Origin of the sequence: Saccharothrix xinjiangensis (genome assembly GCF_039527585.1) — a bacterium.
Lineage (GTDB): Bacteria > Actinomycetota > Actinomycetes > Mycobacteriales > Pseudonocardiaceae > Actinosynnema > Actinosynnema xinjiangensis.
Genome location: NZ_BAAAKE010000005.1, coordinates 1 through 447,984 on the forward strand (window position 1 = coordinate 1; position 447,984 = coordinate 447,984).

General features: G+C 73.0%; 465 protein-coding genes, 8 tRNA genes, 5 pseudogenes and 1 riboswitch (1 of these 479 only partly in view). Of the genes and pseudogenes, 229 read left to right on the top strand and 249 right to left on the bottom strand.

The genetic code is table 11. The features are described from left to right. The 3 genes from ABD223_RS13105 to ABD223_RS13115 form a co-directional block, all read right to left on the bottom strand. A partial coding sequence (locus ABD223_RS13105; protein ID WP_344036408.1) for an IS701 family transposase occupies nt 1-902 on the bottom strand: 902 nt, incomplete at its 3' end. A 57-nt stretch (nt 903-959) separates the two neighbouring features. Beyond that, nucleotides 960-1,637, bottom strand: a complete 678-nt coding sequence (locus ABD223_RS13110; RefSeq protein ID WP_344036410.1) for a hypothetical protein — start codon at nt 1,635-1,637, stop codon at nt 960-962. A gap of 231 nt (nt 1,638-1,868) precedes the next feature. After that, nucleotides 1,869-2,243, bottom strand: a complete 375-nt coding sequence (locus ABD223_RS13115; protein WP_344036411.1) for a helix-turn-helix domain-containing protein — start codon at nt 2,241-2,243, stop codon at nt 1,869-1,871. Nucleotides 2,244-2,430: 187 nt separating this feature from the next. Between ABD223_RS13115 and ABD223_RS13120 the strand changes: the two genes are divergently transcribed. The 5 genes from ABD223_RS13120 (at nt 2,431) to ABD223_RS13140 (ending at nt 6,248) form a co-directional block, all read left to right on the top strand. Further along, on the top strand, nt 2,431-2,679 hold the full coding sequence (locus ABD223_RS13120) for a helix-turn-helix domain-containing protein (protein WP_344036412.1): 249 nt from the start codon (nt 2,431-2,433) through the stop codon (nt 2,677-2,679). A 119-nt stretch (nt 2,680-2,798) separates the two neighbouring features. Then, nucleotides 2,799-3,032 (top strand): WhiB family transcriptional regulator, encoded by a 234-nt coding sequence (locus tag ABD223_RS13125; protein ID WP_344036909.1) that lies wholly within the window; start codon nt 2,799-2,801, stop codon nt 3,030-3,032. Continuing rightward, complete coding sequence (locus tag ABD223_RS13130; protein ID WP_344036413.1) at nt 3,029-3,358, top strand: hypothetical protein; 330 nt, start codon at nt 3,029-3,031, stop codon at nt 3,356-3,358. The genes ABD223_RS13125 and ABD223_RS13130 overlap by 4 nt, the downstream gene beginning before the upstream one ends. A gap of 23 nt (nt 3,359-3,381) precedes the next feature. Next, entirely contained in the window at nt 3,382-4,143 is a 762-nt protein-coding gene (locus ABD223_RS13135; RefSeq protein WP_344036414.1) for a hypothetical protein, read from the top strand. Continuing rightward, a complete protein-coding gene (locus ABD223_RS13140; RefSeq protein WP_344036415.1) occupies nt 4,140-6,248 on the top strand; it encodes a cell division protein FtsK in 2,109 nt (702 codons plus the stop codon). Before ABD223_RS13135 ends, ABD223_RS13140 begins: the two co-directional genes overlap by 4 nt. 241 nt (nt 6,249-6,489) lie before the next feature. Here ABD223_RS13140 and ABD223_RS13145 read toward each other — a convergent pair whose 3' ends face one another. The 3 genes from ABD223_RS13145 to ABD223_RS13155 all read right to left on the bottom strand — a co-directional run bounded on the left by ABD223_RS13145 (nt 6,490) and on the right by ABD223_RS13155 (nt 7,571). Further along, the gene (locus ABD223_RS13145) at nt 6,490-6,843 is read right to left on the bottom strand and encodes a hypothetical protein (RefSeq protein WP_344036416.1); all 354 of its coding nucleotides are present in this window, start codon (nt 6,841-6,843) and stop codon (nt 6,490-6,492) included. A gap of 190 nt (nt 6,844-7,033) precedes the next feature. After that, nucleotides 7,034-7,372: a hypothetical protein gene (locus tag ABD223_RS13150; RefSeq protein WP_344036417.1), complete on the bottom strand. Its 339-nt coding sequence runs from the start codon at nt 7,370-7,372 to the stop codon at nt 7,034-7,036. Further along, nucleotides 7,350-7,571 (bottom strand): hypothetical protein, encoded by a 222-nt coding sequence (locus ABD223_RS13155; protein ID WP_344036418.1) that lies wholly within the window; start codon nt 7,569-7,571, stop codon nt 7,350-7,352. The genes ABD223_RS13150 and ABD223_RS13155 overlap by 23 nt, the downstream gene beginning before the upstream one ends. Nucleotides 7,572-7,729: 158 nt before the next feature. Here ABD223_RS13155 and ABD223_RS13160 point away from each other — a divergent pair, with 158 nt between their 5' ends. Further along, nucleotides 7,730-8,854, top strand: coding sequence for an NsdA family TPR-like regulatory protein (locus tag ABD223_RS13160; protein WP_344036420.1), 1,125 nt, complete (start codon nt 7,730-7,732; stop codon nt 8,852-8,854). 1 nt (nt 8,855) lies between these two features. On the opposite strand, the gene ABD223_RS13165 is transcribed toward ABD223_RS13160, so the two are convergent. From ABD223_RS13165 to ABD223_RS13175, 3 genes are all read right to left on the bottom strand, one after another. Beyond that, complete coding sequence (locus ABD223_RS13165; RefSeq protein ID WP_344036422.1) at nt 8,856-10,127, bottom strand: tyrosine-type recombinase/integrase; 1,272 nt, start codon at nt 10,125-10,127, stop codon at nt 8,856-8,858. A 90-nt stretch (nt 10,128-10,217) separates the two neighbouring features. Next, nucleotides 10,218-10,292 (bottom strand) — tRNA-Ile (locus tag ABD223_RS13170). Nucleotides 10,293-10,377: 85 nt separating this feature from the next. Further along, on the bottom strand, nt 10,378-11,262 hold the full coding sequence (locus tag ABD223_RS13175) for an oxygenase MpaB family protein (protein ID WP_344036424.1): 885 nt from the start codon (nt 11,260-11,262) through the stop codon (nt 10,378-10,380). Between the two features lie 507 nt (nt 11,263-11,769). On the opposite strand from ABD223_RS13175, the gene ABD223_RS13180 reads away from it, so the two are divergent. After that, entirely contained in the window at nt 11,770-11,982 is a 213-nt protein-coding gene (locus tag ABD223_RS13180; protein ID WP_344036425.1) for a hypothetical protein, read from the top strand. 76 nt (nt 11,983-12,058) lie between these two features. Here the strand turns inward: ABD223_RS13180 and ABD223_RS13185 are convergent, their stop codons facing one another. Continuing rightward, nucleotides 12,059-12,250, bottom strand: a complete 192-nt coding sequence (locus ABD223_RS13185; protein WP_344036426.1) for a DUF397 domain-containing protein — start codon at nt 12,248-12,250, stop codon at nt 12,059-12,061. A gap of 21 nt (nt 12,251-12,271) precedes the next feature. Further along, nucleotides 12,272-13,138, bottom strand: coding sequence for a helix-turn-helix domain-containing protein (locus ABD223_RS13190; protein WP_344036427.1), 867 nt, complete (start codon nt 13,136-13,138; stop codon nt 12,272-12,274). Nucleotides 13,139-13,395: 257 nt separating this feature from the next. Between ABD223_RS13190 and ABD223_RS13195 the strand changes: the two genes are divergently transcribed. The 6 genes from ABD223_RS13195 to ABD223_RS13220 all read left to right on the top strand — a co-directional run bounded on the left by ABD223_RS13195 (nt 13,396) and on the right by ABD223_RS13220 (nt 15,856). Then, on the top strand, nt 13,396-13,638 hold the full coding sequence (locus ABD223_RS13195; protein ID WP_344036428.1) for a hypothetical protein: 243 nt from the start codon (nt 13,396-13,398) through the stop codon (nt 13,636-13,638). After that, a complete protein-coding gene (locus ABD223_RS13200) occupies nt 13,638-13,931 on the top strand; it encodes a hypothetical protein (protein ID WP_344036429.1) in 294 nt (97 codons plus the stop codon). The genes ABD223_RS13195 and ABD223_RS13200 overlap by 1 nt, the downstream gene beginning before the upstream one ends. After that, the gene (locus ABD223_RS13205; protein ID WP_344036430.1) at nt 13,928-14,386 is read left to right on the top strand and encodes a hypothetical protein; all 459 of its coding nucleotides are present in this window, start codon (nt 13,928-13,930) and stop codon (nt 14,384-14,386) included. Before ABD223_RS13200 ends, ABD223_RS13205 begins: the two co-directional genes overlap by 4 nt. Before the next feature lie 237 nt (nt 14,387-14,623). After that, nucleotides 14,624-15,310: a helix-turn-helix domain-containing protein gene (locus ABD223_RS13210; RefSeq protein ID WP_344036431.1), complete on the top strand. Its 687-nt coding sequence runs from the start codon at nt 14,624-14,626 to the stop codon at nt 15,308-15,310. A 57-nt stretch (nt 15,311-15,367) separates the two neighbouring features. Beyond that, nucleotides 15,368-15,613 (top strand): hypothetical protein, encoded by a 246-nt coding sequence (locus ABD223_RS13215; protein ID WP_344036432.1) that lies wholly within the window; start codon nt 15,368-15,370, stop codon nt 15,611-15,613. Nucleotides 15,614-15,616: 3 nt separating this feature from the next. Continuing rightward, on the top strand, nt 15,617-15,856 hold the full coding sequence (locus tag ABD223_RS13220) for a hypothetical protein (RefSeq protein ID WP_344036433.1): 240 nt from the start codon (nt 15,617-15,619) through the stop codon (nt 15,854-15,856). A gap of 51 nt (nt 15,857-15,907) precedes the next feature. Here ABD223_RS13220 and ABD223_RS13225 read toward each other — a convergent pair whose 3' ends face one another. From ABD223_RS13225 to ABD223_RS13235, 3 genes are all read right to left on the bottom strand, one after another. Further along, nucleotides 15,908-16,819: a hypothetical protein gene (locus ABD223_RS13225; protein ID WP_344036434.1), complete on the bottom strand. Its 912-nt coding sequence runs from the start codon at nt 16,817-16,819 to the stop codon at nt 15,908-15,910. A 144-nt stretch (nt 16,820-16,963) separates the two neighbouring features. After that, entirely contained in the window at nt 16,964-17,512 is a 549-nt protein-coding gene (locus ABD223_RS13230; protein WP_344036435.1) for a hypothetical protein, read from the bottom strand. Between the two features lie 14 nt (nt 17,513-17,526). Beyond that, nucleotides 17,527-17,904 (bottom strand): DUF6011 domain-containing protein, encoded by a 378-nt coding sequence (locus tag ABD223_RS13235; RefSeq protein ID WP_344036436.1) that lies wholly within the window; start codon nt 17,902-17,904, stop codon nt 17,527-17,529. Nucleotides 17,905-18,000: 96 nt separating this feature from the next. Between ABD223_RS13235 and ABD223_RS13240 the strand changes: the two genes are divergently transcribed. From ABD223_RS13240 to ABD223_RS13275, 8 genes are all read left to right on the top strand, one after another. After that, nucleotides 18,001-18,207, top strand: coding sequence for a hypothetical protein (locus ABD223_RS13240; RefSeq protein ID WP_344036437.1), 207 nt, complete (start codon nt 18,001-18,003; stop codon nt 18,205-18,207). A 90-nt stretch (nt 18,208-18,297) separates the two neighbouring features. Next, nucleotides 18,298-18,663 carry a hypothetical protein gene (locus ABD223_RS13245; RefSeq protein WP_344036438.1) on the top strand — a complete coding sequence of 122 codons (366 nt, stop codon included), beginning with the start codon at nt 18,298-18,300 and terminating at the stop codon, nt 18,661-18,663. Between the two features lie 59 nt (nt 18,664-18,722). Further along, the gene (locus ABD223_RS13250) at nt 18,723-18,983 is read left to right on the top strand and encodes a hypothetical protein (protein ID WP_344036439.1); all 261 of its coding nucleotides are present in this window, start codon (nt 18,723-18,725) and stop codon (nt 18,981-18,983) included. 95 nt (nt 18,984-19,078) lie between these two features. Continuing rightward, nucleotides 19,079-19,615, top strand: coding sequence for a hypothetical protein (locus tag ABD223_RS13255; RefSeq protein ID WP_344036440.1), 537 nt, complete (start codon nt 19,079-19,081; stop codon nt 19,613-19,615). Next, entirely contained in the window at nt 19,612-19,830 is a 219-nt protein-coding gene (locus ABD223_RS13260) for a hypothetical protein (protein WP_344036441.1), read from the top strand. The genes ABD223_RS13255 and ABD223_RS13260 overlap by 4 nt, the downstream gene beginning before the upstream one ends. Continuing rightward, the gene (locus ABD223_RS13265) at nt 19,827-20,117 is read left to right on the top strand and encodes a hypothetical protein (RefSeq protein WP_344036442.1); all 291 of its coding nucleotides are present in this window, start codon (nt 19,827-19,829) and stop codon (nt 20,115-20,117) included. The genes ABD223_RS13260 and ABD223_RS13265 overlap by 4 nt, the downstream gene beginning before the upstream one ends. Further along, nucleotides 20,114-20,554, top strand: a complete 441-nt coding sequence (locus ABD223_RS13270) for a hypothetical protein (RefSeq protein WP_344036443.1) — start codon at nt 20,114-20,116, stop codon at nt 20,552-20,554. The genes ABD223_RS13265 and ABD223_RS13270 overlap by 4 nt, the downstream gene beginning before the upstream one ends. Then, nucleotides 20,551-20,910: a hypothetical protein gene (locus tag ABD223_RS13275; RefSeq protein ID WP_344036444.1), complete on the top strand. Its 360-nt coding sequence runs from the start codon at nt 20,551-20,553 to the stop codon at nt 20,908-20,910. Before ABD223_RS13270 ends, ABD223_RS13275 begins: the two co-directional genes overlap by 4 nt. A gap of 60 nt (nt 20,911-20,970) precedes the next feature. On the opposite strand, the gene ABD223_RS13280 is transcribed toward ABD223_RS13275, so the two are convergent. The 6 genes from ABD223_RS13280 to ABD223_RS13305 all read right to left on the bottom strand — a co-directional run bounded on the left by ABD223_RS13280 (nt 20,971) and on the right by ABD223_RS13305 (nt 25,014). Beyond that, nucleotides 20,971-21,651, bottom strand: a complete 681-nt coding sequence (locus ABD223_RS13280; protein ID WP_344036445.1) for a glycosyltransferase family 2 protein — start codon at nt 21,649-21,651, stop codon at nt 20,971-20,973. An 8-nt stretch (nt 21,652-21,659) separates the two neighbouring features. Beyond that, nucleotides 21,660-22,163 (bottom strand): class I SAM-dependent methyltransferase, encoded by a 504-nt coding sequence (locus ABD223_RS13285; protein WP_344036446.1) that lies wholly within the window; start codon nt 22,161-22,163, stop codon nt 21,660-21,662. Next, nucleotides 22,163-22,825, bottom strand: a complete 663-nt coding sequence (locus ABD223_RS13290; protein ID WP_344036447.1) for a 2OG-Fe(II) oxygenase — start codon at nt 22,823-22,825, stop codon at nt 22,163-22,165. The genes ABD223_RS13285 and ABD223_RS13290 overlap by 1 nt, the downstream gene beginning before the upstream one ends. A gap of 62 nt (nt 22,826-22,887) precedes the next feature. Then, nucleotides 22,888-23,103, bottom strand: a complete 216-nt coding sequence (locus ABD223_RS13295) for a hypothetical protein (protein WP_344036448.1) — start codon at nt 23,101-23,103, stop codon at nt 22,888-22,890. Then, nucleotides 23,096-24,517 (bottom strand): glycosyltransferase family 4 protein, encoded by a 1,422-nt coding sequence (locus ABD223_RS13300; RefSeq protein ID WP_344036449.1) that lies wholly within the window; start codon nt 24,515-24,517, stop codon nt 23,096-23,098. Before ABD223_RS13300 ends, ABD223_RS13295 begins: the two co-directional genes overlap by 8 nt. After that, nucleotides 24,502-25,014: a hypothetical protein gene (locus ABD223_RS13305; protein WP_344036450.1), complete on the bottom strand. Its 513-nt coding sequence runs from the start codon at nt 25,012-25,014 to the stop codon at nt 24,502-24,504. Before ABD223_RS13305 ends, ABD223_RS13300 begins: the two co-directional genes overlap by 16 nt. A gap of 137 nt (nt 25,015-25,151) precedes the next feature. Between ABD223_RS13305 and ABD223_RS13310 the strand changes: the two genes are divergently transcribed. Beyond that, nucleotides 25,152-27,386: a DUF4082 domain-containing protein gene (locus ABD223_RS13310; protein ID WP_344036451.1), complete on the top strand. Its 2,235-nt coding sequence runs from the start codon at nt 25,152-25,154 to the stop codon at nt 27,384-27,386. Here the strand turns inward: ABD223_RS13310 and ABD223_RS13315 are convergent. Beyond that, complete coding sequence (locus ABD223_RS13315; RefSeq protein WP_344036453.1) at nt 27,383-28,084, bottom strand: hypothetical protein; 702 nt, start codon at nt 28,082-28,084, stop codon at nt 27,383-27,385. The genes ABD223_RS13310 and ABD223_RS13315 overlap by 4 nt on opposite strands. A 79-nt stretch (nt 28,085-28,163) precedes the next feature. Here ABD223_RS13315 and ABD223_RS13320 point away from each other — a divergent pair, with 79 nt between their 5' ends. From ABD223_RS13320 to ABD223_RS13510, 39 genes are all read left to right on the top strand, one after another. After that, nucleotides 28,164-29,483: a DNA modification methylase gene (locus tag ABD223_RS13320; RefSeq protein ID WP_344036455.1), complete on the top strand. Its 1,320-nt coding sequence runs from the start codon at nt 28,164-28,166 to the stop codon at nt 29,481-29,483. A 12-nt stretch (nt 29,484-29,495) separates the two neighbouring features. Beyond that, nucleotides 29,496-29,975: a hypothetical protein gene (locus ABD223_RS13325; RefSeq protein ID WP_344036456.1), complete on the top strand. Its 480-nt coding sequence runs from the start codon at nt 29,496-29,498 to the stop codon at nt 29,973-29,975. A gap of 63 nt (nt 29,976-30,038) precedes the next feature. Beyond that, nucleotides 30,039-30,578 carry a sigma factor-like helix-turn-helix DNA-binding protein gene (locus tag ABD223_RS13330; protein ID WP_344036457.1) on the top strand — a complete coding sequence of 180 codons (540 nt, stop codon included), beginning with the start codon at nt 30,039-30,041 and terminating at the stop codon, nt 30,576-30,578. Between the two features lie 178 nt (nt 30,579-30,756). Then, entirely contained in the window at nt 30,757-31,023 is a 267-nt protein-coding gene (locus tag ABD223_RS13335) for a hypothetical protein (RefSeq protein WP_344036458.1), read from the top strand. Continuing rightward, the gene (locus ABD223_RS13340) at nt 31,020-31,274 is read left to right on the top strand and encodes a hypothetical protein (RefSeq protein ID WP_344036459.1); all 255 of its coding nucleotides are present in this window, start codon (nt 31,020-31,022) and stop codon (nt 31,272-31,274) included. Before ABD223_RS13335 ends, ABD223_RS13340 begins: the two co-directional genes overlap by 4 nt. Nucleotides 31,275-31,341: 67 nt before the next feature. Further along, on the top strand, nt 31,342-31,932 hold the full coding sequence (locus ABD223_RS13345; protein WP_344036460.1) for a hypothetical protein: 591 nt from the start codon (nt 31,342-31,344) through the stop codon (nt 31,930-31,932). 16 nt (nt 31,933-31,948) lie between these two features. Further along, nucleotides 31,949-33,556, top strand: a complete 1,608-nt coding sequence (locus tag ABD223_RS13350) for a hypothetical protein (RefSeq protein WP_344036461.1) — start codon at nt 31,949-31,951, stop codon at nt 33,554-33,556. A gap of 87 nt (nt 33,557-33,643) precedes the next feature. Next, a complete protein-coding gene (locus ABD223_RS13355) occupies nt 33,644-35,317 on the top strand; it encodes a hypothetical protein (RefSeq protein WP_344036462.1) in 1,674 nt (557 codons plus the stop codon). Next, complete coding sequence (locus tag ABD223_RS13360) at nt 35,314-36,462, top strand: hypothetical protein (protein ID WP_344036464.1); 1,149 nt, start codon at nt 35,314-35,316, stop codon at nt 36,460-36,462. The genes ABD223_RS13355 and ABD223_RS13360 overlap by 4 nt, the downstream gene beginning before the upstream one ends. Before the next feature lie 8 nt (nt 36,463-36,470). After that, nucleotides 36,471-37,283, top strand: coding sequence for a phage scaffolding protein (locus ABD223_RS13365; RefSeq protein ID WP_344036465.1), 813 nt, complete (start codon nt 36,471-36,473; stop codon nt 37,281-37,283). 8 nt (nt 37,284-37,291) lie between these two features. Then, nucleotides 37,292-37,570: a hypothetical protein gene (locus tag ABD223_RS13370; RefSeq protein ID WP_344036466.1), complete on the top strand. Its 279-nt coding sequence runs from the start codon at nt 37,292-37,294 to the stop codon at nt 37,568-37,570. Nucleotides 37,571-37,581: 11 nt separating this feature from the next. After that, nucleotides 37,582-37,791 (top strand): hypothetical protein, encoded by a 210-nt coding sequence (locus ABD223_RS13375; protein ID WP_344036467.1) that lies wholly within the window; start codon nt 37,582-37,584, stop codon nt 37,789-37,791. After that, complete coding sequence (locus tag ABD223_RS13380; RefSeq protein WP_344036468.1) at nt 37,788-38,471, top strand: hypothetical protein; 684 nt, start codon at nt 37,788-37,790, stop codon at nt 38,469-38,471. The genes ABD223_RS13375 and ABD223_RS13380 overlap by 4 nt, the downstream gene beginning before the upstream one ends. Beyond that, the gene (locus tag ABD223_RS13385; RefSeq protein ID WP_344036469.1) at nt 38,468-39,565 is read left to right on the top strand and encodes a hypothetical protein; all 1,098 of its coding nucleotides are present in this window, start codon (nt 38,468-38,470) and stop codon (nt 39,563-39,565) included. The genes ABD223_RS13380 and ABD223_RS13385 overlap by 4 nt, the downstream gene beginning before the upstream one ends. After that, a complete protein-coding gene (locus ABD223_RS13390) occupies nt 39,562-39,783 on the top strand; it encodes a hypothetical protein (RefSeq protein WP_344036470.1) in 222 nt (73 codons plus the stop codon). Before ABD223_RS13385 ends, ABD223_RS13390 begins: the two co-directional genes overlap by 4 nt. After that, nucleotides 39,780-39,986, top strand: coding sequence for a hypothetical protein (locus tag ABD223_RS13395; protein ID WP_344036471.1), 207 nt, complete (start codon nt 39,780-39,782; stop codon nt 39,984-39,986). Before ABD223_RS13390 ends, ABD223_RS13395 begins: the two co-directional genes overlap by 4 nt. Continuing rightward, nucleotides 39,979-40,215 (top strand): hypothetical protein, encoded by a 237-nt coding sequence (locus tag ABD223_RS13400; RefSeq protein ID WP_344036472.1) that lies wholly within the window; start codon nt 39,979-39,981, stop codon nt 40,213-40,215. The genes ABD223_RS13395 and ABD223_RS13400 overlap by 8 nt, the downstream gene beginning before the upstream one ends. Then, the gene (locus ABD223_RS13405; RefSeq protein ID WP_344036474.1) at nt 40,212-40,682 is read left to right on the top strand and encodes a hypothetical protein; all 471 of its coding nucleotides are present in this window, start codon (nt 40,212-40,214) and stop codon (nt 40,680-40,682) included. Before ABD223_RS13400 ends, ABD223_RS13405 begins: the two co-directional genes overlap by 4 nt. Beyond that, complete coding sequence (locus ABD223_RS13410) at nt 40,679-41,017, top strand: hypothetical protein (protein WP_344036475.1); 339 nt, start codon at nt 40,679-40,681, stop codon at nt 41,015-41,017. The genes ABD223_RS13405 and ABD223_RS13410 overlap by 4 nt, the downstream gene beginning before the upstream one ends. Beyond that, entirely contained in the window at nt 41,014-41,307 is a 294-nt protein-coding gene (locus tag ABD223_RS13415; protein WP_344036476.1) for a DUF6221 family protein, read from the top strand. The genes ABD223_RS13410 and ABD223_RS13415 overlap by 4 nt, the downstream gene beginning before the upstream one ends. Further along, the gene (locus ABD223_RS13420; protein ID WP_344036477.1) at nt 41,304-41,885 is read left to right on the top strand and encodes a hypothetical protein; all 582 of its coding nucleotides are present in this window, start codon (nt 41,304-41,306) and stop codon (nt 41,883-41,885) included. The genes ABD223_RS13415 and ABD223_RS13420 overlap by 4 nt, the downstream gene beginning before the upstream one ends. A gap of 19 nt (nt 41,886-41,904) precedes the next feature. Then, the gene (locus ABD223_RS13425; protein WP_344036478.1) at nt 41,905-42,255 is read left to right on the top strand and encodes a hypothetical protein; all 351 of its coding nucleotides are present in this window, start codon (nt 41,905-41,907) and stop codon (nt 42,253-42,255) included. Nucleotides 42,256-42,258: 3 nt separating this feature from the next. After that, nucleotides 42,259-42,486 (top strand): hypothetical protein, encoded by a 228-nt coding sequence (locus ABD223_RS13430; protein ID WP_344036479.1) that lies wholly within the window; start codon nt 42,259-42,261, stop codon nt 42,484-42,486. Continuing rightward, nucleotides 42,486-42,941 carry a hypothetical protein gene (locus tag ABD223_RS13435; protein ID WP_344036480.1) on the top strand — a complete coding sequence of 152 codons (456 nt, stop codon included), beginning with the start codon at nt 42,486-42,488 and terminating at the stop codon, nt 42,939-42,941. Before ABD223_RS13430 ends, ABD223_RS13435 begins: the two co-directional genes overlap by 1 nt. Beyond that, nucleotides 42,935-43,351, top strand: coding sequence for a M67 family metallopeptidase (locus tag ABD223_RS13440; RefSeq protein WP_344036481.1), 417 nt, complete (start codon nt 42,935-42,937; stop codon nt 43,349-43,351). Before ABD223_RS13435 ends, ABD223_RS13440 begins: the two co-directional genes overlap by 7 nt. Nucleotides 43,352-43,438: 87 nt before the next feature. Further along, the gene (locus tag ABD223_RS13445; protein WP_344036482.1) at nt 43,439-43,771 is read left to right on the top strand and encodes a hypothetical protein; all 333 of its coding nucleotides are present in this window, start codon (nt 43,439-43,441) and stop codon (nt 43,769-43,771) included. Nucleotides 43,772-43,785: 14 nt separating this feature from the next. Beyond that, complete coding sequence (locus ABD223_RS13450; protein WP_344036483.1) at nt 43,786-44,061, top strand: DUF397 domain-containing protein; 276 nt, start codon at nt 43,786-43,788, stop codon at nt 44,059-44,061. 670 nt (nt 44,062-44,731) lie between these two features. Continuing rightward, on the top strand, nt 44,732-45,790 hold the full coding sequence (locus ABD223_RS13455) for a phage major capsid protein (protein WP_344036485.1): 1,059 nt from the start codon (nt 44,732-44,734) through the stop codon (nt 45,788-45,790). An 84-nt stretch (nt 45,791-45,874) separates the two neighbouring features. Next, a complete protein-coding gene (locus ABD223_RS13460) occupies nt 45,875-46,519 on the top strand; it encodes a hypothetical protein (RefSeq protein WP_344036487.1) in 645 nt (214 codons plus the stop codon). 6 nt (nt 46,520-46,525) lie between these two features. Continuing rightward, a complete protein-coding gene (locus tag ABD223_RS13465) occupies nt 46,526-46,981 on the top strand; it encodes a hypothetical protein (protein ID WP_344036488.1) in 456 nt (151 codons plus the stop codon). A gap of 1 nt (nt 46,982) precedes the next feature. Beyond that, nucleotides 46,983-47,333: a hypothetical protein gene (locus tag ABD223_RS13470; protein WP_344036489.1), complete on the top strand. Its 351-nt coding sequence runs from the start codon at nt 46,983-46,985 to the stop codon at nt 47,331-47,333. A 55-nt stretch (nt 47,334-47,388) separates the two neighbouring features. Further along, nucleotides 47,389-47,721: a hypothetical protein gene (locus ABD223_RS13475; protein ID WP_344036490.1), complete on the top strand. Its 333-nt coding sequence runs from the start codon at nt 47,389-47,391 to the stop codon at nt 47,719-47,721. Next, nucleotides 47,718-48,188 carry a hypothetical protein gene (locus ABD223_RS13480; protein WP_344036491.1) on the top strand — a complete coding sequence of 157 codons (471 nt, stop codon included), beginning with the start codon at nt 47,718-47,720 and terminating at the stop codon, nt 48,186-48,188. The genes ABD223_RS13475 and ABD223_RS13480 overlap by 4 nt, the downstream gene beginning before the upstream one ends. Continuing rightward, nucleotides 48,185-48,439 (top strand): hypothetical protein, encoded by a 255-nt coding sequence (locus ABD223_RS13485; protein WP_344036492.1) that lies wholly within the window; start codon nt 48,185-48,187, stop codon nt 48,437-48,439. Before ABD223_RS13480 ends, ABD223_RS13485 begins: the two co-directional genes overlap by 4 nt. Next, a complete protein-coding gene (locus ABD223_RS13490) occupies nt 48,423-48,722 on the top strand; it encodes a hypothetical protein (RefSeq protein WP_344036493.1) in 300 nt (99 codons plus the stop codon). Before ABD223_RS13485 ends, ABD223_RS13490 begins: the two co-directional genes overlap by 17 nt. Before the next feature lie 3 nt (nt 48,723-48,725). Further along, entirely contained in the window at nt 48,726-49,286 is a 561-nt protein-coding gene (locus ABD223_RS13495; protein ID WP_344036494.1) for a hypothetical protein, read from the top strand. Between the two features lie 89 nt (nt 49,287-49,375). Further along, complete coding sequence (locus ABD223_RS13500; protein WP_344036495.1) at nt 49,376-49,813, top strand: hypothetical protein; 438 nt, start codon at nt 49,376-49,378, stop codon at nt 49,811-49,813. After that, nucleotides 49,810-50,181, top strand: a complete 372-nt coding sequence (locus ABD223_RS13505) for a hypothetical protein (protein WP_344036496.1) — start codon at nt 49,810-49,812, stop codon at nt 50,179-50,181. Before ABD223_RS13500 ends, ABD223_RS13505 begins: the two co-directional genes overlap by 4 nt. A 15-nt stretch (nt 50,182-50,196) precedes the next feature. Further along, the gene (locus ABD223_RS13510; protein WP_344036497.1) at nt 50,197-54,084 is read left to right on the top strand and encodes a hypothetical protein; all 3,888 of its coding nucleotides are present in this window, start codon (nt 50,197-50,199) and stop codon (nt 54,082-54,084) included. Nucleotides 54,085-54,086: 2 nt separating this feature from the next. On the opposite strand, the gene ABD223_RS13515 is transcribed toward ABD223_RS13510, so the two are convergent. Further along, the gene (locus ABD223_RS13515; RefSeq protein ID WP_344036498.1) at nt 54,087-54,392 is read right to left on the bottom strand and encodes a hypothetical protein; all 306 of its coding nucleotides are present in this window, start codon (nt 54,390-54,392) and stop codon (nt 54,087-54,089) included. Between the two features lie 89 nt (nt 54,393-54,481). Between ABD223_RS13515 and ABD223_RS13520 the strand changes: the two genes are divergently transcribed. From ABD223_RS13520 to ABD223_RS13565, 10 genes are all read left to right on the top strand, one after another. Further along, a complete protein-coding gene (locus tag ABD223_RS13520; protein ID WP_344036500.1) occupies nt 54,482-55,687 on the top strand; it encodes a hypothetical protein in 1,206 nt (401 codons plus the stop codon). Nucleotides 55,688-55,860: 173 nt separating this feature from the next. Continuing rightward, nucleotides 55,861-58,419, top strand: a complete 2,559-nt coding sequence (locus ABD223_RS13525) for a phage tail protein (protein WP_344036501.1) — start codon at nt 55,861-55,863, stop codon at nt 58,417-58,419. A gap of 8 nt (nt 58,420-58,427) precedes the next feature. Further along, nucleotides 58,428-59,039, top strand: a complete 612-nt coding sequence (locus tag ABD223_RS13530) for a hypothetical protein (protein ID WP_344036502.1) — start codon at nt 58,428-58,430, stop codon at nt 59,037-59,039. A 29-nt stretch (nt 59,040-59,068) separates the two neighbouring features. Beyond that, a complete protein-coding gene (locus ABD223_RS13535; protein WP_344036503.1) occupies nt 59,069-59,923 on the top strand; it encodes a hypothetical protein in 855 nt (284 codons plus the stop codon). Between the two features lie 24 nt (nt 59,924-59,947). Beyond that, nucleotides 59,948-60,331 (top strand): hypothetical protein, encoded by a 384-nt coding sequence (locus tag ABD223_RS13540; RefSeq protein WP_344036504.1) that lies wholly within the window; start codon nt 59,948-59,950, stop codon nt 60,329-60,331. Beyond that, a complete protein-coding gene (locus ABD223_RS13545; RefSeq protein ID WP_344036505.1) occupies nt 60,328-60,741 on the top strand; it encodes a hypothetical protein in 414 nt (137 codons plus the stop codon). Before ABD223_RS13540 ends, ABD223_RS13545 begins: the two co-directional genes overlap by 4 nt. Continuing rightward, entirely contained in the window at nt 60,738-61,589 is an 852-nt protein-coding gene (locus ABD223_RS13550; protein WP_344036506.1) for a hypothetical protein, read from the top strand. The genes ABD223_RS13545 and ABD223_RS13550 overlap by 4 nt, the downstream gene beginning before the upstream one ends. A 2-nt stretch (nt 61,590-61,591) precedes the next feature. Continuing rightward, nucleotides 61,592-62,602, top strand: coding sequence for a glycoside hydrolase domain-containing protein (locus ABD223_RS13555; protein ID WP_344036507.1), 1,011 nt, complete (start codon nt 61,592-61,594; stop codon nt 62,600-62,602). Further along, on the top strand, nt 62,599-62,937 hold the full coding sequence (locus tag ABD223_RS13560) for a hypothetical protein (protein ID WP_344036508.1): 339 nt from the start codon (nt 62,599-62,601) through the stop codon (nt 62,935-62,937). Before ABD223_RS13555 ends, ABD223_RS13560 begins: the two co-directional genes overlap by 4 nt. A gap of 108 nt (nt 62,938-63,045) precedes the next feature. Continuing rightward, the gene (locus ABD223_RS13565; protein ID WP_344036509.1) at nt 63,046-63,651 is read left to right on the top strand and encodes a glycosyltransferase family 2 protein; all 606 of its coding nucleotides are present in this window, start codon (nt 63,046-63,048) and stop codon (nt 63,649-63,651) included. Here the strand turns inward: ABD223_RS13565 and ABD223_RS13570 are convergent. Together ABD223_RS13570 and ABD223_RS13575 are read right to left on the bottom strand one after the other, a co-directional pair. Next, nucleotides 63,630-64,370, bottom strand: a complete 741-nt coding sequence (locus ABD223_RS13570) for a hypothetical protein (protein ID WP_344036510.1) — start codon at nt 64,368-64,370, stop codon at nt 63,630-63,632. The two genes, ABD223_RS13565 and ABD223_RS13570, sit on opposite strands and share 22 nt — an antisense overlap. Further along, nucleotides 64,367-64,630: a hypothetical protein gene (locus ABD223_RS13575; protein ID WP_344036511.1), complete on the bottom strand. Its 264-nt coding sequence runs from the start codon at nt 64,628-64,630 to the stop codon at nt 64,367-64,369. Before ABD223_RS13575 ends, ABD223_RS13570 begins: the two co-directional genes overlap by 4 nt. 276 nt (nt 64,631-64,906) lie before the next feature. On the opposite strand from ABD223_RS13575, the gene ABD223_RS13580 reads away from it, so the two are divergent. From ABD223_RS13580 to ABD223_RS13590, 3 genes are all read left to right on the top strand, one after another. Next, nucleotides 64,907-65,497 (top strand): hypothetical protein, encoded by a 591-nt coding sequence (locus ABD223_RS13580; protein WP_344036512.1) that lies wholly within the window; start codon nt 64,907-64,909, stop codon nt 65,495-65,497. A gap of 24 nt (nt 65,498-65,521) precedes the next feature. Next, complete coding sequence (locus ABD223_RS13585) at nt 65,522-66,145, top strand: hypothetical protein (RefSeq protein WP_344036513.1); 624 nt, start codon at nt 65,522-65,524, stop codon at nt 66,143-66,145. Nucleotides 66,146-66,286: 141 nt separating this feature from the next. Beyond that, nucleotides 66,287-67,231, top strand: a complete 945-nt coding sequence (locus tag ABD223_RS13590; protein ID WP_344036514.1) for a hypothetical protein — start codon at nt 66,287-66,289, stop codon at nt 67,229-67,231. Nucleotides 67,232-67,661: 430 nt separating this feature from the next. Here ABD223_RS13590 and ABD223_RS13595 read toward each other — a convergent pair whose 3' ends face one another. The 5 genes from ABD223_RS13595 to ABD223_RS13615 all read right to left on the bottom strand — a co-directional run bounded on the left by ABD223_RS13595 (nt 67,662) and on the right by ABD223_RS13615 (nt 70,515). Then, the gene (locus ABD223_RS13595; protein WP_344036516.1) at nt 67,662-68,222 is read right to left on the bottom strand and encodes a hypothetical protein; all 561 of its coding nucleotides are present in this window, start codon (nt 68,220-68,222) and stop codon (nt 67,662-67,664) included. Beyond that, nucleotides 68,222-68,572 carry a hypothetical protein gene (locus ABD223_RS13600; RefSeq protein ID WP_344036518.1) on the bottom strand — a complete coding sequence of 117 codons (351 nt, stop codon included), beginning with the start codon at nt 68,570-68,572 and terminating at the stop codon, nt 68,222-68,224. The genes ABD223_RS13595 and ABD223_RS13600 overlap by 1 nt, the downstream gene beginning before the upstream one ends. Nucleotides 68,573-68,668: 96 nt before the next feature. Further along, the gene (locus ABD223_RS13605; RefSeq protein WP_344036519.1) at nt 68,669-69,520 is read right to left on the bottom strand and encodes a hypothetical protein; all 852 of its coding nucleotides are present in this window, start codon (nt 69,518-69,520) and stop codon (nt 68,669-68,671) included. 6 nt (nt 69,521-69,526) lie between these two features. Then, complete coding sequence (locus ABD223_RS13610; protein ID WP_344036520.1) at nt 69,527-69,967, bottom strand: hypothetical protein; 441 nt, start codon at nt 69,965-69,967, stop codon at nt 69,527-69,529. After that, the gene (locus ABD223_RS13615; RefSeq protein ID WP_344036521.1) at nt 69,964-70,515 is read right to left on the bottom strand and encodes a hypothetical protein; all 552 of its coding nucleotides are present in this window, start codon (nt 70,513-70,515) and stop codon (nt 69,964-69,966) included. The genes ABD223_RS13610 and ABD223_RS13615 overlap by 4 nt, the downstream gene beginning before the upstream one ends. Before the next feature lie 99 nt (nt 70,516-70,614). Here ABD223_RS13615 and ABD223_RS13620 point away from each other — a divergent pair, with 99 nt between their 5' ends. Then, entirely contained in the window at nt 70,615-70,959 is a 345-nt protein-coding gene (locus ABD223_RS13620) for a hypothetical protein (protein WP_344036522.1), read from the top strand. 85 nt (nt 70,960-71,044) lie between these two features. Then, a complete protein-coding gene (locus tag ABD223_RS13625) occupies nt 71,045-71,476 on the top strand; it encodes a hypothetical protein (RefSeq protein ID WP_344036523.1) in 432 nt (143 codons plus the stop codon). Between the two features lie 121 nt (nt 71,477-71,597). On the opposite strand, the gene ABD223_RS13630 is transcribed toward ABD223_RS13625, so the two are convergent. The 20 genes and pseudogenes from ABD223_RS13630 to ABD223_RS13725 all read right to left on the bottom strand — a co-directional run bounded on the left by ABD223_RS13630 (nt 71,598) and on the right by ABD223_RS13725 (nt 87,748). Beyond that, nucleotides 71,598-74,540, bottom strand: coding sequence for a M3 family metallopeptidase (locus ABD223_RS13630; protein WP_344036524.1), 2,943 nt, complete (start codon nt 74,538-74,540; stop codon nt 71,598-71,600). Between the two features lie 48 nt (nt 74,541-74,588). After that, nucleotides 74,589-76,727, bottom strand: a complete 2,139-nt coding sequence (locus ABD223_RS13635; protein WP_344036525.1) for a hypothetical protein — start codon at nt 76,725-76,727, stop codon at nt 74,589-74,591. A 50-nt stretch (nt 76,728-76,777) separates the two neighbouring features. Further along, a complete protein-coding gene (locus tag ABD223_RS13640; RefSeq protein WP_344036526.1) occupies nt 76,778-78,493 on the bottom strand; it encodes a hypothetical protein in 1,716 nt (571 codons plus the stop codon). Further along, complete coding sequence (locus ABD223_RS13645) at nt 78,490-79,923, bottom strand: DUF2637 domain-containing protein (protein WP_344036527.1); 1,434 nt, start codon at nt 79,921-79,923, stop codon at nt 78,490-78,492. The genes ABD223_RS13640 and ABD223_RS13645 overlap by 4 nt, the downstream gene beginning before the upstream one ends. 154 nt (nt 79,924-80,077) lie before the next feature. Then, nucleotides 80,078-80,332, bottom strand: coding sequence for a WhiB family transcriptional regulator (locus tag ABD223_RS13650; protein ID WP_344036528.1), 255 nt, complete (start codon nt 80,330-80,332; stop codon nt 80,078-80,080). A 13-nt stretch (nt 80,333-80,345) separates the two neighbouring features. Then, on the bottom strand, nt 80,346-80,876 hold the full coding sequence (locus ABD223_RS13655) for a hypothetical protein (protein ID WP_344036529.1): 531 nt from the start codon (nt 80,874-80,876) through the stop codon (nt 80,346-80,348). 86 nt (nt 80,877-80,962) lie between these two features. Beyond that, nucleotides 80,963-81,202: a hypothetical protein gene (locus tag ABD223_RS13660; protein WP_344036531.1), complete on the bottom strand. Its 240-nt coding sequence runs from the start codon at nt 81,200-81,202 to the stop codon at nt 80,963-80,965. 13 nt (nt 81,203-81,215) lie between these two features. Continuing rightward, nucleotides 81,216-81,635 carry an ASCH domain-containing protein gene (locus ABD223_RS13665; RefSeq protein WP_344036532.1) on the bottom strand — a complete coding sequence of 140 codons (420 nt, stop codon included), beginning with the start codon at nt 81,633-81,635 and terminating at the stop codon, nt 81,216-81,218. Continuing rightward, on the bottom strand, nt 81,632-81,913 hold the full coding sequence (locus ABD223_RS13670) for a hypothetical protein (protein ID WP_344036533.1): 282 nt from the start codon (nt 81,911-81,913) through the stop codon (nt 81,632-81,634). Before ABD223_RS13670 ends, ABD223_RS13665 begins: the two co-directional genes overlap by 4 nt. Beyond that, the gene (locus ABD223_RS13675; RefSeq protein WP_344036534.1) at nt 81,906-82,268 is read right to left on the bottom strand and encodes a hypothetical protein; all 363 of its coding nucleotides are present in this window, start codon (nt 82,266-82,268) and stop codon (nt 81,906-81,908) included. Before ABD223_RS13675 ends, ABD223_RS13670 begins: the two co-directional genes overlap by 8 nt. Continuing rightward, complete coding sequence (locus tag ABD223_RS13680) at nt 82,265-83,713, bottom strand: RNA polymerase sigma factor (RefSeq protein WP_344036535.1); 1,449 nt, start codon at nt 83,711-83,713, stop codon at nt 82,265-82,267. Before ABD223_RS13680 ends, ABD223_RS13675 begins: the two co-directional genes overlap by 4 nt. Nucleotides 83,714-83,799: 86 nt before the next feature. Beyond that, on the bottom strand, nt 83,800-84,282 hold the full coding sequence (locus ABD223_RS13685; protein WP_344036536.1) for a hypothetical protein: 483 nt from the start codon (nt 84,280-84,282) through the stop codon (nt 83,800-83,802). Continuing rightward, nucleotides 84,282-84,707, bottom strand: a complete 426-nt coding sequence (locus tag ABD223_RS13690) for a helix-turn-helix transcriptional regulator (protein ID WP_344036537.1) — start codon at nt 84,705-84,707, stop codon at nt 84,282-84,284. Before ABD223_RS13690 ends, ABD223_RS13685 begins: the two co-directional genes overlap by 1 nt. After that, the gene (locus ABD223_RS13695; protein WP_344036538.1) at nt 84,704-85,306 is read right to left on the bottom strand and encodes a hypothetical protein; all 603 of its coding nucleotides are present in this window, start codon (nt 85,304-85,306) and stop codon (nt 84,704-84,706) included. Before ABD223_RS13695 ends, ABD223_RS13690 begins: the two co-directional genes overlap by 4 nt. Then, entirely contained in the window at nt 85,303-85,947 is a 645-nt protein-coding gene (locus tag ABD223_RS13700; RefSeq protein ID WP_344036539.1) for a 3'-5' exonuclease family protein, read from the bottom strand. The genes ABD223_RS13695 and ABD223_RS13700 overlap by 4 nt, the downstream gene beginning before the upstream one ends. Then, nucleotides 85,944-86,426 (bottom strand): hypothetical protein, encoded by a 483-nt coding sequence (locus ABD223_RS13705; protein ID WP_344036540.1) that lies wholly within the window; start codon nt 86,424-86,426, stop codon nt 85,944-85,946. The genes ABD223_RS13700 and ABD223_RS13705 overlap by 4 nt, the downstream gene beginning before the upstream one ends. Continuing rightward, the gene (locus tag ABD223_RS13710) at nt 86,423-86,674 is read right to left on the bottom strand and encodes a hypothetical protein (RefSeq protein ID WP_344036541.1); all 252 of its coding nucleotides are present in this window, start codon (nt 86,672-86,674) and stop codon (nt 86,423-86,425) included. Before ABD223_RS13710 ends, ABD223_RS13705 begins: the two co-directional genes overlap by 4 nt. 176 nt (nt 86,675-86,850) lie before the next feature. Continuing rightward, nucleotides 86,851-87,033 (bottom strand): annotated as a pseudogene (locus ABD223_RS13715) (anti-sigma-D factor RsdA); the annotation flags it as partial. Between the two features lie 35 nt (nt 87,034-87,068). Further along, on the bottom strand, nt 87,069-87,371 hold the full coding sequence (locus ABD223_RS13720; RefSeq protein WP_344036542.1) for a hypothetical protein: 303 nt from the start codon (nt 87,369-87,371) through the stop codon (nt 87,069-87,071). Next, a complete protein-coding gene (locus tag ABD223_RS13725) occupies nt 87,371-87,748 on the bottom strand; it encodes a hypothetical protein (protein WP_344036543.1) in 378 nt (125 codons plus the stop codon). The genes ABD223_RS13720 and ABD223_RS13725 overlap by 1 nt, the downstream gene beginning before the upstream one ends. A 215-nt stretch (nt 87,749-87,963) precedes the next feature. On the opposite strand from ABD223_RS13725, the gene ABD223_RS13730 reads away from it, so the two are divergent. After that, a complete protein-coding gene (locus tag ABD223_RS13730; RefSeq protein WP_344036544.1) occupies nt 87,964-88,164 on the top strand; it encodes a hypothetical protein in 201 nt (66 codons plus the stop codon). A 4-nt stretch (nt 88,165-88,168) separates the two neighbouring features. Here the strand turns inward: ABD223_RS13730 and ABD223_RS13735 are convergent, their stop codons facing one another. The 14 genes from ABD223_RS13735 to ABD223_RS13800 form a co-directional block, all read right to left on the bottom strand. Beyond that, nucleotides 88,169-88,447: a hypothetical protein gene (locus ABD223_RS13735; protein ID WP_344036545.1), complete on the bottom strand. Its 279-nt coding sequence runs from the start codon at nt 88,445-88,447 to the stop codon at nt 88,169-88,171. Nucleotides 88,448-88,449: 2 nt separating this feature from the next. Beyond that, a complete protein-coding gene (locus ABD223_RS13740; RefSeq protein ID WP_344036546.1) occupies nt 88,450-89,469 on the bottom strand; it encodes a DUF5131 family protein in 1,020 nt (339 codons plus the stop codon). Nucleotides 89,470-89,476: 7 nt separating this feature from the next. Further along, nucleotides 89,477-89,923 carry an AAA family ATPase gene (locus tag ABD223_RS13745; RefSeq protein WP_344036910.1) on the bottom strand — a complete coding sequence of 149 codons (447 nt, stop codon included), beginning with the start codon at nt 89,921-89,923 and terminating at the stop codon, nt 89,477-89,479. Nucleotides 89,924-90,009: 86 nt separating this feature from the next. After that, nucleotides 90,010-90,300, bottom strand: a complete 291-nt coding sequence (locus ABD223_RS13750; protein WP_344036547.1) for a hypothetical protein — start codon at nt 90,298-90,300, stop codon at nt 90,010-90,012. Beyond that, nucleotides 90,300-91,130, bottom strand: a complete 831-nt coding sequence (locus tag ABD223_RS13755) for a tyrosine-type recombinase/integrase (RefSeq protein WP_344036548.1) — start codon at nt 91,128-91,130, stop codon at nt 90,300-90,302. Before ABD223_RS13755 ends, ABD223_RS13750 begins: the two co-directional genes overlap by 1 nt. A gap of 14 nt (nt 91,131-91,144) precedes the next feature. Beyond that, complete coding sequence (locus tag ABD223_RS13760) at nt 91,145-91,723, bottom strand: hypothetical protein (protein WP_344036549.1); 579 nt, start codon at nt 91,721-91,723, stop codon at nt 91,145-91,147. Nucleotides 91,724-91,749: 26 nt separating this feature from the next. Further along, nucleotides 91,750-92,610, bottom strand: coding sequence for a hypothetical protein (locus ABD223_RS13765; RefSeq protein ID WP_344036550.1), 861 nt, complete (start codon nt 92,608-92,610; stop codon nt 91,750-91,752). 33 nt (nt 92,611-92,643) lie between these two features. Next, nucleotides 92,644-93,096 (bottom strand): hypothetical protein, encoded by a 453-nt coding sequence (locus tag ABD223_RS13770; RefSeq protein ID WP_344036551.1) that lies wholly within the window; start codon nt 93,094-93,096, stop codon nt 92,644-92,646. After that, nucleotides 93,093-93,479 carry a hypothetical protein gene (locus ABD223_RS13775; RefSeq protein WP_344036552.1) on the bottom strand — a complete coding sequence of 129 codons (387 nt, stop codon included), beginning with the start codon at nt 93,477-93,479 and terminating at the stop codon, nt 93,093-93,095. Before ABD223_RS13775 ends, ABD223_RS13770 begins: the two co-directional genes overlap by 4 nt. Further along, nucleotides 93,476-93,880 carry a hypothetical protein gene (locus tag ABD223_RS13780; protein ID WP_344036553.1) on the bottom strand — a complete coding sequence of 135 codons (405 nt, stop codon included), beginning with the start codon at nt 93,878-93,880 and terminating at the stop codon, nt 93,476-93,478. Before ABD223_RS13780 ends, ABD223_RS13775 begins: the two co-directional genes overlap by 4 nt. Next, nucleotides 93,877-94,968, bottom strand: coding sequence for a recombinase RecT (locus ABD223_RS13785; protein WP_344036554.1), 1,092 nt, complete (start codon nt 94,966-94,968; stop codon nt 93,877-93,879). The genes ABD223_RS13780 and ABD223_RS13785 overlap by 4 nt, the downstream gene beginning before the upstream one ends. A 9-nt stretch (nt 94,969-94,977) precedes the next feature. Then, a complete protein-coding gene (locus ABD223_RS13790) occupies nt 94,978-96,045 on the bottom strand; it encodes a YqaJ viral recombinase family nuclease (protein ID WP_344036555.1) in 1,068 nt (355 codons plus the stop codon). Between the two features lie 193 nt (nt 96,046-96,238). Then, a complete protein-coding gene (locus ABD223_RS13795; RefSeq protein WP_344036556.1) occupies nt 96,239-96,457 on the bottom strand; it encodes a hypothetical protein in 219 nt (72 codons plus the stop codon). Between the two features lie 207 nt (nt 96,458-96,664). After that, nucleotides 96,665-97,267, bottom strand: a complete 603-nt coding sequence (locus tag ABD223_RS13800) for a helix-turn-helix domain-containing protein (protein ID WP_344036557.1) — start codon at nt 97,265-97,267, stop codon at nt 96,665-96,667. Nucleotides 97,268-97,462: 195 nt separating this feature from the next. Between ABD223_RS13800 and ABD223_RS13805 the strand changes: the two genes are divergently transcribed. The 4 genes from ABD223_RS13805 to ABD223_RS13820 all read left to right on the top strand — a co-directional run bounded on the left by ABD223_RS13805 (nt 97,463) and on the right by ABD223_RS13820 (nt 100,206). Then, nucleotides 97,463-97,945: a hypothetical protein gene (locus ABD223_RS13805; protein WP_344036558.1), complete on the top strand. Its 483-nt coding sequence runs from the start codon at nt 97,463-97,465 to the stop codon at nt 97,943-97,945. 44 nt (nt 97,946-97,989) lie between these two features. Beyond that, nucleotides 97,990-98,403 (top strand): hypothetical protein, encoded by a 414-nt coding sequence (locus ABD223_RS13810; RefSeq protein ID WP_344036559.1) that lies wholly within the window; start codon nt 97,990-97,992, stop codon nt 98,401-98,403. Nucleotides 98,404-98,573: 170 nt separating this feature from the next. After that, nucleotides 98,574-99,014: an ImmA/IrrE family metallo-endopeptidase gene (locus ABD223_RS13815; protein ID WP_344036560.1), complete on the top strand. Its 441-nt coding sequence runs from the start codon at nt 98,574-98,576 to the stop codon at nt 99,012-99,014. Between the two features lie 40 nt (nt 99,015-99,054). After that, nucleotides 99,055-100,206: a hypothetical protein gene (locus ABD223_RS13820; protein WP_344036561.1), complete on the top strand. Its 1,152-nt coding sequence runs from the start codon at nt 99,055-99,057 to the stop codon at nt 100,204-100,206. Nucleotides 100,207-100,312: 106 nt separating this feature from the next. On the opposite strand, the gene ABD223_RS13825 is transcribed toward ABD223_RS13820, so the two are convergent. Next, nucleotides 100,313-100,387: transfer RNA gene (locus ABD223_RS13825), tRNA-Asn, on the bottom strand. A 133-nt stretch (nt 100,388-100,520) separates the two neighbouring features. Here ABD223_RS13825 and ABD223_RS13830 point away from each other — a divergent pair. Further along, nucleotides 100,521-100,784 carry a hypothetical protein gene (locus ABD223_RS13830; protein ID WP_344036562.1) on the top strand — a complete coding sequence of 88 codons (264 nt, stop codon included), beginning with the start codon at nt 100,521-100,523 and terminating at the stop codon, nt 100,782-100,784. A 143-nt stretch (nt 100,785-100,927) separates the two neighbouring features. On the opposite strand, the gene ABD223_RS13835 is transcribed toward ABD223_RS13830, so the two are convergent. The 3 genes from ABD223_RS13835 to dnaG are packed head-to-tail and all read right to left on the bottom strand — an operon-like array spanning nt 100,928 to nt 104,130. Beyond that, nucleotides 100,928-101,674, bottom strand: a complete 747-nt coding sequence (locus ABD223_RS13835) for a trans-aconitate 2-methyltransferase (protein ID WP_344036911.1) — start codon at nt 101,672-101,674, stop codon at nt 100,928-100,930. 42 nt (nt 101,675-101,716) lie between these two features. Beyond that, entirely contained in the window at nt 101,717-102,241 is a 525-nt protein-coding gene (locus ABD223_RS13840; protein ID WP_344036563.1) for a hypothetical protein, read from the bottom strand. Next, nucleotides 102,238-104,130 (bottom strand): DNA primase, encoded by a 1,893-nt coding sequence (gene dnaG, locus ABD223_RS13845; protein ID WP_344036564.1) that lies wholly within the window; start codon nt 104,128-104,130, stop codon nt 102,238-102,240. The genes ABD223_RS13840 and dnaG overlap by 4 nt, the downstream gene beginning before the upstream one ends. Nucleotides 104,131-104,164: 34 nt before the next feature. Here dnaG and ABD223_RS13850 point away from each other — a divergent pair, with 34 nt between their 5' ends. After that, nucleotides 104,165-105,067: a sigma-70 family RNA polymerase sigma factor gene (locus ABD223_RS13850; protein ID WP_344036565.1), complete on the top strand. Its 903-nt coding sequence runs from the start codon at nt 104,165-104,167 to the stop codon at nt 105,065-105,067. Nucleotides 105,068-105,265: 198 nt separating this feature from the next. On the opposite strand, the gene ABD223_RS13855 is transcribed toward ABD223_RS13850, so the two are convergent. From ABD223_RS13855 to ABD223_RS13875, 5 genes are all read right to left on the bottom strand, one after another. Next, nucleotides 105,266-105,832, bottom strand: coding sequence for a carboxymuconolactone decarboxylase family protein (locus ABD223_RS13855; protein ID WP_344036566.1), 567 nt, complete (start codon nt 105,830-105,832; stop codon nt 105,266-105,268). 65 nt (nt 105,833-105,897) lie between these two features. After that, nucleotides 105,898-106,944 (bottom strand): serpin family protein, encoded by a 1,047-nt coding sequence (locus ABD223_RS13860; protein WP_344036567.1) that lies wholly within the window; start codon nt 106,942-106,944, stop codon nt 105,898-105,900. Beyond that, nucleotides 106,923-107,129 carry a hypothetical protein gene (locus ABD223_RS13865; RefSeq protein WP_344036569.1) on the bottom strand — a complete coding sequence of 69 codons (207 nt, stop codon included), beginning with the start codon at nt 107,127-107,129 and terminating at the stop codon, nt 106,923-106,925. The genes ABD223_RS13860 and ABD223_RS13865 overlap by 22 nt, the downstream gene beginning before the upstream one ends. Before the next feature lie 16 nt (nt 107,130-107,145). Further along, a complete protein-coding gene (locus ABD223_RS13870) occupies nt 107,146-108,408 on the bottom strand; it encodes a deoxyguanosinetriphosphate triphosphohydrolase (RefSeq protein ID WP_344036570.1) in 1,263 nt (420 codons plus the stop codon). Between the two features lie 81 nt (nt 108,409-108,489). Continuing rightward, on the bottom strand, nt 108,490-109,125 hold the full coding sequence (locus tag ABD223_RS13875) for a YdcF family protein (protein ID WP_344036912.1): 636 nt from the start codon (nt 109,123-109,125) through the stop codon (nt 108,490-108,492). Nucleotides 109,126-109,181: 56 nt separating this feature from the next. On the opposite strand from ABD223_RS13875, the gene ABD223_RS13880 reads away from it, so the two are divergent. Continuing rightward, nucleotides 109,182-109,913, top strand: coding sequence for a Type 1 glutamine amidotransferase-like domain-containing protein (locus ABD223_RS13880; RefSeq protein ID WP_344036571.1), 732 nt, complete (start codon nt 109,182-109,184; stop codon nt 109,911-109,913). Nucleotides 109,914-109,991: 78 nt separating this feature from the next. On the opposite strand, the gene ABD223_RS13885 is transcribed toward ABD223_RS13880, so the two are convergent. From ABD223_RS13885 to ABD223_RS13895, 3 genes are all read right to left on the bottom strand, one after another. Beyond that, complete coding sequence (locus tag ABD223_RS13885) at nt 109,992-111,464, bottom strand: SulP family inorganic anion transporter (RefSeq protein WP_344036572.1); 1,473 nt, start codon at nt 111,462-111,464, stop codon at nt 109,992-109,994. A gap of 28 nt (nt 111,465-111,492) precedes the next feature. After that, nucleotides 111,493-112,080, bottom strand: coding sequence for a carbonic anhydrase (locus ABD223_RS13890; RefSeq protein WP_380645952.1), 588 nt, complete (start codon nt 112,078-112,080; stop codon nt 111,493-111,495). A 549-nt stretch (nt 112,081-112,629) separates the two neighbouring features. After that, nucleotides 112,630-113,052: an anthrone oxygenase family protein gene (locus tag ABD223_RS13895; protein WP_344036574.1), complete on the bottom strand. Its 423-nt coding sequence runs from the start codon at nt 113,050-113,052 to the stop codon at nt 112,630-112,632. A gap of 291 nt (nt 113,053-113,343) precedes the next feature. Here ABD223_RS13895 and ABD223_RS13900 point away from each other — a divergent pair, with 291 nt between their 5' ends. Next, nucleotides 113,344-114,249: an AraC family transcriptional regulator gene (locus ABD223_RS13900; protein WP_344036575.1), complete on the top strand. Its 906-nt coding sequence runs from the start codon at nt 113,344-113,346 to the stop codon at nt 114,247-114,249. Here ABD223_RS13900 and ABD223_RS13905 read toward each other — a convergent pair. Both ABD223_RS13905 and ABD223_RS13910 read right to left on the bottom strand, forming a co-directional pair. Further along, nucleotides 114,236-115,621, bottom strand: coding sequence for a glycine--tRNA ligase (locus tag ABD223_RS13905; protein ID WP_344036576.1), 1,386 nt, complete (start codon nt 115,619-115,621; stop codon nt 114,236-114,238). The genes ABD223_RS13900 and ABD223_RS13905 overlap by 14 nt on opposite strands. Before the next feature lie 146 nt (nt 115,622-115,767). Next, nucleotides 115,768-116,148 carry an antibiotic biosynthesis monooxygenase family protein gene (locus tag ABD223_RS13910; protein ID WP_344036577.1) on the bottom strand — a complete coding sequence of 127 codons (381 nt, stop codon included), beginning with the start codon at nt 116,146-116,148 and terminating at the stop codon, nt 115,768-115,770. A gap of 17 nt (nt 116,149-116,165) precedes the next feature. Here ABD223_RS13910 and ABD223_RS13915 point away from each other — a divergent pair, with 17 nt between their 5' ends. Genes ABD223_RS13915 through ABD223_RS13925 form a run of 3 tightly spaced genes read left to right on the top strand, consistent with a single transcriptional unit; the run spans nt 116,166 to nt 117,307 of the window. Then, on the top strand, nt 116,166-116,432 hold the full coding sequence (locus ABD223_RS13915) for a hypothetical protein (protein WP_344036578.1): 267 nt from the start codon (nt 116,166-116,168) through the stop codon (nt 116,430-116,432). 45 nt (nt 116,433-116,477) lie between these two features. Next, complete coding sequence (locus ABD223_RS13920) at nt 116,478-116,879, top strand: ArsR/SmtB family transcription factor (RefSeq protein WP_380645956.1); 402 nt, start codon at nt 116,478-116,480, stop codon at nt 116,877-116,879. Then, a complete protein-coding gene (locus ABD223_RS13925) occupies nt 116,876-117,307 on the top strand; it encodes a Fur family transcriptional regulator (RefSeq protein WP_344036579.1) in 432 nt (143 codons plus the stop codon). Before ABD223_RS13920 ends, ABD223_RS13925 begins: the two co-directional genes overlap by 4 nt. Here ABD223_RS13925 and ABD223_RS13930 read toward each other — a convergent pair. The 3 genes from ABD223_RS13930 to ABD223_RS13940 are packed head-to-tail and all read right to left on the bottom strand — an operon-like array spanning nt 117,295 to nt 119,498. After that, on the bottom strand, nt 117,295-118,026 hold the full coding sequence (locus ABD223_RS13930; protein WP_344036580.1) for a TIGR03943 family putative permease subunit: 732 nt from the start codon (nt 118,024-118,026) through the stop codon (nt 117,295-117,297). The genes ABD223_RS13925 and ABD223_RS13930 overlap by 13 nt on opposite strands. Continuing rightward, on the bottom strand, nt 118,023-119,033 hold the full coding sequence (locus ABD223_RS13935) for a permease (RefSeq protein WP_344036581.1): 1,011 nt from the start codon (nt 119,031-119,033) through the stop codon (nt 118,023-118,025). The genes ABD223_RS13930 and ABD223_RS13935 overlap by 4 nt, the downstream gene beginning before the upstream one ends. A 39-nt stretch (nt 119,034-119,072) precedes the next feature. Further along, entirely contained in the window at nt 119,073-119,498 is a 426-nt protein-coding gene (locus ABD223_RS13940; protein ID WP_344036582.1) for a hypothetical protein, read from the bottom strand. 167 nt (nt 119,499-119,665) lie between these two features. Here ABD223_RS13940 and ABD223_RS13945 point away from each other — a divergent pair, with 167 nt between their 5' ends. Beyond that, nucleotides 119,666-121,177: an SEFIR domain-containing protein gene (locus ABD223_RS13945; RefSeq protein WP_344036583.1), complete on the top strand. Its 1,512-nt coding sequence runs from the start codon at nt 119,666-119,668 to the stop codon at nt 121,175-121,177. A 35-nt stretch (nt 121,178-121,212) separates the two neighbouring features. Here the strand turns inward: ABD223_RS13945 and ABD223_RS13950 are convergent, their stop codons facing one another. The 6 genes from ABD223_RS13950 to era form a co-directional block, all read right to left on the bottom strand. Continuing rightward, nucleotides 121,213-121,485: a hypothetical protein gene (locus tag ABD223_RS13950; protein ID WP_344036584.1), complete on the bottom strand. Its 273-nt coding sequence runs from the start codon at nt 121,483-121,485 to the stop codon at nt 121,213-121,215. Nucleotides 121,486-121,560: 75 nt separating this feature from the next. Further along, the gene (locus tag ABD223_RS13955; protein ID WP_344036585.1) at nt 121,561-121,821 is read right to left on the bottom strand and encodes a hypothetical protein; all 261 of its coding nucleotides are present in this window, start codon (nt 121,819-121,821) and stop codon (nt 121,561-121,563) included. Then, a complete protein-coding gene (locus ABD223_RS13960; protein WP_380646080.1) occupies nt 121,821-122,219 on the bottom strand; it encodes a hypothetical protein in 399 nt (132 codons plus the stop codon). The genes ABD223_RS13955 and ABD223_RS13960 overlap by 1 nt, the downstream gene beginning before the upstream one ends. A 23-nt stretch (nt 122,220-122,242) precedes the next feature. Beyond that, on the bottom strand, nt 122,243-123,064 hold the full coding sequence (locus tag ABD223_RS13965) for an isoprenyl transferase (RefSeq protein WP_344036588.1): 822 nt from the start codon (nt 123,062-123,064) through the stop codon (nt 122,243-122,245). Nucleotides 123,065-123,103: 39 nt separating this feature from the next. After that, nucleotides 123,104-123,856 (bottom strand): DNA repair protein RecO, encoded by a 753-nt coding sequence (gene recO / locus ABD223_RS13970; RefSeq protein ID WP_344036589.1) that lies wholly within the window; start codon nt 123,854-123,856, stop codon nt 123,104-123,106. After that, a complete protein-coding gene (gene era / locus ABD223_RS13975) occupies nt 123,857-124,753 on the bottom strand; it encodes a GTPase Era (protein WP_344036590.1) in 897 nt (298 codons plus the stop codon). Between the two features lie 156 nt (nt 124,754-124,909). Between era and ABD223_RS13980 the strand changes: the two genes are divergently transcribed. Continuing rightward, nucleotides 124,910-125,764, top strand: a complete 855-nt coding sequence (locus ABD223_RS13980; protein WP_344036591.1) for a C39 family peptidase — start codon at nt 124,910-124,912, stop codon at nt 125,762-125,764. On the opposite strand, the gene ABD223_RS13985 is transcribed toward ABD223_RS13980, so the two are convergent. The 10 genes and pseudogenes from ABD223_RS13985 to hrcA all read right to left on the bottom strand — a co-directional run bounded on the left by ABD223_RS13985 (nt 125,761) and on the right by hrcA (nt 134,435). Continuing rightward, nucleotides 125,761-126,093: a cytidine deaminase gene (locus tag ABD223_RS13985; protein ID WP_344036592.1), complete on the bottom strand. Its 333-nt coding sequence runs from the start codon at nt 126,091-126,093 to the stop codon at nt 125,761-125,763. The genes ABD223_RS13980 and ABD223_RS13985 overlap by 4 nt on opposite strands. Next, nucleotides 126,086-127,384, bottom strand: a complete 1,299-nt coding sequence (locus ABD223_RS13990; RefSeq protein ID WP_344036915.1) for a hemolysin family protein — start codon at nt 127,382-127,384, stop codon at nt 126,086-126,088. The genes ABD223_RS13985 and ABD223_RS13990 overlap by 8 nt, the downstream gene beginning before the upstream one ends. A gap of 16 nt (nt 127,385-127,400) precedes the next feature. Beyond that, nucleotides 127,401-127,973: an rRNA maturation RNase YbeY gene (gene ybeY, locus ABD223_RS13995; RefSeq protein WP_344036593.1), complete on the bottom strand. Its 573-nt coding sequence runs from the start codon at nt 127,971-127,973 to the stop codon at nt 127,401-127,403. Between the two features lie 5 nt (nt 127,974-127,978). Beyond that, nucleotides 127,979-128,332 (bottom strand): annotated as a pseudogene (locus tag ABD223_RS43845) (PhoH family protein); the annotation flags it as partial. 930 nt (nt 128,333-129,262) lie between these two features. Continuing rightward, nucleotides 129,263-130,003, bottom strand: a pseudogene (locus ABD223_RS14005) (PhoH family protein); the annotation flags it as partial. A 208-nt stretch (nt 130,004-130,211) separates the two neighbouring features. Then, nucleotides 130,212-130,553, bottom strand: a complete 342-nt coding sequence (locus ABD223_RS14010; RefSeq protein WP_344036594.1) for an HIT domain-containing protein — start codon at nt 130,551-130,553, stop codon at nt 130,212-130,214. 10 nt (nt 130,554-130,563) lie between these two features. Further along, nucleotides 130,564-131,253 carry an alpha/beta hydrolase family protein gene (locus ABD223_RS14015; RefSeq protein WP_344036595.1) on the bottom strand — a complete coding sequence of 230 codons (690 nt, stop codon included), beginning with the start codon at nt 131,251-131,253 and terminating at the stop codon, nt 130,564-130,566. 194 nt (nt 131,254-131,447) lie between these two features. Continuing rightward, nucleotides 131,448-132,182, bottom strand: coding sequence for a 16S rRNA (uracil(1498)-N(3))-methyltransferase (locus ABD223_RS14020; RefSeq protein ID WP_344036596.1), 735 nt, complete (start codon nt 132,180-132,182; stop codon nt 131,448-131,450). Beyond that, nucleotides 132,179-133,327 (bottom strand): molecular chaperone DnaJ, encoded by a 1,149-nt coding sequence (gene dnaJ, locus ABD223_RS14025; RefSeq protein WP_344036597.1) that lies wholly within the window; start codon nt 133,325-133,327, stop codon nt 132,179-132,181. The genes ABD223_RS14020 and dnaJ overlap by 4 nt, the downstream gene beginning before the upstream one ends. Before the next feature lie 82 nt (nt 133,328-133,409). Beyond that, nucleotides 133,410-134,435, bottom strand: coding sequence for a heat-inducible transcriptional repressor HrcA (hrcA, locus tag ABD223_RS14030; RefSeq protein ID WP_344036598.1), 1,026 nt, complete (start codon nt 134,433-134,435; stop codon nt 133,410-133,412). Between the two features lie 109 nt (nt 134,436-134,544). Between hrcA and ABD223_RS14035 the strand changes: the two genes are divergently transcribed. Continuing rightward, on the top strand, nt 134,545-135,282 hold the full coding sequence (locus tag ABD223_RS14035; RefSeq protein WP_344036599.1) for a GNAT family N-acetyltransferase: 738 nt from the start codon (nt 134,545-134,547) through the stop codon (nt 135,280-135,282). Nucleotides 135,283-135,339: 57 nt separating this feature from the next. Here ABD223_RS14035 and hemW read toward each other — a convergent pair whose 3' ends face one another. After that, nucleotides 135,340-136,554, bottom strand: coding sequence for a radical SAM family heme chaperone HemW (hemW, locus tag ABD223_RS14040; RefSeq protein WP_344036600.1), 1,215 nt, complete (start codon nt 136,552-136,554; stop codon nt 135,340-135,342). A 313-nt stretch (nt 136,555-136,867) separates the two neighbouring features. Here hemW and ABD223_RS14045 point away from each other — a divergent pair, with 313 nt between their 5' ends. From ABD223_RS14045 to ABD223_RS14090, 10 genes are all read left to right on the top strand, one after another. After that, nucleotides 136,868-138,559 (top strand): nitrite/sulfite reductase, encoded by a 1,692-nt coding sequence (locus ABD223_RS14045; protein WP_344036601.1) that lies wholly within the window; start codon nt 136,868-136,870, stop codon nt 138,557-138,559. 52 nt (nt 138,560-138,611) lie between these two features. Continuing rightward, nucleotides 138,612-138,773, top strand: coding sequence for an Insertion element protein (locus ABD223_RS14050; protein ID WP_344036602.1), 162 nt, complete (start codon nt 138,612-138,614; stop codon nt 138,771-138,773). Continuing rightward, nucleotides 138,770-139,471: a phosphoadenylyl-sulfate reductase gene (locus ABD223_RS14055; protein ID WP_344036604.1), complete on the top strand. Its 702-nt coding sequence runs from the start codon at nt 138,770-138,772 to the stop codon at nt 139,469-139,471. Before ABD223_RS14050 ends, ABD223_RS14055 begins: the two co-directional genes overlap by 4 nt. Next, the gene (gene cysD / locus ABD223_RS14060; RefSeq protein ID WP_344036605.1) at nt 139,468-140,403 is read left to right on the top strand and encodes a sulfate adenylyltransferase subunit CysD; all 936 of its coding nucleotides are present in this window, start codon (nt 139,468-139,470) and stop codon (nt 140,401-140,403) included. The genes ABD223_RS14055 and cysD overlap by 4 nt, the downstream gene beginning before the upstream one ends. Then, nucleotides 140,404-141,723, top strand: a complete 1,320-nt coding sequence (locus ABD223_RS14065; protein WP_344036606.1) for a sulfate adenylyltransferase subunit 1 — start codon at nt 140,404-140,406, stop codon at nt 141,721-141,723. Between the two features lie 13 nt (nt 141,724-141,736). Beyond that, the gene (locus ABD223_RS14070; RefSeq protein WP_344036607.1) at nt 141,737-142,813 is read left to right on the top strand and encodes an ABC transporter substrate-binding protein; all 1,077 of its coding nucleotides are present in this window, start codon (nt 141,737-141,739) and stop codon (nt 142,811-142,813) included. A 22-nt stretch (nt 142,814-142,835) separates the two neighbouring features. Then, nucleotides 142,836-143,624, top strand: coding sequence for an ABC transporter ATP-binding protein (locus ABD223_RS14075; RefSeq protein ID WP_344036608.1), 789 nt, complete (start codon nt 142,836-142,838; stop codon nt 143,622-143,624). Continuing rightward, nucleotides 143,611-144,483, top strand: a complete 873-nt coding sequence (locus ABD223_RS14080; protein ID WP_344036609.1) for an ABC transporter permease — start codon at nt 143,611-143,613, stop codon at nt 144,481-144,483. Before ABD223_RS14075 ends, ABD223_RS14080 begins: the two co-directional genes overlap by 14 nt. Next, nucleotides 144,480-145,208 carry a sirohydrochlorin chelatase gene (locus ABD223_RS14085; RefSeq protein WP_344036610.1) on the top strand — a complete coding sequence of 243 codons (729 nt, stop codon included), beginning with the start codon at nt 144,480-144,482 and terminating at the stop codon, nt 145,206-145,208. The genes ABD223_RS14080 and ABD223_RS14085 overlap by 4 nt, the downstream gene beginning before the upstream one ends. A gap of 303 nt (nt 145,209-145,511) precedes the next feature. Then, on the top strand, nt 145,512-146,372 hold the full coding sequence (locus tag ABD223_RS14090) for a hypothetical protein (RefSeq protein ID WP_344036612.1): 861 nt from the start codon (nt 145,512-145,514) through the stop codon (nt 146,370-146,372). Between the two features lie 10 nt (nt 146,373-146,382). On the opposite strand, the gene ABD223_RS14095 is transcribed toward ABD223_RS14090, so the two are convergent. Together ABD223_RS14095 and ABD223_RS14100 are read right to left on the bottom strand one after the other, a co-directional pair. Beyond that, complete coding sequence (locus ABD223_RS14095) at nt 146,383-146,862, bottom strand: MarR family winged helix-turn-helix transcriptional regulator (RefSeq protein ID WP_344036613.1); 480 nt, start codon at nt 146,860-146,862, stop codon at nt 146,383-146,385. After that, nucleotides 146,859-147,461 (bottom strand): DJ-1/PfpI family protein, encoded by a 603-nt coding sequence (locus ABD223_RS14100; protein ID WP_344036614.1) that lies wholly within the window; start codon nt 147,459-147,461, stop codon nt 146,859-146,861. Before ABD223_RS14100 ends, ABD223_RS14095 begins: the two co-directional genes overlap by 4 nt. A gap of 62 nt (nt 147,462-147,523) precedes the next feature. Between ABD223_RS14100 and ABD223_RS14105 the strand changes: the two genes are divergently transcribed. Further along, entirely contained in the window at nt 147,524-148,294 is a 771-nt protein-coding gene (locus ABD223_RS14105) for an enoyl-CoA hydratase-related protein (protein ID WP_344036615.1), read from the top strand. Nucleotides 148,295-148,301: 7 nt separating this feature from the next. Here the strand turns inward: ABD223_RS14105 and ABD223_RS14110 are convergent, their stop codons facing one another. From ABD223_RS14110 to ABD223_RS14120, 3 genes are read right to left on the bottom strand one after another with little or no spacing between them, the layout of a single operon-like run. Continuing rightward, complete coding sequence (locus tag ABD223_RS14110; protein ID WP_344036616.1) at nt 148,302-148,574, bottom strand: barstar family protein; 273 nt, start codon at nt 148,572-148,574, stop codon at nt 148,302-148,304. After that, on the bottom strand, nt 148,571-148,990 hold the full coding sequence (locus tag ABD223_RS14115; protein ID WP_344036618.1) for a guanyl-specific ribonuclease: 420 nt from the start codon (nt 148,988-148,990) through the stop codon (nt 148,571-148,573). The genes ABD223_RS14110 and ABD223_RS14115 overlap by 4 nt, the downstream gene beginning before the upstream one ends. A gap of 10 nt (nt 148,991-149,000) precedes the next feature. Continuing rightward, nucleotides 149,001-149,222, bottom strand: coding sequence for a hypothetical protein (locus ABD223_RS14120; RefSeq protein WP_380646084.1), 222 nt, complete (start codon nt 149,220-149,222; stop codon nt 149,001-149,003). Between the two features lie 71 nt (nt 149,223-149,293). Between ABD223_RS14120 and ABD223_RS14125 the strand changes: the two genes are divergently transcribed. Then, nucleotides 149,294-150,259, top strand: coding sequence for a quinone oxidoreductase family protein (locus tag ABD223_RS14125; protein ID WP_344036620.1), 966 nt, complete (start codon nt 149,294-149,296; stop codon nt 150,257-150,259). Here ABD223_RS14125 and ABD223_RS14130 read toward each other — a convergent pair. Continuing rightward, entirely contained in the window at nt 150,249-150,860 is a 612-nt protein-coding gene (locus tag ABD223_RS14130; RefSeq protein ID WP_344036622.1) for a DsbA family oxidoreductase, read from the bottom strand. The two genes, ABD223_RS14125 and ABD223_RS14130, sit on opposite strands and share 11 nt — an antisense overlap. 151 nt (nt 150,861-151,011) lie before the next feature. Here ABD223_RS14130 and ABD223_RS14135 point away from each other — a divergent pair, with 151 nt between their 5' ends. Next, nucleotides 151,012-152,451 (top strand): amino acid permease, encoded by a 1,440-nt coding sequence (locus ABD223_RS14135; protein WP_344036623.1) that lies wholly within the window; start codon nt 151,012-151,014, stop codon nt 152,449-152,451. On the opposite strand, the gene ABD223_RS14140 is transcribed toward ABD223_RS14135, so the two are convergent. From ABD223_RS14140 to ABD223_RS14150, 3 genes are all read right to left on the bottom strand, one after another. After that, on the bottom strand, nt 152,428-154,065 hold the full coding sequence (locus ABD223_RS14140; protein WP_344036624.1) for a DUF885 domain-containing protein: 1,638 nt from the start codon (nt 154,063-154,065) through the stop codon (nt 152,428-152,430). The two genes, ABD223_RS14135 and ABD223_RS14140, sit on opposite strands and share 24 nt — an antisense overlap. A 17-nt stretch (nt 154,066-154,082) precedes the next feature. Continuing rightward, a complete protein-coding gene (locus ABD223_RS14145; RefSeq protein ID WP_344036625.1) occupies nt 154,083-155,120 on the bottom strand; it encodes an NAD(P)H-dependent flavin oxidoreductase in 1,038 nt (345 codons plus the stop codon). A 209-nt stretch (nt 155,121-155,329) separates the two neighbouring features. Next, nucleotides 155,330-156,820 carry a chitinase gene (locus ABD223_RS14150; protein ID WP_344036626.1) on the bottom strand — a complete coding sequence of 497 codons (1,491 nt, stop codon included), beginning with the start codon at nt 156,818-156,820 and terminating at the stop codon, nt 155,330-155,332. A gap of 106 nt (nt 156,821-156,926) precedes the next feature. Here ABD223_RS14150 and ABD223_RS14155 point away from each other — a divergent pair, with 106 nt between their 5' ends. Next, a complete protein-coding gene (locus ABD223_RS14155; protein WP_344036627.1) occupies nt 156,927-157,358 on the top strand; it encodes an HD domain-containing protein in 432 nt (143 codons plus the stop codon). Between the two features lie 152 nt (nt 157,359-157,510). Further along, complete coding sequence (locus tag ABD223_RS14160; protein WP_344036628.1) at nt 157,511-157,732, top strand: hypothetical protein; 222 nt, start codon at nt 157,511-157,513, stop codon at nt 157,730-157,732. A 226-nt stretch (nt 157,733-157,958) separates the two neighbouring features. Here the strand turns inward: ABD223_RS14160 and lepA are convergent, their stop codons facing one another. Further along, nucleotides 157,959-159,806 (bottom strand): translation elongation factor 4, encoded by a 1,848-nt coding sequence (gene lepA, locus ABD223_RS14165; protein WP_344036629.1) that lies wholly within the window; start codon nt 159,804-159,806, stop codon nt 157,959-157,961. Nucleotides 159,807-159,925: 119 nt separating this feature from the next. On the opposite strand from lepA, the gene ABD223_RS14170 reads away from it, so the two are divergent. Continuing rightward, a complete protein-coding gene (locus tag ABD223_RS14170; RefSeq protein WP_344036630.1) occupies nt 159,926-160,354 on the top strand; it encodes a type II toxin-antitoxin system PemK/MazF family toxin in 429 nt (142 codons plus the stop codon). 116 nt (nt 160,355-160,470) lie between these two features. Further along, nucleotides 160,471-161,067 (top strand): class I SAM-dependent methyltransferase, encoded by a 597-nt coding sequence (locus tag ABD223_RS14175; protein ID WP_344036631.1) that lies wholly within the window; start codon nt 160,471-160,473, stop codon nt 161,065-161,067. Here the strand turns inward: ABD223_RS14175 and ABD223_RS14180 are convergent. Genes ABD223_RS14180 through ABD223_RS14190 form a run of 3 tightly spaced genes read right to left on the bottom strand, consistent with a single transcriptional unit; the run spans nt 161,044 to nt 163,028 of the window. After that, nucleotides 161,044-161,412, bottom strand: a complete 369-nt coding sequence (locus ABD223_RS14180; protein WP_344036632.1) for a VOC family protein — start codon at nt 161,410-161,412, stop codon at nt 161,044-161,046. The two genes, ABD223_RS14175 and ABD223_RS14180, sit on opposite strands and share 24 nt — an antisense overlap. Before the next feature lie 13 nt (nt 161,413-161,425). Beyond that, complete coding sequence (locus tag ABD223_RS14185) at nt 161,426-161,914, bottom strand: GNAT family N-acetyltransferase (RefSeq protein WP_344036633.1); 489 nt, start codon at nt 161,912-161,914, stop codon at nt 161,426-161,428. Nucleotides 161,915-161,918: 4 nt separating this feature from the next. Beyond that, the gene (locus ABD223_RS14190; RefSeq protein ID WP_344036634.1) at nt 161,919-163,028 is read right to left on the bottom strand and encodes a winged helix DNA-binding domain-containing protein; all 1,110 of its coding nucleotides are present in this window, start codon (nt 163,026-163,028) and stop codon (nt 161,919-161,921) included. Between the two features lie 106 nt (nt 163,029-163,134). On the opposite strand from ABD223_RS14190, the gene ABD223_RS14195 reads away from it, so the two are divergent. From ABD223_RS14195 to ABD223_RS14205, 3 genes are read left to right on the top strand one after another with little or no spacing between them, the layout of a single operon-like run. After that, nucleotides 163,135-164,058: an SPFH domain-containing protein gene (locus ABD223_RS14195; RefSeq protein ID WP_344036635.1), complete on the top strand. Its 924-nt coding sequence runs from the start codon at nt 163,135-163,137 to the stop codon at nt 164,056-164,058. 1 nt (nt 164,059) lies between these two features. Continuing rightward, nucleotides 164,060-164,269 carry a type II toxin-antitoxin system antitoxin gene (locus tag ABD223_RS14200; RefSeq protein WP_344036636.1) on the top strand — a complete coding sequence of 70 codons (210 nt, stop codon included), beginning with the start codon at nt 164,060-164,062 and terminating at the stop codon, nt 164,267-164,269. After that, the gene (locus ABD223_RS14205) at nt 164,262-165,137 is read left to right on the top strand and encodes a VOC family protein (protein ID WP_344036637.1); all 876 of its coding nucleotides are present in this window, start codon (nt 164,262-164,264) and stop codon (nt 165,135-165,137) included. Before ABD223_RS14200 ends, ABD223_RS14205 begins: the two co-directional genes overlap by 8 nt. Here ABD223_RS14205 and ABD223_RS14210 read toward each other — a convergent pair. Continuing rightward, on the bottom strand, nt 165,106-165,909 hold the full coding sequence (locus ABD223_RS14210; RefSeq protein WP_344036638.1) for a sulfite exporter TauE/SafE family protein: 804 nt from the start codon (nt 165,907-165,909) through the stop codon (nt 165,106-165,108). The two genes, ABD223_RS14205 and ABD223_RS14210, sit on opposite strands and share 32 nt — an antisense overlap. Nucleotides 165,910-166,048: 139 nt before the next feature. Here ABD223_RS14210 and ABD223_RS14215 point away from each other — a divergent pair, with 139 nt between their 5' ends. Together ABD223_RS14215 and rpsT are read left to right on the top strand one after the other, a co-directional pair. Then, nucleotides 166,049-168,325, top strand: a complete 2,277-nt coding sequence (locus ABD223_RS14215) for a glycoside hydrolase family 3 N-terminal domain-containing protein (protein WP_344036639.1) — start codon at nt 166,049-166,051, stop codon at nt 168,323-168,325. A 130-nt stretch (nt 168,326-168,455) separates the two neighbouring features. Then, on the top strand, nt 168,456-168,716 hold the full coding sequence (gene rpsT, locus ABD223_RS14220; protein WP_344036640.1) for a 30S ribosomal protein S20: 261 nt from the start codon (nt 168,456-168,458) through the stop codon (nt 168,714-168,716). 88 nt (nt 168,717-168,804) lie between these two features. On the opposite strand, the gene holA is transcribed toward rpsT, so the two are convergent. Then, entirely contained in the window at nt 168,805-169,788 is a 984-nt protein-coding gene (gene holA / locus ABD223_RS14225; RefSeq protein WP_344036641.1) for a DNA polymerase III subunit delta, read from the bottom strand. A 98-nt stretch (nt 169,789-169,886) separates the two neighbouring features. Continuing rightward, nucleotides 169,887-170,001, top strand: a riboswitch (SAM riboswitch). Nucleotides 170,002-170,012: 11 nt separating this feature from the next. Here holA and thrC point away from each other — a divergent pair. Next, a complete protein-coding gene (gene thrC / locus ABD223_RS14230) occupies nt 170,013-171,278 on the top strand; it encodes a threonine synthase (protein WP_344036642.1) in 1,266 nt (421 codons plus the stop codon). A gap of 342 nt (nt 171,279-171,620) precedes the next feature. Here thrC and ABD223_RS14235 read toward each other — a convergent pair whose 3' ends face one another. Together ABD223_RS14235 and ABD223_RS14240 are read right to left on the bottom strand one after the other, a co-directional pair. Beyond that, a complete protein-coding gene (locus tag ABD223_RS14235) occupies nt 171,621-172,082 on the bottom strand; it encodes a hypothetical protein (protein ID WP_344036643.1) in 462 nt (153 codons plus the stop codon). Further along, complete coding sequence (locus ABD223_RS14240; protein WP_344036644.1) at nt 172,079-174,385, bottom strand: DNA internalization-related competence protein ComEC/Rec2; 2,307 nt, start codon at nt 174,383-174,385, stop codon at nt 172,079-172,081. Before ABD223_RS14240 ends, ABD223_RS14235 begins: the two co-directional genes overlap by 4 nt. Nucleotides 174,386-174,453: 68 nt before the next feature. On the opposite strand from ABD223_RS14240, the gene ABD223_RS14245 reads away from it, so the two are divergent. Then, a complete protein-coding gene (locus tag ABD223_RS14245; protein ID WP_344036646.1) occupies nt 174,454-174,888 on the top strand; it encodes a hypothetical protein in 435 nt (144 codons plus the stop codon). A 281-nt stretch (nt 174,889-175,169) separates the two neighbouring features. Here ABD223_RS14245 and ABD223_RS14250 read toward each other — a convergent pair whose 3' ends face one another. The 9 genes from ABD223_RS14250 to ABD223_RS14290 all read right to left on the bottom strand — a co-directional run bounded on the left by ABD223_RS14250 (nt 175,170) and on the right by ABD223_RS14290 (nt 182,282). Then, on the bottom strand, nt 175,170-175,901 hold the full coding sequence (locus tag ABD223_RS14250) for a ComEA family DNA-binding protein (protein WP_344036648.1): 732 nt from the start codon (nt 175,899-175,901) through the stop codon (nt 175,170-175,172). 97 nt (nt 175,902-175,998) lie between these two features. Continuing rightward, the gene (locus ABD223_RS14255) at nt 175,999-176,841 is read right to left on the bottom strand and encodes a DegV family protein (protein WP_344036650.1); all 843 of its coding nucleotides are present in this window, start codon (nt 176,839-176,841) and stop codon (nt 175,999-176,001) included. Nucleotides 176,842-176,852: 11 nt separating this feature from the next. After that, nucleotides 176,853-177,584, bottom strand: coding sequence for a diglucosylglycerate octanoyltransferase (octT, locus tag ABD223_RS14260; protein WP_344036652.1), 732 nt, complete (start codon nt 177,582-177,584; stop codon nt 176,853-176,855). Then, nucleotides 177,581-178,195 carry a histidine phosphatase family protein gene (locus tag ABD223_RS14265; RefSeq protein WP_344036654.1) on the bottom strand — a complete coding sequence of 205 codons (615 nt, stop codon included), beginning with the start codon at nt 178,193-178,195 and terminating at the stop codon, nt 177,581-177,583. Before ABD223_RS14265 ends, octT begins: the two co-directional genes overlap by 4 nt. Further along, nucleotides 178,192-178,578, bottom strand: coding sequence for a ribosome silencing factor (rsfS, locus tag ABD223_RS14270; protein WP_344036655.1), 387 nt, complete (start codon nt 178,576-178,578; stop codon nt 178,192-178,194). The genes ABD223_RS14265 and rsfS overlap by 4 nt, the downstream gene beginning before the upstream one ends. A 69-nt stretch (nt 178,579-178,647) precedes the next feature. Next, entirely contained in the window at nt 178,648-179,241 is a 594-nt protein-coding gene (nadD, locus tag ABD223_RS14275) for a nicotinate-nucleotide adenylyltransferase (RefSeq protein ID WP_344036656.1), read from the bottom strand. Nucleotides 179,242-179,460: 219 nt separating this feature from the next. After that, nucleotides 179,461-179,682, bottom strand: coding sequence for a ferredoxin (locus ABD223_RS14280; RefSeq protein WP_344036657.1), 222 nt, complete (start codon nt 179,680-179,682; stop codon nt 179,461-179,463). Between the two features lie 4 nt (nt 179,683-179,686). Further along, complete coding sequence (locus tag ABD223_RS14285; RefSeq protein ID WP_344036659.1) at nt 179,687-180,871, bottom strand: cytochrome P450; 1,185 nt, start codon at nt 180,869-180,871, stop codon at nt 179,687-179,689. Between the two features lie 145 nt (nt 180,872-181,016). Then, nucleotides 181,017-182,282: a glutamate-5-semialdehyde dehydrogenase gene (locus ABD223_RS14290; RefSeq protein ID WP_344036660.1), complete on the bottom strand. Its 1,266-nt coding sequence runs from the start codon at nt 182,280-182,282 to the stop codon at nt 181,017-181,019. An 88-nt stretch (nt 182,283-182,370) separates the two neighbouring features. On the opposite strand from ABD223_RS14290, the gene ABD223_RS14295 reads away from it, so the two are divergent. The 3 genes from ABD223_RS14295 (at nt 182,371) to ABD223_RS14305 (ending at nt 186,589) form a co-directional block, all read left to right on the top strand. Continuing rightward, nucleotides 182,371-184,449, top strand: a complete 2,079-nt coding sequence (locus tag ABD223_RS14295; RefSeq protein ID WP_344036662.1) for a RecQ family ATP-dependent DNA helicase — start codon at nt 182,371-182,373, stop codon at nt 184,447-184,449. Nucleotides 184,450-184,716: 267 nt separating this feature from the next. Further along, the gene (locus tag ABD223_RS14300; protein ID WP_344036665.1) at nt 184,717-185,244 is read left to right on the top strand and encodes a GNAT family N-acetyltransferase; all 528 of its coding nucleotides are present in this window, start codon (nt 184,717-184,719) and stop codon (nt 185,242-185,244) included. A gap of 82 nt (nt 185,245-185,326) precedes the next feature. Next, nucleotides 185,327-186,589: an MFS transporter gene (locus ABD223_RS14305; protein WP_344036667.1), complete on the top strand. Its 1,263-nt coding sequence runs from the start codon at nt 185,327-185,329 to the stop codon at nt 186,587-186,589. Between the two features lie 126 nt (nt 186,590-186,715). Here the strand turns inward: ABD223_RS14305 and proB are convergent, their stop codons facing one another. The 6 genes from proB to ABD223_RS14335 form a co-directional block, all read right to left on the bottom strand. Next, nucleotides 186,716-187,828 (bottom strand): glutamate 5-kinase, encoded by a 1,113-nt coding sequence (gene proB / locus ABD223_RS14310; RefSeq protein WP_344036917.1) that lies wholly within the window; start codon nt 187,826-187,828, stop codon nt 186,716-186,718. A 14-nt stretch (nt 187,829-187,842) separates the two neighbouring features. Further along, on the bottom strand, nt 187,843-189,315 hold the full coding sequence (gene obgE, locus ABD223_RS14315; protein ID WP_344036669.1) for a GTPase ObgE: 1,473 nt from the start codon (nt 189,313-189,315) through the stop codon (nt 187,843-187,845). 93 nt (nt 189,316-189,408) lie between these two features. Further along, complete coding sequence (rpmA, locus tag ABD223_RS14320) at nt 189,409-189,669, bottom strand: 50S ribosomal protein L27 (protein WP_344036670.1); 261 nt, start codon at nt 189,667-189,669, stop codon at nt 189,409-189,411. A gap of 14 nt (nt 189,670-189,683) precedes the next feature. Beyond that, nucleotides 189,684-189,998, bottom strand: coding sequence for a 50S ribosomal protein L21 (gene rplU, locus ABD223_RS14325; protein ID WP_344036671.1), 315 nt, complete (start codon nt 189,996-189,998; stop codon nt 189,684-189,686). A 347-nt stretch (nt 189,999-190,345) separates the two neighbouring features. After that, nucleotides 190,346-193,363 (bottom strand): translation initiation factor IF-2 N-terminal domain-containing protein, encoded by a 3,018-nt coding sequence (locus ABD223_RS14330; protein WP_344036672.1) that lies wholly within the window; start codon nt 193,361-193,363, stop codon nt 190,346-190,348. A gap of 189 nt (nt 193,364-193,552) precedes the next feature. Further along, a complete protein-coding gene (locus ABD223_RS14335) occupies nt 193,553-194,284 on the bottom strand; it encodes a TIGR03936 family radical SAM-associated protein (RefSeq protein WP_344036673.1) in 732 nt (243 codons plus the stop codon). A 242-nt stretch (nt 194,285-194,526) separates the two neighbouring features. Here ABD223_RS14335 and ABD223_RS14340 point away from each other — a divergent pair, with 242 nt between their 5' ends. Continuing rightward, nucleotides 194,527-196,005: a S8 family peptidase gene (locus tag ABD223_RS14340; RefSeq protein ID WP_344036674.1), complete on the top strand. Its 1,479-nt coding sequence runs from the start codon at nt 194,527-194,529 to the stop codon at nt 196,003-196,005. A 41-nt stretch (nt 196,006-196,046) separates the two neighbouring features. On the opposite strand, the gene ABD223_RS14345 is transcribed toward ABD223_RS14340, so the two are convergent. The 5 genes from ABD223_RS14345 to ndk all read right to left on the bottom strand — a co-directional run bounded on the left by ABD223_RS14345 (nt 196,047) and on the right by ndk (nt 201,141). After that, nucleotides 196,047-198,011 (bottom strand): TIGR03960 family B12-binding radical SAM protein, encoded by a 1,965-nt coding sequence (locus tag ABD223_RS14345; RefSeq protein WP_344036675.1) that lies wholly within the window; start codon nt 198,009-198,011, stop codon nt 196,047-196,049. 46 nt (nt 198,012-198,057) lie between these two features. Continuing rightward, nucleotides 198,058-198,894 (bottom strand): ABC transporter permease, encoded by an 837-nt coding sequence (locus ABD223_RS14350; protein ID WP_344036676.1) that lies wholly within the window; start codon nt 198,892-198,894, stop codon nt 198,058-198,060. Further along, nucleotides 198,891-199,679 carry an ABC transporter permease gene (locus ABD223_RS14355; protein ID WP_344036677.1) on the bottom strand — a complete coding sequence of 263 codons (789 nt, stop codon included), beginning with the start codon at nt 199,677-199,679 and terminating at the stop codon, nt 198,891-198,893. Before ABD223_RS14355 ends, ABD223_RS14350 begins: the two co-directional genes overlap by 4 nt. Nucleotides 199,680-199,682: 3 nt before the next feature. Beyond that, on the bottom strand, nt 199,683-200,603 hold the full coding sequence (locus tag ABD223_RS14360) for an ABC transporter ATP-binding protein (protein ID WP_344036678.1): 921 nt from the start codon (nt 200,601-200,603) through the stop codon (nt 199,683-199,685). 127 nt (nt 200,604-200,730) lie between these two features. Next, nucleotides 200,731-201,141 carry a nucleoside-diphosphate kinase gene (ndk, locus tag ABD223_RS14365; RefSeq protein ID WP_344036679.1) on the bottom strand — a complete coding sequence of 137 codons (411 nt, stop codon included), beginning with the start codon at nt 201,139-201,141 and terminating at the stop codon, nt 200,731-200,733. Between the two features lie 73 nt (nt 201,142-201,214). Between ndk and ABD223_RS14370 the strand changes: the two genes are divergently transcribed. Further along, complete coding sequence (locus ABD223_RS14370; protein WP_344036680.1) at nt 201,215-201,835, top strand: hypothetical protein; 621 nt, start codon at nt 201,215-201,217, stop codon at nt 201,833-201,835. Between the two features lie 7 nt (nt 201,836-201,842). On the opposite strand, the gene pulA is transcribed toward ABD223_RS14370, so the two are convergent. Further along, entirely contained in the window at nt 201,843-207,368 is a 5,526-nt protein-coding gene (gene pulA / locus ABD223_RS14375; RefSeq protein ID WP_344036681.1) for a pullulanase-type alpha-1,6-glucosidase, read from the bottom strand. A gap of 254 nt (nt 207,369-207,622) precedes the next feature. Here pulA and ABD223_RS14380 point away from each other — a divergent pair, with 254 nt between their 5' ends. Together ABD223_RS14380 and ABD223_RS14385 are read left to right on the top strand one after the other, a co-directional pair. Then, nucleotides 207,623-208,081, top strand: coding sequence for a hypothetical protein (locus ABD223_RS14380; RefSeq protein ID WP_344036682.1), 459 nt, complete (start codon nt 207,623-207,625; stop codon nt 208,079-208,081). Next, the gene (locus ABD223_RS14385; RefSeq protein ID WP_344036683.1) at nt 208,078-208,422 is read left to right on the top strand and encodes a winged helix-turn-helix domain-containing protein; all 345 of its coding nucleotides are present in this window, start codon (nt 208,078-208,080) and stop codon (nt 208,420-208,422) included. The genes ABD223_RS14380 and ABD223_RS14385 overlap by 4 nt, the downstream gene beginning before the upstream one ends. A gap of 54 nt (nt 208,423-208,476) precedes the next feature. Here the strand turns inward: ABD223_RS14385 and ABD223_RS14390 are convergent, their stop codons facing one another. Genes ABD223_RS14390 through folC form a run of 3 tightly spaced genes read right to left on the bottom strand, consistent with a single transcriptional unit; the run spans nt 208,477 to nt 211,805 of the window. Beyond that, entirely contained in the window at nt 208,477-210,003 is a 1,527-nt protein-coding gene (locus ABD223_RS14390; RefSeq protein ID WP_344036684.1) for an alkaline phosphatase D family protein, read from the bottom strand. Nucleotides 210,004-210,063: 60 nt separating this feature from the next. Next, nucleotides 210,064-210,444: a DUF4233 domain-containing protein gene (locus ABD223_RS14395; RefSeq protein ID WP_344036685.1), complete on the bottom strand. Its 381-nt coding sequence runs from the start codon at nt 210,442-210,444 to the stop codon at nt 210,064-210,066. Continuing rightward, nucleotides 210,441-211,805, bottom strand: a complete 1,365-nt coding sequence (gene folC / locus ABD223_RS14400) for a bifunctional tetrahydrofolate synthase/dihydrofolate synthase (RefSeq protein ID WP_344036686.1) — start codon at nt 211,803-211,805, stop codon at nt 210,441-210,443. The genes ABD223_RS14395 and folC overlap by 4 nt, the downstream gene beginning before the upstream one ends. 186 nt (nt 211,806-211,991) lie before the next feature. Here folC and ABD223_RS14405 point away from each other — a divergent pair, with 186 nt between their 5' ends. The 3 genes from ABD223_RS14405 (at nt 211,992) to ABD223_RS14415 (ending at nt 216,111) form a co-directional block, all read left to right on the top strand. After that, the gene (locus tag ABD223_RS14405) at nt 211,992-212,906 is read left to right on the top strand and encodes a hypothetical protein (RefSeq protein WP_344036687.1); all 915 of its coding nucleotides are present in this window, start codon (nt 211,992-211,994) and stop codon (nt 212,904-212,906) included. A 255-nt stretch (nt 212,907-213,161) separates the two neighbouring features. Beyond that, complete coding sequence (locus ABD223_RS14410; RefSeq protein ID WP_344036688.1) at nt 213,162-215,453, top strand: FdhF/YdeP family oxidoreductase; 2,292 nt, start codon at nt 213,162-213,164, stop codon at nt 215,451-215,453. A gap of 169 nt (nt 215,454-215,622) precedes the next feature. Next, nucleotides 215,623-216,111, top strand: a complete 489-nt coding sequence (locus ABD223_RS14415) for a hypothetical protein (protein ID WP_344036689.1) — start codon at nt 215,623-215,625, stop codon at nt 216,109-216,111. Here the strand turns inward: ABD223_RS14415 and ABD223_RS14420 are convergent. Genes ABD223_RS14420 through ABD223_RS14425 form a run of 3 tightly spaced genes read right to left on the bottom strand, consistent with a single transcriptional unit; the run spans nt 216,108 to nt 219,047 of the window. Next, nucleotides 216,108-217,625, bottom strand: coding sequence for a phytoene desaturase family protein (locus tag ABD223_RS14420; protein ID WP_344036690.1), 1,518 nt, complete (start codon nt 217,623-217,625; stop codon nt 216,108-216,110). The two genes, ABD223_RS14415 and ABD223_RS14420, sit on opposite strands and share 4 nt — an antisense overlap. Nucleotides 217,626-217,635: 10 nt before the next feature. Beyond that, complete coding sequence (locus ABD223_RS43520) at nt 217,636-217,743, bottom strand: MFS transporter small subunit (RefSeq protein ID WP_415362880.1); 108 nt, start codon at nt 217,741-217,743, stop codon at nt 217,636-217,638. Then, on the bottom strand, nt 217,740-219,047 hold the full coding sequence (locus ABD223_RS14425) for an OFA family MFS transporter (protein ID WP_344036691.1): 1,308 nt from the start codon (nt 219,045-219,047) through the stop codon (nt 217,740-217,742). The genes ABD223_RS43520 and ABD223_RS14425 overlap by 4 nt, the downstream gene beginning before the upstream one ends. Before the next feature lie 68 nt (nt 219,048-219,115). On the opposite strand from ABD223_RS14425, the gene fdhD reads away from it, so the two are divergent. From fdhD to ABD223_RS14445, 4 genes are all read left to right on the top strand, one after another. Beyond that, on the top strand, nt 219,116-219,940 hold the full coding sequence (gene fdhD / locus ABD223_RS14430; RefSeq protein ID WP_344036692.1) for a formate dehydrogenase accessory sulfurtransferase FdhD: 825 nt from the start codon (nt 219,116-219,118) through the stop codon (nt 219,938-219,940). Nucleotides 219,941-219,996: 56 nt separating this feature from the next. After that, nucleotides 219,997-221,163, top strand: a complete 1,167-nt coding sequence (locus tag ABD223_RS14435; RefSeq protein WP_344036693.1) for a CaiB/BaiF CoA transferase family protein — start codon at nt 219,997-219,999, stop codon at nt 221,161-221,163. Nucleotides 221,164-221,217: 54 nt separating this feature from the next. Further along, nucleotides 221,218-222,084, top strand: coding sequence for an alpha/beta hydrolase (locus ABD223_RS14440; RefSeq protein ID WP_344036694.1), 867 nt, complete (start codon nt 221,218-221,220; stop codon nt 222,082-222,084). Nucleotides 222,085-222,148: 64 nt separating this feature from the next. Next, entirely contained in the window at nt 222,149-222,889 is a 741-nt protein-coding gene (locus tag ABD223_RS14445; RefSeq protein ID WP_344036695.1) for a methyltransferase domain-containing protein, read from the top strand. On the opposite strand, the gene ABD223_RS14450 is transcribed toward ABD223_RS14445, so the two are convergent. From ABD223_RS14450 to tig, 5 genes are all read right to left on the bottom strand, one after another. After that, the gene (locus ABD223_RS14450; protein ID WP_344036696.1) at nt 222,876-223,469 is read right to left on the bottom strand and encodes an RBBP9/YdeN family alpha/beta hydrolase; all 594 of its coding nucleotides are present in this window, start codon (nt 223,467-223,469) and stop codon (nt 222,876-222,878) included. The genes ABD223_RS14445 and ABD223_RS14450 overlap by 14 nt on opposite strands. Before the next feature lies 1 nt (nt 223,470). After that, nucleotides 223,471-224,751 carry an ATP-dependent Clp protease ATP-binding subunit ClpX gene (clpX, locus tag ABD223_RS14455; RefSeq protein WP_344036697.1) on the bottom strand — a complete coding sequence of 427 codons (1,281 nt, stop codon included), beginning with the start codon at nt 224,749-224,751 and terminating at the stop codon, nt 223,471-223,473. Nucleotides 224,752-224,954: 203 nt separating this feature from the next. Then, the gene (locus ABD223_RS14460; protein WP_344036698.1) at nt 224,955-225,584 is read right to left on the bottom strand and encodes an ATP-dependent Clp protease proteolytic subunit; all 630 of its coding nucleotides are present in this window, start codon (nt 225,582-225,584) and stop codon (nt 224,955-224,957) included. A 24-nt stretch (nt 225,585-225,608) separates the two neighbouring features. Next, entirely contained in the window at nt 225,609-226,217 is a 609-nt protein-coding gene (locus ABD223_RS14465; RefSeq protein WP_344036699.1) for an ATP-dependent Clp protease proteolytic subunit, read from the bottom strand. Between the two features lie 113 nt (nt 226,218-226,330). Then, on the bottom strand, nt 226,331-227,707 hold the full coding sequence (tig, locus tag ABD223_RS14470) for a trigger factor (RefSeq protein WP_344036700.1): 1,377 nt from the start codon (nt 227,705-227,707) through the stop codon (nt 226,331-226,333). Nucleotides 227,708-228,846: 1,139 nt separating this feature from the next. Between tig and ABD223_RS14475 the strand changes: the two are divergent. The 3 genes and pseudogenes from ABD223_RS14475 to ABD223_RS14485 form a co-directional block, all read left to right on the top strand. After that, a pseudogene (locus tag ABD223_RS14475) lies at nt 228,847-229,017 on the top strand (LysR family transcriptional regulator); the annotation flags it as partial. A 78-nt stretch (nt 229,018-229,095) separates the two neighbouring features. Beyond that, complete coding sequence (locus ABD223_RS14480) at nt 229,096-229,752, top strand: substrate-binding domain-containing protein (RefSeq protein ID WP_344036918.1); 657 nt, start codon at nt 229,096-229,098, stop codon at nt 229,750-229,752. A gap of 99 nt (nt 229,753-229,851) precedes the next feature. After that, a complete protein-coding gene (locus ABD223_RS14485) occupies nt 229,852-230,103 on the top strand; it encodes a hypothetical protein (protein WP_344036701.1) in 252 nt (83 codons plus the stop codon). On the opposite strand, the gene ABD223_RS14490 is transcribed toward ABD223_RS14485, so the two are convergent. Together ABD223_RS14490 and ABD223_RS14495 are read right to left on the bottom strand one after the other, a co-directional pair. After that, complete coding sequence (locus ABD223_RS14490) at nt 230,100-230,270, bottom strand: hypothetical protein (RefSeq protein ID WP_344036702.1); 171 nt, start codon at nt 230,268-230,270, stop codon at nt 230,100-230,102. The genes ABD223_RS14485 and ABD223_RS14490 overlap by 4 nt on opposite strands. A 58-nt stretch (nt 230,271-230,328) precedes the next feature. Continuing rightward, nucleotides 230,329-230,402: transfer RNA gene (locus tag ABD223_RS14495), tRNA-Pro, on the bottom strand. A gap of 60 nt (nt 230,403-230,462) precedes the next feature. Here ABD223_RS14495 and ABD223_RS14500 point away from each other — a divergent pair. Continuing rightward, a tRNA-Gly gene (locus ABD223_RS14500) sits at nt 230,463-230,533 on the top strand. Between the two features lie 217 nt (nt 230,534-230,750). Here the strand turns inward: ABD223_RS14500 and ABD223_RS14505 are convergent. Beyond that, nucleotides 230,751-230,873 carry a hypothetical protein gene (locus ABD223_RS14505; RefSeq protein ID WP_344036703.1) on the bottom strand — a complete coding sequence of 41 codons (123 nt, stop codon included), beginning with the start codon at nt 230,871-230,873 and terminating at the stop codon, nt 230,751-230,753. 172 nt (nt 230,874-231,045) lie between these two features. Between ABD223_RS14505 and ABD223_RS14510 the strand changes: the two genes are divergently transcribed. Both ABD223_RS14510 and ABD223_RS14515 read left to right on the top strand, forming a co-directional pair. Continuing rightward, nucleotides 231,046-232,254 carry a GNAT family N-acetyltransferase gene (locus tag ABD223_RS14510; protein WP_344036704.1) on the top strand — a complete coding sequence of 403 codons (1,209 nt, stop codon included), beginning with the start codon at nt 231,046-231,048 and terminating at the stop codon, nt 232,252-232,254. A 55-nt stretch (nt 232,255-232,309) separates the two neighbouring features. After that, nucleotides 232,310-233,044 carry a hypothetical protein gene (locus ABD223_RS14515; protein WP_344036705.1) on the top strand — a complete coding sequence of 245 codons (735 nt, stop codon included), beginning with the start codon at nt 232,310-232,312 and terminating at the stop codon, nt 233,042-233,044. On the opposite strand, the gene ABD223_RS14520 is transcribed toward ABD223_RS14515, so the two are convergent. Both ABD223_RS14520 and ABD223_RS14525 read right to left on the bottom strand, forming a co-directional pair. Continuing rightward, complete coding sequence (locus tag ABD223_RS14520; protein ID WP_344036706.1) at nt 233,041-233,844, bottom strand: Fpg/Nei family DNA glycosylase; 804 nt, start codon at nt 233,842-233,844, stop codon at nt 233,041-233,043. The genes ABD223_RS14515 and ABD223_RS14520 overlap by 4 nt on opposite strands. Before the next feature lie 24 nt (nt 233,845-233,868). Further along, entirely contained in the window at nt 233,869-234,336 is a 468-nt protein-coding gene (locus ABD223_RS14525) for a ribose-5-phosphate isomerase (protein WP_344036707.1), read from the bottom strand. Between the two features lie 27 nt (nt 234,337-234,363). Between ABD223_RS14525 and ABD223_RS14530 the strand changes: the two genes are divergently transcribed. Then, nucleotides 234,364-235,089, top strand: a complete 726-nt coding sequence (locus ABD223_RS14530; RefSeq protein WP_344036708.1) for a 2-phosphosulfolactate phosphatase — start codon at nt 234,364-234,366, stop codon at nt 235,087-235,089. Nucleotides 235,090-235,239: 150 nt separating this feature from the next. Here the strand turns inward: ABD223_RS14530 and ABD223_RS14535 are convergent, their stop codons facing one another. After that, nucleotides 235,240-236,595 (bottom strand): aldehyde dehydrogenase family protein, encoded by a 1,356-nt coding sequence (locus ABD223_RS14535; RefSeq protein ID WP_344036709.1) that lies wholly within the window; start codon nt 236,593-236,595, stop codon nt 235,240-235,242. A 68-nt stretch (nt 236,596-236,663) separates the two neighbouring features. Beyond that, complete coding sequence (locus ABD223_RS14540) at nt 236,664-237,278, bottom strand: mycothiol-dependent nitroreductase Rv2466c family protein (RefSeq protein ID WP_344036710.1); 615 nt, start codon at nt 237,276-237,278, stop codon at nt 236,664-236,666. A gap of 205 nt (nt 237,279-237,483) precedes the next feature. Here ABD223_RS14540 and pepN point away from each other — a divergent pair, with 205 nt between their 5' ends. Continuing rightward, nucleotides 237,484-240,042 (top strand): aminopeptidase N, encoded by a 2,559-nt coding sequence (gene pepN, locus ABD223_RS14545; protein ID WP_344036711.1) that lies wholly within the window; start codon nt 237,484-237,486, stop codon nt 240,040-240,042. 156 nt (nt 240,043-240,198) lie between these two features. On the opposite strand, the gene ABD223_RS14550 is transcribed toward pepN, so the two are convergent. Both ABD223_RS14550 and ctaJ read right to left on the bottom strand, forming a co-directional pair. Beyond that, complete coding sequence (locus ABD223_RS14550) at nt 240,199-240,684, bottom strand: DUF5130 family protein (protein WP_344036712.1); 486 nt, start codon at nt 240,682-240,684, stop codon at nt 240,199-240,201. Beyond that, the gene (gene ctaJ / locus ABD223_RS14555) at nt 240,671-240,916 is read right to left on the bottom strand and encodes an aa3-type cytochrome oxidase subunit CtaJ (RefSeq protein ID WP_344036713.1); all 246 of its coding nucleotides are present in this window, start codon (nt 240,914-240,916) and stop codon (nt 240,671-240,673) included. Before ctaJ ends, ABD223_RS14550 begins: the two co-directional genes overlap by 14 nt. A gap of 592 nt (nt 240,917-241,508) precedes the next feature. Between ctaJ and ABD223_RS14560 the strand changes: the two genes are divergently transcribed. Further along, nucleotides 241,509-241,793 (top strand): DUF2345 domain-containing protein, encoded by a 285-nt coding sequence (locus tag ABD223_RS14560; protein WP_344036714.1) that lies wholly within the window; start codon nt 241,509-241,511, stop codon nt 241,791-241,793. Nucleotides 241,794-241,810: 17 nt separating this feature from the next. Here the strand turns inward: ABD223_RS14560 and ABD223_RS14565 are convergent, their stop codons facing one another. Next, nucleotides 241,811-242,467 (bottom strand): HNH endonuclease, encoded by a 657-nt coding sequence (locus ABD223_RS14565; protein ID WP_344036715.1) that lies wholly within the window; start codon nt 242,465-242,467, stop codon nt 241,811-241,813. A gap of 153 nt (nt 242,468-242,620) precedes the next feature. On the opposite strand from ABD223_RS14565, the gene ABD223_RS14570 reads away from it, so the two are divergent. Continuing rightward, nucleotides 242,621-244,747 (top strand): prolyl oligopeptidase family serine peptidase, encoded by a 2,127-nt coding sequence (locus ABD223_RS14570; RefSeq protein WP_344036716.1) that lies wholly within the window; start codon nt 242,621-242,623, stop codon nt 244,745-244,747. Nucleotides 244,748-244,840: 93 nt separating this feature from the next. Beyond that, nucleotides 244,841-245,671, top strand: a complete 831-nt coding sequence (locus tag ABD223_RS14575; RefSeq protein ID WP_344036919.1) for a mechanosensitive ion channel family protein — start codon at nt 244,841-244,843, stop codon at nt 245,669-245,671. A gap of 41 nt (nt 245,672-245,712) precedes the next feature. On the opposite strand, the gene ABD223_RS14580 is transcribed toward ABD223_RS14575, so the two are convergent. The 3 genes from ABD223_RS14580 to ABD223_RS14590 are packed head-to-tail and all read right to left on the bottom strand — an operon-like array spanning nt 245,713 to nt 248,163. Beyond that, a complete protein-coding gene (locus tag ABD223_RS14580) occupies nt 245,713-246,399 on the bottom strand; it encodes a hypothetical protein (protein ID WP_344036717.1) in 687 nt (228 codons plus the stop codon). A 1-nt stretch (nt 246,400) separates the two neighbouring features. Next, nucleotides 246,401-247,027 carry a hypothetical protein gene (locus tag ABD223_RS14585; RefSeq protein ID WP_344036718.1) on the bottom strand — a complete coding sequence of 209 codons (627 nt, stop codon included), beginning with the start codon at nt 247,025-247,027 and terminating at the stop codon, nt 246,401-246,403. Next, complete coding sequence (locus ABD223_RS14590) at nt 247,024-248,163, bottom strand: TIR domain-containing protein (RefSeq protein ID WP_344036719.1); 1,140 nt, start codon at nt 248,161-248,163, stop codon at nt 247,024-247,026. Before ABD223_RS14590 ends, ABD223_RS14585 begins: the two co-directional genes overlap by 4 nt. Before the next feature lie 238 nt (nt 248,164-248,401). On the opposite strand from ABD223_RS14590, the gene ABD223_RS14595 reads away from it, so the two are divergent. Next, nucleotides 248,402-248,788 (top strand): globin, encoded by a 387-nt coding sequence (locus ABD223_RS14595; RefSeq protein WP_344036720.1) that lies wholly within the window; start codon nt 248,402-248,404, stop codon nt 248,786-248,788. Nucleotides 248,789-248,879: 91 nt separating this feature from the next. After that, the gene (locus tag ABD223_RS14600; RefSeq protein WP_344036721.1) at nt 248,880-250,475 is read left to right on the top strand and encodes a glycoside hydrolase family 13 protein; all 1,596 of its coding nucleotides are present in this window, start codon (nt 248,880-248,882) and stop codon (nt 250,473-250,475) included. 42 nt (nt 250,476-250,517) lie between these two features. Here the strand turns inward: ABD223_RS14600 and ABD223_RS14605 are convergent, their stop codons facing one another. Genes ABD223_RS14605 through ABD223_RS14625 form a run of 5 tightly spaced genes read right to left on the bottom strand, consistent with a single transcriptional unit; the run spans nt 250,518 to nt 255,088 of the window. After that, complete coding sequence (locus ABD223_RS14605) at nt 250,518-251,144, bottom strand: DUF8010 domain-containing protein (RefSeq protein WP_344036722.1); 627 nt, start codon at nt 251,142-251,144, stop codon at nt 250,518-250,520. Further along, the gene (locus ABD223_RS14610; protein WP_344036723.1) at nt 251,137-251,568 is read right to left on the bottom strand and encodes an acyl-CoA thioesterase; all 432 of its coding nucleotides are present in this window, start codon (nt 251,566-251,568) and stop codon (nt 251,137-251,139) included. Before ABD223_RS14610 ends, ABD223_RS14605 begins: the two co-directional genes overlap by 8 nt. A 51-nt stretch (nt 251,569-251,619) precedes the next feature. Further along, nucleotides 251,620-252,537, bottom strand: a complete 918-nt coding sequence (locus ABD223_RS14615; protein ID WP_344036724.1) for a DNA glycosylase AlkZ-like family protein — start codon at nt 252,535-252,537, stop codon at nt 251,620-251,622. Further along, nucleotides 252,534-253,556 carry a LacI family DNA-binding transcriptional regulator gene (locus ABD223_RS14620; protein ID WP_380646003.1) on the bottom strand — a complete coding sequence of 341 codons (1,023 nt, stop codon included), beginning with the start codon at nt 253,554-253,556 and terminating at the stop codon, nt 252,534-252,536. The genes ABD223_RS14615 and ABD223_RS14620 overlap by 4 nt, the downstream gene beginning before the upstream one ends. Further along, complete coding sequence (locus ABD223_RS14625; protein WP_344036726.1) at nt 253,538-255,088, bottom strand: glycoside hydrolase family 13 protein; 1,551 nt, start codon at nt 255,086-255,088, stop codon at nt 253,538-253,540. The genes ABD223_RS14620 and ABD223_RS14625 overlap by 19 nt, the downstream gene beginning before the upstream one ends. Nucleotides 255,089-255,209: 121 nt before the next feature. Between ABD223_RS14625 and ABD223_RS14630 the strand changes: the two genes are divergently transcribed. After that, the gene (locus tag ABD223_RS14630) at nt 255,210-256,883 is read left to right on the top strand and encodes a carbohydrate-binding module family 20 domain-containing protein (RefSeq protein WP_344036727.1); all 1,674 of its coding nucleotides are present in this window, start codon (nt 255,210-255,212) and stop codon (nt 256,881-256,883) included. 75 nt (nt 256,884-256,958) lie between these two features. Here the strand turns inward: ABD223_RS14630 and ABD223_RS14635 are convergent, their stop codons facing one another. Then, a complete protein-coding gene (locus ABD223_RS14635) occupies nt 256,959-257,480 on the bottom strand; it encodes an NUDIX domain-containing protein (RefSeq protein WP_344036728.1) in 522 nt (173 codons plus the stop codon). A 229-nt stretch (nt 257,481-257,709) separates the two neighbouring features. Further along, nucleotides 257,710-258,168: a MarR family winged helix-turn-helix transcriptional regulator gene (locus ABD223_RS14640; protein WP_344036729.1), complete on the bottom strand. Its 459-nt coding sequence runs from the start codon at nt 258,166-258,168 to the stop codon at nt 257,710-257,712. 56 nt (nt 258,169-258,224) lie between these two features. Here ABD223_RS14640 and ABD223_RS14645 point away from each other — a divergent pair, with 56 nt between their 5' ends. Beyond that, nucleotides 258,225-259,385 (top strand): serine hydrolase domain-containing protein, encoded by a 1,161-nt coding sequence (locus ABD223_RS14645; RefSeq protein ID WP_344036730.1) that lies wholly within the window; start codon nt 258,225-258,227, stop codon nt 259,383-259,385. A gap of 428 nt (nt 259,386-259,813) precedes the next feature. On the opposite strand, the gene ABD223_RS14650 is transcribed toward ABD223_RS14645, so the two are convergent. The 4 genes from ABD223_RS14650 to ABD223_RS14665 all read right to left on the bottom strand — a co-directional run bounded on the left by ABD223_RS14650 (nt 259,814) and on the right by ABD223_RS14665 (nt 271,978). Then, entirely contained in the window at nt 259,814-264,766 is a 4,953-nt protein-coding gene (locus tag ABD223_RS14650) for an NAD-glutamate dehydrogenase (protein WP_344036731.1), read from the bottom strand. A gap of 196 nt (nt 264,767-264,962) precedes the next feature. Further along, on the bottom strand, nt 264,963-269,009 hold the full coding sequence (locus tag ABD223_RS14655; RefSeq protein ID WP_344036732.1) for a hypothetical protein: 4,047 nt from the start codon (nt 269,007-269,009) through the stop codon (nt 264,963-264,965). An 18-nt stretch (nt 269,010-269,027) separates the two neighbouring features. Then, on the bottom strand, nt 269,028-270,704 hold the full coding sequence (ettA, locus tag ABD223_RS14660; RefSeq protein ID WP_344036733.1) for an energy-dependent translational throttle protein EttA: 1,677 nt from the start codon (nt 270,702-270,704) through the stop codon (nt 269,028-269,030). Between the two features lie 320 nt (nt 270,705-271,024). After that, nucleotides 271,025-271,978, bottom strand: coding sequence for a single-stranded DNA-binding protein (locus ABD223_RS14665; protein ID WP_344036734.1), 954 nt, complete (start codon nt 271,976-271,978; stop codon nt 271,025-271,027). Between the two features lie 166 nt (nt 271,979-272,144). Between ABD223_RS14665 and ABD223_RS14670 the strand changes: the two genes are divergently transcribed. The 3 genes from ABD223_RS14670 to ABD223_RS14680 are packed head-to-tail and all read left to right on the top strand — an operon-like array spanning nt 272,145 to nt 274,517. After that, the gene (locus ABD223_RS14670) at nt 272,145-272,765 is read left to right on the top strand and encodes a TetR/AcrR family transcriptional regulator (RefSeq protein WP_344036735.1); all 621 of its coding nucleotides are present in this window, start codon (nt 272,145-272,147) and stop codon (nt 272,763-272,765) included. Then, nucleotides 272,762-273,697: an ATP-binding cassette domain-containing protein gene (locus ABD223_RS14675; protein ID WP_344036736.1), complete on the top strand. Its 936-nt coding sequence runs from the start codon at nt 272,762-272,764 to the stop codon at nt 273,695-273,697. The genes ABD223_RS14670 and ABD223_RS14675 overlap by 4 nt, the downstream gene beginning before the upstream one ends. Nucleotides 273,698-273,710: 13 nt before the next feature. Continuing rightward, on the top strand, nt 273,711-274,517 hold the full coding sequence (locus tag ABD223_RS14680) for an ABC transporter permease (RefSeq protein WP_344036737.1): 807 nt from the start codon (nt 273,711-273,713) through the stop codon (nt 274,515-274,517). Here the strand turns inward: ABD223_RS14680 and ABD223_RS14685 are convergent. Then, the gene (locus ABD223_RS14685; RefSeq protein ID WP_344036738.1) at nt 274,514-276,466 is read right to left on the bottom strand and encodes a bifunctional copper resistance protein CopD/cytochrome c oxidase assembly protein; all 1,953 of its coding nucleotides are present in this window, start codon (nt 276,464-276,466) and stop codon (nt 274,514-274,516) included. The two genes, ABD223_RS14680 and ABD223_RS14685, sit on opposite strands and share 4 nt — an antisense overlap. Nucleotides 276,467-276,545: 79 nt before the next feature. On the opposite strand from ABD223_RS14685, the gene ABD223_RS14690 reads away from it, so the two are divergent. Beyond that, nucleotides 276,546-277,106: a DUF3558 family protein gene (locus ABD223_RS14690; protein WP_344036739.1), complete on the top strand. Its 561-nt coding sequence runs from the start codon at nt 276,546-276,548 to the stop codon at nt 277,104-277,106. On the opposite strand, the gene ABD223_RS14695 is transcribed toward ABD223_RS14690, so the two are convergent. After that, nucleotides 277,072-278,259 carry an MFS transporter gene (locus ABD223_RS14695; protein WP_344036740.1) on the bottom strand — a complete coding sequence of 396 codons (1,188 nt, stop codon included), beginning with the start codon at nt 278,257-278,259 and terminating at the stop codon, nt 277,072-277,074. The genes ABD223_RS14690 and ABD223_RS14695 overlap by 35 nt on opposite strands. Nucleotides 278,260-278,321: 62 nt before the next feature. Here ABD223_RS14695 and ABD223_RS14700 point away from each other — a divergent pair, with 62 nt between their 5' ends. Continuing rightward, the gene (locus ABD223_RS14700) at nt 278,322-279,374 is read left to right on the top strand and encodes a LacI family DNA-binding transcriptional regulator (RefSeq protein ID WP_344036741.1); all 1,053 of its coding nucleotides are present in this window, start codon (nt 278,322-278,324) and stop codon (nt 279,372-279,374) included. A gap of 125 nt (nt 279,375-279,499) precedes the next feature. After that, nucleotides 279,500-279,572: transfer RNA gene (locus ABD223_RS14705), tRNA-Arg, on the top strand. A gap of 68 nt (nt 279,573-279,640) precedes the next feature. On the opposite strand, the gene ABD223_RS14710 is transcribed toward ABD223_RS14705, so the two are convergent. Then, entirely contained in the window at nt 279,641-279,832 is a 192-nt protein-coding gene (locus tag ABD223_RS14710) for a tyrosine-type recombinase/integrase (protein WP_344036742.1), read from the bottom strand. A 77-nt stretch (nt 279,833-279,909) separates the two neighbouring features. Between ABD223_RS14710 and ABD223_RS14715 the strand changes: the two genes are divergently transcribed. From ABD223_RS14715 to ABD223_RS14730, 4 genes are all read left to right on the top strand, one after another. After that, nucleotides 279,910-280,143 (top strand): UTRA domain-containing protein, encoded by a 234-nt coding sequence (locus ABD223_RS14715; RefSeq protein WP_344036920.1) that lies wholly within the window; start codon nt 279,910-279,912, stop codon nt 280,141-280,143. Between the two features lie 63 nt (nt 280,144-280,206). Further along, complete coding sequence (locus ABD223_RS14720; protein WP_344036743.1) at nt 280,207-280,824, top strand: YdcF family protein; 618 nt, start codon at nt 280,207-280,209, stop codon at nt 280,822-280,824. A gap of 187 nt (nt 280,825-281,011) precedes the next feature. Then, nucleotides 281,012-281,353 carry a hypothetical protein gene (locus ABD223_RS14725; RefSeq protein ID WP_344036744.1) on the top strand — a complete coding sequence of 114 codons (342 nt, stop codon included), beginning with the start codon at nt 281,012-281,014 and terminating at the stop codon, nt 281,351-281,353. 44 nt (nt 281,354-281,397) lie between these two features. Then, nucleotides 281,398-281,787 (top strand): hypothetical protein, encoded by a 390-nt coding sequence (locus ABD223_RS14730; protein WP_344036745.1) that lies wholly within the window; start codon nt 281,398-281,400, stop codon nt 281,785-281,787. Nucleotides 281,788-281,981: 194 nt separating this feature from the next. Here ABD223_RS14730 and ABD223_RS14735 read toward each other — a convergent pair whose 3' ends face one another. From ABD223_RS14735 to ABD223_RS43850, 5 genes and pseudogenes are all read right to left on the bottom strand, one after another. Then, complete coding sequence (locus ABD223_RS14735; RefSeq protein ID WP_344036746.1) at nt 281,982-282,308, bottom strand: hypothetical protein; 327 nt, start codon at nt 282,306-282,308, stop codon at nt 281,982-281,984. Nucleotides 282,309-282,382: 74 nt separating this feature from the next. After that, nucleotides 282,383-283,615 (bottom strand): hypothetical protein, encoded by a 1,233-nt coding sequence (locus tag ABD223_RS14740; RefSeq protein ID WP_344036747.1) that lies wholly within the window; start codon nt 283,613-283,615, stop codon nt 282,383-282,385. Between the two features lie 255 nt (nt 283,616-283,870). Beyond that, entirely contained in the window at nt 283,871-284,392 is a 522-nt protein-coding gene (locus ABD223_RS14745) for a hypothetical protein (RefSeq protein ID WP_344036748.1), read from the bottom strand. Between the two features lie 4 nt (nt 284,393-284,396). Further along, complete coding sequence (locus ABD223_RS14750; protein WP_380646089.1) at nt 284,397-287,378, bottom strand: RHS repeat-associated core domain-containing protein; 2,982 nt, start codon at nt 287,376-287,378, stop codon at nt 284,397-284,399. 2,722 nt (nt 287,379-290,100) lie between these two features. Beyond that, nucleotides 290,101-291,594, bottom strand: a pseudogene (locus ABD223_RS43850) (LamG-like jellyroll fold domain-containing protein); the annotation flags it as partial. A gap of 74 nt (nt 291,595-291,668) precedes the next feature. On the opposite strand from ABD223_RS43850, the gene ABD223_RS14770 reads away from it, so the two are divergent. The 3 genes from ABD223_RS14770 to ABD223_RS14780 all read left to right on the top strand — a co-directional run bounded on the left by ABD223_RS14770 (nt 291,669) and on the right by ABD223_RS14780 (nt 293,438). After that, the gene (locus tag ABD223_RS14770; RefSeq protein ID WP_344036749.1) at nt 291,669-292,208 is read left to right on the top strand and encodes a DUF8189 domain-containing protein; all 540 of its coding nucleotides are present in this window, start codon (nt 291,669-291,671) and stop codon (nt 292,206-292,208) included. Nucleotides 292,209-292,331: 123 nt separating this feature from the next. After that, nucleotides 292,332-292,742: a MarR family winged helix-turn-helix transcriptional regulator gene (locus ABD223_RS14775; protein WP_344036750.1), complete on the top strand. Its 411-nt coding sequence runs from the start codon at nt 292,332-292,334 to the stop codon at nt 292,740-292,742. Nucleotides 292,743-292,808: 66 nt separating this feature from the next. Continuing rightward, nucleotides 292,809-293,438, top strand: a complete 630-nt coding sequence (locus tag ABD223_RS14780) for a hypothetical protein (RefSeq protein WP_344036751.1) — start codon at nt 292,809-292,811, stop codon at nt 293,436-293,438. Nucleotides 293,439-293,582: 144 nt separating this feature from the next. Here the strand turns inward: ABD223_RS14780 and ABD223_RS14785 are convergent, their stop codons facing one another. Next, on the bottom strand, nt 293,583-295,172 hold the full coding sequence (locus tag ABD223_RS14785; protein ID WP_344036752.1) for an amidohydrolase: 1,590 nt from the start codon (nt 295,170-295,172) through the stop codon (nt 293,583-293,585). A 69-nt stretch (nt 295,173-295,241) separates the two neighbouring features. On the opposite strand from ABD223_RS14785, the gene ABD223_RS14790 reads away from it, so the two are divergent. Then, nucleotides 295,242-296,189, top strand: coding sequence for a methionyl-tRNA formyltransferase (locus ABD223_RS14790; RefSeq protein WP_344036753.1), 948 nt, complete (start codon nt 295,242-295,244; stop codon nt 296,187-296,189). On the opposite strand, the gene ABD223_RS14795 is transcribed toward ABD223_RS14790, so the two are convergent. From ABD223_RS14795 to ABD223_RS14805, 3 genes are all read right to left on the bottom strand, one after another. Beyond that, nucleotides 296,152-297,165 carry a hypothetical protein gene (locus ABD223_RS14795; protein WP_344036754.1) on the bottom strand — a complete coding sequence of 338 codons (1,014 nt, stop codon included), beginning with the start codon at nt 297,163-297,165 and terminating at the stop codon, nt 296,152-296,154. The two genes, ABD223_RS14790 and ABD223_RS14795, sit on opposite strands and share 38 nt — an antisense overlap. Nucleotides 297,166-297,293: 128 nt before the next feature. After that, a complete protein-coding gene (locus tag ABD223_RS14800; RefSeq protein ID WP_344036755.1) occupies nt 297,294-297,947 on the bottom strand; it encodes a response regulator in 654 nt (217 codons plus the stop codon). Beyond that, nucleotides 297,944-299,074 carry a sensor histidine kinase gene (locus ABD223_RS14805; protein ID WP_344036756.1) on the bottom strand — a complete coding sequence of 377 codons (1,131 nt, stop codon included), beginning with the start codon at nt 299,072-299,074 and terminating at the stop codon, nt 297,944-297,946. The genes ABD223_RS14800 and ABD223_RS14805 overlap by 4 nt, the downstream gene beginning before the upstream one ends. A gap of 83 nt (nt 299,075-299,157) precedes the next feature. On the opposite strand from ABD223_RS14805, the gene ABD223_RS14810 reads away from it, so the two are divergent. Beyond that, nucleotides 299,158-299,829, top strand: coding sequence for an HNH endonuclease family protein (locus ABD223_RS14810; protein ID WP_344036757.1), 672 nt, complete (start codon nt 299,158-299,160; stop codon nt 299,827-299,829). A 146-nt stretch (nt 299,830-299,975) separates the two neighbouring features. On the opposite strand, the gene ABD223_RS14815 is transcribed toward ABD223_RS14810, so the two are convergent. Further along, nucleotides 299,976-300,767, bottom strand: a complete 792-nt coding sequence (locus ABD223_RS14815; protein ID WP_344036758.1) for a hypothetical protein — start codon at nt 300,765-300,767, stop codon at nt 299,976-299,978. 161 nt (nt 300,768-300,928) lie between these two features. On the opposite strand from ABD223_RS14815, the gene ABD223_RS14820 reads away from it, so the two are divergent. Further along, nucleotides 300,929-302,437 (top strand): CYTH and CHAD domain-containing protein, encoded by a 1,509-nt coding sequence (locus ABD223_RS14820; RefSeq protein WP_344036759.1) that lies wholly within the window; start codon nt 300,929-300,931, stop codon nt 302,435-302,437. Between the two features lie 199 nt (nt 302,438-302,636). Then, nucleotides 302,637-304,229, top strand: coding sequence for a beta-N-acetylhexosaminidase (locus tag ABD223_RS14825; RefSeq protein WP_380646015.1), 1,593 nt, complete (start codon nt 302,637-302,639; stop codon nt 304,227-304,229). A gap of 326 nt (nt 304,230-304,555) precedes the next feature. Here ABD223_RS14825 and ABD223_RS14830 read toward each other — a convergent pair whose 3' ends face one another. Then, nucleotides 304,556-304,759 (bottom strand): hypothetical protein, encoded by a 204-nt coding sequence (locus ABD223_RS14830; RefSeq protein ID WP_344036760.1) that lies wholly within the window; start codon nt 304,757-304,759, stop codon nt 304,556-304,558. Nucleotides 304,760-304,818: 59 nt separating this feature from the next. Here ABD223_RS14830 and ABD223_RS14835 point away from each other — a divergent pair, with 59 nt between their 5' ends. From ABD223_RS14835 to ABD223_RS14855, 5 genes are read left to right on the top strand one after another with little or no spacing between them, the layout of a single operon-like run. After that, nucleotides 304,819-305,406: a TetR/AcrR family transcriptional regulator gene (locus tag ABD223_RS14835; protein WP_344036761.1), complete on the top strand. Its 588-nt coding sequence runs from the start codon at nt 304,819-304,821 to the stop codon at nt 305,404-305,406. 10 nt (nt 305,407-305,416) lie between these two features. Continuing rightward, nucleotides 305,417-306,013, top strand: a complete 597-nt coding sequence (locus ABD223_RS14840) for a ribonuclease FAU-1 family protein (protein WP_344036762.1) — start codon at nt 305,417-305,419, stop codon at nt 306,011-306,013. Beyond that, entirely contained in the window at nt 306,010-306,609 is a 600-nt protein-coding gene (locus ABD223_RS14845) for a nucleoside/nucleotide kinase family protein (RefSeq protein ID WP_344036763.1), read from the top strand. Before ABD223_RS14840 ends, ABD223_RS14845 begins: the two co-directional genes overlap by 4 nt. 13 nt (nt 306,610-306,622) lie before the next feature. After that, nucleotides 306,623-306,889 carry a DUF6412 domain-containing protein gene (locus ABD223_RS14850; RefSeq protein WP_344036764.1) on the top strand — a complete coding sequence of 89 codons (267 nt, stop codon included), beginning with the start codon at nt 306,623-306,625 and terminating at the stop codon, nt 306,887-306,889. A 42-nt stretch (nt 306,890-306,931) separates the two neighbouring features. Beyond that, complete coding sequence (locus ABD223_RS14855) at nt 306,932-307,600, top strand: YidC/Oxa1 family membrane protein insertase (RefSeq protein ID WP_344036765.1); 669 nt, start codon at nt 306,932-306,934, stop codon at nt 307,598-307,600. Here the strand turns inward: ABD223_RS14855 and ABD223_RS14860 are convergent. Next, nucleotides 307,509-308,540: a fatty acid desaturase family protein gene (locus ABD223_RS14860; RefSeq protein ID WP_380646091.1), complete on the bottom strand. Its 1,032-nt coding sequence runs from the start codon at nt 308,538-308,540 to the stop codon at nt 307,509-307,511. The genes ABD223_RS14855 and ABD223_RS14860 overlap by 92 nt on opposite strands. A gap of 29 nt (nt 308,541-308,569) precedes the next feature. Further along, a complete protein-coding gene (locus tag ABD223_RS14865) occupies nt 308,570-310,111 on the bottom strand; it encodes a PucR family transcriptional regulator (RefSeq protein WP_344036767.1) in 1,542 nt (513 codons plus the stop codon). 136 nt (nt 310,112-310,247) lie between these two features. Here ABD223_RS14865 and pruA point away from each other — a divergent pair, with 136 nt between their 5' ends. Both pruA and ABD223_RS14875 read left to right on the top strand, forming a co-directional pair. After that, nucleotides 310,248-311,873 (top strand): L-glutamate gamma-semialdehyde dehydrogenase, encoded by a 1,626-nt coding sequence (pruA, locus tag ABD223_RS14870; protein ID WP_344036768.1) that lies wholly within the window; start codon nt 310,248-310,250, stop codon nt 311,871-311,873. Between the two features lie 2 nt (nt 311,874-311,875). After that, entirely contained in the window at nt 311,876-312,799 is a 924-nt protein-coding gene (locus ABD223_RS14875) for a proline dehydrogenase family protein (protein WP_344036769.1), read from the top strand. On the opposite strand, the gene ABD223_RS14880 is transcribed toward ABD223_RS14875, so the two are convergent. Beyond that, the gene (locus ABD223_RS14880; protein WP_344036770.1) at nt 312,786-315,269 is read right to left on the bottom strand and encodes an AAA family ATPase; all 2,484 of its coding nucleotides are present in this window, start codon (nt 315,267-315,269) and stop codon (nt 312,786-312,788) included. The two genes, ABD223_RS14875 and ABD223_RS14880, sit on opposite strands and share 14 nt — an antisense overlap. A gap of 177 nt (nt 315,270-315,446) precedes the next feature. On the opposite strand from ABD223_RS14880, the gene ABD223_RS14885 reads away from it, so the two are divergent. The 3 genes from ABD223_RS14885 (at nt 315,447) to ABD223_RS14895 (ending at nt 319,478) form a co-directional block, all read left to right on the top strand. Beyond that, a complete protein-coding gene (locus ABD223_RS14885; protein WP_344036771.1) occupies nt 315,447-317,120 on the top strand; it encodes a bifunctional 3'-5' exonuclease/DNA polymerase in 1,674 nt (557 codons plus the stop codon). A 225-nt stretch (nt 317,121-317,345) separates the two neighbouring features. Next, entirely contained in the window at nt 317,346-318,740 is a 1,395-nt protein-coding gene (locus ABD223_RS14890; RefSeq protein WP_344036772.1) for a carbohydrate-binding protein, read from the top strand. A 66-nt stretch (nt 318,741-318,806) separates the two neighbouring features. Beyond that, nucleotides 318,807-319,478, top strand: coding sequence for a helix-turn-helix transcriptional regulator (locus ABD223_RS14895; RefSeq protein WP_344036773.1), 672 nt, complete (start codon nt 318,807-318,809; stop codon nt 319,476-319,478). On the opposite strand, the gene ABD223_RS14900 is transcribed toward ABD223_RS14895, so the two are convergent. Beyond that, complete coding sequence (locus ABD223_RS14900; RefSeq protein ID WP_344036774.1) at nt 319,460-320,317, bottom strand: hypothetical protein; 858 nt, start codon at nt 320,315-320,317, stop codon at nt 319,460-319,462. The genes ABD223_RS14895 and ABD223_RS14900 overlap by 19 nt on opposite strands. A gap of 48 nt (nt 320,318-320,365) precedes the next feature. Further along, nucleotides 320,366-321,532, bottom strand: coding sequence for a lactate 2-monooxygenase (locus ABD223_RS14905; protein ID WP_344036775.1), 1,167 nt, complete (start codon nt 321,530-321,532; stop codon nt 320,366-320,368). Between the two features lie 145 nt (nt 321,533-321,677). Here ABD223_RS14905 and ABD223_RS14910 point away from each other — a divergent pair, with 145 nt between their 5' ends. After that, entirely contained in the window at nt 321,678-322,370 is a 693-nt protein-coding gene (locus ABD223_RS14910; RefSeq protein WP_344036776.1) for a class I SAM-dependent methyltransferase, read from the top strand. Between the two features lie 63 nt (nt 322,371-322,433). On the opposite strand, the gene secD is transcribed toward ABD223_RS14910, so the two are convergent. From secD to ABD223_RS14925, 3 genes are read right to left on the bottom strand one after another with little or no spacing between them, the layout of a single operon-like run. Next, a complete protein-coding gene (secD, locus tag ABD223_RS14915; protein ID WP_344036777.1) occupies nt 322,434-324,587 on the bottom strand; it encodes a protein translocase subunit SecD in 2,154 nt (717 codons plus the stop codon). A 37-nt stretch (nt 324,588-324,624) separates the two neighbouring features. Next, nucleotides 324,625-324,957: a hypothetical protein gene (locus ABD223_RS14920; protein WP_344036778.1), complete on the bottom strand. Its 333-nt coding sequence runs from the start codon at nt 324,955-324,957 to the stop codon at nt 324,625-324,627. 24 nt (nt 324,958-324,981) lie between these two features. Further along, nucleotides 324,982-326,013: a tetratricopeptide repeat protein gene (locus tag ABD223_RS14925; protein WP_344036779.1), complete on the bottom strand. Its 1,032-nt coding sequence runs from the start codon at nt 326,011-326,013 to the stop codon at nt 324,982-324,984. A gap of 258 nt (nt 326,014-326,271) precedes the next feature. Between ABD223_RS14925 and ABD223_RS14930 the strand changes: the two genes are divergently transcribed. From ABD223_RS14930 to ABD223_RS14955, 6 genes are all read left to right on the top strand, one after another. Then, nucleotides 326,272-326,742 (top strand): MarR family winged helix-turn-helix transcriptional regulator, encoded by a 471-nt coding sequence (locus tag ABD223_RS14930; protein WP_344036780.1) that lies wholly within the window; start codon nt 326,272-326,274, stop codon nt 326,740-326,742. 202 nt (nt 326,743-326,944) lie between these two features. Next, nucleotides 326,945-327,148 (top strand): hypothetical protein, encoded by a 204-nt coding sequence (locus ABD223_RS14935; RefSeq protein ID WP_344036931.1) that lies wholly within the window; start codon nt 326,945-326,947, stop codon nt 327,146-327,148. A gap of 125 nt (nt 327,149-327,273) precedes the next feature. Beyond that, nucleotides 327,274-328,854: an AMP-binding protein gene (locus tag ABD223_RS14940; RefSeq protein ID WP_344036781.1), complete on the top strand. Its 1,581-nt coding sequence runs from the start codon at nt 327,274-327,276 to the stop codon at nt 328,852-328,854. 265 nt (nt 328,855-329,119) lie between these two features. Then, on the top strand, nt 329,120-329,272 hold the full coding sequence (locus ABD223_RS14945; protein ID WP_344036782.1) for a hypothetical protein: 153 nt from the start codon (nt 329,120-329,122) through the stop codon (nt 329,270-329,272). 61 nt (nt 329,273-329,333) lie between these two features. Next, nucleotides 329,334-329,825 (top strand): PH domain-containing protein, encoded by a 492-nt coding sequence (locus ABD223_RS14950; protein WP_344036783.1) that lies wholly within the window; start codon nt 329,334-329,336, stop codon nt 329,823-329,825. A gap of 95 nt (nt 329,826-329,920) precedes the next feature. Beyond that, nucleotides 329,921-331,375: a PH domain-containing protein gene (locus tag ABD223_RS14955; RefSeq protein WP_380646093.1), complete on the top strand. Its 1,455-nt coding sequence runs from the start codon at nt 329,921-329,923 to the stop codon at nt 331,373-331,375. Here ABD223_RS14955 and ABD223_RS14960 read toward each other — a convergent pair. Next, nucleotides 331,345-332,316, bottom strand: coding sequence for a GlxA family transcriptional regulator (locus tag ABD223_RS14960; RefSeq protein ID WP_344036785.1), 972 nt, complete (start codon nt 332,314-332,316; stop codon nt 331,345-331,347). The two genes, ABD223_RS14955 and ABD223_RS14960, sit on opposite strands and share 31 nt — an antisense overlap. A 73-nt stretch (nt 332,317-332,389) precedes the next feature. Between ABD223_RS14960 and ABD223_RS14965 the strand changes: the two genes are divergently transcribed. From ABD223_RS14965 to ABD223_RS14980, 4 genes are all read left to right on the top strand, one after another. After that, nucleotides 332,390-333,682 carry an MFS transporter gene (locus ABD223_RS14965; RefSeq protein WP_344036924.1) on the top strand — a complete coding sequence of 431 codons (1,293 nt, stop codon included), beginning with the start codon at nt 332,390-332,392 and terminating at the stop codon, nt 333,680-333,682. Nucleotides 333,683-333,692: 10 nt separating this feature from the next. Then, the gene (gene orn / locus ABD223_RS14970; RefSeq protein ID WP_344036786.1) at nt 333,693-334,304 is read left to right on the top strand and encodes an oligoribonuclease; all 612 of its coding nucleotides are present in this window, start codon (nt 333,693-333,695) and stop codon (nt 334,302-334,304) included. A 62-nt stretch (nt 334,305-334,366) separates the two neighbouring features. Then, nucleotides 334,367-334,442 (top strand) — tRNA-His (locus tag ABD223_RS14975). Between the two features lie 60 nt (nt 334,443-334,502). After that, nucleotides 334,503-336,131, top strand: coding sequence for an ABC-F family ATP-binding cassette domain-containing protein (locus ABD223_RS14980; protein ID WP_344036787.1), 1,629 nt, complete (start codon nt 334,503-334,505; stop codon nt 336,129-336,131). Here ABD223_RS14980 and ABD223_RS14985 read toward each other — a convergent pair. Beyond that, entirely contained in the window at nt 336,128-337,315 is a 1,188-nt protein-coding gene (locus ABD223_RS14985) for a L,D-transpeptidase (protein WP_344036788.1), read from the bottom strand. The two genes, ABD223_RS14980 and ABD223_RS14985, sit on opposite strands and share 4 nt — an antisense overlap. A gap of 233 nt (nt 337,316-337,548) precedes the next feature. Between ABD223_RS14985 and ABD223_RS14990 the strand changes: the two genes are divergently transcribed. Then, nucleotides 337,549-337,621, top strand: a tRNA-Lys gene (locus tag ABD223_RS14990). A 216-nt stretch (nt 337,622-337,837) separates the two neighbouring features. Here ABD223_RS14990 and ABD223_RS14995 read toward each other — a convergent pair. Continuing rightward, complete coding sequence (locus tag ABD223_RS14995; RefSeq protein ID WP_344036789.1) at nt 337,838-338,482, bottom strand: hypothetical protein; 645 nt, start codon at nt 338,480-338,482, stop codon at nt 337,838-337,840. Nucleotides 338,483-338,572: 90 nt separating this feature from the next. Here ABD223_RS14995 and ABD223_RS15000 point away from each other — a divergent pair, with 90 nt between their 5' ends. The 8 genes from ABD223_RS15000 (at nt 338,573) to ABD223_RS15035 (ending at nt 347,217) form a co-directional block, all read left to right on the top strand. Further along, the gene (locus ABD223_RS15000; RefSeq protein ID WP_344036790.1) at nt 338,573-339,685 is read left to right on the top strand and encodes a DUF2786 domain-containing protein; all 1,113 of its coding nucleotides are present in this window, start codon (nt 338,573-338,575) and stop codon (nt 339,683-339,685) included. A gap of 47 nt (nt 339,686-339,732) precedes the next feature. Beyond that, nucleotides 339,733-340,449: a hypothetical protein gene (locus tag ABD223_RS15005; protein ID WP_344036791.1), complete on the top strand. Its 717-nt coding sequence runs from the start codon at nt 339,733-339,735 to the stop codon at nt 340,447-340,449. 53 nt (nt 340,450-340,502) lie between these two features. Beyond that, complete coding sequence (locus ABD223_RS15010) at nt 340,503-340,889, top strand: very short patch repair endonuclease (RefSeq protein ID WP_344036925.1); 387 nt, start codon at nt 340,503-340,505, stop codon at nt 340,887-340,889. A gap of 14 nt (nt 340,890-340,903) precedes the next feature. After that, entirely contained in the window at nt 340,904-341,989 is a 1,086-nt protein-coding gene (locus tag ABD223_RS15015; RefSeq protein WP_344036926.1) for a DNA cytosine methyltransferase, read from the top strand. Between the two features lie 57 nt (nt 341,990-342,046). Then, complete coding sequence (locus tag ABD223_RS15020; RefSeq protein WP_344036792.1) at nt 342,047-342,577, top strand: hypothetical protein; 531 nt, start codon at nt 342,047-342,049, stop codon at nt 342,575-342,577. Between the two features lie 39 nt (nt 342,578-342,616). Next, a complete protein-coding gene (locus ABD223_RS15025; RefSeq protein WP_344036793.1) occupies nt 342,617-342,886 on the top strand; it encodes a GlsB/YeaQ/YmgE family stress response membrane protein in 270 nt (89 codons plus the stop codon). Between the two features lie 205 nt (nt 342,887-343,091). After that, a complete protein-coding gene (locus tag ABD223_RS15030) occupies nt 343,092-346,346 on the top strand; it encodes a DEAD/DEAH box helicase (protein WP_344036794.1) in 3,255 nt (1,084 codons plus the stop codon). Continuing rightward, on the top strand, nt 346,339-347,217 hold the full coding sequence (locus tag ABD223_RS15035) for an SWIM zinc finger family protein (protein ID WP_344036795.1): 879 nt from the start codon (nt 346,339-346,341) through the stop codon (nt 347,215-347,217). Before ABD223_RS15030 ends, ABD223_RS15035 begins: the two co-directional genes overlap by 8 nt. A 157-nt stretch (nt 347,218-347,374) precedes the next feature. Here the strand turns inward: ABD223_RS15035 and ABD223_RS15040 are convergent, their stop codons facing one another. Together ABD223_RS15040 and ABD223_RS15045 are read right to left on the bottom strand one after the other, a co-directional pair. Continuing rightward, the gene (locus ABD223_RS15040) at nt 347,375-347,659 is read right to left on the bottom strand and encodes a MoaD/ThiS family protein (RefSeq protein ID WP_344036796.1); all 285 of its coding nucleotides are present in this window, start codon (nt 347,657-347,659) and stop codon (nt 347,375-347,377) included. Nucleotides 347,660-347,663: 4 nt separating this feature from the next. Continuing rightward, entirely contained in the window at nt 347,664-348,722 is a 1,059-nt protein-coding gene (locus ABD223_RS15045) for a WD40/YVTN/BNR-like repeat-containing protein (protein WP_344036798.1), read from the bottom strand. 184 nt (nt 348,723-348,906) lie between these two features. Between ABD223_RS15045 and ABD223_RS15050 the strand changes: the two genes are divergently transcribed. After that, nucleotides 348,907-349,326 (top strand): ester cyclase, encoded by a 420-nt coding sequence (locus tag ABD223_RS15050; RefSeq protein WP_344036799.1) that lies wholly within the window; start codon nt 348,907-348,909, stop codon nt 349,324-349,326. A 220-nt stretch (nt 349,327-349,546) separates the two neighbouring features. Here ABD223_RS15050 and ABD223_RS15055 read toward each other — a convergent pair whose 3' ends face one another. Continuing rightward, a complete protein-coding gene (locus tag ABD223_RS15055; protein WP_343937724.1) occupies nt 349,547-349,753 on the bottom strand; it encodes a cold-shock protein in 207 nt (68 codons plus the stop codon). 246 nt (nt 349,754-349,999) lie between these two features. On the opposite strand from ABD223_RS15055, the gene ABD223_RS15060 reads away from it, so the two are divergent. From ABD223_RS15060 to ABD223_RS15070, 3 genes are all read left to right on the top strand, one after another. Next, nucleotides 350,000-350,353, top strand: a complete 354-nt coding sequence (locus ABD223_RS15060; RefSeq protein WP_344036800.1) for a hypothetical protein — start codon at nt 350,000-350,002, stop codon at nt 350,351-350,353. A 23-nt stretch (nt 350,354-350,376) separates the two neighbouring features. After that, nucleotides 350,377-351,099, top strand: a complete 723-nt coding sequence (locus ABD223_RS15065; RefSeq protein WP_344036801.1) for a hypothetical protein — start codon at nt 350,377-350,379, stop codon at nt 351,097-351,099. 137 nt (nt 351,100-351,236) lie between these two features. Next, on the top strand, nt 351,237-351,719 hold the full coding sequence (locus ABD223_RS15070; RefSeq protein WP_344036803.1) for a winged helix-turn-helix transcriptional regulator: 483 nt from the start codon (nt 351,237-351,239) through the stop codon (nt 351,717-351,719). Here ABD223_RS15070 and ABD223_RS15075 read toward each other — a convergent pair. Further along, complete coding sequence (locus ABD223_RS15075) at nt 351,712-352,821, bottom strand: sugar ABC transporter substrate-binding protein (RefSeq protein ID WP_344036804.1); 1,110 nt, start codon at nt 352,819-352,821, stop codon at nt 351,712-351,714. The two genes, ABD223_RS15070 and ABD223_RS15075, sit on opposite strands and share 8 nt — an antisense overlap. A 315-nt stretch (nt 352,822-353,136) precedes the next feature. Here ABD223_RS15075 and ABD223_RS15080 point away from each other — a divergent pair, with 315 nt between their 5' ends. Continuing rightward, complete coding sequence (locus tag ABD223_RS15080) at nt 353,137-353,304, top strand: hypothetical protein (RefSeq protein ID WP_344036805.1); 168 nt, start codon at nt 353,137-353,139, stop codon at nt 353,302-353,304. Between the two features lie 63 nt (nt 353,305-353,367). On the opposite strand, the gene ABD223_RS15085 is transcribed toward ABD223_RS15080, so the two are convergent. Continuing rightward, entirely contained in the window at nt 353,368-356,313 is a 2,946-nt protein-coding gene (locus ABD223_RS15085) for a glycine--tRNA ligase (RefSeq protein WP_344036927.1), read from the bottom strand. Between the two features lie 378 nt (nt 356,314-356,691). Between ABD223_RS15085 and ABD223_RS15090 the strand changes: the two genes are divergently transcribed. From ABD223_RS15090 to ABD223_RS15110, 5 genes are all read left to right on the top strand, one after another. Then, entirely contained in the window at nt 356,692-358,662 is a 1,971-nt protein-coding gene (locus ABD223_RS15090; RefSeq protein ID WP_344036807.1) for an LCP family glycopolymer transferase, read from the top strand. Nucleotides 358,663-358,678: 16 nt separating this feature from the next. After that, nucleotides 358,679-359,380: a SanA/YdcF family protein gene (locus ABD223_RS15095; RefSeq protein ID WP_344036808.1), complete on the top strand. Its 702-nt coding sequence runs from the start codon at nt 358,679-358,681 to the stop codon at nt 359,378-359,380. Nucleotides 359,381-359,512: 132 nt separating this feature from the next. Continuing rightward, nucleotides 359,513-359,995, top strand: a complete 483-nt coding sequence (locus tag ABD223_RS15100; protein WP_344036809.1) for a helix-turn-helix domain-containing protein — start codon at nt 359,513-359,515, stop codon at nt 359,993-359,995. Nucleotides 359,996-360,110: 115 nt separating this feature from the next. Further along, nucleotides 360,111-361,289, top strand: coding sequence for a Mur ligase family protein (locus tag ABD223_RS15105; RefSeq protein WP_344036810.1), 1,179 nt, complete (start codon nt 360,111-360,113; stop codon nt 361,287-361,289). Further along, a complete protein-coding gene (locus ABD223_RS15110; RefSeq protein WP_344036811.1) occupies nt 361,286-362,002 on the top strand; it encodes a type 1 glutamine amidotransferase in 717 nt (238 codons plus the stop codon). Before ABD223_RS15105 ends, ABD223_RS15110 begins: the two co-directional genes overlap by 4 nt. Before the next feature lie 164 nt (nt 362,003-362,166). Here the strand turns inward: ABD223_RS15110 and ABD223_RS15115 are convergent, their stop codons facing one another. After that, nucleotides 362,167-363,654 (bottom strand): flavin-containing monooxygenase, encoded by a 1,488-nt coding sequence (locus tag ABD223_RS15115; protein ID WP_344036813.1) that lies wholly within the window; start codon nt 363,652-363,654, stop codon nt 362,167-362,169. A 74-nt stretch (nt 363,655-363,728) separates the two neighbouring features. Here ABD223_RS15115 and ABD223_RS15120 point away from each other — a divergent pair, with 74 nt between their 5' ends. Beyond that, nucleotides 363,729-364,346 (top strand): TetR/AcrR family transcriptional regulator, encoded by a 618-nt coding sequence (locus tag ABD223_RS15120; protein WP_344036814.1) that lies wholly within the window; start codon nt 363,729-363,731, stop codon nt 364,344-364,346. On the opposite strand, the gene ABD223_RS15125 is transcribed toward ABD223_RS15120, so the two are convergent. Further along, complete coding sequence (locus ABD223_RS15125) at nt 364,327-364,764, bottom strand: LPXTG cell wall anchor domain-containing protein (protein ID WP_344036815.1); 438 nt, start codon at nt 364,762-364,764, stop codon at nt 364,327-364,329. The genes ABD223_RS15120 and ABD223_RS15125 overlap by 20 nt on opposite strands. 193 nt (nt 364,765-364,957) lie before the next feature. Here ABD223_RS15125 and ABD223_RS15130 point away from each other — a divergent pair, with 193 nt between their 5' ends. Both ABD223_RS15130 and ABD223_RS15135 read left to right on the top strand, forming a co-directional pair. Continuing rightward, complete coding sequence (locus ABD223_RS15130; protein ID WP_344036816.1) at nt 364,958-365,260, top strand: hypothetical protein; 303 nt, start codon at nt 364,958-364,960, stop codon at nt 365,258-365,260. A 52-nt stretch (nt 365,261-365,312) separates the two neighbouring features. Then, the gene (locus ABD223_RS15135) at nt 365,313-365,948 is read left to right on the top strand and encodes a TetR/AcrR family transcriptional regulator (protein ID WP_344036817.1); all 636 of its coding nucleotides are present in this window, start codon (nt 365,313-365,315) and stop codon (nt 365,946-365,948) included. Here ABD223_RS15135 and ABD223_RS15140 read toward each other — a convergent pair. Then, on the bottom strand, nt 365,941-366,162 hold the full coding sequence (locus ABD223_RS15140) for a DUF3618 domain-containing protein (RefSeq protein WP_344036818.1): 222 nt from the start codon (nt 366,160-366,162) through the stop codon (nt 365,941-365,943). The two genes, ABD223_RS15135 and ABD223_RS15140, sit on opposite strands and share 8 nt — an antisense overlap. Nucleotides 366,163-366,308: 146 nt before the next feature. On the opposite strand from ABD223_RS15140, the gene ABD223_RS15145 reads away from it, so the two are divergent. After that, nucleotides 366,309-366,385: transfer RNA gene (locus ABD223_RS15145), tRNA-Leu, on the top strand. A gap of 29 nt (nt 366,386-366,414) precedes the next feature. Here ABD223_RS15145 and ABD223_RS15150 read toward each other — a convergent pair. Further along, a complete protein-coding gene (locus ABD223_RS15150; protein WP_344036819.1) occupies nt 366,415-367,374 on the bottom strand; it encodes a CobW family GTP-binding protein in 960 nt (319 codons plus the stop codon). 11 nt (nt 367,375-367,385) lie between these two features. Then, nucleotides 367,386-367,958, bottom strand: a complete 573-nt coding sequence (locus ABD223_RS15155; RefSeq protein WP_344036820.1) for a TetR/AcrR family transcriptional regulator — start codon at nt 367,956-367,958, stop codon at nt 367,386-367,388. Nucleotides 367,959-367,981: 23 nt separating this feature from the next. On the opposite strand from ABD223_RS15155, the gene ABD223_RS15160 reads away from it, so the two are divergent. Together ABD223_RS15160 and ABD223_RS15165 are read left to right on the top strand one after the other, a co-directional pair. Beyond that, the gene (locus ABD223_RS15160; RefSeq protein ID WP_344036821.1) at nt 367,982-368,416 is read left to right on the top strand and encodes an SRPBCC family protein; all 435 of its coding nucleotides are present in this window, start codon (nt 367,982-367,984) and stop codon (nt 368,414-368,416) included. 112 nt (nt 368,417-368,528) lie between these two features. Further along, nucleotides 368,529-369,161 carry a DedA family protein gene (locus tag ABD223_RS15165; protein ID WP_344036822.1) on the top strand — a complete coding sequence of 211 codons (633 nt, stop codon included), beginning with the start codon at nt 368,529-368,531 and terminating at the stop codon, nt 369,159-369,161. Here ABD223_RS15165 and ABD223_RS15170 read toward each other — a convergent pair. Next, nucleotides 369,146-369,370 carry a hypothetical protein gene (locus tag ABD223_RS15170; protein ID WP_344036823.1) on the bottom strand — a complete coding sequence of 75 codons (225 nt, stop codon included), beginning with the start codon at nt 369,368-369,370 and terminating at the stop codon, nt 369,146-369,148. The two genes, ABD223_RS15165 and ABD223_RS15170, sit on opposite strands and share 16 nt — an antisense overlap. 141 nt (nt 369,371-369,511) lie before the next feature. Here ABD223_RS15170 and ABD223_RS15175 point away from each other — a divergent pair, with 141 nt between their 5' ends. Next, complete coding sequence (locus ABD223_RS15175; protein ID WP_344036824.1) at nt 369,512-370,792, top strand: styrene monooxygenase/indole monooxygenase family protein; 1,281 nt, start codon at nt 369,512-369,514, stop codon at nt 370,790-370,792. On the opposite strand, the gene ABD223_RS15180 is transcribed toward ABD223_RS15175, so the two are convergent. Continuing rightward, nucleotides 370,758-371,798 carry an FAD-dependent oxidoreductase gene (locus ABD223_RS15180; protein WP_344036825.1) on the bottom strand — a complete coding sequence of 347 codons (1,041 nt, stop codon included), beginning with the start codon at nt 371,796-371,798 and terminating at the stop codon, nt 370,758-370,760. The two genes, ABD223_RS15175 and ABD223_RS15180, sit on opposite strands and share 35 nt — an antisense overlap. A gap of 109 nt (nt 371,799-371,907) precedes the next feature. Here ABD223_RS15180 and ABD223_RS15185 point away from each other — a divergent pair, with 109 nt between their 5' ends. The 3 genes from ABD223_RS15185 to bcp all read left to right on the top strand — a co-directional run bounded on the left by ABD223_RS15185 (nt 371,908) and on the right by bcp (nt 374,240). Next, nucleotides 371,908-372,933, top strand: coding sequence for an LLM class flavin-dependent oxidoreductase (locus ABD223_RS15185; RefSeq protein ID WP_344036826.1), 1,026 nt, complete (start codon nt 371,908-371,910; stop codon nt 372,931-372,933). 284 nt (nt 372,934-373,217) lie between these two features. Further along, a complete protein-coding gene (locus ABD223_RS15190; RefSeq protein ID WP_344036827.1) occupies nt 373,218-373,748 on the top strand; it encodes a hypothetical protein in 531 nt (176 codons plus the stop codon). 18 nt (nt 373,749-373,766) lie between these two features. Further along, nucleotides 373,767-374,240: a thioredoxin-dependent thiol peroxidase gene (bcp, locus tag ABD223_RS15195; RefSeq protein ID WP_344036828.1), complete on the top strand. Its 474-nt coding sequence runs from the start codon at nt 373,767-373,769 to the stop codon at nt 374,238-374,240. Nucleotides 374,241-374,262: 22 nt separating this feature from the next. On the opposite strand, the gene rdgB is transcribed toward bcp, so the two are convergent. Beyond that, the gene (gene rdgB, locus ABD223_RS15200; protein WP_344036829.1) at nt 374,263-374,865 is read right to left on the bottom strand and encodes an RdgB/HAM1 family non-canonical purine NTP pyrophosphatase; all 603 of its coding nucleotides are present in this window, start codon (nt 374,863-374,865) and stop codon (nt 374,263-374,265) included. Then, on the bottom strand, nt 374,862-375,626 hold the full coding sequence (gene rph / locus ABD223_RS15205; protein WP_344036830.1) for a ribonuclease PH: 765 nt from the start codon (nt 375,624-375,626) through the stop codon (nt 374,862-374,864). Before rph ends, rdgB begins: the two co-directional genes overlap by 4 nt. A gap of 54 nt (nt 375,627-375,680) precedes the next feature. Here rph and ABD223_RS15210 point away from each other — a divergent pair, with 54 nt between their 5' ends. Continuing rightward, nucleotides 375,681-376,196: a DUF2231 domain-containing protein gene (locus ABD223_RS15210; protein WP_344036832.1), complete on the top strand. Its 516-nt coding sequence runs from the start codon at nt 375,681-375,683 to the stop codon at nt 376,194-376,196. Here the strand turns inward: ABD223_RS15210 and ABD223_RS15215 are convergent. From ABD223_RS15215 to ABD223_RS15235, 5 genes are read right to left on the bottom strand one after another with little or no spacing between them, the layout of a single operon-like run. Next, nucleotides 376,193-376,600, bottom strand: coding sequence for an OsmC family protein (locus tag ABD223_RS15215; RefSeq protein WP_344036834.1), 408 nt, complete (start codon nt 376,598-376,600; stop codon nt 376,193-376,195). The genes ABD223_RS15210 and ABD223_RS15215 overlap by 4 nt on opposite strands. Before the next feature lie 10 nt (nt 376,601-376,610). Continuing rightward, the gene (locus ABD223_RS15220) at nt 376,611-377,114 is read right to left on the bottom strand and encodes a hemerythrin domain-containing protein (protein ID WP_344036836.1); all 504 of its coding nucleotides are present in this window, start codon (nt 377,112-377,114) and stop codon (nt 376,611-376,613) included. Then, on the bottom strand, nt 377,104-377,916 hold the full coding sequence (locus ABD223_RS15225; protein ID WP_344036837.1) for an MBL fold metallo-hydrolase: 813 nt from the start codon (nt 377,914-377,916) through the stop codon (nt 377,104-377,106). The genes ABD223_RS15220 and ABD223_RS15225 overlap by 11 nt, the downstream gene beginning before the upstream one ends. Nucleotides 377,917-377,933: 17 nt before the next feature. After that, a complete protein-coding gene (gene murI, locus ABD223_RS15230) occupies nt 377,934-378,731 on the bottom strand; it encodes a glutamate racemase (protein ID WP_344036838.1) in 798 nt (265 codons plus the stop codon). Further along, nucleotides 378,728-379,315, bottom strand: coding sequence for a rhomboid family intramembrane serine protease (locus ABD223_RS15235; protein WP_344036839.1), 588 nt, complete (start codon nt 379,313-379,315; stop codon nt 378,728-378,730). The genes murI and ABD223_RS15235 overlap by 4 nt, the downstream gene beginning before the upstream one ends. Nucleotides 379,316-379,574: 259 nt before the next feature. Between ABD223_RS15235 and ABD223_RS15240 the strand changes: the two genes are divergently transcribed. Further along, complete coding sequence (locus ABD223_RS15240; protein ID WP_344036841.1) at nt 379,575-380,417, top strand: SMP-30/gluconolactonase/LRE family protein; 843 nt, start codon at nt 379,575-379,577, stop codon at nt 380,415-380,417. A 16-nt stretch (nt 380,418-380,433) separates the two neighbouring features. Here ABD223_RS15240 and ABD223_RS15245 read toward each other — a convergent pair whose 3' ends face one another. Then, nucleotides 380,434-381,207 carry an MBL fold metallo-hydrolase gene (locus ABD223_RS15245; protein WP_344036842.1) on the bottom strand — a complete coding sequence of 258 codons (774 nt, stop codon included), beginning with the start codon at nt 381,205-381,207 and terminating at the stop codon, nt 380,434-380,436. Nucleotides 381,208-381,388: 181 nt separating this feature from the next. Here ABD223_RS15245 and ABD223_RS15250 point away from each other — a divergent pair, with 181 nt between their 5' ends. Continuing rightward, nucleotides 381,389-381,532, top strand: coding sequence for a hypothetical protein (locus ABD223_RS15250; RefSeq protein ID WP_344036843.1), 144 nt, complete (start codon nt 381,389-381,391; stop codon nt 381,530-381,532). Between the two features lie 325 nt (nt 381,533-381,857). Here ABD223_RS15250 and ABD223_RS15255 read toward each other — a convergent pair whose 3' ends face one another. Continuing rightward, entirely contained in the window at nt 381,858-382,295 is a 438-nt protein-coding gene (locus ABD223_RS15255; RefSeq protein WP_344036844.1) for a cytidine deaminase family protein, read from the bottom strand. 174 nt (nt 382,296-382,469) lie between these two features. Here ABD223_RS15255 and ABD223_RS15260 point away from each other — a divergent pair, with 174 nt between their 5' ends. Both ABD223_RS15260 and ABD223_RS15265 read left to right on the top strand, forming a co-directional pair. Next, entirely contained in the window at nt 382,470-383,123 is a 654-nt protein-coding gene (locus ABD223_RS15260) for a polysaccharide deacetylase family protein (protein WP_344036845.1), read from the top strand. After that, nucleotides 383,120-384,400: an extracellular catalytic domain type 1 short-chain-length polyhydroxyalkanoate depolymerase gene (locus ABD223_RS15265; protein ID WP_344036846.1), complete on the top strand. Its 1,281-nt coding sequence runs from the start codon at nt 383,120-383,122 to the stop codon at nt 384,398-384,400. Before ABD223_RS15260 ends, ABD223_RS15265 begins: the two co-directional genes overlap by 4 nt. Nucleotides 384,401-384,461: 61 nt before the next feature. Here the strand turns inward: ABD223_RS15265 and ABD223_RS15270 are convergent, their stop codons facing one another. From ABD223_RS15270 to clpS, 7 genes are all read right to left on the bottom strand, one after another. Continuing rightward, nucleotides 384,462-385,412 carry a PLP-dependent cysteine synthase family protein gene (locus tag ABD223_RS15270; RefSeq protein WP_344036847.1) on the bottom strand — a complete coding sequence of 317 codons (951 nt, stop codon included), beginning with the start codon at nt 385,410-385,412 and terminating at the stop codon, nt 384,462-384,464. 6 nt (nt 385,413-385,418) lie between these two features. Then, nucleotides 385,419-385,691, bottom strand: coding sequence for a MoaD/ThiS family protein (locus tag ABD223_RS15275; protein ID WP_344036848.1), 273 nt, complete (start codon nt 385,689-385,691; stop codon nt 385,419-385,421). A gap of 54 nt (nt 385,692-385,745) precedes the next feature. After that, nucleotides 385,746-386,201: a M67 family metallopeptidase gene (locus ABD223_RS15280; RefSeq protein WP_344036849.1), complete on the bottom strand. Its 456-nt coding sequence runs from the start codon at nt 386,199-386,201 to the stop codon at nt 385,746-385,748. Nucleotides 386,202-386,210: 9 nt separating this feature from the next. Then, on the bottom strand, nt 386,211-386,810 hold the full coding sequence (locus ABD223_RS15285; RefSeq protein ID WP_344036850.1) for a DUF2231 domain-containing protein: 600 nt from the start codon (nt 386,808-386,810) through the stop codon (nt 386,211-386,213). A 183-nt stretch (nt 386,811-386,993) separates the two neighbouring features. Then, nucleotides 386,994-387,563: a peptidase S58, DmpA gene (locus ABD223_RS15290; protein ID WP_344036851.1), complete on the bottom strand. Its 570-nt coding sequence runs from the start codon at nt 387,561-387,563 to the stop codon at nt 386,994-386,996. Next, nucleotides 387,563-388,120, bottom strand: coding sequence for a DUF2017 domain-containing protein (locus ABD223_RS15295; RefSeq protein ID WP_344036852.1), 558 nt, complete (start codon nt 388,118-388,120; stop codon nt 387,563-387,565). The genes ABD223_RS15290 and ABD223_RS15295 overlap by 1 nt, the downstream gene beginning before the upstream one ends. Further along, nucleotides 388,117-388,416 carry an ATP-dependent Clp protease adapter ClpS gene (gene clpS / locus ABD223_RS15300; protein ID WP_344036853.1) on the bottom strand — a complete coding sequence of 100 codons (300 nt, stop codon included), beginning with the start codon at nt 388,414-388,416 and terminating at the stop codon, nt 388,117-388,119. Before clpS ends, ABD223_RS15295 begins: the two co-directional genes overlap by 4 nt. Nucleotides 388,417-388,493: 77 nt before the next feature. Between clpS and ABD223_RS15305 the strand changes: the two genes are divergently transcribed. Beyond that, nucleotides 388,494-389,768 carry a nicotinate phosphoribosyltransferase gene (locus tag ABD223_RS15305; RefSeq protein ID WP_344036854.1) on the top strand — a complete coding sequence of 425 codons (1,275 nt, stop codon included), beginning with the start codon at nt 388,494-388,496 and terminating at the stop codon, nt 389,766-389,768. Nucleotides 389,769-389,782: 14 nt separating this feature from the next. After that, on the top strand, nt 389,783-390,352 hold the full coding sequence (locus tag ABD223_RS15310; protein ID WP_344036855.1) for a nicotinamidase: 570 nt from the start codon (nt 389,783-389,785) through the stop codon (nt 390,350-390,352). Between the two features lie 204 nt (nt 390,353-390,556). Here ABD223_RS15310 and ABD223_RS15315 read toward each other — a convergent pair whose 3' ends face one another. Together ABD223_RS15315 and wecB are read right to left on the bottom strand one after the other, a co-directional pair. Further along, nucleotides 390,557-391,216 (bottom strand): hypothetical protein, encoded by a 660-nt coding sequence (locus tag ABD223_RS15315; protein ID WP_344036857.1) that lies wholly within the window; start codon nt 391,214-391,216, stop codon nt 390,557-390,559. A gap of 179 nt (nt 391,217-391,395) precedes the next feature. After that, nucleotides 391,396-392,559, bottom strand: a complete 1,164-nt coding sequence (gene wecB / locus ABD223_RS15320) for a non-hydrolyzing UDP-N-acetylglucosamine 2-epimerase (RefSeq protein WP_344036858.1) — start codon at nt 392,557-392,559, stop codon at nt 391,396-391,398. 454 nt (nt 392,560-393,013) lie between these two features. Here wecB and ABD223_RS15325 point away from each other — a divergent pair, with 454 nt between their 5' ends. The 3 genes from ABD223_RS15325 to ABD223_RS15335 are packed head-to-tail and all read left to right on the top strand — an operon-like array spanning nt 393,014 to nt 396,332. After that, nucleotides 393,014-393,589: a biotin transporter BioY gene (locus ABD223_RS15325; protein ID WP_344036859.1), complete on the top strand. Its 576-nt coding sequence runs from the start codon at nt 393,014-393,016 to the stop codon at nt 393,587-393,589. Beyond that, nucleotides 393,586-394,257 carry a hypothetical protein gene (locus ABD223_RS15330; protein WP_344036860.1) on the top strand — a complete coding sequence of 224 codons (672 nt, stop codon included), beginning with the start codon at nt 393,586-393,588 and terminating at the stop codon, nt 394,255-394,257. Before ABD223_RS15325 ends, ABD223_RS15330 begins: the two co-directional genes overlap by 4 nt. A 53-nt stretch (nt 394,258-394,310) precedes the next feature. Continuing rightward, nucleotides 394,311-396,332 (top strand): ATP-dependent DNA helicase, encoded by a 2,022-nt coding sequence (locus ABD223_RS15335; protein ID WP_344036928.1) that lies wholly within the window; start codon nt 394,311-394,313, stop codon nt 396,330-396,332. Nucleotides 396,333-396,453: 121 nt separating this feature from the next. Here ABD223_RS15335 and ABD223_RS15340 read toward each other — a convergent pair whose 3' ends face one another. The 5 genes from ABD223_RS15340 to ABD223_RS15360 form a co-directional block, all read right to left on the bottom strand. Further along, nucleotides 396,454-397,863 carry a phospholipase D-like domain-containing protein gene (locus ABD223_RS15340; protein WP_344036861.1) on the bottom strand — a complete coding sequence of 470 codons (1,410 nt, stop codon included), beginning with the start codon at nt 397,861-397,863 and terminating at the stop codon, nt 396,454-396,456. A 37-nt stretch (nt 397,864-397,900) separates the two neighbouring features. After that, nucleotides 397,901-398,590 carry an aminoacyl-tRNA hydrolase gene (locus ABD223_RS15345; RefSeq protein WP_344036929.1) on the bottom strand — a complete coding sequence of 230 codons (690 nt, stop codon included), beginning with the start codon at nt 398,588-398,590 and terminating at the stop codon, nt 397,901-397,903. A gap of 14 nt (nt 398,591-398,604) precedes the next feature. Then, complete coding sequence (gene serB / locus ABD223_RS15350) at nt 398,605-399,831, bottom strand: phosphoserine phosphatase SerB (RefSeq protein WP_344036862.1); 1,227 nt, start codon at nt 399,829-399,831, stop codon at nt 398,605-398,607. Nucleotides 399,832-399,955: 124 nt separating this feature from the next. Then, nucleotides 399,956-401,743 carry an aa3-type cytochrome oxidase subunit I gene (gene ctaD, locus ABD223_RS15355; protein ID WP_344036863.1) on the bottom strand — a complete coding sequence of 596 codons (1,788 nt, stop codon included), beginning with the start codon at nt 401,741-401,743 and terminating at the stop codon, nt 399,956-399,958. 155 nt (nt 401,744-401,898) lie between these two features. Further along, complete coding sequence (locus ABD223_RS15360) at nt 401,899-402,621, bottom strand: hypothetical protein (RefSeq protein WP_344036864.1); 723 nt, start codon at nt 402,619-402,621, stop codon at nt 401,899-401,901. A 99-nt stretch (nt 402,622-402,720) separates the two neighbouring features. Between ABD223_RS15360 and ABD223_RS15365 the strand changes: the two genes are divergently transcribed. Next, nucleotides 402,721-403,329 carry an HD domain-containing protein gene (locus ABD223_RS15365; protein ID WP_344036865.1) on the top strand — a complete coding sequence of 203 codons (609 nt, stop codon included), beginning with the start codon at nt 402,721-402,723 and terminating at the stop codon, nt 403,327-403,329. Here the strand turns inward: ABD223_RS15365 and ABD223_RS15370 are convergent. The 5 genes from ABD223_RS15370 to ABD223_RS15390 are packed head-to-tail and all read right to left on the bottom strand — an operon-like array spanning nt 403,304 to nt 407,288. Further along, the gene (locus ABD223_RS15370; RefSeq protein ID WP_344036866.1) at nt 403,304-403,876 is read right to left on the bottom strand and encodes a 1,2-dihydroxy-3-keto-5-methylthiopentene dioxygenase; all 573 of its coding nucleotides are present in this window, start codon (nt 403,874-403,876) and stop codon (nt 403,304-403,306) included. The two genes, ABD223_RS15365 and ABD223_RS15370, sit on opposite strands and share 26 nt — an antisense overlap. A 5-nt stretch (nt 403,877-403,881) precedes the next feature. Continuing rightward, on the bottom strand, nt 403,882-404,475 hold the full coding sequence (gene mtnB / locus ABD223_RS15375) for a methylthioribulose 1-phosphate dehydratase (RefSeq protein ID WP_344036867.1): 594 nt from the start codon (nt 404,473-404,475) through the stop codon (nt 403,882-403,884). Beyond that, nucleotides 404,472-405,158, bottom strand: coding sequence for an acireductone synthase (gene mtnC, locus ABD223_RS15380; protein ID WP_344036868.1), 687 nt, complete (start codon nt 405,156-405,158; stop codon nt 404,472-404,474). Before mtnC ends, mtnB begins: the two co-directional genes overlap by 4 nt. After that, nucleotides 405,151-406,158 (bottom strand): s-methyl-5-thioribose-1-phosphate isomerase, encoded by a 1,008-nt coding sequence (locus tag ABD223_RS15385; protein ID WP_344036869.1) that lies wholly within the window; start codon nt 406,156-406,158, stop codon nt 405,151-405,153. The genes mtnC and ABD223_RS15385 overlap by 8 nt, the downstream gene beginning before the upstream one ends. Beyond that, a complete protein-coding gene (locus ABD223_RS15390; protein ID WP_344036870.1) occupies nt 406,158-407,288 on the bottom strand; it encodes an acyl-CoA dehydrogenase family protein in 1,131 nt (376 codons plus the stop codon). Before ABD223_RS15390 ends, ABD223_RS15385 begins: the two co-directional genes overlap by 1 nt. A 380-nt stretch (nt 407,289-407,668) precedes the next feature. Between ABD223_RS15390 and ABD223_RS15395 the strand changes: the two genes are divergently transcribed. Further along, a complete protein-coding gene (locus ABD223_RS15395; RefSeq protein WP_344036872.1) occupies nt 407,669-408,466 on the top strand; it encodes a hypothetical protein in 798 nt (265 codons plus the stop codon). A gap of 16 nt (nt 408,467-408,482) precedes the next feature. Here the strand turns inward: ABD223_RS15395 and ABD223_RS15400 are convergent, their stop codons facing one another. The 5 genes from ABD223_RS15400 to ABD223_RS15420 form a co-directional block, all read right to left on the bottom strand. Further along, nucleotides 408,483-411,362: a helix-turn-helix transcriptional regulator gene (locus ABD223_RS15400; RefSeq protein ID WP_344036873.1), complete on the bottom strand. Its 2,880-nt coding sequence runs from the start codon at nt 411,360-411,362 to the stop codon at nt 408,483-408,485. A gap of 10 nt (nt 411,363-411,372) precedes the next feature. Continuing rightward, a complete protein-coding gene (locus tag ABD223_RS15405) occupies nt 411,373-412,350 on the bottom strand; it encodes a zinc-binding dehydrogenase (protein WP_344036874.1) in 978 nt (325 codons plus the stop codon). A 1-nt stretch (nt 412,351) separates the two neighbouring features. Beyond that, nucleotides 412,352-412,921 (bottom strand): NADPH-dependent FMN reductase, encoded by a 570-nt coding sequence (locus tag ABD223_RS15410; protein WP_344036875.1) that lies wholly within the window; start codon nt 412,919-412,921, stop codon nt 412,352-412,354. Nucleotides 412,922-413,125: 204 nt separating this feature from the next. Further along, nucleotides 413,126-414,076, bottom strand: coding sequence for a phosphotransferase (locus ABD223_RS15415; RefSeq protein ID WP_344036876.1), 951 nt, complete (start codon nt 414,074-414,076; stop codon nt 413,126-413,128). 147 nt (nt 414,077-414,223) lie between these two features. After that, entirely contained in the window at nt 414,224-416,899 is a 2,676-nt protein-coding gene (locus tag ABD223_RS15420) for an AfsR/SARP family transcriptional regulator (RefSeq protein ID WP_344036878.1), read from the bottom strand. A gap of 315 nt (nt 416,900-417,214) precedes the next feature. Between ABD223_RS15420 and ABD223_RS15425 the strand changes: the two genes are divergently transcribed. Further along, entirely contained in the window at nt 417,215-420,199 is a 2,985-nt protein-coding gene (locus ABD223_RS15425; RefSeq protein ID WP_344036879.1) for an exo-alpha-sialidase, read from the top strand. A gap of 41 nt (nt 420,200-420,240) precedes the next feature. On the opposite strand, the gene ABD223_RS15430 is transcribed toward ABD223_RS15425, so the two are convergent. From ABD223_RS15430 to ABD223_RS15450, 5 genes are all read right to left on the bottom strand, one after another. Further along, nucleotides 420,241-421,146 carry an alpha/beta fold hydrolase gene (locus ABD223_RS15430; RefSeq protein ID WP_344036880.1) on the bottom strand — a complete coding sequence of 302 codons (906 nt, stop codon included), beginning with the start codon at nt 421,144-421,146 and terminating at the stop codon, nt 420,241-420,243. A gap of 163 nt (nt 421,147-421,309) precedes the next feature. Then, nucleotides 421,310-423,544: a DUF8189 domain-containing protein gene (locus ABD223_RS15435; protein ID WP_344036881.1), complete on the bottom strand. Its 2,235-nt coding sequence runs from the start codon at nt 423,542-423,544 to the stop codon at nt 421,310-421,312. Between the two features lie 11 nt (nt 423,545-423,555). Then, nucleotides 423,556-432,975: an RHS repeat-associated core domain-containing protein gene (locus tag ABD223_RS15440; protein WP_344036882.1), complete on the bottom strand. Its 9,420-nt coding sequence runs from the start codon at nt 432,973-432,975 to the stop codon at nt 423,556-423,558. 261 nt (nt 432,976-433,236) lie between these two features. Beyond that, the gene (locus ABD223_RS15445; protein WP_344036883.1) at nt 433,237-436,056 is read right to left on the bottom strand and encodes an AfsR/SARP family transcriptional regulator; all 2,820 of its coding nucleotides are present in this window, start codon (nt 436,054-436,056) and stop codon (nt 433,237-433,239) included. A 101-nt stretch (nt 436,057-436,157) separates the two neighbouring features. Continuing rightward, entirely contained in the window at nt 436,158-438,362 is a 2,205-nt protein-coding gene (locus ABD223_RS15450) for a terpene synthase family protein (RefSeq protein WP_344036884.1), read from the bottom strand. Between the two features lie 195 nt (nt 438,363-438,557). Here ABD223_RS15450 and ABD223_RS15455 point away from each other — a divergent pair, with 195 nt between their 5' ends. The 5 genes from ABD223_RS15455 (at nt 438,558) to ABD223_RS15475 (ending at nt 443,704) form a co-directional block, all read left to right on the top strand. Then, nucleotides 438,558-439,052 (top strand): SRPBCC family protein, encoded by a 495-nt coding sequence (locus ABD223_RS15455; protein ID WP_344036885.1) that lies wholly within the window; start codon nt 438,558-438,560, stop codon nt 439,050-439,052. Between the two features lie 88 nt (nt 439,053-439,140). Next, nucleotides 439,141-439,962 carry an ABC transporter ATP-binding protein gene (locus ABD223_RS15460; RefSeq protein ID WP_344036886.1) on the top strand — a complete coding sequence of 274 codons (822 nt, stop codon included), beginning with the start codon at nt 439,141-439,143 and terminating at the stop codon, nt 439,960-439,962. Nucleotides 439,963-440,002: 40 nt separating this feature from the next. Next, nucleotides 440,003-440,974, top strand: coding sequence for an ABC transporter substrate-binding protein (locus ABD223_RS15465; protein ID WP_344036887.1), 972 nt, complete (start codon nt 440,003-440,005; stop codon nt 440,972-440,974). Continuing rightward, nucleotides 440,974-443,007, top strand: a complete 2,034-nt coding sequence (locus ABD223_RS15470) for an iron ABC transporter permease (protein ID WP_344036888.1) — start codon at nt 440,974-440,976, stop codon at nt 443,005-443,007. Before ABD223_RS15465 ends, ABD223_RS15470 begins: the two co-directional genes overlap by 1 nt. 19 nt (nt 443,008-443,026) lie before the next feature. Continuing rightward, complete coding sequence (locus tag ABD223_RS15475; protein WP_380646054.1) at nt 443,027-443,704, top strand: class I SAM-dependent DNA methyltransferase; 678 nt, start codon at nt 443,027-443,029, stop codon at nt 443,702-443,704. A 90-nt stretch (nt 443,705-443,794) separates the two neighbouring features. On the opposite strand, the gene ABD223_RS15480 is transcribed toward ABD223_RS15475, so the two are convergent. The 4 genes from ABD223_RS15480 to ABD223_RS15495 form a co-directional block, all read right to left on the bottom strand. Continuing rightward, on the bottom strand, nt 443,795-444,988 hold the full coding sequence (locus tag ABD223_RS15480; protein WP_344036889.1) for an IS701 family transposase: 1,194 nt from the start codon (nt 444,986-444,988) through the stop codon (nt 443,795-443,797). Between the two features lie 573 nt (nt 444,989-445,561). Next, nucleotides 445,562-445,879 (bottom strand): STAS domain-containing protein, encoded by a 318-nt coding sequence (locus tag ABD223_RS15485; protein WP_344036890.1) that lies wholly within the window; start codon nt 445,877-445,879, stop codon nt 445,562-445,564. Further along, nucleotides 445,818-447,896: a glycogen debranching protein gene (locus ABD223_RS15490; protein ID WP_344036891.1), complete on the bottom strand. Its 2,079-nt coding sequence runs from the start codon at nt 447,894-447,896 to the stop codon at nt 445,818-445,820. Before ABD223_RS15490 ends, ABD223_RS15485 begins: the two co-directional genes overlap by 62 nt. After that, nucleotides 447,893-447,984 carry the end of an AGE family epimerase/isomerase gene (locus ABD223_RS15495; RefSeq protein ID WP_344036892.1) on the bottom strand. The gene runs 1,714 nt beyond the window's last position, so 92 of the gene's 1,806 nt are visible here — the last part of the coding sequence; the start codon falls outside the window, past its right edge; the stop codon is at nt 447,893-447,895. Before ABD223_RS15495 ends, ABD223_RS15490 begins: the two co-directional genes overlap by 4 nt.

Genomic DNA, 447,984 nt, shown 5'->3' on the forward strand with positions numbered 1-447,984 from the left:
AGGAAGCGGGATCGCATCCGCCCGGTGGGGTTGGCGGCCGTCTTGTGGGAGCCGTGGCGCCAGACCACGAACCGGCCCGCCGCCCGGCCCGCGCTCACGGCCAGGGTCTTCAGATCCACCGCGGGCTCGGGATAGCGCGGTACCGGCCGGCGGCCGATGCCGCCGTAGTCGGCCGTCACGGGTATCGCCGAGGCCGGGTGGGCGGTGGTGTTCGAGTGCACGGCCAGCACGTAGGTCAGACCGCGTTCGGTCAGGCCGAGCCGGAAAGCGGTGGTGTCGCCGTAGCCGGCGTCCGCGACGACCGGACGGCGCGGCAATCCCCAGTCGTCGGTGATCTCGTCGAGCATGTCCAGCGCCAGACGCCACTTCTCCCGATGCCGCACCTGCTCGGGGATCGCGCACCGCTCGCGGCGGACCCGGACTTCCGCAGCCTCGGCGGGGTCGCCGGCCAGCCGGTCGTCCCATGACTCGGGCAGGAACAGCCGCCAGTCCACCGCCGCCGACGCCCAGTCCGTCACCGCGTGCACGCTGACCCCGACCTGGCAGTTCGCCGTCTTGCCCAACGCGCCGCAGTACATCCGCGCCACCCCCGGCGAGGCGTTGCCGTCCTTGGGGAAGGAGGTGTCGTCCACCACCCACGCGTCCGGGTCCACGAACCCGCCGGCCCACACCGCCAGACGGCGTCGCACTTCAACATGATCCCAGGTCGACGTGGTGACGAACTGCTGCAACTGCTGGTGGTCCACGCCGAGACGTTCGGCCATCGGCTGCATCGACTTGCGCTTGCCGTCCGACAACAGCCCACGCAGATACAGCTCGCCCTTCGCCCGCTGGTCACGACGGGCGAACCCGCCGAACATCTCCGCGGCGAACCCCTCGATCACCGGGCGAACCCGATCCATCTCCTCCGGCCTCACCCGACCAGAAGATCACACCGCCCACACATCCCATCACTCGACCTAACAAAGTCCTACTAGCCAGGTGCGCAGGAGGGGCGGGGCGCGGTTCTCGGCTACGTCACGGGCGTACTTCAGCAGTTCGACTGCTGCGGCTGGTTCACCGATGTCCAAGAGGATCACCGCTTGCTGAGCCGTGGCGTGGGCTAGCAGGAACGGCGAGTCTGCTTCGCGTGCCGACACCCTGGCGTCCTCGTGGTACTGCCATGCCTGTAGCTGCGAGCCTCGATCCAAGGCGGTCCAACCTGCGAGCGTACGGGCATCGGTCAGGGTGGCTGCCAAGCGCTCACGGTGTTGTTGGCTGACGCTGAATGTTCGGACGCTTTCCATTTGGCGCACGAGGTTGTTCAACTGGTCGAGGACTACGATAGCGCCGAAGTGTTGGTCGGAGCTGCGCAGGTTGTTGACCTGGCTTTGGAAGAGATCGAGCGTCGCGCTGTCGATACTGCGGGCGACGATCAGGCGATCACGGAGTTCTTCGGCGGATTCGTTCTGAGGTTCAGGAGGGAAGCCTAGTTCCTCGTTCGTACGGCCGTAGAACTCTCGGAAAAGACGTTGGTAACCAGGGTCGGTTACCTCTACCCGACCGTTCTCCCAGCGGGATAGCATGACGGACAGGGCTGACTCGCTGGCTACGGTCAGCCCTAGAGCCTGTCCTCTGGTGTTGAAGAAGTGGATCACCTGTGCTTGGGTGCGTCCAGACTCCTTGCGGACGGCTTGGAGCCGTGTGCGTGGTGCGTTCCCCCGACGTTGTGCTGCCACGTTCTCCCCCGTGCTCTGAGGCCGTGACCTGCGGACTTAACTCCACCTAACAGGCTGGGTGTTAGCTGCTGGCAATTATTTCGTCCCTCTGTTCGGCGGTCTGCTGTTGCTATGACAGCGACGCAGGCACCACCGAACCGCCACGGCGAACTAATCCTTTCTTCGTGCTTCTTCGTCAAGCCGGTTGGTCAGCGTGCCGAGTTGGGCACGGAGGCCGCGAATCTCGCGGATGATCGTGTTCAGCAGTGGGATGACCGGGTTGTCGGCCGGTGCCGCGGTTCCGTCTGCTTCCGGTGGCGTCTGTCCGCTGAGCACCGCGTTCAGGTGCTGCGGGTGCCAGTCGAGCGCTACCGAGAGCGCTTCGAGGGTGCGCGGGTTGCGCCGGCGCTGGATTCGGCCCTGTTGGATCTCGCGCACGATGGCCAGGGATACACCCGACTTCTCGGCAAGCTCCCGCTGCTTCAAAGCCAGCTCGGCCGCGCGGGCGTTGACTGCCTCTGCGACTGCCGACCAGTCCTCTTTCACGTACGCCTCCGTGCTCCGCCCTGAGCGCCGACGTTAGCGCGCGGTTCAGGCCGTTTCGGGCGTGATCACTGACATCAGCGGTTATTGGCCAATAATCAACGCTTATGTCAGCGCTCTGAGCGGTGAAATCAGTCTTCCGGAGGCATGACGAATGAGTACGACGAGTGGGTCCATTGGCCGCTCTCCGTTGTTCTACACAGTCGCCGAAGCCGCGCGGATCATGCGCGTCGACCCGGCGACCGTCTACCGGGCGATTCGAGAGAACGCCTTCCCCGCTGTCCGGCTGCGGACGCGGTACGTGGTGCCGGTTCGTGCGGTTGAGGAGCTGGCGGAGCAGGCCGCCGCATCCGGTGAGGTCGTGGACGTGGCCCAGGTGGCCGCTGAGCGGCGCACCGCACGTGAGGTCGGGCGGCTGACCGGAGGTGCGGCGTGGTGAGCCGGGATGAGTCGCAGAACTACTACGAGGTGATCGCTGCGGACCTGGACAGGTTCGCGCCTGTGCCGGATGACGTGTTGCTGGAGATCGTCACGCGGGATGGCCGGTGCGTGTGGTTGGTGCCGGGTGACGAGGCGGCTCCCGAGTGGGATGGGGAGGAGTTGACCGATCGGGAGTTGGCGGCGCGGTTGTGCGCGGAGTGTCCGGCGGGGCGGGCGTGTTTGGAGTGGGAGTTGCGCACTGCCGGACCGGACACGGTCGGGGTATGGGGTGGCCTGTCGGAGGAGGACCGGCGTGCCTTGTACCCGGTGTGGGCGGCTCGACGTGGCCGGATGGGTGGGCGGTCGTCATGACGATCAACCTCACGGTGACGCAGGTGTTGGCCGGCGTGGGTGTGTTGCTGGCGTTGGTGATGGTGTGGCGGGCCGGTTCGCGCAAGGCCAGGGCCGCCGCTGACACCGCTCGTGCCGGTGTCCGGCTCCTGTCGCTGACTGGTCGGGTGTTGACCACGGCTGCCGGGATCGTGGGTGTGCAGTGGTTGGTGATCACCCATGGTCAGGGTTCCGCGTTGGTGTGGGTGGTGCTCGGGCTGCCGGCGTTGTTCTCCGCCTACACGCTGACCAGGGCGTTGACGGTGGCGGCGGTGGAGGGTTCGCGGCGTCGGGGTGATCGGCGGTGAACACCCGCAGGGGTGTGGGGAGGGTGGTCGTCTTCAGGCGGCCATCCGCTCCCCGCGCACAGGAGAGCACCGCGGGCAGGCTCGCCCGGGAGGCGGCTGATGCTGCGGAGTTGCGGGCGCACCAGGCGCGGCCCGAGGTGGTGGCGTTGCGGGTGGAGCGGGTGCGAGCGCAGGTGGACCGGTTGTGCTGGGCCGGGATCGTGCTCGGGTTGGGGTTCACCATGGCTAACGTCCAGCACTTCGCGGCCGGTGGTGCTGCGGTGTGGTCGTTGCCGTGGTTGGCGGCGTGGCTGTTGGACCCGACGGTGTCGCTGGTCCTGCTCGCCATCCTGCGGGCGGAGCAGGTGACGGCCCGGTACCGGGTGCGGACGGGGCCGTGGGTGCGGCGGGCGAAGTGGTTCACGCTCGCGGCCACCTACGTGATGAACACGTGGGCGTCGTTCGCGGCCGGGTCGGTGTCAGGGGTGGTGTTGCACTCGGTGCCGCCGCTGGTGGTGTTCGTCGCGGCGGAGGCCGTCACCGACCTGCGCGACAAGCTCACCGAGGCTGTGTCGGCCGCGTTCATGGAAGCCGACCGGTGTGCGCCCGTGTCCGTTCATGAACGCCCGGTGCGCCGGGATCGACGGACGTCGTTCGCCGAGTACTTGAAGGTGGCACAAGCGGCATGGACTCCGGGCGTGGCGGTGACTCCGTCATGGGTCCGAGAGGCCACCGGGTGCTCGCGCGGGTTGTCCTCGCGGCTTGCCGCCGCGCTGACTCGTGACCTGAGCGGTGACGGGGCATGAATGGGAGGGAGGTCGTGAGCGCGGTTCTTGAGGGCGAGTTCGTGAACGGTGGTCCCTCCGCGCGCCGCAGGTCGTGGCCACAGCGGTTGGCGGACTGGTGGGTGCGTTCGCCGCGTGTGCCCGCTGCGCTGAAGTCACGGCGGTTGGCGGTGCAGGCGGTCAAGGACGGCGTGGTGGCGGTGCTGCGCTCGCCGGTTCGGTTCGTCGGAGCGGTGGTGCGTGGGCTGGTGGTTGCCGTTCGGTGGTGGCGGTCGTGGGTGCGCGTGGCGGACTACCGGGCCGCTGCGGAGCAGTCGGAGAAGCTGGCTGACAAGTTCACCGACATCCGGGCGTTGACGTTGTTCCGGTGGAAGGTCACCGGCGCCGTTCTCTCGCTCATGGCTGTGGTGGTCGTGGTGCTTGATCTGCTCTACGGGAATCGGGTGCTGTGGATCGGCGGCGGGGTCCTTGGCGTCGGCCTGGCGGTGCTCGGTCGCCGCAAGGACGGTTCACCGGGCCGCAAGGCGGTGCTGTCCGGGCCGCGCACGCTGACGTGGACGATGGATCCTCAAGTGCTCGTGGACGCATTCCGGGACGCGAAGCTCATCGGCAAGGACGAGAGCTTGCGGCTGGTCGAGCGGGCCACCAGGCAGGGTGACGGGTGGGCGGTCACCGTGGACCTGCCGGCGACCCGCAAGGCTGCCGATGCGATCAAGAACCGGGAGGCGTTGGCGTCGGCCCTGGCGGTGGACGAGGTTCAGCTCATCGTGGAGCGGGTGCGAGGCAACAGCGGTCACGCGGGCAGGGTGGCGCTGTGGGTGTCCGATGAAGACCCCTACGGCTCGCCTCCACAGCGGACACCGCTGCTGGATGTCGAGCGGTGGGACGCGTGGCGGCCGGTGCCGTTCGGGCGCGATGCCCGACAGCGGCGGGTGGACCTGCCGTTGGTGTGGACGTCGTTGCTCGTGGGCGCAATTCCCAGGCAGGGCAAGACTTTCGCGGCACGACTGGCGGCCGCAGGCTTGATCCTCGACCCGCACACCCGGCTGTACGTGGCCGACTTCAAGGCCGGAAAGGACTGGCACGCCGCCGCACGGGTCGCTCACCGCTTCATGACCGGCGACGAGTCCGAACACGTCCTGGCCCTCGTGGACTGGCTGGTGGAACTCGTGAGCGAGGTACAGGCCCGGTACCGGCGGATGCAGGAGCTTGACGACCTGGTGTGCCCGGAATCGAAGATCACACCCGCCATGTCCCGAGACCTGAGCCTCGACATACCGATCACGGCCATCTTCGTGGACGAGGTCCAGATCCCGTTGGAGGACCGGACACCGCTGGAGGTGCAGGACAAGAAGCTGACCGCAGGCGAGTACGCGGGCGAGCTGCTGACGTGGCTCGCCCGCAAGGGACCGGCCGCCGGGATCGTGCTCGTGTTGGCGACTCAGCGCCCGGACAGCAAGACCATCCCCAGCAACCTCCGGGCGGTGCTCGGGTCGCGGTTCGCGCTGCGGGTCATGGACTGGCGCGACAGCAACATCGTCCTGGGCGAACAGATGAACACACGCGGCTACGACAGCAGCCGACTACTCGCCACCCACAAAGGAGTCGGCATCCTGAGACCAGATGGGGAGACCACGGCAGGGGCCGACGTGCTCGCCACGACCGTGCGCACCTACTACATGCCCAATGAGGACTGGCGCACCATCTGCACCCGTGGACGAGCGCTCAGGGAGGCCGAAGGCACCCTCACCGGCCACGCGGCTGGACAGCACGACCGGCCGATGCTCGACCGCGTCGCGGTGGCGCGGGTGGTCGGCAGCGTTGCCGAACGCACCGAGGAACCGGAGGTGCCTGAACCACTGGCGTCGGTCGTGGCGTACCTCGGAGACGATCTCGAACCCGGCGGGCGTGAGTTCGTGCCGACAGCCGAGTTGGTAACCGCGTTGGAGGTCGAACCCACCGCGTTCGGTCTGCGCATGGGCGAACTCGGGTGCCGACCAACCCGCGACCGGATCACCACCGAGGACGGCGTCAAGCAGGTGCGTGGTTACCTCGTCGCGGACATCCGGGCCACGTTGCGGGAGGGCTCCGTCCTGGATGCGGAAGTGGTTGAGGATGACGGCTGACCCGTCACTCGACCCGTCCCACGGCCAGCGAGCCGTCACATGCGGCGGGACAGGTACAGAACCGCTGCTGAACAGCGCAAACAGGCTGTTGTGACGGGCGGGACGCGGGACGGGTTACCTGTCCCGACAGCGCGAAACGGCCGTGTGCGAGTCCTCTTGGAAGAGGTCCGCACACGGCCGTCCCGTCCCACGGGTTGCCGGAGGGAGGCGGCCGGCAACCCGTGCCCCGGTCACCGGAGCGTCATCGGTGACCGGACGTCTCACTCAGCAGGCGCGCCAAGTCCGGGCCGAACATGGGCGCGTCGCACTCCGCCGGTGAGACGAGCCATCGCGCCTCGTACCCCTCGACCACGGCCGGGGGAAGGGGAACCGTCGCGTCCGGTGGTAAGACCACCTCGTCGTCCAACGCCTCGGACGACGCCAGCAGGAACACGGCGAACTCCAACGACAACCCGGCGACCGGCAGCGGGAGCAACACCACCGGCGTCGACGCAGACCGGAAGGTCTCCCACTCGACCAAGGTTCTGGCCCGGTCCGGCTCGATCGCCACTGCGGACAGGGCGGGGCCGACGACGACCAGGACGGATCGCGTCACGCCGTTGTCCGCCGATGACCACCAACGCCGCACCACCTCCGGGTCTGACGTCCCCTTGTGCGGCGGGCACAGCGCGAGCGAGTCACGCTCGAAACCCGTCACGGGGTCCACGTAGGCGTCGTCAACCCAACGCGCGCCCGGCACCACCGCCCAACCGCGCCCGACGCACTCAAGCGCGGTGGTCAGACCGTCACCGTTCAACCGCGTCCCCGACCCACATGATCCGGGCAACCGCGTGCCCGTCCCCGTCGAAGCACTTCAGCACCATCTCAGGGCTCCGAAGGCACAGGATCATGCCGCCACGCACGGCGTGCACCTGCATACCGCTCTTCTCCGTGGCCATCCCCCACGCGACGATCTCGACATCGTGCGAGTCGACGAACTCCCGGACCACGGCGAACAGGCGCGGGGCGTCGCGGTTGATCATCTCCTGCATCGCGGTGGCGAACTCCGGGACCTCCAACAGCAACCCCGGCACGTGCTCCCGTTCCCGGGCCTGGTCCTGGTCACGCGTCAGCATCATCGTCATAGCTGCCTGCCTCCTGCTCTTCGTGGATCTGGAGCACTTCATCGCGCGCCCAGATCGCCACTTGCGCGCTCTCCGCGCTCTGCCGGACGTAGCGCTTGCCCAAGACGACGAGGTAGATCACCGGCAGGACCAGCCAGACGATGAACAACGCGATCCCGACGAAGTCACCTGCCAACTCGCTCCACACCACGATCATCACCGCCTCAGACGAATCGCTGACATCAGCTTCCCCAGTGGTCCAATGGGGCGAAACGACCTGCCGAGGACCACTTGGGACCTGTGGGGACCTAGACTCGTCGGCGCTGACATTGGTGATGCGGAGATCAGCCGATGGGATCGAGGTACAGGCAGACGCTGTTGAGCGAGCTGCTTCACGAGCGCGGCCTGACCGCTGAGGAGTTCAGCGAGCAGGCCAACCGGTACGCGCGTGAGCACAACATCGACGCGACGCTGAGCGCTCGCCACCTCAACCGCCTCGCATCCGGTGAGCGCGCCGATGGACGCCCGCTCGGACCGGTGCGGCCAGGCACCAAGCGTTTGCTGGAAACGATGTTGAACGTGCCGGTGAGCGAATTGCTCAAGCCGGTGGCCGCCACTGCGACGCCGTTGCACGACTGGTCGGGCGAAGCGCTGGAGTTGCGTGCACGCATCGTGGCCGGTCGCAGCCTGGATCAGCGGACGGTCTCACTGTTGCAGGAAAAGCTGAACCTGACGCGGCTCATCGACCGGCGTCTAGGCGGCGCGGCACTTCTCGGCGAACTCCGCGCACAGATAGACCAGATGCAGCGGTTGTTGACCGATGTGATCGATCACCACATGCGAACCAGCCTTGCACGCGTGATCACTGACGCCTCCACGCTGGCTGGGTGGCAATCCTTGGATCAAGGTCTCATGCGCGAATCGTGGGAGCACTACGATCAAGCGCGAAGCGCCGCACGAGTAGCGGGGTCGCCTTCTCTGGAGGCTTACGCCTGCGCCGGTCAAGCGGTCGTCCTGCTCGATATCGGAGATCCACGACCAGCGGTTGAGCTGACCGGTCATGCACTCACCATGGCGAACGACGCCCCGCCACTCTTGACCGCCTGGTTGATGGCTGCTCACGGCGAAGCACTGGCGGCGGACGGCCTGTTGCCCAACAGCCTCCACATGTTCGACAGGGCCGCCGAACTGATCGAATCCGAGCGGGACAACACCACGGCTTCGTACCTCGTATTTGATCAGATTCACCTGACGCGGTGGCGCGGTAGCGCATTGGCCCGGCTCGGCAAGAGCGAAGCCATCGAGGTGCTCAGCACCGCGCTCGGTCAACTGGACCCGACGTTCGCACGGGCCGAAACGGCTCTACGTGTTGATCTGGCTCAGGTTCTTTCCGCGAATGGTGAAACCGTCGAAGCGCAGGCGCACGTGGAACGCGCGCGGCTGCTCGCGGCCCAGGTCGGTTCCGCCCGCCAGCGCCGGCGGCTGGAGGCGTTGACCGGCTGAGCTACTTCCGCTTGCGCTTGGGCATCCGGGAACCGAGGATCTCGGCCGCCTTGCGGTCCGATGCGGCCACCCATGCCGCGTACACGCGCAGGGTCGTTGCGCCGCCGCCACCGTGCCCCAGGCGACCGGCCACGGTGCGCAGGTCAACACCGGCCGTCAGCAGCTCCGTTGCCGAGTAGTGGCGCAGGGCGTGGAGGTGGGTGTCGATCTTCAGCCGCTCGGCCATGTCCTTGTACCTGCTCGACACGGCATGAGGCGAGTACGGCACGGTGGGGTCCGGGTTGCGGACTCCCATGAAGACGTACATGTCGGGTGTCAGCTCGATCCCCGCTTCTACCAACCGCTCACGGCAACGCTGGCGGTGTTCCATGAGCAGGACGAGGGTTTCGTTGTCGAGCGCGATGCGGCGCATTTGGTGCGTCTTGGTGTCCTTCTCCTTGCCGACGCCACGGCGCAAGGTGTAGCCCCGGCGAATGTCGATCGTGCCCTCTTCGAGGTCGATTCGCGACCAGCGGAGCGCGCAGATCTCGCCGCGACGAACACCGGTCGTCATGACGAGCCACACCAGCGTTCCCCAGTCGTCATCCATCTTGAACGCCTCTTCCACGAGGCGAGCCGCTTCGGCGGACGATGGTGGATCAGGCTGCGGCGGCTTCTGCTTCGGCTTCTGCGCGACCTTGGCCGGATTGGTCGCTATCCACTCCCAGCGGACGGCGGCGTTGAGGACACCGCTGATGATCGCGTGGATCTGGCGCACCGAAGAGGATGCCATCGGTCGGCACTTGTGCGGCTTGCACTTGAGCTTTACGCAGTCGTGCTTGGCGGTGGTCTTGTGTTCCACGAACGGCTTGCCGCCGCACCGGGTGCGGCACCGACGTAGTTCCGAGTACAGGCTTTCGAGCGCGCGAGCGGACATCTTGCGGAGCTGCACCGTGCCCAACGCGGGACGAATAGTGCGTTCGATGTAGCCCACGTAGCCGTCCCTCGTGGTGTCCTCCAACTCGATGTTCTTCAGCCACTCGTCGATGGCGTGGGAGAACGTGACGGTGGTGGCGGTCGAGCGCTGCTCGTCCACCTCCGCCAACAGCTTGGTCATCAGCTTGTCGGCCTGTTTGTGTGCCGCCTTGCTGGTGCCCTTGACCGACCCGGTGAGGTAGACCTCTTTGCCCGTGACCGGGTCCACGCCCGCGAAGACGCGGACCTGGAGGGAGTTGCCGCGCTGCCGGACGCTGCCCCTGCGGCGGCGCGTCTGGGTGGTGTCGTCGCTGGCCATGGACCCATGGTCACGCGGGGGCTCATGGACGACAACATGGACAGATGATCTACAGTGGATCTTGGTACCAACGTCGCCGCTGGTCAGAAGTAGGGCGGGTGGGGTTCGAACCCACGACCTGACGGATTATGAGTCCGCTGCTCTGACCGGCTGAGCTACCGCCCCCTGACGTGCGGTTCTGGAGGGTACAGATCAGGTTCCGGCGCGTCTCGGCAACCCGGTGCGGCGTGACCAAGCTGTGCACTGCGGGCTACGGGGCACCGATGTCGGACGGTCGGTAGCCGGTGGGGTAGTTCGGGTACGTGCGGTTCGGGCGGCTGGTCAGGCTGGGTTCCCGGCGTGGTGGGAGGAGGCGGACGGTGTGGGCTCGCAGGCGCAGGGCGTGGTGCGCCAGGGTCGTCAGCCAGGGGGGTTGGGGGTCGAAGCCGAACGCGGACAGCATCCGGGCGTCGAGCATGGCCAGGACCGCTCGGGACGTCAGGGGTTTCGGCGCCGGGTACCAGGAGCAGAACAGGTCGAGGGTGTACTGGCCGATGCGGCGGTTGGTGTCGCTGTAGGTGAAGTGCTCGGCCTCGTACGCCCGTTTGAAGTCCCTGAACGCCTCATAGGTCTCCGGCACCTCCTTGATGCCCATCCGCGCCCCCACGGCCCGGTAGAAGTGGAACGCGGCCAGGCGCTCGTGGTCGGTCAGCGGTCGCCAGCCATATGTGGAGATCCACTCGATCGGGTCGTACACGAACGTGGACAGCACGTACCGCATGTCGTCGTTGGCGATCGGGTAGCGCCCGTGCAGGCGGTTGACGACGCGCAGGGCATCCCTGCCCCGCGGCGAGTCGTACCCGTGCTCCACCAGCTCCGCCATGAGCAGCGCGGTGTCGTCGTAGCGCTGCTGGGGACGCTTCTCGAACTCGCCGGTCCTCGCCAGCAGGGCCGAGATCGACGGGACGCAGTACGTCCGGAACAGGGCGAACTCCAGCGCCCGCACGTAGTCCCAGGGGAACTCGTAGCCCGACGAGATGCGCATGATCTCCGCGTGGTCGCGCTCGGGGTCCAGCGAGGTGATCCGGCGGCGGTTGGCGAAGCGGTCCCAGCGATCCGGGCGGTGGGCGCGGTCCGGTGCGGAGGAGGGGGCCATGGGATCAGCCTGCCGGAAGAAACCGGCCCGGAGAGGGTGACGAACGGGTGATCCGGGGGTACCCCTCCCGTATGAAACGACAAAACCCCAGGTCGACGAGACCTGGGGCTGCCATCGCGCTCCCCCAACTGGATTCGAACCAGTAACCCTTCGATTAACAGCGGCACTAGTGTCGTTGGTGCCAGTTGATGCTTACCAGTGCCCGTTAGTGCGGCTATCCGCTTGGTTGCTAGTACCACGGGCCATCTCATTGCCCATTGATGCCCGTCAATGTCGGTTAATTCTGGACACTAGTAGGACACCCGCGACACCCGTAGGGACCTGCCCGCCGGGCGGGACAGGAGAACTACTGACAGTAGGTGAAATTACTCCATTCGGGTGGAGTGAAAATCTTTCGTGATGGGTAGGGGCACCCCCACCTGAGCGATGCTCGGCGGATCTCGACCGCCTCGCGCCCCCGGCAGCACCACACCACGGGGTGCGACGATCACGAGGGAGAGCGCGCCGATGCCTCACAGACACGAGATCCGCAGCGAGTGGCTCCTGGCCTGCCATGACCTGGACGGCCGCACCGTCAACGCGGGGGCTGCGGTGACCACCACAGGGCGCGTCCTGCTCGTCCTGCCACCACCGGGCATCGTGCTCACCACCACCGAGACGGACGGCCTGCTCAACCGGATCCGCCAGGCCTGGTTCGCCACGTTCGACGCCGCACACTGACGCGAAAACCCCGAGATGCTAAAAAGAAGAGGGGCCGCACCCAACATGCATGGGTGCGGCCCCTCGGAAACCGAGATCAGTCGTTGCAAAGGGCGTTCAGGAAGCGCTCGAAGGCCCGGTCCGGCAAAATGATGAAATCGCCTTCCGGGTTCTTGGAATCACGCATCCCGATGCGTCGGCCGCCTACCGCAACCTCAACGCAGTTGTTTTCTCCTCCGCTACTGAAACTCGATTTCCTCCAATTTGTTCCATCAAATGCCGGGGACATGGGGTGCTCCTCTGCCGTGTGTCACAGGTCCGCTGCGACTCTAGCGAGAGCCTTGACGGTCTCCTCCACGGAGTCAGCCGCGCCGATCAGCTGCTCGTAGGCGGCGAGGTAGCGGTCCACCCGCGGCTGGTCGTCAACCCAGATGCCATCGGTAAGGTTCTCCAGGTACACCACGGTCCTGCGGCCGCGCGACGGCGTGAGGATCGAGAACTGAACGTTTCGACCGTGGACCGCGCCCTTGGTCGCGCGAAGCTGGCGGATCTCCATGTTCGGCAGCTCCGCCAACTCGATCAACCGGTGCAGTTGCTCACGCATCACGTCAGGGCCGCCGACCATGATCCGGAAGGCGGACTCGGGCATGACCAGGCTCAGGTGTACCGGCCGCGACCCAAACAGCCGCTCCTCACCCCGCTCCAGTCGAGCCTTCACCAGGACGTCGACCTCGGCGGGCGTCAGCGCAGTGTTGGACGCCAACACCGCACGGGCATAGCCCTCCGTTTGGCACAGGCCCGGGATGAGCTCCGGCAGGTGCGAGCGGATGCGCCGCGCGGTCTCCTCTACCCGGAAGAACTGCCGCAGCTTGACCGGGACGACCGAGCCGTAGAGCGTCCGGGGACCACGACGACGCGCCACGACCCCCAGGCTGGCCAGCGCTTCCCGCTGCTCCGGGTCGGTCATGCCGTACAGGTCGAGCAGGTCCATCAGCTCCGCGTGACTGACGGCGGAGGCCCCGCGCTCGAACTTGCCCACCTTGTCCAGCGAACACTTGAGCATCCTCGCGGTGTCCTCGCGGCTCGTCCGGGCGGCGACGCGCAGCCGCTTCAGCTCGTCGCCCAGCTCGCTCTTGGCGTCAAGCGGACTGCGCTCGGCAGCGTTCTCGTCGTCCACGGAGGGGAGGCTGCTCGGGTTCTGCGCGTGATCGGTCAAGGTCGTCCTCCTGCTGGTGGTCACGCACAGTGTGAAGCACCGCTGTACACGGGGCCTCACCTGAACGGGGGCCTAGCTAAGTGTCAGATGACACTTTATTGTGACTGTGTCCGGCGCGGCGGTCCATTAGCCGCTCGGTCCCCGCCCCGCCCCGCACGTCACAGGTCCGGTGACGCGGGGCGGGCTCCGGGGCTCCCCCCTTGAGCAGGAGGTTCACCGTGCCGACTCCGTCGACGTCGCCCGAGCGGCCAGAGGTCCACAGCCTGACCCTGCTGTCCGTGCGCGACCGACACGGCCGCCCGGTCAACGTCGGCGTGGGCGAAGTCGACGGCGGCGGAGTGGTCCTCTCCACCACCGCGGCCGACGGCGTCGCCCTGCTCACGGTCGAGGAAACCAGCGACCTCATGGGGCACGTGCGGCGGGCGATGGCGCGTGCCGCCGCAGACCCCCGGCGATCCTGATGACCGCGCTCGCCGCCCACCTCGCGGTGTTCCTGCTCATCACCATCCACCAGTACCCGGTCCTCCTCCTGGCGGTCAGCCAGGAGGAGGCCTCGCTCGACCGCGCCGCCACCACGCTGCTCCACGCCTACAGCGCACCGCGCTTCCCCTGGCTGCTGCTGCCCACCACCCCCAGGCAGCAGGTCAGGGTTCCTGTCCAGCGGACCCCCGCCGCTGGACCGGCGGCGGGCTCGCCCCACCCAACTCTCCTCGGCGAGCCCGCCGCCCACCTCCTGATCCGGAGGGCAGCATGAGCATGATCCCCACCTCCACCACCGCGCTGCTGTGGGCCGGCCTGGACAAACAGCAGCACTTCATCGCCCCTGCCACGCGTCTCCAGCCCTACCCGGACCCACCCCAGGGGCCCGGCGGCCACTACGCCCACTCCCGCTGCGGCGAGGTGGCCTGGGAACCCCCGGCGGACATCGTCTCGTGCATTCGCCGCCGCTGGCCCCGCTGCCCGGCCTGCCGGACCAGGACTGCCTTCCTGTGGTGGGCCACCGGCATCCCATCGCTGCTGCTCGCGCACGCCGTCGACGCCGCCCAAACCCCCGTCGACGGCCGCCTGGACGCCCTGTGCGGCGAACCGCTCCAGCTGGCGTTCTGCACGCCGGCGGTGACCGGCACCGCGTGCCGGACCTGCTCCCTCATCGTCGGCGACACCGCGATCGACACCTGCCCCGACCCCATCACCAAGGCGTCGGCGTAGCCATGGGCTCCCATACCAGCGGGTTCGCCTGGTTCGAGAAGCCGGCAGAGTCCGCGGAGATGCCCGTCGACGACAGCCCCACCGTGCGGCTGCCCGCAGCCCGGTGGCCGATGGTGGTGTGCGCCCGCTTCGTCCCGGCGCACACCACCCCCAACGTCAGCCCGGGCGGTGCTGTTCGCCCCCCGACCACCGCCCGGGCTGACTTCCAACTCCAGCCCCAGGTTCGAAGGAGTCCCGATGCGGACGTTGGCCGAGCGACTCCGGGCTGCCCGAATGGCACTGGGCCTGAGCCAGGCACAAGCGGCCGTGAAGACCGGCATGTCCCTGCCCGACCTGGCCGATATCGAGCGGGGTGACCGGGAGGTCTCCGACGCCGAACTGGGCCGCTTCGCCGCACTCTACGGACGCCCGACGCCGTGGCTGACGGGCACCAGCGAGGACTCCGACGAGCTGCCCGAGGCCCGGCTGACCCTGGCCCAGGCGTACGAGCGCGCGGCGAGGAACGTGACGCTGGCCGGCTCCGGCCTGGGCATCTGGGCCGGCCGCGGCGACTGGCAGTCGGTCTCTCAGAAAGGCCGGGATGAGGCCGGGGCGCGGGCGCTGGACGAGCTGGACGAGGCCGTCACCGACCTGCTCGCGATCAGGGACCGGATCGCCATCACCATGGGCCGCGCACACCGGAGCGTGCCCGGCGTCACCGACGCGACGCTGCGCGAGCTGATCGTCCGCGTCACGGACGAGAACGAGCCGGTGTCCCCCAGCGAAGTGTCCGCCCGGATCACCCAGCTCGGCGCGGCCGGCGCGACGTCCCTGGTCATCCGCCTCGCGCTGGACGACTTCACCCGCGACGGTTCCTTCGTCCGGCTCCAGCCCAACCTCTACGCCCGCGCCACGCCCGGCACCGACGGCACCTCGCCGCGCTGAAGCGCCACCCGCAGTTCGGCGGTTTACGATGACGCCCCCCGACCCGGAAGGCCCGCCGTGTACCTGGTCGCCAACCGCCTGGACAACAGCCTGACCACCTCCACCACCGACCGCGCCCACGCCGAGCGGGTGTGCGCCGGCTTCGAGCAGCTGCACGTCCGGCGCGACATCGGCGCCGCCAACCACTACTGGCACCTCGGCCGCCCCCGCCTCGGGCAACCGCACCCCTACGACGCCGAGGAACGCGCCCGCCTGCGCGCGGAACTGGCCCGGCTGATCGCCACCAGGTCGACCACGGCCTGACCCATGTCCGGCGGCACCCTGCGCACCGAGTACGCCATCCGCTGGACCTGGCCCGACGGCAGCCGCACCCTGTCGATGTTCGGCCACCGCCCGGAGGACAAGCGCCGCGCCGAGCACACCCTCGCCACGCGCCGCCACCTCGACGGCGAGCTGGTGCACCGCGAGGTCCGCATCACCGACTGGGCGCCCGTCCACCCCGAGCAGCCCCGTCAGCGCCGCGTGCGCACCAGGCGCCGACGCTGAACAGCACGAGGCCCCGACCACCGGAGTGGTCGGGGCCTCGATGTGTGCGGGTCAGGCGCTGAGCGGCCTGTTGGATCGGCCCGTGCACGGCGTGTAGGAGTAAACCAGCCGGACCGCGTCCGCACAGCTGGAGCACGGCGTTGACGGCGTGCAGGGTGCGTAACGCGGCTCGCCGGGGATGACTACCTGAAACCGAGGCCCGGCCGTCCACTCGCCGTCCACCAGGCGCTCGACGAACACCCAGTACGGTGACGGGCTCACGTCGACCTGCCACAGCCGCACACCGCGCTGCTCGTCCTCCAGCACCAGCGCGTCCCGGGTCTCCCCGTCGGCGTAGCGCAGCGTGGCCAACTCGAAGACCTCCGCCTGCCAGATCAGCAGCTCACCCTCACCGGGCCTGCGGGCGATGTAGTCGATCAGCGCCGTCTCGTCGCGGTCCGGGCACGGCACGGTGTCGCGCTGCGGCGCGAACGGGTTGGCCTTCACCGGGATCGTCTCGGCGCGGCCGGTGGCACCCTTGATGCCGCCCTCCAGCACGTGGTCGGCCAGCAGCATGAGGGTGCAGCGGCCGAAGCCAGCGACCAGGTACGTGCCGTCGCCGCAGTCCGAGTACTCCACACCGAGGGCCTCGCACGCCTCCCGGATCTGCACGGCGATCGGCTTGACCAGCTTCTCCCCGCGCAGGGCCGCGGCCATGTTGGCCTGTGCGTCGACCAGGTACTCGGTCGCGGTCTCGCAGTCCCACGACGGCAGGTCGGAGCCGCCGCCCCGGCCGTAGTCGTCGGACACGATCAGCTCGGCCTGCACCAGGCCGCGCCGGGCGTACTCCAACGCGGCGTCCCGCCGGGCTACCTCCTCGTCACGCCTGGACAGCACGTTGTGCAGCGCGGCCTCGACCCGGGTCACCCCGGAGGCGGGCATCGGCTGACCGGAGACGGCCAGGTTGGACACGATGATGTTCATGAGCTGGTGGACGTCGGTGTCGATCTGCGTGTCGGCGGCCGAGGTGGTCGCGGCGGTGTTCGTCAAGGCGTTCCTCTCAAAGGCGGTGTCCGGCTGAGCTGCCGTGGCGTGGGCGCGTCCCGATCCGCGCCCCACCACGGCAGCTCAGCCGGAGCGGCGGGCGGTGCGCGTCCGACGGCGGGCCGGTGCGGGCGCGGGGGCGTCGATCACCACGGCGACCCGGCGGGCCCGGCCGTCGCACCACTGGACGGAGACGCACGCCCGGGTGCCGGCCGTGATCTCGGCCGGCCAGGTGATGCCAGCCAGCGTCGCGCGCAGCTGCTCGGTGTGCCAGGCCCCCTCCTGCCGGAACCCGGGGTTGACGTGCAGGGTGACCGTGATGGTCTGGCCGGGCGCGAGCTGCTCCCGGATCACCGGGGGCACCGGCAGCTGGCCGCGGTCGAGGTGGCCCTGGGTGAGCCGCACGGTGCGGGCGATCACGGAGTCCCGCAGCTCGCGGTCGGTGCCGGCGTCCAGGGCGGCGCGCCCGGCCTCCGTGGTCTCCCAGAAGGTCAGGCCCTCGCGGATGAGGCCGCGGGCCTCCAGGCTCCGGTACGGGGCGCTGGTCTCGAAGGTGGTGACCAGGGTGAAGGAGATGTGGTGCATCACTGCCCGCTCGTCGGCGGTCAACGTGGTGACGGTGCTGCTGGTCATGGAGGTCCTTCCGGTCAGGCCACCGCGAGGATGATCGCGGCGACGCGGTGGCAGCAGGGGTGCTGGCCGCGGAGGCCGGCGGCGCAGTTGCACGCCTGCGGAGCGGTCAGGTAGGTGGCGTCGCCGCGGGAGGAGACGACGCGGAACACCGGCGGGCGGCCGGCGCGGCCGGGGCGGATCGGGACGATGCCGTTGTCGGCGATCAGCAGCTCGGCCTTGGCGACGGTGGCGGGCTTGAACCCGGCGACCGCCTCCGCCTTCGCGGCGGCGCGGACCTTGGCCTTGCAGCTGCGGCCGTAGCCGTCGGCGATCGACTTGGCCGCCCGCAGGACACGACCGCACTTGGTGCAGCGGGTGGTGGTCTGCGTGGCGGCCATCTCGATCTCCCTCACTCGGTTTCTGTAGGTACAGTTTGCCATCTGTACCCACAGAAACGCAAGCGGGTACCGTAGACACGCTCACCCGATCCGACCCGAGAGGACCCCCGCATGGCGCGCCCGCGCACAGGAGAGACGCCATCCCGGAACATCCGACTCGACGACGCACTGTGGAAACAGGTCGAAGACGCAGCTCAAGAGGACCAGATGACCAAAACGGACGTCGTGAAAACGGCCCTGGCGGAGTACCTCGTCCGCCGCGAGGGCCAGCGCCGCGCGGCCCAGCGGCGCGCCGAAGCAGAAGCCAAAGAGCAGTAAACGTAGGTACAAAAACCCTGATCAAGACTGGACTGCCGCCCCGGGCGCGAGCTAATCTGTACCCACAGAAACGACCGGAAGGGGCACAAGATGGACGCGAAGACCTACGCCACGCTGATGATCACCAACCTGGAGAGGAAGATCGACGCCGCCCGCCAGGAGCTGATCGCCAACCTGACGAAGGGCGGCGCGCTGGCCGGGCTGATCGACTACCAGGCCCGCCCGCTGGTCCGCATGGAGACCGAGCTGGCCATCTGGACCGACACCGCCGCCGGCGGCTGGATCGCCGGCACGCGGGCCGCCATGCAGCGGCTGCGCGACACCGGCTCCAGCACCGACTCCTACGTCAACGGCACCCGCGAGGCCGCCCGCGAGGCCGCCCGCGGCTGGCTGGCCGCCAACCGTACCGAGCTGGAGAAGGCGGTCACCGCCGCCGACCTGCTGTTCGGCATGTAACCCCGGTGGGGCGCCGGACACCCGGCGCCCCACCGCCGGAACGCCCACAGGAGACCAACATGTCGACCACCGCCGTCCGCGCACTTCCTCGGGTGCTCGTCCCCGACCTGCTGCTCGTGGCCATCTCCCACGACTCCTACAACTTCTGCCGCATCCCCTCGGCCGCCGTGCTGCGCCAGCCGCTCACCAAGAACACGGTCCGCCGCTACCCGCACTACTTCCTCGCCGGCGGCCTGGTGCCCGGCCCCGGCTACCAGCGCGCCCGGCAGACCCTGTGCCCGCACCAGTACTACCTGACCGACTCCTGCCCCAACTGCTGACCAGCACCACACCTGCCGAGGGCCGTGGGACCATCCCCACGGCCCTCGGCGCGCGTCATCCCCGACCGACCCACCACCGTAAGGAGCCCAAGGCCGTGACCGACCTACTCGCGCGAATCGACGAGGTCACCGCACCGCGATGCGGGTGGTGCACCAGCACGCTGGCCGACAACGCCCCGTCCGGCGACTTCTGCAACGAGCTCCACCAGCAGCTGTGGCAGGGACGCTCCACGCTTCCGGCCTGGTCCGTTCCTCCGCGCTCCGGTGCCCTCCGGCTGGACCTGGCGGCGGCCAGCGCGGCCGCCGCGTCGGCACGCACGCCGGAAGAGCGTGCGGCTGCGGCGCAGTACGCCGAGCAGATCAGCCGCGACGCCGAGCAGATCAGCCGCGACGTCGCCTTGCGCTTTAACCAGATGATCGAAGACCTCAAGCCCGCTTTCCAGACGTTGGCGGACGCTGTGGCGAACAGCCTCGCCGCGGTCGGCAAACTCCTGCACGCGGCAGGGTTCGGCGTCCCCGAGGGCAGCGGCGACGCGAAGGCACGGGCGCTGGAACTGCGCCGCAACCGCAACACTGGCCCGAAGCAGCACCCGCGCGCACCCCGTCAGATCACTCCCCGGAGGAGCCGGTGACCGAGGAGAAGCCGCGCCCGTCGCTAGACGAGGCCCTTGCCAAGGTCCGGCTCGTCGCCGGTGCCCAAGGCTCGATGGGCTGGATGGTCCGAGGCGACCTGGCCAAAGCACGCGAGACGCTGGAGAAGCTCTCAGCGGAGCAGCTGCGCGAGGTGTCGGCCGCCGCCGCAGCGCTGTCGTCGCTGGCCGATGAGGTCGCCGGAGGGAAGTCGTGACGCGCGGCTACGGGACGATGGCCACCGACACCACCCACGTGAGCTGGTTGGTCGTCGACGAGAACAACCGGGAGGTCGAGTTCCCGGACGACGAGCCGATGCTGCCCGACGGCGGTGTGCAGCACGTGCCCGCCACCGGCGACTCGGTGATCCTCGCCGGCCGGACATGGCGCGTGGTGCACCGCATCTGGGCACTGCCCCTCGCCGCGCAAGAGGCCGTGACGCCACGCCAGGCGGTCACCCTGTGGATCAGGGAACAGCCGCTGCCGGTAGGTGAGGCGCGGTGACCAGCGAGCAGGCCGGTGCGGGCGACACCGAGAAGAGCATCAAGACCATGATCACCGCGCTGGCCGACGCCGGTACCGACCACGCCGCCGCCCTCGCCTGGGAACTGCACCGCAGCCTGCAACGTCTCGACCACGGCGCACCGCGGCGCGGGACACGTGGCGCGGAAGGACCAGCGCGCCAGCTCGAAAGCGACTCGCAGGCGATGCGAGTGGGGTGGCAGAACACCAGTGGGGCTCCGCCCGCTGTCGGTGTTCCGGTTGAGGTCGACTGGGTGGGTACCGTGTTCGAGGCCCGCCTTCTCCAGGCGTTCCGCTACCACTGCACCGCCTGGTACCTGGAGATCAACTACTTCACCGGGTGGACTCGCAAACTGATCGACCTCCACCAGATCAAGCGTTGGCGGTACGCCACAAGCCCAGCGAAGGAGCCACGGTGACGGGACGAGCACAGCAGCTGCGCGACGCGTTAGCTCCCGAGGCGGACAACGCCAGCGCCCGGTTCGCGGGCCACCACCGGGGCCGGCTGCCCGGCTCGGCCACGGTGCACGGCGTGCAGATGCAGGCCGTGCAGGGCCTGGGCCTGCACGTGCCCGGCCCGTCCTGCCACGTCGGCATCGGCATCGAGCACTGGACGGCGTTCGAGCCCACAGACGACCCGATCACCTGCCAGCGGGCCGCCTGCGTCCACGCCGCCCGCAACCCGCCGAAGGACTCCGTCGACGTCCACCAGATGTTGCTCGACCTGGACGTCCCGCAGGGCCCGGGACAGCAGGAAGCCCCGACCGGAACCTGATCCGGCCGGGGCTTCCTGCTACCCCTGGACTACACGTGCACAGTGACCGTGATCAACCTATCACCACGGTGCCCGCCCCCACTTCTGCACGAACGCCGTCCGGTCGCGGTGGGTCTGCGCCTCCAGCTCGGGCCGCGACCGGGTGGAGCGGTCGGGGTAGAGGTGCTGCACGCCGATCCCGCCCACGCACACCGTGCCACCCCGCTCCAGCGCCTGCCACTCCAGGTCGTCGTCGCCGCACCACCACCGAAACCGCTCGTCCGCGCGCAACCCGACACCGCCGCGCAGCACGAACGCGTACCCGGTCATCCGCTCCCGCAACGGCACCGGCCCGGGGATGGTCCGGTGCAGCAGCCCGACCCGGCCGTGCTGGTCGGGGAACGCGATGTCCGCCCCGGTCTGCCGCAGCGCGGACACCATGTAGTCCAGGAACAGCGGCGGCAGCACCACGTCGTCGTTGAGCACGGCCACCGCGTGCTCGCGCCCGCCCGCCTGCTTCTCGGCCCAGTCGATGCCCAGGTTCCACAACCGCGACAGGTTCGGCGGCTGCTCGAAGTCCAGCAACAACGTCGCCACCGGCGGCGGCGGGTTGAACTCGTCGATGCTGGGAGCCGGCGGCACCGGCGGGTTGCTGGCGTTGTCGATGATCAGCACCCGCTCGGCAGGCAACTCGAGGGACTGCACGAGTTCGAGCACCAGCTCGTTCCGGTTGTGGGTCGGCACCACCACGTACGTCTCCACCCCGCCGCCTACTTCCTGGCCCAGGCGTACGCGTCGCCCGGGTTGGCCCGGTAGCGCACGTGGCTGGCGGCGAACGCCTCGCGCAGCAGGTCCTCCAGCGCGTCGGGCGGGACGTTCGCGTACCACTCGCCCGGGCCCGGGTGGAACTCGCCGCGGGCGCCGTGCGGCCGCCGGCCGGTGCTGGCGCACGTGACCACCAGGTGCCCGCCCTCGCGCAGCGCCCGCCACGCGGTGCCGATGCACCGCTCCCAGCCCTGCACGTGCTCCAGCAGCTCGGTGCACAGCACCACGTCGTACTCCCGGTCCGGTGTCCACGTGCGCGCGTCGGCGACGATGTCCACCCCGGGCCCGGCCTGCGCGTCCAGCCCGACCCAGCGCACCATCGGCAGCAGGCTGCGGGCGGTGCCGTTGATGTCCGCGCCGCCCAGGTCCAGCCCGAGCAGATCGGCGCGCGCGTCGACCCCGGCCGCGTCGATCATGGCGCGGGCGCCCTCCAGAGCCTCGGGGTGCATCAGGCGTTCGCCTCGGCCTGCCACACCGTGGAGTGCGCGGGCCCGGTGGCGGAAGTGACCGGCGCGTAGTAGTAGCAGGCCAGGCTCTTGCGCAGGTGGTCGCCGACGATCGGGTCCGGATGCCCGTGCCAGCTGCGCGCGGAGGTGGCGAACAGCACGGTCCTGTTGAACGTGGGCAGCACCTCCACCTCCCGGTGCTCGCCCAGGTACAGCGTGCCACCCCAGGACCGGTCCCAGTCGTGGTTGAGGAACACCAGCAGGTTCAGCCGCCGCTCCAGATCGGGGTTGTCCGGGTGCACGTTGAAGTCCACGTGCGACTCCAACCGGCCACCCTCGCTGGTCATGTGCATCCCACCGCCGACCGTGTCCGCGGTCAGCGGCCCGATGCCGGTCGCCTTCTCCAGGGCGTCGCACACCGCCCGCGAGCGGACCCGCTCGAACCAGCTCAGCGTCGCCGGGCCCCAGCACCAGGCGTCCCCGGCGCGCTTGCCCCACTCCTTCGGGTCCGGGTAGGTCGTCCACCGCGGGTCGTCCGGCGACGGGAACTCGGCGGCGATCGCGTTCAGCCAGTTCGGCTCCCACAGGCGGTCGACCACCGCGTGCGGGAACGGCTTGACGTCGAAGGTCGCCGGGGTGAGCGGGATCGAGGTCAGGTCGGGCATCGCAGGCTCCTGGAGAAGGGGTGGACTACCGGTGGGGGACGGGTGCCGATTTCGTCCACCGGTCAGGAGATCGTTGTTGCTGGTGGCAGGTCGGTTCGGCCGGTCCGCTGGACGACGACTCGGATGCTGCCCGGTTCCTTGCCCGCCAGCAGGCGCACGGCGTGGCGGTTGCGGTAGGTCTCGACCTCCTCGCAGTCGAGCTCGACGTCGCCACCGGCTCGCTGGGCGAGCGCGGCCAGGATGGCGGGCAGGTCGCCCGGCGGAGGTCCGTCAGCCACGGCGGGGCATCGCGATCCGCAGGTGCCCGAAAGCCGCGGCCGCGCGCTGGACCTGGCCGCCGATCCGGTACAGCGCGGCCTGGGTCTCCCGCGGCGGAACCCCCGGCGTGAACGCGTGCCCGCCTTCGACGAACGCGGCCGCCAAGTCCCGCAGCAGCTCGGCGACATCGATCACGTCGTGGGTCTCGGGGTCGTACTGCGGGGCGATCCGGGCCTGCTCCCCGTACTGCCGCCCGCAGCCCGGCTCAGGGCAGGTCCACGCCTGCCCGGCCTCCAGCTCGGGCACCGCGCACCGGTGCTCCTGGACGTCCTGCTGCTGTTCGCCGGTCTCCTGCCCGCCGGTCTGCGGCGGTGGTGCGGTCGCGGTCACGCTGCCTCCCCTGATGCTCAGCTGCGACAGCAGGACCTTCTCCCACTCGTCGCCTCGCCGTTCGATGGTGTGCTCGCGGGCCTGGAGCCGGGCGGCGGCGCCCATCTCCTCCCGCATCCCCGGGTCCAGCACCAGCGTCCGCAGCGCCCGCGGCCACTCGTGCGCGTGCTTCACCAGCAGGCCGGTCTCGCCGTGCCGCACGAACTCGGAGTACGGGCCGACGTCGGAGGCGACCATCGGCACACCGCGTGCGGCGGCCTCCAGCGCCTTGATCGGGCTCTTGCTGCGGTTGAACACGTGCGGAACCAGCGGCGCCGTGCTGATGTCGAACGTGCCGATCGCGCAGTAGTAGTCCCAGATGTCCTCGCACCAGTCCAGGGCCCGCCACTGCTCGGACGGCAGCCGGCGCAGCCACCGCATGTGCTGCATCATCAACTGCCGCGGCCCACTGACGGTGTGCCACAGCACGTCGGGGCGTCCCGCGATGTACTCGACGATCTTCGGGCCGATGTCGGCGAAGTCCATCACGTGCGTCGACGAGCCGCCCCAGCCGATCACGACCCGGTCGTCGAGCCGCTCCGAAGGGCGCATCGCCAGCATCCCCGCCGGCACCGCGTTGGGCACGACGTGCACGTTCGGGTTGAACTCCCGCACGACGTCGGCCAGCGGCTCGGTGGACACCGTCACCAGGTCGGCGACCCGGATGTTCTGCCGCAGGTTCTCCTGCACCTCCGGCTTGCTGAACCACTCGTAGGCGACTCGGCTGCTGGGCGGCACGGACCACAGGTCGTCGTCGAGCTCGACCACCATCAGCGGCCGGGCCGGATGCTGCGCGATCCGCTGCCACGTCCGCGACGCGGCCGGCTTGCAGATCCGCTGCGCGATCAGCACCTGGCAGGTGTCCAGCCACTCCCGGGGCATCTCCTCGGCGACGTGCGTCTCGTGCCCGCGGCGCGCCAGCTCGTCCAGCGGCATCCGCATCCGGTACCAGCCGCACCCGGCCTGGTCCGCCGACCACCCGAAGACCTTCACCGCTGCCACCACGGGCTCAGGCTGTGGGTGACGTCGAGCCGCACGTCCCGGACCGCGGGCCCGAAGTCCTCGCGCCGGACAACGGTCTGCCACGGGTAGGTGACCATGTCCCCCCAGGTTGCGCGGAACACCACGCTGCGCTCCCGGGTCACCAGCCGCGCCGGGCGCCGCCGCACGAACCACGCCAGCCACAGCGTGTCGGCGTAGGTCAACTTGACGTGATCCCACCAGGTCGCCGGAACCTGCCACCGCACGGTGAGCCGCTTGGTGACCGTGTGCCCGGGCAGCTTCTTGGTCATCACGAACGCGCGGAGCTTCTGCACCAGCCGGTGAGCGACGGCGTCCAGTTCGCGCGTGATCTCGGCCTGGGCGACGGCGGTCGGCAAGTTCCGGAACGCCTCCAGGTCGACCACGGTGCTGTGGGCGAGCGGCATCCACTCGAACGTGAGGCGCTCGTAGGGCTGCTCCGGCGTGTAGGCGTGCTGCGGCGGGGGGTGGTCCGCGTACATGAAGGCTCCCGTCAGGAAAACTTCCTGCGCAGAGCGTAGATGACCGGACAAAACATCAGGCCGACCAGCGTGAACGGCTACGATTTTCCTGCCGACAGCGCGCGGGACCACCACCAGCCTGGAGAGGTGGACCCGCCATGCCGATCCCCGACACCCTGACCAAGATCCGTCTGGCCGGGGACGTGCGCCACCCGCTGTCCGGCGCACCCGGCACCGGCACGATCGAACTGGTGTTCGAACACCCGATCCGGGACACCGGCAACGACATCATCTTCGCGCCCGGCACCGTGACCGCCGCCGTCGCCGACGGCCAGTTCCTCACCGACGAGTTCCTGTCCCCGCGCCAGGCCGGGATCAGCCCCGCCAACCAGCCGCTCACCGTCCGCGTGCTCACCGACGTCTACGCCGACGAGTACCGCATCGAGATCCCCGACGGCGCCACCGGCACCCTCCAGCTGGCCGACCTCGCCCCAGCCGAGAACCCGCCCGCCGTGGTCACCTACGCCCTGGCCTCCGCGCTGAGCGACTACCTGCTCAAGACCGGCGGCACCCTGACCGGGCCGCTCAGCTGGAACGGCACGCCGTCGGCATCCGGGCACCTCGTGACCAAGGCGTACGCCGACAGCCTCTCGTTCGACGTCGGCCTGCCGGACACCCGCCTCACCGGCGCGCTGTTCTGCCCCGAGGACTACGGCAACCCGGTCGGCGACGGCGTGACCGACGACTACGAGGCGGTCAAGGCCGCGTGGGACGCGATGCTGGCCTACCCGCTGGGCCGCGCCAAGCTGCTCGTGCCCGCGAACAAGCGCTACCGCGTCGACCTGGAGAACCCTGCCCGGGTCGCGGTCACCGGCGACAAGGCCCGCGCCGCCCTGCCACTGCCGCAGGTGCCCCGCACCGCACCGAAGCGGGCCTACGGCATCATCAGCGGCGGCGAGGCGTACATGGTCCGCGCCGCCGAACTCGGTGGCACCCCGGTCCAGGTCAACACCGCCGGGGTGCTGTTTTTCGACACCGGCACCACCACCTACACCTGGTCGGACACCCTCGGCCTGCCCTGCGCGATCGGCGGCCCCGACGCCGACATGACCGACCCGGTCGGCAACAGCTTCAGCAACCTGCACTTCAGCATCGAGAACGTCATCCTCAGGCAGAACACCAACCCCTCGCTGTGCACGGCCAACCTGGAACAGCTGTCCACCTGCCGCCTCGACCGCGTTCGCATCGACGTCGACGCGGTGCTCGACGAGATTCCCGAGCCGACCAACCCCACCGGCGCCGCCCTGCTCCTACCCCGCAGTAACAACAACGTGGCGGTCGTCGTCCGCTGCCTGATCACCGAGGGCTACTACGCGGGTGCCCCGGTCACGGAGCACCTCGACGCCGACGCCATCATCACCCTGAGCTGCAAGATCGGCGTCCACACCCGCCGCCCGTGCTCCCACAACGGCATCGTCAACCTGATCAAGCTGGAGCAGTGCCAGTGGGGCCTGTCCGGTTGGGACCCTTCCGGCGAAGGCCCTGACGGGGGCGTCGTCCCGTGGTGGGGCTGGACCGGCCGCATCGCCATGCTCGACATCGAGGACTACGCCTACAACGGCGAGCGCGAGTGGACCTACGCCCCCACCCAGGGGGCCCACATCAACGACCCCAACGGCACCCTCAACGGCACCATCGCGTTCCTCGGCCGCGTCAACAGCGAGCCGCCCGCACCGAACGGCATCGGCATCGGCCCGGGCGGAGGCTCCCACTCCCTCTACGTCATCGGCCCCTCGGGAACCACCCAGTCCCCGATCGCAATCTACGGCGCCGACCACACCGTCGCCGCCACCCGCCTGGCCCTGCCCGGCGGCCCCGAGATCACCGAGTACAGCCTGTTCCCCGCCGAGGACGGCCCCTCCAGCACCGCCGCCGAGACCACCATCAACGTCGGCGTGAAGGTCAACTTCACCGCCGCCGTCGAGATCACCCATCTCCGCTTCTGGCGCCCGGCGGGCCTCGACGGCCCGATCACCGGCCGCGTGTGGCGCTTCACCGCCCCCAGCACCTGGGACGCCGTCTCCGCCGACGTCGCCTTCACCCTCGACGCGGCCGACGAGTGGCTGCTGGCCACCCTGCCCACGCCGGTCCAGGCCGGGCCCGGCGCGGTCTACGTCCCCACCGTGCACTGCGTCGGCGCCTACGCCTACACCCTGTCCTACTGGGACAGCGGACCCGGCGGCTCCGGCATCATCAACGGCCCGCTCAGGGCGTTCAGCAACGCGGACGCCAGCGGCCAGGGCTGCTTCAGCACCGGCGCCATCACCACGCCGCCGACCACCTCGGGCGGCGGCACCAACTACGGCGTCGACCTGGTCGTGGTCGCCGTCTAGTCGTCGGCCGGCTCACCGATCCGGACCGGCTTCCCGGTGCCGACCCTGCGCCACCGGTAGCCCTCCGCGTCCAGGAACGAGAACGTCACCGTCAGGGTGCCCTGGTCGCGCAGAACATCGTCAGGGACGTCGTCGAAGCCGAACTGGGCCTGGCCGGCGGACTCGCCCGCGCCGAGGACATCGGCGAGGAGGAACGGCTCGCGCACCGGCTCGCCTCCGGGCTCCTGGAACACCCACGAGGTGTGCTCGACGGCCGGATCGCCGGTGCTGAAGGTGATGTCTTCGATCATGACCTCCAGCACCGGACGGACCCCGTAGTTCCTCACCTGCAGGCCGAAGACCTCCGAGGAGCCGAGCCTGAAACCGCCACGCCCGTCATACACCGGGTGCTCCACCGCAACCCTGCCGCGCGCGGCGATGACCGTGCGGGCCTGCGCCAGCCGGTGCTCGTGCCGCTCGCGTTCGGCGGCCTGCTCGCGCTCGACCTGGCCCAGCTCGTCCGCGTGACGCTGGGCCGCCGCGGCACGGCGCTCATGGCGCAGCGCGAGGACCGCCACAGCCACTGCCGCGAAACCCGCCATGCTGCCGATGCCCCCGACCCACTGCCCGTAGGCGGCGAACACGTCGGCATCGACGTCAGCTGGCCAGGGCATCGGCACGGCAGCCAGGAAGGCGGCCGGCGTGGTCGGCGCGGGCATGCGCGCATCCTGCCACCCCTACACAGCCATACTCGACCGAGGGATCACCGCACGTCGCGCTGAACGGTAGGAGCTGAACATGACAACCACCGAGGGCCGCTTCGTCGGCTACGTCCCTCTCCCGGACGTCCAGCTCGCCCCTCGCAACCCCAAGGCCCACGACGCCACGGCGATCGCCCGCTCGATCGGTCACTTCGGCTTCGCCGAGTTGCCCCTGGTCGACGAGCGCACCGGGCGCCTGGTCGCCGGACACGGCCGCTACGACCAGCTCGTCGCGCTCAAGGCCGGCGGCGCCACCCCACCCGACGGCGTTCGGGTCGGCGACGACGGCGAGTGGGAGATGCCCGTGGTCCGCGGCTGGGCCTCCCGCTCCGACGAGGACGCCGAGGCGTACCTGATCGCGTCGAACAACATCACCACCATCGGCGGCTGGGACGAACGCCTGCTCGCCGAGCTGCTCGGTGACCTCGCCGACTCGCAGCTGCTGGAACTGACCGGCTTCGACGCCGACGGCCTGGAGGACCTGCTCGCCTCCATCCAGGAGGCCGACCTGCCCCCGCCGGTGGCGCTCACCGAGCCCGACGATGAACCGGCGCGCCCGGTCAAGCCACGAACGCGCGAGGGCGACGTGTGGCTGCTGGGCCCGCACCGCGTGCTGTGCGGGGACGCCACCGATCAGACCGCCGTGGAGGACATGCTCGACGGTGACCGGTGCGACGTGGCGTGGACCGACCCGCCCTACGGCGTGGACTACGTCGGCGGCACCGCGGACGCGCTGACCATCCGCAACGACTCGGCCGTGGGCCTGTCCGAGCTGCTGCGCGACATGCTGCCCGTCGCCACGGCCGGGCTGAAGCCGGGCGCGCCGTTCTACATCGCCCACCCGCCCGGGCCGCTCGCCTACGTCTTCTTCACCGCTGTGCAGCGGGCCGGGTGGCTGCTGCGCCAGGGCCTGGTGTGGGTCAAGGACCACTTCGTGCTGGGCCGCAGCGATTACCACTACCAGCACGAGGCCGTGATGTACGGGTTCGTCCCCGGCGGGCAGGGACGGCTGGGTCGCGGTGGACCGCGTTGGTTCGGCGACGACGCCCAGACCACGGTGTTCGAGGTGCCCAAGCCGCGGATCAGCGAGGACCACCCGACCAAGAAGCCGGTCAAGCTGATCACCGCGCACCTGACGAACTCGTGCCGACCGGGCGGGCTGGTGCTGGACCTGTTCGGCGGCTCCGGCTCGACCCTGATCGCTGCGCACCACCACGGCGCCGTCGCCCGGCTGGTGGAGCTGGACCCGCGGTTCGTCGACGTGATCTGCCGCCGGTGGCAGGAGCACACCGGGGTGCTGCCGGTGCTGCGGTCGACCGGCGAGGAGGTCGACTTCGCCGAACGCGCCAACCCATAAGGACGTGCCAACGTGCCCGCAAGCGAGGAAGTGCAGACGGAGGTGGCCGAGCGGCGGGCCCGGGCGGTGCAGCTGCGCATCGCCGGGGCCTCGCTCGACGAGATCGCCGCGGCGTTGAACTACGGCGGCTCGTCGACGGAGTCCCGGCGGGCCGCGGTGTCGAAGGACCTGAAGCGCGCGTGGGAGGCGGCGCGGGAGGCACAGGCGGCGAGCGCGGTGGAGCTGCGGGAGCTGGAGCTGGCGCGGCTGGACCGCATCCAGCGTGGCGTGTGGCCGATGGCGGTGGCTGGGGACACGAAGGCGGTGCGCGCGGTGCTGGGGGTGATGGATCGGCGCGCCCGCCTGCTGGGCCTGGACGCGCCGACCCGGCTGGAGGGGCCGCTGGACGCGCCGGTGCCCGTGGAGTTCATGGGCCTGGTGGAGGCGGCGCGTACGCGAGCGCAGGCGGAGCGGCTGGCGTTGGAGGCGGCACCACCCCCGGAAGGTGAGTAACCGTCATCTGACAGTTTCGCGCGACAATGGGTCCAGGGGGCCGTCACCGAGCAGGAGCCGACCATGTCCGACTCGACCGCCGTCGAACGCCGCCCCGGCTCACAGGGCCGCCTGACCAACGTGGATATCGCCGAGCAGCAGCGCGCCTGCTACCAGCTGCGTCTCCAGCACTACACCATCCGCGAGATCAGCGCCCTGACCGGCTTGTCCGTGGGCACCGTCCACTCCCGCATCCAGGACGCCATCGCCACCTACGTCACCCCGTTCGTCGAGCAGTACCGGACCATGGAGCGGGAGCGCCTGGAGGGCTTGTCGCGGCGGGTGCTGGCGATGATGAGCAAGCCACACTACGTGCTCAAGGACGGCACCGTGCTGACCGTCGACGATGAGCCCGTCGAGGACATCGGGATCACTCTGGCCTGCGTGGATCGTCTGCTGCGAATCCAGGAGCGCCGGGCCAAGCTCGAAGGCCTGGACGCCGCGCCGAAGACCGAGGCGGACGAGGGAACCGTCTCCCCGGAGGACGTGGAGTTGGTGCGCCTGGTGAAGGCGGCACGCGAGCACGCGGAGGCCCAGCTGGCCAAGCTGCGAGGGAAGGGATAGCCCGGTCTCCGTCCCCGGTGGAGACCGGGCCGAGGCGAGCTTAGCCCTCGTCGACGCGCGGCCGTGCGCCCGGATGGTCGCCACTCCGGAAATCTTCCCGCAGAATGGGTCATTGACCGAACAATCTTGACCACCCTCGCGGGGTCGAGACGGAAGATCTACGGCCCGGAGGCGCATCGTGTCCACCCTGCTCGGCGAGATCGTGCTCTACACCATCACCGGCGAGGACGTACGCGCCATCGAGGAGCTGGTGCCCCGCATCAACGGCGCAGGCCGCACCAACCTCAACCCTCCGCACGTCGGCGACCAGTACCCGGCGCTGGTCGTCCGCGACAACGGCAGCAGCCTCAACCTCAAGGTCCAGCTCGACGGCGGCGCGGACGCCGCGTACTGGGCCACCTCCCGCGCGGAGGGCGACGAGCTGGGCCAGTGGCGGCGCCGGTGAGCCTGCCGCCCTACGACCCCGCGCGCGACCCGGACCCGGAGCCGCCGTGGACCGCGGCCGACAGCCTGTCCAAGGGCGAGGCGCTGCTCCAGGTCGCCCAGGACCTGGAGCCGAGGATGCCGGAGTCTGCCCAGCTGAACGCGCTGTTGGGCGTCGGCTGGCTGCTGTCCGCCGTGGCCCGACGGCACGACGAGGCCTGCCGGGAGGTCGCCGACGTGCTCGGCACCGCCCGCCCGGGCGCCGATTCGTAGCGGAGCGTCATCGGCGGGCGATACCCCTCGTGGCACACCCACCCACCACCACCTCCAGGGAGCCACCGTGGACCACAACCCCGACCCCGCCGACCGACCCGTCGAGGAGCCCACCCGGTTCATCGACAGCGTGCCGGTCGACAGCACCCAGCTGGTGGAGCAGCCGCCCACCGGCTCCCGTGTCCGGGTGGCGCTCATCGGCGTCGTCACCGCTCTCGGCCTGGGCGTAGCTGGCGTGACCGCGTACGCCGTCACGCAGGCCACCGGCACCCCGGCGGCCGAGACGCCGGCCGCGGTCATCCAGACCGGCACCTCGACCGCAGGGGCGGTCGTCGAGGCCGCCGAGCTCACCACCAGCACCAGCATGCCGACCACCGACCCGGTCACCACCCTCACCGCCGCGCCGCCCCCGGCCGAACAGCCCGTCCAGCAACCGCCAGCACCGGCGCCGGTGCCGACCGAGCTCGGCAACCCGGTCGAGACCGGCGCGCCGACGATCCCGCCCGGCCACGTCGACTCGTGCGCCTACCCGAACATGGCGCCCACCACCGTGTCCGGCACGGTCTACAGTCCGGCACCCACCCCGACCATCACCGCGGTGACCTCCCCTGACCGCTGCCCGCCCTACAGCGCCGGGTACCCCTGGGACGGGGCATGACCTCGGGAGGTGGTGCGTGAGTGCACCACCAGCAGAAGCCGCCGCCGGCGCCCGGGTCGACATCTACGCCTACCTGGCCGAGCAGGACATCGACCCGGCCATGCTCGCGGTCCCCGAGTGCCGGCGGCTGCTGACCAAGTACAACCCCCTGCTGTTCGCCCTGCTGTACTTCCCGCACCACCTGCGCGCCGGGGATGACGACCCGATCACACTGTCGACGCTGCACGTCGACATGGCCGACACGGCCCGCGAGTGGGCACTGCCCAACACCGAACCCAAGGACGGCAGGGACGCCTGGATCTGCCCCCGCGACGCGGGCAAGAGCACCTGGCAGTTCCTGATCCTGCCCGCGTGGGCCGGCGCCCATCGCCACCGCCGGTTCGTCGCGGCGTTCGCGCACGCCGGCGGCCAGGCCGAGAAGCACCTGCTGTCGTTCAAACGCGAGGTCGACACCAACCAGCTGCTGCGCGCGGACTTCCCCGACTTCTGCCGCCCCGGCCGCCGCCCCAGCGGGACCACCGAGTCCGACACCAAGGAGATGTTCATCGCGGCGTCGGCGTTCGTGTTCGCGGCGAAGGGCATCGACAGTCAGGCGCTCGGTTTCAAGATCGGTAACCGACGCCCTGACCTGCTGATCTTTGACGACATCGAGCCCGACGAGTCCAACTACTCGGCGTACCAGAAGGAGCAGCGGCTGGCGACGGTGCAGAACGCGATCCTGCCGATGAACCTGCGCGCCCGCGTCGTCATCTCCGGCACCACGACCATGCCGGGCTCGATCATCCACGACCTGGTGAAGACGGTCACCGAGCCCAACGAGCCCCCGGCCCCGTGGGTGACGGAGGAGCGGATCCGGGTGCGCTACTACCCGGCGATCCTCACCGACCCGGTCACCGCGCAGCGGCGGTCGCTGTGGGAGGAGAAGTGGCCGCTGGCGTTCCTGGAGTCGATCGAGCACACCCGCAGCTACCGCCTGAACTACCTCAATGACCCCATGGCCCGCCAGGGCGACTACTGGACGGGCGACGACTTCACCATCACCGAGGAGCTGCTGCCCTCGCTGACCCACATGCTGCTGTCGATCGACCCCGCCACCAAGGCGCGCAAGACGTCGGACTACACCGGCCTGGCGGTGATCGGCTACAGCGCCTACCACCGCCGCTGCGTCGTGCTCGACGCCTGGATGGTCAAGCTGCCGCCGGGTGAGCCGATGCGCCAGCGCGTGCTGCGCGTGCTGGAGCAGTACCGCCAGATCCGAGGGGTCGTCGTGGAGGACAACAACGGCGGCGACACCTGGTACAGCGTGTTCCACACCATGCCGGTCCGGGTGCACTGCCTGGGCAACGACGAGCCCAAGGAAGTCCGCGCGGCCCGGCTGCTGGGGCGCTACACCCGCGCCCCCAAGCGCCACCCCGGCCGCCACCCCCACCCGATCGACAAGCTCCCGCGGGTCACCCACGCCAAGAAGCTGCCCCAGGTGCAGGAGCAGATGGTCGCCTTCCCCCGCGGCGCGAACGACGACCTGGTCGACGCCATCGGCACCGGCGTCGACGTCTTCCTGTCCCCGCGCCGCCACGCGGGCATCGGGTTCGTGCGGCCGGACGTCACCGACGATGACGACTGACAGGCGGATCCATCGCCAGAAGGGATGATCACCGAAGATGCTTCGGCCCCGGGTTACTCTGAACGCATCATCTCCGGGAGGTTGCAGGTGAGCGCTCCGATCACCACCTTCGACGTCGTTCCGGCGCCGACCGACGACGACCCGCGGGAGCGCGCCACCAACCCCGACATCGCCGTCGGCCTGGACACGCTCGACGAGCTCGCGCCCGACTACACCAGGGCGCAGCAGTACTTCGAGGGAAAGGTCCCCGAGTTCTTCGCCTCGGTGCGGTTGCGGCGGGCGCTGGCGAGGACCGGCACCGCCTACCGCCTGAATTTCGCGGCGATCCCGGTCCGGGCCGCCGCATCCCGCATCCGGGTTGCCTCGATCACCTGCCCCGGCAACGACGCCGCCACCAAGTGGCTCGCCCGCCAGTGGGAGCGCAACGAGCTCGACCTGTACATGCCGGACCTGATCCTGCGGGCCTGTGAGTACGGCGACGCCTACCTCATCGCCTGGCCCGCCGACGACGATGCCAATGAGGCCGACCAGGAGGACCTCGCCGACCCCGTCGGCGTTCTTCCCGTGCCCAGGGCTACCACCGACCAGTTTGACGAAGGGGGTAGCGAGTCAGGCGACCCGATCGACATCGACGTGCACCTCAACCTGGGGTTCACCACCGCGGTGATCTACGCCGAGGAGAACCCCCGGCACGCGCGGTTCGTAATCCGCCGCTGGGGCGCGGGCGACCGGATCCGGGTCGACCTCCAGTACCGGGACCGGATCGAGAAGTACGCCACGAAGAAGGGCGTCAAGGAGGCGCGGTCGGCCGCCGACCTGTACGTCTGGGTCGACGAGGACGACGACGAGTGGCCCTACCCCAACCCCTACGGGCTGCTGCCCGCGCACCACTTCCGCACCGCGCGCCCCTACGGCACGCCGCTGCACCGCGAGTTCTACGGCGCCCAGGACGCGATCCGGAAGCTGATCGTCTCCCACATGTCCACCGTCGACTACCAGGTCGCCAAGCAGCGCTGGGCCCTGGTCGCGGGCGAGGACACCAGCATGGCCGCGGCCACCGACCCGGACGAGTTCGCGTTCGACACGATCGACGTACCGAGCAGCCGCGACGTCTCCGACGCCGAGCTGGACACCAGCCCGGACTCCTTCTGGCTGCTGCGCAACGTCAAGGCCGTCGGCGCGTTCGAGGAGACCGGCTGGGAGGTGTTCCTCAAGGCCGCCGAGGAGTACATGCGCATGGGCGCGCAGGTGTCCGAGACGCCGATGCGGTTCTTCGACTACGCCCGCGCCCAACTGCCCTCCGGCGTGTCCCAGGACGCGATCGACGTGCCGTTCGTGAAGAAGCTCCTGGACCTGATCACGTCCTTCCGGGCGACGTTGCAGGCCCTGTTCCGTGACGCCCTGGTGATGGCCGGGTTCGGCCGGGTACCGGTGGTGGTGACATTCGAGCCGCCGGAGCGGGTCACCGGCATCGACGGCTGGAAGATCGTGCTGGCCAAGGTCGAGGCCGGGATGCCGGTCAAGGCCGCGTTCATGGAGGCCGGCTACACCAAGCCCCAGGTCGATGCGTGGTTCGGCGACGACACCCAGCTGGCCCAGCGCCTGGCCGTGCTCAAGACCGTGGCCGAGGTCTTCCAGATGATCGGCGCGGCCGCCACCATGCAGTCCCTCCAGCCCGAGCAGATCACCGAGCTGGTCGACGCGGTCATGCCCGACGTGCTCGCTGCGGTCGCCGCCCCGACGCAGGACGGTGACGGGTGACCGCACCGCAGCTGCCGCCGCAGGTGCCCGAGCTGGTCATCGACCACGCGGCCGAGCTCTACGCCCTGGAGGTCGCTGCGGGCAGCGCGGCCGCGGCCGGAGTGACCGCGGCGGTGGCCGAGCTGTGGAGCTGGGCCATCCGCCAGTGGGTAGGCCGCTTCCGGGGCATCGACCGGCCTGTCCCGGACGAGCGGTCCTGGGACGAGTACATGACCGAGCTGGAGACCCGCGTCCGCGCAGTCCGGGTCGACGTCGGCGAACCGCTGCGTCAGTGGGCGCGCGACGCCCGCATCATGGGCGCCCGCCAGGCGCTGACCGAGCTGGTGGCCGACGGAGAGCTGCCCCAGGAGTACCGGGAGCGGTGGATCGACGGCGAGCCCGACCCGGACCGTCAACCGCTGCTGCGGTGGATCGTCGACGCGCAGGCCGCCGGCGCACGGTCCCCGGACCCGTCGGCCGTGCTGGAGCAGCTGCTGCCCACCGCGCTGCCCGCCGACGTCGCCGAGGTCCTCGACGCGGTCGACGCGACCGCCCGCGGCAAGCTCCGCGCGGCGGCCGACGCCGCCTCCCACGCCGCCGGCAGCACGTTCACCCACGTGGTGCGCGAGGTGCTCGCCCCGGCGCAGCAGGCGGTCACCACCGCCGAGACCACGACCGCGTGGACGATCCACCGCGCGGCCAACGCCGGGATCGAGGCCATGGCACGGGCGCTGGGCGCGGAGCGGCTGTGGATCGCCGAGCGCGACGCCTGCCCCGACTGCCTGGCCCTGTCCGGCGCGATCTCCGTCGACGGCGTGTTCGACGTCGCGCCCGCGTTCGGCGAGCCGGCGACACCGGTGTGGCCCGCGCCGCCGCTGCGCTGCCCGCCCCGGCACCCGCGGTGCCGCTGCCGCACCCGGCTCTGGCTCGGCCGCACCCGCCGCAACTCCAACCTCCCGGAGCTGCTCCAGGCCGACGCCGAGCGGTCGATCCTGCTCGGCCTGCGCCGTCCCGGCGACAGCGAGCGCCGCCGGCTGCGCGCCGCGGCGTGGCTGCTCGACAACGGCACCACCGCCCCCAAGACCGTTCAGGACCGCGCCCGCCGTGCGGTCCGCGCCCAGGCGTTCCCGTCGGCGCCACGCCGCCGCAGCACCAGCACGAGATGAGGACCACCATGACGACGAGCACCATCTACCTCTCGGCTCTGCCGGTGCACCCCCACTGGGGCACCGCCCTCGCGGTCCTCGACGACCGACCCGTCTGGCCCGTGCGCGGCGGCGCGGACGACGACGAAGGCGACACCGAGATCGACCTCACCGGCGGCGACGGCAGCAGCGGGGCCAGCTCCGGCGGGGCGGGCCGGGCGCAGCGCGACATCCTCGACGACGAGCCGGACGACGATGACGAGCACGGCGACAAGCCCGAGGGTGAGCAGCCCGCCGAGAGCGACTGGAAGCCGCCGACGCAGGAGGAGTGGCAGCGCACCCAGGCGGCGCTCAAGGAGGCCAACAAGCAGGCGGCGAACGAACGCTGGAAGTTGACCGAGCTGAAGAAGGCGCAGCGGCAGGCGCAGAAGGAGGCCGGGCCGAAGCCGGAAGCCGGGTCGCTGGAAGCCGCGCGGGCAGAGGCCGCCGCCGAGGCCGAGGCTCGGCTCATGCCGATCGCCATCCGGGCGACCGCCAAGGCCGCGCTGTTGGCCGCGAACTTCCAGCGCCCGACCGAGGCCCGGGTCAAGCGGATGATCGGCCGGATCGACATGGCCGGGATCGAGATCGACGACGACGGCGAGGTCATCGGGCTCGACGAGGAGATCGAGCGCCTCCAAGAGGAACTCCCCGAGCTGTTCACGCCGCCCGCCGAGCCTGCCCCGCCCGCGACAGCCAAGCGGCGCCCTACGCGGATCAACCCCGCGGACAAGCAGCCGACCGCGCCGCAGTTCGCCACCACCGGCGACCGCCTCGCGGCGCGCATCAAGGGCGACGTCTGACCTCGCCGGTGCGCGACCGCGTCAGCATCCGCAAGACCGCGCCCGGCACGTGGACGATCACCCGTCCGCGTGCCGGGTTCGGCGGTCCCGAGGTGCTGACCGCCGAGTCGCAGGCCGCGGCCGTTGCCCGGCTCGACCGCATCCGGGCCGCCCTCCACGTCGGCAGCACCGTCGTCCAGATCGAGCGCCGCCAGCACGCCACCGACGCGCTCAACCCCGTCTCGCCGTGGACCCCGCTGTGGGTGCCCGGCACCGAGCCGCACGTCCTGCCCTACAACCAGCCGTGAGGACCACCACCATGCCCCACCAGCAGCGCAAACCCGCGCTCGACCTCCGCATCACCGCCCTCCTGGCCGGGCTGGCCACCATCGCCCTGGCCATCCTCCGCGCCGATGGCCTCATCACCTGGTCGTGGTGGTGGATCTTCGCCCCGATGTGGGGCCTGTTCCTCCTCGTGCTGCTGGGGCTGTGCGCGGCCATCGTCCGAGCGGCGGTGACCAAGCGATGACCACCGAGCCGCACGTCGACGTCGCGGTTGCAGCGGACGATGAGCGAGAGGTCAACGACGGCTCGATCACCGGGCGGGCTATGGCGTTCGCGGCCGAGTTCGCCGAGCACCAGCCGACACCGCTGGAGATGGGCTACGTCGCGGTCTGGCTGGCGTTCGGGGAGGCAGCCGCGCGTTTGCGGGCGTGCGCGCGGAAGCATCGCGACACGGCGCACCTGGAGGAGACCGCGGCCTCGCTGGACCGGCTGGCGGCCCGGACCCGGGTGCTGGCCGAGGCCACCGTCAACGTCGAAGTCGCGGCCGACGAGCCGGAGCTGGTGCGGCACGCCCACCGCGAGCTGGAGCGGGCCGGTGAGCACGACGACTGGTTCGTCGAGTCGGTCCTGGCCAGCGTTCGGGGCTTCATCGCGGGCCGCCACTCCGGCAGCTCCGCCGAGCAGGCCGCCCGGTACGTGTACGACCTGCTGCGTCACCGGCCGCTGACCGCGCTGACCCGCGACCCCGCCGAGTGGGAGGACCGTAGCGAGATCAGCGGCACACCGCTGTGGCAGAACATCCGCGACCCGCGCGCCATGTCCACCGACGGCGGCCGCACCTACTGGCTTACCGACGACGAGGCCAACGAGGTCGGCGACAAGCCGCGCTACTACTCGGCCGAGCCTCAGGAGGCAGGCCGGTGAGCAAGGAGCACGAGGGCGGCCTGTACTTCCACTCCCTGAACAACCTGGAACGCGAGGGCCGGTCGACGCGCGGGCAGCTGTTCAACCGGAGCTTCTGGCTCAACCGGGTGCCGCGGCTGATGCTGCTGTGCCGCCTGCTCGGGCACGTGCCGGTCGTGAACGGCCACAGCTCGCGCTGGGTGTGCTGCGACCGGTGCGGCGTGCGCCCGAACCCGCAAGGCAGCCTGGACCCGGCGCGGTGGAGCATCGGTCAGCCCTACAACAACGAGTTCACCGCGGAGCCACCGGAGTGGCTGACCCAGCCCACGCGCTCCCGGCTCGGCGAACCGGGGCCGGTGTTCCCCGAGCACTACCCGCCGGGCCCGTGGCCGGAGCGCCCGACCGGCACGGTCGGCGGCCAGCTGGTGCTGGGCAAGACCTTCGGCGTGTTCAGCGTGCAGGTCACGATCGGCTCGGCCGGGTCCGAGCACACCCTGGCCGGGCACGTCAGCATCAACCCGCTCGGCGCGCTGTACCTGCACACCGAGGGCTTCGGCACCTGGGTGCAGCGGCGCCTGATCCCCACCGGCTACGACGACCGCGTCATCGGCCTGTCCGTCCACGATGGCCGGGTGCGCTGGTCGCTGTGGGAACGCGAGGGCCACTGGTCTAGCGAGCAGCCGAAGTGGTGGGAGGGCTCGTTCCGCTGCGACCCGCGCGACCTGCTGCTCGGGCCGCTGAAGTGGGAGCGGGAGAACATCGGCGGCCCGGTGCCGGTCGTGGTGCGGATGCCCTACAGCGACGAGGACACCTACAAGGTGGAGCTCCAGCTCCAGCAGGCCCAGCGGCGCCGCAAGCGGGGGCGTCCGGGCGAGCCGGAGTGGTGGGTGGACTGGAGGTCGAAGAAGGGCATCCCAGTCCGCCGCCACGACTGGAAGGGCAACGAGGTCCTCGGCTCCACGGTGCGGGTCACCCGGCAGGACGTGACCAGCGGGCTGTGGCCGATGGTCGCCGCGGCGAAGATCGCCGAGCACATGATGGAGAGCCGGGTGCACCACGGGTACACGCCGCTGCACCTGGAGGACGACGTCGAGCCTGCCATGGACCTCGGGTGAGGGGCCGCCTGTCCTGGCCCGCGCTCGCGGCGGGCGCCGCTGTGGTGGCCGTCGGCGTCGGCGCCGTGTTCGCGACCTACTACGTGTGGCCCGCGCTCCAGGAGGCGGTGCCGCCACCGGCGGCCACGTTCGTCGGCTTGGTGCTGGGGTTCCCGATCGGCCTTGCGGGGAGCGCCGTGGCGGAACGTGTGGACCGGCGGCGCGGGAGGCGACGGTGACCGAGTCCCGCGCGCACGAGCACCTCGACCGGCTGCGCCGCGCCGAGCTACCGGAGGACGCCCGCGCCGTGGCCGACGTACTGGACGACTGGCGCCTTCGTGTCCACGGCCTGACCAGCGGCAGCCACAACGTCGGCCTGTTCCTCGACCTGCTGGCCGACGAGGGCTACGCCGTCCTCCCAGTGGAGGTGCCCGGTGGGTGACCCGGAGTACCGCGTGGAAGAGCACCCCGACGGCACCCGGCGGGTGCACCCCAGCCGAGTCCGGCGCGCCCCCGACGGACGCGTGGCCCTGTACTTCGCCGAGGGACCGCGCGAGTCCGGCCCGTTCTGGCTCGAGATCGGCCTTCAGGGCGACCTCTACGTCTCGGTCAAGGAGCCCGCGGAGGTCGCCGACTGGGCTGAGGTCGAGCTGCCGGCGGTGCAACCGTGAACCGGCGGCCTGAGGTGGAGGCCGCCGCGCGCTGGTGGACCACCACCCTGACCGGGCCCTTCCGCCACCGGGTCGGTGACCCGGAGCTGGACGCGCAGCTCGCGCAGCCGCCCGCGTCCGCGGGGCGAGGCTGGTCGGCCGAGCAGCGGGAGGCGTTCCGTCTTGCGCTGGAGGAGGAGCTGGAGGCGCACGTCGCGTCGTGCTGGTACCCGGGCGACCCGCTGCGGGGCTCGGCGGTGCGGGCGGTGCTGTGCGACTGGGGCCCGGACCCGGTGCTGATCGACGCGGCGCGCGCGGCCGGGCTGGAGCTCGGCTCCCACGACGTGCCGTTCAAGACCGTGATGTGGATCAACCCCGGCGAGGTCGCGGTGCGCGGCGGGTACGGCGCCGCCCGGGCGACGGTGTGGCCGCTCCCGACCCCGACCGACCCGGCACCCCAACCCGACACCGAAACGGAGCGGCCATGAACGCCACCGACGAGCTGTGCGCGCTGCTGCGGCTGGACCCGCGGCAGCTCGAACGCGCCCCCGACGACGCCACGGTCGACGACGTGGCCGCGCACGCGGAGAACCGGTGGTTGGGCTGCCGGTGGTGCGCCGACCGCGCCCGCACCACCATGGTCCTCACCGTGGTGGCCGGGCCGCTGCTGGTCGACCCGGACCGGGCCGACACTCACCACGGCTGGGTGCTCATCGAGGAGGCCGACGCCGGGCCGCGCTGGTTGGAACTGTGCCCCGCGGACCGGGTCTGGGTGGAGGAGACCGTGGAGGGCGAGCTGCCCGAGCGGTGGGAGCTGCCGTGATCACCCCGGAGCAGCTGGTGTGGCTGCGGGAGCAGATCGCCGAGACCGAGAAGGACGTGCGCGAGGGACCGGAGTGGCCGCTGTGGGCGATCCTGCCCAGCCGGATGGCGGCGCGCATCGCCGACGTGCTCGCGCAGTGTGAGGCGCACACCGCGGTGCTCGACCACTACGAGCGGGCGGAGCAGGGCATGCACAGCCCGGACGCCTACGAGCTGGCGGACGGCCTGGTACTTGCCGTCGCCCTGGCCTACCGGCACCGCCCCGGCTACCACGCGCAGTGGCCAGCATGAACAGCGACATCGATCCGGTCGCGCTCGTGGCGAGCTGGGCGCGGCTGTGGGAGAGCTACCGTCGGCTGCTGTTGTGCCACCCGGACCGGGTGCAGGAGGTGAAGGCCGCGGTCGAACGGGCCTGGCTGGCCATGCCGATCGAGGTGCGCGGGAGCGCGCTGGTCGCTCGCGACCAGGTGGTGGTGGCCGACCCGGACAACCAGCTGCGGGAGCTGCGCGAGGACTTGGCCGCCGCGCACGTACGTCGCGAGCTGGTGCCGCTCGTGCGGACCGCGGCGAAGGAGGTGCCGCTCCCGGCCGGGCGGATCGAGGTCGCCCGCGGCCTGCTCCGGACGCACCGGACCGCCGATCAGGCTCTGTTCGCGGCCAGCCAGGAGCAGTGGGCGGAAGCGCAGAAGGAGCTCCAGCGCCGGGTGGTCGACGAGGTGATCCAAGCGCAGATCCTTGCGCTGGCCGCCGAGCTGGGGCTGCCACACGGGGAGAACTCGTCGTGCTGGTGTCGGCCGGTCCGATGCGGGCCTGTCCTCGTCCACCAGGACGCGCGGGTGCCGCCCGGCCACCTTCGACAAGCCGAGTGATCAGGAAGGCAGCGAGCTCATGACCAAGCCGAGTGTCAGCAGGATCGTCCACTACGTCAGCCACGGCACGCCGCCGCGAGCGGACGGTAGCCAGGCGTTCACCAGTGAGTGCCGCGCAGCAGTCATCACCGAGGTCGACCCGCAGAACCCCGCCCGCATCGGCATCTGCGTGTTCAACCCCACCGGCCTGTTCTTTCACCCGCTCGCAGCGGGCGGCTGCACCTACGACGAGGGCGGGGAGACCCCAGGGGACCCGAACTGCCCGCAGCCGCACGGTGACATGCCGTTCCGCTACTGCCCCGAGCCGGGGTGTGGCTGGCAGGAGGCGTCGCTCAAGGGCGGCACGTGGCACTGGCCGGAGCGGGTGTAGCCCATGCCCGAGGACTTCGACGTCGTCGAGCCACCCGCGCTGCGGGAGCCGGTCAGCCTCTGGCTGCGCGGACTCGAAGAACGCGCCCGCCGCGAGCGCTGGACCGGCCTGCTGGGACGGTCCGTCGTGGTCGCCTGGAACGCCGCCCGGGCCATCCTCGCGACCCGGGAAGCGCTGGGCGGCGAGCAGGGGCGCCCGCCGGGCGCGGGGCCTTCGGGCGGTGATGGCTGATGCCGTACACCGAGCACGGCCACTGGTACGGCGACGGCGAGCCGACGGGGGAGCCGCCCGGGCCGGTGGTGCACTGCGGCGGCCCGGCGGTGTGCGTCGCCTGCGGCCGGGCCGCCGGGGGCACCCCGCTGACCAACCTGCTGGACAGCGTCGCGGCCGACCACGCCGCGGCCGTGCCCGGTCCGCGCGGGCCGCGGGTGACCACCGAGGAGATGCGGCGCGCCTGCGTGCGCACGGCGGACGCGTTCACCGCGGTGGCCGCGACGATGATCCCGGAGGGCGAGTTGGCGGTGACCGCGGACCGGCTCTACGACCTCGGAGAGAGCCTGCGCGAGTTCGGCACCCTCTACGGCCGCTACTTCCTCCAGGCCGGGCACGGCACGTCCTCCCGGTCCGGTCCGGAGTTCGACGATCCGGACGGTCCTCTCGGCGGGCCGGGGTTCGCGCCGTGCTGACGTTGCCCCGGCACCTGCTGGACGCGATGCTCGCCCACTGCCGCGCGGAGCACCCGGTCGAGGCTTGCGGGGTGATGCCGGGCCCGCGCGGCGGGGACGTGCCGGACCGCATCGTGCCCATGCTCAACGCGGAGAAGTCCACGGTCGCGTACCGGATGGACCCTGAGGACCAGCTGGTGGTGTGGCGGGAGATGCACGAGCGCGGGGAGCGGCCGGTGGTGATCTACCACTCTCACACCGCCAGCCACGCCCAGCCGTCCGGGATGGACCTGCGGCACGCCAGCGAACCCGAGGCGCACTACGTGATCGTGTCCACCCGGGACCAGGGGACGAACCGGATGCCGCCGCAGGTGCGGTCGTTCCGGATCGCGGACGGCTTCGCCACCGAGGAGCCGATCCAGGTGGTGTAGGACGGGCCCGCACGTGTGAGCGTCCTCCTAACGTCCTCCGAAGTTAGGAGGACGCACGCTGTCGGTGGCCGGCCTTAGCCTGCGGCCATGACCACCATCCAGGACGAGAGCGAGCTGGCCGACCTGTGGACCGCCCCCGAACTCGGCCACAAGCTCATCCACGACCCGCAAGGCCCGGAGACCGATGCGTGGGCGCTGCGCGTGCTGGCCGCGCGGGTCGCCGCCCACGCTGGCAAAGCGGGTGACCCGCGCGCCATCGTCTACGACGTGGGCAAGGCGTTGGAATCTCTGGCCAGCGCGGTCTCAGTCGCCATGAAGACCGAAGCGGACGACCCGGAGTGCGGGTCGGAGGCAGCGGCCGCTGCCGGGATGGTCGAGCAGGCGGGGCTCAGGGTGTTCGACCTGGAGCGGTGGTTCTGACGTACCGTCACCCCATGACCGACAGCGCGCCGATCTACGACGACAAGGCCCACGTCCGGGACCACCTCGACCTCAGCTCGGCGACGTGGACCCGCCACGACGAGGGCGCGGAGGACGAGACGGAGCACGTCGAGGTGGCGTTCGTCGAGCACACCGACGGCGTGACCTACACGGCGATGCGCAACTCCGCCCATCCCGACGGTCCAGTGCTGGTGTTCCTCCCGGCGGAGTGGGAGGCCTTCGTGGCCGGGGTGCGGGCCGGCGAGTTCACCGTCGAGACCACCGACTGATCGGCGGCTCGTAGCGCGACGTGGCCCCCGCTCCGTGTGGAGCGGGGGCCACGTCTTTCTGGGGCGGGCCGCGCTTTCCTGCCGCGTGCGGCTCTCCTGGCCATCCCCTGGGGGTGGGATGGCGGCGGCCCTGATGGAAGCCTGCGCGGCCCCGCCTCCGAGGGGGGAGGCGGGACCGCGCCAGCGGGGCCGGGACGTCCGCCGCGCGAAACGCGCCGCGGTCGTGGGTGGGGGCGCGCCTTCCTCGTCCTGCCCCGGTTCGAGGAACGCGACGAGCGTCCCGGCCCCTTTACCCCTCTCCGAGGGTGCTCGGCCGACCGACACCGGGCCTCCCTGCGGGCGGTTGACCTTCCGCCCCTCGGGGTGGCCCGGCGGCGGGGAGAGGTCGTCTCACGTCCTGAGGCCGATGCGCTCGGCCCAGCTGCCCCGCGTTGCCCGTCGCCCCCTCACCAGTCACGGCTACTCAGCGACGTATGCCCGGCAGCGTACCGCCCTGACCGGAAGATTTCCTGCATAACTTCGTGAACGCCGTGTATTCTCCCGTTCAGGTGACCGGCCCGTGATGGGCGGCCACCGCATCCGGTGATCGGACCCAGCTCCACCTCCGACCGGCGTGCCCGTGATGGGGCGCAGGTGCAACCCGCATCCCCCATCGCTGAAGGGCACGTCCATGGGCAGCACCCTGCTGACCGCGCGCGACCGCGAGCTGTTCGACCCGCGCGTGCCGGCGCACGACGTCGGCGACATCATCGGCTTCACCCCCGACGGCTCCCCGATCCGCATGATCGGCGGCGGCGCCCGGGCCAACTTCGACGCCTGGAACTGGGAAGAGTTCGGGGCGGACGTCATCCAGCAGGTCCGCCAGAACTCCGCAGTCGAGGCCGTCGCGCAGCGCATCCCGATGCGCTCGCAGACCCGCTCGACCCCGCGGTCCGGCGGCGTCGAGCTGGGCATCGTCGCCAAGGGCGGCGCCTACGGCGAGGACACCAGCCCGAACGACGAGGTCATCCTCAGCGCGCAGAAGTTCGGCACCGCGATCCGCATCGCCGAGGAGGACATCGACGACTCCCTGGCCAACGTCCTCAACACCAAGCTGTCCGACTGGGCCACGGCGTACGCCAAGGGCCTGGACAACGCCTGCTTGGCGGTGACCGCGGCGAAGGCGTCGACCGGCTGCAAGTTCGACTCGCTGTACTACATGCTGTCGCAGAACAACAGCGACACCGGCTACACCGCGAACAGCAACATCACCAAGACCGGCTCGGGAGGCACGACCTACGGGTCGCTGTCGGCGACGCTGGGCAAGGTCGAGACCAGCGACTACTGGGTCGAGGGCGCGGGCCTGTGGATCGCCAGCCCGGAGTACAAGCAGATCCTGCGCGACATCGTCGACGACAACGACCGACCCATCTTCGCCGAGTCGACCGGTGGCGACTCCGCCGGCGCGGCGAACGTGCCGGACCGGATCATGGGCTACCCGGTGCGCTGGTCGCTGGGCGCGCGCACGAGCGCCGTCCCGACCTCGCGGCCGAGCGGTAACCCGTTGATGATCTTCGTGATTCCCCAGCTGATGATGCTGGGTATCCGCTCGGGCCCGGAGTCGATCTACATCGACGGCCGCAACGGCCTGGCCGCCCTCACCGACGAGTCGATCCTCAAGCTCCGCGCCCGCAGGGCCTTCAACGTGGGTCACGAGAAGGGCTTCGCGATCCACGAGGACAACTCCTGACCCACCCCTGGACTGCGGTAGGGCGCGAGCGGCTGGTGGTCCCGCGCGCCCTACCGCTCCCAGCACGACACGAGGGAGCACGCCGTGGCCGACACGGACAAGCAGGCCGACGAGGTGGAGCTGCAGCCCGACGGCCCCGACGAGCCCGCGCCGAAGCGCACCGAGCAGCATCCGGCGCTCACCGGCACCGAGGAGGGCCAGGCGGCCGAGGTTGAGCAGCGCTCGGCCGACGGCGCCGAGGGCACCCGGTTCGTGAAGGTGTTCGTGACCGACCCGGGCGCGGAGCACAACGAGCCGCAGCACGAGGCCAACAGGGCCGCGGTGCTGAACGAGGCGATCCAGCGGGGCCTGCACCCGCGCGGCGAGGTCCGCTACGAAGGCTCGAAGGACGTCACCCCGGAGCCGAAGGAGCCGGGGCGGCGCACGTTCCCCCGCGTCGAGCTGACCTACTCGGTGGACACCATCCCCGCGGTCGTCGACCACAAGCCGGCGGAGACCACGACCCCGCGCGACCAGATCGTCTCCGACGACGGCAGCACGGTCACCCCGACGTCGAAGCCAGCGGCCGGGGCGGCGCGGCGCGCGGAGGCCAAGCGGCAGGCCAAGACCGAGGGCACGACGGCGTCCGGCGCGGGCACGGCCGGGAGCACCGGCTCCAGGTCGACCGGCGGGAAGACGGCGGCCGCGAAGTCCGGCACCACCAAGACCAGCACGTCGACCAAGGGGTGAGTGGAGGTGACGCAGCCGACCAGGACGACGTGGGCCATCCCGGCTGACGTCATGCTCCTCACCGACGCCGCCGACGTCACCGACCGCGAGGTCGTGATGGCCAACGCGGTCATCGAGACGATCGTGGGCCGGGTCTACACGCTGGCCTACGAGCGGACCGGAGCGGCCGACCGGGAGTGGCTGCGGCGCGCGGTGGCCTACCAGGTCCCGTGGATGCGGGCGCAGCCCGACTTCTTCGAGCGCCTGGACCTGTCCACTCTGGAGGGCGCGGGGGCGCTGGGGGACCTGACGCTGGTGTGCCCGCCGATGGGCCGCCACGCGATCCGTCGGCTGTCCTGGCGCGGCTCCCGTTCCCAGCGCACCCGCTCCCCCTACGTCAACCGGGCCGGGCTGCCGTCGACCAACCCGCTCGCGGAGGTCAACGACTCCTACGAGCAGTGGACCCCCCTGGGGGGCCGGTGAGGTGTACGCGGTCGCGACCTGCACCGGCTCGATCTACCGGGGCACCACCACCGACGACGTCGGCGACACCGTCGACGTCGACGTCGACACCGCCACCCCGGTCGCGACCCGGGTGCTCGCGCGGATCAAGACCCGGACGGTGCAGCTGCGCGACCAGACCACCCAGAACCCGATCACCGTGCGCCGGCCGGTGGCCGAGATGCAGTCCGACACCGACATCCGCCCTGGAGACCGCTACCGCTGCACCCGGCACCGCGACACCTACGTGGTGCTGTCGGCCACCCAGCCCGACCAGCTCGGGCGCGAGTCAGACCTGATCGTCCAGCTCCAGCAGGTCACACCCGCCGAGTAGATCGGCCGACCAGCAGGAGCTCTTCGCGCCGTAGAGGCGAGGAGGGAGACGCGCCGTGGAGTTCCGCGAGGACCCGCGCTGGCGCGAGCAGTTGGCCGCCCGCAAGCGGGACCTGCTGGAGACCGACATCGGCCCGCCGGTGCTGGCCGACATGCAGGCCGCCACGCCGGTCGACACCGGCGCGCTGCGCAACTCCCTCGGCTTCGACGTCCTCAGCGAGGACCTGCTGCGGTTCGCCGCCCGCCAGCGCTACGCCGCACCGGTGCACGACGGCCACGAGATCGTCTACCGCGACGCCGACGGCACCCTGGTCCGCACCGGCCGCCGCGTGCCCGGCCAGCCCTACATGACCTCCGCGCTCTACCGGCACCGCGGCGGCGCGACATGACCGCCCCCGTGCTGCGCGCCAACACCGAACTGGTCGCGGTGGCGTGGCTGGGCGGCGTGCCCGGCCTGTCCCCCGACATCGTCGGCACCACCCTGCCCAGCGAGCACTCCACCTGGACGGCGACGGGGTTCGTCACCGTGCGCCCGACCGGCGGGACATCCGACCAGTACGTGCCCCTCCGCAGCCCCGTGGTCACCTGCGAGTTCTGGGCCGTGCGCCCCAACAGCAACCGGCCGCCCAAGCACCGCGCGAACCTGCTCGGCGAACACGTGTGGGCCGCGGTCGTGCCGAAGGGCGCCACAGAGCGGGCGGCGATCAAGCGCCGGGTCGAGCTGCCCCACGGCTACCCGCCCGCGCTCGTCCACTCCGTGCACCCGATGAGCGAGCTGCGCCCGGCCTACGGCGAGCAGGGCGGCCTCGCCCACTACCTGCTCGACCTGCGTTTCCACTGGACGGAGGAGTCATGACCGCCAAGCGGTTCGGCTTGTTCGGCACCCGGACCCGGGACTTCCTGACCTACGGCGGCCGGATCTTGGTGCACCACGACGCGGCCCAGTTGAAGTTCCTGGTGCCCACCCACCCGGCGCGGGAGCTGCCGCCGGACATCCCCGACGACCAGACCATGCCGATCCGGTTCCACCCGGAACTGGGCGCCGTGCAGTGGACCAAGGACGGCGACATCGCCGGAAGGGAGCAGTTCCGTGACCCGAACGGTTAGGACCACGCAGCAGCCCGACAGGGAGATCGAGGTCAGCGATCAGGAGTACGCCGACCTGAAGCAGCAGGGCCTGCTCCTGGAGGACGAGCAGGCGGCCGACGCCGACGGCGGAGCGGAGGACACCGACCCCGCCGACACCGACCCCGCTGGCACCGCCGCGCAGGACGGCGGCGAGCCGGACGCGGCCGGTGACGAGCAGGCCGCTGCGCCGCCCGCGCGCACGCGCGCCCCCGGCGCCCGCAAGCCCGGCACCACCAACGACACGACCAACGACGGGAGCTGACCCATGGCCGTCACCACTGCCAACCTCGTCCAGGGCCCGGCCGAGCTGTACGCCGGGGTGTTCGGCGCGACCGAGCCCGGCGAGGCGACCGTGAACTCCACGCCCGCGGCGTCGGCATGGAGCGACCTGGGCGGCACCGACGGCGGCGCGCGGCTCAACGTCGCCCTCACCTACTCCGTGCTCACCGTCGACCAGCTCGTCGAGGCGGCGGGCCGGCGGCTGACCAACCGCGACTGCAACATCGCCACCAGCCTGGCCGAGCCGACGCTGGAGAACGTCGACCGGATGCTCAACGGCGGCACGTCGGCGTCCGGCTCCGGGTGGAAGTCGTGGGCGCCAGCCAGCGAGAGCAGCGCGACCCAGCCCAACTACTGGGCCGTGCTGCTGCACGGCTGGGCGCCGGCGGGCAACCGGCGCATGGTCATCGGCCGCAAGGTGCTCAACATCGCGAACATGGAGTCGGCCTACACCAAGGACGGCAAGACCCTCGTCCCGGTGGACCTCGCGACCCACTACGTCAGCCAGTCGGTGCCCTCGTTCCGGGTGATCGACGGCACCGACTGACCTCGGCGGTGGGCCGCCCTCTCCCCGGCCCGCCGCCTTTCCCCGCCGCCCGTCCGGCCCGGGGCCGCCACTCCACGAAGGACACGTCCATGGTCGCCACCACCACCAAGCGCGCGCCGCGCCGTGCGCCCGCCGCCAAGCCCCGCAAGGCCCCGGCCAAGGCGTCGCCGAAGACGGCGGCGCTGACCGCCGTCGGGGACTTCGAGCCGATCGAGATCGTCACCCCGGAGACGCCGGTCGAGCAGGAGCTGATCCACCTGTTCAGCATCGACGGCGTTGCCTACCACGTGCCGGCCAACCCTCCGCCCGCGATCGCGCTGCGGTTCGTGCGGACCGCGTGGCAGGCCGGGACGGAGTTGGCGCTGGCCGAGCTGCTCGAACGCATGCTCGGCCCGGAGGCGTACGACGCGCTGGCCGAGTGCGACGCGATGACCCCCGAGCAACTCAGGTCGATCATGCAGCACCTGCAGCGGCTGTCGATGGGCACGCTGGACGGCCCAAAAGGCGGGTCCACGCGAAGTGCGTGAGCCCGTGGCTTGACCTGGAGGGCTGGGAGGCCCGTAGCCGCCAGATCGCCTGGGTGGCGGACCACCTCGACGACCTCCAAGCGGACTTCCTGCACATCTGGGGCATCGACCTCGACGTCGAGGCGCCACCCGGCTGGAGGTTCTTCGCCATGGCGCGCAGGACGTTCGCCTACAGCGGGGTGATGGCGGCGCGGCTGGCCGAGGAGGACCGCCGCACCGCGCCCGCCCCGCCCGCCGCTCGTGCGCCGGCTCGCCCGGCATCCGGCCCGGCCCCGTCCGCGCACCGCGCGGGCCCGGCCGGGGCCGAGGTCCGGGAGGTGTCGCTGGAGCAGATGGCCGCCATGTTCCCCGGCCTGATCGAGATGTGACCGAAGGAGGTGGACGTGACCGCAGCTGCGGGTGAGGGCTTCAAGCTCGGTGAGGCGTTCGCGGACGTCCACCTGCGCGACCACACGCCCGGTGATCTGCGGACGCTGCGCGAGCGCCTGCGCAACGCCCGCGCGTTCGAATTGCCGACCAGCCTGCGGGCGCCGACGGCGGCGGAGCGGCGGGCGCTGCGCGAGGCGCTGCGGCAACGGCCGGTCGAGGTCGCCACCCAGCTGCGGCGTCCGTCGGGCGCGGAGCTGCGGAGGTTGCGCGACGAGCTGGCTGGCTCGCCGCTCCCGCTGGCGGTGACGCTGCGGACCCCGCCTGCGCGGGAGGTCCGGCGGGTCCGCGACGAGCTGCGGGACCGGCCGCTGGAGCTGCCCGTCACCCTGCGGGCGCCCACGGCCGCGGAACGGCGACGCCTGCGCGACGAGCTGCGGGACCGGCCGATCGAGCTGCCCATCGTGCTCAAGGGCCCGTCGGCGACCGAGCGGCGGCGGCTGCGCGACGAGCTGCGCGAGCGGCCGATCGACCTGCCGGTGCGGCTGCAGTTGCCCTCGCAGCGGGCACGCCGCCAGGCGGTGGAGTCGGTCGAGCGGCAGGCCCCGGCCAAGGTCCCGACCACGCTGGCCGACCCGGTGCAGCGGGCGTGGATCACGAAGGTCGACGCCGACCTCAAGGCCGCCGCCAGGCAGTTTGCGAAGCTGCCGGTCGAGCCCGACAGCGAGGAGTTCCAGCAGAAGCTGGCGGCGGCGATCCGCGAGGTGAGCGAGGCCGCGCGGGCCGAGGTGCCGCTGGACGTCAAGGACGCGGCGGAGTGGCGGCAGAAGGTCCGCGACCAGGTCGAGCAAGTCACGGCGTCGGTGCAGGCCCGCGTGCCGGTCGAGGTGGAGGCCGACGACCGGTCCCTCCAGGAGGCCGAGCGGCAGGTCAAGCAGGCCACCGAGCGCATGGCCGGGCACGCCCGCGACGCCGCCGCCGACATCAGCCGGTCCAGCTCGGCGGCCGGCAACGACCTGTCCACCCGCCTGGGCGCGGCCGCGGCCCGGTCGGGCTCGTCGCTGGCGACGATCAGCCGCTACGCCGCCATCGGGCTGGGTGGGATCGCGCCGCTGGCCGGGGTGGGTGCCGCGGCGATCGCCGCGCTGGGCCCGGTGGCCATCGGCGCGGCGGGCGCCCTGGGGGCCTTGGGGTTGTCGTTCGGCGGGGTCTTCGGCGCGCTGCGCGCGTACACCCAGGACCAGAACGCCGCCGCCGCGGCGACCGGCCAGTCCGCCGCCACCCAGCTGGCCAACGCCACGGCGATCCGGGACGCCACCCGGGCGATCTCCGAGGCCCAGGCCGACCGGGCGCGGGCCTACGAGGACGCCGCGGAGCTGGTGACGTCTGCGGAGCGGCGGGTGGCCGACGCGCACGACGACGAGCGGCGCGCGCAGGAGGCGCTGACCGACGCCCGCCGGGCCGCCGCCGAGCAGCTGGAGGACCTCAACCGCCGGCTGTCCACCAGCGGGCTGCGGGAGGAGGGCGCGACGCTGGCGCTGGAGTCCGCCCGCGAGCGGCTGCGCCAGGTCATGGCCGACCCGCTGGCCACCGACCTGGAGCGCCGGCAGGCCGACCTCGCGGTGCGGGAGGCCCAGGCCCGGCTGGACGAGGTGCGGGAGGCCGAGGCAGACCTGCGCGCCGAGGTCGAGGACGCCAACCGGCGCGGCGTGGAGGGCGACCGGCAGGTCGTCGCCGCGCGCGAACAGGTCGCCGACGCCTCCCGGGACGCCGCCGACGCGCAGGCCGAGCTGGCGCGGGCGCACCGCGACGCCGCCGAGCAGCGCGCCCAGGCCGACGAGGACGTCGCCCGCGCGATCGAGCGCCTGGCCGACATCCAGGCCCAGCAGGCCGCCTCCGCCGAGGCCGCCGCGGGTGGGGTGTCGAAGTTCGAGCAGGCCATGGCCAAGCTGTCGCCGGCGGCGCGGGACCTGGTCATGCAGCTGCTGTCGATGAAGCCGGCGTTCGACGAGCTGCAGGCCTCCGTGGCCGCGGCCACGTTGCCCGGCTTCACCCAGATGTTCCAGGACAGCCTCGCGCTGTTCCCGATCTTCGAGCAGGGCCTGGTCGGCATCGGCTCGATCATGGGCGAGACCGCCCGCGGGTTCGGCCAGCTGTTCCAGTCCGCGCAGTTCCAGTCCGACCTCGCGGCGAACTTCGCCAACAGCCTGCCGATCTTCCAGGCCACCGGCGACGGCATGATCCAGATGTTCAGCGACATCATGGCGCTGGGCGCCCAGGCCGCGCCGGTGACGCAGGCCATCGCCGACGGCATCACCAGCCTGGTCGGCGGCCTCGGTGACTTCATGGGCGCGCTGGGCCCGGCCATGGGCCCGATGGGCGAGCTGCTGCGCGCCATCTTCGACGCCGCCTCGTCGCTGCTCGGGCCGCTGGGCGAGCTCGTCGCCATGATCGTCTCCGCGATCGCTCCGGCGTTCACCGCGCTGGCGCCGGTGGTCGGCGACTTCGTGCGCATCCTCGTCGACGCGCTGCGGCCGGTGCTCGACGCGCTGCGGCCGGTGCTGGTCACCATCGCGGAGGCGATCGGTCAGGTCGTCGAGGCCTTCGCGCCGCTGCTGGTCACCGCGGGCGAGTTCCTCGCCGCGTTCGCGCCGCTGGTCGGGCTGGCCGCGCAGTTCGCGGCCGACCTGCTCTCCGCGCTCGCGCCGGCGCTGCAGACGGTGCTGGAGGCGCTGATCCCGGTCGTCGAGACCCTCGTCGACTCCCTGGAGCCGGTGCTGCCCCGCATCGCCGAGGCCCTCGGGGTGTGGTGGGAGGCGCTGGCCCAGCTGATCGAGCCGCTCGCGCAGCTCGCGGTCGAGCTGATCCCCGTGCTGGCGGACGCGGCGCTGCGCTGGCTGGAGGCGATGCAGCCGCTGCTGCCCGAGCTGACGCAGCTGGCCGAGACCATCGCCCAGACCCTGACCGACGCCATCGTCGAGCTCGCACCGCACCTGCCCGAGATGGTCGACATCTTCATCGACCTGACCGAGGCGCTGATCCCGCTCATGCCGGCGCTGATCGACCTCGCGACCAAGATGGTCGAGATCGTCGTGCCGGCCGCGGTGTGGCTGCTCGACAAGTTCATGGACATCAACGAGTTCTTCTTCGGCCCGCTGGCCGACGGCCTGAAGTCCATCGGCGAGCTGTTCCCCGAGGTGTGGCAGGGGATCAAGGACCACGTGCGGGACTACGTCGGCCAGATCAAGAACATCCTGTCCTGGTTCGGCGAGCTGGGCGGCAAGTTCAGCGACTGGGTCGGCAACGCCAAGGTGAGCGCGGTCAACCGGTTCTGGGAGCTGGTCGACTGGGTCAAGGGCCTGCCGCAGCGCATCCGCGACGCGATCGGCAACGTCGGCGACGTCCTCAAGAGTGTGGGCTCGGATCTGGTGCGCGGCCTGTTCTCCGGCCTGACGTCGATGGGTGGCTGGCTGACCGAGCAGGTGTGGTCCTGGATCAAGCGCGTCATCCCCGACCCGATCAAGCAGGCGCTGGGCATCAGCTCGCCGTCGAAGGTCGCGGCGGAGCTGGCCAGCGAGGTCCCCGCCGGTCTGGTCGTCGGCCTGGACGAGGGCACCGCGGCGGTCGAGCGCGCGTCGCTGCGCCAGGCCGCGGCCGTGCGCTCCGGGCTGGAGGGCATCGGCGGTGACGGCGCGGCCATGCCGACCGAGCTGCCCGGCGCCGGGTCGGCCGCCGCGGCCGCCGGCGCACCGGCCGGGGCCGGGGGCTTCACGATCGGGCAGCTGGTCCTCCAGCTCGACGCGGTCGTGGATCTGACCGACCCGTACGCCATGGACGCCAACGCCCGGCTGTTCGTCGACCGGGTCACCGAGGCGATGCGCGTGGTGCAGGGGGGTCGCACGTGAGATCAGCCGTCGAAGATGTCGTAGGCAGTCTGCTTGGCCAGGCCGCTGGCGTCCCAGATCGCCTTCTTGCTCGTGGGTCGGCCGTCCTCGTGCACCTTGCGGGCGGCGCGCATGGCGGTGGCGAGGTACGCCATGGTGGCTTCGACCTGTCGCCGGGCGGCCTTCAGCTCCTGTCCGAGCAGCTCCACGGTCATGAGGGCGTCGACCTCGTCGGCGAACTCGAAGACGGGGTCGGCGTCCCAGCGGATGCCTTCGCCTCCGGCGATCTGGTCGCGGGTGGGGCTGTGGGTGGGTCTCGGGGTGGTCATCGCACTGCCCTCCAGTCGGGTCTAGCACTAGACCGTAGCCGACCGACCCCCTTCGGGTCTACCACTAGACCCTTTCGTGGGAGGGCGCGATGAGCTTCGGCACCGTCCAGGTCGGTCGCCTCCCGCTGCGCGAGGCGACCACGGTCTACGACGACAAGGTCAACGCGAGCAGCGGCATACGCACGGTGTCGATCTCGGGGCAGGAGGCGCTGCCGCCGCGCACGGCCGCCGAGCTGGTGCGCGTCCAGGACGACGTCGGCAACTTGATGGGCGCCCTGGTGCCGGTCACGTGGACCGACAAGGCGGACCGGGACGGCTACTACGAGGTTCGCGATGTCGGATCCAAGCTGCTGTCCTGGCAGGGCGAGGTCGTCACCTGCGACTGGAACCTCACCCTCCAGCGGCACGGCGCGGACACCGAGGTCGACCTGGAGTCCCGGCTCGGCGGCGCGGCCACCCGCAACAACTCCTTCGGCGCGTCCGGGGAGCGGTGGCACGCGCCGCCGATCGGGCACTACGCGTACTGGACCGGCGCCACCCAGCCGTCCACCGTGACCCGCACCGGCACCGACGGGGCGATGACGGTGTACCGCGGCGTGCCGGTCGACGTGGCGCCGCGCTGGGGCTGCGCGGTCGGCGACTACCTGGCCGGCCGGGTACGGCTGCTCGACGCGAACGACCTGGAGCGCACCGGCCTCGGGTTCGCGCTGGCCGCCTCGGACTGGGAGGTCCACAACGGCCTGGTGCGCGTCCGGCCGCTGGCGTCGTCCGGGGTGCTGGAGGTGTCGGCCTACACCGGCGGCGCCTGGCGGCCGAAGGCGTGGGACGTGCTCACGGGCGGGGTCTCGATCGGGGCGTTCGACGCGGCGTCGGTGCTCTACAACGAGCCCGAGTTGGTGGTGATCAGGCTGCTGCGGTCGCAGTCCTCGGGTCGGATCACCGTGGACGTGTCGCTGCGTCGCGGTGCCCGGACCGCCGAGCTGTACGTGCAGGCCGCCTACTCCAGCACCCTCAAGGTCGTGCGCGCGGCCGCGGAGGCCGGGACCGCGGCCACTGGCTACGTGCGCGCCACTGCCGACGACGCCGACGGCAACCGGTTCATCGTCGGGTCGGCGTTGACGCACACCGCGGACACGGCCGCCGGTGGCATCAGCCTGGCGGCCACGACCACGCTGGACGCGGTCGTCGGTGTGATCGCCGGGGGGTCGGGCGCGGTCGCAGGGGACCAGCCGGCCGACCTGTTCGCGCAGTACCTCGGCGCGCCGGCGGAGAGCGTGACGGCGGTGCGCCGATGACGGTCGCCCAGGTGCTGCGCAAGCCCGGCCGGTGGGGCATCAAGCTCTCGGCGGCCACGCCGCGGCACGTGCTGGACCGGCTCGCCCGGTTCGGCCACGTCGCCGTGTCGATGGGCCGGGTGGACTGCCGGGTCGACGGGGACGGGCTGCTGAGCTCGGCGCGCTACGTCGGGGTGGTGCTCTCGGCGCAGCTGGCCGACGAGGGCAGCGGCGCGACGTCGTCGTTGGGCGGCGCGGGCATGGAGTGGTGGCTCGGCGACGGCAAGACCGGCGCCGTGTTCGAGGCCCCGACCACGTTCAGCGCGAGCGCGTTCCAGCCGACGATCGAGGCGCTGCTGCCCGCCTCCGGGGCGGTGGTCGAGGGCACGATCCACTCGGTCACCGGCGCCTACACCGGAACTCACCAGTGGCAGGACCCGCGCACCGCCATCGACTACGTCGTCGACACGTTCACCGCCGACCCCGAGGATCCGGTGGACTGGCGGGTCAACGGCGACGCCACCCTCGACGCCGGTCACGCCTCGGATCTGTTCGTCACCGAGCCGACCTGCCTGATCGTGCGGCGCGGCGAGGGCGGCGTGGACATGGGCCGCCGCGGCCTGGGCGCCCAGGGGCAGCTCAGCGCCGACGTCGAGGACTACGCCACGCGGGCGGTGGTGCTCGCCTCCGGGTCCGGCGCGTCGGTCGCCACCGGCTCCGCCAACCTCGCCCCGGGCCTCAACCCCTACCGGGACCTGCGCGGCAACCCCGTGGCGATCACCAGGCTCGTGTCGGAGTCGCGCACGTCGGCGGTCACCGCGACCGCCCGGGCGCAGCTGGCGCTGTCGGAGTCGTCGACGGAGCGCACCGCGCTGACGCTGTCCACGAGCGAGTACGACGTGGTCGGCTCGGTGTCGGTCGGGGACTGGGTGCACGTCTACAACGACCAGATCGGCCTGGTCGGCGCGGAGGGGGATCCGGAGGTCCGGTACCGCGGCCGGTGGCTGCGGCCGCGGCGGCTGCGGCTGGTGGAGATGACGTGGCCGGTCGCGCGCGGCATGTCGGTGGCCTACCGGGACGCCGACGGGGACTGGGTCGACCTGACCGACTACGTGCAGTGGGAGACCGGCTTCACCAGCCTGACCGTGGGCAGCGCGGCGCGGCTGCTGTCGGCCACCGGCGAGCAGCCCGGGTCGCGGCCGGTGGCCGACACCAGCGTCCCCGCCGCGCCGAGCTTCGTGCTGCCGTTCGCGCAGGCGGTGTACCAGTCGGCGGCGTCGGGGATCACGCGGGCGCAGGTGCAGGTTCGGTGGACCACGCCGTCCAACACGGACGGGACGTTGGTGATCGACGGGGACCGGTACGAGGTGCAGTACCGCACCGGGGCGACCCCGGTCTTCCCGAGCACGCACGGGCAGATGAGCGCCTACACCCACGGCGAGCTGGCCGCGGGCACGCACGCGCAGCCGATCACCTACCAGGCCGGACCGTGGCAGTCGACGTGGACGCAGTGGGGCGACACCGACGCGCTGCTCCAGGAGCTCACCCCGGGCGTGCCCTACGACATCCGGGTCCGTGCGTTCGACAACGCCAACCCCGCCAACGTGTCGGTGTGGTCGGCGACCGAGACGATCCAGACCGTCGGCGACACCCTCGCCCCGGCGACCCCAGCGCCGCCGAGCGTTGCGGCGTCGCGGATCGCGGTGCAGATCACCCACGCCCTCGGCCGCGCCGACGGTGGCACCTACAACCTCGACCCGGACCTGCATCACCTGGAAATCCATGCCCAGTACACCCCGAGCTTCTTCCCCGACGACAGCACCCGAATCGGCAAACTGCTGGCCAACAACGGCATGTTGTTGGGCGAAATTCCCGCAATCGGCACCTTTCCGGTAGAGGAGACCGACGAGGTCTACATCAAGGTCGTCGCGGTCGACGAGGCAGGCAACAGATCGTCGCCGTCGACGGCCGCGCAGTCCGAGGTGCTGCTGATCGACTCCGCGCACATCTCCGACCTGACCGTCTCCAAGGTGACTGCCGGCACGATCACCGCGGCGTGGATCTTGGCCGGGTCGATCAAGACAGCCAACTCCGGTGCGCGCATGGAAGCCGACGCGCTGGGTCTACGGCTCTACAACGGCTCCAACGTCAACACCGTCAACTTGAACGCGAACACCGGCGAGGGCACATTCACCGGTGAACTACGAACCGGCACCTCCGGTCAAAGAATTGTCATCGATCCGAACAACTATGTGGGCCGCGCATCCATTGCGATGTACGACGACGACACGACGAACTACATCTCCCAGGACGCATACAACAGCATCTTCAGCCTTGCTGCCCGCCGAAATTCGGACAATGCCCTGAACGGCGGACGCATCACCTTTCAACTTGAGAACGGTGGAGGCGGAGCCGCCTTCTATGGTTACACCAGCCCTTTCGGCGAGTGGTACCAGCGCTTCAGCTCAGAGGGAGGTATTTCCTACCGCGGATTTTTCAACAGGGCTGCCACAATCGGAGGCCTGAGCGCCCTTCACGTCGACCAGGTCGGCGGGTCAGGGACAAGCCTGAGCTACAGCTACGGGGCCACCTACGCCACGACGCCCTTGCCGTTCGTGGAAATCCAGGGTACTTCCGGATCGCCTCCCACCGCGTCTTCGCACGCCGTGACAGCACGCTCCCAGACGGGATTCAGTATCCAATATCCTGCCGGAAACGTGGACGTTTTCGTGTGGGCAATCAGGTACGGGTGAGAACCTCCATGAGGATCGCTTTCACGAGAGTCGAGCGAATCGGTGACCAGTGGCACGCCCACCGGGAAACAACCTACGGCACCGGCATCACCGAGCACGGCGTCCACGTGTTCCCGGTGGACATTCTGGAGTGGAGGGCAGCCGAATACGGGTTCGACCCTGCCGACATCGACACCCTGCTTGACATTGTGTTGTGTGAGCCTTACCTCACCGCGCAGGACTGGGCCATGGGTGCGGGGCTGATCGATGCTCCGGACATCGCGACCGCCCGCCGCGACCACGTCGCCCGGTGCGCAGCCGCAAAACTACGCAACCGGATCTCTACCCGGCCTGGCACGACCACGGGCTTCTCCGGTTCGGCAACAACCGCCGGCATCGGTTCCGGGGTGGGCGTGGGTGCCAAACCGACCGTCGGACATCCGCTCGACCCGGTCCGACAGGCACCGGGCATCGACGTGGCCGTGATGGCAGCCAAGGCAGAGCACGTTGGTCTTCTGCGCGCAATACACGTCCAGGTACGGCGTGCTCAGGCCGCCGAGGTCCAACTGCCTCGCATCACTCGCGTCCGGCGCGCACTGGACTTGGAGCGTGCTGGGTTGTTCGGCGGGCCGACCGCATGAGCAGCCTCACGACCCGGCTTGGGCTGGTAATGGAGACCGCCGAGGAGAACTACTCCGTCGAGACGGTCAACAACAACAGCATCAAAGTCGACACCGCAGTCGGGTTCGAAGCGGTCACCAGCTCCACGCGTCCCTCGGCTCCTTACAACGGAAAACCGATCCGGGAGACCGACACCGGCAGCGTCTACTTCTCCAACGGCTCCAGCCCGGCCAGCGGGAGTTGGGTGCCGATTGTGGTCGCGTCCGGGCCGGTGTTGGTCGGCAATGTCGGAGCCTCCGCGCCGCTGCGGATACACACCACCAGCACCCTGTCGGGTAACCGGCTGCTGGAGGGTCGGAGATCCGGTGAGACCCACGTGGGGTTCCTGGTCGACTTCGACGGGCGGTGGCAGTGGGGGCCGGGCGGCTCGACCCCTCCGGACACCAACCTGTACCGGTCTGCGGCCGGCGTTCTGCGTACCGACAACAACCTGGTGGTCGGCACCACCCGCGTGACAGCGCCCCAGCGGCTGCGCACCACCAGCTTCACCACCGCCAGCGGGACGACCGCGACCGCGCACACCATCGCCACCCTGTCCATCCCCGACCCCGGCTACAGCTACGTCGTGCAGCTCAGCGGCGCGGCCGAGATCCAGTCGGTGGCCGGCACGCAGACCCAGGTGTCGATCCGGTTGACCAGCTCGGCCGGGTCGCTGGTGTGCGCCGCGGGCGGCAGCGACGGCGCCTACCGGCACTGCGTCACCCCCACCGCGGTGTGGCCCAAGTCGGGGTCGCTGACCGGCGCGTCGACGTTCGTGCTGGTGCAGGACCGGATGTACGGGACCGGGGCGATGACCACCACCGCGGTGCTGGCGCTGTTCGAGGCGCTGGTGATCCCGGCATGACCCCCACCCCGAGGAGGCGGCGCCGTGCTCTCGCTCGCTGTTCGCATCGTGCTCGGCCTCCACGCGATCGTGCTGGGCGCCGGCTACGCCATGGGCCCGTCGCAGTGGTACTCGGCCGGCACGTTCACCGTGGTCCGGTCGCTCGGTGCGCCGATTCCGCTGTGGGGCGCGGTGTTCATCCTGGCGGGCGCGCTGCTGCTGGCCCTGCGGCGCAGCGCGATCGGGCACGTGGTGGCGCTGATGGCGTTCGTGTTCTGGGGCCTGGCGTTGGCCGCGAGCCTGCCCGCCGGACAGCTGAGCGGGTGGGGCAGCCTGGTGCACAACCTCGTGCTGGCCGCGCCGCTGCACGCCCTGGGGGTGTGGCGGCGCGCCCAGGCCCGCGTGGACGCCAGGGTGGGACGCACGTGAGCCTGCCGTGGCCCTCGGACGCGCACCGGGACGCGGCCGTGTACTTCGCCCAGGCCGCGGCCACGGGACCACCGTGGCTGGCGATCGCCCTCGGCGTGATCGCCCTGCTCGGCGTGATCGCCACCGCGACCGGGCCAGCGCTGGCCGAGCGGATGAAGCGCGGACAGCCGCCCGCCTCCACCACTGCCGCGCCTGCCGTCCCGCCAGCGGTGGAGGGCCCGGTCGACCTGGTGCGCGAGATCGTCGCCGATCTGCGGCGGGAGCGGGACGAGGCCCAGGAACGCGCGGACCGACTGGCGGACGAGCTCGCCGAGGAGCGGCGTGCGAGCGCGGTCAAGGACGTCGAGCTCGCGCGCCGCGATGCGCGGATCGAGGCCCTCGTCGACCGGCTGGAGAGGGGGCCGCGGTGAGCGAGCACCCGGAGGACGACGCGCTCGACGCGCTCGACGCCGCCGTGCGGCAGGACACCGCGGCGACGGTGGCCACGACTGCGCGGGTGGCCACCGACCGCGCGGCGAAGCGGTGGCTGCCCTACATCATGGTGTCGGTCGCGCTGGTGTCCGCGTTGATCTCCAGCGCGGTCGCCCTGGCCTACACCGAGCTCAAGCCGCGGCTGGTGCAGGCCGAGGCCGCGGTGACCGAGCTGCGGCAGCTCGCCGAGCAGGCCAAGACGGCCGGCGACACCGCCAACGCCGAGCTGGAGCGGCGCGGCCAGGCGCCGGTGCCCATCCCGCAGCCCGGACGGGACCAGGACTCCGAGGTGCTCGTGGCCGCCGCCACGGCGCGGGTACTTGCGTCACTGCCCGACACCTCCCCGTCCAGCGACGAGTTGGCCGCGGCGATCGTCGCCGTGGTCCGGGCGAACCCGGCGCTGGCCGCACCCAGCCCGCAGCAGATCGGCGCGCAGGTCGCCGGTTACCTCGTCGCCAACCCCCCGCCCGCCGGTCCCCCCGGCGAGCAGGGCGAGGCGGGGCAGGACGGCGTCGACGGCGCGGACGGCCGCGACGGCGTCGACGGGCAGCCCGGCCGGGACGGTGCCGACGGCCGCACTCCCACCGCGGAGGAGATCCAGGCTGCGATCACGACGCTGCTGCGCGACAACCCCGACGCGTTGTGCCCGCGCGGCGGCTCCTACTCGCAGATCACCGTGCTGCTGGCCGACGGCGGCACCGCCGACACCTGGACCTGTGTGGTGCAGGTCCAGGCCCCCACACCCACGGCGACGACCCCGCCGCCCCTACTGCCTCTCAGGAGGTGACCATGCAAGTGCTCGACTACAGCGCCGGGTTTCCCGGCGCGGCGGCGATCAAGGCCGCCGGCTACGGCGGCGCCGTGAGGTACATCGGCTTCCCCGACCGCCGCAAGTGCACGAGCAAGGCCGAGCTGGAGGACTTCACCCGCCACGGGATCGGCATGGCGCTGGTCTACGAGGACCACGCCGACGACTGGCGCTCCGGCTACAGCGGCGGCGTCGCGGCCGCGCGCCGCGCCAGGGCGCACGCCGACGCGATCGGCTTCCCCCGCGAGCGGCCGATCTACATGGCGGTCGACCGGGACGTGGTCACCGAGCCGGAGTTCCGGGCGGCGATGGACTACCTGCGTGGCGCCGGGTCGGTGCTCGGTCGCGAGTGGACCGGCGTGTACGGCGAGCACGACGTGTGCGCCCGCGCCGCGAGCGAACCGGTCGGCGAGAGCAGGGGCGTCGCCCGGTGGTTCTGGCAGTGCAGGGCCTGGTCCGGCACGCCGCCGCGCATGTTCGGCGGCCGCCACCTCTACCAGTACGCCGGATACGTCTACGTGTCCGGCATCACCTGCGACTACAACGACGTGCTCCGGGACGACTGGGGCCAGCACACCCTGGAGGGTGACGTGAGCGCACAGGAAGTGTGGGACCACCGGGTCCCGCGTACGCCGGACCCGGTGGACAAGCGGACCGACGCCGCGGCGTGGGAGCTGCTGCGGTACACCAACGAGATGACGCGCGAGGTGCGCGACGTGGTCCTCAAGGTGTTCGCCATGGTCACCAGCGACCCGGACATCACCGAGGAGCGGCTCCGGGCGCTGTGGGACGAGCAGACCACCCGCCAGGCCAAGCTGGTGATCGAGGGGGTCAACGCGGGCATCGCCCAGAAGGTCGAGGACGCCCTCGGCCGGGTCCAGGACGCCGACAACCTGGAGGAGGCGAAGGAGACCGCGCTCGCGTTCCGCGACGAGCTCGCCCGCCTGCTCGCCGCCCACGCCCCGGCTGCGGCGCAGGAGGTGAACGCGTGATGGCCCCGACCATCCCGGCCGACCGGCCGCGCCCGATCCTGGAGGCGTTCAAGAGCGTCGGCAGCGCCGTGTCGCTGGCCGGCTCGGTCGTCACCGCCCTGGTCGGCTGGGGCATCCTCAGCCAGGTCCAGGGCGACGCCGTGGAGGGCCTGCTCGGCGCGATCCCCGGCGTGGTCACGCTGGTGACCGCGCTGCTGGCCGCGTTCAAGGTCGTGCGGCGCGCCGAGCCGCTGGTGACCCCGGTCGCCGACCCGCAGAACAACGCCGGGGTGCGCCTGGTGCCCGCCAGCGCGGGCCCGGACGGCTCCCACCGCATCACCTCGCTGCCGGAGTAGCCGGCCCCAGTGCTGCCGTGGCGGCGGCAGAAACGGCCCTCGCACCTGCGCAAACGCCAGGTGCGGGGGCCGCACTTCTCCTTCTTCGACCACTTGTGAGGGACCACCGTGGACATCGGCGTCGTCATCCCCACCCACCGCGCCCGCATCGCCAACGGCATGACCCAGCGCGCCATCGGCTCGGTGTGGGCGCAGACCCTGCCCGCGGCCGAGCTGCACGTGCCGGTCGACCCGGGCGGCGGCGGCGCCTGGACCACCCGCGACCGCGGTCTCCAGGCCGTGCGCGCCGAGTGGACCGCGTTCCTCGACAGCGACGACGAGTTCATGCCGCACCACCTGGAGACCCTGGCGCGGTGCGCGCAGGAGACCGGCGCGGACTACGTCTACAGCTACTACCAGGTCCGCAACGGGTTCGGCCACGAGATCGCGGCGGATCCGCTCGGGCACTTCGGCCGGGTGTTCGACCCGGCCGACCCGATCCAGACCACCATCACCACCCTGGTCCGCACCGAGCTGGCGCAGGAGGCCGGGTTCCACGCGCCGCCCGCCGACGCGCGGGTCGGCGGGCAGCGCTACGGCGAGGACTACCAGTTCACCCTGGCGTGCGTGGCGCTCGGCGCCCAAGTCGTGCACGTGCCGCAGCGCACCTGGTGGTGGAACCACCACGGCCGCAACACCTCAGGCGTGCCCGGTCAGGGCGACTCCGCCGCCTGACCGGCCTTGCGTTTGTGCTCGGCGGCGAGGCGCAGCCGCGTCTTGCTCTGCGCCACGAACATGTGACTCTGCTGCTCCAGGGAAAGGGTGTGCGGCAGGTCGCCGAGGTCTGCCGACGCCTGCTCCAGCTCGGCGCGCAGCTCGCGGAACCTTCCGGGGAACCTCTTGAGCCAGAGCTGGAAGGCCTGGGTGACTCGGGCGTGGGTGCCAGCGGGCTGGAGGTGGGCGTGCATGGTCATGTTCGTGAGCTGGCGCCTGGCACCCGTGGTCGGCCGTGCCTTGTCCATGGCCTCGGCCAGGTAGGAGGCCGCGCCGAGGTAGATGCCGAAGCGGTAACCCGGCTCGTCCTCGGCCGGCTTGCGCTTCAGCTCCCGGGGGGTGGGGTGGTTCTCGCCCTTGAGCAGTTCGTTGGCGCGTTGCCGGCTGATCCCCAGCTGGCGCGCGGCGTCGGCGACCGACTGGTCGTCGGCGACGAGCTGGCCGACACACAAGGCCCGCACGCGGTCCAGGGCGGCGGGAAGCGCGTCGGCGAGTGCGGCCACAGCCTTCCAGCGCTGGACCGGGTCGGCGATCCGCCCGAGCAGCACGCCCTGGACGTAGTCGATGGCGACCTGGACGGGGTCCTCGTCGGCGAGCATGGCGTCGACGTCGACGTCGGAGCCCTCGAACAGTTCCCGGATCGCATCCGGCTCGTCGACCACGTCGTCCCGCCCGGTCACGCCGCCCACTCCTGCGCCCGCGCGATCGCGGCGTCGACCTGCTCCGGCGTCGCGGTGAGGTTCTCGTAGCGGCGGTAGGCGTCCGGGCCGCAGTCGCACTCCTCGACGTGGCACGGCCCGTCCAGGCTGAAGCCGTCCCCGGCCCAGCCGTCGATCACCTCGCGCGCGCCCTCCCAGCCGAAGGTGGGCGCGATGTTGTACGCGCTCACCGCGATCCCGTTGATCACGAACTCGTTCATGTCCAGCGTGGTCGTCTCCACCGGGCACCTCCCCATCCAGTTTGTCTACCGCCAGGTTGACAACGAAGCCACATGTTTGTCAAGTAGTAGGTTGACAAACATGTGGCTCGGAAGCGAGGGGTGCGCGTTGGGCGCGCACATAGGACGGGCGGACACGACCTACAACCTCGGACAGCTTCTGGACAGAAACTCGACAGATTGTCGACACCGCGCAGGCCGGAAGGGTTTCCTGTTTCACAGGCGTTTCGGAGGGCTGAAACCGTTGTGCGGCAACGCGTTTGCCGCCACGGTAGAGGCATGACCACCAAGAAGACCGTCGTCGTGCCGGGCCTGGTCGTCGACGACGAGCTGTACGCCGCAGCCGCCTCGGGTATCGCCGAGCACGTCCCGCAGTTGCACCTGACCTGGGAGCGCTTCACCGCGCCGCGCTCGTGGTGGCTGATCCCCGAGGCCGACGGCGTCATGTCCAAGGCCGAGCTGACGCTGGCCAAGGGCGCGGACCTCACGGTGAAGCTGAACATCTGGTACCGCCCGGACCTGCGCGGCATGCCGCACAACCACCCGTGGCGGCGGTTCGTCGGCAACGTGCTCGCCGGCGGTTACACCGAGAACCGCTGGGTGCACGACGCCGACCGGGGCCGCGTCGTCGACCAGCTCGGGGTCGAGCACACGACCGGCGCGGGGAACGTGGTGGACAAAGCCGTGTTCCACGAGGTGTGCGAGGTCCACGACCCCGGCAGGACGTTGAGCCTGATGGTGTGCGATGCCGGGGTGCGCGGCGACTGGGGATACCTCGACGACTCGGGGCGCTACCTGCACCACAGCACGCAGCCCGTCGAAGGCTTCGAGCAGATGCTCGCCGACCTCAACCCTCACCAGAACCGCTGACCCACCGAACCCGAAGGGCACCCAATGAGCCACGACCCCGGTCTGCGCACCCCCGACCGCCCCGACACCGCCACAGTGGACGTTCCGGCCCTGATCCGCCACGGCGGCCACCACGTGACCGTGGACTGGCGCGACCGCACCGAGGCCCGCCGCGACGCCGACGGCAACGAGATCAGCCCGGCCACGCCCGCCGGCTACCACGTCCAGGTCTACCCCGAGCGCGCCGCCCAAGCCGACGGCGAGGACGCCCCCGTGTCGATCATGCTCACCCCGGTCGCCGAGGGCTACAGCCCGGACTGGGCGCAGGTGTGGCAACAGGTGTCGCCTCTCGACGCCGACGCCCCGCCCCAGGCGCTGCCCGACTGGGATCCGTTCCTGCGCGCGAGCGAGGCCATCCGCCAAGCCATCACCACGGCGTCGGAGCATGCCTTGCGGGAACAGGGCCTGCTCACGGACGTCGACCCTGCCGCGCCAGCCGGCCAGGTGGAGTGGACACCGGAACTGCGCACGGCGTACCAGCTGGCCGCCTGCGCGGCCAGGGTGGCGGTGTACGCGCTGGTGGACCGGGCCGAGGCGGGCCGTGTGACCCTGACGGACCTGGTTGACGTCGCGCATGAACACCGCACGCCGGAACCGCCCGAGCACTGACCGTTCGGGCCGGGCGCCGACCGCGCCCGGCCCGGCTGCCGCGGTGGCGCGCCACCGCAACGGGTGCCCGCCGCGTCGCCCACCGCAGGAGGCAATGGGCAACCCCTCCCACTCCGGCACGCAGCGCGAGAGGCTGACCTCATGCCGACCACCACCGCCATCACCGCCGACAGCTTCCCCACCCCGGCCCTCGCGGTCCGCAGCTCCGACCCGGCACGGCGTGCGAAGGTGGCCGCGTTCGCCGAAGTCCAGGCGCAGGCCGCCGAGCAGCTGCGGGTGCTGCTGGATCAGGATCTGCGGGACATGGCGCACCCGCTGGTGCGCATCGAGCGTCTGCGCGTCGCCTACGCCCAGGCCCACGCCTGGCGCTACAGCCTCGCCTTGGGCGGCCCCGACGCCCGCGGGTCGGGCACGGTGCTGGAGGCCCGGCGGGTGCTGCTGTCGCTGGAGCGGGGCGGGGACAACATGGACCGGCTGGGCTACGTCGGCCGGCACCGTGAGGGCGCCCAGTGGGACCCGGAGCGACAGCAGTACGTCGGCGGCACGCCCACCCCTGCCCACGACGTCCTGGCGCACTACGGGCGCCTCGCGCTCGCGCGGTTCGACCGCGAGGGCGTGACCGGTGACGTGCTGCGCACCGTCGTGCGCGCCCCGTCCGGGGCGGAGATCCGCGGCAACAAGTTGATCCGGGGCCGCACCGCAGCCCGGATCACCCAGGTGCTGGCCGACCGCCTGGCGGCCCGCGGCCACGACGTGTCCCGCATGGAGACCGGCGGCGACCCGATCTACGCCGTCACCGGCTCCACCACCTCGCGCGGCCTGTGCTGGACCACCGGCATGGCCGTGCTCGGGGCCGCCGAGCCCGGCGACGCCGCGGCCTGGCGCACCGCGGCCTACCTGCTCTACCAGGGCATCGGCTACAAGCGCGGCACGGACGCGATCCTGAGGGTGTTCCTGGTCGCTGCGGGCGCGGTGCTGCTGGGCGAGGCGCCGGTGCTGCCGCACGACCTGGACCTGCGGTGCATGGTGCTCGGGCAGGAGCAGGCCACGGAGATGGACGGCGACACCGCGCTGCTGCGCGGCTGACCCCGGACAGCACGCTGTCCCGCTCGCGGCGAGCGGGACAGCGGCACGGTCAGGTCCGCTGGCGCGGACCCTGTCCGATCCGGTTACGGGTTCAGGCCCGCACGACCGTGTCGTCTCACGCCGCTGGCCAGGTTGGCGACTTTCTGGCCACTTTCTGAGCGGCCGAGGTGCCAGACTCGAGATCATGACCACGTCGATTCTCGCCCGTCCGTCCGCGTCATCCGCCCCGGCTGCCGACGACAACACCGTTTCCTGCCAGTCGATCCCGGCTGGCGCCGCACCGCATGTCACCCTCGGCCCCACCAAGTGCGCGCTCACCGGCGGGGACTGCCCCAGTGACATCTCCCGGACTGCCACCTGCCCTGGCTGCTGACCCCGGACAGCACGACGCCCCGCTCTCCACGGGAGGCGGGGCGTCGGCGCGTGGCGGTCAGCCTCGGGCGGTGGTCAGCAGCAGGCGCACGGCCTCGGCCAGGTCCTCGTCCGTGACCATCGCGATCCGGTACGGCTTCGGTGCGGCGATGGCGTCGTGCGCCCACCAGTAGCGGCCGGGAGCGTCGCCCTCGGGCCGGCAGGTGTCGGTCGACCCGACACGACCGGCCAGTTCGACCAGTTCCACGATGGTGCCCCGGTCGGCGTCGAACTGGTTGGGGTGCTCGGGGTCGCGCCACTCGAACCGGGTGTGCCACTGCACGCGCAGGGTCCGGCCGCCGGTGGTGGGGTAGGTGGCGGCGTGGCGCAGGTCCGGCGCGTGGCGGTCGCGCAGGGCGCGGGCGGCGAGGTCGCGGGCTTCGGCGGCGAGCATGGCGGTCCCGTTCGGGTCGGTGAGGTCGGTGCGGGCCCCGCGGCCGGGGCGGGGGACGGCGCGGACGGCGTCGGCGTCGTAGGCGGTGACGCGGGTGAGGGCGGCCTTGGCGATGATCGCCCGCGCCCGGGAGGGGCTGACCCCCCAGTGGCGGGCGGCCTGCTCGACGGTCCAGAGGTCGGCCATCAGGAGTGCGCCAGTCGCTTGGCGGCGTCGATCAGGGCGGACGCCTCGGTCGTGGTCAGGGCGGCGATGTCGTCGACGGTGAGGCCGAGCAGGCGGGCGCGCATGGCGGCGATGCGGGCCTGGATGGTCTCGGTGGTGTCGGCGGTGGTGGGCTCCAGCCAGCCGACGTTGTTCTGCTGCGCCCAGGTGGCCAGGTACTGCTCGCCCTGGCGGGCGCGCTTGGTAAGGGCGAGGGCGATGCGCCGGTCGGCGCTGCCGTGGATGAACTCCCACTCCTCGCCGGTCTGTCCGGCGAGGGTGTCGCGGAGGTCGGCGAGGTAGGCGGTCTGGGCGGGGGTGGCGGCGTCCATGCACACAACATACGAGCATTGGTGCTCGCATGTCAAAGGGTGGGCAGCACAACGCCCCGCCCACCATGCGGCGAGCGGGGCGTCGGCGTGCGCTGGTCAGCGCGTTACCGGTTCGACGTGGGCCGCAGCGGGCTCGACGACGGCCAGGGTGTAGGTGAACGCCCAGTGGGCGTTGTCGGGCAACTGGACCTCGTGGCTGTACTCGGTGGCCTGGTCCTCGCTGTAGAACCGGATGTGCCGGTCGACGACCAGGCCGTGGCGGCCGTCGCGCAGCCGGTGCACCGTGCCCACCTGCCACGCCACCTGTTCCGCGCCGGCCCGGTTCATGTACCGCTCGTCGTAGCGGCGCTCGGTCACCGTCTCACCGGTGCCGATGCGGCCGCTGTCGGCCAGCACCTGGGCCCGGCGGCGCTCGGTCCGTTCGGCCTCGGCCTGGAGGGCGTCGGCCTTCTGGCGGGCCTGCTCCTCCTGCTGCGCCCGGTGGCGGTCACGCCGTTCGGCCTCGCTGCGGTCCCGGTCGGCCTGCCGCCGCGCCAGCCAGGCGTCCAGCGCCCGCTGGAGCCTGCCGCGGGTGACGTCGTCGGGCAGCGCGTACCGCCAGTGCTCGCCGTCCCACACCGCGCCCAGCTCCGTCGCCAGCTGGTGCGTGGCGGTGACCACGCCCTCGACATCGCGCGACAGCTGCACCCAGTGGCCGGCCTCGATCTGCCGGCGGTCGGCGTCCCGCTTCTCCTGCTCGCGCTGCTCGTCGGCCAGGAGCAGCGCGGTCACGGCGGCGCGCTTGACGGTGCCGACCCAGCGGGCGCGCTCCGCCCAGTCCCACGTCGAGCCCAGCTCGATCAGCTCCCGGTTGAGCTGGGAGTCCTTGGGGGTGCGCACCCAGATCCGGCGGCCCTCCTGCCAGGCGTGCTCCAAGGGTACGTCGGGGTGCACCTGCGTGCGGGGCATGGTGGCCTACCTCCTGGTGTCGGTGACGGTGAGCAGGGCCAGCACCGACGGGCCGTCGGTGTGGTCCTCCACGGGCACGCCGGGGGGCAGCGCGGTGTAGGCCACGCCGAGGGCGACGCGGCCCACCGCGCAGGCGGTCGCGATCCAGTCGGGGGAGGTCGGGCGTTCGACCACGGTCTCGCCGTCGACGACCAGCGCCGCCCAGTCGCGCGGACGCACTTCGACGTGGCTGGCGGTGGGCGGGGTCAGGGTGACCCGGCCCGGCCGGGAGTCGATGCCGAGCCTGCCGGCGAGCAGGCCCATCGCCTCGTCGACGGGCAGGCCCAGCGCGCCGCCGCCGGGCGTGGCGAGGAACAGGAACGCCAGGTCGCTGCCGTCGCGCAGGTCCTCACCGATCCACCCGCCGCAGATGAGCTGGCCGAGCAGCCCACGGATGGGGTCGATCACGACTGCTCCCGGGCGTAGTCGAGCTTGCGGCCGCGGGCCTGGGCCTCGGTGGACCAGTTGGTGAACGTCATCTGCCGGGCGCGGGCGATCATCGCCTCGACCTGGGGCCACGTCTCGGTCCAGAGGGCGTCTCCGCGGTCCCGGTGCGCCTGGGCGACCTCCGGGCCGTCGTCGGGCTGCACGGGCGGGTGGCCCTCGTTGGCCATGCGGAAGGCCTCGTCCGCCATGGCCGCGACCGCGCGCTTGTCGCCGACGTGGTGGTTGCTGAGGCTGAAGTCGAACTCGGGGGCGGTCATGCCGGACGTCACGCGGGCGCGGGCGCGGAGCACGGCGGCGGTGTCGATGACGGGCGTGCCGGTGGAGCGGTCGGTGTACTCCTCCAGCACCGCCTCGACGGTGTTGCGGGCGATGCCCATCAGCCGGTGGATGCGGGCCTTGGGCATGCCTGCAAGCAGGCCCAGGAGGATGCGGGCGTCGCGGTCTCGGTAGACGGCGCCCCACTCCAGCAGGAGTTCTTCGGCGTGGTCGGTGGCCGTGTCGGTGGTCATGCCACGAACAGTAGATGTTCAATTCTGACATGTCAATGTTGACAGCTCAGATTTGAGCACCTAGGGTGGTGTCATCAACGGGACACCACGGAGGACGCGATGACCACCACCCTCGACGCCGAGATCGACGCCCTGGTCAACGAGGCCAAGTCCACGCTCGACCCGGCCGACTGGCAGAACCTGGACGCTGCCCGCCGCGCCATCGCCGCCGACCCCATGATCGGCATCCAGGCACTGCTGAACGTCATGTCCCCCGCCCCGGTCGTCCCGACGATGACCGCCGCGCAGCAGGACCGCCTCCGCCGCGCCCAGGCCGAGGCGACCGCCGCGGGCTCTACCCTCACCCACCGCGTCACCGACAGCGGCCACCTCCTCCTCACCGACACCTACCAGGACGAGACGGTCACCGGCGTCGTCGATCGGGACGGCAACATCACCCTTTAGCCCGGACAGCACGCTGCCCCTGACCGCTGTGGTGGTCAGGGGCAGCAGCACGTCGGCGGTCAGTCCTCTACGCCACACTCGCAGAATGCAGAGCCACAGCAGGGACTTCTCCTCCGCGGCTGCCCTGAGAGCACCGGACGGCACCACGTGGCAGGTCTACAACAGCGGATCCGTCGACTGGGCACCGACCGACCTCGTCGCGGTGGCCCAGGACCCCGACACCGGGCAGTGGCACGTCACCCCCGGCCGGGAGAGCCGCACCCTGCCCCACGACGAGGTCGAGACCACCTACACCCCGATCCCGCACGAGCCGCTTCGCGACCCGCGGATCACCCGGCTCGCGAACCTGGTTCGGGAGCTGCTCGCCGAGTACGAGACGGCCACGGGCGGCCCGGCGTCCTGCGCCGATCGGCTCGCGCGGGCGGTCGCCGACGTCGAGGCGATCCCGGAAGAGGCCTCCCGGCGGGCGCACGGGCGGGCCGTGCAGGCGAGGCGCGCGGGGCGTCGACGCTACTGACCGAGCTCGGCGAGACGCCCCGCACTCCGAGGAGGCGGGGCGTCGGCATGAAGAGGTCAGACTCCTCGCGTCCCGTCGATAAGGGTTTACCGGTAACTGTCGGACGGCTCGTGTCGTCCGGTCAGCACAGGTGCTCGACGAGGCCCGCCGCCTCGGCCCGACACTCCGCTGCCTTTTTGGTCGCGCCGAGGTGGTCCAGCGACCGCGCCCAGGTCTCCAGCGCCTCGGCCCGCAGGGCGTCGGTGCCGCCGTACACCCGGTAGGCGGCCACGGCCTGGCCGCACAGCTCGCTTGCCGCGTCGTGTTCTCCGAGGCCCTGCCTGGCCACGGCCAGGTCGTGGCGGGCGTAGGCGGTCCCGACCGGGTCGCCTGCCAGTTCGCGCAGCTCCATCTGCCGTTCGGCGTGCCGCACGGCGTCGGTGTACCCGCCAGCTTCGGCGGCGAGCTGCCCGAGGGCGCACTCGGCGATCGCTTCGGGCAGTGGGTCGCCGGACCGGCGCGCCATGTCCAGCTGCCGTCGGGCGTACTCGCGGGCGCGTCCGAGGTCGCCGAGCGACCGGTACAGCAGGGACAGCCCGCCGACCGCTTCGCGGCGGCGGGTGTCGTCCCCGAGCACGTCGGCTAGGGCCAGCGCCGACCACAGGTCCGTGGACGTGTGCTCGGTGTTGTCCAGCAGCCGGTGGGTTTCCGAGCGACGGATCAGCAGGTACGCCTCGGCCTCTCGGGATCCGGCGGCGCGCGCGGCGGTGATGCCGCGGGTCTCCGCGTCCAGGCGCGCCGTCCAGCCCGCGCGCGGGCCCCGCGTCAGGTGTCGGGCGGCGCCGGCCAGCAGCATCACGGTCTCGTGCAGGCCTGCGGCTGCGGCGTCCTGCTGTGCCTGGGTCAGGGCGTCGGCGTTCGCGGTCAGCCAACGCGCGGCGCCGCCGCGGTCGGCGAACGGGAGCGCGGGCGGCTGTAGGGGAGGCACGGGCAGCCGGGCTGTGCCGGGATGGAGCAGCCGGTCCGCGGCATCCGCGGTCGCCGCGATCCATCGCGCCGCGTCCGGATCGGGTGAGCGGGCGCCGAGTCGGGCCAGCAGCGCGTCGGGGTCGGGTCGGCCGCCGGCCAGCTCCAGGTAGAGCTCGGGTTCTGCGCTGCCCCGCGCCAGCACCGCGCGCAGCCGGTCGCCGGCGGTGCCGATGTCGCCGAGGCGGGCATGGATCCGGGCGGACAGCACGTCCGACCAGGTGTAGGCGTAGTAGCGGGCGTCATAGCCGCCGACCCAGATATGACGGAAGATCGGCACCGGGTAGCGCAGCGGGACACCGTCGGCGAGGCCTGCGTCGGCCAGCACGCGCTGGGCGTGTTCCTCCAGGCAGGTGGCCTCGGGCACCTGGTCGGGGGTCAGGGAGTGCAGCGCCAGGTCGACCAGGGACGCGGCGACGTCCTCGTGCAGCCGGTAGCCGGTCCCGTGGCGGGCGCCTCCCAGGCGGTCCGCGAGGTCGGCGGGAATGGGTTCGCGGGTGGTGTGGTGGCGGGCGTAGTCGCGCAGCACGTCCGGGTCGAGCGCCCACATCTCCTGCACCACGGCGGGCACCTCGACCACGTCGCGGGGGAGCCGGGCGTGGCCGGCGTCGCCGGGGTAGTGGACGTCGGAGAGCATGGCGTGGGCGACGTGGCCCATCTCGTGCCACACCTGGACGGCCTGGTCGGGGGTGAGCAGCACGTCGCCGTGAAGCCGCGCGTCGGGCCTGGGGAGGTTGAGGCACAGGGCGACCGCGCCGCGGCGGCGCAGCAGTCGGGACTGGGCGACCAGCTCGGTGGTCCACGCGCCGGCGCGCTTGCCGGGGCGGCGGTGGGGGTCGACCAGGACCAGGCCCAGGTACTGGCCGTCGTCGTCGACGGCCTCCCACACCCAGGCGTCGGGCACGGGCGGGGTGAGGTCGGGTCGGGGCCGGAACCGCAGGTCGAACAGGTCGACCAGGGTGTTGCAGACCCCGTCGAGCACGGTGTTCAGCGACAGGTAGTCGCGCACGTCGACCTCGGCCGTGCCGTCGCCGGGGTGGTGGGCCTGGTGGGCGAGGCGGGGCCGGTCCCACGGGGCGACCGGACCGCCAGCACCGAGGGCGGCGTCCTCGGCCGCGACCAGGCGCACCGCGTGCGGCGCCAGCTCGTGCAGCAGCGTCCGCACCGCGCCGACCGTCCCGGCGGTCTGGACGTCGAGGACGTAGTCGGCGTGGTGGGCGTAGCCCAGCAGCCCGGCACGCTCGGCGCGGATCCGCAGCAGCTCGACCACCAGGGCGCGGGTGTCGTGGGCGTCGCCGCGCGAGCAGCGGTCGGTCGAGGCGTGGTGGACGCGGCGGCGCAGGTCGGCGTCCTCCAGGTGCGCCAGGACCGGCTGCACGGTGGCGCCGGTGAGGGTGAGCAGCCACCCGGGCAGGCCGTGCTCGGCGGCGGCCTCGGCGGCGCGGGCCAGGTCGACCTCGTCCAGGCCGGCCAGCTCGGCGGGGTCGGTGACGTGCACCGCGGCGGCGTCCTGGCCGGAGGTCAGGCGGGCCTCGATCGCGGTCTCCAGCTCGGCCTCGCGCACGGTCAGCGCGTGCAGCCGGTCCCGGCCGGGCGGGTCCAGGTGTGCGCCGGCGCGCCGGAACCGGCGGTGAAGGCGCTCGACCAGGTGCAGGTCCTCGTGCTCCAGGCCCAGTTCGTGGCGGCGGCCGTGGACGTCGGCGACGCGGGCGGCCAGGGCGGAGTCGAGCCAGGCGGCGGCGTCGGCGTCGGCCAGCAGCGGCGCCACCACGGCGTCCACCGCGCGGCGAGCGTCGGTGCTGCGGGTCTTGAGCAGCACCGACCACGCCTGCCGGATCGGCCACAGCCGGTCGTGGGCCAGCTCGATCGCCTGGACGTCGTCGAACGTCGGCAGGGCGGGGCTGTCGCGCACGGCCGCCAGGGCGGCGGCGCGGGCCTCGACTGCGGCCCGGACGGCGGGCTCGACGTGGTGGTCGGCGACCAGGTGCAGCGGCGGCCACCCGGACGGCCACGTGGTCGGGTCGGCGAGCGGGTTGGTGCCGGATAAGTCGGTGGTCACGGGGGCCTCGTTCCTTGTCGGTCGGACGGGTTCATCTCACCGCTCACCTCACGCGTGGCTGGCTCCCCCACCTGCGGTTACAGGGGTGGGGGTGGGTGAGGTGAGTGAGGTGTGCGCGGGCAGGTAGACGCCTGCGGCGGCCTGGTCGCGGCGCAGACGCCCGCGAGGCTTGGCGAGGGCACTGAGGGCGTTGTCGACGGACTGCTGGGTGGTGTCGTAGCCCTCGGCCAGCAGGGCGGCGAGGACGTCCTTGCGGCCCAGCTGCCCGGCCTGCTCGACGAGCTGGACGATGCGCTCGCGCAGGGGCGGGCGTTGCAGGGCTTCGGCGACTTGCGGTTCGGGGGCAGGCAGGGCGGCGGGCAGGGGAATGCCGAGCTGGGCCAGCATGGCGTCGGCTTCGGCGATCAGGGCGTCGGCCCCGCGCTGCGGGGCGGTGAAGTCGTCGTCCTCGATCTGGATCGTCAGCGGGCGTTCGCCGCGCAGGTAGTCGCGGTAGGCCGGGGTCATCCGGCGGGGCAGCGTGGCGAACCAGGTGCCCATCACCCGCAGTTCCTCACCCGTGAACTCACGTGCCTGACCTGCGCGGATGCGGGCGATGTCGCGGACGGTGGGGCCGTCGTGCAGGCGAGGCTTGGAGGGGTCGGACTCCTGCGGGTAGAAGAGCTTGACGTACTCCGGGATGCCGGAGTCCTTGACGTAGGACTCGCCGGGGTGCTGCAGGTCGGGCAGACCGTAGTAGGCGTCGCCGAGGGCGCGGCGGCGCTCGTCGGCGTTGCGGCTCCTGCACAGCAGGGTGCCGCCGGTGTTGTTCTTGATCGACGCGGCCTCGGTGCCCCAGTAGTCGTGGTCGAAGTCCTGCGAGCTGAGCAGCAGCCAGTCGTCGGCCCCCTGGGTGGAGCGGCTGATGTGGCCGATGAGCTCGCCGGCGGTCCAGTCGCGGCCGTCCCAGCCGATCGTGAGCGACCTGTCGACCATCACGCGTGAGGACTCGGTGACCACCAAGCGCACGGGGGCGATGCCGGCGCGCTGGGCCGCGGGCAGGGTCTGCTTCCAGCGGGCGTGCCGGGCGACGGCCACCAGGGCCCGCAGGGTGTCGCCGAGGCCCTGGACGGCGCGGATCGGGAGGTCGACGCCGCCGAGGCCGTCGACCCACTCCTCGACGAGGTCCCAGACCTTGTCGGCGCCGCACACGATGACGCGGTGACCTCGGACGATGTCCTCGGCGATCCACACGTTCTCGGCGCCGGACTTGCCCGAGCCGGTGGGGCCGATGAGCTTCCAGTGCTGGCGGGGGTTCACGGCCACGTCGGTGCCGCGTTTGGCCAGGCCGATGGCCATGCGTCGGGGGTCGCGCGGGGTGGCGTCCAGGGCGGTGTACGGGAGGGCCTGGGCGCCGATGTCGGTGGTGGCCACGGTGATGATGACCCGGCCGGCGAGCCGGTGGCGAACGACCTCGACGTAGTCGCCGGCCATCTCCACGCCGGTCAGGGACATGATGACGTTGGCGATCTCCTCGGCGTCCTTATGGGTCAGCGTCGGCAGTTCCTTGATCTCCGGGATCTTGACGCGCTCCGGGGCCTGACGTCGTGCGATGGCCTGCCGGACGGCGGTCTTGTAGAGCTGTTCGGCGTAGGCGAGAGGGGTGAGCTTCTGGCACACCCAAACCGTGACTCCGGGGCGCAGCTCCTCGGCCCGGTTGGGCGGCAGGACGACGTAGTGGTCGAACCCCAGCGCGGCCAGGACTGCGGTGCCCAGCGCGCTGTCGTCCAGGCCGTCGTAGTAGGTGGGGGGCTCGTCGTCGACGAGCTCGGCCTCGAAGACCTCGACCTGGGCGGCGGGCTTGATGCGGGTTACCCGGTACTCCCAGTTGGCGGCCACCGCCCACTCCAGCGCCCCCAGGGCTGCGAGGCACGGACCGGCCTGCCACCAGGACAGCAGGCCGGTCGCGGTGGCCGCGATCCAGATCAGGTGCAGGGCCAGGGCGACGGTGAACCAGCTCGCCATCCGCTCGCGGACCCGGTTGCTGCCCAGCTCCTCGAAGGCCCGGCCCTGAAGCAGGATGTCCCGTCCCTGCCAGGTGATCAGTCCCGCCGGGACCGCGACCACAAGGGCGTGAATCCACCAGGAGGCGCCGACGGCGGCGGGTGTGATCGCCAGGGCAGCCGTCAGCAGTAGGCCACCCACCACGCAAAACGCCTTCCTGGACATAGATTCCTCCTGCTCAGAACGGGTAATGGTCAGTTGTCGTTCTGCTCTTCGGCGCGGGCGGTGAAGTGGGAGGCGAGCCGGCGGTTGGAGTAGGCGTCGGCCTCCAGCTTCGCGGCCTTGGCGTTGAGCTCTCCCGCCCGGTCCGTCGAAAGGTGGGCGGCCGCGCGGGCGTCGGCACGGAGCTTCTCGGCCTCGGTCTCCTGCTTGACGGCACGGCTGGTGGCCGCCTCTGCGGCCGTGACCAGCGCGTGACGCCGCTCCGACGCGGTGGACAGCTCGCCCTCGAAGTGGTTGGCGAAGTCGGTGGCGCTGACGGTCATGGTGGTGCTCCTTTTGCGAACTCGCTGGTCATTCAGGTGAGGTGAGGCGTGAGATGAACTGGTAGGGGCAGGCGGGTCGGGTCGCCGTGGTGGCGTTTCCGGGCCGGGGTCGTCCGGCCAGTCGTGCAAGGACGTGGGGGTGTGGACGTCCCACTCGTCGGGTGGCGGCGAGGCCTGGTCGGCGTCGACGTCGACGCCGACCTCGAACTCCGACAGGTCCGGGGACAGGGGCCGCAGCGGTTCGACCAGGGCGTCGACGTAGTCCGGCGCGCGGCCCTGTACCCAGTCGGCGATCCGGTAGCCCAGGCGCTGCCAGCGGGACAGCGTCGCGCCGTCTTCCGTCTCGTCGTCGTCCAGCTCGTCGTCGTCGGCCTCGTCGTCGTGCTCCTGGAGGTCGTCCGGGTCGGGGTGGGGGAGGTCGGTGTCGTCGGCCATGTCGCCGTCGGTCACGGCGGTCGTGCCGTGCCCGCCTGCGTTGCCGCCGCGCGCCCGCTTGCCGGAGGGTGTGCCGTCGCGCGTGCGGCCGCCGCCCGGGAGGACGTCGCGGACCGCCTGGGTGATCCGGCTCAGCGGACCGCCCGACCGGCCGCCCGACCGGCCGCCCGACTTCCGGCCGCCTCCCGAGGGGGTGCGGCCGCTCTGCCCGCCGCCGGGGTTGCGTCCGGTCTTGGTGCGCCCGCCCGACGAGCCGCCCGGGCGGCCTCCTGCTGGTGTGGTGCCCGGGCGGCCTCGACGCGGGACGCGGGTCGCCGCCCGGGCGGCGACCTCCCGGGCGCGGGCGGTCGCCTGTCGGGCACGGTCTCCCGCCCGCTGGGCCGCCCGGGTGGCGCGCGGGAAGCGGCGGGCGAACGCCGCCGCCGTCCTCCCGCCTGGGCGGGAGGACCGCCCGCCCGACGTGCTCCCGGGACCGCGTCCTCCCGCCCGGGAGCGGCCACCCGGGAGCCACCGCCCGCCCAGGTTGAACCTCCCGCCCGGGCGGGAGCCGCCGAACAGCCCTCCCGGGCGGCGGCCTCCCGGGCGGCCGGGCGGACGCGTCCCGCCCAGCAAGGAACCTCCCGAGCGGGACCTCCCGCCTAAGAGGCCCCTCCCGCTGCTGAGCCGCCACACCGCCCAGGCGGCCACCAGGGCGAGCAGGCCGCCCATCACCCAGGCCGCGACCGCGGTGGGCAGGACGGCCAGCACCACCGAGGCGACGACCAGCAGGCCGAGACCGAGTAGCACGGCCTTGACGACGGTCGGGTCGACGGGCTCGGTGTCGATGCGCGGCAGCGGCGGCTCCCGGTCGCCGTCCTGCTCACCGGCGGGCGGGCGGCTGTCGGGACGGGAGGTGGCTCCGGGCGGGCGGGAGGGCGTCCCGGGCGGCGTAGCGGGCTTTCCGGGAGGAGTCGGGCGGGGCGGTGGGGTGACGCGCACGTAGGGGCTCATCCGGTGGCCTCCTGGGAGTCTTCGTCCTCGACTGCGGCCAGCAGCTTCTTCGCCCGCTCAGACCCGACGCCGCAGTTTTCCTTCACCCAGTTCGGTGCCGGGAGGGTGCCGTTGTGCTCCTCCCGGTACCTCCTGATCGTGTCCTTCACCGTGTGGGCGTCGGGCGCCTTCTTGATCGGGAGGACGCTGGCCTCCTGGGCGGGAGGAGCCTCCTGTTGCTGGTCAGGAGCGGGAGGCTCCTGGGCGGGAGGCTCGGGGGCCTCCCGGTCTCCCGGGCGGGCGACCTCCTGGCGGGGCTGGGGCGCCCGGGAGGCCGGGAGGGCAGGAGGCTTCTGGGCGGACGCGGACCCGCCCGGGAGGCTCACCAGGTGGAAGGTCGGGACGCCCGGGAGGTGCGGGTCGTCGACGTCCACGTTCCACCGGGAGTGCTGCGGCCCGGGTGGGAGGGCGGCCTGGCCGCGCAGGAGGAACGCCAGGCGGGTGCGCCACCCGGCGTCGGGCGGGCGGGTGCCCGCGGTGATCGCCCGGGCCTCCAGGATCTCGTCGGCGCGGGCGAGCGCGGTGTTGGCGTCCGGGATGCGCTCGCGCACGGCGACGCTCCAGGCGGTCCAGGTGTGCCGGGGTGCGACCACCCAGCGCGTCGCGCCGAACTCCGGGCGGGGCGGGATCGGCGTGGGTGCCCAGCCGAGGGCCGCGATCTCTGCGGCGCGGCGGTCGCGGTCGGCGCGGTGCTCGCGCAGCTCCCAGCCGAGCACGGACAGGATCGACAGCGACGCGAACAGCACGCCGAGCATCGACGGTTGCGTCCAGGACGGGGACCACTCGTGGTAGTTGATCCCGGCTGCGAAGAGCACGGCGGCCCACATCCAGGCCCGGTAGACCGCGGGCGAGTCGCCGCGCAGCCTGGCCTTGTGGGAGAGGCGGCCCATGACCAGCGCCCACGTCTCCAGGGTGAGACCCACAGCGAACGCCACGCCCAGTGCGGTCCGCGTCCCGGCCGCGCCCTCCAGGCCCAGCTCGGTGGCGGCGAACGGCAGCAGCCGCGGGTGCAGGCTGGCGATCTGGCCGAACATCGCCGCCAGCGAGCCCGTCAGCAGGGGGACGGCGAGCACGAAGTCCCAGAACCGGTCACCCTTGTCGGTGGCCGAGACCTCCTTGATGGGGCGGCCGTCCTCGGTGTGGGTGCGGGCCCAGGCGGCGCGCTGCTCGGCCTCGTCGCGCTCGCGCTGGCGCAGCCACTCCTGGTGCTCGGAGACCATGGCGAGTTCGGCTGCGGTCACGGTGGCGGCGGCGGCCTGCGAGCGGATCAGCTCGGCCTCGGCCGCGCCGGTCTTCTGGGCGCGGATCCGAATGGCGTGGGCCTCGGCCCGGGCGCGGAGGATGCGCTCCCAGAAGCCGAGTCGGGGCGGCGTCGGTCGGGTCGTGGTCATGGCGGTGATGTCCTCTGGTGCGGTCGGGTGGCCTCGGTACACGCCTAACAGTCACGATAAAGTGTCATGTGACACTTAGGCTAGCCTCTGGGCCGGTCGAGCAACGCCGGACGGCCCCACACCAGGTAGGTGTGGGGCCGTCGCGCTGCTCCGGTCAGGCGTTGCTGCGAGCCCGGGTGCGGGCGTTGCGGCGCTTGAGGGCGCGGCGCTCGTCTTCGCTCATCCCGCCCCACACCCCGGCGTCCTCGCCGGAACGCAGCGCCCACGCCAGGCAGTCGGAGACGACGGGGCAGCGGCGGCAGATGGTCTTCGCCTCGGCGATCTGGAGTAGCGCCGGGCCGGAGTTGCCGACGGGGAAGAACAGCTCGGGGTCCTCGTCGCGGCAGATCGCGCGGTGTCGCCAGTCCATGGTCTGTCCCTCCTCAGGAGACGAGCGCGGTGATCAGGGCCGTCAGGAACAATGCGCTGTGGTGGGCGGCCTGGTCGAGCGCGTATCGGCCGGTGCCGATCGTCTCCACGTCCAGGTCGACCAGCTCCTCGACGGTGATGGAGCTGTCGGCGTGGCCAGGGCGCACGGCCCGGACCTTGTGGATGCGCTTGGCCCCGAGGTCGTGGAAGACCTGGCCGCTGAAGCCGAGCCGGCCGGCGAAGCGGGCGGCGCGGTGGAGGGTCCAGCGGCGGTCGATCGCGTAGTGGGACAGGAACGTCCACAGCTGGCCGGCGACGAGGCCTTGGAGTGAGACGTCGGACTCGAACGAGAGGAAGGTCGCGGCCAGGAACGGGGCCGTCACCAGGATGTGCGTCGCGGCGTGGTTGGCGCACACCAGCTGACCGAAGCGGGTGCGGGCGCCCTTGTGCTTGACCTGGGTGGGTGTTTGGAACCAGTGGTCGGCCAGCCAGTGCCCGGGCAACACCGCAGCCAGGGTGAGCAGGAACGTGTCGGGGTTGAGCATGATGATGGTGCTCCGTCCAGGTGATGGGGTGACGCCGGGCCCGGCGGCGTGCTGGCCAGCGAGGCCGCCGGGCCCGGTGCTGCCGGTCAGGCGGACTTGGTGCCCCGCCGGAGCAGCCGCTTCCACAGCGGCGCCGGCGCGGCACGGCGCGGCGGTGGGGTGTTGTCGGCGGCCGTCACCGCCGCGAGGTGTGCGGCCAGCCACTGCGTCTCGGTCTCGACGTCCGGGAACGCCGCGGGAGGCGGGTCGTTCAGGGGCGGCAGCGCAGGAAGGTCGATCTGCGCGTTGATCCGGTCGAGCAGCGGGTCAAAGGGGAAGGCGGGCATCGGGGTCCCTCCGTCACGTGGGGATGTCGACGTCGAACAGGTACTGCTGCCCGCGGGCGGGGAACGGGTGGTCGACCGTGCGGGCGTTGGCGAGTTGCCAGTGCGTCTGGCCCGGACGGGCCCAGGGGCCGCAGGCGCAGGCCTCGCCGCGGAGCTGGGCGGTGCACACGTCGACCAGGTCGACGGTGGCGATGACCAGGCCGGTGTCGGTGTAGGGCAGGTCGTGCTGCACCGAGCGCGGCAGCTGGGCGCCTTGGGCGCGGGCGGTGCGCACGACGAACCGCAGAGCCTGCTCCGGTTCCTCGTCCCACAGCTTCGCGGCGTGGACGGCCAGCGGGCCGCGGTGGTTGGTGGGCTGGGAGCGGTTCTCGATCGTTTTCCAGCCGCGAGCGATCGCCCACGCGTGCGGCTGGCGGATCGTCAGGGCCTTCACCGCGCGGGTTCCGTTTCAGCCGCTCGGGCCCGGCGGGCCTCGACCAGGCCCTCGACCCACTCGAACCAGCCCTCCACCTCCGTCGCCTCCTTCGCGAGGGCGAGCGGGCACGGCACGTGGTCGTGAAACTCTTCGCCCGCGTGCAGCCGCTCCGGCGCGCCGTCCGGCTCGATCACGGCTGCGGCGTAGTCGGCCGCCAGGACGTGGAACGCGCGCTCCAGCTGACCGGCGCTGAGGTGGTGCACCTCGTTGTGCTTCACGCAGAACAGATCAGCCACGGTCGGCCTCCACGCGGGCAGCGGGGTTGTAGCCGTCTGGGCACACGCACCAGGACTCACTGACGGCGCCGCAATCGCCGCAGCGCTCGCCAGGGCTGTGCTGGTCGGGGTCGGTCCAGTGGGCGGTGCACGAACAGAACGCGGCGGGCATCGACGGGGAGGCAGCGTTGAAGTCGAAGTAGTCGGCGTGCTCGGCGCGCACCTGGTCGGGCCAGCGGTCGCCGGGGAACACACCGGACAGTGGGCCGGCGGCGGCGACTCGGAAGCAGCCGACGTTGCAGCCGTGGTGGCAGCGGCCGTCGTCGGGGCAGCGGCGCACGTCCGTGCCCGTCGCGTGGGTGGGGTGCTTGGTCACCGCTCAGCCCTCGACGGGGCCGCGAGGGCACTGGCGAGCTTGGTTGCGGCCTGGGGCCACGGCAGTGGGGTGTCGGAGAGGTCCTGGCCGTCGGAGTGGGTGCCGACGACCGGGACGAAGCTCGCGCGCTGGTCGGTGACGTGGGGCATGAGCAGCCCGACCAGGCGGCCGTCGTGCGGCTTGCGGGCGACGATGCGGCGCTCGTTGTGCTCGGTGATCAGCGTGACGGTGCGGCCGTCGGGCAGTCGGAGCTCGGCGCCGACGTTGGCCAGGACGAGCAGGAACGCGGGGGTGGTGTCCGTGACGCGGCGCTCGGCGTACGGAACGAGCAGCCATGCCTCGGCCATGCGGCGCGCGAGTGCGAGGTTGCTGCTCAGGCGCGGGCCGGGATAGGTGCCGGGCGTGCCGCGGTCGGCGGCGGAGCGGTCGGGGTGGTACGCGAAGTGCCAGCCTTGCCGGGTGCGGTGGGTCTCGGCGTGCTGGCGGTCGATTTTGATCATTTCGTGGGTGATGCCGCGGCACTGGACGGTCCAGGTGCCGATGGCGGTGCGGGTCCAGGTCAGCGTGCTGCCGAACCATGGCCGCGTGCGGGAGGGGCGCACGGTGAGCTCCTTGGTTGTGCGGGGAGGGATGCCGAAGCGGCTGAGGTTGGGGGGAGGTGGGGGTGCGGGTGGGGGCATGGGGTCGACGAGGACCGGCACGTGCCGCACGTCCGCCAGCACCGCGGCGGTGAGCGCCTGGCCGGAGAACGTGTCGGTGGTGCTCCAGCCGTGGCGATCGTGGGCGACGGTCAGGATGGGGGTGTGGCCGGCGCGGCAGGCGTCGGTCAGGCCGGTCAGGTCACCGGAGGCGTCTTGGGGCAGGCGGATCAGAGCGGTGGGAAGGACGCGGCTCAGGTGTGTCGGGGGTGCCTCGCGGTTGGCGGTGACTCGTGCACGGGCCCGGTGGAGTAGGACCCGTGTCGCCCCGATGGTCATGCCGAGCCGGCGGGCGATGGTGGCCTGGTCGACGTCGTAGGCCACCATCTGCACCGCCCATCGCCACCGGGGCGGCAGGCAGGCCAGCGGTCCGAACGGGTGGCCGGCGGCAGCGTCCAGGGCCGCCGACTCCACCATGTCCGCCGGTGTCAGCGGGTGGTGCATCGCTGAGTCATTGAGGTGGAAGTCGCACTGCGGCGCTCGTATCACAGCGGCCCGGACGGCATCTGCCAGACGGTTCCTCGTGATCACCATGACCCACGGCGTCACTGCGTCCGCGTTGGGTGGACGGCGGTGCCAGGACTGGCACACCGACAGCAGCGTGTCCTGCACCAGGTCCTCACGCGACACGTCGGTCGGTGGCCGCCACCGACGTAGGCGCGCGGCGACCATCCGGCGCACCAGGGAGGTCAGGGCGGTCAGCTCGGCATCGGAGGGATGCTCGGTGGCGGCGTGCTGGTCGAGCACGGGTGGTCTCCTGGGCTGATCGGGGGCGGCTGCCTGGAGTCGACGGCCGGTGCGCCCCCGTGGAACGCACCGGCCGGGTGCACGGCTCAGTCCTCGTCGTCGGGCAGGGTGATCGTGATCTCGGCGCGGCGGATCAGGGCCGTGACCCGGTCCACCTCGGCCGGGGTCAGCTCGCGGCCGAGCTCGTCGCGGGCGCGGTCCTCGATGACCATCGGCTCGACGTCACAGCCCAGGCGGTGGATCAAGGCCTTCGCGTAGTCGGTCAGCGGGTCGTCCGGGTCGAGCGCGGGCTGGGGCCCGCCGTTGAGGAAGCCCTCGACGGCGTCCAGGTCGAGCAGATCTTTGGCGACGAGGTAGCCGAGGATGTCCTCGGTGGACGGGGACGGTGCGAGCAGGGCCTCCCGGAGGATGCGGCACTCGGGGTCGACGCAGAACAGACCGCACTCGTTCTGGTGGTAGGAGCGGCCGTGGGACTGGTCGATCAGGTCGCCGAGCGGCGCGAGACGGTCGTAGGCGTCCTCGGGCAGGCCAGCGAGGTCAGGGCTGTCGCGGAAGAAGATGTGGCTCATCAGGCGCTCCTGGTCGTGGTGAGGGCGGCTCGCAGGCCGGAGCGCTTGACGCCGAGCTTGCGGTAGGTGCGGGTGAGGTGCTGCTCGACCGTGCTGGGGGTGATGCGCAGGTGCTCGGCGATCTGGGCGTTGGTCAAGCTGGCGGCGGCGAGGTTGGCAACGCGGCGCTCGGAGAACGACAGCGCGGGGGGCGCGGTGTGCGGGAAGTGGTCGCGCCGGCCGCCGCCGCGGCCGGTGATGACGAAGTCGGTCTCGGTGCGGGTGACGGTCTCACCCAGCAGCACCACCGCACGGCGGGCGGACAGCTCGACGATCACGACGTCGGAGCCGAAGTCCTCGGGCTCGCGGGCCTTGCAGAGCGGACCGGTGATGAACTTGATCACCTCGTCGCGGTTGAACAGGGTGAGGGTGATGGTGGTGGTCATCGGGTGGCCGCCTCGTCCTGGCCGACCGCGTTCGCCAGCTCCTGCAGGGCCGCGGCCTGCTTCTTCTCGATCACCCGGGCCGCGCGCTGGTACGCGCCGACCATGGCGTCGGCCCGCGAGCGGATCTCGACGAGCGCCCGGTCCAGCGCGTCGAGGTCGATGTGGCCCACCATGGGGTCGTGGAAGGACTCGTCGGCCTCGGCGTTCAGGTAGGGCAGCCGGGCCTGCATCCCCGGCCTGCTGTCGATGAGCTGCTGGAGCTGGTCCGCCCACGACGTCCACAGCGTGGCCCACTCGGCCGCGTTCTCCTCGTTGGCCGACGCCACCGCGTGCTGGCTCTTCAGGAAGAACGCCCCGTCGATGCGGGGGAACCGGCGCGGCTCGACGTCGGCGTGGGAGACGATGACGAACTCCGTCTCGGTCCGGGTGATGGTATCCCCGCGGTAGACGCTCACCTGCGGGCAACCGGGCCCGACGATTTCGATGACGTCGCCGGCGTTGCTGTAGACGTAGGCGTGCTGGTACTCGCCGTCGATGTTGATCAGGGCGAGCACCTCGGCGCGGTTGCCGCCGCTGAACTTGATGGTGTCGGTGGTCATGCCGGTACTCCGTGGTGGTTGGGGACGGGGACGAACGGCCAGTGGGGGTCGCGCCCGAACGTGCGGGCGCGGGCGCGCCACCAGTGGTTTTGGATGCGCCAGAGGTCAGCCAGGTCGCGGTGGGTGAGCTTGGCCCGGTGTCGGGCGAGCAGGGCGATGAGCAGGCGGCCGGTGGCGTGGGCGTCGGACGCCGAGGTGTGGAAGACGTCGAGCGCCAGGCCGTAGTGGGCGCAGACGCCGGCCAGCGACCGCGGTCCGGGGCGGGTGGTGTCGACGCCGTGGTCGATGATGTGCGGGTCCAGCACCGGCCCGAAGCGGCCGATGTCCAGGCCGAGGTTGAGGTGGCGGCGCAGCTCCCGGTCCAGGACGGTCAGCGCGAACGGCGCCTCCCAGACCACCAGCGGCAACCGGTCTGCCCAGCCGGTCTCGATGTCGTTGAGCACCAGCACGGCCCGGTCGGCTGCGGACTCGGTGTCGTAGCCGCGGTGGTCCAGGACCGTGCCGGTGCTCAGGTCCAGGCGCAGCACGTCGGCGGCGATCAGGCGCGCGGCCTCGGCGTCGGGGCTGGTGGCCCCGACGCCGAGGCACACGGCCTGGCCCGGCTCCCAGGCCGGTCGTTGGTACAGGCGCGGGCTGGTCACGCGGGCGTCCGGTCGGGCAGGCGGACGGTGACCATGCGCACCGGCGGGTGGCCGGTGGGGCGGACGCGGCCGGCGATGCGCTGGATGGTCAGCGGGTGGCCGTCGCGGCAGCCCGGCGCGTGGTGGCCGGGGCAGTGCCGGCAGGCCGCGCAGTGGTCGGCGTCGGGGTGCTCGCACACCGCCCGGTAGCCGTCGCGGAGGGCCTGCACGCAGGCGGCCGGGCCGTGCCCGGTCTCCGACTCGGCGGCGGGCCGCCCGGCGGCGGGCATGCAGGTGAACAGGTGGCGGTGCAGGACGTCGACCGCGTCGTCCAGCAGCTCGGCCTCACCGACGACCCTGCCGCGTTCCTGCGGGCAGCGGACCGCCCACGCACCGGCGGCCGGGGTGGCCCGCCGCAGGGTGTGCTTCTCGGCCAGCCACACACCGGGGCTCACGCGAGTGCGGGTCCAGTGCCGGGGCCAGATCACGGTGCGCCTCATGCTGCGGTGTCCACGTCCAACGACTGCGCAACGGCGTCGATGCCGCTGGGGGCCGTCTGGAGGCGGTCGATGAGCGCGGCGCGCAGGTCGTCCACGTAGCGGGCGAGGTCGTCCAGCTCGCTGAGGGCGTCGGCGGCGGCGTGGCGCGCCCGCTCGTCCAGCAGGGACTGGTCACTGCCGAACTTGGCCAGCGCCTCGTCGACCTTGTCGAGCGCGTCGTGCGCCGCGCCGGTGCGGATCTTCTTCACGGCTGCTCCTCGCGGTTCGGGTTGGGGTTGGCCAACGCGGCGTGGAACGCCTGGTCGGCCTGGTGGACGCGGCGCACGTGCGCGCTGACGGCCTTCACGATCAGCACCGCGATCAGCACGGCGGTGACCAGCGAGAGGGCGACCACCGACGGGTCGGTGTCACGGGCCTGGCCGGCGGCGATGGTCGCCACGGCGGTGTCGGTGTCGACCAGCTCGCCGACCGGGCGGCTGTCCACCTCGCGCCGCCAGGCCAGCAGCAGCGCGTTCAGCTCGTCGTCGACGAGGGCGTCGGCCTGCTCGGGGTTCCGCCCGCCCAGCGCGTCGAGCAGCGCGTCGTCCGCCCGGATGCCCGCGAGGTCGTCGGGCTGGTCGTCGGGGCGGGTGACGAGGGCGCTCACGACTGCACCGCCGTGACCGCGCCGGTCTCCTCGTTGATCCGGATCTGCTTGGAGTTGCGCAGCTCGCACAGCGCGATGCGCAGCTCGATGTTCTGGATCTCGCGCGCCGCTCTGGTCGTGCCGTTGAGGCCGAAGCGGGCGATGCGGCCGTCGCCGGCGGGCAGCCAGGTGACCTGGCCGTCGCGGACGGCGGCCAGCGCCTCCTTGCGCTTGTTGGCGGCGCGGTTCTGCTCCCGCTCGTCGGGGTGCAGGTAGTAGGGGTAGGAGTCGGGCCGGTACCGCTGGTTCGTGGTCGTCATCAGTGCTCCTGGGCTGCGGCGGCGAGCCGCGCGACGGCGTCGTCGTACGTGCGCTGGTAGGGCCACGCGAGCGAGCGGCGAACGCCGTCGAGCACGGCGAGGCTGAGCTCGTCGGGGTCGATGCGGCCGGCGGCGGCGTTCCACACGGCGAGGTAGGTCTCGTCGTCGGGGCTGTCGGTGCTGGCGTCCAGGTCGGCGGCCGACGCGAACGCGACCACGTAGCCGCGCTCGCGCCACGCGTTGATCAGGTGGCGGGCAATGAGGTTCGCGGCCACGGTGTCGATGTCGCGCCGGTACTGCTCGACCAGGTCGTCGGGCAGGTAGGACAGCACGTCCTGGTCGCTGTTCGCCCAGGCGGTGGCGGGGTGGTCCAGCACTGCTTGGCTACTCGCTACCGCCGTTCTCGCGTTGGTAGCGAGTAGCAGCGGGCATGACGAGCGCGACATGTCCCACCTCCGAGGTTCCGCCGACGTGGCCGAAAATTTCTGTGCACGGAAATTAGCACCCCTACCGACCCCGGGGCAAGAGTTTCTGTGCACGGAAATTCGTGTAACGTGCTGCCCATCCGTCCCCAGGACCAGGGAGCACCGGCATGAGCGAGACGACCGGCAAGAAGCGCGGCCGCAAGCCCAACGCCGACCCCACCGTGTCCCACGGCATCCGGCTCCCCCAGTCCGTGTGGGACCTGCTCGGCCCCGACCCGCGCGCCACGGTCAAGCGCCTGGCGGAGGACGAGGCCAAACGCCGCCGCGCCGAGCGCGGCGCCGCAGCGCCCACCGGCACGTCGTCCTGACCGGTCAGGACGCGCACCGCTCGCACACCCGTTCCTCCGGACCGACCACGGCCAGCCGGTCGCCCTTGGCGTAGTCGTGGCCGCAGCCACCGCATCGGCCCGCGCCGCGGGCGACGACCCAGCGGGCGATGTGGACCTCCGCCAGGTTGCGCAGCGCCGGGTCCAGCTCCAGGCCCCGGCAGTGGGCGCACGCCGAGAGGTACAGGTCGGAGCGCTGGCAACGCTCCTCCGGCTGCGCCGTGGTGGACGGGCGGCGACGCGGCTGCGCGGTCGTGGCGTTCATGGTCACCTCGTGCTGGTGCGGGCCGCCGCGTGGGCGGGCGGGTACTGGTGGATACGGAGGTCGTCGGGCAGCTGGTGCCACTCCTCGCCTGCGCCTCGGAACCCAAGCTCGCTCGCGAGCAGGCTGCCGAGCTGCTTGAAGAAGAACGGCACGCCCGCCTTGGCGCAGTCGTCGCGCAGCTGGCGGGCCCACGCGGAGTGCATGGGTCGGGCGCCGGGGCCTGACTCGCCGCCGACCACCACCCAGTCCAGGGACCCCACGGCATCCGGGGTCAGGCCGACGCCCTGCTGCCACGTGCTGCCGGTGAGGGCGTCGATGTCCAGGCCGTCCTGGTCGACCAGGCCAAGGTCGAGCCGCGCCAGCAACGGCTCGGCGCTGACCCAGAGGACCCTGGCCCGGGTGCGCAGCAGGTCGGGGACGCGCCGGTCGGCCTGGTGCTGGTCCTCGACCGAGACGCCGATCCAGACGTTGGGCAGCGGCGCGTCGACGATGTTGGGCAAGTCGGCCGCCAGCGGCACGCGGAGTTCGACGCTGAGCGCGACCAGCTCGTGGTTGACCAGCTCCTGCCACGCCACGTCGGCGAGCAGCGCGGGCATCCGCTGCGGGCGCTTGGTGAGGATCTTGTAGGTGTGCTGCGGGGTCAGCGCCATCACCGCGAACACCTGCGCGATGAACTCGTCGCTCACCTGTGGGTGGAACAGGTCGGACATCGAGTTGACGAACACCCGCTGCGGCTTCGTGGGCCAGCCGAACGGCGCGGTCAGCGCGTGCGGGTGCATGGCGACGCCGAACCCCGGCCCGCTGGTGCGCGGGTCCCCGTCGGTCTGGTACTTCGCGTGCGCCGGGATCAGCCGGCCGAGGGTGATCAGGCTCTGCTCCATGCCCTTGAGCCGCTTGGCCTGGCGCAGGGCGTAGCAGTTGTCGCAGCCACGGGAGGCCCAGTCGCAGCCGGTGACCGGGTTCCAGGTCTGGCCCCGGGTGCCGTCCGGGTTGGCCAGCCACGCGATGGAGGAGGTCGCCATGGCGGCGTCACCACGCCATCGAGGGGACGTTGCGGTACTCGCCGGTGGCGACGTACCGCTCGTGCATGGCGTGGATGATCGCGGCGCCAACGGAGTCCTCGCGGACCCGGTCGCGCCTGACGCACTCCTCCAGGGACACGTCGACGAAGGACTGGATGCGGACCTCGGCGCCCGCGCGGTGAGCGATGGCCACGAGCTGGCCGAGGTGCTCGGGGTCGAGGTTGGTGTCGTCGACGAGGACGTCCGCGCCGTAGCGCAGCATCGCCTCGACCGCGCCGTGCTGAACCACGGTGACCTGCTTCTCGGTGACGGGCAGGTAGAGCGCGGCGCAGTGCAGCATCTGGCGCGTCTCGTCGCGGTTGAAGCGCACGAGGCTGCCGGGCGGAGCGGCGAGCACCTGGGCGCGGGCCCAGGTGGTCTTGCCCGAGGCCGGCAGGCCCTGGGTGGCGGTCATGGTGGTCACGTGGTCTCCGTTCGGGCCGCCTGGGCGGCGACCAGCTCGTCGTAGTCGGTTCGGTGCGGACGAAGCCCCGACGCAATTCAGTCGCGCCGGACCTCCCAGTGACGTCCGCAGAAATTCACACCACCGGGCTCATACGCACCGATGGCCAGTCCAGTAACGATCGCGGTCAGCACGGTTCGGCGCTGGCTGCGGATATCAGTTCCATGCTCGCGTCGCGTGATCGCATCAGCCTGCACGGAAATTGTGTCGACCGTTTCCATAGCCAGCCTCTGACGGGCAGATGGAGGGTAGTCGGCGAGTTCAACAATGCGCAGCGGTACCAGCGCGTCGAGGGTCTGCAGGAATGTCTCGTCCGCCTCCGTCTCCATCACGACTCCCCGGAGGCGGGGTCGGCGCCCGGCAGCGCACGGGCAATCACGTGCATCTGGTCGTCCGCCACAGCGGCGTAGCCGGCCGTCGTCGCGGGTGACGAGTGCCGCATGAGCCGCTGGGTCAGCAGCAGATCCCGGCCGGATGACCGGTACACGGCCGTGCCGTAGCGGTGACGAAGCTGGTGGTAACGCATCCCGATGCCTTGCCTGGAGGCCAGCAGGGCGACTGTGCGTGACACCCGGTACGGGGTGATGCCCACCCACAGCGGTCCCGGCCTGGACAGATCCAGCGCCGTGACGACGATCGGCGGCACCGGCAGCACGTCGGTTCTTCCACCCTTGCCGAGCACCCTGAGAGTGACCTCGTCTCCCTCGCGGGACATGTCCTCTGCGGCGATTTTCGCCGTCTCGTGGGCGCGCAGGCCGCAGTAGGCACCAAGCAGCACCCATGCCCGCACCCGCCCTCGTGCCGCGGCGATCAGCGTCGCCAGGTCCTGTTCGGACAGCGGGTCTGGAATGGACCGCGGAGCAGGGGGTTTACGGATGGCACCGACCAGGTCGACGCCGATGTGTTTCCCGAATGCGCTGAGGTGGTTCAGGTAGGTACGGCGGGACCAAGTCCCAAGACCCGCGTTCGCGAGGTAGGTCAGCACGGCCTCGGCGGTGAGCTGACCGGGTGCGACACCGGCACGCCGGGCGATTGCCTTGATGCACCGAATCCGAGCGCCGACGGTGTTACGCGAGAAACCGTAAGCGAGTTGCTCCTTTTCGAATCCAGCAATATGCACATCAAGTATCCCAGATTTGGGAATAACATCGTTGGACACAATTAACCTCGTTACTAGCCGGCGTCGCGGACGCGAGTAACGCGTCGGCAGGTCTGGTGGTGGGGCTGGTGCAGCGGGGTGCCGGCGGCCCGGGCCCCGGCGACCTGGCCAGGGGTGAGCCGCACGGCGCGCACCACGCCGTTCGGGTCGAGGGTCAGGGTGTGCAGCCGCGGCGGTTCCGGCTGCCCGGCCGGGGGCGGCGGGGTGGGCTCGGCGTCGAACCGCGCCCACTCGCCACGCTCGTTGCGGGCCCGGACGATGCTGGCCCGGCACCACCGCGGCCGCGGGCACGGCGCCCGGTGCCGGAGCAGGTCCGCGCGCAGCTGGTCTACCGACACCAGGTGAGCCACCGGCGCGGGCGCCGCGGTGGCCCGGGCGGGCTCGGGCGGGGACGGCGGGACCGTGTCCGGGTGCTCGCGGTAGGCCGCGGCGAGGCGGTGAGGGTGACCCGGGCCTGTCAGCTCCTCGCCGCTCGCGCCGACGCACGCCTGCCCTGCGGGTTGGCCGCAGCCGCGCGGAGCGGCGGGACAGGCCACCAGCATGGCGTGCGCCTGGCGCTGCGCCCCGTCCAGCGTCCGCGTTGGCGGCTGCACCGGCCGCCGCCGTACCGCCCGCCGGGTCACAACGCGCTCCCGCCTGCGCCAGCCCGCCGTAACGGCAACTGGATGACGGGGGCGATGTGGGCGTCCCGGCGGCACACCGCGCACTTCGGCGTGCCGTCGGCGCGCATGCCCGCCGGGAGGCCGTGATCGCACTTGATCTTCTTCGCGGGCTTCTTGGACGGCTTGGCGGCCTCGCGCGCGTCCGGTGGTTGCGCTGGGAGGTGATCGTGGTTGATCGGCTGTGTGGTCTGGTCGCCTAAGAGATGGGGGGGTACAGCGTCCCCCGCAACTGCTTCGGCAGTACCCCGCAACTCCGGGTTGGGGGGACCTGCTTCCCCCGCAACTTCCTCGAGCACCTCCGGGGTTGCGGGTGCCTCCGTCCCCTGCAACTCCAGCTCCGGCGGGTTGTCCACAGGACAGTTGCGGGTGTCGGAGTCCCCCGCAACCCGCTTGCGGCCCGCGTTCGCGTCCCTGATCCGCTGCGCCTCCGCGCGGATCTCGTTCGGGCTGAGCACCCGCGCGCGGTCGAGCAGGTCCGCGGGGATGGTCAGCCGGTACTCGTCGGAGACGTGCGTACGGCCCCCCGCGGGGCCCCGGGACGTGCTGACCAGGGTCAGCAGCCCGAGGCCCCGCAGCACGGCCACGACGCGCTTGGCGGTCTGGTAGTCCACCTCGCAGATCACCGCGATCAGCGCCGTGCCGGGACGGACCCGCGTGCCGTCGCGCCCGTCTGCCCACCACGCGATCCGGAACGCGCACCCCTTCACGGTGCGCGCGGCGACCTTCTTGCCGGTGCCCTCGGGGATGCGGAGCCTGGACACGACGTCAACCCACTCGCGCGCGCTGACGTACGGCAGTTCCTCGTCCGTCTCCGCCACAGCTCGCCCCCTCCTTCCTGTTGTGCACGGGCGCTAGCCCGCTTGGTGTGGTGCCCTGCGTGTGCGCGGGATGGGCTGCTTGAGGCGCCGCAACTCGGCCTCGCCGCGCAGTCGGAGGTCCTGCAGGAGCGCCAGCCACTCGACGACCGCGGCCTTCTGCTCGCGACGCACGGCGTCAACCCGCTCACCCGCGTGCTCACGGCCCAGCAGGGCTGCCAGGGCGATCAGCGCCTGGTTGGCCCGGGTCGCGGCGCGCCGGACGTGCGGGCTGGCCGAGCTGTCGGCCAGCAGCACCAGGTCCGGCACGGAGAAGGACGCGCGGACGATCGAGCCGCCCGGCGTCACCACCAGGTCGTGGCGGGCCAGGGTGACCGCGACGTCGTCCTCCGTCCACTCGCCCATGCGCACCAGCTCGTGGTGCGGGATGCCGTCGGCGATCGCCCGGAGGATCTCGTCCTCGTGTGGAGGCGGCAGCGGGCGGTTCATGCCGCCTCGTCCTCAGGCTCGGGGGCCGGGCTGAACGCGCCGGTGTCGTCCAGCCACACCCAGGCGTGGCCCATCGACACGGTGTGGATGAGCGTCTGCACCTTGGCGGGCGGGCGCTCGTCGTGAGAGTCGATGATCCAGCCGCGCCGCAGGTACAGCGCCCGGTTGCCGCGGGTGTTGGTGATCGCCTCGTGGCAGGCCGCGCACAGGTCCAGGCCGTTGGACGGGGTCCACAGCCCTCCCTGACCGTCTCGCAGCCGGTGGTGCCAGTGCACCGGCTGCCCGGTGCACACCCCGAAGAGCTGGATCTCGCACCGGCGCGGCAGGTTCGTGAAGCCGGCCGACCGGGCGTAGACCAGCCCGCGTGCCTTGCCGACGTTCATGCCGGCACTGCCCCGGTGAACCCCGGCCACAACGCACCGCGCAACTGCTCGCGCAGGCACGCGGCCTCCAACTCCGGCAGCTCTGGGCGCACCGGCTGGGGCGGGAGCGCGATCGCGTGCCGGACCGCCTCGGCCAACGGGCGCACCTGGTCCTCGATCGCGCCGTGCACCAGCAGCTGCTGCGCGTACCGGGCGGTGGCCCGCGCGGCGGGCCACCAGGCGGCGAGCCGCTCGCGATCGGCCCGCGCCTGCTCGGCCCGTACGTCGACGGGCCGCGCCTGCACGTCGGCGTTGGTGACGCACTCGGCGCAGCACGGGCAGCTCGACGCCTCGCCCGGGGCGGGGCGGTGGCCACCGCAGCACGCGGTGACCACCCCCGTCGGGACCAGCGTCCCGGTCACGCCGGGCTCCCGGTCGGCAGGCCGCGCCAGGCGGCCTCCTGTTCGCAGTACGCGCACCCGTCCACCGGCGCGGCGGTGGCGTGCTGCTCGAAGTGTTTCTCGCCGTCGACGTCGTCGACGCAGTACTCGCACTCCGGGGACCACGCCAGACCGTCGCCATGCCCGCCCTCGTGGTCGGGGCTGGGCGCGTTCGAGTTCAACGTCTCGGGCCGGTCGGCGTGGTGGATGCCGTCCTTGCCAAGGTCAACCCGCACGCCGCCGTCCACCGCGATCGCCGCCGCCAGCGCCGAGGAGGTGGGCAGCTGCTTGGCCAGCATCCGGATGCAGGTCTTGATGGCCATGGCGTCGAAGTGCTTCTTCCACGGGCCGACCACTCGCCACTCGCCGGTCTTCTCGTTGAACCGGCGCTGGCTGGCAAACTTGTCGCGGTGCTCCTCAGCCTCGGCGCGGGTGAAGTGCCAGAACTTCGTCGAGCCGTCGGTGTAGCGGGCGAGCGCGTAGTAGGCGACGGCGTCCCCGCGCGTGCCCGGTCCCGTGTGGAGCGTGTGCTTGAGCTTGTCCTTCTTCAGCCCTCGCTTGAGCTTGAACTCTTCCCGCGCGCCGACCTGCACACCGATGACCGTCGAGATCTTCGGGTGGCTCTCGGCCAGCGCGATCATCCCCCGGTAGCCCACGATCAGCCGGGCCCGGAAGTGTCCCGTCCACTTGCCGTCGGTGGTGTGGGCGTAGTGCGGCTGCCAGATCGGCTCCAGCCACGCGTGGCCGAACTCGTCACCGATCCGGAGACCGAGCTGCGCGGCGCTCATCACCGCGCCGAGCAGCGAGAGGTGGTCGCACTTGCGTAGCTTGTCGCTGCCCAGCAGCGCGGCCTCCGCCTCCTTCAGCATCGCCTCCAGCTCGAAGCCGTCGGGCGCCACCTCGGCGAACATGTCGCGGTTGCCGCGCAGGTGCTCGATCAGCGTCTTCTCGGGCAGCGGCTCGCTCGGCTTGTCGGCCGGCGCGGCGAGCGGTGCGTCGAACGCGGCCGGGTCCAGCACTCGGATGTTGTCGGCGTACTTGCCGACGCGCGCCTTCAGTCCAGTTCCCATGACGTCCCCTCAGTCGGTGAAGCGGAGTTCGCGCACGCAGTACGCGCGGTAGATGTCGGGGTGGTCCCGCTTGAGGCGCTCCACGTCGGTGGCCTCGACGGTCGTGAGGTACTGCTGGTAGAGGTCCGGCTCTGCCTCGGCGAACGCCTTGTGGCGGAACCGGGAGGTGTGCTTGTAGGTCGCGATCTGCTGGCCGCCCAGGCCGACGAGACGTTCGGCGTTGCCGAGCAGTCGGCGGACGCGGTTCTTCACCGACTCGTGTCCCTGCTTGGAGTGCCGCTCGGCGAGCAGCGCCTCGCGGCGCTCCCGTTGGATCGCGGCTCCGTCCTCGGCGCTCAGCTGGACGACGCTGCCGGGCTCGGCGACGGCGAACTTCCGCCGGAGGTAGGTGGTCCAGGCCCGGGAGCCGTCCGGCTCGGGCTCGACGCCGTCGAGCACGTGGGCGCGCCACCAGTGCCCGGTGATGGACACGAGGTCGGCGATCAGGTGCTCGTCGCGGTGCAGGTAGCGGTAGACGTTGCGGTTGCCGCCGATCAGGGCGGCAACCCACCAGCCATGGGCCCCGGTGACGGCCATGCCCCACTGGGCCTGCAGCTCGGCGTGGTCCGGCACGAGCGGTGCCCGGTCGGTGCCCCACTCCGGACCGAGGTCCTTATCGCAGGTCTTGCCCTCGTAGCCGGTGAGCACGCCGCTGCCGTCGTCGACCCATCCGTCGGGGTTGGCGAACGCCCACGGCCAGCGCGAGCTGCGCAGCATTCCGGCAAGCCGGACCTCGAATCCGTGCACGCGGGCGAACCGGTCGCGGACCACGGGTTCGAGAAGTTCGCCCATCTCGGCGGCTTCGGAGGGCGGCACGTCCAGTAGCGGGATCGCGCCGGTCTTGTCCTCCCAGAGGTGGATCGGCGCGCGGTAGCCACTCATCCCCAGCAGCGCGGAGATGTCCGACCCACCCAGGCCGGTGCGGCGCATCGCGCGCCACACCCGCCGGTCCGCGCCGGGCGGCAGGATCTGGGTGGCGTCGGCCGGGTCGACGCCCGGCACGACCACGCCCTGGTGGGGCATCGCAGGTGCGGCCATCACGACCTCCCCGCGGGCTGGGAGGTGTGGTGCTTGCCGCTGCCCTCGCATCGGGGCACGTGCCTGGGCTTGCCCCGGTGTCGGGGGCGGATGCCGTGGGGCATCCGCAGCCCGGTGAGCCGGTCGACGACGATGTCGGGGCGGTTGCAGTGGTTGCAGGTGACGTGCGTTGGCGTTAGCGGTGGAACGCGGTTCACCAGGCGCCACCGGACGTGGCGTTGGTCACGTCGCCGGTGCCGGCGGGTCCGCTCGCCGGCTGGTCGGGCCGGGTGTGCTTGCCGGCCCGACCAGCGGGGGCCGGCCAGACCTTGATCAGGCAGCCGACGTGGACCCTGGTCGCCGCGTTCGGACGGTGACGGCCGGTGGTCGCGCCGTCGCCCTTAGGTGTGGGAGTCTGTTGCGGGAACATCACGGGAGCTCTCTCTCCTGTGCGTGGGCCGCTCGATCGCTCCCGGTGGCTCGGGGGTGGTGCGGGCGGCCCCTTTTTGTTACTTGCGGGTAGCCCCCTTCGGGGCGGAACGCGGCAGCCGGACACCCGCCTCGGGCACCAGGACGATGCGCCGGTGCGCGAGTCGAGTGGTCAGCCACGCGCGCAGACGCGGCGGCTTGGACAGCCGGGTCACGCCGCGGAGGTGGTCCGCGCCGCGCCGGTCTTCAGCAGCCGGACCAACTCGGGGTCGGGGACGCGGTAGTGCTTGCCCGCCTTGATCGCGCCGAGCTCACCGGCCGCGCGCATGGCGTAGACGGTGCGCTTGGGCAGGCGCAGCAGCGCGGCGACCTCCCCGATGCTCCAGGCGAGCCGCGGGTCGCCGTCGGGGTACTCCGCCGACGCGCGCCGGCGCAGCTCGATCACGTCGACCGGGACCTCGGGAACCGTCGCGCCTGCGGTCGATCCGGTGCCGGCAGCACCGGAACCCTCCCTCGCGTTGCCACTTCCTCGCGTGGAGGTGGTACGTGGAAGCGCGTAGCGACCTGCGCGGGGGGCGAAGAGGTCCTCCAAGGGCGCGTTGAGTGCGGCCGCGATACGCGTGGCGGTCTCGGCAGTGCAGTCCTCGTCGTACCCGGTCTCCAGGTGCGAGATGTACTGCTGGCTGACCTGGGCGGACTTGGCCAACTGAACCTGGGTGAGGTGCGCCGCGCGGCGCGCGGCGCGGAGGGCGTCGTTGCTCTTGAGTTTGACGAACGGCGGTTCGGCGACCGCGTCGTCAGCGGTGTCGATCATGCGGATACCTTCTGCCAGTCGGGGCACTGGATTACCACTTGCTCGCGAGACGGTAGCAACGGATTGGCTCTAGTACAACCGTCAGCGGGCAGGGGGTTGCCCCACCGGGATACTTAGGGCGACCTGAGCAACTCTGGGTGGGTGGCACGCGATCGGCCGGGTGGGGCTGACGCGAGAAACGGGGGCCGGCGAGCCGTGTCCGAGATCGACGAGCGTGGGCAAGAGACGCTTCAGCAGCTGTTCCGCAGGCGCCAGCGCGAACTGGGCGAGAAGGTCGGCGAACCCGACGGCCTGTCGGTGCACGCCGTGTGGCTGCGCTGCAACGGCCAGGCCGGCCGCGAAACTTTCAGGCGGATCTGGGAAGGCACCCGCACCCGCATCACCGACAGCACCGTGGACGCCCTGGCCATGGCCCTGGACGTGCCGGCCTCCGAGGTGCTCGCCGCCGCCGGGCAACGCCCCCGCCTGGGAGCGTTCACACCCCCTCGGCGATGGGACCAGCTCACCGCACGCGAGCGGCAGGTGCTCCTCGACGTAGCGGACGCCCTCCTCGATGCACGCAGCCGACAGGAGGAGGCGGCGCCGGTCGAGCTGCACGTCGCCGGGACCGCGCCAGCCGCTTCCGACCGGGGCCGGGTCAAGCGGGCGGCCCGTCGCCGCCCCGACCCCCAGTCGTGAGCCGGCTCAGCGACTACCTCCAGTCCTACCTGGACGATCGCGACATGAGCATCGCCGCCTTCGCCCGCCAGTGCGACCTGGTCTTCGAGACGGCCCGCCGGGCAGTGAAGGGACTGGCGGTGCCGGAGGAGGAGACGCTCGCGCGGATCGCCGAGCACGTGCCCGCCTCACTGGAGGAGCTCCGCAGGATGGCGGGCCTGGCAGGGGAGATCCCCAGGCCCATCGTCCTGCCGCCGGCGTTCGCGCGCCTGTCGGCCGCCCGACGCCGTCTGCTCATCAGCGTGGGCTGGGCGCTGGTGGCCGCCCAGGACGCGGAGGACACCGCCAAGGCATCCGGCCGCGACCTTCCGCACTATCGCGGTGACGCTGAGGTACTACCCCTGGACACTGGCGGGGACGATCAACCACGCGGACGAGTGACGCGTGCGGCACGACGACGCCCGGATCACTCCGAATGAGGCGGGCGCACTGGTGCCGTTGCCATGGGATCACCACATAGGGGTAACCCACATGGAGTAGCAGCTAGGATACGGTCGCCGTCTCAATTTGATCCGTCGGTGTGGTTACCTGCGAGTAGGTTGGGCCGGTCGCCCCGCATTCCAGGCCGCGTGGCGCAAGCTGTTGCGCCATGACCGCCGCTCACAGCGCAGTGCTGCGACTCCTCTTCGACTGCCTCGACCATCAGACCGACGTGGTGATCCGTCGTGGGGTCGCCGCACCCAACGAGTTAGGCGACATCGAGTTCGGCACCAACACCATCACCGTGGACCGGACCTGCGACTTCCCCCAGTTCGTGCACACGCTCGCGCACGAGCTCGTGCACTTCGAGCGCGGACCGGGGGACATCGGCGACGAGCGCGCCGAGGAACAGCGCGTCACCGAGGAGACCGCACGGCTCCTCGTGCCGGACGAGGTACTGCCGTCGATCCTCGAAGCGGCCAAGCCGGACCGGCTCGCGGCCGAGCTCCAGGTCGACGAGGCCACCGTCCGTCTCGCGATCACACTGACCCGCCAGGAGCGCGAGGCGGCCGCCCGCGCCGAGCCGACCACCGACGAAGGGACCGCCTGAGATGCCTCGCAGACCGAGACCGCCCGGCCACCACGGGAAGATGAGCGTCAAGCGGGTGGGCAAGCGGTGGCTGGCCGACGGGCGCGTGACCGACCGGGACGGACACCTGGTCCGGGTGCGCCGCACCGGCGACACCAAGACCGCAGCCGAGGAGGCCTGGCAGGAGGGTGCCCAGGAGGCGGCCGAGCAGTCCCGGGACGCGCTGCTGAGCAAGGACAGCCGGGTCAACAAGCTGATCGACCTGTGGCTGGAATACGTCGAGCAGGAAACCGCGCTCGGCGAAATGTCGAAGAACAGCCTGCGCCAGTACAAGAGCTACGTGAAGAACTGGATCCGCCCGGCACTGGGCCATCTCACCATTCGCGAATTCAAACTCCGACGAATGGACTCCCTCATCCAGAAGGCGCACGAAAAAGACCCCAGTGTGGGGGCCAGTATTAGAGCCGTCCTGTCCCTGCTCTGCGGTTTCGCCGTGCAGAACGAGATCATGGACGTCAATCCGATCCGCAGTGCGAAACGCCGTCGCCGCTCTTCCGGCAAGGAAGTCGTGTCGATGACCAGGCAGCAGCGCCGCGACCTCCGGGAAAAACTGGTCGAGTTCGCGCAGGCGCAGCAGGTCGACAAGACGGGGCGCTCCAAGGGGGCGCGTGGACGGGTGTGGCTCGACCTTCCGGAATTGATGGACGCGATGCTGGCGACCGGAGTACGCATCGGCGAGCTCGCCGCATTGCAGGGGACGGCGTTCGATCCGGCGACACACACCGTGCGCGTCGCGGCCCACATCATCCGCGAGGAAGGCGTCGGCCTGGTCCGCGAGGAGTACCGCAAGGGCGGCAACGACGCCAACCGCAAGGCGCTCACCCTGGTGGTGCCCGAGTGGTCCGTGCCGATGTGGCGCCGCCGGCGGATGGCCGCGGGCGAGGGCCCGATGTTCGCCGGCTTCCGGGGAGGCTGGCAGGACCCGGTGACGCTGATCCACCGGCTGCGCGAGGCGTTCACCGGGTGCGGCTACGACTGGGTCACCAGCCACGTGTGGCGCAAGACGGTGGCCGCGGTACTCGACGAGGCCGGGCTCGGCGTAGGTGTGGTGGCCGACCAGCTGGGGAACACACGCAGCGTGGCGGAACGCCACTACATCCCACCCAGATCGACCAACGGCATCGCGGCGGCCGCTCTGGAGGAGGTGTACTGACCGGCTGGAAGGCGGCCCGCAAAGTGGACAGTTCTTGGACTAGTAGACCGTGCGGGGCCTCGACGCGGCGGAGCCCCAGGCCTGTGACCTGGGGCTCCGCGTCCGCTGGCTCCCCCAACTGGATTCGAACCAGTAACCCTTCGATTAACAGTCGAATGCTCTGCCGTTGAGCTATGGGGGATTGTTCAGTTGTGCGCCAGGCCTCACGGCCTGACAGGACACAACTATAGAGCATCCGGAAGAGTGCTCGTGCACACCCCCTCCCAACGGGATGAGAAGGGGCGTGATCAGGCACGATGGGAGGAGAAGACCTGATGAAGGGCATCCTGTTCGGTGCGGCCGTCGGCTACGTGCTCGGCGCGCGCGCCGGCCGCCACCGGTACGACCAGATCGCGCGGCTCTACCGCTCCCTGGCCGAACACCCGGCGGTCCAGGGCGCGGCCGGGGTCGTGCGGGCCAAGGTGGGCGAGAAGACCGGGTTCGGTCGTCGGACGACCCAGGCGACGCGGGTGACGCGGACCCCGGGCGCCGACACCAACGGTTACCGGCGCGACCCGGTCATCCCGCGCACCAACTGAGGGTCGGAGCAACCCCGGGAACCGGAGCGAGCTCGAAAGACGTGGTCGCCCCCTCATGCCGCGAGGGGGCGGCCACGTCGTGCTCGGGGCGGTCGGGGGCAGTCGAGGCGGTCAGGGCGCCCGGCGACCAAGACGGCCGCCGCTCACGGCACCCGTGCCACCGCGAACACCCGGCGGAACGGGAACCACGCCGTGCCGTCCGCCCGCGGCGGGTAGGCGTCTCGCAGGCGGGGCGCCAGCGCGGCCCGGAACTCCTCCCACCCGGCGTCGTCCAGCGCGGCGCGGATCGGGCGCAGCGCCGTCCCGGTGATCCACTCCAGCACGGCGTCCTCACCCTCCAGCCGCTGGAGGTACGTCGTCTCCCACGCGTCCACAGCGGCCCCGGACAGCACCTCCGCGTACCCGGAGGGGTCCAGCACCGGCGACTCGCGCAGCAGCCCACTCAGGCCCGGCCAACGCTCGTCCACCAGCTCCCGCACCAGTCGGTGCGACGGCCCGGCGAAGTTGCCCGGCACCTGCACCGCGAGCCACGCGCCCGACGGCAGCGCGCGCACCCACCCGCGCAGCAGCTCCTCGTGCCCCGGCACCCACTGGAGCACCGCGTTGGACACCACCACGTCGACGTCGGGACCGGGCTGCCACGAGGCGACGTCCGCCACCCTCGCGGCCACGCCCCGCGCCCGCGCCGCCGCCACCATCTCCGGCGACGAGTCCAGCGCCTCCACCACCGCCGACGGCCACCGCTCGGCCAACGTCGCCGTCAGGTTCCCGGGCCCGCACCCCAGGTCGACCACCCGGCGCGGCGAGGTCGCGCCGACCCGCGCCACCAGCTCGTGGAACGGTCGCGACCGGTGGTCGGCGAACGCCAGGTACCGGACCGGGTCCCACATGCGCACCCCCAAGCAGTACAACTGTACTGCTAGCGTACGCCGCTAGGGCTCGGTCCGCAGCGCCGCGATCTTGGCCGCCACCGACGCCGCGATCCCCCGCAGCGCCTCCACGTCCGCGTCCGGGTCCGGCCGCACCTGGAGCACCACGCCGTCGCGCCCGGTCACCTTGCGCTGGAGGAACCACGCCCCCGGCGACTCGTTCCGGTGCCGCGACTTGATCGACCCGGTGACCCGCTCGTGCACGACCTGGGGCACCTTGCCCGGCGACTCCAGCGGGAACCGCAGCGGCACCAGGTCGCGCAGCACGACCGCCTCGCCGGCCGCGCCGTCCTCGACCGCCTCGACGACCGACAGCACGTTCCCGCTCCACGTCGCCTTGCTGACCAGGTGCCACCCGACCCGGCGCACGCCGGCGCCCGAGTCCGGCAGCCACAGCCCGTGCGTGGTCGCGACCAGCCACGACGACCCCGCCGGCGCGGACGCCAGCACGTTCTCGTCCGGCTCCAGCCCGCCGGCGAACCCCTTGGGCGCGCCCGAGCCGAACAGCCTCCGCAGCACTTCCCTCACAGCCCGCCCACCGCCTGCTCGCCCAGCGCCTTGTGGTACTCCTCCAACGCGACGAGGTCGCCGAACAGGTGCCGGTACTCGTCGGGCTCCTCGATCGGCGAGACCCGCCGCAGCCGCGACTTGATGTCCGCGATCTGCTTGGCCACCAGCGACTTCTGCAACCCCGCCAGCACGCCCTGCACGTAGCGGTACTCGTCGTTGGTCTTCACCCGCAGCGGCTCGACCGACAGCTCGGTCAGCAGCGACCGCACCGACTGGTGCGGGCAGCACTGCGACACCGCCTCGAAGTACTGCGGGCCGGCCAGCCCCGAGGACGCGCCGCCCGCCTTGCGGATGCCCTGGTGCAGCTCCAGGTAGGCCGGGTTGGTGAACGCCTCGTCGGGCACCGAGTCGTAGTACGGGCCCGCCATCTCCGGCAGCTGGAGCGCCGCCTTGACCGCCTCCCGCTCCTGGAGCAGCACCGGGTCGCGCGGGTTCGGCCTGGTCGGGCCGTCCACGTCCACCGGCAGCGCGCCCTGGTCCGGGTCGACCGGGCGGCGGCGCGCGGGCGCGGGGGCCTTGCCGCTCGCGGTCTCCCGGACCCGCCGGACCACGGCGGCCTCGTCGTCCCAGCCCACCCACCACGCCAGGCGCGTGGCGTAGCCGTCGCGCTTGGCGCGGTCCTTGATCTGGGCCACGAACGGGACCATGGCCTTGAGCGCCTCGACGCGGCCGTCCACCGAGTCCAGGTCGTAGTCCTTGAGCCTGGTGCGGATGGCGAACTCGAACAGCGGCGTGCGCCTGGCCACCAGGTCCCGCACGGCCACGTCGCCCTTGGCCTGCCGCAGGTCGCACGGGTCCATGCCGTCCGGCGCCACCGCGATGTAGGTCTGCGCGGTGAACTGCTGCTCGCCCTCGAACGCCTTGAGCGCCGCCTTCTGCCCCGCCGAGTCGCCGTCGAAGGTGAAGATCACCTCGCCGTTGAGCGAGTCGTCGATGAGCAGGCGGCGCAGCACGTTCAGGTGGTCGCCGCCGAACGCCGTGCCGCAGGACGCCACCGCGGTGGGCACGCCCGCCAGGTGCATGGCCATCACGTCGGTGTAGCCCTCGACCACCACGGCCTGCCGCCGCTTGGCGATCTCCCGCTTGGCCTGGTCCAGCCCGAACAGCACGTGCGACTTCTTGTAGATCATGCTCTCGCTGGTGTTCAGGTACTTGGCCTGGATCTGGTCGTCGTCGAAGATCCGGCGCGCGCCGAACCCGACCACGTCGCCGCCGAGGTCCTTGATCGGCCACAGCAGCCGCCGGTGGAACCGGTCGATCGGGCCCTGGCGGCCCTCCTTGCTCAGCTGGGCCTTGATCAGCTCGGTCAGCTCGAAACCGCGGCCGAGCAGGTGCTTGGTGAGCCGGTCCCAGCCCGCGGGCGCGAAGCCGCAGCCGAACTGGCGGGCGGCGTTCTCGTCGAAGCCGCGTTGCGCCAGGAACTCGCGCGCGGGCATGGCGTCCGGCGTGGCGAGCTGCTCGGCGTAGAACTCGGCGGCGGCCCGGTGGGCCTCGATGAGCCTGCTGCGGGTGCCGCGGTCGCGCTGGATCGTCGCGCCGCCGCCCTCGTAGGTGAGCTGGACGCCCGCCCGGTCGGCCAGCCGCTCGACCGCCTCGACGAACCCGAGGTGCTCGATCTTCATCACGAACGCGATGACGTCGCCGCCCTCGCCGCAGCCGAAGCAGTGGAACGTGCCGTGCGAGGGGCGGACGTTGAACGACGGCGACTTCTCGTCGTGGAACGGGCACAGGCCCTTCAGCGCGCCGCCGCCGGCGCCGCGCAGCGACACGTGGTCGCCCACGACGTCGTCGATCCGGCTCCGGTCACGGACCAGCGCGATGTCGCTCTCCCGGATGCGTCCTGCCACAGCAGCCGAGTCTAGTGCTGGTTGACTGGAGCCCATGACCGCCGCCGAGCAGCCCCTGGTCGAGACGTTCACCGGCCACCGCTCGCACCTGGTGGGGGTGGCCTACCGGCTCACCGGCAGCGTCGCGGACGCCGAGGACGCGGTGCAGGAGGCGTGGCTGCGGCTCGCCGGGCTCGACGACCGGGCCCGCGCCGGCATCCGGGACCTGCGGGCCTGGCTGACCACGGTGGTGGGCCGGATCTGCCTGGACCGGCTGCGGTCGGCGGCCGTGCGGCGCGAGCGGTACGTGGGCCAGTGGCTGCCCGAGCCGCTGGTCACCTCCGGCGAGGACGACCCGCTGGACGCGGTGGTGCGCGACGACGGCGTGCGGATGGCGGCGCTGGTGGTGCTGGACCGGCTCACGCCCGAGCAACGGGTGGCGTTCGTGCTGCACGACGCGTTCGGCGTGCCGTTCGCGGAGATCGCCGACGTGCTGGGCGTGGCGGTCGCCACGGCGCGCCAGTTCGCCTCGCGCGGCAGGCGGGCGGCCGCCGAGGCCGAGCCGCCGCCCCGGATCGCCCTGGACGAGCAGCGCGAGGTGCTGGAGCGGTTCCTGGCGGCGCTGGCGTCCGGCGACGTGGACGCGGTGGTCGGCCTGCTGCACCCGGACGCGGCGGTCCTCGGCGACGGCGGCGGCAAGGCCAGGACCGCGATCAACGCGGTCAGCGGGCGCGAGAAGGTGGCGCGCTTCCTGCTGGGCCTGCTGCGCAAGTACGGCGGGGACCTGGCGGGCGCGGGCCGGCCGGTGCTGGTCAACGGCGACCTGGGCCTGCTGTTCGCCCCCCGGCCCGACCTCGGCGCGCGGGTGAGCTCGTTCGCGGTGCGCGACGGCCTGGTCGCCGCGGTGTACGACGTGGTGAACCCCGACAAGCTGCGCCACGTGCGCTTCGACGGCTGAGGTGTTCGAAGGCGGGCGCTTCGGGCGCTTCGGGGTCGTTCGACCGACAGGGGACCGCCGGTGACGCCCCTAGCGTGACCACGACCGGCCGCACACCGTCGTGCGGCCGAGGCACCGCCGCCCCCGCTGTCCCGGTGCCGTCACTGGGGGCGGCACCGGGTCTGCGGGGGCAAGGGCAGGGGCGTCAGGGCTGGGGCGTCAGGGCAGGGGCGCCCGGCACGCCTCGCCCGAGGTGAAGCCCTGGTCGACGATGCCCAGCGCCGAGTTGAACCGGGCCCGGTGGTTCTCCAGCGCGATCAGGTAGGTCAGCTCGACCACCCCCGCGCGCCCCAGCCGCCGCTCCAGCTCGGCGACCTGCTCGTCGGTGGCGGTGACGGGCGTGTCGGTCATCGCGTCGGCGTAGGCCAGCGCCAGCTTCTCCACCTCGGTGTACCGGTCGGAGGCCGCGTAGTCGCGCACCTCCTTGAGCCGGTCGACGTCCAGCCCCTCGTGCTTGATCAGCATGGTGCCGAAGTCCACGCACCACGAGCAGGCGAGTCGGACCGCCGTGGCGTAGACGACCAGCTCGCGCAGCGACACCGGCAGCACCTTGGCCGCCTTCCCCACGCCCAGCTCGTGCCGGGCGCCCGCCACCATCAGCCCCGGGTGGTTCGCGGTCACGGCCACGGGCTCGGGCACCGCGCCGAACCTGCGCCTGCTGATCCGGTAGGCGAGCTTGACCAGCGGCTTCGCCCGCGCGGTTGTGACGACCGGGATCCTGGGCACGTCTTCCTCCTCGTTCCGCCGACCTCGACACCCGGTGGACGAGGCGGCGCGGGCGAACGTGACGGCTACGGCTGGACCACCTGGGCGAAGAAGTAGATCGCGCCCGTCGTCGCGTGCCGGACCAGCAGCAGGTGCGGGCGGTCGACCCGGACCTCCCGGGCGGGCTCGTCCGGGATGAACGAGGTCATCCGCATGATCACGGCGGTCGCCGCGGCGCCCTCGAAGCCCTGCTCGTCCAGCCGCAGCACGGCCTCGTGGATGACGTCGTCCACGCGCAGCCTCGGGTCGGGGCTCAGGCCGCCCAGGTCGGCCTCGCGGGTGAACAGGGTCCGCACGCCCACCTGGCGCAGCGCGTCGGCCAGCGAGGTGTTCACGTCGAGGTCGAGCCGGGGCAGGTGCAGCTCGACGCGGTCGTGCTCCAGGGCGTCCAGCACCTCGGGCACGCCACCCGTGCCGCCCAGCTCGTCGTCGGGCAGCAGCACGACCGCCTCCACGCCGCCGCGCGCGGGCACGCCGACGGCCTGCCACCCGGCGCGCCGGGCGTAGCGCATCCGGCCCGTGCGGCGCATGGTCGCCACCTCGCCCGCGCCGCGGAACGGCTGGTCGGAGGTGTCGTGCTCGGGGAACTCCTCGGCCCAGGCGCACTTCAGGTACAGCGCGTTGACCAGGGTGGCGGCGGTGTCGGGCTTGATCGAGCCGGGTGACAGCAGCTCGGGGACCAGCCCGTGGGTGGTGTCGGCCACGTCGGCGTTGATCAGCTCGCGGGCGCCCTCGGGGTCGTGGCTGAACGGCGCGGAGCGGGCCCGGGCGCCGGGCCAGTCCGCGAGGTCGGCCAGGAAGCCCTCCTCCAGCGGCAGCTCGTCGGCGGCCCACAGGGTGTTGGCCACGGCGAACTCGGCGTCGCCCTCGACGCGGGAGGCCTTGACCAGCTCGGCGTTGCCCTCGCCGAGCAGGCCCACCAGCTCGGCCCCGGTCGCGCCGCGGGCGGCGCGGGCGGTCATGCCCAGGGCACTGGCCACCGAGTACGGGGACCAGCAGGCGTTCTGCGTGCGGTCGGGCGCCACGGCGTCGTGCAGGGTGAGGGCGAACGTCAGGTGCGCTCGATCAGGCACTGGGTCTCCTCGCTGGTGATCGGGTCTTCCGGCGGGGGACGCTCCCCCGCGCCGCCGCTCGGCCCGAGCGGCCGTGGTCGGCGTGGTTCGCGCACCCCGGCGGAGCCGTCGTCGGGGTCGTCGCCCGTCCCGCGGTACGCCAACTCCCGGGCGACGCGCACCGCTTTGCGCCCTCGTGTGCCCATGCGGTCGAGTGTGGCACTAGTCGTGCCGCCCCGATGGGCCGTTCAGCGCACGGTGCCACCCCACGGCCTGGGCGTCGGTGAGGGTGGCGACCTGGTCGACCACCACCCGCAGCCGCGTCGCGTCGTCGCCCGCGGCGGCCCAGGCGGGGTGGAACGCGGGGTCGAGCGAGTCCGGCGCGCGGCGCAGCAGCAGGTCCGCCAGCTCGGCGACCAGCTCCCGCTGGCGGGCCTGCATGGCCAGCCGGGACGGGTCGCTCATCACGTACCGCACCGCGACCGCCTTGAGCAGCGCCACCTCGGCCTGCGCGCGCGGCGGCACGACCAGGTCGGCCCGGTAGCGGGTCAGCGGGCCGTCGCCGTGCTCGCGGCGGGTGCCGCCGACGGCCGCCGAGGCGAACCGGCCGACCAGCTCGCTGGTCAGGCGCTTGAGGGCGACCTGGGCGCGCAGCGAGCCGTCGTACTCGGCCAGGTCGGCGATGACCGGCAGCCGCATCAGCTCGGCGGCCGTGGCCTCCAGGGTGGAGACCGGCTCGTCGCAGAAGTGCTTGGCGGCCAGCTCGGCGATCGCGGCCCGCTCGGTCGGGTCGCCCAGCGCGGCCAGCCGGATGCGGTGCGCCAGCACGCCGTCCTCCACGTCGTGCACGGAGTAGGCCACGTCGTCGGCCCAGTCCATGACCTGGGCCTCCAGGCACCGCCGGTGGTCGGGCGCGCCCTCGCGGAGCCAGGTGAACACCGGCAGGTCGTCCTCGTAGGCGCCGAACTTCGCCACGCCGGGCCGCCGCGGCCACGGGTACTTGGTGGCGGCGTCCAGGCACGCGCGGGTGAGGTTGAGGCCGTGCTCGGTCTTGGGCTCCAGGCGGGTCAGGATGCGCAGGGTCTGGGCGTTGCCCTCGAAACCGCCGCACGGGCCGGCCAGCTCGTCGAGCGCGCGCTCACCGTTGTGCCCGAACGGCGGGTGGCCGATGTCGTGCGCGAGGCCCGCGGTGTCCACGAGGTCGGGGTCGCAGCCCAGCTCCTCGCCGATGCCGCGCCCGATCTGCGCCACCTCCAGCGAGTGCGTGAGCCTGGTCCGCGGCACACCGGTCACCTCGGCGCCCTCGTTCGGCCCGACGACCTGGGTCTTGCCCGCCAGCCGCCGCAGGGCCGCCGAGTGCAGCACCCGCGCCCGGTCCCGGGAGAACGGCGAGCGGCGCTCCGGGCGGGCCCCCGGCAGCACGGCCTGCTTGGGCTCCTCCTCGACCAGCCGCGCCGCGTCGTGCTCGGTGTAGCCCTGGCGCATCCACCCAGCGTAGGCGAGCGCCGGGCGTGTCACCCGTTCGCGGCGGGGTCGGGGTCACCCGGCGGCCGAGCCCTCGGAACGTCAGAGCAGGATGCCGTCGAACGCGCCCGCCGGCGCCTTCATCAGGTGGTAGTACAGCAGGCCCACGGTCTCGCGGCGGATGTAGAAGAGCTGGGTGGCGCGGGTCTGCACGTTCGGGCCGCTGCGCGTGGGCGAGGTCCAGGCGTCCAGGCCCTCGTCCTCGGCCATGGTGCGGGCGCGCAGCGAGTGCCACGGGTCGCTCACGATCACGGCCGTGCGCAGCGACTTCTCCCGCGCGGCGGCGGCCAAGGCGCGGATGCTGCCCAGCGTGTCGCTGCCCTCGCCGACCTCCAGGATGCGGTCGGGCGGCACGTCGTGCGCCTCCAGCCAGATCCGGCCGGCCTCGCCCTCGGTGTAGTTGTCGCCCGGCTGCCGGCCGCCCGTGGTGGCGATGTAGCCGACCACGCCCTGCATGTAGAGCCGCCGGGCGTGCTCCAGGCGGGCCTCCAGGACGTCCGAGGGCACGCCGTTGTACTGCGCGGCGCCGAGCACCACGGCCATGTCGGCGTGCGTGCGGTCGTCCTCGCGGGCCACCTGCCAGACGCGGAAGGCGGTGCCCCCGACGACGAGGAAGCCCACGACGAGGGTGCCGAGGACGATGCGGGTCACCAGCCTGCGGAGCCACGGCAGGAACATCACGTGGTCGATGATTCCACACGCGCTCGTGGGCGCCCGCTGCCAGGATCGCGACCATGGCAGCAGACCAGCCCACCATCCTCGCGACCTCCGGCGGCTTCCGCGTCGGCCACCGCACCGACCTGGAGTTCCACGAGCTCGTCCACCACGCCGTCGACCTGTCCGGCGTGCACGGCCGCAGGCCCCGGCTCTGCCACGTCGGCACGGCGTCGGGCGACCAGCGGTGGTGGCACGCCAACGTCACCGAGGCCGGGCAGCTGGCCGGTTGGGACGTGTCGCACCTCAACCTGTTCACCATGCCGCCGACCGACGACCTCCGGGGCTGGGTCGGCGAGCACGACGTGGTGTGGGTGGGCGGCGGCTCCGTGGCCAACCTGCTGGCCGTGTGGGAGGTGCACGGCCTCGGCGACGTGCTGCGGGCGGCGTGGCTCGACGGGGTCGTGCTGGGCGGCGTGTCGGCGGGATCGATCTGCTGGTTCGTCGGCGGCGCCACGGACTCGTTCGGCCCGGAGCTGCGCGTGGTCACCAACGGCCTGGGCTTCCTGCCCTACGGCAACGGCGTGCACTACGACAGCGAGGCCCGGCGGCGGCCGGCGATCCACGAGGCGGTCGCGTCCGGCGTGCTGCCGGAGACGCACTGCACCGACGACGGCGCCGGGCTCGTCTACCGCGGGGCGGAGCTGGTGGAGGCGGTGTCCGAACGGGCGGGCGGAGGGGCCTACGTGGTCGTGCGCGACAACCCTTCGGGAACCGCGCAGGAGGAACCGCTCGACGTCAGGCGGTTGTGAAACGGGCCTCCGAGAGGCCGTCCCCGGCGCGAGGGGCGGGCCCGCGCCGGGTCGGTTCAGCGGGTCGGTCGGCCGGCCTCAGTCGGGCCGGTCGGCGGACACCGGTTGGATCAGCTCCACGCCCTGTCGCCGCTCGGCCCACTGGTCGATCGCCTGGCCGCACGCCTGGTCGAGGTGGCGGACGCCGGTCAGGTCCACGCGCACGTGCCGCCCCTCCCCGTCGGGCAGGGCCTCCAGGGTCTCCAGCAGCCGGGGCAGCTTGAGGAACGTGGCGTTGCCCCGCACGGCGACGTGGTGGTGGTCCTCGCCGTGCTGGGTGACGGTGACCGACAGGCGGGACATGTCCCACGCCGTCTTCACCACCGCGGCCAGCAGGCCGACGAGCGTGCCGGTCAGCAGGTCCGTCAGCACGATCAGGCCCGCGGTGAGCACGAGCACGGCGGCCTCCGCGCGGTCGGTGCGGAACAGCGCCCGCACCTGGCCCGGGTTCAGCAGCTTCCAGCCCGCCTGCACCAGCAGCGCCGCCAGCACCGCCAGCGGCACGTAGGCCAGCACGCCCGGCAGCAGCACGACGAACAGCAGCAGCCACGCGCCGTGCAGGACGCGGGACAGGCGGGTGCGCGCGCCCGCCTCCACGTTCGCCGAGCTGCGCACGATCACCGCCGTCATCGGCAGCGCGCCGAGCGCGCCGCACACGGTGTTGCCGACGCCCTGCGCCACCAGCTCGGTGTCGTACTTCGTCCGCGGCCCGTCGTGCATCCGGTCCACCGCCGCCGCGCTGAACAGGCTCTCCGCCGACGCCACGAGGGCGAACGTCAGCATCGCGCCCAGCACGCCGGCGTCGAGCAGCGAGAAGTCCACCAACGACACCACGTCGCCCAGCGAGCCGACCGAGATGCGCGGCAGCGGGAGCAGCAGGCCGACCGCGCTGGCGGCCACCGCGGCCACCAGCATCCCGGGCACCGCCCGGAACGGCGTCCGCTTCCACAGCGAGGCGACGACGAGCGTGAGCACGCCGACGGCCACGCCGCTCAGGCCGGACGGGGTGGTCAGCGCGGCCACCACCAGGTCGGGCAGGCCGGCGAACTTGTCGCCGGTGGTCGCGGGCTGGTCCCGCGCGGCGAGCGGGTAGAGCTGGCCGAGCACCAGCACCAGGCCGATGCCGGCGAGCATGCCCTGCACCACGGCGGGCGAGATGGCGCGGAACCAGCGGCCCAGGCGCAGCAGGCCCATGGCGACCTGGAGCAGGCCCGCGCCCAGGACGATCAGGCCGAGCGCGCGGGGGCCGTGCGCCGCGACGGTGTCGGCGACCAGCACGGTCAGGCCCGCGGCGGGACCGCTGACCTGCATGGTGCTGCCGGGCAGCAGGCCGACCACGAGGCCGCCCACCACACCGGTGATGATGCCCAGCTCGGCGGGCACGCCGGAGGCGACGGCGACGCCCACGCACAGCGGGAGCGCCACCAGGAACACCACCAGCGACGCGCCGACGTCGGGCCAGAAGTTCGTCGTCCGCCCCGGTGGGGCGGATCGTGCGATGTACGTGCTCACTCGAAGGCTCCGAAGGCGTGTGGGCCGCTCACAGCGGCTGGAAGAGGTCGGCGCGGTGGGCGAGGACCTCGCCGGACTCGATGTCGTAGAACCAGCCGTGCAGGCGCACGGCCCCGGAGTCGACGCGCTCGCGCACGAACGGGTAGTCGTGCAGCGCGGCCAGCTGGGCCAGCACGTGCCGCTGCCCCTCGGCGCGCAGGGCCCGGTCGGGCTCCGCGCACGGGCTGAAGCCGGCGTGGGACGCGAGCCAGCGCCTCATGTTGGGCAGGTGGTCGAGCGCGGCGCGGTCCGAGTGGAGGGCCGCGACGGCGCCGCAGTGCGAGTGGCCGCAGACCACGACCTCCGACACGCCCAGCTGGACGATCGCGAACTCGATGGTCGCGATCTCGCCGGAGGCGGAGTCGGGGTCGTAGGCGGGGATGACGTTGCCCGCCGTGCGCAGCTCGAACAGGTTGCCGGGCTCGGCGCCGGTGATGGCGGTGGTCACGATGCGTGAGTCGGCGCACGTGATGAACAGGGCGGTCGGCGATTGACCGCCGGCGAGCCTGCGGCCCGTTCCAGGGGTCCTGCGCAGTGAATGCGTGCGTGCTTGCTGTACCAGGTGTCGGAATTCCACGGAATTTCCCCACTCGTCGGTCGACGGTCGTGCGATCGGCGGCGGAAGGGCGTGGATCAGTTCCGGAACACCTGGAGGGCGGCTGGTCTCGTCCAGGTTCTGAGGTGCTCGGCGCGGCCCCGGTCCGGGCGCGGCGAGCCGCCCGCCCGGGACCGCCGGGTGATCGGCTCACCGGCCCTACATGAAGGCCTTTTCATATTCCTGGCCGGCGCAAACCGGGGCGACCAAGATCGCGATTCGAGCGCCTGGCGTTGTTCGCGCGGGCACTCCTCCTCGGTCGGCACGGGCGCGCCGTGGCCCACCGGGACCGCCCGCGCGAGGGCGGTCGGCCCGACGGGGGCCGGGGCGAAGACGGCGACGAGCACCAATGCGATCAGTGCTGCGACAACGCGCGTCATGACACCCCCGATGAGTTGATCCTGCATCAAGTGTCACAAAACGGAGTGACGCGATGGTTAATGATGAACCGTCTTCGTGCAGTTTTGGGAGACGTTCACCCGAACGTTTGTGACCCAGATCATCTAAAGGGTGTTATGTAACTTAGGGTAACTACTGGTGGAGGCTGGCCACGATGAACGCGGCAGCGGCCGCCAGCGAGGCGAGGGCGCGGACGTGGTTCCCCGGCACCCACTCGCGCAGGAAGCGGGCCCAGTGCTCCGGGGTGGCCGTGCGCTCCAGCTCCTGGTTGCGCGGGACGTGGAAGGCGACCGTGAGCACGACGGCGCCCAGGAGGTACAGCCCCGCGCCCACCCGGGCCCACGGGTCGCCCTCGAAGGCGGCGAGCGCCGAGAGGACCGCGGTGCCGAGGAAGAGCCCGAGGAACGGGGGGTTGAGCGCCACGACGTTGACGGCGCGCATGACCGCCACGCCCTCGGCCGGCGCGACCCGGCGCAGGGCGGGCATGACCATGGCCGAGAACGCGAAGAAGACGCCGCCTGCCGCGCCGCAGCCCAGGGCCGCGAGGATCGTCACCGTGGGGAACATGGCCGCCAGTCAAGCGGAGCGGTGACGGGTCCTCCATGGTCCACGCGCTGGGCCGCATACGCGATCGTCTCCACCGGGCCACGCCGACCGGAGCACCCCTCTGCCAGGCCCTCCGGCCGACCCCCGGCCACGCCGCCCAGCCCTCAGCGAAGCCGCCGAGCCACCGCCGCCGGACCGCCCTGGCCGGCCGCCTCCGCGGGCCTCGCGGTCACCGGCGCCGGGCGGCGCTCTCGCGCGATCGCGCACCACCACCCCGCCGCGCTCCCTACGCTGGGCCGCGTGGACGAGTTGGCGGCGCTGCTGGACGGGCCGAGGGCCCGCGGCGCGTTCGTGGTGCGGTCCGTGCTCGACCCGCCGTGGTCGGTGCGGGTCGAGGACGGAGCCCCGCTGTCGGTCGTGGTGGTGGTGCGCGGCGACGGGTGGGTGGTGCCCGACTCCGGCGCGCCGGTCCCCTTCCGCGAGGGCGACGTCGTCGTGGTGCGCGGCCCCGGGCACTACACCGTCGCCGACGACCCGGGCACCGCGCCGCTGGCGGTGATCCACCCCGGCGACCGCTCGACCACGCCCGGCGGCGAGGAGCTGTGCGAGGCGTGGGACCAGGGCGTGCGCACGTGGGGCGCGAAACCCGACGGCTCCGCGGTCATGATCAGCGGCACGTACCGGTTCGACGGCGAGGTGGGCGGCCGGCTGCTGGCCGCGCTGCCGCACGTGGCCGTGGTGCCGGGGCAGGCGCTGGTGCCGGTGCTGGCCGAGGAGGTCGCCAAGGACCTGCCGGGCCAGCAGGCGGTGCTCGACCGCCTGCTGGACCTGCTGCTGATCTCCGCGCTGCGCACCCGCCTGGCCGAGGAGTCGTCCTGGTACCGGGCGCACCTGGACCCGGCGGTCGGGCGGGCGCTGCGGCTGCTGCACGAAGCGCCCGCGCGGCCCTGGACGGTCGCGGGCCTCGCCGGGGAGGTCGGCGTGTCCCGGGCCGCGCTGGCCAGGCGGTTCACCGAACTCGTCGGCGAACCGCCGATGGCCCACCTGACCTCGTGGCGGCTGTCGCTGGCCGCCGACCTGCTGCGCGAGCCCGGCGCCACGCTGGACGCCGTGGCCCGCCGGGTCGGCTACAGCACCGCCTTCTCGCTCAGCTCGGCGTTCAAGCGGGTCCGGGGCGAGCGCCCCAGCGCGTTCAGGCGCCGATGAGGCGGGCGGCCAGGTAGGACTCCAGCTGGTCCATCGCCACGCGCTCCTGCGACATGGTGTCGCGCTCGCGCACCGTCACGGCGTGGTCGGTCAGCGAGTCGAAGTCCACCGTCACGCAGAACGGCGTGCCGATCTCGTCCTGGCGCCGGTAGCGGCGGCCGATCGCGCCCGCGTCGTCGAACTCGATGTTCCAGTGGCGGCGCAGCGCGGCGGCCAGGTCGCGCGCCTTGGGCGACAGGTCGGCGTTGCGCGACAGCGGCAGCACGGCCGCCTTCACCGGGGCCAGCCTGCGGTCCAGGCGCAGCACGACGCGCTTGTCGACGCCGCCCTTGGCGTTGGGCGCCTCGTCCTCGGTGTAGGCCTCCAGCAGGAACGCCATCATCGGCCGGCCGACGCCCGCCGCGGGCTCGATCACGAACGGGCGGTAGCGCGAGTTCGTGGCCTGGTCGAAGTACGACAGGTCGACGCCCGAGTGGTTGGAGTGCGTGTTCAGGTCGAAGTCGGTGCGGTTGGCGATGCCCTCCAGCTCGCCCCACTCCTGCCCGCCGAACCGGAAGCGGTACTCGATGTCGACGGTCCGCTTCGAGTAGTGCGACAGCTTCTCCGCCGGGTGCTCGTAGTGCCGCAGGTTCTCCTTGGAGACGCCCAGGTCGGTGTACCAGCGGGTGCGCTCGTCGATCCAGTACTGGTGCCACTCCTCGTCGGTGCCCGGCTCGACGAAGAACTCCATCTCCATCTGCTCGAACTCGCGGGTCCGGAAGATGAAGTTGCCCGGCGTGATCTCGTTGCGGAAGCTCTTGCCGATCTGGCCGATGCCGAACGGCGGCTTGCGGCGCGAGGTGGTCTGCACGTTCAGGAAGTTGGTGAAGATGCCCTGCGCGGTCTCCGGGCGCAGGTAGTGCAGGCCCTCGTCGGTCTCCACCGGGCCGAGGTGGGTCTTGAGCAGGCCGTTGAACATCTTCGGCTCGGTGTACTGCCCGCGGGTGCCGCAGTTCGGGCACGGCACGTCGCTGACGTCGCCCTCGGCGACCTGCTTGCCGGTGCGCTCGGCGTACTCCTCGGCCAGGGTGTCCTGCCGGAACCGCTTGTGGCAGGAGTTGCACTCGACCAGGGGATCGACGAACGCCTCGACGTGCCCGGACGCGACCCACACCTCGCGCGGCAGGATCACCGACGAGTCGAGGCCGACCACGTCGTCGCGGCCGCGCACCACGGTGTTCCACCACTGGCGCTTGATGTTGTCCTTCAGCTCCACGCCGAGCGGGCCGTAGTCCCACGCCGACCTTGTGCCGCCGTAGATCTCGCCGCACGGGTACACGAACCCCCGGCGCTTGCAGAGGCTGACGACGGTCTCGATGCGATCGGCTGCCACGGACACTCCATCGGGAATGCAGGTAAGGGATGCGATACGGGGTCGTCAGGGTAGTCCTCGTCACCTCGCCCCCATCGAGCGACCGGGGCAGGCGTCACGGGGCCGGTGCGGCGGGGCCCGGCGCGGGGTGGCGGGCCTGGCGGGGCTCAGCGCGGGGTGGCGGGTCCGGCGGCCTCGCCCAGGCGGACGGTGCCCGCGTCCCGGGCCAGCAGGCTGGTCTCCCGGCGCACCGCGCCGTCGGCCGCGACCAGCAGCGGCTCGTAGGCGGCGGGCTCGTCGGCGATCGCCTCCGACAGCAGCGGGACCACGTGCTCGCGCACCTCGAACGGCGACATCGCGCGGCGGTAGGCGACCACCGAGTCGAACTCCGCGGTCAGCACGTACCGGTCCGCCTCGTCGGTCGAGCGGGACAGCTGGGCCCGCCGGCAGCCGGGCTGGGCGGTCAGCAGCGACAGGGCCCGGTCGGCGCGCCCGGTGAACGCCTCGGCGGAGGCTTCCGGGACGGTGAAGCGGCAGACGAGCAGCACGGTGCAAGGATGCCACGGTGGCTGGTCACTCCAAGCGGACCCTGATCCCCGGCGCCGGGCCGCTGTCCCGCGTGCCCGCTCCCGCGGTGTTCCTGCTGGTCCTGGCGTTGTTCGGGCTCGGGGTGTGGCTCCGGGGCGCGGTCGGCGCGGCGCTGCTGGGCGTGCTGGCGCTGGGCGTGGCGGCCCTGCTGGCGGCGACCTGGCGGTTCCTGGGGCCCCGCGACCGCGCGCTGAGGCTGCTGGTCCTGGGGGTTTTGGCGTTCATCGCGGTGTCGGTGGTCTAGCGCCGTACTATTGGTGGTGAAAATCCATACCACCTGGGAGGCGCCGTGACGGTCGGAGTGCGGGGCGATCACGTGCACTCCCCGGAGCGCGTGGTCCCCGACCCCGCCCCCGTGCTGCCCGCGCGCACGCTGTCGGCGGCGGGAGAGCTGCTGCGCGCGCTGGCCGCGCCGGTGCGGATCGCGATCGTGCTCCAGCTGCGCGAGGCCGACCGGTGCGTCCACGAGCTGGTGGAGGCGCTGGGCGTGGCCCAGCCGTTGATCAGCCAGCACCTGCGCGTGCTCAAGTCCGCGGGGGTGGTGCACGGCGAGCGGCACGGCCGCGAGGTCGTCTACCGGCTCGTCGACGAGCACCTGGCTCACATCGTGGTCGACGCGGTGACCCATGTCGACGAGGGTCCGCGTGGTATCAACGAGACCGACCGGAACACCCGGACGGAGGAGATGTGACCACTAGCGAGCGCCCGACCTCGGTACCGGGGCTGCGTTCCACCAAGCAGCGGGCCGCCGTGTCCAAGCTGCTGGACTCGCTCGGCGAGTTCCGCTCCGCTCAGGAGCTGCACGAAGAGCTGCGCAAACGCGGCGAGGGCATCGGGTTGACCACGGTCTACCGCACGCTCCAGTCGCTGGCCGACGCCGGCGAGGTGGACGTGCTGCGCACCGATTCCGGCGAGGCGATCTACCGCCGCTGCTCGGCCCATCACCACCACCACCTGGTGTGCCGCAACTGCGGCCGCACGGTGGAGGTGGAGGGCCCGGCCGTGGAGAAGTGGGCCGACCGCGTCGCCGCCGAGAACGGGTTCGTCGAGGTCAGCCACACCGTGGAGATCTTCGGCACCTGCCGGGCGTGCAACGAGAAGGCGGGTCAGCCCTCGTAGGTGTCCTCCGGCACGGCGATGGGCACGACCTGCGTGACGGTGAACGTCGGCACGAACCGGCTCTCCTTGTTCGCCGAGCCCGGCACGACGCGCCCGACGGCCTCCACCCACTGGTCGTCGGGCAGCGAGCTCAGGTCGAGGCCCGTCATCCGCGCCTTGACCGGGCGGGCGTCGGCGGCGCAGCAGCCGATCATCAGCCGGGCGATGAACACGTCGGGGTCCTGGCGGACCACGAACCCGGTCAGCTTGACCGTGCGGTCGTCCAGCGAGCCCGAGTCGTCCCACGCGGTGCGGGTGACGAACTCGCCGATGGTCAGCGGGACGACCTCGTCGGGCGGCAGCGGCGCGAACCCGTCGGACGCCTCGACCTCCTGCGCCGCGTTGACGCTGGAGCGGTTCACGGTGTCCGCGCCCAGCGCGGGCGGGCTGATCAGGAACACCGCGAGCACCGGCAGCAGCAGCATCCACGGGCTGCGCGACGAGCCGTGGTCGTGCTCGTCGTGCCCGTCGTGGGGCTGCCCGTCGTGGGGCTGCCCCAGGCCGTCGCGGATGTCCCGGGCGATCGAGACCACCGCCAGCGCGACCATGACCGCGCCGGTGACCACCAGCCACGGCTGGAGCGACTCCTTGACGTAGCGCAGGTAGGTGCCGGTCAGCGCGAGCTTGAGCAGCGCGCCGCCGAGCAGGACCAACAGGATGTTCTGGGTCTCGCGCCTCACAGGAACACCGCTCCCGCCGCCAGGGCGCACGCGATCGCCACCACGAACGTGGCCGGGGCGAAGCGCGTCGCGAAGGACTTGCCGAACGCGCCCGACTGGAGCGCGATGAGCTTGACGTCGACCGCCGGGCCGACCACCAGGAACACCAGCCGCGGCAGCAGCGGCAGCGCGGTCATCGAGACCGCGACGAACGCGTCGGCCTCGCTGCACAGCGCCAGCACGACCGCCAGCAGCGCCATCACCAGCACGGCCAGCACCAGCTGACCGCCCAGCGCCTCCAGCCAGGACTGCGGCACCAGCACGTTGAACGCCGCCGCGAACACGCCGCCGAGCACCAGGAACCCGCCCGAGCTGACCAGGTCGTGCCGCGCGGTCTCGGCGAACACCGCCCACCGGGACCGGCCGTCGTGGTCGGGCAGGCGGCGCAGCGCGCGTTCGGCGATCCACTCCGACTTGCCGAACCGCGTCCACAGCCAGCCCATGACCATCGCGGTCAGCAGGGACCCGGCGAACCGGGCGGGCACCATCGCGGGCGCGTCCCGGAACGCCACGGCCGTGGACACCAGCACCACCGGGTTCACCGCGGGCGCGGCCAGCAGGAACGACAGCGCCACGGCCGGCGGCACGCCCTGCTGCATCAGCCGCCGCGAGACCGGGACGGACGCGCACTCGCAGCCCGGCAGGGCCACGCCGGCCAGGCCCGCGACGGGCACGGCCAGGGCCGTCCGGCGGGGCAGCAGCCGCCGCAGCGCGCTCGCCGGCACGAACGCCGCGATCGCGCCGCTGATCAGCACGCCGAGCACCAGGAACGGCATGGCCTGCACGCACACCGCGACGAACACGGTGGAGGCGGTCCGCAGCACCGGCACGTCCAGCACGCCGACCAGCCAGTCCTGGAGCAGCAGCGCCAGCACCAGCACCCCGCACAGCACCTCCAGGGAGGTGACCCTCCACCGGGGCGGGGTGCGGCGCGGCCGCGGCTGGCGGATCTCGCCAGTGATTGTCACTTTCGTGATGATGCCAGAGCGCCCGCGCGCGTTCGGCGGTCAGGTGGCGAACACCCCCATCGAGGACGCCGTGGGCACGCCGCTCTCCACCACTTCCGCGAGGACGGTCGCCTGCGAGTTGGTCATGAAGCAGCGCTGGTCCAGGAGCGGTTGGAAGAAGCACTGGGCCTGGGGGCTCATCTGCACGGACCACTGGGCGGGTTGGGCCGCGCACGAGATGGTGGTGGAGCCGGCGTCGCTCGCCATGTGCATGAGGATCTGGAAGGCCGAGACCCTGACCGCGGCGGTGCCCGAGGTGGTGGAGCAGGTCGCGGTGCCCCCCACCCACAGCGTCCCGTACTGGGCGCCGTGGACCTGGACCCACGTGGTGGTGATGCCCGCCGCGGCCGAGGCGGCGGGGGCGGCGGAGAGGGTGGCCGCGGCCACCGCGGCGGCGCACAGGATCGCTCGGGTTCTCGGTCTCATCGGGACTCCTCCCAGGACACGACGATCCGGCCACGGTAGCGCGGCCCGGTGGCGCGCGGCAGCGCCCGACCGGGCCACGACCCGGATGGGCGGCTGCGCGCGGGGCTGGAACGCCGGGGGTCCCCCGGGCGATCATCAGGCGTGGGGCGAGCACGAGGGGGAACGCCGTGACCGGCACCAGTCCACGTCGGGTCTTCATCTCCTACGCCCACGAGTCGGACCGGCACGCCGAACTGGTGCGCCGGCTGTGGGTCTTCCTGCGGGAGTGCGGGATCGACGTGCGCCTGGACCGCGAGACGGCGTCGCGGCGGACCGACTGGGCGCTGTGGATGGCGGACCAGATCAGGTCGGCCGACCACGTGCTGGTGATCGCGTCGACCGAGTACCGGCGGCGGGCGGAGGGGCGGTCGGGTCCCGCCGACGGGCGCGGCGCGCAGTGGGAGGCGCGGCTGATCCGGGACGCCTTCTACGCCGACCAGCGCGCCCTGGACCGGTTCCTGCCCGTCGTCCTGCCCGGTGAGTCGACGGCCGGCGTCCCGGACTTCCTCGCACCGGCCACGTCCACCGTGTACGCGGTGTCGGACTTCACCGTGCCGGGCGCGGAGGCCCTGCTGCGGGTGCTGCTGGACCAGCCCTGGGAGGCGCCGCCCGCGCTGGGCACGCCGCCCCTGCTGCCGCGCCGGGACGACGCGCCGCGCCCCGCCGCGGCCACCGGTCCGGGCCCCGCCGCCCGGGACCTCACCGGTCCGGACCTCGCCCCGGACCCCGTGGTGTCCGCGACCTACCCGTTCCTGCGCAGCCCCACGTCGGCCTGCCTGGGCCTGTGGACCTCGCCGGACGGCGCCCGGCCGGCCACCGCCGACAACGACCGCCGGGTGTGGTTCTACGACGTGGACCGCCCCGTCCTGCTCAGCCGCGTCCGGGCCGACTCCGGGTTCTGGACCGGCGGCGGGGCGCCCCACGTCGCCCTCCCGCCCGGGGCGGTGGCGGTGACCGGCTGCGGCCGGGTCCTGAAGTTCCACGCCCTCCCCGCCGGCGCCCTGGCGCACGAGGTGCGGGTGCCCGCCGAGATCACCGGCCTGGCCCCGCTGCCCGGCGCCGACCTGGTCGCGGTGGCGACCGCGGACGACGCGGGGCTGACCGCGTGGTCGGTCGCGTCCTGCGCGCCCGTGGCCGCGCCGTGGTCGCCGCCCGGCGCGCCGGTGACCGCCGTCGCCGCCTCGGGCGACGGCACGGCGCTGTTCTTCGCCCGCGGCCCGCTGGTCACGCGGCTGGACCGGGCCTCGGGCGCGCGGCGCGACTGGACCGCGGCCGGACCCGTGACCCGCCTGGCGACCTCGTGGGACGGCGACCGGTTCGCGACCTCGACCGGCGGCCGCGGCCGCGCCGGTCACTACCAGCTGTGGCGGGCGGACCGGCGGGACCCGCACCGGACCTCGCCGCACGCCGCCTACTACCCCAGCGTCGCCCTGGACCCGTCGGGCTCGCTCGTCGCGCTCAACCGCGACCACGCCATGCACGTGATCCGCTTCACGGACCAGGCCATCCTCGGCGTCCCGGACGGGCGCGAGGGTCACGTGGCGTTCGCCGCCGGCGGCCGGGACCTGGTCGTGGCCGACAACCCCAACTTCGCCGCGCCCGGCATCCGCCGGCTGGCCCTGCGCCGCGCCGTGCCCTGACCCCCGGCGCGGCTCCCCGACCGCGTCCGGCGGGGTCAGGTCGGGAACACGCCGCCCCGGAACGCCTCGCCCGCGCCGTCCTCGGTCAGCGACGCGAAGACGCCGGCGACCGAGCCGGACGTGGAGCAGTCGATGCCCGGGGTGGGCGTGGCGCAGGAGTTGACCCGGCCGTCGTTCGCGTCCAACCCCCAGACGACCGGCTGGTCGGAGCACGTGAGGGTGGTGCTGCCCGAGGCGCTGCCGCTGCCGCCGACGAGCTGGAAGGCCGAGGCCTGGATCGTGGCGGCGCCCGAGGGGGTCGAGCACACGGCGGTCCAGCCACCGTAGCCACGAGCCGCGCCGGGCCGTCACGACCGATCGGGCGACGGCCCGGCGCGCCCGGCTCAGTCCTCCGAGCGCAGCTCCGCGATCGTGGCCAGCACGTCCTCCGCCCGCTCCACCGGCAGCAGGGGCTCCACCACGGCCGTCACGCCGCGGCTGCCCGCCAGGACCTCCTCGGCCAGCCCCACGGCCTCCTCGCGCTCGTACGGCCCGCACACGAACGACGCCCAGTCCTCACCCGCGGACGCCTCGAACGTCACCGCCCACGGCAGGCCGTCGACCTCGTCCTCGTCGTCCGGCTCGTACACCACCACACCGGCCATCAGGCACCTCCCCCGGTTCCCGCCAGCAGCTCGTTGCGCAGCTGCGAGGCGGTGGACACGACCAACATCAACAACGTGCTCAACGGCTCGGCCTTCAGCCCCTCGGCGGGGAACGCGTACCGCAGCGTCACGTCCATGCCCCGCTCGGTGTGGACCACGCCCAGCGTGCCGAACAGGCCCTGGCCCGCGCGCTCGGCCGCGGACACGGCCAGGCTCGGGTCGCTGGGCAGGTCCCACGCCACCACGCACGTCAGGCTGAGCACGGTCAGGCCCTCGGCCAGCCGCATCGCCTGCACCGCGCACGGCACGTCGCCGTGCCGGAAGCTCAGCGCGCCGTCGTCGTCCACGTGCACCTCGTGGAACATCTCCAGCGCCTCGCGGGCCGCGGTCAGCAGCATCCCGGTCACCTCGGCGTCGTCGCTCACTCCGAACCCTCCACGTCGGGCTTGTCCACCGCGCCGCCGAAGCGGCGGTCCCGCCCGGCGTACACCTCGCAGGCGCGCCACAGGTCCAGCCGGTCGAAGTCGGGCCACAGGATGTCCTGGAACACCAGCTCCGCGTACGCCGACTGCCACAGCAGGAAGTTCGACGTGCGCTGCTCACCCGACGGCCGGATGAACAGGTCCACGTCCGGCATGTCCGGCTGGTACATGTGCCGGGACAGCGTGCGCTCGTCGACCTTCTCCGGGTTGATCTTGCCGGCCGCGGCCAGCCGGGCGATCTCCCGGGCCGCGTCACCGACCTCGGCGCGCCCGCCGTAGTTGATGCACATCGCCAGGTTCAGCACGTCGTTGCCCTTCGTGCGATCCTCGGCGACCTCCAGCTCGTTGATCACGCTGCGCCACAGCCGCGGCCGGCGGCCGGCCCAGCGCACCCGCACGCCCAGCTCGTCCAGCTCGTCGGTGCGGTGGCGGATCACGTCGCGGCTGAACCCCATGAGGAAGCGCACCTCCTCGGGGCTGCGCCGCCAGTTCTCGGTGGAGAACGCGTAGAGCGACAGCCACTTCACGCCCAGCGCGATGGCGCCCTTGGCCGCCTCGACCACCACGGCCTCGCCGCGCTTGTGCCCCTCGATGCGGGACAGCCCGCGCTGGTTGGCCCAGCGGCCGTTGCCGTCCATCACGATCGCGATGTGCCTGGGCACCAGGTCCGCCGGGATGTCGGGCGGCGTCGCGCCGGTGGGGTGGGGTTCCGGGGGTCGGGGGTCGCGCTCGACGCGATCCGCCCGCCGTCGGCGAAGCATGGCTGTCCTCTCGGGGTGCTCAAGTGGGGACGCGCGAGCCTAACCCTCCGCCGACCGGGCCTTGCGCTCGACCAAGGGCAACGAGCGCAGCTGCCGCTCCAGGTGCCACTGGAGGTGCGCGGCGACCAGGCCGCCCGCGTCGCGGCGGGCGACGGTCGGGATCGCGTCCACCACGTCCCACCGGCCGTGCAGCAGGGCCGAGAGCAGGCGCAGCGTGTCACCCGACGGGGTGGCGCTGCCCGGCGGCCGGCACCGCGCGCACACCATGCCGCCGGCGTGGACGTTGAACGCCTTGTGCGGACCGGGGTCGCCGCAGCGGGCGCACTCGTCGACGGCCGGGGCCCAGCCCGCGAACGCCATCGCCCGCAGCAGGAACGCGTCGAGCACCAGCGCGGCGTCCCGCTCCCTGGCCGCCAGCGCCCGCAGCGCGCCCGTGACCAGCAGGTACAGCCGCAGGGCCGGTTCGCCCTCCTCCGCGGTGAGCCGGTCCGCGGTCTCCAGCACCGCGCACGCCGCCGTGTACCGCGGGTAGTCGTCCACCAGGACCACGCCGAACGCGTCCACCGTCTGCACCTGGGTCACCACGTCCAGCGACCGGCCCGGGTAGAACTGCACGTCGACGTGCGCGAACGGCTCCAGCCGCGCGCCGAACCGGGACGAGGTGCGGCGCACGCCCTTGGCGACCGCGCGCACCTTGCCGTGCCGCTGGGTGAGCAGGGTGATGATGCGGTCGGCCTCGCCGAGCTTCTGCACCCGCAGCACCACCCCGGTGTCCCGGTAGAGGTTGGCCACCTAGAACCCCAGTCGGCGCAGCTGCTTCGGGTCGCGCTGCCAGTCCTTGGCGATCTTGATGTGCAGGTCCAGGTAGACGCGCGTGCCGAGCAGCTTCTCGATCTGGCGGCGCGAGTTGATGCCGACCTGCTTGAGCCGCTCGCCCCGGTGGCCCAGGATGATCGCCTTCTGGCTGGGCCGCTCCACGAACACGTTGGCGTGGATGTCCACCAGGTCGTCGCGGCCCTCGCGCGGCAGCATCTCCTCCACCACGACCGCGATCGAGTGCGGCAGCTCGTCGCGCACGCCCTCCAGCGCCGCCTCCCGGATCAGCTCCGCGACCAGGGTCTGCTCCGGCTCGTCGGTCAGCTCGCCGTCCGGGTACAGCGGCGGGCCCTCCGGCAGCTTCCCGACCAGCAGCTCCGCCAGGGTGTCCACCTGGTAGCCGTCCACCGCGGACACCGGGATCAGCTCGGCGAAGCCCATGACCGCCTGGAGCGCGAGCAGCTGCTCGGCCACCTGCTGCTGGCTCACCAGGTCCGTCTTGGTGACGATGCCGAACACCGGGGTGCGCTTGGCGACCTTCTCCAGCTCGGCGGCGATGAACCGGTCGCCGGGGCCGACCTTCTGGTCCGCGGGCACGCAGAACCCGACCACGTCGACCTCCGACCAGGTCTCCCGGACCAGGTCGTTGAGGCGCTGGCCGAGCAGGGTGCGCGGGCGGTGCAGGCCGGGGGTGTCCACGAGCACGAGCTGGCCGTCCTCCCGGTGCACGATGCCCCGGATGGTGTGGCGGGTGGTCTGCGGCTTGCTGGACGTGATCGCGACCTTGGTCCCGACCAGTGCGTTGGTCAACGTCGACTTGCCTGCGTTGGGGCGGCCGACGAAGCACGCGAACCCTGAGCGGTAACCATCCATCCCCCCATTGTCCCCGGTGGCCCAGATCGCGCGTGCCCGCCCTGCCACACCCGCCCCGCGCTTCGCCACCACGAAGCCCCCACGCCCCGCCGTGAAACCACCGCCCGCACCACCGACTCGGAGTGGCCAACCACCCACCACTTGAGAGGCATTCCCGTGAAAAGCTTGCCCCGCCCGCTGCTGTTATCCGTGCTCATCGCGTCCGCCCTGGTCAGCGGCGCGGGCACGGCTGCCGCCGCGCCCGCCACCGTCGGCAACACCGACGGCGACGGCCTCACCGTCCGCGCCCGCCCCACCAGTGCCAGCGGCTCGCTCGGCCTGGTGTTCGACGGGCGGCGGGTCGACGTCTCCTGCCAGGTCCGCGGCCAGTCCGTGACCAACACCCGCGGCTTCACCAGCGACCTGTGGGACTACGTGCCCGCCCTCGGCGGCTACCTCGCCGACGCCTACATGGCCACCGGCCACGACTACCGCATCCCCGGCGTGCCCGACTGCGGCGGCCAGGGCGGCACGCTCATCCCCGTCTCCCAGTTCCACGGCCAGGCCAACCAGGGCGAGGACTGCGGACCGGCCGGCGTCGTCTCGGCCCTGCTCGCCGCGGGCGTGACGCCGCGCGGCTGGAACGCCTCGCGCCCCGTCACCGCCATCAACCAGGCCCGCACCGACATGGGCTACGACCCGTCGTGGAACGACCCGAACAAGTTCGGCACCAACGAGGGCGACGTCAAGCGCGCCCTCGCCCGCAACGGCGTCACCGCGACCGTCGTCTTCAACGACCTCAACCGCGCCCTCGCGCACGTGCGCGGCGGCCGGCCCGTCGTCCTCGCGGGCAACATGGTCAGCCTGCCGTGGTCCGGCCGGAACGTCCCGCACTTCCTGACCGTGGCCGGCTACGACGGCGACTACCTCGTGCTCGACCCGGCCTCCCAGGCCATCGTCTACCGGGCCTCCGCCGCCACCCTGGCCGCCTACTACGACCACGACCTCGGCCGCGCCGGGGTGCTGCTCTAGACGGTCTCCACCAGCGCGCCGGAGGCGTCCGCCCGCAGCACGGGCGCACCGGCCGCCAGGTCCCGCACCGCCGCCACCGAGTCCGCGTCCACCGCGCCCGCCGCCGTCACCACGGCCGCCGCCTCCAGGCCCTCGGCGCCGCTGGACACCGCCGCCGCCACCGCCGCCTGCAACGCGGTCAGCTTCAACGACGGCAACGCCACCGTGGTCGCCGCGTACGTCCGGCCGTCGGTGTCCCGCACCGCCGCGCCCTCCGCCGCGCCCGTCCGCGCCCTCGCCGACCGCGCCAGCGTGATGATCTTCTGGTCCTCGGGGTCCAGCTCAGTCACCGGGGGTCTCCTCGTCGCTCTCGTCCTCGTGCGCCGACCGCACCAGCACCGTGGTGATGCGCATGCGGCCGCGCTCGTCCTTGCCGCCCTCGGCCCGCATCCGCAGACCCGCGATCTCCGCCTCCGTGCCCGGCAGCGGCACCCGGCCCAGCCGCTGCGCCAGCAGCCCGCCGACCGTCTCCACCTCGTGGTCGTCCAGCTCCGTGCCGAACAGCGCGTCCAGGTCGTCCACCGGCAACCGCGCGCTCACCCGCACCGAACCGTCAGCCAGGTGCTCCACCGGCGGCCGGTCGTCCGTGTCGGACTCGTCGGTGATCTCACCGACGATCTCCTCCAGGATGTCCTCGATCGTCAGCAGGCCCGCCGTGCCGCCGTACTCGTCCACCACCACCGCCAGGTGGTTGCGCGACAGCTGCATCTCCCGCAGCAGGTCCGCGATCGGCTTCGAGTCCGGGATGAACGACGCCGGCTTCATCACGTCCGACACCAGCGTGCCGTTCGGGTCCTCCGCCAACGTCACCCGCACCAGGTCCTTGAGGTTCACCACGCCCACGATGTCGTCGACGCTCTCCCCTATCACCGGCACCCGCGTGTACCCGGTGCGCAGCGACAGCGCCAGCGCCTGCCGGATCGACTTCACCGACTCGATCCACACGATCTCGGTGCGGGGCACCATCACCTCGCGCGCGATCGTGTCGCCCAGCTCGAAGACCGAGTGGATCATCTCCCGCTCGCCCTCGTCCACGACGCCGCGCTCCTGGGCCATGTCGACCAGCTCGCGCAGCTCCACCTCCGAGGAGAACGGACCCTCCCGGAAGCCCTTGCCCGGCGTGATCGCGTTGCCGACCAGGATCAGCAGCTTGCTCAGCGGGCCCAGCACCCGACCCAGCACCCGGATCGGACCCGCCGCGACCAGGCTCACCGCGTACGGGTGCTGCCGGCCGATCGTGCGCGGACCCACGCCCACCAGCACGTACGACACCACCAGCATGCTCAGCCCGGCCACCAGCACCGCCACCCAGCCGGTCTCGACCAGCCGGAAGCACACCACGGTCACCAGCACCGTCGCCGCCAGCTCGCAGCCCAGCCGCAACAGCAGCAGCAGGTTCACGTGCCGCGGCCGGTCCGCCAGCAGCGCGATCAGCTGGCTCGTGCCCGACCGGCCCTGCCGCTGCAACGCCTCGACCCGCGCGCGCGACACCGTGCCCAGCGCCGCGTCCGCCGCCGCGAACACACCCGCGCCCAGCACCAGCACCACGGCCATGACCAGCAGGCCGGCCGAACCGGCTATCGCCACCCCCGCCGCCTCAGGTCGTCGGTCCGGGCCCGGCCGGGTCCTCCGGACCCGCCGAGTCCTCCAACCCCACCGCCCCGAGCAGCTTCGAGTCCGCCTCCCGCTGGGCCGACTGGCGCGCCGCCTCGGCCGCCGCGGTGCGGAAGTCGCCCAGGATGCGGTTCTGCAACGTGAACATCTCCCGCTCCTCGGCGGGCTCGGCGTGGTCGTAGCCGAGCAGGTGCAGCACGCCGTGCACGGTCAGCAGGTGCAGCTCGTCCAACAGGCTGTGCCCGGCCTTCTTCGCCTGGTCGCCGGCGAACTCCGGGCACAGCACGATGTCGCCGAGCAGCGCCGGCCCCAACCCCGCCGCGTCCGGCCGCCGAGCCGAGTCCAGCTCGTCCATCGGGAACGCCATCACGTCCGTCGGACCGGGCAGGTCCATCCAGCGCTGGTGCAGGTCCGCCATCACGTCCAGCTCCACCAGCAGGACGGACAGCTCGGCCAACGGGCTCACGCCCATCCGGTCCAGGGCGAACCGGGCGGCGGCCACGATGGACGGCTCGTCCACGCCGACGCCCGACTCGTTCGCGATCTCGATGCTCACGGCGCCTATCGTCCCCGGCGCTGCCCGCGCGACCTCGCACCGGGTCCGCCGTGGTGCCCGGCGTCGCCCTCGTCCTGCTCGACCTGCCACTTCTCGTAGGCGTCCACGATGTCCGCGACCAGGCGGTGGCGGACCACGTCGTTGCTGGTCAGGATCGAGAAGTGGACGTCCTCGACGCCGTCGAGGATGTCCTTGACCACCTTCAGGCCGCTGCGCTGACCGCCGGGCAGGTCGACCTGCGTGACGTCGCCGGTCACCACGACCTTCGAGCCGAAGCCCAGGCGGGTGAGGAACATCTTCATCTGCTCGGGCGTGGTGTTCTGCGCCTCGTCGAGGATGATGAACGCGTCGTTGAGCGTGTTGTGCGTCAGCAGGTGGTCCTCGGTGACGTACAGCGAGTCGGCCGCCGCCACCTGGATGCACACGGCCTCGGTGCGACCGGCCGGCTCGATGCTGTCGATGAACCGCACCGGTCGACCGCCACCCCCCGCCGCGCGGTACGCGTCGCGCTTGCGGGCGAGCCGGAAGGGCTCGACGCCCTCGGGCAGGCGGATGTCGACGACGTGCGGGTCGGCCGGAGCCACCGCCACCTCCGCGACACCGCCCAGGGAGCGGACCAGGTCGACCACGTCGTCGCCGATCAGGGCGGACGAGGTGGTGAACCGCACGAGGCAGGCGCCCCCGGCCTGCTCCACCGGCTCACCGGCGGAGTCCAGCAGGCCCTGGAGCACGCCGAGCCGGATCTCGACGGCGTTCTCGTGGTACGCGGCCGGGACGGACCCGCCACCCGCCGCCGCCACCCGGCAACCGGGCGCACCCGTCGGGAGGACCGCTCCCGCCGCCACCGCCGCCCCCGGGTCGTCGGTGGCGAACGACGGCGTGGTGGCGCCCGTCGGGCAACCGTCGCCCAGCAGCAGGCCCAGGGCGTAGGGGTCCATCGGGACCTCCTGCTCCGGGTGGCGCACTGGTGCGCTGAGCAGCGGCAACTCGTACCGCCGCGCGTGGGCGGCGCGGAGGTCGCCGATCATCTCCTTGGTCTCCAGCACCCGCCACGGCTTGTTCCGCCGGCGGTCGGACGCGGTCCGGACCGTCCAGAGGTGGTCGCCGCAGCACAGCGTCGAGGCCCCGTCCTGGGCGGTGACGCGGTAGACGTCCTTCTCGCCCTGCGGGTACACGCCGAGCACCGGCGTGGGCTCGCCGTTCGAGCCGATGACCAGGTCGCCGACCCGGAGGCTGCCGATCGGGCGGAAGCCCTCCGGCGTGAGCACCCCGGTGAACACCGGCTGCGCCCGGCCGCGCATGTAGGCCAGCGGGGCGACCTCGATCGTGCCCGCCTGGGTCAGCCGCGGGATGGACTCGGGGTCCACCATGTCGTGCAGGGCGTCGTACAGGGGGCGCAGGTACGGGTCGATCTTGTCGTACAGCGTGCCGGGCAGGTAGCCGAGCCGCTCGCCCGCCTCGACCGCCGGGCGGGTCAGGATGATGCGGTTGACCTGCTTGGCCTGGAGCGCCTGCACGGCCTTGGCCATGGCCAGGTAGGTCTTGCCGGTGCCGGCGGGACCGATGCCGAACACGACGGTGTTCTGGTCGATCGCGTCGACGTAGTGCTTCTGGTTGAGCGTCTTCGGCCGGATGGTGCGGCCGCGCCGGGAGATGATGTCGAGGCTGAGCACCTCGGCGGGCGACTCGGCGGTGCCCGCGGACAGCATCGCGACGGTGCGGCGGACCGTGTCCGGTCCGACCTGCTGGCCGCGGCTGGCGAGGGTGACCAGCTCGGTGAAGACCCGTTCGGCGAACGCCACGTCGGCGGGTTGGCCGGAGAGGGTGATCTCGTTGCCGCGCACGTGCACGTCGGCGTCGAGCAGCTCCTCGGCCAGGCGCAGGTTCTCGTCGCGCGACCCGAGCAGGGCGAGCACCGCGCCGTCGGGCACGGAGAACTTGGACTGGGCGTCCCAGGGCTGGGCGTCCGGGGATTGGGCATCGGCCGCGGCCCGGCCTGCCTGCGGCGTGTTGTCAGCGGTACCGGCCACGTGGCCTCGGGCCCTCTTCCTGCGCTTTTGCGCCGCGCTCGGGGTGAACTCGGCTGCTGCGTCGATGCTAGCCGCCCGTACCGACAGTGCGCACCGGAGTTGGGAACCCGCTGGACAGGACGGGTGCGCTCCGGAGGGGTGAGCACGGTGCCGGCGGCGTCGAGCCACGGCGGGTGCGGGCCGGGGCGGGGGTGGTGCGGGCCCCGGGTCAGGCCAGGGGGCCGAGGGGGCGTCCGCCGAGGACGTGCAGGTGGGCGTGGAAGACGGTCTGGCCGGCGTCGGGGCCGGTGTTGAACAGCAGGCGGTAGCCGCTGTCGGCGACGCCCGCGGCCTCGGCGACCTCGCCCGCGGCCCGGAACAGGTCGTCGAGGACGCCGGGTGCGGCGGCGGCGAGGGCGGCGGCGTCGTTCGCGTGGGTCTTGGGCACCAGCACGACGTGCGTGGGCGCCTGGGGCGCGATGTCCCGGAACGCCAGCGTGGTGTCGGTCTCGTGCACCACGGTGGCCGGGATCTCGCGGGCGACGATGCGGCAGAACAGGCAGTCGGACATGCGCGGCAGGTTAGCGGGCCAGGCGCAGCGCGGCGTCGCGGCAGGCGGCCCACGCTTCGGTGCCGACGGTGACGAGGTCCATGTGGCCGGCGCCGGGCAGCTCGACCAGTTCGGCGCCCGAGGCGCGGGCGAACGCGGCGCTCTGCTCGAAGGGGACGTCCTCGTCGGCGGTGCCGTGGACCAGCACGACGGGTTTGCCGAGGGGCGGCAGGGCGGCGGGCGAGGCGTCGGCGTAGCGCTCGGGGACCTCGTGGGGGGCGCCGCCGAGGAGTTCGGCGGCGCGCCGGGTGATCTGGGGGTGGGCGAGGAGGTCCAGGACGCCCGCCTGGGCGACGGCCCCGATCACGCGGGGGTGGCGGGCGGCGGCCCAGACGGCGAGGTGGCCGCCCGCGGAGTGACCGAGGGTGACCACGGGGCCGAGGGCGGGGTCGAGGGCGTCGATGGCGGCGAGGACGTCGTCGCCGGTGGCGGGCCAGCCGCCACCTCCGGTTACCCGCCGGTACTCGATGTTGTGGGCGGCGGCGCCGTGGGCGACGAGGTCGACGGCCAGGGGGCGGCCGAGTTCGAGCCCATAACGCTGGTGCCAGAAACCACCGTGGATTACCACGATCACCGGAAACGATTCACCGGACGGCGTGGAAAACTCCGCGAACTGGCTGGGGTGCGCCCCGTAGGTGATGCGCAATGAAAACCTCGTCACAAAAAGATCACAAAAAAGGGCCGCGTCGCGATGGGACCTGGGGGTCGTCCCACCGCGACGCGGCGGCGCCGGACCGAGGGGGGAGGTGTCCGGCGAGTCTGGGGTCGGGGAGCCGATCCCGGTTAACCGGGACGACCCCTCTGGCCATGAGCGTAACCCCTGTGTCGACCATTCGCCAGAAGGGGCGGGAACCATTACCGCCAGCGATCGGTCAGCACACCCAGCGCACCCAAAGCGACTGCCGCGGCGGTCGACGCGCGCAGTACGTCAGGGCCCAGTCGCACCGCGTGCGCGCCCGCCGCGATCAACGTCGACAATTCCTCGTCGGTGATGCCGCCTTCGGGTCCGACGACCAGCAGGACGTCACCCGACGCGGGCAGCGGAACCGATCCGAGGCCCGACGAAGATGATTCGTGCAAAACCAATGTCGTCGCCGACGAAGTGGCCAACCGGGCCAGCTCGGCGGTGGAGGCGGGCGCGGCGACGGAGGGCACGCGGGCGCGCCGGGCCTGCTTGGCCGCCTCGCGCGCGGTGCCGCGCCAGCGTTCGAGGGCCTTGGCGCCGCGCGGCCCGTCGTCCCACTTGGTCACGCAGCGCGAGGCCCGCCACGGCACGACGGCGTCCACGCCCGCCTCGGTGGCCAGCTCCACGGCCAGCTCGCCGCGGTCGCCCTTCACCAGGGCCTGCGCCAGGACCACGCGCACGGCGGGCTCGGGCACGGTCCAGCGCTCGACGACCTCCAGCGCCAGGGCGTCCTTCCGGGCCTCGGTGACCACGCACCGCGCCTGGTCCCCCGAACCGTCGGAGAGCACCAGCTCCTCGCCCGCGCGCAACCGGCGCACGGTGGCCGCGTGCCGCCCCTCCGGCCCGTCGAGCAGCGCCGACGGGCCGGGGGGCAGTGCGGCCACGAGGAAGACCGGCAGGGTCACCGGTGGTTGCGCCCGGAGCGCAGCCGGGAGAACAGCCCGCCGCCGCCCTTGCCGTTGTGCGCGAGGGTCGGCTCGTCCTCGCCGCGCGCCACGGCCAGCTCGCGCAGCAGCTCGGCCTGCCGGGTGTCGAGCTTGGTCGGCACCACGACCTCCAGGTGGACGTGGAGGTCGCCGCGGCCGTCGATGCGGCCGCTGGAGCGCAGCCGGGGCATGCCGCGCCCGGGCAGGACCAGCTCGGTGTTCGGCTGGGTGCCGGGCTCGATCTCCAGCTCCTCCTCGCCGTCCAGGGTCTGGAGCGGCAGCACCGCGCCCAGCGCGGCGGTGGTCATCGGGACGCGCACCGAGCAGTGCAGGTCGGCGCCGTCGCGCTCGAAGACCTCGTGCGGCACCTCCTCCACCTCGACGTACAGGTCGCCGGCCGGTCCGCCGCCCGGGCCGACCTCGCCCTGGCCCGCGAGCCGCACGCGCATGCCCTCGGCCACGCCGGCCGGGATCTGCACGGAGATGGTGCGCCGCGAGCGCACCCGGCCCTCGCCCGCGCACTGCTGGCACGGGTCGGGGATGACCTCGCCGAAGCCGCGGCACACCGGGCAGGGGCGCGCGGTGACGACCTGGCCCAGGAAGGACCGCTGCACCGACTGCACCTCCCCGCGTCCGCCGCAGGTGTCGCACCGCACCGGGGACGAGCCCTCGGCGGTGCCGCCGCCCACGCACCGGTCGCACAGGATCGCGGTGTCGACCGTCAGCTCCCGGGCGGCGCCCGCGGCGCACTCCTCCAGGGTCATCGACAGCCGGATGAGCGCGTCCGAGCCGGGCTGCACGCGGCTGCGCGGCCCGCGGCCGCTGCCGCCGCCCGCGCCGAAGAACGCGTCCATGATGTCGCCCAGCCCGAAGCCCGCGAACGGGTCGCGCACGCCCGCTCCGCCGCCGCCGGGCTCCAGCGGGTCGCCGCCCAGGTCGACGACCTGCCGCTTCTTGGGGTCCGACAGGACCTCGTAGGCGGCGGTCACCTCCTTGAAGCGCGCTTCCTCGTTGGGGTTGACGTCCGGGTGGAGCTGCCGCGCGAGCTTGCGGTAGGCGCGCTTGATCTCCTCGGGTGTCGCGTTCTTGGAGACACCGAGCGTGCCGTAGTAGTCCCTCGCCACCGTGTTTCCTCCTGCGGGCGCGTTCGGGCACGCGCTCGCTCGCTTGCGAAACGTCCTGCGGGACCGCGGTGTTCCCCCGTCGTCACCGCCCGGTCAGGATCTCACCGACGTAGTTGGCGACCGCGCGAACGGCCGCCATCGTGCCCGGGTAGTCCATCCTGGTAGGTCCCACCACTCCCATGCCGCCGAGCAGGTTGTCCCGGCTGCCGTAGCCGATGGACACGACGGAGGTGCTGCGCATCTCCGCCGCTTCGTTCTCCTCGCCGATGTGCACCAGGATCGTGCCGGGGTCGCGGGCGGCGGCCAGCAGCTTCAGCACCACGACCTGCTCCTCCAGCGCCTCCAGCACCTGGCGCAGCGAACCGGGGAAGTCTGCCACGTTCCGGGTGAGGTTCGCCGTGCCACCCAGCACCAGGCGCTCCTCGGGGTGCTCGACCAGGGATTCGATCAGCACCGTGCTGACCCGCGTCATGGCGTCGCGCAGCTCGGCCGGCGCCTGGTCGGGCAGCTCGGCGACCTCGGCCGAGGCGTCGGCGAGCCGCTTGCCGACCATGGCCGCGTTCAGCACCGACCGCATCCGGGCCACGTTCTCCTCGGTGATCACGTCGCCGAGGTCGACCGAGCGCTGGTCCACCCGGCCGGTGTCGGTGATCAGCACCAGCATCAGCCGCGCCGGTGTGATGGCCAGCACCTCCAGGTGGCGGACCGTGGAGCGGCTGAGCGTCGGGTACTGGACCACGGCGACCTGGCGGGTCAGCTGGGCGAGCAGCCGCACGCTGCGGCGCAGCACGTCGTCGAGGTCGTAAGCGCCTTCGAGGAAGCTCTGGATGGCCTTGCGCTCGGGCGACGACAGCGGCTTGAGCTCGCTCAACCGGTCGACGAACAGGCGGTAGCCCTTGTCCGTCGGCACCCGGCCCGCGCTGGTGTGGGGCTGGGTGATGTAGCCGTCCTCCTCCAGCGCGGCCATGTCGTTGCGCACGGTGGCGCTGGACACACCCAGGTTGTGGCGCTCGACGAGGGCCTTGGAACCGACCGGCTCGTGGTTGGACACGTAGTCGGCGACGATCGCGCGCAGCACGTCGAACCTGCGCTCATCGGCGTTCACCACGCGACACCTCCACCGGACCGGACTTCCTCCCCCCGAGTTTACGGAGGTGGGCGCCATCTTCGTAAAAGTCGTTCGCCTCCGGCGGGCGACCCGTGGGACAACCTCGGGTGTGCTGCTCCGGATCCAGGACAACCTGCGCGAGTCGATCAGGGCCGGCGCGGTGCGCGTCGGGCCGTTCCTCGCCCACTTCGACGCCCACAGCGACAACCCGTACCTGAACTACGCGGTGCCCGACGACGGCGCCGAACCGACCGCGGCCGAGGTGGAAGCCCTGGTCACGGCCTTCCGCGAGCGTTCGAGGACGCCCCGGCTGGAGTACCTGCGGCCCGCGGGGGCGGTGGACGCGGCGCTGGCGGCGGCCGGGTTCGAGGTGGACCAGCTGCTGCCGATGATGGCGCTCGACGAGTTGCGCGCGCCCGAGCCGCCGGCCGGGCTGGCGCTGGGTCCGGCGACCTCGGACGAGGACCTGCTGGCCGCGTCCGCGGTGCAGAACGCGGCGTTCGGGGTCGAGGGGGAGCCGGGCGAGCCGGACGTGGCGCGGCAGCGGGAGCTGCTGCGCGAGGGCGGCGTGGTGGTGCTGGCCCGGCTGGACGGCGAGCCGGTGGGCGCGGGCGCGCACACGGCGCCCAGGGACGGCCTGGCGCAGGTGGCGGGCATCGCGGTGCTGCCGGGGTTCCGGGGGCGGGGCATCGCGTCGGCGGTGTGCGCGGACCTGACCGCGCGGGTGCTCGCGGCAGGGCTGCGGCCGTTCCTGGAGACCGAACCGGACGGGAAGGTGACCCGCCTGTACGGGCCGCTGGGGTACCGGACGATCGGCGAGTCGGCCTCCACGACGCTGAAGAAGTGACGCCGGAGGAGCAGGGCGGGGCGACCGCGACGGGCGGTCCCGCCCGCACCGCCGCGCTCAGGTGAGCCTGCGCACCACCGCGTCGGCCAGCAGCCGGCCCCGGTCGGTGAGCACGCACCGCCCCGCGCCCAGCGCCGCCGGGTCGAGCAGGCCGTCCGCCGCCGCGGTCCTCGCCTCCGCCCGCCCGTCGTCGTCGAGCGCGCCCAGCGGCAGGCCGGCGGCCAGGCGCAGCTCCAGCAGCACCCGCTCCACGCGCCGGTCGTCCTCGGACAGCACCTCGCGCCCGACGGCCGGCGACGCGCCGCCGGCCAGCAGCCCCGCGTACTTCGCCGGGTGCTTGACGTTCCACCAGCGGACGCCGCCGACGTGGCTGTGCGCGCCGGGACCCGCGCCCCACCAGTCCGCGCCCCGCCAGTACAGCAGGTTGTGCCGGCACTCGGCCGCCGCGTCCGCCGCCCAGTTCGACACCTCGTACCAGCGCAAACCCTGCCCGGTCAGGGCGCGGTCCACCTGCTCGTACTTGTCGGCCAGCACGTCGTCGTCGGGCATGGGCAGCTCGCCGCGCCGCACCCGGCGGGCCAGGGCGGTGCCCTCCTCCACGATCAGCGCGTACGCCGAGACGTGGTCCACGCCCGCGTCGCGCACCGCGTCCAGCGACGCCCGCAGGTCGTCGGCGGTCTCGCCGGGCGTGCCGTAGATCAGGTCCAGGTTGACGTGGTCGAAGCCCGCCTCCCGGGCCTCCCGCGCCGCCGCGACCGGCCGGCCCGGGGTGTGGGACCGGTCGAGCACCGCGAGCACGTGCCGGGCCGCGGACTGCATCCCCAGCGACACCCTGGTGTAACCCGCGTCACGGAGGGAGCCGAAGAACGCGGGCGAGGTCGACTCCGGGTTGGCCTCCGTGGTGACCTCCGCGCCCGGCGCGAGGCCCACCGAGGCGCGCACCGCGTCCAGCACGGCGGCCAGCCCGTCGGCCCCGAGCAGCGACGGCGTGCCGCCGCCCACGAACACCGTCTCGGCCGCGGGCGGCGCGCCCAGGACCCGCGCGGCGAGGTCCAGCTCGCGCCCCAGGCCCTCCAGCCACGACTCGGGCGAGGCTGAACTGCCCAGCTCACCGGCGGTGTAGGTGTTGAAGTCGCAGTAACCGCACCGGGTCGCGCAGAAGGGCACGTGGACGTACACGCCGAACGGCCGGGAGCCCAGTCCGGCGAGGGCGGTGGCGGGCAGCGAGCCGTCGGGGGGCGCGGGATCACCGGCGGGCAGGGCGGAGGGCATGGCCTCCAGTCTCCCACCCGCGCCCCGTCTACCAGCCCATACCACCCCCGTGAGCCGCGTCCCACGATGCGGATGGAGGTGGACCACGGGGTGGACGCGTGGCACGCTGAGGCCATGACGTCGAACGGAATCCGCCTGGTGGTCCGCCGCCACGTCGACTTCCGTCGCGTTTCCAGCGCGATGTGCCGCTGTTCGGCCTGACCCGCGCCTGACCTGTAGTCACGTCGGCGTCCGGGTGCGCTGACGAGACCCCCACCGCGGCTCGCCCCGGGACTCGCACGCGCCCAGCGCCCCGAATCCCCGGAGGACGAGGATGGTCCCCCCGACGACCTCGGCGAGCAAGCCGCCTCGCGCCAAGCAGCGCCGAGGTGAGGGGCAGTGGGCGCTGGGTTACCGCGAGCCGCTGAACCCGAACGAGCGGAGCAAGAAGGACGACAACCCGCTCAACGTGCGGGCGCGGATCGAGAACATCTACGCCCACGGTGGCTTCGACTCCATCGACCCGGCCGACCTGCGCGGCCGTTTCCGCTGGTACGGGCTCTACACCCAGCGCAAGCCCGGCATCGACGGCGGCCGCACGGCCACCCTGGAGCCGGAGGAGCTGGACGACGAGTACTTCATGCTGCGCGTCCGCATCGACGGCGGCCGGCTCACCACGTCGCAGCTCGCGCTGATCGGCGAGCTGTCCCAGACCTACGCCCGCGACACCGCCGACATCACCGACCGGCAGAACGTCCAGTACCACTGGATCCGCGTCGAGGACGTCCCGACGATCTGGCAGAAGCTGGAGGCCGCGGGGCTGACCACGATGGAGGCCTGCGGCGACAGCCCGCGCGTGATCCTCGGCTCACCGGTCGCGGGCATCGCCGAGGACGAGGTGGTCGACGGCACGCCCGCGATCGACGAGATCCTGCGCCGCTACATCGGCGACCCGCGCTACTCGAACCTGCCGCGCAAGTTCAAGACCGCGATCTCGGGCCTGCCGGACGTGGCGCACGAGATCCACGACGTGGCCTTCGTCGGCGTCGACCACCCCGAGCACGGCCCCGGCTTCGACGTGTGGGTCGGCGGCGGCCTGTCCACCAACCCGATGATCGGCAAGCGGCTGGGCGCGTGGGTGCCGCCGGACGAGGTGCCGGACGTGTGGGAGGGCGTGATCGCGGTCTTCCGCGACTACGGCTACCGCCGGCTGCGGCACCGGGCGCGGATCAAGTTCCTGGTCGCCGACTGGGGCCCGGAGAAGTTCCGCGAGGTCCTGGAGACCGAGTACCTGAAGCGGGAGCTGCTCGACGGCCCCGCGCCCGAGGTGCCCGACGTGCCGCGCGACCACATCGGCGTGCACCGGCAGAAGGACGGCCTGTACTACGTCGGCGCCGCGCCCATCGCCGGCCGGGTGTCCGGTTCGACGCTGGTCGAGGTCGCCAAGGTGGTCGAGCGGGCCGGGTCCGGCCGGGTCCGGCTGACCCCGCAGCAGAAGCTGGTCGTGCTGGACGTGCCGGAGGGCGAGGTCAAGGCCCTCCAGGCCGACCTGGCCAAGCTGGGCCTCCAGACCGAGCCGTCGCCGTGGCGGCGGGGCGTCATGGCGTGCACCGGCATCGAGTTCTGCAAGCTCGCCATCGTCGAGACCAAGGCCCGCGCGGTGGAGCTGGTGTCGGCGCTGGAGACGCGGTTGGCCGACGTCGTCGCCGGTGTCACCGCGCCCGTCTCGGTGCACATCAACGGCTGCCCGAACTCGTGCGCCCGCATCCAGACCGCGGACATCGGTCTCAAGGGACAGATCGTCACCGACGCCGACGGCAACCAGGTCGAGGGCTTCCAGGTGCACCTGGGCGGCGGCCTGGGCCTGGACGCCGGGTTCGGCCGCAAGCTGCGCGGCCACAAGGTCACCGCGGACGAGCTGTCGGACTACGTCGAGCGGGTGGTGCGCAACTTCGTGGCACAGCGCGAGCCCGACGAGCGGTTCGCGCAGTGGGTCACCCGCGCCGACGAGGACGCGTTGCGATGAGCGGGGTCGCGACTCCCCCGGCGACCGAGCCGCCGTCCCCGGAGGAGCGGCCGTGAGCGAGCGGGCCACGCCCTTCTACTGCCCCTACTGCGGGGACGAAGACCTCCGCCCCGAGGAGGAGCCGGCCTACTCGTGGCTGTGCGCCTCCTGCCGCCGCGTGTTCACGGTCAAGTTCGTGGGACTCAACCTTCCACAGAAGGAGGTGCAGCGGTGACCGCCCCCACCAGGGTCGACGAGTTGAAGGTGATCGCCGAGGCCGCCGCGGTCGAACTGGCGGACGCCAGTGCCGAGGAGGCGTTGGCCTGGACCGCCCGCACGTTCGGCGACAGCTTCGTCGTCGCGTCGAACATGCAGGACGCCGTGCTGATCGACCTGGCCACCAAGGTCAAGCCGGACATCTCCGTGCTGTTCCTGGAGACCGGCTACCACTTCGCCGAGACCGTCGGCGTGCGCGACGCCGTCGAGCTGGTCTACCCCGGGGTGCGGATGGTCAACGCCGCCGCCGAGCAGTCCGTGGCCGACCAGGAGGCGGAGTTCGGCCTGCTGCACCGGACGGACCCCGCCCGGTGCTGCGAGCTGCGCAAGGTGGTGCCGCTGCGGCGCGAGCTGGCCAAGTACGACGCGTGGGTGACCGGCGTGCGCCGGGTCGACGCGCCGACGCGCGCCGGCACGCCGGTCGTCCAGTGGGACGAGCGCAACGGCCTGGTGAAGGTCAACCCGATCGCGCCGTGGTCCGACGACCAGTTCAACGGCTACCTCCGCGAGCACGGGATCCTGGAGAACCTGCTGGTCCAGCAGGGTTACCCGTCGATCGGCTGCGCGCCGTGCACGGCGAAGCCGCTGCCGGGGCAGGACGCGCGCAGCGGCCGGTGGGCCGGGCTCGCCAAGACGGAATGCGGGTTGCACGGATGACGACCACCACGACGCCGACCACCACCGCGACGCCGACCACGGCGCTGAACGCGCTGGACCGCCTGGAGTCCGAGGCGATCCACATCTTCCGCGAGGTCGCGGGCGAGTTCGACCGGCCGGTGATCCTGTTCTCCGGCGGCAAGGACTCCACGCTCCTGCTGCACCTGGCGATCAAGGCGTTCTGGCCCGCGCCGGTGCCGTTCCCGCTGCTGCACGTGGACACCGGGCACAACTTCGACGAGGTCATCGAGTTCCGCGACCGCGTCGTGGCCCGGCACGGGCTGCGCCTGGAGGTCGCCGCGGTCCAGGACTACCTCGACGACGGCCGGCTCACCGAGCGCCCCGACGGCACGCGCAACCCGCTCCAGACCGTGCCGCTGCTCGACGCCATCACCACCCACCGGTTCGACGCGGTGTTCGGCGGCGGGCGCCGCGACGAGGAGCGGGCCCGCGCCAAGGAGCGGATCTTCAGCCTGCGCAACGCGTTCGGCCAGTGGGAGCCGCGGCGGCAGCGCCCCGAGCTGTGGAACCTCTACAACGGCCGCCACCGCCCCGGCGAGCACGTGCGCGTGTTCCCGCTGTCCAACTGGACCGAGCTGGACGTGTGGCACTACATCGCCCGCGAGGGCATCGAGCTGCCGTCGATCTACTACGCCCACCGCCGCGAGGTGTACCTGCGCGACGGGATGTGGCTGGCCGAGGGGCCGTGGGGCGGCCCGCGCGACGGCGAGGCGAAGGTCGAGAAGACCGTCCGCTACCGGACCGTCGGCGACGGGTCGTGCACCGGCGCGGTCGAGTCCGACGCCTCCGACATCGAGGCCGTCATCGCCGAGGTGGCCGCCTCGCGGCTCACCGAGCGCGGCGCGACGCGCGCGGACGACCGGCTGTCCGAGGCCGCCATGGAGGACCGCAAGCGGGAGGGCTACTTCTAGATGAGCGACCTGTTGAGGCTCGCCACGGCGGGCAGCGTCGACGACGGCAAGTCCACCCTGGTCGGGCGGCTGCTGTACGACACCAAGTCGGTGCTGGCCGACACCCTGGACGCGGTGCACCGGGCCAGCGCCGACCGCGGCCTGGCGACCCCCGACCTGTCGCTGCTGGTCGACGGCCTGCGCTCGGAGCGCGAGCAGGGCATCACCATCGACGTCGCCTACCGCTACTTCGCCACGCCGAAGCGCTCGTTCGTGCTGGCCGACACGCCGGGCCACGTGCAGTACACCCGCAACACGGTGACCGGCGCGTCCACCGCGCAGCTCGGCGTGCTGCTGGTCGACGCCCGCAAGGGCGTGATCGAGCAGACCCGCCGGCACGCGGCCGTGCTCGCGCTGCTCGGCGTGCCGCGCCTGGTGCTCGCGGTGAACAAGATCGACCTGGTCGACTTCGACGAGGTGACCTTCTCCCGCATCGCCAAGGAGTTCACCGCGCACGCCACCGCGCTGGGCTTCGCCGAGGACGCCGTGGTGGAGATCCCGGTGTCGGCGCTGGCCGGCGACAACGTCGTGGAGCGCTCCGGGCGCACGCCCTGGTACGGGGGCCCGACGCTGCTGGAGCACCTGGAGACCGTGCCGGTCGAGCCCGACCCGCACGACGCGCCGTTCCGCTTCCCGGTGCAGTACGTGATCCGGCCGCGCACCGCCGAGCACCCCGACTACCGCGGCTACGCGGGCCTGGTCGCGGCGGGCACCGTGCGCGTGGGCGACGAGGTCGCCGTGCTGCCGAACGGGCTGCGCACGACCGTCACCGGCATCGACACCGCGGACGGCCCGCTGGACGAGGCCGCCGCGGGCCGGTCGGTGACCCTGCTGCTGGAGCACGACCTGGACATCTCGCGCGGCGACCTGATCGCCGCCGCGGCCGTGCCGCCGACCGTGACCGACGAGCTGGACGCCACCGTGTGCTGGCTGTCGGAGAAGCCGCTCGCGCCCGGCGCGCGCGTGCTGGTCAAGCACGGCACGCGCACCGTGCAGGCGATCGTCACCCGGCTGCGGACCCGGTTCGACGAGCAGCGCCTCGCCAGCACCGACGCGCCCGGCTCGCTGGGCCTCAACGAGATCGGCCAGGTGAACCTGCGCACGGCCGAGCCCATCCCCGTCGACGACTACGCGCGCCACCGGCGCACCGGTTCGTTCCTGGTCATCGACGCCGCCGACGGCAGCACGCTGGCGGCGGGCCTCGTCGGCGCGCCGCTGCCCGAGCTGGACGACGACGCGGTCGGGCGGGACGGCCACGCCCTCGTCTCCCCCGGCCCCTGAGAGGTCCACGACCGTGAGCACACGACGCCGGTTCCTCGGCACGTCGCTGGCGGCGCTCGTCGCCCTCGCCGCGCCGACCGGGTGTTCCCGGATCGACCGCGGCGAGGGCGCGCCGGCGCGGGACCTGGGCGCCGCGGCCGAGGTCCGCCTCGGCTACTTCCCCAACGTCACGCACGCGTCCGCGCTGATCGGCGTCGACGAGGGCCTGTTCGCCCGGGAGCTCGGCGGCGCCGCGCTCACCACCCAGACCTTCAACGCCGGGCCCGACGCGGTCAACGCGCTGCTGGGCAGCTCGCTGGACGTGGCCTACCTGGGCTCGGGTCCCGCGATCAACGCCTACGCCAAGTCGAACGGCGAGGCGGTCCGGCTGATCGCGGGCGCCGTGTCCGGCGGCGCCCAGCTCGTGGTCAAGGCGGGCATCGGCTCGGCCGCCGACCTCAGGGGCAAGGTCGTCACGACGCCCCAGCTGGGCAACACCCAGGACGTGGCGTTGAAGAAGTGGCTGGCCGACCAGGGCCTGCCCGCCGGCCCGGACCCGAACCAGGTCGTCGTGACCAACGCGGAGAACTCCAAGTCGCTGGACCTGTTCCGGCGGGGCGACGTGCACGCCGCGTGGGCGCCGGAGCCGTGGTCGTCGCGGCTGGTGCTGGAGGCGGGCGCGGAGGTGCTGCTGGACGAGGCGGAGCTGTGGGACGGCGGCCGGTTCCCGACCACCGTGCTGCTGGTGCGCACCAGGTTCCTCCAGGAGCACCCGCAAACGGTTGCGGCGCTGCTGCGCGGCCACCTGGCGGCCACCGACCTCGCACTGTCCGACGAGGCGAGGGCGAAGCGGGTCGTCAACGCCGCGCTGGAGCGCCTCACCGGCAAGGCGCTGGACGGGCGGGTGCTCGACCGCGCGTTCGACCACATCGAGCTGACACCGGACCCGCTGGCCGGGACCTTCCCGCGACTGGCGCGGGACGCCGTCACCGCGGGCGTGGCGGACCGGGCCGCGAACGTGGCCGGGCTCGCCGACCTCGCGCTGCTGAACGAGGTGCTCACCGCGGCGGGCAGACCGACCGTGGACACCGCCGGGCTGGACGAGAAGTGACCCGAGGGAAGGCAGGCACGCCATGACCGCCACGCTGGAGAACACCCCGGCGGTGTCCGATGTGGACGCCGCGGTGACGCTGTCCGGGGTGCGCAAGGCCTTCGGCCACGGCGCCTCGACCGTCGTCGCGCTCGACGGCGTCGACCTGCGGGTCGCGCCGGGCGAGTTCGTGTGCCTGCTCGGCGCGTCCGGCTGCGGCAAGTCGACCCTGCTGAACCTGGTCGCCGGGCTGGACGCGCCCACCTCGGGCAGCATCGAGCTGACCACCTCGCGGCCCGCGGTGATGTTCCAGGAGGCCGCGCTCATGCCGTGGCTGACCGCGACGCGCAACGTGGAGCTGCCGCTGCGGCTCGCGGGCGTCAAGCGCGGCCCGCGCCGCGAGAAGGCGGACGAGCTGCTGTCGCTGGTGCGGCTCGACGGCGCCGGGCACAAGCGGCCCCACGAGCTGTCCGGCGGCATGAGGCAGCGCGTGGCCCTGGCCCGCGCCCTGGCCTCCACCCTCGGCAGCGCCGGGGACGACCGCGGCGGCCTGCTGCTGATGGACGAGCCGTTCGCCGCGCTGGACGCCATCACCCGCGACGTGCTCCAGGCGGAGCTGGTGCGGGTGTGGCGGGAGACCGGGACCGCGATCGTGTTCGTCACCCACGACGTGCGCGAGGCCGTGCGGCTGGGCCAGCGGGTGGTGCTGCTGTCGTCGCGACCGGGCCGCGTGGTGCGCGAGTGGGACACCACCGGCGACGACGAGGCCGAGCTGATCGGCGACGTCACGAGCCGGCTGCGCGAGGTGATCAGCGGTCATGCCGCGGCTTGACACGGACCTCGCCGCCGTCGGCGCGGGCCTGGACGCGCTCGACGCGCCGTCGCGGGAGCAGCGGCCCTCGCTGCGCAGGCGGTTCCTGCGCACCACCCTGCCGCCGCTGATCGCGCTCGGCCTGCTGGTCGCGGTGTGGCAGGCGCTGTGGGCGCTGGCGTTCTGGCCGGAGTACCAGCTGCCGTCGCCCGGCGCGGTGTGGGCCGAGGTGGTCGAGGCGGTCCGGACGGGCCGCGCCGCCGAGGTGCTGTGGACCTCGGTGCACCGGGCGGTGCTGGGCTTCCTCACCGCCGTGGTGATCGCCACGCCGCTGGGCCTGCTCATCGCCAAGGTGCGCGTGGTGCGGGCGGCCATCGGCTCGCTGCTGACGGGCCTCCAGTCGTTGCCGTCGGTGGCGTGGGTGCCCGCGGGCATCCTGTGGTTCGGCGCCACCCCGACCACCATCTACTTCGTGGTGCTGATGGGCTCGGTCCCGTCGATCGCCAACGGCCTGGTGTCCGGCGTGGACCAGATCCCGCCGCTGCTGCCGCGGGTCGGGCAGGCCCTGGGCGCGGGTCGCCTGGCGGCGGCCCGCCACATCCTGCTGCCCGCCGCGCTGCCCGGCTACCTGGCCGGGTTGAAGCAGGGCTGGGCGTTCTCGTGGCGGTCGCTGATGGCGGCGGAGATCATCGCCACCTCGCCGCAGCTAGGGGAGGGCCTGGGCCAGTACCTGCACAACGGCTCCTCGTTGAACGACATCTCCGTGGTGATCGCGGCGATCTTCCTGATCCTGCTGGTCGGCGTGGGCATCGAGCTGCTGGTGTTCCGGCCCCTGGAGCGCGCCGTGCTGCGGTCGCGCGGTCTGTCGGGCGCGCTGTGACCGCGCTGGTGGCGGTGGCGCACGGCAGCCGGGACCCCCGGTCGGCGGCGACCGTGCACGAGCTGCTGGACGTGGTGCGGGCGCTGCGGCCGTCGCTGGACGTGCGGGCCTCGTTCCTGGACCTGTCGGCGCCGCTGCTGGGCGACGTGCTGCGGTCGGCGCGCGCGGACGGCCACCGCTCGGCCGTGGTCGTGCCGCTGCTGCTGGGCAAGGCGTTCCACGCGCGGGTCGACGTGCCGGGCGCGGTGGCCGAGGCCGCGTCCCCCGGCCTGGACGTGGCGATCGCCGACGTGCTGGGCCCGGACCCGAGGCTGGAGTCGGCCGCCCTGCGGCGGCTGGCGTCGGTGGGCGTGCGCTCGGGCGACAGGTCCCTGGGCGTGGTCCTGGCGGGCGCGGGCTCCTCGCACGCCCCGGCCAACGCGCTGGTCTCGTCGATCGCGGCCAGGTGGGCGGCGGGCTCGGGCTGGGCGGGCGTGGAGGCGGCCTTCGCCGCGTCCGCCTCGCCGGACGTGCCGACCGCGGTGGAGCGGCTGCGGGCGCGGGGCGCGCGGCGCATCGCCGTGGCGTCGTGGTTCCTGGCGCCGGGCCTCCTGCCGGACCGCGTGGCCCGGCTGGCGGGCGGGGACGCGGTGGTCGCCCCACCACTGGGCCCGGACCCGGAGGTGGCGGAACTGGTCCTGCACCGCTACGCGAGCGCCCTCACCCCACTGGCCCGCACGGCTTGAGGACCCGGTTCCGGAAACGCGATCGAGCGCGTTCCCGGTACGGCGAAGAAATCGATTGTCGGTAGGATTCGACGTTCAGGACGCCGATGGCTCTCCGTCGGCGGAAATCTTCGCACAAGCCGGTTGGAATATCACAGCGTGCCCACGGAAGAGCGCGACGAGGACGAGTCCGGGACGTCGAACCACCTGAGTGGTTCGGTTGGTGGCGCAGCGGCCCAAACGGGAGATGTGCACGGCGACGTCGCGCTGTACAACCTCCGCGTGGGAGGTGACGTCCACGTGCGGATGTCACCGTGGTCCCCCGTGGTCCTCATCGTGGCGGTGTTGGTGGTCGCCGCGGTGGTCGTGAGCCTGACGAGCGGTCGTCCCTGGTCGACGGTCTTCACCCTCCTCGCCGCGGAGTCGGTCGTGTACGCGGCCATCGCGCGGCGTCCCGCCGCGACCGGCCGAGCGGTCAGGCTCGCGCTCCTCCTGACGATCCCGGTCCTGCTGGCGCTCTCCCTGGCCCTGCCCGTGAGCCGCACCGCCGCGCTGGAAGACCTGTTCGGCGTCGTGCCCCCAGGCGGGGAGGCGGAGATCATCCAGGTGACGCCCTCCACCGACGAGGACACCGAACGCCTGACCGTCAGGATCAGGAACGACCTCGCGGACCCCCTGCCCCTGGGGGACCTCCACGTCGTGGCCCGCTCGGCCGTGGGAGGGATGTGGGTGGACATGGGCGCGGACAAGTGGCATTTCACGATCGACGAGACCGTGGACGTCGAAACCGGCTTTTCGACCGATGGCGCGCGAATGCGCGGTCGGGTGGCGGTCGACGGCTCCGAATTCACCCTGCCGCTGGTGGGATCCGGTTTCACCACGGTCAGGGGAGGCTGGGAACGGCAACTGGCCTTTTCCACGGGCGCGCTCGTGCCACCGGACACCGTGTCCACCCTGGTGATCGACATACCGATGAACCTCACCGTTCGGCAACAGGGCTCGGCGATCGCCGGGACGCAGGAGAGGACGATGCGGTTCGCCGACAGCGCACGCGGGCAGTTCACCGTCCACGTCGGGCTCGGCACACCCACCGGGAACATCGGCGGGTGTTTCTCGGAGATCTCCTCGGCGGAGGAGAAGGAGAAGGTCTGCGAAGAACTCCGCGACCGCGCCGGGAGGCGTTGAGCAGCGGCGTTCACCCCCGGTCCCGCTCGTCCTCCTCCAGCGCCTCCACCAGCCGCTCCATCACGCCCAGCGCGGTGCGCAGGTCGGCCGGGTCCACCCGCGCCGAGATGCGGTTGGTGAACGCGTGCTGCGCCTCGGTCAGCCCGCGCACCGCCGCGTAGCCCGCCTCGGTCGGCCGCAGCAGCTTGGCGCGCTTGTGCGCCGGGTTCGGCAGGTACTCGGCCAGCCCCTTGTCCACCAGCAGGTCGGCGATGCGCTGCACGCTCTGCCTGGTCAGGCTCATCGCGCGGGCGATGCCGGACACCGGCAGCGGCTCCCGCAGCACCGCGCCGAGCACCTGCCACCACGCCGCGGTGAGGCCGACCGGCGCGGTCATCACCTCCGCGGCCGCCAGGAAGCCGCCGTACAGGCGGAACGTGCGCATGATGACCTCGGTCAGCACGTCCCCGGCTTCGGTGCGCGGCTCGCCCGCGCCGCCGAGGGGGGTCACGCCGCCGCCAACCTGCCGAACCACGCCGGGTCGCCGGTGCGGTGCAGGCCGTACCAGGCCTCCAGGACCTCCTCCGGGTACAGGTCCAGCTCGGCGAAGACCTCCCGGGCGAACTCCAGCGGCGACGCGCCGCCCGCGGTGACCACGCCGCGGTCGCGCACGGCCCGGTCGGCGGAGAACAGGCCGGCCCCGGCGTAGTCGCCCAGCTCCTCCACCGCGTTGCCGGTGTGCCGCCGGTCGTCCAGCAGGCCCTCCGCGGCCAGGCCCGCCACCGCTCCGCAGATGCCGGCCACCGGCACGCCCGCGTCGACCCAGCGGCGGGCGGCCCGGCCGAACTCCGCCAACCCGCCCGTCGCCCAGGCCTCCGCGCCGGGCAGGACGAGCAGGGCGCTGTCCGCCGGGTCCGCGTCGGCCAGGACGAGGTCGGGCACGACCCGCAGGCCGCCGGCCGTGGTCACCGGCTCGGGCCCGGCGCCGACCGCCCGCACCCGGAAGCGGCCGGGTTCCCGCTGGAACGCCGGATCGTTGACCCCGGCCGCCACGTACCCGAACTCCCAGTCGGCCAGGCCGTCGTACACCGCGAGGTGGATCGTCTTCATGACAGCATCCTGTCATTTTGACAGCACACTGTCAATCAGCTCCCGGCCGTAGAGTGCGGCCCATGGCAGAAGAGCTGGTCCACTACGAGGTGCGGCGTGGCATCGCGACGATCACGCTGGACTCCCCCCGCAACCGCAACGCCCTGTCCCGGCAGCTGCGCGCCGAGCTGACCGCGCACCTGGACACCGCGACGGCCGACGACGCCGTGCGGGTGGTCGTGCTGAGCCACACCGGACCGGTGTTCTGCTCGGGCATGGACCTCAAGGAGGCGGGCGGCGCGAGCGCCGACCAGCAGGGCGTCAACGAGTTCCCCGCGATCCTGGAACGGCTGTGGACCAGCCCCAAGCCCGTGGTCGCCCGCCTGGCGGGCCCGGCCCGCGCGGGCGGCGTCGGCCTGGTCGCCGCGTGCGACATCGCGGTCGCGGCGGACACCGCCACGTTCGCGTTCAGCGAGGTCCGCATCGGCGTGGTGCCCGCGGTCATCTCGGTGACCGTGCTGCCCCGCCTGCTGCCCCGCGCCGCGCACGAGCTGTTCCTGACCGGTGAGACGTTCACCGCGCCGCGCGCCGCGGCCATCGGCTTGATCAACTCCGCGGTGCCCGCGGACCGGCTGGACGACGAGGTCGCCCGCTACACCGACATGCTCGCGCTGGGCGCGCCCGGTGCGCTGGCCGCCACCAAGCTGATGCTGCGCGAACCCCGGTCGAACGACCTGGGCGTGGTGTTCGCCGACATGCTGGAGCTGTCCGCGCGGCACTTCGGCGGCCCCGAGGGCCAGGAGGGCATCGCCGCGTTCGCGGCCAAGCGCAAGCCGTCCTGGGCGCCGGAGTAGCCGGGGCTCAGCCGGGGCGGACCAGGGTCAGCCGGCGGTCGCCCGCCTCCCTGGTCCGCGCCACCGCGTCCCGCACCACGGCCTCGACCTCGGCGTCCCCGCCCTCCCAGACCAGCACGTGCTCGCCCTCGGGCAGCCACGACAGGTCGGTCAGGCTGTCGTACAGGGCGTCCAGGTTGTGGCCGAACCAGTCGGGGAAGCCCATCGCCTCGGCGATCGCGGCGATGGCGTCCCGCCGGTCGCGCGCGCCCGCCCGCACCCGGTGCAGGTAGGCGGTCACCGGGTCACGTCCACCACGACGAACGACGCGTAGTGGTCGCCGGTGTAGAACACCTCGTCGGCCGAGCCGGTCACCAGGCGCCGCGCGCCGCGGTCGTCGCTGCCGGGTGTGGGCACGGTGTACTCCCGGTAGTGGTCGGGGCCTTGCGCGGGCAGCCGCTCCTCTCGGTTCTGGAACGTCGCGCCGTCGTTGCGCGGGTACGGGAACGGCCCGCCGCGCTCGATCAGCTCCCAGGTCTCGCGGGCCTGCGCGGGCAGGTCCGACAGCTCCTCGACCGGCAGCCCGGAGGACGCGCCCGGCACCCCCGCCGAGGTCGGTCCCGGGTCCGTGCCGGTCACGTCCTTCGCGAAGTAGCCGACCACGACCAGCGCGATCAGCCCCAGCAGGGCGACGGTCAGGCGACGAGCGGGAGTCACGCCCCCGAGCCTACGAACCGCCGCCCGCGTCCGTCTCGCCGGGCTGGGCGGGCGGCACCTTGGGCACCGGGTTGAACCTGGTCGAGGCGTTGTCCACGACCCGGTCGATCAGCCGGGCCGCGCCCAGGCACAGCGGCAGCAGCACGGCCATGAGCAGGGCGAACTGGAACGGGAAGGGCAGCTGCGCCATCCACAGCTCCACCCCGTCCCACCACTGCTGGAAGGCTTCCACCACGACACCGAGCCTAGTCGGGTGACGCGCTTCACCGCACGCGGATCGCTACCAGTCGGTAAGTTGCCCGCATGTTCGCCGTCTACGCAGCCGAGCCGAGCCCGCAAGACCCGATCGCCGCCCTGCGCGTGGGCGAACGGCCGGAGCCGGAGGTCCCGCCGGGCTGGGTGGAGGTGGCGGTGAGGTCGGCCAGCCTGAACATGCACGACCTGTGGACGCTGCGCGGCGTCGGCATCAAGGCCGACCGGTTCCCGATGACCCTGGGCTGCGACGGCGCGGGCGTGCTGGAGGACGGGACCGAGGTCGTGCTGCACTCGGTGATCGGCGACCCGGACTGGTCCGGCGACGAGACCCTCGACCCCGGCCGCACCCTGCTGACCGAGAAGCACCAGGGCACGTTCGCCGACCACGTCGTCGTCCCGGCCCGCAACGCGCTGCCCAAGCCCGCCGGGCTGAGCTTCGCCGAGGCGGCCTGCATGGGCACGGCGTGGCTGACCGCGTACCGGATGCTGTTCGTGAAGTCGGGCCTGCGCCCCGGTCAGACCATGCTCGTCCAGGGCGCCTCGGGCGGCGTGGCCACGGCGCTGGTCCAGCTGGGCCGCGCGGCGGGCTTCCGGGTGTGGGTGACGGGCCGCACCGAGGAGAAGCGGGCGCTGGCCGCGAGCCTGGGCGCGCACGAGACGTTCGAGTCCGGCGCCCGCCTGCCGGAGCGGGTGGACGCCGTGTTCGAGACCGTGGGCAAGGCCACCTGGTCGCACTCGATGAAGTCGCTCAAGCCGGGCGGGATCGTCGTCATCTCGGGCGCGACCAGCGGCGACGCCACGGCCGCCGAACTCCAGCGGCTGTTCTTCCTCCAGCTGCGCGTGGTCGGCTCGACCATGGGCACCCGGGAGGAGTTGGGCGACCTCCTGTCGTTCTGCGACCTGAACGGCCTGCGCCCGCAGATCGGCGCGGAACTGCCGTTCGAACGAGCCGAAGAGGGCTTCCGCGCCATGCTCGACGGCGAAACCGCGGGCAAGATCGTGTTCAGCCGCTAGAGCCTGTCCTCAGCAGGTCCAGCAGCACCTCGGGATCCTGCGCGCCCGCGACCCCGCGACGCCCCACCACGAACGTGGGAACCGACCGCACACCGATGGCGACGCCCTCGGCCAGCTCCTCGTTCAGGCGCTCGGCCAGGGCGTCGTCGTCGAGCGCGCCCGCCGCCCCGGTCAACCCCGCCTCCTCCGCCAGCGCCACGAGCACCCCGCGGTCGCCGACATCCGCACCTTCGGTGAAGTGGGCGCGGAAGAACCGCTCACCCACCGCGGCCTGCACCCCTTGGTCGCGGGCCGCCAGCAGGAGCCGGTGGGCGTCGAACGTGTTCGCCTCGACCTGCTTGCCCAGGTCGTAGGCAAGCCCCTCGGCCGCGGCCACCTCCGTCACGCGGCGCTGCGCCTCCCGCGCGCCCTCGGCGCCCATCTTCTCGGCCAACACGTCGACCATCGGCCGCCCGCTGTTCTTCGCGTCCGCCTGGAGCTGGAACGGCCGCCACACCACGGTCACCGGTTCCCCGTCCCACTGCCCCAGCGCGCGCTCCAGCTTGCGCTTGCCGATGTAGCACCAGGGACAGACCACGTCGGACCACACGTCGAGTCGCACGAACCGGACAACCCTCCGCGAAGCGCCGTTGTTCCCCGGCTCAACCATCCGACCGCACAAGAACCCACTCCTCCAGTGGTGCGATCGGACAAACCCGAGGAGAGTCGACGCGCGTACGGTTCGCTCGCACAAGACCACCGAGGGAGCTGGGATGACTGTGCCGCAAGGCAAAGAAGGCCTGGGGCGGGGCAGCGGCGTGTTCCGCCGCAAGCCCATCGAGCAGATAGGCGACGAGAAGACCGCGCTGACCCGCACGCTGGGGCTGTGGCAGCTCACCGCGATCGGCATCGGCGGCATCATCGGCGCGGGCATCTTCTCGCTCGCCGGTGCCGTGGCGAACAAGACGGCCGGGCCCGCCGTGCTGATCTCGTTCCTCGTCGCGGGCATCGCGAGCGCCGCCGCCGCGTTCTCCTACGCCGAGTTCGCTGGCCTCATCCCCCGGGCCGGGTCCGCCTACACCTACGGCTACGCCGTGCTCGGCGAGATCGTCGGCTGGTTCATCGGCTGGGACCTGTTGCTGGAGTACACCGCGATCGTGGCCGTGGTGGCGATCGGCATCAGCGGCTACTTCAACGAGTTGCTGAACCTGCTCGGCATCGACCTGCCGGTGTGGATGCTCGGCGCGCCCGGCACGGAGACCGGTGACGTGGCCGCGGGCAGCTACAAGGTGAACCTGTTCGCCGTGCTGCTGTGCCTGCTGATCGCGTTCGTGCTCAACACCGGCATGAAGAACGCGGCCCGCTTCGAGACCGTCCTGGTGTACCTGAAGGTCGCCGTGGTGCTGCTGGTGATCGTGGTCGGCGCGTTCCACATCAACACCGACAACTACAACCCGTTCTTCCCGTTCGGCTGGGCCGGCGCGTTCACCGGCGCCGCCACGGTGTTCTTCGCGGTGTTCGGCTACGACGCGATGAGCACGGCGGCCGAGGAGTCCAAGGACTCCCAGCGGCACATGCCCAGGGCCATCATCTACTCGCTGGCCGTCTCCATGGTGCTCTACGTGCTGGCGTGCCTGGTGCTGACCGGCATGGTCAACTACCAGGACGTCGACGCCGAGAGCGCGTTCGCCTCCGCGTTCGCCGACATCGGCCTGCCCGCGCTGGGCATCGTCATCTCGGTCGGCGCGGTGCTGGGCATCACCACCGTGCTGTTCACGTTCCTGATGGGCGCGGCGCGCGTGGGCTACTCGATGTCCCGCGACGGCCTGCTGCCGGGCTGGTTCGCCAAGACCCACCCGGTCAAGCGCGTGCCGACGCGCATCACGTGGGTGCTGGGCATAGCGTCCGCGGTCATCGCGGGCTTCCTGCCCATCGCCGAGGCCGCGGAGCTGACCAACATCGGCATCCTGCTGGCGTTCGTGGTCGTGTGCATCGCGGTGATCGTGCTGCGGTACAAGCAGCCCGACCTGCCGCGCACGTTCAAGACGCCCGGCATGCCGGTCGTGCCGATCATCGGCGTGGTGTTCTCGCTGTGGCTGATCACCTTCCTGGCGCCCGAGACGTGGCTGCGGTTCGGGGCCTGGTTCGCGATCGGCCTGGTGGTCTACTTCGCCTACGGCAAGCGGAAGTCAGTCCTCAACCGACAGGACTGACGAGCACCACGAGCCGACGACGTCGGCGAGCACGGCCATCGGCAGCGGGCCGCACCGCAGCACCTGGTCGTGGAAGGCCCGGATGTCGAAGCGGTCGCCCAGGCGGCGCTCGGCCTCACCGCGCAGGCGCTGGATCTCCAGCCGCCCCACCATGTAGGACAGCGCCTGCGCGGGGTTCTCGGTGTACCGGTCGACCTCGGAGAAGATGTCGACGTCCGGCATGACCGCGTTGGCGCGCAGGTAGTCCACGGCCTGCTGCCGGGACCAGCCCAGCGCGTGCAGGCCGGTGTCCACCACCAGCCGCGCGGCGCGCAGCGAGTCCCCCGACAGCATCCCCAGCCGCGCCACGTCGTCGCTGTAGAGGCCCATCTCGTCGGCCAGGCGCTCGGTGTAGAGCGCCCAGCCCTCCAGGTAGGCCTCGATGGACGCGAAGCGGCGCAGCAGCGGCAGGTCGTCCAGCTGCTGCGCCAACGCGATCTGGAAGTGGTGGCCGGGCACGCCCTCGTGGAACGCGGTGGACTCGGCGCTGAACCGGTCGCGCTGCTCGGCGAGGTGCGTGTTGACGAAGTAGGTGCCCGGCCGGGAGCCGTCCAGCGCCGGGTCCAGGTAGTAGGCCAACGGCGCGTTGGGCGCCTCGGCCTCCGGGACCTCCTCCACCGCGCACCGCGCGTCGGGCAGCGTGCCGAACCAGTCGGCGGCGGCCTCCTCGGCGCGGGCGATGGTGCGCCTGGCCAGGGTGAGCATGTCCTCGGCGTCGCGCCAGCGCAGGTCCGGGTCGGCGAGCAGGCGGGCCCGCACCTCGGCGGCGGTCACCGGGCCGAACACGCGCGCACCGATCTCCTCGTACTCCCGGTCCAGCGCCTCGATCAGCTCCCGGCCGACGCGGTGCAGCTCGTCGGGGGTGTGGTCGGTCGTGGTGTACGCGCGGACCAGCGCCGGGTAGACCCGGTCGCCGCCGGGCAGCCAGCACAGGCCGGGGTGGTCCTCGTCGCGGCCCCGGTCGAGGACCTCGGCGGCCAGGAAGTCGCGGTAGCGGGCGAGAGCGGGGCGCACGGCGCGGTCGAGCAGCTCGGCGCACTCCGCGGCCAACGGCGTGCCCGCCACCGGCGCGCACAGCGGGTCCTCGCGCCCGGCCAGGTAGCGGTCGACGCGGGCGATGGCGGAGGCCACCAGGTGCCGGACCGGGCGGCGGTCCGACTCCCGCTGCCGGCGGGCGAGGGCGTCGAGGTAGCCGGGCAGCGCGGCCAGCCGGGTCAGGTAGGCGCGGCGCGCGTCGTCGTCGCCGGGCAGGACCAGCGGTAACGCGCCGAGCAGCACCACCACCGGCGCGTTGAGGCCCTCGGCGTGGGTGTGCTCGACCAGGTTCGCGTCGAGGAGGTGCGCCAGGCTCCACGCCTGCTGCTCCACCACCGCCCGGGTCACCGGGTCGTCGTCGCCGATCCCGGCGCGGCGGGCGATGTCCTCGGCCCGGTCGCGCAACGCACGCTCGCCGTCTGCGCTCGGGTCCGGCAGCCGGTCGTCCCAGCCGGGCAGGCCGCGCAGGGTCGCCGTCACCGGGTCGGCGTCCAGCACCAGGGTCAGCAGCTCGTCGGCCAGCTCGCGCGCGGTGGTCACGCCGACATTCTCCGGTGCTACCCCGGCGGGATGCGCGTGTTCGCGACGGAAAGGGCTTGGCGCGCTTCGGCGAGCAGCCGCGCCACGACCTCGGCGGCCGGGGCCGGTCGGACCAGCGGGTAGGTCTGCCCGGCCCACAACGACATCAGCTCCGGGTCGCCGGTCGCGCGCACCGGCTTGGTCAGGTGGTGGACCTCCGGGTAGGCGGCGGGCGCGTGGTCGGCGTTCTCGGTGAGGAACCGGTTGACCAGGCCGCGCGCCGGGCGCCCGCTGAACGCCCTGGTCAACGCCGTGCGCCGGGTGCCCTCGGCGAGGGCCTGGCGGTGGGCGGGCGACGTGCCGGCCTCCGGGGTGGGCAGGAACGCGGTGCCTAGCTGGGCGGCCACCGCGCCCGCCGTGATCACCGCGGCGACGTCCGCGCCGTGCACCAGGCCGCCGGCGGCGATCAGCGGCAGGTTCACCCGGTCGCGGACCAGGCGCAGCGCGGCCAGCACGCCGAACAGCTCGCCGCCGCCGGGCGAGACGCCGTCGTCGGCGAACGTGCCGCGGTGGCCGCCCGCGTCGCTGCCCTGGACGCACAGGGCGTCGGCGCCGATCCGGTCGGCCTGCTCGGCCTCCCGCGGCGTGGTGACGGTGGCCACGACGGTGGCGCCCGCGGCGTGCAGGCGGTCGACGTCGGCGGCGGTGGGCAGGCCGAAGGTGAACGAGACGACCGGCACGCGCAGCGCCATCAGCAGTTCGAGCTTGGCGTCGTAGGAGTCGTCGTCCCAGCGGGGTTCGCCGGGCTCGGTCGGCGACTGCTCGCGGACGCGCTCCCGGTAGCCCTTGACGTCCGCGGTGGAGCGCGGGCCGGGCACGAACAGGTTGACGCCGAAGGGCCGGTCGGTGAGCGCGGTGGTGGCGCCGACCTGCTCGGCGACCGCCTCGACGGACTGGTAGCCGGCGGCCAGGAAACCCAGGCCGCCCGCGCGGCCGACCTCGGCCACGAGTTCGGGGGTGGACGCCCCGCCGGCCATCGGCGCGGCGATGACGGGAACTTCCAGTCGGTCGAACATGAGCCACCCTAACCCCGGTCGCGGCGGGGTGGTCCGGGGAGCGCGGCCCGCGGTGCCCGGCTGGAGAACTCGGGGCGCCTGGGCGGAGGGCTCGGGGTGCCCGACTGGAGGACACGCGATGCCCGAGCGGACGACACGCGATGCCTGAGTGGAGGACACGCGGGGCCGTCCCTCCCGTGCCGCTGCGGGAGGGACGGCTTCCCCCCGCGCTACGGCAGGGTGTCCAGGTGCGGGGCCACCGCGTTGGCGAACTGCCAGTTGTTGGAGGCGTCCCAGTTGATCGACCACGTCATCGCGCCGCGGATGCCGGGCCACGTCTGCGAGGGCTTGAACGAGCCGCAGTTCGTGCCCTTGGCCAGGCAGTTGAGCGCCGCGTTGACGTTGGCGGGCGACTGGTAGCCGCCGCCCGCGCCGGACGGCGAGGCGGGCAGGCCCAGGCCGACCTGGTCGGGCCGCAGGCCGTTCTGGAGCTGGACGCACGCCAGCGCCACCAGGAAGTCCACCGTGCCCTGGGCGTAGACCTTCTGGTCGCAGCCGAGCATGGTGCCGGAGTTGTAGAACTGCATGTTGACGACCGTGAGGATGTCCTTCACGGCCAGCGCCAGCTTGAAGTACTCCTGGCCGGTGGACTGCATGTCGATGGTCTGCGGCGCCATCGCGATGACCTTGCCGCCGGCCGCGTGGATGCTGCGCAGCGCGGGCGCCATGTAGGTGGCGTTGACGCCGTTCTCCAGGTCGATGTCCACGCCGTCGAAGCCGTACTCGGAAATCAGCGACTTGACGCTGTTGGCGAAGGCGTTGGACGCGGCGGTGTCGCCGACCCAGATGGTGCCCTTCTCACCGCCGACCGAGATGATCACCTTCTGGCCGCGGGACTGGAGGGTCCGGATGTCGGCCTTGAACTGGGCGTCGGTGTAGCCGCCGAGCTTGCTCGACAGCGTCGGGTCCAGGGTGAAGTCGACCGCGCCGCGCGTCGCGGCCACGGCGTCGGCGAACGCGACGGCCACGACGTCGTAGGTGCGGGGCACGTCGGCCAGCTTGAGCAGCCGCGAGCCGTTGTCGAAGTTGTGCCAGTAGCCGGTGAGGATGTGCTTGGGCAGCGACGGGTCCGGCTGGTTGCTCGTCGTGGTCGTCGTCGTGGTGGTGGTCGTCGTCGTGGTGCTCGTGGTCGTGCTCGTGCTGGTGGTCGTGCTGGTCGGCGGGGTGCCCGGACCGTCGAGGCTGATGTCGTCGGCGTAGAAGGTCGGCTGGCCGTACCAGCCGTGCACGTAGACCGTGACGCTCGTGCTCGCGCCGGTGGTGAAGTCCAGGCTGAGCCGGCCGAAGCCGGCCGAGCCCGGCGTCCAGGTGCTCTTGTCGCCGCTGCCGGTGCCGGTCACACCGAGGTAGACGTAGCTGCCCTGCACCCACGCGCTCAGGTTGTAGGCGGTGTTGGCCCGCACGGTGATCGTCTGCGAGCAGCGGGCCTGGTCCTGGCCCGCCGGGGTGCCCGCGAGCGCGTGCGAGCCGCTGCGCTTGGTCGTGGACACCACGCTCGTCGCGCCGCTGCACGTCCAGCCGCTGGTGTTGCCGCTGTCGAAACCGGGGTTGGCGACCAGGTTGGCCGCCGACGCGCTGCCCGCGACCACCAGGGTCAGGCCGGCGACCGCCAGCACGCCCGCCAGCACCGCGCCCAGGGCGCGTCTCGTCCTCGAAGCCACGTGCACCTCCACGTTCTCATCGGCGGCCTTGCCCAGCTCAGGTGACGCGGGCCACTCGAAAATGGACTAGACCAATGGCACTTGTCAAGGGTGTGACCATGGTCTGGTGACCTTTACCGTTGACGACGCGATCCGGATCGCGCGCGCCGCCCACGAGGGCCAGGTCGACAAGTCCGGCCACCCCTACATCGGCCACCCGCTGCGCGTGATGGGCCGGGTGTCCGGTGAGCACGCGCGCATGGCGGCCGTGCTGCACGACGTCGTCGAGGACACTTCCGTCACAGCGGACGACCTGCTGGCGGCCGGGTGCCCGCCCGAGGTGGTGCGGACCGTGCTGGCACTGACCCACGGCGACGGCGAGCCCCGGGAGGAGTACCTGGCGCGGGTGCTGGCCGACCCGGTGGCGGTCGTGGTCAAGCGCGCGGACATCGCCGACAACACGTCGCCGCCCCGGCTGGCCGTGCTCGACCAGGCCACCCAGGACCGGCTGCAGGCCAAGTACGCCAAGGCGCTGGACATCCTCGACCGGGACGGGTGACACCACCGTTACCCGCGCAACACGCACGGCGCGTGATCGACCAGCACCGGTGACAGTTGCGGCGGACGTCACTCCAAAATCAACTGCGCAAGGCCCTGACGTGCGGCATCATGGAGGTGAACCGATACAGAGAGAGCGACCTGAAAGGCGATATGACCAACCCTCTGAGTACCGTTCGCACGTACTTCGCCACGCGGCGCGCGATCCGCAAGCGGGAAGCGGAACTCGAGCGCGAGCTGGCCCACTACAACACCCCCAGCGCCCGGATGGACATGGAGGCGATCCTCGCCCGCCACTCCACCCCGCAGGCCAGGGAGCTGGAGGAGATCCTCCGCCGGCACGTGCCGGCAGGCGTGCTCCGCTACCACGGCTGAGCACCGCCGTTCCACCGAGGACCTTCAGGACAGGGACGTCCTGGAGGTCCTTTCGTCATCCCGGGAACATATGCGACAGCTCAGCGGGCACGATCCGCGCGGGGAACGGCGGCACCGCCTCGTGGTCGGATCCCGCCAACCATCCCGGAGAGTCCGCCGAACACGACGATCCCCGCCGACCGGCCACCCGAAGGTGCCCTGATCAGCGGGGACGTGACCGCCGGCCCTACTTCTTGCCCTTGTCCTTGGCGCCGGAGTCGTCGGTGGACAGCGCGGCGACGAAGGCTTCCTGGGGCACCTCGACCCGGCCCACCATCTTCATCCGCTTCTTGCCCTCCTTCTGCTTCTCCAGCAGCTTGCGCTTGCGCGTGATGTCGCCGCCGTAGCACTTGGCGAGCACGTCCTTGCGGATGGCGCGGATGGTCTCGCGGGCGATCACCCGCGACCCGATCGCCGCCTGGATCGGCACCTCGAACTGCTGCCGCGGGATCAGCTCGCGCAGCTTCGTGGCCATCTTGGTGCCGTAGCCGTAGGCGTGGTCCTTGTGGACGATCGCGCTGAACGCGTCCACCGGCTCGCCCTGGAGCAGGATGTCCACCTTGACCAGCTCGGCGTCCTGCTCGCCCGACTCCTCGTAGTCCAGCGAGGCGTACCCGCGGGTCCGCGACTTCAGCGCGTCGAAGAAGTCGAAGATGATCTCGCCGAGCGGCATCGTGTAGCGCAGCTCGACGCGGTCCTCGGACAGGTAGTCCATGCCGCCCAGCTGGCCGCGCTTGGCCTGGCACAGCTCCATGATCGCGCCGATGTAGTCGCTGGGCGCGATGATCGTGCACCTGGTGACCGGCTCGTACACCTCGGCCCGCTTGCCGTCGGGCCAGTCGGACGGGTTGGTCACCACGTGCTCGGCGCCGTCCTCCATCACCACGCGGTAGACCACGTTCGGCGCGGTGGAGATCAGGTCGAGGCCGAACTCGCGCTCCAGCCGGTCGCGGGTGATCTCCAGGTGCAGCAGGCCGAGGAAGCCGCAGCGGAAGCCGAAGCCCAGGGCCGCCGACGTCTCCGGCTCGAAGGTCAGCGCGGCGTCGTTGAGCTGGAGCTTCTCCAGCGCCTCGCGCAGGATGGGGTAGTCCGAGCCGTCGACCGGGTACAGGCCCGAGTACACCATCGGCCGCGGCTCGCGGTAGCCCGCCAGCGGCTCGGTGGCGCCCTTCTTCTCCGCCGTCACGGTGTCGCCGACCTTGGACTGGCGCACGTCCTTCACGCCGGTGATCAGGTAGCCCACCTCGCCGACGCCGAGGCCGGCGCTCGGCTTGGGCTCGGGCGAGATGATGCCGACTTCCAGCAGCTCGTGGGTCGCGTTGGTCGACATCATCCGGATGCGCTGGCGCGGGGTGATCTTCCCGTCGACCACGCGGATGTAGGTGACGACGCCGCGGTAGGTGTCGTAGACCGAGTCGAAGATCATCGCACGGGGCGGGGCGTCCGCGTCGCCGACCGGGGCCGGCACGCGGCGCACGACCTCGTCCAGCAGGTCGCCGACGCCCAGGCCGGTCTTGGCCGAGACGCGCAGCACCTCCTCGGGCTCGCAGCCGACGATGTGCGCGAGCTCCTTGGCGTACTTGTCCGGGTCCGCCGCGGGCAGGTCGATCTTGTTCAGCACCGGGATGATGGTGAGGTCGTTCTCCATCGCCAGGTACAGGTTGGCCAGCGTCTGCGCCTCGATGCCCTGCGCGGCGTCGACCAGCAGGACCGTCCCCTCGCAGGCCTCCAGGGCCCGGGAGACCTCGTAGGTGAAGTCGACGTGGCCGGGGGTGTCGATCATGTGCAGCACGTGGTCCTGACCGTCGAGCTGCCAGGGCAGCCGGACGTTCTGGGCCTTGATCGTGATGCCGCGTTCCCTCTCGATGTCCATGCGGTCGAGGTACTGCGCGCGCATCGCCCGCTCCTCGACGACGCCGGTGAGCTGCAACATGCGGTCGGCCAGGGTCGACTTGCCGTGGTCGATGTGCGCGATGATGCAGAAGTTCCGGATCAGCTCCGGAGGCGTGAACGTCTGATCGGCGAACGTGGTCACTCAGGGTCCTCGCACGTGAAAGACGGGGGAATCGCCCCATTCTCTCACGAGCCGGGCGCCTGGCGCGTCGGCCCGGTCGGGTTCGCCGCCTGACGTGCCCCGGGACATAGGCTGCCGGCGTGTACGCGAACGGTGAGGACCCCCGCCCGGCCCGGGGCGCGGTGCGCGAGATCCACCCGGCCGCCGCCGCGGCGACCCTGGAGTACTCCCCCGACCTGGACGGCCTGGCCGACCCGGGCGAGGTGGTCTGGGCGTGGGTGCCCTTCGAGGAGGACGCGAACCGCGGCAAGGACCGGCCGCTGCTGGTCGTGGGCAGACGCGGGCGCGCCCTGCTGGCGCTGATGCTGACCAGCAGGGCCCCGCGCGAGCAGGGCGAGGCGGTGGACCTCGGCTCGGGCCGCTGGGACCGCGACGGCAGGCACTCCTACCTGCGCCTGGACCGGGTGTTCGAGCTGGACGAGGACGACATCCGGCGCGAGGGCTCGGTGCTGGAGCCGGAGCGGTTCTCGCTGGTGGTGGACGCGCTGCGCGGGCTGGGCTGGGGCTAGGGCCGCTCCGCCGCACGTGCCGGGGCCAACCGGGGTCATACCAGGGGGTGCACACCGGGGGCCGGTTCAGGGCCATCCCCGATGCCGGGCGGTCGCCCGCCGGGGAACCTGGGGTCATGGCGAGCAACCTGATGAAGGCGTTGGACGCGGCGTTCGGCCACCCCCGCGGCAAGGTGGGCGAGCTGGGCGGCCGGGTGATGGCCAAGCTGAACGCGAAGGTCGAGGAGCACGTCGTCGAGGTGGCGGGCCCCACCGCCGAGGAGGTCGTGCTGGTGCTCGGGCCGGGGCCGGGCGTGGGCCTGAAGCTGGCCGGCGAGCGCGCGCTCAAGGCGATCGGCGTCGACCCGTCGCAGGTCATGCTGGCCGAGGCGCGCGACCGGTGCGCGGAGCTGATCGTGGCGGGCCGGGTGGAGCTGCGCGAGGGCGCGGCCACCCGCACCGGGCAGCCCGAGGCGTCCGTCGACGTGGTGACCTCGGTGAACAACGTCCACCTGTGGGGCAACCGGGCGGCCGCGTTCCACGAGCTGCGGCGGGTGCTGCGGCCGGGCGGGCGGCTGGTGGTGGCGGCGCACCGGATGGTGCTGGACACGTCGGAGTACGACCTGATCCGGGAGGCGGAGCAGGCCGGGTTCACGACCGTGCGCACCTCGCTGCACCAGTACGGCGGCGTGGTGCCGCCCACCGTGCAGCTACTGGCGGACGTCCCGGCGTAGCGGGTGTTCGGCGGGCACCTCGACGAACGCGATCAGCCGCCCGTCCGGGTCCGCCACCCACATCTCGTCCAGGCCCCACGGCTCCCGCCGCGGCGGCCGGACGACGTGCCCGGCCAGCCGTGCGGCGGCGGCGTCGAGGTCGCGCACCTGGAGCCACAGCCGGGTCGCGCCGGTGGGCGCCTCGCCGTCGGCGCCGGACACCTCCAGGAAGCCGCCGCCGAGGAAGAACACCGTGCCGCCCGGGAACTCCCGGTGCACGGCCAGGCCGAGGACGTCCCGGTAGAAGGCGCGGACCCGCTCGGGGTCGGCGGACCGGATCAGGACGCGGCTGCTCAGGATCTCCACCTCGCCCAGCGCATCACAGGTCCAGGTCGCGCGCCATTCGCACGTGCGCGACCCCGTCGCCGCCTGCCCCGTCTTCCGGCCCGCCGCCGTCGACCTCGCGCCAGCCGTGCGCGAGGTAGAAGCGCCGGGCCCGCTCGTTCTCCGCGAACACCTCCAGGTGCGCGGTCGCCAGGCCGCGCCCGCGCAGCTCGGCCAGCGCCGCCTCGTGCAGCGCGTGGCCGACGCCCCGGCCCCAGCGCGCCGGGTCGACCTGGAGCTGGTTCAGCTCACCCTCCGGCGTGACCAGGGCGAACCCGGCGAGCGCGCCGTCCAGGTCGGCGCACAGCCACACCCGGCCCGGCCGGGTGAAGTCGTAGCCGTTGGCGCGCGCCCCGCGCTCCCACTCGGCCAGCTCGCCCTCCGGCAGGTGCCCCTCGTAGTAGCTGCGCCGGGCCTTGACGTGGATGTCGACCAGCGGCCACCTGTCCTCCGCGCGCGGAGGTCGCACCGTGATGATCCCCATGCGGTCAGTGACGCGCGGCGGCCGGCCCGGTTGTCCGGACCTCGTGCTCGCGGGCGTCCGGCGCGAGGAACGCGAGCAGCGCGGCGGCCTCCCGCTCCAGCTCGTCGGTCAGGGCCGCCGGGTGGAACGGGCGCAGCTCCAGGGTGGCGGCCCCGTCGACGCGGCGCAGCCTCCAGTCGCCCGCGGTGACGCCGTCGACCAGGAAGAACCGGGGCACGGGGCCGTGCGGCTCGTACTCCTGCGCCCGGACGTCGTCGGTGACCACGCGGCGGCGGTCGGCGTGCGAGAGCAGGAGGTTGTCGAAGTCGTAGAGGAAGCGCGCGGGCGCGGGCACGTCCTCGGCCGGCCGGGGCGCGTCGGGCAGGTCGAACAGCTCCTGGCCGTCCTCGTCGCGGAACCGGACCAGCGGCAGCCGCTCGACCACCTCGCGCAGCCGCGTCAGGCCGCACCAGGTCTGCACGTCCCGCACGGTGGCGGGGCCGAACGCGGCGAGGTAGCGCAGCACGGCGGCGTCCACGTCCGGCCGCTCGGCGGGTTCGGCGCCCAGCCAGGCCTCCGCGCTGACGTGCGCGATGGGGCCGCTGCGCCCCCACACCCCGCGCGGCGGCACCTGCACCAGCGGCACCAGGCAGCGGATCACGTGGGCCAGCGCGGCGGGCGAGCGGTCCGGCCAGCGCTCGTGCAGCAGGGCGCCCAGCTCCTTGGCGGTGCGGGGTCGCCCGGTCAGCAGCGCGCGTCCGGCGGCCACCACGGCGGGCACGTCCATGGCGCGCACGTCCCGGCCGTGGGTGTGGTTGTGGACGAGGCCGCGGTCCAGCACGGGCTGGACGAGCGGGCGCAGCGCCAGGGCGTCCTCGGCGGTGACCAGGTGGATGGTGCCGCGCATCAGCACGATGCGCACCAGGGCGCGGTCGACGAGCGGACCGGCCGCCAGGTCGGGGGTGAAGCCCTCGACGCGCGACCACAGCCCGGTGTACCAGGTGTGCGGGGTCTGGGCCTGCAACCCGACCAGGTGCCGGACCACGTCGGTCACCGGGCGCGCGGTGCGCTCCAGCAGGAACTGGCGGGCCAGGGTGGCCCGCCCGAGGGCGCGGCGGCTCAGTACCGGTGTCATGAGCCCACGTTAAGCGGTATCGCGGACAGTTCCCGCCCTCGTTGCGACGGCAGCGAGAAAAGTGATATCACTTTGCTAAGCACGAGATATGACTTGAGGGGTGCACATGGACACTGCCGCTGATGTCGCGGTGCGGATGCCGACTCCCGTCGTCCGGGAGCGCGAGGCGAAGCACGTGTCGGGGTGGGGGGTGCTGGGCGTGGCGGTGGTGCTGATCGCGGCGGGCGCGGCGCTGATCGTGCTGGGCGCGATCGGGGGTGACGACGGGCCGAGCGTGCCCGCGATCGTCGGCGGCTCGCTGGTGGTCGTCGGCGGCAGCGTCGCCGCGGGCGGCCTGTTCACCGTCGCGCCGGGCGAGGCCCGGGTGCTCCAGTTCGCCGGCAGCTACACCGGCACGGTGCGGCGGGACGGCCTGCGGTGGGCCAACCCGCTGGCCACCAAGGTGAAGGTGTCGACCAGGATCCGCAACCACGAGACCGCGACGCTGAAGGTCAACGACGCCGACGGCAACCCCATCGAGATCGCCGCCGTGGTGGTGTGGCAGGTCGAGGACACCGCGCGGGCCATGTTCGAGGTGGACGACTTCGTCCGGTTCGTCGGCATCCAGACCGAGACCGCGGTGCGGCACATCGCCACCAGCTACCCGTACGACAACCACGACGAGTCCGGGCTGTCGCTGCGGGAGAACGCCGACGAGATCACCGAGACGCTGTCGCTGGAGATCTCGGCGCGCGTGCAGTCGGCCGGCGTGAAGGTGATCGAGTCGCGCCTGACGCACCTGGCCTACGCTCCGGAGATCGCGCAGGCGATGCTCCAGCGCCAGCAGGCGGGCGCGGTGGTCGCGGCGCGGACGCGGATCGTGGAGGGCGCGGTCGGCATGGTGGAGCTGGCGCTGGCCAAGCTCGCCGAGCAGGACGTGGTGGAACTGGACGAGGAGCGCAAGGCGGCGATGGTGTCGAACCTGCTGGTCGTGCTGTGCGGCGAACGGTCAACGCAACCGATCGTCAACACCGGATCGCTGTACCACTGAGTTGGCCGAGCGCAAGAGCGTCCTGCTGCGCCTCGACCCGGCGGTGCACGACGCCCTGGTCAGGTGGGCGAACGACGAGTTGCGCAGCACCAACGCGCAGATCGAGTTCCTGCTCCGCCGCGCGCTCGCCGAGGCGGGCCGCCTGCCCTCCGGCACGACGGCCCAACCCAAGCGCGGCCGGCCGCGCAAGTCCGAGGAGGACGGTGGCTGACCTCGGACGTCGTCGGCGCCACCCGGCGCCGGCGACGTCCGCGTTGATCGACTCGCGGGTGGCCCGGCCCGGTGCGAACGTGGACCGCGTGACCGACGTCAACGAGCCGTACGCACCGGGCACGCCCGCGTGGGTGGACATGATGACCACCGACCGCGACGCCACGATGGCGTTCTACAGCGGGCTGTTCGGCTGGGACTTCGAGGTCGGCGGCCCGGAGACCGGCCACTACACCCACGCCCTGGTGCGCGGGCGGCCCGTGGCCGGGTTCGGCGAGATGCCGCCGGACGTGATGTTCCCGGTGGTGTGGACGACCTACCTGGCCACCGACGACCTCGACGAGTCGCTGGCGACCCTGGTCACGGCCGGCGGCAAGGTGCTCGTGCCGGAGTTCGACACCGGCGGGCCGGGGCGCGGCGCGATCGCGGTGGACCCGACCGGCGCGGTGTTCGGGCTGTGGGAGGCGGGCACGCACATCGGCGCGTACGCGGTGAACGAGCCGGGCGCGGTGGTGTGGAACGAGCTGGCCACCCGGGACCCGTTCGGCGCGGCCGAGTTCTACCAGCGGGTGTTCGACGTCGGCCTCGACCCGCTGCCCGACTTCCCGTACACGCAGCTGCGCGTCGAGGGGCGCGTGGTCGCCGGGCTGTTCGGGATGGCCAACGAGATCGCGGCGGAGATCCCGGCGCACTGGATGACCTACTTCGCGGTGGCCGACGCGGACCTGGCGGCCCGGCGGGCGCGCGAGCTGGGCGGCGTGGTGGTCGGCGACGTGGTCGACACGCGGTTCGGCCGGTTCACCACGGTCGGCGACCCGATGGGCGCGACGTTCCGGGTCATCCAACCACCGCCTTCCACCCCAGACTGACCACCAGCGCCACCACGACGGTGAGGAACACCCGGCGCACGAACGACGACCCGCGCCGCACGGCGAGCTTCGCCCCGAGCACCGCGCCGGTCAGGTTGCACACCGCGAGCACCAGACCCAGGCCCCACAGCACCTTCCCGGCCGGGATGAAGTACAGCAGGGCGCCCAGGTTGGTGGCCACGTTGACGATCTTCGCCGTGGCCGAGGCGCGCAGGAACGCGAACCCCACCACGCCCACCAGCAGGAAGACCAGGAACGCGCCGGTGCCCGGCCCGGCGAGGCCGTCGTAGAAGCCGATCAGCGCGCCGCCGACCGCCATCGCGCCGACCTGGGCGGCGCGCGCGAACCGCGGCGCCTCCGCCACGCCCAGCTCCGGCTTGCGCCACGTGTAGAGGCCGACGCCGACCAGCGCGACGAGCACCACGCCGTTGAGCACGCCGGGCGCGAGCGCGCCCGCGAACGCGGCGCCGCCCACCGCGCCGCCGAACGCGGCCAGCGCCATGGGCACCGCCGCCCACCAGTCGATCGTGGTCTCCCGGGCGTAGGTGCGCACCGCGGCGGCCGTGCCGACCACGGCGGCGATCTTGTTGGTGGCCAACGAGTACAGCGGCTGCCCACCGGGCATGATCAGCAGCATCGCGGGCAGCTGGACCAGGCCGCCGCCGCCGACCACCGCGTCGACCGCGCCGGCGAGGGCGGCGGCCAGGCAGAGGAACAGCAGGGCGGCGAGCGAGATCTGCCCGAAGCCGGGCCAGTCGAGAGCGGTGGTCACCCGAACAGCTTAACCGGACAAGCGTACTGCTTTTCGTTGCTCCTGGGAGCGCTCCCTCAATGGCCCGTTCAGCCCTGTCGTGAGCCGGGGCGCGCGTGGAGGGTTGGTCCGGGCGACCTGAGCGACCAGGAGGTTCTCGATGTGGAGATCCCGAAAGCGCGCCGTGGCCGGCGTGCTCACCGCGCTCGCCGTGCTCGCCGGCGGATCGCAGGCGGTCGGCGCCGGTGAACCGCGCGGACCGCACTACCAGGACGCCCGCGCGCCGGTCGAGCGCCGCGTCGACGACCTCCTGCGGCGCATGACGCCGGAGGAGAAGGTCGGCCAGATGACCCAGATCCGACTGGGGAAGCTGCGCGGCAACTGCGAGTGGAACGCCGGCCCGCTGCGCGAGGACTGCATGAAGGCGGTGCTGGAGGACGCCGAGGTCGGCTCGATCCTGTCCGGCGGCGGTGACGCGCCGAACCCGAACACGCCGCGGGCGTGGGCCGAGATGACCAACGAGATCCAGCGGTACGCGCTGGACCACAGCCGCCTGCGCATCCCCCTGATCTACGGCGCGGACGGCGTGCACGGCCACTCGAACGTGCTCACCGCCACGATGTTCCCGCACCAGGTCGGCCTCGGCGCGACGTGGAACCCCGGCCTGATGGAGGACCTGGGCGAGTCCACCGGGCGGGCCATGCGCGCCACCGGCGTGTTCTGGAACTTCGCGCCGGTCTCCGACCTGGCCCGCGACACGCGGTGGGGCCGCTACTACGAGACCTACAGCGAGGACCCGGCGCTGGCGGGCGCGCTGGCCGCGGCGAACGTGCGCGGCCAGCAGCGCGAGGCCGACGGCACCGCCTCCCTCGCCGCCACCGCCAAGCACTTCGCCGGGTACTCCGAGCCGTTCAACGGCCACGACCGGGCGCCCGCGCACCTGCCGGTCCGGTACCTCCAGGACACCGTGCTGCCGCCGTTCCAGGCGCAGTTCGACGCGGGCGTGCGGACCGTGATGATCAACTCCGGCGCGGTGAACGGCGTGCCGGCGCACGCGTCGAAGTACCTGCTCACCGAGCAGCTGCGCGACCGGATGGGCTTCCGCGGCGTGGCGATCTCCGACTGGGAGGACATCCGGTTCCTGGTGGACCGCTACCACGTGGCGGCGGACTACCGGGAGGCCATCGCGATGGCGGTGAACGCCGGCGTGGACATGGCGATGGAGCCGTCGAACGCGGCGGAGTTCACCCAGGGCGTGCTGGCGGGCCTGCGCGGCGGCGCCATCAGCGGCAAGCGGATCGACCAGGCCGTGCGGCGCATCCTGACGCTCAAGTTCGAGCTGGGGCTGTTCGAGGAGCCGTTCGTGGACCCGGCGCGGGCCGACGGCATCGTCAACGGCGCCGACCGCCCGCTGGCGCGGCGGGCCGCAGCGGAAAGTGTGGTGCTCCTGCGCAACGAGGGCGTGCTGCCGCTGTCCACCGGCGCCCGCAAGCTCGTGGTGACCGGCGACGCGGCCGACTCGGTGGCGCGCCAGCTCGGCGGCTGGAGCGTCGGCTGGCAGGGCGTGCCGGCGGGGTCCCCGCTGCCCCCGACCACCACCGTGCTCCAGGGCATCCGGGCCGCCGCGCCGAACGCGAACGTGGTCAGCGCCACCACCCAGGCCGACGCCGTGACCCAGTCGGGCGACGCGGACGCCGTGGTCGTCGTGCTGGGCGAGGACCCGGGCGCCGAGGGCGAGGCCGACACCGAGTCCCCCGCGTTGACCGCGGAGCAGCAAGGCCTGGTCGACGCCGTGCGCGCGACGGGCAAGCCGGTGGTCGTGGTCCTGCTGACCGGGCGGCCGCAGGTGCTGGGCACGGTGGCCCAGGCGCCCGCGCTGCTCGCCGGCTGGCTGCCGGGCTCCGAGGGCGGCGGCGCCGTCGCCGACGTGCTGTTCGGCGCGGTCAACCCCAGCGGCAAGCTGCCGGTGTCGTGGCCCAAGACCATCGGTGACCAGCCGTTCTCCTACGACCAGCCGCGCGGCGCGAACGCCGGCGAGAGCTCGAACTACGACCCGGCCTTCGCCTTCGGCCACGGCCTGTCCTACACCACCTTCACCACGTCCGCGCCGACCCTGAAGGCCGGCGAGGTCCGCCGCGACGGCAAGGTCGAGGTGCGGGTCACGGTCACCAACACCGGCGACCGCGACGGCGCCCTGGTGGTGCCGGTGTACGTGCACCAGCCGGTCAGCAAGGTCCTCACCCCGGACCGCCGCCTGGTGGCCTTCACGCGGGTGGAGCTGAAGGCCGGCGAGCAGCGCGCGGTCGAGGTGCCGTTCGACGTGGAGCGCCTGGCCGTGACCGCCGGCGACCTGGACGCCACCGGCAGGCCCGAGGTGGCGAAGGGCCGGTACGAGGTGCTGGTCGGCGAGGGGAGGGTGGGGTTCACGGTGCGGTGAGCAGCCCTGATATCGTGATCGGTCGTACCGCGCGGCATTCCGCTGTGGAGGAAGACCGCCCCGAACCCGGGGTGGAGCCGATCGAAGAGCGCGGTGCGACTCCGAGACCGAGGAAAAGGGTGGCTTTCGCGTGGCGAACATCAAGTCCCAGCTGAAGCGGATCAAGACGAACGAGAAGGCGCGCCTGCGCAACAAGGCCGTCAAGTCGTCGCTGAAGACCGCGATCCGCAAGTTCCGTGAGGCCGCCGAGGCCGGTGACAAGGAGAAGGCCGTCGCGCTGGCGCAGGAGGCCTCCCGCAAGCTCGACAAGGCCGTCACCAAGGGCGTGATCCACGCCAACCAGGCCGCGAACAAGAAGTCGGCGCTGGCCAGGCGCGCCAACCAGATCTGATTCTGGTCCACGGCACCGAGAGCGCCGCTCCCCCGCGAGGGGCGAGCGGCGCTCTTGCTTTCACACCGCTCCCACACCCATCACGGGCTCAGCGGCGACCGTGGACGGCGACGATCTTCAGGACCGCTCGCTCCAGGGCGTAACCCGAGTCGGCGGCGGCGCCCTTCACATCCGCGTTGAGGTCCGCGACCACCGACATGGCCGTCGCCAGCCCCCGCTCCTCCCAGCCGCGCGACTGCCCCTGCGCCTTCTTCACCTTCCACGGCGGCATCCCCAGCTCGCCCGCCAGCTTGAACGGGTCGCCCCGACCGACCGCCGACACGCGCGCGACCGTGCGCACCGCGTCCGCCAGCGCGTCGGCCACCAGCACGTGCGGCACGCCGAGCTGGATCGCCCAGCGCAGCGCCTCCAGCGCACCGGCCCGATCACCCATCACGGCCTTCTCCGCGACCGCGAACCCGGTCACCTCGGCCCGACCCCGGTGGTAGCGGCGAACCGCCTCGGCGTCGACCTTCCCGCCGGTGTCGGCGACCAGCTGCGACGCCGCCGCAGCCAGTTCCCGCAGGTCGGACCCGATCGCCTCGATCAGCGCGGCCACGGCCTCCGGGTCGGCCTTGCCGCCACCCGCCGCGCGGATCTCGTTGCGGACGAACGCCTCGCGGTCCGCGGCCTTGGTCATCTTGGGGCACTCGGTCACCCCGGCGCCGGCCTTGCGCAGCGCGGCGGGCAGCTCCTTGGCCGCCTTGCTGCGCCCACCGCCGCTGTGCACGACGACCAGCGTCACCCCGTCGGCGGGTGACTTGGCGTAGGCGATCACGGCGTCGGCGATCTCCTTGCCCACCTCCTGCGCGGCTTCGAGCGCGATCACCCGCCCCTCCGCGAACAGCGACGGGCTCACCAGTTCGGCCAGCTCCGGAGGGGTGAGCTCAGTCACCCGAACGCGGGTGAGGTCGGCCTGCGGGTCGATCTTCCGCGCGACCTCCAGGGCCCCGCGCACCGCGCGCTCGACCAGCAACTCCTCCTCGCCGATGACCAGGTGGACGGCATCGGGCGTGTCAGCGGGCGCACTCACGCGCGCGATCCTCCCACGCCCTCCCACCGTCCGGATGGTGGACGTCACTGGCTACACGTCGGGACGTGTCGTAAGTTGAGGCCACCACAAGTGAATACCGCTCATCCAGAGGGGCAGAGGGATCGGCCCGAAGAAGCCCCGGCAACCCGTCGTCCAGCGTCCGCTGAACGATCACGGTGCCAAATCCGACCCGCGACGCGGGAAAGATGAGGAGATACCTCGCGATGACTGCTGTCAGTGCGCCCTCGGCGACCACCACCTCCTTCGACCTCGGTCCGGCTCGCGCCCTGTCCTGCCGCGAGTGCGGGCACGAGACGCCGCTCGCACCGGAATACGCCTGTCTGGAGTGTTTCGGGCCGCTGGAAGTGGCCTACGACTTCGGCCGGGTCCGCCGTGAGGACATCGAGGCCGGCCCCCGGTCGATCTGGCGCTACCGCGGCCTGCTCCCCGTGCCCTCCGACGTCGAGTCGCACCCCAACACCAACCCCGGCGGCACCCGCCTGGTGGAGGCCGACCGCCTCGCCAAGGCCCTGGGCGTCCGCAAGGTCTGGGTCAAGGACGACACCGGCAACCCCACCCACTCCTTCAAGGACCGCGTCGTCGGCGTCGCCCTCGCCGCGGCCCGTGAGCTGGGCTTCAAGGTCCTGGCCTGCCCGTCCACCGGCAACCTCGCCAACGCCGTCGCCGCCGCCGCGGCCCGCGCCGGCTGGCGCTCGGTGGTCCTGGTGCCCTCCAGCCTGGAGCAGGCGAAGATCCTCATGACCGCCGTCTACGACGGCAACCTGATCACCGTCGACGGCAACTACGACGACGTGAACCGGCTGGCCCAGGAACTGGCCGCCGAGCACGAGGACTGGGCGTTCGTCAACGTCAACGTCCGCCCGTACTACGCCGAGGGCTCCAAGACGCTGGGCTACGAGGTCGCCGAACAGCTCGGTTGGCGCCTGCCCGACCAGATCGTCGTCCCCATCGCGTCCGGCTCCCAGCTGACCAAGGTCGACAAGGCCTTCCGCGAACTGGGCGAACTCGACCTGGTCGAGCAGACCCCGTACCGGGTGTTCGGCGCCCAGGCCACCGGCTGCTCCCCCGTCGCGTCCGCCTACAAGGCCGGCCACGACGTGGTCACCCCGGTGCGCCCGGACACCATCGCCCGCTCACTGGCGATCGGAGCCCCCGCCGACGGCCCCTACGTGCTGGACGCCGTGCGCCGCACCAACGGCGCGATCGAGGACGTCACCGACGAAGAGGTCATCGAGGGCATCCGGCTGCTGGCCCGCACCGAGGGCATCTTCGCCGAGACCGCCGGCGGCGTGACGGTCGCCACCGCGAAGAAGCTCATCGAGTCCGGCCAACTCGACCCGGACGGCGAAACCGTCCTGCTCATCACCGGCGACGGCCTCAAGACCCTCGACGCCCTCGGCAGCCGCATCGGCCCCCGCGCCAACGTGCCGCCGTCGGCGGAGGCCGTGCTGAAGGCCCTCCAGGACTGACACCACCACCCGAGCCACGAGCGGGACCACGAGCCGGACCACCGTCCACACCAGGACCGTCCACACCGGAACCGTCTACACCGAGACCGTCCACACCGGAGTCGCGGGCCTCGTCGGACTCACCTCCACGGAGGCCCGCCCCGGCCTGACCGGGACTGGCTCGACCGGGACTGGCTCGGCCGGGCTCGGCTCGACCGGGGCCGGCTCGACCGGGCTCGGCTTGACCCGGGCCGACCTGATCGGGGTCGGCTCGGCGCGGTCCGGTCGTCCGACCCGCTCGGGTCAAGCCCGGCGCGGCACCCCTCGACCCCGACGCGCTGTTCACCGGGCGGCTCCCGAGGTTCACAGGGCGGCTCCCGAGGTGCGCAGCCAGCCGGTGCGAGGGAAGGCGGACAGCTCCGGCAGCACGCGCGGCTCCACCGGTTCGGTGACCACGCGCCACGCGGTCAGCAGCTGCGGCCAGGGCCGTTTCGCCTTCTCCTGGTTGTAGCGCTCGGCGTGCCACTCCTCCGGCGGTATCGCGAGGTCGTCGTCGAACAGGGTGTCGGCGACCAGGCGGTACGCGGCGTCGGCGGAGGCGGCCTCGGCCGTGTGGACCACACCGGTGGTGGTGGCCCGCGCGACGATGCCGCGTTCGCCGCCGAGCCGGTCCTCGCACACGTAGTAGGTGAAGGCGGCGCGCAGTTCGTCGCGCGGCCAGGGCTGCGCCGTGTAGCCCGGCTGCCACAGCGCCCACCCCAGGGCCCGGTGGTCGCCGGGCCGCCGCCAGCCCGCGTTGAGCCTGATCCACAGGTCCTTCCTCATGGTCTGCTCCCTTTCGCGTTGTCGAGCGGACCGCCCCGGCGGACGATCCGCGGCCCCTCCGGGCCGGTGAGGACGGCGGTGTCGCCGTCCCGGTCGGTGCGCAGCACCAGCGCGCCCTGTCCCACCAGGGCGTCGACCACCACGCCGCTGGGGTGGCCGTAGCGGTTGCCCGCGCCGACGCTCACCAGCGCGACCCGCGGCCGCACGGCCGCGAGGAACGCCGGTGACGAGTACCGCGACCCGTGGTGCGGCACCTTGAGCACGTCGGCCCGCAGGTCGACGTGCCCGTCGAGCAGGTCGGCCTGTCCGGCCAGCTCGACGTCGCCGGTCAACAGCACCCGCCCCGCCGCGGTCGAGGCCCGCAGCACCAGCGACGCGTCGTTGACCGCCGTGTTCGTCTCGCCCACCGGGCCCGCACGCGGACCCAGCACGTCGAGCCCCAGCCCCGGCCAGCTCAACCGCTGCCCGGCGCTCAGCTCGACCACGCGGACCCCCGCCGCCCGCGCCTGCGCTCGCACCTCCTCCCACGCCCACTCCGGCCGGCGCGCGGGCCCCACGGCCACCGCGCCCACCCCTCGTTCCGCCAGCACCGCGGCCAGCCCGCCGACGTGGTCGGCGTGCAGGTGGCTCAGCACCACCAGCGGGATGCGCCGCACCCCCAACCGCCGCAGGCACGACAGCACCGGCACCGGATCGGGCCCGGTGTCGACCAGCACCGCCCGGTCGCGCTCGGCGGTGGCCAGGACGACCGCGTCGCCCTGACCGACGTCGCAGGCCACCACCGACCAGCCCGGAACGGGCCAGCGCGGCGAGACCACCTCCAGCGGCACGAGGACCACCCCCGCGCCGACCACCGCGGCCACGACCAGCACCCGCAGCCGCCGCAGCCGGAGGATCACCCAGCCGAGCACCAGCACCCCGGCCAGCAGCGCCCCGCCGACCCAGCCCTCGGGCCACCCGAGCGCCGCGCCCGGCACCGCCGCCGCGTGCCGCCCCACGGTGATCAACCAGCTCACCGCCGGTCCGGCCACCTCGACGACCAGCCGCGCCACCGGTTCGTGGACCGCCGCCAGCACCGCGGCCGACACACCGAGCACCGTGGCCGGCGCCACCACCGGGGCGACCAGCAGGTTCGCCACCACGGCGACCAGGCTGACCTGCCCGGAGATGCCGGCGACCAGGGGCGCGGTGGCCAGGTTCGCGGCCACCGGCACAGCCAGCGCCTCCGCGAGCCCGACCGGCACACCGCGTTCCCTCATCGCGGCGGACCACCTCGGCGCCAGCAGCACCAGCGCCGCGGTGGCCACCACCGACAGGCCGAACCCCGGGTCGGTGGCCAGCTCCGGGTCGTAGAGCACCAGGACCACCACCGCGGCCGCGAGCGCCGGCAACGCCGACCGCTCCCGTCCCAGCACCAGCGCCAGCAACGCCACCGCACCCATCACCGCGGCTCGCAGCACGCTCGGTTCCGGCCCGGCGAGCACCACGAACCCCACCAGCGCGGTCATCGCGCCCGCCGCGCACCCGCGTGGACCTATGCGGAACAGCCGCAGCAGCAACAGCACCGCGCCGCACAGGATCGCCAGGTTCGCCCCGCTGACCGCCAGGACGTGGGCGAGCCCGGCAGTGCGGAACTCCTCCACCACCCTGGGCGTGAGGCGCGAGGTGTCGCCGACCACCAGGGCCGGCAGCAGCCCGGCGGGTTCTGGTTCGAGAGCGGTGCTCGCGTCCCGAAGTCCGGACCGCAGGTCCTCTGCCACCCGCTGCCACACCGGCGCCCCGGTCGCCGCCTGCGGCGGTCCCCGGACCCGCAGGACGGCGACCGTCAGCTCACCGCCCCTGGGTGGGGCGAGCACGCCCTTCGCCGTGACCCGCTGGCCGGGCAGCAGCTCCTGCCAACCGGCGGCCGGCGCCAAGGCCACCACCCGGCCGCCGTCCACGAGGGTCGCGCGGACCAGGACCAGGTCGACACCGCCCGCTCGCGAACCGAAGCCGCTGGTGCGCAGGCCGTGGGGTCGGTCGTCGAGTTCGAAGTGGAGGGTGGCGGGCGTCCCGCGCTCGGCGTCCGCGCGCAGCGGGTGGTGGGCCGACGCGTGGGCTTGCGCGCCGATCCAGCACGCCGCCACCGGTCCCGCCACCGCGATGGCGACCGCCGCCGGGCGCCAGGGCCGCAGCACCAGACCACCGACGAGCGCCGCGGCCAGGCCGACCGCGGGAGCGGCCCACCAGGTCCACAGGAGACCGGCGAGGGCGGTGGCCCAGACGGCGAGCGCGGCCGGGACGAGGTGCGCGAGGGGGTTCACGACCCCGCCCACCCGAGACGGCGGACAACAGCGCCGACAGCGACGCGGGCAACGACACGGACGGCGGTGTGGGCAACGGCGCGGGCAGTGGCGAGGTACGAGCGGTCCTCCTTGGAGGGACGGTCGCCGAACGCGCGGCGGAGCAGCCGTTCGAGCAGCAGCCGGAGTCGACGGCGGGCGCGGTGGACGACGAGCTGCGGACGGGTCCTCCCGGTGGGCTCGACGGCGGTGTCGCCGGCGATCAGGCGGCGGAGCAGGCGGATGAGCAGCCGTCGTGCCCGACGGCGGACCCGGCGGTGGGCGGTGAGGTGGGCGTGGTGCGGAGCCGGTGTGGAGCGGACGGGGCGGAGGACGAGTCGGTCGAAGGTGTGCCGGAGGTGGAGGCGGAGGCAGAGACCGAGGTGGGGGTGGCTGCGCGTGGTGGGGGTTCGGCGCACCCTCGACCGCCTGGTCCGCTGGTGGCGGTCGGGTGGGTGGTGGTCGGTCGAGCGGTCGGCAGGTGAGCCGTCGGCGGGCGAACGGTCGGTAGGCGAACGGTCGGTGGGTCGTGCGGGTGTTGCTCCGTCGACGTCCCAGCCGGACGCGTGGCACCTCGGGAACTTCGAGCGGGTGGCGGTTTCGGGCATGGGCGCCTTGAACCCGGCACGTGCGGTGGCCGAGGTCGGCTTGTTCGGGGAAGGGCAGGCTGGGCTCATCGGAGGACTCCTCGTGATGGACGGGTCGAGTGGTTGTCGGAGTTGGCTGGTTGTCGGAGTTGCGTGGTTGTCCGGGGCCTAGTGGCCGCCTAGAGGCGGACCAGTTCGCCGAGCTTGGCCAGCTTCGCGTCGCCGATGCCCTCGATCTCGCCCAGCTGTTCGAGCGAGGTGAACGGGCCCTGCTTCCAGCGGCGGTCGACGATGCGCTGCGCGGTCACCGGGCCGACACCGGGCAGGGTGTCGAGCTGTTCCTTCGTCGCGGTGTTCACGTTCAGCGGTTGGCCCGCCTGGTCGGCCGGCTGCGGCAGGGGAACGCCCACGGCGATCTGCTCGCCGTCGGCGACCTTGCGGGCCAGGTTGAGCGAGGTCAGGTCGGCGCCCGGGTTGGGGCCGCCCGCGGCGCGCACGGCGTCGGCCACCCTGGCGCCGCTGGGCACCGTCACCAGGCCCGGTGCCGGGACCTGGCCGATGACGTTGACGACGAGCTGCTGCTCGACCTGCGTGACGGCGGCGGGTTCGGCCACCGCGAGGTCGGGTGGGCTCTCGGGCGCCGGTCGCTGCCACCACAGGGCCAGCACGACCGCGAGCACCACCCCCGCCGCGAGGCCGGCGAACAGGACCGCGCGGCGGGGCGGGAGCGCGGGGTCGGGCAGCAGGCGGCGCAGCAGGCGCCCGAGCCTGCCGGGCGGACCGACGTCCTGGCCTTCGGCATCGACGAAGACCAGCTTCTCGTCGGTCTCGGCCGCTCGGTGCCTGCCCCGCTCCTGGTGGACCAGGTCCCTCAGGCGGGCTTTCGTGGTTTCCGGTTTCGCGTCGAACATGTGATCGACGCTAGGCCGGTTGGAGCAGTCGCGGGAGTGGCGATCCCGGATCTGTGGATAACTTCCGCGTGATGGATAAACGTGGTGGATAAGCGGGCTACGAGACCCCGCCCGGCAACACCACGACGCCCAGGACGCCGGGGCCCGTGTGAGCGCCGATCACGGCCCCCACCTCGGAAACCAGGCAGCCGGCCGAGCCGGGGACGCGGTCGTCGAGCCGCACCGCGAGTTCCGCGGCGCGGTCCGGCGCGGCCAGGTGGTGGACGGCCAGCCCGACGCGGCCGGAACCGGCGGCCGCCGCGGCGAGGTCGACCAGGCGCCCGATCGCCCGCCCCATCGTGCGGACCTTCTCCAGCGGCACGATGCGGCCGTCGTCGACGTGCAGCAGCGGCTTCACCGCCAGGGCCGTGCCGAGCAGGGCCGCCGTGGGGCTGATGCGCCCACCCCGCCGCAGGTGGTCGAGGGTTTCCACGCAGAAGAACATCCGGACGCGAGCCGCCGCGTCGACCGCCGCCCGCTCGGCGTCCGCGCCGTCCTCGGCCGCGGCGCAGGCGGCCAGCACGGCGAAGCCCAGCCCCATGCCCGTGGCGCGCGAGTCGACCACCTTGATCCGGTCGGGGTCGACCTCCTCGGCGGCCAGCCTCGCGGCCTCCCACGTGCCCGACAGCTCCCGGGACAGGTGCACGGACACGATCGACCCGGCTCCCCCGTCGAGCGCCGAGCGGTACACCTCGGCCAGCTCGCCCGGCGTGGGCCGGGACGTGGTCACCCGGCGGTGCTCCCCCAGCGCCGCCGCCAGCTCCGCCGGGCCGAAGTCCACCACGTCCAACCTGCTGCGACCGTCCACGGCCACGTGCAGCGGGACGACCCGGATGCCGTGCCGCTCGGCGAACCCCTCCGGCAGGTACGCCGTGGAGTCGGTGACGATCGTGGTGGACACGAGTGCCGAGACTACGGCTCCGCACCCCCCGGGTGACCGACCGCCACGGCGCGGACCAGTTCCGCCATGGCCTCGCCGACCAGCTCATGCGCTTCCCAGCCCCAGTGCAGGCCGTCCGGGTTGCCGTGCCGGGACCGCACGTGCTCGCCCACCAGCGCGGGCACGTCCAGCAGCGGCACGCCCGCCCGCGAGGCCCACCCGCGCAGCGCGCGTTCCGCCGCCGCACGCCCGGTGTGCACCCCGCCGTACGCCGGCGCCCGGTGCACCGAGGGCGTCATGCCCACGACCCGGATCCCCGGTTCGAGGGCGTGCACCGCGCGCACCGAGTCGTCCAGGTACCGCACGGTCAGGTGCGGCGGCAACGCCACCGGGCGCCCGCCGAGCAGCCGGGACAGCACCGGCTGGAGCGCCAGGTAGGCCGCCCGCGCCCGCCGTCGCACCCGGTCCGGCCGCAGGTAGCGCAGCCCCTGCCGCCAGAACGTGGGCAGCGGCGACGGCAGCGTGTCCATGTGACCCACCGCCAGCACCAGCACGTCCGTGCGCGGCAGCAACGACCACACCCTCGGGTCGCCGGTCAGCGACCACCAGGCGTCCCTGGCCGTCCAGCCGAACCCGGCCGCCAGCTCCGCGTGCCCGCCCAACGCCGCCGCGCACACGTTCGGCCACAGCCGCGGGTGGTCCGCGGGCAGCGGACCCCGAGGCCCGTGGAACGTCAGCGAGTCGCCGAGGACGAGCAGCCTCACCTGGTGGTTCCGGCGTTGTACGACGACAGCCGCCACCGGCCGTCACCGCCCGGACGCCGCGCGAACACCGTCCAGTGGCAGTTGCCGATGCCGCCGAGCAGCCCCCAGCGGTCCACCGGCAGCTCCAGCAGCCGCCCGGTCAACGCGCTGATCAGCCCGCCGTGCGCGCACAGCATGACCGTCCCGGAGAACTCCGCGTCCACCTCGTCGACCACGGCGAGCGCGCGCTCGGAGACCTCCACGCGCGTCTCGCCCTCGGGCGGGGACAGGGTGCCGTCACCGCGCCAGAGCTCCAGCATGCCGGGCCACTCCACCTCGATCTCCGCGGTGGTCAGGCCCTGCCACTTGCCCAGGTGCGTCTCGCGCAACCGCTCGTCGATGCGCAGCGGGACCCCCGTCACCTCGGTGAACACCGACGCGGTGTCCCGCGCGCGGTGCAGGTCCGAGGCGACCACCAGCTCGGGCGCGAACCCGGCGAGGACCGGCACCGCGAACCGAGCCTGGTTCCACCCGGTCTCGGTCAACGCCGAGTCCAGGTGGCCCTGCATGCGGTTGGTCGCGTTGTAATCGGTCTCACCGTGCCGCCACAGCACGAGCCGGCTGAGGGTCATGCCTCCGCGACCTCGTCGGTCACGGGCCCGGCGTCGAACTCGATGCGCGGGCAGTCCTTCCACAGCCGTTCCAGGCCGTAGAAGCTGCGCTCCTCCACGTGCTGGACGTGCACGACGACGTCCACGAAGTCCAACAGGACCCAGCGACCCTCGCGCGCGCCCTCGCGGCGGACCGGCTTGCGACCGGCCTCGCGCAGCTTTTCCTCGACGTTGTCCACGATCGCGCCGACCTGCCGCTCGTTGGGCGCGGAGGCGATCACGAACACGTCGGTGATCACCAGCTGGTCGGACACGTCGAGCACGATCACGTCGTGCGCCTTCTTGTCGGCCGCCGCGTTCGCGGCGACCAGCGCCAACCGTCGTGCCTCGTCGGTGGCTGCCACTTCTCTCCTCATCACCTCGGCGGACGCCGATACGCCCGCACGAGTTACTGAGGGTACCGGCGTCGGGCGTCAGTCCGGCACCGAGTAGAGCCTGCGCTTCGAGATGTACTGAACGACACCGTCGGGCACCAGGTACCAAACCGGCAGGCCGGCGGCCGTGCGGGTCCGCACGTCGGTGGACGAGATGGCCATCGCGGGCACCTCGACCAGGGACACCGCACCGGGTGGCAGGTGGGTGTCGTCCAGCTCGTAGCCGGGTCGCGTGACGCCGATGAAGTGCGCGAGGTCGAACACGCGGTCCGCGCGCCGCCAGGACAGGATCTGCTCCAGCGCGTCCGCGCCGGTGATGAAGAACAGGTCCGCGCCGGGGTGCGCGGCGCTCAGGTCGGTGAGCGTGTCGACGGTGTAGGTGGGGCCTTCCCGGTCGATGTCGACCCTGGAGACCGAGAACCCGGGGTTGGACGCCGTGGCGACGACCGTCATCAGGTAGCGGTCCTCGGCCGGGCTGACCTGGCGCTCGCTCTTCTGCCAGGGCTGCCCGGTGGGCACGAAGACGACCTCGTCGAGGCCGAAGCGGGCCTGCACCTCGCTGGCCGCGACGAGGTGGCCGTGGTGCACCGGGTCGAAGGTGCCACCCATGACGCCGATCCGGCGGTTGGACATGGGACGTGAGCCTAGTTCGGGTGGCGCGCGGGCGGCCGGTCGCTCCCCGGAAGGCCGCGCCCGCGCACCGATCCCGGTCGCGCCCCGGGGGAGTGGGCCGCGTCCGCGATCGCGCGCCCCCGTCCCGAATCGGGGTCGCGCGACGGTGGGACGCGGACGCCTCGCCGCCATGACGCGATCGGGCGCGGTTCTTCCCGCGGCCGATTACTCCCGGGGCCGTTACTCCTGGGGCGCGAGCACCGTGCCGTCGGCGTCGCGCACCAGGATCGCCTCCATAGGGCACGATTCGGCCGCGTCCACCACCGAGTCGTCGGGCTCCACGGACGGGTTGACCGGTACCGACGTGCCGCCTTCGAGCCGGAAGTGACCCGGCGCGATGGACGTGCACATGCCGGTGCCCAGGCACGTGCTGCGGTCGACCTCCACGGTCCAGTGCGCCATGACCTCACCACCTGACGGGAAGGGCCTGCGGACCTCGGATCAGCCTGCCCTTCTTGAACGTGACACCACCGTCCAGCCGGAGCGACGGGAACCGCTTGAGCAGCGTGCCGACGGCCACCTGGAGCTCCATCCGGGCCAGGGACGCGCCGATGCAGTGGTGCGCGCCGTGGCCGAACGTGATGTGCGGGTTGTGCTCGCGGTGGAAGTCCACCTCGTCCGGGCGGTCGAACACCGACGGGTCCCGGTTGGCCGCCAGGTTGTTGACGAACACCGCCTCACCTGCGGCGATCGTGACGCCGGACAGCTCCACCGCGGCCGTGGCGACGCGGGGGAAGCCCGCCGAACCGCCCAGCGGGGTGATCCGCAGCAGCTCCTCCACCGCGGCGGGCACCAGCGACGGGTCGTCGCGCAGCTCCGCGAGCCGGTCGGGGTCGCGGAGCAGCAGGTAGACGAAGTTGCCGATCTGGTTGGCGGTGGTCTCGTGGCCCGCGACCAGCAGCACCACCCCGAACGACACCAGCTCCCGCGCGGTGAGCCGGTCCTCGTCGTCGTGCGCCGCGACCAGCACGGACAGCACGTCGTCGGTGGGGTCGGCGCGCTTGGCCTCCACCAGCCCGGCGATGTACCCGCGCAGCGCTTCGTTCGCCGCGACGATCTCCTCGGGCCGGAACGCGGTGATCGCCATGGCGGCGTCCGACCAGGCCCGGAACCGCCCGCGGTCCTCGACCGGCACGCCCAGCAGCTCGCAGATGATCGTGATCGGCAGCGGCATCGCCAGCGCCTCGACGAGGTCGGCGGGCGGTCCCTGCTCCTCCACCGCGTCCAGCAGGCCGTCCACGATCCTTTGGGCGCGATCGCGCAGCTGCTCGGTGCGGCGCGAGGTGAACCCCTTGGCCACCAGCTTGCGCAGCCGCGTGTGGTCCGGCGGGTCCATGCTCAGGATGTTCGTCTCGGTCGGCATGTCCGGCAGCGACCGCGGCACGTCGGCGCCCGGCTCCATCACCGCGGCGCGGCTGAACCTCGGGTCGGCGAGCACCGTCTTGACGTCCTCGTACCGGGTGACCAGCCACGCCTCGCCGCCGAACGGCAGGCGCACCCTGGCCACCGGCTCCTCGCGCTGGAGCTCCAGGAGGGTGGGGTTGAGCACCAGGTCGTCGGGCTCGGTGAACGGGTAGGACCTGATTTCCATCGGCACCCCCGTGCAAGCGTTCGCTTACATCAGACAGTAAGGATGCCGCTACGCACCGTCAACCGCTTTCCGTGCGTTCGACCAGCACGGAGCCGCCCGGGTCACCAGGGCGGCGACGCGGGCGGGGTCCGCACCCGGGGTCGGCTCACGACGTCGGCCGGACCTGCCCGTCGCCCCAGACGACCCACTTGGACGAGGTCAGCTCGGCCAGGCCCATCGGACCGCGGGCGTGCAGCTTCTGCGTGGAGATGCCGATCTCCGCGCCCATGCCGAACTCGCCGCCGTCGGTGAACCCGGTGGAGGCGTTGACCATGACCGCGGCGGCGTCGACCCGGGCGGTGAACCGGCGGGCCGCGTTGAAGTCGCTCGTCACGATGGCCTCGGTGTGACCGGAGCCGTGCTCGGCGATGTGCTCGACGGCCTCGTCGAGCGAGTCGACCACGCGGGCGGCGATGTCCAGCGACAGGTACTCGGTGCCCCAGTCCTCGTCGGTGGCGGCCACCACGCGCCCGTCGAGGGCGAACCGCTCGTCGCCGTGCACCACGACGTCCCTGGCCAGCAGCGCCTCGGTGATGCGGGGCACGAACTCGTCCGCCACGGCGGCGTGCACCAGCAGCGACTCGGCCGAGTTGCACACGCTGGGGCGGCGGATCTTGGAGTTGAGCACGATGCGCTCGGCCATGTCGAGGTCGGCGGAGGCGTCCACGAACACGTGCACGTTGCCCACGCCGGTCTCGATGGTCGGCACGGTGGCCTGCTGCACGACCGCGTTGATCAGGCCCGCGCCGCCGCGCGGGATGACCAGGTCGACCAGGCCGCGCGCGGTGATCAGGTGGGTGACCGACGCGCGGTCGTGGCACGGCAGCAGCTGCACCGCGTCCGCGGGCAGGCCGGCCGCCTCCAAGGCGTCGCGCAGGATCGCGACCAGCGCCGCGTTGGAGTGCTCCGCGGTCGAGGAGCCGCGCAGCAGCGCCGCGTTGCCGGACTTCAGCGCCAGGCCGGCGGCGTCCACGGTGACGTTCGGGCGAGCCTCGTAGACCATGCCGACCACGCCCATCGGGACGCGGACCTGCCGCAGCTCCAGCCCGTTGGGCAGGATCGAGCCGCGCAGCACCTCGCCGACCGGGTCCGCCAGGCCCGCGACCGTCTCCAGGCCGGCGGCCACGCCCTCGACGCGCGCCTCGTTCAGCGCGAGGCGGTCCAGCAGCCCCTGGTTGAGGCCGGCGGCGCGGCCCGCTTCGACGTCCTTGGCGTTGGCCTCCAGCACCTCGGCGGCCCGGGTGCGCAGCGCGGCGGCCATCTCGTGCAGGGCGGCGTCCTTGCGCTCACGGGTGGCAAGGACGAGCTCGTTGGCGGCGACACGGGCGCGCCGGGCCGCGGCGCGCACCTGTTCGCGCAGGTCGTCAGTCACGCGGATCAGCCTACGGTCACCCGGACGTGGCTGTCTGCGAGGTTCTCGCGGATCGGAACTGTCGGGGACGTCTGCCAAGGTGTTCGACATGGACGACGGTGCGCTCCGCGAACTGGCAGAGGAACGGCTGAGGGCCCTGGCCGGCCCTTCGGCCGTGCTGCGCGACGACCAGTGGACGGCGATCCACGCCCTGGTCGCCGACCGGCGGCGGGCGCTGGTGGTGCAGCGGACCGGGTGGGGCAAGTCCGCGGTGTACTTCATCGCCACGGCGCTGCTGCGGTCGCTGGGCGAGGGCCCGACGGTGATCGTGTCGCCGCTGCTGGCGCTGATGCGCAACCAGGTCGAGGCCGCGGCGCGGGCGGGCGTGCACGCGGCGACGATCAACTCGGCCAACACCGACGAGTGGCAGGACGTGCAGGACCGGGTGGCGGCCGGCGAGGTCGACGTGCTGCTGGTGTCGCCCGAACGGCTGAACAACCCGGATTTCCGGGACTCGGTGCTGCCCTCGCTGACCGCGTCGGCGGGGCTGCTGGTGGTGGACGAGGCGCACTGCATCTCCGACTGGGGCCACGACTTCCGGCCGGACTACCGGCGGCTGCGGACGCTGCTCACCGAGCTGCCCGCGGGGGTGCCGGTGCTCGCCACCACGGCCACCGCCAACGACCGGGTGGTGCGGGACGTGACCGAGCAGCTGGGGCTCGGCGCGGACGCGGACGCGCTGGTGCTGCGCGGGCCACTGGACCGCGAGAGCCTGCGGCTGTCGGTGGTGCGGCTGCCGACCGCCGAGGTCAGGCTGGGGTGGCTGGCCGAGCGGTTGGCCGAGCTGCCCGGGTCGGGGATCGTCTACGCGCTGACCGTGGCGGCGGCGGACGACGTGGCGGCGTTCCTGCGCTCGCGCGGGTACGAGGTGGTGGCGTACTCGGGGCGCACCGACCCGGCCGAGCGGCAGCGGGCCGAGGCCGACCTGCTGGCCAACCGGGTCAAGGCGCTGGTGGCGACCTCGGCGCTGGGCATGGGGTTCGACAAACCGGACCTGGGCTTCGTGGTGCACCTCGGCGCGCCGGCCTCCCCCATCGCCTACTACCAGCAGATCGGGCGGGCGGGGCGCGGCGTGGAGCGGGCCGAGGTGCTGCTGCTGCCCGGCCCGGAGGACCGGGACATCTGGGCGTACTTCGCGTCGCTCGCCTTTCCACCCGAACGAGTGGTGCGGCAGGTGCTCGACGCATTGTCACCGGATCGAGCGATGTCAACAGCCGCCCTGGAGCCCATAGTGGAATTGTCGCGCACCCGCCTCGAAGTGGTGCTCAAGGTGCTCGACGTGGACGGGGCGGTGCGGCGGGTTCGCGGCGGGTGGGTGTCGACGGGGCGGCCGTGGTCCTACGACGCCGAGCGGTACGGGCGGATCGAGGAGGCCCGGCGGGTCGAGCAGCGGGCGGTGCTCGACTACCTGGCCACCGACGGCTGCCGCATGGAGTTCCTGTTGCGGCAGTTGGACGACCCGCACGCGGCGCCGTGCGGGCGGTGCGACAACTGCACGGGTGTGCGGCCCTCGGCGGAGGTGTCGGAGACGGCGGCGTCGGCGGCGCGGGAACGGCTGCTCCGACCGGGCGTGGAGGTGGAGCCGCGCAAGATGTGGCCTACGGGGATGGCGGCGGCCGGGGTGGCGCTGTCCGGGAAGATCCCGGCGGGCGAGGCCGCGTCGACGGGCCGGGCGCTGGGTCGGTTGACCGACATCGGCTGGGGCAACCGGTTGCGGGCGCTGTTCGCCGAGGAGGACCGGGAGCTGCCGGAGGACGTGTTCGCCGCGTGCGTGAAGGTGTTGGCCGCGTGGGGCTGGGCCGAGCGGCCGGTGGGTGTGGTGACGGTGGGGTCGCGGACGAGGCCGGGGTTGGTGGGCAGCTTCGGGCAGCGGATCGCGTCGGTGGGGCGGTTGCCGCTGCTCGGGCAGGTGTGGCTGGGCGAGTCGACGCACCGGGCGAACAGCGCGCAGCGGTTGGCGGGGCTGGTGCGGGAGGTGAGCGGACCTGATCTGTCCGGTGTGGACGGACCGGTGCTGCTGGTGGACGACCGGGTCGACACCGGCTGGACGATGACGGTGGCGGCGCGGGAGCTGCGCCGGGCGGGAGCGACGGCGGTGTTGCCGTTCGCCTTGGCGGTGACGGCATGAGGTCGGCGGCGAGGGCACGGGCCCCTGACGGACGGCGCGGCGACGAGCGGTGTCGGTGATGGGCGGCGGTGCAAGTGGCGGCGGCAACGGGTGGCGTCGGCGGCGAGCGGGTCCGCCGGCAGGCGGGAACGGTGGTGGCAGGTGAGAGCGAGATCCGACCGCGGGTGAGAACCGCGGTGGTGCGAGGTCGTGGCCGGGGCATCAGGCCGGCGGCCAGGCGTGAGATCGACAGCGAGGGGGTGGGCCGGTGGTGATGGGGTGAGGTTGATGGCGGAACGAGTGGTGCTGCGTCCGTTCGTGATGACTGACGCGCCGGTGCTCGCCGAGTACCGGTCCGACCCGCACGTGGCTCGCTACCAGGGGTGGGAAGCGCCGTTCTCCCTGGTGCAGGCCGAGGAGTTCGTGCGGGAGGTCGGGGTGCTCGACCCGACCGGACCGGGGTGGTTCCAGTTCGCCGTCGAGGTGAGCGGCGAGCTGGTCGGCGATGTCGGGGTGAACCTGCACCACAACCGGATGCAGGCGGAGATCGGCTACACGTTGGCGACCGCGCACCAGGGACGCGGGTACGCGACGGAAGCCGTGCGGCGACTGCTGGAGCACCTGTTCGACGAGCGCGGGCTGCACCGGGTGGCCGCCGAGTGCGACGCGCGCAACGAGCGGTCCGCACGGCTGCTGACCCGGCTCGGGTTCCGGCAGGAGGGGCACCGGGTGCGGAGCACGTGGGCGAAGGGCGAGTGGACCGACGACCTGCTGTTCGCGTTGCTGGCCGAGGAGTGGAGGGAGCACATGATCTGAACTGGTGAAGGGGTGTGACCCCGGCTTCGGCGGTTCGGTGGAGGATCTACCGACTCCGGCGACTTTGTGGTTGTGTCCAACCATGGCTGTCGTCGGCGCCCAGCACCGCCTGCCCGTGCGCAAGCTCGTGGCGGCGTCGATCGGCAACGCCATCGAGTGGTACGACTGGAGCATCTACGCCACCTTCAGCATCTATTTCGCCACGCAGGTCTTCCCCAAGGAGGACGCGCGGCTCGCGCTGATCAACACGTTGGCGGCGTACGCGATCGCGTTCTTCTTCCGGCCCCTGGGCGGTTACCTGCTGGGTCGCTTCGCCGACCTGCGCGGGCGGCGGAAGGCGATGCTGCTGACCATCGTGCTGATGGCGGGCGGGTCGGTGGCGATCGGCCTGCTGCCCACCTACGCGCAGGTCGGGTGGTTGGCGCCGGTCCTGCTGCTGCTCGCGCGCATCGCGCAGGGCCTGTCGCTGGGTGGTGAGGTGTCGAACGCGTCGGCGTACCTGGCGGAGATCGCGCCGCCGGGGCGGCGGGGGCGGTACTCGGCGTTCTTCTACATCTCCACCGGCGCGGCGGTGCTGGTGGCGTCGCTGCTGGGCTTCGTGCTGGCGCGCACGCTCAGCCCCGAGCAGCTGTCGTCGTGGGGGTGGCGCGTGCCGTTCCTCATCGGCGGGGTGCTGGGCCTGGTGGGGCTGTGGATGCGGCGGAGCCTGGAGGAGACCGAGCAGTTCGAGCACAACAAGGCGAAGGCGCGGCAGCTGGAGCGGCCGCTGCTGATGACGTTGCGCGAGCACCCCGCGGCCGTGGGGCGGCTCGTCGGGTTCAGCATGCTGTCGACGCTGTGCTACTACACGTTCTTCAGCGCGCTGACGCCGTTCGCGGTGACCCAGCGCGGCGCGGACGCGGTGGACGTGTTCCTCGCCCTGTCGATCGCGACCGCCCTGTTCATCGCCCTCCAGTACCCGATGGGCGCGCTGGCGGACCGCTACGGGCGCAAGCCCCAGCTGCTGTGCTGGTCCGGGGCGACGGCGCTGCTCGTGGTGCCGCTGTCCGCGCTGATCGGTCCCGGTGTGGGCAACCTGCTCATCGTGTTCTGCGTGGGCCTCGGCCTCTACACCGCGATGACGTCCATCGCGCCCGCGGTGATGAGCGAGCTGTTCCCGACCGAGCTGCGGGCCCTGGGCATCGGCTCCTGGTACAACCTGACGGTCGCGCTGTTCGGCGGCACCGCGCCCCTGGTCATCCAGTGGATCGGCGGCGCGTTCTTCCTCTACGTGGGGATCGCGGCGGTCGTGGCGTTCCTCGTGATCGCCACCATGCCGGAGACCAAGGGCATCGAGCTGCGCTGACCGCGACGAGGCCTGTAACAGGTTCTGTGCGGGGACTGGGACGGGCCTGCGCGGGGACCCGGGACGGTTCTGCGCGGGGCCTGTGACAGGTCCGACGGGGCCGGCAACAAGCCCGTGGCAGCGGACCTACGGCCGCAGCGGCACCAGGTCGTCCGCGTGCACGACCTCGCGGCGCTGCTCGGCGGGCAGGTCGGCGCTCTTGCGGCCGATCAGGCCCGGCAGCTCCGCGGCGTCGAACGCCACCACGCCGCGCGCCACCACGTGGCCCGACGGGTCGACCAGCTCCACCACGTCACCGGCTTCGAACGTGCCCTCCACGTCCGTGATGCCCGCCGCCAGCAGCGACCGCCGGCGGCCGACGACCGCGGCGACCGCGCCGTCGTCCAGCCGGAGCCTGCCGGTCGCGCCGGCCGCGTGCCCCAGCCAGAAGCGGCGCGCGGTCAGCCTCGGGCCGGTCACCGCGAACGCCGTGCCGACGTCCGCCGCGCTCAGCGCCCGCGTCGCGTCCGCCGCGCCCGCCAGCAGCACCGGGATGCCCGCCGACGCCGCCAGGCGGGCCGCCGCCAGCTTGGACGCCATCCCGCCGGTGCCCAGGCCGGACGCGCCGGCCGAACCCGCGCGCACGCCGTCCACGTCGGACGGGCCGCCGACCTCGGTGACGCGCTGGGCGCCGGGGCGGCGCGGGTCGCCGTCGTACAGGGCGTCGACGTCGGAGAGCAGGAACAGCGCGTCCGCGCCCACCAGGTGCGCCACCAGCGCGGCCAGCCGGTCGTTGTCGCCGAACCGGATCTCCTCGGTGGCCACGGTGTCGTTCTCGTTGACCACCGGCACCGCGCCCAGCGCCAGCAACCGCGAGAACGTGCGCTGCGCGTTGCGGTAGTGCGCCCGCCGCACGACGTCGTCCGCGGTCAGCAGCACCTGCCCGACGGTCAGCGAGTACCGGCCGAACGAGTTCGCGTACGCGTGCGCCAGCGCCAGCTGCCCGACGCTCGCCGCCGCCTGCTGCGTGGCCAGGTCGCGCGGCCGCCGGGTGACGCCCAGCGGCGCCAGGCCCGCCGCGATCGCGCCGGAGGACACCAGCACCACCTGGCTGCCCGCCGCGCGGCGCGCCGCCACGGCGTCCACCAGCGCGTCCAGCCGCGACCGGTCCAACCCGCCCTGGGCGGTGGTCAGCGACGACGACCCGACCTTCACCACGACCCGGGACGCCGCCGACACGGCCTGCCGGGCGGGCGACAACGCCGTGGAGGCGATCACTCGTCGTCCTCTTCGGCGTCCTCTTCGTCGTCGTGCTCGCCGTACTCACCGGGCAGGCGGCGGGCCTTCTTCGCCGCCAACCGCTCGGACGCGCCGACGCGGGTGTTCTGCTCCAGCCGCGCGTCGGTGCCGCGACCGGTCATGGTCATGGCGATGCCGGCGGGCGTGGTGGGCTCCCAGTCGAACACCAGGTCGCCGATGGTGACCTGGCAGCCGGGCTCGGCGCCCATCTTGACCAGCACCTCTTCCACGCCGAGGCGGGCCAGCCGGTCGGCGAGGTAGCCGACGGCCTCGTCGTTGTTGAAGTCGGTCTGCCGGATCCACCGCTCGGGCCGCTCGCCGCGCACGATGAAGCCGCCCGGCGCGCCCGGGTCCTCCTCGACCGTGAAGCCCTGGTCGTCCAGGGCCTTGGGCCGCAGCACGATCCGCGTCGACTCCTGCTTGGGCCGCGACGCCCGGTACTCCTCCACGACCCGCGCCAGCGCGAACGTCAGCTCGCGCAGGCCCTCGCGGCTGGCCGTGGACACCTCGAACACCGGCAGGCCGCGCGCCTCGACGTCCGACCTCACCAGCTCGGCCAGGTCCTTGGCCTCCGGGATGTCGATCTTGTTCAGCACCACCACGCGCGGCCGGTCGGCCAGGTCGTCGGCCAGCGACGGCGTGTACTGGGCCAGCTCCGCCTCCAGCGCGTCGATGTCCGACAGCGGGTCGCGGCCCGGCTCGTAGGTGGCGCAGTCCACCACGTGCACCAGCACGGCGCAGCGCTCGATGTGGCGCAGGAAGTCCAGGCCCAGGCCCTTGCCCTCGGCCGCGCCCGGGATCAGACCGGGCACGTCGGCCATGGTGAACACGGTCTCGCCGGCGGTGATCACGCCCAGGTTCGGCACCAGCGTGGTGAACGGGTAGTCGGCGATCTTCGGCTTGGCCGCGGACAGGACCGAGATCAGCGACGACTTGCCCGCCGACGGGAAGCCCAGCAGGCCCACGTCCGCGACGGACTTCAGCTCCAGCACCAGGTCGCGCGCCTCACCGGGTTCACCCAGCAGGGCGAACCCGGGGGCCTTGCGGGCCTTGGACGCCAGCGAGGCGTTGCCGAGGCCGCCCCGACCGCCCTGGGCGGCGATCAGCCGGGTGCCCTCGCCGACGAGGTCCGCGACCAGCTCGCCCTCGGGCGTGAGCACGACCGTGCCGTCGGGCACGCGCAGTTCGAGGTCGGCGCCGTTCGCCCCGTCGCGGTTGCCGCCCTGCCCGCCCTTGCCGCTGCCCGCCGCGGCGTGCGGGCGGAAGTGGAAGTCGAGGAGCGTGTGCACCTGCGAGTCGACGACCAGCACGACGTCGCCGCCCTTGCCGCCGTTGCCACCGTCCGGGCCGCCCAGCGGCTTGAACTTCTCGCGGTGCACGGAGGCGACGCCGTTGCCCCCGTCACCTGCGGCGGCGTGGATGACGACCCGGTCGACGAAGCGGGACACGGGGGTGTTTCCTTTCAGCAGAATCAAACGAGGGGCGGGAGCCGGAGTGCACCGGTCCCGCCCCTCGTCGAGGCTCGTGCGCGGCCTTGCAGGTCAGGCGACCTCGGCCGGAACGATGTTGACGGTCTTGCGACCGCGCTTGACGCCGAACTCCACCGCACCGGCGGACAGGGCGAACAGCGTGTCGTCCTTGCCGCGGCCGACGTTCACGCCGGGGTGGAACTTGGTGCCGCGCTGGCGGATCAGGATCTCGCCGGCCTTGACGACCTGACCACCGAACCGCTTGACCCCGAGGTACTGGGGGTTCGAGTCACGGCCGTTGCGGGAGCTGGAGGCGCCCTTCTTGTGTGCCATGGCTAGTCAGATCCTCACTTACCGGTGATGCCGGTGACCTCGACGCGGGTCAGCTTCTGGCGGTGACCCTGGCGCTTGTGGTAGCCGGTCTTGTTCTTGAACTTGTGGATGCGGATCTTGGGACCCTTGGTCTGCTCGACGACCTTGCCGGTCACCGAGAACTTCGCCAGGGCGTCGGCGTCGGAAGTGACGTCGGAACCGTCCACAACGAGGAGCGGCGCCGCGAAGGTGATCTCGGAGTCGGGCTCGCCTTCGAGCTTCTCGACCTCGATGACGTCGCCGACAGCCACCTTGTACTGCTTGCCGCCGGTCTTGACGATCGCGTACATCGGGACGGAAGTCTCCTGCTACTCGACGGGACGGGACGCGCGCGCCTGAGCCGCACTGGAAGAGCGGGCTGGGCTTCACGCGACAGGGCCCACCGGATGGCGGGCCGCGTATCAGGTTACGTGGCAGTGGACAGCGGGGTCAAACCGGGGTGGGTTGACCTGAGAACCGCTGCTCAACGCCCCTGCCACGAACACCGGGCGCCTCGGCCGCGAACGAAGGGGTCCCCCGCGGGTGGGGCCCCCTCGCACTCAGCCAACCACGTGGCGCCGACGGTGCGGGTTGGAAACGGCCGCCCTGTGGACAACTCGGCGTTGTCCACAGGGCGGCCGTTTCGGCTGTGCTCGGGTCAGGCTTCCTTGACCCCGCCCAGCGGCGGACCGGCCGGGCGGGAGGCGGCGCGCCGGGGGGCGCGGCGACGGGCGGTCGCCGCGGGGGGCGCGGCGTCCGGGGCGTGGCCGTTGAGCGGCTGCTCCGGGACCTGGACCTCCGGGGCGGCCTCGGCAGGACGCTCCGCGGCGACCTTGGACGGCTCGGCGGCCTTGGACGGCTCGGCCGCCTTCGGCTGCTCGACCGACTTCGGCTGCTCGGCGGCCGGGGCCTCAGGGGCCTTCGGCTGCTCGGCCGCCGACCGGGACTGGGCCCTGGAGGCCCGGCCCCTGGGGGCCTGGTCCTTGGAAGCCCGGTCCTGGGGGGCCTGGCCTGCGAGAACCTGACCAGCAGGAGCCTGACCAGCGGAGGGCTGGGCAGCGGAGGCCTGGGCAACCGGAGCCCGACCAGCGGAGTCCTGGCCGGCGGGGGCCTGGACGACAGGAGCCTGGGCAGCCGGAGCCTGGGCGGCAGGGGCCTGATCCGTGCCCTGGCCGGTCTCGGCCGGGTGCTCCGGGCCGTGCTTGACCACGGCTCCGGCTTCCCGGCGGGCCCGGCGGCGCTGGCGGCGCTCGCGCTTGGGCGCCTCGGGCGCGGCTTCCTCCTCGATCACGGCGGCCAGGGGCTCGTCCGACGTGGGCTGCTCGGCCACCGCCTGCGGCTCCTCGGCGGGGGGCGGGGTCTGCCCGGTCGCCGGGCGCGGCACCTCGACGACCGGCTCCGCCACCGGCTCGGCGACCTCGGCGGACTTGCCCCGGCGGGACTTGCGGCCGCCGCCCTGCTGTTGCTGCTGCTGCTGGGCCTGGCCACCGCCGTTGCCGTTGCCGCCACCACCACCACCGTGGGTGTGGACCGGCTCGGTCGTCACGATGACGCCACGCCCGCGGCAGTGCTCGCAGGTCGCCGAGAACGCCTCCAGCAGGCCCGTGCCGACCCGCTTGCGGGTCATCTGCACCAGGCCCAGGGACGTGACCTCGGCCACCTGGTGGCGGGTGCGGTCGCGGCCCAGGCACTCGGTCAGCCGGCGCAGCACCAGGTCGCGGTTGGACTCCAGCACCATGTCGATGAAGTCGATCACGATGATGCCGCCGACGTCGCGCAGCCGGAGCTGGCGGACGATCTCCTCGGCCGCCTCCAGGTTGTTGCGCGTCACCGTCTCTTCGAGGTTTCCACCCGATCCGGTGAACTTGCCGGTGTTCACGTCGATGACCGTCATCGCCTCGGTGCGGTCGATGACCAGGTAGCCGCCCGACGGCAGCCACACCTTGCGGTCCAGCGCCTTGAGCAGCTGCTCGTCGATGCGGTACTCGACGAACGCGTCGTTGTTGCCCACGTGCCTGCGCAGCCGTTCCTGGAGGTCCGGGGCGACGTGGCGGACGTAGCCGTCGATGGTGTCCCAGGCGTCCGAGCCCTGGACGACGAGCGTGGAGAAGTCCTCGGTGAACAGGTCGCGCACGACCTTGACCAGCAGGTCCGGCTCTTCGTAGAGCAGCTGGGGCGCCTGCGCCTTGGGCGTGGCCGCCTTGTCCTTGATGACCTGCCACTGCGCCTGGAGGCGGGTGACGTCGCGGGCCAGCTCCTCCTCGGCGATGCCCTCCGAGGCGGTGCGGATGATCACGCCGGCGTCCTCGGGGACGACCCGCTTGAGGATGTCCTTGAGGCGCTTGCGCTCGTTGTCGGGCAGCTTGCGGCTGATGCCGGTCGCGCCGCCGCCCGGCACGTACACCAGGAAGCGGCCGGGCAGGCTGATCTGCGTGGTCAGCCGGGCGCCCTTGTGGCCGACCGGGTCCTTGGTGACCTGCACCAGCACGCTGTCGCCGGTCGACAGGGCCTGCTCGATCTTGCGGGCCTTGCCCTCCAGGCCGGCCGCGTCCCAGTCGACCTCGCCCGCGTAGAGCACCGCGTTGCGGCCGCGGCCGATGTCGATGAACGCCGCCTCCATCGAGGGCAGCACGTTCTGCACCCGGCCGAGGTAGACGTTGCCGACCAGCGAGCCCGAGCCGGCCGAGGTGACGAAGTGCTCGACCAGGACGCCGTCCTCCAGCACGCCGATCTGGGTGCGGTCGCCGCGCTCGCGCACCACCATCGTGCGCTCCACGGCCTCGCGGCGGGCCAGGAACTCGGCCTCGGAGAGCACCGGGGCGCGGCGGCGGCCGGCCTCGCGGCCGTCGCGGCGGCGCTGGCGCTTGGCCTCCAGCCGGGTCGAGCCGCGGACGCTGCGGACCTCGTTCTGCGCGGCTTCGGAGTCGGCCTTGTCGTCGCGGGCGTCGCGCGTCTCGCGGACGTGCACGACCGTGTTCGGCGGGTCGTCCTCGGTCGGGGCGGCCTCGTCGTCCGCGCCGGTCTTGCGGCGGCGGCGGCGACGGCGGCGACGGCTGGAACCGCCCTCGCCCTCGTCCTCGTCGGCGGGCTCCTCGGGCGCCTCGGCCTCGACCTCCGGGGCCTCGGCGACCTCCTCCGCGCCCTGCTCGTCGTCGTGCTCGTCGCCGACGCCCTTGCCGCGGCCTCGACCACGCCGACCGCGGCGGCGGCGACGGCGGCCTTCGCCCTCGTCACCGGCGTCATCGGCGCCGTGCTCGTCGCCCTCGAGCTCGTCGGCCTCGTCGTCGTCCTCGACGACCGGGGCCTCGACCACCGGGGGCGCCGGGGGCAGGAACACCGCCGACGGCGGTGCGAACAGCGGGGTGAGCGGCGCCACGTCGCGGGCCACCACCACCGGTTCCTCGGTGTGCTCGTCCACTTCGCCGGTGACGATGTCGTCCCAGTTCAGCAGGCTCTCGGCAACCTTGAGCGCCAGGTCCCGGCTCACGCTCGACTGCGCGCTGCGCACCGACTCGCCGAGGTCGGCGAGGGCGGCCAGGACGTCCTTGCTGCTCGCGTTGAGCAGCTTCGCCAGCGCGTGCACCCGGAGCTTGGCCGGGAGTTCCGACAGGTCGGGGTGCACAGGTGTGGCGTTACCCCCGCCGGCGCCGCCGGCGGGCTTTTCCGTGTTCGACAAAGCAGCTCCTCCGCCCCCGGGCGCGTCTCGACCGACGCGGCCGCGCAGGGGCCTCTCTCGTCACTCACCGCCGCGGCTGGCGGCGGGAATCCTTGCCTCGCGCTGTGGCGCCCGCCTGGGGCGTGCGGCACAGCAGGTCGGTTGCAGCTCCTCCTCGACGACGCCGTCAGCGCCGCTCCGGCTGCTCGGTCAGACCTCCGCCGCCCTGTCCGGGGTCAGCGGGTCGACCAGGCCGCCATCGTCGTCGAGCCGCCCCTGCGCCATCCGGGTCGCCTTCGCGGGCACCGGCGGAACCAGGTCGGCGACGACTCTGAGCGCGCTCAGCACGTCGTCGGGTCGAACGGTAGGCGTTGTCTGCCGTACGACCGTCATGAGTATCCCACACGGTTGTGACAAATCCCCGGCATCGTGTCCCGCATCGCTCGAATGCGCCTCTACCTGGGCCGACACGAGGGCGGGGCGGACGTCGAGCACCTTGCGGCCGTCCTTGGTCAAGCGCTCCACCTCGACGGACGTCGCGGCGAGCAGCGCGGCCACCGCTTCGGTCAACCGTTCGGGCGACACGCCGGGCAGCTCCAGCCGCCACGCGCCGGCGTCGATGCGCTCGGGCAGGTTGCCGCCCGCCGACTCGACGACCTCCAGCACGTCCAGCCCCGGCGGCAGCGCGGCGTCCAGCTCGGCGCGCAGCGCGGCGGGGTCCACCGGCTCCACGACCTGGACCTCGACGTACTCGGCCTCGCTGGCCACGCCGGTCGGCGCCGCGCCGACCCATGACACCTTCGGGTGAGGGCTGAAGCCCTGGGAGTAGGCCATGGGCACACCGGCCCTGCGCAGGGCGCGCTCGAAGGTCCGAGCGATGTCGCGGTGCGAGGTGAACCGCAACCGGCCGCGCTTGGCGTAGCGCAGCCGAAGCTTCTGCACGGGCGCGGCCGACGGATTGGGCTGCTGCTGGCGGCTCAGTGCTACTCCTCCTGGGTACCCGGGTGGTGCCCGTTCGGGGGTGAGCACCCCAACGGTCCACGTTCCTGCTCCACGAGGACGGTACCTTGGACCCGATCGACACCGTTGAGCTTGTCCGCACCGCGCGGCCTGACTACCGTCCGGCAACAGGGGTCACATCGACGGCCAGCCGGTCGAACCGGTCTGAGTCATGGAGGTCCACCGTGCCTCTGCTCCGCCGCGTCCGAGCGGTCGCGGTCAGCGCGGCGCTGCTCGCGACGGGCAGCTTCGCGGTGAGCGCGAACGCCCAGGCCGCCCCCGAGGAGGCGCCACCACCCGCCGACTGCGTCGAGCACGGCTCCGCGCTCCGCTACCTGGTCGTCTTCGAGCCCGGCACCAGCGCGCCGCTGGCCGAGGCCGGGATCGCCGCCGCGTGCGGCGCCACGACCAGCTACCACCCGCAGATCGCGGTCGCGGTGGCGGTCTCGGCCGACCCCGGATTCGGCTCGCGGATCGGGCCGCACCGGGCCTACAGCGCGCAGCTCGACGGCCTGTCCAAGCGGACCGGCGCGCCCGCCCGCAAGAAGGACGGCGACGAGGTCGCCGGCACCCGCACGGCCGAGGGCGCGGTGGACCGCACCGCCGAGCAGTGGGACATGGACCTCATCCGGGCCGCCGAGGCGCACGCGGTGAGCACCGGCAGCCGGGACGTGGTGGTCGGCGTGCTCGACTCGGGCATCGACCCGACGCACCCGGACCTGGTCGGCGCCCTGGACCCGGAGCTGTCCGCGGGCTGCACCACGGGCGTCGCGGACCCCGCGACGGCCGCCTGGTCGCCCACGACGTCCGCGCACGGCACGCACGTGGCGGGCGTCATCGCGGCGGCGGACGACGGCCTGGGCACCACGGGCGTGGCGCCGGGCGTGCGGATCGCGTCGGTGAAGGTCGTGGACGACGACGGGTTCATCTACCCCGAGTACGCGGTGTGCGGGTTCATGTGGGCCGCCGAGCGGGGCATGACCATCACCAACAACAGCTACTTCATCGACCCCTGGGTGTTCACCTGCCAGGACAAGGCGGGCCAGGCCGTGGTCTACGAGGCGGTGCGGCGCGCGGTCGAGCACGCCACCGCGCGCGGCGTGCTCACCGTGGCGGCCATGGGCAACTCGGCGGCCGACCTGACCAAGCCGGCCCTGGACCCGCAGAGCCCCACCAACGCCGCGTCGGAGGACGTCAAGCCGCGGCCGGTGGACAGCTCGTGCCTGGTGCTGCCCGCGCAGCTGCGCAACGTGGTGGCGGTGTCGTCGGTGGGCGCGGACCAGGTCAAGGCCGGGTACAGCTCGTACGGCCTGGGCGCGGTGGACGTGACCGCGCCGGGCGGCGACCGCAAGCAGCAGCCCGACGACGGCCGGAGCGGGTGCGTGCTGTCGACCGTGCCCGCGGGCTACGACTACTCCTGCGGCACGTCGATGGCCGCGCCGCACGTGTCCGGGGTGGCCGCGCTGCTGGCGTCCCGGCACCCGCAGGCCGACGCGCCGGAGCTGAACCGGATGCTCAACCAGCAGGCGGAGACGCTGCCGTGCCCGGCGGACTACGACCTCAACGGCACCGGCGCGCAGGACGCCTACTGCACCGGCTACTCCGAGTACAACGGCTTCTACGGCCACGGCCTGGTCGACGCGCTGGCGGCCGTCCGGGACTAGGTCCGGAAATTCCCGGGGCCCGAGCGGGCCCCGGGACCGGGTCAGCGCTTGGCCAGCGCCGGGTTGAGCACGGGCGAGCCCTTGCCCACCGGCGAGATCGGCAGCAGCGCGCGGCCGGACGGGCCCACCTCGATGTCGGTGCCCATCGCCGGGCACACGCCGCAGTCGAAGCACGGCGTCCAGCGGCAGTCGTCCTGCTCCCGCTCGTCCAGCGCGTCCTGCCAGTCGGCCCAGAGCCACTCCTTGTCCAGGCCGGAGTCGAGGTGGTCCCAGGGCAGGACCTCCAGCTCCTCGCGCTCCCGGGTGGTGAACCAGGCCAGGTCGACGCCCAGCGGCTCCAGCTCGGCCGCCGCCGCGTCCACCCACCGCTGGTAGGAGAAGTGCTCGGACCAGCCGTCGAACCGGCCGCCCTCGCGCCACACCCGCTCGATGACGTGCCCGATGCGCCGGTCGCCGCGCGAGAGCAGGCCCTCGACCAGCGACGGCTTGCCGTCGTGGTAGCGCATGCCGATGTTGCGGCCGAGCGCCCGGTCCGAGTTCACGGCCTCGCGCAGCTTGCGCAGGCGGTCGTCGACCGTGTCCGGGTCGCACTGCGGGGCCCACTGGAACGGGGTGTGCGGCTTGGGCACGAACCCGCCGATGGAGATCGTGCAGCGGATGTCCTTGCGACCGGACACCTCGCGACCGGCGCGGATGACGTTCTTCGCCATCTCCGCGATCTGGAGCACGTCGTCGTCGGTCTCGGTGGGCAGGCCGCACATGAAGTACAGCTTCACCTGCCGCCAGCCCGCCTTGAACGCGGCGCTGACCGTGCGGATCAGGTCCTCCTCCGACACCATCTTGTTGATCACGCGCCGGATGCGCTCGCTGCCGCCCTCCGGGGCGAACGTCAGGCCCGAGCGGCGGCCGTTGCGGGACAGCTCGTTGGCCAGGTCGATGTTGAACGCGTCCACGCGCGTCGACGGCAGCGACAGGCTGGTGTTGGTGCCCTCGTAGCGGTCGGCCAGGCCCTTGGTGACCTCGGCGATCTCCGAGTGGTCCGCGCTGGACAGCGACAGCAGGCCGACCTCCTCGAAACCGGTCGCCTCCAGGCCGCGCTGCACCATCGCGCCGATGCCCTCGATGGACCGCTCGCGCACCGGGCGGGTGATCATGCCCGCCTGGCAGAACCGGCAGCCGCGGGTGCAGCCGCGGAAGATCTCCACGCTCATCCGCTCGTGGACGCTCTCCGCGAGCGGCACCAGCGGCTGCTTCGGGTACGGCCACGCGTCGAGGTCCATCGTGGTGCGCTTGAACACCCGGTAGGGCACGCGCTCGCGGTTGGGGACCACGCGCTGGATGCGCCCATCGGGCAGGTACTCCACGTCGTAGAAGCGCGGCACGTACACGCCGCCGGTCTCGGCGAGCCTGGTCAGGACCTCGTCGCGGCCGCCGGGGCGGCCCTCGGCCTTCCACCGCCGGACGATGTCGGTGATCTCCAGGACGGCTTCCTCGCCGTCGCCGAGCACGGCCGCGTCCACGAACGCGGCGACGGGCTCCGGGTTGAACGCGGCGTGCCCGCCGGCCACCACGATCGGGTGGTCTTCGGTGCGGTCGGCGGCGTGGACCGGGATGCCCGCGAGGTCGAGGGCGTTGAGCATGTTCGTGTAGCCCAGCTCGGTGGCGAAGCTGACGCCGAACAGGTCGAACTCCCCGACCGGGCGGTGGCCGTCCACGGTGAACTGCGGCACGCCGTGCTCGCGCATCAGCGCTTCCAGGTCGGGCCACACCGCGTAGGTCCGCTCGGCCAGCACGTCCGGCTGCTCGTTGAGCACCTCGTAGAGGATCATGACGCCCTGGTTGGGCAGCCCGACCTCGTAGGCGTCGGGGTACATCAGGGCCCACCGCACGGCCGCGGCGTCCCAGTCCTTGACGGTCGCGTTGAGCTCCCCGCCGACGTACTGCACCGGCTTGGACACCCTGGGCAGCAGCGGCTCCAGGGCCGGGAAGACTGACTCGACGCTCACGCCGACCAGGGTAACCGGTGGTGCGGAGCCGCCCGCCCGCCCCGGCTCAGGTCAGCAGCAGCTTCCCCAGCCGGCGCGACGCCACGACCACCCCGACCACGGCCATCACCACGAAGTAGGCGGCGTGGCCCAGGTCGCCCCACCCGACGTAACCGCTGGTCAGGCCCCTGAGCAGCTCGATCGCGTGGTACAGCGGCGTGCACCGGACCACGGTCTGCAACCAGTCCGGGTACACCGACAGGGGGTAGAACGTGGTCGAGAACAGGAACAGCGGCAGCACGGCCAGCTGGACCAGGTCGAAGTCCTGCCACGAGCGCATGTAGGTGGCCGCGGCCATGCCCACGGCGGCGAACGCCAGCGCGACCAGCAGGCACACCGGCAGCGCGAGCAGCGCCCACGGCGAGTCGACCAGGCCGAACGCGAGCATCACGCCGAGGAAGCCCGCCGAGTACAGGCCGCCGCGGATCAGGCACCACGCCGCCTCGCCGACCGCGATGTCGACCGGGCCCATCGGCGTGGCCAGCACCGCGTCGTAGGTCTTGGCGTACTTGAACTTGAAGAACAGGCCGAACGTCGCGTCGTACACCGCGCCGTTCATCGCCGACGCCGCGAGCAGGGCCGGCGCGACGAACGCGGCGTAGTCGACCGGACCGTTCGGGCCCTGGACGGTGGCGACGAGCTGCCCGAAGCCGAACCCGAGGGACAGCAGGAAGAACAGCGGCTCGAAGAAACCGGAGACCACCGCCATCCACGCGCGCCGGTTGACCAGGTAGGAGCGCTCGACCAGGGCGTGCGGGCGGCCCGCGTACAGGCCGGGCGGCACGACGCGGAACAGCAGGCCGCCGCGGCTCCGCGGTTCGACGGGGTCGAGGGTGCGGGTCATGCGGCGAGCCTCCGGTGGAAGTGGTGGCGGCCCAGCGCGACGCCCGCGGCCACCAGCGCGCACAGGTAGGCGACGTGGCCGAGCGCGGGCAGCGCGCCGAGGGTGCCGAACGCGGCGCCGCGGGCCAGCTCGATGCCGTGCCACACCGGGGTGGCCCAGGCCAGCGGGTGCAGCCAGGCGGGCAGCTGGTCCAGCGGGAAGAACGCGCCGGTGAACAGGGTCATCGGCATCAGCACGAACCGGAAGAGGGCGTTGAACGAGTCCGGTTTCTCCCGGGTCGCGGTGAAGGCGACCACGGGCGCGCTGAACGCCATGCCGGCCAGCACCGCGAACGGCACCGCCAGCACGGCCGAGGGGCTCGTGACCGCGCCCAGCGCGGCGGCGACGGCCAGGAACACCGCGGTGCACACGGCCAGGCGCAGCGCGATCCACAGCAGCTGGCCGTACAGCACCTGCGCGGGCGTGACCGGGGTGGACACCACGCCGAAGTAGGTCTTCTGCCACTTGAACGAGGACAGGATCGCGTAGGTCGACTCGAACATGGCGTTCTGCGCGGCGGTGAGCACGAGCAGCGCCGGTGCGAGGAACACCACGTACGGGTGACCGCCGGTGGCCTGGCCCGCCTGGACCTGGGAGCCGAAGCCCAGGCCCATGGCGAGCAGCATCAGCACCGGCTGGAAGAAGTTCGAGATGACCGTGGCCCGCCAGTTGCGGCGGTACCAGGTCCAGTGCTTCTCCACCGCGATCAGCGCGGCGTGGAACGAGCCCAGGACGCGTGGTTCCACCGGTCAGTCCACCAGGGTCCGGCCGGTGAGCCGGAGGAACACGTCCTCCAGGCTGCTGCGGCGCACCAGGCTCGACACCGGCCGCACGCCCCGCGCGTGGGCCGCGGCCAGCGCCGCCTCGCCGTCCGCGGTGTAGAGCAGCACGCGGTCGGGCAGCACCTCCACCCGCTCGGCCAGGTCGCGCACCTCGGCGGCGCTCTGCTCGCCCGGCGGGAAGCGCAGCTCCAGCACCTCGCGGGTGGCATGCTGCCGGATCAGCTCGCCGGGCGACCCCTCGGCCGCGATCCGGCCGCCGTCCATCACCACCAGCCGGTCGCACAGCTGCTCGGCCTCGTCCATGTAGTGGGTCGTGATGATCAGCGTGACCCCGGACTGCTTGAGCCGGAACAGCCGGTCCCACAGCAGGTGGCGGGCCTGCGGGTCGAGGCCCGTGGTCGGTTCGTCGAGGAGCAGCAGCTCCGGGTCGTTGACCAGGGAGCGGGCGATCGTCAGCCGCCTCTTCATGCCGCCGGACAGCGGCTCCACCTCGGCGTCGGCGCGGTCGGTGAGCTGGGCGAACCCCATCAGCTCCACGGCCTTCTCGCGCACCGCGGCGCGGCTGAGCCCGAAGTAGCGGCCGTAGACCTCCAGGTTCTGCCGGACGGTCAGCTCGTCGTCGAGGTTGTCCTGCTGGGGCACGACGCCGAGGCGGGCGCGGATCCGCGGGCCGTCGGTGTCCGGGTCCATGCCCAGGACCCTCAGGACGCCGCCGGAGCGCGGCGAGACGCAGGAGATCATGCGCATGGTGGAGGACTTGCCCGCGCCGTTGGGTCCGAGGAAGCCGAACGCCTCGCCCTTGCGCACCTCCACATCGATCCCCTGGACGGCTTCGAACGTGCCGAAGCGCTTGGTCAGCGCCTCGGCCTCGACGAGGGTGGTGGTCACGCGATCACGGTAGCGGCGGGGTACGACAGGCAGGACGCGGTTTTCCCGTGCACCGGGAGCGGTGGAGGGGCGGGCCGCACGCGAACGGCCCGGACCGCCGAGCGGTCCGGGCCGTCGGGGCAGCAGCTCAGAGGTTCGGGAACCAGAGCTTGATCTCGCGCTCCGCCGACTCCGGCGAGTCCGAGCCGTGGACCAGGTTGAACTGGACCTCCAGCCCGAAGTCGCCGCGGATGGTGCCCGGGGTGGCCTTCTCCACCGGGTCCGTGCCGCCCGCCAGCTGGCGGAACGCGGAGATCGCGCGGGCGCCCTCCACCACCACGGCGACCAGCGGGCCACCGGTGATGAACTCCACCAGGTCGTTGTAGAACGGCTTGCCGTCGTGCTCGGCGTAGTGCTGCTCGGCCGTCGCGCGGTCCACGACGCGCAGTTCCAGGGCGGCCAGCTTGAGGCCCTTGCGCTCGATGCGGGAGATGACCTCGCCGACCAGGCCGCGGCTGACGCCGTCGGGCTTGACCAGGACCAGGGTGCGCTCGCTCACGGCGGTCGATACTCCTTCGTGGGGATTCGTGCAACTGCGGCCAAGGGTAGCCGGGGCTGCCACAGTGTCCGCCGTGACCACCGAGAAGCCCCACCTGGCGCCCGCCGTCACGGCGGCCGCCGTGATGTTCGTGCTGCTGCGCCTGCTCGCGGTGTCGCACTACGACTGGCACGTGGCGTTCGCGCTGCTGCACACCCTGGACCTGGAGGACGCGCCGGGGCTGTTCCTGGGCACGTTCATGGCCGACTCGCGCATCAGCAGCGCGCTGCTGGTGCTGATGGTGCCGTTGACGGTCTTCTACGCGGTCGGCACGAGGTCGCGCGCGGCGCCGTTGGCGGTGGCGGTGCTGGTGGCGTTCCTGGTCGCGCACGTGCTGACCTACCACCGCTGGTGGGTGCCGGTGGCCGCGGTGGCGTTGACCGCCGTGCTGGTGCTGGTCAGGCGGTGGTCGGGTGCGGTGTTCGTGCTGCGGCGGTTCGGCTGGGTGGTGGGCGCCGTGGCGCTGGTCGTGGCGGCGGTGGTGGCCACGCCGTGGGTGCCGCGCGAGCGCGTGGAGACCACCGGTGAGACCTTCGAGGCCTACGTGGTGGAGACCAGTCCCGGGTTCCTGAAAGTGCTCGGCGCGCAGGAGCGGGGGTTCCGCATCCTGCGCGCCGAGGACGTCCGGTCACGCGTCGAGCTCGCCGATCACTGACGGGCGATCACCAGCGCGTCAGCACCACCACCGAGCGGGCGGGCACGCGCACCGAGCCGTCGGCCACGACCGCCCGGTCGCCGCTCAGCTCGTGGTCGCGCCAGTCGCCGGCGACGGTCACCGACTTCTCCACCGGGTACGGGTTCACCACCACGAGCACCCCGTCGAGGGCCGGGTCGACGTCCGGGCCCGCCTCGTCGTCGAGCAGCGCCGCCACCACGCCCGGCTCGGCGGCCGGGAACGACAGCTTCTGCTGCACCAGCGCCGCGTCGCCGAGCGTGAACAGCGGCGAGGACCGGCGGATCCGCAGCAGCTCCAGCGTGTTGTCCACGGCCGCCCGCATGTCCTCCGACGACGGCTTCAGCGCGGCGTCCGCCAGCAGCGGCGCCGAGTGGGGCCACTTGTCCTCGTTGTCCGCCGCCGGCGGCAGGCCGCGCCCGAACCCGTTGTCCCGCAACGACGGGTCGTAGCGGTTGAACCAGTCGCCGGAGTCGTAGCTGTTGCGGTCCAGCGACTTCGAGCGCAGGAACTCCGCGCCCGCGTGCAGGAACGGCTGGCCCTGGCCCAGCAGCACGGGGGCCAGCGCCACCTTCTGCATCCGCACCCGGTCCGCCATCGACGTGCCGGCCGGCAGCTTGAACACCTGCGAGTCGAACAGCGTCTCGTTGTCGTGCGCGTCCACGTAGGTGATCACGTCGGCGGGGCCGCCGGTGTACCCGGCGGGCGAGCCGTTGTACGGCACGTCCCGGCCGCCGACCACGCCGCCGGAGGTGGACTCGAACCGGTAGGACGCCATGTTGCCCGCCATGCCCAGCTTCACCAGGTCGGTGTAGTTGGCCAGCCGCGCGGCCACGTCGCCGTTGGCCGGCGAGCCGTTCGGGTCGCCCGCCAGGCCGGAGGCCAGGCCCTGGACCCGCGGGTCCTCGTCGAACGGGCCGCCGCCGCGCACCGCGTCGCGCAGCCGGTCGCTGAACGTGCCGATGCCGGTGCCCGCCAGGTTCGCCTGGGTGGCCTGCTCGAACCGGGCGCCGCCGGCGACCTCGCCGAAGTCCCAGCCCTCGCCGTAGACGCGGATCGCCCTGCCGTCCACGCCGTCGCGCTCGACGGTCAGGGCGTCCAGCGCCGCCCGCACCGCCAGGACGTTCTCCTTCGGGTGGTGGCCCATCAGGTCGAACCGGAAGCCGTCCACCTTGTACGTCCGGGCCCAGCGCACCACCGAGTCCACCACGAGCTTGCCCATCATGGCGTGCTCGGTCGCGGTGTTGGAGCAGCACGTGGAGTTGGCCACCGTGCCGTCGGGGTTGAGCCGCTGGTAGTAGCCGGGCACCACCTTGTCCAGCACGGACGTCGGCGCGTCGCCGTGGGCGGCCGTGTGGTTGTAGACCACGTCCACGACCACGCGGTTGCCGTTGGCGTGCAACGACTTCACCATCTCGCGGTACTGCCTGGTCCGGGCCCAGCCGTCCTGCGCGTCGTCGGTGGCGTAAGAGCCCTCGGGCACGTCGTAGTGGAACGGGTCGTAGCCCCAGTTGAAGCCGTCCTTCGCGGCCGTCGCGGCCACGCACCCCTGCTGCGCCGGCGAGTCCGGCGGCAGGGAGGCCAGGTCGCAGGCCGGCCGCTGCTGGTCGGCGCGCTTCTCGGGGATGGTCGCGATGTCGAACGTCGGCAGCAGGTGCACGGTGTCCAGCCCGGCTTCGGCGAGCCGCCGCAGGTGCGCCATGCCGGTCGACGACCGGTGCGTGAACGCCTTGTACGTGCCCCGGTCCGCGGCGGGCACCGACTCGTCGCCGATGGAGAAGTCCCGCACGTGCAGCTCGGTGATGCCGTGCTCGGTGGGGTCGCCGCCGAGGCCGCGCGCCACCTCGCCGCCCCAGCCGTCGGGCATGGTGCGGGCGTCGCCGAGGTCGGCGAACTGCGAGTGCGTGGAGTCCACCGACAGCGCCACCGAGTACGGGTCGGTGACGGTCGTCGCGCGCCCGGCGACGGTCACCTCGTACCGGTAGTAGCGGTCCTCCCAGTCCCCGGAGGCCGACCACGCGCCCGACGCGTCGTCCCGGGCGAGGTCGACGACCCGGACCGGGTCGCCGGACGGGCGGTCGAACAGCTGGAGCCGCACCGACGACGCGGTGGGCGCCCACAGCCGCGCGGTGACCCGGTCGCCCTCGAACACGGGGCCGTAGGTCAGCTTCGCGGCCTCGGCGGCGTACCGGTCGTCCAGCACGCCGGCGACCTGCACGCCCGTGCGGTGCCGCAGGCCGCCGCCCGGGTCGACGTGCACCGCGGACAGCCTGCCGCGCAGCGCCTCGTCGACCCGCGCGGTGTCGCGCACCCGGAACACCGGCAGCCCGCGCAGGTGCGGGAACCGCTCCGGCACCGCCTCCGCCGACGGCTCCAGCCGCAGCACCTTGCCGTCGTGCTCCAGGCGGTAGCCGTCGGAGGCCGCCACCGGCACGTCCCACACCACCAGGTCCCTGGTCACCCAGATGGCCTTGGCCCTGGTCAGGTCGTCCTCCACGCCCTCGCCGCCGGACGGCGGCAGCACGTAGGAGATCGAGCCGTCCGGCTTGGCCGAGCCGGAGACGTGCCAGACCTCGTGGCCGGTGCCGGTGACGTCCAGGAACTGGTCCGCGCCGGGGTCCTTGGCGTCACCGCGGTGGATGATGTTGCTCAGCCCCGCCGCGCCGGGCTCCAGCGCCACCGACCAGAAGACGCCGAACCCGTCCGAGCCGTCCGGCACGCGCGACTGGTTCCAGCCGGGGCTCGGCTCCAGCGAGCCGGTCCAGTGGTAGAGGGTCCAGTCGGTGTAGTCGCCGTCGGGCCGGTGGTAGTGGATGACCGCGCGGTTCTCCGCCGCGGCCCGGCTCGCGCGCACCGCGCCACCGTTCACCCACGCCCGGCCGGCCGTGCGCCCGGTGGCCTCGACGGTCCCGTCCCGCACCACCGAGAACTCGACCGGCGAGGTGGTCGGGACGGTCGCCACTCCCCCGGTGAACGGGTGGTCGGTCGTGCCGACGCGGACCACCGCGCCGGTCGGGTCGCCCAGGTGCGTCACCACGGCCCGCCCGGTGGCCGCGACCTCGTTGGCGTGCACGGCCGCGTCACCCTGCTTGAGCCACACCTGGGGTGTGGCGCCCGGGTCGACGAACCGGTCGCCGTCGGTGTCCTTCTCGTCGCCCTTGTGCGCGATGAGCCCGACCGAGCGCGCGCCCGGCTTCAGCTTCACCCAGGCGAACCGCCCGTACGGGGTCTCGCCGGCGAACGGCAGCGGCGCGTCCCACGTCGGCGCGCCCTCCACGTCGCCCCACACGTGCAGGCCCCACCCGTCGTAGTCGCCGTTCGGGCGGTTGTAGTGCACGACCAGCCAGTCCGAGGAGCCGGCGGCCGGCGGCTGCACCGGCGGCGCGGCGACCAGGCCGAGCTTCGCGCCGTCCGCGCCGAGGTCGCCCCTGGCGTCCTTCGCGACGACCCGGACCTCGACGGTCTTGCCGACCGCCGCGCCCGGCAGGGACGCCAGGTCGGCGAACACCCGGTACGGCGCGGCGTCGTCGGTGCCCAGCACCTGCCAGTCGCGCTGCCCCTCGACGCGCGCGGCGAACGTGGCCTGCGCGTACGGCGAGGTGACGCCGTCGGCGCGCAGCTCGACCCGGTCGTCCAGCACCGTCCCGGTCGGCGGGACGGCCAGCGTCGGCGCGGGCGTGGCGGCGCGCAGCGTGCCCGTGCCCCTGAGGACCAGGGCGGACAGGGCGGGCACGGTCACCTCGACCCTGCCGTTGACGGCGTTGACCTGCGAGCCGGCGGCCGGCCAGACCGGTCGGTAGCCGGCGCCCGCCGCGGGCACCTCGACGGTCGCGGGCGCGGTGCCCGCGTTGGCCACCACCAGGTGCTCCACCTGCTGGGAGCGGCCGGTGCGGCTGAACGCGATCACGTCGCCCCGGGCGAGCTCCAGCGACTGGTTGCCGTCCTTCCACACGGGGTCGCGGTCCACGAACCGCGCCAGGTCGCGCAGCTGCCGGTACAGCGGGTGGTCGGTGCGGAAGTTGTCGACCGCGCCGGTCCGGTCGCTGCCGACCAGGTCCTCGGCGGCGTACTCGGGTGTCCTGGACGCGAACATGTCCTGGCGGGCCGCCTTGTCGCCGCCGCCGCCCGCGAAGCCCTGCTCGTCGCCGTAGTAGACGACCGGGTTGCCGCGCCACAGGTACATCAGGGCGTTGCCCAGCTCAAGCCGCTCCAGCAGCTCGGCCTCGGGCACGCCGGGCCGGTTCTGCCGCACCATCCACGCGATGCGGCCCATGTCGTGGTTGCCCAGGAAGGTCGGCAGCGAGGAGGCGTTGGAGTCGGCGTCGGTGTACCGGTCGTCGTCCACCAGCACCTGGCCGAGCCGGTCCGCGCCGCCGCCGGACAGGAAAGTCGCCGCGCCGCTCTGGAACGGGAAGTCCAGCGCGGCCTGCATCCCGCCCTCGGTGGTGTAGCGCGAGGTGACCGCGGGGTCGGCGTCGAAGACCTCGCCGAACACGAAGAAGTCGCGCTTGCCGCGCCGCTCCGCGTACCGCTTCACGTGCGGGGCGAGCGCCTGCCAGAACTCCATGTTGACGTGCTTGACGGTGTCCACGCGGTAGCCGTCGATGCCCAGGGTGTCGATCCAGCTGGTGAAGATCCGCTTCATGCCCTCGACCACGGTCGGGTGCTCGGTCATGAGGTCGTCCAGGCCGTGGAAGTCGCCGTACTCGGCGGATTCGCCGCTGAACGTCGAGTCGCCCCGGTTGTGGTAGAGCTGCGGGTCGTTGAGCCAGGCCGGGGTCTTCTCGCCCTTGACCACCGGCGTGTACGGCGCGGTGAGCCTCGGGAAGTCCTCCTGCCCGGCGATCTCGGCGATGTCGACCGGGTTGCCGCGCTCGTCCAGGTAGGGCTCCGCGCCGGTGCTGACGTAGCCGTACTCGCCCTCGGCGTGGTCGATCAGGTCGGCGGTGTGGTTGGCGACGATGTCGAAGAAGACCTTGATGCCGCGCCGGTGCGCGTCGCGGATCAGCCGCCGCATGTCGTCGGTGGTGCCGAAGTGCGGGTCGAGCCGGGTGAAGTCGGTGGTCCAGTACCCGTGGTAGCCGGCCGAGGCGTCGTCGCCGGAGCCCTGCACCCAGCGGTTGCGGAACATCGGGGTCATCCAGATCGCGGTGACGCCCATGCCGTCGAGGTAGCCGAGCTTGTCGTGGAGCCCCTTGAGGTCGCCGCCGTGGTAGAAGCCCTTGTCGGCGGGGTCGAAACCGCTCTTGAGCCGGTCGGCCTCGTCCGTGCCGCCCCGGTCGTTGGCGCGGTCGCCGTTGGCGAACCGGTCGGGCATCACGAAGTAGAACCGCTCACCGGTCAGGTCGCCGCGCAGGGCGTCCTTCGCCAGCCTCCGGTCGTCGCCCCGCGCACCGGGGGCGATGTCGGTGACCGCGCCCACGGCGAGTCGCTCCGCCGCAGGCGCGGCGACCGCTGTCGGTGGCGAGAACGGCACTACGGCGAGTGCGATGAGTGCGGCGACGGCCCGACGCATCGCGACCTCCTTGTCGCAAGATCTTGCAAACCCCACCCGACGAGCGCCGGGGCGAGGTGCACCAAATCACGACAACGAGGGCGGAACAAGGCCCAGAAGGTTGCAACTCCTTGCAGGATCTTGCGTCACCCCGCGTACGGCTCGATGCCCGCGGGGCCACGCCGGCGCGGCGGCCCCGACACGCGCCCTGGCCCGCTCGCCCACTCGAAAGTACTTTCTAGGTGGAAAGTCCTTTCTGATGACCGGGGGTCGCGGTGGACGAAGCCGAGAGGGCGTTGGCCGAGGTGCGGCGCCAACGAGAGGCGATGGCGGAGCGGGTGAGCCTGCCCTGGTGGTTCCGCGTGCTGTTCGCGGCGGCCTGGGGCGGTGTGCTCGCCGGTCCCGCGTTGATGCGCGACCACGAACGGCTGAGCGTGCCGGAGTTCCCCTACGTGCTGGTCGCCGTGGTCGTCCTGCTGGTGACGCTGGCGGACTACCGCCGCCGGTCGGCGCTGCACACGGTGGTGCGCAGCCGCGCCTACCCCTCGTTGCGCGGGCAGGTCCCGGCCACCGCGGCGGTGTTCGGTGGCGGCGCGGCGGTCGTGTGGGGGTTGACCCTGGCCGGTTTGCCCCACCAGGCGCTCACGTGCGCGCTGGTCGTGGCCGGCCTGGGGGCCGCGCAGGCGTGGCGGGTCAACACCGCCATCCGCCAGGACGTGCTGGCGGGCGGGTGACCGCGGACGAGCCGCCGCCCTCGGGCCTCGACGCCGTGATCCACCCGTTGCCGCGGCTGTCGCTGTGCGCCGCACTGGCAGCCGGTCCGGAGTGGGTCGAGTTCGCGGTCGTGCGCTCCACCACGGGGCTGAGCGACTCGGCGGTGTCCAAGCACTCGCGGGCGCTCGAAGAGGGCGGGTACGTCGAAATCCGCAAGGGCGCCGTCGGCCGGCGCCCGAAGACGTGGCTGAGGCTGACACCGAGGGGACGTGACCGGCTGGAAGGGCACATCGGCGCTCTGCAACGGCTGGTCAACGCCAGGTCGGACGACGCTCGGCGGACCGCGGGGGACGCCGGCTGACGCCGGTGGCGCGGAGGGATCGGTCGGATCCTCCGCACCACCGGCGTCCCCGCCTCAGCGCCGCGGCTGGAGGGTCTTGCTCCACAGCGACCGCCCGGCGATGTCGCGCAACCACACCGTCAGCTCGCCGTCCCGCGACACCTCGACCTCGCCGAAGTGCTGGAACCCGTCCAGCGGCGTCGTGTTCGCCGCCGGCGGCGCGTTGACGAACACCGCCTCCGGCCCGAACGTCGGGTCCAGCGCGTTCGGTCCGAACGCGCCCGCGTTCAGCGGACCCGACACGAACTCCCAGAACGGGTCGAAGTCCTGGAACGCCGCCCGCTCCGGCGAGTAGTGGTGCGCCGCCGTGTAGTGGACGTCGGCGGTCAGCCACACGGTGTTGCGCACGCGCCGGCGCTTGATCTCCCGCAGCACCCGCGCCAACTCGTGCTCACGCCCGCCCGGCGCGCCCGGCAGGCCGTTGGCGACGCCCTCGACGTCCACGCCGTCGGGCACGGTGAGACCGATGGGCAGGTCCGCGGCGATGACCTTCCACGTTGCGGTGCTGCGGTCCAGCGAGTCGACCAGCCAGCGCGCCTGCTTCTCACCCAGCACGTGCCCGACGCCGTCGCGCGGCGAGGTGTTGGCGTCCTTGTAGGACCGCATGTCCAGCACGAACACCTCGACGTGCGCGCCGTACCGGAACTTGCGGTAGACCCGCCCGTCCACGGCCCGCAGCGGGTCGATCGGCTGCCACTCGTGGAACGCCCGGAACGCCCGCTCGGCCAGCACGTCCACCCGCTTCTCGGTGTAGAGCGGGGAGTCCAGGATCTCACCCGGGTACCAGTTGTTGGTCACCTCGTGGTCGTCCCACTGCACGATCATGGGCACCTGCGCGGCGAACGAGCGGTACTGCGGGTCGAGCAGGTTGTAGGCGAACTGGCCCCGGTACTCGTCCAGGGTCTCGGCGACCTTCAGCTTCTCCGGGATGACCAGGTTGCGCCACACCCGGCCGTCCGGCAGCGCCACCGACTCCCGGAGCGGCCCGTCCGCGTACACGGTGTCGCCGCTGTTGATGAAGAAGTCCGGCCGGCGGGCCGCGACGGCGCCGAAGATCGGCATGCCGCCCAGGTCCGGGTTGCTGCCCCAGCCCTGCCCGGCCACGTCGCCGGACCAGGCGAACCGCACCTCCTCGCGCCCGATCGGCGCGGTGCGGAAGCTGCCGGTCACGGCCTCGCTGCGGGCGCGACCTCCCAGGTCCTCGGCGACCACGCGGTAGTGCACGCGCCGACCGGCGGGCAGCCCGCGCAGCCGCACCCGGCCCGTGCCGCCGGTCTCCGGCGTGAGCAGCGGGCCGCGCACCACCCTGGAACGGCGGAACGACGGGTCGCCGGACACCTCGACCAGCATCCGCGCCGGCCGGTCGGCCCGCGTCCACACCAGGCCGCCGTCGACGGTCACGTCACCGGACTGCACGCCGTGCGTGAGCACCGGGCGGTTCCGGCCGTGCGCGAAGGCCACCCCGCCGGGCACGAGCGCCGCGGCCGCACCGATCGCCCCGGCGCGCAGCAGCGTCCGCCGGTCCATCCGTCCACCAGTCATGCGGGGTTTGTAGTCGGCGAAGCCGAACCCGGGGTGAACGCGCCGCGAACGCCGCGCGCCTCACTGCTGCTGACTGGGCAACCGCCCCTCGGCCATCCGCTTCGCCACGTCCCGCCGCAGCCAGAACAGGTACACCCACACCAGGCTGAACACCACGCCGATGATGCCCAGCGCGACCATCGCGAACCACCCGGCGATCATCACCACGTGCAGCGCGACGATCACGTACGCGCTCCACGAGCGCTTCAGCAGCGCGCACGTGCCGAGGAACGCGACGATCAGGCCGAGCACCAGGTACCCGGTGCCGCTGCCGATGCCGCCACCCAGGTTCGCCACCACCGGCAGCGCCAGGGCGACCACGACGGCCTCCAGGATCAGCGTGCCCGCCATGATCCCCCGGAAGCCCTTCATCGGGTCCTTCTTGGGCGCGGGGGCGGTCATGAGGGCTCCTTGCCGAACAGGGCCCGCGCCTCGCCCGCGGTCACCACCGAACCGGTCACCACCACGCCGCCGCCGGAGACCGCGTCGCCGTCGTCGTTCTCCTCGGCGAGCCGGACCGCCTCCTCCAGCGCGTCGGGCAGGTGCGGCTGCACGAGCATCCGGTCCTCGCCGAAGATCGGGATGGCCACGCCGGCGAGCAGGTCGGGGTCCATGGCGCGGGGCGAGGAGTTCGCGGTCAGCACGACCTCCTGCGCCACCGGCTCCAGCGCGGACAGGATGCCGACCGCGTCCTTGTCGTCCATCACGCCGACCACGGCGACCAGCTTGCGGAAGCCGAACTCCTCGTCCAGCGCCTTCGCCAGCGCCTGCGCGCCGTGCGGGTTGTGCGCCGCGTCGACCAGCACGGTCGGCGCCGAGCGCACCCGCTCCAGCCGGCCGGGCGAGGTCACGCCGGCGAACGCCTCGCGCACCGCCTCCACGTCCAGCTGCCGGTCCGCGCCCGCGCCGAAGAACGCCTCCACGGCGGCCAGCGCCAGCACCGCGTTCGCCGCCTGGTGCGCGCCGTGCAGCGGCAGGAAGACGTCCTCGTACACGCCGCCGAGGCCCTGGAGCCGCAGCACCTGGCCGCCCACCGCGACGTCGCGCTGGAGCACGCCGAACTCCGAGCCCAGCCGCGCGACCGCGGCGCCCACCTCGGCGCACCGCCGCAGCAGCACCTGCTCCACCGCGGCCTCCTGCTGCGCGAGCACGGCGACCGCGCCGGGCTTGACGATCCCGGCCTTCTCCTCCGCGATGCCCGCGAGGTCGCTGCCCAGGTACTCGACGTGGTCGAGCCCGATGGGGGTGATCACCGCGACCCGTCCGTCGACGACGTTCGTGGCGTCCCAGGAGCCGCCCATGCCGACCTCGACCACGGCGGCGTCCACCGGCGCGTCCGCGAACGCGGCGAACGCCATGCCGGTGAGCACCTCGAACTTGCTCATCGGCACCTCGTTGCGCCCGTCCACGATCGCCACGTACGGCTCGACGTCCCGGTAGACCTCGACGTAGCGCTCGGGGCTGATCGGCGCGCCGTCCACGCTGATCCGCTCGGTGGCCAGCTGGAGGTGCGGGCTGGTGTACCGGCCGGTGCGCAGGCCGACGCGCGTGAGCAGCGCGTCCACCATGCGCGAGGTGGACGTCTTGCCGTTCGTCCCGCCCACGTGCAGCACCGGGTAGGAGCGGTGGGGGTCGCCGAGCAGGTCGACCAGCTGCCCGATCCTGGTCAGGCTCGGTTCCAGCTTGGTCTCCGGCCAGCGGGTGTTCAGCTCCGCCTCGGCCTGGCGCAGGTCGTCCAGCGCTCCCGCTTCGAACCCGGTCACGACCGCGCGCCCGCGTCTTCGGGGCGCTGGGCCGGTGCGGTGGGGGTCTCGGTCACGGTGGGAGTCTACGGAGGCGCGGGTATCGACTTCTCACCAGATACCTGGTAGCGCCCCTGACGTGTGATGCTGTCGCACGGCAGGGGACCCGCGCCGGACCACCCGGTCCGGCGGTCCCGGTGAGGGGGCGTGCGTCGAGGTGATCGGGAGACCGGCGTAGTGGACGAGTACCGCATCGAGGACCACCCGGACCTGCGGGACGACGGGTGGGCGCGGGAGGCCGCGCGGCGGGCGGAGCGGGAGGCCAGGGTGCGGCGGCTGCGCTCGTGGCGGCCCCGCCGACGGGTCCTGGGCGGCCTGGCGATCGCCGTGGCGGCGGTGCTGCTGGCGTGGGCGGTGATCGCCACGGGGTCGGGCGAGCCGGACGCGTTCGACCCGGACGAGCCGTTCGCGCGCACGACCGCGGCGGACTGGGCGGACGGCGCGGACGGGGTGGTGGCGCCGGAGGCCGCGGCGGTCGGCGGGTTCACCGCCGAGCGGGTCGCCGACGCCTACGCGCGGGTGCGGCAGGCCGTGGTGACGGCGCGGCTGGACCGGCGGGTGGTGGCCGACCACGACCTGGAGCCGCTGTTCGCGCTGTTCGCCCCGGACCTGCGCGACTCGCTGCGCACCCTGTTCGACGGGCGCAACGACGGCGAGGCGGCGCTGGTGGCCACGCGCGCGGACCCGGGCTCGCGGCTCGCGGAGGCGGAGCCGAAGGTGCGCGGCAAGATGGCCGCCGAGGTCGGTCCGGCGGGCGAACTGGTGGTGCGCACCGACTACACGATCGCCTACGCGTTCCGCCCCGACCGGCCCGAGGCGGTGCGCGGGCCGCTGGACGCGGTGGCCGTGGCCCGGTTCCAGGTGCGGTACGCGGTGCGCTCGGGCTCGCCCGGCGTCGAGGGGCTGTGGGCCGACGAGTCCGTCGGCACGCTGCGCTCGATCGCGTGCACGGCCGCGAAGCGCGGCTACCTGGCGCCGGCCCTGGCCGAGCCGGGCTTGCCGCCGGGGTTGGACTTCGACGTCGCCGTGCCCGCGTCACCGACCGACGGCTGCCCCGACTGAACAGGGCGCGGCGAGGTCACTCGTTCGGCCGATTCGCCGGTGGGTGACGCCGCTCACAATTGACGTTGATCACTGGTTCCGCCGCAGGTGAGGGCGCCGGATCCACGGGCCGGACAACCCCTTGGGGCCCGTGGGCAGCGGCCGTGCGCCGGCCTGCCCGGGGCGGTCGATCGGGGAGACCGCCGGCGTGCTCGCGCGGGGTGCGCCGGCGGCGCGAAGGCCTCGCGGGCGCCCGGTGGGGGCAGAATGGGCGGCATGGAGCGCAGGCCACCGGAGCAGGACGTCGACGAGTCGCGGCTGGAGGTCGGCGAGCCGAAGCGCTGGGCGGCGGGGCTGCCGGGGGTGGCGGTGTCGCTCAAGCGCGGCGTGGAGCAGATGGGCGTGGCGCGGACGGCGACCACGCTGCGGCTGCTCAACCAGCGGGAGGGCTTCGACTGCCCGGGGTGCGCGTGGCCGGAGCCGCAGGGGCACCGCAGGCTGGCCGAGTTCTGCGAGAACGGCGCCAAGGCGGTGGCCGAGGAGGCGACCAGGCGGCGCGTCGGCCCGGAGTTCTTCCGGCGGCACCCCGTCGCCGAGCTGGCCGGGAAGACCGACTACTGGCTGGGGCAGCAGGGCCGGATCACCGAGCCGGTGGTGCTGCGCGAGGGCTCGGCGCACTACGAGCCGATCTCCTGGCAGGACGCGTTCGACCTGGTCGCGACGGAGCTGAACGGCCTGGCGAGCCCGGACGAGGCCGTGTTCTACACCTCCGGCCGCACCAGCAACGAGGCCGCGTTCCTCTACCAGCTGCTGGTCCGCTCCTTCGGCACGAACAACCTGCCGGACTGCTCCAACATGTGCCACGAGTCGTCGGGCGCGGCGCTGTCGGAGACCACCGGCATCGGCAAGGGCTCGGTCGGCATCGACGACTTCGCCCACGCCGACCTGATCGTGGTGGTGGGCCAGAACCCGGGCACCAACCACCCGCGGATGCTGTCGGCGCTGGAGGAGGCCAAGCGCGCGGGCGCGCGCATCGTGGCGGTGAACCCGTTGCCGGAGGCCGGGTTGCTGCGGTTCAAGAACCCGCAGAACGCGCGCGGCCTGGTCGGCCCCGGCACGGCACTGGCCGACGAGTTCCTCCAGATCCGGCTGGGCGGCGACCAGGCGCTGTTCCAGGCGGCGGGCCACCTGCTGCTGAGGTGGGGCGCGGCGGACGAGGAGTTCGTCGGGCGCAGCACCCACGGTTTCGCCGAGTACGCCGACCACGTGCGGGAGCTGGACTGGGCGGCGGTCGACCGCGCCACGGGCCTGCCGCGCGCGCAGGTGGAGGGGTTCGCCCGGCTGCTGGCCGGCTCGGAGCGCACGATCTTCTGCTGGGCCATGGGCCTGACCCAGCACCGGCACGCCGTGCCGACGATCCGCGAGATCGCGAACGTGGCGCTGCTGCGCGGCATGATCGGCAAGCGGGGCGCGGGCCTGTGCCCGGTGCGCGGCCACTCCAACGTGCAAGGCGACCGGACCATGGGCATCTGGGAGAAGATGCCGGAGGCGTTCCTGGCCAACCTGGAGTCGGAGTTCGGCATCGAGGTGCCGCGCGCCCACGGCCTGGACACGGTGGGCGCGATCCGCGCCATGCGCGACGGCCGGGCGAAGGTGTTCTTCGCCGTCGGCGGCAACTTCGTCTCCGCCACGCCGGACACGCCGGTGACCGAGGCGGCGATGCGGGGCCTCGACCTGACCGTGCAGGTGTCGACCAAGCTCAACCGCTCGCACGTGGTGCACGGGCGCACCGCGTTGATCCTGCCCGCGCTGGGGCGCACCGAGAGCGACCTCCAGCACGGCGGCGAGCAGTTCGTCACGGTCGAGGACTCGATGTCGGTGGTGCACCGCTCGCGCGGCCGGCTGGAACCGGCGGGCGACCGGCTGCTGTCGGAGGTGTCGATCGTGTGCCGGCTGGCGCGCGCCGTGCTCGGGCCGGCCCACCCGGTGCCGTGGGAGGAGTTCGAGAAGGACTACGACCGGATCCGGGACCGGATCGCCCGGGTGGTGCCGGGCTGCGCGGACTACAACGAGAGGGTGCGCCGCCCGGACGGCTTCGTGCTGCCGCACGCGCCGCGCGACGCCCGCGAGTTCACCGGGACCCGCACCGGCAAGGCGCAGTTCTCGGCCAACGCGCTGACCGTGCTGGAGGTGCCGCCGGGGCGGCTGCTGTTGCAGACCCTGCGCAGCCACGACCAGTACAACACCACGATCTACGGCCTGGACGACCGCTACCGGGGCGTGAAGGACGGCCGGCGGGTGGTGTTCGTCAGCCCCGACGACCTGGCCGGGCTGGGCCTGCGCGACGGGCAGCACGTGGACCTGGTGGGCGAGTGGCCGGACGACCCGACCGGGGTGACCGAGCGGCGAGCGCCCCGCTTCCGCGTGGTGGCCTACCCGACGGCGCGCGGCTGCGCGGCGGCGTACTTCCCCGAGGCGAACGCCCTGGTGCCGCTGGACTCGACCGCCGAGGTGTCGGGCACGCCCACGTCGAAGTCGGTCGTGGTGCGGCTGGAGGCGGTGGACTAGCCGGCGGGCGCGGTCGCCACCCCGAGGAGCGCGGCGTCGGGCGAGCCGGGCACGCCCTCCTCGCCCGGTTCGGGGTCGACCAGCCCTGGTCCTCGCGCGTCAGCGGAACCCCCAAGGGTTCTTCGGGCACCCCCGTAACGACCGCCGCCACCCGGGCGAACACACCGGTGTGACCGCCAGGACCGCGCTGGCCGCCGCGGCGCTGTTCGCGCTGGCCGCGTGCACCGCCGAACCGCAGACCGCGCAGACCGCGCCGACCACCGCGACGACGTCGCCCGCCCCCACCGAGTCGGCGGGCGTGAACTGCGCGGACGCGCCGCAGGACGTGGTCGCGGCGGCGTTGCGGCTGCGCCTGAACCACTCGCGCCAGTCCATCGTCGACAACGTCGTGACGTGCACCTACGACGGCGGCGGCGCCCAGGTCCGGTTCACCACCGGCGCGGACGCCGCGTCGTTCGCGAGGCGGCGCGCCGAGCACCGCGACGCCGTCGACGTGCCCGGATTCCGGGACGAGGCGTACCGGACCACGACCACCTCCGGCGAGGTCGTGCGGACGGTCGTGGTGGCCCGGCGCGGCACGGTCGAGATCGAGGTGTCCTCCGGCGCCAACACCGGGCACGCCGAGCAGCTCGTCTCGGAGCTGTTCGCCCGGCTCTAGCGGGACGACCACCGCTCCAGCACGGCCATCGCCGCGTTGTGCCCGCCGATGCCGCTGACCCCGCCGCCGCGCCGCGCGCCCGCGCCGCAGACGAACAGGTTGGCCACGTCGGTCTCCACGCCCCAGCGGCCGACCTCGGCCTCGTCCTCGGCGAACGGCCAGGCCAGCCCGCCGTGGAAGATGTTGCCGCGCGGCAGGCCCAGCTCCGCCTCCAGGTCGAGCGGCGAGCGGGCCTCCAGGCACGGCCGGCCCTCGGCGTCGGTGGCCAGGCAGGACTCGATCGGCTCGACCAGGTGCTCGTCCAGCGCGGCCAGGTAGCGGCCGACCAGCTCGTCCCGCAGCCCCTCGCGGCCCTCGAACAGCGCGGCGGGCGTGTGCAGGCCGAACAGCGTCAGCGTGTGCCACCCGCGCTCGACCAGCTCCGGCGCGAGGATCGACGGGTCGGTCAGCGTGTGGCAGTACATCTCCGCGGGCAGCACCGACGGCACGCGCCCGGCGGCGCTCTCCCGGTAGGCGGTCTCCAGCTGCCCGTAGGACTCGTCCAGGTGCAGCGTGCCCGCGAACGCCAGCCGCGGGTCGATCCCGGACCGGAACCGGGGCAGCCGCTCCAGCAGCATGTTCACCTTCAGCTGGCAGCCCTCGGCCACCGCGCGCCGCGGGCGGCCCCGCAGGACGTCCAAAGTGGACGGCGCGACGCCGGACAGCACGAACCTCGCGCCCACCGCGCGGCCGTCGTGCTCGACCTCGGCGGTGACGCCGTCGGCGTCCACCCGGGTCACCTCCGCCCCGGTCACCACCTCCGCGCCCGCCTCCCGCGCCACCCGCGCCAGCTCGGCCGTCACCGCGCCCATGCCGCCCACCGGCACCAGCCACTCCCCCGAGCCGTTGCCGATCACGTGGTAGAGGAAGCACCGGTTGGCCGCCAGGTCGTGCAGCGACGCGTGCGTGCCGATCAGCCCGTCCGTGCCCACCACGCCGCGCACCACGTCGTCGGCGAACAGCTCCTCCAGGCCCTCCCCGAGCGGGCGCTCCACCACCCGGTCCCACACGGCCGGGTCGACCAGCGAGCGGGCGCGCGCCCGGGACACCAGCGGCTCCAGCGCGGTCGGCGCGAGCGCCCTCGCGAACCCCTCCAGCTCCCCGTACCAGCGCCGCCAGCGCTCGTGCTCGGCGTCCGACCCGGTCAGCGCGCGGAACGAGGCCGCGGTCGCCGGTCCCGGGTCCCGCTCGACCAGCAGGTCGCCCGCCGGCGTGTACGACGACGCGGCCCGCGGCCGCAGCCGCACGCGCAGCCCCAGGTCGGCCACGACCCGGTCGGGCAGCAGGCTGACCAGGTACGAGTACCGCGACAGCCGCGCCTCCACGCCGGGGAACGCCCGCTCGCTCACGGCCGCGCCGCCGACGTGCCCCAGCTTCTCCAGCACCAGCACGCCCAGGCCGGCGCGCGCCAGGTAGGCCGCCGCCACCAGCGCGTTGTGCCCGCCGCCGACCACCACCACGTCGTAGTTGCCCACCGCGCAGACCCTAGCCGGTGAACAGGGCGGTGACCTTGCGGATCAGCTCGACCAGCCCGTAGGCCAGCGGCAGCCCGACCCACAGCCAGGCGAGGACGACCAGCGCGCGCCGGTTCACCGGACCACCTCCCCCACCGGTTCGTGGTACTTGGCGTCGACGGGCCGGACCAGCTCGTTGGCGACGAAGCCGACCACCAGCAGGCCCATCATGATGAACAGCGAGGTCGTGTAGAGGTCGGGCCCGCTCCTGCCGGCGGCCAGCTGCCCGTCGGCGATGGCGTTGACGATCAGCGGCCCGAGCACGCCCGCCAGGGACCACGCGGTGAGCAGCCGGCCGTGGATCGCGCCGACCTGGTAGGTGCCGAACAGGTCCTTCAGGTAGGCCGGGACGGTGGCGAACCCGCCGCCGTAGAACGACAGGATCAGCATCGCGCACACCACGAACAGCGGCTTGGACGCGTTGCCCGCCAGCGCCAGCACGAGGTAGGTCAGCGCGCCGACGCCCAGGTACAGGCGGTAGACGTTCTTGCGCCCCACCAGGTCCGAGGTGGACGACCACGCGATCCGGCCGACCATGTTGGCCAGCGACAGCAGGGCCACGAAGCCGGCGGCCGCGCCCGCGGCGACCGGCACGGGGGTGCCCTCGAAGAAGTCCCGGATCATCGGCGAGGCCTTCTCCAGGATGCCGATGCCCGCGGTCACGTTGAAGCACAGCACCACCCACAGGCACCAGAACTGCGGCGTGCGCAGGGCGTTGCGCGCGGAGACGTTGACCGCGGACCGCGCCACGGCCTTCTCCGCCACGGTGGCCGGCACCCGCACCAGCAGCACGCCCACCGACATGAACACCGCGTAGACCACGCCGTGCACCAGGAAGGTCCGCGCGATGCCGCCGCTGTCGCGCCCGAAGGACTCCAGCATCTGCGCCGACCAGGGCGAGGCGATCAGCGCGCCGCCGCCGAAACCCATGATGGCGATGCCGGTGGCCATGCCCGGCCGGTCCGGGAACCACTTGATCAGCGTGGACACCGGCGAGATGTAGCCGATGCCGAGCCCGATGCCGCCGACGAACCCGTAGCCGAGCACGACCAGCCAGTACTGCTGCGTCCACGCGCCGAGCGCGGAGATCAGGAACCCGGACGAGAAGCAGGTGGCGGACACGAACATGGCCCACCGCGGCCCGTTGCGCTCCACCAGCGTGCCGCCGAACGCCGCCGACAGGCCGAGCATCACGATGCCCAGCTGGAACGGCAGCGCGCTCTGCGTGCCGGTGAGCCCGAGGGCGTCCTCCAGGGGCGGCTTGAACACGCTCCACGCGTACGCCTGGCCGATCGCCAGGTGCACCGACAGCGCGGCGGGCGGCACCAACCAGCGGTTCCAGTCCGGCGGGGCGATCGTCCTGGAGCGGTCCAGGAAACCCATTGGCCGACACCTCCGTAGCCTGGTGGTTGGCTTGCGGGGAAACTTAGCCTGGTGAAGGAGTTTGCGCGATGGGCCGAGTGACCGTGCGTCGCCCAGTGGTCAGCTACGTGCGACGAACGCCCCGCAAGCGGGTCGACTCGTTGGCCGCCGAGGAGCCGTTGGAGCTGCGCGTCGGCGGTCGGGCGCTGGCCGTGACCATGCGCACACCCGGCCACGACGTGGAGCTGGCGCACGGGTTCCTGCTCTCCGAGGGCGTGATCGCCGGCCTGGCCGACGTGGCCGTGGCGCGGTACTGCGCGGGCGCCGGGCCGGACGGGGTGAACACCTACAACGTCCTGGACCTGGCGCTGGCCGAGGGCGTGGCCCCGCCCGAGCCGGGGGTCGAGCGGAACTTCTACACGACCTCGTCGTGCGGGGTGTGCGGCAAGGCGGCGCTGGACGCGGTCAAGCTCAAGACCCGGCACTCCCCCGCCGGCGACCCCGTGTCGGTCGACGTGGACGTGCTCACCGGCCTGCCGGACGCGCTGCGCGAGCGGCAGAAGGTGTTCGCCGCGACCGGCGGGCTGCACGCCGCCGGGCTGTTCACCGCCTCGGGCGAGGCGCTGGTCGTGCGCGAGGACGTGGGCAGGCACAACGCCGTGGACAAGGTGCTGGGCTGGGCCGTGCTGGCCGACCGGGCGCCGCTGGCCGGGACCGTGCTGGTGGTGTCGGGTCGGGCCTCGTTCGAGCTGGTCCAGAAGGCCGCGATGGCGGGCGTGCCGGTGCTGGCGGCGGTGTCCGCGCCGTCGTCGCTGGCCGTCGAGCTGGCCGACGAGCAGGGCGTGACGCTGGTCGGGTTCCTGCGCGGCGACTCGATGAACGTCTACACCCACCACGAACGGGTGACCGCGTGAGACCCCCCGGCGTGAGACCCCCCGGCGTGAGACCCCCCGGCGTGAGACCCCCCGGCGTGAGACCCCTCGACGGGGTGACCGTGGTCAGCCTCGAACAGGCCGTGGCCGTCCCGTACGCCTCCCGGCTGCTGGCCGACCTGGGCGCGCGGGTGATCAAGGTCGAGCGGCCGGGCGGGGGCGACTTCGCCCGCGACTACGACACCGCGTGCGGCTCGGTGTCCTCGTACTTCGCCTGGACCAACGTCGGCAAGGAGTCGGTGGCGCTCGACCTGAAGGACCCGGCGGGCCGCGAGGTGGTCGACCGCCTGGTCGCCGTCGCCGACGTGGTCCTGTGCAACCTGTCCCCGGACGCCGCGCGCCGCCTGGGCCTGGACGCCGACTCCCTCCGCCGGGGGAAACCCGGACTGGTGGTGGGCGAGCTGTCCGCGTACGGCACGGACGGCCCGTACGCGGGGCGCAAGGCGTTCGACGCCCTGGTCCAGTCCGAGGTCGGCCTGGTCGAGCTGACCGGGGACGGCGAGGTCACCGCCCGCGCCGGCATCTCGGTGGCCGACATCGCCGCCGGCGTGCAGCTGCACTCCGCCGTGCTGGCCGCCCTGCTGCACCGCGCCCGCACCGGCGAGGGCGCGACCCTGCGCCTGTCGCTGTTCGAGGCGATGGCCGAGTGGATGCACCAGCCGATGCTGTACGCGGCGGGCACCGGGGCCGCCGCGCCGCGCACCGGGGCGCACCACCCCAGCATCGCGCCCTACGGCCCGTTCCGGTGCGCCGACGGCGCCGTGCACCTGGCCGTGCAGAACGACCCGCAGTGGCGGCGGCTGTGCCGCGTCCTCGGCAGGCCCGAGCTGGCCGACGACCCGCGCTTCGGCACGGTCGGCTCCCGCGTCGCCCACCGCGCCGCCCTGCACGCCGCCCTGGACTTCTCCGCGTGGGCCGCCGCCGACCTGCTGGCCGCGCTCGACGGGGCGGACGTGCCCGCGGCCCGCACCCGCACCGTGGCCGAGCTGCCCGAGCACCCCCAGGTCGTCGCGCGCGACCGGCTGACCGGGGTGACCGTGCCCGGTGGCGGGGTACCCCTGCTGCGACCGCCGGTCGACTCCAGCGCGTGGGGGTGGGAACCCGCGCCCGTGCCGTCGCCCGGTGAGCACACCGAACGCGTGGTCCGGGAACTCGGTTACTCCGAAGAAGAGGTGAGGGCACTTCTGGCCACGGCGGCCCGTTGAGTGAAACGACGCCCTCACCTCAGGCGATGCGTCAGGAGAACGGCTGGAGGGCACATGGTCAGCAGGCGCGCGGTGCTCACCGCCCTGGGCGGGGGCGCGCTGACCGCGGTGGGCGTGACCGCGGGGCTGCACGCGGACGCGCCCTTCGGCGAAGGCCTCCGGTACGCGCTGGGCGTGGCCGGCCGGGTGCCCGCCGTGCAGCGGGCCGTGGTCCGGGTGGACCGCGTCCACTCGCGCCACCGCGGCCGGGGTGTCGACCTGCTCACGGTGGTCCCGCCCGGCGTGCCCACCGAGGGCCTGCCCATGTCGGTGCTCCTGCACGGCCGCTTCGGCACGGCGCGGACCGCGGCGGTGGGCCGTATGCAGGAGGTCCTGGTCACGGCCGTGCACCGCGGCTCGGTTCCCCCGTTCGGGTTCGTCGCGGTGGACGGCGGCGACCACTACTGGCACGAGAACCTCCCCGGCGACGACCCCATGGCGATGCTGCTGGAGGAGGTGCCGGCGTGGCTGGCCGAACGCGGCTTCGGCGCGCCGTTCGCCTGCACGGGCGTGTCCATGGGCGGCTTCGGCGCGCTGCTGTACTGCCGCCGCAAGCACGAGCGGCGCGAACCGGTCGGCGCGATCGCCGCCATCGCCCCCGCCCTGATCACCTCGTGGCGCGAGATGTCCAAGCGGAAGGCGTTCCGCGACGAGGCCCAGTGGGTGTCTCTCGACCCGCTGCGCAACCTCGACAAGCTGGGCGACGCCCCGATCGGCGTGTGGGCGGGCGACCGCGACCACTTCATCGAGGGCACCCGCCGGTTCATCATCGGCGCGCGGCCCGCGGTGGCCTCGATCACCCCCGGCGGCCACGACGACGCGTACTACCGGGGGATCGTCCCGGACGTCATCCGGTTCCTCGGCAGGCGCGTCCCGCGCTGACGCGTCCACGGGACCTCCACCGGGCGTTCACCGGACCTGCGCACCGCCGTGCTTGCCTGGCGGCGTGACCACTCCCGACCCCATCGCGTACCTGGACCTCGTGGCCGAGACCGGCCGCGACTACAAGCAGCGCCTCCTGGACGTGCTCGACCTGCGCCTCGGGCACACCGCCCTCGACGTCGGCTGCGGCCCCGGCACGGACCTGCCGTCGCTGGCCGCCCGGGCGGGCTCCGTCATCGGCGTCGACCTCGACCCGGCGATGGTGGCCGAGGCCCGCCGCCGCACCGCCGGCACGGGCGTCGAGGTGGTCGGGGGCGACGCCCAGGCGCTCCCGCTCGCCGGCTCGTCGGTGGACCGGGCCCGCGTGGACCGCGTCCTGCACCAGGTCGACTCGCCGCGGCGGGTGCTGGCCGAGCTGGGGCGGGTGCTGCGCCCCGGCGGCCTGGCGGTCCTGGCCCAGCCCGACTGGGAGACCCTGGCCGTGGACCCCGGGCCGGTGGCGGTGAACCTGGCGTTCAACCGGTTCGTGTGCGACCGGGTGGTGCGGCACCCCTCGGTCGGCCGCCAACTGGTCCGGCTGGCCGGGGAGGCGGGGCTGACCGCGGTCTCGGTGGAGGCCACGGCGCCCGTGCTGCGGGACTTCGCGGTGGCCGACGAGCTGCTGGGGCTGACGCGCAACGCCGACCGCGCCGCGCGGGCGGGCCGGTTGAGCCGCGCCGCGGCCCGGGGGTGGCTGGACGACCTCGCGGCGGGGCCGTTCCTGGCCACGTTCACGCTGTTCAGCGTGGTGGTCAGCGCGGGGTGAGCGGGGTCCGGCCGCTGCGCACCCACTTGAGCACCGCGGCCCACGACCCGTAGCCCGCGTCCGCGTTGAGGTGCCCGCCGCCGACCACGACGTCCAGGTCGACCCGCAGCGCCTCGGCCAGCTCCTTCGCCTCCGCCAGGGAGCAGTGCGGGTCGCCCTCGCCCACCACGACCCGCGTGGACACCGCCGCCCGCCGCACGGTGGTCGGGTCCAGCACCGGGTGCAGGAACTCGCGGATGAGGGGTTCGCCGTCGAAGTCCGGGGCGGGCGGGGCGACCAGGAGCACCCGGTCGACCCGCGACGCCTCGTCGACCTCGCCCGCCGCGTGGTGCAGCCACAGCAGGCAGGCGAGCGAGTGCGCGACCACCACCCGTTCGTGCGCGGAGGACGCCGGCACGGCGGCGAGGTGGCCGCGCAGCTCGTCGAGCCACACGTCCAGCCTCGGCTGGTCCGGCGCGGTGAACTCCGGCACGTCCACCGACCCGCCGTGCCGGGCCAGCTCGCCCGCCAGCCAGTTCTGCCAGTGCCCGGGTCCGGAGCCGCCCAGGCCGGGCAGGATCAACGCGTGGGGGAAGGACAACTCAGGCCGACTTCTCGCGGCGCTCCCGGCGCGAGGGCTGCCGGGCCACGATGGTCGGGTTGACGTTCTCCTTCACGGTCTGCTCGGTGATGACGACCTTGGCGACGTCCGAGCGGCTCGGGATGTCGTACATCACCGGCAGCAGGACCTCTTCCATGATCGCCCGCAGGCCGCGGGCGCCGGTGCCGCGCAGGATCGCCTGGTCGGCGACGGCCTCCATGGCGGTCCGGGTGAACTCCAGCTCGACACCGTCCATCTCGAAGAGCTTCTGGTACTGCTTGACCAGCGCGTTCTTCGGCTCGGTGAGGATGCGGACCAGGGACTCCTTGTCCAGGTTCGTCACGCTGGCGACCATCGGCAGCCGGCCGATGAACTCCGGGATGAGCCCGAACTTGATCAGGTCTTCCGGCATCGACTCGGCGAAGTAGTCCGCCGCGTCGACCTCGGCCTTGGTGCGCACCTCGGCGCCGAAGCCGAGCCCGCGCTTGCCGACCCGGTCCTGGATGATCTTCTCCAGGCCCGCGAACGCGCCCGCCACGATGAACAGCACGTTCGTGGTGTCGATCTGGATGAACTCCTGGTGCGGGTGCTTGCGCCCGCCCTGGGGCGGCACCGACGCGGTGGTGCCCTCCAGGATCTTCAGCAGCGCCTGCTGGACGCCCTCGCCCGACACGTCGCGCGTGATCGACGGGTTTTCACTCTTCCGAGCGATCTTGTCGACCTCGTCGATGTAGATGATGCCGGTCTCGGCGCGCTTGACGTCGTAGTCCGCCGCCTGGATGAGCTTGAGCAGGATGTTCTCGACGTCCTCGCCCACGTAGCCCGCCTCGGTCAGCGCCGTGGCGTCCGCGATGGCGAACGGCACGTTGAGCATCTTGGCGAGCGTCTGGGCGAGGTAGGTCTTGCCGCAGCCCGTCGGGCCGAGCATGAGGATGTTCGACTTGGCCAGCTCAACGCCGTCGTCGCGCCCCTCGCGCCCGCGGTCGCCCGCCTGGATGCGCTTGTAGTGGTTGTACACCGCCACCGAGAGCGTGCGCTTGGCCTCGCTCTGCCCGATCACGTACTGGTCGAGGAACTCGTGGATCTCGGCGGGCTTGGGCAGCTCGTCGAGCTTGACGTCGCCGGCCTCCGCGAGTTCTTCCTCGATGATCTCGTTGCAGAGGTCGATGCACTCATCGCAGATGTAGACACCCGGTCCGGCGATGAGTTTTTTCACCTGCTTCTGGCTCTTACCGCAGAAAGAGCACTTCAGCAGGTCGCCGCCGTCACCGATACGTGCCATGACCGCTGACCTCTGTCCCCTCCGGCGCGCCACCTGGTCGGGTGCGCCTGACTGCTGGTGTGACGATTGCCCGCTGGGTGCGGGACCGCCCGTTCCCCTCGACGGTACCCGTCCCACCCGCCTGTGCGGGAGGACCAGCGTGCCCCCGTCGCGCCGAACCGACCAGGACCCCTGGTCAGCTCGGCGTGTCGGGGGTCACGCGACTACTTCGACGCCGAGAGCTTCCGGTACGGCAGGACGCTGTCCACGATGCCGTAGTCCTTGGCCTCCTCGGCCGTGAGGATCTTGTCGCGCTCGATGTCCAGGCGCACCTGCTCCGGCGAGCGGCTGGTGTGCCTGGCCAGCGTGCTCTCCATCAGGCGGCGGACGCGCTGGATCTCGTTCGACTGGATCTCCAGGTCGGAGACCTGCCCGTAGACGCCCTCGGTGGCCGGCTGGTGGATCAGGATCCGGGAGTTGGGCAGCGCGTGCCGCTTGCCCGGGGTGCCCGCCGCGAGCAGGACCGCCGCCGCGGAGGCCGCCTGGCCCAGGCAGTAGGTCTGGATGTCCGGGCGGACGAACTGCATGGTGTCGTAGATGGCCATCAGCGAGGTGAACGAGCCACCCGGCGAGTTGATGTACATCAGGATGTCGCGGTCGGGGTCCTCCGACTCCAGCACCAGCAGCTGGGCCATCACGTCGTTGGCCGACGCGTCGTCCACCTGCACGCCGAGGAAGATGATGCGCTCCTCGAACAGCTTGTTGTACGGGTTGGACTCCTTGATGCCGTAGCTGGTGCGCTCGACGAACGACGGGAGCACGTACCGGGACTGCGGCGCGTGGAACTGGCTCACTTCGGTGTCTCCTGATGCTCGCGGTCAGTTGGTCGAGGCCTGGCTGGCCCGGCTGATCACCTTGTCTACGAAGCCGTACTCCAGGGCTTCCTGGGCGGTGAACCAGCGGTCGCGGTCCGAGTCGGCGATGATGCGCTCGACGGGCTGACCGGTGTGCTCCGCGATCAACTCGGCCATCTCGTGCTTGGTCCGGACGAGCATGTCCGCCTGGATCGCGATGTCGGCCGCCGTGCCGCCGACACCGGCCGAGGGCTGGTGCATGAGGATGCGCGCGTGCGGGAGGGCGTGCCGCTTGCCCGGCGTGCCCGCGGAGAGCAGGAACTGGCCCATCGAGGCGGCGAGGCCCATCGCGTAGGTCGCCACGTCGGGCTCGATGAGCTGCATCGTGTCGAAGATCGCCATGCCCGCGGTCACCGAGCCACCGGGCGAGTTGATGTAGAAGGTGATGTCCTTTTCCGCGTCCTCCGCGGCCAGGAGGAGGAGCTGGGCCACGATCTGGTTGGCGATGCCCTCTTCGACCTGCGTGCCCAGCACGATGATCCGCTCGCGGAGCAGGCGCTCGTAGACCGAGTCGTTGAGGTTCATCCCCGAGGCCGCTCGCATCACAGGGGCCGGGAGAGAGTGCTGCGTCACGTCTGCCTGCCTATCTTTGCCGACTAGCTGTGCCGAAAAGAGTCTCGTGTCAACGACCTTAACGAAGGCGGGCGGCGTCGACTTCCCGACACCGCCCGCGTTCGCTCAGGGCTTCACTCCGCGTTCGCGGGCTCCTCAGTGGACTTGGCCTCGTCCTTGGCCTCGGCCCGGGGCTCGCCGAAGAGCTCGTCGAGGTCGAGGGCGTTGCCGGACGAGTCGGTCACGGTGGCCTGGCGCACGACCGAGGCCAGCGCCTTGCCCCGGCGCACGTCCGCGAAGATCGCGCCGAGCTGGCCCGACTGCTGGGCGCGCTTGACGTACTCGTCGGGGCTGATGCCGAACCGCTGGGCCTGGTAGATGATCCGCTCGGTCAGCTCCTGGTCCGTGACGCTGAGCTGCTCGGCGTCGGCGATGGCGTCCAGCACGAGCTGGGTCTTGACCGCCTGCTCCGACGCCTCGCGCACCTCGGTGTCGAACTGCTCGCGGGTCTGGCCCTGCTCCTCCAGCCACTGGGCGAAGCGCGCCTCGTCGTGGTCGAGGGCGTGGACGGCGTCGTGCTCGCGGGCCTCGATCTCGCTCTTCACGACGGCCTCGGGCAGCGGCACCTCGACGCCGGCGAGCAGCGCCTCCAGCACCTTGTCGCGGGCCTGGACGCCCTGCTGCATCTTCTTCACGCGGCCCAGGCGGGTGCGCAGGTCGTCCTTGAGCTCGTCCAGGGTGTCGAACTCGCTGGCCAGCTGGGCGAACTCGTCGTCGAGCTCGGGCAGCTGGCGCTCCTTGACCGAGTTCAGCGTGACGGCGACCTCGGCGTCGCGGCCGGAGTGCTCGCCGGCCACCAGGGTGGTGGTGAAGGTCTTGGTCTCGCCCTCGGAGGCGCCGACCAGGGCGTCGTCGATGCCCTCGACGAGCTGGCCGGAGCCGATCTCGTAGGACAGGCCCGAGGTCTTGGCCTCCTCGACCTCCTCGCCGTCCACCGTCGCCGACAGGTCGACCACGACGAAGTCGCCGGTCTCGGCCGGGCGCTTGACGCCGGTCAGCGTGGCGAAGCGGGCGCGCAGGTCGTCCAGCTGGGTGTCCACGTCCTCGTCGGTGACCTCCTGGTCGTCGACGCTGACGGACAGCTCGCCGAAGGCGGGGACCGTGATCTCGGGGCGGACGTCGACCTCGGCGGTGAACGCGAGCGACTCGCCGTCCTCGATCTTGGTCACCTCGAAGTCCGGGCGGCCCAGGGTGCGGATCTCACCGCTGGTGACGGCCTCCAGGTACTTGGCCGGGATGGCCTCCTGGACGACCTCGTCCAGGACGGGCGCGCGGCCGATGCGGCTCTCCAGCACGCGGGCGGGGGCCTTGCCGGGGCGGAAGCCGGGGATGCGGACCTGCTTGGCCAGCTTGCGGTAGGCGCGGTCGAAGTCCGACTTGAGCTCGTCGAACGGCACCTCGACGTTGATCCGGACCCGCGTCGGGCTCAGGTGCTCGACGGTGCTCTTCAACGTGGTCTCCTCGTAACGGGACGTGCGGGCACCCCGGGACGCGGTTCGACCGCGCCGGGATTCCGCTTGAGTCTAGGCGGTCGGTGGTCGCGGGGGCGCTAGCACCCCGGGTCCGGGGTCCGCAACCGGGCGGCACGGTGGTTCGGGCGCGTCCTGGCGCGCATTGTCGGGGTATTGGGGACGGGCCGGAATCGAATTGCGGTGATCGTCCCGTGATTGACCGGACCGTCGCGTCGCGCGCTCTTCGCCGACCCTCCCCGCCGGGGTCCCGGGCGCGTGCCCGCCGGCCGTCCCGGAACTCCCGGGACCCGAATCACAACGCTGGCTCCAAATTACCGGCGCGAACCCCGCCCACCAGGCCCCGGACCACCAGGACACGCCCCGTCGCCGCCCGGCCGGGAGCCTCGTGGCGTCTCAACAGAGAGCCGCACGGCCCCGCCCGTTGCTCCGATCAGGTGTAGAGGCACCCCGCCGATTAGACCGTTCGAGTGACCTGGGGAGCCATCCGCCCAGGAAGGCGCGTCAGGAGGTGACAGGAGGCGCAAGTCCGCTGTGTAACACGGATGACGCAGCAGCGAGGTACATACTGCTACGAGGGGTGAGGGACGTTCGTCGCAAGGGGTGAACCAGGGCCGTTCGGAGTAGCGGGTGACGGAAAACTTTCACTTGTCGAGATGACTCCAGTCGCCGTAGTCCATTAGTGTGGGTTTCAGGTACCGTGACGCCCGGACCCGCACGTGGGAAGGAATGTTTCCAGGGTTGTCGGAACGTTCTCAGTGCCAGCTGCGGACGTACCGACGACAGGGACCGACAGAAACGAGCGAGACAATGTCATCGAGCTCTTTAACCACCTACCAGACAAGGTGCCGATGACCCGATGAGATCCATTCCGCCGCTGCCGAACACCAGCCCAGGACCACCTTCGAACGCGGACCGTCACCTCGGTGTCGGACAGATTCCGGGCACCCCGCCCGCACCCCGGGCGAGACCCCTGGCGGTAGCACGGCGATGTTGATCAGCCTCCGGCCGCGTGGGCCGGAAGGTGCAGCCAGATCAGCCATCGCCACGAAACCGGAGATCACGGTGCCGTCCCGCACCGGTCTCTCGTGGACCACTTTCACGCACCGTTGGGGAGCTCCATGGAGACGCGTCAGCTGTTGGCGTTCACAACTGTGGTTCAAACGGGCAGCTTCACCAAGGCAGCAGCCACGCTGAATTGCTCGCAGCCAACCATAACGACCCGGATCAAGGCACTCGAAGAGACCCTCGGCGTGCCGCTCTTCCGGCGACTCCCGCGTGGCATACAAATGACCTCCGCGGGTGTCGAACTACTGCCGTTCGCACGGAACATCATCACTCTCACCGACAAAGCCAGGAAAGCGATCACGATGAACGGCGAGCCGCACGGCAAGCTGGTCATCGGCAGCGCGCAGAGTCTGACCGACTACCGTCTGCTACCACTGATCGAGTACATGTGCTGGCGGTACCCGAGCGTCCAGATCTCCCTCCACTCCCGGAACACCCAGGCCAACCTGGCCTCGGTGCGCGAGGGCCGGCTGGACTGCACGTTCTTCATCGGCTCCATCGAGCCCCGCGAGGGGTTGGAGACGACCGTGCTGTGCCCCGAGCCGCTGATCATGGTGGCCGGTCCTACCCACGCCCTCACCAGGCGTTCGGTGATCACCGAGGACGAGCTGCGCGGGAGCACGCTCATCCGCGCCGAGAACGGCGCGAGCTACTACGAGCAGTTCGAGCAGGCGCTCGGGCTGCAGGACAACGAGTCGAGGTCGCCGGTGCTGGCGCTCGACTCGATCGACGCCGCGAAACGAGCGGTCGCCTCGGGCCTGGGCATCTCGCTGGTCCCCGAGGTGACGGTCGCCGCGGAACTCGCCGACGGCAGGCTGTGCAGGCTGCCGTGGGTGCCGCCGTTCCGGGTCTACACCCAGTTCGCCTGGCGGCAGGACAACTCCACCAACCCGTCCGTCACGGCGCTCGTGTCGGCCGCGGCGCAGGTGGTGAGCGAACAGGTCGCGGCGCCGGCCTGACCCTGGGGAGTGGTTGAGCCGTTCTTGAGCACCCGGGCGCGGGTGTGCTCAAGAACGGCGGCTACGTTTCGCGGGCCGCCCGAGGGGTAGGCCCGATCCATGACCGTCAAGGGCAGTGACCTGCGCGAGCTGCTGAACTCCAGCGTCCCGGACCCCACGATGGTCCTCCTGGAGGGCCGCCTGCGCATCGTTCAAGTGGACGACCTGGACACCGACGCCTATCGGGGCGCGCTGCTGCTGGTGTCCCGCCAGGAACTCCTGTCCCGAGGCGTCGACGAGGACTCGCCCGACGAGGTGCTGGAGCAGCAGGCGGCCGCGGTGTCGACGGCGGTCGACCAGATGGGCGGCTAACCCTCGTCCGCCCCCGCCTCCCGCGCACCCGTCTCCTGCGCGTGGTCGGAGTCCTCGGCCTCCACCCCGAACCCCTCGGCCTGCTCGGGCGCGCCCTGCCCGGGGTCGGCGGCGGCGATGCGGGGCTCCCCGAACTCGGGGTGGGGCTCGAACGGCGAAGTGGTCATGCGCGGGGACTACCCGGAAGAGCCCTGGCCAACCCGATCGGGCCGGCCAGGGCGACCGTCGGGGCGACAGGATTTGAACCTGCGACCCCCCGCTCCCAAAGCGGGTGCGCTACCAAGCTGCGCCACGCCCCGGTCCACCCAAGCCTATCGCGACCGGCTAAGCTGACCCCGCGCCCACCCCGGTGAGCGCGTGCGGGTGTAGCTCAATGGTAGAGCCCCAGCCTTCCAAGCTGGTCATGCGGGTTCGATTCCCGTCACCCGCTCTTCCCTCTTCTCGCTGGTAGAGCGCCTAAAAACCGTCCCTTGTGGACACTCCGGCCGTTTCCGCCAATCCTCCGCACCCGCGCGCGTGCCCCGTTCGGCCCATCGCGCCGGGTCGCGGGATCCGCCGCCCGGGTGAACGAGCCCGGACCCACCCCGGCGATCGCGCCGCGCGGCGGTCCACATCGGACCGCGGGGTCGTCGTGCCTGCCGGACGGCCTACCTGCCGTACGACGTGACCGCGCGCCACAGCGCCTCGCCGAAGCGGATCGCCAGCAGCAGCATGAGGAAGCCGATGGTGAAGGACACCAGGCACCTCAAGACCACGCGCAGCTTGTCCATCGGCACAGTGTGCTCCCCGCCCGAACCCGTTCACCGCACTTCGCGGTGAACTACCCGTGGCCCGCCCACCGCCGCCCGCGCGTCCACCAGCGCAGCATCCCCGAACGTCACAAGATCGGGCGACCCCTGAATTGGATCGCGCCGAACCCGCGACCGGCGTATAGAACCGGTCATGGCGCTCACCCACCGCACCCTGACCCACGACGACCTGCCGCGGTTCCAGCGCATGGTCGACGCGGCCTTCCTCGGCGAGACCCCCGACGAGGGCGCCGAGCGCTACCGCGAGCTGTTCGAGCCGGACCGCTCGCTGGGCGTGTTCGACGGCGACGAGCTGATCGGCGGCGGCGGTGCCCAGACCCGCGACCTGACCGTGCCCGGCGGCGGTCCGCGGCCGGTCGCCGCCGTCACCTCGGTCGGGGTGAAACCCGGTCACCGCCGGCGGGGCGTGCTCACCCGGCTCATGCGGGCCCAGCTGCACGGCCTGCACGATGAGGGCCGCGAGGCGGTGGCCGCGCTGTGGGCGTCGGAAGCGTCGATCTACGGCCGTTTCGGCTACGGGCTCGCGGCCGAGTTCACCCGGCTGTCCGTGCCGAAGAACGCCGCGTTCCACGCCGGGGTGTCGACCGGTGACGCCCGGTTGCGCGAGGTCTCCCGCGACGAGGCGATGCCGCACCTGAAGGCCGTCTACGAGGAGCTGCGCCCGACCCGCACGGGCTGGTTGAGCCGGACGGAGCCGTCCTGGGCGCACCAGTTCGCCGACGAGGAGCGCGACCGCGGCGGCCTGAGCTCCTACCGCTGGGTGCTGCACCCCGACGGGTACGCGGTGTACCGGGTGAAGCAGGACTGGCAGGAGCGCGGTCCGCGCTGCGAGCTGCACGTGCGGGAGATGGCGGCGCGCACCCCCGAGGCGCACGCGGCGCTCTACCGCTACCTGCTGGACGTCGACCTGATGGGCGAGTTGAAGTTCTTCACCGCCTCCGACGACCCGATCACGCACCTGCTCGGCGACCCGCGGCTCGCGCTGCGCACCCGGTCCGACTCGCTGTGGGTGCGCCTGGTGGACGTGGACCGCGCGCTCGCCCAGCGCCGCTACGGCTCGGACGTGGACCTCGTGCTGGAGGTCTCCGACGACTTCTGCCCGTGGAACGCGGGCCGCGTGCGGCTGGTCATTGAGGGCGGCGAGGCGAACGCGCGGCGGGTGGACGACGCCCCGGACGTCCGGCTCGACGCGCAGGCGCTGGGCGCGGCCTACCTGGGCGGCACGCGGCTGACCTCGCTGGCGCGGGCGCAGCGGGTGCGCGAGGTGACGCCCGGCGCGGTGGCCGCCCTGTCGCACGCGTTCCTGGGCGACCACGAGCCGCACTGCCCCGAGGTGTTCTGACGCACCGCCTGACGCGCTGCGGGAACCCGCACCGGGGCGGGGACGTTGTCCCGTCATGAGCACCGGGATCGTGCTGGTCGTCCTGCTGGTCCTCGTCGTGGGCGCGGGCTGGCTGCTCGCGCGGAACGCCGCCGAGAAGCGCCGGCGCGAACTGGAGGACGCCCAGGCCGAGGCCCGGCGCTGGGTGGAGCGGCTCGGCGGCCAGGTGATGAACCTGACCGGCGCCGACACCGCCTCGCAGCAGGCGATGGCGGACGCGTCCGAGCGGTTCACCGCCGCCGGGTCGCAGATGGAGCAGGCGCGCACGACCGAGCAGTGCCGGCTGGTCACCCGGACCGCCATGGAGGGCCTGTACTACGTGCGGGCCGCGCGCACCGCGATGGGCCTGGACCCGGGCCCCGAGCTGCCGGACCTCGACGGTCAGGGCCGCGCGGGCACGGTGTCGGAGGACCGCGACGTCACGGTGGAGGGCCACCGCTACACGGCCTCGCCGCGGCCGGGTTCGCGCACGCCGCACTACTACCCGGGCGGGATGGTGGCCGGGAGGCCCGTGCCGCAGGGCTGGTACTCCGAGCCGTGGTGGAAGCCCGCGCTGGTGGCGGGCGCCTGGGGCCTGGGCTCGATGCTGCTGTTCAGCGCCATGTTCTCGGGCATGGCGGGCGTCGCCTACGCCGACGGGTACGCCGACGGCGTGGACGCGGGCGGCGACACGGGTGACGCCGGCGGCGACTTCGGCGGTGATGCCGGGGGCGACTTCGGTGGTGGGGACTTCGGCGGGTTCGACATCTAGGGCGCCTGGCAGGTCGGGCACCAGTAGAGGTTGCGCCCGGCCAGTTCGGCGGCGACCACGGGCGTGCCGCAGATCAGGCACGGCAGCCCGGTGCGGCGGTACACGTAGACCTCGCCGCCGTGCCGGTCCTGGCGCGGCGCGCGGCCGGTGGCCCCGGGCAGGTGCTCCGGTCGCACGGTGTCGATGCGCCCGACCTTCACGCCCGCCCGCATGAGCACCACGAGGTCGAACCACATGTCGTCCCACAGGGCGCGGTCGATCCGGTTGCCCGGCGTGTACGGGTGGACCCCGTGGCGGAACAGGATCTCGGCGCGGTAGACGTTGCCGACGCCCGCCAGCACGCTCTGGTCCATCAGCAGCACCGCGATGGACTGCCGCGACTTCGACACGCGCGCGTGCACCGGTTCGGGCTTGCCGTCGCGGCGCAGCGGGTCCGGGCCCAGGCGGGCGTGCAGGGCCTCCACCTCGGCGTCGGTCAGCACCTCGCACCGGGTCGGGCCGCGCAGGTCGGTCCAGTGCGTGGCGCCGACCAGGCGCATCCGCACCTGCCCCACCGGCTCGGTCACCGGGTGCGGCGACTCGGTGAACGACCCGTAGAGGCCCAGGTGGACGTGCACGGTCGCGTCCGGCCCGTAGACGTGGAACAGGTGCTTGCCGTGGGCCTCGGCCCGCTCGAACAGGCGGCCGTCCACGAGCCCGGCGGAGAACTTGCCCTGCGGGCTCGACACGCGCACGGTCGAGCCCGCGTAACGGCGTTGGTGCAGCCGCGCCAGGCGGTGCAGCGTGTGGCCCTCAGGCACTGGCGGTTCCCTGGTCGGTCCGGTTCACGGGAGGGGCGGGGCCTCGCCGGTGCGCTCGTACTCGCGGAGGATGTCGATGCGGCGGGCGTGCCGCTCCTGCCCGGAGAACGGGGTGGCGAGGAAGGCCTCCACGATCGCGAACGCCTCCTCGGTGGTGTGCATCCGCGCGCCGAGGCCGATCAGCTGGGCGTCGTTGTGCTCGCGCGCCAGCTTCGCGGTCTCCACGCTGTAGGCGAGCGCGGCGCGGGCGCCGGGCACCTTGTTGGCCGCGATCTGCTCACCGTTGCCGGAGCCGCCGATCACCACGCCCAGGCTGCCGGGCTCCCCGACGACCAGGCGTGCCGCCTCGATGCAGAACGGCGGGTAGTCGTCCTCCGCGTCGTACGTCGCGGGGCCGACGTCGACCACGTCGTGGCCCGTGTCGGACAGGTGCTTGGCGAGGGCGTTCTTCAACTCGAAGCCCGCGTGGTCCGATCCCAGATAAACGCGCACGTCAGGCAGTCTGCCATCCTTGACCCGGTGTTCGGACAAGAGGGCAGCCGGCTGAGGCTGGAGTGGGGCGGCGAGGGGGTGTCCGCGCTCGGGGGTTCGTGCGCGGTGCTCGTGGTCGTGGACGTGCTGTCGTTCTCGACGGCGGTGGACGTCGTGGTGGCGCGCGGCGGCTCGGTGCGGCCGATCAGGTGGGCGGACCGCGCGGGTGCGGCGAAACCGGCGGACCCGTCGTGGTCGCTGCGGCCGTCGTCGCTGGTCGACGTGCCCGCCGGGGTGGAGCTGGAGCTGCCCTCGCCGAACGGGGCGACGCTGTGCGACGCGGCGGCGGCGACCGGGGCGATCGTGCTGGCGGGGTGCCTGCGCAACGCGGGGTCGGTGGCCGGCGCGGCGGCCGACCTGGCGGCCGGCGGCCCGATCGGCGTGATCCCGGCCGGCGAGCGCTGGGGCGTCGACATCACCACATCCCGCGAAACGGCGACCTTCGGCCCCTTGCGCCCGGCGGTGGAGGACCTCCTGGGCGCGGGCGCCATCCTCTCCGCCCTCCGGCAGCAAGGCCTCGGTCCGACCTCGACCGAAGCCTCGATAGCAGCCGACACCCACGACCGGACCCCGATCGCCCACGCCCTGACCACCTGCGTCTCCGGCCGGGAGCTGATCGCCGCCGGCCACGCGGCCGACGTGCACCTGGCCTCCCAGGTCAACGCGAGCACCGCCGTCCCCCGCCTGACCAACGGCACCCTGCGCCCCACCTGAATCCGCGCGTGTCCTCCACTCCGGTATCGCGTGTCCTCCACTCGGACACCGCGAGTTGCGCGTTCGCGACACCTGAGGTCGACACCTGAACGTGCGACTCGCGGTGCCGGACTGGAGGACACGCGATGTCTGAGTGGAGGACACGCGGGGTCAGCGTTGGATCGACTTCAGTTCGGTGAACTCGTCCAGGCCGTGGCGGCCGAACTCGCGGCCGTTGCCGGACTGCCGGTAGCCGCCGAACGGGGCGCTCGTGTTGAACGCCGCGCCGTTGATGTCCACCTGGCCGGTGCGCAGGCGCTTGGCGACGGCCAGGGCGCGGGCCGGGTCGGCCGAGAAGACCGCGCCGCCCAGTCCGTAGACGGTCGAGTTGGCGATGCGGACGGCGTCGTCCTCGTCCGTGTAAGGCATGACCGACAGGACCGGGCCGAAGATCTCCTCCTGCGCGATGGTCATGTCCGACCTGACCTGCCCGAACACCGTCGGGGCGACGTGGAAGCCGCGTGACGTCGGCGCGTCCGGGCCGCCCAGGGCCAGCTGGGCGCCCTCGGACGCGCCCTGCCGGATGTAGTCGACGACGCGGTCGCGCTGGGCGGCCGACACGGCGGGACCCAGGCGGGTGGTGGGGACGGTCGGGTCGCCCGGCACGTGCTTCGCGGCCGCCGCGACGGCGACCTCCAGCGCCTCGTCGTGCCGGGGGGCCGGCACCAGCAGCCGGGTCCACGCGCTGCACGCCTGCCCGTTGTTCATGAACGCGTTGGCCACGCCGATCTTCACCGCCCGCGCGAGGTCGGCGTCGTCCAGCACGACGTTCGCGGACTTGCCGCCCAGCTCCAGCGCCACCCGCTTGACCGTCCCGGCGGCCAGCGCGGACACCCGACGCCCGGCGCGCGTCGAGCCGGTGAACGACACCATGTCCACCATCGGGTGAGTCGCCAGGGCCTCGCCGACCACCGGTCCCGTGCCGTGGACCAGCGAGAACACCCCTTCGGGCACCCCCGCCGCCGACAGCACCGACGCCAGCAGGTCGGCGGTGAACGGCGCCAGCTCGCTCGGCTTCAGCACCACGGTGCACCCGGCGGCCAGCGCGGGCACGACCTTGGCCACCATCTGCTGCAACGGGAAGTTCCACGGCGTGATCGCCGCGACCACGCCGACCGGCTCCCGCAGCACCAGCGAGTTGCCGATCTCCTCACCGTCGAAATATCCACCCGAAAGTGTGGTCTCGACACCGCGGGCGATGCCGATCGGGTTCGGCACCTGCACCCTCGACGCGAACGTGATGGGCGTGCCCATCTCGGCGGTCATGGTCGAGGCGAACTCGGCCGCCCGCTCCGAGAGCCCGTCCGCCACGGCCCGCACGACGGCCAGCCGCTCCTGCACCGAGGTCGCCGCCCACGCCGGGAACGCGGTGACGGCCCTGGTCACGGCGGTGTCCACGTCGCCGACCGTGCCGGCGCGGACCGTGCCGAGGACCTCCTCGGTGGTCGGGTTGACGACCTCGATCACGACAGGGCCCCCGAACGCGGTGTGACACTCATGGACAGATCGTGCCCAAGAGTGTCACACCGCGCGCGTCAGGAGAAGTCCAGGCCACCGGTCCGGGTGCGCTTCAGCTCGAAGAACTCCGGGAAGCCCGCCAGCAGCCGCGCGCCGTCGAACACCTTCACCGCGTCCTCGCCGCGCGGGATCTTGCTGAGCACCGGCCCGAAGAACGCCACCCCGTCGATGTGGATGGTCGGCGTGCCCACGTCCATGCCCACCGGGTCCATGCCCCGGTGGTGGCTGGCCCGCAGCTCCTCGTCGTGCTCGTCGGTGTGCGCCGCCGCGGCCAGCTCGGCGGGCAGGCCCAGCTCGTCCAGCGCCTCCTTGACGACCTGGTCCCAGTCCTTGTTGCCCTCGTTGTGGATGCGGGTGCCGAATGCGGTGTACAGGTCGCGCAGCACCCCGTCGCCCTTGAGCTTCGCCGCCGCGATGGCCACCCGCACCGGGCCCCAGCCGCGGTCGAGCATGTCGCGGTACTCGGGCGGCAGCTCACGGCCCTCGTTCAGCACCGACAGGCTCATGACCCGGAAGTTCAGGTCGATGTCCCGCTGCTCCTCGACCTCCAGGATCCACCGGGACGAGATCCACGCGAACGGGCAGATCGGGTCGAAGTAGAAGTCGACGGTCGTGCGTCCCTCGGTCGACATGCGGTGCTCTCCATCCGTGCTGGTGCGTGCCGCGGGCGCGGCGTCCACCCCTTCACAACGAAGCGACGTGACGCAGTCTTCCCTCGGACGCCTGTCCACTTCTCGGCACGCGTCGTGATTGGATGCGACTGTCGTGTTCACCCATGCGACACCTGTTCCGTTCCGACGAGGTCAGCGCCAAGTGCGCCGGCAGACGAGGTGACCAGTGGCGGCACCCAACCTCACCCGCGACCAGGCGCAGCAACGGGCTGCGCTGCTGGAGGTCGACTCCTACCGGATCGAACTGGACCTGACCGACGGCGGTGGCAAGCCCGGCTCGGACACGTTCCGCTCCACCACGGTGGTCACGTTCCGCAGCCGCACGCCGGGCGAGTCCTCGTGGATCGACGTCGTCGCCGCCAACGTCCACCGCGCCGTGCTCAACGGCCGCGAGGTCGACGTGTCGTCCTACCGCGAGGAGGACGGCCTCCACCTGCCCGACCTGGCCGAGGACAACGAGCTGGTCGTCGAGGCCGACTGCCGGTACATGAACACCGGCGAGGGCCTGCACCGGTTCGTCGACCCGGTCGACGGCGAGGTCTACCTGTACTCGCAGTTCGAGACGGCGGACGCCAAGCGCATGTTCGCCTGCTTCGACCAGCCCGACCTGAAGGCCGTCTACACCCTGACGGTGACCGCACCGCACCACTGGAAGGTCATCTCCAACGCCGCGATCGAGTCCACTGAGGACGGCGCGGGCGGCGCGGACGTGCACCGCTTCGGCACCACGAAGCCGATCTCCACCTACCTGGTGGCGCTGGTCGCGGGCCCGTACGCGGAGTGGCGCGACGAGTTCACCGACGGTGGGACCACCATCCCGCTCGGCATCTACTGCCGCGCCTCGCTGGCGCCGCACATGGACCACGAGCGCCTGTTCACCGAGACCAAGCAGGGTTTCGGCTTCTTCCACGGCGCGTTCGGCGTCGAGTACCCGTTCGGCAAGTACGACCAGTGCTTCGTGCCGGAGTTCAACGCGGGCGCGATGGAGAACGCGGGCTGCGTCACCTTCCTGGAGGACTACGTCTTCCGCAGCCGGGTGACCCGCTACCTGTACGAGCGGCGCGCCGAGACCGTGCTGCACGAGATGGCGCACATGTGGTTCGGCGACCTGGTCACCATGCGCTGGTGGGACGACCTGTGGCTGAACGAGTCGTTCGCCACCTGGGCGTCGGTGCTGGCGCAGGCCGAGGCGACCGAGTACCGGCAGGCGTGGACCACGTTCGCCAAGATCGAGAAGTCCTGGGCCTACCGGCAGGACCAGCTGCCGTCCACGCACCCCGTGGCCTCGGACATCCCGGACCTCCAGGCGGTCGAGGTCAACTTCGACGGCATCACCTACGCCAAGGGCGCCAGCGTCCTCAAGCAGCTCGTGGCGTACGTGGGGCTGGAGAACTTCCTGGCCGGCCTGCGGGTGTACTTCGCCAAGCACGAGTGGGGCAACGCCACGCTGGCCGACCTGCTCGGCGCGCTGGAGGAGGCGTCCGGCCGCGACCTGTCGTGGTGGAGCGCCCAGTGGCTGGAGACCACCGGCCTGAACCTGCTGCGCCCGAAGTTCACCGTTGACGCGGAGGGCCGGTTCACCGGGTTCGCCGTCCTCCAGGGCGGGGCCCGGCCGGGCGCGGGCGAGCTGCGCACGCACCGGCTGGCCATCGGCGTCTACGACGACGAGAACGGCAAGCTGGTGCGCAAGCACCGCGTCGAGCTGGACGTGTCGGGCGACCGCACCGAGGTGCCGGAGCTGGTCGGCGTGCACCGGGGCAAGCTGGTGCTGGTCAACGACGACGACCTGACCTACTGCACGATGCGGCTGGACCCGGACTCGCTGGCGTCGCTGATCGACCACATCGCCGACATCGCCGAGCCCCTGCCGCGCACCCTGTGCTGGTCGGCGGCGTGGGAGATGACCCGCGAGGCCGAGCTGAAGGCCCGCGACTTCGTCAACCTGGTGCTGGGCGGGCTGGCGGCGGAGACCGAGGTCGGCGTGGTGCAGCGGCTGCTGCTCCAGGCGCAGACCGCGCTGTCCTCCTACGCCGACACGTCGTGGCGCGACGAGGGCTGGCGGCGGTTCACCGCGCGGGTGCTGGAGCTGGCGCGGGCCGCGGGGCCCGGTTCGGACCACCAGCTGGCGTTCGTGAACTCGCTGGCCGGCTCCGTGCTGGACGAGGGCTCCCTGGCCGTGCTGCGCGGCTGGTTCGACGGCACGGACGTGCTGGAGGGCCTGGACGTGGACACCGACCTGCGGTGGCGGCTGCTGCACGCGCTGGTCGCCCACGGCGCGGCCGGCCTGGACGAGATCCGCGCCGAGGAGGAGCGCGACCCGACCGCGACCGGCCGCCGCCGCGCCGAGTCGGCCCGCGCCCTGCGGCCCTCGGTCGAGGCGAAGACCGAGGCGTGGGACCGGGCCGTGCACGACGACGAGCTGCCGAACGCGGTGTCCGAGGCCATCGTGGCGGGCATCCAGCACGCCGGCCAGAAGGCCCTGCTCCAGCCGTTCGTGGAGCGGTACTTCGCGGACGTGGCCGACGTGTGGGACCGCCGGTCGAGCGAGCGCGCGCAGTCGGTGGTGGTGGGGCTGTTCCCGTCGTGGTCGATCCACCAGGAGACGGTCACGGCGGCGGACGCCTGGCTGGCCGAGGAGCGCCCGCCCGCCCTGCGGCGGCTGGTGTCGGAGGGCCGGGCGGGCATCGTCCGCGCCCTGGCGGCCCAGGAGTTCGACCGGTCCTGAGCGGTGCGCGGCACGGGGGCGGCGCCTGCGGGCGTCGCCCCCGTCGCGCGTGCGGAGGTCGGGAGCGGCCGGCCCGGACACGCGGAAGGCCCCGGCCGTGGACCGGGGCCTTCGTTCGTGCGCGCTTCGGTGCTGTCGGGCCTCTGCTGCCGGGACTCAGTGCTGCCGGGGAGCGTGGCCCGCCTGGTCGGTCAGCATCCGCAGGCCGCTGATCAGGCCGCCGGCCAGGTCGCCCTCCTTGAAGGAGGCGATCATGCTCATGACGGCGAGCTTCGCGGCGCGGTCCGGCAGCCGCCGGTGGGACTCCTCGCCGGTCACCACCTCGACCACGCGCTCACCCGGCGACGCCGCGATCAGCACGGCGTGCGTGGGGCGCGGGGTGGAGGCGTGCAGCTCCTCCGCCCTGGCGCGGGACTCCGCGCCCAGCCCGCCGAGGTAGACGCTGAAGTCCAGGCCCGTGGCGCGGCTCGCCAGCGTCAGCGCCTCGTCCAGCGTCGACAGCTGCACGGCGGTGAACGGCAGGCTCGGCGCGTGCGGCTCGTACATCTTCGCCGCGGACACGCGACCGCTGTTGGTCACGGCCGCGCCGGGCGGCAGGGTCGACGGGTCGACCTCGACTCGGGTCAGCTCACCAGTTGCCACGAGCGCCTCCCTTGGCGGTGCGGCCCTCGACGGGCGCGGCGGCGACCTGGTGGGCGCCACCGGGCAGGCCGGCGGGGTTGGCGGTCCACCAGACGGGCGCGTAATCCCATTCCTGGCCCGGCCGGTACCGCTGGATGCGGGTGGCCTTCGGCCTCAGCGTCAGTAGCGTGATCACGCCGTAGATGGCCAGCGGGATCAGCGCGAAGACGAGCACGGTCTCCACGATGGTCACGGCGGTTACGGTAACCGATCGCCCCGGTCCGCTCAGGGCGAGGTCACCCGTTTCCGCACTGGGCGGGTCGGACCCGGTCCGCGCGGTCCCGCCGGCGGTCGTCCTGTCTGTGAACGCCGCGCCGGCGGCGCGAGGTCCCGTCACGCTCCGCGAACCGCCCACCCCTTGGGACGCGGACGGCGGCCCCCGGCCCGCACCTCTCACGCCGGTGTGCGAGGACGCGTGGCATGGGAGGGCGTGATCCGGGCGACTCCTACCAGGAACGATGTCACGCACAGTGGCCGTGGACGCCGGATGCAGCAATCCGGGCGCTCGATCGTCGCAGTGCGTGCACCCGGAAGGACTTCGCCCGGAAGGAGGCGAATGGCGGCCGGTTTGGCGTCTTGTCCCGAGCCCACTCGGCTTCTAACTTTTCACCTGTACGGCTCTTGCGCGTCCCTTCAGGGATCAAAAATCCCGTCCCATACCTCTCGGAGGCCACGACATGTACACCGTGAACCGCGCTCAGGTCGCCGCCCTCACCCTTTCGCCGTACACCCAATCGGCGCAGAGCGTTACGACTGTTCAGGCTCTGCCGGCGGTCGCCGACTCGGTGCGCATCACCGCGTCGGACTCCGTTCGGATCACCGCGGCCGACTCCGTCCGGATCACGGCGCGGGACTCGGTGCGGATCACCGCGGCCGACTCGGTGCGCATCACGGCGCGGGACTCGGTGCGCATCACGGCCTCCGACTCCGTGCGCATCACCGCCCGGGACTCGGTCCGCATCACGGCAGCGGACCCGGTCCGGATCACCGCGGCCGACTCCGTGCGCATCACCGCGTCGGCCTCCGTGCGCATCACGGCTCGCCGCGAGGACCTCGCCCTGGCCGCCTGAACCCGCGCCCCGACGCGTCAGGCGGCAGGTTCACCCAGGTAGGGGAGCCACAGCGGGTCGGCCTCGGTGACGCCGGCCAGCAGCCGCCAATGGGGCCCGCGAGGCGCCGCGGGCACCACGCGCAACCGCCACCCCAGCTCCGACAGCAGCTTGTCGGCCTTGCGGTGGTTGCACCTGGCGCAGCAGGCGACGCAGTTGGTCCACGAGTGCGCGCCGCCGCGGCTGCGCGGCACGACGTGGTCGATCGTCTCGGCCCGCCCGCCGCAGTACGCGCAGCGGTACCGGTCGCGGTGCATCAGCCCGGCGCGGGTCAGCGGGACCCGGCCGCGGTAGGGCACCCGCACGTAGTTCGCCAGCCTGATCACCGACGGCACGACCACCTGGGCCGTCGAGGAGTGGACCACGGCGCCCTGCGGGTCGCCGTGCACCACCTCGGCCTTCCCGCACACCACGAGCACCACGGCGCGCCGCAGCGGCAGGGCGGTCAGGGGCTCGAACGTGGCGTTGAGCAGGAGGACCTTGCGCCTCCCCCAGGGCAGCACCAAGGGGGCCTGACCGGCTCCCTCCCCGCCGACCACAGCGTGGACACCAGGCTGTTTTTGGCCGGACGGGACCGACGACGCGATCCCGGCGTTCACCAGGGCGCCGATCGGGGTGGGTTGTCGGTCTGGCACGCGACCACCTCCACCGGTTCAGCCCTAGGAGACCACAGATCACCGACAAAAATCACCTGTGATATGTGACGTGTCACGGTGTCGTGCCTGAAACTTCGGTGAACCCCTCCCCTGTTGACGATCGTTTTCAACTCGGGCGCTACGCTCGGCGAGGTGACCGAGCCCCCCCGCGCAGCGCTGCCTGCGACGACCACCTACCCGCCCGCCGAACGGCTCGACCTCGTCGAGGACCTGCACGGGCACGCCGTGGCCGATCCCTACCGCTGGCTGGAGGACCCGGCCGACCCCCGCACCGCCGCCTGGTCGGCCGCCCAGGACGAGCTCACCCGCTCGTGGCTGGACGCGATGCCCGGCCGCGACGCCCTCGGCTCCCGGGTCTCCGAGCTGATGCGCACCGGCTCCGTCGGCGTCCCCGTGTGGCGGGCCGGCCGGGCGTTCTACACGCGGCGCGACCCCGACCAGGACCTCCCCGTGCTCTACGTGCGCGTGGACGGCGTGGAACGCGTGCTGCTCGACCCCACCGCCCTCGACCCGACCGGCCGCACGACCCTGGACCGCTGGTCGCCCTCCCGGGAGGGCACGCGCCTGGCCTACCAGGTGTCCGTGGGCGGCGACGAGCACTCGTTGCTGCACGTGGTCGACGTCGACTCCGGCGAGCTCCTCGACGGCCCGGTCGACCGCTGCCGCTACTCCCCCGTGGGCTGGCTGCCCGGCGGCGAGGAGTTCTTCTACGTGCGGCGGCTCGACCCGGCCCTGGTGCCGGAGGACGAGCGCCTGTTCCACCGCCGGGTCTGGCGGCACCGGGTGGGCGCCCCCGCCGACGAGGACGTGAACGTGCACGGCGACGGCCTCGACCACACCTACTACTACGGCCTGTCCGTGTCCGAGGACGGGCGTTGGCTGGTGGTCAGCGGCGCGCCGGGCACCGTCCGCCGCGACTCCGTGTGGATCGCGGACCTGGGCGGTTCCGCCGAGCTCCGCCAGGTGCTCTCCGCCGAGGACGGCGCGCAGTGCTCCGCGTGGGTCGGGCCCGACGGCCGCCTGTACCTGCTGACCAGCCTGGGCGCCCCCCGCTTCCGCCTGTGCGTCGCCGACCCGGCCGCTCCCCGCGAGTGGACCGAGCTGATCGCCGAGGAGCCGGACTCCGTCCTGGACGCGGTGGTGCCCCTCGACGGGTCGCTGGTCGTCTCGCGCACCCGGCACGCCGTGTCCGAACTGCACCTCCACGGCGCGGACGGCGCCCACGCGCGTCGGATCGACCTGCCCGGCACCGGGTCGCTCCACGGGTTGTCCACAGCGGACGAGCTGACCCTTGCCGATCGCGACGTCCTGTGGTTCGGCTGGTCGGACTTCGTGACCCCCGCTTCCGTCCACCGCTTTTCCCTCTCCACGGGCGCCGTCACGGTGGAGACCGCGCCACCCGGGGCGGTGACCCTCCCCGAGTTGTCCACAGCTCAGATCTCGTACCTGTCGGCGGACGGGACGACCGTGCGAATGTTCGTGGTGTCCGGGGTCCGGCACCCGGACCTGCCCAGGCCGACGCTGCTGACGGGGTACGGCGGGTTCGCGGTCGGGCGCGGGCCCGGGTACAGCGCGACGACGTTGGCGTGGGTCGAGGCGGGCGGTGTGTGGGCGCACGCGTCGCTGCGGGGTGGCGACGAGGAGGGAGAGGAATGGCACGAGGCCGGGATGCGGTCGCGGAAGCAGAACGTGTTCGACGACTTCCACGCGGCGGCGGAGCGGCTGATCGCCGACGGGTGGACGACGCCGCAGCAGCTGTCGATCATGGGCGGCTCCAACGGCGGCCTGCTGGTCGGGGCGGCGCTGACGCAGCGCCCGGAGCTCTACGCGGCCGTGGTGTGCTCAGCGCCACTGCTGGACATGGTGCGGTACGAGAACTTCCTGCTCGGGCGGCTGTGGGCGGAGGAGTACGGTTCCGCCTCCGTGCCCGAGGAGCTGCGGTGGCTGCTGGCCTACTCCCCGTACCACCGGGTGCGCGACGGAGTTGAGTACCCTTCGGTGCTGTTCACGGTCTTCGAGTCGGACAGCCGCGTGGACCCGAACCACGCCCGCAAGACGTGCGCCGCGCTGCAACGCGCCACGGCGAGCGATCCGACCAAGCACCCGGTGCTGATCCGCCGGGAGACCGAGGTCGGGCACGCGGGCCGGTCGGTGAGCCGGACGGTCGGGCTGGCCGTGGACCAGTTGACCTTCCTGGCCTGGGCCACAGGTCTTGAGCTGGGGGCTGGGACGGGTACGGGGACCGGCGCCGGGTTGTAGACCGGCTCGGGTCGTGGAGATCGGGAGGACTGCTACGTGCTGGACGTGGAGCCGACGCTCGCGGTCGAGTGGTGGGTCGCCAACGGCCCGAAGATGGCGGGCGGCGTACTGCGGATCGTGCTGATCGTGATCGTGGCGGTGGTCATCCGGGCGGTCCTGCGGCGGCTGATCGACGGCATGACGCGGGGCAACGGCGGTCGCAAGCCCAAGTTGCTCAAGCCGCTGAGGGAGCGCGCGCCCCAGACCCTGGGGGCGTTCGCCTCGGAGCGGCGGGAGCAGCGGGCCAAGACCATCGGCTCGGTGCTGAAGTCGTTCGTCACGATCATCGTGTTCGGCGTGGCGTTCATCCAGGTCCTGACCGAGCTGGGCATGAACGTCGCCCCGATCCTGACCTCGGCGGGCATCCTCGGCGTGGCCATCGGCTTCGGCGCGCAGAACCTGGTCAAGGACTTCCTGGCCGGCATGTTCATGATGCTGGAGGACCAGTACGGCGTGGGTGACGTGGTCGACCTGGGCCCCGCCACCGGCACGGTCGAGTCGGTGGCGCTGCGCATCACCACGATCCGCGACACCAACGGCACGGTCTGGTACGTCCGCAACGGCGAGATCCTGCGCGTGGGCAACTCGTCCCAGGGCTTCGCGGTGGCCGTGGTCGACCTCCCCCTGGCCTACGGCGCCAACCTGGCCTCGGCCACGGAGGTGCTCACGACGGCCGCCGAGAAGGCCACGGCGGCGGAGCCGCTGTCGAAGGACGTGACGGACAAGCCGCAGGTCCTGGGCGTGGAGAAGGTGACGCCGGAGGGCATCACCATGCGCGTGACGGTGAAGGTGCGGCCGGGGCGGCAGTGGGCGGTCCAGCGCGCTCTGCGGGCGACGCTGATGCCGGCGCTGGAGGATGCGGGGATCTCGCTCAAGTCTTCTTGACCCGCCCGCTCCGGCCGCGGCCGGAGCGGGCGGGGTCCGGCTCAGACGGTGAAGCCCTCGCTCCCCTGCCCGCGGCGGCGGACGTCGGTGTTCCGGACGGGCCCTTCGATGACCAGTTCCGGCTTGACCAACACCTTGACCCCCGCGATCACGCGCATCGCGTAGTAGCCCTCCTCGGCCTGCAGCAGGAGCTTGAGCACCTCCTTGCGGAGGTAGCCCACCGAGGTCACCGCGATCTTGAGGCCGACGGAGTCGTCGTACTTCCGCTTGATCGCCATCGTCTTGTCGTTCACCCGGTCGAACAGCGACCGCGTCCGATCCGGCGGCGAAGACCTCTCCTCGTCCGGGTTCCCGGCCTCCGCCTCGACGGCGATCCGAGGCACGTCCTCGACGTCGGTCCGTCCGAGTTCCCGCTCGGCCTTCTCGGTCGCGTGGATGCGGGCCGTCGTCAACGCGCGCCTCACGGCTTCGAAGATCTTCGGGGTGGCGCTCCCGATGATCCGCCCCGCTCCGGGCGCGTAGACCAGCACCTCGTCCGCCTGCGGTCCCGGGATGTCGAGCTTCACCGTGAGCAGCACGTTCGTTTCCTCGAACGTCTCGAACGTGGTGCGCAGACCCATCTCCTCGGCGGACGGGCTCTCGGACACCCGGTACACCGGTCGTTTCCGATCCGGCACCGATTCCACCCGGACCAGGCACTCGTGCTCGGCATCACCAGATTTCGGCATGTCACCCTCCGTCGAAGTAGTCGAGCCAACCGCTGTCGCCGCTCCTCACGCCGGCGCGATGGGCGAAAGCGAGGAACATCGCGCCCACGGTCAGCACGGCGGTGCCGGCGGCCGCCCCGACGGTCACGTCGAACCACCACGGGTGCGAGTAGAACCCTCGGGGCGCGGACACGTTCAGCGTCCGCCCTCCGTCATAGCGATACGGGTTTTCCGGGGTGAAATCGGGCGAGACCACGATCTCGGATCCGTCGGGCGCCTGCCAGGTCGTCCGTTCGGTCACGGGTTCCACGGTCCGCGCGCCCGGCAGGTCGGGCGCTTGCAGGTTGTGGTCGCGTCCTATGAAGTCCAGCACGAAAGCGATCTGCTTGACGCTGTTCGAGAGCAGTTCGCCGACGTACCCGGCCAGGGAGGACAGGCCGGCCTCACCGGGGTTGCCGATGATCCGGTCGCAGATCTCGACGCACTCGCGCGCCTCCCGCAGGGCGAGGTCCAGTGCGGCGCGGACGTGCCCGCCCGCGGCGGCGGCCTCCTCCAGGAACTCCTCGTACCGCGCGGCCAGTTTCCCGGCCACGGTCCGGTACTGCCTCGCCGCCTCGACGTGGTCGTGGTTCGACGGCCCGCTCGTCACGCCCGCCCGCCCCTGGACCGGGAGTCGAGCAGCGCCACCCAGCGCGTGGTGATGCCCGTGCCCTCGGCGAACACCCCGAGGGCGATGCGCAGCCCGCGTTCGACCGCACTCGTGCCCCACCCGGAGCCGGCGAGCCCGAGCAGCTCTCCGGCCAGTCGTTCAGCCGCCTTCCCCGCGTCGCCGAACGCGCGTTCCGCCGTCCGCACCGCGGCCACCAGATCGGGTTCCGCGGCGGGGTCGAGGCGCGCGAGGGCAGCCGGGTCGATGTCGTAGAGGAGGTCGACGACTTCATAGACCTTGGCCGCGAACAGCCGCACGGCGTGATCGAGGTCCGAGGCCAGGCGCCGCACCTCCGCGGCCCCTCCGGCCGCCCTGGCCCGTTGCAGCTCCACCAGCGCCAGGGAGATCTCCAACGCGGACCCACCCAGTTCCACCGCCCGACCGACCAGGACGTCGAGCTGCTCGCGCACCCGCGGCGGGGGAGCGGGGGTCGATCCCGCCGGGGGGTTCCGCTCCAGCTCGGCACCGATCCCGACCATCCGGCTCGCCAGGTCCGAGACCGCGCGGCGGTACGAGGGGGATTCCCTGCCCTCCAGGCGGTGTTCCTCCCAGCCGACGGAGTTGAACGTGCCGATCAGCGCGGCGAGGGGGTCCGGAATGGAATACCCGGGTTCGGGTAGTGCGGTGTAGCGAATCGGCATTATCAGCGATCGCACACCCAACTGGTCGGCTCGACGTGCGAAAAAGTTCAGTTCGCGCCGACATTGGGGCCGTTGCAGGAAACGCGGTGTCACGACCGGGACGAAGAACGCCGTGCGCGACAACGTGGCGTTGATGGTGCTGTGCCAGTCAGCACCCCACATCAGGTCGTCCTGGTCCACGAAGAGCCTGACGGGTTCTCCGGTGAGCATGGTGTACTGCTCCGCGATGTCCCGCGCGAGCATCGTGATGCGCCCCTGTTCGGCTTGGTCGTCAGCCCTGGCGTACGACCAGAAAGCGATGTTCCTCTTCATTTTCATTCGCCCCACCCACCGTTCACCCGAGCGCAAACGAATCCTAAAGACCGGTCGGCCTCCACGTAAGTCCGACAAAGGGACAAAAAGGGTCAGATGACGGTAAGCCGTGCCGGCGCGCACCGGCGCCCGCCCTGGGAGGGGCTCGCCCGGCGGCGCCACGCGGGTCCGCGAGCGCACGAGTTCCGCCCCACCCGCGCGGATGGGGTTCGCGTCCCACTCCGGCTCCGCGCGGGCGTTGAGACCTCCGCCACAGGGCTCGACCCCCACCGTGCGCGAACTCGCGGCTCAGCGGCCTCCGGGCAGCTCCCCGACCGGGTGGCCGTGCGCTTCTCCGGGCGACCTGAGGCAGGATGGGGAGGTGACCACTCCTCCGGAGAACTTCTACGAAGCGGTGGGCGGGTACGACACGTTCCACCTGATCGTCAAGCGCTTCTACGAAGAGGTGGCGACCGACCCGATCCTCCGCCCCCTCTACCCGGAAGAAGACCTCGGTCCCGCCGAGGAGCGCTTCCGCCTGTTCCTGATGCAGTACTGGGGTGGTCCGCACACCTACTCCGACACCCGGGGGCACCCCCGGTTGCGGATGCGGCACGCCCCGTTCGTCATCGGGCCCGTGGAGCGGGACGCCTGGCTGCGCTGCATGGAGGTCGCGGTCGACTCGGTCGAGCTGGACCCCGAGCACCGCAAGCAGCTGTGGGCCTACCTGGACATGGCCGCCAACAGCTTGATGAACGCCTGGGCCTGACGCCTCAGCCGCCCGGAACACGCTTGGTCACCGTGCGTTGCCCAACCGAACGGGCTCGTGCCCCAGGCCGCGAATGGCAGGATGACATCTCGTGCGACGATCCTCCGACCTCCAACCAGAGATCGCCGACGAGTCCGCCTGGTGGCGTGACGCCGTCTTCTACCAGGTCTACGTCCGGTCGTTCGCCGACGCCAACGGCGACGGCGTTGGCGACCTGGACGGCATCCGCTCCCGGCTCGGGTACCTCGAACTGCTCGGGGTGGACGCGCTGTGGCTCACGCCGTTCTTCACCTCGCCCATGGCCGACCACGGCTACGACGTGGCCGACCCCCGGGACGTCGACCCCCTCTTCGGCGACCTGGACGCGTTCGACCGGCTGGTCACCGAGGCGCACGCGCACAACATCCGCGTCACCGTCGACCTCGTGCCCAACCACACCAGCGACCGGCACCCGTGGTTCCAGGCCGCCCTGCGCGCCGCGCCCGGCTCGCCGGAGCGCGCCCGCTACGTCTTCCGCGAGGGCGGCGGCTTCGACGGTTCCGTGCCGCCCAACAACTGGCCGAGCCAGTTCGGCGGCCCCGCGTGGACGCGCCTGCCGGACGGCCAGTGGTACCTGCACCTGTTCGCGCCCGAGCAGCCGGACCTGAACTGGGACAACCCCGAGGTGCCCGCCGACCTGGCCCGGACGCTGCGCTTCTGGCTGGACCGGGGCGTCGACGGGTTCCGCATCGACGTGGCCCACGGCATGGCCAAGCCGGAGGACCTGCGCAACCTCGACCCGCGCGCGGAGCTGGGGTCCGGCGTGCGGCACGACAACGCCCTGGACCCCCGCTTCGACAACGACGGGGTGCACGAGGTGCACCGGATGATCCGCAAGGTCGTCGACGAGTACCCGGGCCGCATGACCGTCGGCGAGATCTGGGTCAAGGACGACGAGCGGTGGGCGCGCTACGTCCGCCCCGACGAGCTGCACCTCGGCTTCAACTTCCGCCTGGTCGAGGCGCCCTTCGACGCCGACGGCGTGCGGTCGGCCATCGAGCACTCGCTGGCGGCCGTGCACGGCACCGGCGTCCCGCCGACCTGGACCCTGTCCAACCACGACGTGGCCCGGCACGTGACCCGCTACGGCGACGGCGCGATCGGCCTCCAGCGTGCCCGCGCCATGACCCTGGTCGAGCTGGCCCTGCCCGGCGTGGTCTACCTCTACAACGGCGAGGAGCTGGGCCTGCCGAACGTGGAGCTGCCCGACTGGGCCCTCCAGGACCCGATCTGGGCCCGTTCCCGGCACACCAGGCGCGGCCGCGACGGCTGCCGGATCCCGCTGCCCTGGGAGGGCGACGCGCCGCCGTTCGGGTTCACGCAGGGCGTCGGCACCTGGCTGCCGCAGCCGAACGAGTGGGCGGGCCTGACCGCCGAGTCCCAGCTGGAGGACCCGGACTCGATGCTGTCCTTCTACCGGCACGCGATCGAGCTGCGGAAGTCGACGCCGGCGTTCTCCGGCGAGGAGCTGGAGTGGTACGGCGCGCCGGCGGGCTGCTTCGCGTTCCGCCGCAAGGGCGGTGGGCTGATCTGCGCGCTGAACACCTCGGGCGGCCCGGTGCCGCTGCCGCCCGGCGAGGTGCTGCTGTCCAGCGGGCCGATGGACGGCAACCAGCTGCCGCCCGACACGGCCGTCTGGCTGGTCTGAGGGGTCCCGGGCGGCGCGCTCCCGCGCGTCGTCCGGGCCCGCTCACACCAGCAGCGGCAGCATCGAGTGGCGGCGGCGCACGACCGCGCCGAACCGGGCGTCGATGCGCAGCCACGCGTCGGTGGCCGTCACGCGCACGTCGTCGCCGCCCAGGAAACCCATCCCGGACAGCGCGAACAGGCACCGCATCGGCACCTTCACGTCCAGCCCCGACCCGCTGACCGTGAGCACGGTCTGGTCCAGCAGCGACGCGGGCGGCGTGCCGCGCGGGCCCGCGTTCTCCCGCGCCACGGCCACGCCCTTCTCCGCCAGCTCGGACACGACGCTGCCGGGCAGCCGGTCCACCGGCAGCCAGCCCGCCGTGGGCGGCAGCGCCGAGCGCCACATCATGTCCCGCGCCGGGCCGGGGTCCACGACCTCGCTGCGCACCACCGCCAGGCCGGTGAGCAGGTCGGTCGCCGACACGGTCAGGTCGCCGGGCGCCACCTGCCCGGCCACGGTCCGGGTGGCCAGGGCGTCGAACGGGGTCGCCACCCACGCGTCGACGAGGTCGCCGGACGGGCGGTTGCGCAGCCGCACCACCGCCTGGGCGTCGAGCCGCACCGCGCGGGCGACGAAAGCTCCGAGGTCGTCGCGCTCGGCGCGATCGACGAGGACCAGCTCAGGCACCATTACCTCCGGCACGCCAGCCGGCGAGGAAGTCGCGCTCGGCTTCGAGGAGGCGGCGCGGACGCCCGGCCGCCAGGTTGTAGGGCACCATCAGCGTCTCGGCCCTGGTCACGACGGCGCCGTCCTCACGGCGGTCGCCGCGGACCGCGTAGTCGAGCGTGAACGACGCCGACTTCAGCTCCCGCACCGACACCTCCACCCGGACCTCGTCGCCGGTGAACGCCAGCGGCGCCAGGTAGTCCACCGCGAGCCGCGCCACGACCATGCCCTCCGCCATCTCCGGCACGCCGTGCCGGGCGGCTTCGGTGAACAGCAGGTCGATCCGCGCCTCCTCCAGCAACGTCACCGTGTTGGCGTGGTTGACGTGGCCGAACGCGTCCATGTCCGACCAGCGCGGACGGACCCCCGTGACGAACACACCCAACTTGACGCGCCTCCCGCGGTCGGCATCGGTGGCAGTGACCTTATCCACGTGCTACACCCAGGTTAAGGCGGCATCCACGTCGAGGAATCGCCCCAGGTCGGCGACCTCCTCGGCGATGTCCGGCCGCGCCCCGAACGGGTGGACCTCGAACCGCGCGCCGACCCGCCGCCAGGTGGCGACCACGCGGCCGTCGACCACGACGTGCGGGGTGAGGAACCCGCCGCCGGTCTGGACGAGCCGGGCGTGCGCCGGGTCGAGCGCGGCGGACCGGTCGCGGTAGCCCAGCAGGTAGGGGTCGAAGTGGCCGAGCACCCTCACCGCGCCCCGGGGCCCGGCGGGCTCGTCGACGACCTCGGGCAGGTCCCGGACGGCCCGCTTGGGCAGGCCGCTCCACGCGGCGAAGTCGTCGGGCGTGGCGGGCCCGTAGGCGCGGCGGTGGCGGCGCCACAGCTCGTCGACGCCGCGCGGCTCGCACTCGACGCGCAACAACCCGTACGTGTCGTCCAGGCCGCGCCGCAGCACCCCCGAGTGCGCGGCGAACGCCAGCAGGTGCGCCGGCGCCTGCGACCTCGGGTCCAGGACGACGCCGACCTCCGCCAGCCGCCCGACCAGGGCGTCGCGGCCGAGCGGTTCGGCGAGCACCTCGCGCAGCGCCGGCAGCGCCCGCGCGCACAGCTCGTCGGTCAGCCCCAGCTGCGCCCGCCGCCGCTTCCCCGCGGCGATGAACACGGGTCCCAGCAGCCCCACGACCCACAGGTCGCGCTCGTGCAGCAGGTGCAGGGTGCCGCGCATGGCCCACGTGCGCACGACCGGCCCGTCCAGCGACCGCACCCCGCGGGCGCGGGCGGCGAGGCGCGCGGCGGGCACGTCCTGGGCCTGGAGCGCGAAGACGGAGTCGAGCAGGTCCTCCACGCCCGAGGCGGGCGCGGACAGCCGCTGGGCCCGCATCCGCCGGGCCGGGGCGGTCACCGGGGACGGGCGCCGGTCGAGCCGCGCACCACCAGCTCCGGCTGGAACACGAACTCGGCGTGGGGCGCGGGCGTGCCGCCGACCTCCTCCAGCAGGGCGTGCACGGCCGCCTGACCCATGGCCTCCACGGGCTGGCGGATGGTGGTCAGGGGCGGGTCGGCGAACACGATCAGCGGCGAGTCGTCGAAGCCGACCACGGACACGTCGCGCGGCACGTCCAGCCCGCGCTGCCGGGCGGCGCGGATCGCGCCGAAGGCCATCAGGTCGCTGCCGCAGACGAGGGCCGTGCAGCCGCGGTCGAGCAGGGCGTTGGCCGCCGCCTGCCCGCCCTCGACGGTGAACAGCGAGTGCTCCACCAGGTGCTCCGCGCGCGGTCGCACGAGCGTGAAGCCCTCCACCATGCGCTGCGCGGGCACGAACCGCCGCGGGCCGACCGCCAGCCCGACCTTCTCGTGCCCGAGTTCCACCAAGTGGGACACCGCCAGCCGGGCGGCCGCCAGGTGGTCCACCGACACGAACGGTGCGGACACCTTGGCGGTGAACCCGTTGACCATGACGAACGGCACGCCGCGACCGGCGAGCTTGACGTAGCGGTCCATGTCGGCCGTCGTGTCGGCGTGCAGGCCGGACACGAAGACGATGCCGTTGACGCCGCGGTCGACCAGCATCTCGGTCAGCTGGTCCTCTGTGGAGCCGCCCGGTGTCTGCGTGCACAGCACCGGCGTGTAGCCGTCGCGGGTCAGCACCTGCTCCACGACCTGCGCGAACGCCGGGAAGATCGGGTTGCTCAACTCGGGGGTGATCAACCCGATCAACCCGGCGCTGCGCTGGCGCAGGCGTGGCGGGCGCTCGTAGCCGAGGACGTCCATCGCGGCGACCACGGCCTGGCGGGTGGCGGCGGAGACGCCTGGCTTGCCGTTGACGACCCGGCTGACCGTCGCCTCGCTCACGCCTGCCTGGTTCGCGATGTCACTGAGCCGCGCTGTCACACCGTGTGACTCTACGGGCGAGAGAGCCACACGGTCGTGTCCGGCGGCACGAGAACGTCCGCGTCTTCGGTCGCCACGCCTGAGGAGGACAGCAGCACCTCGCCGTCGCGGGGCAGCCGGACGACCGCCGGACCCAGGTTGACCACGCACGTGAACCCGTTCCGGCGGAAGGACAGCACGTCCTCGGGCGCGTCCAGCCACTCCACTTCGGAGCCCGCCCCGAGGTCCGGGTGCTCCCGCCGGGCCCGCAGCGCGCGGCGGTACAGCTCCAGCACCGAGTCCGGGTCGCCCTGCTGCGCCCGCACGCTCAGCGACGCCCAGCCCGCCGGCTGCGGCAGCCACGAGCCGCCGTCGCCGAAGCCGAACGACGGGCCCTCGGGCGTCCACGGGATGGGAACGCGGCAGCCGTCGCGGCCCCGGTCGGTGTGGCCGGAGCGCTCCCACACCGGGTCCTGGAGCACGTCCTCGGGCAGGTCCAGCACCTCGGGCAGGCCCAGCTCCTCGCCCTGGTAGACGTACGCGCTGCCGGGCAGGGCGAGCATGAGCAGGGCGGCGGCGCGGGCGCGGGCCACGCCGCCGTAGCGGGTGACGTGCCGCTGGACGTCGTGGTTGGACAGCACCCAGGTGGTCGGCGCGCCGACCGGCGCCATGGCGGCGAGGGAGTCGTCGATGACCCGCTTCAGCTCGGCGGCGTCCCACCCGGCGGTCAGGTAGTGGAAGTTGAACGCCTGGTGCAGCTCGTCGGCGCGCAGGTAGCGGGCGGTGCGCTCGGGGCTCGGCGTCCACGCCTCGGCCACGCCGATCCGCCGGCCGGGGTAGGAGTCGAGGACCTTGCGCCAGTCGCGGTAGATCTCGTGCACGCCGTCCTGGTCGAAGAACGGCAGGGCGTCGGTGCCGAGCAGCTTGAGGTGGCCGGGCGTGCCGACGTCGGGCAGGCCGTCGGCCTTGACCATGCCGTGGGCCACGTCGATGCGGAACCCGTCCACGCCGAGGTCCAGCCAGAACCGCAGCACGTCCAGGAACTCCTCGCGCACCTCCGGCCGGCCCCAGTTCAGGTCCGGCTGCTCGGGCGCGAACAGGTGCAGGTACCACTGGCCGTCCGGCAGGCGCGTCCACGCGGGGCCGCCGAACACGGACTCCCAGTCGTTCGGCGGCTGGTCGCCGCGGCCCTCGCGGAAGTGGTAGCGGGCGCGCTCGGGCGAACCCGGGCCGGCCGCCACGGCCCGCCGGAACCACTCGTGCCGGTCGGAGGTGTGGTTGGGGACGAGGTCGACGATCACCCGGATGCCGTGCGCGTGGGCGTCCTCGACCAGCAGCCGGGCGTCCTCCAGCTCCCCGAAGCTCGGGTCGACGGCGCGGTAGTCGGCCACGTCGTAGCCGCCGTCGGCCATCGGGGACGCGTAGAACGGGGTGATCCACACCGCGTCCACGCCGAGGTCGGCCAGGTAGGGCAGCCGGGAGCGGATGCCGGGGAGGTCACCGACGCCGTCGCCGTTGGAGTCGGCGAAGCTGCGCACGTACACCTGGTAGATGACGGCCTCGCGCCACCAGTCCTGCGTCATTGGGGGGGTGTCCTTCCGGATCGGGTCGACCGGAGGGCCATGAAATACTTTGCAACTGTTTTCAGCAAGTCCTTCAGCTGGTATGACCTAGAACACATCCCCTGCCAGCCAAGGAGACACCGTGGTTTCCGCAACCAGGCGAGCGCTGCTCGCCCTGACGGCCTTGCTGTTGTCCCTGCTCACAGTTCCGCAAAGTTTTGCGAGCCCGCCGTCCGCGAAGGACGTGACGGCGACGCTGTTCCAGTGGCCCTTCTCGCGGGTCGCGAGCGAGTGCGCGAACGTGCTCGGGCCCGAGGGCTACGGGTTCGTCGAGATCTCGCCCGCCACCGAGCACATCCAGGGCTCCCAGTGGTGGACCTCCTACCAGCCGGTCAGCTACCGGATCGCCGGGCGGCTCGGCGACGAGGCCGCCTTCCGGAACATGGTGAACACCTGCCACGCGGCGGGCGTGAAGGTCATCGCGGACGCGGTGATCAACCACATGAGCGCCGGGTCCGGCACCGGCACCGGCGGCTCGTCGTACGCGAAGTACAACTACCCGGGCATCTACGGCGACCAGGACTTCCACTCCTGCCGCAGCAGCATCAACGACTACCGCAACCGCGACAACGTGCAGAACTGCGAGCTGGTCGGCCTGTCGGACCTCAACACCGGCAGCGACTACGTGCGCGGGCGGATCGCCTCCTACCTCAACCACCTGATCTCGCTGGGCGTCGACGGCTTCCGCATCGACGCCGCCAAGCACGTGGCGGCGGCCGACCTGGCGGCGATCAAGTCGCGGCTGTCCAACCCGAACGTGTTCTGGGTCCACGAGGTGATCTACGGCGCGGGAGAGGCCGTGCAGCCCGGCGAGTACACCGGTTCGGGTGACGTCGACGAGTTCCGCTACGCCTACGACATCAAGCGGATCTTCAACAACGAGAACCTGGCGTACCTGAAGACGTTCGGTGAGTCGTGGGGCTACCTGCCGAGTGGCCGGGCTCGCTCGTTCGTGGACAACTGGGACACCGAGCGCAACGGCTCGACCCTCACGTACAAGGACGGCTCCACCTACACGCTGGCGAACGTCTTCATGCTCGCGTGGCCCTACGGAGCCCCGAACGTGTACTCCGGCTACGAGTTCGGCAACCACGACGCCGGCCCGCCCAGCGGTTCCGAGTGCTACACGTCCGGGTGGAAGTGCCAGCACCGGTGGGCGCAGATCTCGAACATGGTCCAGTTCCGCAACACCGTGGCGGGCACGGCCGTGACGAACTGGTGGGACAACGGCGGCGACGCCATCGCGTTCGGCCGGGGCGGCAAGGGCTACGTGGCGATCAACCGCGAGAGCGGCCCGCTGACCCGCGCGTTCCAGACGTCCCTGCCCGCCGGCAACTACTGCAACGTCCAGAAGGACGGCTGCACGACGGTGACCGTCGGCTCGAACGGCCAGTTCACCGCCACCCTCGGCGCGGGCGAGGCCCTGGCGCTGCACACCGGCGCGACGAGCGGCGGCGGCACCACTCCCCCGCCGACCGGCGCGGCGTCGTTCGCGGTCAACGCCACCACGTCGTTCGGGCAGAACGTCTTCGTCGTCGGTGACCACCCGTCGCTGGGTTCGTGGAACCCGGCGAACGCGGTGGCGCTGTCCTCGGCGACCTACCCGACGTGGAAGGGCTCGGTGTCGCTCGCCGCCGGGACCGCGTTCCAGTACAAGTACATCCGCAAGGACGCGAGCGGCGCCGTGACCTGGGAGAGCGGCGCCAACCGCGGCGCCACGGCCCCGGCGGAGCTGTCCGACACCTGGAGGAACTGACCCGTTCGGTCGGGGGACGCCCGAGTGGGTGTCCCCCGACCTGTTTAATTGCGGCGCAGCCAGTTCCCGCGGTCGTCAGTTCCCGTGGTGGAGGTACACCGGCCACGGCCCCTGACCGCGCCGGGCCGCGATCGACGAGAGGACCCGCCGGGTGAGCCTGGGCGGCAGGAGCCGGCCGACCTGGTCGAGGTCGCAGAACCGCGTCTCGGCGACCTCGCCGTCCTGGAACCGGATCAGCTCCAGCTGCTCGGGGCCGAGGACCCCGCCGTCGAAGACGAAGGCGAGCCTGGCCGGGTGCCCGTCGGCGGCGGGCACCGAGTCGATGGTCAGCACCGGTCCGACCAGGACGTCGATGCCGAGCTCCTCGGCGACCTCGCGGTGGGCGGCCTGGAGCGGCGTCTCGCCCAGGGAAGCCTCGACCACGCCGCCGGGGATCCCCCAGTCGGGCTTGTAGGTCGGGCGGACGAGCATCACCCGGCCGGTCTCGTCGAAGAACAGCACACCCGCCGACAGGATGGCCATCGGGAACGAGTCGTGCGGGAGCCGACCGGGGGCGTCCTCGGAGCCGGGGGCGTCCTCGGGCTGATCAACGGCCATGATCCAACGGTACCGACGCCGGAACCCCATGGCACCGACACCGGCTCACCACTCCCGGCCTCCCGTCTTCCCGGGCTTGCGGGCTTCCGCCGGCTGCCCGCCTTCACCCTGTGCCCGCCCCCTCACCTCCGCTCACTGCCAGGCCCCGTTGGTAGGCCTGCCGCAAGTCGTGGGGCTGCTCTCATGGTCGGAGCTTGTGGCCGGAGCTTGTGGTCGGAGCTTGCGGGTCTCATGGTCGGAGCTTGCGGGACATCAGGTCGCGCAACGCGCCGGTGCGTTCGGCCATCTCGTGCAGGGCGCGGACCACCGGCGCGGCGTCGTCCCCCAGGTCGGCCAGCAGCTCGGCGGTCACCGCCGCCCGAGCCGACCGCCCCGCCTCCACCGCCTCGTGCCCGCGCGGGGTCATCTCGACCAGGCGGACCCGGCTGTCGTGCGGGTCGGGACGGCGCACGGCGTAGCCGACCCGCTCCATCTCGGCGACCACCTTCGACGCGCCCTGGGCCGTCATGCCGAGCAGGTCGGCCAGGTCGGTGACGCGGACCGGGCCGACGAGCAGGTGCTGGAAGACGTAGCCGTGGACGGTGCGGACCTCGTCGTGACCGGCGTCGGTCATCCGGGCGCGCACGGCGGCGTCGCAGGAGGCGGCGAGCGCGGTGAACAGCAGGGTCAGGTCGGGGCTTGACGGCACAAACCGATACTGACATCTTCAACCAAGGTTTATCAACTGGGGTTGAGGACATGGCGATGATCTGCGATCCAGCGTTCAAGCACGTGGTGGAGGCGTTCCGCGACGGCGTGGTCCGCGGCGGCGCGGCATTGGCCGTCGTCGCCGGCGGACGCCCGGTGGTCGACGTGTGGCACGGCACGCGGGACGAGGCAGGCCGTTTGCCGTGGGAGCGGGACACCGCGGTGAACGTGTTCTCGGTGTCCAAGGCCGTGCTGGCCACGGCGGCGCACCTGGCAGCCCAACAGGGGCGACTGGACCTGGACGCCCCCGTGGCGAAGTACTGGCCGGAGTTCCGGACCGACACCACCGTCGCGGACCTGTTGGCGCACCGCTCCGGCCTGGCCGCGATCCGCCGCCGCCTCCCAACGGGCAGCCTCTACGACTGGACCGCGATGACCGACGCCCTGGCCACCGAGGAACCGTGGTGGCCACCAGGCACGCGCCACGGCTACCACGCCGTCACGTTCGGCTGGCTGGTCGGCGAGGTGCTGCGCCGAGCCACCGGCCGGGAGCCACGCGACCTGACCGCCGAACTGGGCCTGTCCCTGGGTTGGCCGACTCCAGGCGAACCGGGTTGGCCGACCCCGGGCGAACCGGGTTGGCGGGGTCCGGGCGAACCGGGGTGGTCGGGTCCGAGCGAACCGGAGAGGCGGGGTTCAGGCGAACCGGGGAGGCAAGGTCCGGGCGAACCGGCGTTCGTGCTGCCACCGGAGGGCACGGGCGCCGAACGGCTGCCCGCACCGATCACCCTGTGCGCCTTCGCCAACCCACCCGACCTCGTGGCACCGGGCGTGGTCAACACCGCAGCGTGGCGATCCGCGCAGATCCCCGCGGCCAACGGCCACGCCACCGCCCGCGCGCTGGCCGGACTGTTCGGGCGGATCGGCGACCTGCTCACCCCGACCACCCTCGCCGAGGCCACCGCACCGCGCAGCGAAGGCCACGACGAGGTGCTGGACGGCCCGACCCGGTTCAGCCTGGGGTACATGCTGCCCAACGAGCTGCGCCCGTACGCGCCGAACCCCCGCGCGTTCGGCCACACCGGAGCAGGTGGCGCGCTCGCGTTCGCCGACCCCGACCTGGACATCGCGGTCGCCTACACACCCAGCCGCGTCCTCCTGACACCCACCGGGCCGGACCCGCGCTGGACGCCGATCACCGACGCGCTCTACGCGTGATCACCCTGCGCATGTCCGCCATCTGGGGGCCGCCTGCTGCCTACCGCCCGCTTACCCGCTGCCTGCTGCCCACCGCCTGCTGCCTGCCGTTGCCTGCTGTCTACCGTTCGCCGCCTGCTGCGGTGACCTCAGCGCGTCGCTCGACGTGGTGTCTGAGCGCGTTACTCGGCATGCCCGTTGCGCCGCCGCCTCCTTCCTCCCCGGCAACGAAACAGCGGGCCGTGAAGTTTCCGCCAATCTTCCATTCATGATCGGTTAGCTCGTTCGAGTGATCGTGAGTGGTCGGTGGCGGGGGCCGGGGGCGGAACGGGTGCCCCGCCTGCCATCTTGCCGGCGGGGTACGACTCAGGCAGGACGAAGGACAGAGGCAGGGGCTTGTCCCGGAGCACCCCCGGGCCGGTCCGGGGCAGGGGTGCTCCGGGAAGGGGTCAGCGGATCATGCTGCGCACCTGCCTGGCCGCCACCGACAGGGTGGCCAGGTCCAGCTTGTTGACCCGGTTGATCTCCTCCAGCGCCGCCCGCGCCCTGCCCAGCCGGGACGAGTTGGCCTGTTCCCACTTGTCGATCTTCTCGTCCGGTTCGTCGCCGGGGTCGGCGGAGCGCAGCACGTCGACCGCGATCGACCGCAGCGACGAGTAGAAGTCGTCCCGCAGCGCCAGTCGCGCCAGGGCGTGCCAGCGGTTGAGGCGCTCCAGGCTCGACACGGAGCTGAGCATCCGGTCGATGTCCAGGTGCGCGGACAGCGCGTAGTACAGCTCGGCCGTCTCCTCGTGCGTCCGCTCCTGCCCGGCCGTGACGCCGTCCTCCCGCTCGGCCAGCTCCGCCACCTCGGTGACGTCCAGCAGCGCGTAGCTGAACAGCAGTCCCGCGACCCTCCGCGCCAGGTCGACCGGCACGCCGTGCGCGGTGAGGCGTTCGGTGTACTCCGACCAGGACTCCTTCTCGTGCCCCTGGAGCATGTCCGGCACGCGCGGGGCGAGGGCGGCCACCACCGGGGCGAACCTGCTGATCGTGGAGCCGACCGGGAGGGGCTGGGGGCGGTTGGTCAGCAGCCAGCGCGACGCGCGGTCCAGCAGGCGGCGGCTCTCCAGCACCATCGAGTCCTGGACCTCGGTCGGGATGGTGTTGTCCAGGGCCTGGATGTCACGCCACAGGGACGGCAGGTCGAAGACCGCCGTCACCACGGCGTACGCGCGCACGGCGTCGGTCGCGGAGGCATTGACCTCCTCGGCCAGCCGGAACGCGTAGGACACGCCGCCGCCGTCGACGACCTCGTTGACCAGGACCGTGGCGATGATCTGGCGGGACAGCGGGTGGCCGCCGATGGCGTCGCCGAAGCGCTCGCGCAGTTCGCTGGGGAAGTAGTCGGGCAGCTTGCGGGCCAGCACGTCGACCGCGGGCAGGTCGCTGGCCAGCACCTCTTCCTTCAGCGCCAGCTTGACGTGCGCGAGCAGCGTTGCCAGCTCGGGCGAGGTCAGGCCGTCGCCCGCCTTCTCCAGCGCCTTGAACTCCGCCGTGCCGGGCAGCGCTTCGAGCGTCCGGTCGAGCGCGCCGCGCTGTTCCAGGTCGGCGACGAGCCGCGCGTGCACCGGCAGCATCGGGGCGGCGTGGGCGCGGGAGACGCCCAGCACGAAGTTCTGGGAGTAGTTGTCGGCCAGCACCAGGTCGCCGACCTCGTCGGTCATCTGCCCGAGCAGCTCGTTGCGCTGCCCGGTGTCGAGCTTGCCGTCGCGGACGAGTTCGTCGAGCAGGATCTTGATGTTGACCTCGTGGTCGGAGCAGTCGACGCCGGCGGAGTTGTCCAGGGCGTCGGTGTTGACCTTGCCGCCGGCGCGGGCGAACTCGATGCGGCCCCGCTGGGTCAGGCCCAGGTTGCCGCCCTCGCCGACGACCTTGGCGCGCAGGTCCGCGCCGTTGACGCGGATGGCGTCGTTGGCCTTGTCGCCGACCTCGGCGTGGGACTCCGCGCGGGCCTTGACGTAGGTGCCGATGCCGCCGTTCCACAGCAGGTCGACGGGGGCGAGCAGGATCGCCCTCATGAGCTCCGGCGGTGACAGCTTGGTGACGCCCTCCGGCAGGCCCAGGGCGACGCGCGCCTGCTCGCTGACCGGGATCGACTTGGTCGTGCGCGGCCAGACGCCGCCGCCCTCGCTGATCAGCGAGCGGTCGTAGTCGTCCCACGAGGAGCGCGGCAGTTCGAACAGGCGCTCGCGCTCGGCGTAGGACAGCTGGGCGACCGGGTTGGGGTCGATGAAGACGTGCCGGTGGTCGAAGGCCGCGACGAGGCGGATGTGCTCGGACAGCAGCATGCCGTTGCCGAACACGTCGCCGGACATGTCGCCGACGCCGACGACGGTGAACTCCTCGGCCTGGGTGTTCACGCCCAGCTCGCGGAAGTGCCGCTTCACGCTCTCCCACGCGCCGCGGGCGGTGATGCCCATGGCCTTGTGGTCGTAGCCGACCGAGCCGCCGGAGGCGAAGGCGTCGCCCAGCCAGAAGCCGTAGGACGCCGACACCTCGTTGGCGATGTCGGAGAACGACGCGGTGCCCTTGTCGGCGGCGACGACGAGGTAGGTGTCGTCGCCGTCGTGGCGGACCACCTGGGGCGCGGGGATGACCGTGCCCGAGCTGAGGTTGTCGGTCAGGTCCAGCAGGCCGGAGATGAACATGCGGTAGCAGGCGACGCCCTCGGTCAGGGACGCCTCGCGGTCCAGGCCGGGGTCGCCGGTCGGCGCGGGTGGCCGCTTGACCACGAACCCGCCCTTCGCGCCCACCGGCACGATCACCGCGTTCTTCACCGCCTGCGCCTTGACCAGGCCCAGGATCTCGGTGCGGAAGTCCTCGCGCCGGTCGGACCAGCGCAGGCCGCCCCGGGCGACCGGGCCGAACCGCAGGTGCACGCCTTCCACGCGGGGCGAGTACACGAAGATCTCGAACCGCGGTCGCGGTTGCGGCAGGTCGGGGATGGCGCGCGGGTTGAGCTTGACGGCCAGGTAGGGGCGGGGTGCGCCGTCGGCGTCGCGGACGAAGTGGTTCGTGCGCAGGGTCGCCTGCACGAGGGTGAGCAGGCTGCGCAGGATGCGGTCCGCGTCCAGGCTGGTCACGTCGTCGATCAGGCCGGTGATCTCGGTGATCAGCGACTCGGTGCGGCCTTCGCGCTGGTCGTCGGACAGGGCCGGGTCGAACCGCGCCTCGAACAGGCGCACCAGGGCCGTGGCGACCTCGGTGTGCCCGAGCACGGCGTCCTCGATGTAGTCCTGGCTGTACGGGGTGCCCGCTTGGCGCAGGTACTTGGCGTAGGCGCGCAGCATCGCCGCCTGCTGCCAGGTCAGGCCGGCCTTGAGCACGAGCGTGTTGAAGCCGTCCACCTCGGCCTCGCCGCGCCAGGCGGCGGCGAACGCCTCCTGGAAGCGGGTGCGGACGGCTTCCAGGTCCTCCTGCGACAGCTTGTCGAGGGTGACCTGGTCGATGCGCAGGCCGAAGTCGTAGATCCAGCACTCGGTGCCGTCGTCGCGCACCAGCTCGTACGGGCGTTCGTCGACCACCACGACGCCCATGCGCTGGAGCATCGGCAGCACGTCCGACAGCGTGACGCGGGCGCCGACGAGGAACAGCTTGAACCGGCGTTCGCCGGGTTCGGCGTGGCGCGGCACGTAGAACACCATGTCGAGGTCGCCCGGCTTGAGCGCCTCGATGCGCCGGAAGTCCGCGAGGCCCTCGGCGGCGAAGAAGTCCTCCTTGTAGGCCTCGGGGAACGCGGCGGCGATCCGCTGCCCGCGCTCGGAGGCGGACTCCGCGCCCAGTCCCTGGCCCTGCTCCAGCACCGCCTCGACCATGCGGTCGTCCCAGGTGCGGATGGCCTCGGCCAGCAGCTGCTGGAGGTAGCCGGTGTCGGGTTCGACCTGGCGCTGGGGCTCGGTGTGCACCATGAAGTGCACGCGGGCCAGCGCGGACTCGCCGATGCGGGCGCTGTACTCCAGGTTCACGCCGCCCAGCCGGTCGATCAGCACCTCCTGCATGGCCAGCCGGGAGGTGGTGGTGTAGCGGTCGCGCGGCAGGTAGACGAGGCAGGAGTAGAAGCGGCCGTAGGGGTCGCGGCGCAGGAACAGGCGCAGGCGGCGGCGCTCGGCCAGCGCGATCACGCCCGTCACGGTCTGGTACAGGGTGTCGGGGTCGACGGAGAACAGCTCGGTGCGCGGGTAGTTCTGGATCACCTCCAGCATCTGCTGGCCGGAGTAGGAGTGCAGCGGGAAGCCCGCGCGGTGGATCACGTCGCGCACCCGGCGCTCGATGGCCGGGATGTCCAGCACGTCCTCGTGCAGGGCCGTGGTGGAGAAGACGCCGAGGAACCGGTGCTCGCCGGTCACGTTGCCGTCGGTGTCGAAGGTCTTCACACCGACGTAGTACGGGTAGACCGAGCGGTGGACGCTGGACTGGGCGCTGGCCTGCGTGAGCACCAGCAGCTCCGGGGAGAGCGCCTGCGCGCCCGCGTCGGGGCCCGCGGTCAGGCTGCGCGCCGCGAGGCTGTCCTGTCTGAGCACGCCGAGGCCGCTGGCCAGGACCGCGCGCAGGGCGGGTTCGCCGTCCGTGGCCGGGTCGTCGCGGACGACCTCGTAGCGGCGGTAGCCGAGGAAGGTGAAGTGGTCGTCGGCGAGCCAGCGCAGCAGCTTCGCGCCGTCGGAGACCTCGTGCTCCGGCAGCGGCGGCGGTGACGACCCCAGCTCGTCGGCCAGGGTGAGGGCGGTGCCGGTCATCTTGCTCGTGTCCTCGACGACCTCGCGGACGTCGTTGAGCACGGCGTGCAGCTTGGTCTCCAGCTCGCGGGCCCGGTGCGGGTCGGTGAGCAGGTCGACCTCGATGTGCATCCACGACTCGGCCAGCGCGTCGGCCGGCGGGCCGGCCGGGTCCGCGGCGGGCACGACGTCCTGGAGCGCGCCGGTCACCACGTCCCGGCGCACCACCACGATCGGGTGAACCACGCGCTGCACCTGCACGCCGCCGCGGGTCAGCTCGGAGGCCACCGAGTCGACCAGGTACGGCATGTCGTCGGTGATCACCTGCACGACCGTGGCCGGACAGGTCCAGCCGTCGTGCGCGCGGGTCGGGTTGATGATCCGCACCACCGGGCGACCGGGCACGCGGGTCTCGGCGAGCTGGTAGTTCGAGCGCACCGCGCCCACCAGGTCCACCGGGTCGTCGTCGATGACCTCCTCGGCCGGGACGTGCCGGTAGTACAGGTGGATCAGGTCGGTCAGCTCGGGGGCGTTGGCGGCGGCCCGCCCGATCAGCTCGTCACGCGCCTGCTCAGGGCTGGCCACGCGAACCACGGCGCCGTTGCCGGTGGCTTGCTCGGATCGGGACGGGACTCCAGTCGAGGTCATGTTCAGGCGGCTCCACGCTATCCGGCACCTCTGTGTACCGGGTCCGCGCTCCACTTAATCACATGCGCTCGAACCCGATCGCCGCAACCCCGCGACTGAATCGAACCACTTGACGGAAAGTGGCGAATTAACCACGGCACGGGCCAATTTCCCGCTTTGTTACCCGCGGGAAACCTTATTAGAACCTCAAATTATTTCAGGATTCGGGAAGCGTCCAGGTGTCGAAGCGGGGCAGGTCCACGCGCCGGATCGGGCCGGTGGTCTCGTTGTCCGGGTCCGGGCTCGGGTGGTCCTGGCCGGGAGGGGAGGTCCGGGTGGCCGGGGTGCCGGGGGTGGGGCCGGCGGGGACCTGGGTCGCGGCGGCGGGGGTCGCGGGGATCGGGTCGGCGGGGATCGGGGTGACGGCGCCGAGGGGGGCGATCGAGGCGACGGGGGTGATCGGCACGGTGTCGTCGTCGGCTGGTGAGGCGTGGGCCGGCGCGGTGTGAGCCGGCGCGGTGTGGACTGGTGAGGCGTGAGCCGGTGAGGCGTGGGCGGCGCGGGTGGGCGGCACGGCGGGGTCGAGCTCCACGACGTGGGTCCCGTGGCCGGCTCGGGCGGCGTGGTTGGTGTGGCCGGGATGACCGGTGTCGTCGGCTTGAGCGGTGTGGTCGGCGGGGGTGACCGGGTCCGTCTCGTCGGTCCAGCCGGCGGCCTCGTCCTCGCGGCGGGCGTCCTCGTACGCGACCAGGGCCTCGGCCAGCAGCTCCGCGAGGCTGAGGTCGCTCTTGGGGCGGCGCGCGGCGCGGGTGGTGCTCGGCGAGTCGATCGGCGGGCTGATCGGCGGGAGGTCGATCGTCCTGCCGCCGACCACGACGGACTTGATGAAGGGCTGCTCAGAGCCGTCGTCCTCGACGTCGGCCGCGCTGAGGAACCCGGTCGAGCCGATCGACGGGGGCGGGGTGGGCGGCGCCTGGTCGGGCTCCGGGGCGGGTGGCGCCGGGGCCGGTTCGAGGTCCGTCGCGACAGCGGGCTCCGGTTCCGGGGCAGGCGCGGGGGTGGAGGTAGGCGCGGGGGCGGCCTCCGGCTCGGGCTCCGGCTCGGGGTTGAGGTCGGGCGCGGAGGCCGGTTCCGGTGTGGGCTCGGGTTCCAGCGCCTGTTCCGGCACGGCTGCCAGGTCCGACAGGGACACGGGCTTCAGGATGGTCGTCAGTTCGGACGCGGACGGGGGCGGCACAGACCCCTGCGACGCGGATGAGGGCGGTGCGGGCGCAGGCGGTGCGGGCTCGGGCAGCGACGCGGGTTGGAACACCGACGCGGGTTGGGGCACCGACGCGGGTTCGGACTCCGGCGCCGGCTCCGGCTTGGGCTCGGACACCGACTCGGGCTTCGGGGTCGGCGCGGGCTCGGTGACGACTGCGGAGAAGTGCGTCGGGCCCTCCGCGACCCCGATCACGGAAGCGGTTTCGGGTTCGATCGTGATCTCGGCCGGCGCGTCGTCCACTGGCGGGATCCCGGCTCGGCGCGACTCGTCGACGTCCACGTCATCCATCGGGAACGCGGAGGGAACAGAAGTGAAATCGGGCGGTTCCGGCATCCTCGCGGTGGGGATGACCGGGCCCTTCACAAATGCGGCGCCAAGTCCAACCGGCGGGACATCATCCCGAATCGCGGGCTGAACCATAGTGGGCGAGTCGAACATGTCGACGGGTTCCTCGGCGCGGAACCGCGCCGGTGCCTCGACCCGCCACTGCACCTGCTCGACCGGGGTTTCGGCCTCGGTGGGGGCTTCCTGCCGGGCGGCGGCTTCCGGTTCGGCGGACGCCGGCTCGGTGGCTTCAGGCTTGGCGGCTTCAGGCTCGGTGGCTTCAGGCTCGGTGGCTTCCGGTTCAGCGACGACCGGCGTTCCGGTGACGCCCTCGACCCTGTCCGGAGCCCGACGGCGTCCTCCGGCGCGCTGGGGATCGAGCAACCCGGCGGCCTTCAGGCTGTCCAGCACGCTGGGCGACTCGCTCGGCTGCTCGACGGGCTGCTCGTTGGACTGCTCCTCAGGCCCCTCGGCCGCCTCACGAGCCGCCCTCCGACGCCCGCTGCGCACCGCACCGGCCGCAGCGATCAGGCCGGCGGCCGGAACGGTCCGCTCGCCACCGGGCTTGGCGGTCTGAGCGGCTTCGGCGGTCGCGCCGTCGCCGTCGGTCGCGCCGGGACTGCCGAGAGCGGCAGGCAGGCCGAGGTCGGGCGGTTGGCTGCTGCTCGGGGCGGTTGCCGCAGGTGGGGACGCCGCTTCCCGGCCGCTCGACGAGGTGGGCGCGTCGAAGTCGCTCCGGGTGGCGCCGGTCGGTGCGGTCGGCGGGGTGAGGCTTGACAGGGCGAGGCTCGGCGGGAAAACGGGGTCGCTCGGAGCCGGTGTTGCCGGGCTGGGGGCTGGGGCGACCGGAGTCGAGGTGGGCGCAATCGGGCCGGGGCTCGACGTGGCCGGGCCTGGGCTGGGTGCGGTGGGGCCGACGCCGGGAACCGGGGCTGTGCCGGTGTTGAGGTTCGAGCCGCCGGGAGGGGTGGAGGGCTGGGAGAGAGCGGTCGGCTTCGCTTCGACGCTCCTGGCGTGTTCCGGGCGCCCCTTGGTCAGGGACGGCGGCTGCGAGGACGGCTGCTGCGAGGACGGCTGCTGCGGCAAGGGCGGGCGCTGCTGCGCGAGCGGTTGTTGCGGCGAGGGCAACGGCTGCTGCGGCTTCGGCGCCGGGGCTGGTGGCTGTGCTGGGGCTGGTGGCTGTGCCTGTGCCTGATCCAACGCCGCGTCCGGGGCCCGGCGGCGGCCGGCGGGCTGGGAGGTGTCGTCCGCACGCCCGCCCTGCTCGCCGTGCTCACCCCGCGTTCCCGGCGCCTCGGGCGTCCGCTGCTCCACCTGTTCGCCTTGTTCGCCCTGTTCAGCCCCTTCGCCGAAGGGGTGGATCAGGCGCCAGCGGTCGGCGGCGTGCGCCCTGGCCGCCGAGATGCCGTCGACGGTCATGTCCTCCGCCGCTCGGCGGGAGCGCTTGACGCGCAGGCCCTCGTTGCGGTGGACCTGCACCGGGCGCCACTGGCGCAGCTGCTGGCCGACCTCGGGTGCCAGGTCGGCGTCCGGGGTGGGCGGTGCGATCGGGGTGCCCTTCCCCGTCCTGATCAGGGTGGACAGCTGCTCGTGCAGGCTGCCGGCGGACTGGCGGTGGATTCCGGAGAACTCGGCCGCGAGCCTCGCGCGGACCGCGTAGACGGCCCGTGCGCGCCTGCGCTCGGCCGCGTGGGCCGCGCGGAGGTCCTCCAGGGCCTCGGTCAGGTCGCCGGACACCTCGTGGACGTGCGCCAGCGCCAGGAGGCTCTCGGTCCGGAGGGTGTCGAGCTGGTGGCGCTCGGCGCTGTCCGCCACGTCGCGCAGGAGGTCGCGGGCCTGGTCGACCCGGCCGGCGGGCAGGTGGACCCTGGTGGCCAGGGCCAGGCGCAGCCACCCGGCGGTGGCCGCGGAGGGCGCTCGGACGGGGCGCTCCAGGAGCGGGGTGCCCACCCTGGACGCCTCGCCCTCCGCGTTGGAGTCCAGCAGGGCGCAGACCAGTTCGACCGTGAGCCTGCCGCGGACCTGCCCGTTGTCCGACTCGGCCTCCCTGAGGCCGTCGAGGAGGGCCAGGCCCGCGCGGCTCGCGGCGATCGCCGCCTGGAGGTCGCCCCAGCGGCGGTGCTGGCCCGCGGCCGCGGCGCGGAGCAGGCCGCGGTGCAGGAGCGTCGTGTCGTGGTCCAGCAGCGGGTCGGCCTGGTAGAGGCCGTCGGCCTCGTCCAGGGCCTGGGTCAGGGCGGGGCCCCGGCCGACCGAGACCAGGCACTCGCCCGCCTGCACGAGGGCCGAGGCGCGCAGGCCCGGCGGCACGTCGTCCGCTTCGAGGACCGGGCGGACGGCGGCGAACCCGGTCAGCGGCGCGCCCACCGACCTGGCGCTGTCGGCCAGCTCGACGCGGAGGCGCCAGGCGGTTTCCCGCTCGCCCGCCGCCTCGGCCGCCTTGAGCGCGTCGAGCGCCCGGTCGGCGGTCTTGACGCCCCGGCCCATGCGGTTGCTCGCGAAGACGACCAGCGCCTCCGCGCGCAACCTGTCGATCTCGTCACGGCGGGCGGAGGCGAGCGCGACGGCGCGTTCGCCCAGCACCAGAGCAAGCTCCGGTGCCCGCCAACGCAGCCGCCAGGCGGGCACGACCAGCGTGCTCACCTCGACGTCCGCCTGCGCCTCGCCCCTCGCCGCCACGATGTCGGTACTCGGCTCTCAGTCCCGGGTGAGCTTGCGGTAGGTCACGCGGTGCGGCCGGGCCGCCTCCGCGCCGAGGCGCTCGACCTTGTTCTTCTCGTAGCCCTCGAAGTTGCCCTCGAACCAGTACCACTGGGACGGGTTCTCGTCCGTGCCCTCCCACGCCAGGATGTGGGTGGCGACGCGGTCGAGGAACCACCGGTCGTGCGAGATGACCACGGCGCAGCCGGGGAACTGCTCCAGCGCGTTCTCCAGCGAGCCCAGGGTCTCGACGTCCAGGTCGTTCGTCGGCTCGTCCAGCAGGATCAGGTTGCCGCCCTGCTTGAGGGTGAGCGCCAGGTTCAGCCGGTTGCGCTCGCCACCGGAGAGCACGCCCGCCGGCTTCTGCTGGTCCGGGCCCTTGAAGCCGAACGCGCTGACGTACGCCCGCGACGGCATCTCGACGTTGCCGACGTGGATGTAGTCGAGGCCGTCGGAGACGACCTCCCACACGTTCTTCTTCGGGTCCAGGCCGGTGCGGTTCTGGTCGACGTAGGAGAGCTTGACCGTCTCGCCGACCTTCACCTCGCCGTCGTCCGGCTGCTCCAGCCCGACGATGGTCTTGAACAGCGTCGTCTTGCCCACGCCGTTCGGGCCGATCACGCCGACGATGCCGTTGCGGGGCAGGCTGAACGACAGGCCGTCGATCAGCACCCGCTCGCCGAAGCCCTTCTTGAGGTCGTGGGTCTCGACCACGACGTTGCCCAGGCGCGGGCCCGGCGGGATCTGGATCTCCTCGAAGTCGAGCTTGCGGGTCTTCTCCGCCTCCGCGGCCATCTCCTCGTAGCGGCCGAGGCGGGCCTTGGACTTGGCCTGGCGGGCCTTGGCGCCCGACCGGACCCAGTCCAGCTCGTCCTTCAACCGCTTCTGGAGCTTCTGGTCCTTCTTGCCCTGGACCGCCAGGCGCTCGGCCTTCTTCTCCAGGTAGGTGGAGTAGTTGCCCTCGTAGACGTGGGCCCGACCGCGTTCGAGCTCCAGGATCCACTGGGACAGGTTGTCCAGGAAGTACCGGTCGTGGGTGACCGCCAGGACGGCGCCCTGGTACTGGGCCAGGTGCTGCTCCAGCCACAGGACGCTCTCCGCGTCCAGGTGGTTGGTGGGCTCGTCGAGCAGCAGCAGGTCCGGCTTGCTCAGCAGCAGCTTGCACAGCGCCACCCGGCGGCGCTCGCCACCGGAGAGCAGCTTCACGTCGGCGTCGGGCGGCGGGCAGCGCAGGGCGTCCATCGCCTGCTCCAGCTGGGAGTCGAGGTCCCACGCGTCCGCGTGGTCCAGCTCCTCCTGGAGCCGGCCCATCTCCTCCATCAGCTCGTCGGAGTAGTCGACGGCCATCTTCTCGGCGATCTCGTTGAAGCGGTCGAGCTTCACCTTGATCTCGCCCAGGCCCTCCTGGACGTTGCCCAGGACGGTCTTCTCCTCGTTGAGCGGCGGTTCCTGCTGGAGGATCCCGACCGTGTAGCCGGGCGAGAGGTAGGCCTCGCCGTTGCCCGGGGTGTCCAGGCCGGCCATGATCTTCAGCACGCTGGACTTGCCGGCGCCGTTCGGGCCGACCAAGCCGATCTTCGCACCGGGGTAGAACATGATCGTGACGTCATCCAGGATGACCTTGTCCCCGTGCGCCTTGCGCACCTTCTTCATGGTGTAGATGAACTCGGCCATGCCCGCGATCGTAGAGCGGTGCCGATCGGGCCCGAACCTCGGACGCCGGCAACGGACGTGACGACAACGCAGAGTTAACGCGAACGGGGGTCACCCACACCTGTCACAGGTCCGGAGGACCGCTCTGGCGCGACGCCGCGACCAGCGGATCCGATCGGATGCGCGAACTCCTCGTGCTGTCAAGTCCCCAATGCCCGCGCGCGGATCAACCCCACGACGCCGACCTACGACCTCCCTCCTCCACGCTCTCAACGGCGACGACTGCCCGCCGCATTCTCCGCTCTGGTTCCCGCTTGGGAAGCGCTTGTACCCCGATTGCTTCAGAACAGCACTTCGGCCACCTCCTCCGGACGCCCCGCTTCACCCGGTCGCACCAGTGCGGACTCGCCCTCCCTGCGGGGGGCCACGACTTCGGGGGCGGTGAGGTCGGGGGGAGGGGGAACTGGGGTGGGCAGGTCGGGGGCTGGAGGTGTGGCGGCAGGGGGTGGGACGGCTCCGGCGGGTGATGAGGCGGGTTCCGGGGTGGGTGGCGTGCGCTTCGGGCCGGTGCGGGCGGAGGCCGGGCGTTTCCGGCCGGTGGGAGGCGGGGCGGTCGAGGCAGGGGCGGGGTCAGCGGGACCAGGGGCAGGTGGAAGGGCAGATGCAGGGACGGGGGCAGGGGCAGGGGCAGGGGCAGGGGCAACAGGGCCGGTCAGGGGCGGGGTGGTCGGCGGGGCGCCTGTCATGACCGGGAGCGCTTCGACCGTGGTCAGGGGCGGCGAGGCCGTGGCCGGAGGTGGAGGGGCCGTGGCCGGGGGCGGCAAGGCCTCGACCAGGGGTGGCGAGGCTGTGGCCAGGGGTGCGCCGGCGGGTGCCGGCCGCGCCGCGGGCGCTCCCCCGGGCACGTCGACCAGCGCCTCGTGCGGCGTCGCGCGCGAGCGCACGGGGCTGGCCGTGCACAGGGCGAGGTTCGGGCCTATCGCGGTCGCCTCGATCTCCACGAGCTGCCGGACCTGACCCTCGTCCCGCAGCTCCTTGATCGACACCCGGCCGGTGACCACCACGGGGTCACCTCGGTTCAGCGAGGCGTACGCGTTGTCGGCGAGCGAGCGCCAGCAGTTGACCGACAGGAACATCCGGTTGCCGTCGACCCAGCCGCGTTGGTCCTGGTCCCACCGGCGTTCCGTGGTGAACAGCCGGAAGTTCACCCGGCTGAAACCGGTGCCGACCTCGTGCCGGGTGATCTTGCTGGCCACGTTGCCGCACACGGTGACGCGGGTCTCGTTGTACGCCATGACTGCCTCCTCGGGGTGATCTCCTGGGACCAGGCTGCCGGGGTGCGGGGCTCCGGCGGAGCGCGAAATCCGGATCTGTGGACAACTCGCGAGCCGAGTGATGCATAACAAATGAGTGAGCACTCACTCGTTGACATGAGTGAGTCCTCACTCATAAGCTGCCCCCATGCCCGAGGAGACCACCCAGCGCCGCAGGCGAGCACCCGCGATGAGCCTCGAAGACCGCCGGGAGGCGATCGTCCAGGCCACCGTCCCGCTGCTGTTCGAGCACGGCGCCAACGTGACGACCAGCCAGGTCGCCAAGGCGGCCGGCATCGCGGAGGGCACGGTCTTCCGGGCGTTCAAGGACAAGCAGGAGCTGATCCGCACCTGCGTGCACGCCGTCCTCGTGGCCGACGCCGAGCTGGAGCTGATCGAGCAGGCCCGCCGGTTCGGGACGCTCGCCGAGCGCCTGTCCTGGGCCGCCGGCGCCGTCTCCGGCTACCTGGACCGGATGTGGACGCTGGCCGGCGTGCTGCGCGACTCCGGGTTCGACCCGCGCGACAAGCACGGCGAGCACGGCGAGCACCACGGCCCGCAGGCGCAGATGCAGCGCCTCTCGGAGCGCGTCGCCTCGCTGTTCGACCCGGGTGACCGGCTGCGCGTCGACCCGTCCTTGGCCGCCCGGCTGCTGCTCGGGCTCGTGTTCACCAACCGCATGCAGGGCAAGGGGTTCGGCGAGACCACGGCGGACGTGGACCAGCTCGTCGAGGTGTTCCTGCACGGCGCGCTGAGGGGAGACCAGTGAACGACCTCATGATCGAGGCGACGGGCGTCGGCAAGGCGTTCGGCGCGCAACAGGCGCTCGACGGGGTGAGCGTCGCCGTGCCCGCGGGCGCCGTGCTCGGCCTGCTCGGGCACAACGGCGCGGGCAAGACGACCCTGGTCAACGTGCTCACCACGCTGCTGCCGCCGGACCGGGGGCGGGCCAGGGTGGCCGGGTTCGACGTGGTCCGCGAGGCGCACCAGGTGCGCAGCCGCATCGGCCTGACCGGGCAGTTCGCCGCCGTCGACGAGCAGCTGTCCGGCCTGGACAACCTGGTCCTGATCGCCCGGCTGCTCGGCGCGACGACCCGCGAGGCGCGGGGCCGGGCCGGCGAGCTGCTGGAGCTGTTCGACCTCGCGGACGCGGCGAAGCGGCCGTCCCGCACCTACTCCGGCGGCATGCGCCGACGCCTGGACCTGGCCGCGAGCCTGGTCGGCCACCCCGAGGTGATCTTCCTCGACGAGCCGACCACGGGCCTGGACCCGGCCGGCCGCCTGGGCCTGTGGGAGATCGTGGAGCGCTTGGTCGACGACGGCACCGCGGTCCTGCTCACCACCCAGTACCTGGACGAGGCCGACCGCCTCGCCGACTCCATCACCGTGCTCTCCCAGGGCCGGGTCGTCGCCGCGGGCACCAGCGCCGAGCTGAAGGCCCAGGTCGGGCAGCGCACCGTGACCGTCACCCTGGCCGACGTCGCGGACGTGCCCAAGGCCGCCGAGTCGCTGGAACGGGCGGGCCTCCAGCCCGTCGCCGCGGCGAACGCGCTCACCGCGCCCGTCACGTCGTCGCGCGAGATCGCCACCGTGGTCCGCGCCCTGGACGAGGTCGGCCTGGAGGCCACCGAGCTGGCCCTGGGCGAGCCGACCCTCGACGACGTCTACCTCTCCCTCGCGCACCAGCCGCGCGCGGCCTGAACAGGAGTCGGACATGACAACCCTCGCCGCCACGCGGACCCGCTGGCGCGGCACCGGCTTCGGCACGCAGGTGCTCGTGCTCACGCAGAGGTCGCTGCGCGCGCTGGTCAGCGACCCGCGCATGGTCGTCTTCAGCGTCCTCCAACCGCTGATCATGCTGACCCTGTTCAGCCAGATCTTCGCCAGCGTCGCCAACGCGCCCGGCTTCCCGCAGGGCGTGGCCTACATCGACTTCCTGATGCCCGCGATCCTGGTCAACACCGCCATGCAGTCCTCGCTCCAGGCGGGCGTCGGCCTGGTCACCGACATGAAGAACGGCGTGCTGGCCCGGTTCCGCTCGCTGCCGATCCGGCCGGGCTCGGTGCTGCTCGCCCGCAGCCTGTCCGACCTGGCCCGCACGACCGCCCAGCTGGTGCTGATGCTGGTGTTCGCGCTCGCGGTTTTCGGCTTCTCCCCCGCGGGCGGCCTGGCCGGGATCGCGGGCGCGCTGGCGCTGTCGCTGGCCGTCTCCTGGGGCCTGGGCTGGGTGTTCCTGGCCATCGCCGCGTGGCTGCGCAACGCCGAGCTGATGCAGACCGTGGGCTTCCTGGCGATGTTCCCGCTGATGTTCGCCTCCAGCGCCTACGTGCCGATCAGCGGCCTGCCGGGTTGGCTCCAGGCCGTGGCGGAGGTCAACCCGCTGACCTACGCGGTGGACGCGGCGCGCGCCATGGCGCTGGCCCACCCCGTCACCGGCGTGGTCGGGGCGCTGGTCACGAGCGGCGCGCTGGCCGCCGTCGGCTGGGTGCTCGCCGTGAAGGGCTTCCGCCGCCCGCTCTAGCCCTTCCCGGACATCTTGCGCAGCATCGCGTTGTAGGCGGCCAGCTCCGCGTCGCCGTCCGCGTCCGCCCGCCGGTCCGCCCGGCGGGCGTCGCGGCCGTCCGACCGCGCCCACTGCACCAGCAGCGCGACCATCACCACCAGCAGCGGCAGCTCGCCCGCCGCCCACGCGATGCCGCCGCCGAGCCGCTGGTCGTCCAGCAGCGACGTCACCCACGGCAGGCCCAGCGAGCGGTAGAAGTCCTCGCCGATCACGGTCTGCGAGCTCATCAGCACGACGCCGAAGAACGCGTGGAACGGGATCGAGGCGAACAGCAGCCCGAGCCTGCCCAGCGGCGGCAGCCGGTTCGGCGCCGGGTCGATGCCGATCACCGGCCAGTAGAAGACGTAGCCGACCAGGATGAAGTGGGCGTTCATGGCCAGGTGCGCCCAGTGGTGGTCCAGCGCCCAGTCGAACAGGCCCGAGAAGTACAGGCCGTAGAACGAGCCGACGAACAGCGCGAGCGCCACGAACGGGTTGGTCAGCACCTTCGCCACCGGCGAGTGCACGAACGCCAGCAGCCACTCGCGCGGCCCCGGCGGGTTGCCCTTGCCGGCCGTCGGCAGCGCCCGCACGGCCAGCGTGACCGGGCCGCCCAGCACCAGCAGGATCGGCGCCAGCATGGACAGCAGCATGTGCGCCTCCATGTGGACGCTGAACAGCGCCGGCGCGTACCGGCCCACGCCCGACGACGTGGCGAACAACACGGTCAGGCAGCCCGCGACCCAGGCGATCGTGCGGCCGACCGGCCAGGCGTCGCCGCGCTCGCGCAGCCGCCGCACGCCCAGCAGGTAGGCCACGGCGAGCACGACCGCGGCCGTGCCGAAGATCAGGTCGAACCGCCAGTCGAACAGCAGGCGGAACGCCGTGGGCGCGCCGTCCAGGTCGTAGCCGATGCGCAGCTCCACGCGGCTGGGCAGGGTGCGGCCCTCGGCGGGCGGCGGGGTGCGGCTGAGCGCGGCGGCCAGGCCGATGGTGGCGAACATCAGCAGGACCTCGACGCCCGCGAGCTTGAGCAGCGTGCGCCCGGACCCCGTGGCCACGACCTGCTTCACACCGCGCTCGCGCTGGAACCAGCCGATCACGCCCAGCACGACCAGGGCGAGCGTCTTGCCGAGCAGCAGCAGGCCGTAATCGCTGGTGAACAGCCGGCTCAGCGGCAGCCGCACCCACGCGTTGACCACGCCCGAGACGGCCATCACGATCCAGCAGACCAGGGCCAGCCGGGAGAACCGGGTGGTCGCCAGGGCCAGGTGGGCGCCGCCGCGGCGGCCGTGCGCGAGCAGGGCGATCAGGCCGCCGACCCACAGCGCCGCCGCGAGCAGGTGGTAGAGCAGGCTGTTCGTGGCCACGTCGTGCGAGCCGCCGCCCGAGGAGTGGCCGGTCACCGCGACCGGCACCAGGGCGAACAGGGACAGGAAGAACAGCGCCGTCGTCCAGCCCCAGGACAGCACCAGCCGGCAGCCCAGGGCCAGCAGCGCCACGACCACCGCGGTGACCACCCACGCCTTGGACTGCTCCACCAGCCCCGCCACCTGGAACAGCACCGAGGGCTCCAGGAACGTGGTCACCGGCTGGCCCAGCGCGTCCGCCACCGTGAACGGCACGGCGAGCACCGCGCCCAGCGTCCACACCAGGGCCGCCCACGCGGCCGTGCGCAACGCCGCGTAACCGTCGGCGGCCAGCGTGCCGTTGGCCTGCGGCGGGACCAGGAACGCCGCCAGCAGCAGGGAGCCGATGGTCACCACCGCCGCCGACTCGGTCAGCACCCGCACCACCATCAGGCCCGACGCGTCCCCGCCGGTCAGCGCCAGCAGGCCCGCCGTCAGCAGCGCGGCGGTGGTCGCGCCGACGACGAGCAGGGGGATCAGACCGGTGCGCCGGGTTCGGGTGTGCGCTTCAGTGGTCACGGCACGAGCGTAAGCGGCGGGGGCGCGCTGCCACCAACCGCCGGACGTGCGCAGATCACACCCACTACCGTTGCCGGGCGTGACCGGTTCCCGCGCGGTGCTCCTGGCCGTCCTCGTCCTGCTCCTGCCCGGGTGCAGCTACTCGATCAACGGCACGGCCGTGCCCGGCGCCGGTGAGCCGTCCTCCGCGTCGGACGCCCCCGGCGCGCCGCGGGTCGCGCGGCCCCGGACGGTGGTCGGCGTGGAGCCGTGCGGGCTGCTCACCGAGGACGACCTGAGGTCGATCGGCCCGTTCAAGAAGGAGCCCGCGCGCAAGGACGACCTGATCCAGGAGTCGTGCCAGTACGTGCTGGACGACGGCTCGTTCGCCGGTCGCACCGTCGTCGCCGCGCTCTACCAGAAGTACCAGGACGTGCGGTCCCGGCAGCCCAAGGGCCACGAGGTGGTCGTCGAGGGGCACTCCGCGTGGGCGTTCTGCGAGGTCAGCGGTGGTTCGATGGCGTGCACGGCGACGCTGGCCGTGAACGCCAACCGCAGCGTCCTGGTGGCGATGACCCAGCCCGGCGGGGACGCCGGGCAGATGCTGTCGGTGATGCAGCCGCTGCTCAAGGCCGCCTTGAACCGACTTCCCGCCGCGTGAGCTCGCGGTCCCGGGAGCGCCGCGCCAGCCACACCGCGGGCACCATCATGGCGATCACGAACGCCACGAAGCCCAGCGACACCGACAGGTTGCTCACGTGGGCGATGCCGCCGACCAGCGGCGGGCCCACCAGGAAGCCGGTGTAGGCGACCGTCGTCACCAGGCCGATCTCGCGCTCGCCGCCCGTGCCGTCCTCGCGGCGGCCCGCGTCGCCCGCCAGGTCCATGATCACCGGGAAGGCGAAGGCCAGCCCCAGGCCGACGAAGCCGAACCCGAGGTAGCCGGTCGCCGCGACCGGCACGAGCACGACCAGCGCCAGGCCCGCCGCGGCCACCACCGCGCCGCTCGCGAGCAGGCGGTACGGGCCGAGCCGGCGCTGCACGGCCTCGCCGAACAGGCGCGCGACGGCCATCGCGATGGAGAAGCCGACGTAGGCGGCCGCCGCGGCGCTCTCGCTCAGGCCGCGCTCGTTGACGAAGAACAGCGCCGACCAGTCGGACGTGGCGCCCTCGGCGATCGCGGAGAACAGCGTGATCGTCGCCAGCAGCCACAGCAGCGGGCGCTTGAGGACCGGGCGGTCGTCCGCGGGCGAGCCGGCCGTCTCGCCGGTGGCGCCCGGCACGGCCCGCAGCACCCAGGCGATGGTGATCGTGCCGACGACGGCGGCGGTGAGCAGGTGGCGGGTCAGGTCCCAGCCGACGCCCGCGGCGACGGCCGCGCCGAGCGAGCCGACCAGGCCGCCGACGCTGAAGCCCGCGTGGAACTGCGGCATCAGGGGGCGGTCCAGGGCGCGGGTGACGGCGACCGCGGCGACGTTCATGCCCACGTCCAGCATCGCGCCGCAGGAGCCGAGCACGAACAGGACCAGGCCCAGCTGGAGCGGCGTCGTGGCGAGGGTGAGCGACGGCACCGCCACGACCGTGACGGTCGCGCCCGCCAGGACCAGGCTCCGCGCGCCCACCCGCGCGCAGACCCGGGCGGCGAACGGCGCGGTGAGCGCGAGGCCGACGCTGGCGCCGAGCAGGGCCAGTCCCAGGGTCGCCTCGGTGGCGCCGACCTGGTTGGCCAGGGCGGGCATGCGAGCGGCCCAGGAGAGGAACATCGCCCCGTTGAACAGGAACACCGCGAAGACGGCGAGGCGTGGCGTCGGCATGGCGACGAGTGTGACTGAAGCGCTTCAGAACGTCCACTCGGATACCTGGTTACGCTCCTCACGTGGACCGCCCCCGGAAGCCGACGCTCGACACTGTCGCCAGTGCCGTCGGCGTGTCGCGCGCGACGGTCTCCAACGCCTACAACCGGCCCGACCAGCTCTCCGCCGCGTTGCGCGAGCGCATCCTGGCCGCGGCCGCCTCGCTCGGGTACGCGGGGCCGGACCCGGTCGCGCGCAGCCTCGCCACCAGGCACAGCGCGGCCGTCGGGTTCATGCTCGGGCAGCAGCTGTCCACGTCGTTCTCCGACGCGGCGCTGTCGATCGTGCTCGACGGGCTGGCCTCGACCGTGGACGGGCACGACCACTGCCTGGTGCTGATGCCGGGCCGCGACCGGGGCGGGCCGCGACCGGAGACCGTGGCGCGGGCGCAGGCGGACGTCGTGGTGGCGTACTCGCTGCCGGACGACGCGCCGGCCCTGGTCGCCGTGCGGGCGCGCGGGCTGCCCATGGTCGTGATCGACCAGCCCGTGCTGCCGGACACCGCGCGCGTCGAGGTGGACGACTTCGGCGGGGCGCGACTGGCCGCCACGGCGCTGCACGACCTGGGGCACCGGCGGTTCGGCGTGCTGACCTTCGCCCTGCGCCCCGATGGGCACGGCGGCCCCGTGTCGGCCGAGCGGCTGGCCACGGCCCCGTTCCGGGTCACCCGGGACCGGCTGCACGGGTACCTGGAGGTGACCGGCCCGCAGCCGATCTGGGAGTGCGCGCGCAGCAGCCGCGAGCTGGGACGCGCGGGCGCGCGGGAACTGCTGTCCGCCACGCCCCGGCCGACGGCGCTGCTGTGCGCCTCGGACGAGCTGGCGTTCGGGGCGCTCCAGGCGGTGAGGGACCTGGGACTCCGGGTACCCCACGACGTGTCCGTGGTGGGTTTCGACGACGTGCCGGCGGCCGCCTACGCGGACCCGCCGCTGACCACGGTGCGTCAACCCCTGGCGGAAAAGGGGCGGCGCGCGGGCGAACTGGCGCTGCGCCTGCTGGACGGCGCCAGACCCGGAGGGCCGACAAGACTGCCCGTTTCCCTGGTCTCGCGCGACTCAACAGCGACCCCGGCGTGATGCACGTCACTTTTTGGTCGTTCTGATCAGACTTCCGGCGCGGGATGGAAACGCGAAGCATCGTCCGGACGATGTGTCCGGTGGGGCCGGCCGCGCAGCTACAGCACGTGGTCAGCGCCCCGAGCGCCTCCGTAGCTCAGTGGAGAGAGCGAGGGACTTCTAATCCCGAGGTCGCAGGTTCGAATCCTGCCGGGGGCACAGCAGTGCAGGTAGTGGCGGTGGGGCCGATCACCGGTCAGGATCGGCCCACGTCAAACCCACATGATTCACTTCTCCGGACCGAGACCTTCCAGGGCGTCGGCCGCCGCCTGACCGACCGTCTTGCGGATCACGCAGACGTCCTGGGTCATGCTCACCTGGGCGTGGCCGAGGTAGTCCGCGATCTCCCGCGCCGACATCTCGGCCTGGTCCAGCCTGGTCGCGACCAGGTGCCGGAAGGCGTCCGGAGCCGGTCCCACGGATCACGGCGCCTTCCAGCCGGAGCGTTCGAGCTTCCGCGTCGACCTGTGACCAGTCGAGCGCTGGCAGCTCCCCGATCCGTGCGCCGGTCGCGGCCGGCACGTCGACCAGGTGTACGAGCGGGCCAGGTTGGTGGCCGGGACCCGCGACGCCGGAGGAGATGGAGAAGCTTGAACTGCCGGCAGGCGAGCCGGTGATGATCCTCAAGCGGCGGACGTTCACCAAGGACGGTGTGCCGATCGAGTTCGCCCGTGGCGTGCACGCGGCCAGCCGCTTCGAGTGGTCCTACAGCTTCCCGCTTCCGGACTGAGTGCCGAGAAAGGCTGCCACAGTGCCCTCTACCGTGATCCCGGACCAGCACCGTGCCGACGTCATGACGTTGTGGGAGTACCACGACATGAAGCACCGGGTGCGTCCCGCCGACATCGCGATCGGTCTTGGCAGCCACGACATCGGCGTAGCCGTCCGGGCCGTCGAGCTGTACGAGGACGGCACCGTGCCGCGACTTCTCTTCACCGGCGCGAACGCTCCCACGACCGTCAAGCGCTTCCCGCGAGGCGAAGCCGTCCACTACCGCGAACACGCGTTGGAGCACGGCGTGCCCGACGAGGTGATCCTCATCGAAACCGAGGCCGGGAACACGGCGGAGAACTTCGAGTTCAGCCGGAAGGTGTTGCAGGCCAATGGTATCGAGGTCTCGTCGGCCGTGCTGATCTCCCGCCCCTACCAGGAACGTCGCTCCTACGCCACGTGCCGGAAGCTGTGGCCCGAACTGGCGATCACGTGCACGTCGCACCGGCCACCGATTGACGAGTACGTGGCCGGGATCGGTGATGCCGACTTCGTCATCAGCATGGTGGTGGGAGACACCCAGCGGATCACGGTGTTCGCCGAAGCCGGGCACTCCATCCCGCAGGAGGTCCCCGCCGAGGTCCGAGCATCCTGCGAACGCCTGGTTGCCGCCGGTTACACCAGCAGGCTGATCAGTTGAAACGAGGGTGAAGTGCCTGACCTTGAGATCCCCGCATCCGTAGGGAGGAGTGGGCTGCTTGCCCACAGGTCCGCACCCACTCTCGCCACCACGAGCGCCCGCATCATCCGCCCACGGTCTGATCTCGCCTGCGCCAGTCTGCGCAGGCAGTCGCCCCGTCCCCCACATTGTCGGTACCTTGCCGTTCATGACCGAGCCTTCAGCCGGCGGCGTCGAAGCGTTGCTCAGCGCGGCGATCCGCCCGCTCGCCGCCAGCACGTTCGTGGCGACGTTCACGGGTGTCGGGCTGGGGCGCGAGCGAGGGCGGAACGTGCTCGACAAGGAGATCTACCGCCGGTTCGGCAAGCCCCGCAACAGCGACGCCCACCACACCTACCAAGCGGTCATCGTCCAGATCGTCCTGATCTGGGAGCAGGCGCTGCTCGCGGCGCGGTCCTCGCACGGCCCTCTGCTGCTGCTCCCCGACGGCGTCCGCGTGCTCGCCGCCACCGACCCGCTCGGCGAGCTGCACACCCTGCTCCGGGTGTGAGCCGACTTCACGAGTGGCCGGTCTCGGTGTTGTAGCGTCTCGCGGTGCAGATCTGGACGGAGCACCCCGCCAGGACCGATGTCGACGCGGTCGTCCGCCGTTACTTCGACCTGCTCCGGGCCGGGGAGGTGGCCGAGGCCGAACAGCTCGTCGTCGGCTCGTCGAGCCGGCACGTGCTCAAGGCGCTGTGGAAGGGCTCGGTCGGGCGGAGCGCCGGTGCGGACGACACACCTCCCAGCTTTGCCGCCGAGGACGAGCAGGACCTGTCCTGGCTCCGCGAACTCGATCTCGGGGACTTCACCGGGGACCACGCGGGCGACCGGGTCCACGTCGAGATCACGTACCGCGCGGAGGTGATCGAGGTGGCGTTGAGCTTCTGGGTCAAACCCACCGACGCCGGCTGGGTCGTCGCGGGGCCGGCCACCCTCTGGTAGGGCGGAGCTCAGTCGGGCGGTGGTGACGAGGAACGCCGCTCGGCCTGGGCGACGCGTCCTCAAGGGCCCGGATGCGGTCGTAGAGGTCGACCAGCGTCACGCCGTCGGCGACCCCGGCGGGCACGGCGCGCAGGTGGTCCGGTGGCACCGGAAGGTGCGGCCGAGGAAGGACCACGTGATCCACCGCGGAGTCGTCAGGTGCGGCGGAGGGTGTAGCCGCGGCGGGGGCGGCAGTCCACCCGGGACTCACCGGGCACCCGTTCGACGTGGACCGCCGCCGGGCGTTCGGTGACCGCGCAGACGTCCTCGCGCGGCCACCACCGGCCGCAGGACCGCGCCGGGGTCGCCCACAGGTCGAGGTGCGCGGCGTCCTCGTCGCGGTAGCGCGCTCCCCCGTGGCGTTGGACGTCGTAGTGCGCCACCCGGTCGACGTCGTGCCGGCCGAACCGCATGACGCCCAGGTGGTCGGCCGGTTCGGTGCTCAGCGCAAAGGAGAGCCGCGCGTCGAACGGCTCCGGCACGTTCAGGGAAGGGGCCCGGTCGACCGGGCTCGGCAAGCGGCGGAGACGCCGCCCCCGCTCGGGGGGCGCATGGGTCACGCGGTCCGGCAGCAGGTGTCGGACCGGCACGGCCAGCCGGTCGAGGAGCCCACCGTGACCAGGGCGGCGTGGGCGAGGAACTGGTCGCGCCGGGCGCGTTCGTCCAGGTGCGCGCAGGCGCAGGGTGCGGCGGAGACCGCCCGTTCGTGGTGGGCCAGGCCCATGTAGCCGGGCGGGATGCCCAGGCCGTGCGCGATGGCGGCGAGGGCGTCGTAGTCCTCGACCGGGTCGCCGTCGAGCACGCGGTCGACCTCCTGCGGCGACCGGCCGGTCAGGTCGGCGATGCGCCGCGCGGGCACGCCGTGGTCGAGCAGCAGGCGGTAGGTGGTGGTGATGTCCCGCGCCGCCAGCGCGGTGCGCATCTCGTGCTGCTCCCACAGGTCCGGCAGGCCGGTGCGCGCGCGGACCGGGCGCACGGCCCGCTCCCGCACGGCCGGGCCCGGCGCGGTGGCGGCCAGCCACTCGACCCAGGCCCAGTCCGGCTCACCGGTGGTGGTCGTGCGCCCGCCGGTGGTCAGGGCCACGCCGCGCACGGTGTCGCGGAACTCGTGCGCCACGGCCGCGGCGCCCGCGATGCCGCACGCGGAACGGGTCAGGATCGCGGCGACCGACCGGCTGGGCGGGCCGCCGCGCCAGTACAGCTCCAGCACGTCGCCGACGACCACGCCGTCCAGCCAGGCCGCGCCCCGCCACAGCGGGAGGCGGCGCAGGACGCCGCTCATCAGGCGGGCGGGCGGGGGTGGCGGCGGCGCCGGTGTCGGCGCCGGGTCGGTCGCGGGTGGCGCGGGGAGTTCGGCGGTGGCGCGCCGCCAGCGCTTCCTGGTGACGCCGAGCAGCCTCAGCTCGCCGTCCGGCGCGCGCAGGTCGAGGTGGTCGCGGCCGGGGTGGGCGCGCAGCCCCGGCACGCCGCGGCCCTCGGTGGTCGGCAGCACCTCGGCGAGCAGGTGGTCCAGCGCGGTGTCGTGGACCTGGAGGCCGACCAGGCGCGAGCTGAGCTGCACGCGGTTGATCAGGGACGTCGGGCGCAGCGGGTGGCCGCGGCGGCGCAGGCCGGACATGGCGCGGACGGTCGCCCGGAGGAACTCGGCCTCGACGCGCTGCTGGCCGGGGGTGGGGGCGGAGGGCACCAACTCGCGGTCCCTGCCGTCGGCGGCGCGCTGCCGGCGCACCGCGTTCGGGGTCTCACCGGTGCAGCGGCACCGCCTGCGCAGATCGGAGCTTGTGAACACGAGGAACCTCCGCGGCCGCCGCCCGGTTCGGCGCCACCGGGTCCGCGCACGCCGAACCACGGGGTGTGAGTGGGGATGCGGGCTCGTCCACTCGGGACGCGCTTTGGAGGCACCCGCTCCAACCGGGTCAGGAGGAGCCTCGGCGGCAGCCGCACCTGCCAGGTCACGAAACTACAACACCGGCAGGTGCGGCGGCCCGCTGATCACCCGAAGGTGCGAACTCCGCGCCCGGCCCGATCCCGGGCCGCACACCGGTCAGGGGACGTCGATCACGAAGTCCGGCTCCTCCGATTCGACGTCCAGGTACGGGGAAGGCCACTCCGCCTCGACGAAGACCCCGTCGCCCGCCCATCGGCGGGCCGCGTCGAGCGACTCGACCGAGGTGCCCACGTAGAGGTGGTAGTCGTACCCCACGTGGAGGTAGAAGACGCCGGGCCGGTGCAACCTGCACCAGACGGTGCCCTCCCTGAGCATCTCCCGGCAGACCTCGATCGCGGTGCGGAGCGGCAGCTCCGCACCGTCGTGGAGGTCGAACGCGGGCTCGTCGGCCCGCACCTCGAGCGATCGGACCAGCAGGGACTCGACCCCGGCGCGCTCGGCGAGGTGGCGGGCGCAGGAGAGGTACGCGTCCTCGACCCGGAGGTACTCCTCCTCGCTCACCACGCGCCCGCCGAACACCTTCCCCACGTCCGACACCGACGTCCACTGCTCCGCCAGGTAGTCACTGCCGTGCTCGGCCCGCGCGGGGTCGTACTTGGAGATGTGGTAGCAGTGCACCCGATCAGTCTCCCACCCGCTTGAGCTCCCACGGTGACTCTCCGTCCTCGCGGATCAAGCCGTACGTGCCCTCGCGCTTCTCCTTCGAGACGAGGTTCTTCGGGCTCTTCGCCCGCTTGAAGACGCCACCGTTGTGACCGTCCACGTCGAAGCTGTAGAACCACTTCTTCTTGGGGTCGGTGAACACCGGCTGACCGGAGCTCTTCGCGTTCTTCTCCTCGGAGAGCCCCAGCCAGTTCGCGAGGTCGCGCTGCTGCGGCGCGGTGAGCCGACCGGCCGGGGTCGACTTGGTGGCCCGACAGGCGTTCTCCTCGTTGTGCGTCAGCACCGCGGCCGCGCCGACGCCCACGTAGTACGTGTGCAGCCCGTCGACCGTGAGGTTGTGCACCCGGCGGTCCGGGGAGAACGCCCGCGTGCCCGTGACCGTCGCCGGCCGGTGGTCGGCCGTCTCGAAGGTGTAGCCCGGCTCCAGGTCCTCGGCGTGGACCCACTTCCGCAGCGACTCCACCCAGAACGGGTGCTCGTCGGTGGCCACCAGGGTGCCGCCGTCGTCCACCGTGATCTCGTGGAGCAGGCGCTCCGCCCGGTGCGAGCGGGTGTCGGTGACGGTCCTGGCGCCGGTCTCACCGGTCGTGGGGTCGGTGGCCAGGACGGTGTCGCCGACGACGACGTCCGCGATCGGCTTGCGCGTGCCGTCGGCCAGGAGGACCGGGGTCTCGCCCGAGAAGCTGTTCGAGTCGAACGACACCCGGCACGCCGCGCCCGAGCCCGCCTCCTGCTTGGCCTGCTTGCCCCGGTTCCCGGAGGTCTTCTTGCCGCGCCCGGCGAGGCTCATCAGGTCCTCGGCGAACGGCAGGCCGGACGTCGCGATGACCTCGGACACCTGCTCCTCGGCCGCCTCCTTGATGACCTCCGCGCCCGTGCCCAGCATCGCCGTCTTGATCGTCTCGTAGACCTTGTTCAGGTCCTGGACGTTCGACACGCTCGCCTGCACCACGCGCGCCGGGGCGTTGGGCACCGCCGACACGATGTGGTTGGCGTTGGCGATGCGCGGCTTCAGCGCCGCCTGGAGCGTGGGCAGCGGGTTGTTCTTGACCGCCCTGGCCACCGCCGCCTTCGCCGCCGCGGTGCGGGCCACGGCCGCCTGGTACGCGGCGCGGGCCGCGGCCGCCCTCCTGGCCGCCGCTTCGGCCGCCGGCTTGCGCGGGTCCGGCACGGCCTTGGTCGACGACGGGACGCCGTTGCCCTTCTTGGTCGGCACGCCGTCCGGGCCGCGGACGTTCCTGGGCGCCGAGTAGTCGGGCGCGCGTCCGTTCGGCGCGTCCGGGGTGCGGGCGGTCGGCACGTTGTCCGCGCCGCGCGCCGCGTCGTAGCCGCGGTTGCCCCACTTGGCCGCCGTGGCGCCCCAGCCGCCGAACGGGACCATGCCCGCGAACGACAGGCCCGCGTCGACGTAGTTGCCCTCCGCCAGGTACCAGACGCCGTTGATGCCGTCGGCGACCTCGCCGAGGCCCGGGACCAGGCCGGCGACGTCGAGTGCGGTGTGGCCGACGGTGCTGAGGTTGTCGCCCACCCAGCTGACCGCGTCGGAGAACCAGCCGTGGCCGTCGGGGTCGAAGCCGTTCAGCGGTGAGCCGACGCCGTAGACGTAGCGGTTGAAGCCCGCCGAGCCCGGACCGCCCCGGGTGACCGGGTCGCGGCTGCTGAACGTGCCGGTGGTCGGGTCGTACCAGCGCGCGCCCATGTTGACGCGGCCGGTGTCCGGGTCGGTCCAGTCGCCCTGGAAGCCGACGTCGCGCCGCGTCCCGGCGGAGGCGGTCTTGTTGCCCCACGGGTCGTAGGCGGTCGAGTCGGGCAGTGACGTCAGGCCCGTCGCCGGGTCGAAGCCGCCGACCACGTCGCCGTGCTTGTCCGACAGCAGCAGCCGCTTGTCCGCGCCCTGCGCCAGCGACAGCAGCTCGCCCGCGAGGCCCCGGCCGTAGGTGGCGGCGCCGTCGCTGACCGCGTCCACCTCCGCGCCCGCGTACTTGAACTGCCGCGCGCCGCGCGACACCGGGCGGTCGAGGCCGTCGCAGGCGTAGGACGTCGAGCCGACCTGGACCAGGCGGTCGAAGGCGTCGAAGGAGAAGTTCTCCTGGTAGCCGGAGCTGGTGCGCGACGCCAGGGTGCCGCGCGCCGCGTACGCGTAGGTGTAGTCGCCGTCGGACAGCACCCGGTTGCGCTCGTCGTAGGTCGCCGCCTTGGCGCCGTCGCGGATCCGGTTGCCCGAGGCGTCCCACGCGTACCCGGTGGTGGTCCCGTTGGAGGTCCACGAGGTCGTGCGGCCGAGGTGGTCGTAGGCGTAGGTCTGCTCGTCCGCGCCCGCGGTGCCGGCGGTGACCTTCTTGGTCAGCCGGTTGTTCGGGTCGTAGGTGTAGGCGGTCGAGGCGACGGTCGCGCCGGACGCGTTCTTCGTGACGTCGGAGACCTCGCGGCCCAGGTCGTCGTAGCCGAACTCGCGGACCCGGCCCGCGCCGTAGTCCAGGGTGCCCAGCCGGCCGGTGGCGTCGTAGCCGAAGCCGATGGAGCCGCCGGTCACGCCGTCCCGGACGGACGCCAACCTGCCCGCCGCGTAGGCGAACGACGTGGTGCCCGCCGCGTCGGCGCGCGACGACAGCCTGCCCTGCTCGTCGTACTCGAACGTCGCGTCACCGGACGGCCCGGTGGCCGAGAGCACGAGGCCGCGGGCGTTGTAGGTGTAGGTGTTCGTGCCGCCGGGCGCGCTGACGCCGGTGGTGCGGCCGACCGCGTCGTACCGCACCGAGCGTTCGGCTGTCGGCGCGCCGGAGCCGGTCTCCCGCACCAGTCTGCCGAGGGCGTCGTAGGTGCGGTTCCTGGTCACGCCGCCGGGCGCGGTCAGGACCGTCGGGCGGCCCGCGCCGTCGTAGGCCGCGGTCCAGGTGCGGTCCGCGGCCGCCGGGTGGGCGGCGGTGGCGGGCTCGATCACCGATTCGGGTTGGCCCAGCGCGTTGTAGGTGTAGGAGGTGCTGTTGCCGCGGCCGTCGGTGAACCGGGTCCGCCGGCCCGAGCTGTCGTAGCCGTAGGACGTGGTGATCGACTCGGTGTCGGACACCGGCTCGACCAACTGCGTCAGCTGCCCGAGGGCGTCGTAGGTGGACCGCGTGGTGCGGTTCTCGGCGTCGACCGAGGTGAGCCGGTTGCCCACCAGGTCGTAGGTGTGCTTGGCGGTGCGCAGGGTCTGGCCGGCCGCGTCGAGGTCGATCTCGGTCAGGGGGTTGCCCGCGCGGTCGAGCTTCAGGTACCGAGCCCGGCCCCGGGCGTCCTGCGCGTAGACCTGGTTGCCGAAGCCGTCGTACCCGTGCCGGGTGACGACGCCCGCCGGGTCGGTCGGTCACGCTGGTGCGCTGGCCCAGCCCGTCGTAGCCGTACCGGGTGACCTCGTTCTTGGGCGAGGTCACGGTCTCCAGGTTGCCCGCGGCGTCGTAGCCGAACTTCGTCTCGAACGCCGCCGGTGCGGGCCGCAGCTCCAGCCGGGTCTCGGTGAGCGGCCGGCCGAACTGGTCGTAGGTGCGCCGCACCTCGCCCAGCTCGGGGTCGGTCGTCGACAGCAGCTCGTTGTCGTGGGTGTAGGCGTACTTCCAGGCGCCGCCGGCCTCACCGGGCTCGTCCGGCTTCGGGTCCCGCTTCTCCACCACGCGACCGCGCTGGTCGTAGAACATGCGGATGACCGCGCCGCCGGGGTCGGTGGTCTTGACGACCCGGCCCATCGGGTCGTACTCGGCGGACACCGCGGCCACGATCGGCGACGACGCGCCGGGCGCCCGGTAGGCGGGCGACTCGGTGCGGGTGGTCACCGGGCCCGTGCTGCCCTGGAACACCTCCCTGACCTGGCGGCCGGCGAGGTCGTACTCGAAGTCGACGACCTCGGCGAACGACGCGCCGAACGGCCCGGTCCCGGAGTGCGCCCCGGTGCGGGCGACCCTGGTGATGTTGCCGCTCAGGTCGTAGCGGTACTCGGTGCGCCGGCGCAGGGTGTCCGGCTCCTGCGTGGTGGCGAGCAGCCGGCCGGTGGCGTCCAGCTCGTGCGTGACGACCTTGCCGCCGAGGCCGACCTGGCGGACCAGGTTGCCCGCGTCGTCGTAGGTGTTCTCCTGGATGACCACGCTCGGGGTCGTCGCGCGGTTGTCGGCCTTCGCCCGGATCTCGCGGACCAGGCCGTCGCCGTAGTAGGAGAACGCGGTGCGGCGGCCCATCGCGTCGACCTGCGTCAGCAGCCGGCCCGCGTGGTCGTACTGGTTGGACTCCAGCACGAGGTCGGGCAGCGGCGACTCCGGGTCGGTCGACGGGGCGTCGGCCGCGCCGGGCGTGATCGCCTTGCCGTGCCAGCCGACGAGCCGCACCTGGGCGACCTTGTTGCGCGCGGTGTAGCTCCAGGTGGTCTTCACGCCGTTGGCGTCGACGGCCCACGTGCGGTTGCCGAAGGCGTCGTAGCCGAACGACGCCTCGTTGCCCTCCGGCCCGACGGCCCGGCTCATCCGGCCGCGGTCGTCGAACTCGAACGTCGAGGTGCGCGGGTTGTCCGGGTCGGCCAGGTCGACGACGGTGGCCCTGGTGGTGTTGCCGTCCGCGTCGTACTCGGTGCTCTCGCGCTCGGTGCGGACCGCGCCGGTGACCGCGTTGGCGGCGGCCGGGTAGGTCACCTCGACGACGCGGCCGAGCTTGTCGTGCCGGTACGCGGTGCGCACGCCGCCCGGGTGGGCGTCCGAGTGCTCGGTCGCGGTCAGCTTGCGGCCCAGCGCGTCGTAGGTGAACGCGGTGCGCAGGCCGGACGGCGACACCGTCTCGGCGAGGTCGCCGTTGCTGTGGTAGCGGTTCACCGTGACCGCGCCGCGCGGGTCGGTCGTCGACTTCAGCAGCCGGGCCGGCTCCTTGCCGCCGCCGACCGCGTCGGACGTGCCGTCGGTGTAGCCGTGGAACGTCGAGCCGCCGTCCGGGTTGGTCTGCTTCGCCAGGTCGCCGAAGTCGGTGTACGCGGAGGTGGTCAGGTAGGTGTCGTCCGACGGCCCGGACGACCGCGCGTCGCGGACGGCGACCAGCTTGTCGGTGCGCGGGTCGGTCGGGTCGGCCGACGCCGGGTGGTACTCGTAGTAGGTCGTCTGGCAGTCGTCCTCGTCGCCGTTCGGACCGCCGTCCACGCTGCGGCAGGTGGTCTTGCGGGTGAGGTTGCCGCGCTGGTCGTGCACGAGGGTGGACCGGCTGCCGAGCTCGTCGACCACCGTGGTCTGGAAACCGGACTCGTCGTAGTCGTACAGCCGCACGCCGAGGCTCACCACGAGGCCGTTGCAGGTGACGAAGCCGTCGGGGTTGGTGGTGCAGTCGCGGCCGACGACGTCCTCGGGGCGCGGACCGACGCCGAGCGGCGTGACCTGGCGCAGGATGCGGCCCTTGAGGCCGTCGAAGTCGTAGTACTGCGGCCGGCCGCCCGGGTCCACGACGCGGACCGAGCGGATGACGTTGGTCTCCGAGCCGCCCACCGTGGGCACGCCGAGCTGCCAGCGACCGCCGTCGCCGTCGACGTACTCGCTCATGCGGTCGTGCACGTTGTCGTAGGCCACCTCGGCGGCGACCCTCATGCCGGGCATGGTCACCCGGGTCACCTGGTCGCCGGCCGCGCGGGCGCGGTGGTGCGCGACGACCCGGTTGGGGCCGAACGGGCGGGCGTACACGGCGACCTCGTCGACGAGGCCGGCCAGCTCGGTGCGGCCGCCGTCGATCGCCGGGAACGCGCCGACCGTGTGGGCCGTGCCGACCTGCGCGTGCTCCAGGCGCGGGTGCTCGATGACGCCCTCGCGGGTGCCGACGACGGCGCCGTCGAGGTACAGCGTCTGGGTGGCCAGCGAGCCGGACAGCACCACGTGGTGCCACTGGTCGTCGTTGACGGCGCCCGTGCTGGTGATCGGGTCGACCGCGCCGGTGGTGCGGAACTGGCCGCGCAGCTTGCCGTCCGAGCCGACGTAGAGCAGCGGCGCGCCGGTGCCCGGCTCCTCGCCGAGCGCCTTGTCCTGGTAGCCGACCAGCGGCCCGGCGGACGAGGTGCGGAACCACAGCTCCACCGCGAGGTCGCGGTGCCTGCTCAGGGCCTGCGCGGGCAGTTCGAGGTAGGAGGAGCCGTTCAGCTCGACCGCGCGGTCGTCGCTGCCGGTGAGCGCGCCCGCCTTGCCGTGGTGGCTCTCGTCGAGGTCGACGAACCGGGCCTTGTCCTTGCCCAGCTTGACGCCGATCTGGCTGCCCGCGTCCTCGCCTTCCGCCTCGCCGAGCCGCCAGTAGGAGTCCGGGCGTGCGTCGAGCACGACGCTGCGGTAGTGCGAGCCGTTGCCGTACTGGTAGCGGGTGCAGCGGCCGTCGGGGTTGCACGCCTCCAGCAGCCGGTCGCCGTCGTAGCGGTAGACCCGGACCAGCGCCGCGCCGACCACCACGTCGGACTTGACCTCGACGACGTGGCCGTCCTGCCAGCGGAAGGTCAGGGAGCGGTTGCTGGTGGTGCTGATCGCCCGGGAGAGCCTGCCCTCGATGTTGTAGCGGAGCTCGACCTGCCGGCCCGCGCTGTCGCGGATGGACCGCAGCGCGCCGTCGAAGCGGAACGCGTGGACCGTGCGGTCCTTGTCGACGAGCTGCCAGCCGTTGCCCTGGCTGTCCGGGAGCGCGGTGAGGGTCGCGGACCGGCCGGGCGGCGGGGTGTAGCTGCCGTCGGGGTTGCGGCCGAACCGCACCTGCTGGCCGTCGGGGTAGGTGACCACGACGTTGCCCGAGCCGTCGTCGTCCACGACGACCCTCATGTCGTAGCGCGACGACCAGCCGACGCCGAACGCCGGGTCGCGGCGCGGGTCGAGGCTGTTGTAGGTGCGCGCGACGTTCAGCTCGGGGCCGGCGGTCGCGGCCGTGGCGTCCACCGCGGCCGTGGTGAAGTTGCCCGCGATCGGGTCGAAGCCCAGGCCGTTGCCGGTGTACGGCGCGTTGCCGAAGCGCGAGGTGATCCCCGGCTGCGGCACCGAGGTGAGCAGCGCCGAGAACGGCAGGCCCTCGCTCTCGGACCGGCCGTCCCACAGCCAGGTGCGCCACAGGTAGACCTCGTCCCAGCGCAGCTTGCCCGCGGGCAGGGTCCAGTAGACGTTCGGTTGGCGGCCCGAGTCGAAGCAGGACACCGGGTTGCCCAACCGTCGTCCCCAGCGGCGACGGCTTCGAGATCGCCTACCGGGCCGCGAACAACGCCTACGCGGTGAAGAAGTTCACCAACGGCGTCCTCGGCACGACACGGGTCGCCGACGGCGTCTTCGGTCCGTCCGCGCCGGGCCTGGTGGTGTTCTCCGACGGCAAGGTCCAGCTCGTGGCCCGCTCCTCCGGCAACAAGCTCTACACGCAGAAGGAGGGCGCGTCGGGCTTCCCGGCCCCGGGCGTCAACGGGTGGACCGACATCAGCGGCGGCCTGACGTTCAGCGGCGCGCCCAGCGCGCTGCTCAACGCGTACGGCATCGTCGAGGTGGCGGTCCGCGACGGCGACGGCAGCGTGCGGCGGAGCGGTCAGACCGCGCCCGCCGCCACGACGTGGCGGACGTGGCACGACTACCACCAGGTGTCGGCGATCGACCCGGCGTTCGCCTCCGCGAGCGGGAGCGAGCAGCGGATCTTCGCGCTGGACGAGTACGGCGAGTTCTACCTCTGGCAGACCACCGCCTACGCGTCCGACTCCGCGACGGCCCGGCGCGCCGCCGCGCCCGCGGAGGTCCTGATCACGGGCAAGGCCCCCACCGAGGGGTGACCGGGGTGACACCCCGGTGACCGGCGGCCGGCGTCCCCACGGGGCGCCGGCCGTTCCCGTTCCCCACCCCGGTGGCGGGCATAGGATGGGAAGCCCACGAAGCCGCTCACCAGGGGGTCGACGTTGTCCGTCCGCGCCACGTGGTCCGGCCTGCGGGCGCTCCACCACCGGGTCAACGCGCACCTGGAGCGCGCCCTCCAGCGGCGGTTCCACTTCGGCATGTCGGAGTTCGCCGCGCTGTCCGCGCTGGTGGAGGCGCCGGACGGCGAGCTGCGGATGCAGGAGCTGACCGAGGTGATCGGGCTGAACCAGAGCTCGGTGAGCAGGCTGGTGGCCCGGTTGGAGCAGTCCGGGCTGACCGGGCGGGAGCTGTGCGAGACCGACCGGCGCGGGGTCTACAGCTGCATCACGCCGCGGGGGCGCGAGGTGCACGCCACCGCGGCGGCGTTCTTCGACGAGACCCTGGAAACGATCTTCGCCGAGGTCTCCCAGGACCCCGAACTGGGCCCGATGCTCGCCAAAATGCGTGCTTGAGGCCGGTTTTCTGTCGGTGCCCCGAGGTAGAATCGAACACGAGTTCGATCGCGAGGGGAGCATGCCGTGGCACCGATCAGCGTCACCGCCCTGTCGTTCACCGAGTACGTGATGAGCGGTCAGCGCGGCCGGATCAACATCGTGAGCGACCAGCGGCGGATCTACCTGTCGTCGGAGCACTGGGTCGCCGGCTTCTACAACCCGATGCGCGACGCGATGCGGCGGGCCGCCAACTCGCCCGACCCGGAGGCCGAGCTGGAGAAGGCGATCGGCGCGGCGCTGGACCACCCGCGGGCCGGGCAGCTGCGCGCGTTCGAGGAGCTGAAGGCGGGGTTCCTGCCCTGGCTGCTGGACACCCGCTCGACCGGCGTGCCGACCGGGTCGGCGCGCTGGCGCGCGGGCGACCTGGAGCTGAAGGTGCGTCCGCACCTGGGGCTGATCGCGCCGGACGGGTCGCGGGCCGCGGTGCTGGTGTACGTGAAGGAGCCGCCGCTGACGCAGGAGTCGGCCAACGTGGCGCTGCGCATCCTCCAGCAGACCATGGGCGACGTGCTGCCGGGCGCGACGCCGCTGGTGCTGGACGCGCGACGGGGTCAGGCGTACCGGATGTCGCGGCGGACGAACCTGACCAAGCTCGACGCCCTGATCGCGGCGGAGGCGGCGGGGTACGTCGTGCACTGGCGGATGAGCGCGTGACCCGGACGCCGGCCCTCGTGTGGACGGGGGCCGGCGCCCGGGGCCGGGTGTTGGGCTGAGGTGGGGGCCGACCGGGGCCGGTCGGCGGAGATCGGGTGGCCGAGGCCAGGTAGCCGGGTTGTCGGCAGGTCGGCGCCGGCGTGATCAGTCGGCCGCGAAGCCCGCCTCGTCGTGGGCGAACTCGCCGCCCACCACGGTGGCCAGCACCCCGATGTCCCCGATCCGCGACACCTCGCAGGTCAGCGGGTCGGTCTCCAGGACGGCGAAGTCGGCGAACCGCCCCGGCGCGACGCTGCCCAGCGCCCCCTCCAGCCGGCAGGCGTACGCGCCGCCGGAGGTGTAGGCCCGCAGCGCCTCCTCGACCGTCACGGCCTCGTCCGGGCCGATCGCGTTGCCCTCCCTCGACAGCCGCTCGACCATGAACTGGACCGCGCGCAGCGGCGCGCCGTCGACCACCGGCCGGTCCGAGCTGCCCGCGACCACGATCCCCCGGTCGAGGAACGCCCGACCCCGGTACATCCACGGCGCCCGCTCCGGCCCCATGACGCGCGAGTAGTCGTCCCCGTAGGCCCACAGGAACGTGGGCTGGATGACCGGGACCACCCCCAGCGCGGCGATCCGGTCCAGCTGGTCCGGCCGCACCAGCCCGCAGTGCTCGACGCGGTGCCTGGCGCCCGGCCTGGGCACGGCCTCCTGCGCGGCCGCCAGCGCGTCCAGCGCGAAGTCGACCGCCCGGTCACCGATCGCGTGCACGGCCAGCTGCCACCCGGCCGCGTGGCCGTCCACGATCGCGGCGCGCATCGCGGACGGGTCGTCGTGGAGCTGACCGGCCGTGTCCAGGCCGACGTAGGGCTCGGTCAGGGCCGCGGTCCGGGCCATCATGCCGCCGTCGGTCCACAGCTTCAGCGCGCCGATGGACAGCCGGTCGCCGCCCAGGCCGGTGCGCAGCCCCGGTGGCACGGCCCGCCGGATGCCGTCGGCGGCGTGGGCGACCACGGGTTCCAGGAGGTCGGCCGACACCATCAGCTGCACGCGGATCGGCAGGTCGGCCCGCTGGTAGGCCTCCACCTCCAGGGGGCTGCTGCCGATCAGGCCGCCGCCGACACCGGCCTCGGCGGCCAGCACGACGCCCTCCCGGGCGCACTGCGCCGCGCCCAGCGCCACGTCCGCGGCGATGTCGTCCAGCGAGTAGGGCAGCCGCAGCGCCCGCACGGCGGTCTGGGCGGCCTCGGCCAGGAACCCGGTCGGCTCGCCGTCCGCGCCCCGCTGCGCCTCCCGCAGCGCGGCGGCGGGCAGCAGGCCCAGCACGTCGCCGCTCACCACGCACGCGTGCCCGGACAGGTCCTGCACGTACACCCGGGGCCCGACCAGGTCCAGGTCGCGCGAGGTCAGCCGCCGGTCGAGGGCCCGGTGGTCGTACCCGGCCACCTCCAGCCAGTCGGTCGACCTCGGCAGGGCCCGCAGCACGTCCAGCACCTGCGCCACCGTCGCGCACGAGGAGATGTCCGCGGTCCGCGACGCCCGACCGGTCCAGGCCAGGTGGTTGTGCGCGTCGACGAACCCCGGCAGCAGCACCGCGCCGCCCAGGTCCACCACCCGCCGGGCGGGCAGGTCGGCCACGTCGGCGTCCAGGCCGACCACCCGCCCCGCCCACACCCCGACCACGGACGCCACCGGGTGCGCCGGGTCCATCGTCACAACCCGGCCGTTCACGTACTTCTGGTCCAGGATCACCCGCGCAGGCTAGCGAACACCTACTTAGGTTAGGGTCAGATAACTTAGGTGAGGCTAAGGAGAGCAGCCATGCGCGTCGTCATGTTCGGCTACCAGACCTGGGGTCATCGCACCCTCCAGGCGCTGCTGGACTCCGAGCACGAAGTGGTGCTGGTGGTCACCCACCCCAAGAGCGACCACGCCTACGAGCGCATCTGGAGCGACTCGGTCGCCGACCTCGCGGCGGAGCACGGCGTCGAGACCCTGATCCGCAACCGGCCGGACGACGACGAGCTGTTCCAGCGGCTCAAGGAGGTCGACCCGGACGTCATCGTCGCCACCAACTGGCGCACGTGGATCCCGCCCCACGTCTTCAGCCTGCCCAAGCACGGCACGCTGAACGTGCACGACTCGCTGCTGCCCGCCTACGCGGGCTTCTCGCCGCTGATCTGGGCGCTGATCAACGACGAGAAGGAGGTCGGCGTCACCGCGCACATGATGGACGAGACGCTCGACGCGGGCGACGTCGTGCTCCAGCGGTCGGTCCCGGTCGGCCCCCGCGACACCACCGCCGACCTGTTCCGCAAGACGCTGGAGCTGTTCGGCCCGATCACCGTCGACGGGCTCGCCGAGATCGCCTCCGGCCGCACCGACTTCCTCAAGCAGGACCGGTCCAGGGCCAGCTTCTTCCACAAGCGCGCCGAGGAGGACCTGCGCATCGACTGGACGTGGGAGGCCGACGAGCTGGACCGGCTGGTCCGCGCCCAGTGCGCGCCGTACCCGAGCGCGTTCTGCTTCCACGGGGGCGAGCGGCTGGAGATCGTCGAGGCCGAGGTGTCCGCGCAGCGCTACGGCGGCACGCCCGGCCGCATCTTCTACCGCGAGGGCGACGGCGTGGCCGTCGTGGCGGGCGCGCTGGCGCGGCGGGGCCGCAACCACGCGCTGCTGGTGAAGAGGGTCCGCACCGAGGACGGCCGGGAGCTGGGCGCGACCGAGTACTTCACTCGCATGGGCGGGTACCTGACGAGCCGGCCGTGACCGGACCGCCGGGTCCCCTGACCGAGGCCTGCCGGACGACGAACAGGAACGCCCAGGTCAGCAGCACCATGACGGCGTGGGTGACGAGCGGGCCGGTGGACTTCTCCACCAGGATCCAGCTGATCCACGTGTAGGTGACGAGGGCGCCGGCCGCCGCGCCGTAGCGGTGGGCGGCGCCCCAGCGGGCGCTGCGCCCCCACCACAGGCCCGCCGCCGAGGCGGCGACGAGCCAGCCGACCTTCCACCAGAACCCGGTCCAGTCCTCGGGCATCGACACGTACAGCGAGGAGACGAGGAACGCGCCGAAGCCCACGGCCCACGGCGGCGGCACGGGGCGGTCGACGGGCGGTCGGGGGTGGAGGTGGGGCCGGGGCTCCGACTGGGGCCGTGGCCGGGGTCGGAGCAGGAAGGCCGCCGCGACCAGGGCGGCCACGACGAGCGCCGCGCCGACGCGCTGGGCGGGCGTGGCGAGGAAGCCCTCCTCGCGCAGCAGGAACCGGAAGACCAGGAAAGACCCGGCCGCGAAGACGAGGGAGCAGGCGACCAGACCGGTGCGGCCCAGCCACGGCGTGGTGCGCCGCCGCCACGCCAGCGACTCGACCAGCGCGATCGGCACCCCGATGCTCCACACCGCGTGCCCGACCACGAACACGAGGGTGTTGAGGGCGCTGATGCCCAGGGCGGGCACCGGCGTCACCGCCTGGAAGTCGTGCCCCTCGAAGTTCGGGTTGAACATCGACTGGTCCAGCAGGCCGGCCTCCAGCACGCCGTAGGCGCAGCCCAGCAGCAGGATCGTCGGCCAGCCCCGGCCGGTGCGGCGGGCCACCTCGCGGATGAGCAGCGCTCCCCCGCCGTACATGGGGGCGAGCACCACCAACGCGCCGATCCCGGACCACGGGACGTTGCCGAGCACGTACTCCCCGACGAGCGGGGCCAGCAGGAAGAGCACCAGGGCGGCGCGGAGGTTGCGGGGCACGTCCCGGAACGCTAGGAGCGGGCGCGGGGCGGGGCATCGGGCGCGAGGACGGTCTTCGGGCTCGTCCTCAAGGCCGAGGTGGCCGGGGAGGTGAGCGTGGAGGGAGGCGGCCGGGGGGCGATCCGCCTTCAGGCCGAGCGCGGGCGGACCAGGCCGACCTCGTAGGCGAACACCACGGCCTGCACCCGGTCGCGCAGGTCCAGCTTGCGCAGCACCGCGGACACGTGCGTCTTCACCGTCGCCTCGGTCAGCACCAGGTGGGCGGCGATCTCGGCGTTCGACATCGCCAGCGCCACCAGGCGCAGGACCTCGCGCTCCCGCCCGGTCAGCACGTCCAGCGCACGGGGCGACGGCGCGGGCAGCGCCTGGACGAACCGGTCCAGCAGCCGCCTGGTCACCGACGGCGCGAGCAGCGCGTCACCGCGCGCCACCACCCGCACCGCCTCCACCAGCTCCACCGGCCGCACGTCCTTGAGCAGGAACCCGCTCGCGCCCGCGCGCAGCGCCGCGTACACGGAGTCGTCCACGTCGTAGGTGGTGAGCACCAGCACGCGCGCCCCGGCGTCGGAGGCGACGATCCGGCGGGTCGCGGCCAGGCCGTCCACGCCCGGCATCCGCACGTCCATCAGGACCACGTCCGGGTCCAGCTCGGCGGTCAGCGCCACCGCCTCCGCGCCGTCCGCCGCCTCGCCGACCACCTCGACGTCGTCCCGCGACTCCAGGATCATCCGGAACCCGCCGCGCACCAGCGCCTGGTCGTCGGCGATCAGCACGCGGATCACGCGGTCACCGCCAGGGGCAGGCGGGCGCGCACCCGGAACCCGCCGTCGGGCAGCGGGCCGGCGTCGACCGTGCCGCCGAGCAGCGCGGCCCGCTCGCGCATCCCGGTGATGCCGCGCCCCCGGTGGTCCACCGGGCCGCCGCGGCCACCGGTCACCCGGTCGCTGTCGTCGGTCGCCGGGCCGTTGGTCGTCCGGCCGTCGGTCGCCGAGCCGCGACCGTCGTCGCGGATCTCCAGCTCCAGCACGCCGCCGTCGTCGCGCACCAGCACCTCGGCCCGGCTCGCGCGGGCGTGCCGCAGGGTGTTGGTCAGCGCCTCCTGCACGATCCGGTACGCCGACTGGTCCACGCCCGCGGGCAGCGGCGCCCGCTCGCGCCTCGCCCGCAGGTCGCACCGCACGTCCACGCGCAGGCCCGCCGCCCGCAGCGGCTCGACCAGGTCGGCGAGCCGGTCCAGGCCCGGCCGCCCGTCCGGGCCGGCGAGGAGCTTGCGCAGCTCGTCGAGCGTGGCGCGGCCGGTCGCCTCGATCGAGCGCAGCGACTCGCGCGCCCGGTCCGGGCGGTGGTCGAACACGTCGTCCGCGGCGGCGGCCTGCACGACGATCACCGAGACGCCGTGCGCGATCACGTCGTGCAGCTCGCGGGCGATCCGGGCCTGCTCCTCGGCGACGGCGCGCTCGGCGGCCTGCGCCACCGCGACCCGGCGGTTGCGCACCGCCTCGCCCAGCGCCCACACCACCACGGCGACCGCCAGCACGAACTGGGTGTCCTCGGCGGTGGTGGTGCGGAAGTTCAGCGAGATCAGGCCGAGCAGCAGGACCAGGGCGGGCAGCGACAGCCGGGGCGGCCGGGCGGCGGCGAGCGAGCCGACGGCGAAGAGCGCCGGGAACGGGAACACGGTCATCGGCGCGACCAGCTGGACCGCGAGGCCGCAGACGAGCGCGACGGCCGTGACGGGGACCGGGCGGCTCCGCCGCCACCACAGCGCGGCGCCCGACACCAGGGCGGCCAGGGCCGCGGGGACGGCGACGGCCGCGACCTGTTGAGACGTGCCGAGGACGAGCACCGCGCCGAAGAGCGCGACCACGACCGGCACGACCACGTCGAACGCCATTCGAACCACGCGCACGGGTGACGATTATCCCGGAGCATTCGGGTCCGGTGTTCGGATCGGGTGTTTGCACGGCGGCCGATATCGCTGATCATGGGTGCATGAGTGGCAAACGGTCGTCCACGCTGGCCGGTGTCGTCCTGCTGGTCCTGGTGGTCATCATCGGCTACTACGTGGTCCAGGACCAGGACGGCGCCGATTCGCCCGGTGGCACGCCGGGCGCGACGACCGGGCCCGCCGCGCCCGGCGACGACCCGGCCGCGCAGCTCGCGGCGCTGACCCTCGCGCCCGAGGGGAAGATGACCGGCTACAGCCGTGACCGGTTCCCGCACTGGAGCAGCCAGGGCGACTCGTGCGACACCCGGGAGATCGTGCTCCAGCGGCAGGGCGCGGACGTGCAGGTCGACGGCGAGTGCCGGGCGACGTCGGGCACGTGGACCAGCCCGTACGACGGGGTGGTCGTGACGCAGGCCGGCGACCTGGACATCGACCACACCGTGGCGCTGGCCGAGGCGTGGCGGTCGGGCGCGGACGAGTGGACCGACGAGCAGCGCGAGAAGTTCGCCAACGACATGGGCGGGTTGCAGCTGTTCGCCGTGACGGCGAGCAGCAACCGGTCCAAGGGCGACCAGGACGCGGCCAAGTGGAAGCCGCCGGTGGAGGACTACTGGTGCACCTACGCGCGGTCCGTGGTGTCGGTGAAGACGCTGTACTCGTTGACCGTGGACGAGGCCGAGCGCGACGCGTTGTCCGTGATGCTCCAGACCTGCTGACCTGCTGACCTGCTGACCGCAGGCCCCGGGACCCGCGAGTCGGGTCCCGGGAACGTCAGCCGATCAGGTCGAATCAGTCGATCAGGTCGAGCCGGCGGATCCGGTCGGGTCAGCCGATCAGGTTAATCCCAGCCGGGTCGGGCCGGTCAGGGGTGCAGGGACTCCAGCTGGTCGACCAGGTCCGCGTGCACCTCGGCCCGGCGGACCCACGCGGCCATGCCCGAACCCGCCGAGGGGACCTCCCCCAGGGGTGAGACCGGGTCCGTGATCCCGTACTCCAGGCGGTAGGCGATCAGGGTCACCGCGGCCTCCACCCAGGGCGCCGGGTCCGGGTGGGTGATCTCGCCCAGGCCGATGCGGAACCACAGCGGCAGGCGGGTGTCGGTGGCCAGCGCGCGTTCCAGGCGCGTGCGGGCGATGTCCAGGACCTCCTGGCGGGCCTTGTCGCCGGCCATGACGGCCTCGGCGCGCCACGGCTCCTCCTCGGCGGCCTGGTCGGCGGCCAGGCGCTCCGCCGCGTCCGCCGCCTCGGCCTCGCGCACGCTCAGCTGCCACTCCAGGTTGTCCACCCGGTGCTGGAGCTGGTCGCGCTCGATCCGGGGCACCCGGCCGGAGGTCAGCCTGCCGGCGACCGCGTCCCGCTCCTGGCGCAGCGACTCGTACTCGGCCACCTCCGAGCGCAGCTCGCCCCGCACGGAGTCGGCCAGCAGCTCCTGCTCAGCGTCCCACGCGGCGCGCAGCGCGGCCACGGTGTCGGCGATGCCGGCCACCGCGTCCAGGTCCTCGTCCGGGCCCGACCCGGCGCCGGAGAGCCTGCGCTCCAGCACGCGCAGGCGCGTGCTCACCCGGTTCAGCTCGGCCTTCAGCGACTCCGTGGTGGCGACGAGGTCCGCGACCGTGGGCTCGACCTCGTCGAGCCGCTCCTTCTCCGTGGGCACGTGTTCAGGGAACCCCACGAAATGACCCCGTCCAGGGGTGGATCGGGAAAACCACGCCAACGGTCCGACACAAACCCCCGGGATGGTTAACGGCTGGTCACGGAGGGTGAAGATGTCTGAAAAGTGCCTGGGAGGTGTATGCCTGGGACATGGCAACGTCGGTGCAAGAGACGGAACGCAAGTACGAGGCGCCCGACGGGGTGGCGCTGCCGGACCTGGCCGGGCTGCCCGGCGTCGCCGCGGCGGCGGGCCCTGAGGAGCAGCGGTTGGAGGCCGTCTACTACGACACCTCGGACCTCCGGCTGGCCCGCGCCGGGCTGACGCTGCGCCGCCGCACCGGCGGCGACGACGCGGGCTGGCACCTGAAGCTGCCGGTCGGCGGCGACACCCGCGAGGAGCTGCGGCTGCCGCCGGGCCGCGCGGCCAAGCACCCGCCCAAGGAGCTGGGCTCGCTGGTCCAGGTGCACGCCAGGGGCAACGCCCTGACCCCGGTGGCGCGCATCCGGACCACGCGGCACCGCTGGCAGCTCGTCGACGACAAGGGCCGGTTGCTCGCCGAGGTGGTCGAGGACCTGGTCTCGGCGCAGGACTCGGTGGACAACTCGAACGTCGAGTCGTGGCGCGAGGTCGAGGTGGAGCTGGGCGAGCGCGGTGACGTCGGGCTGCTGGAGCGGGTCGAGGCGCGGCTGTCGGACGCCGGGATCGTGCGGTCGCGGTCGTCGGCCAAGTTGACCCGGTTGCTGGCCGGGCGGATCTCGGCGGGCTCGGGCGGTTCCGGTGGTTCGGCCGGCTCCCGTGGCTCGGCCGGCTCGGGTCGTGGCGGGTCCGCGGGCGACGTGGTGCGGGCCTACCTGCGCGAGCAGGTCGACGCGATCAAGCACCAGGACCCGCGGGTGCGCCGGGGCGAGGACGACGCCGTGCACCAGCTGCGGGTGGCCACGCGGCGGATGCGCAGCGCGTTGCAGGCGTTCGGCGTGGTGGTGTCGCGCGACGGCACCCGCGAGCTGACCGAGGAGCTGAAGTGGCTGGCCGGGGTGCTGGGCGAGGCCCGCGACCTGGAGGTGCTGCGCGACCGGTTCGAGCGGGCGGTGCACGAGTTGGACGACGCCCTGGTGCTCGGGCCGGTGCAGGCCCAGCTGACCAGGCACTTCGCCCCGAGGGAGGCCGCCGCGCAGGAGGCGGCGGTGGCGGCGCTGGACAGCGCCAGGTACTTCGCGCTGCTCGACGCGGTCGACGCGCTGGTCGCGAACCCGCCGTTCACGCCCCTGGCGGGCAAGAAGGCCGCGAAGGTGCTGCCCGACCTGGTCGACAAGACCTACCGCAGGCTCGCCAAGCGGGTCGCGGACGCGAACGACGACACAGGGCTGCACGAGGCGCGCAAGTCGGCCAAGCGGCTGCGGTACGCGGTCGAGGTGGCCGAACCGGTGTTCGGCAGGCGGGGGAAGGAGTACCGGAACAAGGTCAAGGACGTGCAGACGCTGCTGGGCGAGCACCAGGACAGCGTGGTGGCGCGGCCGGTGCTGCGCGAGCTGGGCGCCATGGCGCAGCTCGACAACGAGAACGGGTTCACCTTCGGGCTGCTGCACGGGCTGGAGGCCGCGTCGGCGCAGCGGGTGGAGTCGCGGTTCGCCGTGACCTGGAAGGCGTTGGGGCGGCCGAGGCTGAAGTGACCGCGGTCGGGGCGGCTGCCGTTGGGGCGGCTGCCGTCGGGGCGGCTGGGTTGAGGTCGCGGCGGTTGGGGCGCGCGGTTGAGGCCGCGGCCGAAGCCGGGCGGTGCGGGCCGATTGGTCTGGACCTTGACACCTCCTGGTGCGGCTGTAACGGTGGCTTGGGCCGCCGCCCTTGGTCCACCCGCCAGGAGGACGTCACTTGTCCAGAGCGAAGGAAGGCGCCGCGAGGCGCGGGCTCGGTCGAGCACTCGCCGCACTGCTGCTCCTGGGCGCGGTCGGAACGCCGGCCCCCGCGCAAGCAGCCCCGGAGACATCGTTGCACCACATCGTGCCCGCGCCCGTGCAGGTCAACCCGCGCCCCGGCGTGGCCTACCGGCTCGGCGCGCACACCCTCATCCACACCCACCCCGGCTCGACCGCGGCCAAGCGCGTCGGCGAGTACCTGGCCGGTGTGCTGCGGCCCTCGACCGGTTACCGGCTGCCGGTCGTGCCCGGCGCGTCCACGCGCGGCATCACGCTGCTGCTGGCCGGCGCGGACCCGTCAGTGGGAGCCGAGGGCTACCAGCTCGACGTGAGCCGCTCGGGCGTGGTCATCCGGGCCCGCACGGCGGCGGGCCTGTTCGCCGGGGTGCAGACGCTGCGCCAGCTGCTGCCGGCCGAGGTCGAGGCCAAGACCAGGCAGCGCGGACCGTTCACCGTGCCCGGCGTCCGGGTGCTGGACTACCCGCGTTACGCCCACCGCGGCGCGATGCTGGACGTGGCGCGGCACTTCTTCTCCGTCGACGAGGTCAAGCGGTACGTCGACCAGATCGCGCTCTACAAGATCAACCGACTGCACCTGCACCTGACCGACGACCAGGGCTGGCGGCTGGAGATCAAGAGCTGGCCGCGGCTGACCGAGCACGGCGGCAGCACCGAGGTCGGCGGCGGCGAGGGCGGCTACTACACGCAGGAGCAGTACCGCGAGCTGGTGGCCTACGCGGCGTCCCGGCACATCACGGTGATCCCGGAGATCGACATGCCGGGCCACACGAACGCGGCCCTGGCCTCGTACCCGGAGCTGAACTGCGACGGCGTCGCGCCGCCGCTCTACACCGGCATCGAGGTCGGCTTCAGCTCGCTGTGCATCGACAAGGACGTCACCTACCGGTTCGTCGACGACGTGCTGCGCGAGGTGGCGGCGCTGACGCCAGGTGAGTACCTCCACATCGGCGGCGACGAGGCGCACGCCACCACCGACCCCGACTTCGACCGGTTCATGGACCGGGTGCTGCCGATGGTGGCGAAGCACGGGAAGACCGCGAGCGGGTGGCACGAGTTCATCAAGTCCGGGCCGCCGGTGGAGGCCGTGCCGCAGTTCTGGGGCACCAGGACCACCGCGCCGGACGTGGTGGCGGCGGCCGAGCGCGGCAGCAAGATCGTGCTGTCGCCGGCGAGCAAGGCGTACCTGGACATGAAGTACGACGCGACCACGCCGCTGGGGTTGAGCTGGGCGGGGTTCACCGACGTGAAGGACGCGTACGACTGGAACCCCGGGGCGTACGTCGAGGGGTTGCCCGCGGAGGCGGTGCGCGGGGTCGAGGCGCCGCTGTGGAGCGAGACGCTGACGAACTCGGCGGACGTGGAGTTCATGGCGTTCCCGCGGTTGCCGGCGATCGCGGAGTTGGCTTGGTCGCCCTGGTCCACGCACGATTGGGAGCGGTTCAAGGTGCGGTTGGCCGGGCAGGGTGACCGGTGGCGCGTGATGGGCGTGAACTTCCACCCGTCGCCCGAGGTGCCCTGGCGGGGCTGAGTTTCGCAGGGGGCGGCTTCGTGCCGCCCCCTGTGTTTTCCCGGGGTTCGCGGGGTTCGCGGGGTTCACGAGCGGTCGCTCGCCGCTGGGCAGGCCTCCGGGGGAAGAGCGTGGGGCTCCAACTTTGCCAAGCCGCCCAAGCCGCGTAGTTGGTCTTTTCTCGTCGGCGTGTCCTCCGGTGGGGCATCGCGTGTCCTCCGGTCAGGCATCGCGAGTCGTACGTTCGGGACGCGCGAGTCGTACGTTCAGGTCCACCGTGTCGAACGCTCAGGACCGGTGAGTTCTACGTTCGGGTCTGGGGGCCGGCGGTTGCGGCGGGCTCTGGTTCAGCGCTCCGGTCCTGGTGACGGCGCTTGCCGCTCTTCCCGCACCTGGACCTCGATGTGCGTCCGGTGGGCGCCGGGGTCCCAGATTTCCTCGAACGGGGCCAGGAAGGAGTGGCCACCGCCCACGCGGCGTGCTCGGACGGCGAACCACGCGAAGCCGGCCGGTACCACGAAGAGGACCGCCACCTGTGCCAGGAAGCTCATGCCACGACGGTACAGTAACACTGTGTTTCCAGAAACAGTGTGTTACTGAAAGGTGGGCGATGGTCCGGCTGACGCGGGTTCAACAGCAGCGGCTCACTCATGAGCGGTTGTTGGAGGCGGGGCGGGAGGTGTTCCTGCGGCGCGGTTTCCTGCCGGCGACGGTGGAGGAGATCGCGGCGGTGGCCGGTTACACCAGGGGGGCCGTCTACAAGCACTTCGGTGGCAAGGAGGGGTTGTGGTTGGCGGTCGTCGCGGATCGTGCCGAGGCGCACCTGCGGGCGCTGGACGACGTCCTCGGGCGCGCGTCCTCGCGGGAGGAGTTGCTGGGCGCGTTGACGCCGGTCGGCCCGCCGGACGAGGAAGCGGCGCGGTGGAGCGCGGCGACCGCGGAGGTGTTGGCGGCGACGGCCGGGCAGCCCGGCGTCGCCGAGGCGGTCGCCGCGGCCCAGCACCGGCATGACGAGCGGTTCGCCGAGTTGCTGGACCGGCACTGCGACCGGTTGGGCGTGCGGCCCGCGCTGCCCGTGCCCGTGGTCGTCGCGGCGCTGGGCGCGTTGGGCATCGGCCTGGCGCTGCGCCGGGCGGTGGACCCCGGCGCCGATGTGGGGGCGATCACCGGCGGGGTGCTCGGCGCGCTGCTTGCCTAGGCTGTCCGGCGTGGGGTTCTTCCAGCCGGGTGACGTGGCGTTGCGGCGCGAGGTGCTGCACGGCAGGCCGTGGTCGGTCACGCCGACGCGGGTCGTGGCCGACGGGCCCGACCTGCTCGTCGTGTTCACGCCGCCGGGCGCGGTGTTCGGGTTCCCGCCGCACGACCGGCCCCACCACTGGCAGCTCCGGGGCCGGACGCACTGGCGCGGCGTCGGCAAGCTCCAGCTGCACCGGCCCGGCGACGCGTACTCGGTCGACCTGTACTGGGACGGGGACGGCCGGTTCAAGGGCTGGTACCTCAACCTCCAGGACCCGTTCCGGCGCACCCCGCTCGGGTTCGACACGCTCGACCACGCGCTGGACTACTGGGCGCCCGCCGGGGGCGGCTGGGAGGAGCTGGACCGCGACGAGTTCGAGGAGCAGGTCGCGGACGGCAAGTACACCGCCGCGCAGGCCGAGGCGATCGCCGCCACCGGCGTGGAGGTCCGGGCCATGCTGAGCGCCGGCGACACCTGGTGGGACCCGGCGTGGGCGGCGTGGCGGCCCGACCCGGGGTGGCCCGCGCCGGTGCTGCCCGCCGGCTGGGAGGACTACCCGCTGCCGTGAAACCCCAGGAGCTGGTGGACGAGCTGGTCGCGCGGGTCGACGCCCTGCCGCGCTCGACGTGGGCCAGGGTGCTGGTCGACGGCGCCCCGCCGACCGGGCCCGGCGAGCTGGCCGACCGCCTGGTCGAGCCGCTGCGCGCGTTGGGGCGCCCGGTGCTGCGCGTGTCCGCCGACGACTTCCTGCGGCCCGCGTCCGTGCGCCTGGAGCACGGGCACGAGGACCCGGACTCGTTCCGCGACTCGTGGCTGGACGTCGGCGGGCTGACGCGGGAGGTGCTGGCGCCGCTGGACCCCGGCGGCTCGGGGCGGGTGCTGCCGAGGCTGTGGAACGCGGCGGCGGACCGGGCGCACCGCGCCGACTACGTCACGCTCGGCCCGGCCGGGGTGCTGCTGCTGGACGGCACGTTCCTGCTGGACAAGTGGCTGCCCGCGGAACTGGCCGTGCACCTGCGGCTGTCGCCGGGCGCGCTGGAGCGGCAGGTGCCGGACGGGTGGCGGTGGACGCTGCCCGCGTACGCCTCCTACGAGCCGCACGCCGATGTGACGGTGCGCTACGACCACCCCGCGAGGCCCGCTCTCGTGGGTACAGTGAGCTGAAGGGGGTGAGGACGTGGACAGGGTGCGGCTGCTGATCGCGCTGTTCCTGCCCGCGCTCTACGCCCTCTCGGTCCTGAACTCGCCAACCGAGGTGGTCGCCGCCGTGGCGGCCGTGGCGCTGGTGGCGCTGCTGCTCACCGCGCCGGTCGTGCGGGCCGCGCCCGCGTGGGTGCGGTCGCTGTCGATCCGCGAGAAGTCGCTGCGCGCCGCGTTCCTGCGGTTGCGCGACCCCGACGCCGCCGGGCGTCCCCGTCCCAGGGCACCGGGATTCGGCCTGTAGCGCCGAGTCCCCTTCTTCCTGCTCTGGATACGGAGTTCCCCCTTGTTCCACGCCCTGGGCTCAGCCCTGGCCGGGATCGCCACGCCCGCCCTGGCCATCGTCCTGTTCACCGCGGCCGTCCGGCTGCTGCTGCACCCGCTCAGCCGGGCCGCCGTGCGCGGCGAGAAGGCCCGCGCCGCCCTCGCGCCCGAGCTGCGCGGGCTCACCGACAAGTACGGCAGGGACCGGGTACAGCTCCAGGAGAAGACCCTGGAGCTGTACCGGGAGAACGGCACCTCGCTGTTCGCGGGCTGCCTGCCCGCGCTGGCGCAGGCGCCGTTCTTCATGGTCATGTACCAGCTGGTCACCACGCCGAACCCGCTGCTGGAGGGCACGCTGCTCGGCGTGCCGCTGGGTGCGCACTGGTTCGGCACGTGGGCGCACACGCCCGTCTTCCTCGGGCTGTTCGCGCTGCTGGCGGTGGTCGCGTTCGCGACTTCCCGCTGGCAGGCGGCCGTGGCGGCGCGCAGCGGGGCGCCGCAGCCGCCGTTCGCGGGGCTGCTGCGGCTGCTGCCCTTCGGCACGGTGCTGATCGCCGCCGTGCTGCCGCTGGCCGCCGGGGTCTACCTCATGACCACGACTAGCTGGACGCTGCTGGAGCGAGCTTTCCTGTACCGCGCAATTCAGCTCCCGCCTCGTGCAGGTACTTCAGCACGTGCCCGTACGAGGTGAACAGGCCGCACTCGGCGTAGGACACCGAGTGCCGGTCGCAGAAGTCGCGGACCAGCGCCTGCGCGTGGCGCAGGTGCGGTCGCGGCATGCTCGGGAACAGGTGGTGCTCGATCTGGTAGTTCAGGCCGCCGAGCAGGAAGTCGGTGAACCAGCCGCCGGTGACGTTGCGCGAGGTGAGCACCTGCTTGCGCAGGAAGTCCAGCTGGTGGCCCGCCTGGAGCACCGGCATGCCCTTGTGGTTGGGCGCGAAGGAGATGCCCATGTAGACGCCGAACAGGCCCTGGTGGATCGCGATGAACGCCAGGGCCTTGCCCGGCGACATCATCGAGAACACGAGGGTCAGGTAGCCGATGACGTGCACGGCCAGCAGCGCCAGCTCCAGCCGCCAGCCCTTGACCTCGCGGCGCACGGCGGCGGCGGTGCTGATGATGTGCAGGCTGAAGCCCTCCAGCAGCAGCAGCGGGAAGAACAGCCACGCCTGGTGCTTGACCACGAACCGGAAGAAGCCGCGCTTGCGCTCCGCCTGCTCGGCGCTGAACGCGAGCACGGCGATGTCCACGTCCGGGTCGTCGTCCTCGTGGTTGGGGTTGGCGTGGTGGCGGGTGTGCTTGCCCATCCACCATCCGTAACCGACGCCGATCAGCAGGTTGCCCAGCAACAGGCCCGCGGTCTGGTTGGCGCGGTGGTCGGCGAAGACCTGCCGGTGACCCGCGTCATGGCCGAGGAAGGCGATCTGCGTGTAGACCACGGCGAGCACCGCGGCGGGCACGAGCTGCCACCAGGAGTCGCCGATGAGCAGCACAGCTGCGACGGTGAGCAGTAAAGCTCCCACCGCCCCTGCGAAGTGCCAGGAGTAATAGCCGATGCGTCGATCGAGCAGACCCTGCTGCTTGACCAACCGGGAGAGTTCAGCGAAGTCGCTGCCGCGGGTGCTCACCAGCGGAGGGTACGTGTTTCCCGGTGGCCGGATCAGGCCAGCCTGAGTTGCAGCTGCGCGAACAACCGGAGCAACGGGTCCTCCAGGTCGAAGCCGCCGATCTCCGCCGCGCGCCTGACCCGGTAACGCAGCGTGTTCGGGTGGACGTGCAGCTTCGCCGCCGCGGTGCGCACGTCGCCGAACTCGTCGAGGTAGGCCAGCAGGGAGCGGGCCAGCTCCGGGTCGAGCGCCGACAGCCTCGGGTCGCGGATGCGCGGGTGCCCGGCGAGCAGCGCGAGGACCTCGCCGACCAGCACGCGGGAGCGCACGTCGGCCAGGGTCGCCACGTCGGCGTCGAGGTCGCGGGCCATCGCGTCGAGCACCCGGTCGGCTTCCTCGCGCGAGATCATCACCTCGTCCGCGGTCGGCACCGTCGACCCGACGGCGGCCTGCACGCGCAACCCCATGTGCTTGCCGGCGGCGGCCACGATCTCCTTGGTGAGGGCGAGCAGCGGGGCCTTCGGCGGCAGGTCGGGCAGCAGCGCGTAGGTGCGGCCGGACCGCTGGCTGACCAGGGCGGTGCGCCGGTACGCGGCGGCGTGTACGGAGATCAGGCCGGTCATCTCGGCGCGGCGCAGCTCGTGCTCGGTGCGGTCGGCGTGCTCCTGCCCGCGCAGCGCGAACACCACGACCGCGGCGGGCCGGTCCGGGTCCGCGCCGATCTGCTCGGCGATCGCGCCGGCCTCCGCCCGGCCGTCGAGCAGCGAGGCGAGCAGGTTCTCGCGGAACGCGACCGCCGGCTCGCGCTGCTGCACCAGGTGCAGCGCGGTCACCCGGGCCGCGCCGAGCAGGGCGCGCTCCGCCTGCTCGGTCAGCGGCGCGGCGCCCTCCTGCACCCAGATCGCGCCCAGCGTCCGCGCGCCCGCGTGGACGCCGACCGCCAGGCGGCGGCGGATGCCCAGCTCGGGGTGCTCGTCGATGCGGACGACCTCCTCGCCCGAGCGCAGCCGCTGGTAGACGCCCCACTCGCGGAGCATCTTCAGGTAGGGCTCGGGCCCCTGGCGGCCCAGGATCGACAGCCGGCGCAGCTCGTCGACCTCGTCGGACGAGCGGGAGTAGGCGAGCACGCGGCTCGCGGTGTCCTCGATGCTGACGCTGCCGCCGGTCAGCGCGGCGATCGTCTGGGCCAGGCCGAACAGGTCGCCGACGGTCTCGCCCGCGCCCGCGTCGGAGGTCAGGCGGGCGTTGTCGACCACGCTCCTGGCCAGGGCCTCCAGGTGCTCCCAGCGCACCTCGGGGCGGACCGCGAGCAGGGCGACGCCCGCGTCCGCCGCGGCCTGCCGGAGCACGGGGGCGGGCACGTCGACCTTGACCGCCACGGCCACCGCTCCCCCGGCCGCGGCCGCCTTGACCAGCGGCAACGCCGCGCGACCGCGGGCGCCGACCACCAGCGCCAGGTCGCCGGGCCGCACGTCGGGCACGTCGTCGGGGTCGAGGATCACGACGTCCAGCACGTCGGCGTCCAACCCGTGCGGCGCGGCCTGCACCTCGACGAACGGGTCGCCGAGCGCGATCAGCACCTGACGCAGGCTCATCCTTTTGTCCATTCGTACAACGGCGGGTGGTCAAGCCTAGAGGTGAGGACAACTGCGCGCAGGGTCGGAAGTCCTACCGTTTGGGGAACCCAACCACAGTTGGGGCAACCCCGATCACGTGGCGAAGGAGCAGCTTGTGGATGCCGTGACCACGGTCCCCGCACCGGTCAACGAGCCCGTCCTCGGTTACGCCCCCGGCACCCCGGAGCGCGCGCGGCTGCAGGCGGAGCTGGCCGAGCTGGCCAAGGAGCCCGTCGAACTGACCCTCACCATCGGGGGCGAGCAGCGCGCCGGCGGCGGCGAGCCGTTCGACGTCGTGCAGCCGCACAACCACCGCGCCGTCCTCGGCACCGCCCGGGGCGCCACGCGGCAGGACACCCGGGACGCCATCGCGGCCGCCCGCGAGGCCGCGCCCGCCTGGCGCGCCATGTCCTTCGACGACCGGGCCGCGATCCTGCTCAAGGCCGCCGACCTGCTGGCCGGCCCGTGGCGGGCCAGGCTCAACGCCGCCACCATGCTCGGGCAGTCCAAGAGCGCCACCCAGGCTGAGATCGACGCCGCGTGCGAGCTGATCGACTTCTGGCGCTTCAACGTCTCGTTCGGCCGGCAGCTGCTGGCCGAGCAGCCGCAGTCCTCCCCCGGCGTGTGGAACCGCACGGACCACCGCCCGCTGGAGGGCTTCGTCTACGCGATCACGCCGTTCAACTTCACCGCCATCGCCGCGAACCTGCCGACCGCGCCCGCCCTGATGGGCAACGTGGTGCTGTGGAAGCCCTCGCCGACGCAGGGCTTCGCCGCGCACCTGACCATGCGGCTGCTGGAGGAGGCGGGCCTGCCGCCGGGCGTGATCAACCTGCTGCCCGGCGACGGCCTGGCCGTGTCCGAGGTGGCGCTGGCCGACCCGGACCTCGCCGGCATCCACTTCACCGGCTCGACCAGGACGTTCCAGCACCTGTGGGGCCAGGTCGGCGCGAACATCGCGAACTACCGCGCCTACCCGCGGATCGTCGGCGAGACCGGCGGCAAGGACTTCGTGCTGGCCCACTCCTCCGCCGACGTGGACGTGCTGCGCACCGCGCTGGTCCGCGGCGCGTTCGAGTACCAGGGGCAGAAGTGCTCGGCCGCGTCCCGCGCCTACGTGCCGCGCTCGGTGTGGAACCGGCTCAAGGACGACTTCCTGGCCGAGGTCGAGTCGCTGACCGTGGGCGACGTCACCGACTTCGGCAACTTCATGGGCGCGGTGATCGACCGGCGGTCGTTCGACAAGCTGTCCGGCGTGCTGGAGTCCGCGCGCCGCGACCCGAAGCTGGAGATCGCGGCCGGCGGCACGGCCGACGACGCCGAGGGCTTCTTCGTGCGGCCCACCGTGCTGGTCGGCGAGGACCCCGGCCACGAGGTGTTCACCACCGAGTACTTCGGCCCGGTCCTCGCGGTCCACGTGTTCGAGGACTCCGACTACGACACCGTGGTCAACCAGATGGAGAACGCCGCGCCTTACGCCCTGACCGGCGCGGTCATCGCCCAGGACCGGCGCGCCATCGTGAAGGCGCAGGAGGACCTGCGGTTCGCCGCGGGCAACTTCTACGTCAACGACAAGCCCACCGGCGCGGTCGTCGGCCAGCAGCCGTTCGGCGGCGGCCGGGCGTCGGGCACCAACGACAAGGCGGGCTCGGTCCACAACCTGCTGCGCTGGGTGAGCCCCCGGTCCATCAAGGAGACCTTCGTTCCCCCGACCTCCGTTCGCTACCCGCACCAGGGGTGACCATGCTCCGCTCCGCACTGCTCGCCGCCTCCCGCTCCGGCGCCGTCCGCGGGCTGGTCGAGCGCACGCCGCTGACCAGGCCGGTGGTCAAGCGCTTCATCTCCGGCGACGACGTCGACGCGGCCGTCGCCACCACCGGCGAACTGCTGGCCGACGGCCGGTACGTCACCCTCGACCACCTCGGCGAGGACACCCGGGACTCGACTCAGGCCGACGCCACCGTGGAGGCGTACCTCGACCTGCTGCGCCGCCTGGAGCTCGCCGGGCACACCGGGCGGGCCGAGGTGTCGGTGAAGCTGTCCGCGGTGGGCCAGTTCCTGCCCGAGGACGGCGAGAAGATCGCCCTGGACAACGCCCGCCGCATCTGCGCGGCGGCGGGCGCGGTCGGCACCACGGTCACCCTCGACATGGAGGACCACACCACCACGGACTCCACGCTCGGCATCCTGCACGAGCTGCGCGTGGACTTCCCGTGGGTGGGCGCGGTGCTCCAGGCGTACCTCAAGCGCACCGAGCAGGACTGCCGGGACCTGGCGCGCGCCGGGTCGCGCGTGCGGCTGTGCAAGGGCGCCTACAAGGAGCCGGCGTCGGTGGCGTTCCAGGACAAGACCGAGGTCGACCGGTCCTACGTGCGCTGCCTGAAGGTCCTGCTGGAGGGCCCCGGCTACCCCATGGTCGCCTCGCACGACCCGCGGCTGATCGCCATCGCGGGCGAGCTGGCGTCCGAGCGGTCCAAGGACACCTACGAGTTCCAGATGCTGTACGGCATCCGGCCCGACGAGCAGCGCCGACTCGCCGCCGAGGGCCACCGGATGCGGGTGTACGTGCCCTACGGCGACGAGTGGTACGGCTACTTCATGCGGCGGCTGGCCGAGCGGCCCGCGAACGTGGCGTTCTTCCTGCGCTCGCTGGTCACCACGAGCTAGCCCGCGGCCGGGCGCGCGCCACCTCCGGGTCGGCGTGCGCCCGGGCCACGTCGTCCACCGCCGCGACGGCGTCCCGGCACACCTCCGGCGGCGCGCCCGCCGCGCGCAGCACCTCCACGGCGCGGTGCGCGAGCAGCAGGGCCCGGTCGAGGTCGGTGTTGCCCTCCACGCACAGGCGCACGCGGAACAGCAGCGCGTCGGCGTAGCGCGGTTCGACCGCCAGCTCCGCGGGACCCCTGGTCAGCTGCCACGCCAGCACGGCCCACCGGGCCAGGTCCGCCGCGCCCGGGTGGTCCTGGGCGTGCCGCAGCACCGCGGCCCGGTGCACGGCCTCGGGGAACGCGACGGCCGCGGCGCGGTGGCGGCACAGCAGGTCGCGCCAGGTCGCGGCGGACCGCTCCACCAGGCGCGCGGCCAGCTCGTCGGCCTCGGGCAGCTCGTCGGCCAGCGCGCGCAGGGCGAGGGCCGGTTCGGGTCCCTGCGTGACGAGCACGTGGTGCGGCAGGTCCCGGGCCGCGGCCAGCACGTCCTCCGCGAGCCGCCGCGCCTCGTGCTCGCGACCGGCCCGCCGCAGCAGCCCGGCGACCCTCGCCCGCGCCGCCGTGAACGCGACCGGGTGGTGGGCGGCACGAGGGCGCAGCAGCTCCACCGCCTCCTCCGCCACCACGAGGCGCTCCAGCACGCCCGCGCCGCCGCGGTCCAGCACGTCGACCTGCGCGCCGAGGGCCGCGGCCAGCCGGACCACCGCGTCCGGGCCGCCGCCGCGGGCCGCACGGCGGCGCAGCAGCACGACCTCGTCCGCGGCCGCCACCGCCTCGGCGGGGCGGTCCCGGTGCGCGGCGGCCAGCTCGCCCAGCGCGCCCGCCAGCTCCGGTTCGAAGTCGCGCGGGTTGGCCCGCGCGAGCCGGCGCAGCACCGCGACCGACTCCTCCACCACCGCCACCGCTTCATCGGGCAGGCCGCACGACGTCAGCAGCGCGGCGATCGAGACCAGCGCGCGGGCCAGGGCGGCCTCGAAGCGCGGGTCGGCGGCCGCCACCGAGCGCCAGCGCGCCACGGCCAGCCGGGCGGTGCTCGCGGCCTCGTCGCGGCGGCCCGCGTCGAGCAGCCTGGCCGCGTGGTGGTGGGTCACCTTGGCCAGGTCGACGCCGAACAGGGCGTGCTGGTGCCCGGCCAGGTCCCGGCAGCGCACGGCGGCCTCCGCGACCGCGGCCAGCGCGCCCTCGCGGCGGCCGACCGCGGCGTAGCGCAGGCTGAGCTGGTCGAGCGCGCCCACCAGCCGCGGCGCGTAGTCGACGTCCTCGGCCGCGGCCAACCGGCACAGCTCGACGGCCTCCTCCGCCGCGCCGACGGCCTCCTCCTCCCGGCCGACCGCGACCAGCCGCAACCCGAAGTCGCCCAGCGCGTCCGCGAGCGCCGACCGGTGCTCCACCGGGTCCGCCGCGGTCAGCTCGCGGTAGAGGTCGACCTCCCGGCTCGCGGCCTCCATCGCCTCCTCCCGGAGCGCGGCCAGCGCGGCGCGGGCGCCCAGCACCCCGTGCAGCTCGGCCAGCTCGGACCGGCCCACCGCGAGGTCCCGCTCGCGGTCGCGCACCAGGGCCCGGGTGATCACGGCGGGCAGCGGGTCGCAGTGGAAGCGGGCGTCGTCGAACACGTGCCTGGCCACCGCCCGCGCCGCCTCGGGCAGCTCGGCGACGGCGCGCAACGTGGCGCCGGTGGCGGAGCGGGCCAGGCCGGGCCGGGCGGTGAACAGCCGCTGCGCGCGGCCCGGCACGTGGGGCCACCGGTCCGCGGCGCGCAGCAGCGTCTCCAGGGCCGCCGGGGTGCGCTCGGGCTCGATCCGCTCGTCGAGCAGCGCGACCGCGAGCACGTCCTCGGCGAGGCGGCCCCGCCCGGTCGCCACGGGGTCGACGCTGACGAGCCACCGCACCAGGTCGGCCGGGTCGTCGCCGCGCACCCCGTGCACGGCGGCGAGGGCGGCCAGGTGCAGGTCGTGGTAGGTGCCCGCGGCGGGCGGGCGCGCGTCCGGGCGCGGCAGGTCGAGCGCGTCGGCGAAGCGGTCGCAGGCGGCGGCGAAGGACTCGGCGTGCTCGTCCGGCGCGGGGCCCAGCACCAGCTCGGCGCTCGCGCGCCCGAGGTCCGCCGCGCGCTGGCGGACCGCCGACCACCACCAGCCCGCGGCGCGGGCGAGCAGCAGCACGCGGGTCTCCGGTTCGCGCAGCAGGTCGTGCAGGTCGCGCCACGGCACCAGGTCGGCGTCGTCCACCACCCGGACCGACGCGCCCGCGGCGAGGTGCCGCGCCAACCTGGTCTTGCCGACGCCCGCGGGACCGTGCAGCAGCAGCACGGACGACCCGCCGCCGTCGAGCCAGCGGTCGAACTCGCGCAGCTCCGCCGCCCGGCCGCGGAACGGCACCACCTCATACCTGGGGTCGAGCAGCTCACCGGGCGACAGGTCCACGATCACCATCTTGCCCGGCTGCTCAGAACCCGATCGGGTGATGGTGCCGTGCCCCGGTCGGAGCACGGTGACCGGCGGTCCCCGGACCGCCGGCCAACGCCCGCGGAGCGCACGAACCCGAGAGACGCCCGCGGAGCGCGGGCGACCGGTCCGCGATTGTCGGACCCCGGGGGCACAATCCGAGGTGTGTTCGTCGCCGTGGTGGCCGATGCGGAGAACGCGGGACGGTTGTGCCCGCTCTCCGACTCCGGCGCGCCCGCCGGGCCCGTCGTCGAAGCGCCCGACCTCGCGGCGGCCGTGGCGGAGTTCGAGGCCCGGCACCGGCCCCGCTGGTTGTGGGCGGCGACCACCGAGGTCTACCCGGACCTGCTGGCGCGCGGGGTGCGGGTGGAGCGGTGCCAGGACCTGGGGCACGTCGAGCACCTCCTGCTGGCCTACCAGGAGCGGCACCGGGAGCCCCGGGGGTTGGGCGCCGCCCTCGCCCGGCTGCGCGGGTTGCCGGTGCCCGAGGACCACGGGCCGCGCAAGCGCGACACCCAGCCGACGCTGTTCGAGCCCGAGCAGGAGCGGTTGCCCGGTGGCGCCGACCCGCTGGAGGCGGTGGTCGCGGTGCACGGCGAGCAGCAGCGGGTGGCGGCGCGCCTGCCGCACGCGGACCGGTTGCGGCTGCTGTTCGCGGCCGAGTCGGCGAGCGCGCTGGCCGCCGCCGAGATGACGCACTTCGGCCTGCCGTGGCGGGAGGACGTGCACGAGCGGTTGCTGGAGGACCTGCTCGGGCCGCGGCCGGCGAACGGGGCGCGGCCCAGGGCGCTGGCCGAGCTGGTGGACCGGATCACGGCGGCGTTCGGCGGCAGGCAGGTCAACCCGGACCACCCGTCGGGGATCGTGCGGGCGTTCGCGCGGGAGGGCGTGGACATCCCGTCGACGCGGGCGTGGGTGCTCAAGCGCGTCGACCACCCGGCGGTCGAACCGCTGCTGGAGTACAAGGAACTGGCCCGGCTGTGGGTCGCGCACGGCTGGTCGTGGCTCGACGCGTGGGTGTCGGACGGGCGGTTCCGGGCGGACTACGTGGTGGGCGGCGTGGTGTCCGGGCGGTGGGCCACGCGGGGCGGCGCGGCGTTGCAGATCCCGCGCGTGCTGCGGACGGCGGTGCGGGCCGACCCGGGGTGGAAGCTGGTCGCGGCGGACGCGGCCCAGCTGGAGCCGCGCGTGCTGGCGGTGCTGGCGGACGACCGGGAGTTCGTCGGGGTGTCCACCGACGACGACCTCTACACGACGCTGGCGAACGAGGCCTTCGGCGGCGACCGGGACCGGGCGAAGGTCGCGATGCTGTCGGCGATGTACGGCGGCACGGGCGGCGAGGCCGCCCCGGCCATGGCCGTGCTCCGCCGCCGGTTCCCCGTCGCCGTCGGCTACGTCGAGGCCGCCGCCGTGGCCGGCGAGCAGGGCCGGGCGGTCCGCTCCCGACTGGGCCGCACCAGCCCGCTGCCGTCGGAGGCGTGGCGCGAGCTGACCGGCAGCGCGGACGACGACGAGGACGCGGTGCGCCGGGGTCGCCGCGCGGCCCGCGACTGGGGCCGCTTCACCCGGAACTTCGTCGTGCAGGCCAGCGCCGCGGACTGGACGGCGGCCCTGCTGGGCGCGCTGCGCCGCCGCCTCCACTCCACCGCGCCGGGCTCGCACCTGGTCTTCTTCCAGCACGACGAGGTCCTGGTGCACTGCCCGGAGGACCAGGCGGAGGTCGTGTGCGCCGAGGTCGCCGCGGCGGGTGAGGAGGCCACCCGCCTGGTCTTCGGCGACACCCCGGTCCGCTTCCCCCTCAAAGCCGTCCCGGTCGACACCTACGCCGACGCCAAGTAGCCACGCCGCCACCTAGCCGCCGCCTCCACACCGTCGTCGCCTCGCCGCCACCGGACCCGATGCGCACCGCGTTCGACCCGCGTTCGACCCCGCGACCCGCCCGTCCGGGCACGCCCGCGTCCCCTTTGAGCCGTTCGGGCTCTTGAACGATCATCGTGAGAGCGCTCTCATGAAAGCGCCGCCGCTTTCCCGTCGCAGAACACCAGTGACAAGGAGGTCACCGCCATGGCGCTCAACCTGAGCCGACGGCGGGTGCTCGCGACCGCTGCCGCCCTCATCACCGCCGTGCCCCTCGCCGCCCTCGCCACCGCCAACGCCTCGGTGCCGTCCACCCCGCCGGGCTGGACGCTCCAGTGGAGCGACGACTTCAACGGCCCGGCCAACACCCTGCCGTCCTCGCAGAACTGGATCTTCGACCTCGGCCACGGCTACCCGGGCGGCCCCGGGAACTGGGGCACGGGGGAGATCCAGAACTACACCAACAGCACCAACAACATCAAGCTCGACGGCGCGGGCAACCTGCGCATCACCGCGCTGCGCGACGGCGGCGGCAACTGGACCTCCGCCCGCATCGAGACCCAGCGGGCGAACTTCAAGCCGCCCGCGGGCGGCAAGCTGGCGATCGAGAGCCGCCTCCAGATGCCCAACGTCACCGGTCAGGCGGCGCTCGGCTACTGGCCCGCGTTCTGGGCGCTCGGCTCCCCCTACCGCGGCAACTACTGGAACTGGCCCGCCATCGGCGAGTTCGACGTCATGGAGAACGTCAACGGCATCAACTCCGTCTGGGGCGTGCTGCACTGCGGCGTGAACCCCGGCGGTCCGTGCAACGAGACCAACGGCCTCGGCGCGAGCAGGCAGTGCCCCGGCTCGTCGTGCCAGTCGGCGTTCCACACCTACCGGTTCGAGTGGGACGACAGCAGCAGCCCCAAGCAGCTCCGCTGGTACGTGGACGGCCAGCAGTTCCACAGCGTCAGCCAGAACCAGTTCGACGCCACCACGTGGAACAACATGACCAGCCACGCCGGGTACTTCCTGCTGCTGAACCTGGCCATCGGCGGCGCGTTCCCCAACGGCGTCGCCGGCCACGCCACGCCCACCTCGGCCACCGTGCCGGGTCACTCGCTGGTGGTCGACTACGTCGCGGTGTGGTCGACGGGCAACGGCGGCGGCAACCCGACCACCACCACCACGACCACCAGCCAGCCCGGCGGCAGCGGCTGGGACGCCTACTCCGAGATCCAGGCCGAGCAGGCGACCTCGCGCAGCGGCGGCACGATCGAGTCGGCCGACGGCGGTCAGGCGGTGGCGCAGCTGCGCAACGGCGACTCGCTGCGGTTCTCCGGCGTCCGGTTCGGCTCGGCCGCCGCGCGCCAGTTCTACGGCCGGGTGGCGTCCGGCGCGACGAACGGCGCGAGCGGCCTGGTCGAGGTGCGGTTGGGCAGCCCGACCGCGACACCGGTCGGCAGCTTCGCCCTCGGCAACACCGGTGGCTGGCAGAGCTGGCGCACGGTGCCCGCGAACATCTCGGGCATCACCGGCACGCACGACGTCTACGTCACGTTCAGCAGCGGCCAGCCCAACGCGTACGTGAGCGTGAACTGGATCAGGTTCGGCACGTGAGACCCGTGGCGGGCCGCGCACGCGCCTCCCCGGCGCGGCCCGCCACTGCCCGGCTATGGTCGCCGGGTGTACGTCGAACGCCCGTTCGCCGGCCTGGCGTGCGCCTGGCAGCGGACCACGACCCGCCCGGTCACGGGCCGCGTCGTGCCGGACGGCTGCACCGACGTCATGTGGTCGACGTCCGGCCGGCTGTTCGTGGCCGGGCCGGACACCCGGGCGCACCTGAGCGAGGGCGAGCCGGGCACGCTGCACGGCATCCGGTTCGGGCCGGGCGCGGGACCGGCCGCGTTCGGCGTCCCCGGCCACGTGCTGCGCGACCAGCGGGTGCCGCTGGCCGAGCTGTGGGGTCCCACGGCGAGGCTGGAGGACGAGCTGGCCGGGGCGGACGACCCGTGCGCGGTGCTCGCGGACGCCGCCCTGCGCCGGTTGCGGGAGTCGCCGCCGGACCCCGTGGCGGACGCCGTCGCCGCGGCCGTGCCGACCTCCAGCGTGGCCGGCCTGGCCGAGGACCTGGGGTTGTCGGTGCGGCAGCTGCACCGGCGCAGCCTCGCCGCGTTCGGCTACGGGCCGAAGGTGCTGCACCGGGTGCTGAGGTTCGACCGGGCGGTGGGGCTGGCGCGGCGGGGGGTGCCGTTCGCCGAGGTCGCCCACCGGACCGGCTACGCCGACCAGGCGCACCTGTCCCGCGAGGTGCGCGAGCTGGCCGGCGTGCCGCTGGGTCAGCTGATCCGGCCGTAGGCGCGCAGGGTCAGCAAGGCCTCGATCGTGACGATCGGACGCCACTCGTACGTGGTGACCGGGGTCCACGCCGGCCACGGGAACGTCCACCCGCCGTCCTCCTGCCGGCCGGCGACGAGGGCGTCGAGGTCCCGCTCCACCTCCTCGTCGCCGAACCAGCGCCGGGCGAGGCTGTCGGGGGTGGGCGCGTAGTGGTGCGGCTTGTGCGTCTCGCCCGCCGCGTAGCCCTCGTGCGCCCGACCTTCGCCGAGGTCGACCAGGCCCTGCTCCCGCACGAGCGCGCCCAGCCGCTCCGCCGCCGCGGCGGCGCGGTCCCGGTCGGGCGCCGCGTCGAGGAAGTGGGCGCAGGCGGCGGCCTCGTACGGGTGGGACTCGTCCAGCTCGTCGATGCGCCGCCAGCAGAACGCGGTGGCGCCGTCCAGCCACGGGTGCTCGGCGCCGGTCCGGTGCAGGACGCCCGCCAGCAGCGCGGTCATCAGCAGGTCGCTGTCCGCGGACACCTGCCACCACGGCGCCCTGGGGTGCCCGCTCGCGGTGGCCAGGCAGTTGGGCACGCCGCCGTCGGGGTTGGCGACCGAGGCCAGGAAGTCCAGGGCGCCGGGATCGGTCTCGCCGACCTCGTGCAGCAGCGACAGCGCCGTGAAGGTGTGCAGCGGCTGGCTGGTCGGCCCGCGCCCGTCGGGCTCCAGCGCGTGGCCGAACCCGCCGTCGTCGTTGCGGTGCGCGAGCACGGCGCGCACGACCGGTTCGGCGGGCCCGCCGTCGAACAGGAACGCGAACCGCCGCTGCTCCAGGACGCGCGCGTTGTGCCAGAGGAAGGTCCGTGCTGCTTCGATCATGCCCGGAACGGTAGGCGCGCGGTCACCGCCGCGTCTTGAACGGATCGGTCATCGCCGCTCGCGCAGCACCTCGCGGTTCAGCTCGGCCGGGCTGCGGTGCCCGGACAGGCCCAGGGTGAGGTCGAAGTCCGCGAGCAGGCTCCGCAGCACGTGCCGCACGCCGACCTCGCCGCCGTGGGCCAGGCCGTAGGCGAACGGGCGGCCGACCAGCACGGCCCGCGCGCCGAGGGCGAGCGCCTTGACGACGTCCGCGCCGCCGCGGACGCCCGAGTCGAACAGCACCTCGACCTGCTCGCCGACCGCGTCGGCGATCTCCGGCAGCACCTCCAGCGACCCGACCGCGCCGTCCACCTGCCGCCCGCCGTGGTTGGACACCACGATGCCGCTCACACCCGCGTCGACGGCCTTGCGCGCGTCGTCGACGTGCTGGATGCCCTTGAGCACGATCGGGCCGTCCCAGTGCTCGCGCAGAAACGACAGCTGGTCCCACGACTTGTCGGTGCCGGTGAACAGCTGCACCCAGCGCAGGATCGCCATCGGGGTGTCCTCCTCGGGCGGCGCGGCCAGGCCGGCCCGGAACGCCGGGTCGGAGAACGGGATGGCCGTGCCGACGCCGCGGATGAACGGCAGGTAGGACTGGTCGAGGTCGTGCGGGCGCCAGGCGAGCGTCCAGGTGTCGAGGGTGACCACGAGGACGCTGTACCCGGCCTTGCGGGCGCGGTCGAGGATGCTCGCCGCCACGTCCGGCTCGTTGGGCCAGTAGAGCTGGAACCAGCGGGCCGAGTCCCCGGCCGCCTCGGCGACCTCCTCGACGGTGTGCGAGGAGGCGGTGGAGAGGATGAACGGAATTCCCAGCTCCGCCGCTGCCCGAGCGGTGGCCAGCTCGCCGTCCGGGTGCAGGATCGACTGGACGCCGACGGGCGCGAGCAGCACGGGCGCGGGCATCTCGGTGCCCAGCACGGTGGTGCCGAGGTGGCGCTCGGTGGCGTCGGTGAGCATCCGCGGCACGATCCGCCACCGGTCGAACGCCTCGCGGTTGGCCCGGGCCGTCGCCCCGCCCCCGGCGGCCCCCGCCACGTACCAGAACGGCCCCGGCCCGAGGCGCTCGCGGGCGGACTCCTCCAGCGCGCCGGGGTCGGTGGTGAACGGCGGCACGTTGCCCGCCAGCCCCTGGAGGTAGATCTCGTTCTGGTACCCGGCGAACTGACCAGCCATTTTGTCCCTCATCCCCCGCTCAGGCCGTCTACAGGCCGTCTGCGGCACCGTCCGCGTCGTCGGTCTGCGGATCATGCTCGTGCCCCTCCGCGCCGCCCGCAAGTAATCGATTGCCCCGTGCCCCAGCGGCATTACGCTCCGGCCAATGGCCGAGAACGCGCTGACCATGATGGGACAAGCCTGGGAGGACCAGGCGCGGAATTGGATCGACTGGGTGCGCAGGCCCGGGTTCGACTCGTACTGGCGCTACCGCGACGCGTTCTTCGCGCTGGTGCCGGACGCCGGGCGGGCGACGCTCGACCTCGGGTGCGGCGAGGGCCGGGTGTCCCGCGACCTCGTCGCGCGGGGGCACCGGGTCACCGGCATCGACGCCTCGCCCACGCTGCTGGACGCGGCCCGGCAGGCCCACCCCGAGGGGCGGTACCTGGTGGCCGACTCGGCGGACCTCCCCCTCCCGGACCACGGCTTCGACCTGGTCGTCGCCTACAACGTGCTGATGGACGTCGACGACCTGCCGGGCACCGTCGCCGAGGTCGGCCGGGTGCTCGAACCGGGTGGCCGGCTCTGCCTGTCGATCACCCACCCGATCACGAACACCGGCAGCCGCCGGGACGGGCTGTTCGTCCTCGACCGCCCGTACTTCGGGCGCCACCGCTTCGAGGAGGAGGTCGAGCGGGACGGGATGCGGATGAGGTTCTCGGGGTGGAACCACCCGCTGAGCGCCTACACCGAGGCCATGGAGGACGCCGGGCTGCTCATCGAAGCCCTCCGGGAGCCGCGGGTCGGCGAGGACACCGTCCCGTGGCACCTGTGGATCAGGGCGGTGCGCCCGCGCTAGTCCGAAAAAGCCTGACTGACGCCCCGGCGAGGGGGCACGCGCCGACGACGCGTGCCCCCTTGCTCACTTCCGCCCCTCCAGCACGATCGCCACCGGCGCCGCCGTCAGCACCGTGGACGCCGTGCCGGCCACCAGCCCGATCAGCAGCGCCGTGGCGAAGTCGGCCAGCGAGCCGTCGCCCAGGACCAGCAGGGCGGCCAGCACGAACAGCACGCCGATGCCCGTGTTGACCGTTCGCGGCAGGGTCTGGAGCACCGCCGAGCTCATCACGCCGGGGAACGGGCCGCCCGACCGCCGCAGCTCCCGCACCCGGTCGAACACCACCACCGAGTCGTTGACCGAGTAGCCGATGACGGTCAGCAGGGCGGCCAGGAACACCGCGTCCGCCGTCTTGCCCAGCCACGCGAACGCGCCCACCAGCACGACCACGTCGGTGACCAGCGCGACCACCGTGGCCAGCCCGAGCCGCCAGTCGAAGCGGTACGCCAGGTAGGCCAGCTGCGCGGCCACGGCGACGGCCAGGGCGACGAGCGCGTCGCGCCGCAGCTCGTCGCCGAGGCTGGGGCCGATCAGGTCGTTGGTGAGCTGCTCCGCCCCGCCGGTCGCCCGGTCGACCGCCTCGCCGACCCGCACCGCGGCGGCCGAGTCGATCGGGCCGGTGCGGACGGACAGTCCGTCGCCCGAGGTGACCACGACCGCGTCGCCGAAGCCCGCCGTCGCCAGTTCCGCGCGGACGCGGCCCACCTCCGCCGACGCCGTGGCGAACTCCATCAACCGGCCGCCGGTGAACTCGACGCCCAGCTCCAGGCCGCGCGCGAACAACCCGGCCAGGGCGACCAGGAGCACCGCCGCGGCGGCGAGCAGCCAGCGGCGCGGGCGCCGGTAGAGCCGGATGCCCTTCGCGGTCAGCCACGTGCGGACCCGGCCGAGCGAGTGCAGGCCGCTCCACGACGGCTTCCGCTCCAGCAGCGGCATCGCCAGGTCCAGCAGCGCGCGGGTCAGCACCAGGGCGCTGAACAGCGACGCCAGCACACCGACGGACAGCGTCACGCCGAAGCCCTTGACCGGGCCGGTGGCCAGCCAGAACAGCAGACCCGCGGCGAGCAGGGTGGTGATGTTGGAGTCGGCCACCGCGCTCAGCGCGCCGCGGAAACCCCGGTCGACCGACCGCGGCAGGCGTTTACGCCGCGCGAACTCCTCCCGCGAGCGCTCGAACACCAGCACGTTCGCGTCCACCGCCATGCCGATCGCCAGCACGAACCCGGCCAGGCCCGGCAGGGTGAGCGTCGCGCCGATCGCCAGCAGCGCCGCGTACGACAGGGCCGCGTAGCCGACCAGCGCGAGCACCGCCACCAGGCCCGCCAGCCGATAGGCGAACACCAGGAACAGGCCGGTCAGCGCGACGCCGATGACGGCCGCCCGCGCGCTGGCCTCGATCGCCTCCGCGCCGAGCGTCGGCCCGACGGTCCGCTGCTCGACGACCTCCACCGGCACCGGCAGCGCGCCGGACCTGATCACCAGGGCCAGCTCCTCGGCCTCGGCCTGGGAGAACTGGCCGGTGATCCGGGTGCTGCCGCCGATCATGCCGGTGCCGCACGACACCGTCGCGTCGACCTGCGGCGCGGACACCACCTCGTCGTCGAGCACGAACGCGACCCGCCGCTTCGGGTCGCCGGGTGGCGAGCACGCCGCTCCGGCCGTGACGCGCTGCCAGGCGGACGGCGCGTCGCCCCGGAAGTCGACGCCGACGACGTAGCCGACGCCCTGGGCGTCGGGGGCGGCGCGGGCGCCGTCGATGCCCTCGCCGGTGAGCACGACCTCGCCGAGGGCGACCGCGTCGCCGGCGGGCGTCGGCACCTCACCCGGTCCGGTGACGGGTCGGACCTGGAGCTGCGCGGTGCGGCCGAGCACCTCGATGGCCTCGGTCGGGTCCTGGAGGCCGGGCAGTTCGACCACGATCCGGTGATCTCCGGAGCGGGCCAGGACGGGTTCGGCGACGCCGAGCTCGTCGACGCGGCGGCGCAGCACCTCCATCGCCCGGTCGGTGGCGTCGGAGGTGGCCTCGGCCGGGGTCTCCAACACGATCTGGGTCCCGCCGCGCAGGTCGAGGCCGAGGCGCGGTTGGACGGTGAGCAGGGTGAACGCGGACGCGGCGAGCACACCGAGGGACAGCAGCCCTCGGACGAGCAGTGCCCGCCGCGCGCTGGGGCGTGGCATGGGTGGGGAACCTCCGGGTGAGGTGAACGGGGTGGGTTCAGCTACCGGAGGTGGGGGGCGGCGCGCGCTCGCCGAGGGGCGACTGGCCGGTCCGCTCGGGACGGCGGTGGGTGGGGTCGACGACGTCGGCGCGCACGGGCGGCGCGGGCGTGGCGTGCACGGGCGGCTGGACGCCGTCCAGCGGCTGACCGAGGTGGCCCGCCTGCTGCACCGGGTGCGTCGAGGCGCCGCGGGTGGTGGCGCCGGCGGGCTGGGTGCCCTCCGCGGTGGAGGACACGGCGACCGCGTCGGACACGGGCGGGGTCGGGTGGGCGACGACGACGAAGCCGGCGATCAGCGCCAGCACCGCGAACAGCACGCGCCGGGTCATCCGCCCTCCTTCCCCCGGCCCAGGCTACCGGCCGCCGCGCAGGACGACGACGGCTCCGCCGAGCAGCGCGCAGAGCCAGGCGACCACCAGGGGCTGCGTCGTGCCCGCGCCGAGCAGGAGCGCGACCGACCACCCGGACAGCACCACCAGGGCGAGCCCGAACGCCGCCGCCACCACGGCGACCAGCGGCCGGCTCCGGGGCAGCCGGAGCAGCGCGCGACGCGTCCCGCCGCGTGCCCCCAGCAGCAGCCGCGCGACCACGGCGAGGCAGGCCGCGACCAGCGCGGCGGAGAACCACCCGAGCAGCGGCGTCGGCCGGGGCAGCGCCGCGAGCGTCAGCACCAGCCCGCCCGCGACCAGCAGCGCGGCCAGCCGGGACAGCGCGGGCCACACCAGGGCGTCGGCGGCGCCCAGCGCGTCGGCGGACGGCGCGGTCACGGGCGCGCCGCCGCGCTTGCGGCGCACCGTGGCGAGGTTGGCGCGCACGTCGTCGGCGTCGGGGTCGAGCCGCAGCGCGGTGCGGTAGGCGCGTTCGGCCGTGCCCCAGTCGCGCAGGCGCAGGGCCGCGTCGCCGAGCACCTGGTAGGGGCGCGCCTCGGTCGGCGCCAGCCTGGTCGCCTCGCGGGCCACCTCGACCGCCTCCCTGCCTGCCGCCTCCCCACCTGTCGCCTCCCGGGTGGCAGTCCCCCGACCGACCGGCTCCCGACCACCCGCGGCGAGGGCTTCGGCGAGCACGACCTGGCACCGCCAGTCGCCGGGTCGGCGGCGCACGCACTCGCGCGCGGCGACCAGCGCCTCGGTGTGGCGGCCGAGCTCGGTCAGCGCCAGGGAGGTCAGCCGCTGCGCCCACGCCTGGTCGCCGCCCAGCACCAGGGCGCGCTTCGCCGCGTCGGGTTCGCCCGCGTCGAGGTGCGCCGCGGCGAGCCGGCACCACGCCTCGGCGTGCAGCGGGTTCGCGACGAGGGCCGGGCGGAGCAGCTCGATCGCCTGGAGCGGCAGGCCGCGCGCGGTCAGTTCGGCGGCCCTCAGGACGACCGCGGCGATCGGCTCGGACATGGTCGAGAGTGTCGCAGCGTTCGACCGCCCTGCCTACGTGCCGCTCCCTCGCGGGCGGGGGTGGCGGGCTCCCCCCGTCCCACCACCCCCGCGGTGACGGGGCTGCCCCCTGCACAGTCCCGTCACCAGGTCCACAAGTCCGATCGCACCATCGTCCTTGCCGAGAACTTCTTGTCCCAGAAGATACGGGCAACCTTCGTTCCGAGTCAATACGTTCTTGTCCGAGAATATCTCGTGGCCGGGCGTATGATCCCCCACATGGACCTCGCCGCCCAAGCCGCCTGCGCCCAGCAGGTCAGCCTGAACTGGCTGCTGCACCGCGCGGCGCAGAAGCTGGGCGCGGCCATGCAGGAGGCGGCGGCCCGGCACGACCTCACCGCGCGCGGGCAGCTGGTGCTCACCGCGCTGTGCCAGGAGGACTTCCGGCGCACCCAGCTCGCCCTCGGCCAGGCGCTGGCCCTGGACAAGACCACGCTCACCGCCGAGCTGGACCGGCTGGAGCGGGCCGGCCTGGTCGTGCGCGAGCCCCACCCGCACGACCGGCGGGTGCGGGTGCCGGTGATCACCGACCGGGGCCGCGCCGTGCAGGGCGAGGTGGAGCGGCTGCACCAGCAGGTCGAGCGCGAGTTCACCGCCGGCCTGGAACCCGCCCAGTGCCGGGACCTCCAGGCGATCCTGGAGCGCCTCATCGCCTCCTGCCGCGGTCCGGACAGCGGGTCCTGCCTCTAGCCACGAGGCGTCACGTTCCCTGTCGGCGAGATGTCAATTTCCACGTTCGGGTGACCGGAAAGACGGCCGCGTGCGAGGCTGTGGCCGGCTCGGCGGGCTGCCGGCGGATTCCCCGTCACGGCGCCAACCCCCACGCGCCCCCCTGGTGCGGGCGCTCGGTCGGTCCGAGCGCACGTGTCGAGAAAGCTGGAGGTCAGGGGCCGTGGGCACACCCAAGGAGTGGCAGATCACCTGCCGCGACATCGCGTCCCGTCGTCGTGACATGACCGTCTTCGTCAGCCAGGGCCACGTGGTGGTGACCGTGCCGCCGGGCGAGGCCGCGGTGCTGACGCCGTTGGAGGTGGGCCGCCTGCGCGCGGCCCTGCGCGACGCGGTGGTGGACGCGTCCGACGCCCCGGACAGCTGACCGCGCGGGTTCCGAATTCACCCGAACCTCTTCCTACTCGCGGGTAGGTAATGTCAGTATCGGGTCGTGGGTACCTGCCGCGTCCTCCTGACCGAACCTTCCCGACCGACCTCGCGAGCACTCCGGTGAGGCGGCTCGTGGGCGCGCTGCGCGCGGTGGCGACGCTGGTGCGCACCGGCGTGGTGCGGCCGATGGCGCCGGGCCGGCTGCTCGGCGTGCTGGACGCCTACCTGCGCTGGGACCTCACCCTCGCGTTCGGCTACGCGACCGGCGCGGCCAGGCACCCCGACCGGGCCGCGATCGTGGACGACGCGGGCGAGCTGACCTTCGCGCAGGTCGACGAGCGCACCACCCGCCTCGCTCACGGCCTGCGCGACCTGGGCGTCGGCGCGGGCTCGAAGGTCGCCGTGCTGTGCCGCAACCACCGCGGGTTCGTGGAGACCGTGGTCGCGTGCGTGAAGGTCGGCGCGCACACCGTGCTGCTGAACACCGGCCTGAGCGCGGGCCAGGTCGCGACCGTGCTGCGGGAGCAGGACGTGACCGCGGTCGTCGCCGACACCGAGTTCCGCGACCTGCTGGCCCACGCGCCGCGCAAGGTCCGCCGGGTCATGGCCTGGGTCGAGGGCGCCACCAGGAGCCGCACCCTGGAGCAGCTGATCGAGGGGTCGCCCGCCACGCCGCTGCCCTCCCGGCCGCCGCGCGGCAGGCTGGTCGTGCTGACCTCCGGCACCACCGGCGCGCCCAAGGGCGCCAAGCGGCCCGAGCCCGCGAGCCTCGTGCCCGCCGCCGCGCTGCTGTCGCGCATCCCGCTCAGGGCCGGCGACCGGTTCTGCGTGCCCGCGCCGCTGTTCCACACCTGGGGCCTGGCCGCGTTCCAGATCGCCGTGGTGCTGGGCGCGACCCTGGTGCTGCGCCGCGGGTTCGACCCCGCGCTCGTGCTCGCCGACGCCCGCGAGCACCGCTGCGACGCGCTGTTCGCCGTCCCGGTCATGCTCCAGCGCGCCCTGGACCTGCCCGACCGGCCGGACCTGCCGGACCTGCGCGTCATCGCCTCCAGCGGCTCGGCCCTGCCGCCGCCGGTCGCCCGCCGGTGCCTGGCCGAGTTCGGCCCGGTCCTCTACAACCTCTACGGCTCCACCGAGGTGTCGTGGGTGACCATCGCCCGGCCCGACGAGCTGGCCCGGCACCCCGACACCGCGGGCCGCCCGCCGCACGGCACCCGGCTCGCGATCCTCGACGAGCGGGGCGAACCCGTGCCGCCCGGCGCGACCGGCCGCATCTTCGTGGCCAACGACATGCTGTTCGACGGCTACACCAACGGCGGCGGCAAGGAGGTCCGCGACGGCCTGATGTCGACCGGCGACGTGGGCCGCCGCGACGCCGACGGCCTGCTGTTCGTGGTGGGCCGGGACGACGAGATGATCGTCTCCGGTGGCGAGAACGTCTACCCGCGCGAGGTCGAGGACCTGCTCGCCGCCCTGCCCGGCGTGCGCGAGGTGGCCGTGGTCGGCGTGCCGGACGAGCGGTTCGGCCAGCGGCTGGCCGCCTACGTGGTGCGCGAGGAGCCGGGCGCGCTGGACGAGGACGCCGTGCGCGACCACGTGCGCGGCAACCTGGCGAAGTTCTCCGTGCCCCGCGAGGTGGTCTTCCTCGACGCGCTGCCGCGCAACGCCACCGGGAAGGTGCTCAAGCGCGAACTGGGGTGACGCGACCGGACCTCACGGGGAAGTTCCGGGACCTGACCGAGTCACCACGGGACCGCGCGCTCGTTGTGCGACAGAGGTGGGACGTCCGCGACGATCAGGTCGCCCGCTTTCACGGGCGTTGTCCGGTTGACGTGAGACAGAAGTGGGTGGTGACCAGCGTGACCCCGGTGTGCCATGCTCCGCTTGGACGCTTGCCCCCGCGTTCACGCGGACCTCGTCCGGCTGCCTACCCTGCCGACAAGCCGCTGCGATCGAACGGAGTTCGATGATGTTCGTGCACTCCCTGCGCAGAACCCTGGCCGTGCTGGCCGTGCTGGCCGGCCTCACCGCGTTCGCCGGCGCGCCCGCGGCGACCGCCGCCGAGGAGGGGACCTTCACGGCCCGGGTCTTCCAGGCGCCGTACGCCCCCCAGCCCTGACACCGCCCTCAAGGCCGGGTTCGCGCACGCGCGGGCCCGGCCTTGAGGCACAGTGGGTCAGGTGAGCAGCGAAGTCCTGCGCCTGCGTGCGCCGCGGCACCAGGTGAGCCGCAAGTCGATCACCCTGTGGACCCTGCACGCCCTGATCGGTTGGGCGGTGCTGCTCGTGCCGCAGCTGGTCGTGCTGATCTTCGTCCGGTCGCCGTGGCAGCTGGCCGCCGCGGTGGCGACCCTGGCGCTCGGCACGGCGCACACCGCGGTCATGCCGCGCTGGCGCTACCGGGTCCACCGCTGGGAGGCCACCCCGGACGCGGTCTACACGCTGGCCGGCTGGCTGAACCAGGAGTGGCGCATCGCGCCCGTCTCGCGCATCCAGACCGTGGACACCAAGCGCGGCCCGCTCCAGCAGCTGCTCGGCCTGTCCACGGTGACCGTCACCACGGCGTCGGCCGCGGGCCCGGTGCACATCGAGGGCCTGGACCACGCCGACGCCGTGCGGCTGGCCGACGAGCTGACCACGACCACCCAGGCCACGCCGGGTGATGCCACGTGACCTCGGCCGGGGTGCCCGCGGACCTGCCCGCCGACCTGCCCGCCGCGCCCGAGTACGCCGAGCCGGTCGTCGACTGGCACCGGCTGGACGTGCGGATGATCGTCGTCCGGCCGCTCAACGAGCTGGTGAACCTCGTGCCGGTGTTCGTCGGCCTGCTGGTGCTCGGCCGCGGCGAGACGTGGCGGCTGGCGACCAGCGCCGGCGTGGTCGTGCTGATCGTGCTGTTCGGCCTGCTGCGCTGGGTCACCACGCGGTACCGGATCACCACCGAGCAGGTGGAGCTGCGCACCGGCCTGCTGGTGCGCAAGCACCTGGCGGTGCCGCGCGACCGGATCCGCACCGTGGACCTCACCGCGAAGCTCGGGCACCGGCTGTTCGGCCTGTCCGCGATCCGGGTCGGCACCGGGCAGCGCGACCAGCCCGGCGAGGACGGCCTGACGCTGGACGCGGTGTCGTCGGCCGAGGCGGAGCGGTTGCGGGTGCTGCTGCTGACGATCGCGCGGTCGGACGCGCCCGCCGCGGGCGGCGGCGCGGAGGAACGGCCCGGCGAGGTGCTGTCCGGGTGGGACACCCGGTGGCTGCGGTACGCGCCGCTGACGCTGTCGGGCCTGGTGGCCGCCGGCGCGCTGTTCGGCTTCGTGCTGAACTTCACGCGCGAGCTGGACCTGGAGGTGCTCGGCCCGCTGACCGACGCCGCGCACCGGGTGGCGGACCAGCCGCTGTGGCTGACCGTCGCGGTGTTCACCGGCGTGGTGCTGGTGGTCGCGGTGGTGGGCTCGGTGCTGGTGTACGTGGTGCAGTTCTGGGGCTACCGGCTGACCCGGGAGCCGGACGACACCGTGCGGGTCCGGCGCGGCCTGCTCACCACGCGCTCGGTTTCCGTTGCGGAGCAACGGCTCCGCGGCGTGGAGCTGGTGGAGCCGTTGCTGCTGCGGGCGGGCCGGGGCGCGCACGCGAAGACGGTGACCACCGGCCTGGGCCGCAAGGGCGAGAGCAACCTGCTGCTGCCCGCCGCGCCGGTGGCCGAGGCGCACCGGGTGTCCGCGGCGGTGCTGCGCCTGGGTTCCCCGCCGACGCTGACGCCGCTGCGCCGCCACCCCGCGGCCGCGCTGCGCCGCCGGCTGGTGCGCGCCGTCGTGCCGCTGCTGGTGCTGGCGGCCGGCCTGGCGTGGTGGGCGCCGTCCTGGACGTGGCAGGTGGCGCTGGCGCTGACGCCGTTCTCGGCGGCGCTGGGCTGGGACCGCTACCGCAGCCTGGGCCACGCGCTGACCGACCGCCACCTGGTGGCCCGCGGCGGCTCGGTGATCCGGGAGACCGCGGTGCTCCAGCGCACCGGCGTCATCGGCTGGCGCGTGTCCCGCTCGTTCTTCCAGCGCCGCGCGGGCCTGGTCACCGTCACCGCCACGACCGCCGCCGGCGACGGCGCGTACTCCGTGGTCGACGTGGCCGAGGCGGACGGCCTGGCGCTGGCCGACGCGGCGGTGCCCGACCTGCTGCGGCCGTTCCTGGAGCGGCCGGGTCAGCCCGTCGAGCGGAACGTGGTGCGGTAGACGCTGGGCGGCACGCCGAGGACCGCGCTCATCTGCTGCCGCAGCGCGGTGGCCGTGCCGAAGCCCGCGTGCCTGGCCACCAGGTCGACGGTCAGGTCCGTGGTCTCCAGCAGGTGGCGCGCCCGCTCGACGCGCTGCTGGTGCAGCCACTTGACGGCGCTCATCCCGGTCTCCTCGTGGAACCGGCGGGTGAACGTGCGCACGCTCATCCGGGCGTGGTCGGCCAGCACCTTCAGGCTCAGCGGCGAGTCCAGGTGGTCCAGCGCCCACGCGCGGGTGGGCGCGGTGGAGGTGTCGCCCTGGTCGGGCACGGGCCGGACGATGTACTGGGACTGCCCGCCCGCGCGCCACGGCGGCACGACGCAGCGGCGGGCGGCCATGGTCGCGATGCGGCTGCCGTGGTCGTTGCGCACCACGTGCAGGCACAGGTCGATGCCCGCGCCGACGCCCGCCGAGGTGAGCACGTCGCCCTCGTCGACGAACAGCACGTCCGGGTCGAGGTCCACGTCCGGGAACAGGCGGCGGAAGTTCTCGGCGTGGCCCCAGTGCGTGGTGGCGCGGCGGCCGTCCAGCAGGCCCGCTGCGGCGAGCGCGAACGCGCCCGTGCAGATGGACACGATCCGCGCGCCCCGGGCCGCCGCCGCGCGCAGGGCGTCGCGCACGTCCTCTTCGAGCACGCCGCGCTCCAGGAGCGCGGGCTGGTGCACGCCGGCCACGACGACCGTGTCCGCCTCGGCCAGCACCTCCAGGCCGTGGTCCGGGGTGACGGTGAACCCGGCCGAGCTGCGGACCGGCCGGGCGCCGGGCGTGCACACCCGGACCCGGTAGCAGCGGCGCTCGTCCTCGTCCCGCGCCGCGTTGAAGATCTGCGGCGGGGTGCCCAGGTCGAACCCCACGACTTCGTCCAGCGCCAGCACGGCGACCAGGTGGCGACGGTCCATGGCCGGATCCTTGCACATATTGGCTATCGGGCCACTGTTCGGGCTCCGCCCCGCCGTGGAGGCTCGTCGCGTGATGCGAAGCAAGCAGAACTGGGCATGGGTGGTCGCGGGCGTGGCGTTCACCGCGCTCGTCGGCGCGGCCGCGTTCCGGGCGGCGCCGGGCGCGCTGATCCAACCCCTCCAGCGGGAGTTCGGCTGGTCCACCGGCGCCATCGGGCTCGCCGTGTCGGTCAACCTGGTGCTGTACGGCCTGACCGCGCCGTTCGCCGCCGCCCTGATGGAGCGCTTCGGCGTGCGCCGCGTGGTGGCGATCGCGCTGGCGCTGGTCTCCGTCGGCAGCGGCCTGACCGTCTTCATGACCACGACCTGGCAGCTGGTGCTGCTCTGGGGCGTGCTGGTCGGCCTGGGCACGGGCTCGATGGCGCTGTCGTTCGTCGCCGTCCTCACCGGCCGGTGGTTCGTCAAGCACCGCGGCCTGGTCACCGGCGTGCTCACCGCGGGCGGCGCGACCGGCCAGCTGGTGTTCCTGCCCGCGGTGGCCGCGCTGGCGGAGTCCTCCGGCTGGCGCTCGGCGTCGGTGCTGGTGTCGGTCGCGGCGCTGGCCGTGGTGCCGCTGGTGCTGCTGTTCCTGCGCGAGCACCCCGCCGACGTGGGCACGACGCCCTACGGCGGCGACGCGGTGACGCCCCCGCCGCCCGCCGCGCCCGGCAGCGCCCGCCGGGCCCTGGGCGCGCTGCGCGACGCCGCCCGCACCGGCCCGTTCTGGTACCTGGCCGCGGGTTTCGCCATCTGCGGCGCCACCACCAACGGCCTGGTCGGCACGCACTTCATCCCCGCCGCGCACGACCACGGCATGCCCACCACCACCGCCGCGGGGCTGCTCGCCCTGGTCGGGATCTTCGACATCGCCGGCACCGTGCTGTCCGGCTGGCTGACCGACCGCGTCGACCCGCGGGTGCTGCTGGCCGTGTACTACGCGCTGCGCGGCGCGTCGCTGCTGGTGCTGCCGCAGCTGTTCCAGGACTCCGTGCACCCGTCGATGCTGGTGTTCATCATCTTCTACGGCCTCGACTGGGTGGCGACCGTGCCGCCGACGGTCGCCCTGTGCCGCCAGGTGTTCGGCCTGTCCGCCCCGATCGTGTTCGGCTGGGTCTTCGCCTCGCACCAGCTCGGGGCCGCCCTCGCCGCCACCGCGGCGGGCCTGACCCGCGACCACTTCGGCGACTACGCGCCCGCCTGGTACGCCGCCGGGCTGCTCAGCCTCATCGCCGCGGTCCTGTCGACGAGGGTGCGGGCGGCGCGGCGCGGCGGCATCGGCGAGGACGTCGTGCCGGAGCCGGCGGGCGCGCGGGGGTCGGGCGACTAGGCTTGCGCCGGTGATGGATCGCCTGGTGTGGATCGACTGCGAGATGACCGGACTCGACCTCGGCAAGGACGCCCTGATCGAGATCGCGGCGCTGGTGACCGACGCGGAGCTGAACGTGCTCGGCGAGGGGGTCGACGTGGTGATCCACGCCGACGACACCGCGCTCGACTCGATGCCGGACGTCGTGGTGCAGATGCACGCCAGGTCGGGGCTCACCGAGGAGGTGCGCCGGTCGACCGTGACGCTGGCCGAGGCCGAGGCGCTGGTGCTGGCCTACGTCAAGGAGTGGGTGCCCGACCCGCGCACCGCGCCGCTCGCGGGCAACTCCATCGCCACCGACCGCGGGTTCATCGCCCGCGACATGCCCGAGCTGGACGCCCACCTGCACTACCGGATGGTCGACGTGTCGTCGATCAAGGAGCTGTGCCGGCGCTGGTACCCGCGCATCTACTACGCGCAGCCGGGGAAGGGCCTCGCGCACCGGGCGCTCGCCGACGTGCGCGAGTCCATCCGGGAGCTGGCCTACTACCGGCGCACCGCGTTCGTGCCGCAACCAGGCCCGACGTCGGAGCAGGCGCAGGCCGTCGCCGGCGAGCTCCTGGCCGCCGACCGCGTGGAATAGGGTCGATTTCAGACCCGGCGGCATGGCACTGTATGCTTCAGCCGCCGGGTCAACCGGTCTTGGTGGGTGTAGCTCAGCTGGCAGAGCACTGGGTTGTGATCCCAGGTGTCGCGGGTTCAAGTCCCGTCACTCACCCCAAGCGGAACGCCCCTCGACTCCGGTCGGGGGGCGTCTTCTTTTGCACTCCTGGAGGGTGTTGTGAGCGCCACACTCGTGGCCAAGGGCCTGGCCGCCGGGCACGGCGACCGCGCGCTGTTCTCCGAGCTGGACCTCGTCGTCGCGCCCGGCGACGTGATCGGCCTGGTCGGGGCCAACGGGGCCGGGAAGTCGACCCTGCTGCGCACGCTGGCCGGGCTCCTGCCCGCCGAGGAGGGTGTGATCCGCCTCTCACCCAGCACGGCGACCGTGGGGCACCTGCCGCAGGAGCCGGACCGGCGTCCCGGCGAGTCGGTGCGCGGCTTCCTGGCCCGCCGCACGGGCGTGGCGACCGCGCAGGCGGAGCTGGACCGGGCCACCGAGGCGCTGGCCGCCGGGACCGACGACGGCTACTCCGAGGCGCTGGAGCGGTGGCTCGCGCTCGGCGGCGCCGACCTGGACGAGCGGGCGGAGGAGGTGGCGGCCGACCTGGGCCTGGGGGTGTCGCTCGACCAGCCGATGACCTCGCTGTCCGGCGGGCAGGCCGCGCGGGCGGGCATGGCGTCGCTGCTGCTGAGCCGGTACGACGTGTTCCTGCTCGACGAGCCGACCAACGACCTCGACCTCGACGGCCTGGAGCGGCTGGAGCGGTTCGTGTCCGGGCTGCGGGCGGGGACCGTGGTGGTGTCGCACGACCGGGAGTTCCTGGCGCGCACCGTGACCCGGGTCGTCGAGCTCGACCTGGCGCAGCAGCAGGTGCGCTCCTACGGCGGCGGCTACGAGTCGTACCTGGAGGAGCGGGAGATCGCCCGCCGGCACGCCCGCGAGGACTACGAGGAGTACGCCACCACGCGCACGTCGCTGGAGGAGCGCGCCCGGTCGCAGCGGGCGTGGATGGAGAAGGGCGTGAAGAACGCCCGGCGCAAGGCGTCCGACAACGACAAGATCGGCCGCAAGTTCCGCAGCGAGGCCACCGAGAAGCAGGCGGCCAAGGCCCGGCAGACGGAGCGGCTGATCGAGCGGCTGGACGTCGTCGAGGAGCCCCGCAAGGAGTGGGAGCTGCGGATGGAGATCGCCGCGGCGCCGCGCTCGGGCGACGTGGTGGCGGTGCTGCGCTCGGCCGTGGTGCGGCGCGGCGACTTCGCGCTGGGCCCGGTGGACCTCCAGCTGGACTGGTCCGACCGGGTCGCGATCACCGGGGCGAACGGCTCGGGCAAGTCGACGCTGCTGGCCGCGCTGCTCGGGCGCGTGCCGCTGGAGTCGGGGTCGTCCTCGCTCGGCTCGGGCGTGGTGGTCGGCGAGGTCGACCAGGCGCGCGGCCTGTTCCTGGGCGAGGAGGCGCTGGTGGACGCGTTCGGCGCGGCCGTGCCGGCGCTGGTGGACGCGGACGTGCGGACGCTGCTGGCCAAGTTCGGGCTGAAGGCGGCGCACGTGCTGCGGCCCGCCGCGTCGCTGTCACCCGGCGAGCGGACGCGGGCGGCGCTGGCGCTGCTCCAGGCGCGCGGCGTGAACCTGCTGGTGCTCGACGAGCCGACCAACCACCTGGACCTGCCCGCGATCGAGCAGCTGGAGTCGGCCCTGGAGACCTACACCGGGACGTTGCTGCTGGTCACCCACGACCGGCGGATGCTGGACGCGGTGCGCACGACCCGCCGCCTGGAGGTGGCGGCGGGTCGCGTGACCGATCGCTAGCGGTTGCCCTTCACCCACTGGTCCCACGGGATCTGCCAGTCGCCGAAGCCGTCCCACGGCTCCAGCACCGGGCCGCCGGAGTTGGTGACGACCACGACGTCGCCCTGCTTCGAGTTGTCGAACACCCACTTGGCGTTCTCGGGCGAGAGGTTCAGGCAGCCGTGGCTGACGTTGCGGCGCCCCTGGTCGCCCACCGACCACGGCGCGCTGTGGAAGAAGATGCCGCTGGTGGACATGCGGAACGCCCAGTCCACCGGCGTGACGTAACCGCCCGCCTCCAGCGACAGGCCGTAGGTGCGGGAGTCCATCACCATGTGGGCGTGCTTCTCGGTGAGCACGTAGGTGCCCGTGGGGGTGGGGTTCTGGGCGTCGCCCATGGAGGTCGGCATGGTGCGCACGACCTGGCCGTTGACCTTCGTGACGACCTGGTGCGTGGCGCCGTCGGCCTCGTGGACCACCGCGTCGCCGATCGTCGTGGTGACGTGGCGGTCCTCCTGGCCGTAGATCCCGCCGCCGACGTGCTTGCCGTAGATCTTGGCGTCGATGGTGACCTTCGTGCCGGCGGCCCAGTAGTTCCGCGGGCGCCAGTGCACGGTCTCCTCGTCGAACCAGTAGAAGGCGCCCTCGACCTTCGGCTCGGTGGTGATGGAGATCATCGCCTCGGCCGCGGCCTTGTCGGCGATCGGCTCGTCGAAGTAGAAGGCCAGCGGCTGGCCGACGCCGACCGTGGAGCCGTCCAGCGGGTTGATCGAGAGGTAGGTCAGGGTCCGCGGCTTGACGGTGGTGAAGGACGAGGTCCTGGTGACCGACTGCCCGTCCGCGCCCACACCCGTCACCGCGAGGGTGTAGGTCTTGTCGTAGCCGAGGGGCTCGCTGTTGGTCCACTGGAGACCGTCGGGCGTCACCTGCCCGGCGACGGCCGCGCCCTCGGGGTTGGTCAGCCGGGCCTCGGTGATCCTGCCGTCGGTCGCGGTCGCCACCACGGGGACGCCGGGCGGCACGTCCACGGCCGCGTCGGCGGGCCCGGTGCTCAACGTCACGGGCTTGGGCGGCGGCGCGGACGAGGTGGAGGTCTCCTCCGCCCCGGAGCCCCCCGACGAGGCCGACCCCGAAGAGCAACCTGTGACCACCACCGCGACCAACCCGATCGCGACGACTCCCAACGCCCCCCGCTTGCGGTACATCAACACCCTCCAGTCATCCCCGGCAGCTGCGCCAGCCCGTAACAGCAGGACTTCGGCATCCCCTGACAAGGTGACGCCTGGAGGGTTGACGGTGTTGCCCAGGATGCCGGATCGTTACCAGCGCGAAGTTCCCCTTGGACGAGGGCGAGCACACCGGCCCTGACCAGGCGATTGGGAGCCGCACCGAGCGCTGTGCTAATGTTCTCCACGTCGGACGGAGCAAGACGGTCCGAGCGCCGCTAGCTCAACTGGCAGAGCAGCTGACTCTTAATCAGCGGGTTCGGGGTTCGAGTCCCTGGCGGCGCACACCACGCGAAGAGGGCCACCACACGGTGGCCCTCTTCGCATTTTCGCACTTCTCGGCACCGAAGGCGCGCGTTCTCCGGAAATGACCGCGAGGCACTTCGCGAAGCGCTTTCCCGCTTTCACCGACCAACGCGCACGGCCCTGTCCGCGACGGTCCGCCGTATCCGATCGGCATTCCCGAATTGGTCTGATGCCGCGTGGCGGACCGCCGTGAGCTCACCCGAACGCCAGCGCGATCCGGCGACGGGCCAGCAGCCGGGTCCGCCGCACGTCGCCGCCCACGTCCACGGCGCTGCGGTCCAGCCGGTCGTAGGACTTGGCCAGCAGCCAGTGGGCGGCGTCCGCGGCGATCAGCGTCAGCGGGGCGTGGCGGGCGAGCCGGTCGCGCGCGGTGCCCACGTCGCGCGTGACGAACGCCTTGCGCACCACCCCGCCGGCCAGCTCGTCGATCAGGAACACCATCGCGTGCGCGTTCTCCGCGAAGCGGTACGCGCAGGTCAAGATCAGGTAACCGGCGTCGATCGAGCGGTCGCAGACCCACGCGTCGCCGACCTCCAGGGCGGGCCCGACGGGCGGCACGGCGCTGGCCGCCCACTCGCGCGGCCTCCCGGTCAGCACGGCGGCGAGCACGCGCAGCAGGGCGTGGTTGCGCCGGCTGGGCAGGGACACGGCGTGCTCGATCAGGCCCGCCCAGAACTCCTCGTCCGGTCCCTCGTCGGCGACCGCGCGGCTGACCACCAGCTCCAGCTCCAGCGGGTCGACCAGGTCCGGGAGCGTGCGGCAGCGGCGCAGGACCGCCCGCTGCGCCGGGGTCGGCCGCGTCCCCTGTGGACGGTGCACGACCGTCGCCTTCCTGCTCACGGCGCGAGGCTGGCACGACCGGAGGCACATAGGCGCGCAACGCGCACCGCGTGCGGCGACACCACACCCGAAAGGGGACAATCTGCGGTTGTGGACGACCTGCGCGGAGCGCTGTGGCGGGCCGCGACCAACCGTCGCGCCCGGCTGCCGCGCACCTCCTCCCTGCCCGCGACCGAGGTGGACGAGGCGGTGCGGGCGGTGCTCGGGCGCGCGTTCGAACACCTGTGGAAGCACGGGTGGCTGCCTTACGACGTGTACGAGGTGGTTCGGCGTGACGCGGACGAGAGCGCGCTGTCGTTCCTCGTCGACTCGCTGGCGCTGGAGGCCGCGCGGTACCCGGTGCTGCACCCGACGTGGCGGGAGCAGCTGGCGGAGATCGGCGCGGAGGTCTGGTGGGACGCCGGCGCGCCGCTGGTGGACGAGTGGGCGCGCAGGCACATCGAGCGGCGCGACGACGCCGTGGCCGCCGCGGTGGCGGTGCTGGGCGTGCTGGTGGAGCTGCCCGCCCTGCCGGTGATCTTGCCGAGGCCGGGCACGCCGCTGGCCGACCTCGACCACCACAACGTGGACCCGAAGGTGCTCAACCGGGTGCGCGGGCTGCTGGCCAAGGCCGAGTCGACGCAGTTCCCCGAGGAGGCCGAGGCGCTGTCGGCCAAGGCGCAGGAGCTGGTCACGCGGCACGCGCTGGAGCGGATGCCGGTCGAGGCGCCCACCACGACCTCGCGCAGGCTGTGGCTGGACAAGCGGTACTTCGACGGGAAGGCGCAGGTCGTGCACGTGGTGGCGGAGGCCAACCGGTGCCGTGCCGTGGTGTACGACCTGGGGTTCGTGGCGCTGGTCGGCGAGGAGCTGGACCTGGAGATCGTCGAACTGCTGTCGGCGTCGCTGCTGGTGCAGGCGACGCGGGCGATGGTGACCGCCGGCGAGCGGGCGGGCAAGGCGTCGGAGGAGCGGTCCCTGGCGTTCCGCAAGTCGTTCCTGCTGTCTTACGCGCACCGGATCGGGGAGCGGCTGCGCACGGCCAACGAGGTGCCCCGGGACGACCGGCTGCTGCCGGTGCTGGCCGAGCGGAAGAAGGCGGTGGACGAGTACTTCGGCGCGATGTTCACCCGCACCGTGGCGAAGACGACCGCCGTGCGCAGCGCCGCGGGCTGGGACGCGGGCCGCTCGGCGGCCGACCGGGCGAACCTGTCGCTTGGCTGAGCTGCCGTTTCCCGGAACTGTCGGTGCCCGTCCCTATCCTCCGCGTCATGACCACGGCACTGGACGTGCGCCGGTTGTTCAACGTGACGCAGGAGGCGAGGTCCTGCTTCAACGGCTGGTACCGCGGGCGGGACCGGGTGGTGGAGCAGGTGATGGCGCACGAGTCGGCCGCGGTCCTGCGGGTGACCGCCGACGAGGTCGAGGCCGCCTGCCGGAGCGCGCCCGCGCCCGGTGGTGCGGACTCGCCGGGTGTCCGGGACTGGCGGCCGGACTTCCCGTTCGCCGTCGTGGCGCACCACGTCGTCGAGGCGCTGGGCCGATTACCCGACTGGCCCGGGTTCCGCGGTTTCTGCGAGGCGGACGAGCGGGCGCGGGCGATGCTGTGGACACCGGCGCGGGAGGTCGTCGCCGAGGTGGGCGCCGAGGGTCGGGCCGCGCTGCGCGACCGCGTCGTGCGGGACTACCTGGCGTTCCTGCGCGACGTCTACGTGCTGGCGGTGCTGCGCGGGCACGGCCTGGACGTGCGCGTGCACCCGTTGGCGGCGGTCGTGTTCAAGGTCGACGCCTGGGTGGACCGGCTCGTGCTCAACCCGCGCGGCGGCCCGCAGCGGTCGGCCGACCTGCTGGTGCGCGCGATGCCGCCGTTCTTCTTCACCGACCTCCGGATCACCCGGTCGACCACCGTGGGACCGGCGTCCCTGCCGGCGCGCGACCAGCTCGACCTGGCGGCGCGGAGGCTGCGGGACGGGTCGTGCCCGGGGTGAGCCATCATGGCCGGGTGCCGAAGCTGGAGACGACGGACGACGTCCGCGCCCGGATGAGCAAGCAGCGCTCGCGCGACACGGAGATCGAGGTGGCGCTGCGGCGCGAGCTGCACCGGCTCGGCCTGCGGTACCGGGTGCACCGGCGGCCGGTGCGCGCGGTGCGGCGCGAGGCCGACGTGGTGTTCGGGCCCGCCAAGGTCGCCGTGTTCGTCGACGGCTGCTTCTGGCACGGGTGCCCGGAGCACGGCACGTGGCCCAAGCGGAACGGCGAGTTCTGGCGCGCCAAGATCGAGGGCAACCGGGCCAGGGACGCCAACACCGACCGGGTGCTGGACGAGGCCGGGTGGCTCGCGGTGCGGGTGTGGGAGCACGAGGACCCGGTGGTCGCGGCGAGCAGGGTGCGGGCCTCGGTGCTGGAACGGCGGCGTCGGCTAGCCTGAGCCCCGTGCTGTCCATGATCGACCTGTTCGCCGGCTGTGGTGGCATGACCTCCGGCTTCGCGGCGGCGGGCGGCTACGCGCCGGTCATGGCGGTCGAGTGGGACCTGCACGCGGCGGCGACGTACGCGGCGAACTTCGGCGAGGACCACATCCGCTGGACCGACATCGCGGCCGTGCCGGACAGCGCGATCCCCCGGGCCGACGTGATCGTGGGCGGCCCGCCGTGCCAGGGGTTCTCCAACCTGGGTTCCAAGGACGTCGACGACCCTCGCAACTCGCTGTGGCGCGAGTACCTGCGGTTCGTGCGGCGGGCCGAGCCCTCGGTGTTCGTGATCGAGAACGTCGACCGGTTCCTGGCCTCCACCGAGTTCGCCCTGCTCCAGGCCGAGACCGAGGGCTACGAGCTGAGCGCGGGCATCCTGCTGGCCGCGGACTTCGGCGTGCCCCAGCGCCGCCGCCGGGCCATCGTGATCGGCTCGCGGATCGGGCGGATCCCGCTGCCCGCGCCGACCCACCCGCGGCACCGCTGGCACACCGCGCGCGACGTGCTGAGCGGCCTGCCCGAGAAGCCGCTCACCACGGCGCTGCCGACCTGCGAGGTCGAGTTCTTCGGCCGCACCCTGCCCGGCCGCTTCACGAGCCCGGACCTGCACATCGGCCGCAACCCCACGCCGCTGTCGGTGCTGCGCTACCGCCTGGTCCCACCCGGCGGCGGGCGGTTCGACCTGCCGCCGGAGCTGCTGCCGCGGTGCTGGCGGGAGAAGAAGACCGGCACCACCGACGTGATGGGCCGGATGCGGTGGGACGAGCCGTCGGTGACCATCCGCACCGAGTTCTACAAGCCGGAGAAGGGCCGCTACCTGCACCCGCAGTGGGAACCGGGCGAGGACGGCCACCGCGTGGACCGGCCGATCACCCACCTGGAAGCGGCCCGGCTCCAGTCCTTCCCGGACCACTTCGAGTGGTGCGGCTCCAAGGTCGAGGTGGCCAGGCAGATCGGCAACGCCGTGCCACCGCTGCTGGCCAGGGCCATCGCCGAGCACCTCAAGCCGCACCTCACCGGCGCACCGGCCACCCCGACCTGCCTCCTGTGCCCCTGAACTGGGAAAACACCCGCACTTCCGAAATTGTCAGACCCCCGGTCTACCGTCATCGCCATGACGACGACCACGTACGAAAACGCAATCCGCATCGGCTCGACGACCTACCGCCTGGCGGCCACCGCCGGCCCGGGGCTGACGGTGGAGCTGACCGGGACCGATCCCTCCGGCGCGCTGGTGGCCGAGGGCGCCCTGCGCCTGCCCGCCGAAGCCGGGCCCAGGCTGGGCAAGCTCCTGGGCCAGGTCCTGGACGCGCTGGGCAGGCTGAGCACCACGCCACCCGGCTCACCGGGGAACCGCCCGGCGAACGCCAACCAGCCGTGGCCCCCGGAGCTGGACGACGCCCTGCGCGCCGAGTGGCTGGCCGCCGAGGAGGGCAGCCCGAGCGCCGACCTGATCCGGACCGTGGCCCGCCGGCTGGAGCGGTCGCCCACCTCGATCAGGTCGCGCCTGGCCAAGGTCGGCTGCGACCCGGACGTGCCCGGCCGCGCCCTCTCCGGAGGGGGCGCCGAGGTGTTCGGGGTTCAGGGTCCGGATCAGGGGCGGGTCAGGGGCAAACCCGATTCGGGGCGGGAGGGGGTGGGGTGATGCTCGAGGTGGACGCGTAAGCGGGGGAAAGGACCTCTCGTGGAGATCACCGGGCTCATCTCGGCACTGGTCATCGGCTTGATCGTCGGTGGCCTCGGCAGGCTGGTCGTGCCGGGCAAGCAGCACATCTCGATGTTGACGACGCTCCTGGTCGGCGTGGCGGCGGCTCTGCTGGGCACCTTCGCCGCGTCGGTGCTCGGGGTGGCGGACACCTCGGGTCCCGACTGGCTGGAGATGGCGCTCCAGGTGGGCCTGGCCGGTGTCGGCGTGACGACCTTGGCGCGGTCGAAGTCCCGGCAGTTCCACTGACCAACCCCTGACCGATTCCCGACCGACCCCGACCGGCCCCTGACCGATTCCCGACCGACCCCGACCGGCCCCTGACCGACTCCTGACGACCACCGCCGGTCTGCCCGGTCCGATCCCGGGCAGACCGGCACCGAGAACGGCTCCGGCCTGGGCGCTGTTCCCTCTCCAGCGGCGATGTCGGTGGCGACGCATAGAGTCGGCCCTCGTGTTGGTGCTGCACAGCCTGGGTGCTGTCGACGGTCGGGTGGCGCTGTGGGCCGAGGACTCGCGGTTGCCCGCTCGGGTCACCGGGCGCCTGCCGCGAGCGGCGGTCCTGCACCCGTTCGCCATGGGCGGTGCGGAGCTGCGCGCGCAGCTCCGCAGGCTCAACGAACCGGCCACCAACGAACCAGCCACCAACGGCCGCGCAGCCAACAACCGCGCGGCCGATGAACCCGGGGCCACCGAATCCGGGGCCTGGACCTGGTCTGGATCCGAACCAGGCCCAGGAACCGAAGCCGGAGAGGTGGGTGAGCTGCGGGTCTGGTTGCCTTCCACGGCCTCCGGTCCGGTGTCCTCGCCCGAGTTGGCGCGGGAGCAACCGCCCCGACGCGGCGCCCTCCGGTGGCGGGAGTGGGTGGTTCCCGTCCTCTGGTGGGACGGGGCCGCGCCGGGCCGGCCGGCGGATTGCCGACTCGGGGCTTCGGCCAAGTTCTTCACCGAGGTGGTGGACTTCGGCCTGGACCTGGTGCGGCGTGGGCGAGTGCTGCCGGTGCTCGACGACGACCGTTCCGCCCGGTGGCGGGCGGCGCTGTCCGGGGTCGACTCGTTGCGCCACGCCGCGCTGCGGGCGACCATGCCCGCCTCGTTCCGCGCCGCCACGGGTGCGGTCGCGCCCGGGAGCGGAGGTGGGTCGGGGAACGGGGCCGGACCGGGTGGCGGGATCGGGACCGGGAGCGGGGTCGAGGTCGACGACGGGTTGCTGACCGGCGTGCTCGATCAGCTCGTCGACCGAGAGGTCCGGCGCTTGCTCGCCGGTACCGCGAACGCCTCGGTGGACGAGACCGTGCCGCTCGCCGACACGGCCTCTGGCACCACCTCCGACATGGCCTCCGACATGGCCGCGGGCACGCCCTCCGATGCCATCTCCGACCCCGGCGAGGGCGGGGTGGTCGGACGGTGGTTGGTCGCGTTGGCGGGTGCCCCTCGGGTCGACGCGGCTGCCGGCGAGGTGGACGGGTTGCGCCGCGTGCTGGACGCGTGGGCCGCGCGCGGGCTGCGGGAGAGTCCGGTCCGGACCTGCTTCCGGCTCGTCTCCCCCGACCAGGGCGGGTTCCTCGAAGAGCAGTGGCGGGTCGAGTTCGTGCTCCAGGCCGTTGACGAGCCGAGCGTGCAGGTCTCGGCGAAGCAGTTGTGGCGCAGGGGTGACGCGGCGTTGAGGAGGTGGGTTGATCGACCGGACGAGGTGCTGCTCGGTGATCTCGGCCGGGCCAGTCGGCTCTACCCCGCGCTGGACCGCGCCCTGGCGGCCAAGCGGCCCGTCGAGCTGGCGATGGACGTCGAGGGCGCTCACGACTTCCTGACGCACGCGGCGCTGTTGGCGCAGGCCGGGTTCGGGGTGCTGCTGCCCTCCTGGTGGCGGCAGCCGAACCGGCTCGGGCTCACGCTCGAAGCGACCAGCCGCGGCACGGCGGGGACCGTCGCCAAGGAGAGCGAGCTCGGGCTGAAGGTGCTCGTCGACTACCGGTGGGAGCTGTCGCTCGGCGACGAGCGGTTGACCGAGACCGAGCTGAACGCGCTCGCCAAGGCCAAGGTGCCGCTGGTCCGGGTGCGCGGCCAGTGGGTGCACGTCGACCGCAAGCGGCTCGCCGCGGGGCTCGCGTTCCTCCGGCACGGGGGCGGCGGGCAGATGGCGGCTGCCCAGGTGCTGCTGCACTCCGGCCTGCACCCGGACGACGCGGCGCTGCCGTTGCCGCTCAACGGGGTCAGGGCCACCGGCTGGCTCGGCGACCTGCTGTCCGGCGAGGTGGAGCACCGGCTGGAACCGGTGGAGCACCCGCCGGGGCTGGTCGGGGAGCTGCGGCCGTACCAGCGGCGCGGGTTGGCGTGGCTCGCGTTCCTGGACCGGCTGGGTCTCGGGGCGTGCCTGGCCGACGACATGGGGCTGGGCAAGACCGTGCAGCTGCTGGCGCTGGAGGCGCACAACCGCCGGCACGGCGACCGCCCGCCGACGCTGCTGGTGTGCCCGATGTCGGTGGTCGGCAACTGGCAGCGGGAGGCCGCGCGGTTCACCCCCGGGCTGCGGGTCCGCGTGCACCACGGCGCGGGGCGGGCGCTCGACGCCGACTGCGACCTGGTGGTCACCACCTACGCGGTCGTCGCGCGGGACGCGGACCAGCTCGCCCGCGTGGAGTGGGACCGGGTGGTGCTCGACGAGGCGCAGAACATCAAGAACAGCGCGACGCGGCAGTCCAGGGCGGTGCGGTCGCTGCCCGCGCGGCACCGCGTGGCGCTGACCGGGACGCCGGTGGAGAACCGGTTGGCGGAGCTGTGGTCGATCATGGACTTCGCCAACCCCGGCGTGCTGGGCTCGCTCAGCACGTTCCGCGCCCGCTTCGCCGTGCCCGTCGAGCGGCACCACGACGAGGACGCGGCGCTGCGGCTGCGCCGGATCACCGGCCCGTTCGTGCTGCGCCGGCTCAAGACCGACCCGCGGGTCATCACCGACCTGCCGGACAAGATCGAGGTCACGCAGCTGTGCACGCTGACCGCCGAGCAGGCGTCGCTGTACCAGGCGGTGGTGGACGACATGTTCGCGCGGATCGCCGAGGTGCAGGGCATCCAGCGCCGCGGCGTGGTGCTGGGCACGATGTCCAAGCTCAAGCAGGTCTGCAACCACCCCGCCCAGCTCCTCGGCGACTCCTCGCGCGTCGCGGGCCGCTCGGGGAAGCTGGCACGCCTGGAGGAGATCCTGGAAGAGGCGCTGGCGGACGGCGACAAGGCGTTGTGCTTCACCCAGTTCACCGAGTTCGGGTCGCTCGTCGCGCCGCACCTGGCCGCGCGGTTCGACACCGAGGTGCTGTTCCTGCACGGCGGCACCCCGAAGAAGGCACGTGACGAGATGGTCCGGCGGTTCCAGGAGGAGGGCGGGCCGTCGGTGTTCGTGCTGTCGTTGAAGGCCGGCGGCACGGGCCTGAACCTCACCGCCGCCAACCACGTCATCCACCTGGACCGCTGGTGGAACCCCGCCGTGGAGGACCAGGCGACCGATCGGGCCTTCCGCATCGGGCAGCGCAACCACGTGCAGGTGCGCAAGTTCGTGTGCGTCGGCACGTTGGAGGAGCGGATCGACCGGATGATCGAGGAGAAGCGGGGCCTGGCGCAGCTCGTGGTCGGCGCGGGCGAGGACTGGCTGACCGAGTTGTCGACCGGCGAGCTGCGCGAGCTGCTCGCCCTGTCCGGGGAGGCCGTGGGTGGTTGACCGCACGATCTACTGGCACGGCGAGCGCCCGCCGTCGCGGCCCATCCGGGTCGAGGGCGGGCTGACGTTGCGCAGCAAGCGCGGCGAGGTGGCGCGCACCTGGTGGTCGCGCCGGTTCGTGGAGGTGCTGGAGTCGTTCGGCATGGGCGGGCGGCTCGTCCGGGGGCGCGCCTACGCGCGGACCGGGCAGGTGATGAGCCTGTCGCTGTCGACGAGCCTGGTCGTGGCGCTGGTGATGGGGTCGGGCTCGGAGCCGTACCGGGCGCGGATCGGGGTGCGGAAGTTCGACGAGGACGAGTGGGCGCGCATCGAGCACCTCTTGGCGGACCGGGCCGTCTTCGTGGCGAAGCTGCTCGCGGGCGAGATGCCGGCCGAGATCGAGGACGTGTTCACCGAACTCGGCCTGACGTTGTTCCCGAGCACCATGCGCGAGCTGTCGATGGACTGCACGTGCCCGGACTGGGAGGTGCCGTGCAAGCACCTCGCCGCGGCCTGCTACCTGCTGGCCGAGTCGTTCGACCGCGACCCGTTCGAGATCCTGGCCTGGCGGGGCCGGTCGCGGGAGGACCTGCTGGACCGGCTGCGCGAGCTGCGGGCCCCCATGCGCCCCGACGAGCCCGGCGAGGAAGACGAGTGGGGTGGGGCGGGGACGCCGGGCGGGGCGGGCGAAGACGCCGCGACCCCGCCCCGAGAGGACCCGTTCGAGTCGTTCTGGACCAGGCCGAGGCCGCACGCGGCGCTGCCGGACGTCCCCGAGCCGGCGCCCGGACGACCCGACGCGCTGCTCGACCAGCTCGACCCCCTGGTGATGGCGGGTCGGTCGGTCACGGACGAGCTGCGCCCGCTCTACCGGTCGATCGCCAAGCCGTAGCCGAGCCGCAGCCGAGTCACAGCCGAGCCGCAGCCAACCCTGCCCGCGCACGACTGGCGGGATCACCGTGCCCGACCGGACGACACGCGATGTCCGAGTGGACGACACGCGATGCCCCACCGGAGGACACGCGGTGTCCGAGTGGAGGACACGCGGGTTAGCCGCCGGCTACCGAGGGGAGGATGTGGACCTCGGTGTCGGGGGTCAGGCCGGTGTCCGGGCCGGACAGGCGGCGGCACTCCTCCCCGTCCACGAAGAAGTTCACGTACCGGCGCAGGGCCGACCGCTCGTCGCGCAGGCGGCGGTCCAGCGTCGGGTACCGGGCGGCCAGGTGGTCGAGCAGGGCGGCCAGGGTCGCGGGCTCGGCCAGGTCGACCTCCAGCCTGGACTCGTTGCCCGTCAACTGGCGCAGCTGACCGGGGATCAGGACCACCACCTTCACGGCCTCACACCTCCGCCGCGCGCACGCACACCACGTCCGGCAGGTGCGCGGCGACCTGCTGCCACGAGTCGCCCTCGTCGGCGCTGGCGTACACCTCGCCCGACCTCGACCCGAAGTAGACGCCGGCGGGCGTGGCGGTGTCGGTGCACATCGCGTCGCGCATCACCCCCGTCCAGAACCCGTCCGGCAGCCCCGTGCGCAGCTCCTCCCAGGACTCGCCCGCGTCGACCGAGCGGTACACCGCGCACCGGCCGCCGGGTGGGAAGCGGTCGCCGTCGGCGACCAGCGGGAAGTTGTAGACGACCTCCGGCCGGTGCGGGTGGACCACCATCGCGAACCCGAAGTCCGACGGCAGCCCGTCCGCGATGGACGTCCACGTCTCACCCCCGTCGCCCGACCGGTAGACGCCGTGGTGGTTCTGGAGGAACAGCCGGTCCGGCACGGCCGGGTGCCGCGCGACCTTGTGCACGCACTGGCCGAACTCCGGGTACGGGTCGGGCAGGAAGTACGCCTTGACGCCGGTGTTGCCCGGCTGCCACGAGCCGCCGCCGTCGGACGTCCGGTACACGCCGCCCGTCGACATGGCCACGGTCAGCCGTCGCGGGTCGTCGGGGTGCGGCAGGATCGTGTGGACCGCCTGCCCGCCGAAGCCCGCGTCCCACTCCGGCCGGTGCGGGTGCTCCCAGAGGCCCTCGACCAACGAGTAGGTGCGGCCGCCGTCCTCGGAGCGGAACAGCGCCGACGGCTGCGTGCCCGCGTAGACGACCTCCGGGTCGGGCGTCAGGGCGAGCTGCCACACGCGCTCCAGCGACGCCTCGGCCGGGAACGCGACGGGCGCCCGGTCCGGCTCCTGCCAGGACGCGCCGAGGTCGTCGCTGGTGACCACGGTGGGTCCGAAGTGGGAACTGCTCGTGCCCACGATCAGGCGCGGCCGACGCGGGTCGACGGCCACCGCGTACACCTCGGTCATCGGGTGGTGCGGGCCGTCGAGCTCCCACGCGACCCTGTCCTCGCTGGTCGCGAGCCACAGGCCTTTCCGGGTGCCGATCGCGAGCAGGTGCATGACGCCCTCCTGGTGAGTGACGTGCGGCACGTTACGCGGGAGGTACGACAATCGCCGTTCCACGCGGGCCCGGCATGTGAGCGCTTCTCGCAGACGACACCGGTTGTCGAGCAGCGTCTTGACTGGTGGTGCGCGCTCGGTGTTTCGTCGCTCACGAGTCGACAACACCGGAGGAGAACCGCGCATGACCGCGTCCAAGGCACTGCGGGCCCTGCGCGAGGCGCTCGTGCTGGAGCACCTGGAATCGGAGAACGAGCACGAGTTCGACAGCGCGATCGGTGCGTTCGACCACCCGCGTTGCGAGATCGTGTCGACGGGCCAGGTGTTCGACGGCAGGGAGGAGTTCGCCGGGTACTACGCGCACGTCCGGTCGGCCCTCCCCGACCGGCGCAGCAGGCTGGTGGAGCTGCACCACGCCGACGACGCCGTGATCGTGGAACTGGAGCTGGAGGGCACCCACGTGGGCAGCCTGGGTGGCGAGGAGCCGACCGGGTTGCCGTTCCTGGTGCGGACCACCGCGTTCTTCGTCTTCGACGGCGCGCGACTGGTGGGCAAGCGCGTCTACGGCGACCAGCCCGGCCCCGCGCCCGCGCTGACCAGCTGACGAGCCGATCGGACGGGCCAGTACCTCACCGGCCTGATCCGACGGGCTCTGATCCCCCCAGGCCCTGGATCCGACAGGACCGAGCCGACGAGCCCGGATCCGACGGGCCCGGATCCGACAGGCCCGGATCCCCAGGCCCCGCTCAGACGAGTCGGGCCGCCACCCCCGGCGAGGGAGGTGGCGGCCCGTGGAAAGCCCCGGATCAGCTGATCCGGTCAGGTCAGACCGGTCGAACCGCCTGCGCCTGCGGGCCCTTCTGGCCCTGCCCGATCTCGAACTCCACCCGCTGGTTCTCTTCCAGGGTGCGGTAGCCGGTGCTCTGGATCTCCGAGTAGTGCACGAACACGTCGGCGCCACCGTTGTCCGGGGAGATGAAGCCGAAGCCCTTCTCCGCGTTGAACCACTTGACGGTGCCCTGAACTGCCATCTTGCTACTTCTCCTCTAACAGGTGCCGGATCGCGCTTGCGACCACCGGGTCCGCTGGGGCTCCGGCCCCTCCTGGCGAGGAGTGTTCGGCGCCCGCAACTCCGTTCCGCGAGCGTGGTGGATCACGAACACAGAAAGGTACGACCGCAACCAGTGAACCATGGGATGCGGCCGGCAGTCGAGCGGCAGAACGCGGCGAGTCGCACTGCTACCGTGGACGCGAGGGCGTCCACAGGGGGTCTTGACATGCCGGAACCGGTTCTGCTGTCCATCGCCGCGCTGCTGGCCACGCGGGCCGTCTCGGGTCTGTACGAGCTGGTCCGGGCCAGGTTCGCGGACGACCCCGCGGCGACCGCGGCGCTCACCGCGGCCGAGGGCGCCGCCGAGGACTCCCCTCAGGTGCGCGTCCTGGGCGACGTGCTGGAGCGCACCGCGGCGGCCGACCCGGGCTTCGAGGACGAGCTGCGGCGCGCGCACGCGGAGGCGGTCCGGGAGGGCCGGGTCAACCAGGCCGGCCGGGTCACCAACAACATCTCCGGCACCGTGCACGGGAACGTGCTCCAGGCCGGCGACATCCAGGGCGGCGTCAGCTTCAAGTAGCCGCGGCGGGTGAAGATGGGGTGATGTACCCGCTCCACCTGCCCCAGTCCCGGCTGCTGTTCTTCTTCCTCGGCCTGGTGCTGACGTTCGTCTTCATCCGGATCAGCGTGCGCCTGATCCGGGCCGGCGTGCGGTGGTGGCCGGGCAACGTCACCCCGGGCGGGACGCACATCCACCACGTGGTGTTCGGCGCGGTGTTCATGATGCTCGGCGGCGTGACCGGCCTGGCCGCGACGGACGACCAGTACGGGCTGCGCGCGGGCGCGGCGGCGCTGCTGGGCGTCGGCTCGGCGCTGGTGCTCGACGAGTTCGCGCTGATCCTGCACCTGCGCGACGTGTACTGGACCAAGGACGGCAGGCTGTCGGTCGACGCGGTGTTCCTGGCCATCGGCATGACGGGCCTGCTGCTGCTCGGCGCGCGCCCGCTGGGGTACGAGGAGTTCTACGGCGACGGCGTGGCGCTGCGCGTGGTCCTCATCCTGGTCAACCTCGGGTTCGCCGTCGTGGCGCTGCTCAAGGGCAAGGTGTGGACCGGCCTGCTCGGGCTGCTGGTGCCGGTGCTGCCGGAGATCGGCGCGCTGCGCCTGGCGCGGCCGGGGTCGCCGTGGGCGCGCTGGCGGTACGCCGAGGGGTCCGGCAAGCTGCGCCGCGCCTACCGCCGGGAGGCCCGGATCCGCCAGCCGCTGATCCGCGCCAAGATCCGCGTGCAGGAGTTCATCTCCGGGCGGCACGACCTGGACGCCTGAGGCGTCCTGAACGCTGAATTCGGGGGTCCGCAACGTACGACTCGCCGAACCCGGGCGTACGACTCGCGGGACCGGAACGTACGACTCGCCGGGTTTGGTCGGTCTTTTGAGAAAACTCTCGGCGATAGGGTGGGGCGATGCAGCGGACGCGGTTCGGTGACATGGCCTGTTCGATCGCGCGCACCATGGACGTCATCGGCGAGCCGTGGTCACCGCTGGTCCTGCGCGACGTCTACCTGGGCGTCACGCGCTTCGACCAGCTCCAGGCCGGCCTGGGCATCTCCCGCAAGGTGCTCGCCGAGCGGTTGCGCTGGCTGGTCGAGCAGGGCGTGCTGGAGCGGCGGCCGTACTCGACCAAGCCGCCGCGGCACGAGTACGGGCTCACGCCCAAGGGCACCGAGCTGGTCGAGCTGCTGCTCGTGATGGTCCGCTGGGGCGACCGCTGGACGGCGGGCGAGGCGGGCCCGCCCGTGCTGCACCGCCACCGCGCGTGCGGGCGCGTCGCGCACGTGGAGCTGCGCTGCTCGGAGTGCGGCGAGCCGATGGGGCCGACCGACGTCGACGTGCTGCCGGGTCCCGGCCTCCGGTCGACCGGCCCCCGACCGACGGCCCTCAGTTGACCAGGATGCCCAGCTGGGCGCAGTCGTCGGCGGTGTCGCCCGCGCACAGGTCCACCGGCTTGACCGCCCCCTGCCCCACGAGCGCGCGCACGTTGTCCCTGGTGATCAGGTCCGCGCCCAGCAGCACCGACTTCACGTCCCGCCGCGAGACCAGGTCGCGCGTGTTGCCGGTGGCCAGGTCGTCCGCGCCGCTGAGGTCGCCCTTCGCCACCGCGATGGCCAGCCGCGCGGCGGCCTCGGCCTCGTCGCGGATCGGCTTGTAGACCGTCATGCACTGCTCGCCGCGCAGGATGGCGCGCAGGCCGTCCAGGGTGGCGTCCTGCCCGGTCACCGGCACCTGCCCGGCCAGGCCCTTGGCCCGCAGCACCTCGATGACCGCGCCGGCCAGGCCGTCGTTGGCCGCGACCACGCCGTCCACGCGCCCGTCGTTGCCGTTGAGCATCTGCTCGAACGTGGCCCTGCCGATCAGCAGGTCCCACTTGTCGATGGCCTCGCTGCCCACCAGCCGCAGCTCGCGCTTGTCGTAGAGCGGGCCGAGCAGGCGGCGCTGGCCGTCGGCGAACAGGGTCGCGTTGTTGTCCTGCGGCGCGCCCTGGACCTCGATGATCTGCGCGCCCGGCCGGTCGCCCAGGCACCTCAGCAGCCCTTCGGCCTGCAACTCGCCCACGTTGAGGTTGTCGAACGACACGTAGTACTCGGCGTGGCCGCCCAGGCTGATCCGGTCGTAGTTGATGACCGGGATGTCCGCCTCCTTGGCCTTGCGCTCGACCTCCGCGCCGCCCTCGGGCGTCAGCGGGGTCGTCATCAGCACCTTCACGCCGCGCGCGATCATCGAGTCGGCGATGCTCGCGAACCTGGCCTCGTCGCCCTCGGCGTTCTCGATGACGCCCTCGATGCCCGCGAAGTTGAACGCCCGGCTGAGCAGCGGCGCGTCCTGCTTCTCCCAGCGGTCCGACGACGTCCGGTCCGGCAGGATGACGCCGACCACCGGTTTGTCCTCCTGGCCGCCGGCGCTCGGGGCCAGCGGGTCCGAGCCGCTCCCGCAGGAGGTCGCGGTCAGGATCAGCAGACCGCCGGACACGGCTCTGGCCAACCTTCGCATTCGCCAACCCCTCGTCCGGCCGCGTCCTCGACGACGGACCGAAGAAAGTCAATGTTGCGGAATTCCATCCCCCCGGTGGCCGGTTCGTCAAGACGTAGCAACCGATGGGCTCCAAATGGGCCGCCCCATTGAGGCGGTTGACCTTGAAAAGTAGTCGTACCGGCTGCTCAGACGGTTGCTTCGGCCATAACTATCACGCTCCGCACCTGATCGGCTACGGAGCCGGAACGTGCGAAAGGGGGCTCGTCTTCCGGTAATTTTTGTGCGAAAGTGTCGCGTGCCGAACCCTGGCCGGGTGTGTGAGGAGAAGACAGCGTGAGAATCATCCCCGCAGCGCTGGTGGCCGCGACTGCCGCGGCCCTGCTCGCCTTGGGCGCCGGGCCGGCCGCCGCACAGGTAAAGCCGGACCAGACCGTCGCCGAAGTCTCGAAGTCGCTCACCTACCTCTCGACGAGCGCAGTTCAGGACAACCGCGACATGTAGTTCCCGTGAGAAATCCCCGCTCACCGAAGACGGCGAGCGGGGATTCGGCATGTCCGCGGCGGCTCAGCCCAGGGCGGCGCCCAGCGCCTGCCAGTCCAGGACCGGCGCGGCCAGGTCGCGGATCGCGGCCAGCAGCCCGAGCCGCGCCCGTCGCACGTCCGGGTCCTCGGCCATCACCAGCACGTCGTCGAAGAACGTGTTGACCGGCGCGGTCAGCACGGTCGCCGCGGCCGCGAACGCGGCCAGGCCGGTCACCCCGGCGGGCACCTCGCCCAACGCCTCGTGCAGCGCCACCTCGGCGGGCTCGGCCAGCCGCCGCGGGTCGTACTCGCCGACGGTGTCCGCGGGCACGATCCGCCGCACCCGCTGGAGCGCGGCGACCAGCGCGGCAAAGTCCGGGTCCCCGGCGAGGCCGGTCAGCTCGGCCAGCGTCGCGTCGGCCACGGCGGGCGCGTCGGCCAGCGGCAGCACCGCGTTGACGAACCGGTGGTCGTGGCCCGCGTCCAGCAGCTGCTGCTCGTAGCGGCGCACCGCGAACTCGCGCGCCACCTCCAGCGCCTCCGCGGACACCTCCAGCTCCTGCGCGGCCAGCGACAGCGCCCTGGTGAGGGTGATGTCCTTGAGGTCCGGGAACGCCCGCAGCACGCTCACCGCGCCCAGGGCCGCCCGCCGCAGCCCGAACGGGTCCGAGCTGCCCGTGGGGTTCGCGCCGATCCCGAACAGGCCCGCCAGCAGGTCGAACCGGTCCGCCAGGGACAGCAGCGCGCCCGGCGTGGACCCCGGCAGCGCGTCGCCCGCGGAGCGCGGCAGCTCCATCTCGAACAGCGCCCGCGCGACCTCGGGGGCCTCCCCCGCCCGCTCGGCGTACTCGCGGGCCATGACACCCGCCAGGCTCGACAGCTCGATCACCATCTGCGAGCCGAGGTCGAACTTGGCCAGCTCGCCCGCGCGCGCCAGCGCGTCGTCGTCCGCGCCGACCACCTCGGCCAGCCTTCGGGCCAGCACCGCGATCCGGCCGGCCCGGTCGGCCACGGAGCCCAGCTTGTCCGCGAACGTGAGCTTGTCCAAACCGGACTTCATGTCCTCCAGCGGCGTGCGCAGGTCGGCGCGCCAGAAGAACGCGGCGTCCTCGTAGCGGGCGCGCAGCACCGCCTCGTTGCCGGCGCGGACCAGGTCCTCGTCCACGTCGCCGTTGGCCACGGCCACGAAGTGCGGCAGCAGCGAGCCGTCCTCGCCCCGCACCGGCAGGTAGCGCTGGTGCTTGCGCATGACCGTGGTGAGGATCTGCGCGGGCAGCTCCAGGTAGCGCTCCTCGAACGAGCCGAGGATCGGCGTGGGCCGCTCGACCAGGTTGGTCACCTCGTCCAGCACCCCGTCGAGGTCCACGACGCCGCCGACGGACGCGGCCAGCCGCTCCGCCTCGGCCACGATCGCGGCCCTCCGGTCCGCCGCGGACGCCACGATCCCGTGACCCGCCAGGAACTCCAGGTAACCGTCCGCGGTGGACACCTCCACCACCGGGTGGTCGGCGGTGCGGTGCACGCGGGTCTTCGGCTCGGCCGAAAGGGACGACACGGCGACCGGCACGGGCGTGGCGCCCAGCAGCGCCAGCAGCCACCGGATCGGGCGGGTGAACGACAGCTTCGGGTCGTTCCACTTCATGTTCTTCTCGGCGCGCAGCTCGGCCACCACCTCGCCGAGCAGTCCGCTGAGCACCTCGACCGCGCCGCGGCCGGGGTCGGTGCGCACCGCGGCGACGTGCTCGACGCCGTTCTCGGTGACGCGGCCGAGCGCCTCGACGGCCACGCCCTGGCCGCGGGCGAAGCCCTGCGCCGCCTTGGTCGGGTTGCCGTCGGCGTCGAACGCGGCCGACACCCGGGGACCGCGCGCGGTCTTCTCGGCGTCCGGCTCGCGCGGCGCGACGTCGGCGACGAGCACCACGACGCGGCGCGGCGTGCCGTGCACCTCGACCGCGCCGTGCGCGAGGCGGGTGGCGGCGAGCTTGTCGGCGACCGCGGCGCGCACGGCGTCCACCGTGCGCGTGACCTCGGCGGGCGGCAGCTCCTCGGTGCCGATCTCGAACAGCAGCGCGGCGGGCTCGGCGACCTCGGGGAACACGTCGGGCAGGGCCGCCTGCGCCGGGACCTCGGCCAGGCCCAGCGGGTGGCCCAGCTCCTCCCGGCGGGCCGCCCACAGCTGGGCGACCTCGCGGGCCAGGGCCCGCATCCGCCCGAACGCGCGGGCGCGCTCGGTGGTGCTGATCGCGCCGCGGGCGTCGAGCACGTTGAACGCGTGCGAGCACTTCAGCACGTAGTTGTGCGCGGGCACGGGCAGGCGCGCGTCGAGCATCCGGCGCGCCTCGGCCGCGTACTCCTCGAACAGCCGCTTGTTCGCCTCGACGTCGGCGTCGTCGAGGTAGTAGCGGCTCATCTCGTACTCGGACTGGCCGAACGCCTCGCCGTAGGAGACGCCGGGCGCGTACGCGATGTCCTTGAAGTGGTCGACGCCCTGGAGCGCCATCATGATCCGCTCGATGCCGTAGGTGATCTCCACGGACACCGGGTCCAGCGACATGCCGCCGGCCTGCTGGAAGTAGGTGAACTGGGTGATCTCCAGGCCGTCGAGCCAGACCTCCCAGCCCAGGCCCCAGGCGCCCAGCGCGGGCGAGGCCCAGTTGTCCTCGACGAACCGGACGTCGTGCCCGCGGACGTCGATGCCGAGCGCCTCCAGGCTGCCCAGGTACAGCTCCTGGGGGTTGCCCGGGTCGGGCTTGAGGATGACCTGGAACTGGGTGTGGGTCTGGAGCCGGTTCGGGTTCTCGCCGTACCGCGCGTCGTCGGGCCGCACGCTGGGCTCGACGTAGGACACGCGCCACGGCTCGGGACCCAGCACCCGCAGCACGGTGGCCGGGTTCAACGTACCGGCGCCGACCTCGGTGTTGTACGGCTGCACGACGATGCAGCCCCGGTCGGTCCAGTACTTGGTCAGCGCGAGCAGCGCATCCTGCATGGTGAGCACGGGGTGAGAGTCTACGAACGCCGTGAAGTCGACCTCACAATCGGGTTACCGCGCTGGTCAGAGCGGGTCAGGAACCGGTATCACGGCGTCACCGGGAAGCGTTGTGCGAGGCTTGTCCGCAACCCGGGCGCGGGGTGACGCGTCCATGGGGGCGTACCCGGGTATTCGGAGGGAGTGGGAGTGGACAACCGGCCGCCGGGGCCAGGCGACCCCGACGGGTTCCGCGGGCGACCCGTCGTTCCTCGAACCCCTCCAGCAGGAATCCCCTCAGCAGGCAGGCCCGGCCCGTCGAGGCCGCCCGAGCCGCCGCCCGCGGGACCGGGCGCCGAGCGCGCGCCCGGCGACCGGCCGCGACGGGCCGTGCCGCCGGTGTCCGACCAGGACCGCTCCGGACCGCGCCCCCGCCCGGCCGACGTGCCGCGTCCCGCGGACGCGCCCCGGGTCGACCGGGGCAGGCCGGCCGCCGGTCGCGGGCAGCCCGACCCGCGCGCGGGCGGCGTCGAACGGGGCGGCGCGGAACAGGATGGCGTCGAACGGGGCGGCAGGGCCGCCGGACCACGTGGTGACGTCGCGGGCGGTCGCGCCGCGCCGCGCCGGGTGACCCCGCGCGCCGGCGCGCCGAGGGCCCGGACCGAGTCCGAGAGCACGGCCAGGATCGACGGCGACGCGGCCGAGCGGGTCGACGCCGCCGGGCGGGCGCCCGCGCCCGCCAACGCGGGCCGCGTCGTGGCCAGGTCCGGCGGGGTCGCCGCGCCGAAGGCCCGCGCCGAGGACATCCGCCGCGCCAGGGCGGCCGCCGTCGAGCCCGAGGAGCGCCCGAGGCCCGCGCCCGTGCGCACCGGGCCGCCGCGCAGGCGCCCGCCGGAGCGCGCCCGGGCCGGTTCGGTGGTCGGCCGCGCGGTCCTCGCGCTCTTCTCGACCTCCGTGCTGCTCGGCACCGGCTACGGCTGGGCCAACTACCAGCAGCTGAGCAAGAACCTGTCCACCACCGACGTGATCAGCGACGCGGGCGGCGGCGAGAAGCCCGCCGACGGCTCGATCGACATCCTCATGGTCGGCATGGACAGCCGCACCGACGCCAAGGGCAACCCGCTGCCCCAGGAGGTCCTGAACGAGCTCCAGGCGGGCGACGAGTCGGCGGGCGGCCTGAACACCGACACGATCATCCTCATGCACGTGCCGAACGACGGCGGCAAGGCGGTCGCGGTGTCGTTCCCCCGCGACTCCTACGTGAAGATCGCGGGCGGGTACGGGCGGCACAAGATCAACTCGGCGTACGGCTACGGCAAGAACGAGGGCCTGGAGGAGCTGAAGGGCGAGGGCGTCAGCGACGCCGCCCAGCTGGAGACCGGTTCCCGCCAGTACGGCGCCAAGACCCTCATCGGCACCGTCGAGGACCTCACCGGCGTCACCGTCGACCACTACGCCGAGGTCAACCTGGTCGGCTTCTACGAGATCACCAAGGCCATCGGCGGCGTCGAGGTGTGCCTGAACCAGGCGACCCAGGACGAGTTCTCCGGCGCGAACTTCCAGGCCGGGCAGCAGCGGATCCAGGGCCGCGACGCGCTGGCGTTCGTCCGGCAGCGGCACGGCCTGCTGCGCGGCGACCTCGACCGGATCGTGCGCCAGCAGGTGTTCATGGCGGGCCTGGCCAAGCAGGTGCTGTCCGCCGGCACGCTGTCCGACCCGGGCAGGCTCGGCGACCTGATCGACGCGCTGACCAAGTCCATCGTGCTGGACGAGGGCTGGGACGTGCTCCAGTTCGCCAACCAGATGAAGAACCTGACCGGCGGCAACCTGCGGTTCGAGACCATCCCGACCGGGACCCTGACGCTGGAGACGCCCGAGGACGGCCTCGCCGTCGAGGTCAAGGAGCGCGAGGTCGCGAAGTTCTTCGACAGCCTCAACAGCGGCCCGAACACGCCCGTCGGCACCACGACGAGCGTCGACCCGGCCACCGTGGCCGTGGAGGTCTACAACGCCTCGGGCGTCGGCGGGCTGGCCTCTCGCGTGCTCCAGTCGCTGGTGGCCGAGGGCTTCGTGGACGGCGGCACCGGCAACGCCCCGTTCGAGGAGGTCTCCGTGGTCCGCCACGGCGCGGGCGGCGAGGCGGCCGCGGAGGCCGTCGCCGACGTGCTGGGCGTCGACGTGGAGCAGGACGACGAGGTGCCGGCCGGTCGCACCCGCGTGGTCGTGGGCAGCGACTACACCGGGCCCGGCGCGCAGGGCTTCGCGAGCGGGCCGCTGGTCGGCCTGGACGGCGCGCGGCGGCAGCCCACCACGACGGACACGACGACCGAGCAGCCCATCACCGCGGACGGGGTGCGCTGCGTCAACTGAACCCGGGGGACGGTCCATGGGGGACTTCGGCAGGCGACCGCGCGACCGCGCGGCCCGGTTCGCCCGCGCGCTGACGTGGCGGCGGGCGCTGGTCGCGGCGGCGGTGCTCACCGCGCTGGCGGTCACGCCGTGGGCGTGGGTGCAGCTGAGCAGCGCGCCCTACCGGCACACCGCGGCGGACGTGCCGGAGGCGCCGGTCGCGCTGGTCCTCGGCGCGGGCCTGACCAGGTCGGGCGCGCCCACGGCGGTCCTGGCGGGCCGGCTGGACGTGGCGGCCGAGCTGTACCGGACCGGCAAGGTGCGGGTGCTGCTGGTCAGCGGCGACAACAGCACCACCGACTACGACGAGCCGGGCGCGATGCGGGACTACCTGGTCGCGCGCGGCGTGCCCGGGCAGGTGGTCGTGGCCGACCACGCGGGCTTCGACACGTGGGACTCGTGCACGCGCGCCAAGCGGGTCTTCGGCGTGTCCGAGCTGACCGTGGTGACCCAGTCGTTCCACCTGCCGCGGGCGGTGGCGCTGTGCCGGGCGGCGGGCCTGGAGGCGCGCGGCGTCGGGCACGACACCTCGCGCGGGCGGGCGGCCACGACGGCCTACGGGCACTTCCGCGAGGTCTTCGCGGCGGGCAAGGCGATGTGGGACGGCCTCGTGGCCAGGCCCGATCCCACTTTTCTCGGTCCACTGGAGAGTGGTGTGACCAGCGCTTTGCGGCGTTGAACGCTACTCTCAGTACGACTGGGTTAGCCCGATCGGGCGATAAAGCGAACAAGCTGCGTAAGCAACCGCCGAGTAATGCCTTCCATCTGCGTGGGTCCACGGGGACCCGGGGCGGACATGGAGGACTCGACGGTGCAGATCGACACAGCGGCGTACCAGCGCGTGCTCGGTGATGAGCTCCGCAGCCTTCGCAAGCAGCGCGGGTGGACCCGCAAGGAGCTCAACCGCCGGTTGCAGAGCGACATCTCGCTCCAGACGCTGGCCACCTACGAGCTGGGCACCCGCCAGTGCTCGGTGGTCAGGCTGGTGGAGATCTGCACCGCGCTGGGCGTGCCGGCGCACCAGGTGCTCGCCCGCGTGCACGAGCGGGTGTTCGGCGACGCGCCCGCCGGGCACCTGCCCATCGACCTCACCTCGGTCGTCACCGACGGCAGGCCCCAGCTGCTGCCGCTGCGGCGCTGGGCGCAGGGCCGGCTCGCGCAGCTCGTGCCCGGCCAGTCGACCGAGGTCCACCTCGACCTGCCGGCGCTGGAGTACATGGCCCAGTTGTGCCAGCTCAGCACCGTGGAGCTGATCAGGACCCTGCGGGAGCTGGACAACCACGGCCACCGGTAGCATCGGGGGGACTCCCCTCCCCACCATTGATGCAGGAAGTCGCTTGCCGAACACTCCAGGTGCAGACCCAGCCCGCCTGCCGCTGCGCACCGCGGCCGCCGTGCGACTGGGCAACATGAGCTCGAAGCTGTCGCAGAAGATGGGCCTCGGCGCCGGCGGCATGATCGGCGGCCGGGTCGCGCTGAGGCTCGACCCGCAGGCCCTGGCGAACCTGACCCAGGGCCGCACCGTGGCGCTGGTGACCGGGACCAACGGCAAGACCACCAGCACGATGATGCTCAGCCGGGCCGTGTCGGCGCTGGGCGAGGTCGCCACCAACCACGGCGGCGCCAACATGCCCGACGGGCACGTGACCGCGCTGTCCAAGCAGCCCGACGCGCCGTACTCGGTGCTGGAGGTCGACGAGGGGTACTTCCCCGAGGTCGCGCGGGCCGCCGGGCCCGCCGTGGCGGTGCTGCTGAACCTGTCCCGCGACCAGCTCGACCGGGTCGGCGAGGTCCGCACCATCGAGAAGTCGCTGCGCGCCGCGCTGACCGGCGTGCCCGGTGTCGTCGTGGCCAACTGCGACGACGTCATGGTGACCTCGGCGGCGCGCGACGCGAAGTCGGTGGTGTGGGTGGCCACCGGCACGGGGTGGCACAACGACGCGGCCTCGTGCCCGCGGTGCGGCGACCCGATCCACTGGCGGGGCGAGCACTGGTCGTGCACCGGGTGCGACCTGGCCCGGCCGCGACCGCACTGGATCACCGGCAACGGGTTCCTGGTGGCGCCCAACGCCGCGAAGGTCGAGCTGGCGCTGCGCCTGCCCGGGAAGTTCAACCAGGCCAACGCGGTGATGGCGGCGGCGGCGGCGCACGTGCTCGGCGTGCCGGTCGAGGAGGCCGTGCAGCGGTTGCGCGGCGTGTCCAACGTGGCCGGTCGGTACCGGACGATCCAGCGGTCCGGGCACCAGGCGCGGCTGCTGCTGTCGAAGAACCCGGCCGGGTGGAGCGAGACGCTGACCGTGGTTCGCGAGGCCGACCACCCCGCCGTGCTGGTGATCAACGCGCACGAGGCCGACGGGCGCGACCTGTCGTGGCTGTGGGACGTGCCGTTCGAGAAGCTGCGCGGCCGGCAGGTCATCGCGTCCGGCGAGCGGGCCACGGACCTGGCCGTCCGGCTGACCTACGCCGAGGTCGAGCACACGATCGTGCCCGACCCGCTGAAGGCGATCGACGCCATGCCGCCCGGCGCGGTCGAGGTGATCGCCAACTACACCGCTTTCCGCGACCTGAACGCGAGGGCCGCCCAGTGACCACCAGCAAGGTCTCCATCGCCCTGGTCCTGCCGGACCTGCTCGGCACCTACGGCGACTTCGGCAACGCGGTGGTGCTGGAGAAGCGGATGACGTGGCGCGGCATCCCGGCCGAGATCGTCACGGTGCGGTTCGGCGAGCCGGTGCCGGACTCGTGCGACATCTACGTGGTGGGCGGCGGCGAGGACACGGCGCAGACGCTGGCCGTGCGGCACCTGCGTGAGCACCCGGGCATGCAGCGGGCGGCCGCGCGCGGCGCGGTGATCCTCGGCGTGTGCGCGGGCATCCAGATCTTCGGCGAGTCGTTCACCCGGGCCGACCAGGTGACGCACGCCGGCCTGGGCCTGATCGACTCGACCTCGCACGCGGGCGGCAGCCGGGCCATCGGCGAGGTCATCGCCACGCCGGCGAACGGCCTGTTCGAGGGCGTCCTCACCGGTTTCGAGAACCACCAGGGCCGCACCGTGCTCGGCCCGTCGGCGCGGCCGCTGGCGCACGTGAAGGTCGGCACCGGCAACGACGGCTCGGTGGAGGGCGCCGTGCAGGGCCGCATCCTGTGCACCTACCTGCACGGCCCGGTCCTGCCGCGCAACCCGCAGATCGCCGACCTGCTGATCGAGTGGGCCACGGGCACCCGCCTGTCCCCGCTCGACCTGCCCGACGTGACCCGCCTGCGCGCCGAACGAGCCAAAGCAGCCGGCACCACCACCTAAAACCCCCGCGTGTCCTCCACTCGGACATCGCGTGTCCTCCACTCAAGCACCGCGAACCGACCGCTCGGACACGGCGCCCCGGCCGGTTCGCGGTGTCCGAGTGGAGGTTTCGCGGTGTCCGAGTGGAGGACACGCGATACCGGAGTGGAGGACACGCGGGGTTTTTAGGTGGGGAGGGGGTGGCGGCGGGCTTTGGTCAGGGTGTAGTCGGAGGGGTTCAGGGTTTTGGTGCGCATCCAGTAGCGCCAGGTGAAGCCCGGCCAGACGGTGCGGTTGACGCCCTGCGCGTCGAGGTACCAGCTCTTGCAGCCGCCCTCCGTCCAGACGCCCTTGGTGAGCTTGCGCTGGAGGTCCCGGTTGAAGCGCGCCTGCACCTCCGGCCGCACGTCCAGCTCGTCGGCGTGGTGGCGGTCGAGCAGCTCCAGGCACTGGCGCACGTAGCGGATCTGCGACTCGATCATGAAGACCACCGAGTTGTGGCCCAGGCCGGTGTTCGGGCCCAGCAGGAAGAACAGGTTGGGGAAGCCCGAGACGGTGATCCCGTAGTAGGTCTCGATGCCCTTCTCGCGCCACTGCTTGGCCAGGTCCACGCCGCCCTTGCCGGCGATGTCCAGGTAGTCGAACGAGTCGACGACGTGGAAGCCGGTGCCGTAGATGATCACGTCGACCTCGTGCTCCACGCCCGCCCGGTCGACGATCGAGCGCTCCCGCACCTCGGCGATGCCGTCGGTCACCAGGTCCACGTTGTCCCGGTTCAGCGCCGGGTAGTAGTCGTTGCTGATCAGCACGCGCTTGCAGCCCATGGTGTAGTCGGGCGTCAGCTTGGCGTGGAGGGACTCGTCGGCGACCTGCGAGCGCATGTGCCGCTTCGCGATGTTCTGCGCGAACTCCATGATCTTCGGGTGCACCGCGAACCCGAGCGCGGTCGACTCCCGCGCCCAGTACACGAAGTCCCGGTACAGGCGCTGGGCGAGCGGCAGCGCGCGGAACAGCTTCCGCTCCCACGTGGCGATGGCCCGGTCCGCCTTCGGCATCACCCACGGCGGGGTGCGCTGGAACAGCGTCAGCCGCTCGACGTCGCCCGCGATGCGCGGCACGAACTGGATGGCGCTCGCGCCCGTGCCCACCACGGCGACCTTCTTGCCGCGCAGGTCGTAGTCGTGGTCCCACTCCGCCGAGTGGAACGCCCTGCCCTCGAACGCCTCGATGCCCGGCAGCTCCGGGACGTTCGGGATGTGCAGCGCGCCGACGCCCGCGACCAGGGCCTTGGCGGTGTAGGTGTCGCCGTTGGCGACGGTGACGCGCCAGACCTTGGCGTCCTCGTCCCACCGGGCGCCGCTGACCTCGCTGTCGAACCGGATGTGCGGGCGCAGCCGGTACTTGTCGGCGACCTCCTTGAGGTACGCCCAGATCTCCGGCTGCCGGGCGAACACGCGCGACCAGCGCGGGTTCAGCTCGAACGAGAACGAGTACATGTGGGACGGCACGTCGCACGCGCAGCCGGGGTAGGAGTTGTCCCGCCACGTGCCGCCGAGGTCGCCTGCCTTCTCCAGCACGACGAAGTCGTCCTGCCCGGCGCGCTTCAGCTCGATCGCCATGCCCAGGCCGGAGAAACCCGTGCCGACGACCAGGACCTTGACCTCTCGGTGCATGCCCGTCCTCCCAGTCCAGCGACTACTCCCCAGTAGGTTACTTGAAGTAAGTTACCTCCGGTAGTCTCGACTTCGTGACCGACACGGAGCCGCGTCGCCGCCGGATGCCCAAGGCGCAGCGCAAGGCGCAGATGCTGGAGGTCGCCGAGGCCGTCTTCGCCGAGCGCGGCTACCTGGCCGCGTCCATGGACGAGATCGCCGAGCGCGTCGGCGTGTCCAAGCCGATGCTCTACGAGTACTACGGCTCCAAGGAGGGCCTGCTCATCGGCTGCGTCCACCGCGCGCGCACCGAGCTGCTGGACCGCACGCAGCGAGCCATCACGGGCGCGGAAGGCCCGGAGGAGGTGCTGCGCCGCGGCCTGCTGGCGTTCTTCGAGTTCATCGTCGACCACAAGCAGGCGTGGGCGCTGCTGCGCCAGGAGGCGGCCGTCACCGTGCCGTCGGCGGTGGAGGAGGTCGAGGGCATCCGCCGCCAGCAGACCGACCTGATCGGGGCGGTCATCACCGGCCTCGTGCCGGGGATCGACCAGGTCGAGGCCGAGGCGTTCGCGGAGATCGTGGTGGGCTCGACCGAGCGGCTGGCGCTGTGGTGCGAACGCCGGCCCGAGATCGGGCCCGCGCGCGCGACCGACTACGTGGTGGACGTGGTGTGGCGGGGCATGGCCGCCCGCATCACGCCCGACGGCGGCTGAACAGCACCAGCAGCGCCCCCGACAGCACCCCGCCCAACCCGAGCACGCTCAGCCACAGCGCGCTCGGCCCCGTGTTCGCCAACGCCTGGGTGGAACCCGGCGCGGTGTGCGCCGCGGACGCGGTGGGCGGCCGGGTCGCCGTGGCGACCGCGACCGCGGCGGTGGTGGTCGGGGCGACCGTGGTCACCTCCGTGCCGCTCGTGGGCGCCGTGGCCGACGTGCCGGAGACCAGCACTGCGGTCGTGGTCGTGGTCGTCGCGGCCGAGGTCCCCGAGAGGTCGACCGTGGTCGTGGGCGCGGTCGTCGTGCCGTGGCACGGCGGTTCGCCGCGGTCCCAGCACCCACCGGCCGACGCGACCCCGGGCGCCGCGAGGAGCCCGAAACCCAAGCACGCCACAACGGCCAAACGTCGCCTCATCAACATCTCCCGAATCAGTAGGCTGCTCCGAACGGCCTAGTGGCGCTGGACGCTACCCGTTACCGGTCCTGCACGCGCCGCACACGCCGCGACGCCGCACAACTCGGGCGCCGCTCACTCGTTAGAGGGACAGAAGGCATGTTCGGCCCGGATCGCCGGTCATATGGGGGGACGACCGACGGAAGGCCGAGCCATGCCCACACCCCCCATCACCGCGAACTACCGGCGCGTCGGCGACGACTGGGCGATCACCGTCCGCGCCGGTGACGCGGAACTCGCCGCGACGGCGCCCGGCCTGATGGCGGCGCGCGTCGCGGTCGACCAGCTGGTGGCCGAGCTCGCCGGCGGGCGCCGCCACCCCGCCGTGGTGCACCTGCTGGACGGGGACGCGTTCGCCTTCTCGGTCGTGTACCTGCACACCCGTGCGGGTCTCGCGCCGCCACGGGCGGGCGAATCGGAGACGAACGGCACTCACGAGCAGGTCGTCGAGGGCTGAGGCGGCCCGCCCCGGCCTAGGATGACCGCCCAAAGGCGACGGGAGCGCAGACATGGCGACACCGGTTTACAGCGGAGCACGGACGGCGCAACGGGGCAGACCCAGGGACGCCAGCCGGGACGACGCGTTGCGGCGGGCCGCGCTGGAGGTGATGGCCGAGGTCGGTTACCGGGCGCTGACCATGGACGCCGTCGCGGCGCGGGCCCGCGCCGGCAAGGCGACCATCTACCGGCGCTGGGAGTCCAAGCTGGACCTGGTGATCGACACGTGCACGCAGCTGGCGCACCAGAACCTGCCCGAGCCGGACACCGGTTCGCTGACGGGCGACCTGCGGGAGTTCCTGAGCGGGTTCGCCGCGTTCCTGTCCGGCCCGATCGGCAAGGCGGCGCAGGCGCTGGTCGGCGAGCTGCCGCACGAGCCGGAGCTGGCCGTGGCGTTCCGCGAGACGTTCCTGACCACCCAGCGCGACGTGCTGCGGCGCATCCTGGAGCGCGCCGACGAGCGCGGCGAGCTGCGCCCCGAGGCGCCCCGCGGCATGGCGGTCGAGCTCGCCGGCGCGGCCCTGATCTACCGGTTGATGCTGACCGGCGACCCGCTGGACCTGCCGTTCGTCGACCGCGTGGTGGACCAGGTGCTGGTGCCCCTCGTCGCCGAGGGGCACCAGCTCACGGGGGTGGAACTCACCTGAACAGCTTGCGCAGCAACGCGAACGCGACGAGCGCGCCCACGGCGATCAAGGCGAACCTGATCTTGGGCTCGTCGAGCTTCGTGCGCACGCTCTCCTTGCCCGACTCGACGAAGCGCTGGGGGTTCGCCCTGTCCCCCAGCTCGTCCAGCGTCGCGGCCAGCGCGTCGCGGGCCTGCTCGATCTCGCGCTGGATGGTGTCCGGGTCGCGCGCCACTTGTCCTCCCTCGCCACGGTTGTCCGCCAACCGTAGTTCAGGCGCGGCCGCGATGGTGACCTGACCGGCCCCACCGGCGTTTCACGACGCCGTTCCCGGCCGGCCGGGGTCACGACCGCGGCGCGTGGCGATAGGCTGAGCGTGACGGGCTCGTAGCCCAATTGGCAGAGGCACACGGTTTAGGTCCGTGCGAGTGAGAGTTCGAGTCTCTCCGAGCCCACCACGTGCCCCCGGTCGTCGGCCGGGGGCCGCTCAGACCAGGTAGCGCAGCACCTCCAGCATGGACTGCGGGTCCACCGAGGCCGGGTCGTCCTCCGCGCACGCGGCCAGCTCCGCCCGGACCGCGGCGGTGTCCAGGCCCGTGCCGATCAGCACCAGCTCGGTGCGGCGCGGCCCGTCCCACGCCGAGCGCTCGAACCGCAGGAACGCGCCCACGGTGTGCAGGGAGAACCGCTGCCGGTGGCCCGGCACGTCGAACAGCACGAACCCCTTGACCCGGTACAGGCCCGCGGGCCGGCGGTCCAGGAAGGCCATGAACCGCGCGGGGTTCAGCGCGCCCCCGGTGAAGTCCACGCTCTCGTAGCGCACGTGGTCGTGCTCGTGGTCGTGCTCATCGGCCAGGTCCTCGAACGACAGCTGGCCGTACCGGGCGCGGGGCCGCGGGTCGAACAGCAGCGCCGGGTCGACCCGCCCGAACTCCGCCCGCACCACCGGCACGCCGGGCTTGAGCCGGTCGACCTCGGCCTCCAGGGCGGCCGGGTCGGCGACGCGGTCGACCTTGTTCAGGACCACCAGGTCGGCCACCCGCAGGTGCCGCGCGAGGTCGTCGGGGAACTCGGCCGCGTCGACCAGCAGCACCAGGCCGCCGTAGGACAGCCGCGGGTTCTCGCTCGCCAGCACCATCCGCGCCATGGCCTGCGGCTCGGCCAGCCCGCTGGCCTCGACCACGATGACGTCCACCCGCGGTTCGAGCCTGGCGAGCATCTCGTCGAGCTCGGAGACGTCGATGGCGCAGCACAGGCAGCCGTTGCCCAGCGACACCGCCGAGTCGACCTGCCCGGCCACGCTCATCGCGTCGATGCCGATGGCGCCGAAGTCGTTGACCACCACGCCGACGCGGGTGCCCCTGGCACGGGCGAGCAGGTGGTTGAGCAGCGTGGTCTTGCCGGCGCCGAGGAAACCGGCCACGACCACCACCGGGATGCGCCTCACGCGACGCGATCCTAGCCGGCCCCGGCCCCGGTCCGGGGCCCGTGGACGGTGGTGATGTACTGCTCCATGGCCGCGTTCACCCCGTCGAGGTCGTCCGTGGCCACGAGGTCGAGCAGCAGGCCGCGCGCCACCGCCAGCCCCAGCCGGGCGCGCGCCTCGGCCACCTCCGGCGCGAACCCGCGGGCGCGCTCCAGGGCGGTGACGGGCTCGACCCACCGCGAGACGATCCCGTCCAGCAGCGCGGTCGTGCCCGGCCGGCCCTGCGCCGCCTGCCCGTACAGCTCGAAGAACAGCCGTTCGTGCGCGCGCAGCGCCGGGTCGGTCAGCACGCCCCAGAACTCCCGCGCGGCCTCCGCCGGGTCGTCGGCGCCCAGCGACGCCAGCACCGCCCGCTGGTTCTCCTCGACCGCCTTCACCACCTCGACCAGCAGGCCCTCCTTGGAGCCGAAGTGGTAGATGAGCATCCGGTGGCTGGTGCCGACGGCCGCCGCCAGCGAGCGCAGGCTCACCTCGCCCAGGCCGTGCGCGGCCAGGTGCTCCACCACGGCGGTCAACAGCCGCTGCCTGGCCCCTTGTCCCCTCATGTACCACATGGTACATGTACCGCATGGTACAGAGAGTGGACGTCACGGTGCGCAGCGAAGCGCCGCCCGAGGCCGTGTACCGCCTGGCCGCGGACAGCTCGACCTGGCCGGACTGGTCCCCGATCGTGTCCTACGAGCGGGAACGGGCGGGCGACGCGCGTGGAGTCGGCGAAATACGGGTATTCAGGACCAAAGGTCGCAAGGCCCTCACGAGGGAGGAGGTCGTCGAACTGACGCCGGACCGGCGGGTGGGCTACGTCCTGCTGTCGGGCCTCGCCGTGCACGACTACCGGTCCTCCATCGACCTCGCGCCCGACGGCGCCGGGACGGTGGTCCACTGGCACTCGTCGTTCGAGGCCGACGTGCGGGGCACGGGGTGGCTCTACCGCGCGGTGCTCCAAGCCGTGATCTCCCGCTGTGCCAAGGGGTTGGCCGCGCACGCCGCGCGGCCGCGTTGAGGCGCCGCCTCGCCGGGACCAGTGCCGCGTCCAGGCCGCACCGGGGTTTTCCGCACCGGACTGTGAGGACGGCTTCATGGTGACCACGTCGGCAGGTTCGTAACTTGGGATCATGGATGTCGTCTCGTGGGTAACGGACCTGATGGAGAAGCTGGGCGCGCCGGGCGCCGGGCTCGCGATCGCGCTGGAGAACCTGTTCCCGCCCCTCCCGAGCGAGGTCTTCCTGCCGCTGGCCGGGTTCACCGCGAGCCAGGGCAAGATGAACTTGGTGGCCGCGATCGTGTGGACCACCGCGGGCTCCGTGATCGGCGCGCTGGTGCTGTACTACCTGGGGGTCGCGCTCGGGCGTGAGCGGATGCGCCGCATCGCCTCGCGGATGCCGCTGATGAAGGTGTCCGACGTCGACCGCGCCGAGCAGTGGTTCAACCGGCACGGCAAGAGCACCGTCTTCTTCGGCCGGATGGTGCCGGTCTTCCGCAGCCTCATCTCGATCCCGGCCGGCGTCGAGCGGATGCCGGTGCCGCTGTTCACCTTGCTGACCGCGGCGGGCAGCCTGATCTGGAACACCGCGCTGATCCTGGCGGGCTACCTCCTGGGCGCCAACTACCACGTGGTGGACCAGTACCTGGGCATCGTGTCGAAGGTCGTGCTGGGCCTGGCGGTCGCGGGCGTGGCGTGGTTCGTGGTGGCGCGGGTGCGGCAGCGCCGGCGGGAGGACGCGGAGGAGTCTCACGCGCGCAGGTAGCGCGGCTCGTCGGCGTGCCCGCCGAACAGGCCGAACAGGGCGCGCGCTGCGAGGTGCCGAACCGACCTCGCCCCGGTCGGCTCGGCGGTGTCGACGCCGAGGAACCCCCCTGGGCGCCGCTGCTCCTGCTCGGCGACGACGCCCGCGGCCGGCCGGGCGAACACCACGACCAGCAGGTTCACCACTTCGGTGAGGAATCCGGGTGACAAACCGGCAACAACGCACAACCCCCCGTGCACTTTTTACGGGCCAGTAGACCCGAACGTGCTATGGCGTCACCCGGGGCGGTCCACCGAGGATGTCTCAACGTGCCCTCAATCGCCGTCGTTGGTGCAGGTCAGGCCGGTGTTGTGCTGTCCGCGGCAATGCTCCGGGCCGGGTGGCGGGTGTCGTTGTGCTCCGACCGGACGGTCGAGGACCTCCTCGCCGACCGAGGTCGCCCCACGGCCTGCCTGTTCGGCGACCAGGTGGAGTACGAGGCCGAGCTGGGCCTCGACTTCTGGCCGGAGGCGCCCCGGATGCGGCGCATCCACCTCGACCTGTGCACCGGCGACCGGGGCGTGGCCTTCGCCGTCGACGCGCCGCTGCGCAAGCCCGCGCTCGCCGTGGACCAGCGGCTGAAGTTCTCGCGCGGGCTCCGGGAGGTGGGCGGGCGCGGCGCGGCGGTGACGGTCGGCGCGGTGACCGAGGCCGACCTGGAGGACCTGGCCGCGTCGCACGACCTGGTCGTGGTCACCGCCGGGAACCGGGCGCTGACCTCGCTGTTCGAACCCGACCCGGTGCGGTGCGTGCACACCGAGCCGCAGCGGAAGCTGTTCATGGTCAACGTCCACGGGTACGACCTGGGGGCCCGGCCCGAGCACCGGGAGGGCGTGTTCTCGTTCCTGCCGGGGACGGTGGAGGTGTTCTGGGTCCCGTTCCACGACCGGGACGTCGGCGAGTCGCGCAGCATCGTGCTGGAGGCCGCGCCGGGCGGCCGGGCGGACCGGTTCTGCGGCGTCACCTCGGCCGACGAGGGGCTGGCCGTGCTCAAGGGCCTGGTCGACGAGCTGCTGCCGCACGAGTCGGCGTTCCTCCGGCCCGCCCGGCCGACCAACCCGGTCACCTGGATCAAGGGCGAGGTCCTGCCGGTGGTGCGCAGACCGGTGGCGGTGCTGCCGTCCGGGCGGCACGTGCTGGGGCTGGGCGACGCGGTGGTGCTCAACGACCCGCTGACCGGGCAGGGCGCCAACAACGCCACCCGGATGGCGCGGTTCTTCGCCGAGGAGCTGGTCGCGTTCGACGGCCCGTACACGGCGGGCTGGCTGACCGAGCGGTTCGACGAGTGGTGGGAGCGCGGGCGTTACGCGAACGAGTTCACCAACGGGATGCTGGCGCCGCTGACCCCCGCGCGGAAGGAGCTGATCCTCGCCGCGTCGCGCCACCCCGGGATCGCGGAGCGGCTGTGGGAGGGGTTCAACGACCCGTCGTCGCTGTCGCCGTGGTTCTTCGAGGGCGCCGCGGCCCGCGAGTTCCTGGCCCGGTGCGACGTCGGCCGGCTGGACGTGCTGCGCTACAAGCTGGCGGTGGGCGCCCGGGTGGTCGGGCAGAAGCTGTTCAGGCGGCCCGTGAGCGGTCCAGCAGCGACCTGATCTCCCGCGCCGCGGCCCGTCCCGCCCGCGAGGCGCCGACCGTGCTGGCGGACGGGCCGTAGCCGACCAGGTGCACGCGCGGGTCCGCCACGACCCGCGTGCCGTCGACCTCGATGCCGCCGCCCGGCGCGCGCAGGCGCAGCGGGGCGAGGTGGTCCAGGGCGGCCCGGAAGCCCGTGGCCCACAGGATCGCGTCGGCGCGCCGCCGGCCGCCGTCGGCCCAGGCCACGCCGTCCTCGGTGATCCGCTCGAACAACGGCCGCCGGTGGAGCACGCCGGTCCGCAGGCCCTCTCGGACGGCCGGGGTCAGGTTCAGGCCGGTGACGCTGACCACGCTGCGCGGCGGCAGGCCCAGCCGGACGCGCTCCTCGACCCGCGCCACGGCGGCGCGGCCCAGCTCGGGGGTGAACGGCTCGTCGGAGAACTCCGGCTCGCGGCGGGTGACCCAGGTGGTGCCCGCGGCGAGCCGGGCGATCTCCAGCAGCTGCTGGACCGCCGACGTGCCGCCGCCGACCACGACGACGTGCCGCCCGGCGAACTCCTCGGGACCCCGGTACTGCGACGAGTGCAGCTGCCGGCCGCGGAACAGCTCCTGGCCGGGGTAGCGGGGCCAGAACGGGCGCGTCCACGTGCCGGTGGCGTTGACCAGGGCCCGCGCGTCGAACGAGCCTCGGTCGGTCTCGACGCGCAGCAGCTCGCCGAGGTCGCGGACGGCGCGCACGCGGACGGGCCGCAGCACGTCCAGGCCGTTGCGGCGCTCGAAGTCGGCGAAGTAGGCGGGCAGCACCTCGTTGGCGGGCGCGTCCGGGTCGGGTGCGGCGAACGGCGTGCCGGGCAGGTCGTGGACGCCGTGCACGGTGGCCATGCGCAGGGACGGCCAGCGGTGCCGCCACGCGCCGCCGGGACCGTCCTCCGCGTCGAGGACGCGGTGGTCCAGCCCGGCCCGCTCGAGGAAGTGAGCGGCGGACAGACCCGCTTGGCCGGCGCCGATGACCACCACGTCCATGTCCTACCGGAACGCCCGCCGCGGCACGCCGCTTCCCCGCCCGCCGGTCGTCCCGGTCACACCCCCGCCCGCGGGAAGGCAGCGGGGCCCCCGGGCGTTGTCACGGGGTATGAGCCTCCGTGACGTGCCGCTGTCCGTCCTCGACCTGGCCCCGATCACCACCTCCGGGGACGCGAGCACCGCCTTCGCCCACACCCGCGAGCTGGCGCGGCACGTCGAACGGCTCGGCTACACCCGGTTCTGGCTGGCCGAGCACCACAACATGCCCGGCATCGCCAGCTCGTCCCCCGCGGTCCTGATCGGCCACGTCGCCGACGCCACGACCACGCTGCGGGTCGGTTCGGGCGGCGTGATGCTGCCGAACCACCCGCCGATGGTGGTGGCCGAGCAGTTCGGCACGCTGTCCGCGCTGCACCCCGGCCGCATCGACCTGGGCATCGGGCGCGCGCCCGGCACCGACCAGCGGACCGCCCAGGCGCTGCGCCGCACCGCCGGGCCGCTGTCCGTCGACGACTTCCCGCAGCAGCTCGCCGAGCTGACCGGCTACTTCGACGGCACCGAGCCGCTGAACGCGGTGCCCGCCGAGGGCAACAAGCCCGACGTCTTCCTGCTGGGCTCCAGCGGCTACAGCGCCCAGGTCGCGGCCCTGCACGGGCTGCCGTTCGCGTTCGCCCACCACTTCAGCGCGCAGAACACGCTGCCCGCGCTGGCCCTGTACCGCGACCGGTTCCGGCCGTCGGCGCGGCTGCGCGAGCCGTACGCGATCGTCTGCGCCTCGGTGCTGGTCGCGGACACCGACGAGCGCGCCGAGCACCTGGCCATGCCCGGCTCGCTCGCGTTCCTCAACCTGCGCCGCGGTCAGCCGGGGCGGATGCCGACCAACGAGGAGGCCGCCGCCTACCCCTACAGCGACCTGGAGCTGCTGTTCATCGAGGAGCGGCGCGCCGAGCAGGTGCTGGGCTCGCCGGGGAGCGTGCGGGCGCAGCTGGAGCGGCTGCTCGCCGACACCGCGGCCGACGAGCTGATGGTGACCACGATGGTGGCCGAGCAGCCGGACCGCCTCCGGTCGTACGAACTCCTGGCCGAACTGTTCGATCGTTCATCCGAACGGGTGAAGACTGAAGTAGAGGTGTAGCGGTTCGCCGACGGATGGCGATGATCGGTGTGAGCGCGCACGCCCCCCGACGCGCTCTCCAACTTCCGGGCGGTTCGCCGCCCGGGGCTCGGCCGCCGCCGACCCGCGTGGGCGCCGCCCGGTGTGGTGCCGCCCACGCGGGCAGCCGTGCGCCATCACGGCTTGGCCACAGGCAGGCACCAGGTGCGCTTCAAGGCCCTCTTTCGGCCCCCGCGCGCCCCTCTACCCGTCATCGTGGTGGGCAGTAGCAGCAAGCCCACCGCCGGGGCGGGAAGGGGAGGTCCGTGAAGTTCGCCAGACTGGCCGTCGGCGCATGCCTGGGCTTGGCCGTGGCGGGGTGTGCGGACCACACCGGCATCGACGCCGGCGCACCGGCGCCCTCCGCGGTCGCCGAACGAGGTCCCGAGTCGCCCGGTCAGGCGACCACCGGGTTCGGCACGCAGCGCGTCTGGGCCGGCGGGATGGCCGTGACCGTGTCGCAGCCGACCTCGCTCAAGCCCAGCGACACCTCGTTCCCGGAGTCGCCGCGCACCGCCGTGTTCACGCTCACACTGGTGAACGGCACCGAGGAGGTCTACCGCACCAGCCTGCTCGCGGTGCGGGCCGAGGTCGCGGGCACGCCGGTGGCCGAGGTGCGCGACTCGGTGCAGGGCCTCAACGGGATCGCGGCCGCCGTCAGCGAGGTCGCGCCCGGCAACGAGACCGTGCTGACCATGGCTTTCGCCGTGCCCGAGCACCCCGTGCCGCTGCGGCTGGTGATCGAGCCGAACGGGGCCGGGCAGGAACCGAGCGCCACGTTCGAGGGCATGACCTGACCTGTAGCGTCTGCGCCCATGACCGAGCAGAAGCGCCTGTCCCCCGGCGACCAGGCCCCGGCGTTCACGCTGCCCGACAGCGAGGGCAAGCCCGTCTCGCTGTCCGACTACCTCGGCCGCTCCGTGGTCGTCTACTTCTACCCGGCCGCGAGCACGCCGGGGTGCACCAAGCAGGCGTGCGACTTCCGCGACAGCATCGGCGAGCTGGCGTCCTCCGGCTACGACGTGGTGGGCGTCTCGCCGGACAAGCCGGAGAAGCTGGCCGCGTTCGCCGCCGCCGAGGGCTTGAACTTCCCGCTGCTGTCCGACGTCGACCGCAAGGTGCTCACCGAGTGGGGCGCGTTCGGGGAGAAGCAGAACTACGGCCGGACCGTCATGGGCGTGATCCGGTCCACCTTCCTGGTCGACCCCGAGGGGAAGGTCGCGAAGGCCATGTACAACGTCCGCGCCACCGGGCACGTGGCCAAGCTGCTGCGCGAGCTGCCCGCCTGACCACCCGCCCGGCCCGCCGGGGTCAGGCCTGGGCCGACGCCCGCAGGTGCGGCAGCAGTCGGCGCAGCGCGCGACCCCGGTGGGACAGCGCGTCCTTCTCCTCCGGCGACAGCTCGGCCGACGTCGCGTCGTGGCCCTCCGGGCGGAAGACCGGGTCGTAGCCGAAGCCGTTCCCGCCGCGCGGCTCGCGGGTGATCGCGCCCCGCCACTCGCCGCGCACCACGACCTCCTCGTCCGCCGAGACGAAGGCCGCCGCGCACACGAACGCGCCGCCGCGGCGCTCGTCCGGCACGTCGCGCAGCTGCCCGAGCAGCAGCTCCGTGTTGGCGAGGTCGTCGCCGTGCCCGCCGGACCAGCGCGCCGACAGCACGCCCGGCATCCCGTTGAGCGCGTCGACCGCGATGCCCGAGTCGTCCGCGACCGACGGCAGGCCGGTGGCGTTGAACGCGTCCCGCGCCTTGGCCAGGGCGTTGCCCTCGAACGTCGGCTCGGTCTCCGGGGCCTCGGGGAACTCCGGCACGTCGTCCAGGCCGACGACCTCGATGCCCTCCAGCCCCTCGGCCAGCAGGATGCGGCGCAGCTCGCCCAGCTTCTTCTTGTTGCGGGACGCCAGCAGCAGCTTCACCGCTTCCTCGCCTTCGGCTCGGGCAGCACACCGGGGTAGGGCAGGGCCAGCGCCTCGGACTGGAGGCGGTTGAGCTCCGCGCACCCGGCCAGCGCCAGGTCCAGCATCTTGTCCAGGGTCGAGCGCGCGAACGTGGCGCCCTCGCCGGTGCCCTGGACCTCGATCAGGGTGCCCGCGTCGGTGGCCACCACGTTCATGTCGACCTCGGCCCGCGAGTCCTCCTCGTACGGCAGGTCGAGCCGCACGCGGCCGTCCACCACGCCCACCGACACCGCCGACACCGCGCACGACAGCGGCTGGGGGTCGGCGAGCCGGCCGGCGGCCGACAGCCAGGTCACGGCGTCGGCCAGGGCGACGTACGCGCCGGTGATGGCGGCCGTGCGGGTGCCGCCGTCCGCCTGGATCACGTCGCAGTCGATGACGATCGTGTTCTCGCCCAGCGCGGCCAGGTCGATGCAGGCGCGCAGCGCGCGGCCGATCAGGCGGCTGATCTCGTGCGTGCGGCCGCCGATGCGGCCCTTCACCGACTCCCGGTCGCCGCGGGTGTGCGTCGCCGACGGCAGCATCGCGTACTCGGCGGTCACCCAGCCCAGCCCCGAACCGGACCGCCAGCGCGGCACGCCCTCGGTCACGCTGGCCGCGCACAGCACCCGGGTGTTGCCGAACTCGATCAGCACCGACCCGGCGGGCCACTGCTGGAAGCCGCGGGTGATCCGGATGTCGCGCAGCACGTCGTCGTTCCTGCCATCGCTCCTCAGCACGGCACTACCCTATTGCGCTGAACCCGGGGACGGCCCACCGGCGTAGGGAGAGGCATGGCACTCGCGAGCGACCTGGTGAAGATCTTCGACCTCCCCGCGCACCCGCTGCTGGTCCACGCGGTCGTGGTGCTGCTCCCGCTGGCCGCCGCGGGCGCGGTCGGCCTGGCCGCGGTGCCGCGCTGGCGGCGGCGCTACACGTGGCCGCTGCTCGGCGTGACGGTGGCGGGTGTCGGCTCCGTCCCGCTGGCGCAGTGGTCCGGCGACCAGCTCCACGCGCGGTTCGCCGACCTGGGGAATCCCCTGATCGAGCGGCACGCGTCGCTGGGCAACGACCTGCTGCCGTTCGCGCTGGGCTTCGGCGTGGCGGTGGTCGCGCTGCTGGTCGCGGGCCGGCTGGCCGACCGCGAGGGCGCGGCCGCGGCCGACGACGCGAACGTGCCCCGGACGTGGCGGCGGATCTCCGCGGTGGTGGCGGTGCTGGTGATCGCGGCGGGCGCGGCGGCGACCGTGCAGGTGGTCCGCATCGGCCACAGCGGCTCGACGGCCGTGTGGGACGGCATCGGCGACTAGGGCCGGTCGGGCAGGACCAGCGGCGTCGGCGGCGCCTTCTTCAGGGTGCGCGTGACGGTGCACAGCTGCTCGACCGCCCGCCGCACGACCTGCTCCAGCGCCGCCAACTGCTCGTCGTCCAGTCCCGAGGTGTCGTAGTCGAGGGTGACGGGCACCGCGTCCAGCTCGTGCGCGCCCTCGGGCCGCACGTCGTCCGCGCGCGCCACCAGCCGCCCTTCCCCGACCCGGCGCGTCACCAGCGTTTCCGCGGTCACCGCCGCGCAGCCGGCCGCCGCGGCGAGCAGCAGCTCGACGGGCGAGAAGGACCCCTCCGCGCCCGCGCGGCCGACGCGCACCGAGGCGCCCCGGTCGTTCTCGGCCACGAAGTCGTGCCGGCCGACCCGGCGCACCTCGACGTTGGACACCCGACCGACGTTAGTCGATCCGGTCCTTGGTGGCGGCCGCGATCTTGCGGACGTACGAGATGTCGCCGCAGTCCTCGTCCAGGCGGTCCTGCTTGATCTCCAGGAAGAGCCTGCCCAGCTCGTCGCGGCGCGGGTCGGCCACCTGCTCGCGGGCGTCGTTGAGGATCGTGCGCTCCTCCTCGTCCACGTGGTGGTTGAGCGCCTCGACCAGCTCCTCCAGCTTGCTCTCCCACTCCTCGGACTCGGTGTCGCTGATCTCCATCAGCGCGAGCAGCGCCTGGTGGCCCTCGGCGTGCTCCTCGGCGCCGTGGTCGACCTCGTCGTTGTCGACCTCCTTGTAGCGCTTGAGGGCCGGGTACACCTCGGACTCCTCGGCCTCCGCGTGGGCCACGAGCAGCGCGGCCAGCTCCCCGAGCAGCGCGGTCCGGTCGGAGTTCCGGTCGCGCAGTTGGCGGAACAGCTCCTCGAACCTGCGGTGGTCTTCGAGGATCAGTTCGACGACGTCAGTTGCCATGGCCGCCGATTACCCGCGCCACCGGCTCGTCAACCGCGTAGGTGTCGCCCGCGGCGACCAGCCCCACGGGGCCCTTGAACCGGCCGCGCGCCTCGGCCAGCACGGCCTCCTTGTCGGTCCACGGGGCCACGTGGGTGAGCAGCAGGCGGCCGACGCCCGCGGCCTCCGCGAGGTCGCCCGCCTGCACGCCGGACAGGTGGCGCCCCGCCGGCCGGTCGTCGGCGTGGGTCCAGGTCGCCTCGGACAGCAGCACGTCCACGCCGTCGGCCAGGGTCCGCAGCGCGTCGCACGGCCCGGTGTCGCCGGTGTAGGCGAGGGTGGCGGACCTGGTGGCGATGCGGAACCCGTAGGCCTCGGTGGGGTGGTCGACGAGGACCGGGGTGATCTCGAACGGGCCGACGCGGAACGGGTCGCCGTCGACGAGGGTGTGGAACTCGAAGACGTCGGACAGGTCCGCGGTGCGCAGCTCCTCCTCCGTCTCCGCGTAGGCGCGGGCGAACCGGTCGGCGCTCTCGGACGGCCCGTGCACGGGCAGGCGGCGTTCGGCCGTGTCGTAGGGCGGGTCGGTGTGGTAGCGGCGGATCACGGTGAGGGTGGTGAAATCGCTGCAGTGGTCCGGGTGCAGGTGGGAGAACAGCAGCGCGTCCATCGAGAACGGGTCGTGGCGCGCTTGGAGCGCGGCGAGCACGCCGCTGCCCAGCTCGATCGCGAGCCGGCAGCCGTCCGCCTCGACGAGGTAGCCGGATGCGGGGCCGTCCGGTCCCGGCAGGCTGCCCGAGCAGCCCAGGATGGTCAACAGCACCCGGCGAGCGTGCCGGCTCAGCAGTGGGCGCGAAAGGACGCGTTTTCCAACTGGGGCAGGAATCGGCGGGCGAGCTTGGCGAACGCGCCCACGTCGCCGGTGCACGAGAACACCTGGTCGGGCGCGCCCGTGCGGAACAGGTCGCGCTCGGTGAGCACCCGCACCACGTCCTTGACCGTCTCCTCGGCGCTGGAGACCAACGTCACGTCGTCGCCCATGACGAGCTGGACCACGCCGGTGAGCAACGGGTAGTGCGTGCAGCCGAGGACCACGGTGTCGACCCCGGCGCGCTGGAGGGGTTCGAGGTAGGACTGGGCGAGGCCGAGGACCTGGCGGCCGGAGGTGGTGCCGCGCTCGACGAAGTCCACGAACCGGTGGCAGGGCACGGCGGTGACCTCGACGCCGCGGGCGGCGGCGAACGCGTCCTGGTAGGCGCCGGAGGTGACGGTGCCGCGGGTGCCGATGACGCCGATCCGGCCGGTGCGGGTGGTGGCGACCGCGCGGCGCACGGCGGGCAGCACGACCTCGACCACCGGGATGTCGTAGCGCTCGCGGGCGTCCCGCAGGCAGGCGGAGGAAGCCGTGTTGCAGGCGATGACCAGCAGCTTCGCCCCGTCGGCCACGAGCCGGTCGGCGACCTTCAGGGCGTGCTCGCGGACCCGGGCGATGGGCTGCGGGCCGTAGGGCGCGTTCGCGGTGTCCCCGACGTACCTGATCCGCTCCTCGGGCAACTGGTCCATGATCGCCCTGGCGACGGTCAGACCCCCGACGCCGGAGTCGAAGATCCCGATGGGCGAATCGGCGCTTGGCGTCACGCGTCGAGGTTAGCCCTGGCGTCGCGGGCCACGCCCCAGGCCGCGAGCACGCCGCCGAGCGCGCCGAACAGGTGGCCCTCCCACGAGATGCCGGGCTGGCCGGGCAGCACGCCCCACAGCGCGGTCCCGTAGAGGGCGAAGACGACCAGGGCGACCGCGATCTGCCACGGGCTGCGCGCGAACAGGCCGCGCACCAGCAGGAACGCCAGGAAGCCGAACACCAGGCCGGAGGCGCCGATGTGGCTGCCGGTGGAGCCGACCACCCAGGTGCCGAGCCCGCCGGTGAGCCAGATGACGGCGGTGACCTGGAGGAACTGCCCGATCCCGCCCGAGGTGGCGAGGAAGCCCAGGACGAGCAGCGGCACGGCGTTGCCGGTCAGGTGCGCCCAGTCCGCGTGCAGGTAGGGGTACCAGAGGATGTTGTCCCACTCGGAGAAGTCGCGCGGGATCACGCCGTCGTCGTTGAACCGCCCGCCCAGCACCACGTCCACGGCCTCGACCGCGTACAGGAACCCGACGAACCCCAACACCACCACGGCGGACACCAGGGGCCTGGCCGGCACCACCCTCTTGACCGCAGGCACACCCCTCGACCCGCCACTCTCCACCCCTCCAATCTACGCGGCCCCCACCAAACCCCGCGTGTCCTCCACTGGGGCATCGCGTGTCCTCCACTCAGGTCGCGCGTGTCCTCCACTCCGACACCGCGAGTCGCACACTCGGCGCACGAAAGCGGTGCCCGAGCGGTGGACACGCGATGTCGGACCGGAGGACACGCGATGTCGGACCGGAGGACACGCGATGCGCGAGTGGAGGACACGCGGTGGGACGTAGGGTGGGGGTGTGATCGAGGTGGCGGTGCGGGTCGAGGCGGCCTTAGGCGAGGCGCCCACGTGGGACCACGCGAGCGGGACGTTGCTGTGGGTGGACGTGCTCGGCAGCGAGGTGCACCGCTACAACCCCGGGCGGGGCGACGACGCCGTGCTGGAGGTGCCGCAGCACGTGGGCGCGGCCAAGCCGCGGTCCAGGGGCGGGCTGGTGCTCAACCTGCGCGACGGGATCGCGCTGCTGGACCCGGACGGGACCAGGACCTGGCTGGTCTACTGGGCCCGGGACGGGGTGCGCGGCAACGACGCGGCGATCGACCCCTCCGGGCGGCTGTGGGCGGGCACCATGCGCTACGACGAGGAGCCCGACGGCTGGCTCGCCCGCGTCGAGCCCAACGGCGACGCCAAGGTCGTCCTGGACAAGCTCGGCGTCAGCAACGGCATCGGCTGGAGCCCCGACGCCACCCTCATGTACCACGTCGACTCGGCCGAGCGCCGCGTCGACGTGCTCGACTTCGACCGCGACACCGGCGAGGCCACCAACCGCCGCCCGCTCACCCGGGTCCACCGCGGCCTGCCGGACGGGCTCACCGTGGACGCGTCCGGCGCGGTCTGGGTGGCGCTGTGGGGCGGTGCGGCCGTCCACCGCTACACCCCGGACGGCGAGCTGGACCTCGAACTCGAACTGCCGGTCGGCCAGCCGACCGCGTGCTGCTTCGGCGGTCCCGACTTCACCGACCTGTACGTCACCAGCGCCCGCACCGGCCTGTCCGGCGACGCGCTGAGCGAGCTGGCGGGCTCCGTCCTGGTGCTGCCCGGCGTCGGGGAGGGGCTGCCGTCCACCGCCTTCGCCGGCTGACGGCCGGGGGGCGTCGTCAGCCGATCTCGTAGAGCTCGCCGGGCGCGGCCAGGACCACCGGGCCGTCGAACGCGGTCACCGCGTCGGCCAGCACGCCGTCGCGGTCCGACCACGGCAGCACGTGCGTCAGCACCAGCCGACCCACCCCCGCGGCCGCCGCCACCGCGCCCGCCTCCCGGCCGCTCATGTGCAGGTAGTCGGCCCGGCCGGCCTGCTCCCGCCACGCCGAGTCGGCCAGCAGCAGGTCCGCGCCGCGCGCCAGGTCCACCAGCTCCTGGCACGGCACCGTGTCGCCGGAGAACACCAGTGACGCGCCGCCGTGCGTCAGGCGGAACGCGTACGCCTCGCAGATGTGCCGCATCGCGGCCACCTCGACCTCCACCGGCCCGACCCGGTACGAGCCGGGCGCGAGCGGCACGAAGTCGAACGCCTCCTCCAGCCGCAGCACGGCCAGCTCGGCGCGGCTCGCGGCGTGCGCGGCGGCCAGCCGGGACGGCGCGTGCGCCGGCGCGAGCACGGGCAGCCTGCGCTCGGTCACGTCGTACGGCGGGGCCGGGTGGTGGCGCCGGTGCACGGTGAGCGCGCTGAAGTCCGCGCAGTGGTCGAGGTGCAGGTGCGACAACAGGACGGCGTCGAGGTCGAACGGGTCGCAGTGCCGCATCAACGCGCCGAAGACGCCGCTGCCCAGTTCCATCACGATCCGGACCCCGCCCGCCTCCACCAGGTACCCGGAGGTGGGCAGACCGGGCCCCGGCGCGCTACCGGCGCACCCGAGCACCCTCAATTGCATGGCCGGAACGATAGCAGCCCGCTGTCTGCAAAAATGCGGAAAGACTGTGGCGAGAAGCTGCCGATATCAGTGGCACACGGGTTCACTCGAATGCATCAGCGGGAGTGCGGGTGGCGGTCGAGATCGAGCGGGAGTTCCCCTTGGAACGGAACCCGATTGGCCCTCGACAGACCTCGGGTCGATGCGACGGATCGAGTTCGAACAGGCTTGTCTACGGCTTGCCGAAGCCGAGGAGAAGCGCGTCAGGCGGTGTGCCCCGCCCTGCCGGGTGCGCGAGGTGACCGCCGAACCGGCTTATCGCGACGCGCTGATCGCGTTGGGCTGAACGGGCGGCGGCGTTGAACGGACGGCGGTAATTCGTGGAAGTGCGCGACATCTCGGCGTTCGTGGCCGACTACCGGTCGGGTAACGACTTCGCGCTGGTCGATTGCCCGCGCCGGGTGGTGGCGCCGGAATTCCCGCCGAGGCCACACGTGTGGCCTCCCGGGTCCGAATACCCGGCGCCGGCGGAGAACGCGCACAACCGCCGGCGGGATTTCGCGGCGGCGGTGCTCGCGGGCGGTTACCGGTTCCGGGGGTGCGCGCACGGCGCGCGGGGCGACGACTTCGCCCTCGCCCCGCTGCCGCGCGAGCAGGTGGCGCGAATTGGCTCAGGTGCTCGACCTGCGCTGACCGTCGTCGGTCGTCGCGGCGCGCTGTTCCAGGGCGGCGAGGTGCTCCGTCCAGCGGTAGGCGCGCGGCAGCAGGTCGACCACGGCCACCGCCTCGTCCTCGGCCACCAGCACGCGGACGCCGGGCATCAGGTCGGACAGCACCTGGCGGCACCGGCCGCACGGGACGAGCACGCCCGTCGCGTCCACGGCCACCAGCGACTCCAGCTCGTAGGCGCCCTCGGCCGCCGCCGCGCCGATGACGACCAGCTCCGCGCACGGGCCGCCCGCGAAGTGGAAGACGTTGAGGCCGGTGAACACGCGCCCGTCCGGCGCGAGGCCGGCGGCGGCCACGTTGTGGTGCCGCCACCGGGTGCGGGCGCGCCCCGTCCGCAGGGCCGTCGCCAGCAGGTCCCGTTCCGACTCGGTCGGCAGCACGCGGGCGATCTTACGAAAGTTTCCCCGCGACGACTAAGCGGCCGAACGGGTGTTTTGCCTGTTGTTCCAGCTCATTAGGCCATTTGAGATTCGCAACTTCCACGAAACTCATTGTCCGGACACCGTGAGCAGACACATAGTGACGAGATCCTTACACCGTTTTGAGGAGCAACGATGCTCTGGAGAACCCTCCTCGCCGCCACGCTCATGGTGGTCGCTCTTCCGGTCACCACGTCCACGGCGCAGGCCGCGCCGTGCAACGGCTACGTGGCGCTGACTTACGACGACGGGCCGAACGGTCAGTACACCCGCCCCCTGCTCACCGCGCTGCGCTCGGCGGGCGCGCGGGCGACGTTCTTCGACATCGGCCGGAACGTGCAGCAGCAGCCCGGCCTGGCCCGCGAGGTCGCCTCGGCGGGCATGTGGATCGGCAACCACTCCTGGTCGCACCCGTACCTGACGAACCTGGGCGCGTCCCAGGTGGCGACCGAGCTGTCCTCCACCCAGAACGCGATCCGCAACGCCACCGGCCAGACGCCGACGCTGTTCCGGCCGCCGTACGGCGCGACGAACGCGACCGTGCAGAACGAGGCCCGCAAGCTCGGCCTGACCCAGGTCACCTGGTCGGTCGACACGCGGGACTGGAGCGGGGCCTCCACCGACGCCATCGTGAACTCGGCCACCGGCTCGAACGCGGGCGCGATCGTGCTCATGCACGCCGCCTACCAGGCGACCGTGAACGCGGTGCCGCGGATCGTGCAGGGCCTGGCGGCCAAGGGCCTGTGCCCCGGCCGGATCAACACCAGCGGGCAGGTGGTCGCCCCGTGAGGAAGGCGCTCCTCGCGCTGGTCACCTCGGTGACCGCGGTCGCGGCGTTCGCGCTCGCGTTCGCCGCCGCGCCGCAACCGGCGTCGGCCGCGGCGCTGACCGAGGTCACGGGCTTCGGCTCGAACCCGAGCAACCTGCGGATGCACCTGTACGTGCCCGACCGCACGCAGGCGCGCCCGCCGGTGCTGCTGGCGGTGCACTACTGCACGGGCACCGGGCAGGCGTTCTACTCCGGCACGGAGTTCGCGCGCCTGGCCGACCAGCACGGGTTCATCGTCATCTACCCGACCGCGACGCGCTCCGGCGGCTGCTACGACGTGTCCTCGCCGCAGGCGCTGCGCCGCGACGGCGGCAGCGACCCGGTGGGCCTGATCTCGATGGTCCGCCACGTGCTCCAGCGCTACAACGGCGACGCGAGCCGCGTGTTCGTCACCGGCGTCTCGTCCGGCGCGATGACCACGAACGTGATGCTGGCCAACTACCCCGACGTGTTCGCCGCGGGCGCGGCGTTCGCGGGCGTGCCCGCGAGCTGCTTCGCCACCACCGACGGCTCGTCGTGGAACAGCGCGTGCGCCAACGGCCAGGTGAACAAGACCCCGCAGGAGTGGGGCAACCTGGTGCGCGGCGCCTACCCGGGCTACAGCGGCGCCCGGCCGCGGGTGCAGATCTGGCACGGCACCGCGGACGACACGCTGCGCTACCCGAACTTCGCCGAGCAGGTCGAGCAGTGGACCAACGTCCACGGCCTGTCGACCACGCCGACCTCGACGGACTCGCCGCAGTCGGGCTGGACCCGCACGCGCTACGGCGACCAGGTCGAGGCGATCTCGATGCAGGGCACGGGGCACAACGTGCTGGGTTCCGGCATGGCGCTGCGCGCCGTCCAGTTCTTCGGCCTCGACCGCGGCGGCCCCACGAGCACGACGACCACCACGACCACCACCGGTGACCAACCGGCCGGCGCGTGCCGGGTCTCCTACGCGGTCAACGCGTGGAACACCGGCCTGACCGCGACCATCACCATCACCAACACCGGCTCCACCGCCGTCAACGGCTGGCAGCTCGCGTTCACCCTGCCGAGCGGCCAGACCGTCACCGGCGGCTGGGGCGCGACCTGGTCGCCGACCAGCGGTGCGGTGACCGGCCGCAACGTGGCCTACAACGCCGCCATCGCCCCGAACAGGTCGATCGGCGTCGGCCTCCAGGCCACGCACGGCGGCAACACCGGCAAGCCCACCTCGTTCACCTTGAACGGGGCGGCCTGCGCCGTCGCCTGACCCCGGCGGAACGGAGAGGGGCCCCGCGCCGGTTCGCGCGGGGCCCCTCCCGTCTCGCGGTTCAGGCCCAGAGGTGGCCGTCGAGGCGTTCGGCGGCCTCGTCCAGGGTGCCCGCGTACGCGCCCGTGGACAGGTACTTCCAGCCCGCGTCGGCCACGACGAACGCCACGTCCGCGGTCTCGCCCTTCTTGACCGCCTTCTCCGCCGCGGCCAGCGCCGCGTGCAGGATCGCGCCGGTGGAGATGCCCGCGAAGATGCCCTCCACCTCCAGCAGCTGCCGGGTGCGGCGCAGCGCGTCGTACGAGCCGACCGAGTAGCGGCCGGTCAGCACGGTCTCGTCGTACAGCTCCGGCACGAAGCCCTCGTCGAGGTTGCGCAGGCCGTAGACCAGCTCGCCGTACCGCGGCTCGGCGGCGACGACCTGCACGTCCGGCTTGTGCTCGCGCAGGTACCGGCCGACGCCGACCAGCGTGCCGGTGGTGCCGAGGCCCGCGACGAAGTGCGTGATCGTCGGCAGGTCCTTGAGCAGCTCGGGCCCGGTGCCGTGCTGGTGCGCGGCGGCGTTGGCCGGGTTGCCGTACTGGTAGAGCATGACCCAGTCGGGGTGCGCCTCGGCCAGTTCCTTGGCCTGCGCCACCGCCTGGTTGGAGCCGCCCGCGGCGGGCGAGAACACGATCCGCGCGCCGTACGCCTGGAGCAGCTGCTTGCGCTCGGTGGAGGTGTTCTCCGGCATCACGCACACCAGGCCGTAGCCCTTGAGCTTGGCGGCCATGGCCAGGGCGATGCCGGTGTTGCCCGACGTCGGCTCCAGGATCGTGCAGCCCGGGGTCAGCACGCCGGTCCGCTCGGCCTCCTCGATCATCGCCAGCGCCGGGCGGTCCTTGATCGAGCCGGTCGGGTTGCGGTCCTCCAGCTTCGCCCACAGCCGCACGTCCTTCGACGGCGACAGCCGGGGCAGGCCCACCAGGGGCGTGCCGCCGACCGCGTCGAGCAGCGATTCGTACCTGGCCACGGCGGATCAGCCGCCCGCGACGGCCGGCAGGATCGTGACGGTGTCGCCGTCCTTCACCGCGGCGTCGAGGCCGCCGGCGAAGCGCACGTCCTCGTCGTTGACGTAGACGTTGACGAAGCGGTGCAGCGAGCCCTCCTTGACCAGGCGCTGCTTGAGGCCACCGTGGTTGCCCTCCAGGTCGTCGATCACCTCGGCGAGCGTGCTCCCCGACGCCTCGACGGACTTCTGCCCGCCGGTGTGCGTGCGCAGGATCGTGGGGATGGAGACGGTGACGGCCATGCTGGAACCTCCGAGGAACCGGGTTGGGGTGAAGAGGGGTGGGACGCGCGGCCGTCAGGGACGGTGGGGCGTGTCGTCGGCCCCGGTGTGCGAGAACATGTACGACTCGACGACCTCGACCGGCTCCTCGGTCACCACACCGTCCACGATCCGGTACGAGCGCAGCTCGTGCTGCTCGGGGTCGCGGGTGGAGATGAGCACGTAGTGCGCCTGCGGTTCGCTCGCGTAGGAGACGTCCGTGCGCGACGGGTACGCCTCCGTCGCGGTGTGCGAGTGGTAGACGACGATGGTTTCCTCGTCGTTCGCGCTCATCTCCCGGTGGACGCGCAACTGCTCCATGGAGTCGAAGCGGTAGAAGGTCGGCGAGCGCTCGGCGTTGTCCATCGCGACGAAGCGCTCCGGGCGGTCGGAGCCCTCGGGGCCCGCGATGATCCCGCAGGCTTCGTCGGGGTGGTCACGACGGGCGTGCGCCACCATCGCGTCGACGAGGTCACGGCGAATCACCAGCACGCCCTCATCCTACGTGGTGGCGGAAGGCGTCCCGCCTCGTGAGAAGGCCCACTCGGCGCCCTGTTCCAGGGTCCCCGGCTCGTCCGACAGCGGCTCGCGCCCGACCCCCGCGCCCTGGGCGTAGGACAGGTGTCCGCCCAGGAAGCCGCCCGCGCCGACCGCCACCAGCCCGATCGCGGACACGACCCGCGCCACCACGCCGAAGCCGTGGCCGCGCAGCCGGAAGGACGTGAGGTAGCAGGCGGTCGCGGTCGCGTTGGCCGCGAGGTGCACGAACGCCGTCCGCCGCTGCCGCTCGTCGAGCGTGGTGTACTCGGCGAGCCCGGTCGCGATGGCGGCGGGCGCGGAGGCCAGCCCCAACCCGATCAGCGCCCGCGCGGCCCGGCCCTCGCCCGGCAGCACGTCCAGCACGTTCGACGCGGCGAACATGCCGATCGGCACCAGCACCACCGCCGGGTGCGCGGGGTGGCCGAGCGGGCGCCCGCGCAGCACGTCGGTCACCCGGTGCCGCCGCAGCGCGGGCGGGATCACCTCCGCCAGCGCACCGGCCGCCTTGTCCAGCGCAGGACTCGACTCAACCCACCTGAGCAGCTTCTTCACACCCGACATGCCAACCGGGTACCCCGACCCGCCCACCCTCACCCGCGCGAGTCGAACACCCAGGACCCCCGAGTTCACCACTCAGGTCCCCGCGTGTCCTCCACTCAGGCATCGCGTGTCGTCCGGTCCGACACCGCGTGTCCTCCGGTCAAGCACGGCGTGTCCTCCGGTCAAGCACGGCGTGTCCTCCGGTCAGGCACCGCGAGCCGCGCGTTCGAGCGCGTCCGCCGCCCGCGTGCACAGGTCGTTCAGCGCCGCGCCCGTCGGCACGCCCGTGGCCAGCGCGAACACCGTCGACGGCACCTCCACGCCGGCCCGCGTGAACCCGTCCCGCGCCGACATCGCGACCCTTCGGCACTGCGCCTTCGACAGTTCGGCCTCCACCACGACGAGCCCCACCGCGGTCTCCCCCACGACCGCCAGCGCCTCCACCGGCTCGTCGACGGCCGCCTCGCAGGCCGCGCCGCCGTCACCGCCCGCGACCAGCCCCGACGCCGCCGCCGCGGGCACGATCGGCACCACCTCGCGCGCCCCGCCCACCGGGAACCCGTGCCCGCGCCGCTCCAGCCACCGCACGACCCCGTCCACCGCCGCCAGCCCGCCGGACGCGAGCACGACCGCGTGCACCCGGTCCACCAGCGCCGACGGGTCCAGCAGGTCCAGCTCGCGCGTGCCGACCGGCGCGCCGCGCACGTCCACCCCCGCCACGGCCCCGGCGGGCGTCAGCACCACCACGACCCCGGGTGCGCGCCCGACCAGCATCAGTCCATGACCGCTTCGACGAGCGTCTCCTGGACCCACGTCAGCCACTGGTAGACGCCCAGGTGAGGCGATCTCGGGTCGTCCGGCGGCAGGTCCTCGGGCATGTCGTCCCGCACGTCCAGCGCCGTGCCCAGCGCCAGCCGCACGTCGTTCAGCGACGACAGCCAGGCCTCGGCCTGCGCCGGCTCCAGCCGCACCTCGCCGCCGTCCGGGGGGCACGTGCCCAGCACCACCTCCGCCGCGCCGGTCTTCTGGTCCAGCAGCTCGGGCTCGTGCAGCGACCGCAGCGCGTTGGCCGAGTCCACCTCGGCCGGGTCGGGCGCGTCGGGGTCCAGGCGGTGGAAGTCGGGCAGCAGCCGGCCCAGGATCGGGTCGTCCGGCGGCGTCGACGGCCCCGTCCGGATGCCGGTCAGCTCGGACAGCTCGTCCTGCGGCGCCTCCTCGGCGCGCGCGAGGAGCATGTCCTGGATCTGGCTCACCAGGCCGCGCACCACGGCGGCCTCCTGCCGGTCGAACCGGCCGAGCACGAGATCACCCTTCCGGGTCCACTTCTTCACGACGACCGCTGCATGGTCGCCCAGAGCCCGGCCGCGTGCAGCTTGGCCACGTCGGCCTCCACCTTGTCCTTCGTCCCCGACGACACGATCGCCCTGCCCTTGTGGTGCACGTCCAGCATCAGCTTCGTCGCGTGGTCGCGGCTGTAGCCGAACAGCTTCTGGAACACGTACGTCACGTAGGACATCAGGTTGACCGGGTCGTTCCAGACCAACGTCTGCCAGGGGCGGTCCTCGGCGCGGACCTCCTCCCCCACCGGGTCGGCCTGCGTCCGTTCCTGTTCGACGGGCGTGGTCATACCGCCAATGGTGTCATGTTCCGGTGGGTGGTGGAGCCCACAGGTGTCCCCGGTCGGGCGGCTTTAGGCTCCTTCCCATGTCGACGTCCCTGTTCACCGACCATTACGAGCTGACGATGCTCGCCGCTGCGTTGCGCGACGGCACCGCGGACCGACCGTGCGTCTTCGAGGTCTTCGCCCGGCGGTTGCCCGAGGGCAGGCGGTACGGCGTCGTCGCGGGCACGGGCAGGCTGCTCGACGCGATCGAGTCCTTCACGTTCTCGGCGGAGGACCTGGAGCTGCTGGAACGCACGAACGTGGTCGACCGGGCCACGCTCGACTGGCTCGCGGACTACCGGTTCACCGGCGACGTGGACGGCTACCCCGAGGGCGAGCTGTACTTCCCGGGCTCGCCGATCCTGTCCGTGCGCGCGCCGTTCGGGGTGGGCGTGGTGCTGGAGACGCTGGCCCTGTCGGTCCTGAACCACGACTCGGCGATCGCCTCCGCCGCCGCCCGCATGGTGGGCGCGGCCAACGGCAGGCAGATGATCGAGATGGGGTCGCGCCGCACCCACGAGGAGGCGGCGGTGGCAGCGGCGCGGGCCGCGTACCTGGCCGGGTTCACCGCCACGTCCAACCTGGAGGCGGCCCGGCGGCACGGCATCCCGACCGCCGGGACGTGCGCGCACGCGTTCACGCTGCTGCACGACACCGAGGAGGGCGCGTTCCGCAGCCAGGTCGAGGCGCTGGGCGTGGACACGACCCTGCTGGTGGACACCTACGACATCACCAACGGCATCGACACCGCGGTGCGGGTCGCCGGCACGTCGCTGGGCGCGGTGCGGATCGACTCCGGCGACCTGGGCGTGCTGGCGCGGCAGGCCCGGGACCAGCTCGACGCGCTGGGCGCGCGCACCACCCGGATCGTGGTGTCGGGCGACCTGGACGAGTACGCGATCGCGATGCTGCGGGCCGAGCCGGTGGACGCGTACGGCGTGGGCACGTCCGTGGTGACGGGGTCGGGCGCGCCGACCGCGGGCATGGTCTACAAGCTGGTCGAGGTGGACGGGCGGCCGGTGGCCAAGCGCAGTTCGCACAAGGAGTCCCGCGGTGGGCGCAAGAGCTCGTTGCGGCGGCACAAGGAGACCGGGACGGCGCTGGAGGAGGTCGTGTTCCCGCACTCGGCGGACGTGGAGCCGGGCGAGCACGACCGGCTGCTGGCCGTGCCGCTGATCCGGGGTGGCCGGCGGGTGGAGGGGCTGGACACCCTGGCCGAGAGCCGGGAACGGCTGCGCGCCGCGCTGGTGACCGTGCCGTGGGAGGGCCTGAAGCTGTCCCGCGGTGAACCCGCTGTTCCGACGACGTTCCTGTGAAGGAGGGCGTTTCCATGGGCAAGGCGCTGGTCGTGGTGGACGTGCAGAACGACTTCTGCGAGGGCGGTTCCCTCGCGGTCGAGGGTGGGGCGGCGGTGGCGGTGGCGATCTCGGCGCACGTGGCGGCCGGGTCGTACGACCACGTCGTGGCGACGCGGGACTACCACGTGGACCCGGGCGGGCACTTCAGCTCGGAGCCGGATTTCGTGGACTCGTGGCCGGTGCACTGCGTGGCGGGGACGGCGGGGGCGTCGTTCCACCCGGAGCTGGACGTGACGGCGGTGGAGGCGGTGTTCTCCAAGGGCGCGTACGCGGCGGCCTACTCGGGGTTCGAGGGGACCTCGGGCGGCGGTGAGCAGCTGGTGGACTGGCTGCGGGCGCGTGGCGTGGAGGAGGTGGACGTGGTGGGGATCGCCACGGACCACTGCGTGCGGGCGACGGCGCTGGACGCGGCTCGGGCGGGGTTCCGGACCACCGTGCTGCTGGACCTGACGGCGGGGGTGGCGCGGGCGACGGTGGACAACGCGCTGGCGGCGTTGGGCGAGGCGGGGGTGGCGCTGTCGGGCACGCCGCGCGTGGGGTGAGCGGTCGGCTCGCGGTGCCGGAGTGGAGGACACGCGGTGCCGGAGTGGAGGACACGCGGTGTCCGAGTGGAGGACACGCGGTGCCTGAGTGTGGAACTCGGGGGTTCTGGGCGTTCGACACGGTGGGTCTGGGCGTTCGACTCGCGAGGTTGGGGAGGTTGGCACGCGGGCGGGAGGGAGTTGGCCGCCCGCGTGCGGAGGGGGTCAGGGGGTTGGGGAGCAGGCTGTGGCGCCTACGACCACCTCGCCCGTGGCGTTGGAGGCCGGGGCGAAGGTGATGCGCAGCATGGTCAGGGCCAGGCTGCCGTCGTTCTGCTCCGGGACGGCGGTCTCGTTGAAGGTGGCCACGGCCAGGAGTTCGCCGGTGGCGGACTTCAGCTCCTGGCGGTAGCTCGGGGGGATGTCGTCGGGCAGGCCGGCGAAGCCCTGGAGGCCGTTCAGGCCCCAGTCGGCGCTGGTGCCCCGGTCGGTGGCGGTGCAGGTGACGCGCCACTTGCCGACGCGCAGGCGCGGGCCGCCCTCGGCGACCAGCGCGGACAGCTCGAACTCCGTGCCGTCCGCCTGCGAGGTCGTGGTGGTCGTGTGGTTGGTCGGGTCGACCACCGTGGTCGTGCACGACGAGGTGCCGGGGCCGAAGCGGACGCCCTGCCGGGTCACCGCGTCCGACGACGCGCTCGTCACGCCGTCGACCGCGCACGACGCCAGCGGGGCGATGTCGACCTGGACGCCGCCCTTGCTGAAACCGGCGGAGCCGACCGACGCCACGCCCGCCGGGTTGGCCGCCCACGCGGCCGGCGTCGTGACCAGGCCGAGCACGAGCGCCGCGGCCACCGAACCTGCTCGGCGCGCTCGGGTGTGGTTCATGGTGTTGCCTCCTGTTCCTGCGCATGAATATCTGCGCCGGAGCGGCGAACGTTGACGAACCCGCCCGCAAGTCACCCGCTGGGGAGACACCTGATACCTGGTCGGGGTGATTAGTCACCACGTGTGAGGGGAGAGGGAGGGAGTGGGGAGAGGGAGGTAGGTAGGGGGCGGGGAGTGGGTCAGGTGGGGATGCGCACCGGCAGGGGTGTGGTGGCGAAGTCCACCGGCAGGCCCACCAGTCGTTCCAGCGCGCCGCGCACGCGGGAGGCGGCGCGGCCGTCGCCGAACGGGTTGCGCCCCGCGGGCAGGCGCAGGCGCGCGCCCAGCACCCAGCCGGCCTCGGCCAGGATGCGGATCGGGTCCGTGCCGACCAGCCAGGCGCAGCCCTCGTCCACCGCGGCCGACCGCTCGGTCGCCTCGCGCAGCACCAGCACCGGCACCCCGAAGGTGGGCGCCTCCTCCTGGAGGCCGCCCGAGTCGGTGAGCACCAGCGCGGCCCGCCGCAGCGCCCGCACCAGGTCCGGGTAGTCCAGCGGCTCGGTGACCACGATCCGCTCGTGACCGCCCAGCACCCGCTCCGCCGCCGTCCGCACGACCGGGTTGGGGTGCGCGGGCAGCAGCACGCGCACGTCGGGGTGGCGGTCGGCGATCGCCCGCACCGCGTGCAGCACGCGCTCCAGCGGCTCGCCCCACGACTCGCGCCGGTGCGCGGTGACCAGCACCAGCCGCTCGGACCGCTCGTCGAGGACCCGCTCCAGCAGCGCCAGCCGGGGGTCGCGGGCGGGCAGGTCGGCGGCGGCGACCCGGCGCACGGCGTCCACGGCGGTGCTGCCGGTGACCACGATCTCGCGGTCCACCAGGCCCTCCCCGACCAGCGCGGCGGCCGCGTCGTCGGCTGGCGCGAGGTGCAGGGACGCGATCCTGGCGATCATCTGCCGCGCGCCCTCCTCGGGGAACGGGCCGCCGAGGTCGCCGGTGCGCAGGCCGGCCTCCAGGTGCGCCACCGGGATGCCGCGCCAGAACGCCGCGAGCGCACCGGCCAGCGCCGTCGTCGTGTCGCCCTGCACGAGGACGACGGCCGGGTGGCGCACCCCCAGCACCCGGTCGACCTCCGGCAGCAGGCCGGCCAGCAGCTCGGCCTGGGTCCCGGTGGCGCGCGGCACGTCCAGCTCCACGTCCGCCCGCAGGTCGAACGCGCGCAGGGCCCGCTCGACCACGTCGGCGTGCCGGCCGGAGTGGACGATCACCGGTCGCAGCACGGGGTGGTCGGCCAGGGCCAGCGCCACGGGGGCGATCTTCACCGCTTCGGGCCTCGTGCCCGCCAGCAGCAGGACTTCCTTCACCTTGCTCCCCTCTGTCGAGGATGGGTGGTGCCGAGTAATTGCCCCTATCGGCGTTCGACCCGTCGGATTAAGAGGTGCTGCCCGTAACGGAGCAGCACCTCCACCCGAATCGCTCAACAGGCGCCACCGAAGGTGGAACACCGGCCCGAAAAGACTTCGCGTTGTCACTCGATCCGGGACTGCGGTGGGGCGGAGACCTGTCCGATGATCAGCACATAGCCCTGTCGGGCGATCCCGGTCGGGTGTCTGCGGCATCTTCGAGCTGGGGAGGGGGCGACGCCCGGCCGTCGACCACGTCGACCGCGTCGACCACATCGGTGACGCCGGACCGCCGAGAACCGCCGAGAACCGCCGAGCGCGCGTGACGTGGCCGACTTTGCGGTGGTTCGGCGAAGACCGGAGCGGTGATCGGCGGTTAGCCTCCCGGGGAAGTCGATCCCGTAGGAGGTTCGAAGTGTCCGTCCTCGCCGTTCCCGGCCGTCGCGCGGTGCTCGCCGACCTGGTGCCGGGCGCCTTGGCGCGCGACATCGCCCTGGTCGTCGCGGGCGCAGGCCTCACCGGCCTGGCCGCCCAGGTGGTGCTGCCGGTGCCGGGCAGCCCGGTCCCGATCACCGGCCAGACGTTCGCGGCCCTGCTCGTCGGCGCGGCCCTCGGGTGGCGGCGCGGCGGCGTCTCGATGGCGCTGTACCTGGTCGCCGGCGTCGCGGGCGTGCCCTGGTTCCAGGGCGGCGCGTCCGGCACGCCCGCCTCGCTGGGCTACGTGGTCGGGTTCGTCCTCGCCGGCGCGCTGGTCGGGCACCTGGCCGCGCGCGGCGGCGACCGCACGCCGCTGCGGACCGCCGGCACCATGGCGCTGGGCAACCTGGCGATCTACGCGTGCGGCGTGCCGTGGCTGATGGCCGCCACCGGCGTCGGGTTCGGCAAGGCGCTCCAGCTCGGCGTCACCCCGTTCCTGCTCGGCGACGCGCTGAAGGTCGCGCTGGCCGCCGGTCTGCTGCCCGCCGCGTGGCTGCTGGTCAAGAGGAAGTGAGCGAGGCATTCCTGACCTCGCTCGACGGGTCGGCGCCCGGGCTGGCGCACGCCGCCCACGTGGTGGGTTCCGCCGCGCTGGGCGACCACCAGCCCGGGTCCGACCTCGACCTCGTGCTGGAGCTGTCCCGCGCGCCCGGACCGGACGACCTCGCCGCGCTCGCCGCGGCGCTGACGCCGGAGCTGGACCTGGTCTGCCTGGTGGGCGGCGAACCCGGGCCGTGGGGGCGGGACGGCGCGTTCCACGCCGACGCGACCCACGACGTGACGCCCGTGCTGCTCCACCAGCTCAACCGGTGCTCGACCACCCTCCGCGGTCCGCGACCGAGGTTCGCGGTGACGCGGGACGAGGTCGAGCGGTACTGCCGGCGCAACCTCGTCGAGTACTGGCGGCCCCTGGTGGAGCTGGTGGCCTCGGTGACCGGCCCGGGGCGCCGCGACGGCGTGCTGTGGGTCGCGTTCGGCCCGGCCCGGCAGTGGCACACCATCCGCACCGGCGAGGTCGTCTCCAAGTCCCGGGCCGCCGAGCTTGCCGCCGGGCACTGGCCCGACCTGGCCGGCGAGCTGCGCGACCTGGTCGCCGCGCGGCGCGGTGAGCCGGTGGAGCTGACCTCGGCGCACCGCGAGGCCGTCGTGGCGCTGGGCAGCCGGGTGCTCGCCTCGGTCTGACGGTCCCGAGGACTGCGCGAGGACTGACGGTGGTGGCGGGTACGGTCTTCGCCGTGCCCGCCACCACCGCGATCCCCGACACCAGAACGCTGCTCGCCGTCGCCGTGGAGGCGGTGGGCGGAGCCGAGCGGCAGGGCCAGGTGGAGATGGCCGAGGCGGTCGAGCGCTCCATCCGCACGGGCGAGCACCTGGCCGTCCAGGCGGGCACCGGCACCGGCAAGTCGCTGGCCTACCTGGTGCCGTCGCTGCGGCACGCGGTGGCCGAGGAGGCCACGGTCGTCATCTCCACCGCCACCATCGCGCTCCAGCGCCAGCTGGTGGACCGCGACCTGCCCCGGCTGGCCAAGGCGCTGAAGAAGGAGCTGGGCCGCGAGCCCCGGTTCGCCATCCTCAAGGGCCGCCGCAACTACCTGTGCCTGCACCGCCTGCACACCGGCGCGCCGGACGAGCCGGAGGAAGCGGGCCTGTTCGACCCGTTCGCCGTGTCGCGGATGGGCCGCGAGGTGAAGCGCCTGCACGAGTGGTCGTCCGACACCGAGACCGGCGACCGCGACGAGCTGGTGCCCGGCGTGAGCGACCAGGCGTGGCGGCAGGTGTCGGTGACCGCGCGCGAGTGCCTCGGCGTGGGCAAGTGCCCGATCGGGACCGACTGCTTCGCCGAGCGGGCGCGGGGCGAGGCGGGCCGGGCCGACGTGGTGGTGACCAACCACGCGATGCTCGCCGTGGACGCCCTGGAGGGCTACCAGGTGCTGCCCGACCACGACGTGGTGGTGATCGACGAGGCGCACGACCTGGTCGACCGCATCACGTCGGTGGCGACCGAGGAGCTGAGCGGTTCCCTGGCGGCGACCGCGGCGCGGCGCTGCGGCCGGCTCATCGACCAGGGCGTGGCCGACCGGCTGGCCGAGGCGTCCGACGGGTTGGCCATGGTGCTGGAGGACGTGCCCGCGGGCCGGCTCGACTCGCTGCCGAAGGCGCTGGCCGGCGCGCTGGCGGCGACCAGGGACGCGGCGCACGCGTGCATCACGTCCCTCGGGCCGGAGCGCAAGGAGGACGCCGAGGGCGCCACGTCGCGCAAGCTGGCGCTGACGCTGCTGGACGACGTGCACGACTGCGCGGTGCGGATCCTGGAGGCGTTCGACGACGACCACGACGTGGTGTGGGTGTCGGGCGACCACGGCGACCGGTCGCCGTCGCTGCGGGTCGCGCCGCTGGGCGTGGGCGGGCTGCTGCGGGAGCGGCTGTTCGGCAAGCGCACCACGGTCCTGACCTCGGCGACGCTGACGCTGGGCGGCACGTTCGACACGCTGGCGCGGCAGTGGGGCCTGCCCGCGTCGTCGCCGTCGGTGAAGGCCGCGGGCGCGGCCACGGACAAGGAGCCGCCGTCCGACCTGGGCGCGCCGCGCTGGACCGGCCTGGACGTGGGTTCGCCGTTCTCGCATGGCACCAGCGGCATCCTGTACGTGGCGCGGCACCTGCCGCCGCCCGGCCGCGACGGGCTCCCACCGTCCTACGTGGACGAGATCGAGGGGCTGGTCAACGCGGCCGGCGGGCGGGCGTTGGGCCTGTTCTCGTCGATGCGCGCGGCCAAGTCCGCCGCCGAGGCGCTGCGCTCCCGGCTGGAGTTCCCGGTGCTGTGCCAGGGCGACGACTCGACCGGGCAGCTGGTGAAGCGGTTCGCCGAGGACGCGCGGACGTGCCTGTTCGGCACGCTGTCGCTGTGGCAGGGCGTGGACGTGCCGGGTCCGTCGCTGCAACTGGTGATGATGGACCGGATCCCGTTCCCCCGCCCCGACGACCCGCTCGCCTCGGCGCGGCAGAAGGCGGTCGAGTCGCGCGGCGGCAACGGGTTCCTCACCGTGGCCGCCACCCACGCGGCGCTGCTGCTGGCGCAGGGCGCGGGGCGGCTGCTGCGGTCGATGAGCGACAAGGGCGTGGTGGCCGTCCTGGACCCGCGCCTGGCCACCGCCCGGTACGGCGGGTTCCTGCGGGCGTCCCTGCCGCCGTTCTGGACGACCTACGACCCCGAGGTGGTGCGGGCGGCGCTGAAGCGGCTGGACGCGGCGAACGGCTGAGGCCGGGCGTCGGCGGCGCGCGCGGGGCCGCCGACGCCCGGCACGCCGGCTCGGCTGCCAGTCGGCTCGGCTGCCGGCAGGCCCGGTCGGCGACCGGAGCGGCTGCCGGCAGGCGCAGCTGTCAGCCGTCCACGAGCAGGCCGCGCAGCGGGCCCTGGAGGCGACCGGCCCGCCGGGACACGCCGGGCAGCCCGGTCACGCGGTGGTCGCCCTCCGACTCGACCAGGTCCCGCCACAGGCCGTCGACCACGTCCTCCGGCGCGCCGGACACCTCCTCCACCGGGCGGCGCAGGTGCTCGGACCACAGCCGCAGCCTGGTGCCGCGGGCCACGTCGGGGTCGTCGGTCACCACGTTGACCTCGGTGTCGTTGAACAGCGAGTGCTCGTTGAGGTTGGCCGAGCCGACGCTGATCCAGCGGTCGTCGACGATGGCGAGCTTGGCGTGCACGTACACCGAGGACGAGGCCTGGCCGTCGTGCGAGGACAGGGTGGCGGCGATCAGCCTGCGGCCGCCGTCGTCGGCGTCGATCAGCCTGCCCAGCTGACCGCGGGTGGTGTCGGCGCCGTTGCTGGGCTTGCGCGGCAGCACCAGCACCACCCGGAACCTCGGGTCCGGCGGGTTCCGCAGCTTCTCGATCAGGATCTCGGTCACCTCGGGCGACCACAGGAACTGGTTCTCCAGGTACACCAGGCGCGTCGCGGAGCGCAGGGCCCTCAGGTACGAGTCGAGCAGGCTGAACTCGCCGCGCGGCACGAAGTCGTAGGTTCGCTCGGGGATGGTGCGGACGAGCTGCGCGGACGACGTGCCCGCGGGCTCCGGCACCGGCGGGACCGGCAGCTCCTCGCCCGCGATCTCCTGCCAGCGGGCGCGGAAGTGCCGGGCCACGTCCGCCACGATCGGGCCGCGCAGCCGGGTGCCGATGTCGTGCCAGCCCAGCGGGTGGCGCGGCGGGTGCTCCGACGTGTCGTGCCGGTCGCCCTCCACGGCGGTGAGGTCCATGCCGCCGACGAAGGCGACGGAGCCGTCCACCACGATGATCTTCTCGTGGTGGCAGTGCATGGTCCGCTCGCGGGCGTCGATGACGCAGGACACGGCGCTGTCGCGCATGAACTCCTCGCGGGCGGTCCGCACCCGCTTGCGGGTCGGCTCGAACATCGGCACCGGCGGGCCCGCCCACAGCAGCACCCGCACCGGCACCCGCTCCGCCGCCGACGCCAGCAGCTCGCGCAGCGTCGGCGCACCCGGTTCGCGGGTCAGCTTGAAGTCGGGGCTCATGCACCAGCCGGCCAGGTGCACGGACTCGCGGGCGGACGAGATCGCCTCGGACACGGCGGGCAGCAGCTCGTGCCCGTCGACCAGCACCTCGACCCGGTTGCCGTCGCGCACGGGCCGCCGGGGCGACCACCAGCCGCCCTCGTCGCCGAACACCGAGCCCCAGCCCAGCTTGCGCAGCCGGCGGGCGTGGTGCGCGCACAACAGGCTCTCCAGCCCGTCACCGATCCTGGCGTCCACTACGTCCAAGAGGCCCACGCCGTGCATGGTTGCCCCGGGAAGGCCGGGGCAAACCTCACCCGGTCCGGCGGTTCACCGCCACGGTCGCGGTACCGGGCGCGACCTCCGTGTACCCGGCGTCGCGGACCAGCACGACGTCCGGCCCCGCCACCAGCGCGTCCCAGTCCGCCGCCGAGGGCGTCCGGACCGCGCACCGGTAGCCCACCCCGGCCCACTTCTCCAGCTCCGGCTCGGACAGGTGCGGCGCGAGCAGCATCGACGCGTGCCCGACCTGCGCCGCGGCCTTGCCGGCCGTCATCTCCACGCGCGGGTTGAGCCACAGCTCGTGCGCGCCCGGCGGCACCGGTCCCGGCTCGTCCGGCGGCAGGTCGCTGCCCGAGACCTGCAACCGGCTCAGCTCCTTGGGCAGCTCCGCGACCAGCCCCGGCACGAACGCCCGCGCCTGCGCACCGCCGACCTCGACCGTCACGCCGGGCAGCGCCCGCACGGCCTCCCAGTGCGCGCCCCGGGCCCGCCGCGACACCTTGCGGATGCGGCCGCGCACCCACGCGACCACGTCGTCGTGCCACTCGCCGCCGGGCAGGGCCCGCTCGTCCAGGCACACCGCGACCGCGGCCGCCGCCGCGGCCTCCAGCACCTCCGTGCGCGACGGCGGCGCGGACCGCTCGATGCGCAGCACCACCGGCATCGCGCGCACCGCCGCCGGGTCCTCCACGTCCGTCGCGTAGCGCCGGTCGACCAGCATCCGCAGGATCGGGTTCACAGCCGGTTCAGCTCCAGGCCGTCCGCCGCGTCCGCGGCCTCCACCTCGGCCCTGGTCACGCCGAGCACGAACAGCACCGCGTCCAGGAACGGGTGCGACAGCGCGGTGTCCGCGACCTCGCGCAGCGCGGGCTTCGCGTTGAACGCCACCCCCAGGCCGGCCGCGCCGATCATGTCGATGTCGTTGGCGCCGTCGCCCACGGCCACGGTCTGCCCCATCGGCACGCCCTCCTGCTCGGCGAACCGCCGCAGCGCCACCGCCTTGGCCGCCCGGTCCACCACCTCGCCGACCACGCGGCCGGTCAGCTTGCCGTCCACGACCTCCAGCTCGTTGGCCGCGCAGAAGTCCAGGCCCAGCTCGTCGACCAGCCGCTGGATGACGCGCGTGAAACCGCCGGAGACGACGCCGCAGCGGAACCCGAGCCGCTTGAGCGTCCGCACGGTGGTGCGGGCGCCCGGCGTCAGCTCCAGGGACTCCGCCACCTCGTCGAGCACCGCCTCGTCCAGGCCCGCCAGCAGCGCCACCCGCCGCTCCAGCGACTCGGCGAAGTCCAGCTCGCCGCGCATGGCCGCCTCGGTGATCTCCCTGACCTGCGGCTCCACCCCGACGTGCGCGGCCAGCATCTCGATCACCTCGCCCTGGATGAGCGTGGAGTCGACGTCGAACACCACCAGCCGCTTGGCGCGCCGGGTCAGCCCGGCCCGCTCCACCGCGATGTCCAGCCCGCCGCGCACCGCCACCTCGGCCAGCGCCGCCCGCAGGGCCGCGTCGCTCTCCCCCGTGTCGGCCGCCACGGACACCCGCAGCTCCAGGCCGGTGACCGGGTAGTCGGCCACGCCCCGGATGGCGTCGATGTTCACGCCCAGCGCCGCCAGCCGCCGCGCCACCTCGGTGAACGCGCGGGCGGTCACCGGGCGGCCGAGCAGGATGATCACGTGGCTCGACTCCAGCCGGGCGGTGCGCTTGGAGTCCGCGCCGAGCTCCACCTCGACGTTCATGGACACCGTCGCCATGGCCTGCTCGACGGACTCCTGGAGGCCCTCGGGGTCGCGGTCGGCGCCGACGAGCACACCGAGCACCAGCCGACCGCGGATGACGACCTGCTCGACGTCGAGGATCTCCACGCCGTGCCGGGTCAGCACCGCGAACAGCACCGAGGACACCCCCGGCTTGTCCGGTCCGGTGACCGTGATCAGGACGGGCGTGGCGGTGGGCTTGGTCACGAGGGCTCCTATGCCGAACAGCGACGGGTGCCGGGGCGGGTGGTGCCGGACGGGGCGTCGGACAGCGACGAGCCCCGGCAGCCGAGGGCCATCCGGGGCTCGTCGTCGAACCTGCGCGTCGAGGTTACTCGTGGCTGCTCTCGGTGCCTTCCGAGGCGGTGCCGGACTGGACCGCCTGCGCGGCCTTCTCGGACGGCGCGGCCTTGGCCTTGTCGTGCGGGACGGCCTTGCCGGTGAACGTCACGTGCGCTTCCTCGTGCATCCGCTCGATCATGTGCGGGTAGTGCAGCTCGAACGCCGGGCGCGCGGAGCGGATGCGGGGCAGCTCGGTGAAGTTGTGCCGCGGCGGCGGGCAGGAGGTCGCCCACTCCAGCGAGTTGCCGAAGCCCCACGGGTCGTCCACGTGCACGGTCTCGCCGTACCGGTAGGACTTGAAGATGTTGTAGATGAACGGCAGCGTCGACGCGCCCAGGATGTAGGCGCCGATCGTGGAGATCGTGTTCAACGCGGTGAAGCCGTCACCGGGCAGGTAGTCCGCGTACCGGCGCGGCATGCCCTCGTTGCCCAGCCAGTGCTGCACCAGGAACGTGGCGTGGAAGCCGAGGAACGTGGTCCAGAAGTGGAGCTTGCCCAGCGGCTCGTCCAGCATCCGGCCGGTGATCTTCGGGAACCAGAAGTAGATGCCCGCGAAGGTGGCGAACACGATCGTGCCGTAGAGCACGTAGTGGAAGTGCGCGACGACGAAGTACGTGTCCGAGACGTGGAAGTCGATCGCCGGCGCGGCCAGCAGGATGCCCGACAGGCCGCCGAAGAGGAACGTGACGATGAAGCCGATGCTGAACAGCATCGGCGTCTCGAACGTCAGCTGCCCCTTCCACATGGTGCCGATCCAGTTGAAGAACTTGATGCCGGTCGGCACGGCGATCAGGAAGGTCATGAACGCGAAGAACGGCAGCAGCACCGCGCCCGTGGCGTACATGTGGTGGGCCCACACGGCGACGGACAGGGCCGCGATGCCCAGCGTGGCGTAGACGAGGCCGTTGTAGCCGAACAGCGGCTTGCGGCTGAACACCGGGAAGATCTCGGACACGATGCCGAAGAACGGCAGCGCGACGATGTAGACCTCGGGGTGGCCGAAGAACCAGAACAGGTGCTGCCACAGGATCACGCCGCCGTTGGCGGGGTCGAACACGTGGGCGCCCAGGTGCCGGTCGGCCAGCAGGCCCAGCAGCGCGGCGGTCAGGATCGGGAACGCCAGCAGCACCAGCACGCTCGTCACCAGGATGTTCCAGGTGAAGATCGGCATCCGGAACATGGTCATGCCGGGCGCCCGCAGGCAGACCACGGTGGTGATCATGTTGACCGCGCCGAGGATGGTGCCGAGACCACCGACGACCAGGCCGGAGATCCACAGGTCGGCGCCCGCGCCGGGCGAGTGGATGGCGTTGGACAGCGGCGTGTAGGCGAACCAGCCGAAGTCGGCCGCGCCGCCCGGCGTGAGGAAGCCCGCCATCACGATCAGGCCGCCGAACAGGTACAGCCAGTACGAGAAGGCGTTGAGCCGCGGGAACGCCACGTCCGGCGAGCCGATCTGCAACGGCAGGATGAAGTTCGCGAAGCCGAACACGATGGGGGTCGCGTAGAGCAGCAGCATCACCGTGCCGTGCATGGTGAACAGCTGGTTGTACTGCTCCTGCGAGAGGAACTGCATCCCGGGCCGGGCCAGCTCGGTGCGGATCAGCATGGCCATCGCGCCGCCCACCATGAAGAAGGCGAACGACGTGACCAGGTACATGATGCCGATTTGCTTGTGGTCCGTGGTGCGGAACATCCGCAGCAGGAACGAACCCTTGACCGCCTTGCGAGTCCCGAAGGGCCGCGTAGCGATCGGCTGCGGGGCTACGGCCGTCACGGTGCCTCCTGCCTGTGCTGGTTCTGGCATGACCGGCGGGCGGGCCCGTCGGCTTCTCGGATCGTAGACGGCCCCGTTCCGGGAGGCTCGGCTGGGCCGGTTGCCGGCTCGGGCGAGGTAGCGCAGGTCACAGCCGGTGGACCGGTCGCGGCGGTTCAGCGCCTCGCGCGGCGCGCCCGGCCGGTGACCAGCAGCGCGAGGCCCGCGGCGAGCAGGGCGAGACCCGTCGTGACCGGCTCGGCGAGGTCGGTCCCGGTGGCGGCGAGGGCGGTGTTCGCGGCGGGCGCGGTGGTCGGGGTCGGGGTGGCTGTCGTGGTGGTCGGGGTGGCCGTGGTCGCGGTCCGGGCGGTGGTGGCGCCGATCCGGGGCGCGGTGGTGGTCGGCACGGGCCGGACCGCGCCGTTCGGGCTCGTCACGGGGGCGTCCAGCGAGGTGGCGGCGGTGCGGTCGGTGGTGGGCGAGGTGGTCGCGACCGTGATCGCGCAGGCGAACCAGTGGGCGACGGCCGGGACCCGGTCGTCCTGGTCGAGCGGCGCCCGCAGCCCTTCCCAGGGCAGGTCGTGGAGGGTGGCCGCCGGGTAGAGGTGGTAGGCCTCGCCGTTGGCCACCACGACACCGGTCACGGCCAGGCCCGGCGGGAAGGCCACCACGTCGAGGTAGGGGCCGTTGGCCCGGTGGGCGTCCGGGGGCAGGGCGGTCTCGTCGCCGGGCAGGCCGACCGCGTCGCAGGCGTCGCCCGGCTGGTCGAGGCGGACGTCGCCGACCACGACGGAGGCCCGGCTGTCGTCGGACCGGGCGGCGGCGGCAGTGGCGGCAGCGGCGGCGGGGATGGCCGTGAGCAGGGCTGCGGCCAGGAAGGCGCGGGCGGTCTTGCGCATGGTGCACCTCGCGGAGTCGAAGGAGTGCTCCACCCGGTGTATCGCCCAGGACCGTTCGGACGTGTCGCCCTCCGGCGGATTCGCGGTGGAATGGTCCCCGTGGGCGACCTGGAGACCGCGTGGCACGACGCCGTCCGCGCGCTGGGCGGCGACCACCCGCCCGGCGACCTGGCCGGGCGGTACGCCGAACCGCACCGCGGCTACCACAACGCCGACCACGTGCTGGCCGTCGTGCGGGACGTGACCGCGCTGGCCGCCGACCGGACGGCCGAGGAGCGCGCGGTGCTGGTGCTGGCGGCCCTGGCGCACGACGTCGTCTACGACGGCCGGCCCGGTGAGGACGAGCGCCGCAGCGCCGACTGGGCGCGGGCGCGGCTGGCCGGGCTGCCGCAGGCGGAGCGGGTCGCGGAGCTGGTGCTCGCCACGATCGACCACACCTCGGACGACGAGGTGGCCCGGCTGCTGCTCGACGCCGACCTGGCCGTCCTCGGCTCGGGGCCCGCGGACTACGAGCGCTACCGGCGGGCGGTGCGCGCCGAGTACGCGCACGTCGCCGACGACGCCTGGCGGGCCGGGCGGGGCGCGGTGCTGCGGTCCCTGCTCGACCGGGACCCGCTGTACGCCACGCCCGCGGCGCGCGCCCGCTGGGAGGCGCGCGCCAGGCGGAACCTGGCCGCCGAGCTCAGCTCGCTCGGTGACCCGCCATGAGCTGGTCGAACGTCGGGAACGACCGGGCGATGTCGCTGCCGGTGAAGTTGCCGACCCAGCCGTCGTCGTCGTGGAAGAACCGGATCGACACGTAGTCGGGCCGGGTGCCCATGTCGAACCAGTGGGTGGTGTTCTCCGGCACGCTGAGCAGGTCGCCGGCCTCGCACAGCACGGCGTGCACGCGGTCGCGGACGTGCAGGTAGAACACTCCCGCGCCGCGCGCGAAGAACCGGTCCTCGTCGTCGTCGTGGGTGTGCTCGGCGAGGAACCTGGCGCGCGACGCGGCGGCCGTCTCCCGCCACGCCGGGTCGTCCGACGGGGTCATCTCCATGGCGTCGACCAGGGTGTAGCCCTCGGTCCCGGTGACGCGGTCGACCCGGTCCCGGTACAGCTCCAGGGCGTTCTCCGCGGTCACGCCGGGCAGGACGGGCCACTGCTCGTAGCGGACCCCGAGCTGCTTCAGCTCCTCGGCGATCTCGGCGGGGTCCGCGGTGCGCAGCACCACGTTCCCCGGCTCGGTGTCCGGCCACACGGTCAGCAACGTCATCGCGCCTACCTCCTCGAAGAAGGAACCTCGACTGTGAAGCGCAGCAGCCACTCCAGGCACTCCAGGCGGTGACGGGCCTGGTAGAGGTCGTCACCCCACACGTACACCCCGTGCCGGGCCACGAGCAAGGCGGGCACGTCCGGTCGGAAGCCCTCCTCGAACGCGTCCCCGAGCACCCCCATGTCCTGCCCGTTGGGCACGACCGGGATGACGACCACGTCGTCGTGGGCGCGCCGGCCGAAGCCCTTGAGCATCTCCAGGTCGCGCAGCTCCACCCCTCCGGGCCAGCGCTCGGCGGCCACCACGGGCGCGAGGGCGTGCACGTGGACCACCGCGCCCGCGCCCGACACCGCGGCGATCCGGCCGTGCAGGGCCGCCTCGGCGGACGGCACGCGCACCGGGTCGTCGGTGTTGCCCCCGGCGTCGACGAGCACCACGTCGTCGGGCGTCAGCTCGCCCTTGTCCTTGCCGCTGACCGTCACGGCCAGGCGCAGCGGGTCGCGGTCGACGACCACCGACAGGTTGCCCGACGTGCCCCGCATCCAGCCCATCGCGGCGTAGCGGGCGCACTCGGCGGCCAGCGCCTCGCCCGGCGTCACAGCGAGTCCACCCGCCGGTGCGGGCCGAAGTCCGCGTGCTCCTGGGGCTCGCCCGGCCGCGCCACGCCGACCGTGCGCCAGCCCGCCTCGGCGGCGGCGTGCAGCTCGGCGGGCACGTCGGACCAGAAGGTGATGTCGCCGGGGTCCGCGTCGAGCACGGAGGCGATCTTCAGGTACGACGACGCCTCGCGCTTCGGGCCCGCGTTGGAGGTGTCGAAGTGGTGCTCGAACAGCGGCGTCAGGTCGCCGTCGGTGGTGTGCCGGAAGAACGCCACCTGCCCGGCCACCGAGCCGGAGGAGAACACGGCCAGCTTCACGCCCTCGTCGTGCCACCTCCGCAGGGCGGGCACCACGTCCGGGAAGAACTCGGCGACCAGGTCGCCGCGCGCGTAGCCCTCCTGCCAGATCAGGCCCTGCAACGCCTTGAGCGGCGTGGCCTTCCGGTCGGCGTCCATCCAGCCGTGCAGCACGGCGACCAGCTCGTCCGTGCCGCCCTCGACCCCGGACAGCTCGCGGACCTGCGCCACCGCCTCGACCACGGCCGGGTCGTCGGGGTGCTCGTCGATCCACGGGCCCAGGCGCGGGCGCGCGTAGTCGTACAGGGTGACCAGCACCTGGTCGGTGGCGCTGAGCGTGCCCTCGATGTCCAGCACGACCCACCCGGTAGCGATCCGGTCAGTCATCAACGTCCTCGGCGTAGTAGTCGGCCAACTCGTGCGGAGCGTACGCACCGCGGTCGGTCACCACGGTGGTCACGAACCTCGGCGGGGTGACGTCGAAGGCGGGGTAGCGGCCGCGCGCCTTGTCGGTGGCCGTGCGGCGGCCCAGGGTGTGCAGCACCTCCTCGCCCGGCCGGTGCTCGATCGGCACGGCGGCGGCGGTCGGCGCGAGCCGGTCCGGCGCCTGCACCATGGCCAGGAACGGCACGTCGAAGGCGTGCGCGGCGACGGCCAGGCCGAGCGTGCCGACCTTGTTCACCACGTGCCCGTCCATGGTGACCCGGTCGGCGGCGGTCAGCAGCACGTCGACCTCGCCGGCCGACATCACCGCCGCGCCCATGCCGTCGGTGATCAGGGTGGTGTCCACGCCCATCTCGCCCAGGGTCTCCGCGGTCAGCCGGGCGCCCTGGAGGTACGGGCGGGTCTCGGTGCACACGAAGCGCAAACGTTTGCCGAGGCCCTGGGCGGCCTTGACGGTCTCGGTCAGGTACAGGTCGGCCCAGCAGTGGGTGAGCACCGCGCCGTCCTCCGGGAGCAGCGCGGCGGTGGCCTCGCCGAGCCGGCGGCTGCGGTCCCGGTAGCGCTCGTCGCCGGCGCGCGCGCCGGCCAGCGCGCCCGCTTCGAGGTCGTCGGAGGCGTCCACGCCAGCCAGCACGGCGGCCACGGCCTTGCGCAGGGCGTTGTTGGTGCGCCGGGTCTCGACCAGCATCGCGCCGGCCCGCTCCAGGGACGCGCGGGCCTCGGCGCGGGGCAGGCCGCGGGCCTCGCGGGCGGCCAGCACCATGCCCCACAGGGCGGCGAAGTACGGGCCGGAGGACTGGGTGACCATGTCCTCGATGGCCTTGGCGACCTCGGCCGCGGTGGCGCAGCGCACCCAGACCCGCTCGAACGGGAAGTTGCGGCGGTCCAGGACGTGGACGCCGTCGTCCTCCAGCCGGACGCTGCGCGCGAGCACCGGCTCCATCAGCTGTACCCGGTGAACGGCGCGTGCTCGCCGGTCAGGAAGTGCGCGCCGACCTCGCGAGCCTTGTACGACACCGGGTCGTGCAGGGTGAGCGTGCGGGCGTTGCGCCAGAACCGGTCGAAGGCGTAGCCGGCCGCGGTGGCGCGGGCGCCGCACAGCTCGAACACGCGGCTGGTGGTCTGGTTGGCGACCCTGGTGGAGACGACCTTGGCCGCGGAGATCGCGGCGGCGGCCTCGGCGCGCTCGTCGGCGGTCAGGTCGGCGCCGCGCTCGGAGGCGGCGTGCAGCAGCCCGGAGGCGTGGTCGGCGAGCAGGCCGGCGGCCCTGGTCTCGGAGACCAGCTCGCCGTAGGCGCCGAGGGTGTAGGGGTCGTCGACGGCCTTGTCCACGCCGCTGAGGAACCACGGGCGGGTGGTGGTGCGGGTGTAGCGGGCGGCCTCGGCCAGCGCGCCCTCGGCGAGCGCGACGTACAGCTGGGCCAGCACGAGCTGGAAGCCGAGGGCGGCCAGCGACAGCCGGGGCGTGGCCGTGTCCTGGCCGCCCAGCACTCGGCCGTGCGGGACGTGCACGGCGTCGAAGGACACGCCGCCGCTGGCGGTGAGCCGCTGGCCGATGTTGTCCCAGTCGCCGGCGTAGGTGATGCCGTCGGCCCGGGCGTCCAGGGTGAAGGTCAGCTTCTCGCCGGTGTCGGCGCGGGTGGCGCTGACCACGAGGCGGTCGGCGACCGACGCGCCGGTGGCGAAGGTCTTGCGGCCGGAGACGGTGAAGCCGCCGTCGACCGGTTCGAGCCGGAGCGCCGCGTCCAGCGGGTTGCTCACGCCCGCCCAGAACAGGTCCGGGTCGGCGTCGGGGTCGAAGGCGGGGTTGTCGAACAGGCCGCAGCGCCACACCTGGAGGTAGTGGTAGCCGAGCAGGTGGCCGACGTTGGCGTCCGCCGCCCCGACCACGCGGGTCACCGCCTGCTGGGTCGCCCAGTCGCGGACCGCCGGCAGGCCGGACCGCCGCAGCGCCTCGACCTCGGCGACGGGCTCGGCGCCCAGCCGGTCGCGCTCGGCCGCGTCCACGCGCAGCCCGGTGGCCAACTCCTCGGCGACGGTCAGCCACTTCTGCCGGCCATCGGTGCTCGTCATCCGCTGCCCTCCTGCCAGTTCGTCCCCGACAGGCGAGCCTATCGGGGACGCGGCGGCGCGGGTTGAGCGTTCCGCCACATGGGAGGGCGGGGTGGCGGGTCGGGGCGGCGGGCGCGACGAGGGCCGGCAGGCGGGCGGGCCCGGCGGAACAGGACAGGGCGGGCGGAGCAGGGCGGGGGCGGCCCAGGAAGGGAAGGACCCGGCGGGCGGGGCAGGGCGGCGGGCGGGCGGGGCCCGGCAGGGCGCGGCGGGGCAGAGCGGGGCGGGGCGCGGGGGGCGGCCCAGGTAGGTCGGACCGGCGCACGCGCGCCGACCAACGGGTGGCGCCCCCTTCCTTCGACTACGGTGTGCGGGCCCGCACCGAAGGGGGGAGCCGTCCGATGGCCCTGTCCTGGAGACCGCGGCCCGGTGGGACCGCCTTGGCGCCGCACCCCGGGTCGTCAGGCCCGCGTCCACACCGGACGTCAACACCGCACCTGCTCGAAGCCGAGCTGCTGGTGGGCTACCTGTCGCTGCCGACGTGCCCGTTGGGCAACAACGCCTACAAGGAACCCGACCAGCCGAACGTGGTCCGCTGGGGCTCGCCCGGCGACGCCTCGGGGTGGGTCAACCGGAGCCAGTGCGCCTCGTTCCAGACGGCCGTGCTGAGGCGGGCCTACCCGTGGGCGACGCCCCGGTTCTTCCGCACCCACTTCGGCACGGCGAGCCCGTTCGCCCGCGACTACCGGCTGGCGTTCGCCGAGCGGTCCGTGCCGCACTTCGAGCGCGTCGACGCGGTGGCCGACCTGCGGCCCGGCGACCTGGTCGCCGTCGACTACCGCAACGACCAGGACACCAACACCGGGCACATCGTGATGGTGAGGTCCGTGAAGGGCGTCTACGCGGCCCCGGTGGCGTCGCTGAACTTCCCCGGCGAGACCCAGTACGCGGTCGAGGTGGTCGACTGCACGTCCGAGCCGCACGGCCGGTACGGGGTGGGCAACTACGCCCTGTTCCCGGACAGCCGGATCTTCAACGCGGGCGCCGCCACCGACGGCGCGGGCTTCGGCCACATGATGTTCTACGCCTCGGACGCCACCGGCGCCTTCACCCGCTACCGGTGGAGCGTGAACACCTCCTCGGCCGGGGCCCACCCCGCCGCCGAGCGCCCGGTGGCCGCCGCCCGCGTCGTCCCCTGACCGGACCGCCCGTCGGTCAGCCCGCGAGGTCGAGCCTGGCCAGCTCGCCCCGGGAGGCCACGCCGAGCTTCGGGTACGCCTTGTAGAGGTGGTAGCCGACGGTCCGCGGGCTGAGGAAGAGCTGCGCGCCGATGTCCCGGTTGCTCAGGCCCTCCGCGGCCAGGCGCACCACCTGGAGCTCCTGCGGGGTGAGCGCGCTCAGCGGGTTCGGGCCGGCCGCCGCCCGGCTCTCCCCCGTGGCGCGCAGCTCGGCGCGGGCGCGGTTGGCCCACGGGACGGCGCCCAGGCGCTCGAACACCTCCAGGGCGGCGCGCAGGTGGGTGCGCGCGTCCGACCGGCGGCGGGCCCGGCGCAGCCACTCGCCGTGCAGCAACCCGGTGCGCGCCCGCTCGAACGGGCGGTCGTCGGTGGCGCGGTGCAGCTCACCGGCGCGGGCGAACTGCCGCTCGTCGCCGGTCAGCAGGGCGCGGCACCGCAGCGCCACGGCCTCCGCCCACGGCTGACCGGTGTGCTCCGCCCACTCCGCGAACCAGGCGGCCGGCGCCTCCGCCGCGGCCCGGTCGCCCACCCGCACGGCCGCCTCCACCAGGTCCGGCAGGCTGGTGACCGCGTAGAGCCGGTGCGCGCCCGCGGCCACGTCGGCCAGGCGCTCCAGCACCGCCTCGTGCCGGCCCAGCCCCAGGTCCAGCAGGGCCAGCGCGCACGCCGCGCGCACCGAACCGGGCGGCTCGGCGGACTGCCGCGCCACCAGCCCGGCGAGCCGCTCCTCGTCGCCCTCGACCGCGGCCAGCTCGGCCAGCACGCCGACCAGGAACACGACGCTGAACCCCTGGCCGATGTCGTCGGCGATCCGCAGCCCCTCCTCGGCGGTCGCCCGCGCCTCCCGCCACCGGCCCAGGTGCAGCCGGCCGCGCGCCAGGTAGGCCAACGCGCGCGGCAGCACGCCCAGCGCCCCCCTCGCGCGCGACCCGCGCTCCAGCTCCGCCGCCTCGGCCAACGCGGCCCGGTCGTCGCCCAGGACCAGGTGCCACCAGGCGCGCACCGGGTTGCCCGTCCCCGCGACGTAAGACGAGTCGAGCAGCCCGCGCAGCGCCGTCATGCCACCGGGCACGTCCCCGCCGTCCAGACCCAGCGCGGCGCGTTCGACGGCCCGCGTGTCCGCCGCGCCCGGCAGGTCCCCCACCTGCTCGGCGACCTGCCGCAGCACCGCGAAGTCACGACCCGCCCACGCGTGCTGCGCGGCGCTGAACAGCAGCTCGCCCGCCAGCTCCGGCGAGGTGCGCGCGGCGCACGTCGCGGCGCGGGCGAGCGTCGCCGCCGCCTCCGCCGACCGACCCCGCTCGCCGGCCACCCTGGCCTGGATGCGCGCGGCCCGCGCCACCTCGACGGGGTCGCCCAGCACGTCCCACGCCCGTTCGGCGAGCACCGCGGCGCGGTCGAACTGACCCGCCTCACCGGCCGCCCCCGCCGCCGCGACCAGCCGGCGACCGCGGTGCAGCGGGTCCGGGCTCAGCTCCGCGGCCCGCTGGTAGGCGGACGCCACGGAGGCGCGCCCACCCCGGGCGCGCGCGTGCTCGGCGGTGCGGACCAGCGCCGCGGCCACGTCCTCGTCGGGCCCGGTGGCGGCGGCGGCCAGGTGCCAGGCGGCGCGGTGGTCGTCCTCCAGGGCCTCGGCGAGCGCGCGGTGCACGGCCAGCCTGTCGACCAGGGACGCGCTCCGGTAGGCGGCGGCGCGGATCAGCGGGTGCCGGAACGCGAGCCTGCCGTCGTCCGAGCGCAGCAGCTGCCGCTGCTCGGCCGGCTCCAGGTCGGTGACCGAGGCGCCGAGCAGCGCGGCCGCCCCGAGGACGGTGCCCGGGTCGCCGGTGTCGTCGGCGGCGGCGACCAGCAGCAGGGTGCGGGTGCGCTCGGGCAGCGCGCCGATGCGGTCGGCGAAGGTCTGCTGGATGCGGCTGTGCGTGGGCAGGGCGGCGACCCGGTGGGCGGTCGCGGCGGGCAGGTGCCCCTCCCGCTGGGCGGCGGGCAGCTCCAGCAGGGCGAGCGGGTTGCCGCGCGCCTCGACCGCGATCTGCTCCCGGACGTAGCGGGGCAGGTCGGCGGCGTGCTCGTCGAGCAGGGCGGCGGCGGAGGCGGGGTCCAGGCCGGTGAGCCGCAACTCCGGCAGGCCGGGCGCGGGGAACGGCGGCGCGTGCAGGTCGCGGGCCGCGAAGACGACCGCGACGCCCTCGGCCTGGAGGCGGCGGGCGGCGAAGACCAGGGCGCGGGCGGAACCCTCGTCCAGCCAGTGCGCGTCGTCGACCAGGCACAGGACGGGCCCCTGCTCGGCCAGGTCGGCGAGCAGCGTCAGGACGGCGAGCCCCACGAGCCCGACGAGGGCGCCGTCACCGCTGCTGTTGGCGTTGGCGTTGCCGTTGCCGCTCGGCGGGACCAGGCCGAGGGCGGCGCGCAGGGCGGCGGCCTGGGTGGGCGGCAGGGCGGGCACCCGGTCCACGACCGGGGTCAGGAGGAGGTTGAGGCCGGCGAAGGGGACCACGGACTCGGACTCGACCGCCGTGCCGCGCAGCACGCGGAAGCCGTGCTGCGCAGAGGTCCCCGCCAAGGGAACCCCTGATTTCATTTTACCGGCGGGGTACGACAATTCCGGCTCTCCGGCGGAGGCGGGCAGGTGCCGCTCGCCGTCGGAGGCGGGCAGGTGCCGCTCGTCGCCCGAAGAGCCCTGCCCACCGGCGGGATCGGTTGACCCCGGTTCCAGCGCTCGCCGCGCCAGGTGGTCGAGCAGCGCCGACTTGCCGATCCCCGCCTCGCCCCGCACCACCAGCACCCCGCTGCGCCCGGCCCGCGCGTCGGCGAGCAGCCGGTCGAGCGCGGTCAGTTCCGCCGACCTCCCGTGCAGCACGTCCCCGACCCTAACGATCGCCCGGCAGCAGGACGACCTTGCCGATCGTCCGCCTGCCCTCCAGCTCGGCGTGCGCCCGCGCCGCCTCCGCCAACGGGAACTCCCGCACCACCGGCGACCACCGCCGCGCGGCCACCTCCGCCAGCGCGCGGGCCTCCAGCGCCCGCAGCCCGCCGGCCCTCTTCGCCACGTGCGGGCCGACCGCCGTCACCGCCGACAGCGACCGCGCGAACAGGTCCGAAGTGGACACGTCGAGCGGCTCGCCCGACGACGAGCCGAACATCACCAGCCGGCCGCCCGGTCCCAGCAGGTCCAGCGCGCCGCGACCCCCCGCGCCCCCGACGCCGTCCAGCAACGCGGTCACCTCCCGTCCCGCCAACCCGTCGACCACTTCGGACCGCCACCCCTCCCGCCGGTAGTCCACGGCCGCCGCCGCGCCCGCGCGCAGCACCGCCCGCCGCTTCTCCGCGCACCCCGTCAGCCCCACCACGTGCGCCCCGGCCCGCGCCGCCCCCTGCACGAGGAGCGTGCCGACCCCGCCGGCGGCGGCGGTCACCAGCACCACGTCGTCGGGTCCCGGCTCGGCCGCGTCCAGCACCCCCAGCGCCGTGCCGCCGGTGCGGACCATGGCCACCGCCGCCGCGAAACCCACGTCCTCCGGCACGGCGTGCAGCGCGTCGACCTCCCGCACGGCCAGCTCGGCGTACCCCCCGCTGGCGAGGCCGAGCTGCGTCACCACCCGCCGCCCCAGCCAGTCGTCGGCCACGCCGGGCCCCACGGCGTCGACCACGCCCGCGACCTCGCTGCCCGGCGTGAACGGCAGGGCGGGCCGCGCCCACCCGCCGCGCCGGATCAGGGTGTCCACCAGGTGCACCCCGGCGGCCCGCACCGCGATCCGCGCCCGGCCGGGACCCGGCTCCGGGTCCTCGACCTCCTCGACCCGGAGCAGGTCGGCGTCACCGAACGCGCGCAGCCGCACCGCCCGCACGTCAGGCCCCGTAAGGCCGCTCGGCGCGGGCCTCCTTGAGCGCCGTGCCCCACCAGACCAGCTGGTCGAGCACCGTCGTGGCGGCCTTGTCGACCTCGTCGCGGTCGAGCGGGCCGCCGTCGTCGTCGAAGCGCGACCACGCGCCGTGGAAGCTGACCGTGTCCCGCACGGTGACCGCGTGCAGCTCGGCGAAGACCTGCCGCAGCTGCTCGACCGCGCGCAGGCCGCCGCCGAGGCCGCCGTAGGAGACGAACCCGACCGGCTTGGCCTGCCACTCGGTGTAGTGCCAGTCGATGGCGCTCTTGAGCGGGGCCGGGAAGCTGTGGTTGTACTCGGGGGTCACGACGACGAACGCGTCGGCGGCGGCCAGGCGCGGCGAGACCACCGCGACCTCGGGCGCCGGGTCCTCGCCGAAGGCGTGCAGGGTGTCCGGCAGGCCCAGGTCGGCCAGGTCGAGCACGTCGACGCTGACGTCGTCGCGCTGCCCGGCGCGGTCGGCGAACCAGTTCGCGACGACCGGCGCGAACCGGCCCTTGCGGGTGCTGCCGACGATGATGGCGAGCTTGATCATGCGTCCTCCCTCGGTGTGGTGACGACGCTAGGGAGGGCGTGGGGGGCCGGGCATCCGTCACGTGACTGGTCGGTGACGGGCGCGGGCAGCGCGGGCAGTGCCGACAGCGGGGCACGCGGGAACGCCACGGGAACGCACCGACCCGGGCGGCCGACCAGCCCGGCCGTCAGCTCGGCCGGTCAGGTCGTGCGGCAGGAGCGGCCGTCAGCCGGTCAGGCCGCCCGCGAACGGCATCGTCCGCCACTGCTCCACACCGGGCTTCAGGTACTCCTCCAGCGCGGGCAGCCGCGGCACGAGCGTCAGGCAGGCGATGACCCTCAGCATCCCCACGGCGTTCACGAAGCGCAGGACGCCCCCGTCCAACGACCTCAGGCCGTTGCGCGCGGCGCCGCGGTCGTAGGCGGCTTCGAGGTCGGGGCCCAGCGCGGCCAGGTCCCACTCCACCGGGCCCAGCGTGACCAGCTCGAAGTCCGAGTACAGGTCACCGTCCACACCGGAGAAGACGTTCGCGGGCGGGCAGTCGCCGTGGACGGGTTGGAGGTCCACGCCCGGGAACGCCTCCTCGAACGCCGTCCGCGAGCGCACCAGGGGTTCCAGGACCTGCCACTCGCGGCGCGCCCGGTCCAGGTCGGCGGCGGCCAGGAGGTCCGGGGACTTCCCCAGCAGGTCCAAGCCCTCTTCCACGAACGCCGGTTCGGCCGCGGACAGGAACGACAGCGGGCCCGGGTAGTCGCGCAGGGCGGCGTGCAGGTCGGCCGCGGACTCGGAGTTGACCGCGTAGTCCGGTTGCCTGGTCTTGTCCTCCTCGACGAACTGCCAGAACGTCATCGAGAAGCCGTCGCGCTGGACGGGTTCCCGCGGCACGAGGGGGCTGGGCGGGATCACGGGCGTGCCCCGGTCGGCCAGCCACCGCGTCACGTCCAGCTCCGACCGCTGGCGGCGCGCCAGCACGTCGAGGTCCGTGGCGCGCGGCAGGACGGTGGGCACCCGGACCACGACCGGTGCGGGGGCGAGGTGGACGACGACGGAGAACAGGTCGTGCAGCACCGCGGCGTCGGTCACGGTGAGGCCGAGGTCGCGTCCCGCGCCGACGGCCGCGTCGACCGCGGCGGAGGTGCGGCGGGCGAGCTGCTGCGCTGTCAGGTGCTCGGTCACGAATCGATCATGCCACGGGCGCGCCGCCCAGCCGAGCGGGAATGCCGCGGCCGGGCAAGGCCGCCGCAGCCGGGCGGTGACCACGTCCAGCCGGGCAAGGCCGAGCTCGGCCGGGCAGGAGCCACGTCCGGCCGAGCGGGGTCGCGCTCAGCCGAGCAGGGCCAGCGCCTCGGCCGCGTCCTCGACCCGCCCCTGGGCCCGGAACAGGGTCAGGGCCCGCTGCCACGCCTCCCGGGCCTCCTCGGCACGCCCCACGGCGGCCAGCACGTCGCCGAAGTGGCGCAGCACGCTGGCCTCCTCGTAGGAGTTGTCCAGCTGCCGGTACAGCTCCAGGGCGTGTCGGTAACGCTCCACCGCGTCGGCGTCGCGGCCCTGCTGGTGGGCGATGTAGCCGAGGCTGTCCGAGGTCGCCGCCAACCCCTCGACGTGCCCCAGCTCCCGGTTGAGGGCCAGCGCCTCCAGGCAGTGCCGCTCGGCCCGCTCGTGGTCGCCGAGCTTGGCCAGCCGGTAGCCGACGTCGTTGAGGGACTCGGCGACGCGGATCGGGAGGTCCAGCTCGCGGAACAGGGCCAGCTGCGCCAGGGCGTGCTCCAGGGCGCCGGCCACGTCGCCCCGCCGTTCCATCGCCCACGCCATCGCCCGGTGCGCGGCGGCCCGGTCGTAGCCGTCCTCGACCAGCTCCAGCATCCGCCTCAGGTGGAGGTCGCCGTCGTCGAAGCGGCCGACGTCGGTGAGCGCCAGGCCGAGGAACCTGTGCGCGTTGACCCGCTTGACCCTGTCGTCGAGCGCGTCGGCCGCGGCCAGGGCGATCCGCCACACCTCGATGTCCTCGGCCGCGCGGCCCCGGCGCAGGTGGTAGTTCGTCAGGACCCACGCGAAGTGCCAGGCCACGTCGTGGCGGCCCCGGGCGGCGGCCAGGCGCTGCGCGTGCAGCACCGACTCGTACTCGGCGTCGAACCACTCCAGGGCGGCGGTCACGTCGTCGAGCCGCGCGGCCTCGCCCGCCGGTGCGGGGATCCGCGGCCGGTGCGGTTCGAGCAGGCGGTCGCCCGCGTGGGCGGTGGCGGCGCAGTAGCCGGTGAACCGGTCGAGGGCGGCGTCGGCGTCGGTCGGGGCGACCTCGGCGGCGTAGAGGCGCACCAGGTCGTGCATCCGGTACCGGCCCGCGCGGTGCTGCTGCACCAGGTGGGCGGTCTCCAGCTCGCGGAGCAGCCTGCGGGTGTCGGCGCGGCCGGTCAGCTCGACCGCGGCCCGCAGGCCCACGTCCGGCGCGGACACCAGCCCCAGCAGCCCGAACAGCTCGACCGCGCCCGGCGACAGGACCCTTGACGAGCAGGCGAACACCGTGCGCAGGTCGGAGCTGAGGTCGTCCAGCGCGTCGAGGCGGTGCTCGGCCAGCTCCTCGACCAGGCCCGCGAGCGGCAGGTCCGGCTGGGTGACCGCGCGGGCGGCGACGATGCTCAACGCCAGCGGCAGGCCGCCGCACAGCCGGATGAGCTGCCCGACCGCCTCGGCCTCCGCGTGGACGCGTTCCGCGCCGAGGCGGGAGGTGAGGAACACGTGGGCGTCGCGCTCGTCGAGCACGTCCAGCGCCACCGAGCGCGCGCCGTGGGCGGTGACCACGCCCAGCAGCTGCTGGCGGCTGGTGATCAGCACGGTGCAGCGGCCCGCGCCGGGCAGCAGCGGCGTGACCTGGGCGGTGTCGCGGGCGTTGTCCAGCACGACCAGCACCCGCCGGTCGGACAGCAGGCTGCGGTACAGGGCGGCCTGGGCGTCGAGGTCGGCGGGCGGGTCGTCGACGCCGAGCGCGCCGAGGAAGCCGCGCAGGGCGGTCTGCGGCGCCATCGGCTCGGCGCCCGGGTCGAAACCGCGCAGGTTGGCGTAGAGCTGGCCGTCCGGGAAGTCGTCGGCGTGCCGGTGGGCCCAGTGCAGCGCCAACGCGGTCTTGCCGATGCCGCCCACGCCGCCGATGGCCGTGATGACGACCGTGCCGGACGGTTCGGTGAGGTCGGCGATCTCCTTCTCGCGGCCGGTGAACCACGGCTGGGGCGCGGGGAGCTGGCGGGGCACGGCCCGGCGCGCGCCGGCGGTCCCGACGCCGACGCCGACACCGGTGCTGTCGCCGTCGCCGTCGAGGATGCGCAGGTGCAGGTCCCTCAGGCGCGGGTCCGGGTCGGCGCCCAGCTCGTCGGCGAGCCGGTGGCGCAGCTCGTCGTAGTGCCGCAGCGCCTCCGACGACCGCCCGGCGCGGTGCAGGGCCAGCATGAGCTGCCCGGCGACCCGCTCGTCCAGCGGGTGGGCCGCGGCGGCGGCGTGGAGGGAGGGCAGCAGGGCGGTGTGCCCGCCGAGCCGGAGGGCCACGTCGTTGCGGTCCAGCTCGGCGGCCGTGCGCTCGGCCAGGAGCGAGGCCCTGACCTCGGCGAACCACGGCGAGTCGAGGCCGTCGAGCGGGTCGCCGCGCCACCGGGCCAGCGCCCGGCCGTACCGCTCGGCGGCCTCCGCGTCGGGCGCGCCGCGCGCACCGGCCACCAGGTCGCGGAACTCGCGCAGGTCCACCCGGTCGGCGTCGAGCGCGTACCCGCCGGCGCCGCGCCGGATGGGGATGCCGGCGGCGCGCAGCTTCGACACGTACCCGTAGACGGTCTCGCGGGCCCGCAACGGCGGCCGCTCGCCCCACAGGCGGTCGACCAGCCGGTCCACCGGCACCGGCCGGCCCTCGTCGAGCAGCAGCGCGGCGAGGACCCCGCGCTGCCGGGTGTGACCGATGTCGAGGTCGACACCACCCACCTCCGCCCGGACGTCGCCGAGCAGCCCGAACTCCACGCGCAGCCCCCCTGAGCAGCCTGTTCAAGGATCATCCTAGGTCCGCACCCGATCGGCCGGACACGCTGCCCCCATGACAGCGGACAGGTGACGACGACCCGGCGGCGGTCCGCCGCGCGACCGGGTGCCGGGGGGCGGGGAACCGGGGGTGGCGCCCCGATCGGCTCGTGGCCGATCGGGGCGCCGCGTTCGAGGACCGGAGCGGCGGGGAGCGGACAGGGCCGGCGGGGACCGACGGGCGCCGGACAGGGACCGGCCCCGGCCGGCGAAGCGGTCCGGAAGTGGTTCGGTAGCGGCGGTCCCTAGCCTGACTCGGTGAGCAGACTCCTGACATCTGCGCTGGTCCTGGCCTTGATCGCGATACCGGTGCCCGCTTCGGCCAGTGGCGTGGGCGCCTCGCCCTCGTCCATCGGGGTCGAGCACGTGCTGTTCAAGGGCGGCACCGGCGGCTACGGGTGCTACCGCATCCCGGCGCTCGTGCGGACGGCCGACGACTCGCTGCTGGCGTTCGCCGAGGCGCGCGAGCCGCCCTCCTGCGCGGACCGCGGCGACATCGACGTCGTGGTGCGGCGCTCCACCAACGACGGCCGCACGTGGGGACCGGCGCGGGTCGTGCTGAGCGGGGTGCCCGGCGACCCGGAGAAGCCGTTCACCAGGGGCAACCCCGCGCCCGTCGTCGACCGGACCACCGGGCGGGTGTTCCTGCTGTCCACGTCGAACGAGGCGGTGCCGGGCGGCGCGCGGCTGCCCTGGGTGCAGCACAGCGACGACGACGGCCTGAGCTGGTCGCAGGCCCGGCAGGTCCCGGCGTCGTTCGACGGCACCACGCGCGGTTGGTTCGCCACCGGCCCCTCGCACGGCGTCCAGCTGCGCGACGGCCGGCTGGTGGTCGGCGCGCACCAGGCCGTGGGCGACGTCGTGCGGGCCGGGGTGCTCTACAGCCCGGACCACGGCGAGACCTGGCACGCGAGCGAAGCGCCGGACTCGTTCGTCGCGGACCGGGTGCGGCCCGGCGAGGTCTCCGTGGCCGAGCTGCCCAACGGCGACCTGTACCTGGCCGCGCGCAACGAGATCGCCACCGGCCACCACCGCGCCGGGGCCGTCAGCACCGACGGCGGCACGACCGCGACCGCCTTCACCGCCGTGCCGAGCCTGGTCACGCCGAACGTGCAGGGCGCGGTGCTGGCGCTGGGCAGCGGGGTCCTGCTGTTCTCCGGACCCTCGGACCCGGAGGACCGCGAGCTGATGCGCCTGCGGTACTCCACCGACGACGGCGCCACCTGGGCGCCCGGCGCGCTGGTCAACACCGGCCGCGCCGGCTACTCGGACCTCGCGGAGCTGGCCACCGGCGAGATCGGCCTGCTCTACGAGGGCGGTCGGGACTTCTCCGCCGACGAGATCCGGTTCAACCGGTTCACCACCCGGCAGGGGCAGGTCCCGGGCGGCACGAGCCCGGGTCCGAGCGCCGAGGCCACCCCCGCCGCAGGTCCGACCTCGCCCGACACCACGCCCCACGCCAACGACGCCCACGTGCGCGGTTCGGTCGGCGCGGGGCTCACCGGGCAGGCCGACGTGCCGTGGTCGCGGTCGCTGGACGTGGGCGAGGAGGACTTCGGCGTCGAGCTGTCGTTCCGGCACTCCGGTTCGACCGCCAACCAGGCCCTGTTCTGGGCTTACGGCCAGGGTTCGACCGCGCCGCAGGTGTGGGTGCGGCTCCAGCAGGGCCAGGTGGTGGCGTGGGCGCGGGGCGCGCGCGGCGCCGCCAACGTGGCCCTGGACGGCGCCTACGCCGACGGCGCCCGGCACCGGCTCACCCTCACCCGCGCCGGCGACCGGCTGACCCTCGCCGTCGACGGCGCCTCCGCCACCGCCACGGGCGTCGCGGGGCCGGTCACCGGCGGCCGCACCGGCATCAGGCTGGGCGCGCGGCTCGACGGGGCCGACCCGTTCTCCGGCACGATCGAGGACGTGGTGCTGCGCAAGGCGGGCGTCACCGTGCTGGACCTGCCGTTCGCGACCGTGGACGGCGCGGCGGCCCCGACCCGGACCCGCTCGCCCATCACCGACGACCTCAGCGGGCACTGCTCGGACGGCTCCCTGCTCGGCGGGCTCCGGGACGCGGTCGCCGGCCGGATCGGCAGCGACGCGCTCGCCGTGAACGACTCGTACCCCGGCGTCGAGGTGCCGCACACGCCCGCGATCGACGCCGGGACGCGGGACTTCGCGTTCTCCCTGTGGTTCCGCTACCAGGCCGGCACCGCGAACCACGCCCTGCTGTGGGCGAACGGGATGACCTCCGGCGGGCCGTCCGCGTGGGTGCGGGCCCAACCCGGCCAGGACCGGCTGCACGGGTGGGTGGAGACCGACGCGGGCCACGTCGCGGTCGCGCTCGACGACCCGTCGTCGGCCCGCGCGTTCGGCGACGGCGCGTGGCACGAGCTGGTGCTGCGGCGCGTGGGCGACCGGGTCGAGCTGGCCGTCGACGGCGGCGCGCCCGCCGTGGCCACGGGCCTGACCGGCTCGGTGTCCGGCGACCTCGGCGTGCGCGTCGGCTCGAAGCCCGACGGGTCCGACGTGCTCACCGGCGAGCTGGACGACGTGCGGCTGACCATCGCCGGCGAGCAGGTGCTGCGGTGGGGCTTCGAGTCCCAGAACACCCAGGCGCACGACGTGGTCCGCACCCCGCTCGGCCCCGCCACCGCCGACACCTCCGCGCACTGCCACCACTCGGCGGTGCGGGGCGGCGCGGCGACCACGGCGGGCGCGGTCGGGCGCGCGTTGGCGTTCGACGGCGTCGACGACTCGGTGCTGGTCCCCTACCAGCCGCTGCCCGGCGACTTCTCGATCGACTTCCGCGTGCGGTACGCGGCGGGCGGCGCCGACCAGGTGCTGGTGTGGGCCTACGGCGTCGGGTCGACCGAGCGTGCGCTGTGGCTGCGCGCCCAGCCGGGCAGGGACCGCCTGTACGCCTGGGTGCAGACCGACGCGGGCGCGGCGGCGGTCGCCGCGCCCGACGCCGACGCGTTCGGCGACGGCCGGTGGCACCACGTCGAGCTGAGGCGCGCCGGGGACACCCTGGAGCTGCTGGTGGACGGCACGGTCCGGGGTTCGGCGGAGGTGCGGGGCACGCTCACCCACGGCGACGCGTTCGCGGTGGACGGCATCCAGCTGGGCATGCGCCCCAACGGCGTCGAGCAGTTCAAGGGCGCGCTGGACGAGTTCCGCGTGCGGCGCGGCGGCGCGACGATCACGCACCTGCCGTTCGAGGTCGTGTCGCGGACGCCCTTCGCCCGGGGTTGAGCCCGGCGGGTGTCGGCGCGGGGACCCGCGCCGACACCCGGTCAGGCCTCGGCCGGCGCGGCCTGTTCGGCGCGCCGGACGAGGCCGGAGATGTGCTCGGCGATCACGGGCCACAGCTCTCGCGGCAGGTGGTGGCCCATGCCCTCCAGGACGACCAGCTCCGCGCCGGGCACGGCCGCCGCGGTGGCGCGCCCGCCGCCGATGTCGCACACGGGGTCGGCGGTGCCGTGCACCACCAGCGCGGGCACGCGCAGCGACCGCAGCCCCGGCGTGCGGTCGCCCGTCGCCACCACCGCGGTGCCCTGCCGTTGCAGGCCCAGCACGTCGTAGCCGCGGTCGTGGGTCCGCGCGGCCTGCTCGGCCGCCGCGTCCGCGTCGAACCCGAAGCCCCGCGACGCCACGGCCCGCTTGGCGCGCACCTGCCACTCGACGAACGCCTCCCGCTCCCGCGGCGGCGCGCCCAGGTCGGCGAACACGGAGAAGTCGGGTTCGCCCACGCCGGGCTCGCCGGTGGTGGACATCATCGAGGTGAGCGAGCGGACCCGGTGCGGGTGCTCGATCGCGACCACCTGGGCGATCATGCCGCCCATCGACGCGCCCACGACGTGCGCGCCGGCGATCCCGAGCACGTCGAGCAGCCCGACGGCGTCGGCCGCCATGTCCGACAGCGTGTAGGGCGCGGAGGAGGTGTCGCCGGCGCGGATCGCGGCGAAGTCCGGCACGGGCTCGTCGGGGAGGTGCGTCGACCGGCCGGCGTCGCGGTTGTCGAACCGGATCACCCGCAGGCCCCGGTCCACCAGTTCCCGGCAGAAGCCGTCCGGCCAGTCGATCAGCTGCGCGCCGCCGCCCATGATCAGCAGGACCGGCGGCGCGGCGGGGTCGCCGAGGTCCTCGTACGCGATCTCGATCTTGGACGGGCCGACGTCAAGCGCTCTCAGCTCCGGCATGGTGGCCAAGGTAATCGTTGGCACGCCCGGGAAAATCGGTCCGCGGTGCGATGTTTTCGCCCGCCGTTCCCGCTATGGTCGAAGTGTGGGAAGGGATTTTTCACCCCCTCCCGGAGGTGCCGGGGCGGACCGGCGGGAAGTCCACCGGCCCGCCCCGCCGCCCTCAGAGCCGGCGCTCCACGAACCTCGGCGTCCCGTTCGGGCTGCGGAAGGTCACCAGCCACGACTCGCCGTTGGCGTTGGTGACGGGCACCGCCGTGGGGTCGGTCGCCGCCGGGTCCGAGATGCCCTCGATCAGCCAGGCCCACTCGCCCCAGGTGTTGGTCCCGACCGCCGTCTCCCACACCCGGTGGACCTCGCCGTCCGCGCCCCGGACGACCACCGCGACGCGGCCCAGCGCCGGGTCCAGCACCGCCGACGGCGCGCCGGCCGCCACGACGCCGCCGCCGACCTCGTCCCACTCGCCCGGCCACGCGCCGCCGGCGTCCTGGAGCTTGGTCAGCACGGAACCCGAGGCGCCGCGCACGAACACCTGCGGCTGGTAGCCCGGCCGCACCACGACCGACGGCGTGCCCGACGAGCCCGCGCCGCCCAGGTTCGCCCACGCGGACAGCGAGCCGTCGTCGTGGAACAGCACGGTCCTCACCGCGCCCGCCCCGTCGAGGCCGACCACGCGCAGGCCGTCGCGGACCGCCACGACCGCCACCTGGCCGACCAGGTCCTGGTCGCCCAGGTTCCGCCAGAACGGCACCGAGCCCTTCTGCTGGTACACCCAGAGCCTGCCGTCGGCGTCGACCGCGAACTGCGCCGGCGTGCCGTCCGCGAGCTTCGCGGCGGTCGGCGCGGCGGCCGGCGAACCGCCGAGGTCGGTCCACGGGCCCCACGTCAGCGCGCCCGCCGCCGTCTGCGCGATCGCCCACACGTCACCGTCGCGGTTCTGCGCGGTCACCTGGATCCGGCCGTCCGCCAGCTGGACGACGGCGGGCTTGCCGGTGAACGCCTCGCTGCCCGAGATCACCGTCCACTGGATCGACCCGAAGTTGTCCACGTCCTGCTGGTGGCCGAAGACGACCCGGCCCGCGTTGTCGGTGTAGGCGTACTCCAGCGTGCCCACCCGCGCGCCCGCCACCGGGGCGGCCTGGAACGCGGTGGTCGCGCTGTCCCGCACCACCGGCACGGTCGGCAGCGGCCGCGCGAACCAGCCCTGGAGGTCCACGATCACGTGGGACGTGCCGGAGCTGCCGTTGCGGATGCGGATCCTGCCGTCCGTGCCGGGCGCCACCGACACCGAGTTGGTCCGCCGGCCCGCGCCGTGGTCGCCCACCGTCAGGCCCGGCTCGGGCTCGCCGACCGGCCACGCCTTGACGTAGCCGGGCTCCTCCGACGTCGTGGTGATCGACACCAGGGCCGCCGCGATGCCGCGCGTCGGCAGGCCGTGGGTGCCGCCGACCTGCACGTCGACGGTGGCGTTGGGCGCCACCGGCAGGCCCGCGCCCGCCGCCCTGGTGTTGAGCAGCCGCTTGCCCACCTCGCGGAACCCGCTGCCGGTGGTCGCCGACGCGGTGAAGTAGCCCTCCAGGTTCACCATGAGGTTGACGGGCGCGCCGCCGCGGTTGGTGAAGGTCACCTGGCCGTCCGCGGGCAGCTGCACGACCGCCGCCTGCTGCGTGGTGCCCTTCGCGTAGTTCATCACCGGCCGGGCGGTGCCGCCGGCGGGCGCGTAGGACAGCCAGCCGCCCTCGGTCGCGCTCGGCGTGGCCAGGTTGACGTACGCGGCGGTCGCGCCGGCCGGGATCGGGCCGCCGGTGAGGGTGACGGTGCGGCTGCCGCCCGCCGGCACGACGCCGGCGGCGGTGCCGAGGCCGGTGCGGGTGTCGACGGCGCGGGTGTGCTCGACCGGCACGTACCCGCCGCCCGTGGCGCCCTGCGAGGACTTGAAGTAGCCGTGCACCTCGACCACGACGTGCGCCTTGCCGGCCGCCTGGTAGACGGCGAGCTTGCCGTTCGCGCCGACCTCGACCGCGACGAACGCGGACAGGTCCTCGCCGGCCTGGGCGGCGACCGCGGTCGTGTCGGACCGCTTCTCGCCGTCCGGCGTCAGCACCAGCCACGTGTCGGCGCTCGGGTCGAGGATCGACGCGCGCGCCAGCACCGAGCCGACGCCGGTCGTCGGGATGCCGCCGACCCCGAGCACGGGCACCACCGTGGTGGTCTCCGCACCGCGCTGACCGGCCGCCGCGCCCGTGCCGTCCCGCGTGTCCAGCACCTCCGCGTCGTTCTTCAGCTGGACGTAGTCACCGCCACCGCCGGCCTCGTCCGCGCCGGCGTGCGGCGCGACCAGCATCGCGAGGGCCGCGGCGGCGATCGCCACCAGGCTCGCGCCGGATCTCTTGGGCACCTTGGTTCCTCTCATCTCTTCCACGCGTCCTTGATGGTGGAGCCGAGGCAGCCGATCGCCGCGACGGTCACCACCACCGAGGTCTTGGCGTTGGCCAGCCAGGCGGTGGCCGCACCGGTGGCCGCGTTCACGCCCAGGCACTGCTGGAGCGCCCGGCCCGGGTTCTCCCGGACATACCTGAGGGGGTTGGTCAGGTAGTTCTTGCGGAACAAGCCGCCTACGGTCTTGGCGCCCTCCCACGCGCCGCGGCCGGCTCCGGCGACACCCCGGCCGACCGCGCCCGCGCCGCGCGACACCTTGCCGCCGAGCCACTTCACGCCGGCGCCGACCTTCTGCAGCGCCTTTCCGCACTTGCCCGCGTTGTGCACCAGCACGTCCGCGTCGCCGGCCACCACGTGGAAGGTGTGCAGGGCGTCGACGGTGAGGTTGTGGACCGTGCGCTGCTCCGACCACGACCGCGTGCCGACCACGACGCCCTCGGACAGCCGCCGGCCGGGCTCCAGGTCGCGGGCCTCCACCCACTCCCCGTCGGCCAGGAACGGGTGGCCGCCGGTGGTGGTCAGGGTCGAGGTGGCGCCGTCGAGCGACACCGACACCTCGACCATCTCCTTGACGCCCGTGTTGGTGATCACGTCGGTCACCGCGTATGAGCCGGTGCGGCCGGTGGTCGGGTCGGTCGCCGCGACCTCGTCGCCGAGGCGCACCTCGCCGATGGGTTTGGTGGAGCCGTCGCCCATGCGCACGGCCGTGTCGCCGGCGAAGCTGTTGCCCGCGACCACCGCGCAGGCGGCCCCGACGACGTCGTCGGCGTACTTGGCGCTCCTGACCGCGCGCACCGCGCCCACGCCGATCGGGCCGCCGAACAGCGACGCCACCGACACCACGGACCAGGCGCAGCCCGCGACGTCGCCCCGGGTGAGGCACTTCTTGCCGTCGTTGTAGCCGGAGGCCTCGGCCGCCCCGGCCAGCACGCCCTTGCCGATGTTCCGCCAGCCGGGCCACTTCCAGGTGGACCCGCCGCCGCCGGAGTTCGACTTGGCCGCCGCGGACGTGTCCCGCACGGGGTTGCCCGCCTTGCTCACCGCGGCCTGGTAGACCCGGTCGGTGCCGCGCTTGGCGTCGGCCACGACGTCGCGGCTGGCGCCCACCGTGCCCGCGGGCGCCTTGGGGTTGGACGACACGGTCTTCGGCATGGTCAGCACCGGGGTGCGCGCCGCGCCGCCGACCGTCCTGGGCACGTGCCGGGCCGAGTGCTCCGCCGCCGCCCTGGCGCGTGCGGTGACCCGCTTCTTGCGCTCGTGCTCGGCGCGGCGCGCCGCCTCGGCGTCGTAGCACGCGCCGCAGCTGCCCCTCGCCCCCGGACCGCGGTAGGCGGGGCCGGGCGCGTACGACGGGTAGGTGGTGCGGGGCAGCGAGGACTTCTTCTTCTTGCCGGAGAACCGGTCGGCCTGGGCGCTGATCGCCGAGGCGAGCGACGAGCTGTAGTCGCACACGAAGAAGACCAGCACGCAGTCGACGGTGACCACGCTGGTGGACGAGTCGTCATCGTCGTCGGACCGGTTCCACGGCCACGACCAGTGCCCGTCCGGGTCGACCTGGCCGAGCGGGTCGCCCGCGCCGTAGGTGTAGCGGTTGGCGCGGATCGCGTCGCCGCCCTGGAACGGGATGTCGTCGCGCGAGGTGAACCCGCCGGCGCCCGGGTCGTACCAGCGGGCGCCCATGTCGACCTGCCCGGTCTCCGGGTCGGTCCAGTCGCCCTGGTAGCCGAGCGGGCCGGTGTCGCCGGTGCGCGCGGTGACCAGGCCGAACGGGTCGTAGGCGGTGCGGTCGGTCAGGTCCTGGCCGTCCGGGGCGAACGCGCCGACCACGTCGCCGTGGCCGTTGGCGACCGGGACGCGCCGCACGTCGCCGCGGCCGGTGGCCAGCAGCTCGTCGCCGGGACCGCGGGCGAAGGTGGCCGCGCCGTCGGAGACGACCTGGTCGCCCTGGCCCGCGTAGGTGAACGCGGCGCCGTCGCGGGTGGCGACCCGGTCCAGGCCGTCGTAGGTGTAGCTCTGGCCCGCCGCGCCGACCAGGCGGTCGAACGCGTCGAACGCGAACCGCTCGGTGTGCCCGGAGCTGGTGCGGCTCGCCAGGGCTCCGCGGGCGCTGTGGGTGTAGGTGTAGTCGCCGTCGGACAGCAGGCGGTTGCGCTCGTCGTAGGTCGAGGTCTTCGCGCCCGCCCTGGTGCGGTTGCCCGCCGCGTCCCACTCGTACTCGGTGGTCGCGCCGCCGGTGGTGGCGCGGCGCAGCCTGCCCAGCGCGTCGTAGGCGTAGGTCGACTCGACGCCGTTCTCGGTCTTGGCGGTGATCAGGTCGGTGTCGTCGAACCCGTGGGTGGTGGACGCGATGACCTGGCCGGACGCGTTGGTGAGCACGTCCGAGACCTGGCGGCCGTGGTCGTCGTAGCCGTAGGCGCGGGTGCGGCCCGCGCCGTAGCCGATGGTCTTCACCGCGCCGGCCGAGTCGTAGCCGTAGGTGCGGGTGACGCCCGCCAGGCCCTCGGCGACGGTGTTCAGCCTGCCCTTCGAGTAGGTGAAGGTCGCGGTGCCGGCGGCGTCGCGCCTGGTCAGCGGGTTGTCGTCGGCGTCGTAGGTGAACTCCGCCGCGCCGCCCGGCCCCGCCGTGGTGAGCAGGTTGCCGCGGTCGTCGTAGGTGTAGGTGTCGTCGTTGACCCGGACCTGCCTGCCGACGAGGTCGTAGGCGATGCCGCGGGCGGCGGTGGGCCGCTCGGCGCCCGTGCCGGTCTCGGCGACGAGCTGGTTCGCCGCGTCGTAGGTGCGGGTGCGCACCACGCCGCCGGGCGCGGTCAGCTCCACCTCGTTGCCGGCCGCGTCGTACTCGGAGGTCCACGTCCGGTCGTCCGGGTGGGCGGCGGTCGACGGCTCGACCACCTCCTCCACCAGGCCCCACGGGTTGTAGGTGGTGGTCGTGCGGTGGCCGCGCGCGTCGGTGACCCGGGTGAGGTTGCCCGCGGCGTCGTAGCCGAACTCCTGCGTCACGCCCCCCGGCTCGACCTGCTTGACCAGGCGGTCGCCCGCGTCGAACTCGAAGGTCGTGGTGTGCTGCTCGGCGTCGGTGACGCTGGTGGTGTTGCCGGCGGGGTCGTGGCCGAACGCGGTGGTGCGCAGCACCGAGCCGTCCGGCTTCAGCTCCGAGACCGCGACCCGGTCGCCGAACAGGTCGTAGGCCGTGCGCGTGGTGCGGCCGAGGCCGTCGGTGACGCGCACCTCGTTGCCCGCCTGGTCGTAGCCGAAGCGCGTCCGCACGCCCGCCGGGTCGGTCTCCTCGACCAACCGGCCCAGGGTGTCGTGGGCGTGGGAGGTGGTCGCGCCGGTCGCGGTGACGGCCGAGGTGACGTCGCCCCGGTCGTCGTAGCGCCGCCACGAGGTGAACGTGCCGGTGGTGGGCTTGCGCTCGTACCGGGTCGAGGTGATCTCGCGGTCGAGGTCGTCGTAGGTGGACTCGGTGCGGCCGCCGTCCGGCGCGGTGACCGACAGGACCCGGTCCGACCGGGTGTGCGTGAAGCGCCAGGTCGCGCGGCCGGCGCTCGCCGGCTCGTCCCGGGTGACCAGCCGGTCCAGCTGGTCGTAGGCGTACCGGGTGGCGTTGCCCCGGGCGTCCACCACCTCGGTCGGGTTGCCGTTGCCGTCGTAGGAGGTCTTGACGACCGGGGTGAGGCCCCGGTGGGTCGGCGAGACCTCCTCGACGACGCGGCCGACGCGGTCGTAGGTGGTCCGGTGCGCGTGGCCCAGCTCGTCGGCCACCACCACCGGCTCGTCGAAGGTGTTGTAGCCGGTGCGGGTGGTCGGGTTGGCGGTCGTGGCCGGGCCGCCGCCGCGCTCCACCGCCACGGCCGCGCCCGATCCCGACACCTGCCTGCCCAGCTCGTCGAAGGCGTAGGTGGTGGTGCTGCCGCGCGGGTCGGTCACCGAGGTCTGGTGGCCGCGCCGGTCGTAGGTGAAGGTGGTGGTGCGGTTCGTCGTGCCGTCGGTGACGGTCTCCTCCACCACGTTGCCCGCGTCGTCGTGCCGGTAGGTCACGGTCTCCGGTGTGGTGGACACCTCCCACGGCACGTTCGACGCCTTGCCGCCGGTCGTGGTGCGGGTGATGTTGTCGCCGCCGTCGTAGGCGTAGGTGGTGGTGCGGCGCAGGCCCGCCGGGTCCACCACGGCGGTGGCCAACCGGCCGAGCCGGTCGTGGGTGTGCTCGACGACCGTCGCGCCGTTGTCGGTGACCTGGCGGACCAGGTTGCCCGCCCCGTCGTAGGTGTTGTCCTCCAGCACGAAGTCGCGCTTGCTGCCGTCGGGGTCGCGGAAGTCCTTGAGCACCTTGCGGCGCGTCAGGCCGTCGTCCCAGTGCTCCAGCTCCGTGCGGCGGCCCATGGCGTCGGTCTCGCTCACCAGGCGGCCCGCGAAGTCGTAGGAGTACGCCTTGAGCAGCAGCTGCCCGTTCGCCGGCGACGGCGCGCCCGGCGGGTCGCCGCGCCAGTCGCGCACGCGCACCTCGGCCAGGTCGCCGCGGCTGGTCCAGGCGTAGTCGAACCGGTTGCCGTTCGGGTCGGTCTTCGAGGTGACCAGGCCGAACGCGTCGTGCTCGTAGGAGGTCTCGTGGCCCTCGGCGTCGGTGACGCGCACCAGCCGGTTGTGGCCGTCGTAGTCGTGCACCGTGACGCGGGGCGCGTCGTTGCCGCGGGTGTCGGCCTCCTCGACCCGGACGGTGTTGCCGTCCGCGTCGTAGGTGCGGGTGGTGCGCCGCTGGTGCTCGACGCCGGTGACCGCGTCGGTGGTGACCGGGCCGGTCGTGGTCAGCAGCCGCGACATGGCGTCGTAGGTGTAGGTGGTGACGACACCGGCGGGGAAGCTGTCGGAGATCTCCTTGGTGGAGGCGACGCGGCCCAGGTCGTCGTAGGTGTGCTCGGTGACCAGGCCGCCGGGGTGCGTGGTGCGGGCCAGGTCGCCGTTGTCGTAGTAGTCGTAGCGGGTCGTCTTGCCGCGGGCGTCCACTGTGGACGCGATGAGCGCGGCCGGTGGCGCGCCGCCGTTGACGGCCGCCTCCGCGCCGGTGGTGTAGGCGTGCTTGACGAAGCTGCCGTCCGGCGCGGTCTCCTGGAGCACCTGGCCGGTCGGGTGGTAGCCGAACGTGGTCCGGTAGGTGGTGTCGGTCGCGCTCGCCGACCGGCCGTCGCGGGACTCCAGCGGCAGGAAGTTGCGCGGGTCCTGCTCGTTGGTGACGGTCGTCGGGTACGTGTCGTAGCTGGTGTGGCACTCGGTCGAGGTGCGGCAGGTCCTGCGGGACGTGATGTTGCCGCGCGCGTCGTAGCCCAGGGCGACGGTGTCGCCGTTCTCGTCGGTGACCACGGTCAACTGGCCGTTGTCGTCGTAGGTGAACGACCGGATGGCCATGCCCTCCGCGCCGTACCGGACGAACACCGGGCCGCCGGCGCCGTCGGGGATGGCGGTGCAGAACGCCGGGTCGGCCGGGTCGGGCTTGGCGCAGGTCTCGGTGGGCGGCGCCGGGGTCGAGGTGGGCTCGCCCGGCGCGTCCTCCGGCCGCGCCTCCAGGCCCAAGGGCTGCCCGAGGCGCAGCAGCCAGCCGCCCAGCGCGTCGTACTCGTACAGGCTGGGCCGGTTCGCCGGGTCCAGCACCTCGACCGTGCGGCGCAGGTCGTCGTCACCGCCGTGGACGGCGGGCGGGCCGACGCGCCAGGTGCCGCCGTTGCCGTCGGTGTGCTCCCGCACCCGGTCGAGGGTGGTGTCGTAGGTGGTGCTCGCGGCCGTCTTGCCGCTGGGCAGGGTGATCCCGGTCAGCTGGTCGGCGGGGTTGTTCGCGGCGCGGTGCGCGGCGACCGAGGCCGCGCCGAGCGGGCCCGGGTAGACCGCGACCTCGTCGATCACGCCCGCGAAGTGGCGCTGCGGGGTGCTGCCCCACGCGGGCCACGTGCCGGTGGCGTGGGCGGCGCCGACCTGGTTGAACGTCAGCCCCTCGTGGTCGACGGCCCTGCCGGTCAGCTCGCCGACCTTCGCGCCGTCCAGGTAGAGCGCCTGGGCGCCGCCGGAGGCGCTGAGCACCACGTGGTGCCACCTGCCGTCGTTGACCAGCGCGGCGCTGGTGATCGGGGACGCCGCACCGGTGGCGAACTGGCCGCGCAGCCTGCCGTCCGTGCCGACGTAGAGGACCGGCGCGCCGGCCGTCGGCGAGGAGCCGAGGGCCTTGTCCTGGTAGCCGAGCAGCGGTCCGCCCGAGCCGGTCACCGACGACTTGAACCACAGCTCCACCGCGCCGTCGCGGTTCTTCTTCAGCGCGCCCTTGGGCAGGTCGACCGACGAGGTCGTGCCGTTGAAGGACGCGGCGGTGTCGGTGGTGTTCACGCCGGCCGTGCCGAGGGTGACGTTCCGGTAGGCGCCCGCGTCCTCACCCAGGTTGACCGCGACCTGGCTGGCCGCCGCCGTGCCGTCCGGCTCGCCCAGCCGCCAGTACGACTCGGGGCGCGAGTCCAGCACGCTGGTGCGGTAGTGCGAGCCGGTGGCGTACCGGTAGGTGGTGCAGCCGAGGCCGCAGGCGCTGGTGAGCAGGTCGCCGGTGTAGGCGTAGGTCCAGGTGGTCCCGTCGGCCTTGACGCTCGTGACGCGGTTGCCGGTCCAGCCGAACGTGAGGTGCCGGCCCGAGGTGTTGGTCTGGCTGTTGGACACCTGGGCCTTGAGCAGCCTGCCGGTGCCGGTGTCGTAGGTCAGCACGACCGACCGGTTGGCGCTGTCGGTGATCCGCGTCAGGCGGCCGTTGGGGGAGAACTGGTAGGTGGCGCCGGACAGGTCCAGCAGCTTCCAGCCGGCGCTCTCGGCGGTCAGCCGGGCGACCCGGCCGAACGGCGCGGCGAAGGTGCCGTCGGTGTTGCGGCCGAACCGGACCTGCCTGCCGTCCGGGTAGGTGACCACGACGTTGCCGGAACCGTCGTCGTCCGGCGTGACCTTCATGTCGTACCGGGTGGACCACCCCGGGCCGAACATGCCGTCACGGCGCGGGTCCAGGCTGTTGTAGGTGCGGACCAGGCGCAGCTCGGGGCCCGCGGTGGTGATCGAGGCATCCACGGCGGCGGTGGACCAGTTGCCCGTCTGCGGGTCGAACTCCTGGTCCTCCGTGCCGTAGGGGCCGCCGGTCAGGCGCGAGGTGATCTCCGGCTGCGGGACGCTGGTCAGGACCGTCGACCAGGGTGAGGCGACCTCGTTGTTGGCGTCCTTGACGTGGGCGCGCCAGTCGTAGGCCTTGCTCCACTTCAACGCGGGCGGCGTCCAGGCGGTCCTGGCCTGGTAGCCGGAGTTGACGCAGTTGACCTGCTTGCCGGCGGCGTCGCGCTCGCAGACCTCGAACTTGAACTGCACGGTCACCGACGGCGGAGCGTCGACGTCCAGGGCGCGGGCCCACAGCTGCGGGGTGAGCGTGGACGCCTGGTAGCCGTTCGGCGGGTGCAGCTCCTGCACCACCGGCGGGACGTCGAAGACCTCCAGCACGACCCGGCCCGGCGGGACCTGGTGGTCGGTGAAGACCGGGCCGCCGGTCCTGACCATGGTGAAGTCGAGGAAGTACCTGCCCGGCGGCAGGGCCTTGATCGTGGCGTCGAGCGTGACGCGGGCGTTGCGGGCGACCGCGCCGGGCAGGGTGGCGGCGCGCTGCTGGGTGATCGACCTGCCGGTCTTGGCGTCGTAGGCGCGGTAGGCCAGGTAGTGGCCGCCCGGCGACCACGCCTCGGCGCTCCTGTTGGTGACCGCGATCTTGACCTTGCCGTCCTGGTTCTGGAGCACCGGCGGGTTCGGGACCGGGTCGGCCAGCGAGTACGTCGCGTTGTACGGGCTGTGCGTGACGTAGAGGCGGGGCGGGTTCGCGGTCGCGGGGCCGGTGAACTTCTTGCCCGTCCCGGCGCCGGAGGCGCGCAGCGAGAGGCCGTTGTTCGCCTGCTCGCCGTCGACCCAGCGCTGCACCAGGTCCCGGCCGCCGCCACCGAGGTTGATCAGCTCGCCCGCGGTGGGGCAGGCGGAGGAGGACTGGCCGAGCGCCACGTGGCCGTGGGCGAAGGACCGCTCGGCGAGGCGGCCGCCGGTGGCCGGGCCCGGGTAGTCGTAGTCGCCGGTGGACGACCAGCTCTGCGTGACCGGGTGCACGGTGACCGGGCGGGGCCGGCACGAGTCGGCGTCGTAGTTCACCAGCCACAGCTGGGCGCCGAAGATCGTGTGGTGCCGGAGCCGGTCGACCAGCGAGCCGAAGCGCAGGTAGGACGCGGCGTCGTCGCCGACCACGAGGGTGTTGCCGCCCGGCGAGGACGAGGAGCCCTGGACGCGCATGCTGCTGTCGGCGGCCTCGCCGGTGACCGGGAGCTGGACGGTGGGGTCGACGGCCACGGGGTGCACGGCGGTGGCCAGCCACTCCCGGTCCAGCGCGACCTTGAGCGCCGGGCGGCCGTCGTGGCCGGTCAGGGCGTAGGTGACGCCGGTCGAGCGCGTGCCGGCCGCGTCCACCATGTCGCCCGGCGGGATGACGGCGCGGGTGGTGGGGCCGTCCTTGAGCAGGACCTGGCCGTCCTCGACGTGCGCGGTGAGGCCCTTGAGGACGAGGGGGAAGGTGAACTCGGTCGGCGCGCCCGGCCCGGTGAGCACCAGGGTCTCCTTCACCCCGCCCGCCCGCGACTCCAGCTCCAGGTCCACCTTCGGCTGAACCCCGGCGTAGGTGACCGTGGCGCCGTCCACCCGGCCCTCGACCGGGGCCGCACCCGCCAGCCCGTAGGCCACCTCGTGCCCGCCGTCGACGACGAACCTGGCCAGCTCGGCCGCGTCGGCCCGGCGGGCGACCCGGACGTCGACCTCGTCGGCGGCGTTGTGCCAGCCGTCCTCCGCGGGCACCAGCTCGGGCCGGATCGCCTTCCACTCGTCGCCGTCGCGGTAGTTGACCGGCGTGGGCGAGAACTCGGTGGTCTCGGTCCCGTCGGCGTTGGCGTAGGCGTTCTCGTGCCGCGTCCTCGCCTCGACCTTCTCCCGGCTCTTCCCCTTCTCGAACCCGACCGGCTCCGCCACCGCCACCTCCTCCACCGAGGCGGCGTTGCGCGGCTGCGACTCCCACTCGACCTTCGGGTAGCGCGACCTCAACGAGGCGGGCACCGTCCCGTTGCCGGCCTCGCCCTCCAGGTGACCGGCCCCGGCCTCGGCCGCGCCCCACACCTGCCCCGGCCCGGCCTGCGCCACCGGGTCCGCGGCGAACCCCCCGGACCGCCCCCACCCGTTGACCGCGTCACCACCGCTGGTGGCGACCAGCGCCACCACCACCGCGAGGGCAACCCCCTTGACCGGCCCCGCCGCCCACAACACCCCCAGCAACCCGGCCCTGTTGCGCACACGCGACGACATACCGCTCCCCCGGTCAACTCAGCAGGCCGCCGGCGACGCTAAACACCCCCACTTCCCACCCACTCCCCCTCCACTCCCCTTCCCCCTCGCGAGTCGTACCTCCAGAACGCGCGAGTCGTACGTTCAGGACCATCGAGTTCAACGCTCAGGACCGGCGAGTCAGCCGCATGGGGGTACGCGAATGTAGAACTCGGGGGTCCGGAACGTACGACACGGTGGACCTGAACGTACGACTCGCGAAGTTTTGGAGGACACGCGCGGTTAGGCGGGGTGGGGGTGTTGGGCCTCGGTCAGTTGCCAGGGGGTGCCCCAGTGGTGGGCCAGGGTCAGGGCGTCGCGGTGGTGGGTGGCGGCCGCGGCGGTGTCGCCGGCGGCGGCTCGGGCGTGGCCCAGGGCGATCAGGGCGTTGATCTCGGTTTCGCGGTTGTGCTCGCGGCGGGCGACGGCCAGGGCGTGTTCGGCGTGGGTGCTCGCGGCGGTCGGGTCGCCCTCGGCCGCGTCCAGGCGGCTCAGGACCACCAGGGCCGACGCCTCGCCGTAGGGGTTGCCCAGGTCCCGGTGCAGGGCGCAGGCGGCCGTGGCGTGGGACCTCGCGGTGACCAGGTCGCCCCGCGCCAGGAAGAGCTGGCCCAGGTTCACGCGGGCCACGGCTTCGCCCCAGCGCGAGTCGTCCTCGACGGCCAGGGCCAGGGCCAGGTCCAGGTGGGTCTCGGCGGTGTCCAGCCGGTCCAGCAGGCGGTGCACGAAGCCCAGGTTGTTGTGGGCCATCATCTCGTCGGTGCGCGTGCCCGCGCCGAGGGTTCGGGTGAACATGGCGCGCGCCTCGGTGAACCGGCCGGCCGCGAGGAGGGCGATGCCGAGGCTGTTGGCGGTGGCCGCCTCGCCCTCCGGCCAGTCCGCGTCCCGGTGCGCCGCCAGGGCGGCTTCCAGGTGGCCGATCGCCTCGTCGCGCCGGCCCAGGTGCACGCACGCCGCGCCGATGCCCCGCAGGACCAGCGCCTCCACGCGCGGCACGCCGCGAGCCGCCTCCAGCACCGGGAACGCCACCTCCAGCCACTCCGCCCGCAGGCCCCGGTGCAGGAACACCGAGCGGATCACGTCCGCCAGGTGCCACGCCTCCGGGTACGGGCCCCGGATCGCGGCCTGCCGCAGCACGGCGGTCAGGTTCCGGTGCTCGGCCGCCAACCACGCCACTGCGGAGGAGGCGGAAGGGAAGGAAGGGGGAGGCGAGGAAGGGGAGGTGGGGAGGGAGGAGGTGGGCTGGGGTGGGGGTTCCGGTAGGCGCAGGGGGCGGCGGCTGAAGTGGCGGTCCACGGCGTCGGTGGCGGTCAGGTGGTAGGAGACCAGGCGGGGCCAGGCGGCCGGGTCCGGTGTCAGGGTTCGGGCGTGGTCGCGGACCAGGTCGTGGAAGCGGTAGCGGCCCGGGGTGTGCTGCTCGACCAGGTGCGCGGCGGCCAGGCGGTTGAGGAGGCGGGTGGCTTCCGGGACCGGGGTGTCCAGCAGGGCGGCGGCCACGGGTGGGGTGAAGTCGGCGCCCGGGACCAGGCCCAGCAGGCGGAACAGGCGTTGTTGCGGCGCGGGCAGCGCCTGGTAGGAGACGTCGAACGCGCGGGTCAGGGCGCTCTCGTCCGCGCCGTCCACGGTGAGGCCGGCCAGGGGGTCGGCGCGCAGTTCGGCCACCAGGGCGGTGACGTGCGGCTCCGGGGCGGTCTGGAGGTTGGCCGCCGCGATGCGCAGGGCCAGCGGCAGGTGGCCGCACAGGTCGGCCAGTTCGTCCAGGCAGGTCGAGGCGGGCAGGCGCAGGACGGTGGACAGGAGCGCGCGGGAGTCGCCGGCGGGCAGGACGCCCAGGGACAGGGTGCGCGCGCCGGCGCGGACGGCCACGTCGCCCAGGCGGTGGCGGCTGGTCACCAGGACCACGCCGGACGGCGGCAGCAGCGGCAGCACCTGGTCGGCGTCCCGCGCGTTGTCCAGCAGCACCAGCGCCCGGCGGTCGGCCAGGGCGGTGCGGTAGAGGGCGGCCAGTTCGTCCACATCGGACGGCAGGCGCCGGTGGCCCAGGGAGCGCAGCAGTTGCGCCAGGGCGGCGGCGGGCGGCACGGGCTCGTGGTCGGCGTCGAAGCCGCGCAGGTCCAGGTAGAGCTGGCCGTCCGGGAAGCGGTCGCGGGCGCCGCGCGCCCAGTGCACGGCCAGGGCGGTCTTGCCGACGCCCGCCGGGCCGGTCACCACCCAGGGGCCCGGTTCGTCCAGGCGGGACAGTTCCGCCGCGCGGCCGGTGAAGGCCGGCACGTCGTGCGGCAGCTGGGCGGGGCGGGCGGCGGTGGGCTCGTCGGGGGCGGGCCCGTCGCCCCGCAGCACCTGGACGTGCAGGTCCTGGAGGGTGCGGCCGGGTTCGATGCCGAGTTCCTCGGTGAACCTGCGGCGCGTGCCGGCGTACGCGGCGAGCGCCTCGGACGTGCGGCCAGAGCGGTGCAGGGCGAGGATCAGCGCGGCCTGGAGGCGTTCCCGGAACGGGTGCTCCTCGCCCGCGCGGCGCAGCTCGTCGATGACGGCCGCGTGCCGCCCGGCGCGCAGCTCGGCGTCGAACAGGTCCTCCAGGACGGCCGGGAGGCGCTCCTCCAGGGACCCGGCCTCGCGGTCGACCAGCGCCTCGGCGACGCCGCCGAGCACCGGCCCCTCCCACAGGGCGAGGGCCGCGCGCAGGCGGGCCACGCCCTCGTCGAGCCCGCCACCGGCCAGGTCGGCGCGGGCCGCCGCGACCTCGTCGGTGAACACCTGGAGGTCGAGCCGGCCCGGTTCGACCCGGATGAGGTAGCCGGGCGACCGGCGCACGATGGCGTCACGGCCGAGGAGCTTGCGCAGCTCCCAGACGCGGACCTGGAGCCGGCCGCGCGCGCTCGTCGGCGGCTCGCCGACCCAGGCGGCGGCGATCAGCTGCTCCTCGGAGACCACCCGGTTCGCGTTGAGCAGCAGCGCGGCGAGCACGGCGCGCTGCTTGGGCCCGCCGAGCCGCACCGGTTCGCCGTCGAGGTGCGCGGTGACCGGGCCCAACACCCGGTAGCGCGCACCCCTTTCGACCACGACAACATGATGCCATCGAATTCGAGCATTTCTCGGAAAAAGTTCCGCCGATCACTACGAATAGGTGTACATCTTTTCTTCCACTCCCATTCAACCTCTGGTCATGTTTTGTTCACCACCAGGCGGGTGGACGCCGTGCCGAGCCCGGTCGGGCCCAGCAGGGATCGCAGCACGACGGGCGCCTGGGGCCGGTTGTGCTCTTCCAGGGCGTCCGGGCCGTAGCGGTAGGTCTTGAGGTGCCACTCGACGATGGCCGCCATCCAGTCCTGCAACTCGGCCGCGTACTTGAGCAGCGTGTCGCGCGCCGGCCGGTCCAGGTCGAACTCCTCGAACAGGGTGGGCAGCTCGACGTCCACGATGTGCTCGAACTGCTCCATCCGCGCGGTCTGGAGGTCGAGCACCACCTGGTAGGCGCGCTCGAAGTCGACGTCGAGGAAGTTGCGCACCACCAGCACGAGGTTGTGCACCTCGCCCTCGTACTGGATCTCCTTGCGGTAGGAGACCAGGTCGTTGACCATCCACCCGTAGTCGGCGGCGGTGTTCTCCATGCTCTGCACGGTCCGCGTCCGGTAGACCTCCGGCGGCACGGTGTTGCCGTGGCCGAACTTGGCCAGGCTCTTGGTCAGGTCCGAGCCGAACGTGGCGCGGCGCATCTCCACGTAGTCGACCGGGTCGGGGATCCGGTTCAGGTGCTGGTTGTGCAGCTCCCACAGCCACGCGTCGATCATCACCGACACGGCCCGCTTGAAGTCCGCGCGGTGGTGCGGCGGCATCGGGCCCGCGGTGCGGCGCCACAGGTCGGCCAGGCCGCGCTCCAGCGGGCTGACCGGGGGGATCGGCGCCTCGCCCTCCAGCGGCATGAGCTGCTTGAGGCGGTCGTTGAGGACCTTGGCGGCGGACAGGTCGGGGGTGCGGCCGAACACGTGCGGGTAGTAGTCGTCGCCGTAGGTGCCCCAGGCCAGCCAGTCCGAGGACAGGTCGAGCTGCTCACGGGTGGCGTCCGGGTCGATGCCCGCCGAGCACAGCGCGAAGTCGTAGCCGCGGAGCTTCTCCGCGGTCCAGATCCGCGGCACGTCGTCGTAGAAGCCCATGTCGCCGCACCACCGGACGTTGTGCTCCAGCGAGTCCCGCCAGTGCGGGTTGATCGTCACCGGGTAGGGCATGCGCATGTCCGGCCAGGAGTGCGGCGGCACCTGCTCGAACGGCACGTGGCCGAAGGCGCGCAGCCGCTGCGGCGCGGTGGCCAGGATCGAGCGGATGCCGCTGGTGCCCAGGCCGGTCGGCCCGCCGAGCAGCGGTGTGGTGACCGCGCCCTCGTTCATGTAGCGGCTGGAGCGGGCGTGCCACTCGTGGCCGCCGGACTGCCAGTCCTGGAGGCCCTTGACGTAGGCCAGCACCGCGAGCCGCCCGGCCGGGTCGACGCCGTGCTCGTCGAGCAGCGGCGGCACCTCGGTGAGCGCGGTGTGCTCGAACTGGTGCAGGCGGGAGGTGAGCAGGTCGTTGACCGCCTCGGCCGCCTCCTGCGTGGGCACGTCGAGGAACTTCTCCAGCACCAGCACGCCGTTGCTCAGCTCGCCCTCGTCGAGCACCTCGCGCTCGTAGGAGAACAGGTCGTTGCGCAGGTGGACGGCGTCGGCGAAGGTGTCGCGCAGCACGCCCATCGGCCGGGACAGCGCGATGCGGGCGGGCACCTCCATGCCGGTGACGTGCTCGACCAGGTTCGCCGACCACGGCGCGCCGCCCACCTTGCGGCGCATCTCGACGTACTCGACCGGGTTGGACAGGCGGCCCTCGGAGATGTTGAGCAGCTCCCACATCGACTCGTCGAGCAGGTGCTCCGTGTTCTCGGCGAACCGGTGCCTCCAGTCGGCCGAGTGGGCCGGGACGGTGCGCTCCCAGAGGTCCTTGAGGCCCTTCTCGACCGGGTTGGTCGGCTCCTCGGTGATCGGCCCCTCGACCGGCATGAACAGCGGCAGCCGGTCCAGGTACGCCTTCGCGCCGGCCAGGTCGGGGTTGCGCTTGTACAGCTCGACGAAGTGGTCGTCGAAGTAGAAGACCCAGACGTACCAGTCGGTGACCAGGTCCAGGTCGTCCGGCGTCGCGTCGGGGTGGGTGTAGGCGCAGAGCAGGGCGTAGTCGTGGGAGTCGAGGTCGTGCTCGGTCCAGATCACGGTGCCGTGCTGGGGGACGTCGATCATGTCCATCTCGTGCGCCCACGCCTTGGTGTGGGCGCGCGCGCGTTCGAGGTTGGGGTTCAGCCGCGCCGGGTGGGGCATGTAGAACTCCGGCAACTGGAACGGCTGCATCGGCGCGCGCCTCTCGTGTCGGTGTGGCGTACCCCGGTACGCAACCAGTGCGGGGGCGCCCCGGCCAAGCCCTCCGGGGGTTGATCCACACGTTCGAGCGCTCCTGTCCCCCGGCGGGCCCAACGCGGTGCTGCTCATGGTGTCCGCACTCCGCGTTGCGCGGTGCTCCGGCGCGGTAGGACGCACACTGGGGGTATGCCGCGCCTGGAACCGGTTGACGAGGAGTTCTTCACCACGGCGCCGCAGCGCCGCAGCCACGTGCTCGACCTGCCGGTCTCACCCGAACGTGTATGGCGGGGGTTGACGGCGTCCAACCCCCTGTGGTGGTGCCGGTTGCTGACGGTGGAGTACGCCTCGCCCCGCCCGTTCGGGGTGGGCGCGGTGCGCCGGGCGGCCGTGCTGGGCGTGCTGCGGCTGCACGAGCGCGCCTTCCGCTGGGAGGAGGGGCGGCGGCAGTCGTTCCGGGCGGACTCGGCGAACCTGCCGCTGTTCCGGCGGTTCGCCGAGGACCACCTGCTGGAGCCGGTGGCCGGCGGGTGCCGGTTCACGTGGACGTTCGCCTGGGAGCCCGCGGGGCGGCGGCACCTGGTGGAGCGGACGGCGGCGGTGTGCTCCGCGCTGGCGGCGGACACGCGGCGGCACTTCGACGGGCGACCGGTGACCGGTCGTAGGTCGATCGAACAGGGTTGATGTGCACGCGGCGTTACGAAAACGCCCGAAAAGTGCAGCAAGTCACGCTCACCCGGGGTAAGACGAGGCTTAGGTTAGGCTCCCCTTCATGCCCAAGGGAGACGCGCTGCTCGCCGGTGAGGACCTGGTCCTGGCGCACCACGACCGCACCGTCGTGGAAGGCGTCTCGCTGCGCCTGCGCGCCGGCGCGGTGACCGCCCTGGTCGGCCCGAACGGCTCGGGCAAGTCGACCGTGCTGCGCTCCCTGGCCCGCCTGCACAAGCCGCGCGGCGGGCAGGTCACGGTGCGCGACCGCGCCGTCTGGGGCCACGCCGCCCTGTCCGGCAAGGAGTTCGCCCGCAACGTCACCCTGCTCACCCAGCAGCGGCCCACCCCCTCGGGCGTCTCGGTGCGCGACGTCGTCTCCTACGGCCGCTACCCGTACCGCACGGGGTGGCGCGGCGTCGACCTGGAGGGCAACGCCGCCATCACCCGCGCCATGGAGCTGACGGGCGTCGCGCCGATGGCCGAGCGGGGCGTCGACGAGCTGTCCGGCGGCGAGCTCCAGCGCGTGTGGCTCGCGTCCTGCCTGGCCCAGCAGACCTCCGTGCTGCTGCTCGACGAGCCGACCAACCACCTGGACCTGCGCTACCAGGTCGAGGTCCTGGACGTGGTCCGCGACCTGGCCGACGACCACGACGTGGCGGTCGGCGTCGTGCTGCACGACCTCGACCACGCCGCGACCGTCGCCGACGAGGTGGTGCTGCTGTCCGAGGGCCGGGTCGTCGCCGCCGGCGCGGTGCGCGACGTGCTGACCGGCGACCACCTCTCCCGCGCCTACGGCGTCACCGTGCACGTGGCCGACGACCCGGTGACCGGCGCGATCCACTGCCGCCCGCTCGGCAGGCACGCGCCCCGACCCGTCAGCTGACCCGAGAACCCCGAACCCGAACAAGCGAGAGGTGCTAGCCATGCGCTGGTCGACCCCTGCCCTCGTCGCGGCGGCCGTGCTGCTGTCCGCCTGCGGCACCACGGAGACGCCGTCGACGACCACCACCACCTCGGAGAGCGGCGACGGCCCGGTCACCGTGACCGACGCGCGCGGCAAGGAGGTCAAGCTCGACGCGCCCGCCCGGAAGGTCGTGGCGCTGGAGTGGGCCGAGGCCGAGATGGTCGCCTCGCTGGGCCTCATGCCCGTCGGCGTCGCCGACGTCGCCGGCTACCGGGCCTGGGACAAGGCCACCCCGCTGGACGACGCCGTCAAGGACGTCGGCACCCGCGCCGAGCCGAGCGTCGACTCGATCGTCGCGCTCGACCCCGACGTGGTGATCATGGCCCAGGGCCGCGACACCACGCTCGCGGAGCGCCTGGAGGAGTACGTCCCGGTGGTCGTCACCAAGGCCAGCGACGCGAGCCGCAACTTCGACCGCCTGCGCGAGGACCTGGGCACCATCGGCCAGGCCATCGGCAAGGCCACCGAGGCCGACACCCTGCTCGACGAGATGGACCAGGCGCTGGCCGACGGCAAGGAGGCCGTCGCCGACGCGGGCGCGGGCGGCACGCCGTTCGTCATGGCCGACGGCTGGATGGAGGGCAGCACCGTCACCATCCGCCCGTTCGGCAAGGGCTCGCTGGTCTCCGACACCGCCGAGGCGCTCGGCCTGGTCAACGCCTGGACCGGCGAGGTCGACGCGCAGTGGGGCCTGGGCTCGACCGACGTCGAGGGCATGACCGCGATCACCGACCCGAAGACCGTGCTGTTCTACAGCGCCTCCGAGGACGACGTGTTCACCACCGGCCTGGCGCAGAACCCGGTGTGGCAGCGGCTGCCGTTCGTGACCTCGGGCGAGGTCGTGAAGCTGGAGCCCGGCACGTGGACCTTCGGCGGGCCCAAGTCCGTCATGCGCGTCGCCGAGCAGTTCGTGAAGGCCGTCACCGCCTGATGTTCCGCGCCACCGCCGTGACGGCGGCGATCGTGGCGGCCATCGCCGCGCTCTCCGCCGTCCACCTCACCCAGGGCACCGCCGACACCGGCGTGCTCGACGTGCTGGCCGCCCTCGTGGGCGACGGCGACGCGCAGACCCTCGCGGTGCTGGAGGGTTCGCGCGTCCCCCGCCTGCTGACCGCCCTGCTGCTCGGCGTCGCCCTCGGCGTCGCGGGCGCGGGAATGCAGTCGGTGGCCCGAAACCCGCTGGCGTCACCGGACACGCTCGCCGTGAACGCGGGCGCGCACCTGGCCGTGGTGGCCGTCGCGGCGTTCGGGCTGAGCCTGCCCGTGCTGCTCGCCGGCGCGACGGCGTTCGCGGGCGGGCTCACCGCGGCGGTGGTCGTGCTGGGGCTGTCCGGCGGCGGGTCGACGAGCCCGCGGCTGGTGCTGGTGGGTTCGGCGGTGGCGTTGGCGCTCCAGTCGCTGACGATGCTGTTCCTGCTCGTCTTCGAGCAGGAGACGACCGGGCTGTTCGCCTGGGGCAGCGGCTCGCTGTCGGTCAGCGACCTGCGCACCACCGGGCAGGTGGCGCCGGTCGTGCTGGTCGCGGTGGTGGCGCTGGTGCTCATGGGCCGGTCGCTCGACGTCCTCGCCCTGGGCGACGACAACGCGACCGTGCTGGGCCTGAAGGTGCGGCGGACGCGGGTCGGCGCGGTGCTGCTGACCGTGGCGCTGACCGCCGCGGCGGTGAACGTGGCCGGGCCCGTCGGCTTCGTCGGGCTGAGCGCGCCGGTGATCACGCGGCTGCTCGCGCCGCACGTGCCCGGCCTGGGCAGGCACCGGCTGCTGCTGCCCGTGTCCGGCCTGGTCGGCGTGCTGATCGTGCTCGGCGCGGACGTGCTGCTGCGGGCCGTCATGGGCTCGGCCGCCGCGGTGCGGGTGCCGACCGGCGTGATGACCACGGTCCTCGGCGCGGTCGTGCTGGTGTGGCTGGCGCGGCGGAGCCGGTCGAGCGGCACGCCGCGGCAGGCGCCCGCCGGGCGGGTCGGGCCGGCCGGGACGCGGCGGCGGCTGGTGACCACCGGCGCGGTGCTCGCGGTGCTGGTGGTGGCCGCGCCGGTGGCGGGCCTGATGCTCGGCGACCGGGTCGTGCTGCTGGGCGACCTGGCGAACTGGGTGTCCGGGCGGACCGGGACCGCGCTGACGTTCGTGCTGGACCAGCGGCTGCCGCGGGTGCTGGCGGCGCTGGCCGCGGGCGCGGCGCTGGCCGTGTCCGGCTGCGGCATCCAGGCGGTGAGCCGCAACCCGCTGGCCGAACCGGGCCTGCTGGGCATCACCGCGGGCGCCGGGCTGGGCGCGATCACGTTGATCACGGTCGTGCCGGCGGCCGGCGCGTGGGCGGTCGCCGGCGCCGCCGGTGTCGGGGCGGTGCTGGCGTTCGCCCTGGTCTACGGGCTGGCGTGGCGGTCGGGGCTGGACTCCGACCGGTTGGTGGTCATCGGCATCGCGTCGTGGTCGGGCGGGATGGCGCTGATCACGCTGCTGATCGTGACGTCGGACCCGTGGAACACGGCGAAGGCCCTCACCTGGCTGTCCGGCTCCACCTACGGGCGGACGCCGGAGCAGGTCGTGCCGACCGCGCTGGCGCTGGCGCTGCTGACGCCGCTGCTGTGGGCGCGGCACCGCGAGCTGGACCTGCACAGCCTGGACGAGGACACCCCTCGCGTGCTGGGGATGCGGGTGGAGCGGTCGCGGCTGGTCGTGCTGGCGGGGGCGGGCGTGCTGGCGGCGACGGCCGTGTCGGCGATCGGCGTGGTGGCGTTCGTCGGCCTGGTCGCGCCGCACCTGGCGCGCTCCCTGGTCGGCGGGCGGCACCAGCGGGTGATCCCGGTGGCGATGGCCGTCGGCGCGGTGCTGGTGAGCCTCGCCGACACCATCGGGCGCACGGTGATCGCGCCGGCGCAGGTGCCGGCGGGGCTGGTGATCGCGCTGCTGGGCACGCCGTACTTCGTGCTGGTGCTGTGGAAGACGCGGGAGACGCGCGCCTGAGCGGACTAGGTTCTCCGCCGTGACCGAGCCGCCCGCCCCGCACGACGCCGACAACGGCGTCGACACCGCAACGGACACCGACACCGGCGTCGGGGCCGCCTACGACGCCGTCGCGACCCTCTACGCCGAGCTGTTCGGCGACGCGCTCGACACCAGGCCGCTGGAACGCGGGCTGCTGGCCGCGTTCGCCGAACTCGTGCGGGCCCACGGCGCCGGACCGGTCGCCGACGTCGGGTGCGGCCCCGGCCACCTGACGGCGCACCTGCACGCGCTGGGGTCGCCCGCCTTCGGCGTCGACCTGTCCCCCGCGATGGTCGCCCTGGCCCGCCGGGCGCACCCGCACCTGCGGTTCGACGAGGGGTCGATGACCGACCTGGACCTGGCCGACGGCGTCCTCGGCGGCGTCCTCGCGTCCTACTCCGCCATCCACACCCCACCGCCGCGCGTGCCGGCCGTGTTCGCCGAGTTCCGGCGCGTGCTGGCGCCCGGCGGCCACCTGCTGCTCGGCTTCTACGCCGGCGACGACCCGGAGCCCCGCGAGTTCGACCACAGGGTCGCGCCCGCCTACCGGTGGTCGCTCGACGCCCTCGCGGACCTGCTGCGCCGGGCCGGGTTCGCCGAGGTCGCCCGGCTGCGGCGCGAACCCCTCGACGGCGAGCGGTTCCACCAGGCCCACCTGCTGGTCCGCAAGTCCTGATCCCCGGTGTCCCCGAGCCCCCGCAGGGCTCGGTCCCGCCCGGTCCTCCCGCGCGGCGCGCATGCCTCGCCGTTGAGGCATGCGCCCCGATCAGGAGAGCTGCCGTTCCCGTTGGCCCAGCACCGCGCTGCGCTTGGCGAACGTGTACGCCGCGGAGACGAGCGTCATGTGGTGGTGCCAACCCCGGTACGACCGGCCTTCGAAGTCCAGCAGCCCGTAGTGCGCCCGCAGGTCCAGCAGGTCGCACGCGGTGCGATCGACGAGTGCCCCCAGTGAGATGACCTCCGCCGCGCGGAGGTCGGTGCGGTTGGTCAGCCACAGCTTGACGCGGCCACCCTGCCGCGAGGTGCCGACCAGCTGGAGCGCGGGCCCACCGCGCCGACCCGGGTCGACCGGCAGCCGCACCGGCACCGACACCGCCTGCGTGGCCCGGTGCTTGCCGTCCACGCCCGGCGCCCAGGTGACGACCTGCCGGTGCTTGATGTCCGCGCCCCGCAGGCAGTCCCGCGCCCGGACCAGGTTCGGTCCCCGCTGCGGCCCGAAACCGCTGTGGACGGCGGCGAGGTGCGGCCCCGGCACCAGCTCGAAGTTGTCCGGCACCTCGAAGACGAAGTCGGCCCCCAGTTCGGCGAGCTTCGCCATCAGCCGGTGCGCGCCCGCGGTGTGCCGCAGGTCACCGACCACGGGCGCGCGGGGGATGCCCCACTCCCCCACCTCCTCGACGAGGTCCAGCGCGTACCGCCACTCCGGCAGCGCCTCGACCGAGTCCGGGATGTACGCCCGGTTGCGACGGCGTTCGTCCTCGATCCACCGCCTGGTCAGCTGGATCCGCCAGTTCACCGGGATGCTCGCCGCCTCCCCGGCCAGGAAGAGCCCGGTGCCGAGCTGACAATTGATCGCACGACCCTCGCTCGGCACGAACCTGCGTTCCACGCCGACCGAGTGCTCCCCCCTTTTCGGAATCGTCGTGTCGGCGATCACCCACGCTCTCGGCGAGAGCAGCCCCTCAACTTCCTCCGCAATTCTGGAACGGACTTCCCGCCAGTCCCACGGGCTTTGATTTATGAATTGCTGGAGCGATTGCGAAACCGGTAATTCAAGAACCTCCTCGGCTATTCTGCGGACAGACTTCCGGCCATGCCCAAGCAGCAGCCCCCTGAGGTACACCTCAGCCCATCTGCGCTGGTCAGAGCGCGGTAGGGAGCTGAACTTGTCTTGCGCGAAGTGTGTCACCTCATCATTCTTGGCAAGCGAAAGAGCAGTGCGAAGACTGTCCTCGACCACCGTAGACCCCCGAAACTGTCACATGTCGTACTCAATCGATACTCCATATGGGCAACGCGTCCGGCAAGTCGCCCCCGGTCAAGCCGGGACGATCTCGTGAGGTCCGAAACGCAAGCGCTATCGTGGAATACTTATCCAGCGCCCGACCATGATCACCCTCCGTATAGGGGCGCATTGTGAGAGAGGTGCGCGTTCGCTATCGACATCCGCGTCAACAGGAAGAAGGCAGTTCCGGCGGTCGCCCTGCCGGACCCTGGCGATCACCCTCCGTAGCGGGCTCACAGGGCCAGTCGGTCTAGGACGACTTCGTACATCCGGGTGGAAACCAGTCACGGCCGGTTGCACGCAGCGTTATATAGTTGATCGATGAACGAAACCCGCCCCGCACGCCCCGCGGCGTGGAACCGGATCGACGACCGTTCCGAGTGAGCTGGGCTTTCGACCGGCGGGGCGCGCCGACATAACCACGTGTTGGTAAACAGTTGACGTTCAACCGATATACCCGGGTGGTGGTTCGCCGGCGCGCCCGCGCCTTTGTGAACGATTTCCCAAGCAGCCTTCAGACCAATTCGATCAGGCCGCCCGGTGGCCGATGGTGACCGCCTGGTCGAACCCGGCCAGTCGAATCACCTCCACCACCCCGGGGCTCGCGCCCACGACGATGATCGCCACCGACGGCGGCAGCTGCTGCTGGGCGAACGCCAGGGACCGCACGCCCGCCGAGGACATCGTCGCCAACCCCGTCAGGTCCAGCACCAGCCGGTCCAGCGGCCGCTGCGCGGCCTGCTCCACCAGCGACCGGAACACCGGCGCGGTGTCCGCGTCCAGCTCACCGGTCAGGTAGACGGTCCCGGTGCGGCCGTTGAACCCCAGGTACGCCTCGAAGCTCACCGCTGTCCTCCTCACTCCCCTGCCCACCGTTGGGCAGCGCCTCCACCACGACGACGGACTTGCCGGCCACCACGAGCGCCTCCCGCCCGCCGCCCTCGCCGGACCTGCCGGTGGCGGTGTCCACGGCCACGTGCCACGCCGTGCCCGCGGGCGCCGCCGGCAGCACCACCTCGGCCGCCGCCAGGTCGGTGTTCGCCACCACGAACACCGAGTCCACGCCCTCCTCGTGCAGCAGCACGGCCACCAGCCGCGAGTCCGCCGACCAGTCGGGCTCGAACGGCCGCGCGCCGTGCCAGCTCACCGCCGGGTACCGCCACCCCGGCACCGGCTCGCCGCCGGGGTGCTCGGCCCGCCGCAGCACGGGGTGGCGCGCGCGCAGCGCGGTCAGCGAGCGCACGAACGCGACCATGTCCCGGTTGCGCCCGGCCAGCTCCCAGTCCACCCAGGTGATGTCGTTGTCCTGGCAGTAGGCGTTGTTGTTGCCCCGCTGGGTGCGGCCGAACTCGTCACCGGCGAGCAGCATCGGCACGCCGTTGCTGACCATCAGCAGAGTCAGCGCGTTGCGCGCCTGCCGCTGCCGCAGCGCCAGCACGTCCGGGTCGTCCGTGGGGCCCTCGACGCCGCAGTTCCAGCTCTCGTTGGCGTCGTGGCCGTCCCGGTTGTCCTCGCCGTTGGCCTCGTTGTGCTTGTGGTCGTACGACACCAGGTCGGCGAGCGTGAACCCGTCGTGGCAGGTCACGAAGTTCACCGACGCGCCGGGGCCGCGACCGGCGTACAGGTCGGGCGAGCCGATCAGCCCGCCCGCCAGCTCGCCCGCGCTGCCCGGCCGCGCGACCAGGAACCGGCGCAGAGCGTCGCGGTAGCGCCCGTTCCACTCCATCCACCGGCCGTAGGCGGGGAACGACCCGACCTGGTACAGCCCGCCCGCGTCCCACGCCTCGGCGATCAGCTTGCGGTCGGCCAGCACCGGGTCGAGCGCCAGCGCCTCCAGCAGCGGCGGGTTCGGCAGCGGCCCGCCGTCGCGGCCCCGGGACAGGATGGAGGCCAGGTCGAACCGGAAGCCGTCCACCCGGTACTCCAGCGCCCAGTGCCGCAGGCTGTCCACGATCAGCTCGCGCACCACGGGGTGGTTGCAGTTGAGCGTGTTCCCGGTGCCGCTGAAGTTGTAGTAGTCGCCGTCCGGGGTCAGCAGGTAGTACACCGCGTTGTCCAGGCCCCGGAACGACTGCGTCGGCCCCCGGTGGTCGCCCTCGCCGGTGTGGTTGAACACCACGTCGAGGACCACCTCGATGCCCGCCGCGTGCAGGTCGCGCACCAGCTCCTTGAACTCGCGCGGCGAGCCGTAGGACGCCTTGGGCGCGAAGAACCCCACCGGGTGGTAGCCCCAGGTGTTGAGCCGCTCGGGCGCGCCGGGCACGTCGGTCTCGTCGAACTCGAACACCGGCATCAGCTCGACGCAGTTCACGCCCAGCTCGCGCAGGTGCGGCACCTTCTCCCGCAGGCCCGCGAACGTGCCGGGCGCGGCCACCCCCGACGACTCGTGCCGGGTGTAGCCGCGCACGTTCAGCTCGTAGACCACCAGGTCCTCGACCGGGAGGCCCGGCGCCCGGTCGTCGCCCCAGTCGAAGCCGTCCGGCCGCGCCACCGCCGACCGGTACCGGGGCCGCCGGCCCCACGCCTCGCCGCCGGGCAGCCGCCGGGCGCGCGGGTCGAGCAGCAGGTCGTCCCGGCCGTCCACGCGGTAGGCGTAGTGCACCAGGTCCGGGTCGAGGCCGACCACGGTCATCGCCCACACGTCGCCGACCCGGTAGTCCTCGGGGAAGGGCAGCTCGGCGACCTCGTCGCCGTGCTCGGGGTCCAGCAGCACCAGCGACAGCCGCCGCGCCGTGCCGGACGACACCGCGAACGCGATGCCGTCCGGCGTGGCGGTCGACCCCAGCGGCAGCGGGGGCGCGGGCGCCACCCGGAACCCGTCGACCCACCGCTCCGCCGTCGTCGCCCCGCTCACCGCGGTCATGACCCCTCCACCGGCGCCAGCCGCGCCTGCACGGTCACCGCCGAGGCGCTGTCGGGCAGCCGCACCGCCATCGCCACCGGGTCGAAGT

Excerpts from the sequence above, each read along its gene's own strand:
- ABD223_RS14680 (WP_344036737.1), top strand. The coding sequence starts at position 273,711 with ATGACAACCCTCGCCGCCACGCGGACCCGCTGGCGCGGCACCGGCTTC.
- ABD223_RS14930 (WP_344036780.1), top strand. The coding sequence starts at position 326,272 with ATGGACCTCGCCGCCCAAGCCGCCTGCGCCCAGCAGGTCAGCCTGAAC.
- ABD223_RS13645 (WP_344036527.1), bottom strand. The coding sequence starts at position 79,923 with ATGACCACGACCCGACCGACGCCGCCCCGACTCGGCTTCTGGGAGCGC.
- ABD223_RS15115 (WP_344036813.1), bottom strand. The coding sequence starts at position 363,654 with ATGCACCGAGAGGTCAAGGTCCTGGTCGTCGGCACGGGTTTCTCCGGC.
- ABD223_RS13655 (WP_344036529.1), bottom strand. The coding sequence starts at position 80,876 with ATGCTCAACCCCGACACGTTCCTGCTCACCCTGGCTGCGGTGTTGCCC.
- ABD223_RS15095 (WP_344036808.1), top strand. The coding sequence starts at position 358,679 with ATGGGGGACTTCGGCAGGCGACCGCGCGACCGCGCGGCCCGGTTCGCC.
- ABD223_RS14075 (WP_344036608.1), top strand. The coding sequence starts at position 142,836 with ATGACCGCCACGCTGGAGAACACCCCGGCGGTGTCCGATGTGGACGCC.
- ABD223_RS14185 (WP_344036633.1), bottom strand. The coding sequence starts at position 161,914 with ATGGGGATCATCACGGTGCGACCTCCGCGCGCGGAGGACAGGTGGCCG.
- ABD223_RS15460 (WP_344036886.1), top strand. The coding sequence starts at position 439,141 with ATGCCCAAGGGAGACGCGCTGCTCGCCGGTGAGGACCTGGTCCTGGCG.
- ABD223_RS13625 (WP_344036523.1), top strand. The coding sequence starts at position 71,045 with ATGCAGAGCCACAGCAGGGACTTCTCCTCCGCGGCTGCCCTGAGAGCA.
- ABD223_RS14945 (WP_344036782.1), top strand. The coding sequence starts at position 329,120 with ATGATGTTCGTGCACTCCCTGCGCAGAACCCTGGCCGTGCTGGCCGTG.
- ABD223_RS14125 (WP_344036620.1), top strand. The coding sequence starts at position 149,294 with ATGTTCGCCGTCTACGCAGCCGAGCCGAGCCCGCAAGACCCGATCGCC.
- ABD223_RS13250 (WP_344036439.1), top strand. The coding sequence starts at position 18,723 with ATGTCGACCACCGCCGTCCGCGCACTTCCTCGGGTGCTCGTCCCCGAC.
- ABD223_RS14575 (WP_344036919.1), top strand. The coding sequence starts at position 244,841 with ATGGCGGGCGGCGTACTGCGGATCGTGCTGATCGTGATCGTGGCGGTG.
- ABD223_RS13500 (WP_344036495.1), top strand. The coding sequence starts at position 49,376 with ATGGTCGCCACCACCACCAAGCGCGCGCCGCGCCGTGCGCCCGCCGCC.
- ABD223_RS15010 (WP_344036925.1), top strand. The coding sequence starts at position 340,503 with ATGAGCAAGCAGCGCTCGCGCGACACGGAGATCGAGGTGGCGCTGCGG.
- ABD223_RS14300 (WP_344036665.1), top strand. The coding sequence starts at position 184,717 with ATGGCGGAACGAGTGGTGCTGCGTCCGTTCGTGATGACTGACGCGCCG.
- era (WP_344036590.1), bottom strand. The coding sequence starts at position 124,753 with ATGGATGGTTACCGCTCAGGGTTCGCGTGCTTCGTCGGCCGCCCCAAC.
- ABD223_RS13425 (WP_344036478.1), top strand. The coding sequence starts at position 41,905 with ATGACCAAGCCGAGTGTCAGCAGGATCGTCCACTACGTCAGCCACGGC.
- ABD223_RS13520 (WP_344036500.1), top strand. The coding sequence starts at position 54,482 with ATGAGCTTCGGCACCGTCCAGGTCGGTCGCCTCCCGCTGCGCGAGGCG.
- ABD223_RS13130 (WP_344036413.1), top strand. The coding sequence starts at position 3,029 with ATGACGATCAACCTCACGGTGACGCAGGTGTTGGCCGGCGTGGGTGTG.
- ABD223_RS15455 (WP_344036885.1), top strand. The coding sequence starts at position 438,558 with ATGCCGCGCCTGGAACCGGTTGACGAGGAGTTCTTCACCACGGCGCCG.
- ABD223_RS14100 (WP_344036614.1), bottom strand. The coding sequence starts at position 147,461 with ATGAAGACGATCCACCTCGCGGTGTACGACGGCCTGGCCGACTGGGAG.
- ABD223_RS13960 (WP_380646080.1), bottom strand. The coding sequence starts at position 122,219 with ATGCTGCTGACCGCGGCCCGCGAGGCGCTGGAGATGTTCCACGAGGTG.
- ABD223_RS13740 (WP_344036546.1), bottom strand. The coding sequence starts at position 89,469 with ATGGCGACCTCCTCCATCGCGTGGCTGGCCAACCCGGACGGCACCCGG.
- ABD223_RS15275 (WP_344036848.1), bottom strand. The coding sequence starts at position 385,691 with ATGGCCGTCACCGTCTCCATCCCCACGATCCTGCGCACGCACACCGGC.
- ABD223_RS15165 (WP_344036822.1), top strand. The coding sequence starts at position 368,529 with ATGGATGTCGTCTCGTGGGTAACGGACCTGATGGAGAAGCTGGGCGCG.
- ABD223_RS13210 (WP_344036431.1), top strand. The coding sequence starts at position 14,624 with ATGCGGACGTTGGCCGAGCGACTCCGGGCTGCCCGAATGGCACTGGGC.
- ABD223_RS13640 (WP_344036526.1), bottom strand. The coding sequence starts at position 78,493 with ATGAGCCCCTACGTGCGCGTCACCCCACCGCCCCGCCCGACTCCTCCC.
- ABD223_RS15005 (WP_344036791.1), top strand. The coding sequence starts at position 339,733 with ATGACCACGGCACTGGACGTGCGCCGGTTGTTCAACGTGACGCAGGAG.
- ABD223_RS14510 (WP_344036704.1), top strand. The coding sequence starts at position 231,046 with ATGGCGCTCACCCACCGCACCCTGACCCACGACGACCTGCCGCGGTTC.
- ABD223_RS13555 (WP_344036507.1), top strand. The coding sequence starts at position 61,592 with ATGCAAGTGCTCGACTACAGCGCCGGGTTTCCCGGCGCGGCGGCGATC.
- ABD223_RS13445 (WP_344036482.1), top strand. The coding sequence starts at position 43,439 with ATGACCACCATCCAGGACGAGAGCGAGCTGGCCGACCTGTGGACCGCC.
- ABD223_RS13955 (WP_344036585.1), bottom strand. The coding sequence starts at position 121,821 with ATGGCCGGTGTGGTGGTGTACGAGCCGGACGACGAGGACGAGGTCGAC.
- ABD223_RS13200 (WP_344036429.1), top strand. The coding sequence starts at position 13,638 with ATGACCGCGCTCGCCGCCCACCTCGCGGTGTTCCTGCTCATCACCATC.
- ABD223_RS14295 (WP_344036662.1), top strand. The coding sequence starts at position 182,371 with ATGGACGACGGTGCGCTCCGCGAACTGGCAGAGGAACGGCTGAGGGCC.
- ABD223_RS15135 (WP_344036817.1), top strand. The coding sequence starts at position 365,313 with ATGGCGACACCGGTTTACAGCGGAGCACGGACGGCGCAACGGGGCAGA.
- ABD223_RS13310 (WP_344036451.1), top strand. The coding sequence starts at position 25,152 with ATGCCGATCCCCGACACCCTGACCAAGATCCGTCTGGCCGGGGACGTG.
- ABD223_RS14395 (WP_344036685.1), bottom strand. The coding sequence starts at position 210,444 with ATGACCGCCCCCGCGCCCAAGAAGGACCCGATGAAGGGCTTCCGGGGG.
- ABD223_RS13660 (WP_344036531.1), bottom strand. The coding sequence starts at position 81,202 with ATGCCCGCCTTCCCCTTTGACCCGCTGCTCGACCGGATCAACGCGCAG.
- ABD223_RS13420 (WP_344036477.1), top strand. The coding sequence starts at position 41,304 with ATGAACAGCGACATCGATCCGGTCGCGCTCGTGGCGAGCTGGGCGCGG.
- ABD223_RS13430 (WP_344036479.1), top strand. The coding sequence starts at position 42,259 with ATGCCCGAGGACTTCGACGTCGTCGAGCCACCCGCGCTGCGGGAGCCG.
- ABD223_RS13695 (WP_344036538.1), bottom strand. The coding sequence starts at position 85,306 with ATGACCACCGACACCATCAAGTTCAGCGGCGGCAACCGCGCCGAGGTG.
- ABD223_RS15180 (WP_344036825.1), bottom strand. The coding sequence starts at position 371,798 with ATGGACGTGGTGGTCATCGGCGCCGGCCAAGCGGGTCTGTCCGCCGCT.
- ABD223_RS13220 (WP_344036433.1), top strand. The coding sequence starts at position 15,617 with ATGTCCGGCGGCACCCTGCGCACCGAGTACGCCATCCGCTGGACCTGG.
- ABD223_RS15130 (WP_344036816.1), top strand. The coding sequence starts at position 364,958 with ATGCCCACACCCCCCATCACCGCGAACTACCGGCGCGTCGGCGACGAC.
- ABD223_RS13150 (WP_344036417.1), bottom strand. The coding sequence starts at position 7,372 with ATGACGATGATGCTGACGCGTGACCAGGACCAGGCCCGGGAACGGGAG.
- ABD223_RS15370 (WP_344036866.1), bottom strand. The coding sequence starts at position 403,876 with ATGACGTTGCTGACCGTGTGGCCGGACACCGAGCCGGGGAACGTGGTG.
- ABD223_RS14645 (WP_344036730.1), top strand. The coding sequence starts at position 258,225 with ATGATCTGCGATCCAGCGTTCAAGCACGTGGTGGAGGCGTTCCGCGAC.
- ABD223_RS13815 (WP_344036560.1), top strand. The coding sequence starts at position 98,574 with ATGACCGCCGCTCACAGCGCAGTGCTGCGACTCCTCTTCGACTGCCTC.
- pulA (WP_344036681.1), bottom strand. The coding sequence starts at position 207,368 with ATGCGTCGGGCCGTCGCCGCACTCATCGCACTCGCCGTAGTGCCGTTC.
- ABD223_RS13365 (WP_344036465.1), top strand. The coding sequence starts at position 36,471 with ATGACGACGAGCACCATCTACCTCTCGGCTCTGCCGGTGCACCCCCAC.
- ABD223_RS13720 (WP_344036542.1), bottom strand. The coding sequence starts at position 87,371 with ATGACGACCACGAACCAGCGGTACCGGCCCGACTCCTACCCCTACTAC.
- ABD223_RS13870 (WP_344036570.1), bottom strand. The coding sequence starts at position 108,408 with ATGCGCCAGGGCTACACCGAGCACGACGCGGCGCGGCTGGTCGAGGAG.
- ABD223_RS14665 (WP_344036734.1), bottom strand. The coding sequence starts at position 271,978 with ATGGCGTACAACGAGACCCGCGTCACCGTGTGCGGCAACGTGGCCAGC.
- ABD223_RS14515 (WP_344036705.1), top strand. The coding sequence starts at position 232,310 with ATGAGCACCGGGATCGTGCTGGTCGTCCTGCTGGTCCTCGTCGTGGGC.
- ABD223_RS14650 (WP_344036731.1), bottom strand. The coding sequence starts at position 264,766 with ATGACCTCGACTGGAGTCCCGTCCCGATCCGAGCAAGCCACCGGCAAC.
- ABD223_RS13175 (WP_344036424.1), bottom strand. The coding sequence starts at position 11,262 with ATGGCCCCCTCCTCCGCACCGGACCGCGCCCACCGCCCGGATCGCTGG.
- ABD223_RS14105 (WP_344036615.1), top strand. The coding sequence starts at position 147,524 with ATGGCAGAAGAGCTGGTCCACTACGAGGTGCGGCGTGGCATCGCGACG.
- ABD223_RS15060 (WP_344036800.1), top strand. The coding sequence starts at position 350,000 with ATGCCGGAACCGGTTCTGCTGTCCATCGCCGCGCTGCTGGCCACGCGG.
- ABD223_RS14490 (WP_344036702.1), bottom strand. The coding sequence starts at position 230,270 with ATGACCACTTCGCCGTTCGAGCCCCACCCCGAGTTCGGGGAGCCCCGC.
- ABD223_RS14440 (WP_344036694.1), top strand. The coding sequence starts at position 221,218 with ATGGTCAGCAGGCGCGCGGTGCTCACCGCCCTGGGCGGGGGCGCGCTG.
- ABD223_RS13605 (WP_344036519.1), bottom strand. The coding sequence starts at position 69,520 with ATGCCCCGCACGCAGGTGCACCCCGACGTACCCTTGGAGCACGCCTGG.
- ABD223_RS13880 (WP_344036571.1), top strand. The coding sequence starts at position 109,182 with ATGGCAGCAGACCAGCCCACCATCCTCGCGACCTCCGGCGGCTTCCGC.
- ABD223_RS13595 (WP_344036516.1), bottom strand. The coding sequence starts at position 68,222 with ATGGCCGACCTCTGGACCGTCGAGCAGGCCGCCCGCCACTGGGGGGTC.
- ABD223_RS15105 (WP_344036810.1), top strand. The coding sequence starts at position 360,111 with ATGAGCTCGAAGCTGTCGCAGAAGATGGGCCTCGGCGCCGGCGGCATG.
- ABD223_RS14505 (WP_344036703.1), bottom strand. The coding sequence starts at position 230,873 with ATGGACAAGCTGCGCGTGGTCTTGAGGTGCCTGGTGTCCTTCACCATC.
- ABD223_RS14810 (WP_344036757.1), top strand. The coding sequence starts at position 299,158 with ATGAGTGGCAAACGGTCGTCCACGCTGGCCGGTGTCGTCCTGCTGGTC.
- ABD223_RS14880 (WP_344036770.1), bottom strand. The coding sequence starts at position 315,269 with ATGGTGATCGTGGACCTGTCGCCCGGTGAGCTGCTCGACCCCAGGTAT.
- ABD223_RS13875 (WP_344036912.1), bottom strand. The coding sequence starts at position 109,125 with ATGTTCCTGCCGTGGCTCCGCAGGCTGGTGACCCGCATCGTCCTCGGC.
- ABD223_RS15470 (WP_344036888.1), top strand. The coding sequence starts at position 440,974 with ATGTTCCGCGCCACCGCCGTGACGGCGGCGATCGTGGCGGCCATCGCC.
- hemW (WP_344036600.1), bottom strand. The coding sequence starts at position 136,554 with ATGCCCTCCGCCCTGCCCGCCGGTGATCCCGCGCCCCCCGACGGCTCG.
- ABD223_RS14830 (WP_344036760.1), bottom strand. The coding sequence starts at position 304,759 with ATGAGCTTCCTGGCACAGGTGGCGGTCCTCTTCGTGGTACCGGCCGGC.
- ABD223_RS13685 (WP_344036536.1), bottom strand. The coding sequence starts at position 84,282 with ATGAGCCACATCTTCTTCCGCGACAGCCCTGACCTCGCTGGCCTGCCC.
- ABD223_RS13240 (WP_344036437.1), top strand. The coding sequence starts at position 18,001 with ATGGCGCGCCCGCGCACAGGAGAGACGCCATCCCGGAACATCCGACTC.
- ABD223_RS15085 (WP_344036927.1), bottom strand. The coding sequence starts at position 356,313 with ATGCAGGATGCGCTGCTCGCGCTGACCAAGTACTGGACCGACCGGGGC.
- ABD223_RS14910 (WP_344036776.1), top strand. The coding sequence starts at position 321,678 with ATGGCCGAGAACGCGCTGACCATGATGGGACAAGCCTGGGAGGACCAG.
- ABD223_RS15185 (WP_344036826.1), top strand. The coding sequence starts at position 371,908 with ATGAGCCTCCGTGACGTGCCGCTGTCCGTCCTCGACCTGGCCCCGATC.
- ABD223_RS15345 (WP_344036929.1), bottom strand. The coding sequence starts at position 398,590 with ATGCTGGTCGACCGGCGCTACGCGACGGACGTGGAGGACCCGGCGGCG.
- ABD223_RS14065 (WP_344036606.1), top strand. The coding sequence starts at position 140,404 with ATGAGCGACCTGTTGAGGCTCGCCACGGCGGGCAGCGTCGACGACGGC.
- ABD223_RS15430 (WP_344036880.1), bottom strand. The coding sequence starts at position 421,146 with ATGCCGGAGCTGAGAGCGCTTGACGTCGGCCCGTCCAAGATCGAGATC.
- ABD223_RS13615 (WP_344036521.1), bottom strand. The coding sequence starts at position 70,515 with ATGACCACCGACACGGCCACCGACCACGCCGAAGAACTCCTGCTGGAG.
- ABD223_RS14625 (WP_344036726.1), bottom strand. The coding sequence starts at position 255,088 with ATGACGCAGGACTGGTGGCGCGAGGCCGTCATCTACCAGGTGTACGTG.
- clpS (WP_344036853.1), bottom strand. The coding sequence starts at position 388,416 with ATGACCACGCCCGTCGAACAGGAACGGACGCAGGCCGACCCGGTGGGG.
- ABD223_RS15045 (WP_344036798.1), bottom strand. The coding sequence starts at position 348,722 with ATGCACCTGCTCGCGATCGGCACCCGGAAAGGCCTGTGGCTCGCGACC.
- ABD223_RS13965 (WP_344036588.1), bottom strand. The coding sequence starts at position 123,064 with ATGCTTCGCCGACGGCGGGCGGATCGCGTCGAGCGCGACCCCCGACCC.
- thrC (WP_344036642.1), top strand. The coding sequence starts at position 170,013 with ATGACTGCTGTCAGTGCGCCCTCGGCGACCACCACCTCCTTCGACCTC.
- ABD223_RS15065 (WP_344036801.1), top strand. The coding sequence starts at position 350,377 with ATGTACCCGCTCCACCTGCCCCAGTCCCGGCTGCTGTTCTTCTTCCTC.
- ABD223_RS15285 (WP_344036850.1), bottom strand. The coding sequence starts at position 386,810 with ATGTCGGGTGTGAAGAAGCTGCTCAGGTGGGTTGAGTCGAGTCCTGCG.
- ABD223_RS13285 (WP_344036446.1), bottom strand. The coding sequence starts at position 22,163 with ATGCACCCCGAGGCTCTGGAGGGCGCCCGCGCCATGATCGACGCGGCC.
- ABD223_RS14285 (WP_344036659.1), bottom strand. The coding sequence starts at position 180,871 with ATGGAAATCAGGTCCTACCCGTTCACCGAGCCCGACGACCTGGTGCTC.
- ABD223_RS14190 (WP_344036634.1), bottom strand. The coding sequence starts at position 163,028 with ATGACACCGGTACTGAGCCGCCGCGCCCTCGGGCGGGCCACCCTGGCC.
- ABD223_RS13735 (WP_344036545.1), bottom strand. The coding sequence starts at position 88,447 with ATGAACGCCACGACCGCGCAGCCGCGTCGCCGCCCGTCCACCACGGCG.
- ABD223_RS14920 (WP_344036778.1), bottom strand. The coding sequence starts at position 324,957 with ATGACCCGGCGCGTGCTGTTCGCGGTGCTGGCGCTGATCGCCGGCTTC.
- ABD223_RS15310 (WP_344036855.1), top strand. The coding sequence starts at position 389,783 with ATGGGCAAGGCGCTGGTCGTGGTGGACGTGCAGAACGACTTCTGCGAG.
- ABD223_RS13410 (WP_344036475.1), top strand. The coding sequence starts at position 40,679 with ATGAACGCCACCGACGAGCTGTGCGCGCTGCTGCGGCTGGACCCGCGG.
- ABD223_RS13495 (WP_344036494.1), top strand. The coding sequence starts at position 48,726 with ATGGCCGTCACCACTGCCAACCTCGTCCAGGGCCCGGCCGAGCTGTAC.
- ABD223_RS14410 (WP_344036688.1), top strand. The coding sequence starts at position 213,162 with ATGGAGCGCAGGCCACCGGAGCAGGACGTCGACGAGTCGCGGCTGGAG.
- fdhD (WP_344036692.1), top strand. The coding sequence starts at position 219,116 with ATGGGCCGAGTGACCGTGCGTCGCCCAGTGGTCAGCTACGTGCGACGA.
- ABD223_RS13225 (WP_344036434.1), bottom strand. The coding sequence starts at position 16,819 with ATGAACATCATCGTGTCCAACCTGGCCGTCTCCGGTCAGCCGATGCCC.
- ABD223_RS15125 (WP_344036815.1), bottom strand. The coding sequence starts at position 364,764 with ATGAGGCGACGTTTGGCCGTTGTGGCGTGCTTGGGTTTCGGGCTCCTC.
- ABD223_RS14695 (WP_344036740.1), bottom strand. The coding sequence starts at position 278,259 with ATGCCGACGCCACGCCTCGCCGTCTTCGCGGTGTTCCTGTTCAACGGG.
- ABD223_RS14010 (WP_344036594.1), bottom strand. The coding sequence starts at position 130,553 with ATGTCCGACTGCCTGTTCTGCCGCATCGTCGCCCGCGAGATCCCGGCC.
- ABD223_RS14960 (WP_344036785.1), bottom strand. The coding sequence starts at position 332,316 with ATGGACCGTCGCCACCTGGTCGCCGTGCTGGCGCTGGACGAAGTCGTG.
- ABD223_RS13940 (WP_344036582.1), bottom strand. The coding sequence starts at position 119,498 with ATGAGACCGAGAACCCGAGCGATCCTGTGCGCCGCCGCGGTGGCCGCG.
- ABD223_RS15070 (WP_344036803.1), top strand. The coding sequence starts at position 351,237 with ATGCAGCGGACGCGGTTCGGTGACATGGCCTGTTCGATCGCGCGCACC.
- ABD223_RS13775 (WP_344036552.1), bottom strand. The coding sequence starts at position 93,479 with ATGAACGTCGGCAAGGCACGCGGGCTGGTCTACGCCCGGTCGGCCGGC.
- ABD223_RS13810 (WP_344036559.1), top strand. The coding sequence starts at position 97,990 with ATGAGCATCGCCGCCTTCGCCCGCCAGTGCGACCTGGTCTTCGAGACG.
- ABD223_RS14900 (WP_344036774.1), bottom strand. The coding sequence starts at position 320,317 with ATGATCGAAGCAGCACGGACCTTCCTCTGGCACAACGCGCGCGTCCTG.
- ABD223_RS15020 (WP_344036792.1), top strand. The coding sequence starts at position 342,047 with ATGACGACGACCACGTACGAAAACGCAATCCGCATCGGCTCGACGACC.
- ABD223_RS13585 (WP_344036513.1), top strand. The coding sequence starts at position 65,522 with ATGAGCCACGACCCCGGTCTGCGCACCCCCGACCGCCCCGACACCGCC.
- ABD223_RS15390 (WP_344036870.1), bottom strand. The coding sequence starts at position 407,288 with ATGACGAGCACCGATGGCCGGCAGAAGTGGCTGACCGTCGCCGAGGAG.
- ABD223_RS13830 (WP_344036562.1), top strand. The coding sequence starts at position 100,521 with ATGAAGGGCATCCTGTTCGGTGCGGCCGTCGGCTACGTGCTCGGCGCG.
- ABD223_RS13690 (WP_344036537.1), bottom strand. The coding sequence starts at position 84,707 with ATGACCACCACCATCACCCTCACCCTGTTCAACCGCGACGAGGTGATC.
- ABD223_RS15360 (WP_344036864.1), bottom strand. The coding sequence starts at position 402,621 with ATGCGCAAGACCGCCCGCGCCTTCCTGGCCGCAGCCCTGCTCACGGCC.
- ABD223_RS14045 (WP_344036601.1), top strand. The coding sequence starts at position 136,868 with ATGGTCCCCCCGACGACCTCGGCGAGCAAGCCGCCTCGCGCCAAGCAG.
- ABD223_RS15440 (WP_344036882.1), bottom strand. The coding sequence starts at position 432,975 with ATGTCGTCGCGTGTGCGCAACAGGGCCGGGTTGCTGGGGGTGTTGTGG.
- ABD223_RS14195 (WP_344036635.1), top strand. The coding sequence starts at position 163,135 with ATGGACACTGCCGCTGATGTCGCGGTGCGGATGCCGACTCCCGTCGTC.
- ABD223_RS13315 (WP_344036453.1), bottom strand. The coding sequence starts at position 28,084 with ATGCCCGCGCCGACCACGCCGGCCGCCTTCCTGGCTGCCGTGCCGATG.
- ABD223_RS14720 (WP_344036743.1), top strand. The coding sequence starts at position 280,207 with ATGACGTTGTGGGAGTACCACGACATGAAGCACCGGGTGCGTCCCGCC.
- ABD223_RS13485 (WP_344036492.1), top strand. The coding sequence starts at position 48,185 with ATGACCGCCAAGCGGTTCGGCTTGTTCGGCACCCGGACCCGGGACTTC.
- ABD223_RS13800 (WP_344036557.1), bottom strand. The coding sequence starts at position 97,267 with ATGATCGACACCGCTGACGACGCGGTCGCCGAACCGCCGTTCGTCAAA.
- ABD223_RS13450 (WP_344036483.1), top strand. The coding sequence starts at position 43,786 with ATGACCGACAGCGCGCCGATCTACGACGACAAGGCCCACGTCCGGGAC.
- ABD223_RS13530 (WP_344036502.1), top strand. The coding sequence starts at position 58,428 with ATGAGGATCGCTTTCACGAGAGTCGAGCGAATCGGTGACCAGTGGCAC.
- ABD223_RS13230 (WP_344036435.1), bottom strand. The coding sequence starts at position 17,512 with ATGACCAGCAGCACCGTCACCACGTTGACCGCCGACGAGCGGGCAGTG.
- rpmA (WP_344036670.1), bottom strand. The coding sequence starts at position 189,669 with ATGGCACACAAGAAGGGCGCCTCCAGCTCCCGCAACGGCCGTGACTCG.
- ABD223_RS14540 (WP_344036710.1), bottom strand. The coding sequence starts at position 237,278 with ATGTCGACCGAGGGACGCACGACCGTCGACTTCTACTTCGACCCGATC.
- ABD223_RS14790 (WP_344036753.1), top strand. The coding sequence starts at position 295,242 with ATGCGCGTCGTCATGTTCGGCTACCAGACCTGGGGTCATCGCACCCTC.
- ABD223_RS13455 (WP_344036485.1), top strand. The coding sequence starts at position 44,732 with ATGGGCAGCACCCTGCTGACCGCGCGCGACCGCGAGCTGTTCGACCCG.
- ABD223_RS15305 (WP_344036854.1), top strand. The coding sequence starts at position 388,494 with ATGTCGACGTCCCTGTTCACCGACCATTACGAGCTGACGATGCTCGCC.
- ABD223_RS13330 (WP_344036457.1), top strand. The coding sequence starts at position 30,039 with ATGTCCGACTCGACCGCCGTCGAACGCCGCCCCGGCTCACAGGGCCGC.
- nadD (WP_344036656.1), bottom strand. The coding sequence starts at position 179,241 with ATGTCCAACCGCCGGATCGGCGTCATGGGTGGCACCTTCGACCCGGTG.
- ABD223_RS14135 (WP_344036623.1), top strand. The coding sequence starts at position 151,012 with ATGACTGTGCCGCAAGGCAAAGAAGGCCTGGGGCGGGGCAGCGGCGTG.
- ABD223_RS13790 (WP_344036555.1), bottom strand. The coding sequence starts at position 96,045 with ATGGCCGCACCTGCGATGCCCCACCAGGGCGTGGTCGTGCCGGGCGTC.
- ABD223_RS15410 (WP_344036875.1), bottom strand. The coding sequence starts at position 412,921 with ATGATCAAGCTCGCCATCATCGTCGGCAGCACCCGCAAGGGCCGGTTC.
- ABD223_RS13745 (WP_344036910.1), bottom strand. The coding sequence starts at position 89,923 with ATGACCGCCACCCAGGGCCTGCCGGCCTCGGGCAAGACCACCTGGGCC.
- ABD223_RS15315 (WP_344036857.1), bottom strand. The coding sequence starts at position 391,216 with ATGAACCACACCCGAGCGCGCCGAGCAGGTTCGGTGGCCGCGGCGCTC.
- ABD223_RS13375 (WP_344036467.1), top strand. The coding sequence starts at position 37,582 with ATGCCCCACCAGCAGCGCAAACCCGCGCTCGACCTCCGCATCACCGCC.
- ABD223_RS14160 (WP_344036628.1), top strand. The coding sequence starts at position 157,511 with ATGACCAACCCTCTGAGTACCGTTCGCACGTACTTCGCCACGCGGCGC.
- ABD223_RS15395 (WP_344036872.1), top strand. The coding sequence starts at position 407,669 with ATGGCCCTGTCCTGGAGACCGCGGCCCGGTGGGACCGCCTTGGCGCCG.
- ABD223_RS14985 (WP_344036788.1), bottom strand. The coding sequence starts at position 337,315 with ATGTACCGCAAGCGGGGGGCGTTGGGAGTCGTCGCGATCGGGTTGGTC.
- ABD223_RS14080 (WP_344036609.1), top strand. The coding sequence starts at position 143,611 with ATGCCGCGGCTTGACACGGACCTCGCCGCCGTCGGCGCGGGCCTGGAC.
- ABD223_RS13320 (WP_344036455.1), top strand. The coding sequence starts at position 28,164 with ATGACAACCACCGAGGGCCGCTTCGTCGGCTACGTCCCTCTCCCGGAC.
- ABD223_RS13785 (WP_344036554.1), bottom strand. The coding sequence starts at position 94,968 with ATGGGAACTGGACTGAAGGCGCGCGTCGGCAAGTACGCCGACAACATC.
- ABD223_RS14955 (WP_380646093.1), top strand. The coding sequence starts at position 329,921 with ATGATCGTCGTCCGGCCGCTCAACGAGCTGGTGAACCTCGTGCCGGTG.
- ABD223_RS15055 (WP_343937724.1), bottom strand. The coding sequence starts at position 349,753 with ATGGCAGTTCAGGGCACCGTCAAGTGGTTCAACGCGGAGAAGGGCTTC.
- ABD223_RS15250 (WP_344036843.1), top strand. The coding sequence starts at position 381,389 with ATGCGACGGATCGAGTTCGAACAGGCTTGTCTACGGCTTGCCGAAGCC.
- cysD (WP_344036605.1), top strand. The coding sequence starts at position 139,468 with ATGACGACCACCACGACGCCGACCACCACCGCGACGCCGACCACGGCG.
- ABD223_RS14250 (WP_344036648.1), bottom strand. The coding sequence starts at position 175,901 with ATGTTCGACGCGAAACCGGAAACCACGAAAGCCCGCCTGAGGGACCTG.
- ABD223_RS13205 (WP_344036430.1), top strand. The coding sequence starts at position 13,928 with ATGAGCATGATCCCCACCTCCACCACCGCGCTGCTGTGGGCCGGCCTG.
- ABD223_RS14635 (WP_344036728.1), bottom strand. The coding sequence starts at position 257,480 with ATGGCCGTTGATCAGCCCGAGGACGCCCCCGGCTCCGAGGACGCCCCC.
- bcp (WP_344036828.1), top strand. The coding sequence starts at position 373,767 with ATGACCGAGCAGAAGCGCCTGTCCCCCGGCGACCAGGCCCCGGCGTTC.
- ABD223_RS13730 (WP_344036544.1), top strand. The coding sequence starts at position 87,964 with ATGAGCGAGACGACCGGCAAGAAGCGCGGCCGCAAGCCCAACGCCGAC.
- ABD223_RS14725 (WP_344036744.1), top strand. The coding sequence starts at position 281,012 with ATGACCGAGCCTTCAGCCGGCGGCGTCGAAGCGTTGCTCAGCGCGGCG.
- ABD223_RS13515 (WP_344036498.1), bottom strand. The coding sequence starts at position 54,392 with ATGACCACCCCGAGACCCACCCACAGCCCCACCCGCGACCAGATCGCC.
- ABD223_RS13600 (WP_344036518.1), bottom strand. The coding sequence starts at position 68,572 with ATGGACGCCGCCACCCCCGCCCAGACCGCCTACCTCGCCGACCTCCGC.
- ABD223_RS13305 (WP_344036450.1), bottom strand. The coding sequence starts at position 25,014 with ATGTACGCGGACCACCCCCCGCCGCAGCACGCCTACACGCCGGAGCAG.
- ABD223_RS15465 (WP_344036887.1), top strand. The coding sequence starts at position 440,003 with ATGCGCTGGTCGACCCCTGCCCTCGTCGCGGCGGCCGTGCTGCTGTCC.
- ABD223_RS14235 (WP_344036643.1), bottom strand. The coding sequence starts at position 172,082 with ATGAGGAAGGACCTGTGGATCAGGCTCAACGCGGGCTGGCGGCGGCCC.
- ABD223_RS13290 (WP_344036447.1), bottom strand. The coding sequence starts at position 22,825 with ATGCCCGACCTGACCTCGATCCCGCTCACCCCGGCGACCTTCGACGTC.
- ABD223_RS14905 (WP_344036775.1), bottom strand. The coding sequence starts at position 321,532 with ATGGCTGGTCAGTTCGCCGGGTACCAGAACGAGATCTACCTCCAGGGG.
- ABD223_RS13835 (WP_344036911.1), bottom strand. The coding sequence starts at position 101,674 with ATGTGGGACCCGGTCCGGTACCTGGCGTTCGCCGACCACCGGTCGCGA.
- ABD223_RS14485 (WP_344036701.1), top strand. The coding sequence starts at position 229,852 with ATGACCGTCAAGGGCAGTGACCTGCGCGAGCTGCTGAACTCCAGCGTC.
- ABD223_RS13705 (WP_344036540.1), bottom strand. The coding sequence starts at position 86,426 with ATGAGGCGCACCGTGATCTGGCCCCGGCACTGGACCCGCACTCGCGTG.
- ABD223_RS13650 (WP_344036528.1), bottom strand. The coding sequence starts at position 80,332 with ATGGACTGGCGACACCGCGCGATCTGCCGCGACGAGGACCCCGAGCTG.
- ABD223_RS14265 (WP_344036654.1), bottom strand. The coding sequence starts at position 178,195 with ATGACCCTCAGCCGGCTCGTGCTGTGGCGGCACGGTGAGACCGATTAC.
- ABD223_RS15155 (WP_344036820.1), bottom strand. The coding sequence starts at position 367,958 with ATGAGGGGACAAGGGGCCAGGCAGCGGCTGTTGACCGCCGTGGTGGAG.
- ABD223_RS14145 (WP_344036625.1), bottom strand. The coding sequence starts at position 155,120 with ATGTTCGACCGACTGGAAGTTCCCGTCATCGCCGCGCCGATGGCCGGC.
- ABD223_RS13245 (WP_344036438.1), top strand. The coding sequence starts at position 18,298 with ATGGACGCGAAGACCTACGCCACGCTGATGATCACCAACCTGGAGAGG.
- ABD223_RS13180 (WP_344036425.1), top strand. The coding sequence starts at position 11,770 with ATGCCTCACAGACACGAGATCCGCAGCGAGTGGCTCCTGGCCTGCCAT.
- ABD223_RS14965 (WP_344036924.1), top strand. The coding sequence starts at position 332,390 with ATGCGAAGCAAGCAGAACTGGGCATGGGTGGTCGCGGGCGTGGCGTTC.
- ABD223_RS14670 (WP_344036735.1), top strand. The coding sequence starts at position 272,145 with ATGCCCGAGGAGACCACCCAGCGCCGCAGGCGAGCACCCGCGATGAGC.
- ABD223_RS14875 (WP_344036769.1), top strand. The coding sequence starts at position 311,876 with ATGCTCCGCTCCGCACTGCTCGCCGCCTCCCGCTCCGGCGCCGTCCGC.
- ABD223_RS14865 (WP_344036767.1), bottom strand. The coding sequence starts at position 310,111 with ATGAGCCTGCGTCAGGTGCTGATCGCGCTCGGCGACCCGTTCGTCGAG.
- ABD223_RS14280 (WP_344036657.1), bottom strand. The coding sequence starts at position 179,682 with ATGGCGCACTGGACCGTGGAGGTCGACCGCAGCACGTGCCTGGGCACC.
- clpX (WP_344036697.1), bottom strand. The coding sequence starts at position 224,751 with ATGGCACGTATCGGTGACGGCGGCGACCTGCTGAAGTGCTCTTTCTGC.
- ABD223_RS14425 (WP_344036691.1), bottom strand. The coding sequence starts at position 219,047 with ATGGGTTTCCTGGACCGCTCCAGGACGATCGCCCCGCCGGACTGGAAC.
- ABD223_RS15490 (WP_344036891.1), bottom strand. The coding sequence starts at position 447,896 with ATGACCGCGGTGAGCGGGGCGACGACGGCGGAGCGGTGGGTCGACGGG.
- ABD223_RS15450 (WP_344036884.1), bottom strand. The coding sequence starts at position 438,362 with ATGCAGCCGTTCCAGTTGCCGGAGTTCTACATGCCCCACCCGGCGCGG.
- ABD223_RS14580 (WP_344036717.1), bottom strand. The coding sequence starts at position 246,399 with ATGCCGAAATCTGGTGATGCCGAGCACGAGTGCCTGGTCCGGGTGGAA.
- mtnC (WP_344036868.1), bottom strand. The coding sequence starts at position 405,158 with ATGACTGACCGGATCGCTACCGGGTGGGTCGTGCTGGACATCGAGGGC.
- ABD223_RS13435 (WP_344036480.1), top strand. The coding sequence starts at position 42,486 with ATGCCGTACACCGAGCACGGCCACTGGTACGGCGACGGCGAGCCGACG.
- rplU (WP_344036671.1), bottom strand. The coding sequence starts at position 189,998 with ATGTACGCGATCGTCAAGACCGGCGGCAAGCAGTACAAGGTGGCTGTC.
- ABD223_RS15245 (WP_344036842.1), bottom strand. The coding sequence starts at position 381,207 with ATGCAATTGAGGGTGCTCGGGTGCGCCGGTAGCGCGCCGGGGCCCGGT.
- ABD223_RS13770 (WP_344036551.1), bottom strand. The coding sequence starts at position 93,096 with ATGAACCGCCCGCTGCCGCCTCCACACGAGGACGAGATCCTCCGGGCG.
- ettA (WP_344036733.1), bottom strand. The coding sequence starts at position 270,704 with ATGGCCGAGTTCATCTACACCATGAAGAAGGTGCGCAAGGCGCACGGG.
- ABD223_RS15160 (WP_344036821.1), top strand. The coding sequence starts at position 367,982 with ATGGTACAGAGAGTGGACGTCACGGTGCGCAGCGAAGCGCCGCCCGAG.
- ABD223_RS13820 (WP_344036561.1), top strand. The coding sequence starts at position 99,055 with ATGAGCGTCAAGCGGGTGGGCAAGCGGTGGCTGGCCGACGGGCGCGTG.
- ABD223_RS15210 (WP_344036832.1), top strand. The coding sequence starts at position 375,681 with ATGGCACTCGCGAGCGACCTGGTGAAGATCTTCGACCTCCCCGCGCAC.
- ABD223_RS14350 (WP_344036676.1), bottom strand. The coding sequence starts at position 198,894 with ATGACCCGCACCCTCGACCCCGTCGAACCGCGGAGCCGCGGCGGCCTG.
- ABD223_RS13865 (WP_344036569.1), bottom strand. The coding sequence starts at position 107,129 with ATGGGCACACGAGGGCGCAAAGCGGTGCGCGTCGCCCGGGAGTTGGCG.
- ABD223_RS13480 (WP_344036491.1), top strand. The coding sequence starts at position 47,718 with ATGACCGCCCCCGTGCTGCGCGCCAACACCGAACTGGTCGCGGTGGCG.
- ABD223_RS13590 (WP_344036514.1), top strand. The coding sequence starts at position 66,287 with ATGCCGACCACCACCGCCATCACCGCCGACAGCTTCCCCACCCCGGCC.
- ABD223_RS15260 (WP_344036845.1), top strand. The coding sequence starts at position 382,470 with ATGCTCTGGAGAACCCTCCTCGCCGCCACGCTCATGGTGGTCGCTCTT.
- ABD223_RS15015 (WP_344036926.1), top strand. The coding sequence starts at position 340,904 with ATGATCGACCTGTTCGCCGGCTGTGGTGGCATGACCTCCGGCTTCGCG.
- ABD223_RS14890 (WP_344036772.1), top strand. The coding sequence starts at position 317,346 with ATGGCGCTCAACCTGAGCCGACGGCGGGTGCTCGCGACCGCTGCCGCC.
- ABD223_RS13580 (WP_344036512.1), top strand. The coding sequence starts at position 64,907 with ATGACCACCAAGAAGACCGTCGTCGTGCCGGGCCTGGTCGTCGACGAC.
- ABD223_RS13380 (WP_344036468.1), top strand. The coding sequence starts at position 37,788 with ATGACCACCGAGCCGCACGTCGACGTCGCGGTTGCAGCGGACGATGAG.
- ABD223_RS14835 (WP_344036761.1), top strand. The coding sequence starts at position 304,819 with ATGGTCCGGCTGACGCGGGTTCAACAGCAGCGGCTCACTCATGAGCGG.
- secD (WP_344036777.1), bottom strand. The coding sequence starts at position 324,587 with ATGCCACGCCCCAGCGCGCGGCGGGCACTGCTCGTCCGAGGGCTGCTG.
- ABD223_RS13750 (WP_344036547.1), bottom strand. The coding sequence starts at position 90,300 with ATGGAGACGGAGGCGGACGAGACATTCCTGCAGACCCTCGACGCGCTG.
- ABD223_RS14175 (WP_344036631.1), top strand. The coding sequence starts at position 160,471 with ATGGCGAGCAACCTGATGAAGGCGTTGGACGCGGCGTTCGGCCACCCC.
- ABD223_RS14215 (WP_344036639.1), top strand. The coding sequence starts at position 166,049 with ATGTGGAGATCCCGAAAGCGCGCCGTGGCCGGCGTGCTCACCGCGCTC.
- ABD223_RS14480 (WP_344036918.1), top strand. The coding sequence starts at position 229,096 with ATGAACGGCGAGCCGCACGGCAAGCTGGTCATCGGCAGCGCGCAGAGT.
- ABD223_RS14390 (WP_344036684.1), bottom strand. The coding sequence starts at position 210,003 with ATGACTGGTGGACGGATGGACCGGCGGACGCTGCTGCGCGCCGGGGCG.
- ABD223_RS13185 (WP_344036426.1), bottom strand. The coding sequence starts at position 12,250 with ATGTCCCCGGCATTTGATGGAACAAATTGGAGGAAATCGAGTTTCAGT.
- ABD223_RS13535 (WP_344036503.1), top strand. The coding sequence starts at position 59,069 with ATGGAGACCGCCGAGGAGAACTACTCCGTCGAGACGGTCAACAACAAC.
- ABD223_RS14305 (WP_344036667.1), top strand. The coding sequence starts at position 185,327 with ATGGCTGTCGTCGGCGCCCAGCACCGCCTGCCCGTGCGCAAGCTCGTG.
- ABD223_RS13850 (WP_344036565.1), top strand. The coding sequence starts at position 104,165 with ATGACCGCCGCCGAGCAGCCCCTGGTCGAGACGTTCACCGGCCACCGC.
- ABD223_RS15220 (WP_344036836.1), bottom strand. The coding sequence starts at position 377,114 with ATGGCAACTGACGTCGTCGAACTGATCCTCGAAGACCACCGCAGGTTC.
- ABD223_RS15075 (WP_344036804.1), bottom strand. The coding sequence starts at position 352,821 with ATGCGAAGGTTGGCCAGAGCCGTGTCCGGCGGTCTGCTGATCCTGACC.
- ABD223_RS13165 (WP_344036422.1), bottom strand. The coding sequence starts at position 10,127 with ATGGCCAGCGACGACACCACCCAGACGCGCCGCCGCAGGGGCAGCGTC.
- ABD223_RS13140 (WP_344036415.1), top strand. The coding sequence starts at position 4,140 with ATGAATGGGAGGGAGGTCGTGAGCGCGGTTCTTGAGGGCGAGTTCGTG.
- ABD223_RS15290 (WP_344036851.1), bottom strand. The coding sequence starts at position 387,563 with ATGCTGGTCGGGCGCGCACCCGGGGTCGTGGTGGTGCTGACGCCCGCC.
- ABD223_RS14925 (WP_344036779.1), bottom strand. The coding sequence starts at position 326,013 with ATGTCCGAGCCGATCGCCGCGGTCGTCCTGAGGGCCGCCGAACTGACC.
- ABD223_RS13620 (WP_344036522.1), top strand. The coding sequence starts at position 70,615 with ATGACCACCACCCTCGACGCCGAGATCGACGCCCTGGTCAACGAGGCC.
- ABD223_RS15050 (WP_344036799.1), top strand. The coding sequence starts at position 348,907 with ATGACCGCGTCCAAGGCACTGCGGGCCCTGCGCGAGGCGCTCGTGCTG.
- ABD223_RS15385 (WP_344036869.1), bottom strand. The coding sequence starts at position 406,158 with ATGGAGCCGGTGCTCGCGCGCAGCGTCCGGCTGGAGGACGACGGCGTC.